The following is a 461,373-nucleotide window of genomic DNA, read 5'->3' as shown; positions in this document are numbered from 1 at the left end:
TTTGATTTAGCGAGTAATGCAATAACCTCTGAAACTCCAACAAACATCCCTCCTATAAACAATCCAATCATTGTACAGATTAAAAAGATACTTCCTGGTGCTTGAAAAAACACAAACAACCAATACTAATTCCAGCAATACCGATGTAGAATAAGGCTTTGGAGATCCTTTTATTACTATGACTCATCACCTTTCACACTCCAAACTATGAGAGTATTTTTTATATGGTATCACACTTTTTTTCATGTATTGTATTTATCAAAGAGCCCATGGAACAAGGAACAAAAGCTCAGGGTGACCGGTTAGCGCGAATATAAGGTTAAACACTAGCGAACATTTATAGAAGTACGTTAGACACTCAAGAAAATAGCGAAAGCGTTCGAAGTTAACTTATTGTAAGGAGATTCAGGAAGTTTGCTAGTCTCTGGGAGCTGGACGTGGCCCCTATACATATTAAGTTATACACAAGCCAACATATCTATAGTTTCCTAAAAAAAACCTCCCTAAGCATTAAATGCATTAGAGAGGTTTTTCATTCAACTATATAATGCGCCCGGAGGGATTCGAACCCCCGACCTTTAGAACCGGAATCTAACGCTCTATCCAACTGAGCTACGGGCGCATGAAAAGGACAAGTATTATTATAAGGGTTACAGCTTCTGTAATTCAAGTGGGAATTTCCGTATGAGTTTATATTTGCATGCCTATGCCTTCTCTAGGAAAAGCTATTTGTGAGGTGATACAATGAGCTCAGGTATGCTGTTATGGACTTTATTTTTATTCATGATATTCTTTATCGGCATTATAAAATATTTTTGTTATCCTATCCCTATTTTACAATATTATTCAGAACATCCCCCTACACAATCAACTTCTTTACGTAAGATGTACTTCATTTTACAACTAAAAGGCTACATCCCCTTCACTCAGGTGAAAGTAGGAAAGGTTCTTATAGATATTGCATTATTAGACGTGAAAGTAGCAATTATGTATTATAGACCACAAGATTTACTATATCCTGCTAAAAAACGCCGTATGGAAAAGCAAAAGCAGTTTTTACAACGGAATGGTTGGACAGTATGGCATGTAAGAGAGAAAGATCTCACCCAACAGTTTCACCAAACCTTGCAAAAAATCAGTTCACAAAAAAAATAATCCCTCTTTCCTATGTTTATCTTCCATAGATAGGGGAAAAATTGTGTAGTGTGCTACATTTTTGCATACTCATGTGACATAGGGAAGGGAAAGCATACATAAATCACGAATAGTATAGGAAAGCGCAAGTGACTTCCTCACCCCGACAGGCTTAAGCAAAGCCTCGTCATGGCGATTTTTTGCCACAAAGAAGATTTGCTTGAGATAAAGGAAACACGAAGACCGAAAGCGATTCGATGTTGACTTATCGTAAGGAGGAGCAGGAAGTTCGCTAGTCGCTGGCCGCAGCTAAAACTTATTAAGTTATGCACAAGTCAACATTTATATATTTTTTCTAGGATTGAACGAAGGTAAAACCTTTTGTTTGACCTTCCCTGACCTTACATGTATGATAAACATAGTTACTTACTTTTCTGTAAATCAGAATTATTTAAAGGAGGAAAATTCCATGAATTTAATACCTACAGTTATTGAACAAACAAACCGTGGAGAACGTGCATATGACATTTACTCCCGTCTGTTAAAAGACAGAATTATTATGTTGGGCAGTGGCATTGATGACAACGTAGCAAACTCTATCGTTGCGCAAATGTTATTCCTATCCGCAGAGGATCCGGACAAAGATATTTCTCTATACATCAACTCTCCAGGTGGCTCCATCACAGCAGGAATGGCCATCTACGATACAATGCAGTTTATCAAACCAAATGTATCTACTATCTGCACAGGAATGGCTGCATCAATGGGTGCTTTCCTTCTTGCAGCAGGTGAACCTGGCAAGCGTTTCGCACTTCCAAACAGTGAAGTAATGATTCACCAACCACTAGGTGGTACGCAAGGTCAAGCTGCAGACATCCAAATTCACGCTAACCGCATTATCAAAATGCGCGAAAAACTAAATCAAATCCTTTCTGAGCGTACAGGTCAGGATTATGAAGTTATCGCACGCGACACAGACCGCGACAATTTCATGTCAGCTCATGAAGCGAAAGAATACGGTTTAATCGACAGCGTAATGGAGAAGAAAACAGATTAATAAAAGTTAAAAAAAGCTTGCAGCGTTCATTAGTCGCTGCAAGCTTTTTTATTCAAAGTAAAGAAAGTATAAGTTTCAGGCGCTTACATGTCTAGCTCTAGCGCCCAGCGATAAGATAAGTCAACGTCAATCGCTAACGCTCACCGCGTTTCCTTTATCTCCTACGTAATAAGGGGGAGTTCTGGGTTGAAGGAGGTTCGATTAAAACCGCTTCATCATATAGCAACATCGTACTTACCTACCTCCTGTAGGCCTTCATCACAAACTCACGCACATATCCGATCAACCAAGTGCTTCTCCCTACTAATGTTTCCCACACATATCTAAATTCCTAACTAGTTGTTATTCCACAATCACTTCAATATGCGCAGGTCTAACATCAATAGATACAGGTAAGGAATCTCCTTCTTCCCCATCTACATTCGTCACTAGTTTTTCCTCTGAACTCACGTGGAGGTTTTGGGCTGTGAAATAGTCAACATCGTCGTCATCCTTAAGGTGCCCTCGTAGAATCGAGGTAACAATTGATGATAGCCGAACCATATTCACTTTTTTAATAATATAGCAATGAAGGACACCATCATTCACTTCCGCTTCAGGAGTAAGTTTTTCAAATCCAGCTGTAGAGTTTGTTAAGGCAGCTAGAAAAAGAAACGATTCTCCCTCCCATGTTTGATCACCGTGCTCAATTTTTAGTGGGTATTCCTTTTGATGGGTTAGCGTCTTAAAACCTTCTAGCATATATGCCAGCGGACCAAACTTTGTTTTTTCTTCCGGTGTCACTTCATATATAGCCTCAGCGACTGAACCAATCGCAATAATATTTACAAAGTAGCGATCATTGAAACGCCCTATATCTACACTTCTCGTATTGTCAGATTGTAAGATTTCAATCGCTTTTTTTGGATCAAGTGGAACATTGATGGCACGAGCGAAATCATTTACGGTACCAAGTGGAATAATGCCTAGCTTAGGACGATGTTGTTGATCAACCATTCCATTTACTGTTTCATTCAATGTACCATCGCCACCAAGAGAAACGACCAAATCAAATTCTTTTTCACAAGCATCCTGGCAATACTTCGTTGCGTCGAGCTCTTTTTCCGTTTGTGATACCTGAACCTCGTAGCCTTTATTCGTTAATATGGATCGAATATCTTCAACATAATCAACCGCATCCTCTTTCCCAGAGGAAGGATTGACGATTATCATTGCTTGTTTCAAATGAAAAAACCTCCTCTATCACACTCACTCCTATACTTATTCCATATTTTGTCCGGTTAAAAACTATGAAATAAAAAAGTATTTGGATTTTTATAATAAAATTTAGAAAATACTATAAGGATACCGATTTTCGGGTACCTCCAAAACCTCCACCCTTCTATATCATGATTCAAAGTAACAGACCTCAATCTTATTCCCATCAGGATCTCGGAAGCTAAAAAATATATTCGTGCCATCATTTTCTATAGGTGTCACACCAACGTCACGCTGTTGTAATGTTTTATGTACAGCATCAATTTCATTAGCAAATAAAATTGGATAAGTGGAGGTGGTAGCCACTTCAGCCAAATCGATTTCCTCAATCGTTATAGGCGTCTGTCCTTCTCCTACTTGTAAGACTACATACTCTTTCGTCTGATAGAGTACTTCAAATTCTAGTACATCTTTATACCATGCTGTAGCTTCTTCCAAATCTGTAACTCCTACTACGATGGTATCTACTCTCGTAAATAAACCCAACAACATCAACTCCTATCAGTACTCATTCTGTTCTATTCCCTCTTTGCTCAAATATAATCAAACTCTTTCATTACCAAAAGTGTCCAAATTGCCAAGAGAAGCCACATCAATAATAACATGGCTGCCCTTTTTTAATATTAAGTGGAAATTGCTCTTTATACCCATTATTCATTTAGTACTCTTTTAATTATCCTACTTTACAAATAAACATCCTAACAAAAGCTATATACAACTAGGCTAACATGTTCACCACTTCACTAAGACTAATTTGAGTTTACACTTTCACCCTTTAAGGATGTAGCCTTTCTGAAAGTGTAAAAAAAGATACCTACTCTTTTCCAAGAGCAAGCACCTTTATTATATAAAAAGCAGGAGAAAGATATCATGAATTACTGTCTTGGGGAGATCGTAATTGTATTCTTCTTTCCCTCTTACCTTTTATTGTTCTTCTTATAGAATATAATACTACCTCCAGGTAAAATATTCCTCCTCCTAAAGACTGAAATCTCACATTTCATTTCTACAGCGTAATGTCCAAATGATATAGATGCAACTCACCTTTTGGCCCCATTATTCTTTTTCCTTTATCTATAAATCCACTTTTCATATATACATGCTGTGCCTGCCTATTCTTATGATTAACGGCCAAAAGGATCTCATCCTTTCCAGGGAAATACTCTTTCACAAAACACGGAAGGAGCTGCATTGACTTAGTCGCAATACCATTGCCTTGATATCCAGAATCAATCGAAAAGCCTCTTACTAACAGGGCTTGTTTATTATCACTATATGTTTGCACACCGTTCCATCCATGTAGGACAAAAAAACCCACCGGAACCTCATCATACACAATAACAACCGGAAACCGTTCCTGATCTTGTTTACTCTTATGTATGGCCGGAAGAGGTGAATCTGTAAAATGAACCATCTCTTCAGGCAAGTTGTAATTTTCCAACTGCTTGTAATATCGCTCGTTATATAAAGCTAAAGCTATAGAAGACATAGCAACGCTCCTCTCTTGTATCTACTATACAAACCATACACCTTTCCACCGCGTAAAGGTAAAGTACATTTTAGATTGGCCAGTAGGTTTTACTTTATATGAACTATCTAAAAACAAAAAAACCAGTGAATCGATTCCACATCGACACACTAGTTTAGGAGAAGTTGCTTATGTTCATATTTTCACATTAGAGAAATAAGTAAAATACTTAGTCTTCCTGTACGAATGATATAAGTTTGTCTAACGCTTCGGCTTCATCTTTACCTTCCGCCTGGAGACGAATTTCTTCCCCTGATCCTACAGCGAGACTCATTAGTCCCATAATACTTTTCGCGTTTACTCGTTTTCCTTCCTTTTCAAGAAAGATATCTGAATTAAATCGATTTGCTTCTTGTACAAATAGTGCCGCTGGTCTTGCTTGCAATCCTGTTTTCAACTCAACGGTAACTGACCGCTCTAACAAATTCCATTCTCCTCTCCATCACCTTATTTATCTTTTATATATGCCTATCATCGAAAGCGCTTGCACACGTTGTAAGAAAAAACGCTTCTTGAATAGAAGCGTTTTAATTAAACTCATTATATCACGAACAAGCTTAAAAAGGAATGGATTACGAACCTTTTACACTAAGTTCTCCTCTACGAACCTTGTCCGCATATTCATCAATTTTCTTCAGACGATGGTTCACACCAGACTTACTAATCTTGGACGTCATTAATTCACCAAGTTCCTTCAATGTCACATCTTGATGCTCAACTCGAAGGATTGCTAGCTCACGTAATTTGTCAGGTAACACCTCAAGTCCTACCGATTCTTGAATGAACTTGATATTTTCCACCTGACGGAACGCCGCTCCAATCGTCTTATTAAGATTGGCTGTTTCACAGTTCACTAAACGGTTAACAGAGTTTCGCATGTCACGCATAATGCGTACATCCTCAAACTTCAATAATGCCTGATGAGCTCCAATTATATTTAGAAATTCTGTTATTTTCTCTGCTTCCTTTAAATAACAGATGAACCCATTTCGACGTTCAATGGCTCTAGCATGTAAATCGAACTGATTCATAAGATCACATAAAGAATTATTATGATTCTCGTAAAACGTAAAAATCTCCAAATGGTAAGAGGAGGTTTCTGGGTTATTCACGGATCCACCTGCTAAAAAGGCTCCACGTAAATATGCTCTTTTACAACATGTTTTCTCCATATACTTTTTCGAGATGGTTCGTATAATCGTGAACGGTTCCTCTAAAATTTCCAAATCCATCAATAACTGTCGCACATTTTCCTTCATTCGAACAATGTAGACATTATTCTTTTTCAGACGCATCTTTTTTCGTACCAATAATTCCACAGGAAAACCATATAATTTCTTCACTAACGTATATATCCTTCTCGCAATAGCTGCATTTTCTGTTTGAACATCAAGCACATATTTACGGTTAGAAAAAGAGACCGATCCGTTCATTCGTATGAGAGCAGCTAATTCTGCTTCAATACAACAAGGGTCAATTTCAATTGATGTTAACTCTTTCTTCGTCTCAGATGCAAATGACAATCCTTTCACCCCCTTATTCCAAACAAAAAGGTTAAAGCTTCTTATTCTGTATTAATGACACAAGTAGCTTTGCGACCTTTGATGTATCATGGCGCAATGCCATTTGGTTTGGATCGATAATATCTCCTTCGATAATATCCACACCTAGTTTTTTAATCCGTTCATGATCATATACAACAGGTTTAGAGTTTTCTGCAGCATATAGTTTCTGAACGTCCGTCGCGATTGGCTTGTTATGAACAAGAATCGCATCTAAACAGCCTTTACCAATATGTTCATGTATCGCTTGCACGTGATCTGCTGCGGTGTATCCTGTCGTTTCTCCAAACTGGGTCATGACATTACACACGTAAACAACTTTTCCATGTGTTTCACGTAGAGCATCCCCTATTTGCGACACAATCATGTTTGGCAATGTACTCGTATAAAGGCTACCAGGTGCAATAACAACTAAGTCAGCATCCTTTACTGCTTGAACAGCCTCAGGTAACGGCTGAACTGGTTCTGGACTTAGGAATACACGTTTAATTCTTTTCTCAGCGGCTGGAATTTTTGATTCTCCAGACACAATACTTCCATCCTCCATTACAGCATGAAGATACATATTTTGATTCGCAATAGGTAGTATATTTCCTTTTACATTTAAAACACGCGAAATCTCTTTGATTCCATGAAAAAAATCATCTGTAATAGAGGTCATGGCAGCTAATAATAAATTTCCCATTGAATGCCCGGATAACCCATTTCCATTCGCGAATCGATGTTGGAATAAATCCAACAGCATTGGTTCCGCATCTGAAAGGGCAGCGATTACATTACGGATGTCTCCAGGAGCTGGTATGGATAGCTCATCACGTAATCGTCCAGAGCTCCCCCCATCGTCTGCTACCGTTACGATGGCTGTCAGGTCAATTGGAAAGGACTTTAAGCCTCTTAACAAAACAGGCATGCCTGTTCCGCCCCCGAGAACAACCACACTTGGTAACGATTGATTGGTCATAATCTATTTTCCCTTTCTTTTCTCGACATCACGATGCGTAACATGTGTTACGTAATCTGTAGAAAAATACTGCGCTATATGCTCGGCAATGGCTACAGAACGGTGCTGACCACCAGTACAACCAATCGCAATAACAATTTGGCTTTTTCCTTCACGTTTGTATTGCGGCAACATATAACCAAGTAAATCGAGCAATTTTTCCATGAATTTCTGCGTCTCTGTCCACTTAAATACGTACGAAGATACCTCCGTTGTTAATCCTGTTAACGCACGCATATGTTCGACATAGTGAGGGTTAGGTAAAAAGCGCACATCAAATACAAGATCCGAATCAATCGGTAAGCCATACTTAAATCCAAATGAAACGACTTGTACGGAAAAGACTTGTTGCTTTTTTTCTGAGTAAGACGCTAAGATACGTTCTCTTAGTTCCCGTGGCTTCAGATCTGTCGTGTCAATGATTTCCTGAGCACGACCTCTTAGTTCATCCAACATCATTCGTTCTTGCTCAATGCCCTCTAGTGGAGTTCCTTCGGGAGCTAATGGATGATAGCGTCGCGTCTCTTTATATCGAGATACTAAGGCCTGATTTTCAGCATCTAAAAATAAAATATGCTCAGTAAGCCATTCTTCCTTCCCTAGTCGATCTAGGGACTCAAATAGCGTGTCAAAAAATTCTCTCCCACGTAAATCCATGACGAGAGCAACTTTCTGTATATTATTCTTGGTATCTTTCATTAATTCTAAAAACTTAGGGAGCAACGCAGGAGGGAGGTTATCTACACAAAAGAAACCTAAATCCTCAAAACTCTGAACTGCAACTGTTTTTCCTGCACCGGACATTCCTGTAATAATCACGAGCTGGGTTTCCTGTGATTGATCAACCATATTCCATCGCTCCTTCATTATGGGCTAGCTGGATCAAGCGTTACATCCAATAATGTGAAATCCGTAGTATAGGTGAAAGTGCCATAAAGGACTTCATTAGAAGATAAAATATGCTTATAATAACGACGATCTCCTTCAGCCATTGGCTTTTGCAAGACTTCCGCAAGATCGACCCATTCGAGCTCCCCTTCTGGACTTGTACTTAATAAATCACCTGTAACGTTCTCACAATAAAACGTAAACATCATCCACTCCTGAACGGTATGATTACCATCTTTTATGACAAACGAAAACACACCATTCAACCTCGGTTGCTGTAAGGTGAGACCTGTTTCTTCTTTATATTCTCGAATAACTGATTCTCTAATATGTTCACCAGGCTCCATTTTTCCACCTGGAGCAACATACCACCCTCTCCGTGGCTTTTTTAACATTAGTACTTGATTTGTAGTTGGATCTTTTACGATACAATTTGTAACCCGTTGCATTTACTCACCTCATTTACATGTGAGAGGTATCTCTAACCATTATACTATGACCTCTCCTTTTCCCACAATAATCAAAAGACCAAGAATAATGTTCCGAGTTGATGGAAGTGGGGAGTTTAACTGTTTTGTTATCATTAGGTTGGAGCCTATATGTATTTATCCGCGCTTTTGCAGCTTAAATCTGCGAGAATTTGTTTTTTCCGGCGACTTCTATCAATATATCAGCGCTTTTTCCTATTTATTCGCGAGTTTGAAGATTTATCGGCGAACTACCTTTATCTGCGCCAGCCAACACCACACCGATCGGCATGTAATTTGACGCACATGCAAAGATTCGCCTATGCTCCCAATACTTCCTAGAGCACAAAAAAAATGCACAGGCTAACGAAGTAGCCTGTGCCAACTATATTAAAAGGGGGTCAATTAGTTAATTATATTATACCCCATAATTGTTTCATGCGTGTTACAGCAGAATTAAAATGTAATTACGAGTTTATGAAATCTCATTTACATTATTCTAAAATAGGCATGATGACAGGATTTAGTCTTCGCCAAGCTCTTCTAATAAATTTTCAATATAATTTTGAGCAGATTGTGCAGCGATACTTCCATCTCCTGTTGCCGTCACGATTTGTCGTAGTTCTTTTTCTCGGATGTCACCTGCTGCAAAGATACCAGGTACTTTTGTTTCCATTTTTTCATTTGTCTCAATATAGCCGTTTTCGTTTGTGACGCCTAATGATACAAATGGTGTGCTTAACGGAATCAAACCAATATAAATGAACACGCCATCGATTGGCTTGTCGTACTCTTCACCTGTTTTGTTATCATGAAGCGTTACACTACCGACTTTACCGTCTTTTTCATTTATTTTCGTTGCTTCTGTACTCCAGATGAAATCAATCTTTTCGTTATCAAACGCACGTTGCTGGAGAATTTGTTGAGCACGAAGTTCATCACGACGGTGTACAATGGTTACTTTTTCAGCGAAACGTGTAAGGTAAACACCTTCTTCTACTGCTGAGTCGCCACCACCGATTACGACAAGCTCTTTGTTCTTAAAGAAAGCTCCGTCACAAACAGCGCAATAGGATACACCGCGACCGCCTAGTTCTTTTTCACCAGGTACGCCTAATTCTTTATATTGAGCACCTGTCCCGATAATAACGGAACGTGCTTTAAATTCTTTATTACCTGCACGAACGGTTTTATATTCTTTCCCGTCGATGATTTCTTTAATGTCACCATATGCGTATTCCGCACCAAATTTCTTAGAGTGACTAAACATTTTATTAGAAAGGTCCGGTCCAAGAATGTGTTCATATCCTGGATAGTTTTCCACGTCCTCTGTGTTTGCCATTTGTCCCCCTGGAATACCACGCTCTAACATTAGTGTATCCAAGTTGGCACGAGAAGTGTAAACGGCTGCTGTCATCCCAGCTGGACCTGCGCCTGCTACGATTACGTCATAAATACGATCTTCTGTCACTACCCTCAACCCCTTTTTCATTTCTTTGTCTGATTGGCTACACTCATCGTATAAAATGTAGTGGAATGTAGTCTATTAATATGCTCACTAGGGTATCATCATTGATCCCAAGGGCCGCCTTGCTGTGAAAGGCTTGAATGACGCAAGCATCCTTCTTCCCACAGGCTCAAAGCTCTAGATGGTTCTCCGCGTTGATAAGCTGAAATACTAAACCATTTATAATAAGATAAGTGCCCTCTCAACTTACTCTTCGGCAACACAATGAAGCGTTCATACGCATCCTTGTAGAAGCCTACCTGCGCTAACGTTACGGCTACTTTCAACTGTTGTTGTTCATGAATAGGATACACATTTCGTAGCTGTTGTATGTGTTCATTTGCAGCTTCTGGTTTTCCAGCTAGATGATAAAACACAGATAAATTGCATAATGTGTGGATAGAAGAAGGATGTTGCTGCTTCCATTTTTCTTCTAACTCGATTGCATCTATTTGATTCCCATAAAAAAAGAGCGCCATCGCATAATCATGCTTAGCAGGAAAGTAGGACGGGAAAAAACGAATCATATCATCCAAAATCGGAAGGGCTTCTTCCCATTCCTGTCGTTCTAGATGATAAAACGCAGATTCCTGATAACGCATCAGTTCGTCTTCTTCCTCCATGGCCCAATCTTCATCGTCATCATCTTCCTCATCGATATCGACAAGGGTTAATAGTTGTTCCGCTTCCTCTTTAAAATCTCCATTTGGCGCTTTTTGCATATACTCTTTCGCATATTTCATCGCATCATGGAACAATCCAAGATGAGCGTAATTGTTTGCAATAAGATAAAAGCAATCTACATATTCATGGCCAAATTCAGCTAATACATCCATTAATACTTGATTGGCTGAATGATAATTTCCTATTTCTGTATGAACAACAGATAATTGACATTGGTATAAAGGTTGTTTTGGAGACAGTTCAATAGAGCGATTAATCCATTTAATCGCTTTTTCAAATTCTCTCCGTTGAAAAGCTTGCACGCCTTTGGAAAAGTAAAAGTCCCCTTCAGGAGTGAAAGGGATTACGTTTGGGTGCATGGCTTCCCCTGTGGTGTTCGTGGAGTTATGCATGTAGGTCCTCCTCTTTGAACCAATCCATTCTGCAAGCAGTATATCATATCCACAGGGCATTATACACTATATACCGTTTTTATCCAACTGGTGCTTTACTTTTTCTGATGACGTTCCTCTAGAGCTCGTAGTACATCATCGAATGGTAATCCGCGATCTGTTAATAGCATGAGCGTATGGAATAACAAATCAGCTGTTTCCCATGTAAGTTCTTCCTGGTCATCGTTTTTAGCTGCAATGATTACTTCCCCAGCTTCTTCCGTAACTTTTTTCGCAATCCGGTCTACTCCGTTTTGGAACATTTCGGATGTGTAGGAGCCTTCAGGCAAGGTCGCTTTACGCTCGGAGAGTACACGCTGAAGCTCATCCAAAATTTGATAGCGATGATCAGCTGGTTCGGTTTGCTTTCCATAAAATGTAGTAGAAAAGCAGCTGTAATCCCCTTTATGGCATGCTGGCCCATTTGGAATGACTTGAACGAGCACAGCATCTTGGTCACAGTCATATTTCATCGAATGGATGGCCTGTGTATTTCCTGATGTCGCTCCTTTGTGCCACAGTTCCTGGCGAGACCGACTATATAAAACCGTTTCTCCTGTTTCCATCGACTTTTCAACGGCCTCTCGATTCATATAGGCAAGTGTTAATACTTCCTTGCTCTGAGCATCTTGAAGAATAGCTGGCACTAACCCTTGTTCGTCAAATTGAATGTCTTCGATATTCATCGTACATGCACCCCATTCTGTTTCAGTATATCTTTTACGTTTTCAACGGACGTTTCTTTATAGTGAAAAATAGACGCGGCTAACGCTGCATCTGCTTTGGCATCCTGAAACACATCAACAAAGTGTTCAGCATTTCCTGCTCCACCTGAGGCAATGACTGGAATTTGGACAACCTCTTGGACAGCCTTTAAGAGTTCCAGATCAAATCCTGTTTTTTCTCCGTCTTGGTCCATGCTCGTTAATAACAATTCACCAGCACCAGACGCTTCTACTTTTTTCGCCCATTCGAGTACTTCCCATTCTGTGCCTTTTCGGCCACCATGAGTATAAACACGCCATGATCCTAGCTCTTCATCATATCGTGCATCAATCGCGACGACGATACACTGGGATCCGAAAAAATTCGCTCCTTCTGTGACGAGTTCCGGGTTTCGAACGGCTGCTGAATTCAAGGATACTTTATCCGCTCCAGCTCGAAGAATAGCCCGCATATCTTGAAGCGAGCCAATACCGCCACCAACCGTAAACGGAATTGCTAATGTTGCAGCCACTTCCCTAACCACTTCGATCATCGTTTTGCGTCCTTCATGTGTAGCTGAAATATCCAGAAACACAAGCTCGTCTGCACCTTGTTGATCATAAATGGTCGCTAATTCCACTGGATCACCAGCATCGCGAATTTGGACGAATTGAATGCCTTTCACAACACGACCATCCTTCACGTCCAAACAAGGGATTATACGTTTCGTTAGCATTACGCTTTCACCTCAGCAATCGCATCTTTCAAGGTGATTTCTTTTGTGTAAATCGCCTTGCCAACTATCGCTCCTGCTACATTGCGATCAGCATATTGCTTCAGTTCTTTAAGATCGTTCAGATTCGATACGCCTCCAGATGCGATCACTTCTTTGCCCGTTACCTCAGCTAATTCAACAATCGCTTTTGTATTTGGACCACCCATCATGCCATCTTTTGATATATCGGTGAAAATAAACGTTTCCACACCCACGTCAGCAAAATATTTCCCTACTTCGGTCGCTTTTTGATCGGAATTAGTCAGCCAGCCTTCAGTGGCAACATAACCATCTCGTGCATCAAGGCCAATCGCAATACGATGTCCGTACTCCTCCACAAGCTCTTTCGTTAATTCTGGATTTGTGATGGCAAGACTTCCGATAATAACACGGTCCACGCTGTTATCTAAATAGAAAGCAACATCTTCTTTAGAACGAATGCCACCACCCATTTGCACCTTAACAGGTAAATCCTTGGCTACGTTCAAAATATGAGCTGCATTTGCTCGAGATCCATCACGCGCTCCATCTAAATCAACCATATGAATCCATTCGGCACCATGCTCTACAAAATCGCGTGCTACGTCATAAGGGGAATCTCCATAAACCGTTTCTCTATTAAAATCGCCTTGCTGAAGGCGAACGCACTTTCCTTCTTTCATATCAATTGCTGGATAAATCGTAAATGTACTCATTGCTTACTCCTTTCCGCCACTTATTGCTAGTAGATCACAAAAATTCTTCAAAATCGTCATGCCTGTTGAGCCACTTTTTTCGGGGTGAAACTGAGTTCCATAGACATTTCCTCGTCCTACAACAGCAGGTACGTCCGTTTCATAGGATGCACTGGCTAATATGACGGAAGGATCAGGTGTATCCACATAATAGGAGTGAACAAAATACACATATCCATCTTCAATGTCGTTTAGCAACGACGCTTCTGGATGTCTTTGGTCTAAATGATTCCAACCCATATGAGGAATCTTAAAGCGGATTCCTTCCTCATTCTTTCCTGTAAATCGAACAATTCGCCCAGGAAGAAGATTCAAACCTTTTGTAAACGTATTTTCTTCACTTTCTTCAAACAGCAATTGCATCCCAAGGCAAATGCCTAAAAGTGGTGTCCCTTCCTCTACTTTCCGAAGTACATAGTCCTTCATACCCGCTTCTTCAAGAGCTTTCATGGCATCTGGAAATGCACCTACGCCTGGAAGGATGAGCCCTTCACATTGCTCTAGTTCATCTGGTGAAGCAGATAGTGTATAAGGCACATCTAACCGTTCCAGTGCTTTGGAGACACTGAACAAATTGCCCATGCCGTAATCAATAATGCCAATCATTTATAGACTCCCCTTCGTGGACATGATCCCTTCTATACGTGGATCGATTTGCGTCGCTTCATCTAATGCTCTGGCCGTTGCTTTAAACATCGCCTCGATGATGTGATGCGTATTGGAGCCATGATGAACGACAATATGTAAATTCATGCGGGCTTCTAAAGCAAGCTTCCAGAAAAATTCATGCACATTTTCCGTATCAAACGTGCCTACCTTTTCAGCTGGCAGATCCGCTTTCCACTCCAAATGAGGGCGATCACTCAAGTCTACAGCAACGGTTACAAGGGTTTCGTCCATCGGCATCGTAAAGGATCCATAGCGTCTGATACCTTGTTTATCGCCAACCGCTTGTCGTAACGCCTGCCCAAGGACAATACCGATATCCTCTGTAAGATGATGGTCATCCACATGAACATCACCTTCACCATTTATCGTTAGGTTAAAAAAGCCATGCTTTTTGAAAAGCTCAAGCATATGTGTCATGAAAGGGACTTGTGTTTGTACCCCCCCACTTCCATTCCCATCTAAGTCGAGTTGAAGGGAAATCTGGGTCTCGCCTGTCTTTCGTTCTAGGTGGCTGCTCCGTTTTTCATTCATGACTCATCGTCCTTTCGCTTCTCGATTGCTTTAGCATGGGCTTCTAATCCTTCTAATCGTGCAAATCGTGCAATTTTATCTGCGTTCTGCTCATATGCCTGCTTACTATAATAAATAACGCTTGATTTTTTCACAAAATCATCAACATTTAGTGGACTGGAGAAGCGTGCCGTACCGCTCGTAGGAAGCACATGATTCGGTCCTGCGAAATAGTCTCCAACTGGCTCTGAGCTATAACGTCCTAGAAAAATTGCGCCTGCATGCTTGATGCTTCCTAGCACCCCTAAAGGTTCTTCCATCATAATTTCTAAGTGTTCTGGTGCTATCGAATTAACGACATCAATGGCTCCTGCTTTGCTGTTACACAACACAATTGCCCCGAAATCACGGATACTAGCTTGAGCAATATCTTTTCGTGGAAGTTGTTCCAGTTGCTTGTCTACTTCTTCAGCCACAGCTTTCGCTAGGGTTTCAGAGGTAGTCACAAGTACACTGGAGGAACGTTCGTCATGCTCTGCTTGTGATAAAAGATCCGCTGCAACTTCATCGGGCTTTGCGGTGTCGTCTGCAAACACAACAATCTCACTTGGACCTGCAATCATATCAATATCTACATCACCGAACACTTCTCGCTTGGCTAAAGCTACATAAATATTTCCTGGGCCGACGATTTTATCGACTGGTTGGATGGATTCCGTTCCATATGCAAGTGCCGCTACTGCTTGGGCACCACCAACCTTATACACTTCCTTCACTCCGGCAATTTCAGCCGCTACAAGGACACCTGCAGGTAAGATCCCTTCTTCTGAAGGCGGGGATACCATTACAATACGATCCACACCAGCAACTACCGCTGGAAGTACGTTCATAAATACAGAAGAAGGGTAAGCAGCTGTTCCGCCTGGTACATAGACACCTACCGCATCTAGTGGCGTAACTTTTTGACCTAAGACCGTCCCATCTTCGTTCGTGTCAAACCAAGATTGACGAACTTGTTTTTCATGAAAAGATCGAATATTCTCAGCTGCTTCTTTGAGGATATCAATATCTTTAGCATCCATCGTTTCACGCGCTTGCTGGAACTCCTCCTCTGTCACCCGAAGCTCTGATAACGAGGCACCATCCAACTTGTTCGTATAATGGTAGAGCGCTTCATCCTGTTTTGATTGAACATCAGCAAGAATTTCTTTGACGGTTTCCCGTTGCTTTTCTGTGCCTCCATCTACACTTCGCTTTATAGACGCCAAGTCGTTCGGTGTAAGAATGTCCATGTTTCCATTCCTCCTTATCCAGCGATTTGTTCACTTAATTTTTCAATAATAGGGTCAAGCGATGAACTCTTAATGCGATAACTAACTGGGTTTACAATAAAACGAGAGGTGATATCAGCAATTTTCTCATACTCTACGAGACCATTCTCTTTTAGAGTACGACCAGACGATACAATATCAACGATTCGGTCCGTTAACCCAATTAAAGGAGCTAATTCAATCGATCCATTCAGAGGAATGATTTCAATTTGCTCTCCTTGCTCTCGGAAATATTCTGAAGCCACTCGAGGATATTTTGTCCCAATTTTAGGTGCAATCTTACTTAATGGTTTATCTGGTACCCCGGCTACGGCTAAATAACAAGGACTAATTTGTAAGTCTAAGACTTCATACACATCACGATCTTGTTCTAATAAAACGTCTTTCCCGGCAATACCGCAATCGGCTGCACCGTATTCAACATACGTCACGACGTCCATAGGCTTCGCCAGCATCAGTCGTACTTTGTATTCAGGGAACTCTAAAATAAGTTTTCTTGATTCTTCCACATCTGTAAAGTCATAGCCAATCTTTTTTAACAATTCAGCGGCCTCTTCAAAGATGCGTCCTTTTGGCATCGCAATCGTTAGCCAATCGCTCATTATTCGCCACCTCCTGTGGTTACATCGTACACCCACGTATAACGTGCTTCCATTTGCGAGCTCTCTTCTAGTTGTTCCTTATGCTGTAGGACCACATGTTGCCCCTTCGCTCTTGCGGATTGTGCTTTTTGTAATCCTTGTTGAAACGTATCGCGATTATAAAGCACTAATACGTGCTCATCCGTGTCTTCCTCCTGAGATAGTGCTTCCACTAAGCGATCTAGTCTAATAGCGAAGCCTGTTGCAGAAGCATTCGATTGGAAGGAAGGCAATAATTGATCGTAACGACCGCCATTACACAATAAAGAACCTAAATGAGGTGCATAGCCTTCGAATAAAATACCTGTATAGTAATTCATGTGGCTAATAAGATTCAAATCAAAGGAAACATAGTGACTCACGCCATATATTTCTAATAAATCGCGTAGTTGCTTTAATTCGCCAATCGCTTGATGACAAGCCCCATTTGTCGTAATATCTTCAGCCTGCGAAAGTACATCTTCTTCCCCACGTAAAGATAAAAGCTGGGTAAGACGTTTTTTATCACGATCTGAAAGCTCAACTTCTTGAAGGGCTTTTCGGAACCCAACATAGTTTTTACGAAAAAGATAACGTAAGAACATTTCAGCTGTATCGTGGTCCTCACCGAAAATCTCTGTTAATAAACCTTTCACATAACCAATATGACCTACTGTGAGTTGAAACTGTTCTAAACCAGATGCTTTAAGAGATTCTACCTGTAGCGCAATAACCTCTGCATCTGCATAGATCGAGTTTTCCCCTATGTATTCCACGCCTACTTGTTCAAACTGTGCTGGTTTGCCTCCTTCGATTTGCTGGGCACGAAACACAGGTCCATCATAGCTCAAACGCACGGGATAGCCTTGTTCCTTAAGCTGAGAAGCAGCCACTCGTGCAATAGGAGCAGTCAAATCTGGACGCAGAACCAAGGTGTGCCCTTGTTGGTCCAATAGCTTAAAGAGCTGGGTTTCATCAATCGCACTAGCTTCTCCAACTGTATCTAAATATTCAAGCATCGGTGTATCAAGGAACTGATACCCCCATGACTCAATGGTTTGCGATAATGCTTGCCTTGCTTTTCGTTTTTGATTATAGAAAAAGGGCAACGTATCCCTCATTCCTAAGGGTTTTTCAAACATAAGACGATTTGCCACAGTCATTTGCACCTCTCTTGATTAGGATAAATAGTATAAACAATTCTCAATCCTTTAACTTGCTAATATGCTACCAAAGTAAAGATAATCCGTCAACGCATGATTCTCTTAGGTAAACTCTAACATGTTTCCACTGTTTTTCCTTTTTATATGTTTCCCTATATCGCTTCAGAAAAACGCAATCCATTTTTAAGAGATACACTTTAAATGGATAATAATGAGATAAAAACATGATAAAATATCCACTATTTTTGTCGAATGACTTGGTATTTTTGAACTAGTACTTATATAATGGTATAAGACAATAATTTGATAAAGGCAAACTTATTGAAAAATAAGGACGCAAAGCTACGAGCCTAAAGGTACCTACCAATGGTGGTCGAGCTGCCGAATAAGAAGGAAGCAGGGCAGGCCTTTTTTCGGTTTGCCTTTTTCTTATGGAATCATGACACATAGAATAACTTTTTATAGAAGGTGAGATGGGTGAAGGTAGTTTGGATAAGCATTGGAGTTGTGTTAGGAGTTTTAACGCTAAAAACTGTCCAGCTTATAAAAAATAGAAGAAATGATAGGGTTCAACAGGATGATGAGTATCGCATTTATCCTCTACTAGAACATGCGAAGGATATTATCTATTATGTTGAGATTGAACCAATCCCAAGGTATCGATACCTTAGTCCTTCGATAGACACTGCACTTGGAGAACAAGTACTTGAAGAAACATTCGAGAACCCTTTCGCCATATTCGATCGCATTCACCCAGAGGATTATAACACCCTAGAACGAAAAATTAATGGCCAGATTGATTTTAACCAGCCCATTATTCAACGCTGGAAGCATAATAATGGCAACTATATTTGGTTTGAAGAACACGCTACGCCAATTTATAGAAATGAAAAACTCGTTGCCCTGCAAGGGGTTATCCGGAATATTAGTGATAAAGTAGAGCTAATGGAACGATTAGAATACCAAATATCACACGACCGCCTCACAGGCATCTACAATCGTGATTTTTTTGAAAATTATATGAAGAAATACGATCAAACGGATGACTCCGTAGCAATGGTTTTATGTGATTTGGATAATCTTAAAAAAATCAATGATACATTTGGACACAAACAAGGGGATGAATTAATTCAAAATACAGCTACGCTTCTGTCCTCCCTATCCCAATCTGACATCACTGTCTGTAGAGTAGGGGGAGATGAATTTGCCTTGCTTCTCACGAATACATCAGAAGCTGAAGTTAAGCTATTAGTCAATAAGCTCATTGACCAACTGAAACACTTCAACGAAACAACCAAGTTCCCTATCTATTTGTCATTGGGATATGCCTATCGTTCCAATTCAAGAGCTGAGATGGAAAACATGTATATGGAAGCTGACCAATGGATGTATGAACATAAAAACAATAAAGAGGAACTTCCCCTTGTCTGAGATGTATTTCGTATTTACTATGCCATAATCGCCCCATTATCTTGAAGACCTGGATTCGAGATATATTCAAAAGGTGATGGGTCCGATACTTGAAAAGTGGAAGGGGGGTTACGGTGAAACAACTCGCTTTCCTGCAGGCGAGCTGGTGAGCCTTCTCAGTCGCTTTGCTCCCTCCGGGGGTCTCACCAACCTCTTTCTCCCGTGGGAGTCTCGTAGTCCCCCTTCACCCCCAGCCGGGTAATGGCTATCGGACCCGCAGCCAAATGTTGTATGTCTCCCGAAAGGACATATAAGCCCTTATTTTTTGTGAAAACCCTCTTTGGGTAGAGCTTACGGACAAATAAAACTTTATTTTTTACAAACAGCGAACTAAATGTCCATTAGCTTTCTTTGCCACAGAATTTTTTGTTATCAACCAATTGTTAACTTACTAGGGTGTAGACCGTCAGAAGATATTCAAATACCTCAACCCCTCTAACTTCGCAATGTTTCCGTTACTCCCAATACTAGCAAAGGTGGCCGTGGAACAAGGAGACTCCCGCCGGAGAAAGAGGTAGGCAAGACCCCACAGAGCCCCGGTTTTTGGGCTCGAGGAGGCTTACCAGCTCGCCGGCAGGACGCGAGTTGTTCCACGGCCACCTTTATTCTAACTAAATCCACGGGTACATCGCTCTTTCTGTGCGATCACCAAATTTATCTCAATTTCAAGTCTTCAAGATTATGCCTCTTTTGTTGAAGAAAGATTTCTTAACATAGCAAAAGGTACGATCCCCTCGACAGGAATCGTACCTTTTGCTTTAGATTATTGCATTTTACACATTGCTTGTTGTTTTCTGCTCCACGATCATATCGTAATATGCAAGAGATTGTTGATCCCAATCTGGTTGGTCTTTTTTCCATGTGTGTTGCATGAATACTTTGGCAATGGCAAGTTTTCGTTCGCCACCAATCACAGCATCTTCCAATGCCACAACACTTTCGAATATTTTGGTCATTTTTTCAGCTATGAATTTCGCATAGTAGGTTTGTTCTTCGTCCTCCATAACAGCTATGCGGGCGGCTTGTTTTTTTAATGCATCGAGTTCGCCATAAATCAGGCCATATTCTTCTGAAAGGGAAACTGGTAGTTGATCAATCCTACCTTTTATTTCATCAATAAACATTTTATCGATGTGGTACTTCTTCATCAGACGTAAGACTTCAAGTCCCAATATATTCGCTGTGCCTTCCCACACGGTTAACACCTGAGCATCGCGTAACAAGCGAGGCGTCACAAAGTCTTCTATATAACCATTTCCTCCATGCATCTCGATGGACTCATGAGAAAAGTGAATCGCCTGCTCTGCTGTTTCTTTTTTCAATAATGCAATTAACAACCGATTGAGGGCCTGATCTTTTTCAGATGTGTTCTCTGGTTCATTCATGACATAATCAAATAAAGAAATCAATTGAAATACACTGCTTGTGTCTACTTCTTGCTTGGCTTTAAGTGTGGCTAAAGTATCTTGAATCATTGGAAAATCTTTTAGCTGATTGCGAAATGCAGAACGCTCATAAGCATAATCCCGAGCTTCTAGATAAGCACGTTGCATGATTCCGATAGAAGCAACTGCATTACATACTCTCGATAAGTTCAGCGCTTCCATCATATAATGAATCCCTTTTTGCGGTTCCCCAACCATATACGCTTCTGCCCCGTCAAAAACCACTTCAGCAGATGGGACAGCACGCACGCCAAGTTTATCTTTTAATCTACGAATCTGAATGCCATTCAGGCTATCATCTTCATTCCGCCAAGGCACTAGAAATAGACTAAGTCCTTTCGTCCCTTCTGGAGCATCTTCTGTACGAGCCAACACCATCGCGACACCACACATGCCTGCATTACTAGCAAAATATTTTTCACCATAAAGCTTGTAGTGATCACCATCCTGAACAGCGGTCGTTTCATTCGCACCTACATCAGATCCGCCTTGGCGCTCTGTTAGAAAAGTAGCTCCTTCGTATAACTCTACCTCTCCAGTAGAAAGAACATGTGGCAAATAAGCCGCTTTTAATTCTTCACTTCCATAGTGATCTAGTAAGTATGCTGTCGCCATCGTTAGTGTTACAGGACAATAGAAGCCAGGTTCTGCCTGAGAGAGAAGATACCCTTGAGCATAGGAATACAGATAGTTACCTTTTCGATTTAAATCAGGAATATCTTTATGCACATAACCAACAATTCCGCGATTGTACGTTTCAGATACCGTTTGTTTGTAGCCCTCATTCACCCAAACCTCTGAAATATCATTGCCCATCTTATCGTACTTGATTAATTGAGGTTGCCCGTCACGATCAGTATGAACAGCTCGCTCATCAATCTCATTGGCACAGAGTTCACCGTATTCATCCAATTCTTTCTTAGCCCACTCTAGAAACTCTTCATCTAAATATTGATCAAGTATAAAACTCAAATTGGGATCTTCTCTAAAAAAATTCATCGTATCTCTCCTTCTGGACTCTGTTGAGTTTGTCTCAGTTGCTGTTTCAATAATTTTCCCGTTGCATTCCGGGGTAAAGCATCCAATTTATGGTAAATTCTGGGTATTTTGAAATTTGCTACTTTCTCTTCAAGGAAACGTTTACAATCTTGTTCCAGTGAAGCAAACTGATGGTCATCCTCTACTACAACAAATGCCTTCACAGTTTCCCCCCAGTCCGGATGAGGCACACCAATCACTGCAACTTCTGCAATAGCAGGATGCGTACTTAACACTTCTTCAATTTCTTTTGGAAAGATATTCACCCCACCTGCGATAATAACGTCTTTTTTACGATCAATGACCCAAATAAACCCATCTTCATCGCGTTTACCCATATCACCTGTATAAAGCCAACCATCTTTGAATGTGGCTAAGGTTTTTTCTTCATCCTTATAATATCCTTTCATATTCCCTTCGCCACGTAAAACAATTTCCCCTACTTGACCATACGGAACATAGTCACCATTTTCATCTACAATCGCCACTTCACAGTTCAATGCTGGACGCTGGCCTATACTTCCTGCTTTCGAATCGTGCTCTTCAGGAAGCAGCAGTGTACCATTTGGGCCGGCTTCTGTCAGACCATACACGCATGTAAGTCGGTCCGTTTTAAATTGTTGTTTAACGAATTCCACCTCTTTTGTACCTAATGGTGCTCCTCCATATACCCAATATTCCATCGAACTTAGGTCATATTCTTGTATGGAAGGATGCTTTGCAGTCATTAAATATGCAACAGGTGCTCCAAAGAAATGAGTGGTTTTTTCGGTAGAAACGAGATCTAATAATAAATCAGGTGTAAATGTTGGAGCCAAGACGTGTGTGGCGCCGACGTATGTTGCAGATACCATGAATAAATGAAGGGGGGCTGAATGGCTAAGTGGCATCATATGCAACACACGGCTATTTTTATTCATCGTCATTTCAATGCAAATCATGGTAGCCACAGTTAAAATGTTCCGGTTGGTGAATACGACTCCTTTTGGTCGACCTGTCGTACCTGAAGTGTACAAGATAGCCGCTTCATCATCCTCATGTAATGGTGAAATGATAGCTTGTTCACTGCCTTGATTCAATACATCTTGAAACGCATACCAACCTTTTAACGCTGCACCCGTTTTTATACAAATTACGTTAGTTCCTTCGATACCAGACACCTGATTAAATAACAGTTCATGTGTTATAAAAGCCTTCGCGTCACTATGGTCAATGATGTACTCAATTTCATCCTGTGCAAGCTTTGCGTTAATCGGTACAATAAGAGCTCCTAACCGCTGGACGGCAAAATAAGTGAACAAAAATTCCTTTACATTTGGCATGTGAAGGACTACTTTATCGCCTTGATCAATCCCATATGCTGCTAGTCCCGATGCCAAGCGATTAACGGTTTCATCCCACTCCTCATAGGTCAATCTCTCCGCATTGGAAACAATCGCCTCATGCATCGGATGTCTTCTAGCTTGCATTGCTAACACTTCAGAAATATTCATTCCTTTTCCCCCTCTAATTCCGTTAATTTCACCCGAAACTCACCTGTCACACGGACCATCTCATCTCTCATCTCGGTTAACTCAACAATCCTATCCGTCACCTCCATAATTTTCTTCTCCCCATATTCAATGGTTCTTTCCAGCTGTTTTCTACCTGAAGGATCATGATCAAACAAATGCAGCATGTCCTTGATTTCCTCTAACTGAAAACCATATTTTTTCCCTCGAAAAATGAGGAACAACAACGTTTTTTCCTTTTTCGTAAATACCCTTCGACCATTTTCTGAACGAGCAGGAGAAATCAATCCAAGCTCCTCATAATATCGAATCGTCCTAGAAGTGATGTTAAACTCTTGAGCCAACTGTGTGATTGTATACGTCTCCTCCATCAATTATCCCTCTTTTTCAGTCAAAACTTTCTGTATCTTTATCTTACCATTAACGTTAACGTAAAGTTCAATAAAAATAATGGGACGGAGGGACAGGTCCCTCGTCTCATTTTGGGTGGTCGCTCCGAAACCCAGGAAAGTCGCTCCAGTCACCACAAAAAAAGCCTGCCCATTATGGACAGACTTACAAAGCTGTTAGTTTTATGTTTATTACATATAAGAATAGGTGCAAATCATCAGGAAGGGGTTCATGATCTCTTTTTTCTATAAGCAGTCCTGACATAGAGCCAAATCGGTCTGCTGCTTCGACAGGGATTGCGTCCTTCTTCAGAGTCATCACTTCCATGCCCTCTGAGTCTTTGATGGTTAATACCTCTAAATAGCGATCACTTTCAGCCGTCCATCGCACGTTATCTTTTTCATAAAAGTGGATGATTCTATCGTGACTCGTTTGTTTCTGTTGTTCTGCATAATACAAATAGTTTCCTTGGAGGTCACGGATAAAAAAGCGTGATCGCAAGCCTCCTTTTTTCTCAAGCAAATAGGTAGGTTCTTTTGATTGATTATAGAAAATATAACTTCTCGGAGCGATTGGTAAGGAAGAAAATACAGCAGCTAGTACAAGCACGCACTTCCAGACAAATGATTTTTTCTCTACTATTTCTGAATGAATTTGTCCGTCCATATCATATAATCTAGCTGGGTCATCCCACCCCATTGCTATCCCTAAATACATACGCTTGGATACAACTTGATAGTCTACTTGGTTATCCGTTGTAGCGGCTAAGCCCGCAAAACGAATGTCCCGCATACCACGTGACAACAGAGTGATGCCAAACAATCCAAATGGAATCGCGAAAAGAATCCCATACCAAAAGCCCGTATCTAATAGCAATTGAAGAACCATAATTAGCAATACAACCGCTAGTGTAAAACAAGCTGATTGTATCTGCCGCTTGCCATCTTGTCTAAGAACTTCCTCCATCTGAGTCATAGCACAGTCTCCCCTCGTTTCCTACCTATACGATTCAACAGCAAGTACGTTTCATTCTTTAGGAAACATCTGGAGAAACAGCTTCTTCTAATAACACATTCAGTTCGTTCGTGTTGGCTACAAGTTGTTCCTGACTCCATTGGAAACGATCCGCCATATAAGCTATAACACTATTCTGGTGAAGGTGAACCCAATGAATATCGAAAAATAACGCACCTGTTCTTCTCACGAAAAAATCGACTGGCTTGGCGACTAACTCTTTCTCAATGCCATAAACGAGCATAGATTGGACTAGCGGATCCAAACCATGTTCAGATTTGGTATGCTTAAAATAGACATAATGATCAAATACGTCATCTACATTGGATCCATATAGTTGGACGAGCCCGCGTGATTGTTCTTCTGAAAGACCAAATGCAATTCCAGCTTCTTTTTTTCGATTGAGAAATGTCTCAAAGCCTTTGGATCCATCAACTTCTCCACCTGCTATCGGCAAGTCTTCTGTTTGAGTACTAGGATAGGTTGTATGCTGTTCTTCACTCAATTGCTGTGTTACTAAGTCGATGACATTCTCAGCCATTTTTCGATAGCCTGTTAACTTACCACCTGCTATGGAAATTAAGCCAGAATCCGAAACGAAGATTTCATCCTTACGCGAGATTTCGGATGGATCCTTCCCTTCCTCATGAATTAATGGTCGCAAACCAGCCCAACTAGATTCCACGTCATGAGCTGTAATCGATAAGGTAGGAAACATATAGTCAATGGCCTGGAGAATATAGTCTCGATCATCGACCGTCATTGTTGGGTGGGCTATGTCACCTTCATACACCGTATCGGTCGTTCCTACATACGTTTTTCCATCTCGAGGAATCGCGAAAATCATTCGCCCGTCTTGAGCATCAAAATAAATAGCCTGTTGCAAAGGGAAGGTTTGATGGTCAAAAACAAGATGAATCCCTTTCGTCAAATGTAGCGTTTTACCTTGTTTGGACCCATCTTTTTCACGAACTTCATCTACCCATGGGCCGCCTGCATTGACAACTTTGTTAGCAAAGATTTTATATCGTTCTTTCGTAAGCTGATCCTCTACAACTGCCCCAATAACCTTCTCTTCCTCATATAAAAATTGAATTACCTTCGAGTAGTTCAGAGCAATTGCTCCCTTTTGTACTGCTTTTTTCATCACTTCTAGTGTTAAACGAGCATCATCGGTACGATATTCCACGTAATAGCCGCCACCACGTAATTTTTCTTTATTCAGTAGGGGTTCCTTTTCAAGTGTCTCTTTTGGTGATAGCATCGTCCGTCGTTCACTCTTTTTCACACCTGCTAAATAATCATACACTCGTAACCCTAGACTAGTGGAAAACGGACCAAATGTCCCTCCTCTATAAAATGGGAGGAGCATCCATTCAGGAGTCGTCACATGGGGACCATTCTCATAAACAATCGCCCGTTCGCGCCCCACTTCAGCTACCATTTTCACTTCAAATTGTTTTAAGTATCGTAAGCCACCATGCACAAGTTTGGTAGAACGGCTAGACGTCCCAGCTGCGAAATCTTGCATTTCTACCACACATGTCGACAGCCCTCTCGTCGTAGCATCAAGTGCAACACCAGCTCCAGTGATGCCACCACCTATAACAAGTACATCGAGCTTTTCTTCGGTTAATCTATGATAAATATCCTTACGCTGATCGGTTGAAAACATAATTGCCACTTCCTTTCCCATTCCGTACCTTGCAAAGTTGCTGCAAGTACCCTTCCCTTTTTTTAGTTTATTCATACCTCTGAATGGGCGGGAAGTGTGAGGGATTTTTTCATGATTGTGTTATAAAGCCTCATCATTCGCACTTCACCCTAATGGTCGCTCTGGATTGGTATTTACTAGCTTCACATTCACTTATGCTCGCTTCGGGTTGCGATTTGCTCGCTTCAACCTCACAAAAAAAGAACAGCCTCTCATTAGCTGTTCTCGGTAAAAAATACATCTTCCTTTGTGCGGCGATCCATTTCTTCTTTATCATAAATAACTTGCATTGGATTCCCACCAACAAAACAGCCTGGTGGAACGTCTTTGTGTACAAGCGTCCCTGCCGATACAATGGCACCGTCCCCAATCGTAATGCCAGGTAAGATGGTTGTATTGGCTCCAATCATGACTTCGCTGCCAATGTTCACCTCACCCAAGCGATACTCTTTTATTAAGTATTCATGGGCAAGAATGGTTGTGTTGTAACCGATGACTGTGTTGCGACCGACCGAGATTTTTTCTGGAAACATGATATCGAGCATAACCATGAGCGCGAAGGCTGTATGTTCGCCTACCTTCATGCGGAGAAACGTACGATACAACCAGTTTTTCATAGGAAGGAACGGTGTATAGCGTGCCAGTTGAATGACGATAAAGTTACGCACAACTTTCCAAAAAGGCACTGTTTTATAAATATGCCAGAGAGAATTGGCTTCCTTCACTTTGTAGCGCTCGGTCTTTCTCATCGAATCACTCCATCACGATTTTAAGAATGTCACTCATGTGCTCGAGCATGAAGTCTGGATGTAAGTCTTCCAGTACTTTTTTTCCTTTAATTGTCCACGCAACACCTGCTGTTTTCGTGCCTGCATTTTTACCAGCATCAATGTCATGGGTATTATCCCCGATCATAATCGTTTCTTCAGGTTTTGCATCTAATGCTTTCATAGCGCGAACTACCGGTTCTGGATGTGGTTTAGCATGGTCCACATCATCCAATGTAACCACCGTTTCAAAATAATCCTCAATTTCGGTAAGCTTTAGCCCCATGTTTACCGTCTGACGCAATTTCGTCGTTACAATACCAAGCTTAAAGCCTGCTTCCTTTAGCTTTGCTAATGACTCCCGCACACCATCATAAGCATGAACCAATTCATCGTGATGCTCGTGGTTATGCGTGCGGTATGTGGTCATCATCGTTTCGACATCTTCATTTGGGTTAATGGTTTTCAGGCTTTCTTCTAACGGAGGACCTATGAAATTGATTACATCCTCACGAGTATATTCACCAGGAGCATAGGTTTCTGTCGTATGCAAAAACGAGGCAATAATGAGCTCGTTCGTATTGATTAATGTTCCATCTAAATCAAAGAGAAGGGTACGAATGGTCATAAGCTGCTTCCTTTCCTTTTGTAGTGTTCATTCGATTCCATATAAAACCGATGACTGCTGTTAGTAGTATGGCTGTAACGAGTCGGATTAATAACAGTGGCCAAACCGGGATGCCTAGTGGAATAAAAATTAATGTATCTTCAACGACTGCGTGGCAGGAGACGAGGAAAATAAGGGATAAATACATATCCTTTTTCGAGACGCCATCCTCTTTTACAGCTTGAATCATTAATCCTGCTCCATAGGCTAAGCCAATCACAAGCCCTGCGACCAAGGTTGTTGATGCGTTCCGCTCCACCCCAAGGAAACGGGTGAATGGTGCAATCCAACGCGAGAACGTATCAATCCAATTTTTCTCTTTTAACCACTGCATGGCAACCATGAGAGGAATCACGATCGCAGCGAGCTGGAGCACCGCAACTACGGCTGTTTGCAAGCCCGTCAATCCGACCATGAGCCATCCTTCTGGCACTTCATTTTGGGAAATCATGCCATACTGAGCCATCTCTGACCCACCTTGCCAAAACACATTAATGAGAATGGCTGACACAAACGCAAGTGATAAGCGAACGCCAGCAACAAACCACCATTTCACCCCCACTTTGGAAGCAACGGTCGACTCAATGAGTAGATTGTGAGAAAACGACATCATCACAGCTAAAATAAAGACTTCTTTTACCGAGAAATCGAACGATACAATCGCAGCGATTCCCGCATATAAGTTTAGAAAATTCCCTAATACTAACGGAATGGCCGCTTCACCGGATAAGCCAATCCATTTCATAAGAGGAGCAACCCAATCGCTCAACCATTGAAGGACTGGGGTTGCTCGTAGAATCGTCACAAGTAGCGTAATCGGAAAAATCACTTTACCAAGTGTCCATGTTACGTTCAAACCTTGTTTTAATCCTCGTTGTAGTACACCAGGCAAATGAAACCCTCCTTACTCTACTTTCTTACCGTTATAATATCGATCGGCACGATTTTTATAACGACGATAGATAATCATGCCTACTGCCCAAGCGATAAGTACGATGGAAATGACCTGTGCTGTACGCAGATTACCGATAATATATAAACTATCTGTACGCATACCTTCGATAAAGTAACGACCGAATGAATACCAAATCACATAGCTTAAGAACACTTCGCCACGTCTTGGATTGTATCTTCTAAGTAGTAGAAGGAAAGCAAATCCAAGAATATTCCATACAGACTCATATAAGAAGGTTGGATGGTACATGACACCATCGATACACATTTGGTTTGTAATGAAACTTGGTAAGTACTGCATGAAATTATTATAAAATGTTTCTGTAACCGGACCACCGTGTGCTTCCTGGTTCATGAAGTTCCCCCAGCGACCGATTGCTTGACCTAAAATAATACTAGGCGCAGCAATATCAACAAGCTTCCAGAACGGAACCTTTCGAACACGCGCAAACACAAGCGCAGTAAGGACAGCACCGATGATGGCACCATGAATGGCGATTCCGCCTTCCCAAATGGCAATCATATCGATAAAGGAACCATTTTTATACCGTTCCCATTCAAACGCTACATAATAAATACGCGCACTTAGGATAGCAATTGGAATCGCAAACACAACGAGATCCACGAATGTATCTTTTTTCAAGCCTAAACGCTCGGATTCTCTCGTCGCCAACCACAATCCTAAAAAGGCTCCAGTAGCAATAATGACACCATACCAATAGATGGTAAGGGGACCAAGCTGTAAAAATATTCGACTAAGAGGTTCAGCACTACATGTCACCTTGGAAACCTCCCTTTGCTACATCGTTTTTATTTTCACCAATCATGTTGGTCAAACGTTCTGAGAATTCTTCAGCTGCATTAACCCCCATGCGCTTCAGACGGAAATTCATCGCAGCTACTTCAATAATAACGGCTAGATTTCGACCCGGACGTACTGGAACCGTTGCTTTAGGAATCTCAACATCCATAATCTTCATTGTTTCCTCTTCTAGACCAAGGCGGTCATACTGCTTCTTTTCATCCCATAATTCAAGATTTATAACCATGGTAATACGCTTGAAGTTACGGACAGAACCAGCACCAAATAACGTCATCACATTGATGATTCCTAGTCCTCGAATTTCTAGTAAGTGCTCAATCAACGGCGGGGAATTTCCGATTAACGTATCGTAGTCCTCCTGACGAATTTCAACACTATCATCCGCTACGAGACGATGTCCTCTTTTGACTAATTCAAGAGCTGTCTCACTTTTACCAACACCACTTTGACCTGTAATCAAAACACCAACACCGTAAATATCCACTAGCACACCATGAATAGCCGTAAACGGTGCGAACTTCGTCTCTAGAAAATTGGTTAAACGACTAATGACTCTCGTTGTCTTGTACGGAGAGCGCATAATCGGAACGCCCGCTTCATTAGCCGCTTCGATAAGAAGATCGGGAACCTCCATCGCTCTAGTTATAACAATTCCTGGTGTTACATCCGTACATAACTTTGTAACGCGATCCTTCTTCTCAGCATCAGTTAACTCAAGAAAAAAGGAAAGCTCTGTTTTTCCGAGCAGTTGCAACCGCTCAGAAGGATAATATTTAAAATAACCCGCCATCTCCATTCCAGGACGAGAAATATCACTTGTGAAAATTTCGCGGTGAACACCATCTTCCCCCGCTACAATCTCTAAATCAAATCGATCCAAAAGATCCTGTGTACGCACTTTTGACATATGTATGCCCCCTGCCTTTATCCTCTTATTCACTTCTCCTATTGTAGCATTTTTTACAATTATCTGTAGATATAATACATGAATTGTGTAAAGTTGTTTTGAATTTGGTGGAATTTAGGGGGATTTTGGAGGATAGAGTGGTATAATGCCTGCGGGTTTTTCTTTCTTATACATAGGTATTGGAGTTACGCTCTCTCCATTACTTTTTTGCTCCCTCCGTTGGGGGTATGCTCTCTTCCTTTTCTCTTTTGCTCTCTTCGATTGGATTTATGCTCTCTTCCCTACTCTTTTGCTCTCTCCAATTGTGGTTACGCTCTCTTCCTTTTCTCTTTTGCTCTCTTTGATTGGATTTATGCTCTCTTCCCTACTCTTTTGCTCTCTCCGGTTGGGGTTATGCTCTCTTCCTTTACGGTTTTGCTCTCTCCGATTGGATTTATGCTCTCTTCCCCCATCTCACACAAAAAGACAGGCGCGGGCCTGCCTTCTCTCTCTTATTTCAAATCTTTCACAAGCTGGTTCATCATTAACGATAGTAAGGAAATGATAATCGTTGCCAATATGGCGATACCAAAACCATCGATGACAAAACTGCTTCCGAGCAGAGCTTGGGTAATCATGAGGGTAATGGCGTTGATGACGAATAGGAATAGTCCTAGTGTGATAAACGTGATAGGTAAGGTGAGTACTACCAATATTGGTTTGACGATGACATTTAATACAGACAAAATCAAACTAGCGATAATTGCGGTGACAAAGCTCTCAAGATAAAAGGAATCAAATAGCTGCGCCACGGCAATTAAAGCAACTGCGTTGACGATAATGTGCAACAGCCAATTTTTCATGACACGACATCTCCTTCATTTGGAATGATGACAGCAGCAATAATATAAAGTAAGGACAACGGAAATCCTGTCGTAATAATAGCTAGTATAACGAAAATGAGTCGGACAATCGTAGCGTCGGCATTAAAATATTCTGCAACTCCACCTAAAACACCTGTTAGCATTCTTTTATCTTTTGATCTAGTTAATCGTTTCGACACACGATGACCTCCTTAGATTGATTAGTTAATTGTAATGGACCCTGTCTTGGCTTCAGCTTCTAAATGAAGAGGTTTTGCTTGTTCTCCTTTTGAACGGAAGCGTAGTTCTTTCTTCAATACTTCACTCTTTTCCTCTTGTATTTCAAAATTAGGTAAATTGCAATTGATACTTCCCATGCTCGTTTTTAGTTCGCCATCTACAGCAAATTCTCGCGGAAGGGCTACTGTAATACTACCGGCTGTTGTCTTGAAAAAGCCTTTGTGTCCATGATGACCATGCCAATTACACTTAATACTACCGTTTACACCTTGCGTATCTACTTTTTCGAACTCACCATCTAACGTAATGGAGCCGTTTAAGCTTTCTACCTCAACTTCGTTCAAGCGCACATCTTTTAACGTGATGGAACCATTGGAGGTTTCAATATCCCAAGATGACCCGCTCATGTTCTCAAATTCAACTTTTCCATTTGCAGTCTTTGCCTGTAGGTCTTCGATATGGAAGCCATGAGACTGTATTTTTCCATTGAATAGGCGCAAGGACATATGTTTATATGATTTCTCCGGAATATAGAGAATAACATTTGTTTTAATTTTCTTTGAGCTAATAGAGAAGCTCAAGCTCTCATCATCCACATGGTATTGCTTTTGGTCCATAAACCGTTCTCTTGCTTCATCTTGATTGTTTACTTGATACACTTTGGCATTGCACTCAATACGCACATCATCTTCTTGCCACGGTTTTAACTCAATGGAACCATTAGCAATATCCATAGCTACTTTTGAAAAAGATACGCCTTGGTTTTGAAAAATGTGAGATACTTCGAAGTACTGGCCAAAATTTAAATCGAAATCCACATTCTTCACTTTTTTAATTGTCTCTTCTACAAAGTCCATGAAACGCTTTTTCGTAGAACCTGATTGATAGCTTTTCTGTTCCTGTTTCTCATCCCACTTCACTTTTGTAGAGAGAGATTGATGCTCATCTTCTTCATCACCAGTATTCACTTGTACATCCTCAGCATATTGGATCGAATCTAATAGTTCTTCTGCTTCTTGGGAGGTAATCATGCCCTCTTCCAACATCTTTAAAATCCGCTTTCGCTCTTCCTGCATCTGATCATCGCTCCTTCTTCTATTGTATATGCGTGAGACACATGGCCTATTTCTATTAGTTTATATACGTATGAACAAGATGAACGATTCACTTTTATCATACATCAATTTAAAAAAGATGTGAGCAAACAGGAAGCTTACAAGGTTTAGTTGTTTTTCCCTTTCTTAATATAAGACCTCATATTCTCATCAGGGACCAAACTTCCCCCAGTTGCCCAAACAATATGTGTCGCATGTTCTAGATTCGCAGGACCTTGATGTTCCTTCGTTAATTGAACAGGACCATACATCCCTGCTAAAGCAGACGGCTCTAATTTCATCTGTTCTGACTGATTTAACAGGTAGAGCATTCTGTATAACTGATGGTCTTCGACTGTATAAATGCCATTCACAAGATGCTCGACCATTTGTACCGCATATTGAGAAGGTCGTCCGACTGCGAGGCCATCTGCTGCGGTTTGATTGTCAATACCAAAATCTTGTACAGATACTTGATGAAACTTTCCGGTCATTAATCCGATTAACACAGATGGTGAATGCGTTGGTTCTGCAAAATAACAATACACATGATCTCCGAAAATATGCTTTAGGCCATAGGTTACACCGCTCGGTCCACCTCCAACACCACAAGGGATATACACGATTAATGGGTGATCTGCATCCACAACGATCCCCTTTTCATCGAGCTGCTTTTTCAAGCGAATAGCAGCTACTGCGTAACCTAGAAATAAATGTTTGGAATCTTCATCATCCACAAAGTAACAATGCGGTTGCTCCTGACACATTTCCCTTCCTTTCTCGACCGCTAAACTAAAGTCTGATTCATGCTCCATCACTTGTGCACCTTTATCACGCAATAAATCCTTTTTCCATTGCTTTGCATCTTGAGACATATGCACGGTAACTTGGAAGCCAAGCTTCGCACTCATTATCCCAATACTTAAACCTAAATTCCCCGTCGATCCTACCGCAATGGAATAGTTAGAAAAGAATTGCTTAAACGTATCACTATACAGTTTGCCGTAATCATCATTTTTAGTTAACATACTATGCTCCAAAGCTAGGTTTTCTGCATAAGAGAGTATCTCGAAGAACCCTCCCCTAGCTTTGATCGACCCAGCAACAGCTAATTCATTGTCACACTTGAGCCACAGTTGGCCTGGGATACGTTCACCATATTCAGATTGTAAGGTAGCTTGCATATCTTGTATCTCTTTAAGAGGTGATTCAATCTCGCCTTTTGCTTCAGCTGTATCAGGGAAGGCCTTTTCCATAAACGGTGCAAAACGTTGAAATAATGCTTCAGCTTCCTCTACATCCTCCCAGCTCAGATTTTTTCCTTCAATTGCATCAGGAAATCTCTTTACTTTTTGATTTATCCAAAACACTTCCTTCGTTTCTGCTATAGAAGATAGTAGTGGGAATTCGTTCATCCATTCACTCGTTGTCTTGCCTAAAATTAACCTTTCCATGTACTCAACTCCTTATCTCAAATCTCTTATCTATAGTATTCCTCTCATGGTCGTTACCTAACCATTCCTTTCATCTAGGAACAAAAGCGCAAGCGCCCGGTTTGCGACGTACAAACTGCTGCCCACAGGACGTGGGTTGGTTCGATGTTGCTGCGTGATGCAGCGGGTTTAATCGAACTTCCTCCGTATGAGATAAAGGAAACACGAAGAGCGCAAGCGATTCGATGTTGACTTATCGTAAGGAAGTGCAGGAAGTTTGCTAGTCGCTGGGCGCTGGAGCTGGACGTGGCCTCTATAATTTACTTAGTTATCCACAAGCCAACATTTTTATAATGGTACGCTAGATAGTAAAAAAGAAAAGCAGAACCCCGTAGGATCCTGCTTATTTCGTAAAGTCCCATTTATAAAATTCTTCATAGCGTAATAGCTTTTGGCCTTCTGAATTTAATTCTTGTAATTCAGGGCTCTTGCGGAATTGACTCATCATTCCTTCTGCTTGAGAACGGTGAGCTTCAATGGCTTTCATCTTACCATCAAAATAGTCCGCTACATCTTTGACAATGTCCGGTTCTCCTAACACCTCGCGTCTGTTATGAGAAATAGCCTTAGCCCATACCTCTGGACGGTTTTCTTCATCAAAGCGTCGCACCGCTTCAATCGCCGCTGCGCCCATGGCGTCGTGATCAGGGTGGACAGCATGTCCAGGATAGAAGGTAATGACAAGGCTAGGTTGTATATCATCAAGAATTCCTTTTAGGTGAGAAGCTACTTCATCTCGATCTTCGAATTCAAGCGTTTTATCACGATAACCTAGCATCTGAAGGTCAATGTCTAAAGCTTCGCAGGCATCCTGTAATTCTTTCTTTCTGAATTCCGAAAGCGTCTCTCGGTTCGCAAACGTCGGATTGCCCATATTACGTCCCATTTCACCTAATGTTCCGCACAAGTAGGTGACAGGTATATTTTTTTCACGAAATTGGAGAATCGTACCTGAACAACCAAATGCTTCGTCGTCTGGATGGGGAAGTATGATTGCAACGTGTTGATGTTGATCCATGATCCTATTCTCTCCTTTATTTCTTAGTTCTCAAACGGTGTTTCGCTAATCTCAAGAGCTACCATTAATCGGCCTTCGGCATCATGACCTGCCATGATTAAGCGACCTTTGTCATCTACTTCCCATTGGGTAAGCCCTTCAGCATAAACCCAACCATGGTCCATCTTCAAGCCGATGCGAAACGTTTCACTACCTACTATTTTGGCATGCTTATAGCGAACTTTAGCATTACGAATGAATGCCCCTACGTTATAGGCGTTTGAATTAAAATGACTTGCATATGCGCCATTCGTTGTTTCTAAGTGCACATACACATCTTTATTAGCAAGATGATCAAGAGCTTCTTGAACTTTATCGATTTGGATCATTTCCATGACGATGACTCCTCTCTCGAACTAGTGTCTGTTTATACTCTACCCAATCAGTACCCCGAACGTCAAAGAATCTACTTACCATTCCAGCAAAGCGCAGGAGAGCATAGAAATGATGAAAGACTGATACTCTTCCAAGCAACAGTCTCTCTTTTATACTTACAAGTCTATTGGCTTTTCTGCAATCCAAATCGTCCAGCGATCCTGTTCCTGAATCGATTCATGTGCTTTGTATTGATGGTAAATGGTAGTTGCGAGCTGTCTAAGCTCATCATCATTTAATTCATGCAAAATTGTTCGGCCCGTTCGATTCATTATATCCTCATATACCTTATCGCGGGATGGGTACTTCTGGCGTGTTTCGAGCAATGATTTGATTTTAATTTTATGAAAACCTGCTTGATGCAAGCTACGAATCACTTGATTTGAAGAATGACGTCGTACTTTCTCCATCTTTTTCAGGCGAGGAAACATGGAAAAAATGTGACCCCGGAGGTGTTCTTTGTCAGGAGGTAAAAAGCAATCATCCAATGTTCTGTCCTGAATAATTACTTGTCCTCCTGGCTTCAAGACACGATAGAGCTCTTGTAAATTTTCTTGAAGTTGAGCACGTTGAAGATGATGAATCACAGCGCGCTCCACCACTGTATCCACCCGCTCATTTCCTAAAGGAATAGCAGCTGTTTCCCCTTGTAAGAATGTTACATTGGACACATCACCCACATATTCCCTTGCTCCTTGTAACATCGTCTCAGAGGCATCAATACCATGCACGTGTTCTACATTCATATGGGAGAGAGCTTTTGTATAAATGCCTCCTCCACAGCCCAAATCAACAACTTGCTGACCGGACCAGGAAACGAGTTGTTCCATCGTTTCTCTCCATTCTGGGGCTGCTTCTCGGAGTGCATAACTATCCTGTTGTAAGTGGTCGAATAATGGCTTCTTCATTTGAACCAACCTTTCTTGACTGTCTAGGGTTGTTCCCAGAAAAGGCTGTGGTTCTTGATGTGATTCCGTTATTTGGAAACTTTTTCTTTCTTCTTCAAACGCTCTTTCATACGATCTCGATCCCGTTCCAGAATCGGTCCAAGGTATTTTCCAGTGTACGATTGAGAATTGTCCGCAACAACTTCAGGAGTTCCCGTAGCAATGATTTCGCCACCTTTTTCTCCACCTTCTGGTCCAAGGTCGATGAGGTAATCCGCTGCTTTAATGACATCAAGGTTGTGTTCAATAATTAATACGGTCTCTCCATTATCTACTAACCGCTGCAACACCATGAGAAGGCGTGAGATATCTTCCACATGAAGCCCTGTAGTTGGTTCATCTAAAATGTATAGAGAACGTCCAGTCGAACGACGATGGAGTTCACTAGCCAGCTTCACACGCTGCGCTTCCCCACCAGATAAGGTTGTAGCTGGTTGACCAAGTTTAATATAACCTAATCCTACATCAAATACAGTAGACAGCTTCCGCTTAATCTTAGGGATCGCTTCGAAGAATTCATACGCATCTTCTATCGTCATCTCTAGTACATCGGCAATACTCTTCCCTTTGTATTTCACTTCAAGTGTCTCGCGGTTATAACGTTTCCCATCGCATACTTCACAAGGGACATATACATCTGGAAGAAAATGCATTTCTATTTTAATAATACCATCACCACGGCATGCTTCGCACCTACCACCTTTCACATTAAAGCTAAATCGTCCTTTTTTGTAGCCACGAATCTTAGCTTCATTGGTTTGTGCGAATACGTCACGAATATCATCAAACACGCCGGTGTAGGTTGCAGGGTTAGACCGTGGTGTTCGGCCAATTGGCGATTGGTCAATATCAATTACTTTTTCGAGCTGATCCATACCCTTGATTTGCTTATGCTCTCCTGGCTTCACTTTCCCTTTATGGAGCTTTTGAGCTAATGATTTATACAGAATTTCGTTTACTAATGTACTCTTACCAGAACCTGATACACCTGTAACAGCTGTTAACAATCCTAAAGGCAAGGATGCATTCACATTTTTCAGGTTGTTTTCTTGAGCGCCAATCACTTCTACGTAGCGACCATCTGGCTGACGGCGCTCCTGTGGTAATGGGATGAACTTTTCGCCTGACAGGTACTGTCCTGTAAGAGAGTTACTATCGTTCATCACTTCTTGAGGCGTACCTTCAGAAACAATTTCGCCACCATGAGCACCCGCACCAGGCCCAATATCAATCAAGTAGTCTGCAGCTAGCATCGTATCTTCATCATGCTCTACCACAATCAAGGTGTTATCTAAATCTCTCATCTGTTTAAGCGTTGATATCAATCTGTCGTTGTCACGCTGATGGAGTCCAATAGAAGGCTCGTCTAATACATACAGCACTCCTGTTAAGGCAGCACCTATCTGGGTAGCCAATCGAATTCGTTGCGCTTCCCCACCAGATAACGTTCCAGCAGAGCGAGACAATGTAAGGTAATCTAGTCCTACATTAATAAGGAAGGATAAACGATCACAAATCTCCTTCAATATCATCCGCGCAATTTGTTCTTCTTTTTCCGTGAGTTCAACGTTCTCGAAAAAAGTAATAGCGTCTTTTATCGAGAAATCTGTCACACTACCGATATGATAATTATTTATAAGAACGGATAGAGGCTTTTCGTTTAAACGATTTCCCTCACACTTTGGACAAGGCTTTTGAGCCATATACTTTTCCATCTGTTCACGAATATACTCGGATGATGTCTCACGGTAACGACGAGCTACGTTCGGAATGACACCTTCGAAAAAGATCTCATTTTCACGAACCTTTCCAAAATCATTCTCATAGCGGAAATACACTTTTTCATCTCCGCTACCATACAAGACACGTTCTAACAGATTTTTCGGTATCTCCTTAATTGGAGTATCCATATCAATCCCATAGTGATTGCATACACTTTCCAGAAGCTGCGGGTAGTATTGGGAGCTATTCGGTTCCCAAGGGGCTATAGCATGCTGATTTAATGTTAGTTCCCAGTCCGGGATAACCAAATCAATATCAACTTCCAACTGTTGTCCAAGACCATCACAACGCTCACAAGCCCCATATGGACTGTTAAACGAGAACATGCGTGGCTCTAATTCACCTACTGAAAATCCACAAACAGGACATGCATGGTTTTCATTAAAATACAGTTCTTCTCCATCAATGACATCAACGATTAGCTGTCCTTCGCCTAATCTTAGAGCTGTTTCAATCGAGTCCGTTAAACGACCAGCTATGCCCTCTTTAATGGCAATACGATCAATAACAACCTCAATAGAGTGCTTTTTGTTCTTTTCTAAATTAAATTCTTCCGTCACTTCGCGCATTTCTCCGTCCACACGAAGACGCACGTACCCTTCTTTTTGTAACTTTTCAAGTACTTTTACGTGTTGTCCCTTACGTCCAGATACAACAGGGGCGAGAATCTGCATCTTTGTTCGATCAGGATGCTCGAGGATTTGGTCTACCATCTGTTGCACCGTTTGAGAAGTAATCTCTACCTCATGGTAAGGACAGGTCGGTCGACCTACTCTGGCAAATAGCAGTCGAAGGTAATCATAAATTTCTGTAACAGTCCCGACAGTTGAACGCGGGTTCTTACTCGTCGTCTTCTGATCAATGGAAATAGCCGGCGATAAACCTTCAATCGAATCAACATCCGGTTTATCCATCTGTCCTAAAAATTGACGTGCATAAGCAGAAAGAGACTCCACATACCGGCGTTGTCCCTCTGCATATATCGTATCAAAAGCCAAGGATGATTTACCTGACCCAGATAACCCTGTTAACACAATCAAGTTGTTCTTCGGAATATTTACATCTATATTTTTTAAATTGTGGGCCCGAGCCCCTTGTACACGTATAGATTTCTGTTGGCTCATTTGCTCGATCACCCTTCCGATTTAAGATCTAAGATGACATCACGTAACTCTGCTGCTTTTTCGAAATTCAAGTCACGCGCAGCTTGTTTCATCTCTTCTTCCATGTTTTCGATCATTTTTTCTTTTTCCTTCTTATTCATCTTAGAAACATCTGGTTTGCTATCATATTCTTCGGAATCTTCTGCGGCCATAGTCGCTTGGATAACATCGCGAATTTCTTTCTTAATCGTGGTAGGCGTAATACCGTGCTTTTCGTTATATTCCATCTGTTTCGCGCGACGACGTTCGGTCTCATCAATTGCAATATTCATAGAATCAGTATATTTATCGGCATACATAATAACCTGTCCATTTTCATTACGCGCTGCCCGTCCAATCGTCTGAATGAGAGAACGTTGTGAGCGCAAGAAACCTTCTTTATCGGCATCTAGTATTGCGACTAAGGATACTTCCGGAATATCTAGCCCTTCCCGTAACAAGTTAATGCCGACTAATACGTCATATTTGCCTCGGCGCAAATCACGAATAATTTCAATTCGTTCTAATGTTTTAATCTCTGAGTGTAAGTACGCGACTTTAATACCAATTTCCTTTAAATAATCGGTAAGATCCTCAGACATTTTCTTCGTAAGGGTTGTAACTAGGACACGCTCCCCTTGTTCTTTACGAGTATTAATCTCACCAATGAGGTCATCAATTTGCCCATGAATTGGTCGCACATTCACTTTAGGGTCTAACAATCCTGTAGGACGAATGATCTGTTCTACCATTTCAGGTGAGTGCTCCTGTTCATAAGGTCCAGGTGTGGCGGATACATAGACCGCTTGATTCATATGGTTTTCAAATTCTGAAAATGTAAGCGGACGGTTATCTAATGCAGACGGTAAACGGAAACCGTGATCCACTAGCACTTGCTTACGCGCTTGGTCTCCGTTGTACATGCCACGAACCTGTGGAAGTGTCACGTGGGACTCGTCGACCATCATTAGGTAATCATCAGGAAAATAGTCCAGTAATGTATAAGGTGTTGCACCTTCTTCTCTTAGCGTTAAATGACGGGAATAGTTTTCAATCCCTGAGCAGAAGCCCATTTCCCGCATCATTTCTAAATCATAGCTTGTACGTTGCTCCAGTCTTTGTGCTTCTAAAAGCTTGTTTTGATCCTTTAGTTCTTTCAGGCGATCTTGTAGTTCACGTTCAATATTTTTGATGGCTACTTTCATTTTCTCCTCACGAGTTACGAAGTGAGAAGCAGGGAAAATTGCTACATGCTCTCGATCCCCGATGATTTCACCTGTTAGTGCATCCACTTCACGGATTCGATCAATCTCATCACCAAAAAATTCGATACGAAGGCAATGTTCTTCTCTTGAGGCCGGAATGATTTCGACTGAATCACCACGCACACGGAATGTACCACGCTGGAAGTCGATATCATTTCGGGCATATTGAATGTCTACTAAATCTCGCAATAATTCATCACGATCTTTCTCCATTCCTTTACGAATGGATAACACAAGGTTCCGGTATTCTTCCGGATTACCTAAACCATATATACAAGACACACTAGCTACGATAATGACATCATTTCGTTCAAACAACGATGACGTAGCAGAGTGACGTAATTTATCAATTTCATCATTTATGTTGGCATCCTTCTCTATAAATGTATCAGTGGAAGGAACGTAAGCTTCGGGCTGGTAATAATCGTAGTAGCTGACGAAGTACTCCACTGCATTATTAGGAAAAAATTCTTTAAACTCGCTATAAAGCTGACCTGCGAGGGTTTTATTGTGAGCAATCACAAGGGTTGGTTTATTTACCTGCTGTATAACATTCGACATCGTAAATGTTTTACCAGTACCTGTGGCCCCTAGTAGGGTTTGATGTTTTTTTCCGTTCACTATTCCATTCTTTAGTTCTTCAATGGCACGGGGTTGATCTCCCTGAGGTTGATATTGAGACACTAATTCAAATTGGCTTTCCACGTTGCAACCTCCATTCGCATAATCTCATACACGTAGTTTACCACAATCTTACTCTATCCTAACATAAAGGCGAACAAACATTCGAGTATTTAGCACATTCCTTTGCATTTCCAATTAGAACTCGTGGCTGGGGCTGGGATATTCCCGAAAACTAGATTCCTTTACAGCCATTTAACTCATGCTGAACATATGAACAAAAGCGCAAGCGCCTCGTTAGCGACGTACAAACTGCTGCCCACAGGAGGTGGTTTGGTTCGATGTTGCTGCGTGATGCAGCGGGTTTAATCGAACTTCCTCCGTATGAGGTAAAGGAAACACGAAGAGCGCAAGCGATTCGATGTTGACTTATCGTAAGGAGGTGCAGGAAGTTTGCTAGGCGCTAGGCGCTGGAGCTGGACACATAAGTGCGATAAACGTATGCTTTCTTTACGTATTAAAAAAAGCTAACCCTTCATGGGTTAGCTTTTGTCTTCTATTATTGACTATATTGATTCACTTCAAACAAGTCAATCAATTCGATATCAGGGTTTTTATCTCTGAACCAGCGTAAGGAGAATTCGTTTTTAAATAAAGCAATGTAATTGTCTTCACGGTCTTTGACGAGCATGCTTCGCTCATCAAATAGTTTTTGATCTACTTGCTCTTCTTTAAGCCAACGCGGCATCCGCTCCCCTATTGATTCAAGGACGATATCGACGTTGTATTCATTTTTCATTCGATACTCAAACACATCATATTGAAGCTGTCCGACCGCTCCAATAATGTATTCTTCGTTACGAACGCCTCTAAACAACTGAATCGCGCCTTCTTGCACAAGCTGCTCGATTCCCTTTTTAAACTGCTTCGCTTTCATGACGTTTTTCGCTGTAACCTTCTTGAATAGTTCCGGAGGGAATTGTGGTAATTCCTCATAGTGGAACGTGTTCTTCCCTTCTACAAGCGTATCCCCAATGCGATACACGTTCGGATCATAGATTCCGATAATATCACCTGGGTACGCAATTTCAGCTGTTTCTCTTGATGAAGCCACAAACTGTTGGGTTTGCGCAATCTTAATCGTCTTGCCTGTACGGTCCAACGTTACATTCATGCCACGTTCAAACTTACCTGAACAAACACGTACGAACGCCACACGATCACGGTGTGCTTTGTTCATGTTCGCTTGAATTTTGAAAATGAATCCAGAAAACTCTTCCTTATCTGGAGGAATAAGTTCTCCAGAAGCTTTACGTGGAAATGGCTGCGGGGCCATGGATATAAACGATTCAAAGAATGTCTCCACACCAAACGGCGCAAGGGCACTACCAAAGAATACAGGGGTGAGTTCCCCTTGTTGCACGGCATCCATATCTAACTGTTCGCCCGCTTCTTCTAACAATTCCATTTCTTCATAAGCTGCTTGGAACGTTTCATTTTCGACTAGTTCAGGATAGTTGTCTAACTCTTCTTTCGGAATAGGGATTTCTTGTTCATTCCCTGAAAAACGAATAAATTGGTCATTTTGACGATCAAAAATCCCCTGGAATCGCTTACCCATTCCAACTGGCCAATTCATCGGATATGTTTGGATACCTAGCTCATCTTCAATTTCCTTTAATAAATCAAAAGGGTCTTTTCCTTCCCTGTCAAGCTTGTTGATAAAGGTGAAGATAGGGATACCTCTCATTTTACAAACTTTAAATAGCTTTAAGGTCTGAGCCTCAATCCCTTTGGTACCATCAATAATCATGATTACGCTATCGACAGCTGTGAGCGTTCTGTACGTATCCTCACTGAAGTCTTCGTGACCAGGGGTATCCAAAATGTTGACCTGGTACCCTTCATATTCAAAATTCATGACGGAGGAGGTGACGGAAATTCCGCGCTTCTTTTCAATCTCCATCCAGTCAGAAGTTGCGAATTTACCTGACTTTTTCGCTTTTACAGTCCCGGCATTTCGTATTAAATTTCCATACAGCAAAAATTTCTCCGTTAACGTTGTCTTACCCGCATCGGGGTGAGAAATAATCGCAAAGGTTCGACGTTTTTGCATTTCCTCTTTTACACTCATAGTAGATTCTTCTCCTAATATAAAGTTCATTACGTAAAGAACAGGCTTTACTTATCAAGCAGCCTGTTCTCCTGACATTCATTTATTTTTTATCCTTTACCTATTATAAAACGAATCTTCCCCATTCAGCAAAACATACTTGAAATAACTAGAGCAAATACGTAAAAAGGGACTATAGCTCACTCTTATCGGCTATGAGAATTTGTCCTTGTTTCTCATTTGTAAGCAAGGTTTGTAAAATAACTGTTGCCAACTTGTTCGGTGGATATGGCTTCGTTAAGTAGTGTTCCACCCCTAGAGTTTCCCCACGTTGACGTTCATCGAGAGCAGTAGAAATGAAGATGGGAATGGATTTCGTGTCATCTCTATTCTTCAATTGTTCCACAATATCCCACCCATTCATACCTTCTCCTAGCATTAAATCGATAACAAATGCATCTGGGGTGTAGTGTTCTAGTCTTTTAAAAGCAGCTTCCCCTGAGGAATAAGACCGAACGTAAAAGCCCGCATCCTGTAATTCATCTTGTAATAAGGTAGCTAAACTCTCATCGTCCTCCACGACCATGATAAATGGTAGATTGGAGTCAACTGGCGTAATTGTATCATTTCCTGTATCTTCCTGACCCCCTAATGGAAGCATGAATGTAAATACTGATCCTTCACCTAACTCGGAGCGTATGGTAATTTTTCCATTATGCGCTTCGATAATTTCTTTACATATAGCTAAGCCAAGTCCAGTGCCACCAATCTTTCGACGATCTGAATTATCAATACGCTGGAACTTTCTAAATAGCTTGGTTAATTCATTATCAGGAATACCTAACCCTTCATCTGCAATATGAACCACAACGTGATCTTGATTGTTTGAGATGGACACGATCACTTTCCCGCCATCTGGTGAAAACTTAACCGCATTTCCGATAATATTCGTATAAACCTGCACCAACTTTTCACGATCCGCTGCAATCCAAGCATGAGATAACCTGCTTTGTAGTTCAAATTCATGATGAGGATGATTAACTTGAAACCCTTCAATAACTTCATGAGCGATAGCTATTACATCTGTTTGTTGAAATTCATAGCTTTGACTTCCAGATTCCATTCGCTGTAAATCAAGAAAATCATTGATTAAATTCGTTAACCGATTCGCCTCTTTATGAATCGTTGATATATACCTATTCCTACGTTCTGGTGTTAAGTCTCGTTTTAGCATTAATTCCGTATATCCTAGCACACTAGCAAGTGGAGTCCTCAATTCGTGGCTTACCGTACTGACAAGCTCTGATTTCATTTGATCAACTTCATATTGTTCAGTTATATCTCGGTGAACAAATAATGTCCCTAGCTTATACTCATTGGAATAAATGGTTTCCGCATACACTTCCATTATCCGTTTAAACGGCTGCTCTACCTCGTATCGATGCATAGTGCCAGTCCCTGATTCCGTAAAGATAGCTTCCTTGAAAAATCGGACTAACTCAGCATCATTTCGAACACGAGTATTTAGAATGGAACTCCAACCCTCGAAAGAATGGTCGATGTGAGCATCCTTCATATCAATAAACAAATACTCGCAAAGCTTTTCATTATACTGGACGATACGCCCCTCTTCATCGACAAATTGAATGCCTTCATTCACATTATCGATAATGTTTTGATTCAGTTGACGGTTATTTTCTGTTTCTTCATATAAAAGGATTTTATCTAGAGCAAGCGATACTTGGTTTAATATACCTTCTAACTCTTTCAATTCATCATCTGCGTAATCAGAACCAATTCGCGTACAAACAAATACGCCTATGATATCTTCCTCAGGATTAAAAACAGGAGCATACAAATCATAGCTTATTAACGAATCATCAAGATATCCTTGCTCATCTGGGAGTGCGCTTCGTTTTATCACATGAGACTGGCCTGTTTCTTTTATTCGGAGCATCACGCTATTATCAAGATGATTCACTAGTCGTTCAGCATCCTGTTCGGATACTCCAATGGATGCATATTCATACTCATGTAATTCGATAATGAGCCCTTTTTCAAATTGGAGAATGCCAGTAAGTTGCGTGACAATCGTATTCATTAACTCTCCTTTATCCAATGTGATCGACAAGGCATGATTCATTTCATTGTAGTCTTGTAACCTAGCTTTTGTCCGGTTGGATTCTTCAAGCATCTGTTTTAAGTCTGTTTCGGCATTTTTAATGAGCGTAATATCAAATTGAATGCTTATATATTTCTCAACATCACCATTCTCATCAAGATAAGGAACAATCGTGGTATCCACCCAGTATTTGGACCCATCCTTCGATTGATTTTGGACTTCTCCCTTCCATATCTGACCCAAACGAAGTCTCTCAATCATATTGTCATATATAGTTTGACCAAGAGAACGTGATTGCAGCAATGTATGGGGAGAACCAATCAATTCGTTCTCAGAATACTGAGTTATCTCACAAAATTTATCATTCACAAAGGTGATTTTCCCTTGCGGATCAGATATCGCCACAATGGCTGCTTCACTTATGGCAGTATTTAACGTCTTGATTTCATTATAGGAATCCTCCAGTCGTTCTTGCTGCTCGGTCAATTCATCTTGCTGGGCCTGTAGTTCTTCGTTATGAGCTTGTAATTCTGATTCACGTTCCTGAATCGTTTCCGCCATTTCAGAAAATGACACAGATAACGTACCAATTTCATCCACACGATTGTAATTCGGAAGATTGAGATGCGCACCATCAGCTAAACGTTCCGTTGTGGCAGATAGCTCCTGTAGCGGATATGCAATATCACGATACATTTTTCTCGTCACCATCGTTAACAAAATAAACATAAACACGACAAATGCAATCACATAAATATTCAATATATAATTGTCATCCAAAAAAGCTTCATTCGATTGATGTAATGCGGATTCATTTTCATCAACTAGTTGTTGTGTGTCGTTTAATAATTGATTAACGGAAGCTGTTCCATTTGAACTAGAAGCTAAATCTTGTAATGCATCCTCATTCCCTTGATTCACATATTCGACAGCTTGTGGTAATAATTCGTTATAGTATTCATCTATATATTCTTCTAGTTGATAGATTAATTGTTGTTCCTTTGCATTAATATCTAATTGTTTAAATTGTTCAATACTAGCACTTAGTTCTTTGTATGCTTCTCGACTTTTTTGTAACTCTGACTCACTTTCAAATGACAAGTATCCACGTGAACGCAACACCATATTATTGTAATTCTCTTCAATATTCTCTATGATTCTAGCTTCTTTCGTTAATCGCTCGCGTTCATTTATGTAGTTTCCCCTAACTTCTGACTCTACAATTAAAAGCGTAGTCACCCCTATAACAGCTACGAAAAAGAGGAATAGCATAACAAACAAAAATTGAAGGCGAATTGTTTGTTTGAAAAATTTAGGCATTCACAATTTCCTCCACCACATCAATAAGCTGCATGGGGCTAAATGGCTTGGACATATAATAGTTGATACCTGCTGCTTGAGACTCTTCTACATCCTTTTGTTGATTTTTAGCTGTAAGCATTAAGATTTTAGTTCCTTGTTTATGAGGTACTTCTTGGATTTCTCTTGCCACCTCAATACCAGTCAGTCCTGGCATCATATAATCTAGTATCACAAGATCATAATCATTCGCTCTGATTTCCTCCAAAGCATCAAGACCATTTTCTGTCTCTACAATCTCATATCCTTCGTCTTCTAACGTATCTACGATTAACATACGTAGAACTTCTTCATCATCTGCTAACAAAATTTTCTTCATTCTATCATCTCCTAAAATAGTAACCGCTGAGCCAAGCGTCTAATTCTTGCTTCTACTTCCGTCACACTAAATGGCTTCGTAATATAATCATCGGCTCCTAACTCAAGAGCTTTTACAATATCTTGATCTTTTTTTCTTCCAGTGAGCATAATAATAATAAAATCATCCACTGCACACTCTTCACGAAGACGTGTTAACACTTCTAATCCATCCATTTTTGGCATAATGCCATCTAGTAATAAAATGAATTTCCCTTTTTGGTGGTGCCAGTTGGATTCAAAGAAGCTCTCGCCATCACGGAAAGTTTGGAAATCGATATTGTAGTTTAGAATGGATAGAGTATGAAGATGATCCTCGAGAAGGTTATGAATTACAGGATCATCATCAATGACACCTATATGAATGACGTCTTTTCCACTTTGATGTGAAACCATACTTCCTTTTATGTATTGCCTCACTTGATTTCGCCCTTTTTCCTTAGCTTGGTATAGGGCAATGTCCGCTTCTTTTAATAATTGCTCTGGCGTTGAGGTATGATGTTGGACAGTTGTTATTCCAGACGAAAAAGTACAGGATATCTCCGATTGGCCGGCTTTGTATCGTTGCGATTCAAACGAGCTACGCAACCTCTCAAGCAACACTTCTGCTTCTTCACTATTCGTGTCCGGCATAATTATCGTAAATTCTTCCCCTCCATAGCGAATGAATAAATCACTATTGCGCTTATCACGCATGATTGTAGAAGATAACCCTTGTAAGATGACATCACCAGTATCATGTCCATATGTATCGTTGACAGATTTAAATCGATCAATGTCTATCATGGCAACAGAAAAAGCAGAACGCGTTCGATTAAAATCACTACATTGTCTCTCTAATTCATCTTGGAGAAACCTACGATTATAAGCACCTGTTAATTCATCTATTAGAATTTGTTGGGTGAAAATAGATTTATAACGTAATCGATTGGCTATAATCGCCATTAATTCCGGAGGCTGAATAGGCTTTTGCAAAAAGTCAAAAGCGCCTGATTGATATGCTTTTGCTCTCGTATCCGTTGAATGATCAGCGCTGATTAACATGGTAGGGATCAGATTCTTCCGAGCTTTTTGAACGATTTGTTGAAGTAATTCAAACCCTGATTCTTCACCTAGATAAATATCTACTATGACGTAATCAGGTTTTTGGTTATAAAAGATAGAAACTGCCTTCTGAACCGAGGCCGCTACCAATACTGTATAATGCTCTTCAAGATGGTCTTTTAGAAAAGACATCATATTTATCTCATCTTCCACTACTAGAATTAATGGTGTGGAAGGATCCGCCTGTTCTTCATGGTGCTTTATCACTTCATCCTCCTGGACTAGTTCAGGATCTATTACTGCCACTTCATCTGTTATTGGTTTTATGTAAGAAGACCACTCGTCATAGGTCCACATATAATCGACTTTTTCAGCTATACCTTCTAGCAGGTCTTCGGCCAGATACGTTAAGTTTTCGAGTCCTATCGACAGTGCCGTACCTTTCATGGAATGAAGAAAATGATAGAGTTCTCTATTCGATATGGTAGATTTCTCCGACCAATTTTGAATAGTCGAGCGAACTCGTTCTAAGAATTTCCGTTGATATTTCTCCATTCTACTAATCCTCCTTTACCTTGTAACTGTAATTTTCCATACTCTTACTATTATCGTACACCTTCTCCCTAAAAGAAAGATGCTGACAGGTTAAATTTGGGTATTTTTCATTATTTGGAGATTAGACCTTTTATTACATAATTACTATATGAAAGACTTTGTTAGCTAGTCGGTAACGATGCCATTATCGCCTTATTATGTTGAAATGTTGGGTTGTAGATAAATATATTCGAGTGGAAAAGAGAGATACTTGCTCTACTTATATTCGCTCCGAGATGCGTTTTGCTCTCTTCATCCCTACTTATGCTCGCTCCGAGGTGCTTTATGCTCTCTTCACCTCCTCATGACCCACTACCCTAAACTATTTCCATTCCAATTACCCCAAATTATTCCTCTTATACTGAACTCCTTATCTGATGATCCATTTTTCCGATAAATCCAATCACAAATAAATAACGCCACCTTATAGGCAGCGTTATTCCTTCTTCTCTTATTCTTTAAATAGTAAGATCTTCCCTACTGTGCCATCTTCACTTTTTCCCGTAACGCGTACATTCAGACCATATTCAGGTACGTCACGGCCTGCGTCGGCAATCTCAGGATTAGTGTAATCAGCACTGTCATCAAACAGTGGTGTACGTTTGGTATAGTTATCTTTTAAGGTAACACCGATTAATGCCTCATAATCTAAGAACATATCCTCAGTCTTATCAAGGCTAAATGCTGCATCATGAACCTGATAACGTGTAGATGCTAGTGATTTATCGCTCCACGTCAAGGCCTTCTGGTCAGCATCCACTACTCCTACAAAGCCTTCACCAGGGTGAACACCTGTCCAGTTATTGTCATAAGACTTATCAACATACCAAACAACTAAACCTGGATCGAAGCTCATTAGGCTGTCACCACGACTGATGTTACCAAGTCCTTGGTCAACGCCGTTATGCGTTCTCCACTCTAGTAAGTAATAGTGTTCATTCGTTTTAATGCCATTGGATTTCGTAAAGCCTTCAAGGTTGAATTTAGCATCCCCTTCAGCGTCATCAAACAGAATTTGTTCGCCATCTGCAGCTACACTAATTTCATCAACGAAGAATCCTGGCATAGATACAGCAGCATCTGTGCTGTAATTAAACGAAATGTCGACTTCTTGGCCAGCATATTCAGAAAGATCAACACTTACTTCTTGCCATCCATCAGAGGAACCAGTAATCCCATTACCTTGGTTATTTCCATTTGGATTTTCATTTGTCGTAATATCCAATTCCACTGGCTCTCCATTCACTTTCACATAAGCGTAATCCCAGTCTGATTCGATCTCGTACCATGTTTGGAAGGTCATTTCAGCACTAGATGCATTGGTTAAGTCTACTGTCTTAGTCAGACTGTTATCTAAGTTATTGTCACTTCCACTGAAGTATTCATATTCACCGCTATATGGTTCATTAATGACGGTTTCTTTTTTAGGAAGATTTACCTTCACGACGTCATTGTTCTCCCCTTTTGTAGATGCTTCGTCTAACAAGAAGGACGTGCCTTCCCCATCAACTTCCTCTACATCTACTTCAGATCCAGATTGCCAATTGCCTCCTACAGATGTTTGAAGTATTTCTTTCATGTACGGACTGAATCCTGTAGGCATTGTCCCTGGAATTTTACCAGCCCAGCTACCACTAGCCATTATCGACCAATAACTTACCGGTTCCCCAGCTCCAGAATATTGCGTATCATACTCATCAGGAAGTCCAAGGTCATGACCGAATTCATGAGCCATTACACCAACTGCCCCATCTTCTGGTTCAATGGTGTAATCGTAAGCAGCCATGCTACCTCCCCAATAACCAACTTCTGCTTCTGTGCCTGGAAGATGTGTGATGTTGCCTAAGTTCCAACGGTGGGACCAAATTGCGTCACTACCAAGCTGACCGCCACCAGCTTCTTCACCTACTCCAGAGTGAATGACCATTAGGTGGTCCACTAACCCATCTGGTTCAAGATAATCTCCGTCGCCATCCAAATCATAGCGATCCCACTCATCGTATTCGGATAGGTCAACACTAGAATCTTTAGCTGCCTTGTTTAGTGCTTCTTTCACTAGACCTCTTGCATTTACGTCACTTCCATCAGGTTGAGGGTCGTTGGCACCATAAGCAGCTGCTGGTTTTTCTGCTTCGTACCATCCGGCAGCTTCCCCTGAAACGGTATAACTTCCACCCGATTGCTTTTCATAATATTGTTTCATCGATGCATATTGTTTGCCATCAGGGCCTGTCCAGCCACCATCTCCGAATAGCATATCTTCATAATGCTCTGGAGAATAAGCCTTTTCGTCATCTTCATAATACATATCTGTATCTTCTTCTTTTAATGTACCGTGAGGCTTATCAGGATACTCAATTAATAGCACCAGTACCTTATCCTCTCGTACTTCACCATTATAAGCTTCCTTTTTTACAGAATCCGGTATATCTTTCTTGGCTTGTCCAAGACTATTCCCATTCCCATTTGTTAGGCTATTGTTTTCCATTTGTTTTTTAAGCTTATCTTTCACTTTTTCCTTATCTTTGTAAAGTTCTCCTTTTTCTTTTTCAGCCGATTGTGCTTTAGACTGTAAAAAGTTATTCAGAGCCTTCTGTGCCTCTTTTGGTGAAGCGTTTTTGGAAATTTCCCCTTTTTCCTTCAACATTTCAATTAGTCGTTCATCATTGGCAATCGCCATATCAAATGGAGATCCACCTTCGTATTGACCATGTGACGACGTGTTTTCTTTTACATCTCCCGTCGATGGAGCAGCATGGACTGAAAGAGGTCCAAATGCCAATGCCATCGCTAATGCAGAAGAAAGAATTCTTCTATTCTTCACTTGTACTCCCCCTACCCTTATTGTGTTAATTTTTTGTAAATTCTAACTAATCAAAATAGTAAGGGGTAAATTTTGTTAATTCAACACTTTTCCAGTATATTAGTCAGAAAGAAAACGAAAGTCTTGGGTATTTCGACATAATACTGCAACATTTCTAGTCATTTCATCTCATATCTTTCGATGTCGGACTTAATTCTTATAAAATAAACGTATGGTTATAGGTAGACTATTTCGATAAGGAGCTACTTACTATGAAAAAATGGATTGGGATCACTCTGGTAATTATTACTTTCTTCTTGACCCCGCTTTTATGGTGGTTAGTGGAGCCAAATGAAAAACTTGATGTCTTACTTGTAGATAAAACCGTCCCCGATGACTCCTATAGAGAACATAAAGGCCTAACCTGGTTACTAAATCACAAAAACTTCACCCAGAATGATGGAAGTTCCTATTCTAATGAAGAATACATTGGAGTTAAGCCTAAAGGTGAAGATAAATATTCCTACACCCCCTTCCCCGATCAATTGCAAGATCACGATATGATATATGTAGCCGATACATATGGTCAACACCAAGGAACACTTTTAGAAAAAAATAATAAAGAAAACTATGGAGGTCTTTCCTATACCGAAGTTGAAAAAATGAGGCGTTATTTATTCAAAAATCCGTCCACACTCGTAGCAGAATTCAATACGTTTGGTAATCCTACAGATGATAAAACAAGAAAATCGATGGAAAGTTTATTAAATGTAGAATGGACCGGATGGACAGGAAGGTACTTTACTGAATTAAATCCGAATCAACAATCAGAAGTTCCTAACTGGGTAGTCGAACAATACCGAAAAACGACAGGAGAATCATGGGACTACTCCGGAGCGGGGTATGTATTGGTCCATGAGGATAATCGAATTGTTGTGCTAAAAGAAAATGAAGATGTTAACAAAAAAGGGTTAACAGTCGACTTTTCTAAGAAGGGACAATCTTTCTTCAATTTAAAAGAAAGTCCTGCTTATATGTACTGGTTTGATATTATTGAGCCCGCTAGCGATGAAGAAGTAATGGCGAATTATAACTGGGGATTAAAAGAAAGTGGAAAGAACAAGCTGGAACAAAACGGGATACCTTTTCAGTTCCCTGCAGTAACGAAAACCACACAAGATGGATTTCCCGCTTATTATTTTGCCGGAGATTTTGTTGATACAGCAAACGTTCCGCCTGTTTATCGCTATAAAGGCATTTCCACGATTAGACAACACCTTTCATTTGGTTTCAAGAAAAGTCCACAACAATTCTATTGGGAAACATACGTACCAATGATGGAGACGATATTAGCTGAAACTGATAAAGAGTCGGAAAGCAAAAAGACGCAGAGCTCTGAGGCTTATCACGAAAACGATATCTCCTATCCGACTCGAGTTAGTGGTAACCGCTTCGAGATTTACCAGAACGGTGAATGGAGCGAAACCGTCATAAAAGGGGTCAATATTGGGATGGGTAAACCAGGAGCTTTCCCTGGTGAAGCTGCCATTTCTGAACAAGAATACGCACGTTGGTTCAAACAAATTGGCGAGATGAATGCAACTGCTATACGCGTGTACACGATTCACCCACCTGGATTTTATCGAGCACTGAAGCGTTATAACGCCCAAGCCGAAAACCCTATATATATATTTCATGGCGCATGGGTTGATGAAAAGCCATTAGAAGAAACACTAGATGCTTTCTCCTCCGAAAGTGTGAATGGATTTAAAAACGAAATCGAAACCATTGTAGATGTCATTCACGGTAATAAAGAAATCCCGGAGAAACCTGGACATGCGAGCGGAAATTATACCGCCGATGTCTCTCAGTATGTAGCTGGATGGATTTTAGGAATTGAATGGTATCCTTATATGGTCGAGAACACCAATAAAGAACACCAAGACATCGGACAGTTCGATGGTGACTATGTATACACAGAAAAGGCATCCCCATTTGAGCACTGGTTAGCTGAGATGATGGAACACACCATCTCTTATGAAATGGAAAACTACAAATGGCAACGTCCGATTAGTTTTACAAATTGGGTAACGACAGATTTATTAGACCATCCAATGGAACCTTCCGAAGAGGAGGACTTAGTAGGTGTTGATCCAAATGTCATTAACATGAAGGATACGTTTAAGCCAGGTACTTTTGCATCCTATCATGTCTATCCGTACTACCCGGATTTTATGAACTATTCAAAGGATTATCTAAACTATGAAGATCACCGTGGAGAAAAGAATAGTTACGCTGGTTACTTACACGATCTAAAGAATGCTCATGATATGCCTGTACTAGTAGCTGAATTTGGTGTCCCTTCTTCCAGAGGTATGACCCATAAAAATCCTTACGGCTGGAATCAAGGGAATTTATCAGAGAAACAGCAAGGAAACATTAACAAACATTTATTCGAAGATATTATGCATGAGGGCTACATGGGTGGTCTCGTATTTACATGGCAAGATGAATGGTTTAAGCGAACATGGAATACAATGGAGCTTGATGACCCAAACAGAAGACCCTCTTGGTCCAATACACAAACAAATGAACAGCAATTTGGTCTGTTAAGCTTTGACCGTCATAAGCAAAAAGTGGATGGAAAAGGGAAGCAATGGAGTAACGAGCCTTTATATGAAGACGACAATACAGGCACTATCAATCGTGTAACAGCTGATCATGATGAACGATACCTGTATATGCGATTCCAAATGGGAGATTCATTCTCTTTTGAGGAAGAGAACTTGACGATAGGTTTAGATACCATTCAAAATCAAGGTCAATTACAGGTTGTAAACAACGTAAAAAGCAAGCAAGGGATTGACTTCAAAATAGAGATTCAAGGAAAAGAACAGGCTGAAATGAAAGTAGATAGTTACTATGATCCGTTTTATTACCAATACGGAGATCAGCTAAATATGATTGAGGAAAAGGACTACGCATCGCAGAACAATAATGGGACTTTCCATCCGATTCGATTAGCTTTAAATAAGGAGATGACCATTCCGGTTTCGGAGGAAACTATACCTTTTTCCTCATATAAAACTGGTGTACTGACTCATGGTAATGGAAATCCGAAATCAGAACAGTACAATTCCCTAACAGACTATTCTATTGAAGGAAATACACTTGAGATTCGCATTCCATGGTTAATGTTGAACGTAAAAGATCCTAGTCAACGAACCATCATGACCAACTTGTGGGAGGAAGGACTAAAAGGAAGCGAAGAGCTTGATGAAATTGGCTTCTCCTTCATTACGCATGACAAAGATGGAAGCGTAACGAGCATCCTTCCTTCTGACGGAGAAAATCAAATTGGAGACTTCTATACCTACTCTTGGGAAAAGTGGAATCAACCGAAACATCAAGAACGATTAAAGAAATCCTATTACATTATGCAAGATGTATTTTCTGACTATGAATGACAGAAAAATTTTGAAAGGCATTGTCACGGACTATGCAGTTCAGAGGTAGAAAAGTTAAAATAGCAAGACTTTTAACAAGCGAATTCGCACAGGAATTCGCTTGTTTCTATTTAATGATATGACAAGGATTGCTATGGTTTAACATTGAAAATAGCATAGGGGTTTAACAACATGACAATAGCTATTGTTCACACGTTGAAATAATGCTAAAACCATGGTCAAAACCTACGCTATTTAGTATAGTTGATTGTAATAATTTTCTAGTAGTAAAAGGTTTATTGCTAAAGTATAGAGTATGCGAAAGATTGTACTTAGACGCAGGATAGTTGAAGATTCAAGGCTTTCTAAGCGATATAGGAAAGGATATTACTTATGATAAATGCAAAAAGGTTATTAATTTATTTAATCAGTATTATGACAATTATTTTAAGTGTCTCATCGTATTTATATTTTAAAGAATACAAGGAAGAACAGCGACAATTTGATTTATTCCTTAATCATTTTTATAATTCCCTTGATATGTCAATAACAAGAGTTGATACATTACTTGAAGGCAAACTAGAGGACGAGGAATTGAATGAAGCAATTGGTAGATTAGAAAATGATTTATTAAAAACGAACACAATTGTTGATAATGGATACAACTTTTTAAGCCATAACATTTATCCAACTAGTTTTTTCCGAGAGGCATCTAATTTTTTGCATGGATATAATATGAGTGGCGATGTATCATTTTATGTGCCACCGTTAAGCGAAGATGGTCAACTGGATGAAGAGGAATTGACCTTATTGAAAACATTAAAAGGTTATATGGTAGATGCAAAAAACGCATTGTACTCTTCTAAAACGAATCAGGAGAATTCGAACTTAACTGTGTCTGAGTTAAAGGAAATTATAATCACACATATTAATAAAGATTCTATTGATATATATGAAGATGCTTATCAAGCAGATTAGAAATGAAAATAAGTTAAGATACAACTGGATCTGAGTATTTCACTAACGGGTGCGTTGAAGAACAAGTCAATATATTATAAAAAAACGCAGATGGATGTTAAAAATGCCTCTGTGTTTTCTTGTGTGATTTCGTTGTCTAAAGTTATGGCTATTTACCTTGTGATATCGTGTTTTCTACTTCACAACCGAATCTACTTAGTCACGGACAATGACTTTTTGTTTTTATATGATGAATGGTATTTATGAGCGATATTTTTGATTTATGAGAGAGATTTGGAATTTATGAGCGATCCACCAATTCTATGAAGCATGAAGTAAGCAAGAATCCTTCACCTCGATCAGATTACACACTTCCTCGCTCAATAAGCGAAAACCCGTATTGTGTATATATCGTCCTGTTCCCATCTAATGCACTTGTGACCAATTTCCTCCCCACCTCATGAAGTGGTAATTCAATGGTAGAAAGGTCTAACGCCCGGGCAATGGGATGATTATCAAACCCTAAAATAGCCAGTTCCTCTGGTACTGCAATATTACGTTTTTGGCATTCCATCCGAATCCCCGCAGCTACTTGGTCACTGGTTACAAGAAGAGCAGTAGGCTTGTCATCGAGGGACTGATAGGCATCCACAACTCGTTCACCATCTTCAATCGATAAACAATTGGAAAAAATCCATTCCTCTTTATAATCAGCTTGTATCGTATGTAATGTATCTCGATACCCCTGATAGCGTAATTGACTGTTGGTTCCTGTTTTCCTCGCTATACAAAAACCAATCTTCTGATGACCTTTCTCGATAAGATGCTGCATTCCTTCATAAAAAGCATCATAATGTCGAATAGACACAGAAGACACCACATCAGAAGAACGATCTTCACAAACGACAATCGGTCCAAATTCTGTATAACCCTCCACAACGTCCCATGTATTCGAACGGGAGGCGATAATCAATCCATCAATTTGCTTGTACTTCAGCATCTCAAGGGCTTCCAGTTCCTTCATCGCATCATAATTGGTTTGAATCAACACCAACGTGTGCTCTTGATGTAGTGCCTCTTTGGACATCCCATTAAGCAACAGTGAAAAATAAGGGTGATCTACAAAGGGAATGACGACTCCTAGTAAGCGTGTTTTTCCTTTTGATAAGTGAATGGCATTCATGTTTTGTCGATAATGCAGTGCTTCCATAGCTTCTTCTACGGCTTCTCGTTTTTCATTTGTGACATATGGATGCCCATTCAACACCCTTGATACGGTTGTTACGGATACATTCGCATAACGTGCAACATCCTTAATATTCGCCATCATAACACCTCGACAATAATGAAAAATCTATTAAAAAACCTCTTGCTCTGAAACGCATTTCATACCATATAGTAAAGCCAAATTCCAAATAAAGAAAGGAAAATGGCAAATGATTACTGGAATCCTAACGATCATCGTATTATGCGGAGTTGAAATTGCAGGAGTCTACACGGTATTAAGAGACAGAAACCACCCCACAACCATCGAAGAAATCCAGAAATGGTTTTACGACTAATGAAGGTGGGATGGGGGGACAGGTCCCTCGTCCCACTACATAATTAACCCCCGACTTAGACTCTTTCCTCAGAATACCTATACTAGATATAGACACCTATACATCACAAGGTGGGCAAGAATAGGATACATCAATGGAAGTTCGTGTAACATTGTCTTTCAAATAAACAGGAAAGGATGATTCATGTATGCCATTTTTCGGACCATACAATCGTGTAGGGTTTAGACGACGTGGCTTCGGCGGGTTTGGACCATTCGGACGTAGGGGATTTGGGCCGCGAGGATTTGGACCATTTGGACGCAGAGGTTTCGGCGGTTTTAGAGGTAGAAGGTTCTTTTAAAATGGGACGAAGGGACAGTGTACCTCGTCCCTTCGGTTTCCGAAATAATTGGGATGAGGGACCTGTCCCTCCATCCCAATAAAGAATAAGGTCTTTATTTACTTAAGTTTATTAGCAAAAATTCCTTCTAACAGCCACCTTTAATTGACTTAACTCTCTCTCATTCTTGTTTCACATTACACGAGCCCCTTCTTATAATCTTTTTTTCTTTGTATAAAACAATGAAAAGGATAAAAAACTTAACTTTTATGTGATATGTTCGCTTCAAATATATAAACTAGTATGCCATATGAGTCCTGATGTTTATTTTTCCACTTTGCATAAACTTTATAGAGAACGAAATCCGCTCCAGCATGGATGACTTCAATTCTATTATTTTTCAAAAATCCTACTAGTTGATCTCCATTTCTTATAGTAGTAAGCCCCCTTTCATCAGGATCCATATTCTTAAAATCAACTAATATCTCATCTCCCGAATGAACACTTTTTATTGTTGGATACTTTGGAGCTTTTCCATTTATGGTGGGTATTTGAGAGTTTTTACAATCTTCAACATTAGAACATACCACAATAGGCTCCAGTGCTAGCATTTTTTCTCCACTTTTTATAGTTAATTGCTCTATGCTCTCTTTATCTAATTCAGTTATCACGGAATTCGACAGTGAATAGGAGACAAACCCATCAACATAATTTCTATGTAATAACTCCCTGTATGAGGAAAGTCTGTCACCAAAAATAACCAACCCTATTATGAGAATACTTGTCATAACAATATATATCATACGTTTCTTTTTTTTACTCATTAGGAATCACTCCAAAGAAAATAAAAACTAAACCATAAAGAAAAACAATGTCATCTCTCACTATTTTGTTAACTACTTTAATGGAACCACGCTAATTACCAATTATTTCAAACCAAACGTGTGAACTCAATCCATAAAAAAACACGTTCCATATAGAACGTGTCATTTAGAGATGAGGGACAGGTTCCTCATCCTAGCAATTCCCGAAATAAAATGAGACGAGGAACCTGTCCCTCCGTCCCATTATTGAGAAACCTTCATTCCTTTTGAGTCTTCTTTCCGATGGCGGTCTTTGACGAATACTAATCCTAGTTCATAATGATCGCCTTCATACATTGCGCGCTGGGCGAAACGTATCTCTCCATTTGTGTCGCGGACTTCGATTTTGCAGTAGGCTCCATTGGATTGAAGTGCTTTGTGAAATTCCTCTTCATTGGAAACGTGATAATTGTTCACTTTTTCTATTCGTTCGCCTACAAGGAGACCCATTTTATCGGCTGTTGAATGGGGAATGACACCAAGCACTGGAAGTCCATCGTGACGTGGGGTGAAATAAGGATTGTGTCCTTGATCCTTCCACTTCACAATAAATGCACTGACTTCACGTCCTAAGAAGGCAACAACTACTCCAATGAGCGAAAGCATAGGCACATACATGCCACCTATCCCAAGTCCAATGACAATGAAGGAGAGCACGATTAGGTAATTTCCTAATTGAGAAGCTGCTCGTTTCGGCGAGATTCCTTTTATAACAAGTTCATATCCAATTAAGAGAGGAACGAGCATGAGTCCAAAGCTTCCCCCCCCTATGGAAAAGGTTGGCCACCACGGAGCGAAAGGTTCAATGGCACCTCCAGGGATGAGGAAGAATGCTGGGATGAGTGCTAGTTTTTTCACGCGATGCTGCCCGATGATTTTACCCCTGCTTCCTTTTATGTATTGTGGGAAGGAGGAGTTGCTATGCTGACGCTTCATTAATACCGCTTCAACAATGAGTAGTGTACCAATAAGTATAGGCATAAATATGATGCTGGCTTGGTTCAGTCCATCCACCCAACTCGTTGGAAGAAAGGAGAGCGTATCTTCTGGTAAAAACAAAAACACTAAAAAGGTGATACTCGCTGTATAAGCAGCAGATAACCAACTAAATCGCTTCATTATAGTCACTAGGATGACAATGGCTGTCCACAGCAATACCATCGCATACGGAAATACAATCCCTGAACTAATAGTGATGATCGATAGAATTAGACCTGCTAGAAGGCTTGTCCCCCATGTACCTTTCCATTCTGAGAAAATATTAAATAACTTAATCCCAAAATCACGTCGTTCACGCTTAATTCTTGCTATTGAAGCTAGAAACGTTAAACAGATTGCCCAATAAAACAAAGGATGTAAAAATAAGCGCCCGATTCCCTTTGCCACTTCCAAAAGCCATGATTCCATGTACTGATACCCTCCACGTTCACTCTCTATATTTACAATTTATAAATATGGTATATATACTTTGATTGTACGCCACAATGCCCGAAATGAAAACACTATTCTAAATTGTATTAAGAAAAGCACGGGGGCCCTAGGAGCTGCGGCCTACACGACGTAGGTTGTTCGATGCTTGCTGCGTACTTCCCCTGAATCCGTAGGAGATAAAGTAAACACGACAACATGAGTGATTCGATGTTGGCTATCATACGGAGGAGCTAGAAGTTTGCTGGACGCTAGAACTAGACATTAAACTTACTTCCTTACGCATATAAAAAATCCGCAGCCCTTAGGCTACGGATTTTAAGATGAACAATCATTCTTGTTTATTTAGAAAATAATACATCAAGAGCTTTCTTCATTTGCGTATCATTCTCTTTATTTTGCACCTTCGTTACGACGGAAGATTGAAGTTTATTACCTGTTTCTTCATTGATGGTGCCTGTTACTTTTAAATCATTTTCTTTTTGGAATTGCTCTACAGCTGCTTGAGTTTCTTTGCTAAAGTACCCATCTTTACGACCAGAATCGTAGCCAAGACCCTCTAGCATCTTCTGTACGTTGGCAATTTTATCGTTGTTCATATCATATTCTAGAGTCTTATCAATTTGAACTGGATTGGTGTAATAATATTCAGGTAGTTCCACCTTTTTGGTTGGCTTAATACCTTCTTCATGGATCCAGTTTCCATCAGGCGTTAACCATTTATAAATCGTTAACTTCAAGTTACTGCCATCTCCCATAGGAAGTGCTTGTTGAACGGTACCCTTACCAAAACTCTTCGTACCAACTAATTCATAGCCACCCGCTTCTTTCATTGCGCCTGCTAGGATTTCCGAAGCTGATGCACTACCTTCATCTATTAATACAACAATTGGATAGCCTTTTTTCTCTTCAAGGTTTGAAACGTAACGCTTTTTCTCCCCGTCACTATTCTCAATCTGTACATATGGTGTATCTTTTGGAATGAAGTTCTCTAAAATATCTTGAGCTGCCGTAAATAGCCCACCTGGGTTACCTCGTACATCAATGACAAGTCCATCTATGTTTTTCTCTTCTAATTCTTTTAGCTTTTTATCAAAGTCAGCTGCTGTATTTTCAGAGAATGACGTAACTTCTAACACGCCAGCTTTCTTGCCATTCACTTCTTTTGTTTCAGAGTAAACCGTTTCGATTGGAATCGTATCACGCTTCACATCAATCGTTAAATTCTCTTCCACACCTGGACGGTCAATTTCGAGTGAAACGGTTGTTCCTTTTTCACCACGAATTTTAAGTACGGCATCATACAAATCCATATCTTCAATATTTTCTCCGTCAACACTGACAATTTGGTCCTTTGGTTTTAAGCCAGCTTCTTCAGCTGGAGAGCCTTTAAATGGAGATACAATGGTAACTCTTCCATCCACCATACTTACTTCTGTACCAATTCCTTCGAATGAGGAGGAAATTGAATTGTTAAATTGCTCCATTGTTTCTTTATCCATGTACGTACTGTAAGGATCTTCTAGCGTATCCAGCATTCCCTGAATCGCACCTTCAATTAGCTCTTTCGATTCCGTGTCTTTCACGTATTTCTCTTGAATAAGGGAATAGGCTTTATCAACTTTGGATAGCTCACCATCATTGTTTTCTTTTAAACCATCCAAAATATCCCCAACGGATTCATCGCTCGTCTGACCCTCACCGTCTGTACTTGCTTGCTTATTGCTTTCTTCCTGATTCGTTTGTGCTTGTCCTGTCCCAGCTTGTAGAAACTGAACTGCTGTATAGGTCGCAACGCCTCCAAGGATCATGGAAAATACGAGCAATGCGGCCAGATAACGCCTTTTTAGGTTCATACTTTTCACCTCTAATAGACTTTTTAACCAATCCTCACTTAAGTTGCACAAAGAGGCATCACACCGTAATGTGCGATGCCTCTATATAACGTTATGCCATATAGTTACCAGACATGTCCATTAATGGATGGTAACAAAAAAATTGTTAAGTTAGTGATGTACCTTTTCTAAAGGGTATCATCGCCCAATATATGTTTATGATAACATATTTCGGGTCTCTCTGAACCATACAAAATGCTCTTATTTTCTAAAAGGCGCACTCTTTTGTTTAGTATGCTTCGTACCATTGGTCATGATTCACGTTACTTGTTTGATTGCGTTTGGGCCTCAAAAGAAATCTTATCTTTAAGATCCTCTATTTTAATGTTTACATCAGCATTTTTCATCACTTCTGTAATATTTTCCTGACTACCCTTTCGACTCTTTAATTCTTCCCGTAGTTGATCCTTCATCTCTTCATACTTTCCTATAGATGAGGTGTCTTCTTTCTCACGTTTATCGGTTACTTTAATAATATGGTATCCATATTGAGATTTAACGGGTTCACTAACTTTCCCAACCTCTAAATTGTAGGCTGCTTTTTCAAATGGAAGTACCATTTCTCCGGTAGAAATATAGCCAAGGTCTCCGCCATTTTGGGCAGATTGCTGATCGGTTGAATATTCTTTCGCTAGTTTAGCAAAATCTCCACCATTATTTAATTTCTTTTGGACTTCACTTGCAGTTTCTTTGTCTTCTACAAGGATGTGACTTGCTTTTACTTCTTGCTTCATGTTCTCGTAGTATTGTTTCACTTCTTCATCTGACACTTCCACTCCCTCAGCTGCTGCTTTTTGTTTCAACATGGAGGAGCGAATCGCTTGTTTAAATTGTTTTTCATTTTTAAATCCATTTTGCTCTAATACAGACTGGAATTGATCGCCGTACTGTTGCTTCATTTGCTCCAATCTCTTTTGTACATCTTCATCAGAGACAGAGAACTTTTCAGAAAGGACTTGGTCATAAACCATTTTTTTCAAAACGGAATCGCCGTACTGATCGACAAGTTTGTTGTAGAATTCTTCTTTGGTTACGTCCCCATTTTTCGTGGAAGCCACCACTTCCGAATTAGATGATGATTCACTGCCATTACTGCATGCAGCTAATGATAGGATAGCTACAATAGACAGTAATACTGGTATTAATTTTTTCATACTACACATCTCCTTTATGGTAACTAGATATTATGTAAAGAGAAGAAGGCAATGTCTAGTTGCCTTCTCCCTTTTATAGAGAAATTATTCTCCTAATGTTAGCGTAGTCGTTTGCTGTTGACCGTCACGATAAAATGTTAATTCCATTTCATCTCCTACTTCTTTATTCTCATAGATATATTTACGAAGCTCTACTAGGGATGCAATCTCATTTCCATCCGCTTGAGTGATGACGTCATATTTCTCTAATCCTGCTTGATCGGCAGGAGAGTCTGCTTTTGTAGCTGCTACTACCACACCTGCATCAACATCTTTTGGTAGATTCAGTGCTTCTTGCTGATTACGTGCAGAAATGGAGGATAAATCTCTCGTTGATACTCCCATAAACGGACGTGTTACTTCCCCGTCTTGCTCTAGATCTTGAATAATTGGCTTCACGGTAGAGGTTGGAATGGAGAACCCTAGTCCTTCTACTTCTTCCTTCGCAATCTTCATAGAGTTAATCCCAATGACTTTACCACTTAAGTTGATCAAGGCACCACCACTATTACCTGGGTTAATGGCTGCGTCTGTTTGTAGAACGTCTGTCTGCCAATCTACTTTTCCGTCTTTGTTAATATCTACTGGCATGGAACGGTCTAAGCCACTAACGATTCCTTTCGTGACAGAGCCAGCAAATTTCATACCGAGTGGATTTCCAATCGCAATGGCAGTTTCACCAACTTCTAGATCTTTAGAAGAACCAAATTCAGCTACATTTTCAACATTCTTACCATCCATTTTCAGAACGGCTAAGTCTGTAAATGGATCTCTTCCAACAAGTTCCGCTTTCACCTTCTTGCCTCCGCTTAAAATCACCTCAAGGGAAGCAGCATTTTCGATAACGTGGTTGTTTGTAACGACATATGCTGAGCCACTCTCTTTCTTATAAATGACACCAGAACCTGTTCCAGCCTGACTGCTTTCAAACATTTGTTGAGACTGACTATACTTTTTAACACCAACAACTGCCCCCGATGCTTTTTCTACTGCCTCTACGACAGCCGCATCTTCTTCGGAATTGCTCGTGGATAACTGCGTTGTATTGATTTCCTTGCTGTCACTGGAAGCTTCCGCGCTCGTTTTGTCGACATTTGATGATGCGGAATCAAACGGAAAGACATTCGCTTTATTTAGGGAAAAGGCTCCTATAAATAGAATCGCTGCTACAGCCAATAGGCTTGTCGTAAGACGAAACACCCATTTGAAACCTTGCTTTCTTTCTTTCGTTGTAATTTGATTTGGGTCGACTTGATTTTGATGTTCATCCATCATAGCTCCCCACCTCTCTATTTAAATAATGTGTATTCATTCCTTAATGAATCTGTAATTCTTATTGTAGAGAAATGATTTGGCAATGGTTTGGCACAAATGTGGTAAAAATGTAAAAAATATAAGAGTTATCCACAAAAAAACGCTCAGCAACGTACAGACTTAGATATATAGTTAGCTTAGCTGTACCTTAACAAGCTTACGTGTACTTTTCTCCTTTTTTAAAGAAAACACTCCAAAAAGGAGCGAATCTATTTAATCCAGATTCGCTCCTCAAAAGGGAAGTTACTAGAGTGTTTAGCTACTTTTCACCTATAGCCACTACATACCAGCTACTAAATTTATGGTGCTGTACGTTATTTTCATAAGTTGATAATCTTTGGTCAAAAGAGTAGAGAAAATGTTTGTTTCAGCGCGTCATAAATCTATTGAGATGTTAGGAGGCGAATAAAAAGAGCTCCCATTGTATCATTTTCTATTTGAATCACTGATGAAAAGCTCATCTACTGTGGTATTCAACACAGAGGCTATATCAAAAGCTAAATGTAAAGTAGGGTCATATTTATCATTTTCAATCGCATTTATCGTTTGTCTGGATACTTTGCACAGTTTAGCTAAATCTGCCTGGGATAATGTAAGGGATTTTCTAAATGCCTTGATGTGATTTTTCATTTAACCACCATATTTCTTCCTGTAGCTCAGTAATGTTCCCACATATATAATAGAAATCACCGTAAGAAAAACTAATGGCGAAACCCCACTGCCATACTCAGGAGCGTTACCTCGAATAGATAGATAACTGGACTGCGCAACATCCAGAAGAAGCATACCCACAACGACGATAAAAGCATATGATTGAGCTTTCGTGTTTATAAACTTCCTTCTTTCGTCCCCTTTTTGAAACAGTGGTGCAACAAACATAAAAATGCCACAAACTATCAATATGACGGAATACACAATCCTTACCCAATCCATTATTTAACTCCTCCCAACCAAAAATGTAAAGAGTATTTGACACTTACTAAGTATAACGATAGCTTCAAAAATGTCAAATTCCTTTTACATTATAAACCTTTAAATTATTCACTACAGGTGTAAGGAAAGGCCGCTTCATTATAGCTAAACTACCTAGTTTATCCAATAAAGGAATCGCTATCATTAAACAATCAACGAAGGAAATCATTAACGTAAATTCAATGAAATAAACGTTACACTATGGATGCAGTGAATCGATGTTAACTTATCTTGTGGGAATGGCTGGGGTTCACATGAAAGGGCTACATCGTAACTCTCTGTATGAAAGCATAGAAAAAACCACCTACTTTAAAAAGCAGGTGGTTTTGAACCCTTACTATGAAATTAATAATCTAGTAAAAAATTGTATTGTTACAAAGATATCGTTAAAAACATCCATTTACAAACACCTGTATATCAACGTTCTTATTTTTTGCTGTTACAAAAATACCTTTAGATAAATTTCTTTCACTTTGTACTTGTTACAAAGATAACCTTAGGGAACTTCAATTCAGTTTCTAGGCTGATTGTATCTTTATACATTTTGTTCTTCAACATTCTTATTTAAATTCCTTCTTAAATTCTTCTAGGTCCTTTAAATCATTCTCCATTTCTTCTAGTGAAGGTGTAATCCTACCTATTGCTCGGGACTCATCATGAACCATGGTTGAAGATTTTGTCATTCCTTTTTCAACTTTTTGAATCAATTCATCACTTACTTTCGCTTTCCTTAACTGTTGAGTTTTCACACTAGAATCAAACCTTTCTATTACCCCACCTAGCATTAACTCTTCAACTGACCTTTCCCAAGCTTCTCTAAGTAGGGAATACCAACTCTTTACTTCTAAAGAATATTTATCAGGATTTAACTCTTCCTGTTTTCTCTTCAATAATTGTAACTCATTCTTTAAATATCCTATTCTTTTCTTCACATTTTGGGCCACCCAAGGAAGATCATCAGAAATAATACCGGCTGTTTTACCAATTCTTCGCACAACATTTCGTTTAATGTTAACTTGCCTTAATTCACCGAACTTTTCGAGCATGTGTAAGAAAACAATATCATGAGTAAATACTATTACTTGTCTATTTTCAGATTCTTCTATAAGCCTTTGAGCTACATATTCTCTACGCCCTTGATCAAATGAAGAAACAGGATCATCTAGAATAATTCCACCTTTATTCTCCATTGATGAAACCTCAGCTAGAAAGAAAGCTAATGACAGCGCCTTTTGTTCACCTTCACTAAAAACATCAACTAAATCAGCTTTATTGTCTGTATCGATTGTTAATTTTATTGTAGTTTGACCCTTAACTCCTCTACTCTTGATATCAAACAAAACATTGTCACAACGAAGGTGTTTTAATTCCTTTTCAATTTGATTTTTAAAATGATTTGAAATAAAAGCTGAAGCTAATTCATTGTACTTTCTAGTGATATTAGTAGTAGATAATAGACTTATTGCTTTATCATACTTTTCTTCCTTAACTTTTATATCCACTAAGGTTTTAATTTCACTTTTTACTTTAGCGGCTTGTTCCTTTGCTTCATACTCAACTTTCTCTCTTTTTAACTCTTCTCTATTATCAGATTCCGCAAGTTTTTTTCTGTATTCTAGCTCTAAGTCCTTATCTCTTATCCAATTTTCTATTTCTTCTATGGGAAATTTGTTCAAATATTGCAGTTCAATATTTCCTTCACTTTCAGCATTTGTTGCTTTTGATACAATTTCATGAGCTGAGTGAATTAATTCATTAATACTTGTTTCCAACAGAGGGGTATCGTATTGTAAATAATCTCTTATGGAAGCATTTTTAATTTTTTCTAATGGCAGAGATTTAAATACTTTAATATATTCTTTTAGTGACTTTTCATATTCATCTTTCTCTTTTGAGATGGTACTTTGAATGAAGTCCTCAAAAGTATTCAGCCTATTTTTTCCCGATTCATTTAAATCTTGCTGACATAACAAGCACTTGGCTCCTACTTCTGTGTTTGGGAACTCTGTTTCTTTATACGCAACTTCATGGTACTTCCTTGCGGTAGCCCATAGGTTCATCCATGGATTTGAACCAACGCCGTTTAATGGTTGTTTATTAAAAGCTTCTTCCGTAGCTATACGAAGTGTTTCTTTCGCATCTTTATAACAACTATGATTATGTAAAAAAGCATCAATATTAGCATCCTTCAATCCATTAACTACTTCTCTAATATCTTGTTGATACATTTTCGCATCTTTTATCTTTCTATCTAGATCTTTTAAATGTTTTTGAGGATTTGATTCAGATAACACAGTTAAATCCTTATTTATTTGTTCCAATCTATTTTCATCTTCAACTGTAAAGGTACAAAGGTCTTCAACTACCTCATATTTTGTGTTTTTTGAAATATTATCGATTAGAGATTTTACTTTTGTTTCTTCTTTAAATGTTGGAATTTTGGGTTCAGTCTCTTTAAGAGAATCTTTTTCTGCATTAAGATTTTCTTTTGCTCTATTCTGGATTGTTGCTAACGAATTAAATATTTGTAGTTCACTCGGTATAAAAACAACACTATTTTCTGTTTCTGCGTATATCTGTCCACACTTAGAATCATAAATACTTATATGTGATAACTGTCTCTCAGGGGACGTATTCATATCCCTTTGTATGTAATGAACATTTTGATTCTCATCAATAATTTGTATCTCAGCAGTACCTACACTTTCGCTATCCTCTCTATATATGTTTGGATAAATTTTAGTAATATTATCAACTGCACGACAAGCTTGCTTTAAAACCTTAGCATAACTTGATTTACCAGCCGAGTTATCACCGTAAATTACTGTTAGACCTTCTGTATTAAATTCAATACCATATTGCTGATCCACTGCAGCTACATTTACCATATTATCTAAGGATTTAAGCTTGATTCCTTTGTCTAAATTCTTGTCAGGTATTGCACCTTTAGACAACTTACTTATGATTGGTTCTCTATAGTGAATGCCTACACTTGATAATATATTTACTTGTACTTGATTCAGTTCTTCATCATTAAGTTCGTTTTTTTCATACAGCCTCCTTAATAAATCATTTTGCCAATCAGGGATGGTGCTTGACCATTTCCATATCTCTTTATTAAGTTGCACTTCTAACGCCTCCTGAATATTGTATTATCATTCCCTCTGCCTAAAATCCATTATATGGGGCCAAATAGGATACTAATTTCTCGTAAAGGAGCGACATAACTGACAGGTGTTCCTGTTGCAGGTTCAAGAATATTTCCTTCAACAGAACTTAATCGATCTATGTAAAATTCTACATCCCCAAATGAATGGCCCACTGGTTTGTCCATATCATATACTTCTGATGATAAACTGCTATAATAGCCTAACAAACTACTCACTCCTTATAATGATGTTATAAATAGTTAAATAACTTATTCTTCAACCAACAACGCAACCTATAGTTGAAGAAATAATTAGTTGTTTTCATTCTCAAGTTCATTAACTCTCTTTTTAAGATTTGTAATTTCAGCTTTTAAATCATCTGTTGGATTTTTGCTTCTTTGTGCTACTCTTTTAATAATCAATATTCCTAGGCCAATAAATACTGCGAGTACTAAAAGTGCCAATATTAATCCCGGAATTCCGATACTGGTAATCATAAAATGCCCCCTTATTTAACACATTTTTAGATTAACATAAATATCCATTCTATTTTAGTATTATTTTTCTACTTTAGTTCTTAAATAAAAGAGCGCAACCTCTGTTATTACAGATTTGCGCCCTTATCATGATCAGTTGAAATTAAGATAGTTTTCATTCTATGGTTTTAAAATGGCCCCCCACCTCTTCCTAAAGATTTACCTTTTTCAGCTTTTTTATAGGCATCTTCACTTGGTTTCTCCATCTCTGTAACTTGTTTCCTTTTTGAGTACACTTTTTCTTTTTTGAATTCTCTATACTTAAAAATTCCTATTACTAATACAATACTTCCTATAGCGAAGAAAGGTATTAAAGTACTCATATTATTTACTCCTCTTCAATTTTATAAGTTTATCTAGTAAAGGTGTAACTACACTTTCCATACTTTCATTTTCAAGTTCATTACCTTTCTTTTTAAGGTTTGAAATTTCTGCTTTTAAATCATCTGTTGGTCTTTTTTATTCTTTGTGTTACTCCTTTAATAATCAATATTCCTAGACCAATAAACACTGCAAGTATAATAATTGCCAATATTAACCCTGGAATTCCGATACTGGTAATCATAAAATGCCCTCTTAAATAAACACATTTTTACATTAACATAAATATCCATTATATTTTAGTATTATTTGTTTTACTTTTGGGTTCATAAATAAAAGAGCGCAACCTCTGTTATTCCAGATTCGCGCCCTTATTTGGAAGACTTGAATTCAAGATAATTTGGTAAATATAACCTTCAACTATAGCACCTGTTTGTTTAAGTACATTCTTTCACAAACATAACCCTTAATCTCCAATTGTTACAGGAATGCTATCCAATTTGTCTTCATTATAACTAGCACTAAGTATAATCCACCAGAAATCCGTTTTCTCTGTTTTTAAAATTGGAAATCCCCATCCTTCATTAGCAGGACTTTAGATTCACCTTCTTTAATACCCTCTACTTTCATATCTCCGGTACCAAATGTCACATTGACTAACAAAATTGAAGTATTCAAACCCGCTATCTTCAACTCTTCCTCAGATTGGTCAATGCCATTTTGAATATTGGAGGGAGATGCATTTCCGATTCCAATATGACAGGACGTATTTTCATCAAACAAGGTATTGTAAATAAGAGTATCTGCCTGAGAAAGAGGAGATTTATTAGATACTAAGGCAATTTCACCAAGATAATGTGAACCTTCATCTGTTTCAATGAGATTTTGTAACACTTCCTGTCCCTTTTCGGCATAATAGTCAGTAATCCGTCCATCTTTAAAAATTAGATAAAATTCATCAATGACACTTCCTCCATAGATAAGAGGTTTAGTACCTACCAATTTGCCATTCACCTTATTTTTATGGGGAGCAGTAAATATTTCTTCCGTAGGAATATTCGGAAAGAAAGGTATTCCATTTTTATCTATGACCCCCCCACCGATATACAGATGATTTTTAGGTAGACCAACTAGTAAATCAGTTCCACGGCTATTTGTAAAATGCAGGGCTTCAAATTGGCTCTCGTTTAGGAACTTTTTTCGAGACTCGAAGGCTCTATTATGACTCTCCCAATCTTTTATAGGATTTTCCCCATCTGCCCGAGATCCTTTTAAAATTAATTTCCATAATGATTGTAAAGCTTCATCTGTAGTTAGGTTAGGAAATACTTTAGTTGCCCATACAACGTTTGGGACAGCTAGGAGACACCAGCGTACCTCGTGGGATCTAATTTTCGCATAATAATCTCTTAATTTGGTACGAGAAGCTTTTTGGTATCGAGTTACCCTTTCTGTAGAAACTTCATCAAAGACATCTAAGTTTTCAGAAATAATATGAATGTAAGCAGCACCTGCATCCTCCCACTCCTTAAAACGGGCAGCCTGCCAATCAGGAAAATGATCAATGAAACTATCTGCTGCATTCATGTAAAATTCTTTAGTGGACTGTTCATCTGTCCAATCTATAAATACATTTGAAGCTCCTGCCTCGTAAGCTACCGTTTGGATCAGACGTGCAAACGTAGCATTTTGTATATCACTATGAATAACCAATAATTGATTTTTCTGCAGATTTACACCAGCTTGTACAGCAAGTTCTGCATACTTTTTTAACTGTGTTTCACTTACAAATTCATATATATCTTTAATCATTTAATATCTCCCCTGTGATAGCTAAATTATCTATTTATCCATTACTTAAAGATTTAATATTAGAATTTATCTCCTCAATCATTCCTTTTGGATTATCAGTCCTAAATATAATATTTTTAACATATTTCTTTCTTCCATATGAACTTTTCATTAATTCAGGTTCTTTTAAAAAGATTTCATACTGTGGGGAATCTAAATTCAACATTGCATAATATGTATCTTTAGGTGTTTTCTGGCCAATTCCACCTATTTCTTTAGCAGTTTTTATACTCTCTATATTTCTTATATTCAATTTAATACTGCTCTGGTATCCAAAGCGAATGACGACTTTTTCATGATCGATAATATGAGGTAAAAATATCACAGATTTATATAGTCCGATTATATAAAGCAAAGCGTAAATATTTATTATAGTAAAAATCCATGCTGCTAAAACACTCCATATTTGAATGAGAAAATGAAATAATATTCCTTCCAATATAATTAGAATTGAAAATACGATAACAATAGTTTTAATTTGAGAAGTTTTATGATATGAGAATATTTGTTCATTATCCCTAGCAATAGGCTTTTTAAACCATCCTACAATTGAATAGTAGAAAACACTAAGTTCCGTTACAATCGCTTCTAAAACAAAACCATCTCCAAATTTGGGCTCAAGTGACATTTTTGTTAATTCAATAAAGTCATGTTCTTTCCTATTCTTATTCCTCTTATAGCTTATGAAACTTTTTATGATAGTATATAAAACCGCAATTACAATACTAATTTCTACAGCTGGTATAAGCCAGAACAAGATTTGGTTGAAAAACTCCTTTTGCGAAGTAGGTATTATTAAATGTGCGGTACCCAAGCAAACAATAAATGTTAGATACACTACTATTTTCGGAATAAAAGCAGGACGTATTAGAAACCAATAGATTAACATTGGAGGTAAAATTATTAAGGTTAACGTTAAAAAAGTAACTATAAAGTTGCTAATATTATTTAATCGTAAGATAAAGTAACATCCTCCCATAAAACTCATGAGTGTCACAAGCAAAATGGAGACGTAGATTCTTTTTATATCAAACCCTCCCTATATAATTGTAATAACTTTTTTGTTCCCCACAGCCAGTTTGTTTTAGTACATTTCTCATCAATCAACTTGAATTTTAACACATATTCCCAGTTAATAATCCGTTATATTATACAATCAAGACAAAAATAAAGGACACAACATTGTTCCAGGTTTGTGCCCAAATATGGAAAACTTGAATTCGAGATAATTTATCCATTAATCCTATAGTTAATATACTTAAGCCTCCGGATGCGCAAGAATTCACAAAAACATAATCAATATTATGCTTTATGAATTCAGTAATAAATTACAAAATCATTCATTGTATTTAATAAATGTAAAAGAACACATTCTATATGAACGTGTTCTTTTAAAAGTATTTCGTATATAAATCATGTCTCAGTTTACCGCTAAGCTGTGCATATAGTTTAGTTGTTTCGCTCTTTTCATGACCTAATAGACTTTGAATAACTTCTACAGGTGCTCCATTGTTGATCATATGCGTAGCATAGCTATGTCTTAGTTGATGAGGATGAATGTTTTTATTAATACCGGCCTTACTTGATATCCGTTTAATGATATAACGCAACATATCGCTGCTTATTCTTTTCTTAGGTCTTCTTTCCGTTAAAAACAAACAAGGATCATCATCCTCCCGTTCCTCCAAATACCTTTTTAACCATAATGAACAACGGGTATTGTAATAGACTTCTCTTTCTTTATCCCCTTTGCCATGTACGATTACAGAATTTGTTGAAAAGGATATATCTTCTCGATTTAACTTTACTACTTCTCCAATTCTACAACCTGTTGAATAAAAAAATTCAAAAATAGCATTTTCCATAGACGTTTCACATGCTTCTCGAAGATGTTCTATCTCTAGTTCCGAAAGAAATTTTGGAATGCGCTTTCCCAATTTAGGTTCCTTCAATTTAACTGCGGGGTTCTTATCAATAAATCCTTCATCATAAGCCCACTTAAACAAGCATCTTACACAACGGACTCTATGACCTAAACTTGAAGGTTTTAATAGTTCGCTTGACTCTACTAAATAACTCTTAAGATCGTCTGTTGTTATGGTATTCATATCGATATCACCAAAATGTCGAATTAACATTTTATACTGATTACTGTAGGACTTCATTGTGAAAGGGGAATAACCTTCGATTTTTTTATCTAGCTGGTATTTCTCCCATACTACAGATAGAAGCATTATCTTCACTCTCCTAGAATTGAACCCAAATCACCTAAATATTAGTATTCACATATCCCCCACTTTCATACAAACCACAGGAGAAAGAAGAGATCATGATAATATGGAGCTTGAAAGTGGGCTGGTGTTAAGTTTAGAAGGGGGGAGACGCTTATAAGGTATAATTTAACAGTTTAGATGCCTATTAACTCTAAAAAGCCCATCTGATTAATTTAAAATCATGGGCTTTTTTAGGATAGTTATTGAATTACTGTCCCCTGTTTTATAAAATGAAACACTATTTCAGTTAAATTAATACCTCTCACTTGAAGTGGAGATCCCTCTAAGGTTATTCCTTACCTTGGTTATAGGATTTGAAATTATCAAGGGAAGTTTTTAACTGTTTTATGTGATTATCAAGGTTTTCAATTTTATTATTTTCCTCGTTATGAACCTCATTAAGCACATTCCATAATTGGTTAAATTCATCTTTATAGGCTTTGACAGCTTTACGATCACTCTTATTAGAATAAATAGTTAAAGTGATCATTTGATGATTTTTTATTGCGTCTAAAGAATTATAAAGAAATGGTTGTATAGTGTTGAACTCATATTCATCTATATCGTTAATCTCTTCTAGAGCTTTAATATGTGATTCCACAGTATTGTACAGGGATTCCATGGATTGATTAAGTTCATCAGATTGTTGACTATTAACTCTTTCAAGTTGAAAGCTAAGAATGGTGGAAACCATTAACGATATTACACATGCTGTAATTAATAGGGTAAGAAAAATCTTTTTCTTTGTAATATTCAATAGAATTCAACTCCTATATTCCTGTGATTGTATGGTCTAATGTTGCTACTCTAGTTCTCAAGTAACTTTATAACCAGGATAAGGATTTGCTTCACTACCAGTGGTGCATCTCATATCATAGTGGGCGTTAAATTGGACTTATCCTGTTGTAAAAATAAAAGCAATCCATTTATTGTAAATTATGTTAGCGCTTATGTCCAAGTTTTTTCAAGATAGTTCCTCCAAACATAAATATCCAGTTTATAATCAAATTTACGTTCAAGACAAACAAAAAAAGGCTCTCCTTTTTCCAGGAAAGCGCCCTTAACAGAAAACTTGATTTCTAGATATCCTCAAGTTGATCAATAACAAGTAAGCTTTTAAACTCCTTAAAGTGAGTTGAATTTGGATAAATATTTGCGCCTAAAGAAATGTAAAATTAATTACTATCTTTCGTATCTTTTCAAATTTAGTTTATGTTGAAATGTTCTGCTTCGTTAGCACAATAAGCGATAACCAATGTCCGGCTATCGTCCCTATATCCTGAGTATATGAAATCGAGATATAGATTAAATTTTTAGATAACTTTTCTTATCTAAACTATAATTGATGACTTTATTTGATTTATTTAGTTTTAATTTAACATCTACATATCTACTAGTAATTAAGTAAAATGTTGTACCATCATGTTCGTTATATTCTGACTTTATTACTTCCAAGTCATTTATGCTAACTTCGCTTAATTTTGCAGCTATACCTAATACAGAACCCTTATCAAAACTATCAATTACATGCATTTCTGCTTCATCTGATTTATTTTTTTGGAAAAAATCGTAGATGTAAGCGCCTATTATAGAAGCAGGTATATTACTCAACCATAGTAGCAATTCTACTTCCCAATTAGATGCACCTTTCTCAAAAATCTTTTCAGAATGTGTAATTTTTATTTCCTGTCTAAACTCATTATGTAATTCATTTATCAAATTCTGAGTCAATTTCTGATCAAATTTCGAAACATGAACTAGAGTATCCACCATGTTAGAATCAAAGCTAGGATAATCAATTTCTTCGCCTTTGCTCTTTAGATACTCTGTAATATATGAATATTCACTAGTATCAAACAATTCTATTCTTACAAAGATGATGTTATCAAAACCGTTAATATACACAGAAAACCCATCACCTATACCAAATCCTATCTTACTGTGAATTTCTCTGGAGAACTCATCTAATTTCTTATCTAATTGATAGCATAGTGTCTTTAAGTGTACATCTTCTTTTGGACCAAAACCAATCTCATCCCAAACTTGTTTATAAATATCTACTATAAACTTATTAATAATAATTCCCCCCTCATTAATACCATTTTCCTCTAAATCTTCTTCTCATTAAAGAAATCACTATATATATACTAATTATCTCGAAACTGAGTCTCCCGTTAGCCTTATTCCAGGTTTGCGCCCCTTATCAGGAAGACTTGAATTTGAGATAATCATCAAATTCCCCTCAACTATAATTCCCTGTTAGTTTAAGTTCATTAAGTCTTTTTGGAACTTTTCAGGATCGACTTTTATTGTCTTTATTTCTTTTAATGGACTATATGTATCGTTTTCAATATCGAATGAGACCCTGTAAAATTTATCTTTTAAGATCAAGTTCCATACATTTTCATTTTTAACTTGTAACTTTATGTTTCTTTTGTTGTTCTCGACTATAGTCAACACTTCTATATATCTCTCTGTATCCTCAGTGTTTTTTTCAACTACTTTTCCAGTTGCCATAATAGTTTTGGCATCTGTTTCTTCTGCTTCAGAACATGCGGTTAAAAGAATTATACAAGATAAAACAACTCCAAACCTTTTTAATACGGATACCAAAAAATCGCACCACCTTGTTTACATTACATTTTGATAGTAACTTTCCCAAAGTATAAAGGGACACAACTTTTTATTTATGATTCGCGCCCGTTTACTGAAGAATTGAATTCAAGATAATCTCAATGAATATTGTTAGTTATATTATATTTGACTAGACAGATTAGTCTAAAATCAGAAAAACAAAGCAAACAGGTTCCAAATTGCATGGGCAACAATAGGAACTAATAAATTTCTATATCGAATGGCAAGAATTTCAAGAATAATTCTAATTTAAGATTTATTGTCACTTCTGGAAGAATATATGAAAACAAAACGAAGTTCTCTGTATTAAGAGTAGTAATCCCTAAAGTATTTTTTAACTTCCTCTTTATTATCGGAATTACTCCTTTCTACAAACTCAAATAACTGCTTTATGAATTCCTCTTTAGATATTCTATCTTTCATTATAGAATTCAAAATAAAGTCGATTCTAATTTCATTTGCCTCATAATGTACGCTATTTTCATAATCGTTAATGTTGCTATAAGTGTCAGTAATGTAAAACAATCTTATAATGTTACTGATTAAACTAATCGCATAAAAAATAATAAACGTAAAGAAGTATAGGAAAAAGGACAAAAGAATATAAAACACAATTTCAGGAACCAACTCAAAGCTAGTATATAAAGAGAAGTGAAGCAAAAGGAATATCATTATTCCAATTCCGATATTAAAGGCTAAAAATTCAAAGCTAATGAATATCGTTTGAATAGAAGCAGTCGGATTGATTTTTTTAATGGTAGCCAATACTTCTTTGTTCAGTGCACTAAAAATTATTGCTACGCCTGCAATGATAATGCCTAACAAAGAAATTAAAGCTTGAATTATATTAAGGGTTATATCTTGTAAAACTTCAACGTAAGTATCGAAAGACCCATACATATCAAATAGGTAAAAAGCAAAAACAAGAAGAATTGATATGATAAGGGAGGCTTTACATTCAAATGAACGTATATTTATATAATCTTTCCACTTTTTATTAGTGGAAAATCTATCAAGAATTCTAGTTTTCATCATGTCCTCCTACAATATGTTACTTACAAGTGCATTTATTTTACCTTTACATATTTTAGCAAAATCAAGTAAGCCTGAAGGTTTTTCTATTTTATCTTTAACAGGCTTACTATCGTTGGTTGTATAAAACCTTCCGCTTTTGTTTGTTGCTTCTACATTTACATATCCTTTTAGTGTGGCTTCATCACTAGATAATTTTGAGTGGATTTTGTCTAATTGTTCAATCTCATTGTCAATTATACTTGAATCTATGTTTAAGCCTTCAGGTGCCCTTGAGGTAAACAGTATACTTCTTTGTGTTACATTCCCATCTTTATAACTATCTAAATATTCTTCACCATTGTTTTGTATGCTATCAAGCAGTTCGTCATCTGGATTGGGAGGCATTATTTCTATTCTTAAAGTTTCTAGTTCACCTATTGATTTCAACTGTTTTTTAATTTCGCTTACATTTAGACCTTCTCTTAATAAAGATACTTCAAAGTAATATTTTTCATTCTTAGTTGACATACATTTATTAAGCAACTTTTTAAAGACATCATTAAATTTAACGTAACCAAACCTACTAGTTGTATTAAAGGTTATTATTTCTTTATATAAGTCATAGTGAAATTCAATTCCTTCCGTGTGTTCGGCGGGAATTTTTTTGATTTCTCCAGTCTCTCCATTCTCTTCACCTATAAAAATTGTCATTGTTTTAAATACCTTACCTGTTATTGTGAAATCTAGTTCATCCTTAAATTTCTCAATAGACTTAAACTTATAAATTTCTTTATGAGTGTATGGATTTCCCTCGTCATCCATTTGTAATGCTTCACTCACATATTCCACATCATCCTTAATTTTTACATATAGTTCTTTTATAATCCGTTCAAACTCTTTTTTATCCTCATATACACGTAAAATATGGGAGTTAATATTCACTTTTGAAAAATATAATGTTTTACTCACAAAAATCATCCTTCCACATAAAACCATTTTGCTTCAATTTAGTGTCATACCGTAATTACCTACTCAATTTTACCATAAAAACCCATGTAATCTCTTCACATAACTATTCAGTTTAACGATTATCTCGAATTCAAGTCTTCAACATAATGGCCCTTATCTTGAAGACTTGATCTCAAGATAAATGAATAAATATCACAATTAATACATCGGATTGCTAACTTATTCATTGGTCACATATTGATGACACCCGTAATTAGAAAAAAAGTTAGATCGGATGAATAATATGTTATACACACTCTTTTACAAAATACGCTATAGTATTCCAATGGTCTCGGTAAGTAAGATTAGATCCTCAAAATACTTACTATAATACTTCATTATAGAAATCATCTAGCATCTTCCTGATATGCTTTTTAGCGTCATCAGAAATTTTATTGTAATACCCCACTTTGTGTGTCATATTTTTCGGTTTATATTGAGCTCCTAATGGTAGTTTACATTGGTGGTCTAAAATCATTTTAGCTTTACGTATCGCAAACTGGTCATTAGTCTCTTTTACTTCATTAATAAAATCGAAAGTCTGGGGCAATTTAGCTTGATATTTTTTATTTATTTTTATATTAGCTTTTATTGTTAGCGTATTGTGAGAAATTTTTTTAGGTTTGTATTCTTTTAAAAGTTCTTTATAGGCTTCTTTTAGAATTATTAAATATTCTTTATCTCTTTGTTTCCAATCCACAACTTCTATATTTTGCATTGAACCTGCTTTTTTGTAATCACGGGAATCCAACCATTCTCTATCATATCTTCTTAACCTCTTAAATAACGCATAATGTTCATTTGCGAGATCCGTTTTGGTTTTTAATTTATTGTTTATAATTAGTGCTTCCCATTCTTCTCTATCCCTTTTTTGATTATATTTTTTAGTACTCGATCCCTTTTGTTGTAATGGCCCATTCATTTCTCTTTGAATCACTTTCCTTATTGAATTTTCGGGTAACCCTAGTATCTTTGCGGTTTTCCAAAATGATAAATTCTCTTTTAAGACCATACTAATAATTTTCTCATCTAAATTTTTTCCAACTTCTATCAATGAATCCCATTTATAGTTTGTGAAATCGGATGGAATACAATGATTTCTGTACTTTAGGCCACAAAATGTACAACTCACATGAAAAGTATGATTTCCACTAGACTTCGAGTGGTGGACAACTATGTAGTTATTTTTATAAAAGTACTCACAGAAAGCGTTAAGACATATGAATTGTGCTTGTAATGCATCCATATTACATGCTGGGTCATGAAAATATTCATGACCCAGCTCTATTAATTCCCTTATGGAGTTTTGTTCCAAATCGTAATTCATCTTTTCACTTATAAAGTGGAGAAATAATATATGATATATAGGATGTTGTACACTATCTTTAGCATTCCATAGTTTTTCTAATGAGGTAAAGTTGAAGGCTATTTTTTCTTCCAAAATATTTATAATTTTCAGTCCGTAGAATTCTGTAATATCCATGTACATCTTTTCTTTATATACGTTCGCCTCATATCCGCCATATCCCGCTTTTTTAATTAACCCAATGTACGATTTTTTATACTTTGGCTTGTCCCAATTTCCATTCATTTCTTCAGTAGAAATTTTTAGGCTTAAGTGAGATAGAGGGTTGAATTTTGAGACCAATTCCTCGATATCCAATAGTACATCACTATCATTGACTACGGATTCATCTAACAATTGTAAATATCTCGGATTTCTTGGGACTTTGCTAATGTGTAATGATTTATTATGAAAAGGACAAGTGAATACTCCAGGTATTTGATGAATCCAGTACCAAGAAGCTACCCCAGCTTCTTCAATCTCTTTTTCATAACATGACATACAAAACTTTAAATATTTCGGTTCAACTATATCAGAAGCTGCTTTACCAATTTGAAGAGTAATCCCATGCTTATAAGGTTCATGAATATAGTTCACTAATAGTTTCTCTTTAATTTTTGTTTCGTGGAAGAATGAATAGTAATTAAAACTGGTATGATGGGTTACCCAATCTTCTAGCTGTCTATAGAGGGAGAATTCTGAGGTAGTATAGTGTAAGTTTGAAATAATGGTGGGTAAATCCACATTAATACCTGACAGGGCTGCTTTATCCTTGTTTAGTACTTTTTCGAATGTTGCTCTTATCTCAGTATGTCCCATCATCTTATGATACTTTGCCATGATAGAATAAACTGTTTCTCCTTTGCTTACGTTAGGAAAACCTGAAATCATTTAATCCCCCCTTTACTCAAATGATATTTGTTTTATTAATCCCTTCGCGGCAAGATACTCATATGTTTTTTCAATAGCCTCTTTTCCAGGTCCATAGCTTTTAATTTCAGTAAATAAGTCCTCATATAATAGCAATTTTTGTTTTGGTTGAACGCCTTCTATTTCTTCCAATACTTTCGGAATCACTTCTTTAAAAGTTGGGTTTTTCATTTCGTCAATAACTTTTTCAATGATTAAATCCAACATATAGTGTTTATGTCCCATTTCTTTTAAAAAATCAAAAGTTTTTTGATGTAATGAAGATGAGGATTGTTTCTTTTTTGTTTTATTATCAGGGGTGTCTTTTCCTTTATGACTCAAAGGCATAAGATCATCATATTTCATTAGTTCTTTATTATCGTTTGATTCAAGTGCCTTCAGCATCGGTTTAATTAATTGAAAGTCTTCCTTTGAAACACTTTGAATTAATTCGGGGGTTAAGTGTTTAGTGCCAAATTCTAATGCTCTTACTTGAGACATTTGCATCAACTTCACAAGAATATCTGGAACTCCTTGAGTTTCTTTATATAGGACATTATAAAATGAATCATTTAAATTTGGGATTTCATCCAGTAACTGGTTCTTCCATACGGTTTTAACTAAAGCTCTCCATTCTTTATCATCACTTTTGAAATTTTCCCAGACTAAATCACCAACTCCGCAACTTCGTCTAGCCTGCCTGAAATCTCTTTGTAAAATTTCTCTTGCTCTCATGGTTCCCATTAGTAACAGGGGCACTCCTACAGAATTCGATAAACTAACAAAGAAATTCATTACCTTTTCATAACTACTCCCTTGTCCAGATAACAAATACTGAATTTCATCTATAACTAAAATACCTAAAGCATGAAGTTTTGATAGGTGAGCCATGTTATTTACCATGGCACTTGTAGAAAATGTTTTTCTTCCAAAGTCCTTTACGTAATTAGTTCCAAGTACGGCATCTATTTCAGAAAAAAATGACATACAAATCGTCTTTAAGGAGCTATCATGTGCACAATCAAGCTTTAAATAGGTGATTTGATATCTATTTATTGGTGCGCTATGTTTTACTACTTTCGGATACCTTGATAGGACTTTTTCAACGGTTTTACTTTTCCCGATGCCTGGGATGCCAATTAAAGCAAAGCTATCTGTTTGGTCGTGTAACTCTTCATACATGTACTCTTTATTAAAGAGAGATTGATATTGTCTTTTCTCTAATGGGTTCCTTCCCAGGTAACCATATCTCATTACCATAGAGATTCTTTTTTCTAGGTCTAGACTTTTGCTATGAGGTAGATACAATCTTTTTAATTTAGGCAATACAAAATTCTTTAATTCTTCCGGTAACTTTACCTCCTCTTCAGAAAATACTTGATCGACTATCATATGTTCATATGAGGTTCCTAAGCTTTGGATTGGCGGTAGGGCTTTAATAAAGGGATTGTTTTCATATTCCTCAAGTAAATAATCAACCATTATCGCTTTCCTCCTCGTCTTGAAATAAACCTAACTCTAATATAGACTTTCTTTTAAATTGGTTTTTATCTGCATCATCTGACTCATTATCACTTAGTTGACCATAAATTAGAGGATTGGCCCTTCTTTCTTGATTTTTAGCTTCTTTTTTATTTTCTAATATATTTTCAACACGTTCTTTTTTTGTTTGTTTAGGAGATTCTTTTTCAGGTTGGTTTGTAAACTCTTCAACTTTCCCCTGTATTGTTTTGTTAAAGCCAACGTTATTAGAAAGCTGTTGTTCTTCTTGTTCTTTATTTTGATTATTTAACTGCTGCCGTAAGGAATCTAGGTCATCAAATGTTACATTCATATATTTTTCTTGATGAGGAAGAAGCAAACATTCAATAAACTTGTATTCATAATGCAAGTATATTTTATTGGTATTCCTTGTATCATAGCTAACATCAACTTTAAATGAACCATAATTCCGAGCATTCGCTAACCAATTCTCTTCTCTTACTATATCGCAAATATATCTAGCCCCTTTAAACTCAATGCCTCTATGTGTCACTGTTGCTTTTTTACGAGGTAATAAGTTGTAATAGACTTCTTCAGGGCTCATCTCTATTAAGTTGCTGGGGTTTTCATTAATGCCCCAGTTCCATAAATTTATGGGGGTTGGTTTCAAATTCTCCTTTATCATTTCTTTTGTTAAGGGGTAGGTGTTTTTAAAGCTTTTATTATAATGCAAAATAGCCTCAATAATTAACTCACTATATTCCCTGATGGTAAGTTTTGCCTCCAACCTGTAATCTTTCCCGCCTCTTTCACGGTGATCAGGTTCTATATGACCAGGGAGGAATGGTCTTATACTCTCTGGGATTAAATTTAACATCTTTTCAACAGTCCCTTTTAAATCAGCCCGGTAAGAAGAGGTATTCTCAACCCTTATTCTGAAGTTCTGTGTAATCAGATCTGAATTGTAGCCGATAAACTCACCCTTATCCGCCAAAATGGCTTTAGGAAAATATTTTGTTGGCCACTCATTTTCATTTATTTGAATACCATATTGCTCACAAAGCTCTTTCTTATTACGTATTGTATTTACAAGGGCCTGTATAGCACCAAACCAAGATGATGAACTTTCATTACCCACGTAAAAACCAACAATCATACGACTATATACATCCACTACCAAATAGATGGTCGGTCTTCCAATAATTTCTTCCCTATTGTACTCACTAACCAAATAGACATTTCCAATAGTTGAATCAATTTCAAATCTACTTCCGGGGCACATAGCTTCATATATACTCGACCCCTCTAAACCTCTATGGTCTTTTTGGTATCTTTTTTCACCTTTCTTTCCTTTAATCGTTTCACTTGGAGAATATAACTTTTTTGCCCAATAATGGAACTGTCTTTGTGTTGGATGGTTTTCCTTAGCAACAAAAGAAATTGTTCCATCATCATTTTTTACAGCTTGTGAATAATATTTTGTAATAAACATATCGTATGCAAATTTAAGAGTAGCCCCTTCTCTATTGAAAAAATGTTCTTTAAGAGAAGCATTGATTTGTTTTTTTATTTCTTCAGTTACTGGCATTGATAAATTTTTATTTGAGTTTTTTCTCCCAACTTTTTTATTAGTAGATATCTTTTCTTCACCTTTTCCACCTGACCATTTTCGCCCATCTAAAAGAGCAGCCGGAGACATCCCACCTTTCCAATACCTTTTTAACTTTTTATAAAGTGTTACGTCAGATACATCATACTTACTCATTAACCCCTCAATTAATCTGTATCTTTCTTTGCTCTGATAGATAGCAGGTTCTATAGTTACAATGTCCTTTAATATCTCCCAATATCTATTTTTTTCTTTATCATCTGAGGGATGATATCTTATTGGGTCTTCTATATGATATATTTCTCCCAGTAAAATTGCTTTGTGCATTTTGTGTAGAGGGAACTCATATGGCATATTATTTTTATAATTTTCCATGTCAATTACAAATGCGTAAGTTGCACTTGGGTTGATCCACAATATTCTAAACTTTTCTCCGCTTTCTTGCCATTGATATACTGAATTTGTAGTAATCATGTTTAACCTCCGATTTTATAAAAAGACCAAGTTTTATTAAAATCTAATCTTTGGTTTAAGTTAAAAGGGATTTGTTTAGTAGCAATTAGAACTTTTAATGCAGTTAAAAGTTCATCCAATCTGAAACCTTCAACTTGGCTTATATGTTTAATATCCTCCATAATAACACCCTCCTTTGAAAGCGTTTTCATTTTACTTAAAAGAAAGTCTGTTACTCCCTTATCTATCTGGTTTTCACGAAGTAAATATTCTCTTAATTCTTGAATATTAACCGCAAGATTTTTATTAATTTCTCTTTCAGTAACAATCGCCCAATCTATTCCAATAGATTCAAAGTAGTGTTTTTCTATTAGTAGTTTTTCTATAGTTCTTTTCTTTATCAGTTCACTAGAAGGTTTAATTGACCTACCGACTGTTTTAATTTCGCCTTCTTTATTTTTGAACGAAATTAAAAAATCTACTGTTACTACTGCATTAACCTTAGTTTTGGTATCTTTAGGGTGTTTAAAACCCAATATTTCTGCAATCTCCATAGTCTTCTCTCTCTCTAATATAGGAAATTGTTCTTTAATATCAACAATATTGTCTGACCATTCCGCTATATAAAAGAAATACCTCTCTAAATCAGAAAGTAAATGATATTCTCTTTTGACCTTCACTCCAAATTCTCGACTGCTTCTCCCTTTAGATGCCAAGTCTCTGACTGTAATCCAGGGCTTGTATGTTTCTAAATCTCCTTCACCTCTCCTTTCATTCTTAAACTTTTCAATTTTAGCCATTGTCAATTCATAATTAAAACGTGCCATTCATCATCCTCCTATTAATAATTAAAAAGCACACCTTGTTAAAGTAATTAACTAAGATGTGCATAATTATTCTTGTTTGTTTATATTTATTGGAACTTTTAACGATATCTTTGTAATTCCCGTTTAATGATATCTTTGTCATTTAAGGATATCTTTGTTCTTTAACGATATCTTTGTCACTAAACAAAAATTAAAAGTTAATGTAGCTAGCTGGATTTATAGCGTTGCTCTTGCTATAGTTCCATGGGCCTTTGTGAAGTTCAAAGTGTAGGTGAGGTCCAGTAGATTGTCCTGTTGATCCCATATATCCTAGACGTTGACCCTGAGATACGGATTGGCCATCTGAAACTTCGCGGTTCTGTAAGTGTGCATACACGGATGTGTAAATTTGACCATTCACAGAGTGAGAAATATAGACAACGTTTCCGTAACTGGAAGAGTAATAGGATTTAATTACTGTTCCGGACGCTACAGCTTTGATTGGGCTAGACCCTCCATATTTTCCAATATCAATACCAAAGTGAGTGCTTCCCCAACGTGAACCATACCCAGATGTTACGGGGCCATTAGCTGGGCTGATAAACCCACTACCACTTGGTGCTGGCGTACTGGTACTACCACCATTGTTGCTTGATGAGCTAGAGCTACTATTATCCTGTGCTGCGCGACGTTCAGCGGCTCGCTCTGCTGCGCGGCGTTGAGCAGCTAGCTGTTCCTTACGTTGCTGTTTATCACTTTCTGCTCGATTCATTTCCGATTGGATTGCTGCTTTCTGGCTGCTTAAGATTTCTTGTTGTTCTTCTAACTCAAGCTTTTTCTCTTTAAGCTCTTGTTCTTCTTGCTCTAGTTCTTTCATAAGCTTATTTTTAAGCTGGCGTTGAGCGTCTAGTTTCTCTTTTAATGCTGTCAGTTCAGCTTTTTGATTTTCTAGGTTTTGTTTCTTTTCTTCTAAGTCTTTCTTCTTTTGTTCTACTTCTTTTTTCTTCTCTTCTAATTCTTTCTTTTCACGAATATGGGTTTCCATAATGTTCTTGTCTTGGTCCATGATTTTCGTCACCGCAGTTGCACGGTCAAGAAAGTCTCCAAAATTCTTTGCACCCATAAGTACTTCTAGATAGCTAACGTCGCCACCATTCTCTTGAAGGTTACGTAGGCGATCTTTTAGAAGCGCTTCACGCTTTTCAATGCGCTCTTTTAAGTCAGCAATATCTTTCTCTAATTGCTCGATTTCTTGTTCTGTTTTAGTTATTTCTTTTTCCGTATTACTAATTTGTTCGTTCTTTTTACGTATCTTGCTGTTCGTATCTGCAACTTGTTGATCTAATTCTTTAATCTGTTGATTAATCTGTTGCTGTTCAGATTGGTTTTGATTGATTTTAGAATCTGTTTCGTTTTTGTTTCCTTCTACTTTGTTTTGACGACTATCAATAGAATTTTGTTTCTCTTTAAGTTCATTAATCTCTTTTTCGATCTCATCTAAGGTAGCTGCTGAAACATTTCCAGCTGTTGTCGTAAAGGTTAATGCTAATGCGATTGATAGTGTTGAAAGAATCCCTATTACCTTTTTCATTCCAACGCTTTCCCCTTCCCTAGCCGCTGTGATTTTATACTTTCAAGAATTTACGGACACTCATAACGCTACCCCAAACCCCAATAAACGCTCCAATCGCCAGCAAGATAAGAGCTAGCTGCCATGCGAACGGGTTAAATGGTAGTAATTCCACAAATGTAAACTGTATTTTATCTCTTAAATTATTGTAAAGGTAGTAATACCCTCCAACGGTAGCACCGATTGGAAGTAGTGAGCCTAATATGCCTAGCAACATTCCTTCAATGAAGAATGGCCAGCGAATAAAGCTATTTGTTGCTCCGACTAACTTCATAATGCCAATTTCCTTGCTTCGAGCCATAATTGTAAGTTTAATCGTATTCGAAATAAGGAAAATAGCAGTGAAAACAAGTCCAATAATAAGTCCTGCTCCTATGTAACGAGCATATTTGGTGAAGCTGAGTAGTTTTTCTACTACTTGTTGACCGTAATTAACTTCGTTCACATAATCGAAGCCTTTGATGCTTTCAGCTACATCAAATGTGTCTACCGGATTTGTCGTTTTTACGACAAACGCATCATTTAATGGATTGTCTTGCTCGAATAATTCCCAAGCTTGTCCTTCTTCGCCCATGCTTTTGATGAGTCGATTCAGTTCATCCTCTTTAGAAGAGAAATTTACAGATTCGACTTCAGGAATATCTTTGAGCTTAGATTCCAGGTCATCAATTTGACCTTCTTCAGCTGTCAATTCAACCAGTACTTTTATCTCAACGTCTTTTTCTACGTTGTTGGCAATTTCATTCAAATTAAGCATCAGCGCAATAAAAACGCCCACTAGAATTAAGGTGGTTGTTACCGCCCCAACGGATGCAACGGTCATCCATCCATTACGATAGATGTTTTTACCACCCTCACGCGCATGTCTTCCTAATGTTCTAAATTTCATAACCGTATTCACCCCTGCTTTCATCACGGACAATACGGCCACTTTCAACGGCTATGACACGCTTTCGAATTGTATTTACGATTTCTTTGCTATGGGTCGCCATAATGACGGTCGTACCTTTTGCGTTGATTTCTTCGAAGATTTGCATAATGTCCCAAGAAGTATCTGGATCTAAGTTCCCTGTCGGCTCATCTGCTATCATCATTTTTGGATGATTTACAATGGCACGAGCAATGGAAACACGCTGTTGTTCCCCACCAGATAATTGATCTGGAATATGGCGTGCTTTGTTTTTTAATTTCACTAAATCTAGCACTTCCATAACACGTTTCTTAATATTTTTAGGGGATTCTTCAAGAACCTCAAGTGCAAACGCTATATTTTCATAAACTGTGAGTCTAGGTAATAGTTTAAAGTCCTGATACACAACCCCGATATTACGTCGAAGCTGTGGGATTTTGCGTTCTTTTAGCTTGTCTAAATCAATTCCGTTAATGGTTATGCTACCACTCGTGTACTTTTCTTCACGAAACATCAATCCAACAAGCGTAGATTTACCAGCGCCACTAGGCCCAACTATGTACACAAACTCACCTTGAGCTATGGATAAATCGATTCCTTGAAGGGCTGTAACCCCATTTGGATATGTCTTGTTAACGTCCTTCATCTCTATCATTTAGAAAACCACCTGTGTCTCTATCGTTGTTTATCTATGATGTTCTACCTTTGACTGTAAGTTAATTTTTTGATTGTTCAAATAGTGACTCTTTTTTGCGTCTTTTTCATTATAACATCTAAATTCGATTTTTTTAGACATAAAATTATTACATTTTTATTTCAGATTTTACAACCTAATCTCTTACAATCGCCTGTATGGCAATAGCTAAAGCGTTTGCTAAATCTTAAAATGAAATTCATACTATTATCCATATTTCCACAGAACTAGAACAAAAGCGCTCGGTTAGCGACGTATATACTGCGGCCTACAGGACGTGGGTTGGTTCGATGTTGCTGCGTGAGACAGCGAGTTTAATCGAATTTCCTCAAAATCCGTATGAGATAAAGGGAACACAGAGAGCGCAAGCGTTCGATGTTGACTTATCGTACAGAGGCGAGGAAAGCATACTAGTCGCTGAAGCTGGACGGGGCCTCCTATGCATAACATTTTTATAATTTCCTGGCACACAAAAAAAAGCCTAGACAATGGATGAATCATCCAATTATCTAGGTTTTTACACATAAGTATTTTTTTATCAAAAATAGTTACTTTTTCGTAGCCAACCAAGCTGCAACGGTTTCCGCTTCTTGACCTTCTAGTTGCTTTGGAGGCATAGAGCCTTGTCCGTTAATGATAACTTGTTTAATGCCACTCTTATCTAGCTTAGAACCAATTTGTTTTAAGTTTGGACCAACATTACCAGAAAGGTCGTTCGCATGACAGCTTGCACAGTTTTGTTTATAAAGTTTCTCTGCTTCTGCAGTGTTCACTTCGCCACCACTATCGCCGCCAGCTTCTTCACCAGAGTCGCCACCATTTTCTTCTGTTTGGTTTTCTTCTCCGTTGTCTGTAGTGGTGCCTCCATCTTCTTCTCCGCCACCGCCACAAGCACTAAGTACTAGGGCCGAGCCAAAAAGGATTGCCATAACATACTTTTTCAATTTACTTCCCCCTAACGAAGTGTACTGATAGAAAAAATCCATCAAGGATATTATATCCAACCTAGCTAGATTTAAAACCCTCCCCCAACACTTCAGCAGCGTCCATAGCAATGACAAACGCTGTGGGGTCAATCTTTTTAACCGTTTGTGTCAATTTAGTGAATTCACTTTGTTCCACAACAACCATAATAATATTACGGTCTTCATTCGTATAACCGCCTACACCACTCAATACGGTCGCGCCTCGATCAATTTCTTGGAGAATAGCCAATCGTACAGCATCTAATTCTTGCGAAATGATCATGACGTTCTTGGAGCGATTGAAACCAACTTGCACAAAATCAATCGTTCTACTTGTCGCAAACAAGCCTATTAGGGCAAACAATCCTTTTTCCACATCAAACACAATTGCAGCACTGGCCACAATGACACCATCTACCATGGCAATACATAGACCTAATGGGATATGCGTGTACTTGTGTATAATCTGAGCAAGCAAATCAACTCCTCCGGTAGAGGCCCGTCCACGGAAGACGATACCAAGCCCAAGACCGACACCCATTCCACCAAAAATAGCAGCTAGTAGCGCATTTTCTGTAGCTGGATCGATACCACTCGTCAGCTTAACGAAGAACGGTAACGCCAATGTACCCACAAGGGACTTGGCACCGAAGTTTTTCCCTAGAATAATAAGACCTGATATAAATAACGGGATGTTGAGCGCCCACTGCACATACGCTGGATCCCAGTCAAAAAGTCCTTTGGTGATAGTACTAATTCCAGCTACCCCGCCAGAAGCAATTTCATTTGGAAGCAAAAAGATATTAAAAGCCGTTGCTACAAAAGCAGAGCCTATGATTACAAATAAGTATTCAATCGTATGATGAAGCCACGCAGGCATCGGTTCTCTACGGTATTTTTTCATCATCATCATTCACAACACCTCTCACATTCTGTCCAAAAGAGCAACCTCGTCTCTAACGGAAAAATTTACCCATTAAAATGACCGCGCATCATCAACGCGGCAACCTGCTCTTTTATTCTTGTTTGTTTTGAAAAAAATATGTTCCATTACGTAAAAATTGGAATGAATTCCGATATGGAGTATAGCACGATGGATGAGGGGTGTAAACGCCAGCGATATAACGCATTAGTACATGAAAGGAGCGGGGTGTAGGTAGTTGGTTGGAGGGAACAGAATTGGTGGCGGAGATTGCGAGGGGACGTGCTTGATTGATGGCCACCTTGATGCTGGGATGGGTGGGATTGGGATCTTCGCGACTTCCACACGCCAGCACCCACTAAACGACAAAAACCCTGCCTACTTCTGTAGACAGGGTTATTCTTAGTCCATCTGCGAGCGTAAAAATGCGTTAATGAATGGTTGAATGTCACCATCCATGACGCCTTGTACGTTACCGACATCTTTATTGGTACGGTGGTCTTTCACCATGGAGTATGGGTGGAACACGTAGGAGCGGATTTGGCTTCCCCAGCCAATTTCCTTTTGCTCCCCACGAATTTCATCAAGCTCTTGCTGCTGGCGCTCGATTTCGCGTTGATACAGTTTTGCTTTCAACATTTTCATCGCTTGCTCACGGTTCTTGATCTGAGAACGCTCAGACTGGCAGGTTACCACAATATTACTTGGTAAGTGGGTAATCCGCACAGCGGAGTCAGTCGTGTTAACGTGCTGACCACCAGCACCACTAGCGCGATACGTATCTAGTTTCAAGTCTTCACTTCGTACTTCAATTTCAATTTCTTCGTTAAATTCAGGCATCACTTCACACGAAGCAAAAGACGTGTGACGACGGCCAGATGAGTCAAACGGAGAAATACGGACAAGACGGTGGACCCCTTTTTCGGCTTTAAGATAGCCGTAGGCGTTGTGCCCTTGGATGTTCAGCGTCACGCTTTTTACACCAGCTTCTTCCCCAGGTAGATAGTCCATCGTTTCTACCTTGAAGCCACGTCCTTCCGCCCAGCGTGTGTACATGCGGAGAAGCATGCTCGCCCAGTCCTGCGACTCGGTCCCACCAGCACCTGGATGAAGTTCGAGGATGGCGTTGTTTTTATCATAAGGTTCGCTTAACAGCATTTGAAGTTCAAACTCATCAAGGTCTTTACGGAGCTTTTTCACATCCTCTTCTAGTTCCTGGTGAAGTTCCTCATCTTGCTCTTCTTTGACGAGTTCATGAGAAACCTCTAAGTTTTCATGCGTTTCTTCATGACGCTCTAGCGTATGAACAAGCTCTTTAAGACCATTCACTTCATTAATGACTTGTTGGGCGGTTGTTTGATCATCCCAAAAGGATGGTTCTGCCATTTGTTCTTCTAATTCTTGAATACGAGCCTTCTTTGAATCGAAGTCAAAGAGACCCCCTGAAGTCCGCTAATTGATTAGCCATTTTATCTAATTCATGTTTAAGATCTACTAATTCCATTGCATCTCACCTCTACAGTAATTATAAGAAAAGCGGAAGCGCGCATTACTCCTCACCCGCATTGAGAAGGAAACAATTATGAGCTTCCCTTGATGATAGCCTCTTCTAAAAGTAAAACAACAGACAAAGACACTCTCCTCTACTAGAGAGTGCCTTGGAGTCTATTTATTGTCCGTGACAATGCTTGAATTTCTTGCCGCTGCCACAAGGGCAAGGTTCATTACGCCCTACTTGCTGGGTATTTCTTATCGGTTTCCGTTTTGTTTCTTTCTTGTCCTCCTGATCATCGCCAGAAACAGCCGTTGCTCCTTTGGCTACTTCTTGACGCTGAAGGTTTTCACGGATTTGTGCTTTCATGACGTATTTGGATACATCTTCTTCGATGTTGGCGATCATTTGTTCAAACATCGCGAAGCCTTCAAATTGATACTCGCGAAGAGGGTCGTTTTGACCATATGCACGGAGGTGAATACCTTGGCGGAGCTGATCCATTTGATCAATGTGATCCATCCACTTCGTATCCACGGTGCGAAGAAGAATTACCTTTTCAAACTCACGCATTTGTTCAGACGTAAGCTCTTCTTCTTTTTCATCGTAGCGTTCTTTCACTTTTGCCATGATGAGTTCGTTCATCTCTTCAGGATCTTTGCCTTTCAAATCAGATGTCGTAACATCCCCTTCTTCAAGGACTGTTCCTTTCAGATAATCGACTAATGCATCAAGATCCCAATTTTCGTCCTCTTCATCTTGCGTATGAGTAGAAACCTGACGCTCGATGGTTGACTTGATCATCTCTTCGATAATTCCACGAAGGTTATCGGAATCAAGAACATCAAAACGCTGTTTGTAGATAACTTCACGCTGCTGGCGAAGTACATCGTCATAGGCAAGAAGGGTTTTACGCGCATCGAAGTTGTTTCCTTCTACTCGCTTCTGCGCTGATTCAACAGCACGGGAGACCATTTTACTCTCGATCGGCTGCGTATCATCCATGCCTAGACGATCCATCATGCTACGCATGTTGTCAGAACCGAAGCGACGCATCAATTCGTCTTCCATCGCTAGATAGAACTGGGAAACACCAGGGTCCCCTTGACGTCCGGAACGACCTCGAAGCTGGTTATCAATACGGCGTGATTCGTGACGCTCCGTACCAATAACGGAAAGACCGCCTAATTCTTTTACGCCGTCGCCAAGTTTGATGTCGGTACCACGACCAGCCATGTTCGTCGCGATTGTCACTGCACCTTTTTGACCAGCGTTTTCAATGATTTCTGCTTCTCGGAAGTGGTTCTTCGCGTTCAGAATGTTGTGCGGTACGCCTGCTTTTTTCAAGTATTGGGATACGAGTTCAGAGCTTTCCACGGCAACTGTACCAACAAGAACAGGTTGGCCTCGACCATAGCGCTCTTTAATATCCTCGACAACCGCTTTGAATTTCGCATCAATCGACTTATAAATCATGTCCGCTTTGTCGTCACGAACGATCGGTTTGTTGGTTGGAATAACCACAACATCCATCGCGTAAATGTTACGGAATTCCTCTTCTTCCGTCTTCGCTGTACCAGTCATACCAGAAATCTTCTCATACATACGGAAGAAGTTCTGGAAGGTGATCGTTGCTAGCGTTTGGCTTTCATTACGGATTTGAAGCCCTTCTTTTGCTTCAATCGCCTGGTGCAAGCCATCACTATACGTTCGACCTTTCATAAGACGACCGGTAAATTGGTCAACGATGACAACTTCTTCCTCTTGGACCACATAATCCTGGTCACGCATCATTGACGTGTGCGCTTTTAGTGCCTGATTAATATGGTGTGTCAGGGTTACGTTGGAAAGATCAAAAAGGTTCTCAATTTGGAAGAAGCGTTCTGCTTTGTTAATCCCTTCTTCTGTTAATTGAACGCCTTTTGTTTTCTCATCATACGTGTAATCTTCTTCTTGCTTCAACGTGCGCACGTATTGATCGGCTTTATGATACATATTCGCTGACTTCTGTGCGGAGCCAGAGATAATTAATGGAGTTCTCGCTTCATCAATTAATACGGAGTCCACCTCGTCAATAATGGCAAAGTGCAATGGTCGTTGAACCATTTGCTCTTTATATAGCACCATATTGTCACGAAGGTAGTCGAAGCCGTATTCATTGTTTGTACCGTACGTAATATCGGCATGATACGCTTCACGCTTTTCTTCTTTCGAAAGACCATTGGCATTCAAGCCTACCGTTAGTCCAAGGAAATTATACAGCACACCCATATCCTCGGCGTCACGACTCGCTAAGTAATCGTTGACCGTGATAATGTGGACACCTTTCCCTGTGATCGCATTTAAATAAGCAGGCATAGTAGACGCAAGGGTCTTACCTTCACCTGTCTTCATCTCAGCAATATTTCCGTCATGTAAGGCAATCGCACCACTTAACTGTACCGGGAACGGGCGCATGCCTAATACACGTTTGGAAGCTTCACGGACAACTGCATATGCTTCCGGTAGCATATCATCAAGGCTTTCCCCTTTCTGGTATCGGCCTTTAAAATCCTCCGTTTTAGCCTGTAACGCTTCATCCGAAAGCTTCTCCATCTCAGGTTCTAAGCTTTCAATCTCTTCTACTGTTTTATCGATTTTTTTCAGTGCACGAGAATTCTCATCGCCGAACACTTTTTTTAGTAAAGCACGCATTTATAACGCTCCCCTATTTATAGAAATCGTTATTTCCTCATAGATTAGTCCATTACTAATAATAACACTAACAGAAGTAGGATGACAACTTGCATGATAGGGGAAGAAAGGCATTGGTAATGTATTTACATTGTCGAAAAAGAGTAGCCCGGGGATGAGCTACTCTTTTCTTAGGAAGGGGGATGTTACGAAGATATTCGAGGATCAAACGAGGTAACCTTTTATGGAGGGGGATTAGCTAATGAGGTGCTGATAACGAGTAGACTTCCCGTCTTTTTCCATAGCAATAATAGGTTCATGGTTGTTCCCAACAAAATGAATCAGTTGGGTCAAAATCTCTTCATGCTTCCGAATGGTATCTTGCATTTTTCGACAAGCATTGCAATGTTCCTGACTCATAATCACGCCTCCTTTCATCACTACCTAATTTATACCACCATTCGACAAGAATGACGAATAGGAGAAGTTGCGGTCTATATGACTTTGTAGTGGGAAAAGATGGATTTTCATAGAAGGGAAATCAACTTTTTCATAGAGGACACATCGTAAAGGAAGAAGTTTCTATGTATTAAAACAAAAGCGGAAACGCCCGTTTAGCGACGTACAAACTGCTGCCCACAGGACGTGGGTTGGTTCGATGTTGTAGCGATTCGATGTTGACTTATTGCAAGGAGGAGCAGAAAGTTTGCCAGTCGCTGGGCGCTGGAGCTGGACACTACAAAAGCGCAAGCGCCTGGTTAGCGACGTACAAACTGGACGGCTCCGTATGAGATAAAGGAAACACGAAGAGCGCTAGCGATTCGATGTTGACTTATCGTAAGGAGGTGCAGGAAGTTTGCTAGTCGCTGGGCGCTGGAGCTGGACGTGGCCACATCACTTTATCAAAGTTATCCACAAACTTAACCCGTTTATAGTTTCCTAGACGATAAAAAGGGAGATCCCTGTGTGGAATCTCCCTACGTTTTCATTTGGTTAGGTATGATTTAGCTTGGTTCAATCAAGCCATAGCGACCATCACGACGACGGTACACTACGTTGGTTGTGTCAGTCTCAACGTTTGTAAATACGAAGAAGCTGTGACCTAGCATATCCATCTGTAGAACTGCTTCCTCTGAATCCATTGGCTTCAAGTCGAAGCGCTTGTTTCTTACAATTTCAATGTCATTGTCATCATAAGGATCTGCTCGTTTCGCTTCATCTTCCATTTGGGCGAATACGTATTTAGGTGCGCCCTCGTTTCGGAATTTGCGGTTTACTTTCGTTTTATGCTTGCGGATTTGACGTTCTAGTTTGTCTACCACAAGGTCAATAGCAGCATATAAATCCACATGCTGTTCCTCAGCACGTAATAATAGGTTAGGCATTGGAATCGTAACCTCAATTTGCTGCTCATCATTATAGACACTTAAATTTACATGCACCTCGGATGATGGTTCCTCATCAAAGTAACGGGCCAGCTTCCCTATTTTCTTCTCGACATAATCTTTAATAGCCCCTGTTACCTCAATATTTTCACCACGAATGTTGTACTTCATACAAGTGTCCTCCTTTCATCCTTATGTATTCTTATTCTACCATAACAACCTATCAGCTTCTATTAATATTTTGACTTTTTCGAATATTTTGCGTCGGCAATTACTGGTAGAATGAATAAGGATGGTTGTTTAAAAAAAGTACCCTTTATTTACATCATCTAAACAAGAAATTAACACAAAATTTAAAGTACTTTTCTTACTCTTATTGTACACCTATTTGCCATCTGGTATATCATCATATGCTTGAATTTTTTGTGAATTTTTTTGAGTAGTTGGGAGGACTGGGGAAAAGGCTGAGGTACTCCATCTAACATTCCATAGAAAGGTATAAAAAATTCCGCACCTGAGGTTACAAGGTACGGAAACGGATTAGTGAGCAATATACGGTTGCAGTAGTTGATGCATTTTGCTGCGCCAGCTTTCAAAATACGGAATGATGTGCTGGGTTAACAGCACACGCTTCTCTTCGTTCGTTTGCTTATCAAACCACTGACTCATCATTTCGACAATATCTTGAAAATCGATAAGCAACTGCTGGATCTCATCCTGGCGATCCTCTAGCAAACTGGCTAATTTTTCATTTCCCTGGTTCAATTGCTGCAGAGCCGTGACGATATCGGCAAACACTTGCTCCACTTGCGGAGGTGCTTCTTCTTTCAGGTTTTCTTCTAAGTATTCAAATCCTTCACTCATTGTGTGAAGAAGACGGTCGTATTGCTTTAAAAAATCAAATTGTTCCACAGTTATGTTCGACACACCATCACCTATTTCTTTTTGTCTAAAAACATCCCATCGTAGTTACTCAGCTGTTGATAGGGATTCGTGTATTTTTGGTTCGACGTCTTCGTTTTCTTCAAACGAGCCATTTCTCGCTTGAGATCTTTCATTTGATGATTCACTTTATCCTGAATCACCCGGTCCATTTCCAGAATCTCTTTGCCAAGCGCCTTTTCCTCATCCGAAGTGGGACGCTCCAGATTCTCCATATACGCCTCCCGTTTATCAAAAAGGTCATTGAGCTTCTCAATATGTTCCGTCCGTTCCTCGGAACTAGGCGTTTCATGAACCAACTTATAAAGCGCTGATGTTAGCTCGTGAAGTTCTTGCACCTGGCTCATTACGCGTTACCGCCCTCGCCAAATTTCTGTTGGCGTGTCTGACGAACAACCTCTTTCCACGTATCACGGAATTCTGTCACAAGCTCAGACGCTTCATTTAGAATCGTCGTATCATTGTGCAGGTTCGCTTCCATTAGACGATGATTAATATATTCATAGAGTGGCATTACGTCATTGGCAATATCATATTCAGGGTTCATCGTAACCATTAATTCCTGAATGATACGCTGCGCCTTCTGGATATTCGTATTCTTCAGCTCATAATCTTTCTCTTCGATACCACGTTTTGCTAGTTTGATAAACTTCAAACATCCGTTATACAGCATCAGGGTCAATTCTCCTGGCGATGCCGTTTGAACCGAATTACTTTGATACGCTTGATATGCTTGTGTAGACATGCGTCAACACTCCTTCTTTTAAGTCTTACCCAAATTGTTGCATCATATAGTTAGACTGCGAATTCATCTTCTGAATCGCCTTTTCCATCTGCGTAAACTCCGACCAGTACCGATCCTCGATTTGGTTTAGGCGGTCCTCGAACGCATCCATTTCACTATCGAGGTCGACGATATTTTTGCCAATGTTATAGGATGACGGAACGCTAGATGGTTTACCGGCTTTACGTTCTACCTGCTTAATCGTTTCATTAAGCGTTGATTTTAGCTTATCGGCGATTCCTTCTGTTTCGCCTTCGCCTACAAATAACTTCGTAACGGAGTCTGGGTTCTTCGTTAACGCCTGACGAAGTTTATCTTCATCAATGAGAAGTTTCCCTTTGTCTCGATAGTTAGAAGAAGTCTTTATACCAATCTCTGAAAGCTGAGAGAACTCTCCAGAAGTATTTACGCTCTGATACCATTCATTCCGCATCTCAAACATAGCACCTTGAAGGGTCGAGTCACTATGAAGAAGCCCTTTCTTGGCTTGCTTTTCCCATAGTTCTATCTCTTTTTCTCCCATACCTTCTTTTTGCTTATCGGTAAGAGGTTGATAGTCTCGGTTCTTCTGTTCCGAAATGCGTCCACCAACGTCTTCGATGACTTTGTTGTATTTTTCTACGAACTGTGTAATTTTATCTACCGCTGAGTCAACGTTATTATTTACATTAATCGTTGCATTTTTACCATCTGTTGTATCATTAAAATTAAATGTAACTCCGTTAAGTGTATAACTGTTTCCGGACGTCTCCAGGTCAAGAGCATTGTTGTAGGTAAACTTGGCGTTTGTACCACCTTGTTCAGCTTTCACCCAATTGCCCGTATCAGGGTCCTGTTTCGAATTCCATACACCTAATGTTTGTGTTAAAAATGGAGCAGAATCGGAATCAAATCCTATTTCAGCACCTTTGAATTCATTAGTTTTATTAAAATTACCAGTTTCTGTTCGTTCTAGAACCACCTTATCTGCCTGTGAATCATAGAAAGCTCTCACACCTAGATCAGAATTGCTTATATTTTTTAATACATCATTGAGAGATTGAGTATTTGGATCTACCGTAAAGGTTTTCTCGTTTGTAGAACCATCTTCATTATACGTTTTAATCGTAAAATCCTTATTTGTTGGTAGTCCATTCTTAAAGTTTTGATCTTTTAATAACCCACTAGGATCAATTTCACTTGTTCCACCAGAGATTTTTTCACGACTAGTATTAATCGCCGAAGAAGCCAACTGATCAACTTTTACATTGTAGTTACCTACACTAGACTCCGCATTCGCAGTTGCCGTTACTGCACCAGAGTCAGACGAGCTAGTTGTTTTACTGTTATAGCTCTTCTCCAGTTTCATATCAAAAGCCATATTCTCCAGCTCAAACAATTGCTTATTTACGTCACGATATGCATCTCGTTTCCATGTAAGAGAGGTCTTCTCCCTTTCCATTTTATCAAGAGGCATACGTTCCGCTTTCATGAGGTCACCGACGATTTTGTCGATATCCATTCCACTGGCTAAACCACCTATACGCATGTCATTTGCCATGTTGATTCACCATCCTATATTTTACGATCTACTAGAAATCCCATAAATTCTGCCATAGCCGCATAGACATCTAGCATTTTCTTCGGTGGAATCTCTTTAATGATTTCATCTGTGTCTTTATTGACGACCGTTACATAATACTCCTCAAGTTCATCATGAAACTCAAACCGAACCTCTGAAGATGTCGGCTCCAAAAAATCATTCAAACTCTTTACAATTGAATGCGCCTCATCCTTATGTAACGCTTCTTTTTGTAATAGATTCTGATCTAATAGTACGTCTTTTGGTTGGTCAGATCGTTCCCTTGCCTCTGTTGTAGAATCAGTGATGTGCTCAGCCCGTTGCAGGAGTTGCGATCCAGATAAGATTTTCCCCACATCCATCGCTAGCGAACCCCTCTCCTCACATCTATTTATGTATTATATCGGATGATGGGTAAGGAGTCTTTAGGGATTTTAGGGGAAAAGAAGACGGAATGATGTAAAAATGATGATAAATTAGACTAGTAGTTGGTTATGTACAAAAAATGGCCGCCTGCTGAAGGCGACCATTTTGATTATGAAAATTAACGTAGTAACTGAAGTACTCCTTGAGGCTGTTGGTTTGCTTTTGCAAGCATAGACTGAGAAGCCTGTGCAAGGATATTTTGTTTCGTTTGGTTCATCATTTCTTTGGCCATCGTGCCACAATCACTCTCATGATTGACCAGACTATATCTTCACCCTCTAGCTTGCTAGTAGGGGTCGGGCACTTCGGAAGTTTTTTGCTCCCTACGGATTTCATCACCCTTGAAGGTGGTCTATCCTAGTCGTTGAACCTTCTCCATCCTTTCGGAACAGGAGCTTGGCTGCTGATTGCCCAATCCTCTGATTTTTAAGAGCGTTTACGTCTGCCGTTTCCAACTCCGCTGTCGCATCAAAGGCTCTAAGGGGTTCCCAGCAATTCACCCGATTGTTATCCTAACCGTTACCAGTTAAGACGACTGTGCTTCTGACTGCTTACGCAGCTGAAGCATAATCAACGTCACGAATACGTGATTCTGCTGCTGTTAGGTTTTCGGAAGATGTACCAAGGTTGTTGATCGTGTGATCTAGGCGGTTTTGATAGGCACCTAATTTTGAGCGTTCATCAGAAACCGATGAAATTGCATCATCTATAGCAGACAGCTGTTGATCAAAAGAGTTGGTACTAAAATCAGTTACATCTATATCGTCCATTTTAATAGATGCAGAACCTAATTGGTCAGCACCCATATCATTTATTGAAACTGCTAGTGTTTGATTTGTATTAGCACCTATTTGAAATTCAATTCCGCTTGAAGCCACATCAAATTGACCATTAGCAGAAGTAGATCCTACCCCTGAAATATCAGTATCTTGAGCTTCTAGTTTAACTCCTAATTTATCAAAATTGTAAGTGTCTCCAACTCCTACTGATGACAAGTTAGAAACAGATATAGTCTGAGACTGGGAACCATCAGCATTTGTAACTGTTAATTCACCTGCAGTTTGAGCGTCAACTTGATAACCTGTCCCAACCTCTGCACCTGTTACATTAGCAATCTTCAAAGCCCCTGTACCATCAGCTAGGTCAGATCCAACGTTTGCTGTATTAGCACCTAGTGTACCATCGATAAGGTTTTGCTTATTGAACTCAGTTCTATCACTGATTCCATTAACTTCATTAATTAACTCATCTACTTCTTCTTGAATTTTGTTTGTGTCTTCGGTTGTATTGGTATCATTATTAGCTTGTACTGTTAGCTCTCTCACCCGTTGTAGAATACTATGAGTTTCATTCAACGCGCCCTCTGCAGTTTGAATCATAGAGATACCATCTTGAGAGTTACGCTGAGCTTGTTCAAGTCCACGAATCTGACCACGCATTTTTTCAGAGATTGCAAGACCTGCTGCGTCGTCTCCTGCACGGTTGATACGAAGACCTGAAGATAGTTTTTCCATTGATTGTTGGTTAGCATTGTTAGCTTGAGAAAGTTGACGGTGCGTGTTTAACGCGGCGATATTGTGATTAATACGCATAAAAAATATTCCTCCTTGAATATTAACGGCTCACGTCCTTGTGATGCCTATTAAGTATAAGTTTTGTGTTTGCCAGTGCGTGTCATAAGTCGGCCGCCTTATGTATCCTTGGCTTTACACTACTTATATCGGTAAGGAGGAATAATAGTTTAGTCTTTATTTGGTTTTTTTAATAGATTTAGTAAATCATTTGTCGTATTGCTTGCTTCCTGGTTTTCTTCTTGGATTTTTATGTATAGTTCTTTGCGATAGACATCCACCGACTTTGGGGCATCTATGCCAATTTTTACTTGGTCTCCATCAATAGAAATTATTTTAATCTCTATATCATCCCCGATTTGGATGGAGTCGTTTAGCTTCCGATTTAAAATAAGCATCTGACTACACACCCTTTCCGTTTGAGATGATGTGGTGTTTTGTTTCGTATTCTGTATCCTTTAGAATCACTTGCTTGGCTTTGTTGTTTTTGCTATTGAGTACAATCGGGGCTTGGAGATTCGCGGAGGTGTCTTTGAATGGATCTTTTAATGTAAGTACACTTAAGATTACAACGTCCTCGCTATTCTGGATATCAAGTAAGTTAACCGTGTTGTCATCCAAGATAAATTCATAATCTCTGAAAAATAGGTAAGGATTCGTTACGATTAACGCAACCTCTGCTTGCTCGACGGATTGTAATGAATGATAGATAGATTGTTCATCAATATCTAGCAATACAAATCTCGTTTCCTGTTCAAATCCTGGTAAACCATTCGGAAACTCTATTATACTTTCTTCTTTTATATCAACTTCACCGAAAAATTTCGTATGTATGTTCATATGTCACCCTTCTTATATAGTCATTTCAAACCCTTGCGTACCTTTGAACTTCAAATTCTTTACATCAATATTAATACTAGAATGTTGTTTCATTTGACTATTTACTTGACCTCTTTTATAGGTGAATTCAGGATTATAAGGTGTTGCTTTTATGTTTGGTTGATTGGCTTGTGCATTTATCTCTGCCTTGCCTGGTTGATAGTCAATCGAAACAAGATCGTACACGGGCATGCCACCTACTTGAATATCAAAATTCCAGTGACCGCTCCGCTTCGCTATAGATGCAATTGGATTTCCTTTGTTTTCGATGCGCATCATCTGATCGCCTTCTTGGGCCATCTTGGCGAGATTTTCAGACCAGGTTTGATTCCCATGCTTGGCAAGTTCTCTTGTCCGTTCAAATACATTCTTTAAATCAAGGTTACGCCAAGCATTCGATTGATCAATGCTCAACTTAGGAGGATGTTGCTTGATGGACAGGTCTGCTTCCGGTTGTTGAATGCTTACATCCGCTTTTGGTTGTTGCAACGTTACTTTGGCATTTTGTGTGCGTAATCCTAATTTAGCCTCGGTCGTTTGGATTTGGACCTGTGGAACCTGCATCACGCTTTCCTCCTAACAACTAGAATAATGAAAGAAAAAGCTATCTGGCATCAGATAGCTTATCGTAGAAAGTCCATTAACGATGGTTGGATAATTCTTGCGCCGACTCCAAGAGCAGCACGATGGACACTTTCTTGCGTTTTTAAATTGGTAATGACTTTTTCCATGTCGGCATCTTCTGCGTCAGATAGATTTTTGGTTGCTGAAATTTCTTGAGAAGCAAGGCGGTCTTCAATCAAATCGACACGATTCATGCGAGCACCTAAATCAGCACGAGCATTCACCGTATTATCAATGAGATCAGCCATATCTTTTATCGATTCATCTAAATCTCCACTTTCCGTTCCTTCTAATTTCCCTATAAAGGAATCGATCTTATCAAACATATCCTGATTAAATACTTCCTGAGGATTTACATTCGTTTGAATTTTAATCCCGTCAAACACTTCAATATTTACTGATTCACTATTAGAGGATACACCTGAACTATCGATAGGCTTTGTCGTCGTATCATTTCCATTGAAAATGTACTTATTATTAAACTTCGTGTTCCCGATGTCTTTTAAGTGATCCTTCAGCTGACTAACTTCTTTTGCAATATTCTCGCGCTGGCCTTCTTCGTACGTTCCGTTACTACCTTGTACAGCTAATTCGCGTAGGCGTTGGAGGGCTTGAGTTGTCTTATCTAATGCGGCGTCTGAGTTGTCCATCCAGTTGTGAACCTCTCCGACATTTCGCTTATACTGTTCAATCTCCGTTAGCTCGGTACGGTAGTTCATACCTTTCATAGCAACAACGGGATCATCGGAAGGCTTGCTTATCTTTTTCCCAGTGGAAAGCTGTTCCTGGAATTTTCCCATTCGTTCATAACTGTTGCTCACATTACGAAGCATGTTGCTTGAAAGCATATTTTGCGTTACGCGCATTTTTTACTCACCTACCTTCCTACACGGCCCATGCCGTTAATGATTTTATCGAGCATTTCATCGACTGTGGTTAAGTTACGAGCAGCTGCATTGTAAGCGTGCTGATACTTGATCATATTGGACATTTCCTCGTCTAAGGAAACACCACTTACCGACTGACGGCGCTCTTCAACAGATTGACGAAGGGTCTCCGAGTTATTTTGTAAGCGAGTTGCTTCTTGAGACTGGATTGCCATTTCCCCGATTACGCCTTCATAGTAGCTTTGGAAGGATGAATCTGTGCCGTTATAGTCAAGTGTAGTGGAATTCACATCAGCAAGGTCAATCGCATTGTCCCCATCGCCTGCGTTTTCGGTATTCGCTGCAGCAATGTCATTTCCATCTGTGATATTTACACTCATGTTACCAGCGAAGCCATCTTGGTTACCTGCGGTTGGTGCTGTAAAGAAATTCACATCAGTTGGACCAGTGCCATTAATTTCATTAATACTGTATCCTTCTCGCTGTACTTTATTGAATTCCTCAGCAAACGTATGAGCCATGCCATCTAACTCATTCAGCATTTCCGGATACGTTCCTTTAATAGAGCCACCATCATCATAACCGTACGAATCAATCAAACCCATCATTTTTCCAACGGATTGAAAATCTTTCGCATCAAGACTTGCGGAACCACCTAGCGATACGGTATCCATGCCACCATTTGAATCGGTATCTTGAACGGATATCTGATTGTATGTATTCGACGAGCCGTCTACTAGGGGTACGGAATTACCTCCATTGGTGAACAAGGAACTGCCACTACCATCTACAATTTCAACGGTAGCTTTTCCTTGTGCTTGTGCCAAGGCAGAACTACTACTTTCATCGTAACTAACTTTAATGTTGGCTTGTGTTGACAATTCATCAATTAAGCGATCTCGTTCGTCATATAAATCGTTTGGAAGGTAGCCGTGTGGCTCGACTTCACTAATTTGATTGTTCAAGTTGTTTATCTGTCTTGCGAGAGAGTTAATATCCTTCTCCGCTACACCAATTTGATTTTTAAAATCTTGCTTGATGCCATTTAATGAGTCGGATAGATAGTTAAAGGTATCGGCTACTGCTTTTCCTCGTTGCTTCACCTGGGAACGAACGCCGGAATCTTCAGGCTGTGCGGATAGGTCCTGTAAGGATTGCCAGAATCGATCCATTGTTTTGGAAAGGCCTTGGTCCGATGGCTCATTCATGACTTCTTCCATTTTCCCGAGGGCGTCTGATTTTGCGGTGTAGTATCCTGCTTTATGATTTTCCCCACGAAATTGAGCATCAAGAAAACCTTCTCTCACCCGCTCAATCGTACCAGCTTCTACACCAGATCCCATTTGCCCTGGCATTTCAGGACGGTTACGGGAGGCAGGTGGATATGGTGCGGTTTGTTCGAAGTTCACCCGCTGACGGGAATATCCATCTGTGTTGGCATTGGATATATTGTGTCCTGTTGTATAAAGTGCTGATTGCTGGGCGAACATTCCCCGCTTGGCTACTTCTAACCCATGAAACGTTGAAGTCATGATGGAGCTCCTCTCTTTATGCTTTCGAATCAAAGACAGACCGCTTTTGCCCTTGGTCTGCCTGTTTTGTGTTTGGTTTGCCGTAATTCATATTCTTCATGGAAGGTTGAAGCATATCCAGGGACAACTCAACAAATTGTAACGATTGGTGCGTTAGTTCTTGGTTAAGCTGTTCCTGTTGCTTCAATCCTGCCAGTACGTCTAGTAAGCGTTCGAACAATTCCTCCAGCTGCTGCTTCTCTTCTTGAGACTGGATGTTCTCTATCATTGTTGTGATGGTTGGTTCGTTCACCGGTATTCCCTTGCTTTGGAACCAGCTGGTTACTTGCTTTTCTCGCTCTGCATCCAATTGGCTAATCGCCTGGATATGCTTACGCTCTTTGACGAGTAATGCTTGAAGAGACTGCGTATCTCCTTCTTTCAGCATGTCGGTTTTTTCCTTGGAAAGGGTATATAAACTTTCATGTAAGGAGCAAAGCTTATCCATGATGGCTACAATTGATTGAATGGACATGGATCATGCCCTCCTTTAGTTGTTCGCCCAGAAGTTAATCATATTTTTGGCAGTTTGGTTTGCGTCTACTTTGTAGTTGCCAGCTTCAACCTGCTGCTTAATCTCCGCTACACGCTCACTACGCGCTTCTTGAGCCTTGTTGTTTTCTTGCATCTGCTTGGCTTGCTTAGAGATTTCTAGTTTATCTTGATTGGCATTAGCCTTCTGAGCTTCTTGTTGTTGTTGAACTTGCTTCTTGTAAGGATTAAAGTTCGTCTGATTTGGACCATTAATTTTCATTTAGGCCACCTCTTTCTAAAAGCTACCGTCGCATTTCTACCTATTATATCGTCATTTTACACAAAAAGTTAACTTATCTATGATTTTTTCTTGAAGTAACTCCTGATATATACGTAGAATGTTTCCGCTCTTTTATTTTATTGGCTTTTTCTACTTCTTCTATCTCTTGTTCACGTTTTAGTTCATTGTTAATCTCCGAAGTGCAATTCTCACAAATTTTTCCTTCTTTAATCGGTTCGCCGCATTTTTGACATGGATACGTTAAATTCGGAAAAATGCTCGTACGAAGTCGTCCTTCTTTGACGAATTTCATAATAATATCTCGCTTAACCCCTGTTGCGTCTACGACTTCATCAACAGTGGAAGTACGGTTCTCTTTTTTACGGATAAATTGATATACTGTATCAAAATCTCGCTCTTCCTCTTTATAACACTTATCACAAATCGTTTTAAATTGTTTCATAAATAACGCGTTACAACGCGGGCAGTTCGCTAATTCCCCCATAGCTCTCTCTCCTTCTGTTCATCTGCTACCTATTATATCGTCAGGTTTTCGGAATCTAAAAGGTTTTATTATAAAAGAAAGTATGAGATGTAGCTCATAGATGTCCAGCTCCAGCGCCCAGCGACTAGCAAACTTCCTGCTCCTCCTTACGATAAGTCAACATCGGATCGCTACCGCTCTCCGTGTTTCCTTTATCTCATACGGAGCCGTCCAGTTTGTACGTCGCTAAACGGGCGCTTGCGCTTTTCTTGAATAGTCTAGCCTCGAACAAGCGTAAATGACTCTACGGAGGGACATCCTTCTTTCATCAACGCCTCAGCTGCGAATTGCAGCGTGCGTCCTGTTGTATAAATATCATCGACGAGGATCACCGGTTGTTTAATAGGCAAAATCACCTGAAATGAATTGGTCGAACGCATGCGGTCCGCCCTAGATTTCTTCGATTGTTTTTCAGAATGAATGCGACTCAAGCCCTGTTTGATTGGTAAATCTAAACACTCAGCAATAGCAAGAGCTTGATTGAAGCCTCTTTCCTCCAGCCTTTCTTCACTTAACGGAATAGGTACAAGGACAGCATCTTTTGATGGAAAAGTTTGCGTGAAGCTTCTGACGACATGTTCTTTAAAAAGACCCACCAGCACATAGTCGCCGCGATACTTCCATTTGGCGATGACATCCTTCATCCACTCATTATAGGCATACATAGATACATTCCGCTTCAGCACTCCGCCTTGTTCCTTCCACTTTAAACAATCCGAACAAATTTCCGTTTTTTCCATTGGACGCGCACAATGAGAACATTGTGTTCCATGAAGGAAGGAAAATTGGCTTTCACATGCATCGCATATAACTTTTTCTTTCCGTGGAGCAAAAACCGTCGTCCACACGATGTCAGGAATCTGCTCCTCATCACACCATAAACAATGCATCTTACCTCCTCTCCTTTCGTGCTCTTCTATTCATGTCTTGAATCGCTTCACGTGCACGGACCATTGCGCTACTTTTACCATTATGAAAAAAGACAACATCCCCATTTGGATCATCGGCACTCCGACCCGCTCGACCAGCGATTTGCACCAAAGCCGCTTCATCAAACACCTGGTGACCTGCGTCGATCACAGCCACATCGATAGAAGGAAACGTCACGCCCCGCTCCAAAATCGTCGTTGTGATTAGCAAGGAAATCTCCTTATCGCGAAAGCGCTGCACTTTTTCTTTTCGTTCAGCATCTTCACTATGAACATACACAGCCTCTTCCACCATATTAGTCATCGTCTCGGCCAGTTCAATCGTAGGGACAAAGACGATGACGCGACGCTTCTCTGTTTTCTTGTTATGAAGCCACACCTGGAATGCTTTTGGAAGTTGTTTTTTTTGAAAAGAAGCCTTTGTATCAAAGGCAGCTAAGAACCGAGGTATTGGCAAAGGATGGCCATGGTATCGTTCAGGAACAAACACTGTAGGGAGTTTTTTTACATAAGAAGAGACTTTAAGAGAGAAGCGAGGTGTTGCTGTTAAGTAAATGAGCGAAGCAGTTCTTTTTAATGAGCGAGCTGCAGCAAAATGGAGTTTCGGATCGGAGTGATACGGAAAGGCATCGACCTCATCAATGATCATCACGTCAAAGGCTCTTGCATACTTTAACAGTTGATGAGTTGTTGCGATAATGAATTGGGCGCCGTCATCCACATCGTCACTTCCGCCATAAAGCGCAGCGATATCCACATGTGGAAAAGCTTGTTGCAGGCGCGGCTTTAGTTCTCGAACCACATCAGCTCGAGGTGTGGCAAGGCAAATCCGACGACCTAGCGCCAATGCTCGCTCCAAACCAGGAAACAGCATCTCCGTTTTCCCTGCACCACACACAGCCCAGACGAGTAAACGGCCGTTGTTCTCCACAGTATCCACGATACGATTCGCTCCTTGTTTTTGAAAAGGCGTCAATTGTCCCGTCCATGCACAAGCATCCACATGCTGGTGCCAATCAGGTTCTGCTCCTGTCCACAATAAAAACGACGTACAACTAGCAATTCGGCCCATTTCAATACAACTTCGGCAGTAATGGCATTTTTGTCCACACCCACACGGCCACGGAACAATCAAACGTTCCGTTGTATTTCCACAACGACGACAGCGCCTTCCCCACCAATTCGATTCTAGTGCAGGAACACGGGTTAAAAGCCCTTTTTCGATGAGTTCAACTTTTTCTTCTTGTGATAATGAGAGATTTGCTTCTAGCCAAAGACGGCCTGCTAGTTTAGGAGAATGATGGGAAGATACTGAGGATAACGGAGAGGGCATCCAGTCAAAAGACGAGGGGAATAGAGTAGCTTTCATGAGTTTGACTCCTTTATGAGGTTTTGAGGTTGAGGGATATCCGCAAGTTTAGTTGATATATCTGCGAGAAATACACTATATCGGCGACTCTACTCAGCGAGCACGAAAATATATCCGCAACTCCCGCCTGTCGCTGAAGCAAAAACGCCATGCCTTACTTCCTGCATGACGTTCTAGAGCGTTATTTCTTATACCAACCAATACCAAGAGCGCCCTCGCCAAGATGGGTCCCAATAACGGGACCAAAGTAGCTTAAGACAAAGTCTACGTGTGGATATTTATCCTGTAGCTCGTTCATGATTGTTTCGGCTTCTTCTTTTCGATTCGCGTGGATAATGGTGGCGCGCATTGGTTCACCTTGTTCGGCAACTTCTTCAAACAAGCCTTTCACGCGTTTGATTGCCTTTTTGCTTGTGCGTATTTTTTCGAATGGCACTATTTTCGTGTCAACAAAATGAAGAACGGGCTTCACTTGTAGAAGGCTCCCGACAATTGCCTGGGCGCCACTTAAGCGTCCACCTCTGTGCAAGTGAGATAAGTTATCCACCATAAAATAGGCTTGGACGGATGTTTTCATATGTTTCAGTCGTTCAATAATTTGTTCTGGTGTTTCACCTTGGTTAGCCATTTCCGCTGCTTCTTGTGCATAAAACCCTTGCACCATGCAACTAATTTCGGAATCGAATACATGAACCTCGAGCCCGTTCACCATATCTGCTGCAGTTATGGTAGCTTGATAGGTTCCACTAATTCCACTAGACAAGTGAATGGCGACAACAGCATCGTAGTCACGGGAGAGTTCCTCCAACTTTTCCGTAATCACACCAATAGAAGGCTGCGAGGTTTTCGGTAGTTCCTCATCACCACGAACCATATCATAAAAGTCATCTGCCGTTAGATCTATTTCTTCACGATAGCTCTCGTTTTTTATCAATACATTAAGTGGGACCATATGGATATTCCAGCGTTCCCGTAGATTGGATGGTATATAAGCTGTACTATCTGTTAGAATCGCTGTCTTCATCGTATCGTACTCCCTTACTTATTCAACTAATCATCAAGTGATGAAAAATTATGTAAACATATATCTAATTTTACATGAAGGTGATAGAGAATGCACCCTTCAATTTGAAAGAAAAGCTCAGGGCGCCCGCTTAGCGACGTATATGCTCGGCCTACAGAACGTGGACTGTTGGCGCGATGTTGACTTATCGTAAGGAGGAGCAGGAAGTTTGCTACTCGCTAATCGCTGGAACTGGACGGGGTTGAAGTAAGACTCCCCCAAAAAATATAAAAAGCTCTAGAATGTCTTCCATTCCAGAGCTAGCTCATTCGACCATTTTATAAAACTTCGACCCAACCATTTTTGATAGCTGTTACAACAGCCTGGGTACGATCATTTACGTTCATTTTTTGTAGAATGTTACTTACGTGGTTCTTGACGGTTTTCTCACTAATGAACAATGCTTCTGCAACGCCTCGGTTGCTCTTTCCATCAGCAAGAAGTTGTAATACTTCACATTCTCGGCGTGTTAGCAGATGAAGTGGCTTACGATACTCAATCGTTTTGCTTGCTTGAGCTGTGCCACCGCCACCATCTTCTGCTAGACGGCGATATTCTCTTACAAGGTTATGCGTAACTTTTGGATGAAGATAAGATCCACCTTCACTTACGACTTTAATCGCTTCAATTAATGCGTCAGAGTCCATTTCCTTCAGCAGATAACCTTGGGCGCCCGTTTTAAGGGCATGTGTCACATAGTTTTCATCGTCATGGATAGATAAAATAATTACTTTTAAATCTGGAAACTCGTTGATTAGTTCTGAAGTAGCTTGTACCCCATTTACTTGAGGCATGTTGATATCCATTAGTACTACATCAGGATTATGTTCTTCTACTAATTGCTCTGCAGAATTACCATCATCACCTTCAGCTACGACGTTGAAGGTTGGTTCAAATTCAAGAATCCGCTTTACACCTTCACGGAATAATTTATGGTCATCAATTAATACAATTCTAGTGGTCATGGCTTAGAGTCCTCCCATATCCAAATAATTCCACAGTTCAGTCAATGAGTTATTTTTTTAATCCCCTAAAATGCTCTCTTTATATCTGAGTCGTACATCCTTACCATTACGACAAGTAGGCGTTTGGTAGGCAACCTAAAGTCGCTATTATCCTCTATTAATACTATTATAATATAAACAGGAACTAGATAATAGTATTTACATTTTCTACTACTTATTAAGTGGGACTTGAATCATGATAACAGTGCCTTGTCCTATTTCAGAATCAATACTCAATTCTCCTTCTAACATTTCCACTCGTTCTTTCATGCCAACGAGTCCAAAGGATTTTTCTTTCTTCCGACTAGTATCAAAGCCTTTCCCATGATCCTTCACGACAATATTTACAGCATTACGAGTTAATTCGAAATTTACATGTATAAGTTTTGCCTCTGAATGTTTTACTGCGTTTTGTGTTGCTTCCTGTACAAGTCGGAATAAGGCAACTTCATATTTAGAGTCAAGACGTTTTTCTTCCCCGTGAGACGTAAACTGGATTTCTAAATCCGTATTATACTCTTCGATTGTTGCTAAGTATTTTTTTAGTGTTGGTACTAAACCTAAATCGTCTAGCGCCATCGGCCTTAAATCATAGATGATTCTGCGGACCTCATAGAGGGCAGAACGGACCATTTTACGTACATCTTTGATTTCCTTAATGGCTTCATCAACACCACGTTCCCGAAAGGTACGGTCAACAAGCTCAGATCGCAGCATCACATTGGCGAGCATTTGGGCAGGTCCATCATGAATTTCCCTGGAAAGCCGTCTACGCTCCTCCTCTTGAGCTTCGATAATCTGAAGACCGAACGCTTGCTTTTCACGTGCATCCTCAAGCGTTTCCGATACTTGTCGGAAATCCTTGTTTAGGTAATTAAGCACGACCGATATTTTACCGCCGAGCGCATCTGCTCGTTCCACAGTTTCTTCTAATCGGCGCAATCGCTGTTCTAGGTCATCTCGTTTTTCCCGTAACTGTTTTTCCTGTTCACGTTTCACAGAGAGTTGCATTTGGAGTTGGTGTGTTTGTTCATACACCTCACGTATTTGACCCTCTGAATATTTGTCGAAGTGTTTACTAACTTCTGAGAGTCTCATCCGTGAGAACCGAACTTGTCGTTCTAGTTTATCGCCTTCATCAATGATTTCGACGACTTGTGTTTTCGTTTCTTTCAACTCTGTGTTTAATTGTTCAAATTCTGTGCGAGATTGCTCACCAATTTCAAAGATTTCATCCTTACTATTTGTAACGGTGTCAATCATCTCACCGATGATGGAATCAAGTGCTTTTTCACCAATTTTGTTCTCCGCCATACGAACGTCTCCTCCAACTATGTTCAAATAATCATTCGTTCTTCCTACTCATATTTGTGGGGGTTTTCCCTATAAAAATCAAAAAAAGCTAATCTTTAACATAACCTAAAAGTGAAAAAAGATGGATACAACAAAATCATCTCTAGACCGAGAGGCACCCATTCCGTGTTTTGGACATTTTTTCCATAACTATGTACACATCCTTTAGAATGGAATTGCCGAATATTTCTTACACCTTTATAATGAAGTTTTAGGAGGTTAATTGCAACATGCTAAATACTTATTTCACCGTACGTGGAGACGGTTCCGAACAGATCATCATTCAAAAATCGCGTTTCATTGGGTATGTAACTCGTGCAGAATCAGAAGAAGAAGCGAAAGAGTTTATTCAACAAATTAAAAAAAAGCATCATGATGCAACGCATAATTGTTCAGCCTATATGATAGGAGAACATGATCAAATTCAAAAAGCTCATGATGACGGAGAACCAAGTGGGACGGCAGGAGTACCTATTCTAAATGTCCTAAAGCAAAAAGAACTAAAAGACACCGTAGTAGTCGTTACCCGCTACTTTGGTGGGATTAAACTGGGTGCAGGAGGGCTTATAAGGGCTTATTCGAGCACTACATCAGAGGCATTGCAAACAACGGGAATCGTAAAAAGGCAGTTAATGAGAACCATGAAAGTGACTGCTGACTATTCTCTCCTTGGGAAACTAGAAAATGAGCTTCGTTCTAGTACATATACCATTAAAAAGATTGAATACCTTGAACATGTGGAAATAGAAGTATATGTAGAAGAAGGAAAGGAAGATGTTTTCTCCTCATGGATAGTCGATTTAACGAGTGATCAAGCTACCATTACTTCTGGCGATGTTTCGTATATGGAAATAGATGTGACGCCTGATCAAAAAGGAGAATAAGAAAATGAAACGAAGGAAAACATCCAAGAGAAAACTGGTTCTCTGGTTCCTCCTCATACTTTTCTTAGGAGCTGCAGGGGCTGCAACAGGATATGGAGCATATTTAACCAAAAAAGCAGAAAAAATAACACAAGAAGCTCAAAAAGAGTTAGAACGAGGTCAAAAATCGCAGAAGCGAACAAAAGTTGTCGATCCAAACTACGATAACATTTCCATTCTGTTCCTAGGTGTGGATAATAGTGAAAAACGCAACAAAGAAAATCCATTATCAGACGCTTTAGTACTAGCTACGCTAAATGAAGAAGAGAAATCCATGAAACTAGTCAGTATCCCTCGCGATTCTTACGTGTACCTTCCAACTGAAGGATATAAAGACAAAATCACACATGCTCACGCTTTTGGCGGAGTTGATGCATCGGTGGCAGCTGTTGAAAATATGTTTAACATTCCTGTCGATTATTATGTTCGCCTCAATTTCAATGCTTTCATTGAAACGGTTAATGCGTTAGATGGTATTAGCGCCGAAGTTCCTTTTGACTTAAAAGAACAAAATAGTAATGATGTGGATAATGCCATTAAACTAGAAAAAGGGTTCCAAAAGTTAAATGGTGAAGAAGCTCTAGCATTAGCTCGGACACGTAAATACGATAGTGATTTAGAGCGAGGCCAACGTCAAATGGATTTAATGAAGGCGATATTTAACAAAGCCTCTAACCCTTCTTCCATAAATAAATATGGATCCGTCATCGATTCGATCGGACAAAACATGAAAACCAACATGGACTTCGAGGAAATGATGGCATTGAAGGAATACGTATTAAACCGAAACAACATCACTTTTGATACGATGCAATTAGAGGGTGAAGGGGAATTTTTAGATGATGGCCTATACTATTACATGCTTAAAGATGACAGCCTAAGAAATATACGAACTTCTCTTCAAACTCACTTAAACTTGTATCAATCACCAGGTCAAAATGATGAGAATAGTGATGATGTAAGTAATTACGCAGATGATGACGAAACCAACCAAACACAAGAAGACCCGATGTAAACAAGAAAAGCGCAAGCGCCTCGTTCACCCCCGACAGGCTTAAGCAAAGCCTCGTCGTGGCGGTTCTTGCCACAGAGAGGATTTGCTTAAGACCCCGAGGGGGTAGGCGCTGGAGCTGGACATCAAACAAAAGCGCAAGCGCACGGTTAGCGACGTACAAACTGGACGGCTCCGTATGAGATAAAGGAAACACGAAGAGCGGTAGCGATTCGATGTTGACTTATCGTAAGGAGCTCAAAACAAAAGCGGTAGAGCCTCACTAGAGGTTCTACCGCTTTTTCTTCTTTTAATTAGTTTGTTCAGTAGTAGCATCTGTTGTGTTTTCATCGGAAGAGGAATCGTCTGTACTATTTTCTGTCGTGTCCTCATCTGTTGAACCATCTTCTTCTGTGTTACTTTCTTCGTCTTCGCAATCAGAAGAATCAGTTGATGTTTCTTCATCTTCAGATGCTTCGGTATCTGTTTGTTCCTCATCAGCAGAAGAGTCAGTCGTTTCTTCTTCACATTTTTCTTCGTCCCAATCGTATTCTTTCTTATACTTCTCTGGCATTTCATAGTTAGGGTTTAGAAGCTTTTGGTCTAATTCACCTAACAATTCATCTGCTCGATACATATAACCTGCAATCTTTTGACCCCAATACGGATCGGAAGCATATTTAACGTTCATGCCACCAGCTTTGTTGCCAAGATAGTCTCCATTAGCTTTCCAATTGCTTTCGTTCAAATAATTCTCCGAAACATATTTGGCCGCATACATAATACTATCTTCAAATGAATTGAATTCATCTGCATTACCATATGGATTGTCGTCAGTTGCGTTCAGTCCATAGAGATTGTTTTTATCTTGTGCGATTTTACTCATACCCCAGGCACTTTCGTGGATAGCATGGGCCATTAAGTAAAGAGCATTTACATTAAACTCTTCCTGAGCTTTGACAAAGATCTTTCCATACCCATTTAGAGGACTGTTTGGTCGTGCTTCTTTAATATACTCATTAATCTCTTCAGGAGTATAGTGAGATTGCCTACGCAAATCTAAATCAGAGAAGAATTTGTACGTTTCTCCTTTAAAGGTTTTCCCATCCCAACTTTGGACTGTTTCACCTTCAGCCATAGACGACGGGGCTTTTCCGTATGTATAGCTAACATAATGACCATAGTAATAAATATAGTGTACAAGATCTCCTCCAACATTTTTATAGAAGGATTGTCCTTGAACAAAATTCTTTGGCAACAATTGAATGTTTTGTGGTTTTACATAGCCAACTCTGTCAGCTAATTGCACCTTAATGGAATCACCCAATGTTTCAAGGTACTTCATTTCTGTACTTCCACTTACATACGTACTACTTTGCGTTGTAGCTGGATCACTATAGATGATTGTAAAGCCTTTTGATGTAACCATCCCCTCAGGTGTCCAAACAACTTCTCCATTTTTCAAAACCACATCTGAGTCACTTTGCTTCGCATGAGATATGGCCTCATCGATTGTTTTATATGCATTGCCTAAATTGAAACTTTCTACGGCATTCATATTTGCAACCTGATAGCCTTTAACCTTGAAAGGTAGTTTAATAGATTGTGTCATTTTCTTGCCTTTAGCTGATGTAACGTTCTGCTTAATATATAAAGTGTAGTTACCTGCAAGTGCATAATCACCTTCAGGCTTAACCGTCAGTGTTTTACCGTCTTCAGAAAGCTCTGTTGAGACTGCATGCTTCGTAAGACTTCTGTCATTCATGATGTACACTGTGTTGTCATTAAAAGCTGATGGATCCATTTCCGTATTGAATTGTATGTTCCATTCCTTACCTTCAGAGACATCCACCCGTTCTTGCCATTCGTTCCATGTGACTCCATCGGCATCTGCTTCCCCTACAGATACGAATAATGAAGCAAGGATTACGAAGCTAATTACAATCATTTGCATCTTTCTCATTGAAAACGTTCCTCCCCCAATTATGTTGTACCATGACACAGTTCTCCCTAATAACTGGATCGATGATGGTAGCATAAAGCTTATGTACGTAAAAATACCGTCAAACCTCATTATAAATGGTTAGTTGTGGGAAGGATAGAGGACTTTAGTAAGATTTCCATTATTTTTTGTTATTTTGTCATAAGATAGCTTCTTCTGCTCAAGCAATTGGAAATTATGGTGGTATTCCGACAAGATATTTCCCGGGAAAAGGTTCGGATATCATAAATTTGACGAATAAAAGAGGGGAATTTCTGTAACCATAACAGAATGTGAAAGCCTACAAGACTGATCAAATCAATGTTGCCGAGTGATACGGGCCTAAAGGACAGTTCGACGTTTCTGCGTGATGCAGCGTTCTTAATTGAACAGCCTACCTATCACTAGTCCCTCGGCGCTGGCGCTGGAGCTGGACGTGGCCCAGCCAACATTTTTTTAATTACCTAGACAATAAAAAAAAGCGTTGACCCTAAGTTTGTAAGAGTCAACGCTTTCTATTATTTATCGTTTGGTTCGATAATCTCTCATGAAGTTTAGAATTGGACGATAATTCTGCCCGACCAATCCGGTGATTTCTACCACTAATTCAACTAATAGTAACAGGATAAACAGGACAAATACAGATCCAAACATTGTTGCTTGAGAGAAGATGACTGCTGCTAAGCTGAATAGAGATGCCATAGCATAAATCATGAGTACTGTTTCAGGGTGACTGTACCCTAAATTAAGCAAACAATGGTGTAAGTGTGATTTATCTGGTGCAGAGAACGGCTTCTTTTGCACATATCGACGAACAATGGCAAAAATCGTATCTGAAATCGGCACACCTAAAATGATGACCGGAATAACAAACGAGAACAATGTTACGTTTTTGAATCCAAGCAAGGATAAGACACTAATGATGAAGCCTAAGAAAAGAGCTCCAGTGTCACCCATGAAGATTTTAGCTGGGTAGAAATTGTAGATTAAAAATCCAACCGTACTACCTAATGTGATCAGACCTGCCATGACAACGAATGTATTTCCCATGGTAATCGCCATTCCTGAAATGGTAAGAAGTGCAATAGAAGAAACACCTGCAGCTAAACCATCAAGGCCATCGATAAGGTTGATAGCGTTCGTAATTCCAACAATCCATAAAATTGTAATCGGGATACTTAAGTAGCCAAATTCAAGCTGGCCACCGCCGAATGGTAGGTTAATGAACTCGACCTGGACGCCACCTGCAACGACAACAATTGCGGCTGCAAGTTCCCCACCTAATTTTAGCTTAGGTGATAATTCCCTCATATCATCCAAAACACCAGTAACGATAATTATGGCACTACCTATAATAAGAGGCCACGTGTAGGTGCTATCCGGAAAGAAGAAGAGCATGCCAAGAACAAAGCTTAAAAATATGGCTAAGCCGCCTAATCGCGGCATTAATTTCTGGTGAACTTTTCGGTTATTTGGTTTATCTGTAGCTCCAATTTTCACTGCCAGCTTCTTTACAAAGGGTGTGATGAGGATTGAAGCAATAAAACAGAAAATCAAGGCCTTAAACTCCATAAAGACCCTCCTCGGTCATTAGTATGTCCTGTTCCTATATATTTGACGCATTCATTACGTTTATTTTAGTGAATAAAATAGGTTTCTTTTGAAAAGACTAACAATATGGATTATATCACAAGTTGTTCCAACCTAGAATACATCTTTTCGATTATTCAATAACCTTTATTCATAAAACTTAAACACAGATGACTTTTCAAAAGCAATACATATGTACAAATCGTAGTCTTCCATCATTTTACACAATTCATTTCGTACTGTCTATTACTTATTTGACGAGAATCGAATGAAGTTGGTTTCACTCGACAACTATTTTATTTTTTTATTAAGAAAAAGTTTATCTCTATAAACCACCGGGAACTAAAAAACTAACCGTCTTAAACATTTCCTAAACTAATATGTGTACCATAATTACAGCAAGGCACTAAGGATATATTAGAATTTTTTATGTCCCTTGATTAATCAAAAGTGAACAAACTTTTTCGTCCTATGTGCCAAAGCTATTATGATGCAACAGTTTTTCTGATTTAAATATAAAAAATAGGCACCCCTCCCCAAGGATGCCTATTTCAAATTAAATTAGTCAACGTCTTCCTCATAGTAGTTCACAATGCCGTTTGTGATTGCTTGTGCGTACAGATTACGATAATAATCTGACGTTAATTTTTTGAAATCATCATTATTGGTAACAAAGCCAAGTTCGACAAGTACACTTGGTAGTGTGTTGTGACGAATAACATAAAAATCACTTGCTTTGACACCACGATCTGCCATGCCAACTGTATCAACTAATTGATTTTGAATAGTTGTTGCCAATAATCTTCCTTCACGTACGTTACTATATTTATTCTCAGAATAGAACGTTTCAGCACCTTTGGCTGCTGGAGACGCTGCATTCGTGTGGACACTTACAAATAAGTCCCCTTTAACTTCTTTCGCATATTCTACTCGACCTTTTAACGTAACAAAGCGGTCATTGTCACGTACTAAAATCGGTGTAGCACCTAATTCTTTTAAGTTTTCTGCTACTCGTTGTGCTACATCTAAGTTGATTTCTTTCTCTTTTGCTCCTCCACTTTGAGCTCCTGGATCATGATCACCATGACCAGCATCAACTACAATGCGTTGACCTTCTACAGCTGTTCCACCTTTAACACGTAACTTCATATATGTTTTGTGAACATATGCTGTTTCGCCATTGTACTCAATTTCTGCCCAAAAGTCTGTGAAACTATAAATCTCTACTTTGTCTCCATAGCTTAATTGACCTAATTTCTCTCCGTCTGCGGAAGGCTTAGAACGAATATTTAATACATCCGCTGTTACCGTTCCAGTGGAAACTACTTCCTTAGGCTCTGGCTCTGGTTCAGGCTGTGGAGTTGGATCTTCTACTGGTTCTTCAGGAGCTTCTGCGCTTGCATCCTTCGTGATAGTAAATGCTTGCTTGTACCCTTTTTCCATCTGCATGCTACCTGCTTGAGATGTAATAGCATCTGAAACAAACAACATGTACGTTTGTTCAGGCTCGTAACCATCTTTAGGTGCTTCTACTGTGATGGTCTTACCGTCCTCGCTCAAGCTAAGTGATGGGCTAAGTTGTTCTCCGTCTAAGCTATGAATATAAATGTTTTCATTGTTTACTGAGTCTGAGTCGATTGAAGTATTAAATTTGATTGTCCATTCTTTGTCCGTTTCTACATCTGCTTTTTCATCTTGTAATTCAACCCAATCCTCTGCGGCATGAGCTACAACTGGTACAAAAAGCAACATCACAAAACTTAGAAGCGTCCCTACGATCATTCTAGCTGTCATCTAAGCTCCTCCAATTCAAGGTTTTACTCACAGAACTAGAATAGCATGATACCATGGGAAAATTCTATACTTTTTGATAATTTTTGGGAAAAAATAGAACCTTAACCAGTAAAAACGACACTACAACACGCTTTTAATCGACATTTATCTACGAAAATGATTCTTTCTTCCTACTCCTTTTTTGCCCTACTTTGTCAAAACCTGTGAGTATTAATGAAGAAGCTAGTATTTCATGATATACTTATAGACGGAAATCACTAGATTTGAGGAGCGTATAGTATGCTTGAAACGATAAAACAGAAATACGGAGATCGGAAAACCGAAAGACAATTAAAACTCTATAAAGAACGTGTCGAAAAAATAAATGAACTAGAAGAAAGCATGAAACATTTATCAAATGAAGATCTTCGTAATAAAACAGAAGAATTTAAAACACGTCTTGCTGAAGGAGCTACCGTAGATTCCATAAAGGAAGAAGCTTTTGCAGTTGTACGTGAGGTCTCAAATCGAGTCTTGGGATTACGTCATTTTGATGTCCAATTAATCGGTGGCCTTGTGTTACTAGAAGGTAGCATTGCTGAGATGGCAACTGGTGAAGGGAAGACCCTTGTTGCAACACTAGCAAGCTATTTACGTGCCCTTGAAGGAAAAGGCGTACATGTCATTACGGTCAATGAATATTTAGCTCGCCGCGACGCTGAAATGATGGAACCAATTCATGATTTTCTAGGACTTACGGTTGGGTTGAACGTCCCACAAATATCTCCCGAGGAGAAAAAACGAGCGTACAAAGCAGATATTACATACGGTATAGGTACGGAATTTGGCTTTGATTACTTACGGGATAATATGGCCCAGCAACCGACTCAACAAGTTCAACGCCCATTCCACTACGCGATTGTGGATGAAATTGATAGTGTGCTAGTCGATGAGGCCAAGACCCCTCTTATTATAGCGGGAAAGACAATGGCGAGCGCTCGTTTACATCGAGTATGTTCGAAGCTTGCGAAGTCTTTTAAACCCGAACAGGATTATAACTTCGATCAAACAACTCGCGCGACCAATCTAACGGAAGACGGTATGACAAAAGCAGAACGCGCTTTTGGTGTGGACAACTTATTTGATTTAGAACACCAGACCTTATACCACTATATTATTCAAGCAGTACGCGCCCATGTGATGTTTGAACGCGACGTCGATTACATTGTCCATGAAGGTGAAGTGAAATTAATCGATATGTTCACTGGCCGTATGATGGAAGGACGTACTCTTTCTGATGGATTACACCAGGCCATTGAAGCGAAAGAAGGCCTGGAAATTACGGAAGAAAATAAAACGCAAGCTAACATTACGATCCAAAACTACTTCCGAATGTATCCTATTCTTACTGGCATGACTGGTACAGCTAAAACGGAAGAAAAGGAATTCCAGCATACATACAATATGGACGTTATTCAAATCCCTACAAATAAATCAAGAATCCGTGAAGACTTGGAAGATAGTATCTATCTAACCAAAGACCAGAAATATAGCGCAATGCTTCAAGAAGTGAAAGAGCGCCATGAAAAAGGACAACCTATCCTAATTGGTACGACATCCATTTTACAATCGGAAAAAGTAGCTGAGTATCTAGATGAGGAAAACATTCCATATGAATTACTGAACGCAAAAAGTGTAGAACAAGAAGTGCGCCTCATTTCCCTAGCCGGACAATATGGACAAGTAACGATCGCTACGAATATGGCAGGTCGTGGAACGGACATTATGCTAGGTGAAGGCGTTGCTGAAGTTGGTGGTCTTCACGTGTTAGGAACGGAGCGTCACGAGTCCCGTCGTGTTGATAATCAGTTGAAAGGTCGTTCTGGACGTCAAGGGGACCCAGGCTCAACCCAATTCATCATCTCCATGGAAGATGAACTCATGCATCGTTATGCTGCCGAAGAAACAGAACGTAAAATGAAATCCATCAAGGCAGATGAAAATGGCTTAATCCAAAACAAAGATATCCACAAATTCGTCGATACCGTTCAACGCATTTCTGAAGGTAGTAATTTTAATATTCGTGAATTTAATTTGAAACTAGATGATGTCATTAACGATCAACGTGAAGTGATTTATAACCTACGTAATCAAATTCTTGAGACAAATCAATCGCTCGGAATCATACTTCCTTATGTAGAAGATTACTTGTTGCAGGTTGTAGAAAAGGAATGTCCAGATACCATCGTCCCAGAGAATTGGAATCTTGAGCACTTAGAAACCGAAATTAACCGAGCTGCCCCAATCATCGAAACGAATCTTAAAGATAAGCATATTGAAGATATAACCGATGTACAGGAGTACGCGAAAAAAGCAGCTGATGCGTACGTCGACGAAATAGAAAAATTAAGCAGTAATGTAATGCTTCAATCTCGTTTGAAACAAGTGGCCTTAATGATCATTGACCGTCAATGGATTCGTCACCTAGAGATGATGAACCGTCTTCGTGAAGGCATTGGGATTCGTCAGTACCAGCAAGAGGATCCACTTCGTCTTTATCAGAATGATGGTCTTGATATCTTTAATCATACAATGTTTGAAATCAAACGAGAAATGGTCCTTCAACTCGCTCGTTTTGTTACAGCCATTCGTAAAAAAAATAAAAAGTAGGGGGAGCAATCATGCTTAACTTTCTGAAACGCAAAAAAAATGAAGAAAACGAACAGTCAACACGCCACAATGATTCCACAGTGGATGCAAATGAATTATTAGAAGATGTGCAAGAAGAAAGCTCTGAGGAACAGGTCGATACAGAGCTTTCCCTCCACCCTTCTTGGAAGCTTGATGAGGAAGAAGTGTATGTGTATCGTTTTATGAATAATGAGCACCCTCCTTTAAAACCAAACCAAATATCATTAGCTGGCTTTGAGCTTCACCACATGGATGACCAAATATCCGTAGGTGCATTTGTGCGTAACTCATTAAATAAGAAAATCTCTTTTAATGAAACCACACTCCTTCTCATGACAGAAGACGGAACAAAATTAGGTCGAAAAGAATTCGATTTATCCTCACTAGGTGAGTTACCTGCTAAATCAAGCCGTCCTTATCCGTTTATTTTTGATGAGAACGATTTGTTTGTCCCTGTTGAAGACATCCCCTTAGAAGGATGGAAGTTAGCATTCGAATTAAAAAAATCGGCACAAAAGCATTCTCTTGATCTTGCTGAAAGCTGGCAACAATCCTTAGCAAGCGAAGATTTAGAAAAGCTTAAGGAATACACAGAATCCTTGCAGCCTCCTAAACCAGGAGAAGTCAATTTCATGGGCTTGAAGGCTGTTCAAGCAGACAATGGCGATTTACACGTGACCATGCTTATTCGTAATGGCAGCGAAAAGAACATTAGCCTTCAACAATTGCCTTTACAATTCGAAGATGCTTCCGGCCAAATTGTGGCACGAGGTGGTTTCCAGCTAGATAACTTCGAAGTAAAAGCAAACACAAGCAAACCATGGACATTCATTTTCCCACGCGCCATGATTGATACAGACGCATTGGATCTTTCCAAATGGAAAGCTTATCCTACCCAGCAAAACCAAGAAGGATAATGCGCATAATAGACATGTAGTTTATTAGACACTAAAAAAACCTGCTATCTACATTAGAGATAGCAGGTTTTTTCAATTGAGAAGTGTTCACGTGAGGATATCTTATTTTGAGGAACTGGATGTGAGTGCACATAAACCATCGTTCGTTGGCCGATTTACGATTTATTATTTAGTTCCTTTGCTTCCTCTTGAGCTTCGATATTACTCTTAATAAGCTGATACACATTTATGTTATTGTCTCCTACGTTTTGTTCCGTAGCATTTAACTGGTGAAGGAAGAAACTTGCTGAAAAAGAAAGAAAAGCACTTTTACTAATACCTAGTTCTTTCGTTTTTTCATCTATCTGATTAAATAAATCTTCCTCAACTGAGACACTTACTTTTTTCTTTTTCATGATGACACCAACCTCCTTCATATATCATACTGTTTTGGAAGGATTATTGTAAAGAGACTTTCAATTCTTCTAATGGTTATTTTTTCCTTAAACGAAGACCTAGAACATGGTACACTTATATAAATGAATAGAAAGGGAGTTATCATATGAAATACAGGAGTAAGGCAATTGCCTTATTAGCACCATTATCACTAGCACTATCGATTGTAACCCCTACAGCTCAGGCCGCTGATGAGGAAGCAATCAAAGAGATTATAAAAGAAAAATATGTGGATGAACTGGATGAGGAGACGTTAAATCAAGACGTTTCCACCATCCTAGATGGATTGGATCCTTACTCTACCTATTTTACGAAAGATGAGTTTCAATCTTTCAAGGATAGCCTCAATCAAAACATGGTTGGTATTGGCGTATCCCTTAGTAAAGAGAAGGACTCGATCATTCTGCAAAAAGTGTTTCCTGAAACTCCTGCATCTGAGGCAGGGCTCTCCGCCGGGGATGTTTTAATTAGTGTGGACGGGACACTAGTAGCTGACAAGTCAGTGAGTGAAACGATTGAGCTTCTAAAAGGAGTAACATCTTCTACGTTTGATGTCACTGTAAAACCTCCAGAGGGGCAGCAGAAGACTGTTTCTGTCACCCGAAGGAATATTCAACTCCCTTCTATCACAAGTGAACGGTTAGGTGGAAATATAGGATATGTACAACTTCATACATTTGCTGAAGACACTGGGAAAGAACTCCAACAAGCAGCGTCAAAATATGAGGACGTAGAGCATTGGATTATCGACGTGCAGAATAATCCAGGTGGTTATGTCTCTGCTGCCCGAGAAGTAGTGGGAGCTTTCCCAAACGTTCCAACAGCTTTAATTGCTGAGTACCGTGATGCAACCATTACGTACGCAGCACAGAAACAGGACAAGCAATTAACAGAACCTATCTCTCTTCTAATCAATGAAAATAGCGCCAGCGCTTCCGAAATTGTTGCCGGTGCTTTACAAGATTATGATGCAGCAACCTTATATGGGGAAACAACGTACGGGAAAGGTTTACTGCAGGAGTTAATGGTGCTTCCGGACGAGAGTGCATTAAAGCTTACGACAGCACGTTTTTTCACACCACAACATAATCCGATTCAAAGTGAAGGAATCACACCGGACATACAAACAGAAGAACCTTTAACAAAAGCCCATTTGGATGCTCTAAACGATCAGTATTCCTATAAAACTTTTGAAGAAGATACAGTACCAGCTTCTAAAACCTTTGAAATCAATGTAAGCATGGCGACAAGCAAAAAGGCTATCTTAGACTCTATCCATCTCTTTGAGCTTGGACATAAAGAAGTAGATTTCACCCTAACATCTAGCGACAACGATACGTTTCTACTAAATCCAACCAAAAATCTCCAAACAGGGAAAGACTACATGCTAATGATTCACCCTGGCTGGAAGAGCAAGAATGGCGTTGCATCTGAAAAAGGTGTCATGCAGCCAATTGATATCGAAGCATAATACTTGTCGACAAAAATCCTAGCACTTTTGAGAGTGCTAGGATTTTTTTATGCTTTGAAGATGTGTGAATTATGTCGCACTTACTATATTGAAATGCTCTCATCCCAACGGTTCGCTCTCTTATAATAATCTAGAGTGATCTATAGTAGAATATGTGGTATTTCAGACAATGCCTTATAACATACTAAGAAGCTCTTTGATTTAAGTAGTCCTAGAACTTATTTAACGGATTCCCTCAGTATTAATTCAGTTTCTAACATATATTCCTTTTCTACTTCTTCGCCGGATAATATTTGAAGAATCATGTGAGCAGAAAGAGCTCCAATTTCATATTTTGGTTGTCGAATAGTCGTTAAGGATGGAAATGCATATTCGGCTAGCTGAATGTCGTCATAACCAATGATGGAGATATCTTCTGGAACTTTAATTGCTTTTTCTTTTAAAGCTTGAAGACCTCCTATTGCCATTTCATCGTTTGCATAAAAAATAGCTTCGGGTAAAGTTTGTTGAGCAATTAGCATTCTAGTAGCTCTGTAGCCTCCATCTCTAGTAAAATCACCCGTCACTTTAAACCGGGAATAATAGGTTAGATTGTTTTTTTCCAGAGCGTTTATATAACCATTAAACCTCAGATTACTATCGTGGGAATCATTGGGGCCAGCTACAAAAGCGATCGAGTTGTGACCTCTCTCGATCAAATGCTCTGTGGCTTTCCTTGCACCATCTTCATTATTCACTTCAACATGAATGATGTGGTCATTTGCTAAGTTTCGGTCTAACACTACTATTGGAAAGTTTTGATTTGCCGATAAATTCAAGAGATCATCGTCTATGTTATGGGCAAGGACTATGGCTCCATCCACTCGTTTTTCCCGTAAAAACTTATTTGCTGTCGATTCCTTTCCCCCAATAGAACTGCAAGCAATAAGACCATATCCATTTGAAGAGGTAACATCTTGGACCCCTTTAATTAATTCAGAATAATAAGGCCCAGACAAGTCACTTAATATCAAGGCAATGGTATTAGTTCTCGTACTTTTCAGATCTGAAGCAAACCCATTTTTTTGATAGTTTAACTCTACAGCTGCTTTACGCACTCTTTCTAACGTGGAAGCACTAACTTTACCTTTACCACTTAAAGCATAGGAAGCTGTAGAAACAGCAACACCCGCTTTTTTGGCTACATCTTTAATCGTTGGCATAATCATCAATTCCTCCATATTAAATTGTAACAAAGAGAGCTTAAATTATTCAGCTTTTTGAAATCAAATTTCATGTTATTTAAGACCCGACATAGTAAATCCTTCAACTATATACTTTTGGAAGAAGAAGAAAATAATGATTATAGGAATAACCATAAAGGCCGCTCCTGCCATTTGCAAAGCAAAGTTCCCTGAATATTGGCCTTGTAATAGGGATAATCCTACAGAAAGTGTATATAAATCATCATCACTCGCTATTATTAATGGCCATAAGAAACTATTCCAACCCGCTATAAATGTTAGAATTCCCTGCACCGCAAAGATTGGCTTCGCAATAGGTATGATTAATCGGAAGAAGATAAAGAATTCTCCAGCACCATCTAACCGTGCCGCTTCAATTAAATCATTTGGAATAGTAGTCATAAATTGCCTAAATAGAAAGATACTAAACGCTACTGCAAGAGTCGGTAAGATAATACCTAGCATTGTATTGGTTAACCCCATCTTATTTAAGAGAACATAGACAGGAATCATGGTAACTTGAGCAGGAATCATCATTGTAGATAAGACAAGAAAAAACAGTTTCTCTCTCCCTTTAAAAGAGTACTTCGCAAAACCATACCCTGCCATTGCATTAAACAGTAAGCCTACAAAGGATGCTAAAACAACAATAATAGTGTTTTTTAAATAAACCCCAAATTTAAGTTTGGTAAATAGTTGTACAAAATTTTCAATAGTAGGATTCTCAGGAAAAATAGTAGGTGGAAATTCTAATACTTCACTTTCAGGTTTGAAAGCACTTAGAAACATCCATATAAAAGGGATGCATAACAGCAGACCACCTAAAACCATTACTGTCGTAATAATTCCTCTCTCAATCCGGTTGCTTTTGGTTTTTGCACCCATGTTTTTCGCCCCTTCCTTTTACCATTAATACTCCGTGTCTGATTTTCGTAATTTAAACTGGATTAAGGTGACAGCAATAATGAACGCAAACAAGACGAATGATCCAGCCGCTGCATATCCAAACTCACTGTATTGGAAGCCTTCTTGATAAATAAATAGTGCAATCGACATTGTACCGTTCAGTGGTCCACCTTCTGTCATGACAAAAGGTTCTTCAAAAAATTGCATCCAAGCGATTAGGGTGGTTACTGTTACAAAGAACGTTGCATATCTCAAAAGCGGAAGCGTGACATTAAATAGGATTTGAAATCGATTTGCACCGTCCATCTCCGCTGCTTCATAGTACGTTTTCGGTATCCCTTGTAGAGCTGCAAGAAAGATAATCATATTCAGGCCAATACCCTTCCAAACAGCTAAAATAATGAGAGAAATTTTCGCTACTGTTGGATGCTGCAACCAAGGAACTTTTCCTAACCCTAGCTCAGTAAGGATATAGTTGAGTAACCCATAATCAGTGTTGTATAAAAATCCCCAAATAACTGCAATAGCTACAATGTTTGTAATAGAAGGTAAGTAATATACGCCCCTGAATGTTCGATATAACCAGTTAGTTCCCTGATTTAATATTAGTGCCACTGATAAAGAAGAAATAATGACTAACGGAACTCCAATCACAACATAAAACAACGTATTATACACGGATTTTAGAAAAACTTCATCTTGAAACAATTCTTTAAAGTTTTTCAGCCCTACGAAGTCTACTGTAGACCAGTTAGCTAAACCCTTTAAATCCATATCAGTAAAACTAATTCCGAATGCAATTAATATTGGTATAATACTGAAAATGATTAACAAAATCACAGCAGGTGCAATAAAAATATATGGATATTTACTAATTTGATTTTTTGCTGAGCGATTCAATGATTTACACCACCTAACTCTTTCATAACATAACTTCACCTTGCCGAGAGGTGATCCTTTAGATGCCAATTAAGGCCTAGTTGAACTAAAGACTCACACATTCAAATATTTAATACGCCTTACTACTTCACCGCTACTATCCTCTTAATCTATTAACGTTTAAAAAGGAAGGAAATGCAGGTGAACATCTCCTCTATTTCACCTGCATCTACTGAGGTTACTCTTCCTTAAGAATTTTATTGGCTTGTTTATTTAACTCTTTTAGTTCTTTCTCTAAATCCGCATCTCCTACAATCGCTTTATCTAGCGTACTTAGTAATTCTTGTGCAATTCTCTCGAAATTCTCTGTTTGAGGCGGTGCGGTCGTGTTCTCAAGTTGCTTTCCGAAGGTTGCATACATAGGATCATCATTTAGTTTCGATTTTTCCCAAGCTTCTTTTCTAGATGGAAGTACTTGACTCGTATTTAACCAATCTATTTGTGTATCAACTTGTGTCATATGAGAAATGAATTTGAGTGAAGCATCCACGTTCTCCGTGTTATGGAAAACAGCTAGATTAGAACCACCCATACTGGACATCTGGGTTTCTTTTTCTGGCATGACCGCCGTAGCCCATTTGCCTTCTAGGTCTGGTGCTTTCTCTTTAATAATGTCAATCATCCAAGGCCCACTAAAGAACATAGGTTTCTTGCCTGATTTAAAGGCAGGAATGATGTTAGCGCCTTTTTCTTTTTGACTTAATCCTTCATCAAAATAACTTACATAGTATTCCATAGCCTCCATAAATTCAGGGCTATCAAAGTTCATATCATTATTTTGCACATCTGAGCTATAGCCATTTTGCCAAGCAAATATGAAAGGATTGAGCTGATCCTGACGATCAATATCCAAACCGTACTCTCCGCCTTCTCGATTAGCAAGTTTCTCCGAGACTTCTTTTAACTTTTTCCATGTGCCAGGAGGTTGTTCATACCCTACTTCTTTTAATAAATCTTTTCTATAGTACAGTACTCGTGTATCTACATACCAAGGAATACCAACCACTTTGTCTTCGTATGTCATAGTGGAAACAGATCCCTCGAAAAAGTTATCTTTCTCAAAAGAAGGGTAATCTTCCGTATATTTTGATAAATCCATTAAAGCACCTGCATTTGCGAATTCAGCCATCCAGGTTGTACCTAACTGTAAAACGTCTGGTCCATCCCCTGATGCCACAGCAGTTAATAATTTATCGTGCGCTTTGCCCCAAGGTATTGCTTGAACTTCTACATCAATATTTTCATTTTCTTTTTCGAAATTCTCCACAAAATCTTTTAACTTCTTACCTTCTGCACCCATTGCCCAAACAGAAAGTGTTGTTTTCCCATTTCCATCTGAAGAAGACTCGCTTTCACTACCTCCAGAGCAACCAACCACAGCTACCGAGATGACTGTTACCATAAGCAGAACGATTATTTTCGATTTCATTAGGGAACCTCTCCTTTTTTTCTTTATCGAAACGTTTCATATTACTCATTGTAATGAACCATGTATTCGCTTTCAATAACTTTTTTGATTTTTTTAAAAATAATATAAAACCTTAATTTATAAGGGTTATTCTATTGACTTACAAAAAAACACTCATTATACTTTGGTCTACAAAGAAGTCGAAACGTTTCGATACATTTCGATTTAGGAGGTTATTATGGATCACGAACAGAGAGTTACGTTATTAAACAAAATGACATTACGCGAAAAAGTAGGACAACTTGTCCAACTAGCTACTCCCTTCTTTAAAGGAGCTTCTGATCAGGGAGAAATAACAGGACCTATGGAGAATATGAACCTTTCATATGAGGATATAGAAGACACAGGTTCTGTTTTAGGGGCCTCAGGGGCAAAGGAAACGATTCATATCCAAAAACAACATATGAAAGACAATCGATTAGGTATTCCACTTCTATTTATGTCTGATATTATCCATGGGTATAAAACCATTTTCCCTGTACCTCTAGGCATTAGCTGTTCATGGGACCAAAACCTTGCTGAGGAAAGTGCAAGAATTGCTGCTAAAGAAGCTTCCGTCTCGGGAGTTCATGTAACATTCGCTCCTATGGTGGACTTATCTAGGGAACCAAGATGGGGACGTGTAATGGAGTCTACTGGAGAAGATTCCTTATTAAATAGTGATTTTGCAAGATCTTTTGTAAGAGGGTTCCAAGGTGACTTATCTAATAACTCCTATAATGTCGCTTCATGCGTAAAGCATTTTGCAGCGTACGGAGCTCCTGAAGCGGGGCGGGACTATAATACAGTGGACATGTCGGAATGGATGCTGCGCGAGTATTACTTACCTGCTTATAAAGCAGCTTTAGATGAAGGCTGTGAAATGGTGATGACAGCTTTCAACATCTTGAATGGAATCCCGGCAACAGGCAACAAAAAATTAATGCGGGACCTTTTGAGAGGTGAATGGAATTTTGACGGAGTATTGATATCTGATTGGGGTGCAGTAAAAGAGTTGATCCCACATGGCGTAGCAGAGGATGCTAAACAAGCTGCTCAAAAAGCCTTAACAGCCGGCGTCGATATTGAGATGATGACTTCATGTTACGTGAACTATGTGGAAGAATTAATCCATGAAGGAAAGTTAAATGAAGAAACCCTTAATGAAGCCGTATCCCGTATTCTTGCACTAAAAGATAAACTCGGGTTATTCGATAATCCATACCGTTTTGCTAATGAAAAAGAAGAAGAAGAAATTGTATTAGCACCTGAACATAGAAATGCAGCTAGGAAACTGGCTACCAAATCAATTGTTTTGTTAAAAAATGAACAAACACTTCCTTTAAAAAAAGGGGAAAACCTTTCTTTAATTGGCCCTTTCTCCACTAGCACAGATATACTTGGACCGTGGTCATGGAAAGGGGCAAGTGAGGACACTGTCACGTTTGAAAATGGCTTAAAAGCCGCTCTCTCATCTGAAGAACTTCCAGTCGCAAAAGGATGCAATATTGAAGATGGATCAGAAGAGCAATTTAGCGAAGCAATAACAACAGCTGAACACTCTGATGTAGTTATTCTAGCACTTGGGGAAGAGTCCGACATGAGTGGTGAAGCAGGATGTCGTGTTGATATTCGTCTTCCAGAAGTTCAATTGGAATTATTAAAAGAAATCAAAGCACTAGGCAAGAAGGTTGTCACAGTCCTATTTAATGGACGTCCTCTAGATCTACGAGAAGTAGTAGAAAACTCAGACGCTGTCCTAGAAGCATGGTATCCTGGTACAGAAGGAGGCAATGCGCTTGCCGATATCTTAGTTGCCAATGTAAATCCTTCTGCTAAATTGACAATGTCATTCCCATATTCTGTAGGACAAGTACCAGTCTACTATAATCACTTTAATACAGGTAGACCAAAAGAGGCACCGGATGCACAAGAGCGATTCGCTTCGCAATACTTAGACGCACCGAATGAACCACTCTTCCCTTTTGGGTTTGGGTTAAGTTATAGCAATTATCATTATGGTGAGGTTAGCTTATCCTCGACACAACTAAATGCTACTGGACAAATCAAAGCTAGTATTGACGTGACAAATACTGGGGAAATGGCTGGTGATGAGATAGTCCAATTGTATATTAGGGACCTTGCAGGTGAAGTTGTACGCCCAGTAAAAGAACTAAAAGGCTATGAAAAAATCCACCTTGAACCGAAAGAAACAAAGACTGTCACGTTCACAATAACAGAAGAACAATTACGTTATTATCATTCCGATTTAGAGTGGAGTAGTGATGAAGGTAATTTTGAAGTATATATTGGGTCAAACAGTAAAGTTAATGTTGGGAAAAGATTTGAATTAATAAAGTAGAACCATATAAGAAACTTCACTTCTATAGAAAAGCGATTGGTAAGCTTTTGGCGTGCAGACACAGACTTAGATCTCCCTTTAAATAAATTTAAACTTTCGTAAGGTAGAACAGAATCGCAGGCGCCCGTTTAGCGACGTATATGCTGCGGCCTACACGCGGGTGGTTCGATGTTGTTGCACGATGCAGCGATCTTAGTCGAACCCCAACCCAGAACTTCTTGAGTCCTTAGAGATAAAGGAAACACGAAGAGCGACAGCGATTCGATGTTAACTTATCGTAAGGAGGTGCAGGAAGTTTGCTGGGCGCTGGAGCTGGACGTGGCCACATCACTTTATCCCTCAACCCGTTTATAATTTCTTGACTAGACAAAAAAGCTGACTTGCCATCACAGCAAGTCAGCTTTTAATCTATTAATCTACTTGGAAGACTTTTTCTACTGGGTTTCGCATGTCAGCGCCACCACTAGATTTAACATCTTCTTTGATGATTAATTTATAAAATTGGTTTCCGGTGTATCCGTTATCTGGTTCTTCTATGGTTACAACATCTTCGGCGTTGTTCAGGGTCACGTCACCTTCGACTTTTTCACCTGATACGGTTTCTACATAAATGTTTTCATTGGTAACGGTAGAGGAACGAAGGGCTGTATTAAAGGTGATTTTCCATTCTTTGTCTTCTTCTACAAATTCATATTCTTGTAAGTTGTCTATCTCGTCATCGTTATCATTATAAGCTGCACGAAGTTTATCTAAGAATAGAACACCATAATCTTTATTATCTTCACTCGTTTCCGCTACATATAATTTATGCACAGATAATGGTAAGGCCGCTTCATCTGGAACTTCGGCTTTTACATACTTCCAGCCGTTCCAGTCTAGTTCTCCTTCTTCGGTAAAGCTAACAGTGTACGTTTTGCCTGTACCATCTAGTAATTTACCTCTTAGCCAGTGGTCACTGCCATCCCCGTACACCCACATGCCAATATGATTTGGTCTACCATCCATTTCGACAGGGTTGTTTCGTACAAGGTATGAAGCAGCTATACCTTCATCACCAGTAGCGAAGTTATATTCAAATCGCATCGACGTATCGCCAGCGGCTACTGGTTCAAATGCCTGACTGATACGATTGGTACCGCGTGCGCGAATGGCGTCAAAATCCCAGGCAGAACTGCTAGTGAAACCATCAAGAATTTGTCGTACGCCTCCTACAGAAACCGATGCTTTGTATTCATGTCCATTGATATTTACAACAACGGCCCCCTCTGCGCTGTTATCGGAAGCCTGAAGAACACCATCGTCAGAAATGGTGCCGATGGAGCCTTCCGTATCCCAAGTTGCTGTGTTTTTGTTAAAGATAATCTTTTCGTTATCATCCGAGAACCCTTGTACATCAAAGGTTTGTTTTGTGCCTGTACCTAGCTTTACATCTTCAGGTGTGATTTCGAGACGATCCACTGTTTCGACGACTTCAATTGGTAAACTCTTCGTTGCGTTACCAGCTGAAGCTACAATTTCCCCAGAGCCTGCTTGGTCGGCTACGAACGTTTTGCCATCCATATGGCCTACGCCGCCTTCAACAGATAATTCTACTTGGCTTTTATCTAGCGGATAGTAGTTTTCATCTAACAGGTAGTCAACGGCTACATCAACAGAGGAGCCTTCTACTACCTTCCCTTGCTCCTCTTTATGAGCTTTGATGACACTTGGCTCGCCTGTCTCAGCTGTATTGACAGCATGTAGTGTCGAGGAAACGGGGCGCTGGTATCCATCAGATGGACTGTTGATAACAGAAGGCAGCTTATCTCCTGGGTCACGCGCCGTAATCGTAGTGGAGCCACCACCATCTAGATTAATAGCTTTATAGATTCCTTTGCTTTCAATGTATTCAGCAAATTCTTTTAACGTCATGCCATCACTATAGCCATTCTGACGTCCATCTACAGCAATGAAATATACGTTCGATCCATCTTTGTTAATGCCTACTGCTGTTCGAGGTGCTCGCGCGCCTGCACGAGAGCTATCTTCATTCATTTTCAAGTCAACCTCACCGTTGTTCACAAGCATCGGTCCACTTGCAAGCATATAGTCGGCGTTTTGCCACATGTCATCATTGTTGATCTGAAGGGATATGCTATCTCCTTCTTCTACATCTTCGAATTTCGCTGCTTGAGCTCCACCTTGAATGGATAGTACAAAGCCATCATCAGGTACTTTTGTACGAGCATCATCACCGTACTCTTTAATTAGCTCAACTTCTCCCGTGACTGTATCTCCGAATTTAATTTGACTACTATCAACAGGCTTGTCTAACCCACTTACGGCGATTTCCATACCGTATTCGTTGGTTTTCGTCCAATCAAAACGATCATTCGGTGTGTACAGAATGATTTCATCGGCGCCACGTTCCCGGTTATACGAATCAATGGTGTACGATTCATCATCATACTCAAAATGTAGGTCCAGCTCATATTTTCCTAGCATGGCACGTCCGTCAGGCGTCATGCCAAATGCTGTCGGAACGCTCATATAACCATTGGCGTCTTCCGAAACTGCCCCTAAATTAAAGATATTTTGATTCTCTGAAATTAAGTAAGCTGGTAACGCCTGATTTACGTGAAAGAATGATCCGTTGATGGATCCAAGCACACGATTTCCTTCTTCATCAATTGATTGAGCCTGTGTCGTCACAGGATCTAACGTTGGAAAAGGTTCTGGATACGTCATTTGAATCGTAGAATTGGGTCCGTCAACGCCAATTTCCATAACATATGTAGACTGCTCATAGCTTCCTGAATCAATTTCTTCATTTTTATAGTTTACGTCTGGTGATACGGTTTGCTCCTTCTTCACTTCATATCCTGCTGCAGATACTTTGGAATGTTCATTTTGATCTAGTAAAGGGATCTCAAATGCTGCTCCAGCCATTTGGAAGATTACTAGAATGGAAAGAACGCGAACAAACCACTGATGCTTTTTCCACTTATGTATCATAATATCCTCCCTATTTTTTACTACTTACCTACTAAAATTATACAGATTTTGCAAGCCATCCGACATTGGACGAATGTAGGATTCTCCTCTATTTTTGACGCTTAAGGTCCTCAATACGTTTCACATTATATGAAAATCTGACATTTTTTGCATATCATTAATCTAGCATGAAATTGTTAACAAAGTATGTACGATGAAATTGTTTTCAACAGTAAAAAACTCAGAGTTACTTACCCACCTCTGAGATACTTTAGCGAAGCCTAAACAATACACTGATTTTATTAAGGATGAGTCTTCAGTTCTCTTATGAGTTGTTGTAACAGTTCATCTGTCGTAAGGATTTTGCTTCGCTCTGCCATATCAATTAAAGACGTCAGTATATGTTGTAAATGCTCTTCCGTTATATGCTCCATTGCTATCACCTCTTGATTATCATACTATGAATTTACACTTTTTTACACTATTCGCTTTGTTTTTTTGTCGAACGAACGAAAAAAAAAAGGAATAAAAGACCAACTGCAAGCAATGCACCAAATCCATCTACGATAACATCTCCAACATAGGGCGTACGATTTGACGTGAAATGTTGATGAATTTCATCTATAGCACCATAGGAAATAGCTAGACAGAAACTGAGGATTAGCTGAGTAGCATGTTTCATTTTCGTAGTCTGTTGAATCGCAATATAAATCAACAAACAAAGCAAAAAGAAACTGAACAAGTGAGCTCCTTTGCGAATAAAAAATTCAATTAACCCTTCTATGCCTAGATTTGATATACTGACTTGTGTATGATGGTAGGTAAAGGAAACCCATTGTAGGTAAGGTTCTAAAAAGGACAGGTCCAAATTTGTCTTCATAAACGGCTTAATGTTTTGCTCTTTGTAAGGGGTGGAAGAAGAATAAAAAAGAACCCCCATCCAAGTAAGTGGCAACAACCAGCATCCTATTTTTTTCATAACATAACTCCTCTCTATAATGACGTTTGAAAACTTAGAAATAGGGAATGGAACATAGCTTACATATTGAACACCTTTTCTTATTTTTTATATTTTTGGTTAATAAAGGTATTATAATAACAAAAGCGCAAGCGCCCGGTTAGCGACGTACAAACTGCTGCCCACAGGACGTGAGTTGGTTCGATGTTGCTGCGTGAGGCAACGCTTGTAATCGAACTTCCCCTGATTCCATATGAGATAAAGGAAACACGAAGAATGGTAGCGATTCGATGTTGACTTATCGCAAGGAGGTGCAGGAAGCTTGCTGGGCGCTGGAGCTAGACATGTATGAGCGAACAACTTATACTTTCTTTAATAATAATAGACAAGAAATAGTTAGTGTGGAAGGGAGATGTTTTGCTTTGACCATAAAAAAAGCAATCATACCAGCGGCAGGGCTCGGAACTAGGTTTTTACCTGCTACGAAAGCAATGCCGAAAGAGATGTTACCGATTGTAGATAAACCAACTATCCAATACATCGTAGAAGAAGCTATCGAATCAGGTATTGAGGATATCATTATTGTAACCGGAAAAGGGAAGCGTGCGATTGAAGATCACTTTGACCATGCTGTTGAGCTTGAAGACAACTTAATTAAAAAAGGGAAGCTAGAGCTGCTAGAAAAAGTGAAGCAATCGTCTAAAGTGGAGATTCATTATATTCGCCAGAAGGAACCGATGGGACTTGGACATGCCGTTTGGTGTGCCCGTAAATTCATTGGGGATGAGCCATTTGCCGTTCTACTTGGAGATGATATTGTAAGAGCAGAGAAACCTTGTTTGAAGCAGTTGATTGAACAATATGAGGAAACGAAATCTTCCATCGTCGGTGTACAAGCCGTACCTGATGAAGAAACGCATCGTTATGGAATCATCGACCCAACTGAACAAAATGAAGCTCTCCATCATGTTCGCCAATTTATCGAAAAGCCGAAACAAGGGGATGCACCTTCCAATCTTGCCATCATGGGACGTTATATTTTAACACCAAAAATCATGGAAATCCTTGAAAACCAAGAGCTTGGTGCTGGAAATGAAGTACAATTAACAGATGCCATTCAAAAGCTAAACGAATTCGAGAACGTCTTCGCTTATGAATTCGCTGGTCGTCGCTATGACGTAGGAGAGAAGCTAGGATTTATCAAAACCTCGATCGAACTTGCCCTAGAGCAAGACGAATTGAGAGATGACTTAATAACGTTTATTGATGAGCTGGTGGAGAGTTACAAACATAATAATTATTAAGAAGATAAGGAGCATCACCATAAGCGGTGATGCTCTTTTTTATTGTTGTTTATGCTTAATCACTAAAGCCTGACTGCCCATTTGTTTCCATGCTGCTTCAAACTGACTACGATTCAGTTTTTGGTTCTTTTGACCATAAGGATTGTTGATATACACGTAGTTATCTGTATAACCTGTTAATAACAACACTATGATCGGACCGTTTCTCCAGCTTGTCGATTTCTGACTGTTCAGCTGCATGACTAACCACCCCAGGCGCCATCACAGCGATTAACAAAATAAGCATGAATGGTAAAATGTGTAATATATGTTCCTTCTTATTTTTACTAGTTTGAAATGGTTCCATTATATCTCAATTAGGTTTGTGCACAAACGGATAACTAGATGAAACGGGAGAAACGAGTCGAATCATGCGGTTATATTTTACTAGATGGTGTGCTGGATTTAGAGAGGGGCAGGGCGCTCGGATGTTAGCTTTCCGCTGTGATTTGGTGGGTCTTCCATTCTCGCTCCTATTTCGAGAAAGTCGCTCCAAATCCTGAATTCTCGCTCGGAACACCAGTCGTCAACCCCACACACATTCAATAGACAAAAAAAGAAGACCGCTCTCAAGCAGTCTCCCCTCATGAATCTTTAATTTGAATAACCGGATACTTACTAGCGTCCAGCCACTGTAATAGCTTTTCTAGATTCTTTTCTAATACAGCCACACACCCTTGCGTATAGCGAGTGTCGGGTTCCTTCACATGAAGAAAGATGGCACTTCCCTTCCCTTTTACAATCGGATTGGTATTGTATTCAATGACAACACCGTATTTATACAATGGGTTCGTCATCCGCTCAAATGACGCCCATTTTGTAGTAGGATCTCCCTGAAATTGCACCCATTGATTGTAATCTTCAGAGGTGACGTCATCCACCCAATAATCTTCCTTCCCCACTGCACGAAACGGAATACGAAGGGAAGCAGGCTCCTTTCCCCATCCAAATGCTGTACCTAGTGGAAACGTTCCGATTGGTGTGCGTTGATCGCCTTCTCTTTCTTTAGGGATGCCACGTTTACCAATTACCGCTTCCATGGTTGGCATCGCTTGAACCCAGACGTCTGCTTCTTTTTCATAAGCGGTAAGCGTGGCTTTTGGTTGATATGGGTCTTTCACGGTAACGACTAGTTTCTGACGAGGTGGTTGCATCGCGTCCTTCACCTCTTTTCATATCGGATTATAAGCATTGGATCGCGATACGGATTGATTTGGTTAGATCAGCTTGCGCCCAACTTGGAATGCGTTGATGCTCGATTGCTAACTCATGGGATGCCGGAATATGGATGAAGCCAGCGGGAACAGTTGTCTCCTGGAGTGCATAGAGCACCTGATACATGACGTGATTACACAAATATGCCCCTGCTGTATTCGATATTTCGGCTGGATACCCGTTTTGTTGTAACTGACTCACGATAGTTTGAACTGGTAACGTTGAAAATAAGCCATCAGGTCCATCTGAGATGATTTTTTCACCAGCAGGTGTATGTCCCTCGTTATCTGCTTCCCCGTCGTTACAGTTGATTGCAATACGTTCTGGATTTATTTTGTATCGACCACCAGCCAATCCAAGTGCGATTACCGCATCAGGCTCTTCTTCTTGAACAAGTTCCTTGATGGTGGTTCCTGCTTTATTAAAATCAACTGGAAGAATGTGTCCAATAACTTGAAACTCACCAACGACTTCCCCTTGCAAAGCTTCCACAATGCTCATTGTCGGGTTGATTGGGAATTGCAAAAAAGGCTCAAAACCCGTGAGTAGTAGCTTTTTCATTTTATTCACTCCTTTTTAGGATGGTTCCTTACACGTGCTGGGCACTGGAGCTAGACATGTAAACGCCAAAAGAATATACATCTTTCCTTGAACAGAGTTTGTGTTGGGATTTTTGCGAAAATGTTCATATATTCGCTAGAGTAGTACTTTTATCCTCACTTTCACTATTCGCAAAAAATCAATTATTCCCGTGATTCAACCATTCACCACAATACATAAAATGAGGTTGCCCGTATGACAACCTCATTTTCCTCTTATCGAACAAGGATCCCCATTTTCATAGAGCTCCACCAGTTCTCTTGTGCTTTGATTGTTTCTAGCGTTAAGTGATCCCGATTAATCGGTGTTAAGAATGTGCCACCTTCAAAGAATTGACTTTCATTTTCGTCGGCAATCCATTGTCCTAGCTCGACTCCATCTGTGATTTGTACGAGGTCACCCATCACGAGTCCCGTTTCAATCGGTTTTGTGAGGGTAGTTCCATCAGAGGTCATCACCCACATAAAGCGTTGTCTTTCGAATGCAGCAGGGCCTTCCTCTTCACTTGGTTGGTCAGGCGTTTCGCTTTCATCGGTGCTGTTGTCTTCTACTTCTGTATCGGTTTGTTCAGCCGGTTCTTCTGGTTTTATTTCTTCCAGTCGTTCTTGAATCCAGCCAATTTCAGCTGTAAGAGCGTTTTGTGCTTCACCCGTTATAAAAGAAGCAGTAGTGTGGTAGCCCTGTAATGCTCCTTCTGGCTGTTCGTTTAATTCAATGGTGTAGTTGTAATAGCTAGTGTCATCTTTTTCATATTCCGAATAGGACGCCACAGATTCTAGTGCGCCTTCCCACGTTTGGTTCTGATTCAAGAGATTTCCTCGAACCTTCATACCCTCTTGGATTTCATTTCGTTCTCCCTCATGAACCTTCCCTGCTACAACCAATTCATCTTGCTTAATGGTTATAGCCGGATTATCAAGCGATTCTGAGATATTTGTGATCGTACCTTCATACTGACTTCCAACTTGAATGACCTGACCGTTATCGGATAATGTATCTAATTGATCTTCTATCACTTCGAGTTGAGCCTCTTTTTTCTCTAGCATCATGTTCGCTTTGGCCTCACGCTGTGCTTTCGAAAGTTCCGCATCCACATAAGGTTGCTCATCCTCTTCAGGTTCAGGGATATCTGTATCTTCCACTGCATCCACATAATCTTCTAGTACATCAATTTCACCTTCGAGCTTATCTTGTTCACTCTCCAGTTGTTGCTTGTCAGCCTGATAGTCTCGAACAACATATTCATATAAGTCATCGCCAACATCGACTTGCTCGCCTTCTTCAACTAAAAACTGTTTAAAAGAACCTGCCTGCTTATCAAAATACGAATATTCTACAGTAGAGGATTGGAATGTTCCTTCATTTTCAATTTCATTATATAAATCCTCTTCAAAGGTCTGCTCCCACTCTTCTATGTATGACAGACGTGTAAGTTCTTTCTCATCGAACCAGACCAAAAAAATATTCACAGCAACAAACAGCAGAGACCCAAATAAAGTCAGCCTTACTTTTGTTTTTTTCTTCATCTCGATTCCTCACAATCCCTGCCATTAATATTAAAATAAGTATAAGTCATAATAAGCTAATGTTGCGCTTGCTGCCCAATAAAATAAGTGTAAGAAAAACACCAGGATGGCCATTTTCCACTTTTTTATTGCTGAAAAATCGACAAGTGCTTTTGTCTGGAACCACATTGCCCATAGTTGAACCAATGAAATAGCTCCAAATAGATAGATTGTCCATACATGATCTGTAATTAACGCAGTAATAATGCCAAATGAGAGAGGTGATAGAAACCAATCCAACCCTGCATACTGGACAAATCCAACCCAAAGCAATCGTTCGATTAACATAAGAAACAGCACATTCAGTTGCACAATAATAAGTTTACGATATGGAATTCCTGTGAATATCCAAAAAATAAACGGCGTAAAAAAAAGGATGACAAGCGAGAATAATAGAGCATAAATCAGTCGTCCTGTTAGAAAGAAAAATTTCATCGATTCATATGTAGCAAACGACCAATCTGTTGCTTGCCACGATAACGGCTCCATCCCCAACCCTTTCCAAGATGTGAAACCAAACACAAGCATGCTTAAGACAAGGAACAACAGGATTCGCTTCCAGAGTCCAGTCAGACGCTCAGCTTCTCTGATTTGAAAAAAACTGTCTTCTCTTCTAAAAAATAATTTTGCCACTTCTACTTTATACGTCATTTTTTTCATCCTTTTCCTAGCAGTTCGGCAATATATGTAAATACTCCAACGTTAGAACATATTTCCGTTACGCATTGTAATTAAACCATAAAATTGTATATTATGAAAACTTTTTCTATTAGACGATGCTATAGATTAGTTCGTTTCACCTTCCAATATTTGTGAGTGTCATTTCATCAAATTTCTTCTTTTTTCTAGGAAATGTACAGTTTTTTTCATAATAACGTTTAAATCAGAAAAAACTAGGCTACAGGGTAGCTAGAAAGCGGATACGGGAGCTGAATCGGTAGTGAAAACTTGTGAGGGTATCTGCTCTGATTTGACATCGGTCGGCACCATTTTCGTATAATATGTAGGTACTGTAAACACAATAGGAGGATTTATTACTTATGGGAACCCCACAGAGGAAGAAATTAGACAGAACCCTTAAACCCCATTGGGTATGGGCGATTGCGTTCGGTTCAGCCGTTGGTTGGGGAGCGTTTGTACTACCAACTGATTGGATGGGCGGAAAAGGTCCATTAGCCGTTGTTATTGGGTTGTTATTGGGAGCTGTACTTATGACCGTAATTGGGGTAAGTTACGGTTTTTTAATTAAACATTTCCCGGTTTCTGGAGGAGAATTTGCGTACGCTTATATCGGATTTGGACGAACCCACGCATTTATAGCCGGTTGGTTCTTGACGTTAGGGTATATTTGTATTGTTGCGTTAAACGCATCCGCTTTAGCATTGTTAGGTAAATTTTTATTCCCAGGAATAGTGAAAACTGGACTACTGTACACTGTAGCTGGTTGGGATGTTTATCTTGGTGAAGTATTAATATCTACGATTGCCTTGATTGTTTTTGCGATATTGAATATTCGCGGTGCTAGTTTTTCCGGACGAACTCAATTTATTTTTACTATGGTATTGCTTTCTGGAATTATTCTACTAGCCATTGGTGCCTTCCTAAACGACACGGCATCTACTGCGAACATGCAACCTTTATTTGATCCAAGCAAGCCAGCGATTGCTTCCATTTTAGCTATTTTGGCAATTGCACCATGGGCTTACGTTGGATTTGATAACATTCCACAAGCAGCAGAGGAGTTCAACTTCCCTCCTGAAAAAGCATTTAAATTAATTGTGTATGCACTTCTAGCCGCTGGACTTGCTTATTCTGCAATGATCCTGATTGTTTCTAGCTTAGAGCCTTGGCAGGACCTTGCAGCTATGCAATCTTCATGGGCAACAGGTGCAGCGATTGAAAGCCTACTTGGACGAATCGGAGTATTTGTGATTGCCCTTGCTTTAACAATGGGTATTTTCACAGGCTTAAACGGCTTTTTCTTATCATCAAGTCGACTAATGTTTGCGATGGGTCGTGCGCGTATCCTTCCAGATATGTTCCATCGTCTACATCCAAAATACAACACACCATATGTAGGCATTATTTTCACAGCTCTACTATGCATGATCGCCCCTTGGTTTGGTCGTGAAGCATTGCTATGGGTTGTAGACATGTCTTCCATCGGTGTAACAATTGCGTATTTCTATTGCTGTGCAACAGCATTCAAAATGATGGAATCACCAGGCAAAAAAGCCTTTTCTGCACTAGGCATGCTTAGTGCTATCACTTTCTTCTTATTATTAACATTGTGGTTCTTAGAATCTTCCCTATCCGCACCATCTTACATTGCGCTAGCGGTGTGGATCGTCATCGGAATCGTATTCTACTTCACACAAAAAGAAGATTACAACAAGATTCCACGCAAAGAACTGAACTATCTTATTCTTGAAAAAGAAGAGATTAAATAAAGAGAAAACCAGGCATCCTTGGGGTGCCTGGTTTTTTTTGGTTGGCAGCGAGATTGTGGAGTGGATGGGCTGGAGTACTAGCTAGAGTCGCTGATATATTGGTAAAGTCGCAGATAAAATAGGATTTTCGCAGAAATAACTGTAAAAGTCGCTGATATATGCAAAATGGCGCGGATAACTAACCGAAACTCGCCGATATCCCACCGAGACTGCTCCCGATATGTGCAGTTTTTTTATACACAATAAAATACGTAACCCCCCATAAAAAGGAGGCAGAGGTCGTAATGTATAATAGTGCTTAACGAGCACACCAACTCCAATCCCTATTGTAAGCATAAGTTTCCTTATCAAAAGCCACTTTAAGACTAACAGGTACGCCCTGTTAGTCTTTTGTATGTGGTAAAATATAAGAAGTTGCTTTTGCTGTATATAAAAAAGACCTTTTATCGCCTCTAATACACAAAATTTTTACTATAAAAAAGAAGGAGGGGCTACATGAATAAACGTTGGTTGTTACCGATTATTTTCCTTGGCATTTTACTATTACTCATCATTCCAGCTCGATTTTTATGGTCAGAAGATGAATCGTTTGAAGCCCCTAACGAAAAGAAACCAGTTGGACAAGACATCAATCTGACATCCATATCAAAAGATAAAGCAAAATATCATCCAGAAAGCACCGTGAATTTTGAGGCAACTTTGTCGAAAAAACCTAATCACGCCATGGACGTAAAGATTGTTTATTACCATTTAGACGAGCCGGTTCATGAAAAGATTATTCAAGTCACCGATCAAACGTTCACATGGACATGGCAAACACCAAAAGCAGATTATCGTGGGTATTACGTGGAAGTCGTCCCTCTGCACAACACAAGTGGTGGGAAAACCATTGCACTTGATGTCTCTTCTTCATGGGAAACCTTTCCTCGCTACGGATTTCTTTCCGATTTTTCTGATATGGAGGATTCCAAGCAACAAGAGGTCATCAATAACTTGACACGATATCATATTAATGGTCTTCAATTTTACGATTGGCATGATGAACACCAGCAACCTCTAAAAATGAACGAGGATGGGGAGCCTAAGCAAAGCTGGTCCAATATTGCTAATCAACCTGTATCTTTTCAAACCGTAGAAGAATACATCAACTTAGCTCATGAAAACAACATGGCTGCGATGTCCTATAACCTTTTAAACGGGACGTTAGCCAAAGAAAAAGAAGATGGCGAAAAAGAAGAATGGTACCTTTATAAAGATGAAGAACAAGAAGAACTCGCAACCCATGAACTTCCTGATAGCTGGAAAGGTGATATCACCTTAACGAATCCAGGCAATCAAGCATGGCAGGATTATATCTTTTCGAAGCAACAAACTGTTTTTGATTCTCTGAATTTTGACGGATGGCACATAGACCAACTTGGTGATCGAGGCGACGTGTACAATGCAGAAGGGGAAAAAGTGAACCTGTTAGATAGCTATAAGAGCTTCTTAACAGCTGCACAAGAAAAATTCCCAGATAAAACACTTGTCATGAATGCTGTAAATCAGTTTGGTCAGGAACAAATTGCGGACTCATCAGCTACTCCCTTTTTATATTCCGAGTTGTGGGATCCCATTACCACCTACGCTGATTTGAACGACGTGTTGATCGAGAACCACCGTCTATCCAATTATGAAAAGAACCAAGTGCTTGCGGCCTATTTGAATTATAAAAAATCGAATAAAGAAGGCAGTTTTAATCCTGCCAGTGTTCTTTACACAGACGCGCTAATTTTTGCCCAAGGCGGGGCCCACTTGGAGCTTGGTGAGCACATGTTATCTCAGGAATATTTTCCACATGACAATCTCACCATTCCTGAAAATTTGAAAAAAGACTTAACAAAATACTATGACTTCATGGTCGCATATGAAAACCTTCTCCGAGATGATGTGCAGCCAGCTGAGCTAAACATCACCACCTCACAATGGGTCCAACTAAGTGATAAACCGGCTCGTGGAGAACTATACACATTTGCAAAGAAGAAAGAAGATAAAAAAATCATCCATATCCTTAATTACTTTAACACCGATCACATGAACTGGCGCGATACGAATGGCACCCAAACCGAACCTGCCATGAAACAAGAATTATCGCTATCCATCGCTGAATCGAAAAAAGTAAAAAACGTATGGATCGCATCACCTGACTGGAACAACGGCCTCCCTTCCCAGCTAAAATTCACGCAAGAAGATGGTCACGTAGAGCTCACTCTACCGAAAATCCAATACTGGGATATGATTGTAATGGAATATTAATGAGCACGAGCCCGTCCCTTTGTGGGGCGGGCTTTTTAATGCATTTATGGTAGGTGGTCGCTCCTATATTTGCTATCTCAATCAAATATGGAAAAAGTCGCTCATATGCTCCCATCTCCAAAAAAAGCCTATCTCCAACAGAAGATAGACTTACTTGGCCGGGAGCACCTCTTCCTTCAGCTCCCATAAATGGTGGAAGCGTGTATAGGCAAGGGGTGGGCCCAGGTTTAGGATGTTGTCGGCAAAATCAATGATGGTACATTCGCTGGTGCCTCCGAACTTAGGTCCACGTAAGCCGCGGCCGATGATTTGTTCATAAAGGACAGCGCTCGTGGTTGGTCGGCAGATGACGATGTACTCGGTTTTCGGTGCGTCAAAGCCCGTTGTCAGTACTCCGTAGTTAAACAAGAACTCAATGTCGCCTCGTTTAAAGGCGTCGATATACATATTTCGCTGTGCTTTGGATGTTTTAGCTGAAATCGAAACAGCCTTCCTCCCTAGCGCATTCATCACACTTGCTAAAAATTCGGCGTGCTCCACTGTGCATGCATAAACGAGTGTAGGAGCACCGTGCGGAATTTCCATCAAGCGCTTCGTAATTAACTTGTTCCGCTCTTGATCGGCAGCAAGCACTCGTAAAAATTCTGGCGCAAAGTCGCCAAAGTGATCAAATACTTCCTCTTCCTTTACTTCAATGGGACGACTATTATTTTCATATACTATATGCTTCGGTCGAGCTAAGTACCCCTCATCCCTGAAATAAGCAAGCGGATTTCGATGATATGTTTCGCTCCACTGAAATTCAGGTTTGATTAGGTAAGCTTCAAATCGGTCCACCAAAGTATATGTTGACTCGTCGCTACGCCCAGGGGTGGCGGTTAGGCCACATACGGCAAACAGTCCTTTTCCAGCAAGCTCTTCTGCTTTTTCAAACAGCTGAGCATACATATGGGAAGCAGCGTGATGGGCTTCATCGATAATCATCGCACCACAATCCTGCAATACCTCTTGAATAAAAGGATCGTCATTTTGTAGACGAGAATAGATTTGGCGAATACTCGCGACGACAACTCCACCAGTTAAATCATCTGGGTCAGGTTCGCTCCCACCAAAATAACGATAGATTCGTAGACTCTCCGAAAATTCCTTATCAATCCACATATCGGAAATACACGTAATCGCCTGCTCACAAAGCTCTTCACTTTGAGCAATCCATAACATATACTTTCCGTCATAAAATCTAGGATGCATCCATTCAATAAAACTCTCGACTGCAATGCGCGTCTTCCCGCCACCAGTTGGCAAAGAAAGCATGCAGCGGGTTTGATTCCCTTCCCGATTTAGGACTTTAAGCATGCGCTGCTTCATATCTTCTTGATACGGAACGAGCTTCGGTACCTTTTTCTGAGGTGTCACGTCTTCATAAACAGCCTTCTTCTTACCATCCTTTTGGCTCAAGCCTGCAAAAATAGTAGGAAACCCAAGCGCCCGCACAAATGCTTTCGGCCATCTCCCCCCGGGGATCCACTTTTTCGCAGCAAGTTCCCCGTACATATAGCTCGGCGTGGTAATCTTCTTCTTGGGATTCGGATGCTGTTCATAAATTGCTTTCACTGCATCGTCGCTTAGTTTTTTCAACAAAAACTTACGCAACTCTCGAATGGACTGCCCAGAACCCGAGAACACATCCGCTCCTTTTTGCATCACGACCAAACGAGCCATTTGATACGACCCCATCGTCTGTTGGGAAAAATCCTGAAGCATGCGGTTCAGTTGATTCACCTGCTCCTTCCCCATAATCCCTTTTATGAGGCGATCCGGAACATTGTATGTATCGATTAACAGCGTTACAACACTAGAAATATCGTCATCTGTTGGGAATTCTTTCATGATGATACCCTCCCCGTAAAAAAACTCAATTTCTATATTGTAGCACGGGTTTGGGGATGACTCTAGTGGAAGTTTTATTCATTTTGGGTGTTGTCTGGGGTGAGCAGGGGGGGCGGTTTGCTCGGAAATTTCGAAAGTTGATCGCAAATTTCAGATTTTGCTCCGAAATCGAAAAAGTTGCTCGCAAGCTAAGAATCGCACCAGCATTCCAATCGCCCTCCGCGTACCGCCGGGAAAATGGGAGTTGCCCCTATATTTTAATTCCCGCTCCTATTTCGAGAAAGTGGCTCCTATATTCCATTTCTCGCTCCAATTCGCCTCCGCCCTAATAAGAAAACCCCTTCCTATCGAAAAGGAGCGTTCAAACACCTGTAATGGAGGTTATCTCTTGCTGTTGTTCATCAGAGATCTCATTCGAAGCTGGCAAGGTCTCAAAATAAAAGCCTTCCTCTACATTCATTGGCTTGGTCAGTGTATCCATTCCAATTTTGTTTCGAAGCACCATCAATTCTCCAATGGATAAGTTTGTTTCTACTTCTTGTTGCAAGTCAGAAGCTAACTGGTTAAGCGAAAGCAATGTACTAAACGATAGTTGTGTCATATCCTTTAACATCGTACCAATATTCACTTCTGGTATCTTGGCGCCTATTAGATTCGCATCACTAAGCTGTTCTTCTAACAATCCTTTAAAATACTCATTTTCTAATGCTCTCTCAGAAATGGTTTCAATGGCTTCCTGATCGAGCCGAATGTAAAAGTCTAAAGGGTACTTCATATCGCGTTCGAGCTTTGCCAGAAGATGTTCTGTTTCCGCTGCAACTTTGTACGAATTTATTTTGGATACATAAACGGTGTTCGTTTCGGGCTGCATGGTTACAAAAGTCAATTTTGCAATCTCATCTTGTTGATCCTCGATTAATAGTAACGAAACGTGGTCAGTGTCAGCCATTCCTTCTTCCATATCAACCGGTGCATCCTCAATTTCTAGTGGACTCACCTTTGGATTGTTATGGTTATAGTCTTTGGAATGCTGCACATCAGGCGTATCCTCTTCTTCGACAACAGGTTCTGTTTCTTCCTCTTCCACCTCTCCAGGAGCTTTTGTCCAGAAATCCTCCTGAAACATGAGGCCGATCACAAAAATAACCAATGCTAAGCTAAACAACGAGCGTCGAATGCGCGGTGGTCTCATAGGCATCGATCCCTTACGTTTTACCATCAGTGTGGACGAGGGCTCGTTGGGATATACATCGTTAGGTGAAAAATAGTAGTTCACTAGTTTTCATGGAACTCACATGGGTAACTTCTCCACAGTCAGTGTTACTTAAGAACCTGAGGGGGGAGGAGTTGGACGTGGCCTCTATAACTTACTTCGTTATGCATAAGCCAACATTTTTATAGCTTCCTATACACAAAAATGAGGCAGACGATGTCTACCTCACTCCTAAGTCAAATCAGTCGACGACACTTTTATTTTCAATTGCTGCTTCATCCGCAATGACGGTTAGGTTCGGGTGTTCTTTAAGGGCGCTTGCTGGGAAGTCCTCGGATACGCCTCCGTGTAGTAGACGAAGTAAGGCTTCTTGCTTGCGCTCACCGGAAATCAGGAGAAGAATTTCTTTTGATTTTAAAATCGTCTGGATCCCCATCGTGATGGCGTGAGTTGGCACGTCTTCCTTAGAGTCAAAAAAGCGTGCATTCGCTTCACGTGTTGACTCCGCTAGCTCGACGACGTGTGTCTTGCTACCGAACGCAGTACCAGGTTCGTTGAAGCCTATATGACCATTTTCCCCTATGCCTAATAGTTGGAGATCGATTCCACCATGGCCATGAATTTTCATTTCATATTCATCGCATTCCGCTTCCAAATCTTCAGCTATTCCATTTGGCAGATTGGTTTGCTCAAGAGGGATATCTATATGATGAAATAAATGCTCTCTCATGTAGGAAAGATAACTATTCGGATCATCTGAAGGCAATCCGACGTATTCATCTAGATTAAATGTAGTAATGTTTTGATAGGAGGTGCCATGTTGTTGATAATCGTTTACTAGATCATCATAGGTTCCTTCTGGTGTGCCTCCTGTAGCTAAGCCAAGTGTCATATCAGGCTTTTCTTGGATGCGTTCTAGAATGATTTCTGCTGCTTTTTGATTCATCTCTTTTTTGTCTTTTGTTACATAGATTTTCATTCGGATTCCTCCCTTCGATAGTGAACCTCACCTTTGCATAAGGTCATATATACCTCATTGTTGTCATCAAGCACGACGAGATCGGCATCTTTCCCAACACCAATGCTCCCCTTTTTGTTCTGAATGCCTAATTCTTTGGCTGGATTGTACGAAGCCATTTGGATGACGTCTTCAAGAGAACAGCCTGTATAAATCATCGTATTTTTCAATGCTTGATCGAGTGTTAAAATGCTTCCCGCCAATGTGCCATCAGATAGCTTTGCCATGGCCCCTTCTACAAAAACATCTTGTCCACCTAGATCATACTTTCCTTCAGGCATACACTGAGCCCGCATTGCGTCTGTAATTAACATTAAGCGTTCCCGGCCGAGTTGTTGATACGTCAGTTGGATCATCGCAGGGCTAACGTGGAACCCATCGGTAATCAACTCTGCTCGAATCGCTTTATTTAACATAGTTGCTCCCACCACACCTGGTTCACGATGGTGTAATCCTCTCATCTGATTAAAAAGATGCGTGGCATGGGTAATCCCCTTTTCGACTGCTTCATTCACTTGTTCATACGTTGCATCGGAATGACCAATGGACGCAACGACGCCCGTTTCCTTTAAATAAGAGGTAAGAGCATAATCGTTATCCTCTTCTGGGGCTAGCGTTACTAAACGAATATGGTTCCCCGCCGCTTCCTGCCAACGTTGAAACATATCCACAGAACCCTTCCGAATGTGCTCAGAAGGTTGAGCTCCAGCACGTCCTGGCGAAATAAATGGGCCTTCCAAATGAACGCCAAGTATCTCTGAACCAGTTGTTTGGTGGTCTATACAGGTTCTTGCATTTTTTAAGGCTGCCTCAATGTTCTCGTCAGCCTGTGTCATCGTCGTAGCAAGAAAGCTCGTCGTGCCTCTTTCTGCTAACCGTTTTGATATCGTTGCTAATGCTTCTGGTGTCGCATCCATCATGTCTGCTCCCCCAGCACCATGAATGTGCAGGTCAATGAACCCCGGAATGATCTTATACGATTCAGGTAGTTCAATGACCTGATGTTCCCCTGTAGCTCGATTCCGATTAAGCGATGCAATTTTTCCATTATCAATAAAAATGGATCCATTCTCCCTCTTGCCTTGTTCCGTATATATCGTTCCGTTGGTCAGTAGCATGGCTTGCACCTCTTTTTTATTAAATTAAGCTAAGGCTAATTGTGCTGCTCCAATTACACCCGCTTTACCTCCAAGCGTGGCTTTTTTCATTTCCACCTTTTGTCCCTCATATAAAATAGAGTGAACTTTTTCATGGAGGGATGTAAGTAATTCATCACCAGCTTGCATGACTCCACCGCCAAGTATAAACAATGATGGATCTAACGCAAAGGTGATATTGGCAATTCCAATCGCCAAGTAATCCATCGCATCGTCAATGATCCTCTTTGCTTCAGTATTCCCTTTATTGGCGAGATTAAAAACCACTTCGGCTCCGCCATCAATACCTAATTGACGCTTACCTTCCAGGCCAATGGCTGTACCACTGGCCACGGCTTCTAAAGCACCTGGATTTAGCGTTGCATACTGCGTACCACCTGGCTGAACAATCATATTGCCAATTTCTCCAGCATAGCCTGCAGATCCTGGTTGAAGCTTGCCTTTCAACACAAAGCCACCGCCTATTCCTGTGCTCCATGTAATATAATACACACTTTCGTGTCCAACACCTGCACCAGATGTAGCTTCAGCTAACGCAGCCACATTCGCATCATTCTCTAGAAAAACAGGAAGATTCACCGCTTCCCTAATTTGTTTCGTTAAAGGAACATGCTTCCAACCAGGAAGATTGGGTGGATTTAAAATAACACCAGTTTCAGCATCAAGCGGCCCAGGAGAGCCAATCCCTACTCCTGTAATACCTGGGAATTCCACTTGAAAATCTGTAATGAACCGAATCATGTCCTCAATAATTGCCTCAGGTCCCCTATCTGAATCTGTTGGAGTAGAGGTCTCTTTTACAAGCGTTCCATCTTCATTCACAACAGCAACCCGTAGATTCGTACCACCTAGATCAATTCCAATTACTTGCTGCATGTCAGACACCCACTTTACAAAGTTTATTAGCCACGTTCGTATTAATAGCTTTTATCCACCACAGAATCAGCTGTTTTTTGCTTCATACCTACAGATTGCTCTTTTCTGTATATCGCAAGTCCTGTGCTTAATATATCAATTAGATAGAGCTGTGACATTTTTGCCCCAATCGAACCGCCTTCTAGTGGAGACTGCCTTCCTCCACTAAGTAAAACATAGTCTGCTATCTTTGTAATCGGTGAACGAACATAATGCGTAATTACAATGACGGTAGCTCCATTTTCCTTGGCAATAGATAAAGAATCAATCGTATCCTTTGTACTTCCACTTACCGAAATGCCTACTACTACATTCCCTTCGCCAAGTGTAGCTGCAGTCATGGACTGTACGTGTGGATCAATGATGGCATCCGTTCGAAAACCAATTCGCAAAAATCGCATCTTCGCATCCATTGCCGTTACTCCTGACGTTCCAACTCCAAAAAAATGGATAGTATGAGCTGCATTTAGAGCGTCAATACACTCATCGACAGTTTGATCATCTACCATTTGTAACGTTTCATCTATTGTGTGTTTGGCATGGGTGGCAAGGGATTGAGAGAGCGTAACCGGCTTTTCCGAATCATGTTCTTCACTCGTAGGATTGGATAAATCCTTCGCGATAGCTAATTTAAATTCTTGGTACCCTCGGAAGCCAATTTTTCTACAAAAACGTAGGGCTGTCGTTTCCCCTACACCTGCTCGATCAGCTAAATCGGTCACAGATCCGTACAACACCGCCTCGATATTTTCAAGCACAGTCGAAGCCACTTTCTGCTCAGACTTAGTCAGAGAAGGGTAATAACTATTAATCGTGGAGACTAGCTTTCCTTGAATAGGAGGTTGCTGATTCATTTCGGTCCCTCTTTCTTAACGAACTCTTTGTACCTATCATAGCAAAACTCACCCGATAAGTGAACATATTCTTCATTTTTATTCAAAAAAGTGAAGATACACTTCAACCATCTTTTCTAATGAGACTTTCGACTCGTTTCCAAGAAAAAATCTTCCTCCAAAATACTGGTATTGGTATAGTGATAATGGGCATATTTGTCAAGATTGTGGAAATAGGAGGAAAAGAAGACGTTATGAAATTTCGTATGTTAGGTAAGCATCAACAGGTGTCTGCAAGTATTTTTGACGTGGAGTTGGATTCACAATCCGTTACGTTGGATGTGCCTGGTTCTCTCCAGAAACAGGTGAATTCCATTGGATTAACGAAACAAGATTTGCAAGTGATTCGAACACTACACCCGATGGTTCAGGAACATTTAGAGGTTATAACCGAGGACTTTTATGACAACATTACAAGTCAAGGTGAGCTATTGGAGATTATTGAAAAGCACAGTTCCGTGGAACGTTTGAAGCAAACATTGAAGGTACATATTGAGGAATTATTCGAAGGAAAAATCGATCAGTCCTTTATCGAGAAACGCTATCGTATTGCTCATATGCATGTCAAAGTTGGCTTGGAGACAAAATGGTACATAGCTGCATTCCAGAATCTATTAAACTCGCTTATTGATATTTTCAAAGCGTATATCCACCATCCAAACGACATCATTCAAGCAATCCATTCGACAACAAAATTGATGAACTTTGAACAGCAAATCGTGCTTGAATCGTATGAGCAGGAACACCAGCGGATTCGAGACGAGCATAAGACTCACACCTTAAACTTACAGCACCAATCCAGCTCCATCGCCCAAGAACTTGCTGCCATTTCCGAACAAACCAATGCATCATTGAAAGAATTGATTTCCCAGTCCCATAACGTAGTAGATATGGCTAACACAGGTACAGAACTTTCCTTAAAGACACAGAAAACATCTGAGCAAGGGAAAAAGCAACTCGGTGAGCAACACCAGAATATGTCGCGCATGAAGACGAGCATGAATGAAATCGGAGAGAAGGCCAACAATCTAAACGAAGTATCCAAACGGATTACAGAGGTTATTGATATCGTGAAGGGCATCGCAGAACAGACTAATTTACTAGCATTGAACGCTTCTATTGAGTCGGCCCGTGCCGGAGAATATGGGAAAGGCTTTGCAGTCGTAGCCAACGAAATTCGTAAACTTTCTGAGCAAACGAAAGATTCCACTCATACCGTGTCGCAGTTGATTCAAGAAGTGAATACGCAAAGCTCCCACGTGACGACTTCCATCGAAGAAATTGATCAGTATGTGGAATTCGAACGCGAAAGCCTGTCCAAAACAGATGAATATTTCGTTAAAATCTTAGAAGACATGGAAAAAACGTTGTCCCAGAACAAAACAATCGAGCAAGAAATGAAGCAACTATTAGACGTTATTACAGAAATTGAAAACGCCTCAAGCGAAGTCGCCAGCTCCGCTGATCGATTAACCGAAACGACGAATCAGTTTGAGGATTGAGGTGGTCCTGTAGCTGGGGCTGTGACGTGTGAGCGTGACGGGAGGATAATCGCTAATTTGTAGAGGGCACTTTTTGGTTTCCGAGCGAGATTTGCGGATTTTGGAGCGAGTTTTAAAATATTGGAGACACCCGCCATATCGGAGCGAGGATGCGGGTTCCAGAGCGACGCTCGGTTCGGAGCGAGATTTGGGTTTGCGAGCATCTTTTTCGATTTCAGAGCAATATTTCGAAATTGCGAGCAATTTTTCTGATTTCCGAGCAGAACTCGAAATTTGCGAGCAAAATCCGAGATTTCCGATCAAACCGCTCCAGCCGCGCTCCCAACCACGCCAAACAGCAGCCCAAGCAACAAAAAACCAGCCTCTCCTCCCCGGAAAGGCTGGTTTTCTACATTAAATCCCTTTGATCTTTTCTAACGTATGCGTAATTTTCTTCGCTGCTTTATCGATAAATTTCTCTTGTTGCTTTTTCGAATAGTGTTTTTGCATCTTGTTTAACTCGCGTTCTATTTGATCAGCGAATACATTCAATTTCTTCTCATCCGATTTTTTCATGGAGTCGTTCGTAAAAGTAGGAACAAGGTGTTCGCGGATATCTGCTGGTGTTTTCTCGTCAGCACGTACCGCTTCGACATAGGAATTGGCTACTTCTGCTGCTGATGCATCTCCCTCTAAAAAGTCCTCCGTTGGGGTGGATTCGACTATTCGAGTTACGGTTAATTGCATGTCTTTCGTATTTTTACCTATTGCTCCACTGTCCCCATTAAAGATCTCCGTTTTGTTTTCTTCAGATGGTTCAATATGAATATCAATCGTATTCTTTCCTTCTTGCAAGGAGACTTCGTGGCTGAAGCTCATGTCGTCTTGAACCTCAACAGATTCCCCGTTAATGGTAAGGTTTCCTTCTTTGATCGCGTTCCCTTCTACGGTCACTGCTTCTTTCGTTGTTTCCATGCCATCCGTTGGGGAGCTTACGACAACTGGCATGTCAATCCAACGTAAGATTTCGTCTTCTACGACCATCTTGTTGTCGCCTTGATTTTCCACGACAACTTTCATGTCAGTGCCTTGAGCACCATAACCGTAATAACTAATATCGTCATCTGATTTGTCAGCTCGTGTATGGTCGGCTAAGCCCTCTTGATCCCATGAACCATTTTTGACGTATTTATAGGTGATTTCTGTTCCCTCTTGCACCTCTGTTGTGTATTCCCAGTCCGGTGTCACTGCACCATTTCGGGACATTTCCCATGCACCCGTGTTCCAGCCATTCAAGCTTCCTGGCATTGTTACCGTTGCACCGAGTGGCGTGTAATCTGGAGCATGGACTTTAAATGTCACTTCCACCATCACAATATCTGGTGTTACTTCAACTTTATTAGATTCTACGACATTTCCAGCCTGGTCAAAAAGCTTCACCTGGTACGTGTACGTTTCGCCATTGACCACATCATAGTCTGTAAAAGAAGTCTTGGATGCATCTTTTATGCGTTCCACCAACTCCCCATCACGTACAATGCCGACCATGTAACTGTCATCCGCTTGTTGCTCATAACTCCAGTTCAGGTTCACTTGACCAGATTCCTTCGTTGGTTGCTCTAACTGAACAGCATCTGCTGGTGGAGTTGTGTCTTCGCCTTTTGATAGTGTGAACGTTTTCGTATTTTCGGTATAGATCCATGATGCTCCTAAATCGCTTGAGAAAGCCATTCGATAGGAGTACTCGCCTGCTTCGATTGGTGAAAAAGATGCTTTATACACATTGTTGTTGCCTTCTTGGCCGGTATAAGTAGCATCATAGTCAGTCCAGTTTTCTTCACCAGGTTGCTTCACTTGTAACTTCGCAATGACTCCTTCAGCTTGATCTGAATTTGTTGCACCTTCTATATAGAGCTGACCTGTAACGTCTAACCTTGTTGCCAAGTCTAACGTCTGATCAGAGATATCTGTTAGACTACCTGCCCATGCATCACTTAAATCATAATGCGGAACAACTTCCTTCGTTTCTACTGCGGCTGAAGCATTTCCATCTTCATTAACTGTTTTAATCGCAAAATAGTAAGCTCGTCCATTTTCCAAAGCCCCTACTGTAAAGCTCGTTTCTTGTGTTGTACCTACTTTTTCATAAAAAGAGCCTTTAATATTCGTTTGATACACTTCGTATTCAATAGCCTCTGTTGCGGAAGCATTCCATTCAAGGGTAGCAGCACCTTCGCTCGCAGATGCGGTCACATTCGTGACAGGGTCTGGCTTTGATGCTACGGTATCGGCCATCAGCATACGGCCACTCATTTGTGCTACATCAACGGTTACCGTCCCTTCGTTCACTTCCACGCTATACTCACTAGCTAGTGCATCTGTTAATAAAGTTCCGTTCGACAAAATATCCTTCACATCAATCGTTACCGTTTTGTCACTATAACCACGATTTACGACAATCAGCCCTGCTTGTTCGCCATTTGTACGAGTGTACGCCATTACATCTCCATCCGCATAGACATGATGCAAGTCTCCATATGCTAAAAGATCTGCGTAGTTCGTTCGCACTTCGCCTACGTTTTGATAATGCGTCACAAGCTCTTGGTCTTCATCGCCCCATGGGTACGTGCGTCGATCATCTGGGTCCTTCGAGCCTGTAACACCAGCTTCATCACCGTAGTAAATTGTTGGTGCTCCTGGATACCCCATTTGGAAAATCGCCGCTAATTTCAGACGTTGTTTTCCAAGTTCATAGCTGTAACTTGAATCGAATTCCGCACGTTCTGCAGATTCTGTTCCACCGCCAAGTAGGAAAATGGCGCGTGGCGTATCATGAGATCCCATTAAATTCATCAATGCATAATAGGCTTCTGATGGATAATCCTCTTTCACTGCCATCAGGGATTGCTGTGTACTAGAAGCATTTCCATTTTTCAAAAAGGATTCAACTGCTCCTCGGAAGCGATAGTTCATGACAGAATCATATTGATCCCCTAAGAAGTATTTCGAAGCATCATCCCAAATCTCACCTAGAATCAATGGCTTTTCGCCTTCTTTTAACGTTTCTCCCGTTCCAGCAAACGATGTTGCTTTTAATTCATCACGGAATTCACGCCAAAATTCAGGATCGACTTCATTCGCTACATCTAAACGCCAGCCAGATCCACCTTTTTGAATCCATGATTTAGAAGCAGAGTCTTCGTCATACATAATATAGTTTGCAAATTTTTCGTTGTTCAGTTCACTATTGTAGGAGACGGTATCCCCAGGAATGGATTCAATTTCTGGCAAACTATCAAAGCCCCACCAGCCTGTGTACTTATAATGCTCATTTTCTGTTCCGACATTTACTTTTTCATTTTCAATGGCGAACCAATTATGGAAGCCATACGGACTAAAGGTTTGACCGTCCGCCTCGAAAAATTCTCTCGCCTGTGTCTTCGCTTCTTCCTCTGATAAGCCTTCTTGATTCATAAGATCGTAGATTTTCGACCAATATTCATACGCACCGACTGTTTCGTATTTTCCATATCGGTCAAAATAAATCGAATCATCTCCAACGTGATTGAATACACCATCTAGGATAAGATGCATATCACGATTGGCCAGTTCTTCTGTAAACGCCTGAAATTCTTCTGGTGTTCCAAACATTGGGTCAATCGATTTATAATCTGTCGCATCATATTTATGGTTCGATGCTGCATGAGCAATCGGATTCAGGTATAACGTGTTCACGCCAAGGGACTCGATGTAATCCAGCTTATCTTGAATACCCTCAACATCTCCACCAAAGAAGTCATTCGACCAGATGCCATCCCCGTTATAATTTTCCGTCCCTTCTAAGCGCGGGTTATCAGGAAGCTGCTCCCACGTGCGATCTTCAATCGGTTCCGTACCACGTGCATATTCCTTATTATCATCATTCGTCGTATCCCCATTGTAAAAACGGTCCGGGAATATTTGATACACAACAGCTTCTTTCATCCAATCTGGTGTTTGATAGCCTGGTTCAAATACGGTTAATTGAAAAAGACCTGCATTCTGATCAAATGCTTTCCCGGTTCCACCCTGGGTGGCGTCTTCTCCATATTCTGCAGTCGCATTTTGATCCTTGGCGATAAATTTATACCCATACACTCCTTTTTCCTCTGGAGTGAATGATCCTTCCCAAAAATCTCGTTCCCCTAGACCATCAACCGTGGTCCAAGCTTTCTTATCCATTGTAATACTATAGGAATTGCCAGTTTGGTAGTTTTTTAAGTATAGCGTAGCGTTGGTGAGGTCACCTTTCCCAGATGCAAGACGAAGCGTTACCTCTTCTCCTGCTGGAATCGCTCCAAATGGCTGGCGATAGGCATTCTCTCTTGTGTTATGGAAAAGCTTGTCCTTTACAACCGAGCTATCTGATCCTTCTGGTGAGTAATTCGTGGAGACTTCTTTCGTATCTGAATTGTAGTAGAATGTAATTTCTGTATCGTTCAGCACGTTGAGGGTGGCATTAGTTGATGGATAGGCTTCATCCCAATTGTCGCCTAAAGCTACTTTGTATTCGTAGTTTCCTTTTGGCACAACCGTTGTATATTCATAGATTCCATCAAAATTTGTATCATGAAAAATAGCAGTCGAGGTAGCAGGTGACCATTCATCCCCTTCCTCAATGGCAGGTTGAAGGTTTCCTACTAATCTAGGTTGTTTGTCTTCTGGAATTGGATTATAGTACTTCGAATTCGTAATCTTATGCGTCTCGTCATGATAATAGAATGTTACAGTGGTTTCCTCCTCTAAGGATAGCGTTAAATTTGACCCTCCAGGTTCACCATTGTATCCGTAGTTTTCATCCCAACTACCATTAATGGCTACCTTATATTCATACTCCCCTGCAGGCAATTTTCCTTCAAACTTATAAAAATTGTTCCCCATTGCGCTCATCTGCGTCGCTTCCGCAGCAGGATCCCATTCTATACTATGACCTAATTCATCTTGCAAACTCCCTACTAGAGTTACGGTTCTAGATGTCGATTCTTCCGCAGAAACACTCGATGAAAATGGCAGTAACGGTTGCGCAATCGTTTGCACAAATAGCATAAAAATAAGCACCACCGAGGCCCACTTAAATTTGTCTCTCATCATCATTCCTCCTAGATATTTATATGATAATCCTCACCAGTGAGGGTATATCCACTATGTAGAAACCGTTCAGCAGTTTAGTGAAAACGGTTTCATTAACTATACAATATCTTCCTATCTCCTTACAAGGTAAAAAAGTACCACAACGACAGTGATTTTGTACCTAATTGACGAAAATTGATAGACAGGTGGAGATTGAAGCGATTCTAGCAGGAATTTGTGGCTGGGACAGAATTGGTTTTAGCTAACTAATCTTAAAGTTAGTTAAGGGAGCTATCATGCAGATGCCAGAGCGACGCTCGGTTCGGAGCGAGATTTGAGTTTGGGAGCAACTTTTTTTATATCAGAGCAATATTTCGAAATTGCGAGCAAATTTTCCGATTTCCTAGCAAAATCCGAAATTTCCGATTATTCCGCTCCAGCCCAACTCCCTCCACCACGCCCACCAAGCGCCATCAGCACCAGCACCACAAAAAACCAGCCTCCTCCCCGGAAAGGCTGGTTTTCCTATCTAGATAATCTTATACGTATTTTTCGGGCGACCTTTATTCCCGTAGTTGGCTTGAATCTCCACTTCGCCCATGTCCACTAAGTAGTTTAGGTAGCGGTGGACGGTTTGGTAGGAGACGGGTAGGTCTTTTTGGATTTGGTTGATGGTTTTCGGCTCTGTTTGTTGGTTGAGGTGGCGTTTGATTTGACGCAATGTTTCTTCATTGATGCCTTTTTCGACAAATGCGGTTTGGGTATCATCTTGCATCTTGGCCATTTTCAAGTTGAGCTTAATGCGTGAGATCAAATCCGCTGCTTTGATTGGTTTTTGTGCGAAGTCGGTCGCGCCTGCTTCTGTGAATTGGGTAGCCAGTTCCATCCGCTCATCTACCGTCAGGACAATAATCGGAACGTGTGCATCGATTTTCCTCAATTCCCTTACTGTTTGCAGGCCGTCCCATTCTGGCATATGATAATCGACCATGACGAGGTCGTGCTTACCCGGATCATATGTGGCGACGCCCATTTTTCCATTGGAGCATTCCTCAATACTCCACCCTCCAAATTCGCAAATTTCACTAATCGTGAACCGTATATCTACATTATCATCAATAACCAGAATCATGTTCTTCGTCCTCCTTCTCACTAACAGGGATTTCAATCTTCACACGGGTGTACACGTCGGGTTCGCTCTCCATGGAAACGGTTCCTCCATGCTGATGGACGACGTTTTTCACAAAAGGTAGTCCAATGCCTGAAGAGTTTTTCGTGCTAAAGCCTTCTTCCCATATCGTTTCTAACCATGCTGCATCTATCCCTGGTCCATCATCTTCGATTAAAAATTGAATGCTCTGATTGTGTTTTTCCACATCCAAATAAAGATTTCCTCCATCGTCCTTCAAGGAGCGTAGTGCGTTTTCTAGTACATTCGATAACGCACGGGCAAAGCGGATTTTGTTTATGTACAGGTTTGGCAAATTTTCTTCCACTTGCATATGAAAAGCTATATTCGGATCTTCCTGCCGGACATGGCTTCGTACATAATTAACGAGTTCTTGCACTTCCAGTTCCCGCTTTGTATCTTCATATAAAATCTCCGATACCATATCCTTCATTTTTTCAAGCGATGTACTAATTCGATTAAAATAGGACTGTGACTTCTCATCTTGCACTTTCAATGACAGCAAGGAGATTAATCCTTCTACGGTAACGAGCGGGGATTTCAAATCATGTACGAGGGAATGAATTTCCTTGTACACGTTCGTTTCAATAAGCGCGCCTTTTGTTTCCCGTAATTCTTCCGTCTGTTGCTGATATTGCCTGGAAATCATCATTTGCTTACTAAATAAATGAAGCAATGTCGTGATGATAATCGCTATTAAAAAAAACACTCCGAATAAAATCGTCGAAAAGGTGTTAAACAACTTTTGATCGGTTAAATATTCGTCGGTAATTTTCATGCTAACGGCAAAATCATCTGTCCCGAATCCAAAGTTACTAAGAGCTGGTATTAAATTCAGCCATTGCACCGAAAACAACATAAAGACGAGAATGAGTAGAAACGTCACGTAAAAATAACGCTGCTTTGGGATAAAATTCATTAAAAACAGTAAAATGCCAAGCAATAAAAAGTGAATAATATAGGCGTAATGCTCATGGTACATGTGGTTATACGTCAACACACTCGCCAATACAATCCCACTAAACATCAACTGATTCCATATCGAGAAGAACCGCTTCGATAGTGTATGGGAAATGACCATGCTTCCCATATAAATGAAGGAAAAGGTGATCGAGTACCAGGTAATATAGGAGAGCGCCGTCATGACAAGACGTCCACTGTCCGTGCTTTCCAGGCTTACTTCAATATTTTCATAGATCCATGACGACCACTTCATCGATTGGACCGGAAAGAGAATGCCAAATAATATAAGGAAGCAGCCAAGCGCTATGTAAGCAATTTTTTTATCGTCTTTCATCCAGCACCCCTCCTCTATCGAAATGCTGAATTGAATGGTGTGCGGATATCATCCAATTCCTCCACAAGTGTTACGGGTACAGAATGCTTTTTAGCCAATTGCTGCAATTGGTTGCTTTGTTCCATTTGGCGCAATCCTATTACGTAATCAGCATAAGGGATAGATTGCCGTAAAAATTCCCACGTATATTCGTCATCACGGGCAGCTCCTCCTACGTGAACGACGATAATGGGAATTGGTTTTCGTTCTGCTTGTTGTAACAGCTTGTCTACCCGTTGTTTTTCTTCCTTAATGCTCCGGTACGTTTGATTTAACCCATGTGGACTATACCCCGTCACCAAAACGAGCGTTTCGTATTCATATAAATCCCTTGCTAGCGCTCTTGGACGATAATCTGCTTCGAAATGAAGGTCTTTTGTCACATAGGAGAAAACTTTCCCCTCTGTTGCTTGACCAGCTGAAGTAATCAGAATTGGCTCTTCCCCAATAGGCGCAGGGAGATTGGGCCACGTGTGCTTTGTCTCAGGGGATACACTTCGGGACTGAAGAAAGATCGTTCCAATAAAGATAAGCAATAATATAATAGCAATCGAATATTTCTTCATCCTTCTCCCCCTTTTTTCCAAGACTCATCTACTTTAACACATAAACGCACAAAAAGGATAAAGTTTTTGAACTTTACCCTTTAGTGTATCGTATTCTTATGATGTTTGGAATCACTTTTTCTAAATTTCCTACTATTGCTTTAATCGTGGATCAAGGGCATCTCGTAACCCATCTCCAAGTAGGTTGAAGCCTAACACAACGAATAGAATCGCTAAGCCAGGGAATGTGATGACCCATGGTGCTGATTGTAAGGCATCTCTGCCAGCGTTTAGCATGGCACCCCATTCTGGTTTTGGTGCTTGTGCTCCCAGACCCAGAAAGCTTAAGCCCGCTGCATCTAAAATCGCTGTACCAATACTTAATGTCGTTTGTACAATAAGGGGAGCCATCGTATTTGGCAGAACATGTCGGAACAAAATCCGGCCATTTTTTACTCCCGTAGCATGCGCGGCTTCCACAAATTCTTTTTCTTTTACAGACAGAACCGTAGAACGAACGATTCTGGCAAAGTGTGGAACTCCTACAATTCCAACCGCTATCATCGCGTTCGTAAGACCCCGTCCCATTACAGCTACCATTGCAATCGCTAATAGAATACTAGGGAATGCCATAAGAATATCGATAAAGCGCATGATTACCATATCAACCCAGCGTCCAACATAGCCAGCAATGCCACCGAGTAGGACACCAATCACTCCAGAGATTCCCACGGCAATGACACCGATTTGAATGGAAATCCTCGCACCATACACAATTCGGCTAAAAATGTCGCGACCCAGTGCGTCCGTTCCTAACCAATGCTGCGCGGACGGTGTTTGGTACCGATCAATAATCGATCCATCTTCTACTGGATGATAAGGGGCGATTAATGGTGCAAAAATCGCTACAATAATAAGCAAAGTAATAATGATTAAACCGATCAGTGATGTTTTACTTTTGACGATCCGAGATAAAGCGTCCATCCATAAGCTTGTTTCCTTAGGAGGAGCCTTTCCAATCTCAGCCTCCATTTCTTGATTTGCCTGTTGCATTTCTGCTGACATAGGTGCTCAACTCCTTTCTTAGTCAAAACGAATTCTCGGATCAATATACTTGTATAAAATATCTGTTAATAGATTAATAAATACGAACATAACCGCAACCACTAAAATGGTGCTTTGGACAACTGGATAATCTCGTCCAAGAATAGCCTGTAATACATATCGTCCAACACCTGGCCAAGAGAAAATCGTTTCGGTTAGTACCGCTCCACCAAGTAAAAACCCAAACTGTAGGCCAATGACGGTTAGAACAGGTAAAAAGGCATTTTTTAACGCATGTTGAAAGACAACTAAATAACTAGCTAGCCCCTTCGCATTTGCTGTACGAATGTAATCCTGGTTCAAGACTTCGAGCATACTAGAACGAGTCATACGCGCGATAATGGCCATTGGAATGGTCCCGAGCGCAATGCCTGGCATTAACAAATGCGTGATGGAATCTTTAAAGGCTGTCCAATTCAAGGTTAAAATACTATCTAAAATATAGAAGTTCGTGATGGTATCTAGCTCCACACCTGTCGATAATCGTCCGGATGGTGGCAGCCACTGCAGCGTTACAGAGAATAGCATAATCATCATAAGCCCTAGCCAAAATATTGGAATCGAGACTCCGAATAAAGCCCCGGTCATACTCAGATTATCAAACCAGGAGTACTGTTTGACAGCTGCAATCACACCTGCCAGCACCCCGACCACAGTTGCTATGAAAATCGCAAATAAACTCAATTCCATTGTGGCTGGAAGACGATTTTTCAACTCTTCCCCAACAGGATTATTCGATTTTACTGATTTGCCTAAATCCCCTTGTAACGTTGAAGTTACAAACCTTCCATATTGGACAAGGTAGGGATCATTAAGTCGTAGCTCTTCCCGCAGTTGCTCCAGTTGTGCTTCATTGGCTTTATTTCCAAGCATACTTCGAGCTGGATCTCCAGGAATCATATGTAACAAGGAAAAGGCAATAATAGAAACGCCTAATAACACCGGAATGATCATAACTAACCTACGAATAATATAATTCAACATGTTCTATCCCTCCCTTTCAACAGGATGCGAGAGCTACCTGTATAGGAAAAAGCGAGGAAAAGGAACCTACTTTTCGTGTAGCATTCCTTTTCTCACCTCATCATACTGTAGCCTACTTTAATTTAACGTGGTTGAAGGCTTCTGAACCTGTTGGATGCGGTACATATCCTTCAATGTAATCCTTTGCTACAACTGGTGGAGTTGTGTGCGCGATTGGTACCCAAGGGGCATCTTCATGAATAATCTTTTGTGCTTCTTTGTAGTACTCTGTACGCTTTTGTTGATCCATTTCCGTCTGTGCTTTTGTTAACAGGTCATGGACTTTGTCGTTTTTGTAGAATGCGATATTTCCGGCAGAACCTTTTTTCGCATTATCTTTGTCTAGCAGAACGTATAGGAAGTTATCTGGGTCACCATTGTCACCAGTCCAACCTAGGAACGCCATGTCATGTTCGCCATTTTGTGTTTTGGTTAAATGAGATTCCCATTCGTTTTCCACAATCTCAACGTTGATGTTTACTTCTTTCAACATCTGCTGAATGGCTTGAGCTGTTACTTTTGGCTGAGGCATGTAAGGACGTGGATTGGACATTGTGTAAAGTGTAATGTCGACACCGTCACCATACCCAGCTTCAGCTAGTAGTGTTTTTGCTTTTTCAGGATCATAGCCATAAGGATCAATGGAATCATTGTAGCCCCAGATACTTGGTGGTAGTGGGTTTTTCGCGTTCTTACCAAGACCTTCGAAAAGCTTGATCAAGTTCTTTTTATCAATCGCTAAGTTAATAGCTTTACGTACTTTTTCATTAGACATTGGACCTTCTTTGTCTGTGTTCATCGCCATGTACCCAACGTTCATAGAAGGACGACGAAGGATTTGAAGATCTTGGTTGTCTTCCGCTGTACCAAGGTCTTGTGGGTTTAAGCCTTTCATCATGTCGATCGAACCTGATTGAAGTTCCATAAAACGTGCTCCATTATCCGGAATAACACGGAATACTACTTTATCTACATTCGCTTTCTTACCAAAGTACTCTTCGTTTTTGGAAAGTTCGATTTTGTCGCCTTGTGTCCAAGATTCGAATTTAAATGGTCCAGTACCTACTGGATTTTTGAAGTAGTTTTCGCCATGCTTTTTAATAGCATCAGGGCTTGCGATGGCAAATGGTGGCATCGCTAGCGTTGAAAGGAATGGAGCATTCGGTTTTTCAAGTGTAAACTTAACTTCATAGTCCCCTGTTGCTTCAACCTTTTCAATGATACCTCCCATGTCATCTTCACTTGCTCCGAACATGTAGCCGTAATAAATGAAGTCACCAGATTCTGTCCAGCGCTCAAAGTTATAGACAACATCTTCAGCTGTGAAGTCTGTTCCATCGTGGAATTTCACATCTTCACGTAGCTTGAATGTGTATGTTTTTCCGTCATCACTGATGGTCCACTTTTTTGCAAGAGAAGGTTCCACTTCTGTTCCTTCTTGTTTGTACTGCACTAATGTGTCATAGATTTGCTGGGTTACATAAATAGACTCACCGTCGGTTACTTTCGATGGGTCTAACTGTTGAGAGTCAGCCCCTCTACCAAAAACAAGCGTGTTATCTTCCCCTGAATTGGATGATGCTTCTTCACTATCTCCGCTACCTTCATTGTTGTTGGATGAAGATTCTTCTCCTCCACTGTCACTTGAGCAACCAGCTAGAGCTAGTACGACAAGTAAACTCATAGCTAACAACGTTCGCCATACATGTGTTTTCAATTGAATATCCCCCTATTGTTAAATATAATAAGTTGCGGATTACCCAGATAAAGGCTCCTTCACAACTTCGTTCACTAAATGACAAGCTGCCTGATGATCTCGTGTTGAGACATCCTTTAGCTTTGGATGCTCCACCTTGCACTGCTCCTCAGCAAAAGGACAGCGAGTGTGGAATTTACATCCTTGCGGTGGATCAGATGGGCTAGGTAAATCCCCTTCTAGCATGATCCGGTCGCGTTTTTTGTGTGGGTTGGCTTCCGGGATAGCTGATAAAAGTGCCTGTGTATAAGGGTGTTTCGGATTCTTATACAGCTCATCCACTTCCCCAACCTCGACAATTTCACCTAAATACATGACCGCAACACGATCACTAATGTGATGCACAACACTCAGGTCGTGGGCAATGAATATGTAGGTGAGGTCAAATTCTTTTTGCAAATCTTCCATGAGATTCACGACCTGAGCCTGAATAGATACATCCAGCGCTGATACCGGTTCATCACAAATGATGAGTTCTGGATCGAGCGCAAGGGCCCGGGCAATCCCGATTCGCTGACGCTGCCCTCCACTAAACTGGTGGGGGTAGCGATGTTTATGGTAAGGACTAAGTCCGACCACATTTAGTAACTTTTCTACTTTCGGTTTTCGTTCACTTGCCGGAACCTTGAAGGCACGCATTGGCTCTTCAATGATTTGTTCAACGGTCATCCTTGGATTTAAGGATGCGTATGGATCCTGGAAAATAATTTGGATTTCTTTTCGCAGTTGCCGAAGTTGTTCTCCTTTATAATGAGAGATGTCTTCCCCCTTATAGACAACTTCGCCTTCTGTTGGTTTAATTAAGTTCAAAATCGAGCGTCCTGCCGTGGATTTCCCACAACCGCTCTCTCCAACAAGACCGAGCGTCTCTCCTTTTCGAACATGAAAGGAAACACCGTCTACTGCTTTCACAGCCCCAACTTGTTTTGGGAGGATTGCTCCTTTTTTAATAGGAAAGTGCTTTTTTAAATTCTTTACTTCGAGTAAGTTTTGGGTCATTTCACTGCCACCTCTTCCTCTTCATACAGTAAGCACCTTACCTGGTGGCCAGCGCTTTCCTCTTTGAAGTCAGGATCAATGCTTTGGCACTTGTCCATTGCATGCTTACAACGAGGAGCAAAACTACACCCTTGAGGTAATGCTCGTAAATCAGGTGGAAGTCCCTTGATTGCTTCCAGTCTTTCTTGCCTGTTTTCCATATTCGGAATCGATCCAATTAAGCCCCACGTATAAGGATGCTTTGGATGATCAAACAACTCTGTCACCTCAGCAAACTCCACTGGCTTCCCTGCGTACATGACCATCACGCGGTCACAAACTTCCGCTACAACACCAAGGTCGTGAGTAATCATGACAATGGCCATGCCTAGCTCCTTTTGTAGTCGTCCCAGCAACTCAAGAATTTGAGCCTGAATAGTAACGTCCAGTGCCGTTGTCGGTTCATCGGCAATCAACACCTCTGGATCACACGATAAGGCGAGCGCGATCATCACTCTCTGCCTCATCCCTCCACTAAATTCATGTGGATAGCTTTTCAATCGACTGCGTGGTGACGGAATCCCAACTAACTCAAGTAATTCCACCGCCCGATCGATTGCTTGCTTTTTGGACAGATTGCGGTGAGCCCGTATCGTCTCCACCATTTGCTTTTCTACTGTAAAAACAGGATTCAAGGATGTCATCGGATCCTGGAAAATCATCGAAATTCGGTCGCCACGAATGGAACGCATTTCCTTTTCCGATTTGGCCAGCAAATCCTCCCCTTTAAAGGTAAGACCACCCTCGACGATTTTTCCTGGTGGGTCCTTGATTAGTCTCATGATCGACATCGCGGTAATACTCTTACCAGAACCCGACTCCCCAACAATCCCAAGCGTCTCGCCAGGCTTCACACTAAAACTAACTCCATCTACCGCTTTCACCACGCCTGACTTCGTAAAGAAGTGTGTATGTAAGTTATCGACTTCTAAAATAGGCTCCTGCTCCATGAAACTCCCCCCCCTCATATGAACAAGATGTGTTTGTGCGTTTTTCATTTCAATTTTCTGCATTTTTTGAATTTTTATTATATTTCACATTATTACAGATAATGTGACAATTTTGTGTTTTTTCTCATTTTTCTTAAAATAAAAGTGGAAGTGCCCCGTTTAGCGCCGTATGGACTGGATGGACCCATATGAGATAAAAGAGAAACACGAAGAACGATATTGATTCGATGTTGACTTATCGTAAGGGGGAGACAGAAGTCCACTAGGCGCTGGAGCGCTGGAACTAGACACTATTGAGACTCAAATTCAACTATGTAACATACTTAAATAAATATTACGTTGGTGTAAAATTAGTGTAAATTTTGTTTTGGGTGTGAGCTGGGGGTTGATGGGTTACTTTTGATTTCGGGGTGAGAGTGCGCGGGCTGGCGGGGCTTCCAGGGTTGGAGCGACTGGCGAAATCGGAGGTCAGGACCTAAAGGTTCCAAACCCCCATCAACTTACTTCCATTAGAATAAAGTCTACCTATCCCGTCAATCATGTGGAGAAGAATACATAGTTATATGCCTGTTCTCTTTGTTGTTTTGGAAATATACGATACAATGTCAGTATTGCAATAGAAGCGTGCAGGAAAAGGGGTATTGGTCATGATTGATCTAACAGCGCCAGAAGTGTTGGAGCTAAGTGGTTGGACGACGTATCAGCGCGGTGCACAATATTATCAAGACGGGGCCGTGACTCGTATCAATCGGTACGGGACGTCCGATAATCGTCACACCCATATTTTTGCTGAAGTGAAAGGTACTCGCAGTTGGCCTTATGAGGTGCAGCTCTCCTTTTCAAAGCAACATGGATCGTTTGAAAATGGGCAATGTACTTGTCCGGCTTATACAGACGGGACCGCTGTCTGTAAGCATATGGTAGCTGTGCTATTTGAAACGATAGAGCAATTAACGAATAATAAAACGGTTTGGAACAAGCGAACCGCCGAAACGAAAATGGAGACAAAAACCGAACCCTCCAACCATGATATTCAACAGGCTTCTTCTTTTGTAGATGAGCTGTTAGACTATGTTACAGTTCAGGAGTCGTTATTTTCTACGCCGAAGGAGCCCCTCTATATCCAATTTGAATTAGAAGGAATGTTCTCTCGTTATTCAGCACCCGAGGACCTGGAACTATCCATTAAAGCAGGGACATCTCGCCTCTATGTGGTAAAAGATCCAGGTGCTTTCATTGATGCTTGGTATAACCGAGAACCTCTTTATTTCACGCAACATTACACGTACGATCCAGAACAACAGATTATGACGGAAGAAGATGCAGAGGTATTCCGCCATTTACATCCTCTTATTAAAAGCCAACAGTTTTTTGCCGAGAATGATTATTATCGAAGTAGCGCCAAAAAGAGCATTCATATTCCTAATCATTTCGTGGAGGAACTTTTCACGTTACTAGAGGAATGCGATGCGGTAGTGCTGAAGCGATATAAGGATGAAATTCCATTCCGCGTCATTCCGAATACATTTCCTGAGGAGTTTGTATTATCAAAGGAAGATGGTCACTATTCCTTATCGATTAAGGACAATGGATTTACAAGCAAGCAAATCGCGAGATCCCCTTACTTCATTAAAAATGAAAGCCTTTATAAAGTAGATGCTGCGCTGCAAAATACGGTGATTCCACTTTATAACCATCTCGAAAGTCAGCGCGACAATACCCAAGTGTTTCAACAGGAGCACATTGAGCAACTGGCTGGAACGGTTTTTCCGGTACTGGAAGCCCATAATTTACTTGAGATCGACAGCTCCATCTCTACACAGTTAAAACGCTTCGACTGTAATCCTAAAATGCAACTGGAGCGAAATGAGAACATGCTTCAAGCTCAACTTGTGTTTGAATATGGAGATGAAAAAATCAATCCATTTCAGCGTAGTCGCCAGCATCCAGAACAAATGATTTCGCGGAACATGAATAAGGAACGGCAAATCATGAATCTAATTGAACAGGCAAATTTCCACTGGAATGGCGAGGTTTTATCACTTAGTGGAAGTCAGGATTTAGGACAGTTCTTTTATCAAATCCTGCCAGAACTTGAAAAACGTGCCGAAGTTATGAAATCGGAAGCTGTAGATGAAATGTACAGTGAATTACCAGACGATATCCCCCTATCCTTAGATGTAGATGAAAGCTACGGCTGGTTTGAGGTACGCTTCCCTACTGAAGATTTATCAGATGATGAAATTTCTTCCTTGTTTAAAGCCTTACGTCAAAAGCAATCGTATCACCAGTTTAATAATGGAAAAATCATTGATTTAGAGGAAGATGCGTGGGAAAATACACGCTCCTTATTTGAGCAGCTGGACCTTGATACAGATGACATCCAAGATGGCGTGTTACATTTACCAAAATACCGCGCACTCCAAGTGGATACATCAACAGGTGTCCAGCAAAGTGAGGCGTTCAAGAAACTCATCGAAGCAGTGAAGCATCCAGAAACGTTAAACGAAACACCACCTGAAGACTTGCAAGCTAACCTTCGTGACTATCAGTTGCGAGGATTCCAGTGGTTGCGCTCCCTTTCTCGTCATGGTTTTGGAGGCGTGCTTGCCGATGAGATGGGACTCGGTAAAACATTGCAAGGGCTAGCCTATATATTAGCAGGTAGAAAAGAACGTCCTGATGCTCATCCGTTTCTCGTCGTCTCCCCTGCTTCACTTATTTACAACTGGGAGCAGGAAGCCGCTAAATTCGCACCAACGTTGAATGTTCGTGTCGTATCAGGTTCGAAGGAAGAACGTCGCAAACAAATTGAGGAATTAGAGGGCGCCGACTTGGTAATTACCTCTTACCCAATGATGCGTCGTGACGTTGAACAATACCAGTCCTATTTTTTCAAAGGCTTATTGCTAGATGAAGCACAGTCTTTTAAAAACCACGCTTCCTTAACGTACAAAGCCATTCGCGGTATTCGAGCTGAAACAGCATTTGCCCTAACCGGTACCCCAGTTGAAAATCGGGCTGAAGAGCTGTGGTCGCTGTTTTCTGTCGTGATGCCAGGATTGCTGTATGATCGGAAGACATTTAAAGGCGTACCACAACAAATGATTCAGAAAAAGATATCACCATTTGTGTTGCGCCGAACAAAGCAGGAAGTGTTGAAGGAACTACCAGAAAAAATACAAACGGTGCGCTATACCGATTTAACAAAAGAACAGCGCCAGCTTTATGTGGGCTACCTAAATGAAATTCAACAGCAAACAAAATCCCAGCTGGAAGGCGAAGGATTGCAGAAGAATCGTATGCAAATTCTGAGTAACCTGACACGTCTCCGCCAGCTATGTTGCCATCCAGGTCTGTTCGTGGAAAATTACGAAGGACAGTCCGGCAAACTGGAAGAACTGCGTACCTTCATTCAGGAAGCTTACGAAAATGGTCAGCGCTTGCTGATTTTCTCCCAGTTCACTTCGATGCTGGACTTGATTGCCCAGGTTGTGGAGGAAGAAAAGCTGTCCTACTTTTATTTAGATGGCTCCACCCCTTCCCAGAACCGCGTCGATATGGCAACACGCTTTAATGAGGGAGAAAACGACCTATTCTTGATTTCCTTAAAAGCAGGCGGAACCGGGCTGAACCTAGTAGGCGCCGACACCGTCGTACTATACGACCTATGGTGGAACCCAGCCGTCGAGCAACAAGCCGCCGACCGTGCCCACCGCATCGGACAAAATAAATCCGTCCAAGTCGTCAAAATGATCGCCAAAGGCACCATCGAAGAAAAAATACAATCCTTACAAGAGAAAAAACAAAACCTATTTGACACCCTCATCCAATCCGGTGAAGGCAACCTATCCGCCCTCACGGAAGACGATATTCGCGATATCTTGAGTATATGATGATGGGAGTAATGATCCATCTGCTGCGGCAGGTGGATTTTTTATGCGGGAGATGTGAAACGAGCGGATATCAGGGTGGCGTATCGGGTGTATCGGGGGGCGGTACGATTGTATCTCGGCCTCTAAGAGAGCATAAACGCATCGCATGTAGAGAGCATATCGCAGGGCGATACGCTGCCAGAGCGCATATCAGCATCTACCCTCCACTAAAGCGTTAATTTGTTAAGAAAAAAAAGAGAAAAAGGTTTTGATTTTTCAGATTATACTGTATACTCTTCCCTACTTTACTTTACAAGGGAGGTACATACTATGAAAACATTAGAGAAAATCAGCGGTTTTATGGGGAGTACGTTCGCTGTTTGGGTGATTCTGTTTGCGGTCTTATCCTTCATTTTCCCATCCGGCTTCACGTGGATTGCTCCATACATCGTACCGCTACTAGGTATCATCATGTTTGGCATGGGCTTGTCTTTGTCGAAAGATGATTTTAAAGAAGTAGCACGTCGACCAAAGGACGTTGGCATTGGTGTGGCTGCACAGTTTGTGATCATGCCTTTACTTGCCTTTGCGTTGGCTATGTTATTACCTGTTTCCAATGAGGTGGCAGCAGGTGTTATTTTAGTTGGCTGTTGTCCTGGAGGTACATCTTCAAACGTTATGACCTATTTATCCAAAGGGGATACTGCTCTATCGGTGGCAATCACAGCCGTATCTACATTGCTTGCACCACTTGTTACGCCAGTACTTGTACTGCTTTTCGCAAGTGAATGGATGCCCGTATCTGCAGGCTCACTATTCTTTTCCATCGTAAAAATTGTTCTCATTCCTATTCTACTTGGCTTACTAGTCAAATGGATGTTTGGTTCGAAAGCAGAAGCTGGCGTGAAGGCATTGCCACTTGTTTCCGTTATCGCAATTGTGGCTATCGTAGCTGCAGTTGTTGGTGTAAATCAGGAAAAAATCGCCGAAACTGGCGCGCTTATTTTTGCCATCGTCGTACTACACAATGTGCTCGGCTATGGTGTTGGGTACGGTCTTGGAAAATTATTTGGTATGGAAGCACCAAAACAACGTGCTGTTTCTATCGAAGTTGGCATGCAAAACTCTGGACTAGGCGCCACACTGGCGACAACGCACTTCAGTCCACTAGCTGCAGTACCAAGCGCTATCTTCAGTGTATGGCATAATATCTCTGGTCCTATCCTTGCTACAATTTTCCGCAAGCAAAAGGAACAAGAGGAAAGCGAAGCAGAGCAAATTTCTGCTTAATGTAAAAAAGGATAGGACAAAACCATAATTATCAGTTTTTAAATCGAATGATGAGTATGATAAAAACATAAATAAAGATAAAAATCCGAACTATTTCGAATCCCATAGAGGAATTTTCGAAAGATAGTTCGGATTTTTTGTAGGCTAAAACACTTATGTCCCAGCCTCTTTTATTTACTACTGCTTTCTAGCACTACGCGGTGTGTTGCTTTTTTTCGGTTGGAATAGTTGATAGAAATACTCATTCAACCATTCTTTGAAGAGCTCATGATCCTGTTCTACACGCTCTTTGTAAAATTTGGACCATAGCTGAAGCTCGTTGATGAAGCCTTCACTGTCATCACCGATTGCTTCTAGAATTTCATTTTCACTGTGGTAATCCAGAATATGATTCTCGATATCACCATCGGCACGAGCGTGAATTTTTGCTGCAATTTTGCCCATCGTCTTCAATGTTTTATCGACATCATCATATTCTTGCAAGTGCTTCTCCTTTAAATCTTTTTCATACGGAGAACGCTCGCGCACATAAAAGTCACGGCCCTGCATCGTGAAATAGCCTAAATATGGATCAGCCATATGGTGCATCGCCTGCTGGGTAACAGTCACGCGCTCACCCTGATGCTTGTGGGCTGTCCAGAACTGCTCATCATATGGGAAAAAGTAAGCCGGAATTGGTGCACGCGCTTCTTTTGCCTCCAGAATCACATCATCTTCATGCTCATTATCATGCTTTCCTTCTATTAAAATGTAGAAACGCTTCAAGCCAGTGGAACCAATGCCTGCACCTGACTTTTTCACAATATCCTTAATTTCATAATGATCCTTGTTTTGGAAACTTTCCTCTGCGACGCTTTGAAGGTACTGATCCCAAACCTTATTAATTTCCTTAAACTCATTGTTCGAAACAGGATCAAGCTTCGTATTTTCACGATCAAAAATACGATTGCCGTTTTCATCTACAGTCGTCTGCTTCTCCAATTCGTGCGTTTCCTTACGCTCTTCAAGCTTTTTCAATGCTTTCTTAATCGCACTCTTCGTATTATCAACAGTGAAACGCGTGGTAACTGGATCCTCTTTATCTTTCGTGAATTTTTTCATTTGCTTGTAATAAGATTTCGCAAATCGCTCGACGAACTCATCCTGTTCACTTTCACTAAAACCTTGCTGCGCTGCAAACAGACGAATACTTACAACCATGCGCAACACGTCATACAGATAAGAACCTAGGAAGCCCTCATCAAAGTCATCGACGTCAAACACAATCTCGCCTTCCTCATTTTGAAACGCACTGAAGTTATCAAAATGAAGATCTCCCATTATCCACGTCGGCTTATCATCAGGTGTATGATAGGAAAATGGAATATTCGACACATCATAATAGAAAAGATACGCGCTCCCACGGAAAAAACTAAACGGATCCTCCTTCATCTTATCGTACTTCGCCTTCCGATCCGTCTTACTCAACTCCATAATCTCTGCATCGAACTGCTCCAAAATCGTATGCAACGTCTGCTTCCGCAGATACTTCTTTGTATCCTTAATACGTCTCTCAGCATTCTCAACCATATCTTCATCCTCCTTACTTAATGGAAATCACGAATATATACTAGTAGTGATCATGGTTGAACACAATACGCTCCTTGTAACATTCCCGTTTTTGGAGAAGTGTAACTTGTAAATTTTGGGTGGGGGTGGTGGAGGTTGCTCAGTAGTGAGGATGGGGTTATGCGTGGGTTTCTTCCTGATATGCGTGAGTTTCCTCTTGATATGCGTGGGTTCTCTACTGATATGCGTGAGTTTCCTCTTGATATGCGTGGGTTCTCTACTGATATGCGTGGGTTCTCTACTGATATGCGTGAGTTTCCTCTTGATATGCGTGGGTTCTCTACTGATATGCGTGAGTTTCCTCTTGATATGCGTGAGTTTCCTCTTGATATGAGTGAGTTTCCTCTTGATATGCGTGGGTTCTCTACTGATATGCGTGAGTTTCCTCTTGATATGCGTGGGTTCTCTACTGATATGCGTGAGTTTCCTCTTGATATGCGTGGGTTCTCTACTGATATGCGTGAGTATCCTCTTGATATGCTTGAGTTTTTCATCGATATGCGTGGGTTTCCTCTCGATCTACATTATGCTTAGGTCTCTTTCCTATTGAACATTGGAGTCCCCCACCACCGCACTACTTCATATAGAGATCAGCTATATTAGCAGGCATGTGGTATTTCCTTCCCTTATTGGAACCCGTACTTCTTAGATTCATTCCTTTTAAAACTTGATAAGTTATGTGTCTAGACTCCAATTGCAAAAAAGATTTACATTGTACACACGTAATCTCCTTCCCCATCAATAAAAAATAATCATAAACAGCGCGTTCATGCGCAGAAATATCCCTTTTCCAACAAAAGGGACATTGCCAGCGTAGTTTTACTCTCTTCATCCCCAATCGCCCACACGCAACACACTGCACGCCCTTCAACACATCTTCCTTCCGAACGCCAAACCTTCCCAGTACATCAACGTCCAGTGGGCGGTCGCTTTTCAAAAGTTGGTCACGTAGTGTGAACAGTTGGCTCCTAGACAGGACTTCCCTCTTATATTTCGCAGTAAGTTCCTTCACCTTATCTAGCATGTGATCTGCATATACAATGTTGCGCAATCTCGGGTCGTCGTGCATGTTAGTATCAAGGATGGCATGTGGGTGGGTGAATACGATGATGTGGTCGATGGGGAGTGGTTGGGAGAGATGGGGGCGGAGCCAGTTGCGGAGTTTGATTTTCTGGCGGTCGACTTGGGCAATGGGGTTGGAGAAGCGTTCTTCCTTGCCATTTTCATCTTTTCTAATAAATTGATCAAACGTTTGATCAAAAAAGATGTTGCCTGCTAGGTGCTTCACTTCTACGATGATAGCTGCACTTGAAGTCAAAATCAGGTTGTCGATTTGAAAGGCTGCGGTACTAGTGGGGATGCGGATTCCGCGGAAAACGAATGAGGATTCGGGCAAAAAATGCAGGTAATAATCAAGCGCCTTCTCGCTACGATATCCAGCTTTCCTCCGGCCTATGCTATCATCAAGCTCAGCACGCCGGGGATAATTCCCAACTAGGCGCAGCGCTAATGCTTCTTCCTTAAACAAATCAATCGGTTTTGTCAGTTCTCTAACAATCAATACAATCACCTCCTTCTACTGATTCGGCGTCTCCTCTCCCTCTTCCTCCTAACCATTAGAAAATAGTCGATAAAGTGGGAACGAAATGTCTATCTCCATAAGAAAAAAAGGCCACCCAAACAGTGACCTTCCTCCAGAATCATTCCCTCTTCCCATCAGCAACCTCAAACCCCTTCACCGCATTTGGAAAGTGTCCATTTTTCTGATCGAGTAATGATTGTGCTGCGTTTGCGTCAATTTCCAGCAGTATCATCAGAGTAGCGATGCGGGCGTCGCCATTGGCCTGACGACTATAGTAAGCGGCTTTCGTCTCATCTACGCCGGTAAGTTCTTGAATGATGGAAATGGCGCGTTTGCGTAATTTTTCATTTGAGGCTTGGACGTTGACCATGAGATTCCGATACACTTTTCCGAGCTTAATCATGGTGGCGGTGGAAATCATGTTTAGCACCATTTTTTGCGCGGTTCCTGCCTTCAATCGGGTTGAGCCTGTGACGACTTCAGCTCCAACTGGTACTTCGATAGGATAGCCGACCATTTCGGCAAGTTCGGTTCCGACATTACAGCATACGCACCCTGTGGATACTTCCAACTCAAAGGCAGCTTCCATCGCGCCTAGCACATATGGGGTGCGACCGCTTGAGGCAATGCCGATAACCATATCTTCAGCGCTCACATGCTTTCGCACATCCGCTGCACCTGTTTCTTTGCTGTCTTCGGCATTTTCGATCGGATAGCGTAAAGCCTCGTCACCGCCTGCAATCACTCCGTTAACGAGGTCATGCGAGACGCCGAACGTTGGCGGGCATTCGGATGCATCGAGTACCCCGAGGCGACCGCTCGTTCCAGCACCGAAATAAAAGAGTCTACCTCCCTTTTCCATCACCTCGACAGCCCGGTCGATCACCCGTTCAATTTGAGGAAGGGCATGTTTGACAGCACCGGCTACCTTGTCATCCTCTTCGTTCATCAGTTTAATAATGTCCATCGTCGAAAACTGGTGCAAGTGGTTGGACTTTTCATTGCGCATTTCTGTGTTAACGATTGGATCGGTTTCAGACATCGTCGTTGCACCTCCCTTTCAAGTAAAGCTACGGTTCAAAGACCGGCTTGAGGATTGTAGATTCTCCTTCACTTCATTTGTCACCGTTTCCTCTCCCAAAAGCAATGCGCACACTAATGCGCCTACAACAGGAGGTACATCTGGATGAATGATGGCATGATGATGCGGATATTTTTTCTCAAAAAGGTTGCAAAAAGCTAGGCGCATAAACGTTGATTGGAACATCCCTCCGCTCAACACCAATGGCACATCTTCCGAATGAACCTGATCTACTAGCTCTAGTAAACTTCTCAACGCTTCCCCAATGATTTGTCGTGCTGTAGCATTCCCAGCTTGCGCCAATAAAATGACGTGCTCAGCAAGGGAAGCAATTCTCCGCCTTGGATAGTCATCCTCATACACAGCTGTTATCACCTCAGCCGCGCTGTCTACCTGCAACGAGGTCAACATAATCTGCATGAATTCGAGGTCGAGCTCCATCAAGCCATCATGCATATGCGCAACTTTCGATAACGCCTGGCGACCAAGGTCATACCCGCTTCCTTCATCACCAAGCAGGTACCCCCAACCGCCAACACGTCTAGACTCCCCATCCAGAATTGAGTAAGCAATCGACCCAGTACCTGCAATCAGTACTGTTCCTTCCATGGAAAAGGTTCCACTGGCGAGCGCTCCATATGCATCGTTTCGCACATCCATCTTTCCACGAATACCTGGCGCTACCTCGTAAATCCAGTCTTGCCACCGCTCATGATCTTCCAACCGGTCCCCTCCAGCAGAGGAAACAAAAACGCCCGTAACATGTTCATAAGCGACATCCGCTTGGATAAATAAATCATGAAAAAGCTCCTTCAGTGTTTGCTTAATAGCATCCGTTGACCTCGACTTCACATTGGTGGAACCTCCAACAGTTCGCGCAACCACAACACCTTTTTCATCACACATCATAGCTTCCGTTTTTGAACCGCCGCCGTCTATACCGATATACATGTTATTTAATTGCACCTTGCGTCAGTCCTTCCATGAACTGTTTCGATGCAATGAAGAACAGGACAATCATCGGTAGCGAGGCAAGCGTCAGTCCTGCAAATAATGCACCCCAATCAGCTGAGTATTGGCCGAAGAGAGACAACATCCCGACTGGAATCGTCTTTTTCATCTCATCGGTTATGAACACCAACGGGAAGAAAAAGTCATTCCAGGATTGAATGAATTGTAGAATCATTACCGTTCCTAGTGCTGGACGCATGAGCGGCAACACGACATTCCATAAGATGCGCAAGTTACCTGCCCCGTCAATGCGAGCTGCTTCCTCTAATTCATGGGGCATCGTTCGGAAAAAACCCGTTAAAATTAGAACGGAAATCGGAATCCCTGTAGCTGTGTACATGAAAATCAGTGCCCATAAAGTGTTCAATAAATCGAGATCTTTCATTAATATGAAGAGTGGAACGATTCCAAGTTTGATAGGAAGCATCATGCCCATTAGGAAAAAGAAAAACAGCATGTTGTTCCAATAAAAGGTGAATCTAGCAATGTAAAAAGCTGCTAGAGAAGATGTAATTAAAATCAAACTAACGGAAACGACACTCACAATCGTACTATTCAAGAAGTATGTCATGAACGGAATCTGATCGAGCAAGTTTTTGTACGTCTCGAGTGTGAACGATTTTGGGAACGCAAGAGGGCTTGTGAAGATCTCCGCGCTTGATTTAAAAGACGATAGAATCATCAAAATAATTGGATACAAACTAATCGATGCGATAAAAAACGCAAAAACGTAATAAAATGGTTTCGTCCATATTGTATGCTTCACACTTTTCCCCTCCTACATATCCACTTGTTTTTTCTGCATGTATTTCAGATATAGACCAGTAAAGATGCTGATGAATAGGAATAGCACAACTGCTAGTGCCGAACCTAATCCAACCGCTGTCGTTGAACCTCCTGTAGATCCACCAAATGCTAGACGGTAGAAATAGACTGCTAGTGTATCGGTAGAATGATACGGTTCCCCTTGCGATCCTTGCATAGCGTACACGAGTTCAAACGCTTCGAAGGATTGAATGAACGTCAGCACGGTCATGATCATAATCGACGGTATCATTAATGGAATCAAAATCCTCCGCACCATCGCTAAACCTGTTGCCCCGTCGAGCTTACCGGCTTCCATTAACTCTTTCGGAATCGACTGGAAACCTGCTAGGAAAATCAACACGCCAAAACCTAATCCATACCACGAGTTTACGAGAATGATAGCAATTAAAGCTGTGTCAGGGTCTCCAAGCCACGCTTCTTGCAAATGGCCGAGGCCAATTTTTTCAAGCAACACATTTAATGCTCCGTAGTTCGGATTCAAAATCAACTTCCATAAGAAACCGACTACAATGACCGATAATAAACGCGGCAAGAAATAGGATATTTTTAAAAACTCTGCACCACGTATTTTTTTGAAAATAATATAAGCGAGGGCGAATGCCAGCCCATTTTGGAAAATCATCTGGAGAACGAAATAAAGGATGTTGTGTCCAAATGCATTCCAAAAGTACCCGCTGAATGGCTCCAGGGTGAATAGATCCTTGAAATTTTTCAACCCGACAAAATCACCTCGGACCATGCCATTCCAGTCAAAAAAACTATACGTGAGTGCTGCAAATAATGGGTACACAACAAATAACCCATAAATGAGTAAGGCGGGAATAGGGAAAAGATGGATGGACCATCTTTTCCAGTTCCGTTTCTTCTGCTTCTTTACTTCTTTAGCTGAATCCGTTGCTAGTTGCATATTCACCGCCCCTTACTTATTTTTGTAATGGTTCATACCAAGACTCTGCGTTTTTCTGTACAGCTTCAGCAACCTGTTCAGGAGTTCGCTCGCCTAGATACATGCCTTGTAGCTCTGTTTCAATCGTCGTTTTCGTAGAAGGATTTCCTCCCGAAAAGTGAACAAGGAACAAGTATGGTGTAGAGTTTTCATCAGCTGCTTTACCTAGATCGTTTACTAGCTGATCCTCAGATTCGATACCAGGGATGGCGCTGATCATCTTGAATTCTTCTGTAAACATCTTTCCGAACTCTTCTGTTGTCATGAACTGAAGGAACTTTTTCGCCGCTTCTTTATGCTCCGAGTTGGCGTTAATTGCGTACGATCCATCTACCCATGTCGTGATTGTTGGCTCTTTTCCAACTGCAGATGGCATTGGGAAGAAGTCTAATTCTAGATCAGGATTCATTTCACGAAGGACTTCGATTTCCCAGCTTCCCATTGGGAACATTGCGGAATCCCCTGTGAAGAACATCGTACGGATATCTTCCATGCCTAGGCCTTCATAGTTTTTAGGCAGGTATGGCTTCAACTCATCCATCGCCTTGATGGAATTCACAAATTTGTCACTCGTAAACGATGTTTCGCCAGCTGTAATGTTATCGACGAATTCATTAGCGCCGTAGTGAGCTGGACCAATCATGCCATGAGCTAACGACAGCAACCAACCTTCTTTTGTACCAAGAGAAATTGGTGTGTAGCCTTCCTCTTTCAATGTCTTGTTTATTTGCATGAACTCTTCCCACGTCTTCGGTTCTTCTAGGTTAAGCTCTTCAAAAATCTTTTTGTTATAAAAAATCTGCGTCGTACTTATATTCAAAGGTACTCCATATTGTTTGCCGTCCGATCCTTTAGATGCAGCTAAAGAGGATTCTGGGAATTTATCTAGTCCTTCCAAATCATCTAGTGGTTCAAGGTAGCCGTTATCAGCAAGCTCAATTCCTGGTGCATACGGACGAAGGTGAATAATATCAGGCCCTTCTCCACTTTTTAGAGCCGTATTTAGAATCGTGTTGTATTCGGTATTTTTCGATGGCTTAAATTCAACTTCTATGTTCGGATTTTCTTCCTGGAACTTATCAATAACTTTTTGGTAGCTTTCCTTGTCTTCTGTTCGCCAACTTCCCATCGTCAATTTAACCGTATCTTCACTTGCATTTTCTCCTTCTCCATCGCCTTCTCCACCTGCTTCACTATCAGATGAACAGGCCGATAGGATAAAAACAAAAGCTAACAATGCGATAAACGTAAACGCTTTCAAAGATTTCATTACTATTTTCCCCCTTTGATTAAATAAGTGATTCATGAATCAACGAATGAAGTTCTGGTCTAATTTGTCTCATGTTATGGTTTCGCCCGTAATGAACGACGTTGGTTAACAATGCGACCACTAACTCCTCCTGTTGATCGACCCATAAGCTTGTGCCCGTAAACCCGGTATGGCCAAAGCTACCTTCTGACCACCTCCTTCCGCACGAAAGCTCGTTTCCTTCACCACTCCAAACCTCAAATCCGAGGCCTCTATTATTGAAAAAATGAGTAGCTGCTTTTTTCATCAGTGCAGGCGACAAGACGTCCTGCTTATGCGGATACAGCCACAAATGACCGAATCTCGCTACGTCTTTTGCCGTGGAAAATACCCCCGCACTACCTCCAGCACCACCTAGATGGTAGGCTTTTTCGTCATGCACCTCGCCTTGAACGTAGGTGCCATTTACTTTTTCAGTGGATGCTATGTTCGTTTGGTTCTTAGGATGAAACATTGTCTGCGTTAACCCCCATGGTTTGAGGAGATTTTCCGTTGCAAAATCTTCAAGCTTCATTCCACTAACCCTTTCAACAAGGTGCCCCAGCATAATCATGCCAAGGTCACTGTATTCCGTTTTGGTACCTGGTTCCTCTATTAGATCCTTCTCTACAATCAACTGAAGGATATCTTGCGGTTGATTTCGTTTAATGCGTCCTAAGTCAGCTGGTAATCCAGTTGTATGCGTTAAGGCATGGTAGATGGTAACGTTTTTATGCTTGAATGCTGGTATGTAGACTTGGATTGGATCGTCCAGCTTTATCTGACTTTGATCAACAAGCTTTAAAATGGCTGGGAGCGTCACCATAATTTTTGTTAACGAAGCTACGTCAAAAAGGGTATCCTGTTGAATGGGCTGCTCCTCCTCGTATCGATTCAGATAGCTACCATATGCTTTTTCAAAAATGGAAACTCCCTTGTGCTGAATATGCAGAACGCCTCCAGGAAGCTCCCCGTCCTCCACCAACTTGGTTAGGTAAGCATCATACATTCTTTTTCAAAACCTCCACTGCTTTTCTCGTCCGTTCAAGCGCTTCGATATTGTCTTCCTTATTGAATCGAGTCACCCCAAGATACAACATATCGATTACGTTAAGCGTCGCGATTCGCGAACTCGTCGCCCCGCTTCGAATATCTCCTTCAAGCGATGTCGTCTGCAACTTCACATCAGCCAGCGCAGTCACATCGTTCTCCCCATATTTGGTGAGGGAAATGATATTCGCACCATTTTCCTTTGCAACATTGAGCGATTCAATGATGTCGAGCGTTTGCCCTGAGTAGGAGACGCCAATCGCTACATCCGCTTCCGTTAAATTTGCGGAAATCGTCACCTGCGTATCGCGATCCTCCGCAGCCTCGCACCATTTATTGATACGGGTCAGCTTCTGCTTGAAATCTCGTGCAATCACCCCTGACGCCCCAATGCCATAAATCGCAACAATACGGGCATTCGAGATGAGATCAATCGCCTTCTCCAACTCTTCCTCCGATAACACCTGCATCGAATTTTGGATGGATTGGATATTACTTTGCGATACAGAGTGCATCAGACCTTGAATTGAATCCTCTTTCGGAATATCCTCATAGTACTCTTTCTCATGATTTCCTTTCGCCATGTCATAGGCGATTTTTAATTTCAAATCCTGAAATCCCTTGCAATTCAGCTTCTTGGCCAGACGAACGATCGTCGCCACACTCACTTCTGTCTGCTCGGCTACCTTATGAACGGATGAATTCATCACCTCTTCCGGCTGCTGTAAAATATACGCTGCCACTTTTTTCTCAGAAGGCTTTAACGTTTCAAGATGTTCTTGGATCAGTTGTAGTTGACTAGTCATATTGGCTACCTCGTTTTCAGATAATTCTTATTAATTAAGAGTATAAAACATTGTTTCAGAAAATGATACCTTTTTTGTAATTTTGTTTTATGAAATTTTATGGGGGATAGGGATGGGTGAGAGCTGGCGGGAGGGGCAGAGGTTGCGAGCGAAATTTTCGATTTCCGACAGAATTTCGAATTTCGGAGCAACTGGGGTGTGAGGAAGGGAATGCGGAGGGCGCTGGAGACCCTTTGCGAGCGAGTTTTCGAAAATTGGAGCGACTTTTTCAAAATAAGAGCGACCGCTATTTTGGGGCGATAATGCTATGCGCGCCCACCTGCCTACGAGGTATCGGCGACTTTCTGGATATATCGGCAACCTGCACATTATATCCGCGACACCGCCGTCACAGTGCCACTCCACAGCCAATCCGCACTCCATCCACATCCATATAGAAAAAGATCATCTACAAAGAGATGATCTCATCCATAATTAGTATAAATGACAGGCTACAAAATGATTTTCCTTCACTTCTTTAAATTCCGGTTCTATCGTTGTACATTCATCCATCGCCTTTGGACAACGTTGATGGAATGGGCAACCGCTTGGTGGGTTGGCTGGACTAGGTACGTCTCCTTTTAGAATGACACGCTCTTTTTCTTCTAAAGGATCTGATTTCGGGACAGCTGATAGCAATGCTTGTGTATATGGATGGAGTGGCTGATCATATATGGAATCCGTATCGGTCATTTCCATCATTTTTCCTAAGTACATGACACCAACACGATCGCTAATATGCTTTACGACATTTAAATCATGTGAAATAAATAGATACGTCATATTGAATTCTTCTTGAAGCTGCATAAGTAATTTTAAAATTTGCGCTTGTATAGATACATCAAGTGCTGAGACTGGCTCATCTGCTACGACAAACTTCGGCTTTAAAATGAAGGCTCTTGCGATACTGATTCGCTGTCTTTGACCACCACTAAATTGATGGGGATACCGTTCAGCTTGTTCGAGAGGGAGGCCAACTTTTTCAAGCATTTCATCGACTTGTTGATTGGCTTCTTCTTTACTAATCGAGAAATGTGTAAATAGTGGTTCAGACACTAGCTCACGTACGGACATTCTTGGGTTTAATGAGCTATACGGATCCTGGAAAACCAACTGGACATCTCTTCTTAGCTTACGTAGTTCACTAGAAGAATAATTTAATATATTCTCATTATCAAAAAGAACCTTTCCCCCAGTAGGTTCTAAAATCCGTAATATGCTCCTCCCAAGCGTAGACTTCCCGCACCCACTTTCACCAACAAGAGAAAACGTTTCCTTTTCTTTAACATCAAAGCTTATATTGTTCACGGCTTTCACATGAGCCACAGTCCGTTTAAAGATACCTGATTTGATAGGAAAAAATGTTTCTAGTTCTTCAATTTTCAATAAAGGTTCAGCCATTTTTCACCAGCTCCTCTTGATACAACCAGCATTGGCACGTGTGATCTGTTTCCACCTCTTGTACAGGTGGGGTTTGGGTATGACATATATCCATAACATGTGGGCATCTAGTAGCGAACCTACAACCTGAAGGCATTTGGTCTACAGATGGGACTTTACCTGGTATAGAATACAAATCATCGTGACGATTACCGCTCACCATTGATTTCAGCAGCCCTTTTGTATAAGGGTGTTTAGGGGAATGAAATAGGCTTACCACATCAGATTCTTCCACAACTTCTCCCGCATACATGACTGCTACTCGCTGGCATGTTTCCGCGATAACACCAAGGTCGTGTGTAATCATTAAAATAGAGGTCTCAAAATCTTCTCGAAGCTCCTTCATCAAATCTAGTATCTGTGCTTGAATGGTCACATCCAGGGCAGTGGTTGGTTCGTCTGCTAGAAGCAATTTGGGATTACAAAGCATAGCTATCGCAATCATAATCCTTTGACGCATACCTCCAGAGAGTTGGTGAGGATAATCTTTTAAAACCTCTTTTGGCCTTGGAATGCCGACTCGTTCTACAATATCCATACATGCCTGTTTCATTTCTGATTTCGAGAGTTTTGTATGGAATTTCAACGCTTCCATTAACTGGTCTTGAATCGTAAACAAAGGGTCCAATGCCGTCATAGGTTCTTGGAATATCATAGAAATTTCTTTTCCACGGATTTTCTTCATCTCTTTAAAAGACATATCCAACAACTCTCGATTGCCCTCAAATGTAATACTTCCTTTCGAGACATGAAGAGGTGGATTTGCAAGTAAGCCCATAATGGATAAGGCCGTTAAACTTTTCCCACTACCTGACTCCCCCACAATGCCATAAATCTGTTGCTTCCCAATCGAAACATTTACATCTTTCACGACATTATAGGTGGAATCATCTTTTTTTACATCTATATGGAGATTTTTTATCTCGAGTACATTATCCATAACTTCACTCCTTTCTAACGCTGCCATCTATGAATTTAGTTTTGGATCAAGAATATCTCGAAGACTATCTCCTAAAAGGTTAAAACAAAAGATGGTTATAATAATGAAGATGGCTGGGAATATCGCAATCCACGGTGCAATCTCCATATACTGACGACTCGCATTCAACATGGATCCCCATGATGGCTCTGGTGGTTGGATTCCGAGACCTAAAAAGCTAAGAGCAGCTTCTGTTAAGATAGCTCCAGATAATGCTAATGTGATTTGCACGATAAACGGCGCTAAAATATTTGGGGAGACATGCTTAAAAATGACCTTATGTGTTTTCACACCAATGGACCTGGCACTCGTAATAAATTCCATTTCCTTCACGGAGATAACGGCAGCTCTTACCGTTCTGGTAAACACAGGAGTAAATACGATTCCAATTGCGACCATTGTATTTCGCAGGCTTGGACCTAATACAGCTACAATGGTTAACGCTAATAAAATATCTGGAAAGGCAAACAAAATATCCATGATTCTCATGATGACATTGTCGACCCATCCTTGAAAAAATCCAGCAATGAGTCCAAAAAGAAAACCTAATGTCGCTCCTATACCTACTGAAATTAACCCAACATATAGAGACACTCTTGCCCCTTGCATAACTCGACTAAAAATATCTCTACCAAAGTCATCTGTTCCAAACCAATGGGTGGCACTTGGTCCTTCTAATGTATGACTTTTATACATTTCCGTAGGATCATGCGGCGTAACTAAAGGACCTATAAATCCCATTACTAGTACAAGCAATACGCCAATAACTCCAACTAATCCCACTTTATCCTTCTTCAGTCTCGAAATGATTTCACTCATATATCCCACTCTTTCTATTAGCTGATTCGCATGAACTGATTATTTGTATGTGATTCTTGGATCTAAATACGAATACAGTAGATCCACAATGAGATTAATCATCACAAATACGAACGCTATAAATAACACAGCACCTTGCACAACTGGATAATCCCGTTGATTAATAGCCGTAAGTACCATTTGCCCTAAACCAGGCAAAGAGAAGATTTGTTCAATGATGACTGTACCACCTAGTAACACACCAATTTGCATACCAATGATGGTCAGAATCGGAATCATGGCATTTTTTAATGCATGATTAAAGATGACAACACGCTCACTTGCACCCTTAGCTCTAATGGTTCGAATAAAATCTTGGCGGAGCACTTCTAGCACGGTTGATCTTGTCATCCTCATAACAGCACCGGCCATCGCTGTACCAAGAACAATAGAAGGAAGAATCATCATTTGGAGATTCTTAACTGGATCTTCCACTAACGATACATAGGAGGAAGGAGGATAATAGGAAAAGAACACCGACAAGATCAGCAACAATAACGTTGCTAATGCAAAGTTAGGTACGGACACCCCAAGCAAAGAGATAATCCTCACACCAAAATCGGTACTAGTGTTACGTTTAATAGCTGCAATAATGCCAAGTGGAATCGCTATAATCCAGGATAAAAAAGCAGATAAGAGTGTTAGCTCAAGTGTTAAGGTGAAACGATTTAAAATATCCCCAAGCACTGGTTTTCCTGTTCTCAAAGACACCCCGAAATCGCCTACCAATACCCCGGAAATCCAATTATAATACTGTTGATAGATTGGAAGGTTCAAGCCAAATTGCTTTTCAAGTTGTGACCTGGATTCATCCGTTGCTTCCGTGCCCAACATAGTGCTCACTACATCCCCTGGAATCATTTTCATAATGAGGAAAATGAAAATAGAGATACCAAATAACACAGGTATTAACATGAGCAGTCTTCGGATAGTATATGCAATCATAGTCATTCACACCTTTAATGAAGAAGGGGATTTCGATGTGAAACCCCCTCCCTATAAATTATTGTTTAATAATCGTTTCATTAAAGTTCTCTGGTTCATTTGCTGAAGGTGTGTAATTTTCAACATTGTTACGAACGATAAAGAACTTCTTCGGAGAAACTAAGAACAGATTAGGAGATGTTTCAATTAATTTCTTCTGTGCTTCATTATAGATTTCCCGACGTTTTGCCGTATCCGTTGTGGTTCTACCTTTTTCAGATAAAGAATCAATTTTGTCATTAGAGAATCCCCAAACGTTTGCTGACCCATCCGTAGAGAAGAAGAAGGAAATGGAACGGTCAGGGTCAGAGCCTGAACTATTTCTACCTACTAACATCTCGTGATCTCCAGACTTCCATGTATCGATATATTGACCCCATTCAAGCTGCTTGATATCTGCTTTGATACCAATTTGTTCAAACTGTTGCTGTAGTAGCTGTGCGGTATCGACCATATCTGGATACGTAGATGCTGTCGAAATCACCGTTTCAAACCCGTCTTCGTAACCTGCTTCAGCTAATAACTTCTTCGCTTTCTCGATATCTTGCTGATAAAGCTCTTGGTCACTTACATCAATAGCCCATTTACCCATTGATTCAGGTATTGGTCCGGAAAGAATCGCATCGCCTTTCCATACAATATCTTTTACTTCTTGACGATTTACAGCTAAACTGATTGCTTGGCGAACCTTCTTATTATTAAATGGTTCTTTATCAACATTGAAACCTACATAACTATACTCAGTAGATTGATAGCCTTTCACTTCTAGGTCTTCATTTTTTTCAGCTAATGGAATCGATTGTGAGGATAGTGTTGTCAGGTGAACTTCACCCGTACGAATCGCTGCTAAACGAGCCGATTCATCCTTCATCGTAATGTAACGAATTCCATCTAGTTTAGGTTGACCTTCTTTATAATAATCTTCAAATTTAGAAAGCTCTACATAGTTATCCGGTTTCCACTCTTCAAATTTAAACGGCCCAGTACCAACTGCTACCTGCATAAGATCGCCGTTTTCTTCTACGACCTTTTTCGAGACAATCGCAGCATTCGTACTAGCTACATAGGATAAAAATGGCGCATACGTTTCGCTTAAGTTAAACTTAATTTTAGTAGGACTCATCACTTCGATGGACTCTACTTTGTCAAAATAAGACTTAGCAATGGAAGCTGTTTCTTCATCTAAAATACGTTCATAACTATATTTCACATCTTCTGCTGTCATTTTATCTCCGTTATGGAACGTTACACCTTCTCTGAGAGTAAAGATATATGTGGTATCATCTGGCTGCTCCCATTCTTTTGCAAGTTCAGGTTGTAGTTCCATATTTTCATCGAACGTTAGTAAACTATCATATACTTTTTCATAAATTCGAATGGAGGAGTGCGCTGGTACCTTATGGGGGTCGAGTCCTGCTGGTTCTTGGTCATTTCCTATTTTCAATAGTTGATTAGCGTCCTTACTATTTCCGCCGGAATCTGAATCTGAGTCCGAATCACTGGAAGCATTATTGTCGGAACATGCTGCCATCACCATAACTACAAGCAATAAAAGCGAAAATATCTTTATTTTTTTGGTCATGCTTTCATCTCCTTCATTTGATTTAATATCCGTTCGTGAAGCTGTCTTCGAAATCCATTAATCGACTCCGCCTTTTCTTGGTGAAGACGATTCGTCAATACCACACATACTAATTCTTCTTCTGGACAAATCCAAAGCGACGTACCCGTAAAACCTGTGTGTCCAAAGCCACTAGGGAACATGGAATCAAATTGCCATCCTAAGCCTCTTCCATTTCCTTGGTCTGTGCTTGCTTCTTGAACAAGCTCATTGGATAAAATAGGTCCTCCTTTTCTCCAATAAAGTTGCCCAATTTTGTCTAGATCCTTCGCAGTTGAAAACAAACCTGCATGTCCTGAAATGCCTTGAAAAAAGTAAAAACTATTCCCATCATTTACTTCTCCATGAATCCAGCTATCGTTTGATCGCCAACTAGAAAATTCAATATTTCGTTTCCTACACATGCCCTGTTCCGTTCTGTTACCCTTTTCTGTTGCAGCAATGGATGAAAGGGGAGCAACATGAAGTGGATGATAGGATAGTGTTTCTAAATGTAATGGTGCTACAATCTCGGTCTCAACAGCATGGTCAAGAGTCTTATTTGCTTGGTATTGAATAACCTCTCCTAAGAGCATGAAATTCAAATCACTATACACCATTCCTTGGACTGGTTCAGTTTGGAAAGCTATATCTTCCAATATTTCAAGTAAACTGGAATCGAAGCGACTATAAAAAGGGAACCATGCTGGTAAACCTGATTGATGAATCAACAAATCTCGTATGGTTACATTTGATAGTCTATTGGTTAAGTGGCTGTATGAGTGTATTTTTGGTAATGCGGTTCCAACCCTCTCATCAATGTTAACCTTCTTTTCAGAAGCAAGTTTTAAAATGAGAGTAGTCGTCACAACCTTTGTTAATGATGCTATATCAAAAAGGGTATTGGGTTTAACACTTGCCCGGGTTGAGTGACAAGCTGTGCCAAACGCCTTGTGATAAATGGTCTCTCCACTTTTGGAGATATGGCAAACAGCACCAGGGAATAAATCACTAGTGATTCCCTCTTCCATCACCTCATCTATACCTTTCCTATTGATCATATCTATTGTTCTCCTTCCGTTAAGGCGGAAGGTAATACAAGCTTGCCCATTGATACCTCTTTATTGGCACCTGTTGCGGAAGGCAAATGATTCGGATGTCCATGCAAATACTCATTTCCTAGGATGGCAAATGTGATAGCTTCTTTTGCATCACTAGAAAAATGGAGCTCATCTAAGGTTCTAACTGATTGACTGAGATTGTCCTGTAGCCCAGCCAATATCGTTTTGTTATGAACACCGCCACCAGCAACAATCAGTTCGTGTGTATCATATTGAGGATCTACTACCTTTTTTATATGATAGGAAATAGCTTGTACTGTATAGGCAGTAATGGTAGCGACTATATCTTCATATGCTAAACGTTTCTCTCGTCCTTCTTCATAAAGACGTTCAGCCATCTCCCAAGTGTAAAGCTCTCTACCTGTTGTTTTGGGGAGATCCATTTTTAAGTAGTAATCCTGATCTACAATTTCTTGCAACCACTTCTCATCAACCTGACCAGATGCGGCAATACTACCATTTTCATCAAAGATATTTTCTCCCTGTGAGCCAATCTGCACGACGGCGTCAATTAATACATTGCCTGGCCCTGTATCTAGAGCTAGTACACCTTTTTCTGAACCCGTTGCTTCTAAAACGGAAAGGTTACTAATCCCTCCTATGTTTACAAGGATCCTGCCTTTTGTTTCATCTCGAAAAAGAAGGTCATCTACAAATGGAACTAGCGGTGCTCCTTGGCCTCCTACTGCCATATCAGATGGTCGATAATCACCGATTGTTAAACATCCTGTTTGTTCAGCTATAACGGATAATTCTCCAATTTGAAAAGTAGCTGCATGGTCAGGCATGTGATAGATGGTTTGTCCATGAGAACTAATAAAGTCAACATCTGCTAATGTTAGATTTGCCTTTTCAGTAACAGCTACAGCTGCTTCTGCAAACTTCTTCCCCAGTTCAACGTTATACCGACAAATCTTATCGACAGTTGATTGATGTCGATCACATAAAGCTAATAATACTTGTCTTTCTTCTTGGCTATACGAAACACTTTCAAATGCTATGAGAGAAACCTTCGTTGTTCGACCAGCTCCCTCTATTTCCACAAGAGCTGCATCAATTCCATCCAATGATGTACCTGACATCAGACCAATAGCTAACCGTTTTTTCTTATCCAATACTTCGGTAAGTAATTGTAAAATAGTTTCCCCTCCTCTCCATCCATTAATTTGTGTTACTCCTATTGGGGTGGTGCTGATTAAGCGTGTGTGAGAAATGTTGGTTATTCTGTTCTAAAAGGTGGACAGCTTTTTCTGCATCCACATCTAACAAAATCATTAAGCAAGCTACTCTAACGTCTCCATTCGCTTGTTTACTAAAAAAAGCTGCTTCCTTCTCCGTGACATCGGTTAGCTCCTGAATAATTGAAATGGCACGTTTCCTAAGCTTTTCGTTAGATGCTTGAACATTGACCATAAGATTCCTATAAACTTTACCGAGCTTAATCATAACGGTAGTTGAAATCATGTTAAGGATCATTTTTTGCGAAGTTCCTGCTTTCAACCTTGTAGAACCTGTGACAATCTCCGGTCCAACTAACACTTCAATAGGGTAATCTACCAGCTTCGAAAGTGGTGAATTCGTATTGCAACTAATCGATGCAGTAGGAATATGTAATCTATTAGCTGCTTCTATAGCTCCTAACACATAGGGGGTTTTACCACTTGATGTAATTCCTATGACCATGTCTTTGCTGGAAACCGATTGTTTCACATCATTAGCTCCAGTTTCTTTGCTATCTTCAGCATCTTCTATGGGAAATCGTAAAGCTCGATCCCCTCCTGCAATCTTTCCGTTCACTAAATCATGAGGCACTCCAAATGTTGGCGGGCACTCCGATGCATCCAATACTCCTAATCGACCACTTGTCCCAGCTCCGAAATAAAATAATCTTCCTCCCTTTTGTAAGGTTTCTACGGCAACATCTATTACTTGTCGACTTTCAGGAAGAACTTGATGTATGTTTTCCGGAACTGTTTTATCCTCCTCGTTCATTAACTGGATAATGTCCATAGTCGAGAATTGGTGAAGCTGATCAGACTTATCATTACGCATTTCTGTGTTAAGGATTGAGCGGCTACTGGACAATGGTTCACCTCCCTTTTTAAAAATGGACTCACTATGTAAGCCTTTACATTGTTGTTTATTTTTCCAATCGAGATGGCTCCTTTTCTATTATGATGAACATGTATCACCATCCAGTTAAATTTGTTAAATACTTGTTTATTTTTCAGATAATTCTTATTAATTAAGAGTATAAAACATTGTTTCAGAAAATGATACCTTTTTTGTAATTTTGTTTTATTGATTTTGGGTATGGGGGTGGTGGATATTGGGCGGGTGTGCTGTGCGTGGGAGGTGTGGGGTGCTGAGCGGCGATTGCGAGCAAATTTTCCAGTTTCGGAGCAAAATTCTCGATTTGCGAGCAGAATTTCGAATTTTGGAGCAGAATTTTGATTTTGCGATCATTTTTTTAAATTTCCGAGCATCTGGGGTTTTGAGATGAGGGACCTGTCCCTCCATCCCACCATAAAAAAGAGCCCCGGCCAAGCCGGAGCTCTTTCCTCTCTTACTGATACAGCAAGTATTCTTCTCTTAGATCCATGAACTCTTCCAGTCCGCCTTGCCATTTTTCTTGCATCTCATCAACGGATTTACCGTTTTCGATGGCTTCTCTTACCCAGCCGTTTCCGATCAGGTAGTCGAAGAAGGAGACGCCGTTGCTGTTTTCTTCGCGGAATGCGAAGTCTTCAGGGTATAGGTCGTGAATGGTTTTCACGAGTGTCAGGCCTGTTTCGACGGCGTTGTATTCTTCTTTGTTGGTTACGTGTAACTCCACTCCGTGCACGAGTTCACCGCTGTGCTTGGAGAAGGATGGGGTAAAGGATGCAGCGCGGAAGTCAACGCCTGGTAGGTCGTAGCTTCCCATTTTGTCTGCTAGTTCTTTACTATTGATATACGGTGCTCCGATTAGCTCAAATGGTTTGGTTGTGCCGCGTCCTTCTGATACGTTCGTTCCTTCGATCAAAGCCGCTCCAGGGTAAACCAATGCCGTGTCTGTTGTTGGCATATTTGGAGATGGCATCACGAATTCTAAACCTGTATCTTTGTAATAATCATCGCGGTTCCAATTTTCCATCTCTACAACCGTTAAGTCTGCACCGATGTCGAATTCTTTGTTAAACATTTTTGCTAGTTCTCCAACCGTCATGCCGTGGCGTAGTGGGATTGGATATTTTCCGACGAAGGACTTGTAGTCTTCATCAAGAACTGGACCAGCCACTTTTTCACCACTTAACGGATTTGGGCGATCTAGTACAACGAATTCAATATCATTCTCTGCTGAAGCTTCCATGGCAAGCGCCATTGTGTAAATGTACGTATAGAAACGAGTTCCTACATCTTGAATATCAAACAATAACACTTCTACATCTTCAAGCATTTCTGGACTTGGTTTACGAGTTTCGCCGTATAGGCTATAAACTGGTAAGCCCGTCTGTTCATCTTCGTAAAATTCAACATATTCGCCAGCTTGAGCACTTCCACGAACTCCGTGCTCTGGGCCGTAAAGGGCAGTTAAGTTGACGTCTTCATCGTTATGCAGTAAATCCACAATGCTGTTCATGTCTTGATCCACACCGGTTGGATTTGTGATGAGACCTACTTTTTTCCCTTCAATCAATTCTTTTTTCTCATTTAAAAGTTGCTCGACGCCTAGTTTGAAATCCTGCTCGTTTTCTTCCTCATCTTCGCCTTCATCGTCACCTTCATCATCTCCACCTTCAACAGGATCGAAGGTTAGACCATGACCATAATCGTACATCGCACCTTCTCCATCCGTGTTTGGAATGGTAACAGGTAGTTCGCCTGTTGGTGCATTTTCGCCTACAAGTACTTTCGCTGTTGCTTCAAAGCTTGCATCGCGGAAACCATATTGGGCGATAAATGTGTCCACATCAGGATAAGCCATGATGTCATATGGATTTCGGATACCTACTCCAATAACGGATCCATCTGCTTCTTCCATGACTTTATCAACCATTTGCATTTGTGGACTGTCCTCTGCACGCGTTGAAACATTGTACGTGTACGTTCCAACCACAACATGATCCGCTTCTTTTATTTGTTGAAGCTGGTCATCAGATAATGCGTAGTCATCACCTAGCTCAATCACATCTGTGTTGTCATGTTCAGCTTTTACGGCTGAACCTAGATCACCTACGAACGACTTTCCGACAACGACTACTTTTTCGTTAGAATTAGTAATAGGTAGTACGTCTTCGTTTTTCACTAGCGTAATGGATTTTTCTGCTGCTTTTTGTTCAACAGCCTTGTGAGCCTCAGAGCCAACTACTTGTTTCGCATTCTCTACTTTCTTCTCAACCGATTCTGGTTGTTCACTCTTGATGATACCTTTTTCAATCTTCAATTCTAAAATACGCTCAACGGATGCATTGATGGATTTTTCTTTAATCTCACCTTTTTCAACCGCATCCACGAGGCCATTGAATACTTTTTCAATACCTACAGGCATAAGCACGATGTCTGTACCTGCTTTTACGGCGCGAACAGCTGCATCAACGGAACCGAAGTGCTCAGTGATGGCGTTCATGTTTAACGCGTCTGTGTAAATCACGCCATCATAGCCCATTTTTTCGCGCATCAGACCAGTTAGTACCTTTTTCGAAAGGGTTGCTGGTAAGGTAACTTCTTCTCCCGTTTTCTTAGAAGTAGCTGTGCTATCATCAATTTTCGGGAAGGTTACGTGTGCAGTCATAATCGCATCCACACCAGCATCCATCGCTTGTTGGAAAGGATATAGCTCAACGTCTTCAAGACGATCGATTCCATATGGTACTTCTGGCAATCCAATGTGCGAATCCGTTGCCGTATCTCCATGTCCCGGGAAGTGCTTCGCAGTTGCCGCAACCCCTGTACTTTGAACACCTTGGATGTAAGAAGTTCCTAGCTCAGCAACAAGCTCTGGATCTTCTCCAAAAGAACGAACCCCAATAACTGGGTTGTCAGGGTTGTTGTTTACGTCCATCACCGGCGCTAAGTTCATGTTAATACCTAGAGAGGAAAGCTCCTCGCCGATTGCCTGTCCGACATTGTATGTAATGTCTTCTGATCGAGTAGCTCCAAGTGCCATATTACCAGGGAAATCTGTTCCGGACTGAAGACGTGTTACAATACCGCCTTCTTGGTCAATTGTCGTCAACAGACCAAAACGCTCGGACGCATCCTGATAATCTGCCACAAGTTGTGTCGTTTGCTCTGTCGTTACCACGTTTTCACGGAACAAAATGACACCGCCAAGATGATAATTCTCCACCATTTTCTTGATTTCAGGTAGCATTTTCGTTACGTTTTCGCCGTCCCATTTACGGAAATCTGGCATCATCATTTGACCGACTTTTTCTTCTAAACTCATGTTCTTAACGGCCTGATCGACTAATTCATATTTCGTCCAGTCTTGCTCCACAACCTGATAAGCAACATCTTTCTTGCCTTCAGAATCCTTATCTGGCTTACCATGTAATGTAATACGATCCCAATGACCATTGCCATCGCTCACAACGATAAACGTACGTCCTGGTTTTCCATGGAAGGTCACCTTTCCGTCTTCATCTACCGTTGCAACATTTTTATTAGTGGACTTCCATGTAAGGTGATCTTCCGTCCACTTAAAATGCCCCTCATCATATACATTCAATGCTTTTAACTGAAGGGAACCTCCACTTATGTTTGTGTCGACCTGAGAAAGATTTTGATAAATGACTAGATCTTTAACGGAATCATCTGCCTTAGAATGATTCGCTGCGTGAACGGTTTGTGATTGAAATCCTGCCATCACTTGACTTACGAGTAAAATAAACACGAGTACACTTGCCCAAAACCCAGTTTTGTTTCGTTTCATACCTCCACTCCCCTTTTTAAAAATAAATACCATTAGCTCTCCCCGTTATTCATAGGTGTGGTGGTAGTCAAGGGTGTTTTACGGTAAGCTATAGAACAATCAATCGTACCTTTTCCGGCTTGCGTCTAGTTTGCCGCTTGCACCATTCCCTCATGCAAACAACTAGACCTTTCTCCATACTAGGAACTCTTTTTCACTAACAACGAACCTTCTTGAGGCATCCCTCCTTTTCGTCTAAAGCCTTTCTATTAGTTGAAAAGGCTTTCAATAACTCAAGCATACCTGTTCATAGATATAGATGTCTATACCAATAAAGTTTGATTTTACTAGACTCCATTCCTCATACAAAAGTTTCAAATTTCAACCATTTTCGCTATGTTTTGGTAAGTCAGGGAGGTGTCTGGTTTGATTTTCCTGCTTCTTTTATGACTAACAGACTAGTTGAACTACATTTTTTACCATTATATGACATGCAGCTCTGAAGAATTTTTCACAAAAGCCTTTACCCAAAATAGACTATTAAACTTGCAAAAAGCTATTTCCGTTTCACATTAAACCTCAAAGCAAATTTTACATAAAAGAACAAAAGCGCAAGCGACCGTTAAACGACGTACAAACTGCTGCCCACAGGACGTGGGTTGGTTCGATGTTGCTGCGTGACGCAGATAAAGGAAACACGAAGAACGCAAGCGATTCGATGTTGACTTATCGTAAGGAGGTGCAGGAAGTTTGCTAGTCGCTGGGCGCTGAAGCTGGACACAGCAAAAGCGCAGGCACCTTGTTCACCCGGACAGGCTTAAGCAAAGCCTCGCCGTGGCGATTTTTGCCACAGAGAGGATTTGCTTAAGATCCGAGGGGTGGGCGCTGAAGATAGACTCGTAAGCGCCAGAAACTTATGCTTTCTTTTCTTTCAAAAAGGGCGAATTTCGTGTTTTCTCTAACCAGCCTTCCACTAGTTCACGGAGAAAAAGGATTTGAAACGTACACCTGGTTCTTTTCGTAGAGATAATAGACTATCCATAAACTGGAGGCGTATATATGTATATTCTCTATGGCCTATTATTTTTAATTCCTTTCATTCTTGTCTTTGTAATCGGGAACTTTATATCTGTAAGCTATAAAATAAAAGACAGCCAACTTATATTCTCTCAATATTTTGGTGTCAATACGAACTACCTTCTTATACAAAATATTAAAGAAATATATGAAGTCGATTGGGGAAACGTACCAAAAAACGCTATACAAATTGGCAACCCTGGTAGGTATTATAGTGGACTAGTGTTCGTAATGAACAGCGGCCAACAATACTTGGTCCATATCGGTAATTGTGGAAAGTTACTAGATAAACTAAAAACCACTAATCCTGATATACGTATGAATATCTCTAAAACCTTTTTATATTGAATTCCAACATGTAAAAAGAAGACACTGTTCATTTACGAACAGTGTCTCATAAGTCTATATAGAGCTATTTATTGTTTAATATGAAGAATTTCATCTTTAGACAGGTAATATTCCTCAAATCATATGTATTTTTTCTCTCTAGCTTCTTTCTTTACAATTCAAGATAAACTTACTCGTAGACACCTTCAAAAAACACTCCTATTATATAAATAGAAGTGTTTTCTCACTTACTCATTTATTACTACCTCTACTCCACCTGAAACTCCGCGCGCACATTGTTTTTCAATGCCTTACCTGTCTCATTCGGTAGATTCTGATCAATCATCATATAATAGGTGCCTGGTTCATAAGGTTCCTTTGGTGTCACGGTTAACGTATTGCTATTTTCAACAGCAATACTAACGTCTACCTGCTCTGCATTGCTCTTTTTCACCTGTACGTGATCCGCTTTTAGTGCAGATCCATCTATGTTCGTATTTAGAGAGATCGACCACGTTTTCATCTGATCATTCGTAGCAAGGTTCTCGCCCCATTCCGTGAAGTTCATACCAGCGAATGGCTCTTCTTTTACCATCGTGAACGCATCTACTGTTTCCCCATCATTAGCGGTCACGTTGAACTGAAGTTCGTTTCCATCTACCGTCACACCTGAATAGATCTGCTTATCCTGATCAAATTTCACTTTCATCCAAGGCTGGTTACCCATCTCATAAAACTTCGGTCCAGCGCTGCCTCCAATAATGTAGGTCGTGCCTTTGTCTTGGGTCACTTTTTCGCCGTCATATAGAGGATAAGAGCGCATGTAGGCATGATCGTGACCACTCAATACAAGGTCTACTCCTGCTTCATCAAAAACTGGCGTCCATGCATGGCGTACATCTAAACTGGCTCGGTCAGGGTGACTGTGGTACGGCGAGCGGTGGAAAGAAACGATATTCCATTGCTTATCAGAAGCAGCCATATCCTGCTTCAGCCACTCCGCTTGCTTTTGCAAATCCCCTTCTGAATTGAGGACAGCAATATGAACGTTGCTGTAGTCGAAAGAGTACGCAAATTCTTTTTCGCCTTCAGGGCCATTTTCAGGCAGCTGGAACTGGGCAGCGAAATTTTTCTCACCTGTACCATACACGTCATGGTTGCCCATCGTCGGTACCATATTAATCGTCGGCAGTTGCTGCTGTGCGGCTTTGAACCAATTTTCCCAATGAATCTGCTCATCGCCTCGATCGACGATATCACCCGACAACAACATGAATCTAGCATTTGGATACTGGGTTAAAGCTTTATCAAAAATATCGCCCCAAATGCCGTATCCCCACGTCATGTTTGTAGAGGCTGCAGATTGCGTATCCGTCGTGAATAAAAACGTGAACGGCTTGTCTCCACCAGCTTCCGTTGTGAACGAAGCCGCATCACTCCAACCACCTTGTTGCCCACTTCCAACTCGATACATATAGGACGTGCCAGGCTCAAGAGCTGTTGCCTTCGCTTCATGTACCTGCATCGCTCCTTCATCCGACTCAAACGTAAAACTATCACCTGTGTTCTCTACCATTTCACTAGAATCAAAGCTTCCATCATAGTTTGACGTTTCCACGATTTGCACTACAGATTCCGTAACATCAGTGGATGTCCGCCATGTAAAATTTTGCGTCGTTTTCGGGCTATCAGTCCATGTTAGCGTCAGATGTTCTGGAGTTTCTCCACCAAGTGATTCTTCTGCTGCTTGTACTGTGTGATATGTAAAAAAAGTCCCCGCCACCATTACCGTTGCCATCATCATTACAAAAAATCGCTTCATTATGCTCCCCCTATGTTGTATGGATATTACCACTCTATCAAATAAACGTTAATAGAATATAAACATTCCAAAATTAGGGAAAATCGACCTATAGGAACGTAGCGCCAATTTTTTATGTTAAGAAGACGTGATACATGGTGTAGTGTCATGCTTCATCTTAACGATATAAACATCTCTGTGACTAAAAAAAAACAACTCGTCCACACAAATGATTTCCCCTGTTCGTACATATACATGGAAAAGATCATCCAAAGGGGGGACATACATGAATTCAAATATGCTGCAGAGTTTTTATGATCCTTATGTGTACCAGACGCTTCAGTCCGTTATGGGAAGTGAGGTGACGGTCCAGACAACGCAAGGTTCGATTAGGGGGACACTAACCAACGTGTTGCCAGATCACGTGGTCGTGGAGATGAATGATACGCCTTTTTTCATTCGAACTCAGCAAATTGTTTGGGTGTTTCCTTCTTAATGGACGTACCTTTTCTACAGACCGAATAAGGAGGGATGCTCGTGTTCAAACGAGAAAATCGTATTTTAGTGGAACTGCCTATTCCTGAGGTAGGCGACAAAAATGCCGCAGCAGCTGTGCAGGAACTTCTTGGTGGGAAATTCGGCGAGATGTCGACGTTAAACAATTACATGTTCCAGTCGTTTAATTTTCGAGGCAAAAAGAAGTTAAAGCCGTTTTATGATTTAGTAGCAAGTATAACAGCGGAAGAGATGGGCCATGTGGAGCTCGTCACGACTTCCATCAATCTTTTGACAAGGGATACTACCTATCCGGGAGCTCCGGATATCACTCCTCTGCAAAATGGACTGGATGCGCGAAATACGTATCAATTCATTTCGACTGCCCAAACGGCCCTTGTCGGAGATTCAATGGGGAAAGCTTGGACCGGGGATAACGTGTTCAACAGCGGTAATCTTGTACTCGATTTATTGCACAACTTCTTCCTAGAACTTGGCGCTAGAACGCATAAAATGCGCGTATATGAGATGACGGACCACCCTACCGCCCGAGAAATGATTGGCTATTTACTCGTTCGCGGCGGCGTGCATGTGTTGGCTTATGCGAAAGCGATTGAAATTGTTACAGGTGTCGATGTATCGAAAATGCTCCCAGTTCCAAATCTAGATAACTCCAAGTTCGATTACGCCAAAAAATACGAAGAACAAGGGTTAGACAATATTTTATATACGTTCAGTGACAATGATTACCGCGACATTAACCAGATTTGGAAAGGCACCAATCCAGAGTCAGGCCAACCGCTAAAAGTAGTCTATGGCTCTCCAAAAGGAGCCCCTGTCCCTGATTTAGATGACCTCCCAGAACAATTCGCCCCTGGAATCGATGCAGATGACTATAGAAAAATAGCAAAAAAATTGATGGAAAATCTATAACAGTACTACATAACTCTCACACTTATGTGGGAGTTGTTTTTCTTTCAGCGGATATTGGATACCATTCATAGCAAAAAAGAACATCTGCTATTGATGGAGAATACATTACCCTATTAACGCAGTGGGGGGCTGGAACCATTATCGTACAAAAAAAGATGACCCATCTCTGGATCATCTTTTCTCACATATTCTATTTCCCAAATGATGATAAGAATTTCACGCGGTCGCCCATTGGTGGGATGTTGGAATCTACTAGGGAAACCTCAAGGACAGCTGGGCCGTCTTGGTTGCGAAGGTCATTGACGAGTTCTGGAGTGAGCTCGTGTAGGTCTTCGATGCGTGTGCTCTGGACGCCTGCTGCTTTTGCCATAGCGGCAATGTCGACTGGGTCTTGTTCTAGGCGTTCATGAGAGCGTTTATATTGCAACGTGTGACCATGATATACCATGCCTAGACGAGCATTGTTCAACACGACAAATAGAACGTTCATGTTGTATTCTTTCGCTGTCAGCATTTCCATTCCATGCATGAAGAAACAACCATCCCCCGTAATACACGTTACCGGACGCTCTGGTTCAGCTAGGTGAGAACCGATAGCTCCACCGATGGCGCTTCCCATGGCACCAAAGTGTACATTGATATCGAACGTATTTGGCTCAAACACATCCATATGATGGACCACATACGCCATGAATTCCCCGATATCAATAGTATAGCGATTTGATACAGGCAGAATTTGTTGCAAGGCATGCAGTACATTCTGTGTATTGTATTCTTCCGTAGGCGTGGCAAAAGAGCGACTAGGCTCATAGGTCGTGCGAGAAAGCCCCATGGATTCTAGTTGAGCATTTAACATCCGGAGACCAGGCTGAATATCACTTTTTAGCGGAATGTCTACTTCATATTTTCGATTGAAGACACTTTCATCAAAATCCATCTGAATCACATATCGATCTTTTGCTAGATTGGTATTGTAATTATTGGTTGCCGTTTCCCCTAAACTCGATCCAATCACAAATAACGTTTTTCCTTCGCCGTCATTCATAAGCTGGGAAGCATTTTCGTGACCTGCAAACCCAAATATCCCTGCAAACAACGGATGGTCGTCTGGTATGTATCCTTTCGCTTGCGGTGTTGTGATGATTGGCCAATCCAGTAATTCAGCAAGCTCAATTACTTGCTCCGAAGCACCTCTAATCCCTTGTCCAACAAAAAGATATCCTGTTTCCTTTTCAATCAATTGCTGTGCTGTATGCTTGATTGTATCCTCAGTCGGAATCGTGTCTTCTTTTTGTGGAAAATCAGGGATGAGCTGCTCTGTTACTTTTTCAAGCTGAACATCAATCGGAAGTGCTACGTGGACAGGACCTGGCACGCCACTTAGTGCAATTTCCACAGCCTTCACTACCTCACCTAAAAGATCTTCCGCTTTTTGCACGGTTACGCTATATTTTGTAATCGAATCATAGACAGGTTTAGCGTCTAATTCTTGTGAAGCATTCAAGCCCATCGTTGGTACTGGTACAGCTCCTGTAAAAAATAACACCGGTAAATGCTCCCGCATCGCATTGGCAGCTCCAGAAACGAGGTTCGTTCCACCAGGCCCACTACTTCCAATACATACACTCAGCGAATTGGAATACTTGGCATAGGAACAAGCCATGTAGGACGCTGCGCCTTCATGCTTTGTAATAATCGGCGTGATTTCCGGAATTTCATATAGTTCATCAAACATCGCATTAACAGAACCAGCAGGAATACCAAATATGTACTCCACGCCACCTTTTTTCAAATAATCCAATACAGCTCTTGTCGCTTTCATTATTGAACTCCCCCTTTAATAGATGAGTAGATATTACTCATCAACATTGTTCAAATACTTCTGTTCAAATTCATCAGCAGGTATAGGCTTACTAAAATAGTACCCTTGTAGAAAATCACATTCCTTCGACGTTAGGAAATCCAACTGCTCCTTCGTCTCTACCCCCTCAGCAATCACCTTCAAATCAAGGTTATGAGCCAAGGTGATGATGGTATGGGTAATCGCTTCATTATTGGTATTTTCCAGTACGTCCGCTACAAATGATTTATCGATTTTAAGCGTGCTAATTGGAAAGTTTTTTAAATAACCGAGGGATGAATACCCTGTTCCGAAATCATCAATGGAAATTTGAATACCTAACTCCTTCAACTCTTCCATCGTCTTAATGGTTTCATCTGTATTTTGAATAATAATATTTTCGGTGAGTTCTAGCTCTAAATGGCTTGGATCAACACCACTATCCTTAAGTGCATCCTTTACAGCGGAAACAAGATTGCGTTGCTTAAATTGTCGCGCCGAAAGGTTTACTGCTACTGATAAATCAGCATAACCTTGAGATTCCCATTCTTTTATTTGGTAGCAGGCATGTTGTAACACCCATTCTCCAATAGGGATAATTAAACCGGTTTCCTCTGCAATAGGGATGAATTCTCCGGGTGAGATCATTCCCATTGTCGGATGCTCCCAACGAATGAGCGCCTCCACACCAACCAAACGATGAGTATGGGCTTCCATTTGAGGCTGATAAAAAATACAAAATTCGTCATTACTTAACGCTTTGTATAAGGCATTTTCGATTTTGACGTTTTCGATCGTATTGAAATCCATTTCCTTCGTATAAAATTGATACTTATTCCCAGACAATTCCTTCGACTTGTACATCGCCGTATCGGCATTTTTTATCAACACCTCAGGGTCTTCACTATCATGCGGGTACACGCTTATCCCAATACTGGTAGATGCAAACACTTCCATTCCATTTAAATCAAATGGCTTTGCAAATGAATGCAGAATCCGTTCTGAGATGCTTTCAATTTCTTCGTGATACTGAACATTCGGCAGGATAATCGTAAATTCATCCCCACCTTGACGAGAAACGGTATCCACTTTTCGAACACTATCGGACACGCGCTGTGCGACTTGCTCCAGTAACAAGTCTCCATAACTATGTCCAAACGTATCATTGATGTTCTTAAAACGGTCTAAATCGAGGAATAAAACAGCAAGCTGCTCTTTATGTAATTGGGCATAATTAATCGCTTGCTCAAGACGATCCTTGAGAAGCACACGGTTTGGAAGGTTCGTCACACTATCATAATAAGCGTGATACTTCACTTTTTCCTCCATTTGCTTACGGAAGGTGATGTCCTTAAAGGTGACAACAAAGCCCCCTTCTTCCCTGTCCCCACGAATAGGTGCAACAATATATTCGACCGGGAATTCGGACCCATCTTGCCTAAAGAACTTCTCATCCGATTCAAAATGTTCCATGGAAGCGATTGTTTCAATATGATTATCTTCAAAGCTTGCTTGGTCAGGAAAACGGTAAAAAATGTGGGCATAATGTTGACCAATTAATTCTTCCTTACGCTCATACCCTAACAAATTTGATGCTGCTGGATTACAGAACGTGATGGTCCCTTCATTATCGAGGCCAAAAATCCCTTCCCCAGCCGAATTTAAAATCATTTCATTCTCTCGACTTAGTCGCTGTAATTCATGAACAACTTCACTTAACTCCTCATTCTTACTCTGCAATTCTGACGTTCGCTCTTCAATGATCTCCTCTTGTTTTTCCATATACAAAAGGTTGGCTAATACAGAAGCAGTTGTATCAACAATCGACTGCGCTAATTGAAGGTCTGAATCCTGATAAACGTGACCCGCTTCATTTAAATTCACAACAGCAATGGTACCTAACACAGACCCCATCGACCGAAGTGGCATCATGAGGACCCCTTTAATCCCAAACTCTCTACAAGCCTTATGACTAGGACGATGATCTTGAGACACATCACTGATGTAGACGGATTTTTTCGATTGAATCACTTCCTGAAAGACTTGATCATTACTGAAATCAACCTGTACTTTCTCATGGGTCTCCTTCCAATCTTTTTCAGTCCAATCACTATGGTGACTCAATTTAGCGGGCTTAATTTTTTTATCGGCAATTGGATCCAAAAGGTGAGCCCCAATATTCGGATTTTCCAAAATTTGTCCCACATAATGAAAACATTTATCCAACACTTCTTGTATCGTAGAGGATAAAGACAGCTCCCTTGTCACATCTAATAAAAGCTGCTTATCAGATAATAACTTTTCCTTCCGGGTTAACGTTTCAGCGTTTCGAATCGCCACCGCTGCCATGTTTACGTACGCTTCTACTGTCTGAATCTCTGTGTCTGTTAAATCCATAGGAATGCCATAATCGAACAAAAACACAAGCCCGTACAATTCCTCGGCATAGGAAATTGGCGTGACTAATAAAGACTTAATTTCAAATGCGTTCACAGCATTTTGATCTGGCCGATGATCCCTTGCTGTGTCAGCAATATAAACCGATTTCTGCGTCTTTATAACCTCTTTCGCCAGGGGATCTTCTTTTGGATCAACTACATGCATATCAAGCGTCATCCCATTAAGGACTTCAGGCTTTCCGACATATCCTCTATACGTCCCATCTCCCTCCGGCAAATAAATGCCAACGGAATCACAGGAAACGATCTCCTCTGATATAGCTGTGACGACATGCTGAAGCACTTCACGTAGTTCTAATTTGGTGTTTATCATTTTTGTTAAGTTTGCTAGACGTGAATACCTAGAATGTTCATTAGACATATGTACCCCCCTAAAAAGATGTAATTCGTATGAAGACGTAGGTAAACTACAGAAAAGCGCAAGCGCCCTGGTAGCGACGTATATGCTGCAGCCTACATATCGACCGGAGGTGAGGGGAGCATACTAGTTGCTGGGCGCTGGAGCTAGACATGTAAGAACCACTACTGCTACGTCTTTAATCAATCTAAATAAATATAATTCGACAGAAAACGAGGTAAACCCTACAAAAAGCTAAAAAATAAGTCTTAAGTCATTGGTAATTGTAATTATTTGGTCTCATATGATTTCCACTAGAACAAAAGTGCAAGCGCCCGTTTAGCGACGTACAAACTGGACGGCTCCGTATGAGATAAAGAAAACACGGGGAGCGCAAGCGACCCGATGTTGACTTATCGTAAGGAGGTGCAGGAAGTTTGCTAGTCGCTGGGCGCTGGAACTAGACGGAACAAAAGTGCAAGCGCCCGTTTAGTGACATACAAACTGGACGGCTCCGTATGAGATAAAGGAAACACGAGGAGCGCAAGCGACCCGATGTTGACTTATCGTAAGGAGGTGCAGGAAGTTTGCTAGTCGCTGGGCGCTGGAACTAGACGTGGACACATCACTTTTTCCGTTATACACAAGCATTGAATGTTATACACTAAGCGATAAAAAACCAGGTCATATCCAGACCTGGATTCCTATCTTATGCCTATTTCGTCATCATAAACAACAAACCTAGCACACCTAATAAACTGACCCCCGCAGAAATCATCCCAGCCGTATAAGCAACCCAACCAGACATAACAATTAACGCAATCATTCCAACAACACTCATTACGAGTCCAATCCCGTAAAAAACTTTTCGTGCCGCAGAACCTTTTACTTGACTTGTTAAAGCTAATGTACTTAGAAAAAAGATCACATTCAACACTACTGCCATTATGTAAAACTCCTTTAATCTTCAACGTTCACGTTTGCTTAGTATGTACCTTAATGAATGATGGATTCCAACTTCTATCTTATAATTAATTCTTTCACATGAGAACAAGGAAACATAAAAAAGTTTAGTTGAGTACCATAACAAGTAAAAAATCATAGTATTTTTTTACCAAAAATTAATTTTCACCAGAAACTTACAATAGATAAACAAAACCTTACAAATTTTCCTTTATAATGAATGTAAATTGTTAATTAATGGGAGGTATGAAAAGTATGAGAAGAGCTTTTTCACTTTTATTGTCGTTTTTAGTTGGTTTAAGTATGTTAGCGATTGCTAACCCAGTCCAAGCCGAGACAAACAGTTCTTTAATCTTTTCCGAGTACGTGGAAGGAAGTGGCTACAACAAAGCAATCGAACTTTACAATGGAACAGGCGAGCCAATCGATTTACCAGATTATACTGTTGTTTCCTTTACAAATGGCGCATCTCAAGATCCAGGTGACGGCTACGCAAATGAGCTAAACCTTTCAGGAACACTTGAAGATGGTGAAGTTTATGTGATTGCACACTCCGATGCGGACCAAGCCATTCTAGATCAAGCTGACGTTACAGGGAGCAGTTACTTTTATGAATTTAATGGTGATGATGCTGTTGTCCTTTTCCAAAACTATGACGAAAGTACAAGACAAGGTACAGTGGTGGACTCCATTGGTAAAGTTGGAGAAGATCCTGGTGATGGATGGACGGAGAACGCTACATCGACTAAAGATACCACGTTAGTACGTAAGGAGACAGTTCTTGCTGGTGACACAGACGTTACTGATGCTTACGATCCTACCGATGAATGGATTGCTTTACCTAAAGACACTTTTTCAAACCTTGGAAAATATGAGTCCGTACAGCCTCCTGAGCCAAAGGATGAATATACAGCTACAGTTGAGAGAGTTGTAGACGGGGATACAATTAAGATTGAATCATCCATTCTGGGAGCAGACACCGTAAGATACTTAAACATCGACACTCCTGAAACGTATCATATGGATTCATATGACTCCTCTTTGATTACAACCAATCCAAATCACTCACAAAAATATCACGGTGTACAAGCTACAGAACACCTACAAACATTACTACAACCAGGCGATGAGGTAACCCTTGATGTTAGTGAAAAAGTGACGGACGATTACGGACGTTTGCTTGCAGAAGTCATACGTACGTCTGACGGACTGAATACGAACCTAAATATGGTTGAAAAGGGCTATGCTGTAACGTATTTCATCGCCCCAATTGGCAGCGAGGAAACCTACCAAATGTACCAACAAGCTGCAAAAACTGCCCAGGCTAATAATTTTGGAATCTGGAGCGAAGAAACTCCTTTACTTGAATTACCCTTTGAATTCCGTGCACGTTACGATCAAAAAGGCTACTCAAAATATGTAGGTAATTCAGAGACAAATCAATATGTAAGACCTGCAAATTGGGAGCAAGTACCGGTGGAGAATCGTATTTTCTTCTGGACAGAACAAGAAGCTATTCAAGCCGGATATGAGCCAGCATTTGAACGTGGCAATAAGATTGCCGATGCCCGCTATGCGCCAGAAGGGTCCAACGTTGCTGTTCAAGGAACGGTCATTGCAAAAGACGACAAAAACTACTATATCCAAGACGACACCGCAGGGATTGTTGTACGTACGGACGCAGTTAATGCATCCATTGGTGATGTCATTCGAGCTTCAGGAAATACAGAGGAGTATTATGGACTCCTTCAGGTCGTAACAGATGATGTGACCATTGTAGAAGAAAACGCTCGTGAACTGGAACCTAAATTAATCGATGCTAACGACTTAGGTGAATCACTCGAAAGTCAACTCGTATCGTTACAAACCGTTTCGGTCGAGTCTGTAGATAAGTACAATGATTTTCAAGCAAACGATAAAAGTGGTTCCTTTGTAATCAATTCGGATGAAAACCTACTAGAAGTGGGCACAACCTATGACACTATTACTGGGTATGTAACATACAGCTTTGGTCAATATAAAGTAGTTCCACGTTCTGCGGATGATATTGTAAAAGACATTCCTGCCGTCTCTATTCAGGAAGCTCGAGAATCTACTATTGGGAGCCGGGTTAACATAGAAGGAATCGTAACAGCGGCTTTCCCAACTGGCGGGAAGATCAATTATTATGTACAAGACGAAACAGCAGGCATCGTCGTACGAGCGGAAGACCTTGGCGCTAATGTTGGTGACCGCATTCAGGCTAAAGCAGTAACAGAAGAATATTTTGACCTATTACAACTTCAACCTTCCGAACAAAATGCTACAATCATCGAAAAAGATGTAGGCATTCCACAAGCTAAACCCATTACATCAAACGAGTTCTCCGAAGAACTGGAAGGTCAATTGGTTAAAATAAACCTAGCGGAAGTAACGGATGTTGATGCGTTCCATAACTACACCGCCCAAGATGAACAAGGCACTTTTGTCATTGATTCCGATAATGACTTGGTTGAGATAGATAAAGTATATGAATCTATTACCGGTGTCCTTACCTATAACTACGATGAATATAAAATCATGCCCCGCTCTGCTGAAGATGTTGTTGCACTCAATCTATTCGAAGATCATTTAGACGGATCTATGACTCTAGAGAACGTAGCCACTCAACTAGTAGAACTAGAAGCAATGTTCGGTTCTGACAAAGTTGGTAAGCTTTTAGATGAGCAACTATCATCATTTATAACTACAAACGGTAACACAAGCCAGCACATCGACTCTACCGTTCACCATATTTTAAAATCTATGCAAAAGATGAATAACGATAAAGAGGAAAAAGAGATGAAGAAGATTGAACATGAGTTAGAGAAGATTATGAAGAAAGATGAGAAGAGTAATGGTAAGAAGGATAAAGGTAACAAAGCAGCATAGAAAATAGGTAAAAAAGTAAGCCTCTCAAGTATGAACTACTTGAGAGGCTTTTTTTAGGGTTATTCATCTATTCTCAGTAAAGAAAAACAAACTAAATAATTCCTATAATGATTTAATAAAATGATTCTTTATGCCGATACAAATATAGACAAAGTTTCATTCATCCGTTTCACACGAGAAGTTAGTGTAATTTTTCTTTAAATACCATCTTTCTTCATACCAAAGTGGCAAACTTAGCGAAAGATAGGGGCGCAAAGCTATGGGCCTACCGTATTGCATTGTAATACCAAGGCAGCCGTGCTCCCGAAATGGTACTAATCCATACACCGTTCTTCGGTGATTTTTTATGTATGAGAATAGAAATGGATCTAAAATGACGTGTGAGCCAGGACGGGTTTTTTATTACAGGGGGAATTCAGGAAATGAAGAAGAAGACAAACAAGAAACGGTTCAGCAAAACTCCAGGGAGCTTTTTTAATAAGACGATTCAGCGACAAATCTTACTCCCTTTTCTTATCTTAATTATGGTTGGAGGCTTAATCATCGCTGGTGTCAGCTACACATTTAGTGTTTCGCAAACTACCGATGAGCTAGTCAACAACGTAGAACAACAGATGGCAAGTTTAAATGACTCATTTGATACATATTTTCAAACACAAGAACAAGTTGTACAAAACTTAGCGAACTCTCGTAAACTACAAAACTTTGAACATTTCAAAGAAGAAATGCTTCTCAATTTTGTAGACATGGATAACATGAATGATTCCATTACCAATATTTATTATGGACAGGAAAACAACGGGGACATCGTCATGTCGGCCTCTGTCAATCTATCATCTGATTTTGACCCAAGGGAACGACCTTGGTACAAATCAGCAGTTGAACAACAAGGGGAAGTCATATGGACAGAGCCATACCGTACTGAAGGGTCTGATGAACTACTCATTAGTGCAGCCCAAACGGTCATGCAAAATGGTGAACTGCAGGGAGTCGTATCAGTGGATATTAACCTTGACTCTTTGGTATCCACTATCAATAACATCAAAATTGGTGATGCAGGATACGCAGCCATCCTAGATAAAAATGGGGTGTTTTTATCTCATCCAAATGAATCCAATATCGGCAAAAACGTTTCAGATGCCGGTTACTATAAGGACTTAATTGCTCAAAATCAAGATAACGGCATTGTAGAATATGAGCTAGAAGGCGAACAAAAAGCTATGGGGTATGCTGTGAACAAACGCTCTGACCTCATCATCATTGGATCTGTTTACAAGTCAGAATTTGCAGAAAAAGCAACACCTATTTTGATTCCAATTGGTATTAGCTTGCTAGGTGTTATCCTTCTGTCCATTCTTGCATCTACTATCATCACTAGAAGACTTACAAAACCTATTAAGAACTTGCAAGCAAAGATGAAAGAAGTAGAAGAAGGAAATCTACAAGTTACGCTCGCACAGTCAGGACATAACGAAATAAGCCAACTTTCAAGATCCGTAGATGAAATGAAAGAAAGCTTGCGCTCGCTCATTCAAAATGTAGGTGGTGCAGCCCACTCGGTATCCAGTCAGAGTGAAGAGCTTACTCAATCTGCAAATGAGGTGCGAGAAGGTAGTTTACAAATAGCGTCTACCATGACTGAGCTTTCCTCAGGTGCGGAATCCCAGGCGAATAGTTCTTCTCAGTTATCTGAAATGATGGAAGATTTCACAACAAAAATTCAACACGCTCATCAAGGTGGCATCGAGGTTGCTAACGCTTCAGAGGAAGTACTGTCTATGACAGAAGAAGGCAGTGAGATGATGAATCGCTCTGTAGAACAAATGATGACCATCGATGCCATCGTCAAAGAAGCAGCGGAAAAAGTACAAGGATTGGATAAACAGTCGCAAGAAATCACCAAGCTCGTTGAAGTCATTCGCGATATTGCTGAGCAAACAAACCTGCTATCTTTAAACGCAGCTATTGAAGCAGCTCGAGCTGGCGAACATGGAAAAGGGTTTGCAGTTGTTGCAGATGAAGTTCGTAAACTAGCAGAACAAGTATCGTCATCCGTTGGGGATATTACGACTATCGTACAAAATATCCAAAACGAGTCCAATGTCGTTGCAAACTCTCTTCAAGACGGATACAAAGAAGTCGATGAAGGCTCCAAACAAATAAAAGCCACAGGCGAATCCTTCAATCAAATCAATCAATCTGTTTCGGAAATGGTACAGCGCATTCATACGATTTCTGGTAATCTTAACGAGATCTCCGAAAACAGCACGAAAATGAATCAATCCATTGAAGAAATCGCAGCCGTATCAGAAGAATCAGCAGCCGGGGTCGAACAAGCTGCAGCCTCAGCCCAACAATCAAGCAGTTCCATGGAAGAAGTCTCCTCTAGCATTAAAGACCTAGCGGAATTAGCCCAGGATCTGCAGGAGCAAGTGGAAAAGTATAAAGTGTAAAACAAAAGCGCAAGCGCCCGTTTAGGACGTACAAACTGCGGCCTATAGGACGTAGGTTGGTTCGATGTTGCTACGTGACGTAGCGATTTTAATCGAACTGCCTTTAAAATTCTTTTAAGATAAAGGAAACACGAAGAGCGCTAGCGATTCGATGTTGACTTATCGTAAGGAGGAGCAGGAAGTTTGCTGGGCGCTGGAGTTGGACGTGGCTTATAAAAGCGCAATAAAAGGTGCCTGCCCCCCCACTGCCGTAATGCTTTAAAGCAGCGGGGGCAGGCACCAAATTTTTAATTAGGATTCCTCTGCCGACTCGAGCATGTTATTCACTTTCTCTTGATGATTGTTAATCCATTGTTCAGCTAATTTCTCAAACGACGTTCCATCCTCCTCATACTTTAACATCATTTCTTCTAATTCACTTACTTTGATACCCCATTCTGATAAAATCTTGTAGGCTTTTGGATGGTCTTTTTCTAAACCTTTATAAGACAGAACGTAAACATTATCCTTTTTGAAATTCTCTTTAGAGTCTTCCAGGAATTTTAAGTCATATTTCGCAAACATAGAGTGAGGTCTCCATCCAGTGATGATAATAGGTTCTTCTTTTTCAATTGCATCATCTAAAGTAGCTATCATCGTAGCCTCACCAGATTTTATCAATTCATAATTCTCTAGTCCGTAATCATTTATAACCTGTTTAGAAATTTCTACAATTCCCGCTCCAGCTGCAATGGTAACAACACGTTCGTCGAATTTAGATGCCTTCCCCTTTAAATCTTTAATAGTGCTCTCCTCAACATATTCCGGAACAACCCAACCTAATGGGACGTCTTCATAGCTAGTTGCAACCTTTTGTAAGTCATCTTTATACTTTGACCAAAGTTCCGCTTCTGTATGTGGGAGCCAAGCATCCATAAAGAAGTCGATTTCTTTATTCTGGAGTCCCTTGAAAATCAATGGCTGACTAATTTGCTTCGTTTCTACTTTATAACCTGCTTTTTCTAGTATTTGTTTAGAAATCTGAGTTGGTAGAAGTGTGCTTGTCCAAGTCGTTTCCCCAAATACAATTGTTTCATCCTTAGAATCTTCTTTTTTATCAGAAGATGTTGATGATTGAGCATCTTCTCCACTTGAATTACATGCTGTTAGTAGTAATACTAATAGCAATAATACTCCAGTAAGCAGTTTCTTTGTAGACATAAAAGCTCCTCCTTATGTAAATTCAATCTATCTCTCATCCAATTTAGAGTATATCTCCCTCATACTTTCGGGAGTAAACTGCATAGAATCTGGTGCTGAAGCTTCCCAGAATGTATGCTCCTTACCATTTAAATGTTTTATAAGTTCATCAGTATTGTAGATTTTCATATCATATACCCAGTTGGCCATAATTAATATAGAAGACATATGAGCTCCCTCATTTGAGGTTCCACAAATGTCTTTCACGAGATTAACTTGGTAGTCACGAAAATAAGCATCAAACACAGAAGTCATTAGGCAACCATCCGTTACCAAGCCACCTATAATTAGATTTTCGATATTCATACTGCGAAGATATAAATCTAAATTAGTTTCATAAAATGCGCTCCATCGATGTTTATCTATAATAATATCGTTCGTGTCAGGCTTTATCTCATCAAAAATTTCTATATCCTCTGTATCAGTAGAATAATAGAAAGGGGTAAGGTTATCTTTTAAAGGCTCCCCATTAGACAAACCAACTTGATCTGCTCGATTTATTTGTCTCGTATAAATAATAGGTAGATTATGCTCCCTAGCTTCAGCAACTAAATTACTAGTGTTTGAGATGACCTCTTCTAGTCCATTAATTCCAAACTGACTTTCTTTTTGTAAATCAATTAACACAACTGCAGTTTTACTCCACTCCAAAGCTCATTACTCCTTTTTGTCCTGTTCATTTATTGGAAAACAATTGAAAATCTCTCCAGATTCCATCGCATTAGCTAATCGCATGGTCCATTCAAAATATTCCAATGATTTATTCAAATTTTCTAAGTCCTTTTGCGCTACTTCCTTAGCTTCTTGGGATTCAGAATTCTCAGCAAGTTCTTTAAATACAGGCTTTGCTTGTTCATTTGCTTTCATAAATAGACTTCTTTCTTGCCGAAGCATCTTTACAAAGAAGTTTAAAAAATTCCTCATAAAGTCTTTCTCCGCAATAAAATGGTCCCTTCGATCACCTTTTTTCCACACTTTAATGACCATTTCTGTTTCAAGAAGGTCCCTCATCCCATTACTCACACTGGCCTTACTCATCGCTACTTCGTCTTTAATATCATCCAAAGCCATAGGTTCATTAGCAAAATATAAAACACCATATATTCTTCCTACAGAAGGTGTAACACCGTAAATAACCATGGTTTGGGCTATCGCACTAATCATAATGTCTCTTGCCTCTTCTAGGGACTCGAGTTCCTTTGACATAAAAGCAACACCTCCATCAACTTTGTATAAATTATTCAATTCGTTTAATTTGTCTTAAATGAATTGAACAATTTATATAATATCGGGTTTGGCATCTTCTGTCAACACACAAAAAAAGCGCCTGTTTCTCTACGTTAGTGTAAAACATAGAGAAACAGGCACTTTACTTATATGTAGAGGATGCTAGTTTCAAGCATCCGGCATTATACTTCTTTTGTTTGTAACCGATCAATTAATGTATCCACAACGGTTTGCACAGATGCATTCTCTTCTCCTTCGCTCGATTCGATGACTTCTTCAAGGATTTCTTTCATTTGTTGTTCTTCCATGACTGTATGCCTCCCGTATCACCTATACTTCGTTTATTCTAGTAAAGACAATACCCATTTATTTCTAAATGAAAACATACAGGAAGGTTAATTCGTGTGTTACTATATGCACAATACATAGATTTTCGCCTTATTTCTTATCTACCTTTCAACCCAAAGCGAGGAGAGATTTCATGTGAATAGTCATGGTATTTTTGGTAATTGCTACGTTTGGTGTATCTATTTATGTTTTTAATGACGATGAATTTGCTGCTAACAATACGGAATTAATGGGGATCTTGTTATCTTCTATAATAGCTTTATCAGGTATTCGTCGTGTTAAAGATCATCAAAAAAAATAGAATGGTATTTCTCTATTAGTGCTTCCATTCTGCTTTTCACACTGATAACTATTGGACTGATTGTACAAGAAAGACTCGAAGGCTGAACCTATAAATGAAAGCCTTCGTATCCATTAGGCAAATCAAGACAAGAAAACATCCCCAAACCATCTAATCCCTTCAGACTCTTACATTATGAATGCTACTATAGCAACTCCTTTTATCACTCTCCAAATAGACCACTTCTCCAAAAACCGAAGCGCAAACAAAATATAAAGTAATAAAACAGGCCTGAAAAATCCCTGGAATATGGCAAAAATTAAAATACCAACAATGAGGTGCACTCCATCATACTTCAATGTCTTTTCATAACTAGCCACCCCCTCTCCCCCTTCTCGTGGTATGTAGAAAACTTCGTTTTTTAGTTCGATAACTTGATAAGGAGGTTAGCTCGCTTCTGAAATGGGTGTGTTGCCCTCCGATATGCGTTGGTCCCACCCTGATATGCGCGGATCGCACCCCGATATGCGCAGGTCTCTCCCTGACATGCGTGGGTCTACCACCCGATAAGAGCGTATCGCCCACCGATATGCGCAGGTCTCTCCCTGACATGCGTGGGTCTACCACCCGATAAGAGCGTATCGCCCACCGATATGCGCAGGTCTCTCCCTGACATGCATGGGTCTACCACCCGATAAGAGCGTATCGCCCCCCGATACGCTCAGCTTCCCTACCCACCTATTTCCTCCACTTTCACTGCCTGATGGAGCTTCGCTGAACGGTAGGCGGCGAGGGCGACGTTCATGGCGTGCATGCCGTCTTCGCCTGTAATCGTTACGGTTTTATCTTCTTTTACTGCTCGTATGAAATCTTCTACTAATCTATCATCCATATCGGGTCCTACAAAAGGTTGCGAATAGCCCGTTTCATTGGAATACACATGAAGATAATCAGCGAATGCATCGGCATAGATTCTTCCTTTTGTTCCGATTACTTCGATTGTAGCATCGCCCCAAGTAGGAAAGGTAGCGCTTCGTGACCAGCTTGGATCGTGGGAGGCGAGCACGCCGTTTTTGAATTTAAGTGTCATTAACCCAGCGTCATCAATCGCTTTCTCTGCAAAAAAGGTATCTACTTCCGCGTACACTTCCTCTATCTCATCTTCGAGCAGCCATCTCATCATATCAATGATATGCACGGTGTGATCGAGTACCGCCCCACCGCCAGATTGTTCTTCTTCCACAAACCAGCCGCCGGGATTTTTTCCGCGATTGGTACCTCGCATTGATAAAATATCGCCAACCTCTCCGCGCTCGACTGCTTGTTTTGCTTTTACCATCGACTCGTTATAGCGTACAGGGAAAGCAGTCTGTAGCTGGACGCCTTCCTCCCTGCACACATTAATCATCTCCAGTGCATCCTTTTTCGTGGTGGCAAGTGGCTTTTCACATAATACATGCTTCCCTGCCCGTGCAGCCTCTATCACAAATGGTTTATGCTTGATGTTTTCACTACAGACAATGACTGCTTCCACGTCAGTCGAAAGGAAGGCGTCCAACGAATCATAATAGCGGACACCAAATTGGTCGCTAACTTCTCTTCCACGTTCCGCATCGTCATCAAAAATACCAATCAGTTCGACGTCGTGCCTTTTCACGATACTCTTCGCATAGCTAAACGCATGCATGTGGGCAAAACTAAGCATCCCTACTTTCACCGCTTACACCTCCTGGGAAAGCCCGGTTGTCGCCGATTGAAACGCTTGCTCTGTAAGTTTCATCAACTGGAAAAGCTCCATGAAGGTAATACGCTGCAAATCAGCTGTTTCCGTACTAACTTCCTTAGGATCTACTTGAGTTGACGTATCATCTTCCATTTCAATTTGAAATGAGGCAGTAGGTTCATTCCGGTAATGGACATTGCCCTGTGTTCCAGAAATATCGATTTCATAGATTGGCTTGAGCCCTTTCGTACTACTGATTTCCACTTGTGCCATCGCTCCATTTTCAAACCGAATTGTCGATAACATGTGGTCGTAGCCCTCCACTTCACGCTCCGTTCGCATCCCATGAATACGTTTGATATGACCAAAACAGCTCATGGAAAAGGATAGCTGTCGCATGTATGCATAAAAAACATCTGAGTGTGCTCCGGTTTTATGCGCTACAGGATGGATCCGTTCCATGATTCTCCCCATTCTGGCTTCCCCTATCTTTTCCGTGATGAGGAGTTCGGTAACGTGATGGCATTCTGGTCTAGCTGTCCAGCTGTCAGTCAATAGAAACGTAACGTTTGTCTCTCGCACCGATAGATGTTCTCGTACAATCATCACAGCTTTTTGTAACGTACATTGTATCGCCATCTCGTCTCTGGCAGCATCTTGCAGTTGCGTTGCGGTAACTTCCTCCTGATCATCAATCTCCAACACGTTCATGCTTATCCCTCCAATGATTTCTGTGGACTAGCGTGCCCCATGCAGAGGATTTCATACGATTTCTAGCGTTCCAGTTATACAAGTGCCGTCAACTTCGCTATCGATTTTTTCACAGATTCTTTAGAGTCATCCAAGCCTTCATATTCAATAGAATACCAGCCTGTGTACCCTACCTGCTTTAATACGTGAATAATCCGTTGCAAATCCACTTCACCTTGACCAGCTACAGCCCCTACCCACTTTGTTCCTGACACCCCTTGAATGGTTCTCCCTGTAAAGTCATGTGGTACTCGCAGAAAGTCCTTGAAATGAACATGTTTTACGTTATGTTTCAACACTTCAAGTGCTTGAATGGGAGACTCCTCCACTAATAAAAAATTGCCCGTATCAAACGTACTTCCTAGGAATGGGGAATTTATATTTACAATCATTTCCTGCACCTGATGACTTCTTCCTGCAAAAAAACCATGATTCTCTATAGCCAGATGTATACCTCTCTTCTCGGCATAGTCGACGCACTCCTGCATACACTCATTTATCCATTGTAGACCTTGGCTATAATGAATACATTTCTTTTTATCCCCGCAAAAAATGCGAACAACCTGTGTATCCAAATGAGCGGCGATATCAATATCCCGCTTCACTTTCGCGACTTGCTGCTTCCGCTCTTGAGAAGTCAGTTGTACGAAATCATTTGATGTATCGTATGCTGCCACAGGCATATTCTCTCGCTCTAAACAAGCAACCACCCTCGACATATCCGCTGCTTCACACCAATACATATCCAATAGCTCGACGCCATCACAGCCGATCTGTTTTGCAAATTGAATAAAATCAAATACATCCCAGTGATGCTCCTGAACGTATTGATCAAGACTATACATACTCACGCTGGTTTTCATATTGGTGTCCCCCTTTAATTTGATTGTGCACACGATCCGTCTTGCGGTTTCGCGAATATAATGCGAGCGTTCTTGTGACTTCATATGGATAAATCTCAATCCCCGGGTTTTTCGCGAATAACCTTACGCCAACACTACTTCTCAATCAAACCGTACTTCCTGCTCTAAGCAAGCTGATTCATAAATACCTGTCAGCATCTTCATCATCTCCACCCCATCCTCAATCGGGCTGATGGGCTCTTCTTCCCGTTTACAACTTTTGATGAAGTGTTCTATTTCACTATTAAATCCATTTTCAAAATCAAAAGTCAGGCTATCGATTTGAGGAGTAGTATTCAACATGGTATTATATTTTTCCGTAAACATCCCAAGCTTAGGTTCGATCTCTGCGCCTCCCTTATCTCCATACAAGCAAGCAGCCACTTCATTTTCTTTTTTATGAAGACTAAAACTGACATCGACCATCATCGAAGCACCATTTTGAAAATGAAGAAGTGCATTTGCCATATCTTCCACTGTATTCACGTCTGGGTCATAATCGGCTGCTTGATAAAACGAAAGATGGTCAATGTTGGCGCGGTTGCCTAGCTTGTGGTACGTGTGACCGACGACAGATGTGAGCTTCGGCTTTCCCATTAAGTACCAGCATAGATCGATCATATGAACACCGAGATCAATCAGCGGGCCTCCACCCGAACGTTCCTTATCCGCAAACCACCCACCAGGATTGCCAATACGTCTCGTACAGGTAGCTTTTGCATAATAAATTTCCCCAAGTTCACCATTATCGATAAACGTTTTTAACACCTTTGCATTCGTTCCATGCCTTCTAACGAACCCCACCTGGAGCATCTGACCTGACTCATGAACAGCTGCTTCAACAGCCCGCGCCTCCGCAATGCTCATACACAAAGGTTTTTCCACCAACACATCCTTCCCTGCTTTTAATGCCGCAATAGCTATCTCTGCATGAGTGTTATTCCACGTACAAATGCTCACGGCATCCACCATCTCTAACGCCAAAAGTTGGTTGTAATCCTCAAACACATACTCCGCCCCAAATTGGGAGGCCTTCTCTCTGGCCCGCTCCATATTCGTATCGCAAACTGCTAGAATTCGCACTTCCTTCAGTCGATCATACCCTTTGAGATGAAGCTCTGAAATGCTTCCTGTACCAATTACACCAACATTCATCCTGACCCTCCTGTTAAAATGTATATTCTGTACCACGCTGACTAGAATGAGCTAATCCATCTAACATCCTCAGAACTTCTACACCTTCTTGACCACTACTAACCGGTTCTTTTCCGTGAAGCATACACTCAATAAAATGATAGATTTCCTCTTGCAACACATCATTCTTGGAGAAAACAGGCGTCGATTCTACATAAATACCATCCAGTTCATGATAAATACATAATGGCTGTAGCGATGCGCCACCCTCCTTACCATATATGTCTATGCACAAGCCGTCCGTTTCCTGCCCATTGATTGCCCAGCTTGCTTCCACGTTTAAGGTGACACCGCCCTCAAAGCGAAAATAACCACTGCCAAAGTCCTCGACTGACATGGGTTTGGCTGACCCTGCGACCGCAGAATTCCAGCCTCCTTTTAAAAAAAGCGTATGATAATTACCAATCCCATCCTTCAAGGTACCCGTCACACTTTTTACAGTCGGGGCCCCAATCAGCCACCAGGCAAGGTCAAGGGCATGGACTCCAATGTCCATCATCGTACCCCCTCCTGCCAGCGCTTCATTCGTAAACCAACCTTGAGGAGTTCCACGGCGACGCAAATATTGGGCCCGGACATGATAAATAGTGCCAAGACGACCATGTTCAATGAGCCGCTTCAGTATCATTGCCTCTGTACGAAACCGCTGCGTCATCCCAACCATGCAAACGAGTTTTTTGTGACGAGCAAACTCGACCACTTTTCTTGCTTCCTCTACATTCGTGCCAATCGGTTTTTCCATTAGGATATGTATCCCGTTTTCTAGTAATTTCTGAGCAATTGGCAAGTGCGTGCTATTCGGTGTGCATATGCTCGCACCGTCAATCTCCTCGTTAGCAAGCATGGTCTCCACATCTGTATAAAAGGATGGCACCTGAAACCGCTCAGCCATCCACCTCGCTCGATCTTCCCGCTGATCAACGATACATGACACCACTGTGTCAGGGTGAGATTGATAGTGAGGAAAATGCCCCACCTCCGCCATCGCTCCCGCTCCGATAACCGCAATTTTTTTCATACCGCCACCCCTCCTTTATAAATAAATCTTATGTAAGCGAATTACCAATTTCAATCACGAAGTACGAGACGAGCAATTTTACTCACATTAAAGACACAAGAAAAGCGCAAGCGCCTGGTTAGCGACGTACAAACTGGACGGCTCCGTAGGAGATAAAGGAAACACGAAGAACGAAGTGATTCGATGTTAACTTATCGTACAGAGGTGCAGGAAGTTTGCTAGGCGCTGGGCGCTGGAGTTAGACACAAACAAAAGCGCAAGCGCCTTGTTCACCCCCGACAGGCTTAAGCAAAGCCTCGTCGTGGCGATTTTTGCCACATAGAGGCTTTACTTAAGACCCCGAGGGGGTAGGCGCTGGAGCTAGACACAAACAAAAGCGCAAGCGCCTGGTTAGCGACGTACAAACTGGACGGCTCCGTAGGAGATAAAGGAAACACGAAGAACGAAGTGATTCGATGTTAACTTATCGTACGGAGGTGCAGGAAGTTTGCTAGGCGCTAGGCGCTGGAGCTGGACACAACAAAAGCGCAAGCGCCCGGTTAGCGACGTAGAATCTGCTGCCCACAGGACATAGGTCAGTTCGATGTTGCTGCATGATGCAGCGGGTTTAATCGAACCTCCTACAGCCCAGAACTTCCCTGAATCCGCATTAAGTTACAGGAAACACAGAGAGCAACAGCGGTTCGATGCTTACAGAGGCGCGAAAAGCAAACTAGACTTTGAGCGCTTGATATACATCTCTTGTGCACCAATATCACCTATCAAAACCCTTAAAAAATCCCGTGAATTAAAGACATCTTAAAGACTTGTCTTTTAATCGGGAGGTACATACACTTTACATATAGAGTATTTTTCAGAATTTTTTTACATCATATATATTGGTTAGGGGAGTGTTTGACATGTTAACGGTTCAAGAGGTGGAAAACGCGATGGCAACACCGACGAAAGCGTTGATCGATGACTTAGCTCAACTCGATGGCGATATTCTGATTTTAGGAGTAGGTGGCAAAATGGGGCCTAGTCTCGCCAAGCTTGCTCAAAAAGCTGTCGTTCAAGGGGGGCTTGGCAAAAAGGTGTATGGGGTGTCTCGTTTTTCATCTGGAAGTCTGCAGCAGGAACTTGAGGCTGCCGGAATTGAAACGATCGCAGCTGACCTGCTGAAAGATGAAGATCTCCTAAGCTTACCGAATGTGAAAAACATCATCTATATGGCTGGCAATAAGTTTGGCACAACGGGAAATGAGCACTTCACCTGGGCGATGAACGCCTTTCTACCAGGACGTGTAGCAGAGAAATTTGCGAATTCACGTATTGTCGTTTTTTCAACCGGAAATGTCTATCCTCTTACATCAGTTCGAACTGGTGGTGCCAAAGAAACGGATGCTGTTGGACCTGTTGGCGAATATGCTCAGTCCTGCCTTGGTCGCGAGCGTGTGTTCACCCACTTTTCCCACAAAAATAAGACACCGATGCTCCTGTTCCGCTTAAACTATGCGATTGATATGCGGTATGGTGTGTTATTGGAAATTGCCAAGAAGGTAAATCAAAACGAGCCCATCGACCTTAGCATGGGGCACGCGAACGTTATTTGGCAAGGGGATGCGAATCGAATGGCGCTTCAATCGCTGCTTCATTGCAACACTCCTCCAAGCATGCTAAACATTACTGGTCCTGAGACGGTGTCGATTAAACGCTTGGCTGAGCAATTTGGTGAGTTGTTCCAGCAGGAGCCTGTTTTTGTAGGAGAAGAACAAGATACAGCGCTCCTCTCTAACGCTGCAGAAGCGTTCCGTCTATTCGGCTATCCGTACGTCTCGCTTCAAGAAATGATCGAATGGACCGCTACATGGGTCATCAATGACGGTGAAACGATCAATAAACCAACCCACTTTCAAGAACGAAAGGGTGCGTATTAAATGCTACAAGCTGACATCAAAAAAGCGCTACATGATGGAACGGTTATCCCGGCCCATCCCCTCGCACTAAATGAGGATCGGACGTTAGATGAACAAAGCCAGCGCGCCTTAACGAGGTACTATATGGACGCAGGTGCTGGCGGCATTGCGGTTGGTGTCCACACGACGCAATTTGAAATAAGGGAACATGGATTATACGAATACGTCCTGTCCTTAGCGATGGAGGAGATTTCAACGCGGAATTTGAAACTTCCTTTCATTAAGATTGCTGGCATTTGTGGCCCAACCGAACAAGCTGTCGAGGAAGCAAAATTAGCGAAAGGACTAGGATATGATCTAGGATTGTTAAGCATGGGAGGATTACAGCGGCTGAGTGAAGAAGAACTTATAGAACGAACCAGGGCTGTTGCGGAAGTGATGCCTGTATTTGGCTTTTATTTGCAACCTTCCGTCGGTGGCCGCGTGCTCTCCTATGATTTTTGGCGCGCCTTTGCCGACATTCCAAACGTACACGCTATCAAAATGGCGCCATTCAACCGCTATCAGACGATTGATGTCGCCCGCGCGGTTTGTCATTCGAATCGACGGGACGACATAGCATTATATACAGGCAATGATGACACGATTGTGAGCGATTTACTTACCACGTATCGCTTCCCGGTTCATGGTGAACTGGTGGAGAAAAGTATAGTCGGCGGCTTACTTGGTCATTGGGCGGTCTGGACCACACAAGCTGTGGAGCTGTTTAAGCAACTAACATTTGCACGACAAAACCAGACGATTCCATCTGAATTACTGACTATTGCTCAACAGGTTACCGAAACGAACGCCGTTTTATTTGATGCAAAACACGATTTCAAAGGGTGTATCGCTGGCATTAACGAAGTCTTGGCTCGCCAAGGTTTGTTAAAAGGAGCATGGTGCTTATCCCCTGACGAAGTGTTAAGTCCTGGGCAAGCTGAGGAGATCGATCGTATTTATCGAGAGTATCCTCATTTAACAGATGATGCGTTTGTAGCAGACCACTTACCCGTTTGGAAAACATAAACTGAACATAGGAGGTTGGAGAAGGATGACCAGTGTAACGATTCGAATTGGCGTAATTGGACCGGAGGATATCGTCGAGAAAATAAAAACCGTGCTGGCTTCCTTTCCGAACTTCGAGGCCGAGTACCGGGTTTCTGGTAATATTTATGACGCTCCACTCTTCACGAAACAACTGATTGCAGAAGAGAATGTCGAAGTTCTCTTTTACTCCGGTTACCTCCCTTATACGTTATCGAAAAACGACATCCCCGCACACATTCCAGCACACTACATCCCATTAAAAGGGTCCAGCCTATATCGAGCCTTATATAGATTGAACCACAAAAAAGCGGAACCTCTTACAGGCATCTCCATTGATTCTCTGCAGGAAACAAATTGCCAAACAGCGGCCAACGAGCTAGGCGAAGCGTTTACTTTTTTTCCGTATCAAGATTTGCCTTCTATAGACCAAAAAGAGCATATCCTCCGATTTCATAAAGAGCAAGTAGCAAGCGGGAACGCGGGAGCTGTATTAACGGGCATAAAACTGGTGGCAGAAGCGTTGGAAGCGGATGGCGTGGTGGTCGAGTGGGTACTACCAACGGAAGAGGATATCGCTGTCGCTCTGGAGCGCGCCCTGCTTTCGACCAATACGAGGAAAAATCGGGAATCGCAAATCGTATTCGGCATCGTCCGGATCAATGAATATGACAAGTTAGTCGCGAAGGAACATTCGGAGACAGGAATCCAGCGCTTGAATCTGCAGCTTCACCGGGTATTGCTTGATTATATTGAACAATTAGAAGGGTATTTGACGGAATTAAACCGGGAAGAATACTTATTTGTGACTACTCGCGGTGTGTTTGAGCGGGTCACCGAAGGCTACAAATACATGCCGTTATTAGAGGAAACGAAAAAGAAACTCCACCTGTCTCTCAGCATTGGCGTAGGCTTTGGATTTTCATCGCGAGAAGCTGGACATCACGCCCGCATTGCACTAGCGCAGGCACAGGAATATGGCACGAGCACATGCTTCATCGTTCGTGAGGATAAAAGCGTGATTGGTCCTGTGGAAATGGGGCCACCACTTACGTATGAGCTTGCCGTGACTGATCAAACGTTACTGGAGAGCGCCAGGAAAGCGGGAACCTCGCCTTCTTATATGACGAAACTGCTCGCTTTGATTCATCGGAAAAACCTCAATCAATTTACTGCACAGGAGCTTGCTTCTTTGCTTGGCATCACCACCCGCAGCGCCCACCGCATCCTGCTGCAATGGCTGGACGCTGAACTAATAGAAGTAATTGGAACAGAAAAAATCACCTCCCGTGGCCGCCCACGACAAATCTTTAGGTTGGTGATGGCGTGAGATGCGGGGACAGGTCCCTCATCTCGGTTTTGGTAGTAGTGACACGAGGAACCAGTCCCCGCGTCTCAAAAAAGCTTGACCGCTCCCCTTCCACACTCTACTATTAAGTGGAATATATAGTGGAAGGTGCGAGTTCATGAAAAAATTGTTTTTAATCGGAATGCTGCTATCTAGTGCAGTTGCGGCCGGATGTTCGTCTGACCACATAAATGAAGCAGAACATACGTCGATGGGAGATATAAGAGAGGAAACGTCAGACGCATCAACGTTACCTGGATTTTTAGATGATAAGCCTGAGGACATGCAAGTGCTATATACCGCTGTCGCACAACATAAGGAATTACTGGAACAGATGCCTTGCTATTGTGGTTGTGGGGATAGCGTTGGACACAAGAACAATTATGACTGCTTTATCCATGACGAAGGTGGAAATAGAGAAGTAGTGTGGGATAGCCATGCAACGAAATGCGGTGTTTGCCTGGAGATTGCAGCCAAATCAATCCTTGATAAGCGAGATGGGAAGTCTGCTAAAGATATACGTCAAAATATTGATAAAATCTATCAAAATGGGTACGGCGAACCTACGCCCACACCTGATATCTAAACCGTCCCTAATGGAGCGGTTTTTTTGTTGGGACGGAGGGACAGGTCCCTCATCTCGGTTTTGGTAGTGAGACGAGGGACCTGTCCCCGCATCTCACTTTGTGGTAGGATATAAGTGTACGTATTTCTACCCATAAAATGACAGGAGAGGGAATATGAAGCGTAGAATAATAGCTACAATGTTAGTGTTAGCACTGATGATGATGGGGCTTCCGCAGTTTGTGTTGGCGGATGCGGCTCCAGGGGATGAGATTGTATCTCTAGGTGCAGATTTGTCGGAGGAACAAAAACAGTCTCTACTAAATGAAATGGATGTATCGGAAAATGTTATGACCGTAACTGTTACAAATAAGGAAGAACACGAGTATTTGGGCGATTACATCTCCAAAGCTCAAATCGGCACGCGGGCAATTTCGAGTAGTAAGATTACGATTGGTGAAAAAGGCGATGGCCTTACTGTTGAAACCAACCATATCAATTGGGTAACGGCTGATATGTACAAAAGCGCCCTTGCCACAGCAGGCGTGGAAGATGCGCACATTTATGCCACTGCTCCATTTGATGTATCAGGAACCGCTGCCCTTACTGGACTTTTAAAAGCCTATGAAACGTCAACAGGTGAAGCAATCGCTGAAGATGTGAAACAAGCAGCCAACCAGGAGATGGTCACTACCGCCAAGCTTGGTGAAGACCTTGGAAAAGAAGAAGCTACCCAACTCGTAACAGCCATTAAATCTGAACTAGCAAACAATACACCTCAAAATAAAGAAGAAATGCAGAACCTGATCCAAACCCAGACTGAAAAACTGAACCTCAATATCACAGATGAACAGCTTAATAATCTAACAGATTTATTCATGAATCTAAAAGATATCAACATCGACTGGAACGCTGTCGGAGACCGTATGGGCGAGATGAAGCAAAAAGTGGATGAATTCTTAAACTCTGAACAAGGACAAAACTTCTTGGATCGAATTGGGAATTTTATAAAAAGCGTAGTATCTGCGATAGGAGACTTTTTCAGCGGACTACTAAGCAGTAATAACTAAGAAAAGCGCAAGCGCTGTTATAAGCATAAAAAGGGTGCCCTCGTATAAGTAAGGGCACCCTTTATCTATAACAAGAGCCATGGCATGAGCGTTTCAGGAATGGGAATGGGAAATGGGTCGGAAAAGACACCGCCATGACTCGAGTTCGTGCTTATTTAGTAGATCTCGATGCTGACGATTTCGCTATCTACCGCTCAGCCAAAACTCCAGCCCTGGTACTTAATCCCAGGGCCAGAACATGTGGTAAAGCTTACTGTTTTTGTGTTTGTTTGCGAGCATAAAGGGCAGTACCACTAAGCATCGCTAGGATCGATAGGATAATCCATGTGAAATCAAAGCTATCTTGAGCTGTTCCACCCATGCCTGTATCTGGCATGTTAGACGGCATATCCATTTCGAATTTGTCTGGGAATTGGTTTACGAAACCGCCAGATAGAGCTTTCCCTGCGCCAAACATGTGTGCATAGGATTCACGTAGCGTGTCGTATGTTGCGTCGTAATCCTCTTTAGCATATTGATCAAATGTTGTGATCAGATAGTCGACGTGACTTTGTAGGTTTTTGGCTAAGGTTTCAGACTTCAAACCACCTTCTGTTGCTTTTTCCAAGAACATGGAGAAGTCTTGGCGGTATTGGTCTAGCGCTTCCATCGCTTCTTCTTTTTTCATTTCATCTTCATCAGCTGTAGCTTTTACATAATCAACGAAGTTACCGATGTGGCCAGACCACATTTCCTTGAACTTCATGCCAGCTTCTTCGCCATAGATAGAGCTAATTGCTGCTGTTAAATCTTCTGTATTGTTACTCAATGCCTCTGTAGATGCTTCAAAATCCTCTGAGCCATCGATTCCATTTTGCATCGCCATCATCGCAAGACCAGCGTGCTCAGAAAGTAAATGGTTTAATTCAGAACGAAGGTTTGCTGCTGGTGTTACAGCTTTTGTATCGTTGAACTTATCTGGGAATTGGTCAACGATTGCACTGGATAAGCCTTTACTTACGCCATACATATGTTCAATCGCTTTACGTTCCATTTCGTAGGCTTTTTCATAGTCACCAGCTACGTAACTATCAAAAGCTCCGATCAATTGGTTCACGTGTGCTTGTAGCCCTTGCACTAACTTATCAGCTTTTAGGCGCTGGCCTGTCGCAGACTCTAGAAATTTCGAGAAGTCTTGGCGATATTGCTCTAGTTCGTCTAGTGCCATTTGCTTCGCTTCTTCGTCTTCATTGCCAGTTGCTTTTACATAGTCAACGAAGAATCCAATGTGATTACTCCATATTTCTTTAAATTGCTTACCTGCTTCTTCCCCGTAGACAGATGCGATTGCGTTTGATAAATCTTCTGTGTTGCCGCTTAGTGCTTCAGCTGATTGTTTAAAATCATCAGCACCCTCAGCGCCTTTTCTCATCGTTTCCACTGCAAGATATGCGTGCTCACTTAACAGTTTGTCTAGCTGAGCTCGTAACTCGACAGCCTCCGTCGTAACAGTTGGTTTATTTTTATTCATACTATCTTCTGCGTTCACTATATCGGCAGCCGTCGGAATCAATAAAGAAAAACTTAAAGGTACCGTCAACAATGCTTTTTTCATATCCATACAATGTTCATCTCCTTTAGAATGTTTTCTGTATGTTTCTTATTAAGCATTCGAAAAGGAGATGGGTTTGGATCACTTTTTTAGTAAAAAACTTATCGTAAACGCTCAAAACCCTTGACATTAAAGTAGTTTCAACTATAAAAAAGCTTGGTTTGCCCTAAAAGCACCCATTATTTGAAGATAATCTTTTATGCTTGTTGAAAACCGTACATCCCAATATAGACTAGAAAGATAGATAGAAAAACACCTAAGACATTCATTATAACAAGACTAACTTTGACTTTGCCTTTAATCCCAATCAAAGCAAATATTAAGCCCAAAATCCCTAAAATCAAAGGTAAAAAGATGCTTATATTTATTACAGCAATATATAGTTCATTACCCCACTTAGTCAAACCAGCTATTAGTGGAAAAACAGCAAAAATGAAAAAAGCTCCAGATAAAAATGAATAATACTTTTTTACCATTACAAGTCTCCCCCCACAAGTTTTATTTAAAGAAACAAAAGAATTGGTATGCTAATTCGCTTTTTAAAACACATGCTAATTTTCTACTTCACAACCGAACTACTAGGTTTTGGTTTCCCCAAGCTCTTTATAAACTCTATCCTCACTTCAACTTCTCCGACAGCCCATGATTATCGAGAATTTCAATGTTAGATATCTTCCCCTCGTCATTCACATTCACTCTTCCCTCTACCTCCTTTTCTTTCTCTTCCATTCCATCTTTTCCATACATCACATGTACCGTGAAGTCATAAGCACCTTCAGTAGACTCAACTTGATCCACTTCTATACTCCCCACACGAAGTTGATAATCGGACGCATAAGATTTTAATGGATAATTCATCGCGTAGATACCGATAAACCTTTCATACATATTGGTAGTGAAATAGGGTTTATATTGTTCTTCTAAATATCTATCAAGTTCGGTAGGAGATTCTGTTGATGAGCTTTCTCCTTCTCTCCCTATGACTGATACATTTTCAGGGTCCTCGAATAATTCCACCAGTTGTTGATCGGGTCCTGTGAATTGTTTTTCCAATACGTGTTTAATCGTTACGATATGTTTTTCTTCCGTTGAGGATGTGACTTCCATAGAGCAGCCAAGTAGAGACAAAGGCAATAGTAAAAACAGCCATTTATACATAGATACCCCCACTTTATTTATTACTTGTTACTTACATTTACGATTAGTATGTAAAGTTGTTTCAAATAATTGGTAATTCCATATAAAAAAAGCAGCTCATTTCAAAGCAAACCTCTCCAAAACGTACTGCTTACTTCTATTTATAATGCGGAACTCAACATTGCATCCCCACAAGCTGCTTCACTTGCCGCATATGGTTCTAATGATATAGCAATTTGTTCCCACGCTTTATCCGCTTCCATCATGAAAGTCACTGCCCCTTCACCGTTTGGGTTGGGAACAAAGCTTGTCGATTGGCAAGCCACAGGCGCAGGCAGAGACTAAGTTGTACTTATACTTTTTCTTTACATACTTTCATTTTCTAAAAGTAAAAAAACAGTACTGCCGTTAACACAGGGATCACCCAGTGTTTGGAATCCCTTTTTTAGTCGAATTGCTACAACCCACTCGTCCCCTTTACGCGCGCTTTCAAGTCATCAGGAGGATGAATAGGCTCAGCAGCAAAAGGTAATACCAGAAAAATCATAGATTTATAGAAAAAAATTTTAACAACGTCCTCCCCTTTACATATCTCTTACAATTTCCGACATCTATTCTTTCTATCTATTGCTATATGATGAAAATATTGCTAAAATTATATGAAAATTATCAAAATTAGCAATAAACTACAACTATAGGAGGTTCTGACTATGAAACTCTACTTATCGGTTGATATGGAGGGGATAACAGGCATACCTGACCAAACCTTCATTGATTCAGATAAACATAATTACGAACGAGCTCGGCGCATCATGACGGAAGAAACAAATTATGTCATCGATTCTGCTTTCAACAATCAAGTCGAGGATGTCCTCGTAAATGATAGTCACTCGAAAATGAATAATATTTTAATTGATGAATTGCATCCTGATGCAGAGCTGATTACTGGGGATGTGAAGCCCTACTCCATGATGCAGGGTCTTGATGATTCGTTCTCCGGAGCGATGTTTCTTGGCTATCACGCACGAGCAGCCACACCAGGTGCGATGTCCCATTCCATGATCCACGCGGTACGCAGTTTTTACATAGACGATGTAGCTGTAGGGGAACTTGGTTTGAACGCTTATGTAGCAGGTTATTATGGTATTCCCATTTTAATGGTTGCCGGTGATGACCGGGCTGCTGAGGAGGCGGAGGCATTGATTCCAAATGTAACGACAGCTGCTGTCAAAAAATCGCTCTCCCGTTCTTCTGTGCACTCGTTAACACCAAAAAAAGCAGCTGCACTACTTCAAGAAAAGACGGTACAGGCCATCGAGAATCGTCATAACGTACAGCCACTTGTTCCTCCTGACAGCCCAACATTACGTATTGAGTTTGCCAATTACGGACAAGCCGAGTGGGCGAACTTAATGCCAGGAACAGAAATCGAACCTAATTCAACAACCGTTTCCTTTAAAGCCAAAGATATTCTCGAAGCTTATCAAGCGATGCTCGTCATGACGGAGCTAGCGATGCGTACGTCATTCAGTTAGGGGGATCTTTGCATGGTCAAATACATAGCCAAACGACTCGTGCTCATGATTTTAACAATTTTTATTATCGCATCGCTTACGTTTTTCTTGATGCATGCGATTCCTGGCTCTCCATTTAACGAAGAACGCGGTACCAATGAAACCGTTCAGGCGAACCTTGAAGAGCACTATCACTTAGATGAACCTTTGTTTGTTCAATACCTTATTTATATGAAATCTGTCGCAACATTTGATTTTGGACCTTCTATCAAACAGCCAACCGAAACCGTCAACGACCTGCTTGGACGAGGTTTCCCAATTTCAGCAGAGCTCGGCATTGTTACGATTGTCGTCGCCGTCATCTCCGGCATTATTCTTGGTGTATTTGCATCACTAAGGCATAACGGCATCATTGATTACTTAGCGATGGCCTTTGCGGTACTAGGGATATCCATTCCAAACTTTGTTCTCGCAACGTTACTGATTCAAAAGTTTGCTGTGGATTGGGAGATTCTACCTGCTGCAACGTGGTCGAGTCCTGCGCACATGATTTTGCCAACCATTGCCTTGGCAACTGGTCCAATGGCCATCATTGCACGCCTTACGCGTTCGAGCATGATTGAAACGCTGACACAGGATTACATAAAAACGGCCCACGCCAAAGGATTGAAGCCTTGGAAAATTGTCATCAAGCATGCGTTGAAAAATGCGCTGATGCCAGTGGTTACCATTATGGGAACGTTGTTAGCAGGTATTTTAACCGGCACCTTCGTTATTGAAAAAATATTCGCGATTCCTGGTATGGGTAAGTATTTCGTCGAAAGCATTAACCAGCGTGATTACCCCGTCATTATGGGGACAACCGTTTTTTACAGCGCTTTCTTAATCGGGATGTTGTTTTTAGTAGATATTGCATATGGAGTGTTGGATCCACGCATCAAACTACATAAAGAAGGAGGAGAGTAAAGGTGCTTCCAGCTACAGAAGAAAAAGAACAACAAACACATCCCTCAGACATTCCAGATGATTGGTTTAAGCCGAAGCAAAAAGACACGAGCGAGGCTGAATCGGTCGTCAGGCCTTCTTTATCGTACTGGGAGGATGCATGGCATCGACTTCGCAAAAATAAAATGGCTATGGGTGGACTTGTCTTTTTGATTTTGCTTGGATTCATGGCCATTTTCGGTCCAATGCTCTCCCCTCATACAGTAGGTGAAACGACACTGGCCAATCAAAATAAGCCACCTTCATCTGACCATTGGTTCGGCACCGATAAACTTGGCCGTGACGTATTTACAAGAACATGGTTTGGCGCACGCATTTCCTTATTTGTTGGTATCATGGCAGCCTTGATTGATTTTTTCATCGGGGTAGCTTACGGCGGCATTGCAGGATATAAAGGTGGACGCACTGATAGCATCATGATGCGTATTATCGAAATTTTATATGGCTTACCATACTTACTCGTCGTGATTTTATTACTTGTGGTGATGGGACCAAGTCTCGCCACCATCATCGTCGCACTCACCGTCACCGGCTGGGTCGGCATGGCCCGGATTGTCAGAGGACAAGTGCTGCAGCTCAAAAATTATGAATTCGTTCTCGCCTCGCAATCCTTTGGGGCCAAAACGAAACGGATCATCAAGAAGAATTTATTACCGAACACGATGGGACCGATCATTGTACAAATGACATTAACGGTGCCGACAGCCATTTTCGCAGAAGCATTCCTAAGCTTTTTAGGGCTTGGCATCCAATCTCCTTATGCAAGCTGGGGTGTCATGGCGAATGACTCGCTTGGAGTTATTTTATCGGGACACTGGTGGCGCTTATTTTTCCCAGCATTCTTTATTTCAGCAACGATGTTTGCTTTTAACGTACTAGGAGACGGACTTCAAGACGCCCTTGATCCGAAGCTAAGGAGGTAGCAGCGATGGAAAAAATACTCGAAGTAAACGACCTTCATGTTTCCTTTCAAACTTACGGCGGCGAGGTTAAAGCGGTACGCGGTGTGAGTTTTGACTTACATAAAGGAGAAACACTAGCCATTGTTGGGGAATCAGGCTGTGGTAAAAGTGTTACAGCCAACAGCATCATGAAGCTAATCCCTTCCCCACCTGGCAAAATCGCCAACGGATCGATTTATTTTAAAGGAAAAGATCTCACGAGACTTAGCGAAAAAGGCATCCGCGGTATCCGTGGCGTTGATATCTCGATGATTTTCCAAGATCCAATGACAGCTTTAAATCCAACGCTAACGATTGGAAACCAGCTAACGGAAGGCATCAAACAGCATCAAAACATTACGAGTAACCAGGCGAAAACAAAAGCGATTGACATGCTGAATCTCGTTGGCATTCCAAATCCAGAGGAACGCATGAAGCAATACCCGCACCAATTTAGCGGAGGTATGAGACAACGAATCGTTATCGCGATGGCACTTATCTGCGAACCAGAGCTTTTGATTGCAGATGAACCAACTACCGCTCTTGATGTGACGATTCAAGCGCAAATCCTCCAGCTTTTTAATAAGATTCAACAGGAAACAGGCGTATCGATTATTTTAATCACCCATGACCTCGGTGTTGTCGCAAAAATTGCCGACCGTATCGCAGTCATGTACGCCGGTAAAGTCATCGAAGTGGGCACACGAAAAGAGATTTTCTACACCCCACAACACCCTTACACACAAGGGTTATTAAACTCCGTACCGCGCCTAGATAAGCGCAAGGAGAAACTAGTTCCGATTGACGGAACGCCACCCGACTTATTCGCCCCTCCACAGGGTTGCCCCTTCACAGCAAGGTGCCCCATGGCCATGGAGGTGTGTGGAAAAGTATATCCGATTCATTCGGAGCTATCGAACACGCATGCAGTGGATTGTTGGCTTCAGGATGAGCGGGCGAAACAGCATATGGCAACATAAAACACTTAGGGGGAATCAATGATGAAGAAAGTCTTATCGATTTTATTGGCATCGATGCTAGCGCTAGTACTAGCTGCCTGTACCGCAAATGAAAGTGCAGGAAATGAAGAGAACGATTCTAGCAACGACAACAACGACGGTGGAAGCGAGGAAAAGGTTCTGTACATGAACAATGGTGTGGAGCCAACCTCAATGAACCCACCAATCGGATTTGACGCAAACTCTTGGAACATTTTGAACAACGTAATGGAAGGCTTAACACGCCTTGGAAAAGATGATACTCCTCAAAAAGCGACCGCAGAATCATGGGAGAAATCAGAAGACGGTACGGTGTACACGTTCAAAATCCGTGACAATGCAAAATGGTCCAACGGTGACGACGTAACAGCTGAAGACTTCGAATACGCATGGAAAAACTTAGTCGATCCAGAGACCGCTTCTCCAGCAGCTTTTCTAGCGTACTTCATTGAAGGCGCAGAGGCGTATAACAAAGGCGAAGGTTCTCGTGACGACGTTATGGTCGAGGCTGTTAGTGAAAAAGAATTAAAAGTAACTCTTACGTCTCCAACAGGCTTTTTCATTAACCTAACGGCAAACCCTGCGTTCTTCCCTGTTAACAAAGAAGTAGCAGAAAACAACCCAGAATGGTACGCAGAAGCAGACACATTCGTTGGAAATGGTCCATTCAAAGTAACCGAATGGAAACACGACAGCGAAATGATGATGGCGAAAAACGAAAACTACTGGGATAAAGAAGCCGTTAACCTTGATAAAGTTCACTGGGCGATGGTAAACGATCCAAATACCGAATACCAAATGTACAAAAGTGGTGACCTAGATTCATCTGCTATTCCTTCCGACATGGCGGACCAGCTCCTTGATAGTGAAGATGCTGTCATTGAAGACCAAGCCGGAACGTATTTCTATCGTTTCAACGTGAACAAAGAACCATTCCAAAACAAAAAGATTCGTAAAGCATTCGCAATGGCTATCAATCAGAAGGAAATCGTTGATTATGTAACGAAAAATAAAGAAGAAGCAGCATATGGATTCGTCTCTCCTGGCTTCACTAGTCCATCAGGTGAAGACTTCCGCGAACACAACGGAAAAATGGTGGAACCGAACCCGGAAAAAGCGAAACAGTTGCTTGAAGAAGGCATGAAAGAAGAAGGCTATGATGAGCTTCCAGCTGTAACGCTAAACTACAACACGAGCGAATCTCACAAAGCCATTGCCGAAACGATGCAACAAATGTACAAAAAGAACCTTGGTGTTGATATCGAACTAGCAAACGCAGAATGGAACGTGTTCCTTCAAAACCAAAAAGACTTGAAACACCAACTATCTCGTAGCTCCTTCCTAGCTGACTACGCAGATCCAGTTAACTTCCTAGAAAGCTTCGTAACCGACTCTACGATGAACCGTACAGGCTGGTCCAACGAAGAGTACGACAAGCTAATCGAAAAAGCTAAGAACGAAACAAATGACGAAAAACGCTGGGAATACATGTACGAAGCAGAAAAAGTACTATTCGAAGAAATGCCAATCTTCCCAATCCACTACTACAACCAAGTAGTACTACAAAAACCTGACGTAAAAGACGTCGTACGCCACCCAGTTGGCTTCCTTGAGCTGAAATGGGCGGATAAGGAATAGTTTACACGCACGCATAATGATGAAATCAAAGGGCTCTCATGCACACGTTCGTGTGTGTGAGTAGTCCTCTTTTTTCAGAGTTAACCTCTGTTTATGTAAGGGAGCATATCGACTGTGTCGAGGGACGATATCCGTGGAATTCTGGCAGATATCGGCGTTATTATACATATATCAGCGACTTTGGATGTTATATCAGCGATTTTCTCAATATTTACGCGAGTCACCAAATATATCGGCGACTCTGAGATAGCACTCCACCTCTATACTAAGAAAGGAGGCACATATATGATTCTACCAAATCGATTACAACCTGGTGACACTATTGGCGTTATTGCACCAGCGAGTCATCCTAACCAAGAATATCTTGAAAAAGCTCTCCCCTTTTTGCAAGAGGAGCTCGGGTTGAATATTCAGCTCGGGAAATATGTGTCCGAGAAAAATGGCTATTTGGCTGGAACTGACGAAGAACGACTAGAAGACTTGCATAAAATGTTCGAAAATCCTGATATTGCAGGCATTATTTGTGCGGGTGGTGGGTACGGAACAAGTCGTATTTCCTCGGAAATAAATTTCGATTTGATTCGTGATAATCCGAAAATATTCTGGGGATACAGCGATATTACGTACCTTCATACTGCCTTTCGACAAAAAGCTGACCTCGTTACGTTTCACGGACCCATGCTTAGCTCGGATATTGGAAAAGAGGAATTCGACTCGCTATCACGCGAGATGTTTCAACAACTATTTGAGCCTACTTCTCTTACATATGATGAAGGTATCTCCCCACTTACTGTACTTTCTGAAGGAGAAGCCTCTGGTGAAATTGTTGGTGGGAATTTGTCTTTACTCGTTACATCTATTGGTACGGAATACGAAGTTGACACAGCTGAAAAACTGCTTCTTATCGAGGATATTGGCGAAGAACCATATCGGATTGATTCCTTTTTGAATCAGTTAAAGCAAGCCGGGAAATTACATGATGCAGCTGGCATCATCGTTGGAGATTTTAACAAGGCTGAGCCGAAGGATCAGGATGCAGCGATTCCACTTGATAAAGTGTTAGAGCATTATTTTTCTGATTTACATAAGCCCGTACTTTCCGGCTTCAAGATTGGACACTGCTTCCCCCACTTCGCTGTACCGCTCGGCGCTACAGCCAATCTATCAAGCAACAGCAAAACGCTCCATATTTCACCTGGAGTAAAATGAAAGGATGAAGCCCATGAACATCGAGTCGATTGAAACGTATCCGGTGGCGATTCCATTAAAAAAACCCTTTAAAACGGCCCTTCGCACTGTAACCGTTGCAGAATCTATCTATGTAAAAGTTACATGCGACGATGGTACTGTTGGTTGGGGAGAAGCACCTCCCACCCACGTTATAACTGGAGAGAGTCTGTTTAGCATCAAGGAAACGATTGAGCATATACTGAAGTCCGCTATACTCGGTATGACGCTCCTTGAACGGGAGAACGTTTTTTACACGTTACATAAAGCAACGGTTGGCAACACAAGTGCGAAAGCGGCTATCGATATAGCGCTACACGACTGCTTCGCAAAAAAATGTGGACTGCCTCTATATCAATTGTTAGGTGGAAGCTTAAGCTCCTTAGAAACAGACTACACCGTCAGCGTGAACAGTCCTGAGGAGATGGCGGAGGATGCAGCGGAATATATACAAAATGGCTTTAAAGTCCTAAAAATCAAGGTTGGCAAAGACGACATGGAAACCGATATCGCCCGCATCCAAGCGATACGCAACGAAATCGGCTCAGAAGCTACCATTCGACTCGATGCCAATCAAGGCTGGACTGCAAAAGAAGCGATTTATGCGATACGGCGTATGGAGGAGCTTTCCCTCAACGTCGAACTGGTTGAGCAGCCTGTAAAAGCGCATGACATAGAAGGTCTAAAGCAGGTAACGGACAATACCAATACGTTAATCATGGCAGATGAGAGTATCTTTTCACCCGATGATGCACGCCGCGTACTCGCAACGAGAAGCGCAGATCTGTTGAACATTAAATTAATGAAAGCAGGCGGTATTCACCGTGCTTTGCAAATCAATAAGCTAGCTGAGAGCTTTGGTGTTGAATGTATGGTCGGTAGCATGATTGAAACAAAGCTTGGTGTTACAGCCGCTGCCCACTTTGCAGCTAGTCAACGCAACATCACCCGCGTTGATTTTGACGCACCTCTAATGTTGAGCAAAGACTTACTCAATGGTGGTATTCACTATGATGGCCGTCATATTAGCTTTTCAGAAGGATCTGGCCTAGGTATCCAGCACGTGTATTACGAAAACTAACTAATAAGGAGACGATTGTATGACTGCGAACACAAATTGGGTGGTACAGGTTCCCGTTGCGACAGTATGGACCTCCCCCACCTCAGCCCGAGAAATCGACGAACCTGGACTAACGAATCCGCTACGATTAAAAGAATGGTATGATGCGATGACATACGAGCCACGCGTGGCTTTATGTGACGATAACCTCGTTCAATCTCAGTTGTTATACGGCGAGGACGTTCTTTTGCTGGAAGAAAAAGACGGTTGGTCGCACATCATCGCACCACATCAACCATCCAAAAAAGACCAACGCGGTTATCCTGGCTGGATCCCGAGCGCACAGCTTAAGGAAATCGAGGATGATCACTGGGATGCTGGCCCTGTAGCGCTTGTCACAACATCTTCTACGACATTATATAATTTAGAAAAAGAACCCCTACTGGAGTTGAGTTACTTAACGATCCTTCCTTACCTGGATATTCAGGATGGCTTCGTGAAGGTCCACACGCCAAATGGAGATGGTTTTTTACCAGAAGCTGACGTGGAAGTGTACATTTCTCGCGATGACATACCAAAAGGAGCTGGCATTGATATTGTCGCGGCTGGAGAAAAATTTATCGACCTTCCTTATTTTTGGGGAGGCATGAGTTCTTATGGCTACGATTGCTCCGGCTTTAGTTACAACATGCACAAAGCCAATGGCTACGAGATACCACGCGATGCGTCGGATCAGGTCAATCGCGGGAAGGAGGTTCCATTAGAAGAACTACAGCCTGGCGACCTGATTTATTTTGCCTATGAAGAAGGAAAAGGCGCCGTCCATCACGTTGGCATTTACTACGGAGACGGCAAAATGCTCCACGCACCAAAGACAGGAAAAAACGTAGAAGTCCTAGAGCTAGCAGATACCTACTATGAAAAAGAGCTATGCGCAGCCCGCCGCTTTTGGGAGGAATCATCATGAAAAACGAAGTCGCCCTGCAGGTGAAAAATTTAAAGAAATACTTTCGCCTCGGCAAAAACCAGAATTTGAAGGCTGTCGATGATGTCAGTTTTGAAGTGTATAAAGGTGAAACATTTGGCCTCGTTGGCGAATCGGGTTGCGGAAAATCCACGACAGGACGCACAATCATGGGGTTATATGAAGCTACGGAAGGTGAGGTTTTTTATAAAGGCGAAGACGTTCATAAAATGAACAACAAAGAAAAATTCGCCTTGAACCGCCAGATGCAAATGATTTTCCAAGACCCATACGCATCTTTGAACCCACGTTCTACGGTGAAAGAGATTATTTCAGAGCCGATGGAAATTCACAAAATGTTCTCAAACGAAAAAGAGAAACTGGACCGTGTGTATGAGCTACTGGAAGAGGTCGGCCTGAACCGTGATCACGCCAATCGCTATCCACACGAATTCAGCGGCGGCCAGCGCCAACGTATCGGTATAGCGCGGGCTTTAGCGCTTGACCCTGATATCATTATCGCAGACGAACCGATTTCTGCACTGGACGTATCGGTTCAAGCGCAAGTCGTTAATTTGATGGAAAAATTACAGCAGGAAAAAGAGCTCACGTATCTTTTCATCGCCCATGACCTCTCGATGGTGCAGCACATATCCGACCGCATCGGCGTTATGTACCTGGGCCACATGGTCGAGCTCACCGAAAGCGAAGAGCTGTATAATAATCCGCTCCACCCATACACTCGCGCCCTCCTGTCTGCGATCCCAATTCCAGATCCAGACGTCGAAGACGAGCGCGAACAAATCGTGATCGACGGCGAAATCCCAAGCCCGATCAACCCACCAAGCGGCTGCGTCTTCCGCACCCGCTGCCCCATGGCTATGGAAGCCTGCGCCGAGATTGAACCGAAATGGCAAGAAATCGGCAAGGGGCACTATGTTGCATGCCATCTGTATAATGATGAAATTGATGATACTCCTTCCAGTGCGCATCATTCTGACGGAGTTAAGGTAAATATACGGTAATTTTGGCGGAGAGCCAGGGCTTGCGGGTCCTGGCTTTTTTTGTGCTTGGGGTTGTGGGTGGGGTGCAGGTCGGGTTGCTCCTGGCACTATTTTGCGCTGGAGTGAGGGGGGATCGGAAATGGGTGTTTGCTCGGATATCTGAAATTATGATCGCAAATTTCAAATTTTGCTCTGAAAATCCGAAAGTTGCTCCGAAATCTAAAATTTTGCTCGCAAATCAAAAAAATTGCTCCGAGCCAAAATATCCTCCACCCCCTCTCCATCCCCCAATAACACCCCAGCACAAAAAAAGACGCACCTATCAGTGCGCCTCTCCATCATCATCGATAATACTCATCCACTTCATCCGTGATCAGCATGTGACCTGGTGCGTGTGTAATCATTATACTGGGCTTAGCTTTCAGGGCGACGTTTTGAGGAGTAACGCCGCAAGCCCAGAATATGGGGGTGCTGATGTTTTCATCGAATTTCACTGCCTCGCCGTAATCGGGATTCATTACATCTTGAATGCCGATTTGCTCAGGGTTACCCACCTGAACCGGGCCTCCGTGGGCATGTCCAAATTGCTCGGATACGCGTAAAGCTTTATCCATCATCTGATTGGGGATGGGGCGCATGCTCACAACCATATTCCCTGCAAATATGCCAGATGATTCTAACTCAATGTTAGTCTTGAACATTGGTACTACTTTTTGCTGGAGCTGGTGCAACAACGGAATACCTGCCTCCACGAGCGCTTTTTCAAACGTGAAGCTACAACCAATCAAAAATGTCACAAAGTCATCCTGCCATACATCCCGTAAATCAAATACCTCTTCTGCAAAGACACCTTCACGATAAATACGGTAGCGTGGTAGGTCGGTCCGAATGTCCGCTTCAGGAGCTACATTAGGCGCAACTTGCCCTGTGTCTAACTTTTCCACGAGTGGACATGACTTTGGATTCTTTTTACAAAACGCTAGAAAATCTGATGCATATTCTTTCTGTAACACGACCATATTCGTCTGGACGTAACCTTCACACATTCCAGATGTTGTGCCTGTTTTCAACCCTTTTCGAAAAGCTAGCCGTTCCTCGGTTGGATTCATTTCACTCAACCTTTCTTCCTTACATTTCAAAGAAATTCAATGGAAGTAACGCCAATCCTGGGATATACGTAATGGCTAGTAATACCAGAATTAATATCGCTACTTGTGGTATAAGGTACTTAAACATTTGTGGTACTTTTATTTTCGCAATCGAAGAAGTCACGAATAAGCAGACGCCTAGTGGCGGTGTGACCATTCCAATTGTTAAGTTCACTGCTAGAATAATTCCAAAGTGTACTGGGTCAATCCCAGCATTCGTTACTAATGGCAAGAATAAAGGTGTAAAAATAGACACGGCACTAATCGTATCGATAAACGTTCCGGCCAACAGTAAAATAACATTGATGATCAATAATAATAATATTGGATTCTCGGCGACTCCTCCAAGCATATTAACAATCTCGGTTGGAATACGGTTGTATGATAAGAACCATATAAATAAGGAGGCACTACCAATTAAAAAGATGATGGTGGCTGTCGTTTTCGCCGTACTAAGAAAAATTGGATATAAATCTTTCAGCGATAGTTCACGATAGACAAACATACCTATGATAATCGCATAAACGACCGCTATCACACCTGATTCTGTTGGAGTGAAAATCCCCAGTACAATTCCACCAATAATAATCAGAGGCATAATAATAGCTAGAATCGCATCTTTTGCACCTTTTAAAACTTCTAAAAGAGAAGCACGCTCACTACGAGAGTAATAGCCTTCCTTTTTTCCGATGACAAAACTATAGATCATCAATCCAGCACCCATCAAGACTCCAGGTACAACCCCAGCTAAAAACAACTCACCAATTGATTCACCTGCGATTACTCCGTATAAAATCAATACGATACTTGGAGGGATAATCGGGCCAATCGTTGCGGAAGTGGCTACTAAGCTTGAGGAGAAACGAATATCATAGCCTTCCTTGTTCATCGCTGGGATGAGCATACCACCTATCGCGGCAGCAGCTGCAATAGCAGTTCCCGTTAAGGCGGAGAAAAACATACTCGCCAATACGACAACCATGGCAAGTCCACCTGGCAAATGACCAACTAGTGTCTTTGAAAAATCAATTAATCGCTTGGAAATGCCGCCATATGTCATAATTTCACCAGCTAAAATGAATAACGGAATAGCAACTAGTGTAAAGCTATCAACGCCAGTAAACACTTTTCTTGCCACATTAATTAACAAGCCAGGGTCCGTCATCATAATGCCTAGAAAGGATACAAAGCCAAGTGCGAAGGCGATTGGTATTCTTAGTATGATCAGTACAAATAATAAACCTACGAGCCAAAGCATTTCTCAATCACCTTCTTCATATGGTAATACAACATAAACAAACCACTAATTGGCAATGCCAAATATACATAAGCTTTCTGCATTTCTACCGTGGCCATCATCTGCCCTGATACAAAATTATCTCGTACGAGCATAAATCCATATACCGTTAACAAAACAATCATGATGCCAACTACAACAAATCGGAGCACTTCGGTGAACCTCTTCACCCATTCGGATGCATTGTCCAAAAGGTCTACTTCTAAATGATCCCCATTTCTTGTAGCTAACGCTGAGCCAAAAAAGATACTGTACACAAAAAACATCATCAATATTTCTTGTGACCATGTAAGTGGTGACTCTAGCACATAACGAAAGATAACCTGTAATAGGGTGATCACCACCGTTACAATAAGACAAAGGGTCGTAAGGTATTCCAGTATTTTTCCTACGAAATAATCAAGTTTCTTCATTAATATCACCTATTATCCTTAAGATAAAGAAGAGTTGCTTAGTAGCAAGCCTTTGCCACGTGAATGTTAATAGGGTAAAAAGATAGACCAGGAAAGGAAATCCTGGTCTATGAAATTATTCTGCTGCATCTTTAATTCGCTGAATTAATTCAGAAGGTACCTTATCACTAACCGCATCTTTCACATTCTTTGTAGCTTCTTTAAAGGCTTCACGGTCAGGTTCAGTAATGGTTACGCCTTCTTCTTTTAGCTTGTCTTTAATTTCTTGCTCTTTTTCATCCAATGTCTTACGTACATAAGTCTTAGTTTCTTGGACTGCTTCTTGAACAGCTTTTTGCTGATCTTCGTTTAATTTATCCCACGTTTCTTCACTCATGATTGTAATTGCTGGTGAATATGTGTGAGATGTTAGGGATACATAATCCTGAACCTCGTAGAATTTCATAGAGTTGATGGTAGGAAGTGGGTTCTCTTGACCATCTACAACACCTTGATCCAGAGCTGAATATAGTTCATTAAAGTCAACTGGTGTAGGGTTCGCGCCAAGGGCTTTCATGTGTGCTTCCCATACTGGAGAAGGTTGCACTCGAATTTTCAAGCCTTCCATGTCAGCTGGCTTCTTAATTTCCTGTTTGCTGTTGGAAACGTGACGGAATCCTACTTCCCAATAACCCAGCGCCTTCATGCCTTTTTCATTTGCTGTTTCTAGTAAGTCTTGACCAATTTCACCATCTAGTACACTATAAACATGATCCTTGTTTTCGAATAGATAAGGAATGCCAAACACGTTCATCTCTTCCACCGTGTTAGCAAAAGAACTGTCTGCAGAAACTGTCGTCATATCTAACGTACCGCCAATTACCTGCTCAATGGCTTCGCTTTCGCTTCCCATTGTAGCGTTAGGGTGAATTTCAATTTGAACCGAGCCATCCGTTTTCTTATCTACTAATTCTTTAAACTTCTTCGATGCTATATGGTACTGGTGAGACTCAGATGCAGAGTGAGCTAGTTTAATAGTCGTCCCACTATCACCATTCGCCTCGTCAGAACCACCAGAACACGCTGCCAATACAAGAACAGAACAAGCTACCAACATTTTCACGAGTGCAGATTTCATGAGTAAGTCCCCCTAATAATATTTATAAAGATTCGTTACACGCGTTTGAAATACAGGTACATTTTTTCTAGCATCTCGTACCTTTGATGAATCAAGTTCTCCAACAATCGTCTCTTCGTTTTCAATACTTCCTTCAGCTACAACATCGCCCAAAGGATCTATAATGAAGGATGTTCCACTAAACGTTGTGCCGTTATAGCTCCCGACTCGACCACTTGAAATAACATACATCTGATTCTCAATGGCTCTAGCTTTTTGAAGCGCCACCCAGTGATTTCTTCGTGCTAATGGCCATTCTGCTACAATAAATAAAACCTCGGCTCCTTCTAATGCAAGCTGACGAGTTAATTCAGGAAAACGTAAATCATAGCAAATGATGATTCCCATTTTCACCCCATCCAGCTCGAATATCTTCGCACTTTCCTTTCCTCCTGCTAGATACGTAGGTTCATCCAACATAGGTACAAGATGAATCTTGTCATAGGTATGAACCACTTCCCCTTGTTTGTTCACGACAATAGCTGTATTGTAGACTTCCCCTTCAATCTTATTGGCAAATGATCCACCTACTACGTGAACACCATACTGTTTGGCCATCTTTTGTAAAAAAGATGTAGTTGGCTCTCCGTCAACGTCTGCGATTTCCTGAAGCTCGGGTAATGTATAAGCTGTGGTCCACATTTCTGGAAGAACAACGATTTCATAGTCACTATTTGGAACCGTTTTTTCCATCCATTCTTCCACACGTTTGTGATTCGCTCTCACATCCCCTGGTATAACATCCATTTGATAGATTGCTACGTTCATGAATATCCCTCCTTACAATCGTTTAACTGAGTATTTTTTTGTGATACTCCTGTCATAGACAGGGTCTTTCAACGTAACCTGAAATGCATCTCCATATTTAAACCCCTCTAATAAAGGGACCGTCCCACAATAGACGACATTTTGCTTGGTTGGGAGTTCTTTTTCCTTCATATACGTTAAAAGGTCATCTACATGTAAAATCGCTTCAATGGAATGCGATTGATATAATGTTTCTTCCCCCTGGTCATATGTGTAAGCGCTAAGTTCCAGCTTGTCCCAGTGGTCTTTCACATCTTCAAGCTTCCATAGTTCCGTAGCGAGCGGTTTATCACACACTTGCTTTGACTTTTGAATGCTAACCGTTTCTAACCCACGATCGGTATGATCACTTCCTACCGTCACGTAGATGTCTCCTTCTTCATCAAAAACGAGCACAATTTCAGCCTCGCCACTCGTTTGATTTCCTACCACTTCTAACTCGTCTGAAAAGGAAACAGCACTGGTTCGAAGTGGAAATAGTGCTGGTATATCGTCAGGTTCTGGAACCCCTAACTCGGCCAATTCTTGAATATGTTCTTTCGCTTTCTCTTGATTTCGACCTGAGTACCCAATGCAATAACAATGATTAAATTCAATATCTTTTGATTGCTTGTTCATATGAAATGAATGAGTAATAGTTGCCATTAACACGAATCTCCTTACTAATTTGTTTTGGTATCTTCGATTGTTTGTACAATTTGATGCGTGTTGGTTAAGTGACTTAATAGATTTCCAGAAGCTTCATCATAATTACCATCTCGCAAAGCTTGTACAACCTGCTTATGTTCCTCGATAACTTCCTTCATCCGTCCTTGTTTCATAAGAGCGGTATGCCCTATCAATCTCATCAAGTTATAAATCTTTTGAAAAATATCTTCCATGATATTTAATTCTGCCATCTGAACGAACGTAGCATGCATTTTTTGATCATATTCAATGAACACGTAACGATCCTCTACTTCCATGGCTTCTCGCTGCTTCTCTATAATTTCATCCAACTCAGACAATTGATCTTCGGTAATCTTGCTATGCAATACTTCTAATGCCTTTTTCTCAATGCATGTTCGTAGATAGACAATCTGCTCTCTCTCATCTGCACTAATCTCTTTCACCTTATAGCCTTTACGTGGATATACCAGTAAAAGTCCTTCTGCTACAAGTTCATTAGCTGCCTCTCTAACTGGAGTGCGAGACGTATTCAGAGTTTCTGCCAATAATGTCTCAGGATAATACTCTTTTTTGTCCAATTGACCAGTTAGAATAGCACTCTTAATCTCATCATACGCAATCTCTTTCATCGTCTGCCGCTTCTTGATTGGATTTATGTTCAATCTATCCATATGAACCTCTCCTATACAGTGGACTGTATAATGTATACATTAAATGTATCAGAGAGATATTCGTTCGTAAATAAAGAATTCAGACTTTTCTTATTTTTGCGTTATTTTAACAATGTGTCAAAAAGAGCTTAACGCATATTGAAAACGCTTACTTAGGTGTTTTGAACATTTTATTGACGTTGTGTTTAATATAAGAATGAAAAATTTTAATAATTTTAGATGCGGGCGGTACTTGTAGCCCTGACTGAGCGAAAGGCGCGGATAAAATAGACAACTCGCAGATATCCCAGATCAGCTCCTCAACTTCACCCCCAACCACTCCCCCAGCCACACAAAAACCCCGCTCTCTCCCAGAGCGGGGTTCCTATCCTATTCCTCATTCTCTTCATTTTCTTCCTCTTCATCAGCATTCCCATTCAAGCCTCGTTCCTCCTTCAATTGAAAATAGGCGTCCAAGATATCTCTACCAATTTCTTTATTGGCTTGGTATTGGGTGTAGCCAGTGCTGACGGAGCCGGTGTTTGGTACGAGGACGGCAAATGCGATTTCTGGGTCTTCGTATGGTGCGTAGCCTACCAATGTAAGGTTTTCAAGTTCGTGAGGCTTGTAGTCATAGGTATCGCCATTTTCATCACGCAATGGTTCGTAGTAATTGACCTGGGCCGTACCGGTTTTTCCGGCTGCAGTGTATCCTTCTGCATCAGCAAAATAGCCATCTGCTGTACCGCGTGGGTTGTTGAATACTTGGTAAAACCCTTTTTGTACACGTTCGATATACCTTTCTTCCATCGTAATTCGGTTTAAAACATTGGAATCATTTGACTGGATGATAGGCCCTAACTGATTTTTATTTTCTTTATTCGTAACCGGCTTTCTTACGTCGTTGACGAGACGTGGCTGGAGTCGATATCCGTCATTAGCAATAGTCGACACATATTGAGCTAGCTGAAGAGCAGAGTACGTATCATACTGTCCAATTGCAAGGTCGAGCATATTACCTGCACGATAATTATCACTCAACAGGCCTGCCGTTTCCGTCTCACTTGGCAAATCAATGCCTGTTTTCACTCCAAGTCCAAATTGGGCGTAATAGTTACGGAACACTTGGAAGCGCCCAGGTTGATAGGACAATTTTTCTCCCTTTTGGTAACTTGGGTCGCCTGCAATCCTCATGCCGATGTGGAACATGTAGACGTTGGAGGATCGTTTCAAGGCTTCAATATCATTAACATAACCTAAATTGGAGTAGGAAGCTTTTAGCGGCGTTCCTGCCAAATCAATTGGTTGATCCAGAATCGTCTCGCCCGCTGACACAACGCCATAATCGTATCCAGCAAGCAACGTCGCCCCCTTCACTGCAGAACCTGGGGCTACAGGTGAGGTGACCGTGTTTATTCCAGTGTTACGGAATTCTCCAGAATCATCGTTCCACGTTTGTCCTGACATTCCAAGGATTTCACCAGTTTGCGGATTCATTGCTACAGCCATCGCTTCATCGAGGAAGCGATTTGCGTATGGAAATTTATTCCTAGCCTTTGTAATGTGCTCTTTTAAAATTTCGTCCATTCTTTGTTGTAGTTCCATATCTACCGTTAGTTGCAGATTTTTGCCTTGTTGCCCTTTATTGATCACATTTTCATCGACAATATTGCCGTTTCGATCTGTCTCATATTGAATGGTTTTCTTCTGTCCTTTTAACAGCGCCTCGTATTTTTTCTCAAGCCCACTATCCCCAACACGAGCATTTCGACTATAATTTCGAGCTAAGAAATAGTCTAGACTATCACGAGGCAAGCCATCTTCTGTCACACTTCCTAAAAAGTCACGGAAATGACCTTCATATGGATAGGAGCGTTTCCAATCTGTTGACACGTTGATTCCTTGAAGATCTTGTTGGTGCTCAGCTACTCTTGCGTACTCCTCTTGTGTCACATTTTTATTTTTGATGACATGAGGGGTGAACGCATAGGCACTATCCATTTTCCGTTTAATCGCTATGATTTCTAATTCTTTTTTGCCATAGTTAAGATCTTCCTCCGGATCAATTTTATCTAGTAAAATCTCATAAGGAGTTGGTGCGTCCGCAGCCTTTTCCTCATCTGTGTACTTCAATTCTTCTTCTGTTAGGCGTTCTTTTTTCGCACCTTCATTATTTAGAATCCAATAATCTTTCTGATCTCGAACCGGAATATTCTCCGTATCTTCTTCATTCATATCAATTAATTTCGCTAATTCTTTCGCCAACTCGAGATGATGCTGTTGGCTTGGGGTTTTATCCATAGGGGTGTAGGTGATGGAGTAGAGTGGTTGCGTATCCGCCACGACATTACCATTCCGATCATACATTTTCCCCCGTGGCACTGGAACACTTACCTTTTGATTGGTGGTCTTATTGATCTCCTCTTGCGCATCTGCACCATATAGGATTTGCACAACTCCTAATTGAAGAATGAGTCCAGAAAATAACAAGAAGATGAGAAAAAAGAGCACATTCAACCGAAAAGGTACTTGTGACTTTTTACCGTTCTTCTTCTTCCCCATATTTTTACACCTCTGTTACAAATAGATTACAATCCAGCCCAAATTTTACCACATTTATTGGTAATTAACTACCATTAGGGTTATGTGACGTTTTTTTGAACAAGAAATTCAGACATTCCATAGCGATTCAATTCCCGCCACGTCCGTCCCTTCCTCCGTAATATAAATGTAAAATAATCCATTTCGAATCCACCCTCATGCTCTCCCCCCTCCATTCGTATGGTATGTATGTAACCAACTCATTCAGCGAGTTTTGAGCTACCGTCATAGCACAAAATAATCGCTGAACATGGCTTTTGCTGGAGCCGAGTTGGGTGCAATGCAGATGCTAGAGCCGCATTGTTCGTAACTTTTGCGTCTAGCTTATGTACTTCCCCTATATTAAAAAGCTCACTTCCCAATCAAGTGAGCCTCCCTATGTGAGAAGCCTATCCGCCGTCAGGATAGGCTTCTTTTCATGTTGATGGCTGTGGGGTTGCTGAGGTCTCCGATAGTTGGATCCGTGTCGCGGATATATATCGTAAAGTCGCCGATATATTGAAATTCTCGCTGATATCATGCGTAAAGTCGCTGATATCTACACCTAATTCGCAGATATCCTGCCTTCTGTCTTGCTCCTCCCCCATCACAAAAAAAAGAGCCATCCCTCAGGACAGCTCTTTTATCTTACTCACTATAAAATTCCGATTCTAGTTCTTTTTCGTTCAACACGTCATATAGCTTATGGTCTTCAACACCTACGCGGTATTCGCCTACTTTTTCACCCTCAGGATTTTTGGTTGTGAAATAGTAGTAGTCCTTGGCAATGATATCGTTCAGAGAATAGGATTCAACCGGTTCTACTCTTTTGTATTCTTCGTTATCACTACTTTTTTCCTTATACATCACTTTGTATGGTCTTGGTAAATCCGATTCAATGGTGTAGCTATTTTCACCGGAAAAAGCTCCAAAGTCATATGTGCCATTGTTGTATAGTGTGTTGGTAATCATCGATTCGTGATCGATTGGATGGAAGATGGATTCCAAATCATCAATCAACCATTCGCCATCTACTTTTTCCATAGTGTACTTCCACATTTTTGGTACATGAAGGTAAAACTCGGAAACGTATAATTCACGCGTATCTTCATCAACTTTTACAACCTCATACTCAATAAGCTCGGATAATTCATGAGATGCTAGTGGGAAGAAACGATGTGGTTCATAAAAATCTGTCCGATTTGCTGTTTGATATATATCTTCAATCCAGTGATTTTCAATATACTCCTTCGTGTAACCACCCTCTAGACCCTGGCGGAAATCCTCTTCAGGAATATCGCTAATCGGTTTTTGTACCTCTTCCCAATCCTGGAGGTGGTTTTCAATCATTGTATGAACGTCATCTTCTTCATCGATTATTCTCTGGAGTACGTTTTCCGGATTGAAATCTCCATCAATTGTAAAAGAGAGCTCGATACTATTATTCATGCATGCTTCCTGCGCTGAACAAACCTGATCTTTCAAAATATGTAGTGTGTATGTATTCCCGTCTTCATATCCACCTTCAGGGGCAGCCACTTTTACTTTCTTTTGACTTTCACCAAAATAAACATCTGCGTTAACAGCTTCTCCATTCGCATTCTTCACAACAAAACCATTTTCTAGTGCGGATGATTGAACCTCTGTATTCAAGCTAATCGTAAACGTCTTAGTCGGTTCAACTGTTCGTTCACGATCCGTTTCTAGTGCTGAAACTTCTTGTTGATTGGATAGAATCAAAAACGCTAATAAGGCAAGCGATGCTATCCTTGCTAATTTATACATGTAAACCAAAACCCCTTTATTAAAAAAATAAGTACGTAATAGCTATGTACCACCATAATGAGGGGTTCAAACCATTATATGACGGAAATGACGAATTTTTCTCGAAAGTAAGATGTTTGACCTAAAAAGGTTTAAAATATAATAATCAACCAAATTGTATGAAACCTCCCTATTTATCGTTGCGTCTAAAAAAATAAACCCATGCGTAAAATTGTTCCAACATGGGAATATAATGACAGACTATCTTTTAAAATGGAGGTATTTCATGCACAAAAAAATCTGGAGTTCCATCATGCTTACACTTGCTATTATGCTTGTTTCAAGCATTTCCGTGAGCGCTGCAAAAGAAATGGAAGCAGAGGAAAACGTATCCTTAGGCAAAAAATGGACGATTACCTTTAACACAGAGGTAGATGACGCAGCTGCTAATCGCAAATACATCGCAGTCATGAATGAAGATGGCGAAGCAGTACAAAACGTGGTTACGTTTGATGGAAAAAAAGCATATGTGTACGCACCAGCAGACAACTATGATCCAGATACATCTTACACATTAAATGTAGATTCAGACTTACAGTTTACGAATGGGAAAACATTAAAAGAAGACGTTACGATGGACTTCACTACGGCTGATACAGCAAAAGAGGACTCTTATCTTGATTCAGAATTTGCACAACTGTTAACGGAAGGCAAAATGAAAGGCATGCCTCTACAAACAGGCGTAACGAAGCAAGAAGTTAAAGATGAAATAGGAACAGATTTTGAAACAGCTGACGTAGAAGGCGCAGACATTATGAGCTACCCTGACAAAGGTTATGGATATGGCTACTCAATCAAGAGCGACTACATCCACGTTCTTGCAAACTATGTATCTGACATGGACCTACACAGAGAAGACCTCATTCAAGTTCTTGGCGAACCAACAAGCGAAGGCGTTAACACAATTGGAAGCGACAACTACATCATGATTTATGAAAATATCGGTGACAACTACAAATTACTAGTCGACTTCGAAACAAAAGAGAAGTCCTCTAAACTTGTTGATATTTCCCTTGTTGAATTAGGTCATTAATAAAAATGAAAAGATCTACAGGCTCTCTGGAGCTTGTAGGTCTTTTTTTATGATGTGATGGAGTTGAGATGCGAGCATAAACTGGGTCGGAGCGAGCGTAGCAGTCGTCGATACGGGCATACGCTGGGATGAAGTATGCATATCGGTGGGCGATACGGGCATTAATCGGGATGAAGCGTGCATATCGGCGGGCGATTCGTGTATAAACCAGATCGGAGCGAGTATAGCGAACAGCGATACGAGTATAAACCGCGCTGGAGTGAGCGTATCGGCGGGCGATATGAGCATAAAAACTGTGCATACCGCCTAGCGATACGTGCATAACGGTTAACCAACGTGACTAACATCCAATACAGTATCCCACCCTGTCCCAACAGGCCTAAATGAGCTTGTTGGGCTTTTTTTGTGCCAACCTGGGCAGTCTGAGAGCCTTCTCCGTCTATAGACCGGGAAAAGTTCATGCTCGCTGCCGTTATGGAAAAATGCTCCACCACCTATACTTAAGATAGAAAGAAACACAACAACAACCCGCCACCTAAAGGAGGATGACAGCATGTTTAACGAATTTGAAGTAGCGTATGAAATGGAACAACGTAAACCTAAATAATAAATTGATTCACTTACGATAATCACATCATAGAAGGAGGCAAACCCTATGTTTAATGATTTTGAATTAGAACATCTAATCGAAGAACGTCGCCCAAGATAACTATTATCCATAAAAAGGAGGAGAAACCCATGATTCTCACAGAAGCTGAAATTCGCGATATGATTGACCAGCGGAAACCAAGAAGATAGAGAGAAACTAGCGATTTGTAGGGGGAGAAACAATTGAATAAGAATACAGTAAATTAACCTTATTGCACTCAAGATGAAATCCTGAGGCAATAAGGTTTTTTGTTCATTAAAAAGACTCGTTCCCCCATCATAACGTAGGGGCGCTGTGGCAGTCTGAGAGCCTTCTCCGTCTATAGACCGGGAAAAGTTCATGCTCGCTGCCGTTATGGAAAAATGCTCCACCACCTATACTTAAGATAGAAAGAGAGAAAGAAACACAACAACAACTCACCACCAAAAGGGGGATGACAGCATGTTTAACGAATTTGAAGTAGCGTATGAAATGGAACAACGCAGACCAAGATAAACGATATAAACAGAAAAGGAGGTGATGGTATGTATAACTATAACGACTTCGAGCTAGAACACATCATGGAAGAACGCCGACCTAGATAGATGGTTTGGATGTAGTACGATTCGTTTCGCGCTAACGGTTGATATTCGTAGATGGAAAACAGGGGGAGGAAAAACCAATGATCCTAACAGAAGCTGAAATTCGTGATATGATTGACCAACGTAAACCAGGTAGATAACCGATTTGTAGGGGGAGAAACAATTGAATACTACAATAAATTAACCTTATTGCACTCAAGAGGTAATCCTGAGGCAATAAGGTTTTTTGTTTGGAATGGTTACATTATACCCGTCGCATCGCTCGCCTTTCCGCATAAGGCACACATTTCTGGCAAACGAGCACCTTCTCGCCCTGGTCGTTGTAGTAGGGGCGCGGTTCTTGCGGTTTTTGCTTGCAGATAGCGCACTGCTTCGGTGTAAACAACTGTTTTAGTTTCTCTAGCATGAGTATCACTCCAGCTAAGGGTGTTTATGGATAGTATAACATGCTGTATCGATGCATACCGCTTTAGCGCTCTACCGGAGTGGCGGTCTGGCACCAATAATAGCCGCGGGCACCGCAATCTAATAGAAAGCGGAGCCTGTGGAAGCGTCTACTGTCATTGTCCCTTCTCCATCATTAACAGAGAAACGATAGATAGTGGTTGTATAAGTATCTCCATTATGGTCTGTATTTTGCTCTGTGTTTTTCCCTAAGTAACTGACACTGTTAACTGTATTTAATTCTAGGGCAATTTGCTTGGCTTGGTCTTTTGATAAATTTAAGTGACGATTACTATCAAATAGACTTCCTGAAAAATGAGCGAGCTTCCAGTTTCCGTTTTCCTTGTTAAGTGAAACTACATCGTATCCACCTGAAGCCATTATGCCTTCTAACTCTACGGTCTCTGCTGTCATTTGGTTTGGTGTATTCTCTAAGGTGTTCATGTGAATATCCCAAGACCAATCGACATTCATGTACCATGCCTCACACTCTATGCAGACATCATAATAAGCATCCTCTATTTTTTCCAAATGATCCTGTGTAACAAGCGGGCGTAAATCATCTTTTATTCTAGAGAAATCGCGCTCTTCGGAACTGCCAACAGTACTAATAAGGTCATCATAAAAGATTTCATGTACGGAATTGACTATATCCTCCGCTTTTTTCTGGAATGCTTTTTCATCCAGTCCTTGCTGTTGGGTAAATACTACGTCTTCATGATTGAATGTGTATTGCGTATGAAGGGTTAAACCAAATGCATTGTTATAAAAAGCTTGTTGATAGGTGGTGTCATTTAGATAATCAAACTTTTTAAATGTGTTAATTATGTTAGAGGACGTTTCTCCATCTGCGAATGAAAAGGTTATTAGCTCTATTCCTCCATCTTGAACAGCATAAAAATAATCTTCTGTTGAAGAGGAGTAAGCCATCTGAGAGATCACAAATACGTTGTCGTTTATTTTCCTAACCAAATCATCTAAAGCAACCGCTTCATTTTGATAGAAAGTGGTCTCTTCTGATCCTGCGATTGGAGTAGATACTATTTTTTTAGAAGCATCATTTTCAATTGCAAGCTTGAATTCAGCCTTGTATGGATTATCAAACCACATAGTTGAAGAAGAGATAGCTGGTGGTTGTTCATCAGCTAGCAAATGTACTGTGTAGGCTTCCCCTTTTGGATCCTTCATTTGCATCTCTTTTATGGAGTGATAATCTCCCCACCCTTCCTTTTGGGTAGTGAAGTTCATTGTATGAGGCTTTCACACCGCTTTTACTCACTATTTCATCATGAACAGTAAGGGTATAGGTGGTGTTTGGAGCATAGTTTTCCTTAGGAGGGTGCACAAGAATTTGTTTTTCATTAGCTCCATAAGAGATTGTAGTAGAGATAACCGCTCCATCATGATTATGTACATTAATTTCTTCTTTCGCAGACTCAAGTGACATAGTTGTGTTGAATGTAATCGCCCACATCTTATCGGTGGCAATGTTTTCGTTTGAGTTTGATTCAGCCAAAACAGTACTCTGCAGGCCAACAAAGCTAAGAATAAAGGTTAACATCATAGATAAACAAAATTTTTTCATTTAATTCCTCCTTTTTCTTAATAGTATCTTTTTTGATAGGTTATTTAAAGTGATTTAACAGTTTTTGGTTTATATGGGTGTTGAGTGGAGCACGCCATCCTTCATTAAAAAAGAAAAAGGGAACAAGACCATTTCGGCCTCGTTCCCTTTTCTAGCATTCGCACTTTACCACACTACTACAGCGCTGGGCTGGCACCGCTAGTGTTTGTTTCGTCTTCTAACGACAGCAATTACTGCTGCGACCACAATACCTAGAACCACTAATGGCAGCACATAAGCGAAAAAGACATAGCCACCTTTACTGTCTGTTGCTGCTGCTAGTTTTTCATCGTATTCATCAGATGCATTGCGAATTTCTTCTGTCGGTAGGGCATATACATTGCTATCCTGGCTACCGACTATTAGCGTATCGTTCATGATAATCGGGCCAGATGGGGCTAGTTTTCCACCAAGAAGCTTGCGTCCAATCTCCTCGCCTGTCTCTGTATCAAGGGCGTGCACAAATCCTTTTTTATTCGTAAAATACACAACGTCATCTGCCGCAACAGGAGGAGCTTTCATTACTGCATTAGGGAAATTCCATAGCTGCTCTCCCGTTTTCAAATCATAAGCATAAAACGTCTTCGTAATCGGACTGCCTACAAAAATCTTACCATCGTAAATCATCGGAGCACCTGATTTATTATTCGAGACCATATCTCCAATGCCAAGGCTGCTTTCCCATAGGATTTCGCCACTTTCCTTATCCATGGCATACATCATATGATCAGGCTTTTTTATGCGACTTTCTATATTCAATAGCCACTTGGTCATCTCTTGATACATTTGGAAGAAACCTTCCTGTTGATACGCTTCTTTAAAGGAAAGTGTCTTTTTCTCAAGCGCTGTTGTAACGACGATGTTTTCATCCATGGCAGGCGGGACATCGTCCAGTCCAGCAAATACTTCTGGAATTTCCGTTTTCCATGCAATCTCATCTGTTTCCAAGTCCACAGAATAGAATGTATATGGCTTCGGTGCTCCTCCACCTACAAATAAGTTACCATCTGAGATATTCGGGGACGACATACTAAACGTGGAGCCGATTTCAATTTTTTCGTTCACTTCACCTGATTCAGGATTCAGCTTGTACAAATGACGGTCCCCAGTCGCCGCGTAGACAAAACCATCATGATAGGCAGGTGTTGGCATGACCTCGCCTTCTGTCTTCGCAGTCCACAGCGTCTCACCTGTATCTGCATCGAGCGCCATTACACCGCTTTCTTTCGTTCCGCGTAATCCATTCTCCTGAAAAAATCGATTTCCGAACCCAACAAACAAACTGCCGTCATGGAAAATCATCTCCGAGTGCACCCAATTCGGTGCCTGATTTGTCCACAACTGCTCCCCTGTTTTGATGTTATACGCGTACAAATCTCCGGTATTATGATTCCCAATAAAAATACGATTACCCACCACAACGGGCGTGGAACGGATTTGATCATTAGTATCGAACTTCTTGCTCTCTAATGGCGTTTCACCCTCAGACTGATGCACTGGATTATTCGCATCATTTAACCTGTATTCCAGCCATTCATCAGGACCAAAAGCAGCCTCTGCTGAACCAGGCTGGAGTATAGGTAAAAGCATTCCTAGCAGTAAAACCCACCTGGCTTTGTGTACTAGTTTTTTCATATGTAACGCTCCTTTTTGTATGGCACTTTTTTTATGGTATGTAGGTACTTACCCGTCATTAGCACTTAGTATTCCAGTAGTTGTCGGGTATTACTCCTTTCTCGGTGTCAGACCCCCATTGTGATAGTGCGGTGACGCCGTAACGTGCTGAGGGTCTGGCACCGAGAAGAGACCTTTGCGCTATTAACTTTCATTCTATACATGCTATAATTCATCTAAAAGCGATGGGACGGAGGGACAGGTTCCTCATCCCAAAAGCAATAAATGAGATGAGGAACCTGTCTCCTCGTCTCATTCAGGAGTGAACATTTATGCGGAAATGGATTGGCATTATCTTCTTTAGTATTGTTCTGATTGGAGCTGGATGGGTGGCATACCTGTTCTTCATAAAGGATTACGATACAGCCGATCAGCAAGTGGACGAGATTGTCGATTCTGAGTTCCAGGTAGAGATGTCAGAACAACAAACGAAGTCTAACAACGAGCAACAATCGGAATCCCCTTCAGACAAAAACACATCATCAGACGACAATCTAACTGTAAATGAAATCAAGCAAAATCATCAACCAGCTATCAATAAATTGGAACAACAAGCCCAATCAAAAATAGATGAACTAGCTAAACACGCCTTGGCAGAATATCAAAGGAAGAAAAACAACGGAGAGGATGTCTCCTACTCGTACTTTTATCAAAAATATAAGGAAGCCGCAGACCGCTTAGAATCTAATATGGATAGCGCCTTCAAGACTATCTATAGCTCCATGCAATCGAAATTAGCCGAAAATGGCCACAGCAAAGACGCCGCTTCTGAGGTGAAAGAAAACTACGAGCAAATGAAGGAGCGATGGAAGCAAGAGTTGAAGGATCAAGCAATGGAAGGCTTCTAAAGCGACGCGAAAAGGGTTCACTCTAGTTAGTGGACCTTTTTATTATTTCAATCGATTTAACAATAGGAAGAAAATATCGATCAACACACCAGCAATAACGCCTAAAAATATTCCCACAAATGCTTCGCTAACATTACCGTTCATGACATTTTTCAAATTTACGAATACCCCAATAACACCAAAAATGATGCAAAATATAGGTAAAGGAATAAATGCCATCGTTCCCCTCCTTTCTTACCCAGCTACATAACTAACGACAAACAGCACAATCAATAACCCAATATTCGGCGCACTAATCATCAACAACCTCGTAATCCAAGAGTCTTTTTTCTCCTTATCCTCTTCCATCTCCACTTTTTTATTAAACCGATACTGGTCGCCGCTCACAAAAATTCCAGTCAGTAACGCTACGCCTAGTAAAGGCCCGACACCACCTACACCAATGATGGTCAGCGCCATTTCCCAATCTTTTGTGTAGAAACCGTGGATCAAACCTACTAATGTAATAACCGAGCCGATACCTAGGTATTTAAGCATCACGCATCTCTCCTTTAATAGTTATACGATTTCATCCGTAATCCGTTTCATTCCTAAAGAACAAAAGCGCAATCGATTCGATGTTAACTTATCGTACGGAGACGACGGAAACATACTAGTCGGTGGGCTCTGGAGCTGGACGTGGTCCATTTTACACGAGCCAACATTTTTATAGCTCGCTATACGATAAAAAATCACTCCCCCATATGGAGAAGTGATTTTTTCTAATAGGATGTCACATTAAATAATTCATCTCTTCATAGAACTGCCGAAGATTTGAAATAAATTGACTTTCAGCGAAAAGCCATATCACAATTCCTATTCCAATATAAGTTAAAAAGGTACTGTACTGAGGATCTAATCCACCTGTATAGTCACGGTTGAGTGTTTGGAAACTGAACGCAATAGATGCAAACAATCCAAGAAAACCAAGTATCAAGAATATAGTGAATAACGAATAGATGTTAACTAGCAAGGAAAGGAGAGATAGAACTAATATAATAGCGGGAGCAATGAGATAGATTCCAAATAGCGTAACGACTTTTTTATAGGTTATGTTGGAATTGCTTAGTTTTATAAGTCCAAACATGATAACACTAACTATTGCGAGGAACAGAGTGAAATATAGAAACGGCTGAAGAAACATTTTTCCTAAGGGTACAGCTGCGCCTGCAAATTCTCCTAATACGCCCATTGTCCCAAGAACACTTCTCATTCCTACGTACAAAATAAGCGGAAACATTAGCGCATATAGAACCACAGAAATGACACCGTTCATCAATAAGCTTTCGTCTGCCGAACGAGCTGCTTTGGTCGGTTGGGTCCATATATCTTTTATAAAATTAAAGTAGTGACTCGTTGCTTCTTTTACAGCGTTTGGCTTCGCAGGATCATGTGTAACCTGTACATACCCTCCATCATTCGCTAGGACTGGCTTCGCTTCCTGCGTAATTTCAGAGATTCCTGTTACACCTTCCGCTACAGGAGTACCGCATTTACCACAGAACTTCCCACCCTCTAACGTGATCCCACAATTTGAACATGTATTCATATGTCTCCCCCTCTGGATGAAATATTTCCATCTCGCTTATGTACCTCTCTCCTCCTTTCATGAAATTCGATATTACTATAAATCTTTCGTTTCTGTATCACTTATATCAATTGTTTTTATCTTATAAACACCCTCTATCAACATAACTGTGTAGGTTTTATATCTGTCATATTCCATTTGCTGACCTTGATTGTTTGTAAAAATGAAGTTCTCAGCCGTTGATATCAGCGCTGTGTTTTTATTAACAATCTTACTATTTGTAACTTGATTCCTTGTAAAATTAAAAACGAACTCCTCCCCTTTAATGTCATTAATGTAGGCAAATAACTCCTCATAAGCAGATCCGCCGTCTAATAAAAAATTGGCAATTTTACTATAGTCTTTTGTATTTAACGCAGTCTCGTAATTATTTCGAAAGGTAAGCACATGTTGAATAGCTTGCTGTTCACTTATGGACGTTTCAACTGTTTCGCTGGTTTCTGTATTGGATTCCTCTTCTTTTTCATCCTCTTTCGATTTAGTCACTACCTCTGTTTGGGCTTCTTCTTTTTTAGGCTTAACAATGTCAATATAAAGCGCATCACTAGTGTGTTCATTCAAATTCAGCACTTGTGATTGAACCTTCTCTCCCTTACTAGAAGTCCATTCAGCATAAACTTCCGCACGCCCATTCGTCGGTAATGGTCCTAACTCTCCTTGAAAGTCAGCTATCCTCTTGTTCGTACTTTTCCCATTCAAAAACAAGATCGCATTACTCTCGTTTGTATCTAAGTAAAAACGACGAGAAGGAAAATGTAGTTCATATTTGGATTTTTGATTTTGAGAGGCCTCTACAGTAATTCTTTCTTCCATATTAAACTTTCCATATTGATTGGACGCAGTACCCACGATTGTGTATTCTCCAGGATATGCTGTAAGGAAGTCTGTATAATAGTCACCTGCCTGTATATCTATGGATCTGTCATCTATTGAAAAAGTAGAGTCGAAATTCGAGGATAATGCAATTTGATTCGGTATGGCTTCAATGCTATAGGTAAAATATAAACCTGGAATAATCGCTTCCCTTTTCACCACAAAAATAGCACCTCCATTAGGGTCCATTATGGGTGTATCAAAAAAATCCCCCTCTTCCGCTTCAACAGCTTCTACAAGTTGAGCTCGAAGTTGATCCCACTCTAGTTCTTTTACATACGTTAAGTACTGTTGCTTATCTAATAAAGCTGCTTCGTCTACTGATACCTCTTGAAAAAATGCACCACTGTCATTGTCTATGAGCGCCCTATCTACGGCTTGTATCGTCTTCATGGGATCAAATAATGATGTAAGAATAAAATGAGTGCCTATTAACAAAACCGCAACAATTCCTAACGTAGCTAGAATAAACTTGTTTTGCTTGGACATAGGTTGCTTAGGTCGTTGAGCCCTATAAGGCGCATTTGGAATGATTTCTTTTTGTTTAGGATTAGGATTAACCTCTCTCTTAGTCCCGCACTCTTCACAATACATTTGATCCTCTTTCATAGGATGACCACACTCCGTACAAAAGTTCATCACTACACTCCCTCCAATTTACCACTACATCTATGACAATATTAGAAGGCATAGGAATTATGACTCAAATTCTAGTTGTTTGGAAATTAAAAAAAGGTTCAAGCTTCCTGAGAACAACGTATATGCTGGGGCCTACACTTAACAATTTCCCGACAATAAAAAAATCGCTCCTCCTATAATGGAGAAGCGACTATTACCATTCTATTCTATTAACTCAATCAAAACCCCAGTCTTATCATCCGCCTGCTTCAACCGAGGATACCGAATACATGCAGGATCCTCTTTTTCAAGATGATTTACCTTTTCCTGCAACTTCTCTAGCCCATGATCAAATGCATAAGTTGCGGTCTCCATCCAAACTTGCTGGCCGTTGGCTTTGCTATCAGGGAGCTGAAGTCCGTCGGAAAGCATGAGAATTCGTGTCGCGTTATGTAAGTAGAGCTTTCCATGCTCCATGAACTGTTCGGCATCCTTGCTTCCATCGATGATGCTGTAGCCATGTTTTTTATTAATGTTCGAACGGTTCCGCTTCAGAATCGGCATATTTTTTTCACGAATATCCCTTAAGGCTTGTTCAATGCGATCCTCTGACCATGTATTTGGATTTTCTCCAGGCTCCAACAGCTCATCCCATGTTTGTTCCACAGAAGCGATCGTGACGCTATCAAATTTGGACACATGATCATACGTCACGCATCGGATATCATTGTTACTGTATTCGATAAACAACATACAATCCCCAGTATGAGCGAACTCCATTTGACCGGATTCATACAGTTTAATGGCCGCCATACCGCACGTGCTACGATCCTGACGGGGAACGTTATCAATATGGTCATGGCCGTTTTGCTCCGCATTTCTTTTGCCTACTTCCTGATTAGCTCGTGTTACCTCTTGAAAAAGAGTGGTGCCGCTCTCCGAAGTATCCAGCGACTCCTTCATCGTAGCTGAAGATAGCTTGCCAGGAAGACCACCTATCCCAGTTGCCCCGTCGATAACAGCAAAAATACCAGCTTCTTCATTCAGGACATAGGCATCTTCGTTCTCCACACCAACGCCGTGTTGGTAGTGAATCGTGTAGTGCTTGATCATGTAGCCCCACCTCATTTCTAGTACATACTGACTTAAGTATAAACGATAATAGCAAACAGGTGCCAGGGTGGGATGCGGGGACAGGTTCCTCGTCCCAATTTGAGATACAGGGACAGGTTCCTCGTCCCATTTCTTCATCACATCACCGCAAACTAGTTTTCTATCATGAATGGCATGAACACGCCATTTTTCATTTTTTTCCCTTTCACCGATAATACCTCGTCATCGATATATAGCGTATAAGACGCCCCTGTTTCATATCCTCCCTTAGGGGACTGAACCACCACTCGATCAGCACCTTCAAGGTTCACGTTCACATCTATCTTTTCTCCATTATCCTTTTTTACATAGACGGTTTTACTATGAACAGACTCCTCATCTAAGGCTGTATTAAGCTGAATCACCCAGTTATGATTCACACCAACATTCTTTTTCGATTTGTACAATATAAAGGCATCTTCTTCATATGAGATCGGTTCCTTATCGATTTCTGTCCAACTATTATATTCATGAACGGCAAACCCATTGAAGCTGGATGCATCACCGTAGTGGTTGGCTACTTTTCCAAGTACGTCATTCATTTGTTGTTGTCCCAGCTCATAAAAGGTCAAATAGGCAGGGTTCATATCCTTCGTCTCCACCCCAACTTCCACCTTTGTATTCAGCTTATTGGCATACTCCGTTTCATGCTCAATCAATGGAATGATTCCATTTTTACCTTCCACAAAATTTCGGTAAGCCAAAACCGTAATACCATCCGTATTTCGGATAACCCAATCGCTTAGGCGCCCTTTACCATTTTCGTTATCAAATGATACACCATCAAACCAAAAGGGAAGATCCGATTCAAAAGGAAGATTCAGCGCAGCAGCCTTTTTACGAAACGATTTTAAGATAGCTTGATATCTAGTAATGGCCTTTTGTTGATTTGTGTCCCACATGGCATGAGCATGAGGTTCCACATCAAGATGAATACCTGTGAACTGCTGAGGCTGACTTGCCTCTTTTTGATACTTTTCCAACCAATCCATGAACAACGAAGCTCGTTGATTATCTATTTCAACCCAACTAGGTGATCCTTCTAACGCATAAACATCCATCCCCTTTTTACTAGCTTTCTGAATGAACGTTCTGTATTCAACTTTTGAGATATCCCGGTTCACTTGAAGATAGATTTTCTGTACTCGTTTTGATTCTAACTCACGAAATAACTCCTCTTGGTGATCAACGATCTGATACGTTCTCCACACCCAAGTGCTATAAGAGGAACGATAATCCCGTTTTTCCCCATGTATCGGTAAACCTCCAACAATCATAAATGACAAAAACAAACATACTATTATTCTGTAAAACATCACATCACACGTCTCCCCTTCATCATCGTACTTTCTTTATATCGGCTTCTAGAGGGGTGTTCTCCATGGTTGTTTCGCCTCAGATGAAGGGTGAGACGCAGGGACAGGTTCCTCGTCCCAAAGATTCAGGAATATGCAATTCTCTTTTCCAAATTAGCACGATGGGGTCTGACGCCGTTGAAGGAAAGTTGGTAAATGCTGTTATTATGTTCAAAAGCCGGTGCCATGATATAGTAGAGGGAGTTATGTTACATGTTTGATAGAGGAGGTTTATGGATGAGTCGAAAAGCAGAAATTATCATTACTATTATAGGCATGGTCATGTTCACAGGATTACTAGGCCTAAGCATTATTTTCTTAAGCGTGCAGGGCAATCCTGAATTTCAGCAAATGCTTCAAGAGTCGTTAAATGAAACGTACTCCCAAATGGAAGGTGGACAGACGATTGACCTGAATGAAATGGCTAATATGATTAGTAGTTTTACTACGTATGTATTGGTTGCTTCCTTAATAGGAGTAGGATTAGGCGGCCTGTCTATCTTTTTACTAAAAGGGAACAAGAAGCCAAAAACTAGCGGCATCATTTTGATTGTGACAGCTGTTATCGGCACCATTGCTACATTATTCCTTAGCTTCTTTGGCGGCATTGCTTATTTGATCGCTGGAATTATGGCATTGGTCAGAAAACCAAAAGTTTCCGAACCAGAACCAGTTGATGTTTAAGTGAGACGGAGGGACAGGTACCTCGTTTCATTTAGTAATAGGTTAGGGACACAAGCGGTAGTATCACTGCCTCTTGTGCCCTTTTTTTATTAAACTTTCATGGGTTAGATAGCATACAAAACCAACGAAATAAAGCTAAATGAATGATTGAATAAAATGTGCTCTAACACAAAATATGGAAACGTATGATACACTTTAAACATCTAAGTTCAATGTGTTTTGATATGTGTGATGACTATTTTATAAGGAGGTCATTAATTTGAAAAAATTGATTCCCTTCATTCTATTTGCTTTTGTTCTGGGATCTTGCGGGCAATCTACACATCAACAGGAAGGAATCGTTGTGCAGAAGAAAGATGATGTGAATAATCTTACCGAAATATTATTGATACCGAACATAAGTGAAGATGAGATCTCTAACAAAAATGCTGAAGAATTAGAAGATATAGCTAAAAATAGTAACGGTGCTTACTATCATTTCCCAAGGGGTGAGTACAAAAATTTAAAGGTTGGCACAAAGATAATAGTGTATTGGGATGGATCTCAATCAGCATCGAGTCCTCCTTTGCGTACAGCAGATAAAATAAAAGAAGTATCTACTCAGTAGATGAATATAAATGGACCTCCTATGGTTGGAGGTCCATTTTTTTATAAAAATCTATCATGCTCAGAGACCATCTTTAAAAAATGAGACGAGGGACCTGTCCCTTCATCCCATTCTTTTCACTCAAACAATAGTATCAGTAAAGACGACAAGCGAAGCAATCATCTCGTCAGAAGTCTTATTTCCCGCTCTCCATTGGATAAGCTTCTCAAAAACTTCTTCAAGAGCTTCTCTCTACTGTATGTATTTGAACAATTAAATCAACGGGAATTTCATGAAGAGAACATCATGCTTGTTGATGAAGAATCAATTGACCAAGCGTTTGTGTCGGAACCAATACTTAACTGACGAATACGCAGAGATTAGTAAAAAACTTATCGAGAAAATGGCTAGAAAAAGAGAGGTTCCTTTCTCGAGGGGAAAAATTAAGAATTGGGCTGCTGGGTCATTCATGCATTAGCTACAATCAACTTTTTATTTGATAAAGATAATGATTCTTATGTTTCACTAGATGTAGTTTTAGAATATTTCGGAACAAAACAAAACACTACTTCTCAGAAGTCGAAACAAATTCGAGAGAAGTTTAAATTAGGGTATTTCCACCCAGACTTCACCATACAAGCAGTAGCACAAGACAATCCATTCAATGATATGCAAGTGATTGATGGGGTTATTGTTCTAAAGAGACAGTAGAGATAAGTTCACTGCGCTCTCCTCCAAGGTGATATGAAGGGACAGGTATCTCTTCCCATTCAAAATAAAAACCTCCAGTAACTGGAGGTTTTTCACTTCCTATGAGGATTTACATATCTATGCCATCATCATAGTTCTTATCCCAATATTTATCGCCTTTGTGCTCAAAATCTTGGGCAGTTTTTTCTAATACTTGAATCATCATCCGCTTCGTATCAGCAATGTTGTCCCGAAATTCTTTTTCCGTGTCTGGATTTGGATCAGCACCATGAGCTGCATTGGTAGCAATCAATTTACGATGTTCCTCTGAGTAGTTATCCAATGCCTCAAACACATGGTCTGTATACACCGCGATATCCTTGTGACCTTCTGGTAATCGTTGTGCAATTTCCTCAATTCTCTTTCTCACAACAGTCATCTCCTCTTTGCAACATTACTTATATTTCTATCACACTTCAATTATAATTTTTTTCAGACTATTCTATCAATATGTATTGAAAGAAAAATGGGATGCGGGGACAGGTTCCTCGTCTCACTCTACAAAGCTCAAAAAATAGATCTCCCTGTAATTATTACTGGGAGATCTGCTTACTTGAACCATATTTCTTTTCACATTGTCTTTGCAGTCGTTCTTATCTTATTAACGTAACCTTCCGTAGAAGCTCCAACGATAGCACCATTGGATGCTTTTCTCTACCAACGCCACCTTCCAGTAGTGTCTTTGTAGAGATTAATAGAATCTGCGTAAGCCGACATTGTTTCGTTTCGCGTCCTTGATTCACTCCTGATATTTGGTCGGGGGGACCACCTCTTTGTCTCCCTATTTTCATTTATCGTTCTTTCAACTCATTTTGGGATGAGGGACCTGTCCCTCCATCCCAAAATGAGACGAGGGACCTGTCCCCGCGTCTCATCTTCTCCCATGTCCCTCCTTTCCTACTTCATGATATAGTAAACAAAAAGAAAGGATGGTCTAGTATGGGATACCGTTTTACTAATTCACAAATTTACGAGCAAGTGATCGAGACGTTGAGGGAACGTGTAATCATTGTTGATGCGGATTTGACGTTTTTTTACATGAATAAGGCTGCGGAGCATATTGGATTAAACCCTGAGAATGTTATTGGAAAATCATTATTCTCTGTTTTCCCCAACCTTAGTAAGTCAAATAGCACCATCTTAAAAGTGTTGGAATCAGGTCAGTCAATAATAGATAATGTTCAAACGTTCATTACATATAGAGGAGAACGAAAAACTACGCTTACGTCGACTTACCCGATTTATGAAGATAACGTCATTGTAGGTGTATTCGAGGTGTTTGAAGACGTCTCTGCCCTTCATGATACTTCTGAACGCTTAGTACATCTTCAACAACAACAATCTGAATCCCAGAACAAGAAAAATCCATACAAGATCTCAAGTACAGACCATTTCATAGGTGCTACGCCTGAAATACAACAATTGAAGGAGAAAATCCCCGTGTACGCTAAAAGCACATCACCAATTTTTTTATATGGTGAAACGGGTACTGGGAAGGAATTGGTTGTTCAAGCTATCAAGAATTCTTCGATGGAAAAAAATGCTCCCTTCATTGCTCAAAACTGTGCTGCCATTCCAGAAAGTTTGTTAGAGGGTATTTTATTTGGGACGGTGAAAGGTAGTTTTACTGGAGCTGAGGATAGACCAGGTTTATTTGAATTAGCTGATGGAGGTCTCCTCTTCTTAGACGAGATCAATTCCATGCCTTTATCGTTACAGGGAAAATTATTGCGTGTTCTTCAAGATAAAAAAGTCCGTAGAGTGGGTGGCTCAAAAGAGATTTCCGTATCTTTTCGATTGATTGCAGCAACCAATGTTCCCCCCAAGGAATTGCTACATAAAAAGGAATTGCGAGCTGATTTATATTATAGATTAAATGTCCTTTATCTTGAATTACCTCCATTGCGGAATCGAAAAAGTGATATTCCATTACTAGTTGATCACTTTATAAACCTCTATAACGATGAATTGCAGAAGAGTGTCATAAAGGTTGATGAGGAAGTGATGGATTATTTTTATAACTACAATTGGCCTGGAAACATTCGTGAATTAAGAAACATGATTGAACGAGCGATGAACCTTACTACATCTAGCATTATCCAGAAAGAAGATATCCAAGTGGATGAGATTGTCTCTCTTCCCCCTCAAACTACTTCAGAAGATTATGTAAAAAACGACCGGAATACTACACTACAACATGAAGTGAGAAAACTTGAAATCGACCTTATTACGAAGCAGTTGTCTACAACAAATGGCAACATCTCTAAAGCAGCTAGAAATTTAGATATACCACAACAAACATTGAGTAATAAAATCAAGAAATACAATTTAAATTCGGAAGTGTATAAGCAAAAGATGAAAAACCTACCCAAAATTGAGTAATTACCCATTTTCATATAAATGATGTGAGTTATGTAGATATTAAATTTTCTTAAAATTCCGTCAAATCAACACTCTTTATGTTGGCACGTTTTTTGCATATAAGGGGGTAACAGATTAGAAAGGGGAGAATGAATAATGAAATCCTATGAGTATTCGATTTTACCGGAGTATGCTCCTTTATACTCCAAACTACCGTATCACTATAAAAACTTTAAAAAGGTTAGTGCTTTTTGCAAGGCAGACAAAACGAAACTCCAGCAATTTTTGCCAAAAGAATTCGAAGTAACATCAGACGTGTTCGAAGTATTTGTTCTACAAAATGATTATGTTGAAGGTCTAGATCCCTATTCTGAAGGTGGGCTTGTGATTCCATGTAAGTATAAAGAGTTAGACGGAGCGTGCATGGCATTTGAATATGTTGATACAGATGATGCCCTTTGTGCTGGTCGAGAAATTTGGGGTTATCCGAAGAAATTAGGCGAGGTCACGTTCCATCAAACAGATGACGAAGTATATGGAAGCATCAAACGTAAAGGTAAAACCATCCTTGAAATTCAGTTCAAGAAAGAAGAGCTAGATTTTGAACCCCCTGCCCTTTTCCCAAGATTGCAGGTAAAACGCATGCCCCACCCAGAGGTTTACGGAACAGATATTAACTGGATCATCCGAAATGAATTCGAAAATGCTACATTCCATGAAAAAAAGACAGGCTCTGCTACAGTAAATTGGGAACATTCTGATGCAGATCCTTTGGCGGAACTCGGCGACGTGTCCGTAATAGGTGCACAATACGTAGTCGGTGATTTCACCTTATCTTACGGTAATGTTCTAGAAAAATTAGAAGGCTCTTCGAAAGTGAAGCTTTAAAATATAAAAAAGGAGTGAGGTTGTATGCAAAATGAGGCGTTAATCTGGTTCTTTTATGTCATTACACCGGTAGGCAGTATGCTCCTTACGATTCTTCTCGTCAATCTAAATAAACGAAAGGGTGACAAAGCAAAATGATTATTACCTTTCTTTTGTACCTAACCCTTGTGTTCGCGATTGGCATCATGGCAGAAAGATTTATAACAAAAAGTGAAGAAGGCTATTACTTGGGAGACCGAAACTTTGGTCCAGTAGCTACAGCAATCAGCGCTGGCGCTACGGATACAAGCGGGTGGATTTTCATAGGTGCAGCAGGGTACGCCTATGCAGCCGGAATTTCTACGATGTGGATGTTGCCAGGATTCGTTGCTGGGTATTTTATCAATTGGTTTATCGTTGCACCTAAGCTTCGGGAATCCGGAAAAGATACAAACGCGTTAAGCCTTGCTGATTTTTTCGGTAAAAAACTAGGTGATAAAACAAATCTTATCAAAATTACCGCAAGCATCATTATTGCAATCTTTTTCATTGCTTATATGGCATCACAATTAACCGCTGCAGGGAAAGCACTAGATTCTATTCTAAGTATCCAATTTAATACCGGACTTGTTTTGTCTGCTGCTTTCGTAATCGGCTACGCTATATTTGGTGGCTACCGTTCTGTCGTATGGACCGATGTTACACAAGGGATAATCATGCTAGCGGTTTTAATTATTTTCCCTTTGTATATGATTCTCGGACAATTGGGTGGCTTCGGAAAATTTTTTAAAACACTTCAATCCATCGATCCCATACTGCTATCGACAGGTGGTGGCTCAACAGGAGCAGCAGCTTTCGGTGTCATTGTAGGTCTAGTTGGCTTTGGGCTTGGAGAACCTGGTCAACCCCATATCGTCCAACGTTTCCTATCTGCAAAAGATGAAGCAAGTGTAAAAAGTGGTACCATCATCGCTATGTTCTGGGTAATTGTCGTGATGACTGGTTCTAACTTACTCGGATTAATCGGGCGTATTTTAGTTCCATCAATTAATGATCCAGAGTATGTATTCCCAAACTTAACCCTGGACACCATGCACCCTATACTAGCCGGAATAGTATTAGGGGCTATTTTTGCAGCTATTCAGTCCACGTTCTCATCTCAGCTAATGGTAGCAACACAAGCATTGGCTAGTGATATTTTGAAATCTGTGGTCAAAAAAGACTTCACCAATAAGCAACTAGTAAAAATAAGCCGTTGGACCATGATTGGCTTAGGATTAGTAGCTACTGGAATAGCTTTAATGAACATCGAAGCTGTATTCACACTAGTCTTGTATGCGTGGGCAGGCTTAGGAGCTAGCTTCGGACCACTTCTCATCATGATGCTTTATTCAAATTTCGTTACAAAATGGGGAGCGTTTGCTGGTATGGTATCTGGTGCAGTTATCACGATAATCTGGAAAGAAACTCCTTACGCTGCTTATTTGTATGAGTTAATTCCAGGTACAATTGCCGCTATCTTAGCCATTGTTATCGTCAGTAAACTCACACCCCATCAACCAAAAATCGAACAATCACCTGAATCAAACCATATAAAAGAACAGGAGGTCACATGATGAAACACAACAACATGCCGGTCCATGCACCACTTTATCCCTCACCTTTTGTACCATATGAGTGCATGGATCAAAAATCCATCTTTGCGTACCTTCGAGTGGACGAAACGGTTATCAAGCGTTATCTAGAAGATACTCCATTTGACTATGTGGATAATATCCTATTTGTGTCGATAACCGATTTTTCCAATTGCGATAAAATCCCATACATGGATTGTGCATTAACGATTCCTGTGAAATATGATGATACGTATGGTGGCTACTTTTTATATGAATACGAAAACCATGATGCCGCCATTGCAGCAGGAAGAGAGTTATGGGGATATCCAAAAAAATACGCTGACATTACCTTAGATCACAATGGCGCTAACGTAACAGCAAAAGCAACAAGATACGGAAAAGAAATTATCCGATTGGAATGTAACCTCGAGGAGACAATTGAAAAAATACCAGATGCAACACTAACTCCTCACCTAAATATCCATGCATTCCCAAACCCTAATAAACCAGGAATACACTCGACGAGAATTACATCAAGAGACACATCACCAGATTTCCAAACAAAAGAAAAGTACCTAACGAAAGTAACCGTCCATTTGCAGGGACTAGAAACAGATCCATTAGGCGACTTGCACCCCTTTGAAGTCTTAGGCGGAGGCTTCACGATTGGTGACTTCTATGCCACAGAAGAAAATGGCTGGGGGCACGTGATTGGATAAATGGTGGATGGGATGCGGGGACAGGTTCCTCGTCTCACTCTACAAAGCTCAAAAAATAGATCTCCCAGTAATAGTTACTGGGAGATCTATTCATGAATGCTTACTTCAACCATATTCCTTATCGCATTGTCTCTACAGTCTTTTTTATTAACATACCCTTCCGTTGAAGCTCCAACAATAGCACCATTGGATGCTTTTCTCTGCCAACGCCACCTTCCAGTAGTGTCTTTGTAGAGATTAATAGAATCTGTGTTTGCTGACATTATTTTGACCTCCTTGCGTCCTTTCCAATATTCAGAATTTATTTTCCCGCTATGATAGGTACCAAAACAAAAAAGATCCACTAAACCAATTATGGTCAGTGGACCTTCATCCTAGCAAACCACCTCTTCGTCTCCCTATTTTCATTTATCGTTCTTTCAACTCATTTTGGGATGAGGGACCTGTCCCTCCATCCCAAAATGAGACGAGGAACCTGTCCCCGTATCTCACTCCAGGGTATCAAAGAACTCGCTAAGTGGTTCGTTGTCGAGTTGATCTACCCATTGTTTAAAGGAGTGATGGCCGTCTGATGTGTAGCGATCCAGACCCTCTTGGAACAGCTCTTTTGTCTCCGCTGATTCCTCAACCTGGCTTCGAATCCCTTCTAGTCGCTGTACCCAGTTGACGCTTCTCAAGCTTCTTTCTGGGTACTTCTCTACAATCTGCTTCGCTTTTTCAAAATTACCTGTTCTATGAAGCTCTAGCATCGCATAGCTCAAGGAAAAGCGGTTGCTTCCGTCTTCCTCGAGGGAGTTAAGAAAATAGTTCTCAGACTCATCATCGTTGCCCATTTTCATCGAAACGATGGCATATTTGCCCCAATCATAGCCATCCCACGCGTGCCTACTCTCGTCTTGCTTCTCGACATACTTCCTATACCGTTCCCAGTCTCCTTCCAGATAGGCATGGGTGGCGAGTTGGTGCCAGTAGTTTTTCAAATCTGTGCGTTCTGCTAATTCCTTCAGATACGGCAATGCTTTTTGGAGTTGCTCGTACCGAGACATATCCCGGTTGGAAGAGATGATTTCATAGAGCATACGCTGACTGTGCAGGTCTTCCGGATCCTGCTTTAGTTTTTGTTTATATGCAGCGAAAGCTTCGTCCATTTTTCCATCTAATAAAAGGTTGTCCGCTTCCTTTAGGGTTTGCTTTTCATAATGAAAATAAGGAATCTGCGCTGCGTGCTCCTTCGATAATCGGAAGCCGTTGCTGCTGGTGAGGATTTCTCCTTGCTCATTATAAGCATCCACATACCAGTACATATCAACGTTTGGGTTGCTCAATCCGAGTAAACTTTCTGGAGCGATTTTTCCTTCTCCATCACCAGTGGAGGTCCAAACTGTACCAAATGATTGGAATAAAAATGCTTGCTTCGACATCTCGAACGCATTGCTTTCTATGTGTTCGGATGCAGTAGAGGTAATGCCTCCGCCTTCAAATTGAATGCCAAAATGGAGCTGATAATACGCCGCTTGCTCGACAGGCTCCCATGAAAACTCCACCTTGTCCCCTTTTACTGTTTGGTCATTAATGGGCGAATTAATTTTGATAAGAGAAGGTAGCGTGATGTTCCTTTTCATATCGGATTTCACGTTTAACCACTCATCGGACTCAACCGGCCATGTGTACCCATCCACTTGTTCAAGCGTCATTGCCAGCATCAATTGATAGTCCCCTTTAGGAAGAGCTTCAATTTTAAAATGACCTTGTTCATCTGTGATTGCGCCAGGTGACTGTTTTTCCGTAAAACTGTTGCCTTTTCTCTCAGGATTTACGAGAAAAACTTTTGCGTGGGAAAGCGGCTCCCCTTCCTCTGTTTGAAGTTTCCCTTGATAGGTTACAAGATTTTCACCGTTCTTCCATGCTTCTAGACGGTCCTGGATGGATTTGAGGACAGCATGATTCCGCTCCAGATATTCCATCCCTTTCGTCAACTTCTCGTAAGCCTCATCCAGTTGACCTGCATCCATCAAAAGCTTTGTTTGCCGTTTTAAAAGTTCAGCGTAATGGTATCCTTTAACTTCATACGGCTTTACCTTGTTCAACTTTTCCAGAGCAGATGCAGGGTGTTGGTAGGATTCCACAAGTAATTTTTGCACCTTAAACGTCTGGTATCCATCTGTATCTTCAGGTAACGCGTCCATCCCTTGATTCAGAATATTTGTGGCCTCTTCCCAGTTTTGCTTCTTCTCATAATATTTCGCCAGTTTTTCCACCGCTTCCTTATAGTAACCATTTTGAGGAGGAAGCTTTTTCTGTTCTGGAATTTCCTCTATATATTCACGAATATACGGAATCCATTCCTCGTTCCTGTTTTCGCTAGAACTTGTCAATTCTGTGCTACCCGGAGATTTGTACACATCATAGGGCTTAATTTGAAACAAGCTTATGATGTCTTTTTCAATCCGTTTCCACCGTTCTTCATCCGATAAATTGCCATCTTCTAACTGTGCTAGGAGATCCGTTTTTTCCGATTGTTGAGCATTGGAATTAGACACGTTAGGTGACACGACGAAAATAAATAACGCTACTAACCCAACAAAGCCAGTCAGAACAGCTATTAAATGCTTAATCTTCATTTTCACGCGCATCGTGTTTCACCTCCATGTAAGAGCTTTTCCAGTACACGCTCCCACCGCGTTCGATCAGTTCATCGGTGTCATGAACAGTGGGGTGTTCTTGGTTATTGGATAAGAAAAAAGGCGGGAACGTCAACGAAGCAAATAGTAAAAGACTTGCTGTTGCGGCTGGGACGAGTGGGACTTCAACTTCTTTGTTCAACCACGCTTGTAACCGCTGTTTCTTGGTGGAAGGCTTAACTTTTTCCAGCACTTGGGCTTGGGATTGGAATGTGACATGCTCCAGTTCCTGATCCACCTTTTGCTGAACGTTACGTCGCTTCATCGATCGTCTCCCCTTTCTCTAACCGATCGCGGAGTTGCATCCTCGCTCTGCGCAATCGACTTTTTATCGTGGATTTTTTCACGTTTGTGATCTCTACCATTTTTTCTAGCGAGTAATCGTGGTAATAAAATAGAATGATAACTTCGCGATAATGGTGGTCCAGGCTATGTATGTGCTCCACAAGTGACTCGCTTTTCTGCATTTGAACGACCAGCTCTTCAGGCGAATCATCCTCACCTGACTCGACATCTCTTTCACTGGGGTCAAACGGCAAAAACGGAAACCGAAACCGCTTCGTTCTGATTTTCGATCGACACTGATTGAGGACGATGGTCATCAGCCAACTTTTGAGCTTCGATTCATCCTGAAGCTGGTGAATCTTATCAAACACTTTCACAAAACCATCCTGCACAATCTCTTCAGCCAATTGCTGATCCTTCACCATGAGATAAGCGCTTCGAATTAATTCGTTCCCATACCGATTCATTATGTACTGCAGCGCTTCCTCATCCCGTTGCCGCAACCGCTCCATCATATTCTCCAAGACACATCGCCCCCTTTCCAACTACTCCTACTTATACTGATGAGGTACCTAACAAAAAAGTTGCACGTTTGTTAAGAATTTTTGGGACGGGGGGGACAGGTCCCTCGTACCATTTGGGATGAGGGACCTGTCCCCCCGTCCCATACCCCCACCTCACAACAAAAGGTGAATCAAAAATGGACTTATGATAGAGATCATAATAGCTGAAAGAATCATAGCTACGGTACTCACAGCCCCTTCTTCTTCGCTATTCTCAAATGCCTTTGAAGTTCCGATTGCGTGAGACGCACTTCCCATGCCAATTCCTTTGCTAAGAAAGTGATTGATCCGAGTCCATTTGAAAAGGTGAGGACCGAATAAGGCTCCACAAATGCCAGCGAAAATCACAAAAACCGCAGCCATTGAAGGTACACCTCCTAAAGATTTTGCCACGTCCATTGCGACAGGAGTAGTAGAATTTTTAGCAACAATCGAATAAATTATAAACTCTTCAAAATTTGCCCACTTTAATAATAATACTGCAGATGCTACCCCGAAGATCGCTCCAACTAACACTCCAGATATAATCGGAACAAAATGCTTAGAAAGGATCTTCCTTTGTTTATAGAGAGGATAGGCTAAGGCCACAACAGCAGGCCCTAAAAACCAGTCAATAAAGGCTCCCCCTACCATATAAGTGTCATAAGATATCTTTGACACTAGTAATATACTACTAACAATTATAGTAGAGAGGAAGACCGGCAATAATAATGGAAAGCGAAAGCGCTTATAAAGCTTTGTCGATCCCACATATACCAGGAACGTAAGCAAAACACTCAGAATCGCTAAAAATTCATTATTCATAGTGCTCACCTTTTTTCCGATTCATTAATTGTGTGGTTATTCCTGAAAAAAATGCGACCACACCTGTACTGATAAATACAATCAAAATCAGTAGAAGTCCTTTCCCTGCTAATAAATCTAAGTATTGAATGACACCAACTGTTACAGGAATAAACAATAGAGGAAGATGGTTCACTAGCAAAGAAGCCCCTTTGTCAATCCAACTTACTTTAATACCATTGATCAAAAGTGTGATTAGAAGAAGATTCATTCCAATGATGCTTCCTGGTATAAATAGGTTCGTCGCTTCCTGAACCCAAGTACCGATGTAATAGTAGAATGTTAGCACCAAAATATGAAAAATGGTCTTCAATATACTCAATTCCATCCCCTCCCATTTCATGAATTATGTAATAAAGCAAAACTCCATTGTAAGACCACTATATAAAAGTAAAGAACCACTACCTTCGAAAAGGTAGTGATTCTTGATTATCTCTAATAGAGCTTCAAAATCGCTTTTGCTTTTGCTTCAGCTCGACGGCGGTGAAGAATTGGTTCCGTATAACCATTAGGCTGGTTAACTCCTTCAAAAACAAGGTCACATGCTGCTTGGAATGCAACAGAATGATCGTAGTCACCCGACATTGGAACATATTCAGGATCTCCCTCGTTTTGCTTATCAACCACTTTTGCCATTCGTTTCAACGTCTCATACACTTGTTCTTCTGTTACAACACCTTGGTGTAGCCAATTGGCCATATGTTGACTCGAAATCCGAAGAGTAGCTCTGTCTTCCATTAACCCGACATCGTTAATGTCTGGAACCTTAGAGCAACCAATCCCTTGTTCAACCCAGCGAACCACATAGCCAAGAATACCTTGGGCATTGTTGTCTAGTTCTTGTTTTATTTCTTCGTCACTCCACTCAGTGCTTTGGGTAATAGGAATTTGGAGTATTTCATCTGTTCGATCTACAGAATTTGTCGCCAATGTTTTCTGTACTTCTTTCACATCAATCGTGTGATAGTGAATGGCATGTAAGGTAGCAGCTGTTGGGGATGGTACCCAAGCTGTGTTTGCCCCTGCAAGCAATTGGCCACCTTTTTGGTCCATCATCTCCTTCAGACGGTCTGGCATGGACCACATCCCTTTTCCAATTTGTGCGTGCCCCTGTAATCCAGTGGCAAGACCTGTCGTTACATTTGATTGTTCATATGCTTGTAACCAGGTGGAGCCCTTCATATTTGCCTTACGTATCATTGCCCCCGCATTCATAGAAGTATGGATTTCGTCTCCTGTACGATCAAGGAAACCTGTATTAATGAATACGATTCGTTCTTTCACTTTACTGATACAATTCTTCAGATTAAGTGTAGTACGTCGCTCTTCATCCATAACACCGATTTTAATGGTGTGACGATCCAACCCAAGTAAATCCTCTATTCGATCGAATAGAGAGTTAGCAAATGCGACTTCCTCTGATCCATGCATTTTTGGTTTCACTATATAGATGGAACCTTTGGAGGAGTTTTGTTTCCCTCCGTTTCGCAGGACGTCATGCTTTCCAATCAGACCTGTAATCACTCCGTCCATAATTCCTTCAGGAACTTCTTGACCATCTTCATCTAGAATAGCATCCGTGGTCATAAGATGGCCTACGTTTCTTATAAACAGGAGCGAACGACCATGAAGCCTTTTCTCTCCCCCTTTTGGAGATTTATAAACACGATCTTCATTTAGGTTCCTAGTAATCGTTTTACCGTTCTTGTTAAAGGTTTCAGATAACGTTCCTTTCATCAATCCTAGTAAGTTACTATAAACCTTCTCCTTGTCTTCAGCATCCACTGCTGCTACGGAATCTTCACAATCCATAATTGTTGTTGTAGCAGATTCCATCAGGATATCCTTCACCCCAGCTTGATCTGACTGGCCGATTGGATGGGTTTTATCAATCTGGATTTCCATATGAAGACCATTGTTATTAAATAATATAGCAGTCGGTTCTTCAGCGGAACCTTGATAGCCCACAAATTTCTCTGGCTCCTTTAGTTCTCTCACACTTCCATTTGACAGTGTAACGACTAGATTCTCATCCTTAACTTGGTAAGCTACTCCGTCTTTATGAGATCCACTTTGTAATGGAACCACTTGATCGAGCAACTCCTTACTATAATCAATCACCTGGTACCCTCTAAGTGGATTGTAAGCATCGCCCTTTTCACAGCCATTCTCTTCACTGATAATATCAGATCCATACAATGCATCATAAAGACTTCCCCAGCGAGCATTCGCTGCATTTAGCGCATATCTAGCGTTATCTACAGGTACCACCAATTGCGGTCCTGATTGCGTTGCGATTTCATCATCCACATTTTTAGTCGTTACTTGAAAATCCTCTACTTCTGGTTCTAAGTAATGTAACTGTTTAAGAAATGCTTTATATTCATCGAAGTCAAAAGATTCATGATGATCTTTATGCCATGTATCCAGTTCATTTTGAATCGTTTCCCGCTTCGCTAGTAATGCTTTATTTAATGGTTTGAAATCATGAATGAGTTGTTCAAAACCTTCCCAAAACACTTCTTGTGAAACTTCTGTGCCTGGTAGTGCCTGTTCATTTATAAATGTGTAAAGATTCTCTGCCACCTTTAGGTTTCCTACTGCGCGATATTCCGTCACTGCTTATCCTCCTTCGCTTCATTTATCTATGTGCTAATCATACCTATTTGCTATAAAAGCCGGTACGCTACTAATTCAACAATTTTACCGCCTACATAGACACCAGCTACCCCCAGCACCCCCGCTAGAACGGGTGGCGCTGGTAGAGGTAGTTTAATAAGTTTAAAAACAATCCCAATGACGATTCCAGCAAGCAAGGCAAGGAGTGCTTCTCTTACCATGTTAGACCTCCATATAGGTTATTTTTGAAGGAAGCTCTCCTTTTGCAACAATTCCTTCAAATTGGTTTCATATGGCGCTTTAAATACACCTTTTTCGGTAATAATACCTGAAATTAACTCATTAGGAGTGATGTCGAACGATGGGTATAACGCCTGCGTCCCTTCTGGAGCAATCGCGCTTTTGTTAAAATGAGTCACTTCATCAGCTGCCCTCATTTCAACTTCAATATACTTCCCGCTTTCTGTGTCAAAATCAATCGTATGACTTGAAGTAGCTGTATAGAAAGGTATGTTGTGCTGGTGTGCGGCTAACGCATGCATGTAAGTACCAATCTTATTGGCTAAGTCACCATTAGCTGAGACGCGGTCAGATCCGACAACCACTTTCTGTATCATCCCTTGGCTCATACAAAAACCAGACATGCTATCGGTAATTAACGTATAAGGAATACCAAATTTCTTTAATTCGTAGGCTGTAATTCTAGCCCCTTGAAGGTAAGGACGCGTTTCACATGTATAAACATGAATCTGTTTCCCTTGTTCATGAGCTGCTCTTATGACTGATAATGCACGTCCCCCATACCCAGAACCACCTAAGGCTCCTGAATGACAATGGGTCATAATCGTGTCACCATCCTCAATAAGAGAAGCTCCATGCCTTCCTAACTGATATTCGAACTCCAATTGCCTCTCCAGAATCTCAACCGCTTTTTTTTCTATTTTTGAGATAACCTCATCTCTTGGTCCATTGACAACAGTCAGCATCTCATCCACAGTTTTCATCAAATTAACAGCGGTTGGACGTGTGCTTTTCAAGAGGGCACCTGCTTCTCTGATCTCTTTTGCATCCCCTTGTGACCTGAGAGCAGCTAGTAAAACTCCATATGCTCCACAAATACCAATTGCACCTGACCCACGAATCGTCATTGCCTTAATCGCCTCAGCCAAATCTTCAACTGTAAATAGAGTGTACACCTCTTCTTGAAATGGAAGTTTTTTTTGATCCAACACTTTTAAAGCGTTATTCTCGAACCAAATCGGCAAGGCAAGCTGTTCACTTTTCACACGTTCGACAAACTGTTCTATTAATCTCATATAACCTCTCCTTAGTCAGTAATAAAAAGTAATTCGAAGTTAATTCGTCACTGGCGTTTGTACAGTGGCTTTCAGTTGTGACACAATGAACGCTTGCTTCGCAGTTGCTTCTGCAAGATCGACAACATTGTACGCTTCTTCTAGCGTTTTTCCTACAGAGCATACACCGTGATCTTTCATAAGTGAGATTCTGATGTCTGGGTATTTGGTAAAGACATCCGTTACAAAGCTTGCTAGCTCTTGCGATCCTGAAGGAGCCTCATCAGCTACAGGAACATGACCTAATAACTTTCTCGCCGTAACGGTCGGTAATGGCAGCTCCATCCCTAAGCAAGCATAACCAATTGCATAGTTAGGGTGGCAATGGACTACTGCATTTACATCTGGTCTTACTTTATAGATGCCAAGATGAAACCCGATTTCTTTGGAAGGCTTTCCTTGCCCTTCAACGACTTCTCCATCCATATCCACAATCAAAGCATCCTCAAGACTGACCTCGCCTAAACTCACTCCGCTTCTTTTAATCAGAACATGATCAGTACCAGGAATTCGAACACTAATATTTCCACCAGTTGCTTGTGTATAACCTTTTTCATAGACTTTATGAGAAACATATTCCAGTTCTTTTTTTAATAGATGAAGATTCATAGTATTAGCCTCCTATAGATTGAAATCGTTATAATATTGTTCAAAATATGGCTTAAGTACCTCTGCAAACTCCAAAGCTTCCTTACTATTTGTGAGAATTTGTTGATGTCGTTTCTGGGCTTGCTCCATAACTTGTTGCTCATCAAACGTTAGAATTTTGTTATTTCGTAACACCCACTCACCTTTAATCATCACCGCTTCTATTGATTGGCCATTTTCATGAAACACAAGTTGGGAGTGAAGATTATGAAGAGAGGTCCAGGCTGTTGTTTGTTTTGTAAGAAAAACAAGATCAGCATCGTATCCTTCTTCGATTTTGCCACGATGGTTGTCATCCCCCATAATCGACGCTCCATCAACAGTAGCCATTTTCATTACATCTTTCGCCCCAGGCCATTTTGTATAATCCGGTGTATCTAAGCGATGAAGCATCGCTGCTAGTCTCATGGTTTCAAAAAGGTTGTGCGAAGTTCCACAATTAGAGGCATCTGTCCCAAGCCCAACCTTCATTCCTTTTGTAATCCATTCCATGATGGGAGCTTTTCCACTTCCTAGTATCATGTTGCTAGCTGGATTATGAATCATTTTGACACCTCGAGCTTGCATTTGCTCGACTTCCTTCTCATTCATCCATATTGCATGAGCTACAGAGAGGCGTTCATTCAATAACCCCGCCTCATTCAGTAATCCAATAATCCCACTAGGGAATGCCTGATCTCCCATCTGTTTTTGGATAGAGGTTTCAAGCAAATGGGTATGCACCTTTACGTCATGAGTAGCACTTAACTCCCTACAAAGAGCAAGCATCTCAGATGTACACCGCTGAGGAGCATTGGGTCCTAACTGGATGTGTATTCGCTCATGCTTTTTGTGCCATGTAGAAAGGAGAGATTCATAGAGTTCCCTCATTTCTGAGACACTTTTCGGAGGATTTTCTTCCAGTTTCGCTTTTATATGATTTGGTAAAGGAACACGTAGAAATTGGTGATCCGGAACATCATGCATCATTGGTGCAAAGGATACTTGGAGGCCTGATTTTTCATAAGCTTCCAGAGCTGGGTTGACTTTTGATAGGTGCGGAAAATGATCAAGGCAACCCGTCACACCTGCGCGAATCATTTCGGCGGCCCCAAGTAGTACCGCTAGATAAATATCCTCATCGGTAAGAGAATGTCCATATGCCACTGTATATAAAGACCAAATTTCAAGAGGAAAATGATTCTCTGTTCCTTTTAATAGATTGGAATAAGAATGATAATGGGCATTTGTCATGCCAGGCATAACAATTCCCCATTCCATATCAATGACTTCCTCTATCCCTTCTACTGAAAGAACCTCATCGTAAGAAAATACCTTCTTAATCTTTCCATCTTCAATAAGAAGATGGCCCTCTACTACATCCTGGTTGGCGGTCATGGTAACGAGGTGGGCGTTCTTAATTAAAATAGCCACGTTTTACAAACCTTCTACTTTGAAGTCTCTGCCAATTTATTTAGTTTATCCCGACGTGCAGCAATCGCTCGATTGTACGCTTCATGAGCAATAGAAGGTTGGTTCTCTGAAATCAATTCAATCGTCTTAAGGAAGAGGTCTTTCAATGTTTGTTGATTATCTTTTACTACATTTTTATGGGTATCTAAATCTGGTGGCACATCTGTTGTACCTGCTGCAAGATCAGTTGAAATGGTCACAACTGCATAAGCAATACCGAGCTCTCTCGCAAGAGCAGCTTCAGTTCCATTGGTCATGCCGACAACATCCATGCCCCAGTTTTTGTACACGTTAATTTCTAAGGCTGTTTCATAGCGAGGCCCATCCACACAAATGTAATTAGCTGTTGGAGTCAAGCTGAGCTCCAATTGTTCTGCCGCATCCAGGAAGTTCTGACGAAGATTCGGGCAATAGGGTTGTGTCGTCTCCACAGAATACTTACTGTACGTATTCGTCCGATTGGTAGTCACATCCATGAATTGGTCAAGCAAGGCAAGAGCTCCGACTGGGATATCAGGATTTAACGAACCTACCGCACACATGCTTATAGCATGGTCTATCCCTAGTTCCTTTAGTGCCAACATATTAGCGCGATAATTGATTTCATGTGCTAGACTATCGTGATGTTTTCCATGCCTTGGTAAGAAATAGATCTCTTTATCTGCATGAATTCCTTTGTACACGACAGCTTCCCCGTATTCGTTCTGAATGGATATCTCTTCCATCCCCTCAACTAAATCGTAAAACCCTGTACCTCCAATAATTCCTACTTTCATCTTCATTCCTCCCACATGTTAATTTGGTGTAACTGCTTTTCCTTCTGTCCCTACTACTTCTTTTTCATTATTCAATAAGGATGGATAAAAATATGGTTTACCTGAACGTTTTTTCAGTTCATCCCAATGATTCAATATCTTCACTGCCTCTGTTGCAACAGCAATCGATTGATCAACACCTGCTCCTTTGTATTCAAACTCATCTCTCACTCGATTGGCCACTGCTGTAAAAATCGCCCCTGCACGTAGTCTGAATAAGCTACTCAGTGTAAGAACCGTAGCGGCTTCCATTTCGAAATTCAACACGCCTGCTCGTTGCATATCACTCATAATGGTTTGCATCCAGCTTTGTTGAAAGTTATTGTATCCTGGTCTCCCTTGCCCGCAGAAGAAAGATGCTGCCGTATAGCCGATACCGACGTGATATTTCACACCCAGCCGCTCTGCTGCTTCTATGAGTGCCATGACAACTTCTTGATTGGCCACAGCTGGATATTTATCATCCACGTATTGATCAGAAGTTCCATCACTTCGAACCGCTCCAGCGCAAATAATCAGATCTCCCGGGTCTATGTCTTCTTGCATTGCCCCACAAGTACCTACGCGGATAAATGTGTCGGCACCAATTTCGGCAAGCTCTTCTAATGCACTGGCCGTAGAAGGTCCACCAGCACCTGTAGAACAAGCCGAGATATTCACTCCCTCTACATCTCCTGTATAAGTAACATGTTCACGATACGTAGCAATATGTTCCTTCGTATCCCAAAGATCTGCCATTTTTCCTACTCTGTCTGGGTCGCCTGGTAGTAGCACATATTTCGAAACGTCACCAGGACGGCAACGAATATGATATTGAGATTGATCAGCTGCTTCTGGTCGGTTTGCTTTTGATTTCCACTTAAGATCCTGTTCCAATTGTTACATCCTCCTTTTGATTGGCTTCCATTTCTTTCAAAACCGAATCGATGGTCAAATAAGTTTGATCTTGCCTAATGCTTGAAAGCTTACTCGCAAAGGTAGTGATTTGAGGTGGTTGCAGTCCTGCTAGCTCCATAATGCCTTTATCCGCAAATACTTGATCTGCCTTATCATCAGCAATTTTCTCGCTTTGGTGCATAACTATGGTACGACAGTTTAGTTCACCAATTAGGTTCATATCGTGTGTAATCAATACCACGGTATGGCCATGTGCTTTAAACATTCGAACCAGATCGAGAACTCGTTTACACCCTTTATGATCCTGTCCTGTTGTTGGTTCATCCAACACAATGACCTTAGGAGATACAGCCATAATAGAGGCCATGGCTACTTCCTTTCGCTGACTTGAGTTAAGATCAAATGGGTTGTCATCAAGGCAATCGTGTAGCTCAAATAATTCAACAGCCTTTTTCACTCGCTCTTCCATTTCCTCTTCATCCATCTTTAGGTTCTTGCATCCATAAGCTAATTCTTGGCGTACGGTAGATAGAAAGGTTTGATGGTTAGGATTTTGAAAAACATATCCTACGAGGCTTGATAGTTTTGAAATCTTTTCTTTTTTCGTATTTAACCCACCAACCTGGATCTCACCTTTTGTAGGTTTTAATAGCCCATTAAAATGCTTAACCAGTGTTGTTTTACCAGAACCGTTACTACCTAGAATAGCTACAACTTCACCTTCATAGATATCAAGGTTGATATCTGTAATGGCTTTCACTCCATTTGAGTAAACATGGGACACATTGTTGATTGAAATATAGGATTCCACTCTAGCCACCTCCTTAAGAGTTACACTTTTCCTGTGTATTCGCTTTCAAAAGTTGCGACTGCTTCTTTTACAGTAGTCGAAAGCTTTACATCTTGTTGATATTCTTGATTGTATCGATATAGAAATTCGGTTACTTGAGGAGCATTCAACTGAAACTGATGAAGCAATTCAATCTGCGTGAACACTTCCTCTGGCGTACCAAACGCTTGAACTTCTCCCTCATTTAACACCAGAATTTTGTCACAATAAGTAGCAATCCGCTCTACTTCATGGTCGATAATAATCCCTGTCATATCATAGCCTTTAAGATTTTGAAGAACATCATAGACTTCGTTCTTCCCTTTTGGATCCAGCATTGAGGTAGGCTCATCCATAATCATAATCGAAGGTCTCATCGCAAGAACGGAGGCAATAGCTAGTCGCTGTTGTTGCCCCCCCGATAAGGCAAGCGGGCTTCGTTTCTCATAGCCGGTCAACCCTACCTGAGCAAGCGCATCTTTGATTCTCACTTCCATTTCTGAACGGGAAACTCCCAGATTTCCCATACCAAACGCAATTTCCTCTTCGATTGTCATTTGACTTAACTGATTTTCCGGTTCCTGAAACACAAACCCTACATATTCAGATACATCGGCAACCGAGAAGTCCTGAATATTTTCTTCCTTAATATAAACCTCACCTTCTAGCTCCCCCTCGATGACTTCAGGAATTAATCCATTTAAACACATCGCTAAAGTAGACTTTCCGGCACCAGTCGGGCCTACAACACCCAGAATCTCTCCGTATCGTAATGTGAAATTGATATCCTTTAATGTCTTTTCTTCTGTGTCTGGATATTGAAAAGCTAATTCTTTTACTCTAACTGCTTCCTTTGTCACGATTGAAAACCTCCTCCTATCATTCCTTGAAAGTGCTTGTATAAGAATTTAATTAATAAGAAGCTAAAGATCACCCATGTCCCGATGAGGGAATAAATTAGTAACGCGTTGTTTGTGAATTGGATGGACCCCATCATGAATAGCTTCATGTAAAGTTCAAATAGCAATACGAGTAACATGGATAGAAGGAACACATAATCGATTGATGTAATCCTAGTTTCACGCAAGCTCGTTTTGGTTCCTTTTCTGCTAAAGGCTCTACATTCTAAGACGTAAGATAATTGATGTACTTTCATAAATGTGATGATAAATAAAGGGGCGAACATAGGAACTAGATTCTTCACTCGTTGTATGATGCTTCCCTTTACATCCAAGCACCTTGCTTGTTGCGCCTCCATGACAATCTTTGCTTCACGAGCAATGATTGGGATGATCTGAAATGTTGATAGCAAAATAAACGCAAACGAATGAGGGACTTTCCACTTCACTAAGGCCGCCGCCATATCTGAAGGGTGAGTGGTCATGACGAATAAAACAGCGGCAGTTCCAATAACCAAAATGCGGAAGGACATTACAGAGGCAAATACCATGGATTCATACTTAAATGTTAGCCCACCAAAGATTTCGAAAATGGGAGTGGTACCAACTGGGTTGTAAATACCATGAACCGTCATAATCAACACGGCAAATAAAATGAGAAACTGTATGGAAATCAAATAAGGCTTCACTAGTTTCGATGCTACAACAAGCGGTAACAAAGCAACTAGTAATATGAGCTGAAGCGCTGGATCATTTAGCAGGAAGGAACTGATAACGACAAATGCAACAAAAATCATTTTCGTACGAGGGTCAAGGTTATGAAGCAAGCTATCCTTTGGAATATAGAGACTGTTCATGTGATATTCCTCCTTTACATTTTAATTTACTTTTCGAAAAACGTTTTCCTTTAGTGCTCTCGTAGAATTACGTTCCGTAAGAGTTGGTTCGAACGTAATGGTCTCTTTGAAGTTTCGTTCATCTTCCGATAGCTGAACAGCCAATTGTACAGCTTTATCTCCCATTTGCACGATAGGAGTGCGGACCGTTGTTAACGTCGGATAGACAATCTCTGCATACTGGGAATCATCAAATCCAACGACAGACACATCTTCTGGAATACGTAGTTCAAGCTCTCGAGCAGCCTGATAAACACCGACACCAATCGCATCGTTTCCTGCAAAAATGGCTGTAGGGCGATCTTCTCGTGCCAGCATTTCTTTCCCTTGTTGATAACCGCTTTCCACTTTAAACTCATCTTTCATCACGTAGTGAGGTTTTGGTTCTATACCAAAGTCCCGTAACGCTGACTCATAGCCTTGCTGGCGTTCACTTGTGGAATAAGATTGGGGCTGACCGCTAATATAACCAATGTTTTCGTGCCCTAACTCAATAAGATGTTCTGTCGCCATATAAGCACCCTGGAAATTGTTAACCAATACTTCATCCACTTTCACACCAGAGACTTCACTTCCTAACACTATGACTGGTAATTCGGGTTTCGCTTTTACTAGTTCCTTAATATTTCTGTCCTCTACTTCCGGAGTAGAGAATATAATGCCATCTACTCCTTTTTGGATGAGGAATTCCACATACTCTCGTTCTTTGTTTAAATCATTATCAGTATTACAAAGAATCACGTTATATCCATACTTATGAGCTGTATCTTCTACCGATCTTGTTAAATCTCCATAGAAAATGTTTTTAATATCAGGGATAATTAATCCTAAGGTTGCAGTGTGCTTATTAATCATGGCAGCAGCTACCATATTCTTTTGATACTTTAATTTTTCAACAGCTTGATAGACTCGATCTTTTGTTTCCTGACTTGTATAGCCACTATTATTTAATACACGGGATACCGTTGATATGGAAACATTTGCTGTTTTCGCTACGTCTTTAATCGTTGCCATCTTCCCCACTCCTACTATTAGTGTGGAAACGTTTTCTTATGTTCAGAAAAAAATATTTGCATAGAAAACTTTCCCAATTTACTCTTGCCTTCATTATACTCCTAGACTTTCACATACACAACGGAATCGAAGGAATATTCCGACATTTCATGTCAATACAAGATATCCTCTAACTTCTATTTAATGGAATGTAGCCGTAGGGAAGATTTCAACGATTATAAGCTTACTTTCTTCCTTTCCTTCACTACTTGATTACGTAATCTACCAACCCCCTCTACCTCACATTCGATTGTATCTTCCTCCTGAAGAAATTCAGCTCCAACTGGACTACCAGTCAGTATGACATCTCCCGCTTTCAATGTGAGAACACGGCTTAGATAAGAAATCATTTTGTTAATAGATACAATCATTACATCAACGTTACTATCTTGTTTCTTTTCTTCATTGTGATAAGCTTTGATGCGCGTCTTGGCTAAATCAAAGTCCGTTTCAATTGCAGGGCCAAGGGGAGTAAAGGTGTCAAAAGCCTTACCAAGCATCCAATGACCATCACTATGGAAGTATTGTGGCGCTGTCACATCATTTCCGATGGTATAGCCAAATATATAATCTGCAACTTCATCTTCCTGGATGTTTTTCGCATCCTTCCCAATAACCACAGCTATTTCTGACTCGAATTTCACAGAATCTAAGTCCTCAGGAATAACGATGTCTTCATTAGGTCCAATGACTGAGGAAGTAGGTTTAAAGAAGAATACAGGCATTTCAGGAGGAGCAGGAAGATCCTCTGGTTCTTTTACAAAATTTGCCCCAATTCCAATAACTTGATTTGGCTCCAAGGGAGACGTGACCTTTATTTGATTCTCTTTGAATATATCCCCCGTATAGTCCCAAGAGGTGAAAATATTTCCGCTAATCTCCTTTATCCCTTCAGACGAAATGATTCCTTTCTTCACAGAAGAATCATGATCGACTGTAAACTGAATAAACTTCATCCATTCTCCTCCTTTAATGAGCTATGATGTTTTGATGGGTAGATCAGAGCATGCACCCTGACCTACACAGGCATTTCACTTGATTTTTCGTTCCATCTTATATATGATGGAATTTACGGTAGGGACATCAATCAACTATGTGTCGTACACAGTACGAGTAGTTGATTTGATGTTCTTTTTTTCTAAAAAGTTAGTACGAATGAGTTTTAGAGGACTCCCCCCTCTCACATTATCGTACTAAGCTGAGATTTTCTTATCATCACTCTTCTTCTTAGTCGTCCCAATCTTATTTTTAATCTCTTTCGCATTTGGTAAGTAACGAACAGGGAACATCTTCAGAATCATCCACACAATCCAGAATGTTAGAATCTTATCAGCCATCGTTCCAGGCATATTAGCAATAAACGCAGCATTAAAGATTTCTTGTCCAGAAGCAATCAACCCTGCCGTTAATACATCTACAGTATGACCGGAGAATCCTCCAAATACATATACCGAAATCACTGTAGCTATGGCCGAGGCGACTACCCCCGTTACGGCTCCTGATACAATAACCTTCCAACCTTTCTGGTACCATCCTTTTTTGAAGAAGAAATAAGCCAAAAAGGCGACTACCATCCCGACTAAAGCAAAAGGAATATACGTCCACCGAACAATAAGAGCAAGAATTACGTTTGTCATCAAGGCAGTAACCGCGCCCCATACTGGACCGATCACAATCGCATTTAACACTGTACCAATGTTGTTAAGGAATAATGGTAGTTTCAGCATCTCCACAATCGAGTTAGCAACCCAGTTAAGGGCTATACCGGCGGGTATCATCGCCACTATAAAACTCTTATTTTTCCCCATTGTTTTTTCATCCCCTCCTATTTTTTTATGGAACTTCCTTTCAGTAACCTCCTTTCTAGTTTTTATTCTTAACCCTAATAAGAGAAAAGAGCCATTTCATAAAAACGTTTCCATATGATTTGAAAATTCCAAGACCACATTATTGGAATTTAGATGAAAGGATAGAGGTGTAGACGCTTTCTGGGTGTATGTAAGCCCTTTCAAACCAAATTTTTATGTGAAAACGTTTTCTTATATTTAGTATTATACATACGCCTAACTATAAATTCAATATTAATTTTGAAAAAATCAAAAAATTCTAAATCCTTATGTTGAGTGGGATGAGGGACCTGTCCCCCCCATCCCACTCACCTCGCCCGGCCTACCACACTTCTGGATACACCTACTATTCTAGAAATCTGACTAACGGATAGACCTTTCCTCTCTTTAAGTAAAGCTAACAACGCATCCCTTTCGGTTTTTGGCATCTGTTGAACCGTCGTAGCGTTTGTAATCCCAATTGACCTAAGATACTTCTTAACTTTTTCATCAGGAACCCGTCCTCGGTCCACATATTCCAGGCATTCATCTTCATTAGTTTCCTTCATGTAATCGATATATGCCCGAATAGCCGTTTCTCGGTCATGCGAAAACAATTCCAAACCACGATCGACATCCACCATATACCACCTATGAAGATATTCATGAAGACTAGTCCATTCACTATTCCAAACATTGGTAACCAAACCCGCATTCAATGGATTCTGGTGAATATACCGTAGTACTGTTTTAAAATACCTAATGTCTTCTACGTTCTCACTTCGAAAACGCTCTTGAAATAAATGACCTATCCGCTCATATTTCATATTGTACCAGTACACGAAACTAGAACTAATCCGCTTCATCACCTTCGAAACAGTCTCCTCTTTCTCCATCAGAAGCAAATGAACATGGTTATCCATCAAACAATAAGCGTATAACTCAAAACCACAGACTCGCTTGTACTTCTTCACAATCTCTAAAAACTTCTTCTTATCCACATCATCTTCAAAGATCGTTTGCTTGTTATTCCCTCTCAACATGACATGATACACACCATTACGGCTTCTCTTTCTTGGTTTTCTAGGCAAACATGAATCACCTCGTTTGATTAAAATGTCTACGAAAAATAGCTTCAGTCAGGGAAAAAACTAGATCAGGAAAGGATTACGCAAAGGGGACTTATAACATAAGAGGGTATCAACTAAAAGGATGAAGAAGGGGGAAAGTGATACATCCTATTACTATTCCACACATTTCCTCCAAACCCTGCTACTATTCGACAATATTTGGGATGAGGGGACAGGTCCCTCATCCCATGCCCCTCTCTCCCGGGATGTACCAGGCAAAAGTGGGACGGGGGACCTGTCCCCTCATCCCATCAATCACTCCTGTGTAATTTTGCAAACAACAAACTGACAATCTTTACATACTGCAAACCCTTCCATCTCCTCCAGAAACGTATTACACTATGAATTAAGCAATGATCATTGCAGAGAAAAAAGTAATTTTGCAAACTTCATCATCCGGAGATGGAGGGATTAGATAATATGACATTAGATCACCGAAGAACGTATATTTTGTCGCAGTTGCATGAGGCGCAGCAGCCTGTATCGGTTGAGTGGTTCACCTCGAAGATGGGGGTATCGCAGCGTACCGTGTACTACGATGTGGAGCATATTAATGATTGGTTAGAGGATGCTCATTATGAGCCGATTACTCGAGAGCGTGGGGTTGGATTTTTCCTACCTACTTCCACAAGAGAGGCTTTGCCGGAAGAATTCATTATCAATGAATCGTGGCAGTATAAGTTTTCGCAGGAAGAACGGGAAATTCTCCTTATCTTGCATGTGTTGACCCATTACGAGAAATCAACGATGAAACACTTCATGGATTGGACGCAGATGAGTCGGAGCACCATTGTACACGATTTAAAGCAGATTGAAGAGACGCTAGCTCAATATGACCTGTCTCTTCACTATCAAAAAAAGACCGGCTACGCGTTAGCAGGTTCTGAATTTGATCGACAAAATGCATTATCCGGCGTACTCAGTTCCATCCTTTCCAATGAACAATGGGTCCAGGTACGGAACGTTTTCGAGGAAATGGTTCAGCAGCAAGCTCCTCAAACCGACGAACTGCTTCCATTTATAAAAGAACAACTTTATCAAACAGAACAATCACTAGGATTGGTGTTTACGGATGAAACGATGGAGCATTTAGCCTATCAAATCGCCCTCATCCTAACCGAACAACCAACGAAGCAACACATTGAAATGGACTTGACTCAGCAGGATATCATCCAGCAAACCAATGCTTTCGAGGCAATATGCGAACTCAATCAGCAGCTAGAAAACGCCGATTATCCTACACTATCAAATGATGAACAACGCTATGTAACGTTGCAGATTTTAAGCTCGAAGGTGGAATACGATGATTTTTCCACTGCACCAACCAATGAGATTTCGCAGTTACGCGAAGCGATCAATAAGATCATAGATGACTTTCAAATCTATTCGTGCATTCTGTTTGATGACCGAGACCAGCTAGAAGAAAATCTTTTAACGCACATTAAGCCGACCTACTACCGTTTGAAATATGGAGTAACAATTCAAAATGATCTGCTCGACTATATCAAAGAACATTATCAGGAAGTCTTTCAACTTACGAAAAAATCCATGGTGCACCTTGAAACACTCATTGGTCGTTCGTTACCTGATGAAGAAGTCGCTTTTATTGCAATCCATTTCGGCGGTTGGCTACGCAAGCAAGAACAATCGCTTAATCCAAAATACCGAGCCATCATTGTTTGTGAGAGCGGTGTCGGCACATCCAACATGCTTCGCTCCCAGCTGGAGTCGCTATTGCATGACCTGGAGATAACGAAAACGATGTCCTATCGCGAATTCAAGGAAACGACGCACAATGCTGACGTAATTTTTGCAACCAATTATATTAAACAAAATGAAACACCGGTCATTAACGTACCCGCTCTTTTGACCGACGTGGATAAACGGTTTGTCATCAACCAATTGGACAGTATTTTAACCCCAAAACAACAGGAAACGTCCAATACGGATGAGCTTATCAACATGATCCAACAATACGCAACCGTCCATGACGAACAAGCGCTACGGAACGAATTAGATAAATATCAGGTTACTCATACTTTGAAGGAAAAGGAGAATATTAGCCCTATGCTGGATGAATTGCTCACCGAAGATACGATTCAATTTGAACAATCCATTACGGACTGGGAACAGGCGATACGCCAGGCTTCACAACCACTGATTCATTCAGGAAAAATAACCGAGGATTACGTGCAGGCGATGATTGACAACGTGTACGAACATGGCCCATATATCGTGATTGCACCACAAATCGCAATCCCGCACGCTCGACCTGAAGCTGGTGTAGAAAAGCTAGGCATGAGTTTTCTACGCGTGCAAGAACCCGTCCATTTTTCAGAACAAGAAAAGCATCGCGCCAACCTGATTATCGTATTGGCTGCGATTGATAACGAAACCCACCTGCAAGCATTGTCCCAGCTAACGACAATGTTGTCAGAACCAGAAAACCTCGAGCACTTGATTCAAACAAATGACTCCGAGGAAGTCATTAATTTAGTAAAACAATACTCAACCCATTAGGAGGAATTTATTATGACAAAAATTTTAGTAGTATGCGGAAACGGACTAGGAAGCAGCATGATTGTGGAGATGAATGTAAATAGCATTCTGAAGGACCTTGGAAAAGAAGCAGACGTATCCCACACAGACCTAACTTCTGCGAAAACAGAACACGCTGACCTGTATATCGGCTCTGAAGAGATCATTGGAAACATTGATGATGGCAAAAAGAACATCGCCAAACTGAACAATCTAATGGATAAGAAAGAACTACGCGAAGCACTAGAAAACAACCTGTAAAACAAGCACACCAACCACCATAGAAAGGATGAGAACATGGTCAATCTTATCATGAACGACATACTTGGCACCCCTGCGATTCTGGTCGGACTTTTTGCACTCATCGGTCTACTTGCACAAAAGAAAAACGTTGCCGATACGGTTTCCGGAACACTGAAAACCGTTATGGGCTTCGTCATCTTAGGCGCAGGAGCCAACGTTCTTGTTCAATCACTAGGCAAATTCAGCGACATGTTTAACAAAGCGTTTAGCGTCGATGGCGTCATTCCAAACAACGAGGCCATCGTTGCCCTCGCTCAGGAAAGCTTTGGTACCGAAACCGCGATGATCATGCTGTTTGGTATGGTCGCCAACATCATCATCGCCCGCATTAGCCCTTTTAAATATATCTTCTTAACTGGTCACCACACCATGTTCATGGCATGTATGATCGCCGTTATTTTAACAACTGGTGGCTTAAAAGGCGTACCAATGGTTATCATCGGATCAATCATTTTAGGATCCTTGATGGTACTATTCCCAGCCCTACTACAACCTTACACCCGCCAAATCACAGGCTCTGATGATTTCGCAGTTGGTCACTTCGGTTCTACGGGTTACTTTGTATCCGCATTCATAGGTAAAAAAGTCGGCAAAAACTCTCGTTCCACAGAAGAGATCAACGTACCGAAGTCACTAGGATTCTTGCGTGACACATCCGTTTCCGTATCCCTAACGATGGTCATCCTATTCTTCGTCGTAGCCTTATTCGCAGGCCCAAGCTTTATCCAAAGCGAACTAAGTGGAGGACAAAACTTCCTCGTCTTCGCATTCATGCAAGGCCTAACATTCGCAGCAGGCGTGTATATCATCCTATCCGGTGTACGCATGCTACTAGGTGAAATCGTACCGGCCTTCAAAGGTATCGCAGAAAAAATCGTACCAAACGCCAAGCCAGCACTTGATGCTCCAGCCGTATTCCCATTCGCTGGTAACGCCGTAATCATCGGTTTCATCCTAAGCTTCGTAGCAGGACTACTCAGCATGTTCCTACTACCAATATTCGGCTTGAAAGTCATCGTACCAGGACTCGTTCCACACTTCTTCACCGGAGCGGCAGCCGGAGTATTTGGTAATGCGACAGGCGGAAGAAAAGGCGCAATCTTTGGCAGTATGGCCAACGGCGTCATGATCAGCTTCCTACCAGCCCTACTGCTACCAGTACTAGGCTCCCTAGGATTTGAAGGAACCACATTCGGCGACGCAGACTTCGGTGTTGTCGGCATCATCCTTGGTAACCTGATCAGCCTGGCTCAATCAAACATTATCTTTATCATCCTAACCTTCGTTGTCCTAGCCGCCCTATTCACCATCGGCTGGAAACTACGCGGCAAAAGCGAAGAAGAAACTTCCGAAGCAGGATAAAAGAGTGAGATGCGGGGACAGGTTCCTCGTCCCACTTCTCTCCCCTTAAGAACATGGTGCTCTTAAGGGGGTTTTTTATGTCGAAGGGTGCGCGGAGGCTTTGGCGGGACCAGCAACCTGTCATCGCTTTGAGAGCACTATTTGAGATGAGGGACCTGTCCCTTCGTTCCAAATTGAGATGAGGGACCTGTCCCCGCATCTCATCCCCAAGCATCTCACTACTACCGTTTCATTTATCCCAATATAATACTTCATAAAATAGTAACAATTCACCCTTATTATGAATGTTACAATTCAATTAGAGTAATAATAAATTCCTATTAGTACATCACTTCTAAATCATTCAAGGAGGATTCACAATGAAAGCTGCAGTATGGTATGGACAAAAAGACTTACGAGTAGAAGAAGTTGAAGTATCTCCGTTAAAAGAAAACGAAGTTCAAGTTAGAGTTGCTTGGGCAGGCATATGCGGAAGTGATTTGCACGAGTATGAAGAAGGTCCGGTTTTTATGCCGAGTCAACAAAAAGATGAGTTAACAGGTCAGCAAACACCGCTAACCATGGGCCATGAATTTGCTGGAATTGTTGAACAAGTAGGCTCCCAAGTAAAGGGAATCAAACCAGGTGATAGGGTTTCTGTTAACCCAACACTAACCCATGGTAATAAACATGAAGATGTAGATATTTATGATGGTTTTAGCTTCATTGGACTGCATGGGAACGGTGGTTTCACCAGTTTTGCCAATGTACCGGAGGAGAATATTTATATCTTGCCAGAACCCTTATCCCTTCAAGATGGAGCTTTGGTAGAACCGATGGCTGTAGCAGTACAAGCAGTAAAGGAATCAAACATTCAATTCGGTGACACGGTTGCTGTTTTTGGAACTGGGCCAATTGGATTAGTTACGATTGTTGCCGCAAAAGCTGCTGGTGCTAGTCGCATCATAGCTCTAGACCTTTCTGAAACACGCTTACAAAAAGCTAAAGAAATGGGCGCAACGGATATTATTAATTCAGGTGAAGTAAACCCAGTAGAAGCGATCAAAGAGTTAGAAAAAGATGGAGTAGACATTTCTTTCGAAGTTGCCGGTGTAGAACCTACATTCAAGCAATCCATTGAAGCGACCAAAGCCAGAGGTACAATGGTTATCGTGTCTATCTTTGCAGGATCTATAGACTGGAACCCTATGCAACTTACTGGAGGAGGAGTTAAAATAACCTCAACCATCGCCTATTCTCCATCCTCTTTCCAACAAACAGTAGATTTAATGGGAACAGGTCAATTGAAACCTCAAGAAATGATTACAGATAAAATTCAACTCGATGACATCGTAGAAAAAGGGTTTGAAGCTCTAAGTAACGATAAATCGCAAGCAAAAATATTAGTAGAATTAAGCGGAGAATTATAATCAGAAAAAAACCGTGTCCATTTCATTGGACACGGTTTTTTCATGGGACGAGGGGACAGGTCCCTCATCCCAAATTAGCTCTCATCAAGAGTTACAAATGGCTGTCGTGCTTCTACATGGAGGGGATTGCCCTCTTTGCTTTTTTCGCAACTTATGCTACTGAAATAAGGGACCTGTCCCTCCGTCTCACCGATAAAAGGAACGCCCCCGCGTCCCAACTATTTCTCGATAATCTCTTCATCCACCTGCTCTCCCAAGTGCCTCCCTGGTTTATCCTGTAGGCACAACACCTGATCACCTACTTTAAGGTTCAACACCGACGTTTCGCCTTTTGTTTTCTCTAGCAAGTGGACACTAGGTGAGTATTGTAACGTTGCAGATATAGATCCTTGATCCATTTTACACTCCACTCTTACAAAAGGCCGCTTTTCGATTTTCACTCTCCCAACCGCAAGAGACCGACTCTCTTCTTCATCCGTTAACCAGACTTTTTCTCCAGGGTTCACTTCATCCAAATACAACGTCTTCTCCTCTTGAAAAAGATATTGATGAAAAGCACCAACATTTATGCGAAAAGCACGTGGCGGATACCCTTCTGAACTTCGATTCTCAGACAATACTTTTATGTATCCATGCCCTGTATTCCCTACATAGACGCCTTCATTAGGTTTTAGGTAATCGATGAAGTCAAGACATACTCTCATCCCTTCCCCAACCTCTGTTATGTTCGTAATTCCCATATACTCTTGTTGATTTTCTATTTGATTAGTCATAGATTCATCTCCTCTTTGATGAGACAAAGGGACAGGTCCCTCGTCTCAAATTAATTTAGAATAAGTACAAATTCTGATGAAATGGATGAAAATGTAATTAAGGGTGGCGTTTCACTTGGTAAAAGCATTATCCAAATTAGACTTGTATGCTCCTATCACCTGTTTGCTTATCATTGTATTTTATCTAGCAACTGACTTCATTGAAGTAATAAGCCTTCTAGGATTACTTTCAGTCGTAGTGAACATTTATAACGGCGTAAAGGAATATCAAAATAATAGGAAGAAAATTGCTGTGATTACGTTTGTTTTATCGTTCATTCTCCTGCTACTCAGCTTCATGAATATATTCTCTACTTAGAACCTACTAATCAGACTGAGACGAGGAACCTGTCCCCGCGTCCCAAATAAAAAAGATTGGAGTGCTTAATCATGCACGTAAACTCAACAAGCACCATCTTACTACCAAACAACATAGACGGAAGAAGCATACATAGTAACATTATCCCTACAGTGAGTAACCTTAAGAATATGATAACAAAGCTTAAAGAAGTAAACGGAGACCGAGACCAGTTAAAGCCATGGGATAAACGAAGCTATGACGCCTATCGAATTGATGACATCAAACCTTATCTACTAGAAGGTACCGTACAAGAAAACATCCACCTACTCAAAAAACATATTCTACGCAGCAATATAAAAGACTTAGGTCCAAACTGTATCGATATGTATCTAGTAGCCTATGTTGCAGAAACGCATGGTCCAGGAAAAGATGAACTAATCAACTATGTATTCAACCATGACATATCAGACAAAACAAATTCAGCTCAAGCCATTTGGCAAGTTGGCCGAGGAGATGGTGTTTTTCTAGGGATCCTCAACAATGATGGTTCTATAGCGGATTGGAACTTCTTTGCTAGTTGGATTAAAGGGCAATAAAAATAGGGAGCAAATCTTCCTCCGCTCCCTCTTCCATAAAACTGCCAATCTAGAACACATAGACTACCCACTTAAGAACTAGGATCATAAGCCATTTTGGGATGGAGGGACAGGTTCCTCATCCCAGCCAAAACTGCAACGAGGAACCTTTCCCCTCATCCCACCTAATCAGAAATCTTTAGCATATCATGAACCTTCTGGACTTCTTGCTCTGGTACAAGCAGGTACCAAAGTCCATCAATCATTTTTCCTTCTCCTGTCATTTGGTAAGTAACGACATTGTTTCGTACGCTTCGATAGTTCAGGAATAGATGCCTCATGTCTTCAAATGCCAGATTGGTCTGCATATTATCTCCGAGCACATCAAGAATGGATCCTATTTTGTTGACGGAAGAAAAGCTAGCTCCCTTATTAATAAGAGCTTGTATAACAGTGCGTTGGCGTTCATTTCGACCAAAATCATTATTCGGATCTTGGTATCGCATTCGCACAAACCCCATTGTTTGTGGACCATTCAAATGAATATTCCCTTTCTCATAAGTGTACCCTTTTTTATAGTGCCCTGTATCGGTCCATTCCAAATGATTGGTTACTTCAATACCACCTACAGCATCGACAAGCTCAGATAAGCCTTCCATGTTGAGCTTTACATAATAGTCAAGATCAATATCAAGAAAGTCTTCTACCGTGTTAATGCTCATTTCTGTACCACCATATGCATAGGCATGATTAATTTTCGTAACTCTTCCGTCCCCAGCAATCGTCGTTCGTGTATCACGAGGAATACTGACTAGATTCATTTGATCTTTGCCTGGTTTCATGGAAAGTACCATTAATGCATCTGAACGACCTTGGTCATCTTCCCTTTCATCTACACCCATCAATAATATATTTAGAGGCTTTTCCTGTTTCATTTTCTTCTTGCCAATACTTGTATCTATAGACGCAACAGGTGTATGAATCTTCTTTTCAACGGTTTGCTTAGCGCTTTGATACACAAAAAATGCGTATCCTCCACCAGCTAAACCTACACACACAACTATAGTAAGTAGTACTTTCCACCATAAGCCTTTTTTCTTCGGCTTTTCCTTGTTCTTCATGAGTTCACTTCTTTCCATCGTGCAGATCTAATACGTAATCTATAAGAGTCTATCCTTTGACACAAACATACGCCAATATTTTTCTCATCTCTTTTAGTAATAGACTGTTTAGTAAGCATGTTTTATTTTACCAATTTAAGCCCAAACAAGGAATAGCGAACCATGTCGAAACAATTATTTTTAATATATTTTATGTAACTAAATCTATTTCACCTATTAAAATTTCATACCTTCATCCAAGAATTTTACTTACTAGTTTCGATGGGATGAGGGGACAGGTCCCTCGTCTCACCAAATTGGGACGAGGAACCTGTCCCCTCATCTCACGAATGGAAATTCATAGGTCACAGATTCTGCCGCATATGATAGAGTAAAAAAGGACTAGACACAGAAATGAGTGAGCCTATGAAAAATGTCATCCTAATCTTCCTAACCTTATTTCCGATTTTAATCTACCCTACCTTCCTAGACTACTCGTTCACCACGACGAAGTTCTTTTACTTAAAGTGGATGACTGTCGCAATATGGGTGTATATCCTATGGCAGTTACTACGAAAAAATCTCACACCTAGATGGAACACAACCACCTTTCTGGCAGGTTCCTTTCTATTCCTAATCGCACTATCCACGCTCTTTTCAGTCGATCCATCCACTTCCTATGTTGGTGCGTCTGGTCGGTTAGAAGGGCTGATTGCATGGGTGGGATATATCACTTTATTTCTATTCGTGTATTTGTTTTTCTCAGAAAAAGAAGACAGACGCCTCCTGTCATACATAACATTCGTATCCGGACTCGTTGCCATCTATGCAATTCTGCAACACTTCCACCTAGACTTCCTACCACGAACTACACACGCTCAAGGCTGGGCGAGGAGTTATGGCTTTTTTGGGAATCCGAATTTTTGCGGGTCGTATGTAACGATCATGCTGATGATTGGAATGGGATTCTATTTATCCACTACAAAAAGGTCACAGAACGTGTACTATTTCCTACTGTTATCTACCTTGTTTGCGTCTATGCTCTACTCCTCCACACGTAGCGCCTGGGTTGGGAGCTTTATCGGGTTTCTATTTATCTCGTATCATGTTTACAAAAAAAAGAGACTGTGGAAAAAATGGATTGCTCTCTCGTTCAGTTTTCTCGTTCTATTTATAGGGATTGGCCTGACAGAGGATGGCTCATTGGTGAAACGAACCTTTGGACTAGTAGAGGAAGGAAAGCAAGTAATCGAAGGCAATCAACACGCCGGATTAAGCAGACTATACATATGGAAAAACGCACTCCCACTCATCCCAGAATACATGTGGCTTGGGTCAGGTCCCGATACGTTTGCAGAAGTATTCCCAGACCGACCGGAGGAGAAGCGAATCTATTTTAGTGGGAATGAGGATATTATCGTGGATAAAGCACATAATGAATACTTACAACTAGCCGTGACAATGGGGATTCCAGCTTTAGTAATGTATCTTATACTAGTAAGTACCACATTAATAAAATGCATGCATATTTTACAAAATCTCAACTACGCTCAACAATCCTTCCTTGAAGCAGGCATCATCGCAGCACTTATAGCGTATGTCGTACAAGCTTTCTTTAATATTAGTGTGATTACGGTGGCTCCATTTTTCTGGGTATTGCTTGGAATGTTAAATCGAAAGGTTACGAAAACGGAACACACAACATACTCAACTGGATTTTTGAATCTAAATGAGGGTAAATAGAAGCAGCAATTAAAATGATGTAGATAGGAATGGATAACACATGGACAAACGCATTCTCATACGCAACCTTTTTATGATAGGCTTCGTTCCCTTTTGCCTACTAATCACTCTCATCATCATATACGCCATACTAGGTAGAGAGTACCTGGTCATTGAGGGAAACCCTCAAAAATCAGAAGCAATCATTGTGCTAAGTGGTTCCGATGGCAGACTAGAGCATGCCGTCAAACTATATAAGAAGGGATATGGAGAGAACATCATTTTAACCAACTCCACAGAACCAAGTACAACAAAAAAGGAAGCGATCGAACTCGGAGTTCCAGAGGATGCCATCATAGAAGAAAAGAAAGCCACCAGTACATACGAAAATGCCCTTTTCTCCAAAGATATAATGGAAAAAAGGGACATTACCTCCGCTGTTGTGGTAACAAGTGATTACCATACGCGAAGGTCGAAATATACATTTGAAACGATCTTCTCTTCTACAGATATAAACCTGAGTTATGATGTTGCCCCTTCTGCCTTTCAAACATCGGGCAAAATGAATGAATATGATAAGCGAATCGTATTGAGTGAGTACACCAAGCTTACGGGGTATTGGTTGCGGTTTCTGGTGACTTAATGGGATGAGGGACCTGTCCCCTCATCCCATCCCCTCATCCCACGAGACGATGAACCTGTCCCTCCATCTCACCCATTCTTTATACTATAGACCCACCCCCGCTCACATAACCAGCTTTCCACTTCTTCCCGTTTGGTTGGCGTCATCCGCTCCATTTCAATCACAAAAGAATCTGAGTTCCTGAGTTTCAATCCTAAATACTGCGCAATACCATCCGCTATGGCTTCCCCTGCTTGATGGAGCAATGTTTTATTTCGTAGCTTCCTTATATCAATAGTAGAATCCATAAATCCCAACTCACATAATATAGCAGGCATGAAGGATTCTCGTAACATATGAAAATCAGCTTTCTTGTGCCCTCGATCAGCTAAACCATACACGTCTATCACGCGCTTATGAACGTGGTTAGCTAATCTTTCTGCTTCAGGCCAATGACCTACATAGGTATATGTTTCAATGCCAGTATGATTTCCCCATTTTCCTTGATACGCATTGTGGTGGCAGGAAACGAGTATATCCGCCTTCCATTGATTTGCTTTATTCGTCCGCTCCGTTAACGGAAGATCACGCTTCCCTGTAGAATCATCCAACCTCACCACTTCCACACCCTCATACTGCCTTAACCGATGAATCCCTGCTGTTCCCACCTCATCATTAAACGACCACTCCCTCTCCCCATCTGGCGACCTCTTGCCGGAAGTGTTAAAACCATGTCCATTATCCCAGGCTACTCGTTTTGTCATACCTATAACCCTCCTTATATGATTTATATTCCATACTCCTATTAAGAATCGATCCGTAAGTTAGAATAGGTGTGTCATTAGAGCTTTATTTGTTTTAGCGAAAAAAATTATTATGAGAAAAAGGTACAATGGATTTAATACATTACTAGTGTTTAATGATCTGCTACTGAAGATGTTTTGCATTGCTGAAAAACAGGGGTGATGAACCATTGAGGAGGTAATTTATGAAGAAATGAAAATAGGGAGACTATTAATCTCCCTATTTCAGAGGGCATCTCTAAGTTCTTTTCATTTAATATCTTTACGCTTGACTCAACTGCACTTTCACATTAGAAATACTAGACGCACGGGTATCAATTTTCTTTTTCTGGTCACCCCAGAAGTGTACTCGATTTTCCAACATCCTTTTTACGACATCTGGATTTGGTCCACCGCATATGTTCCTCCTATTTACAAATTGACGAGGATCTACGATTGCTTTCCAATCATTTTCACTTAATTGCACACCTTCTAACCACTCATTCACTTGGTTTACTTCAACTTCATATAGTTCTTTACCAAGAGCTTTTACGTTTTTGCTTACTACACTGGAGAAATGGTGTGCATTTCTAAATGGAACATTGTAATCTCTTGCAAGCACATCAGCCAATTCTGTAATTGTAATCATATTGGTGCTTGCTTGTTGTAATGCTCGTTCTTTATTAAAATTCATCGTTGTAACTACTGCAGTTAATAATTTCACTACTCGAATAGCCTTATTAAATCCTCTGTAAAGATGAGGTTGAAGGTCATCTTCTGTATCCACTATATCTCCATAAGGAGTATTATGAATCATTTGTACAGCTGTTAACCCTTCTCCTACAGCACTACTTGCAAGTGCTCTGGAATGTTCTAGGGAAACAGGGTTCCTCTTTTGTGGCATGATGCTACTAATTTGGACATATGCATCGGAAACATTTAATAAACCTACTTCATTAGAAGCCATTCTTAGAAATTCTTGAATCCATCGGCCTGTATTTGTCATGAGACTTACTAAAGATAGTCCCGACTCTAATAAATAATCTCCTGTTCCAATTGCATCATAGGAATTTTCCATCACACCTTCAAAGCCGAGTAATTCTACCATTCTTTCACGATTGATGCTAAAACCAGTTGTAGTAATAGCAGCAGCTCCCATCGGTGACTTATTAACTGTATGATACGCATTCCACAAGCGCTCTATATCTCTTGATAGATTATCTGATATTGCTAGTAAATAATGTCCAAAGGTAGTTGGTTGAGCAGGCTGGGTATGTGTATGGGCAGGCATGACTGCTTCTTTATAGGAGTCTGCTTGGTTCACTAGTGCGTCTCCTAGCATTTGTACATTTGATATAAGCTCTAAAAGATAATCTCGGATCACCAAGCGATACATCGCCTCTCCCATATCATTCCTACTTCTTGCTATATGCATTTTTCCTGCTAAATCATCCCCAATATAGTTGGAAATTTTAGATTCAACCATGAAGAATAAGTCTTCATATTCAGGAGCATAATGAAAGGAATCTTTTCCTAATTTGCACACTTCATGAACGCCCATTAGAATCTCATCCCCTTCTTCCTCGGAAATGATGGCTTGTTCCTTTAACATTATGGTATGCGCACGATGGATCATAAACATGGAATCGAAAAGATGTTCTTTTTGATCATTAAAGACAGGTTTCAGTAGCTCTTCTGCATAGGTTTTCCCTGGAAAACCTATGCCATCTTCTTTTTCAAATGCTTCTTTCAGCTTGCTCATTTCATATCCATCCTTTCCTCTTATAATGTATTCTCTGATTTTACTCCAAAGAATTTATAGGAAATAATCATCACAATTGCTATGAGCCCAACTTGTATCATTCCGTAAGCAGCAGCTTGACCTAGATTAAACATTCGCAGTTGGTTCATAATTTCTATAGATATTGGTCTATTACTTAGTGTATAGAGCAAGACTGATGTTGGAAATTCGCCGACAGCTTGAACAAATGCTAGCAATGTACCACTTAGTACACCCGGCATAATTAAAGGTAAAACGACTCTTCTAAATGTATAAAGCCACTTTGCCCCAAGATTCTGGGCGGCTTCTTCTATAGAATCATCCATCTGTTCTAAAACAGCATTTGTAGAACGTACCACTAATGGAATAAAACGAATGAAATACGCTAGAGGCAAAATCCAGAACGTTCCAACTAACACTTGACCAAAAGAAAAAGGAGATTCCTTATTAAAAGCCAGTATGAGATTCATACCAACAACAGTAGCAGGTAACGCCCACGGAATCATAACTAGAATATCCAGTAGGTTCTTTCCTATAAACTTACGCTTCACAAGAGCGTAGGAAGTAAGCATTCCAAATACTGCACATCCAGCACAAGCTATAAAGGCCATGATTAAACTATTCCTTACTGGATCCCATATATTTGGATCTTCGAAGAGCAATCGGTAATTCTCCAAATTAAAGGCAGTAGGGTATGTCTGATACGTCCAAGCTCCTTCAGGAACAAAGGAAAGAATGGCAAGAACAGCATGAGGTAATAACAAGACAATCATTGCAACAATTCCCAACGTAACCATTGTCCATTTAATAATCGGGCTGTTCACTTCACTTCTGTGAGCACCAATCCCTTTTGTGCCCATGCGATAGTCTTTTCGGTTTTGAAACCAACGCATAAATAATAAAAACGAAATGGATACAGCTGATAAGATAATCGATTGAGTAGCTGCCATTTCCAAGTTTCCATTCACCTTAGAAAAATAGATTTGTAGACTTAGCACACGATAGCCACCAGCTAATAGAAAAGGTGCGCTGAAGGAGGCCATTGATACCATGAATACCAATAAAGATGCAGCAACTAAGCCAGGAGTCAATAAGGGAAATGTTACTTTCCAAAAAACGCCGAACCTGTTAGAACCTAAATTTGCTGCTGACTCTTCTAAAGATGGGTCTACATTATTCAAAGCGGAAGATACCGTCATGTAAAAATATGGATACATAGTATATGCATGAACTAGCAATATCCCAGAAACCCCACTAATAGTGAAAGGAACTTCTTCTAAATTCAATAAGTCCTTGATTGCATTTGGTATAAGCCCTGCTTCTCCATATAAGAACATAAATGCCATTACACCTACCAGTGAAGGAAGTACAATTGGCATAATGGCGATACCAGAGAAGAAAGATCGACCCGGAAAATCGTATCTTGTAAAAATAAACGCTAATGGCACTCCAATAAGGGCACTAAACAACACAGAAAGCACTGATATGTAAACGGAATGCCATAACGCTTGTAAATTCGATTGAGCCTTCGGACCGAAAAAATCAATATAATTTTGCAAGGTAAAAGTTCCACTCTGTTTCAAACTCTCTATCAGTGTTTCAAGGGTTGGGTACAAGACGTAACTTACTAAAACAAGGATGATTGGGATAAGTAGAAATAAGGTTTTTCTGTTCTCGGCATTCAACATTCTAATCACTCCTCCACACTTGGAACGATACGAACCTGATCTGCTGGAAATTGGACATATACTACTTCACCTTCTTGTAGATAGGTACTAGGTCCTCTGTTTAAATCTGTCACTTTAACGGTGATACTACCCTCATCAAGTGAAATAAAAGTATGAACTGATTCACCAGTAAACTGTACAAGCTTCACTTTTCCTTTAAGAACGTTTTCCTCTTCGATTACTGATTTAGAAACATTAATTGCTTCTGGCCTGACCGACATTTTCAGCTTGTCATCTTGACGATAAGACGCTATTTGCTCAGAGGTGTTCTTCACGACTATTTCTGTATTCACCGAATTAAATAAAAAAGTCTTATATTCTTCATCCTCAGAAGAAAATTCAACTTCCCATAAATTTGTTTCTCCTATAAATTCTGCTACAAAGTCGTTTACAGGTTGATTATATATATCTGTAGGAGTTCCTACTTGTTGACAATTACCAACATTGAATACAGCAATCCGATCACTCATTGTTAAAGCCTCTACTTGGTCATGGGTAACATAAATGGTGGTAATCTTATATTCTCTCTGCAAACGCAGAATCTCATTCCTCATCTCATCTCTTAACCTTGCATCTAAGTTACTTAAAGGTTCATCCAATAATAAAATATCTGGTTCAATGACTAACGCCCTAGCTAATGCAACACGTTGTTGCTGGCCTCCACTGAGATGACTAACTTGACGGTCTATAAATTGTTTAAGATGGACCTTAGACAATACATCCTCAACACGACTTCTTATTTCACCCTTACTCACTTTCCGAACTTTCAAGCCAAATGCAACATTTTCAAATACCGTCATGTGAGGGAAAAGGGCATAGTTTTGAAAAACCATGCCCGTATTTCTATTTTCGGGTGAAACCGTAGTCATGTCTTTGTCATTAAACATCACTTTACCTTTTGTAGGATAATAGAATCCAGCAATCATTCGAAGAGTCGTGGTCTTCCCGCACCCACTAGGACCTAAGAAAGTAAAAAATTCTCCCTCTTCTATCACTAAATCTATATCCTTAACTGCTGCCACATCACCAAATTGTTTTGTAATATTTGAAAGAGTTACAGTTGACATGACTAAAAACTCCTCTCAGCGGTTTATTCTCCGGTTTCTTTTTCTGTATTCTTAATCTCTGAGTCCCAGTGCTCCATCCATTCTCCTGATTTTTCCTGGAACACTTTCCAATCAATATCCATGGCATTGATATCTGTCTCTTGGATCCATTCAGGTAAATCACTGATATCATCTCTGGTTGGAATACGATAGTAATTCTCAGCTAATAGTTTCGCAGCTTCCTCTGTGTTAACAAATTCATAAAATGCCTTCGCAGCTTCTGGATGAGGGGCACCATCTACAATTGCAATTCCTTCAGTCAATACAGGTGTTCCACTTTCAGGGATAACATAACTAAATGGATAACCTTTCTCTTCAGCTAGCATTACAGTATCGGGCATATTCCAGACAGATACTGTTCCAACACCTTTAGCAACTTGGTTATACATAATTTCTGGATTAGCAGCATATTCCTTGGTATTTTGGTCTAATTTTTGAAGCCATTCGTAACCTTTTTCAGGGCTCTGAGTTTCTTTGTAATCTCTATAAATCATGGAAGAATAAATAGTACGCATAGTACCTGAAGCAAGAGGGTAACGAATAATTATTTCGTCTTTCCACTTAGGTTTCACTAAATCATCCCAATCCTTAGGTGCTTCTTCTTCAGAGATTTCTTTATTGTTATATAGAATAACCTCAGGTGTTTGAGAAGTTCCGGTCCAGTACCAATCTTCATCATGATACATATCCTCTAGTGAATCAGCGTAGGATGGCTTATATTTTTGAAGTAGTTCTGCATTTTTCGCTTCATCAAACATTACTTGAGGAGCGCCCCACCAAATATCTGCTTGTGTATTATTTTTTTCAGAGCGAACACGATCAAGTATTTCTTGAGAACCCATATCCAAAAATTCCATATCTACATCGTACTCAGCCTCAAATTGTTTTTCGAATTCACTAAGTATATCTTTTCCATGTGGAGAATATACAACTACTTTGTCCTCAAGATTCTTGTCATTATTCCCCTCATCTGAACCATCTCCACTTGCTTCATCGCCTGAAGTTTCATCTGTATTTCCATCTCCTCCAGCTTCTTCATCACTTGCCATACAGCCTCCTAATACTAAGCCAAAAACTAACAACAATGATAAAAACATCATCCAACGAAATTTCATTACAAATTGCCCCCTATTCTTAAATTTGAATTATGAAATCACTTTCCTTTAAAAACAAAGCTACTGCCCCAATTACTCCGGCTTCATTACCAAATGAAGAAGGAACAACTTCACAACTTTCTGGAGAAAAACGTTCAATAATCTCCGAAAGAGCTTGATTAAACTGACTAAATGATTTGCTGACACCACCCCCTAAAATGACTACGTCTGGATCAAATAAAGAAATATAATTTGCGATGCCAAAACCTAAGTGTTCAATTGCGTCATCGACAACTTTACTGGCTTCCTCATCACCTTGCGACTTTAACTCAAAGGCATCTTTAGATGTTAAAGCCTCCCCTTTCACCTCTGATAGTTTATTACCAATAGACGACCCACTCGCTACACTCTCTAAGAACCCATAACCTTCAAATGTAGGGTTATAGCTTTTTGCAGCTTGAAGATCAGTCACAAGATACCCCATCTCTCCAGCACTGTAATTACTACCTCTAAACAATCTACCGTTTATCATGATTCCACTCCCAATACCAGTTCCAATTGCAATGTATATTATGTTTTCTGCATTTTTACTAGTACCTAGCCAGTGCTCACCTAGCAAACTCGTATTTACATCATTCTCTATATAAATAGGGAAGTTAAAATAGTTACTTGCTATTTCTTGAAGAGGATATTGCTTCCATTTTAGTGTAGGAGCCTCTAACACAACTCCTTCCTTGACATTGGTAACACCAGGAACTCCTACCCCCATCCCTAAAACATCTTGATCACTTATACCTAACTCTTGCATCATAAACAACACATCTTCTTGTAAGCGCTTTATCAATTGATCATTTAAATAACTTTGTGTCTCAAATTCTCGATAAGCATAAACGTTTCCGTCTAAACCAGTGATCCCGGAAGCTACTTTTGTACCGCCAATATCTACGCCTATGACATATGCAGCTTTTGGATTAAATACAAGTTGAACTGGTTTTCTACCACCACCAAATGTGGACTGGCCAGGACCTGTTTCTTGAACCCATCCTTCATCTAATAAACTTTCTACTATTAGTGATACAGAAGGTTTACTGATTTGAACTAGTTTTGATATCTCTGCTCGTGATATAGGTTCATTCTCCATAATACAATTAAGTACTAGTTTCATATTCATCTTCTTTATATATGCTGCATCGCCTTTCTGCATGAGATAGACTCCTTTATGAAAAAATAAATGTTTAGTTAGTTAATATTACTAACTAATTATTAACAATAGTTATAAAGGATTTTGAATTATATGTAAAACCTCATTTCTTGGTATTTATTGGTTTTATATGGATTATCACTTCCATTTACTGCAGGTTACTCTTATATACTCCCATTTTGATAATTTTAAATATTCCATTTTTTCAAAAAATAACCTACTTTAGGACTATACAAACAGTTCTAAAGTAGGTTCCAAAATATGGGTTATGCTGTTTATAATAAATGGTAATTAGTTAGGAAAGTTTACTAACTAATTAATAAATACTGGGAGGAATTCTTTGAAGAAATTTTGTAGCACATTGTTGGCATTTCTTTTGGTTGGGTCGCTCTTCTCTCCAACCTCTTTAAAGGGAGAAGAAGTCACAAATGAAAAGCTAGATCTTTGGGAATCAGTAGTACCATTAACAACTACCACGAGTTTTATGAACACAGGAGCACATCCAGATGATGAAAGAAGTCACTTTCTAGCTTATCTGTCTAGAGGACAAGGAGTCCAGACATCTTTCCTTTTATCTACAAGAGGACAAGGGGGACAAAATGAAATAGGAAGTGAACTTGGTAATGAGCTTGGCATCATACGAACGAATGAATTACAAGCATCCTCCAACGTACTAGGCATTGAAACATTTTTCTTAAATCAAGGTTTAAATGATTCCGTAAAAGATTTTGGTTTCTCCAAATCTGCAGAAGAAACACTCAACAAATGGGGAGAAACGAAAACATACGAACGATTGATCCACTATATCCGTCAATTCAAACCAGATATCATCATGCCCTCTTTTCGAAATGTTGATACACAACATGGCCACCACAGAGCAATGACAATGCTAACAAAGAAAGCATTCAAAGATGCTGCCAACCCCGACGTATTTCCAGACCAACTAGATAATGGACTTTCCACTTGGCAGGCTAAAAAAATGTACTTACCAGCTGAAACGGAAGAACAAACTACTACTTCCATCCAGATCGGTATTAATGACACTCACTACGATATGACCTATCCACAACTAGGTGAAAAAGCTCGTTATTTACACGAATCTCAAGGTATGGGAAAAGAAGTAGGAGATGGAGAGGAAACAGTCAACCTTCAGCTCGTTAAGTCTACAGTAGGTGATATTCCAGAACATGAAGACACTATTTTTGAGAACATCCCTTATGATTTTAATGATCATGCAAAATCGTTAACCAAGTCAGAAAACGCTTACAAAAATAAACTCATTCGACTTCAAAAGGATTTAGAAGCAGTCAAAGACGCATATCCAAATGCTGAGAAAGTCTTTACAGAGGCAAAACAAACCCTCGATGAATTACAAAAACTTAAATCTAAGATGAATAAAGGAAATAAACTAGAAGCTGAAACGAAGAAGACATTACTGCACAAATTAGAGGTGAAGGAGAAACAGTTGGTAGATACCATTTACGAAGCAGCTCAGATTGATGTGAATGTCCAAGTAAATGATTCTAAATTAACAGACAGAGACGAAACAAAAGTTAGCGTTAAAGTTGAAAATAACGGGACTCACAATATAGAAGCAATACGCTCTAAACTTTCTATCCCAGCTGATTGGAAAATGGTTGGGGACCAAAACTATACTACGCTAAAATCAGGAGAAAATACAACCTTCCATTATAAAGTGAAGACAGATATCAACAAATATTACAATCCTTATAACAACCCAGCTATTCAAGCAAACATAACCCTTAAGGTGGGGAATCAATTTCTCACAAAGCAATACAAGCCAAATGAAACCGTAGCACAACTTCCAGAGGTTTCTCTTACATTAGAACCAGAAAAATTAGTGATTAATACGAATGATGTAAAAGAAAGCACTTCATTAGATGTCCAAGTTGAAAAATTTGCAGAAGGAGACCTAACCACTGAAGTTTCATTGAATTTACCAAAAGGTTGGAAAGCAGAACCCAATTCCAAGACAGTTCGATTCAATGAAGACGAAGAGAATAAACAAGTATCATTTGAGCTTATTCCTCCTCCAACAGTAGCAGAAGGAGATTTTACTATCACTCCTAAAGCGAAGGTAGGAAACAAGATAATTAGTGAGTCGGTCCAAACTATTCAATACGAACATATTGGAACAGATTATTCCATATCCGATGCTAAAGTTGAAGGCACTGCTTTCCCTCTAGATTATCCGAATGATTTAAAGGTGGGATACGTAGATAGTGGTTTCGACAAAGTTGCTGAACAATTAACGAATATTGGAATGGATATTACAAAACTGAACAAAGAACAATTACAAAATGGCGATCTATCGAAATACGATACGATTGTAACTGGGATTAGAGCTTACCTATCTCGCGAAGACTTACTCAATAATAACAAGCAGTTACTAGAATACGTCGAAAATGGCGGTCATCTTGTAGTCCAATACAATAAACCTTGGGATAACTGGGATCCTCAAGCAACAGCACCATACAAACTAGTTATTGGACAGCCTTCTATCAAATGGCGGGTTACACACGAAGATGCACCAATTGAGGTATTAAAACCAGACTCTCCATTGTTTAACTATCCAAACAGCATAAAACAATCCGATTGGGAGGGTTGGGTTCAAGAAAGAGGTCTATACTTCCCGATGGAATGGTCCGATAAGTATGAGACATATGTAAGCGTAGCAGATCCAGGAGAAGACGCCTTCAAAAGCGGTATTCTAATGGCCGACTACGGGGAAGGAAGTTACCTCTACTCCAACTTAGTATGGTATCGCCAAATTCAAAACCAAGTTCCTGGAGGGTATAGAATCTTCACTAACTTAATTAGCTATCCTTATCATGACACCAAGTAATTAGTGATAGTCGCCTATGATGGAATTCCATCATAGGCGACTTTTTACTTCTTTTGGTTGATATATGGTTCAAATCAGAAATTTTAGTAGGAATCATAAGTCATTTAATCTTCTATAGACCATTAATCAATCTTAAACGTAATCCCCACTTTAGGAAATTTTTATATACTTCACCACTCCCCCATTTAAATATAAATTTAGGCAATTAATTATTATATTGATAATTGAAAAAACTAACTCTACTATTGATTGAATTAAATAATATGTCATTAGCTTCTTCTTTATATAACAAGAGGGAGGGGCAAAGTTTGTGTCCATAATTTATTAACACATCAAATTTTGCCTGTATTTTGCACCAGTCTTTGTAGCTCTTCATAAGCATTTAACTGATTTTCTAACGTCTATAATGCGTGTGAAGTTATGAATTCACCGACTACATCTTCACATAACAAAAAACATACTAACTTTAAAACCTCTAAATGAAACAAGGAACCTGTCCCCCCATCCCACTCATGATAAAATGAGACAAAACAGCTAAGAGCGGAGGGGCTACCATGCAATTACACAAAAACGCGCACATCAGTAGGGCGATTGAACAATTTTCAGATTCTACCGTGGAAATGATCGAAGTGGTTGATGATCAAGGGGAAGTCATCGGGACCTTATCCATTGAAAATATGCGTGAGATTTTGGATAGCGAAGATCTTAGTCAGTCATTGGGAGACATTCTACAAGCTCAATTACGAAGGAATAAGGAAGGAACGAACAAAATAGACCATCAATACAGCGAAATCCTAGACAGCCCCATTTTCACAGACATCATCAACTCGCTTCATGATGGGGTATTCATCACCAATGGGGATGGTGTAACGGTAAAAGTAAATAAAGCGTATGAACGCATTACGGATTTAAAAGCGGAACAGCTAATTGGCTATCATATGGATGATGTGATTAATGCTGGTTATATATCCAAGTCTGCCTCTCTTCAAGTTCTAAAAGAAGAAAGACCCGTGACGCTCATGCAAAAAATTGCCAATGGCAGAAATATCATTGTTTCCGGTACACCGATTTTTTCTAACAACGGAGAAATCCTCTACGTGATTAATAGTGTACGAGACATTACAGAGTTATTAGAGCTGAAGCATCAAGTAGAAGACCTTCAAGAATTGAAAAATCTACGACAAAGTTCAAAAGAAGCGTACTCGAAAACAGAAGAATCCCCGTTTTACGTTAGCGATAAAATGAAAAACCTCCTGAGCATTATCGAGCGTGTTGCCAAGACGGATGCCCAGATTCTCATGCATGGGGAAACTGGGGTTGGCAAGACGATGATTGCGAAGCATGTTCACGAGAAATCGAATCGTAGCAGCAACAGTTTTCTAGAGCTGAATTGCGGAGCCCTCCCTACCAACTTGATCGAAGCGGAACTATTTGGCTATGAAGCCGGTGCATTTACCGGAGCTTTATCCAGAGGCAAAAAAGGACTATTGGAAGTGGCTGATCACGGAACTTTATTCTTGGATGAAATCGGAGACTTGCCGTTAGAGCTGCAAGTAAAACTATTGAAAGTTATTGAAGACCAAGCCTTTTATCCAGTTGGTTCGTCCAAGCTAAAGCATATTGATGTGCGGATTATTGCTGCGTCTCATAAAAATCTCAAACAGCTAGTGAAGACGGGTGACTTTCGCGAAGACCTTTACTACCGGTTAAACGTCGTCCCCATTCACATTCCACCATTGCGGGAGCGAAAAAAAGAGATCCATGCGATGACCGAGCATTTCTTACAAGAGTACAATGCAACCTATGGATTCGATAAGACAATCACGCTTGATGCCATCGATGCTTTTTATGATTTTGAGTGGCCTGGTAACATACGAGAGTTAAAGAATCTCATCGAACAGTTAGTCGTGACAACAACTGAAGATCACATTACGCGAGACGATCTACCAGAAGAACTACTCCAAAGCAGGAATCATGCACCAGGAGAACATGATGACATCATCCCCCTCAAACAAGCGATCGAGCAAGTGGAACGTACGATGATTACAAAAGCGATGAGAAAATATAAAACAACGAGAAAAGTTGCAGAAGTGTTAGAGGTAAGCCAATCAACCATCGTACAGAAAATGAAAAAATGGGGAGAGTGATTATATTTTCAATCACTCTCCTCTTTTTTGATTGAATTCCTAATCAACATTGCAACAGTTTTATGACAACGCTTTCAAACTCAAGTGCGCCATTGTCGTTATTTTCTGAAATCTCACTAAGTTGGCATGATTTTTGCACATAGTGGAGTAAACAAGAAAGGAGTACCAATCCAATGACTATCAGTACATTTAAAATTGCCAACAAACTCATTACGGGTAATGGCGCAACGGAAAAACTCACAGAAGAATTGCATCGGCTTCAGGTCTCCAATCCGTTAATTGTAACGGATGACATCTTACAGAAGGTTGGAGTTGTCGATCAAATAACCCCATTTTTGAAAGGGCTTTCCTACGAGGTGTTCACAGGTGTAAAACCCGATCCGGAGCTCAAGATTGTGGAAGAATGTGTAGACGTGTTTACGAAAGGAAATCATGATAGCTTAATCGCCATTGGTGGCGGGAGTGCGATTGATATCGCCAAGAGCGTCTCGGCCCTCTCCTCTCATCATGGTTCCTTAGGTGATCTTATTGGAACAGACCTTGTGCCTCAAAAAGGTAGTCCCATCATTACGCTTCCTACCACAGCCGGGACAGGATCGGAAGTAACGAACATCTCCATTCTGTCGGATAAGGAAGCGCAACTCAAAAAAGGCATCGTCAGTGATTACCTACTACCGGATGTCGCTATTGTCGCACCGGAAATGACATTAACCATGCCTCCTTCGGTAACTGCTGCTAGCGGCGTGGATGCGCTTGTGCATGCTATTGAAGCCTATATCTCTGTGCATGCCTCCCCTATTACAGATGCCTTAGCAATCCAGGCCATCCAGATGATTTCCAAAAATCTACCGAAAGCCTATGCGAATCCCGACCATATCGAAGCTCGTGAAAACATGGCTACCGCAAGCCTCATGGCGGGGATGGCTTTTGGAAATGCAGGAGTAGGAGCAGTACATGCTCTAGCCTATCCACTAGGCGGGCGCTACAATATCGCCCATGGTGTAAGCAACGCACTCCTTCTTCCTTATGTAATGGAATGGAATAAAATCGCTTGCGTAGAACGCTTCCGGGACATTGGAGATGCTTTCGGAGAACAAGTATCTCACCTATCCGATTCAGACGCTGCAAACCACGCGGTAACAGCTATGGAACGACTATGCAAAGAAGTCAATATCCCTGCTGGATTACGATCTTTTGATATACCGGAACATGACATAAAAGCAATGGCGGAAGATGCTAGTAAAATACAACGATTGCTAACCAACAATCCTCGTAAATTAGGAAAGGAAGAAATAGAGCAAATCTATCAATCTGCATACTAACCAGTAGTATGCCAAAAATCTTTAAGAAAAGAGGTATGCAACATGTGGAAAAATCGTACCCATGGTGAAGAATCCCCTTATATCCCGTTAGGGCCATTCAAATTAAGACTTCCTTTTATTCACTATAAATTCGAATGGCCCGATTATGTACAAGGTCTTTTGATGTGCGCTGTTGACTTGGCCGCCATTCCATTAATGACGGAATTGTTAGGAATGCCATTTGAAGTTGCCTTAGCAGTGGTGCTGTTAAACGGTATTTTGTACTTAACCCACCACCTGCTCGGCGATCCCGTTGTTCCAGGATGGATTACACCAGCCATCCCGTTGATTATGGCTTATGTATCCACGTTTCCGGAAGGGGTGGACCGGGTTCATGCCCTCGTCGCCTTCCAGTTAACCCTAGGACTCTTTTCCGTCTTCTTGGGTGTTACAGGACTCGCCCGAAAAGTCGTCACCTTTGTTCCACCAGCTATTAAATCCGGGGTCATCATTGGTGCAGGGTTTGCAGCCGTTAAGTCCATATTTGAAGCAGGTGGACGTTTTGAAAGCTTTCCATGGTCGATTTCGATAGCTGTAGGCATTGCATTTTATATTATTTTTTCCAAACATTTTAATAAACTCAAAAGTCAAAATCGAGTATGGGGATTAATAGGTAAACTAGGCGTCTTTCCGATTATCGTGTTAGCTGTCATCATTGGTCCCCTATTTGGTGAAGCACCATGGCCAACGATTGAATGGGGATTTATTAACCCTGACTTCGGTACGCTTTGGAGTGAATACACTGTATTCGGCGTCGGCTTCCCTTCCTTTATGTTATTTATCAAAGCTGTCCCAACAGTATTAGCAGCTTATATTGTTCTATTTGGTGATGTACTACAAAGTAAAGCACTTATCTCGGAGGCTGACGATGTTCGCCAAGATGAAAAAGTGGATTACAACGAAAACCGCGCTCATATGATTTTCGGTGGCCGTAACTCGCTTATGAGCTTTCTTGGTCCTGACGTTACCATGGCAGGTCCACTTTGGGCAGCGATGCAGGTTGTGGTCATTGAACGCTACAAAGAAGGTAAAAAAGCAATGAACTCCTTATTTGGTGGATCAGGCTCCTTCCGTTGGGGAACGAATACAGGACTGATTCTGATGCCAATCGTCAGCTTGGTTGAGCCGATTCTAGGCATTGCCCTTGCCCTAACATTATTAATCCAAGGATATGTCAGTGTCCGTGTAGGGATTTTAGAATCGAGAAGTCACCGTGACCTTGGAATTGCCGGAATCATCGCTGCTGTCCTAGCAGTAAAAGGCGCAACATGGGCGTTCGCTGTTGGGATCATCCTTACGCTATTAGTGTATGGCAAGCAATTCTTCACAGGGGAAAACGATGAGATTTTCACAAAAGATATGGAAGATGAAGAGGAAAAACGAAAAATATCCTAACAATCGATGAGGAGGACAAACATGGAACACTATGGTCTAAAAATAAACGGTGAAGAGATGGGGCAGGAATTAGCCCCATTAGACGTGACCAACCCTGCAACGGGGGAAGTTATCGCAACGGTTCCACATGGCGGAGAAAAAGAAGCAAGCCAAGCAGTGGATGCTGCTTCCGAAGCATTTAAAAGCTGGTCCCAGTACTCTGCCCATGAACGAAGTACCATCATCCGAAAATGGCATGAGCTCATCAACGAACATAAGGAAGACTTAGCACGTACGATGACGATGGAACAAGGAAAACCGTTAAAAGAGTCACGAGGGGAAATGAATTACGCGAATGGCTTTATCTCGTGGTATGCAGAAGAAGGAAAGCGTGTGTACGGAGAACAAATCCCCGCTACCCAACGAGACAAACGATTATTTGTTCATAAACAACCTGTTGGTGTTGTCGCTGTCATCACACCATGGAACTTCCCAGCTGCCATGATTACTCGAAAAGTCGCCCCAGCTCTTGCGACGGGATGCACCGTGGTCATCAAGCCAGCGGAACTAACACCGATTACCGCTATGAAACTAGCCAATCTAGCAGAACAAGCAGGCGTACCAAAAGGCGTTATCAACGTCGTAACAGGTGACCCAAAGGCTATTGGAGAAGCATGGTTACAAGATGAGCGCGTTCGAAAGTTAACATTCACAGGCTCCACAGCAGTCGGAAAACAGTTAATGAAAGGATCAGCAGACAATGTCAAAAAAGTGTCCCTTGAACTAGGAGGGCATGCACCAGTTATTGTGATGGACGACGCGGACCTAGACAAAGCAGTAGAGGGCGTCATGGGATCAAAATTCCGAAATGCCGGCCAGACATGCTTGAGTTCCAACCGCATTTATGTGCATGAATCACTGGTTGAGACATTCACAGAAAAATTAATAGAAGAAATCAAGAAACTAACCATAGGAAATGGATTAGAGGAAGGCGTAGACCTCGGCCCACTCATTAACGAGGAAGCAGTGGCAAAAGTACAAAAGCATGTCCAAGACGCCGAAGAAAAAGGCGCAAACGTGGTATATAAAGGACAAACTCAAGACAGCCTGTACTTCAGTCCCGTCGTCCTAACAGATGCGAAAGAAGACATGGTCTGTATGACAGAAGAAACATTCGGACCACTGGTACCGATTGCTACGTTCCAAACGGAAGAAGAAGCGATCCAAAGAGCCAATGATACAATTTATGGTTTATCCGCTTATGTGTTCACGGAAAACATAACAAAAGGGATCAACATTAGCGAACAATTAGAATACGGTATCGTAGGATTAAATGATGGACTGCCATCTACCCCACAAGCTCCATTCGGTGGTTTTAAGCAGAGTGGCCTAGGTCGTGAAGGTGGGCATCATGGTATTGAGGAGTATTTGGAGACGAAGTATATTTCGGTTGGGTTATAATTTTTAAAGCCTGCATGTTGTGCAGGCTTTTTTTATATGTTTTTTTTAAAATACCCTATATTTTTAATAAAACGAAAAACTTATCGGACTAGCCTCGGATGGTGGCAGACACCTCTAGTAAAAAAATAAGGACGTTGCTTTGAAGCAACGCCCATCACCATTAATGTATTTCTAGAAAACTACCATTCTGATTTTCTTTACTTTGCAATTTGACGATTCGATCTGTACCATTAACGTCCTGCAATTCAAACGTTAGTTTCTTATCCGTTAGTTGACTTTGCACATAGTTCGTTACATCCAAGCTATACCAGTCTTTACTCCATTCATCAACTTCTAGACCATGTAATGTAACTGGAACCTTCCACACGTCCGGATCTGTTACTCCTTAATCCGTATAAAAATGAAGGAACGCTTTATTGATAGAGCTACTCTTTATAGAGGAGAGATCATATTGTAAGTACGTAATACGATCATAATGGAGACTCTTACTATCCTCTATATCTTTAACCCAAAGCAGTGGACTGTCTTCATAAGTAACATGTTGGCCTTTCCCACTTCTTACATGTGCGTCTTGAGAAACGTTAATAACTTGCTTTTCCCATTCTGTCTCGAGTTCTTCATACTCGTTTTAAGCAGAAGCCCAGTAATATCCAGCTTTATTAATGGTATTAACCTTAAACCCAAGTTGCCCCTTCTCATTTGGAATACTGTCGGTGCTAAAGTTGACGTTTCCAAGCTCATTGGTCGAGGTTTTCACATAATCACCGTTTAATTTTGTAAAACGACCACCAAGGGAAGCAGTTACTCCCTCTTTCGTTTTTTTATCCACAACCTTCAGGTGTACAACTCCTTTTGTCCCATCATACGTTATGGAAGCATCCTGGATAATAAGAGGCTCCAGATCTGTGGAGTCCGTTGTAGCAGATGCAACATTGGAAACCGGTCCTTCATTTCCAGATTATTGAGGAGGATGTTAGTCATAGACATTATCTTGTAACTTGTTACGGGGAGCTTTCGAGGATGGATTGTATCAATAAGGGAATACTTGCTTAGCTAACGTGTGTTCTTAACAAAAAACACTCCCTCCCAAATATTTAGCAGGGAGTGTTACGCAATTTCATCCAGTTCAACATTTTAAACTTCTCTAATCACTTAAGTATTTTCAAAAATCCCCAGAGCCCCTTTTTAGTTTTTAGAAAGACGTGAAATGAGTTGTTCACTAGGTCTGTAATATAGTAATGCATCTGACGCTATATAATAATGATTACTTTCCTTCTTATGATAGCTAAAAAGTTTATCTTCACCTTTCATAGTTTTAATTTTAAATGTATTTCTATCAACCTTATTCTGAAGATATTTTATTAAATTATCCCTTAAAGGAAATTTATTTTTCCTTCTACTAATTAGTCCATCCACAAAATCTTCTAGCCTTAACCATCTCTCTTGTGTAATTGTTTGTACAGGGAGAGATAGTTCTTTAGCCATTTTTTCTATTTGTTTAAAGCCATATTCTATCTTTGCCTCCGATTCAAACCAATTACTACGTCTAAGATTATGATAGTCATTACTAAAATACATTAATCTAGTTTTGTATTTTGTCACATAAAAGTTATGTGTATCATTGAACCATGGGAAACGTCTCGTTATAAGATATACTTCATATAAGTCAGCTAGATTTTCATATCGTAATTTATCTTCTTTCATCGCTTGAATTAAAGAATGATTCTTGCTTAGATTCTCAAAAACATAGACATCTATATGGTAAAAATAGGTAGAAAAATTCTCAGTACAATCATCATGTGTTAAATGCTGAATAATTCTTTTTGTTAAATTATTAGTTTTTCCAATGTAAACTGGTGAGTGTTCTGCATATAAGTCATGGCGATTTTCCTGTTCATAACCTTTTTCATCCCAAAAGACATAGACTGCAGCTTTCTCTTCGTATTTTCCTATTGACCTATAATCCCACACCGGAAATGAATCAGTTGGGTCAATATGCTGAAGTACACGCATCCTGTCCATATTATCCTCCTCTAAATTAATAACTATAAACAACCTCCCACTCCAAAAAGCATAGAAAAGGTGAAGACTCATAAAATGTATGCGATGACTAGAGTTTCACTTTTTCCACCTTATAGTAACTCACATACCAATCAGCAAAATTCTGCAATCCATCCTCTATTGAAGTTTCCGGTCTAAATCCAACTGCTTGGTTCAATAATTCCGTTGATGCATAGGTAGCAGGTACATCTCCTGGTATAATCGGTTCATACTTCTTATTAAACACCACTTCTCTACCAATAGCGTTACTTAAGCATTTCTCAACAGTCTTTTAGTACCAGTTCATAAATATCAGTGCCGTTTCCTTCAGTTTTTCTGCAAATTCACCAGCCTCAAGGGACTTATTGCCCCCACCTTGTACGAAGTTTGGCTTCCCTCCACCTTTGCCTTCAATAAGGGGCATGACTTCTTTGGCAATTTTGTTCATATCAGCTGTTAGATCCTCCCCACGGGCTAGGACGAACTGAAGTTGTTCTTCTTGATTGCTTACTAAAATGACGAGTGCGTCAGGATAATGATTGGTCATGTTCTTGGCAAGTGCTTGCAGCGATTTGATCGGACGTTTGATCAATACATGTTGCACGACGCGAATCCCGTTATCCACTTGGGTGTAGGCCATTAAATCACGTGCTTCATACTCCAGAAGTTGCTCCTGTAATTCTGTAATCTGCTTATCTTTTTGTTTGTTTTCATGGACTAAGCTATCTACCTCTTGCACTAGTTCCGCTTCTGGACGTTTTAGAGTATTCTTAATGCCAGATAGAACAGTGTGCTTGGTGCCAAGCTGTTCCAGCACTCGATACCCACACGCAAACTCTAGGCGAACTTGCTTCTTTTGGCGCGTCCATCCTAGCAGTTTTAACGCCATCACTTCACCAGTTGCATGAGGATGCGTGCCTCCACATCCGTTATAGTCCACTTCCGGAATAATCACGAGACGTACCGCTTCATCGACAGATAGCGCTTTTCGAAGTGGATATTGATTTGCTTCTTCTGCTGACAGCCATTTCGTTTCAATCGGACGGTTCTCCTGGATGATTCTATTTACTTTTTGCTCCGCTTCCTTCATTACGTCTTCCGAAAGGCTCTTGGCATCTAGGTCAATTGATACCGTTTCTTTTCCTAAATGAAAGCTTACCGTCTGCATACCATACTCATCGTGCATAATCGCCGATAAAATATGCTGACCGTTATGCTGTTGCATATGATCAAAGCGTCTCTTCCAATCTACTATTCCATGTACGCTGCTATCCTGTAGACGCTCGGCAAGATAATGACGCACTTCTCCGTCTACTTCTTCTACATCGACTACTGCCACACCATTTAGGCTGCCAGTATCATGAGGTTGTCCACCGCCTGTTGGGTAGAAGGCTGTTTCTTCTAATACTATGTAGGGGCGTCCCTCTTGCTCTCCGGTTCGGATTACTTGTGTTTCAAATGCTGTTTGATATGGGTCTTGATAAAATAATTTTGTCGTCATGGTACCTTCCTTCCAGTTATACGTAACGTTTCATTCTAAATATAGAATATCATGATTTTGACACCATTCAATGGCAACCTCTTTATACCGTTCCTTGCGATAATCGTACCATTGATCTTCTATATCTAACTCGCCAGGGAATTAGGTATCCCATTGATTTCTCATTTTCACATGCTAAGAGTTGGAAAACAAGGCACTGATGGTAAACTTTTGGGACGAAGGGACAGGTCCCTCATCTCAAGGATATTGGGTTTCGGAGCGAGAATCAAAATATAGGGACGAGATTTTCAAAACAGGAGCGACAATTGAAAAATAGGAGCGCCCCGTCCAATCGGTCACTCGTGAGATGAAGGGAGAGACGAAGGGACCTGTCCCCTCGTCCCAAAAAACCGCCAATGCTGCTCCTTAGTAAGGAACCACATTGGCGGTAAAATTGTTTCTATAAACTAGACAAACATGGATGAAACAACGATGAGGATGAGGGCCATTGCCCAAGATAAGGTTGTTGGAATAGACCATGTAATAATTTGTTCTTTCGTATCACGAATGCCAAGCATGCGGTTTACAACCCAGTAAAAGCTGTCGTTGAAATAAGAGAATAATAGCGAACCGGTTGTTGCTCCGATGGCAGCTAGCGGCATATATACACCATCTACTCCTGAAAGAATCGGAGCTGTGATAGATGCTGCGGTAATCATGGCCACTGTTCCACTACCTTGTACCAATCTTACAAAACTAGATACAAAGAATGGTAGGATGACAAGAGGAATAGATAGATCAACGATTGCTTCAGCTATATAATCGCCTGCTCCACTTTCCCTTAATACTTTACCTAACGCACCACCTGCGCCGGTTACAAGAAGGATAATACCTGCAGATTTAATGCCTTCCTCCATACGATCCAATGCTTCAGAACGTTCAAGGCTCGGAATTAATGCGTAAATAGCAAAGATAAGTCCAATACCTACGGCAATAACAGGGTTACCTAGAAACTGAAGATAACCAAAGATTCCTTCATTCAACTCTAGTGCAGTAACTACTGTATTCGCAAAGATCAAGACAATTGGAATAAGTATTGGTGATAGTGATGTTAATAAAGATGGTAGATCCTTTTGTTCCTGCTGCTCAACAAACTCATCAAAGTTCTGAGCTTGTGCAGGTCGAACCCAATCTAGGCCTGTTTCGTCAGGTAATTGATAGATTCTATTCCCTAACCACTTTGCGTAAAGTACGCCTACAATAATGAGAGGTGCCGAGAACAGAAGTCCCCAAAGAATCATTACGCCCACACTGACATTAAAGATACCTGCTACTCCAAGTGGACCTGGTGTTGGTGGAACGAGCGAGTGTGTGACAACAAGTCCAATTGCTAATGAAACACCAAGTGCAAGTACTGATTTACCTGTCTTCCGAGAAATCGCTTTCACTAATGGCGTTAAAATAACAAAAGCTGAGTCTACGAAGATAGGAATGGATACAACGTAACCTGTCAGAGCCATTGCCCATTCTTCTCGTTTTTTACCGAGCATTTTCACAAACGAATAGGCTAATCGTTCTGACGCACCGGCTACTTCCATGACTCGACCGAGCATGACACCAAAGCCGATGACGATTCCGATAGATCCGAGTGTACCTCCAAATCCGGATGTAATCGCATTAGCGACTGAAGGCGGGGCCATCCCCGCAATCAGGCCAATAACGGATGCTGAAATAATCAGTGACAAGAACGCATGAATTTTTGTTTTTGTTACCAAGAATACAAGTAAAGCTACGCCTACAATCAATCCTAAGATTAGCTGGCCGCCTGAAGCGTCCATGAGAATTCTCCTTTCTTCCTAATTAATTATTGAAATATGGAGTATATTTTGCAGCTGCTTTAATAGCCTCTACCATGCTGACAGAACTAGCTATTCCTTCTCCAGCAATATCAAACGCTGTACCGTGATCGACAGAGGTTCTTAAGAATGGAAGTCCATTTGTAATCGATACTGTTCGTTCGAAGTCCGCCATCTTAGCAGCGATATGACCTTGGTCATGATATAAGGATAATACTGCATCATATTTGCCATGTAAGGCTTGATGGAATACAGAATCTGCAGGGACTGGTCCATAGACTTCTATACCATCCTCTCTAGCTCGTTCAATACCTGGAGCCAATTCATCAATTTCTTCACGTCCAAATAAGCCCCCCTCACCGGAATGAGGATTCAGTCCCGCGACGGCCAGCTTTGGATTTTCAATACCAAGTAATTCTAGTGCGCCTTTACAACGATTTAGATAATCATGTACACGTTCTTTCGTCATCTGACCGATGGCATCTTTCAAGGATAAGTGTCGAGTTAAGAAAAAGATTCGTAGATCATTCACCTCAAACATCGTCATGGGATCATGAGAATCTGTATATGCTGATAGCATCGCTGTGTGGTCGATATAAGGGACTTCACCTGCCTGCAATGACTCCTTGTTAATAGGTGGGGTGCAAATCGAACCTGCCTCTCCTCCCTGAACCATTTCAATCGCCTTTTGAATGTATTCGTAGGAAGCTTGTCCACACATTCCAGAAATAACACCCATCTCATATTCGTTGATATCAATGTTATTAAGGTTCACAAGATCTATTGTCCCATGGGTGAAGGTTGCTTGAGACATGTCGTCTAGTTCATTAATGTTTAAATGAACGCCAATGGAATTCATGATTTTACCTAATACATCTCGATCTCCGATTACTACAGGATTACAAATATCGTATATCTCTTTCTCATTTAGCGCTTTAATCGTTATCTCAGGTCCTATTCCTGCTGGGTCACCAATTGGTAGAGCGATAGTTGAAATTTTTGATGTCATCCTAATCTCCCTTTCTCTTTATTGTTTATGGGTTGCTGATACCAAGTAATTCATGCATGTCGCAATGGCTTTTTTATCTCCAATCATGCCTCCTTTCGTAACAACGTACATGCCATCTAAATAACCACCAACGAATTTTCCGAAGGCTGCAAGGGGCATAACTTCATCCTCTAGTTCTATGCCTCTAGCTCGAACAATCGAGCAAAGCGATGCAGTTACATCTCCCCCACTCAAATAACATCCTGCTATTTGGTCTCGATTCTTTTCTATTACTTTCCGTGATATGGAGGATAATCCATCTGTTATTCGCTTCGCTAAACTTTCTTCACTAGTATTCTCTCTCTCAGCTATAGCTTCTAAATCAAGCATTTCTTGGCCAGGATGGTATGTTGTTATTAACATAAATCGTTCCTTAGCAATCTGTTGGTCTACTTCCTGAACCACCCGATCGACTTCATCTTGCCAAGAGCTTGTGAATGTAGCTAATTGTTTTGGTTGAACATAAACAGGATTCACCTTCCACTTATCAATGAAATAAGAGAGTTGTTGGCCTGTTTGGTTCGTAGCACTCCCAACTGTTAGGACATATTTTTTGTCTGTATGCTCTGAGGCAGTTACGTTCTTTGCATATGCCGCAGTTAAGGGTCCAGGATCAACACTTAGCACCGGACGATCAATGGTTGTCATCACCTGTGAAATTAGCTCAATGTGATGATCTGTTAAGGCATCAATAGAAATAATACGAGAAGTCTCTAGTTGAGTTGCTATTTCTTGCTCGAGAGCTTCCTTACCTTCCATAACTGTATGGAGGCCAATTGAGCTTATTGGTAAATCCGTTTGATTTTGGATGAGCTTTGTTACTTGTGACGTTTCAATAGGAGCTACTGGATCTTTCGCTACATCTGTCTCTTGTAACGGAATGTCATCCACTAGCAAATAGCCCCCAACTGTGTACCTGCCTGATTCCGGGAACGAGGATACGACAATCGCTACAGAATCCTCTCCTAAAAAATCAAGCATTTCTTCCATCTCTGCTCCGATATTGCCTCGAAATGTACTATCGACTCGCTTGCTATACATCTTCGCCTCGTCTTTGGTAGCGCTTTCTTCTAGAATCTGACGAACTCTGCGTTTCGCCAGGTTCGGACTTACATATCGACTGTCTGTATCCATACATAATGCTTCATAACCTTCAGGAAGGGGAAGCCCGTGTACCACGGTTGCTGTTCGAAAGCCATTCTTTGACAGCTTTACCCCTGTGGCATTTGAACCTGTAAGATCATCACAAACGACTGCAATATCCATCTAATCTCCCCTCCTACTTACGCAAAATAAAGCTGGATGTCCTGAGTAAATTTTTCTCGATTCATTTCGCTTAACCCTTGATCTGTAATAACTCCATCAATGGAATCTAAATGACTAACATGTGCAAAAGCCCGCTTATTGAACTTACTATGATCTGCCACTACCCAACTTGTAGTAGCACTTTGTAACATTAGTTTCTTAATGTGTGCCTTCTCTAATGTTGGCGCTGAAAAGCCATGATGTAGGTCAATTGCATGGGCTCCTAGAAACAACAAATCCACCTTTATCTGTTTTAAGAGCTCATGAACTGTAGCTCCAAGAAACGCCCCTACATTCTTTTGTAGCTCTCCGCCTGTCGTAATAACTTCTAAATCTGAATACAATAACTCCATTGATATTTTGACGTCATTCGTTACAACTACTAAATCACTACGATGCTTAATTAACTTAGCAATCTCTAATGTTGTGGTACCGGAATCTAGCATAATCTTTGCATGATCGGGAATCATCTCTGCTGCTTTCCTGGCAATGGATTCTTTTTCCTCGTGATATTGTGTCAGCTTCGTTTGGTAGGGAATCTCTTGCGTAATTCGGTCAGGTAGGACGGCTCCTCCATGAGAGCGAACTAGTTTCCCTTCCTTTTCCATTGCTACTAAGTCACGCCTTACTGTCATACCAGAAACATTCAAGTCATCAGCTAACTGTTCAATATGAACATTACCTTGTTCGTTTAATTGGTCGATAATATATTGCCTTCGTTCAATTTGTAACATTATGTTCACCTTTGTTCATTTATTTTGTTAACTTGTGTTATATTTTATTAATTTCTGTTAAATGAGTCAATAAAAATGTGTGAATTTGTTTATTTTTTAAAAAATAAACAAAAGTTCACACATGAATCAGAGGGACAGGTCCCTCATCTCATTTTTTGAGACAAAGGGACAGGTCCCTCATCCCAGTTAGTGAAACGTTCAGTGGCATGTATTCGTAGCAATCATTAGGAAGAGAGAGGAGGTATTTAAATGAGTAAAGATAGTGAATCACCTGAACAAAGAAGAGAAGAACTACGACAAAAAGAGTTAAACAACCCTTCTAGTAGTGTACATGGAAGTAATCTTGCTGATTTAGTAGGTGGTTTAGGTTGGAAGGGTACTGGGGTGCTTATTATCCTGATGGTTGTAGGGGGCTTCATCATTGCGTGGTTTTTTCGCTAAATGATACATATTATTAAAGGTGTGATGAAGCATTGAATTTTAAGTCTCATAATTGGAAAGCACTTTACTGTTTATTTTTATGTTGGATTTACTGCTTTTACATGGGTTTTCACCGGATATAGAGAAGCTTTCAGTCCTTATCTTTGGAAAATATTCCTTGCGATTACCCCTTTCTATATGCGCGGTTATCACAAGCGTTTTGGAAAAGGTAATAATAAATCAAATAATGAACCCTCGTCGTAATGACGAGGGTTTTCAAGTGGGATGAGGAGTAGACACTTGTTTCTTCGCTAGAGTACTTATACACATGCACATGAAATGGGATGAGGGACCTGTCCCCTCATCCCATCCCACTAGCTCAACGCATCAAACTCCCTCTTCCCACCAATAATCGTCGCAACAACGCCAATATCCTTGATCTCCATCGGCTCAATCTTCGTTGGATCCTGGTCCAGTATCGCGAAATCAGCGCGCTTGCCCTGCTCAATCGAACCAACGATCTCTTCTTCAAAGTTAAGCTCTGCGCCATAGATGGTCATCGATTTCAGTGCCTCGTCGACACTAATTTTCTGCTCTTCTCCTAGCACTCTGCCGCTCCTCGTGACACGATTCACCGCAGCCCAGATGGAGAACAGCGGAGATATCGCTGTAATGGGATTATCGGAATGTAACGTATAGAGCATATCCCGCTCCACTGCCTCCGCAACAGGGTTCATCCTGGATGCTCGTGCTTCACCAAGGAAAATATCACGGTGGCGGTCGCCCCAGTAATAGACATGATTTATGAAGAAAGAGGCTGCTATATTGTAGTCGTTCATTTTATCTAAATCAGCCTGTGATCCTGTTTGTACGTGCTCAATGCGGTGACGATGGTCCTGTCGTTTGTTTTGATCGATGGCGTTCGTGTACGCCTCGATAATCGAACCAATCGCTCGGTCACCATTCCCATGGGTAGCGACGCGGAAGCCGCGGTCATGTAGTTCTTGGACCATATCATTAAAGAGCTGTTGGTCAAAAACGAGGTCCCCTGTCACATCAGGATGCTGGGTATATGGTTCACGCAATGCCCCCGTTAGACCTTGGATGGAACCATCTTGAAACAACTTGGCACTATCCAGTGTAGCTCGGCCATTGGAATCGGCCATGATTTTTTCATTCATTTCCTCTGCCGTCATGCCATCAAAAGGACCTCCATCACGCACCAGATGATGCAGCATCATAAAGCGCATGCGCAGAGGATTTTTTCCTTCTTCCAATGCTTTTGTGTGGGTTTCGTATTCCTTCATGCCAAGGTCCAAGCCCACACCTGCGTCTGTATTGGTCGTTATGCCTTGTTTCAAGTAGTCCGTTGCAGCCCGATTGATCTTATCGGTTAAGGCTTCAACGGAAAGCTCCGGCATACTGGAAAATAGATAATCGAGAACAGGAAATTCATAGAGAACACCATCAAGATAACCATTTTCATCGCGTCCAAAATGCCCTCCAGATGGGTTTTCTATATCCTCTGGCACACCTGCTATTTCTAATGCCTTGGAATTCACCACCGCTAAATGGCCGGAGATGTGACGGATAAAGACAGGATGATGAGGAGCTACTCGGTCCAGCTCTCCACGGGTGATATGACGACTATCTTGTAACAACGTGTCATCATAGCCCCATCCCATAATCCATTCCGTTACCTCTACCACTTCAGCCTGAGCACGCACTCGCATGAGAATATCTTGGATCGTTTGATTCGGTGGTGTCGCACAGTTAACGTGTTCACGCGTTTGCGAGTACATGAATAGATGGTTATGTGTATCGATGAACCCGGGAATCATTGTATGCCCTTTTAAGTCGATAACCTCCACGTCATGAGACACCTGATCCTGCGCTGGGACACTGGCTTCCCAAACACCAACAATGTTCCCATCACGAACGGCTACGGATCCTGCACGGGTTGAATCTTCATCCAGTGTTAACACGGTTCCATTCACATAGAGTTGATCTGCTTGTATCATAAATTTCCTCCCACTGACTTATGCATGATAGGTTGTAGACTCTTGATACGTCGTTTTACTACGGTCAAAATCTTCAAAGTACACAGCCTTCACTTTTTCTGTTTCCGAATGCTCTGTCATCAGGCTAATGCCGACTAAGGTAACGAGGGAAATTAAGAACCCAACAATCGTTTGGTTCCAGCCAATCCCAAGTAACGGCCAAATGGTTGTGATAATCGCAGACGAGAGCATACTGATGAACACAGCGCGCTTGGTTACCTTTCGCCAGAACATGACAGCCAAGAAAGGCAATACGAGTGTAACCGCCGACAACCGCAGCGCCCACTGATAGATGGTAATGATGTCGGTGATCATATAGGATAAAATCAATCCTAATACCGAAATAATGACAACACTTACCCGCGACGCAACCATCAACTCTTTCTTCGAAGCATCTGGTTTCATGAGGCGATTATATAAGTCTTGCGTAAGGTTAGAACTTCCTTGCAAGATAAACGAATCGGCTCCTGTCATCAGGGCTGAAAGCAATCCAATTAAGATAATGCCTCCAATCGCCGGTGGCAGCATATCCACGGTCACATACGAAAAGATTTCATCCTGATTCATGCCTTGTGGGACATACTGTCTTGCGATGACGCCAATCGCATATGGAAAAATCGACACAACCATGGCAATCAAGAGTGCTGTAACCCCAGCTGACTTGGCGATTTTTTCCGACTTAGATGCAAAAATTCGCTGCCATGTTGATTGCCAGATAATATAAAATGGCCCGACCGATAACGCAAACAACAACACCCCGGATAAGCCTGCATTCCCTAGTGGCGTTAAGTATTCAGAAGGTGTATTGCTTAAGATCTGCTCAAATCCTCCACCAAAATTCACACTAGCTCCGAACAACAGCACAATTCCAATCACTAAAATAACAGCCTGTACAGCATCCGTAATAATCGTCGCTGGCAAGCCACCTAAAATCGTAAACGCTAGAATGAGCGCAAAGGAAATAAAGATCCCCCAAACCGCATCAATGCCAAATGCCCACTTAAACACCGTCGACATCCCGACAATCTGTAATGCCAATGTTGGCACCGAGTAGATAAATGCGGATAGTACAGATGGAAAAATGCCTAGCTTACTACCAAAACGTTCACTAAATAAATCCGCCAGCGTGTACAAGCGTTGGCGCCGTAACGGTTTTGCGAACAACAATACCAGCACTAAACTGAACACGTAAGCTGGGAGTGCGAATTTAAAGAATCCGGACATCCCAACGGAAAAGCCCATGCCGACCCATCCAATAAACACAGCCGCTCCACAAAACGTACTAATAATCGTACCAACAATCGACCAGAATCCCATGTTCCAGCCCGCAATCAAATAGTCATCCGCTGACTTCACCTTGAAAAAATAATAGATTCCCATCCCAAACAGGAACCCGAAATAAATAAAGAAATAAATGGCATATGTACCCATTGGTTCCAAACCTCTCCTACTTTACTGTTTTAATTTTCTAACAAATCTTATAGTACTATACTATTCACTTTCTTAAAAATAACAAAACATGTAGGATGTGGAAGTTTAAAAGAAATTGAGTCCACTTGTGTCTGGTCATTGGAAGTCATGGGAGGAGGGGGTGGATTTGAAGATAGAACACACAGAAAGTTGCTCGTTATCTACTTGAACAATAACGAGCAACTTTCTACTATTTATAAAAACAGACATGCAATCACTTCTTCTTTCTCCGAAATCCACCTATAGCCAGGAACATAACGACAAACAAGGCAATCCATGAACCAATTCCCATGTATTCACCTCCGGAATGTTTACGTATTGGCTTATGTACGAGGGGAAACAGGAAAGTGTTTCGTTAAAAGCTGGGACGAAGGGACAGGTTCCTCATCCCACAACTTATTTGGGACGAGGAACCTGTCCCTTCGTCCCATCCCCTCCATCAAAAAAGGTGAAGACCTAATCAGGCATCTTCACCATTCGTTCTGTCCGATACTTCCCAGGCGTGGTGCCTACCTTCTTCTTGAAGACTTGGTTAAAGTATCGTTGATTATCGTAGCCTATCACTTGGCAGATCTCATTGATTTTGTAATTGGTGCTTCGTAGCATTTCCTTCGCCTGATTCATTCTGATCGACGTCATATAATCGAAGATGGTTACGCCCATTTTCTTGGAAAATAAACTACTTAGATAAGCAGAGCTCATATGAAAGTGATCGGCTAGTTCATTTAACTCTAGTGGTTCATTGTAGTGCTTCTCAATAAAATGCTTCACCTCTTGAATCAATCGATCGTGGTAAGAACCTTTATGTGCTTTGAGATAGGCATCAATACGATGAAGATGATTCGTAAGCCAGGCTTGGATTGCCTCAAGCGATTGTAATTCATTTAATTTTACATATAACAGCGTATCTTCTCCATTGATATCTGTTACGTTCACTCCAAATTCAGATTGCACCTGTGTATAGATAGAGGAGATACACGTATAGCATACGTATTTCGACTTTTCAGGTGGAAGATTGTGCGCGGAAATATAGGCTATGACGTCATCCACTAACGGGAAAAGAGCTTGAACTGTAAAGTCTTCCATCCCTACAGCATCCTCTATTTTATGCAGAATGCTCTCCCCAATCTTCTGGTTCACTTGCTCGTGTTCATGATGATGGGTGATCGCTTGGTCAAAGAAGTACCCTATTTTAAATGCTTGTTTTGCTTGCAAGTAGGCTTGGTGAACTTGGGCGAAATCCTTATATGTATCGCTAATACCAGCTATTGGTGTCATCCCTATTTCCTTTTGGAAGGTAGCATAAAATGCTTCTAAGGCTTCATGATCCAGTGAATTCGTAGTCGAGCTGCCAAGGAATAGAATAATTTTTTCTTCTATTATATAGGTATGAACCACATAAACGGACTCGCTAAAGGACTGGCGCATAATGGTTTCCAAGTGTTTGCTTCGATCCACCACGTGGTCTGTAAAGGAAGACTCCCCCTTACCCCCTAGACATAGGATGGCATATGAGGTAAAAGGTACAGGCCTTTCCATCTGATCGACCTTTCCACCCAACATACAATCTAACAAATATTTCTCTTCCAACTCACCCTGATACTGCTCCAACTGGCTTCCCAACCGTTGTTGCTTCAAGTTACGTTCCTTTTTTTCTACGGCTTTGGAAATCGCCTCTACGATATCATCGATTTCAATAGGCTTTACTAAGTAATCAATCGCTTCTAATTCAATGGCTTTTTTGGCATATTGAAATTCGGAATAAGCACTAATAATAATAAATAGAACGTCTTCCGAGAATGCCCTTGATGCTTCTACCAATTCTAAACCGTTCCGTCCAGGCATGCGAATATCGGTAAGCACTATATCTGGCGATAACTCCTTGATACACGCTAGTGCCTCATTTCCATTCGAAGCTGACCCTACTAGTTCAATGTTGTAGTCCTCCCAATCGATAATCGTTTCCAACGCATCTAGGACTACTTTTTCATCATCAACGATTAACAGTTTATACATCATAGCCACTCCTACGATTTCATAATGTTAATGCTTATGCAGTCTTATGTTGTGTGAACCCAATATGCAACGTGACCTTAGTGCCTTTTCCTTTCATGGTCTCCATTTTCAATCCATACTCAGGACCATAAAACAACTTGATTCGTTCTTGGATATTCGATAGTCCATAGCCAAATGTATGATCTTGATCCGCTCCTACCCCATTATCACTTACTTCAAATACAATCGATTGATGGTGCGTATAGCCTCTGATTTCAATATATCCGGGGTCTTCTTTCGGTTCTATCCCATGATGGACAGCATTTTCCACAATCGGCTGTAGTAACAGCTTAATCATGGTTTGTTCCTCAAGACCAGGCTCCATATCAATGTGGTAGTCTATCTTATTATCAAAACGCAGATTTTGTATATTCAAATAGTTTCGTACGAGTTCGATTTCATTTTTCACAGAAGTAAGATGATTTCCTTCATTTAACGTAAGCTTAAACAATTTCGATAAGCTAATCGCCATATTAGCTATCGGTTTTGCCTTCGCTTTTAGAGCCATCCAATACATAGAGTTCAGGGTATTGTACAAGAAGTGCGGGTTAATATGGCTTTGCAGGGCCCGTAGTTCTGCTTCTTTTTCTTTAATTTGGGATTCGTATAATTGCGTTGTTAGCTCTTGGTTTCGGTTATATAAAGACACCAGCCGTGCCCCTACTTCCCCTATTTCATCCTGTTGATCAAAGCCTACGTCCTCGACCTTTTCTCGTCGTTCCATCTTATGGGCTACATTTCCAAGCAAGCGTATATGTCCAGTGATTTTCTTAGAAATCAATAAAGCAACGACTAACGCCAAAATAAAGGACAGCGTCAAGATAGCTAATACAACAATGCGAATGACGCTAAACTCTTGAATGATTTGTTGATAGGGGATTACGCTAATCATTTGCCAGTTTGTCGTTTCATTTTCATGCTTAGTTAGAATGTATTTTTTATGATCAAACGTATGCGTAATGGTGTTTCCATCTTGAAAATTTCCAAGCACACGCTCGATTTCTTCCACCTGAATCTGGTCTCCACCATTGTAATAAATCGGGTCTTTCCCATTATGGATGAGCATCGTGCCAGAGGAATCGACACCTTTTAACATATCTTTAAATACATTCTTATCTACACTAATCACGGTATAGCCAATGGTAGAAGAAGAGCTAAGGTCGCGAATCACTCTTCCATACATGAGCGTATTGGAATCATCGGTGAGATGAAGGTCCTTCGCTTCGAACCACGTACCTCCCCATTCACTATTTTCGAGCATCGGATACCAGCTAGAAGATTGGATTCTTTCATAAATATCGTCGGTGAATTGGGCCTGACCTCGGTTCACTTTCAGAAACTCATGTTGGTCATTTCCGATATATATGGCATTAATGAATGGATTACTGACAACGGTAATGTTATTCAATAAGTCACGGGAGGCTGTTTCCAATTGATACAGCCTCGGGGAGGTTTGATCATAATTCAAGTAACCTTGAATTTCATTGGATAAGAAAATAATGTTGGAGATATTCTCGATATCATTTACAAAGCGATCGATATTGTTATCTGCCAGGCTTAAATAGTTTTCGGCTGCTGAGGATATGCGGTCTTCTACTAATTTATTAATATACATAAACATAAACGGTCCGATAATAAGCAGGGGGATTAACGTCGAGAAGAGTGCCAACATGACAATCTTCCATTTTATTGTCCATTGTTTTGTAGAACCTTTTGGCTTCACCATAACCATACCCCACTGTCATAACCGATTATAATCTAGCTTACTTTTATTATATACAGAGTAGAAGAACATGACCATTACCAAATAGAAGCTAATGTATAGACAGTGCATGAAACAAGTTTCACTGTTCCACCTTTCGCATAAACGCCTACTTGATCACTCTCACGGCTTGGAAAAATTAAATCGGTCATCGCTACTTCTCCATCGTTTCCAAACACTTCAACCGAGGACCAATCGATATAAACATGAAGCTTCACGCGATTGTTGGTTGCTTCCATTGGAGCTGTTTCCCTACTAGCGAACCATGGATGAAACGAAGCTTCCCCAGCGTGGCGGCGATCTAGGATTACGTTCTTCTCGTCCACATGATACCCAATCCTCGTTTCTTCTTGAGAGGATTTGCGAACCTGTATACCAAACTCCGAAGCTGATTGGATGTCAAACTCAGCGATAATTTCCATGCATGTTCCTTTTATCGGGATGATTTCCTCCGTATCGATGGTTTCATTTTGTAAAAGGCGATGATGAGTACGAAGGACATCCACTTCTTCAACAACTTCTTGCTTGATTTGCAACCCATTGGAAGACTCCTGTAGGGATACTATTCGAGGCAGGGTCATGGAACTCCTCCAGGTAGATGTTGGAACTTCGTTGGCGTAATGCCAGTTGCTCATCCATCCCATGTAGATGCGGCGACCATCCTGGACATCTGAGAACGACACACCAGCATAGTTATCTCGACCATAATCAAGCCATAATGTTACGTCTGGCTGATGGTCATTCACAAAGTGCTTTCCGTCAAATTCGCCAATAAAATATTGCGTTCTAGAGCCAAATGCAATGTCTGGATTCTCCCCTATACTAACGAGCATCACCCATTTGGTTTTGTCCGTACCCTCCATAGGTAGCTCAAACAAATCTGGACACTCCCATACGCCATCATGCGACCCATCCTGTTTGCCAAATTCACTCTCGAATATCCAGTTGATTAGATCAGGAGAACTATAGAGGTGTACGCATTGTCCCACAGCAATGACCATCACCCACTTCTCGGTGCCCCTATGCCAAAACACCTTCGGATCACGAAAATCAATCAGCTCGTTATTTTCTAGAACGGGATTTGCTTCATACTTGTGCCACGTTCGTCCCTTATCCTTACTACAGGCTATGCTTTGACGCTGCCGAACTTGTTTCGTGTCAGGGTGGGTATCAGAATGCGTAAAAATCGCAACCAGTCCTGACTCCCCGTTGAAAAAGCCCGTCGTATCGTGCCAATCAACAACGGCACTACCTGAGAAAATCATCCCCAATTCATCTGGCTCCAGTGCGATTGGGAGCTCTTCCCAATAGACGAGATCCTCACTCACAGCATGCCCCCAATGCATCGGTCCCCATTTCGTACTATGAGGGTGGTATTGAAAGAAAAGGTGGTATTCACCCTCGTAATACACCATGCCGTTTGGATCATTCATCCAGTTCGCTTCTGGTGTGAAGTGGAACTGAGGTCGATATACTTCCTGACGATGGTTCGTGATCGAATTCATGTAAACCTCTCCTCCCAAGGTTATTCTTTTACAGCTCCAAGCGTCATACCACTCACAATGTAACGTTGCACAAAGAAAGAAAAGATCATGACTGGTAAACTAAATGACACGGCAGCTGCGGTCATAGGACCTAAATCTAAGTTATAGGCTGTTAAGAATTCCGAGATACCGACCGTGGCCGTCTTGGCTTCCGTACTCGTCATCAACAAGGCAAATAAGAAGTCGTTCCAAGCGAGCATGAATGTAAAAATAGACGTTGTCGCAAGGCCTGGTAACGAAATCGGAAGAATGACTTTCATAAACGCACCGAATCGACTACACCCATCCACTCTAGCCGCTTCATCAAACTCTTTCGGAATCGAATCAAAGAATCCAATCATCAACCATATCGCAAACGGAACATTGATACTCGTGTACACTAAAATGAGCGCTAATTTTGTATCAATTAAACCGATGTTTTGAATGATCATGTACATTGGAATCGCAATACTGATCATCGGCACCATTCGAATCGAAAGCGTGAACAATAGAAATACGTTTCCTATTTTGGAAGAAAAGCGAGATAACCCGTACGCTCCTAGAGCTCCGAGAAAGACACTTAAGGCTGTGCTGGCAACGGCAGCTACTAAACTATTTACGAAATACTTTCCAATCGGTAAGTATTCGAACATACCAATATAGCTTTCAAAGGTAAATTTCGAAGGCCAAAGCGTTGGTGGAGAGGAAACCGCTTCGGATGAAGGTTTCAGGGAAGTGAGCAGCAGATAAATATACGGTCCTAAAAACAACAACGCTAAAAAGCAGGTTAATAGAATAATAAAGACCTTCCACGTTCGTTTCTTTAACTGTAAATGGAACGATTGATTTGGCTTCATTTGTCGGTTGGTTTCCGCAACAGGATAATTGGACATTGTTTCTTCACCTCACCATCTATTATTTCTTCTCATGACTTGGCGACCAAATTTTCGATATAAAGAACGAACTGAGAGCTAACAACAATACAATGAAAATGACGGCCATCGCACTCGCTTCTCCTACCTGTCCATATCTGGTCAGCATTTTATACATATACGTACTTAACACTTCCGAGGAGAAACCGGGACCACCTTTTGTTAACACCCAGACGATATCAAACGTTCTGGCCGCATCGATCATCCGAATGAGGACAGCTACAATCGCTACGGGAGCCAGGGATGGCAGTGTTACGTAACGAAACGTTTGCCACTTATTCGCTCCATCAATTTGCGAAGCTTCATATAAACCTTTCGGGATGCCTTGTAACCCAGCAAGCAATACAAGCATCATGAATGGCGTCGTTAACCAAACATCGGCGATGATGGTGGAGAGTAACGCGTATTTTGAATCCGACAACCATAACACTTGGTGTGGATCGGATAATATCCCTAACTTATACAGCCCCCAATTAATAACACCAAACTGATCATTCAGCATGAACTTCCAAATCAGACCTGACACTAGAGGCGCTAACATTAACGGGGCAAGTAACAGCGTTCTTATGGATTGACTTCCTCTAAATCCGGTGTTTAATAACAGCGCAAGTAGTAGGCCCAACACAAATTCCGTCCCAACTGCTCCGACGATGTAGATGACGGTATTCCATGTCGATTGTAAAAACCGCTCCGATGTTAGGGCGCTAACATAGTTGGTCAATCCTACAAACTGTTTTGCAGCTGGATCTAGTAGGTTATAGGTAAACAGACTATCTTTCACGAGTAAAAATAGAGGATATAGCAGGAAGACGCCCATAAATAGACCCGCTGGTAGAAAAAACAAGATCGACAATTTACTGTTCGTATATTTCATTATGCTTCACCCTCTTTCATTCTTGTTTCACCGTTCGCTAGCTCCTTTTATAAGAAATCTCCTCTGTTGTAGCAACATGCTTTCACAGAGGAGATCGTATAAAAGGATTCGTATTTATTGAGGAGGCAGAATACCTTTAATGACCTCAGCTGCCCAGTCCAATGCTTCTTGAGGGGTCTTCTCACCAGATAGAGCATATTGAACAGCAGGAATGAGGGCTTCACTCTCAATTTGTTGCCATTCTTTAATTTTCGGACGGTTCTGGGTTTGCTCCGCAGAAAGCGTCTCTTGGAGCGGAGCTAAATGCTCGTATCCTTCTTTTTTGCCATACTCTTCAAACACTGATTTTCGTGCCGCTACACCCAATGTTTCCATGTACAGTTCATTCTTCTCGTATAAAAACTCAATGTATTTCTTAGCCATTTCTGGGTTCTTGGTAGATTTCGGTACTACTTGATACCAAGGGCCAGGAACAGCTCCAATGCCAGCATCTCCAGCAATCATTGGTGCGGAACCAACTTTGCCAGCTACTTCTGATTTTTCAGGATCATTCGAGGGGACATAGAAGTGACCCCAGGCTAGCATCATGGCGGACTTCCCGCTCCAAAATAGTTCAGCTGTTTCAGCAGATGCCATTTCTAACGCACCTTTTGGTACCGATTGGTCTTCATTAAGCATTGTCGTTAATAGCTCTAACGCTTCCACATACGGCTCATTATTGACCAGCACTTCGCCATCATCCCCAACAACAAGTGGATCGGCACCAGCCTGTGCTGCATGATCTAACCAGCTAGCAACGGAATCACCATTATTGGCTCCGAATACCGTCGTGCCGTACTGATCTACTTGGCCGTCGCCATCATTATCTTTCGTGAAGAACTTCGCTACATCACGATACTGCTCCCAATCTTTTGGTGGTTGCAATTCATACCCATACTCTTCTTTAAATGCTTCTTTGTTTGCCTCATCGTTAAATAGATCTTTTCGATAGATAAGGTTCTTCGCATTGGTCCAAACTGGCATGCCATACGTTGTATCATTGTACGTCCCACCTGAAACCAAGCCATTAAATAGATCATCTTGAACGTCATCTGTGACCACATCATCTAACGGAAGCAATCCACTAGAAAGGGCCGGGAACCAAAGAATATCAATGGTCGCTACATCAAAAGCACCTGCACGAGAGGCCACTTCTGCTTTCAACTTATCGTAAACGCCCGTATAAGGAACGGCTTCAATTTTCACTTCATAACCCGTTTCTTCTTTAAATTCATCCTTTGTTTCGGTGGCAACTTGATAAGCTGGGCTTCCACCTTCTACAAGAACGGTCAACGTTTTATCCCCTTTGGATTGCGATTCCCCATCTGCTTCTCCACCTGAATCATTGGAACAACCGCTTACCATAATCGATACAAGAGCGACAAGGACAAATGCACGTTTATACCAATTGATTTTTTTCAATAGCTTCTCCTCCTCTATTGTAGAAACGAATGCTTATCGATCCCAAAGCCCATGTTCCGGCCATCTACGTGGTAGTCGTTTCTCCACAGGTGGTAATGCAGGTAATGGCTTGTGAGGTTCTAGTTGATACCAATAGGCGACACTGGAATAATCATTGCCTTGATCGTTCGCATGACCATGTTCGATTGTTGCCTTTATAGACGTATTGAAGCGAATGGGATCCTCCACATGGAAACGATACAAACTCCATTTTCCGAAGTGCTCTTGCACATCACTTCCTAAGGAAACGCCGTGATACGGCCCTGCATACTCGCCACTCGGAAAGCCCCAGGCTGCATTGAAATAGTCTTCCGTCCCTGTTCCGTGTAAGGAAGGTGGCCATTCCTCTCCATCAATAAAGAACATATCGTCTCCTTCACCAGGCCAGGTGAACTGTTGATTGGAAGCATCAAAATTATCAATATTCAAAACACAGCCAACATAATGCCCTTTGCCTTCCGCATCCAATATCACGTAGTTATCTTCTCCTGTAAGGTTCTCGCCAGGTAAATCCCAAGGAGCTGGATCATCTAAATCAGTTGGATGAGTCAATTTATCGGTTGGGTTTTCACGATTCCACGTCGCATGGAATCGTCCCATGTCCTCTGGTACCTGACTTTCATCTTGATATTCTTCATAATCGACATAATAGAATAAATTCTCGATACGCTCTTCACTTTCATTGATTACTTGTATTTTAGCACCATCTCCGTACGGCATTGGAAAATAACTATTCATCGAAGCTGCAAAAGGTCCCTTTGGCCCTCGACGCTCTCCCATTACCATGCTTAAAGGAAGCGATACGTAATGCTTGCATGTCGCATGACCAATCCCGAAGAAATCCCCTAACGGTACACGAACACTCGGATTTTCTTCCCCATCCCAATACATTTCCAGTACAAGCTTTCGTAAGTACTGCGGTGCATAACACCTCGTCGTCATCCAAATATGCTTGATACAGCCAATCCCTTTGATATCTGCCATCACAGCTGTTGCCCCTGGCTCCACGACATCAAAATCTCGGTTCCCTCCTGTTCGATCATAACTGGATTCACGCTTACTACTGGCATTTTTAATAATTGGTAGTCCACCTAACGGACTGTTCGGATCCCATACATTCATATTCAGACACCTCTCTCTATTCCATTTGGTAGCGTTTACATTTTGTTGAATAAATTAACGCGCGCTATTTATTTCTTACTTTTAAGTGTATAGATGTTTCCGTTGATTGAAAATTCTAATATTTTTTGCTGATGTTATATATTTTTGGATGTATGGATGTGGGATAGAAGAACCACATCATTAGGAGCATCCTCGTGGGCATGAAGATGCAAAAACACATAATTGAGCTAGATATTGGTTTATGTGTAACAAACGCTGTGATAAAGTCGTCTGATATATAGTAGTTGAAAAAACAGAAGCAAATATTGGGCTAGTATTTCTATACCTAATGACGCAATTCTAATGATCTTAAGTAGATAACTGAAATGAATCGCCAAGCTGGTATAAATAAAACCCACCGATGATGGTGGGTTTTCTTATAAGGATTTTTTGTCGAAATGTGTAACATTTCGTCTATAACTTTAGGAGGGATTGCTAGCATGAATCTCAGTCAACTGTTAAATGGTAATGAAATACCCTCAACAAAGAGAATCACATATAAAGAGTTAACTTCCATCATCCAAAAGCGCTTGCTACAGCTAAATGAACATTATGTATGGTATCAGTTTACCTATCTAGAAGAACTAAGGGAGATGTATGTAGGAACCCTCCCTTATTTCATATTCTTGGGTAGAAAGATAAATGTTGAACCATGGAAAGTAAAGCGGTCACTGGATGGTTGGGTTTTTGATGTTGATATAACAGAGCAGATTCAAGCTTTGTATATGGAAATGAACAAGGTGATCACTTCAGAGCATCAGCAAGATGTATTCCAAAACATCATAGAGCAGTATTGTAATATTGGCCTCACGTTAGGCATTACACCGAATCAAATACAACATCGATATAAACAAGAACGAAAGAACATGATCGAACCCTTTCGGAATGAAATTATGAAACACTACATACAACGAAGGTATTTTGGTACGTAAGAACAAAAGCTCAGGGTGCCCGATGTTAACTTATCGTACGGAGGAGCCAGGAAGCATACTAGTCGCTGGGCGCTGGAGCTGGACAGTAAGTGCCAGAAACTTAACTTTCAAAAAAAGGCGAAATGAGTATCTTGTACTCATTTCGCCTTTTTTCTATTAATCTTTCTGAACAATCTTACCGTTTTGAATATCCTCTTCGCTAAAGGAAAGTGGGATTTGTAACACGCGGTAATCGTTCTTTTCTTCGTTATACGTGAATGGGAAGAGCTTCTCTTCTCCATTTTGTTGTAAGCTTAGGTACAGATTGTCTGCTCCCTTTGTTACATCTAACTTTTCTGCTGGTACTTTCAATGCATTTGCGATGCCTGCAACATTTTTAATAACAGGATCATTTTCTTTTACGATTGTAGCCATATGTCTTTTCCTCCTTGTTGTTCCCTACCTTCTATTATGAAGGATTTGAGGCTAATCGACAATGCCATCTGTTAGCCTTTTACAACAACTTTAGATTGCTTCAATTGCTCTAGTTTCACTTGCGTAATTTCAATGTTACGGAAACTATCTCGGTCCTTATTATACGTAAGGCTGATTTGTTGATTGTTTGCTTTTAGATAGATGGTACTATCAGCAGTCGCGCCTTTGATATCTTTACGTTTAATTTCTACGCCATTTACACCTGTTAAAATGTTCACGGCATTACCATTCACTTCTTGGAACGTGTACGTTTTCGCGTCACCAGATGGTTCATTGCTGTTATTATTGGCATTTCCGTCATCAGAGGCGTTATCTCCTGTTGCAGATCCTCCACCGTCAGAATTGGAACTTCCGTCGCTGCTACCATCATCGGAATTACCGCTGTCTGAATCGGAACCAGAGTTTGAACCTGATCCTTCTTGGTCAGATCCTGAGTCACCATTTCCAGAACCTGAATCGCTATCGTCCGAACTGGAGCCTTCTGAATCTCCATCTGAACTACTTCCATCTCCGTTATCAGATGTATCTTTATTTGAATCCTTATCTGAGGAACCTTCTTGATCTGTTGATTGCTCGTTATCCTTCATATCGTCTGCGTTCTCAAGATCTGTAGATCCATCAGAGCTGCACCCTGCTACGACGAGAAAGGATGTAAAAAACAACGGCATGATGAACTTCTTTAGCATGACAACTCCCCCTAATTATATTCTTTATATCCATATTCTAGAAAATAGTATACCATTATGCAACAAATAACCCATGGGGCTGAAGGTGGATTTTGAGTAAGCAATATATGGATTACTTTCCAAAAAACCGTAACCTTTCTATCTATTTGTTAAACATTTCATTTATATCTGTCGCTTTTGGTAGCGGATACGTTACTAGTTTATTAGAATTTTTTGCAATCTATCGTCTTATTGCGCCCAGCAACCATACCCTCTACTCGGAACTTTTTTATTATATAGTGGATTGATAGAAATGTCTATTTCGAACACCTACAGAAAATTGATCAAACGTTTGATTAATTTGTTGTTACCTTAAACGCATCCAATAAACACCTTCTCACCTACTATGAAATTGTTTTAAATCATATAATCAATATAGTTAAATTCTTTCTCTAATTGAATTTTGTGGTTGAGTGTATTAAACTATTTTAATGTAAATTTTATAGTAGATTTGACTCAAAAAATCTACCTATATTACCAAAATAATATATTGGAAGGGGTATGACTTATTCGCAACGTAATCAAAGCTACTATTCTAGCACTATTTCTCGTAGCCGTAACTCAATTCATCCAACCAGGAACAGCCCATGCATCTCTTAAATGGGATACCATTACGGAGGTGGCCCTTGATAAAGAATGGGTAATTACATTCAATACTTCTATCGAAGATACTCAGAGTAATAAAGAAGCTATTTATGTAACAGATGAAACGAATACCAAAATAGGCACAGACGTTTCGATTGAAGAAGAAACCATCACTGTTACACCAGCTCAAAACTATGAGAGTAGTCATAGCTATACTTTACATATTCAAGAGAGCATAATGGCTACATCAGGAAAAACGATCGAGCAATCAATTTCCATGCCATTTACAACAAAAGAGGTCAATCCTTTCTCAGCTGGAGAATGGACACGAGACGTACAACATAATGGTGCTTCCTTAAAGATAACCAATGTAAAAGATGCTTCCTTCGACTTTAAAATTGCAGCAGCAGCTGGTGGTAATGCAGGTCTCATAGAAGACACGGCAATGATTAAAAATGGGAAAGCCACATTCGATGATGGGGATGGTTGTACGGTCACATTTTCTCCAAAAGATAATGCCATTTCTGTTGAAACAACTTCCTCCTGCTATGTGTACGGAGGCTCTGGTGTTTACTTTTCCGGTGAGTACACAAAAGGAGATACATCTAAAGAAACAGAACCCTTTGTAGATATGGAGCTTTTCACATCTGAAGAAAACAAAACCTTCAAAGCTCTTGTTGGTGAACAATACGATCTTTTCAAAGAAACGTTCCAACTAATCTATGATGAAGAAGTGATAGATGACTTTGGTGGAAAAGCTTATAGTGGAATGGTTCGAGGACTAGGTGGCTCAATGGAAGGCATCGTAATGAATGGGGATAACGGGGAAATCTATGCCGCTATTCTTGGCACTAGTAGCGATGGAAAAAGTGGCATCTTATACTATACCACTGATAAGGATTATACAAATAACATACCGAAAACAATCCAATCATGGCGAGAAAGTATGTACATCGATACTCAGCTTCATTATATGAACGGGGATAAGGAACAAGCCGCTTATTTCGATGAGGAGTTTGTAAAACAAGCTAAAAATGGCTCCCTTAAGGATATGAAACTTGGGATTGGTGCAACGAAACAAGAAGTGATAGAAGCAGAAGGTACAGATTATGAAGAAGAGTATTATACAGGCGCCAAGCATATGTTTTATCCTGAAGGGTATTCCTATGCATACGTGGATAGCAATAAAGATCAGGCCATCCAGGCGGTTATGTATAACATCAAAGATAAAGGATTAACAGCAACTGACATAGAGAATTTGTTAGGAAAACCTGATAGTGAAGGCGAAAACATGATGACTGGCACGGAATATGTTCTTATTTATGAATTTGACACAGGTTATGAACTGCATGTAACAACCTCTACAGTGGAGAGATCCTCTGAACTAAATGATTTACTGTTAAAACCACAATCATAGCGAAATTAATCAAACGTTTGATCAATTCTAAAAACAGCATGCCCTAATTAAAGGAGCATGCTGTTTTTTATTTATAATTGAACATCAAACACATTACGCTCTACAATTCTAGCTTCTTTCTTGGAAATCAGATTTCCACCGCTAGAAAAGAAACAACCTTGCGTGATGATTTCATCCATTGCTGCGTTCACAGCAACTGCATCAACTGGTTCGATTGGTTGGTCCACCGAAATCGTAACCGTTCTGTTCTCTTCATTAAGAAATTTCAGTTCAAGTTTCTTGGCCATGGTATTCCCTCCTTTCTATTTTAGTTAGAGCCAATTACGACTCAAATAACTCACTTGCATCATTACGTTCTACACCGTGCAATGGGCGTTGCTGAAGGCCAGATATTGCAGTAGCAACAGCGTGAAGTTGATCTGGCGTTGCATCTGTTTTCACGTTGTTGAAGTTTTTGTTTCGTAGTACTGGTCTGCCGCTATCATCTAATCCATCTTCGAAAACAAGTTGAAGTTGAGAGCTTATTAGGTTGGAGACTGCCATCGTGATCACCTCCTTTCATAGGTATAATCGTCTTGACTATGGAAGGAGGTGTCTATCACCATCAAAATAATAAAAGCTATATAGTGTAAAATTATAATTCAAAAAATGCCCGGGAAGTATCCATCGATACGACTCAGGCATTTGGTTTATATATGATTAAAGTTGAACATCAAACACATTACGCTCTACAATTCTAGCTTCTTTCTTCGAAATCAGATTTCCACCGCTAGAAAAGAAACAACCTTGCGTGATGATTTCATCCATTGCTGCGTTCACAGCAACTGCATCAACTGGTTCGATTGGTTGGTCCACCGAAATCGTAACCGTTCTGTTCTCTTCATTAAGAAATTTCAGTTCAAGTTTCTTGGCCATGGTATTTCCTCCTTTCTATTTAGTTAGAGCCAATTACGACTCAAATAACTCACTTGCATCATTACGTTCTATACCGTGCAATGGGCGTTGCTGAAGGCCAGATATTGCAGTAGCAACAGCGTGAAGTTGATCTGGCGTTGCATCTGTTTTCACATTGTTGAAGTTTTTGTTTCGTAGTACTGGTCTGCCGCTATCATCTAATCCATCTTCGAAAACAAGTTGTAGCTGAGAGCTTATTAGGTTGGAGACTGCCATCGTGATCACCTCCTTTCATAGGTATAATCGTCTTGACTATGGAAGGAGGTGTCTTTCTGTATAAAAAAATTCCCCAACTATGCATTCATAGCTGGGGAATGACTCTTACATATACATCGATTGTTGATTTTGCTCTGATTCGTTAGATTCTTCCTGATTCGTATATTCTGTTTCCCAAAAATCTGCAGATGTGATGCCAACATCAGATGGATTGAAAACAGGGTCAATCCCCAGTTTCTTCTGTCGCTCATAATCTTTCAGTACTTTCAATGCCGGCTTAGAGAGAAATAGAATGACAAATATATTAATCCACGCCATCGAACCATATCCTAAATCCCCCAATGCCCATGCAAAGGCAGCAGATTTCACACTACCAACAAAAACAGATACTAGGAAACCTATCTTCAACACATAATCCGGCCACGCTTGTTTATATTGGAGTCGATTCTTAATATAGGCAAGTCCGGTTTCAGCCATGTAGGAGTAGAACATCATACTCGTGAACGCGAAGAACAAAATCGCTATAGCTAGAAATGCCGATCCAAAACCAGGTAGTGATGTATCAAAAGCTAATTGCGTGTACGTTGGACCAGGCTCTACATCCCCTATGTTATCTACGATAGCCCCCTGCCCATTAGGGTTTACATTATACATTCCTGTAACGATGATAGAAAAAGCAGTCATCGAACAAACGACAATGGTATCAATATAAGTTGAAAGAGACTGCACTAATCCTTGTTTAGCAGGGTGGGAAACTTCTGCCGCTGCAGGTGCATACGTTTCGCTACCGAAGCCTGCTCCATTGGAGAAAGCGCCTCTTTTTACTCCCCACGCAATGGCAGACCCTAGGATTGCACCAAACGTAGCATCTGCTCCAAATGCACTAGATACGATTAGATTAAACACTCTCGGTACTTCGGTAATATTTATAATACAAATGGTTACCGCGAGTATGATATATCCAGCAGCCATAAACGGAACAATAAACTCAGCTGTACGAACAATTCTCTTTACACCACCAAGTATAATAACCCCTAATATAGCTACTAACACAATTCCTGTTAGCATCGGATTAATGTTAAATGCCGTTTCCATAGAAGATGATATAGTGTTCACCTGTATGTTCGGTAATAAGAATGCTCCTGTAATCATCGTAATGAACGCAAACACCACTGCAAGCCACTTAATGTTCAGACCTTTTTCAATGAAATATGGAGTACCTCCCCGAAATTGACCTTCTTGTTTGGTTTTATATACTTGAGCAAGTGTCGATTCAATAAACGCAATCCCAGCTCCCAAGAACCCCATAATCCACATCCAAAAGACAGCTCCCGGACCTCCATACGCAATAGCTGTGGCCACACCAGCTATATTCCCTACTCCGATTTTATCTCCAAGTGAAAGCATTAATGCTTGGAAGGAAGAAATACCTGCTGAAGAGCTTTTTCCTTCAAACATTAGTCGGACCATCTCTTTAACATGACGAAATTGAGCAAAGCGAGTGGCAAAAGCATAATACAGCCCAACACTTAATAAAATGAAAACCAAAACCGGACTCCAGACAACCCCATTGAGCCAATTTATAAAATCCAAGTTATTCCCTCCTGATTAATATAGGTCAGAACATTTTAAAATTTCAGTCATTTTTCTATAAAAAAATATCGGATTACCTTTTTAAGATATTGCTGTTTTGTCCCACTTTTTTGGTGATGTTGTTAAAATACAAGCTCCATTTTCGGTCACTTTGATATTTTGCTCATAGCTTACTGTACCTACCCCTGGTTTATATAGCGACTTCTCTATCGCCAAGAACATATTCGGTTCGAGCGTCATTTCTTCTTCCTTCACTAACCATGGTCTTTCCCATGACATCCCTAACCCATGACCCCAATGAGGAGGATAACCTGCATAGATGACATCCGCATTGGTTTGATCTACCGCAAAGGAAACGCCTCTTTCTTCTAAATAATTGTCACCTATCCTACATAGATCCTTAACACGGAGTCCAGGTTGTATAGACTGAATCACATGCTCACACGCATCGGTAACCATATCTAGCATTTCTTGCTGTGGAATAGATGGGGTATGTCCTACGACACAACTTCTACCAAAGTCACACATATACCCTTGATAAGAAATGATTAAGTCGACTCGAAATAACTCCCCATTTTCTACCTTCCGCTGATGATCGTATCCAGGGAAGTCTACACTTTGTGCATAATTAATATATGAACCAGAACTTGTAATTACAAAATATACAACGGCCCCTTCTTCTACTACAGTTTCGATTGCTGGAGCAATAATCTGACTTTCTGTTTTTCCTTCCGATACGTTTCTCATGATTTGATTCACAGCGCTTGTACCAATCCGACAAGCTTCGTTGATACATGCCTCTTCTCTTGGACTTTTTATCATTCTCGTATGTTGTACAATATCATCTGCGGTTGCTACCTCTAGTTCTGGGGTTTCAGCAAATAACTTCTGGCTATACGCGAATGGCAGTACATCTGCTCCAACTAACCCTACTTTTCCCTCATCCATGTTCAAGTCATATATCGCACGCCGGCATTCCCCTATAAAGTCGTTGCTATATCGTACATCACTGACGGCAATAAGATCTATACTATACTCAGGTGAAGATACAACCAAGATAGGTTCTCCTTCAACTGGTATAAAAAGAACACAGTGGGATCGTCCACTCCAAAGAGGCATATAATCTGGTAGGTAACATCGTTGCTGATAATGATTGGCAAGGTAATCTACATCTGCATAACGATCAAACGTTCCACCACCACGAGACCAAACCATTAACCCATTCAGCCCTCTATCACTAGCTTGCGATACACATTGTGACCTTCTTTCATGGAATTCATGAAAAGGTACATTGTTTTGTAACATCCCCATCCATCCCTTGGTTCTCCATTTATTTTGATAAACTACCTGTAAGGTCCATCGCTAAAGCATGAATCCCTTCCGCAGCTTTCGTTAATTGTTCCGTTTCAATATATTCATCAACGATATGGACTAGGCTAGCACTAGAAGGCCCGTACCCAATAGTTGGGATACCAGCAATACCAGCACTATAACTACCATTCGTGCAAAATTGATAGGTTACAATCTCTGGATCCTGCTCTATAGCTTGTAAAGAGGAAAGTGACGCTTGAACGATTGGCGAATCCTCTTCCATTAACCATCCCGGGAAAAATCGTTTCAGTATTCGTTTTTTCCCTGTATAACATGAGAGTTCTGCTTCTGTTACATGCATCGTGAATTGTTTGTTTAACGGGACTAACGCATCGTATTGTCTCAGAACGGACTGCTCTGACTCCTCTTCCAACAATCGACGATCCACCGTTATTTGGCACTGATCTGGAATGACGGAGGCACCTGGATATGGAGAAGAAATGATATCTGTTACCACCGAAATCCCCGTCCCCAAATCTGGATGTGTAGGGGATTCAAGATTCATAATTCCGGAGATCATACTATTCATTTCATGGATAGCATTTACCGCTGCATCCGGTGTGGAAGAATGTGCGGAACGACCATGCGCGTTAATCTTTATTTCTGCTCTGCCAAGTTGCCCTTTACTAATGTTTAGATCAGAAGGTTCCATAATGACTACATTATCTGGATGGACCTTGCTTACTATCTCTTCTAGAGCAGCACCTTCAAACGTTTCTTCACAGACCGATGCGGATATATAAATATCTCCTTCTGGCCTCACTCCTGTACGCTTTACCTCTTTCCCTATTTCGCCACCTGCTACAATCGCAGCACAAACGGCACCTTTCATATCACTCGTTCCTCGCCCATACATCTTTCCATCTACAATTTCAGCTCCAAATGGATCATATGTCCATTTTTCTGGACTATTTACGGGCACGGTATCGATATGGCCATCAAACAATACGGATTGTCCTCTACCTTCTCCAGCTATTTTACCGATAAGACTGCCATATGCATCAATCCATACTTCATCATAATCTAATTTTTTCATCTCATCATATAGTAGAGAGGCTACTGTTCCTTCTTCTCCGGATAGACTTTGTATTCGTACTGCTTGCTGCGTTAAGTCTATTACATCTGTTTGTATCGTCACCACCATCACCTCACTTCATCTAAAAAAGATCTCGATTTCTTCCCTCATACTAATGGGTGTTCGCCTTCCCAAACGATTTTTCTATAACTCTCTTTATCTGTGTCGCCTTCCGTACTGATAAGCAATACTCTAGAATGTTCATCTAATTGAAGTTTCTCTTTCATTCCTTGTAATCCATCCTCTGATAATAAACAGTACAGTAAACCGGTTGTAACAGCCCCTGATTCTCCTGATATGACCTTTGGATCTTCCTGTAAAGGGTTACCTAATATTCTCATTCCAAGAGCCGATATTTTATCATCACAAGAAAAAGAAGCCTCTGCAAAGCGTTTTAGAATCTTCCAAGATAGTGGATTCGGTTCGCCGCACGCTAACCCATCCATTATGGTGTCCATATCCCCATCTACAATGTGTCTACTATTATCCGCTTCCTGGAAGGACCGATAATAACAGTTTGCTGAATGGGGTTCTACGGCTATTACTTTCGGATGATGTTCTTGGTAGTATTGCAATAAATAGCCGGTTATCCCAGCTGCATAAGAACCTACGCCACATTGTAAAAACACATGGGTTGGAGGCTCTTCGGTATGCAATTCGATTTGCTCAATAGACTCCTTGGCCAACGTTGCATACCCTTGCATAATCCATTGTGGAATTTTTTCATATCCTTCCCATGCAGTATCTTGAATTAAGACCCATCCATTTTGATCTGCTAGACTAGAAGAGTAGCGTACTGCAGCATCATAATTGAAATCCGTAATCTCCGCATACGCCCCTTCGCCTTTTATAGCTTGTAGTCTTCTTTCTGAAGATCCCTTTGGCATATAAATGATAGAATGATGGCCCAATTCTTTAGCTGCCCACGCAATACCTCTACCGTGATTTCCGTCTGTTGCAGAGATAAAGGTAATCTCCCCTGTCACTTTCTTCGTTTCAGGGGATTTTAACTCTTCGAACGTTAATGACTCTATATCTCTATCCAACAATTCTGCTAGATACTTTCCAACAGCATAAATACCTCCAAGTACTTTAAAGGCATTTAAGCCAAATCGATAGGATTCATCTTTCACGAAGATTTCTTGTACCCCTAAGTGCTCAGCCAAACTATCCAGCTTAGCTAGTGGAGTCTTTTGGTATCTCTCATGGCTGCTTTGAAATTGTTGCACCTTACGAATGCTTTCTAAGGAAAACTCTTCTGGTACACCGCTCATGCTAAAAGGCTGTTTCATAGGATTCATGCTACATGAAATACTTTTTAATGACTGTAATTTTACGTTCATGTTGGCTACCTCCTCTCTAGTTCTCGTCTAATGCTGCAATAAGTTCTATTTCAATCAATACATCTTTTGGTAGACGTGATACTTCGATACAACTTCTAGCTGGAACTGCGTTCGCAAAATATTCCCCATAGATTCCATTTACTGTTTGAAAATCCCCCATACTCTTCAGGTAAATAGTCGTTTTCAGCACTTGATCAAGAGATGATCCATAATCCTCTAATACATGTTTCAGGTTTTCGAGAATTTGTTCTGTCTGTTTCTCTATTCCTTCTACCACCTCTTTAGATTCAGCATCGATAGGTAACATTCCAGACAGAAATGCTAGTCCATTATGCATGACTCCTTGGCAATATGGTCCAATAGCTTGTGGGGCTTTACTAGATTCCATCACTTTCTTGCTCATATAGATCCTCCTCTATCTTTTGGGCTCACTTTTTTATATGCAAATTTCATGCCAACTTTAGTAATATGGAGATGCCAACTATCATGGGAGAGTTGGCATCAAATGGAGTATCAATATGAGACTCTATAATTCTGAAAATTCTGTTTTATGGAGTTGTTTCTTCCTTCGTGTGACAAAGTATCAAAATGAACACCTAGTATCATTTTGATACTTCGATATTGTATTTATTGATTTTACGAAACAACGTAGCTCTTCCAATCCCTAATAAAGAACAGGCGTCTTCTATTTTCCCACCATTCTGTCTTACATGAATCAAGGCTTCCGAAATCATTTTCTCTTCCATGTCATCTAATGAAAAGGATTGAACGGTAATGGCGTGCTGCCCCTCATTTTGTATGTTGTTTACAGACAACTTCTTTTCAATATACTCTTCAGCATTGTCTAGCGTAATATAACCTTCTGATATGAAATTAAAGAGATATTCAACGAAGTTCTTTAATTCCCTAATGTTCCCTGGCCATGAGTAAGAAACCATGACATCTTCTACATCTTGTCCTACTCCTAGCACAGAAGAACCAAATTGTTCATTAAAGAGAGAGATAAAATAACTGGTTAAACTCACTATATCTTCTTTCCTGCTTCGAAGTGGTGGAAGTACGATTGGCACAACGTTCAAGCGGTAAAATAAATCTTCTCTAAACGTTCCTTCTTCCACCAGTTGTTGAATATTACTATTGGTAGCTGTAATAATCCTTACATCAATCGAGATCGAACGGTTACCACCTAAACGTTCTATTTCTCTCTCTTGAATAGCCCTTAGTAACTTCACTTGTAAATGCAGCGGCATTTCACTAATTTCGTCTAAAAATATCGTCCCTTTCTCAGCAAGTTCAAATTTTCCTTTCTTGCCATTCTTACTAGCACCAGTAAAAGCACCAGCATCATAGCCAAACAGTTCACTCTCTAATAAATTTTCGGGGATGGCTCCACAATTCACCGTCACAAAGGGCTTACTTGCTCTGTTACTTGCTCTATGAATAGCCTGCGCAAATTCTTCTTTACCAGTTCCACTTTCCCCCTGTATGAGTACATTGGAATTGAAACGAGAAACTTTATAAACGTAATCTTTCAGCTCTTTCATTTGTGTGCTATTCCCAACAATTTGACTAAACACCGTCCGGTCTTCACCATCTGAAATATCTGCCAACCTTTTAATGTCATTCACGTCTTTTAGAATCACCATGTTGGTATAAAGGGATTGGGAAACCTCAAAATGTTGGGAAGATATAAAGAAATGCTTTTCCTGATCATCTACAGACAAGGTGATTTTCTCTTTCTCTCCATTTTCACTATGTTCTATGAATTGTTGTATTCGTTCGATTGTGTTATTCGGAATTTCATGAGGATTCTTCACGTGTAACAAGTCTTTCACTTTATCATTCAATTCTTTTATACTGTCGTTTTGATCTAGAATCATAATCCCTTCATCTGCCATATTGATCATTTTCGTCAGTTTTTCTTCGTTCCCTAGTAGGTCATTTATCATTTGATGTTCGCTTACCTTACTCGCTATTAAATCAGCCATTTTATTAAGAAAGAATAAGATTTCTTCTACATTCTCAAAAAGGCGACTTCTTTGCGCTTCATCAAATGCTAGCAGACCTATCACACCAATAACTTGATCATCTAGTTTAATAGGAGTACAAATTTCACCTGTCTCAGGACAATGTTGATAAAATGCACATCGTTTACATACCTCTTGGAAACCAGGTTCCTCAATAATGATTGGGCCACCTGTTCGAATGGCACTCTTATAAACAAAGTCTCCTTCCATTTTCCGTAGAATACCTGACTTTGTCCTACCTGTGCCTGCTACTCTATAAAATCGTTCATTCGCGATTTCTACCTCTATTTTTAAAACAGAAGCGATTGCTTCTGCTATCTTCTGCACTTCTGATTGGATATTCATTAATTTAAACATGAAGACATCCCTCTCTACTTGTAGAGCTGTGTACATCTACTTTAATTGTCACAATGTTCCCACTTTTAAAAGACTATATCATATTCCTTTGCATAATAAATAGGTAGAGAATAGAAAAATGGTTGATTTCCGTACACGAATGCAATGTAAGAGCAAAATTTGATTCTATGAGCGACCGACATGATTGAGAAAACTATCTGAAAACAAAAAAAGCTCCAAGCTATCATGACATAGCTTGGAGCCCAGGAAGGAAAAGGGTTATGGGATTTCAAAAAGTCTTAGTTGTTCTCGTTACTATCATTAATGATTTCAACAAAGCTTAGGAATTCATCTAGTACTTTTGCCATTTCAGCACGGTTAATGTCACCGTATGAATCGAAGTCACCAGAACCACGGCCTTGCTCCGACAACATCCATAGCCGAAATGCCGCATCGGAAGTGAAGCAATACTATCAAGAGCAAAAATCAGCTCGTGAAAGCGCCCTTCGGAGTAAGGTCATGGACAAAATGAAATAAAAGCACCTAATAAAAAGAATCCTGCTCTTTGTAGGATTCTTTATTTACTTTGATTCGGCTGTAATCGATCAATTAATTCGTTTAAGACCTCTTTAATGGTAATGGAGTGTGATGACTCCGATTGATTAATAATGTCCTTCATAATTTCCTTCCATTCATACTGCTCTTCCATCGTGTCATTCAACATCCTTTTCAGGTAAATTGTATAAGTATGACTACTGTACCATCTTTCCCTATATGATTGTGTCGAAATTTGTAATATATTTACTGGGAATTTTCTATGCAGGAGATATATCACACTTCTTGCACCACTCCGCAAAGGGCTCACATTTAAGTGTTCCCCTGAAGGATTCCATTAGCCCCTTATCTATACACCTACTATTCAGCTTAAACTCTTTTGAGTAGGATGTATTTGATTTTGCTTCTTCAAGTCCAGCTTCACCAAGAGTTTCAAACTTATGTATCCAGGATCGAATCGTAGACCAATTCAAGTTATACATAGAAGCAACCTCATTGATGGAATAATGTTCGTTACGAATAAGGTTAATAATAGTAAGTTTCTCCACAGTAGAAAAAGAACTTCTCGACATACAAAAAACCCCCTAAGATAAACAGTTTTATTTTTATACCGTCTACCTTAGGGGGGAGCATCTCAAAAATCCTGAGCGTTTTTGTTTGATATTTCTATTGTTAAATAGGGTACGATATGCATGCTAATTAATTCAGCTTTTTAACGTTAGTAGCATTATCCTCTTAAAACTGGACCCGTTACTATCACCCAGCAAACTTCCAATTCTCAACAACATATCCTCCAAATCACCCATACTTTTTGTTCACCATTTGTTCTATATCCACCAATTTCATATACTCCGTAATCTTCTCATCTAGTTCTGCGCTTTTCTCTACAATAGAAGGGTCCACTAGATTGTTTCGTAGGTCATAGTCATATAATTGTTTTCTTAAACTCTCGATTTCTATAAATAACCTAGTTAGCTCTTGTTTGGACATACCTCGTTCTTCCCTTCTAGATGTGATTAGGAATAGCTTAATGAAATACTAGTTCCCCGTTGTCTCCTAGCTGTATATTTACGTTTGAAAATGGAATACAATGTAACAATAGTAAATCTGTATATATTTAATCTTGAATGTACTCTTAATCTTACATTCTATAGTTACAGTATTGTTCCTTCTTTTTCCCCATAAAAAGGATGTGGTAAATAAACCACATCCTTTTCACTTGACTTCTTCCTACCTATGCTTTTAACTCTACATAATCCAATAGTCCTTCATGCTGCTTTAACTTCTCTCTTGCCTTCCGTCCCCAATTCTTCACCGCATCAATTGTGACGTTTTCTTTTGCCGCAACCTCCTTAACCGATAAATCCTGTAACACATATCCATCCAGCCACTTACATTGATTAGCTGTAAGTACAGTTTTGAGTTCTGCTACCAAGTAAGAATCCCAAATATCCACTTCCATTTCGACTTCTGCCTCATCGTGGCTCATGGCAATGATCTCATCCGTATGCTCTTGCTTCCGTTTCTTGTTTCGTAACAAGCTAATTAACCGATTTCGAACAATAAAGTAAACGTAAGAAGATAGTTTCCCCTTCTCTTCCTGGTAGGTGCGGCTCACTTCCCATAATGCTAGTAGACCTTCCTGATAAAAATCCCCTTCTTGATCTACTATACCTAGTCTATGAATAATATGATGAAGCATTGGCTTAAAATCCTCGATTAATTGCTCACAATCTACTGTTGATGTCTCCACGATTTCCTCTTTACTAAAAGCGCGCCTTCTAGTTATTCCGCGGTAGCTTTAGAATAGAGAAATTATGTTGAGTCATCACCTTCGTAAACGTCTTCTAAATCTTACACTTACTATGTTTTTAAATAGACCATACGAGCGTTTCCCTCTTGCCAAACGACACGTTTAGGCAAAATTAACTTTTTCGACAAAATTAAAGCTTAAATTTGTAAAAATTAAGTACAATTTAATATTTTTTGGAAATTTAGTGGTTTTTTTGTAGGTATATTTATATAATATCTATAGGGAAGAACAACTAGTTACTAAATGGATGATTTATCTATTGGACTTTGGTACTTTTCTATAACACGGCAATTCTTATAAAGAGAGAAAGGAGTTTTATATAAAAACTGTAGCTATATCTAAATATAAATAAAACTATACACAATATAGGGGGAAATCCATTGAAGCAGGAATTCACGGGAAAGAGTAAGGACATTATTCGGGGAATCATAACAGCAGCCACTATGGCTATTGAACCGAACTATAACGATATTTATCAATCTAAGATATTAGATTATTTTAAAGGGGACATTTTTGTGAAGGCTCCGCCCTTTAATGTCTTGCAAGGAGGTTGCCTGGACGGTGGCTCTGACTATGATGGCAGACGTAACTACACGCTACTATCCTTCGATTATGAAAAAAAGACACCAGTGGGAGTTATGCCATACCAAAAAATTTACGCGTTCCCAACAGAATCCCCTGAAAACCATTCTTGTGTATGGATTTTTTTAGCCCATTATAAATCGGCCAAAAAAATTAGTAAGAAAAAGACAGAAATCACTTTTCAAAATGATACAAAGCTTGTTGTGCCAATCTCTAAAGAAGCTTTATTAAAGCAAGTACAACGAACATCCCATTGTGCAAACCAATTCGAATATCGCCTTAGTAATAATTTCCTAGGTTTTACTAAGCCCCTATATTAGCTTTACATTCTTATTAATAAACCATTTTGATCAATATTTAATAAAGGTGAACCGAGTTCTCAAATCAGTTCACCTTTTTCTTATGTTCTTATGCTCAACGAAGCTCTCTATGATCTCATGATTTATTTGAGAGCCCTGCGGCTGAAAGGGCGCTGATATACTTTGCCACTTGCGGATATATTCAGAAAGTCGCGGATATGTTGCTACTTTGCGCTGATATATTGAAAAAGTCGCCGATATCCTGAGTATTCTCGCTGATATATCCCCCAGCTAACCCGGAATAATCGGCAACACAATATGCGAGGGATAATCTTGATCATGATAAATAGTCTGTGTCGCTTGCTCCCTATCCGTAGAATCAATTCCCGATAGCCCAGTATTCAGATTCACATCATATCTAGGGAAGTTACTCGAAGAAATCTCTACTCTTATTGCATGACCTGGTAAATACACATTACTTGTCGCCCATAAATCAACCTCATATCGAACCCTTTCCCCTTGTAAATCTGGTAGCTCTATAGGTCCTTCTCGGTAACGCGCACGAATTATCCCATCTGTTAGATTTATTGCTGTGCCGTCTGGATAGACATCGACTAATTTTGCAGTGAAGTCTGTGTCTTTCACATCCGTCGAAGCCCACAGGACGACTTTGATTGGACCTGTTACTTCTAGGGATTTTTCTAATATAGGAGTAGTGTAGGTAAGCACATCCCCTCGTTGCTCAACTTCCCTTTGATCATGTGCCCCGGCATTGAGGCCTTGATAAAATAAAGTTCCGCCTCCTACTGTTGGCACAGGATTGTTTGGGTTATAGATGTAGGTGTCCGTTTCCTCTTGTACACCTGGTGGTTGTGTAGATAAACGACCAGTTGAACCGCTCCCATCTCCGTGAAAATAAAATGGTGTAAATTGCGTCCTTGCTAAGGGCCATTCGTTTTCATAACGCCATTGATTGATTCCCATTATAAAAATAGAGACAGTACTATCAAATGTCTTCCCACTTTCTTTGGCAGGGTTCATCCATTTATTAAACCACTCGATATGAAGGTCCATTATATCCCCTTTTCGGTCTATCCACGATCCACTACCGGAAGAACCAAAGGTCACTTCTCCTTGCAGTGAATCAAATTCCCCATGCCCCCAGGGACCAATGATTAGTTTTTGGTCTGCATCGCTTTTGCTCATTTCGGTGTAATTCTCGATGGTTGTGCCGAGAAAACAGTCATACCAACCAGCTATATGAAAAGCTGGAATATTGATTGTAGCTAACTCTTTCTTATAGCTGGTTTGAGTGAAAATGTCATCCGTTAATGCAGGTTTCGCAAAGCGTAAAAATACATCACGAACTTCGGGAAGATTGCGAAGAGGTGGCCACTTCCTTAGTGGTGTGTACGTTAGCCACTCATTGATATGATCCAAATAATCATAGATGTCAGGAAGCTTGTCTTGCTTATCGTCTTTTCCGTTTCGCATAAGCATATCTGGTGCAACAGAATCAATCATCCATGTTGCAAATAACCCTAATTCAAAAGCTCCACCACGATACACGAGCCCATCTCGTAAGTCGTTCCCCGTCATCGCTGGTGCCATCGCTTTTAGGGAAGGTGGTTGTTCGGCAGCTGCATAGATCTGTGTGAAGCCGTAATAAGACAGCCCAAACATACCTACCTCGCCATTTGAATAGGGTAAGCTTGCTGCCCACTCTACAGCATCATATCCATCCTCTCTCTCCTGGATGAACGGCTTGAATACTCCCTCCGATGTGAATCGCCCGCGAACGTCTTGGATAATCACGACATACCCTGCTCGAGCTAACCGTAATGGATCGATATAGCGATGGGAGAAGTCAGGTAAGTTTTTGTTGTAGGGCAATCTTGTTAATAGTACAGGGAACGTCCCGAATTTCTCAGGTCGATATATGTTCGCATATAAAGTAGTCCCATCTCTTAATGTACAGGGAATATCTTGCTCTACAATGACTTGCTTTCTTCCTTTCATGTAGAGGTCACCTCGTTTATGGTAAAGTGCTTTCGTTCCTCTTTTGGATAAATAAGCTGACTAATGTAAAAAGAAATCTGTGCCAACTGAACTACAGTTACCACAGATTCTACATTACGTTACCTTATTTCCCCATCATTTTGTTTACTTTATCCTGATGGTTGTCAATCCATTCTTGCGCTACTTTCTTTGGATCCATGTCTTCATTCTCAATTTTCACAATCATTTCTTCCACATCATCGATGGAAATGCTCCAATTACTTAGGAATTCGTAAGCTTCAGGGGCTCTTTCCTGTAGTTTACTGTTTGTAACGACATGGACAGAAGATGTTTCGAAGAACCCTTTTTCATTGCTTAAGATTTTCAGGTCATACTTATTGAACATGGTGTGTGGACGCCAGCCGAAGAATAGCACAGGCTTTTCTTGTTTAATTTGACGTGTCGCCTGTGCCATCATACCACCTTCTGAAGAGTTCACCTGTTTAATATCAAGGCCATATGCTTTGATTAATTCATTGGATTCTTTCGTTGCACTTGCGCCTTTTTCAATTCCGTACATTTTGTTATTAAACATGTCTTCTTTGCCTTTTAGGTCTTCAATGGAATTGATGTCTTCCATGTAAGCTGGCACAACCCAGCCTGTTTTCGCTTCTGGATAACTTACAGCAGTATCATCTAGTTTATCTCCGAATTTGTCCATGTATTTCTGGTGCATTGGGAACCAGCTGTCCATGAATACATCAAGGTCACCGCGAGATAATCCCATAAACACTCCGCCAACGTCTGCTTTTGTTTGTTCTACTGTGTAGCCCATATCTTCTAAAATTAGAGCTGCGATTTCAGTTGGAGGTACTGTACTTGTCCAAGGAGTCACGCCAAATGTAATGGTTTGATCTTTGTTCTCTGAGTCTTCAGGTGATTGTTCATTTGATTGATTATCAGATTCTCCATTGGAACTACTTGCTTGCTCTTCTCCAGATCCACAACCAAACATAAATACTAAAATAGATGCCATCATTACGGATAATACTATTTTTCTCATATTACTCTCTCCCTTATGAAAATTTATACTTTTTGTCCTAATCCTTGGGTAATTCGGTCAAGGATGATCGCAAGTACGACGATGCCTAATCCACCTGTTAGCCCAAGACCTACGTTTACATTTGATATGCCTTCTAATACCGTCGAACCAAGTCCAGGAGCACCGATCATGGATGCAATAACGGCCATGGATAAGGCCAGCATAATCGTTTGATTAATTCCTGCCATGATAGTTGGCACTGCCATAGGTAGCTGAACTTTGTATAATAACTGAGATGAGGTAGAGCCAAATGCTCTGGAAGCTTCCACCACATCGCCAGGCACTTGCTGAATACCAAGGCTCGTCATACGAACTGCAGGTGGTGTAGCAAACACGAATGTAGCAATTACGGCAGGTACACCGCCTAATCCAAACAATAAAATGGCTGGTATTAAGTAAACGAAACTTGGTAATGTCTGCATAAAATCCAATACAGGTCGGGTTATCTTATTCACCACTCCATTAAGGGCACTTAATATTCCAAGCGGAACCCCTATAACAATAGAAATAAGTGTAGAAACAAATACTACAGTAATCGTTTGCATCGCTGCATCCCATAGATTGACAGAACCTAAATAAATACAGCCTAGTAAAGTAAAAAGAGCAACGCCTTTTCCAACGATTCTCCAGGATAATGCAACCAGTATGAGAGCAATTACTTCCGGCGGTACTGCCGTTAATACATTGGTAAATGCATTGATAAAGGAAGAAAGGCCTCCACTTAATGCATTAAAGAATCCGCCCATTACTGGAAGCAACCAATTATTTACAAAACTATTGGTCCACTCTTCTAGCGGAAAGTAGAAATAATTCATGATTGTGTCGTCACCTCATCTTCTTCCTTACCAAGGACTAGTCCTGAAAGAATGGAAACACGAGAGATAATCCCTGCTAATTTCCCATCTTCAATGACTGTGATAGGGTATTTTGTTTGAGCAGCAACTCCAATTAAGTCATTTAATAGAGTATCTGGAGATGCTGAATGAATGTCATCTGTAATTAAAAATTCTTCCATCGAAATATGTTCATTGTATGCTTTTATCGCATCATCAATTGTAAGTAAACCTTTAAAATTATTTTCTCGATCAACGACAAAAATGCTAGAAGCACCAACTTCCTCCATTTTACGAATCGCCATACGAGGACCATCTTTGAACGTTGTTAATACCTCAGGTTTTCTCATCACATTCGATGCCTCCAGTACTTTCGAACGATCGACATCCTTAACAAAATTGAATACATACTCATTGGCGGGATTCTCTAGAATGTCTTCCGATGTTCCTACTTGTACAATACGTCCGTCTTTCATGATGGCTATGCGATCGCCGAGCTTCAGAGCTTCGTCTAAATCATGCGTAATGAAAAGAACGGTCTTGCCAAGCTTATATTGTAGCTTCAGCAACTCATCCTGCATATCTTATCGAATAAGGGGATCCAATGCACTGAAAGCTTCATCCATTAATAGAATATCCGTATCATTTGCAAGAGCTCGAGCTAATCCTACTCGCTGTTGCATCCCACCACTCAGTTCATCTGGAGAGCTGGATTCATAACCCTTTAAGCCCACATCTTCAATCGATCTTCTTGCCTTCTCTTCTCGTTCTTGTTTATTAACACCTTGAATCTCTAATCCATAGCCGACATTTGCCAATACGGATCGGTGCGGAAATAGTCCAAACTTCTGAAACACCATACCCAATTTTTTACGACGGGTTTCGATCAGCTTATCTTTATCCATCTTGGTAATGTCATCTCCATCAATATAAACCTCGCCATCCGTAGGCTCGATTAATCGGTTCACCAAACGAATTAACGTGGACTTACCACTTCCAGATAGACCCATGATGACAAAAAACTCGCCAGGCTTGACGGAAAAAGAACTCTCACTCACACCTACCGTCATACCAGTTTCATCTAGGATTTGCTCTTTTTGTTCTCCATTCTTTAAACGTTTTAAAGCTTGCTGAGGATGAGAACCAAAGATTTTCGTTAAATTACTGACTTCAATCTTATTCATATCCTGCTCCTCCTGTGTCCTTTATGGATTACCTCTTCTGTACATTTTTCTACTTATCTACGCAACAGAGGGTACCAACATAGATTGAAAAATCTATGAATTGTTGCCATAGTTTGGCCTTACATTTACTAGTTTAGATAGACTTCTTCTATTGCATCGCCTTTATAACTAAACCATCCAGACGGCTTACATTAATACAAATATTACTATACCATCCAGACGGTAAACTTATCAACCCTCTTTAGTGGAAAGTCGCCGATATCCTGACTATTCTCGCTGATATATGATCCTAACTCGTGGATATATCTCCGCTCCACCACATAGTGCCCATCATCACACCGCGGCCACCAAGATCAGCTCACCAAAGAAAAGAGGATTGAACTCTAATAGTCCAATCCTCTCACTCTATCTTATATAGCCTTTTTCGAAACAAACCGACACTTGGGATAATTACTACATCCTAAAAATGCACCATACTTCCCTGTCCGTTTTACTAGTTGATTGCCACATTTCGGACAGCTATTTTCTGAAACACTGGCCTGTTCTTTATGTCTTGCTGTCTGAATTTGGTTGACATGTTGTTTTTTGCTTTCTTTATCTCCTTGATTCAGTTGTTTTAGTTTGAATAAAATCCCTTTTATTTTGGCGTTTGAGAGTACTCGTTGATTATGTCCTTTAATAGTTTGTAATACTTGAAGAGAATTAATCACATCCACATCTGGGGATGTAACCGTAACTTTTTTAAACGTAGCTTTCGAGCTGAAGGAAACAATAGAGTAGAAAGTCCCGTCATATAAACCCTCTAATGCTGACTCCAATGCCTTAATATGGCCGAAGTTTTGGTGGATAGGATTATAGAATTTCTCTTTTCGCTTATAGATTACTTGCGTCCAATACTTACTTTTTTCATCTCCAAAAATCCATCCTTTATAATTCTTCGTTTCAATCACAAAAATCCCATAAGGGGACACCACCACATGATCGATTTGCGTTGTCCCATTTTTAGAAGGAATTAATAGATCATCTACTACATGATATTCTTCTTGATTAAGACGATTTAATAGAAATGAGAGTTTCGCCTCGCCAATCCTCCCTTTTATGGATGGAGAGGCAAGAGCGACGGATAAGGCGATAATTAGGACTAGGATAAAAAAAGATCCCATGCGAGCCACCTTTAATTACATATTTTGGTGTTTATTATACTGGAAAAGTCCTATACCAGCAATAGAAACTCAGAAAATAGTAAATCTTTGGGAGGTTCCTAGATGGCGCTAGTTTTTGTCTATGACAACGCAGGTGACACTTATCAAGATAAATGAAAAGCCCCAGAGCTATATTGAAGCTCCGGGGCCATAGGAAGAGTTTACTATTCCTCTTGTTTCACTACTTCCACATCTACATTATCGATATAGATATCGTGTTTGTCTGCAAATTGTCCCATTAAGAATTTCAAAGATACCGTGTCACCTTGAGGCATGGTTAGTTCAAAACTGTAGGTCTCCATATCTTTTTCTAATGTAACTTTCTCACTAAGATAGCGATTATAGTTGGCATTCTCCAGTGTTACTTCCATATCTCTTGATACCGTTGAGCGTGCATCAAAGCTTACATTGTAGGTTACGTTTTTTGAGAATGTCATGTTTGGGTGCTCAAGCAGCACACTCCATGTTTCATTTCCTGCATTCTCAATGTCTGCATGAAACACTTCACCATCAGCGTTTACTTCTGCTTCTGCATCAAAATGAATATAGTTAGACCAATTTTCCAACCCTGCTGCAAAGTCACCATTTTCTAATGGAGTTAAGTCTACGTCGGAATAATCGATGTAATCTGTTGTTCGAACTAGTTTTACATTATCCAAGAAAACGTCCGCTTCCGCTCCACCTAACTGGAAGACAAGCTGCCCTTCTCGATCTGTTATATCGGTTGGCATCGTGAATGTGACTTTATGAGTCTCCATTTCTTCAGAGAGCTCTATTGTTTTGGTTTCGGAATAAGAAAGGGAGCCATCTTTACTTAGAACATCCACTTGAATCGTTCGATTACTAGCAGCGCGAGCATCAAAGGTTAGCTCATACTCACTGCCCTCTAACAGCTGCATGCCTGTTTGTTTCAGTTGAATCGACTCAGGATTGTTATCCGTTTCCGTAATATCTACTTGTAACTCTCTTGTATCCGCATCAACATTAGCTTCTGCTGAAGCCCCGTCCTTCTCATGAAAATCCCAGAAAATCATCCGGCTCATATCGCCTTGATCAAATGTTCCGTTGTAAACATGGTTTCCAGTTGGAAGTGGCTCTTTTTCATTCATCGGTTCCTGTTCCCCTGTGATGTCTTCTACACGGACATTGCCAATCCAAACGGGAGCCGTTCCATTTGCGCCCATATTAAACTCAAGGCGTGCGGCCACATCGTCTTCCTGATTCATGGTGAAGGTGTACTCATAGGTTTGAACTTCATCCGTCAAGTTCATCGTTTCTTCCCCAGAGTAGTTTGCGTACCCACGTTCCGCTCCACCTGAAACCTTCGTCATGATGTTGCGGCTTGTAGTGGATTTCGCATCGAAGGTCACTTTATAGGTTCCACCTTCTGCAATCGATAGATGTTGAATTTGCTGTAGGGACCAGAGGGCGTTCCCCGGATTTGTTATCGATGTTTTCGCAAAGGTATCACCATCGATTTCTTCTGGTGAAATGCTACCTTCTCCTGCAAAATCAGGTAACGTAAGGAAGTTCCAATACGTAGGGTCTGTCTGATCGCCATTTTCATCTACAATCATGAACCCATTTGCATAGTCTTGATCATAGATATAGTTCCCATCTTCTTTTGGCTGCTTTGCATTTTCAGGTAACTCAACCTCATCGACAGTAGGCTCTTCAGGTGTCATATAGTCTCTTCCTATCAATTCATAAACGCGTACATAATCGACTTTCATTTCGCCAGGGAATTCAGTGGTTTCATCTGGATTTCCGCCATACCAACCACCAACAGCTAGGTTCAAGATAATATAGAATTCCTGGTCAAACGGTGCTGGAAAAGCGTTTTTGGCAGCTTGTCCAGGGCTTTTACTAAACCATTTATTAAGGGTTTGATACAATTCCCCATCTACATACCAGCGAATTTCGCCTGGCTCCCACTCAATGGAATACGTGTGATAGCCAGTAAAATCTTCACCCTCAGGAAAATGGTATTCTTCTCCGCGGTAGGTGTTATTCGGAGACTCCTCCCCGTAGTGAATTGTCCCTCCTATAGTATTCGTATCGTTACCAGCAGCCTCCATAATGTCGATTTCACCAGAAGCTGGCCAATCACCATACACACTATCCTCTGGCATCATCCAGAATGCTGGCCAATACCCTTGTCCTTCCGGTAATTTCATTCGTGCTTCAAATTTACCGTATTTTTTGCTGAACAAATCCTTTGTCTTTAACTTAGCTGAGCTATAATCATACGAACCAAATTCATCTGTTATCGGCTCTTCTTCTTTCTGTGCTTTAATGACTAATTTGCCGTCTTCAATATAAGAGTTCTCATCAGAATCTGTATAGTATTCTAATTCATTATTACCCCAACCAGGAGAAATACCTTCTCCGTTTTCATCGACGATCCAATTTCCGATATCATATTGCCACTTGGATTGATCAATGTCTTCTGTCATAAATTCATCCGACCATACAAGCGACCAATCGGATTCCGCATAAACAACCACTTGTTTCATATCTGAATTTACAAATCGGACATCATTCTCCACGTTCTTGTGTACATAGACATCGCCTTCCACCGTCACATTGTCCAGAACAACGTTTCCTGGTACGGCGGCACCTGTGATGATGAGGTCACCTTTGATTACACTATTTTTTAACGTAACATCATTTGTAGTAAGTAACGCATTTCCATCAATTGTTTGATCTTCATACGTACCCTCTTCACTCAAAATGGAATCAAAAGCTTCACCTATTAATTGCGAAAAGTCATTTCGTTTCATTGGTTTATTCACATTCACTTGTTGTTCATCGATAATAGATTCATCATATGGTATAAAGTAGTTAAAAAGGGATAGCGTTTCCGCTGTTTTGATTGCTGCATTTGGTGAAACGTCAAAACCTAGCGTCTCACTTACGTACCCAGCCTCGATAGCGTTATGTAGCACACTATCTTCCCACTTGCTTTCTCCATTATCTTGCTTACTTTGAACGAAAAGATGATTCATCATCGCCAACACTTCCACATTAGAGAGGGCAGCATTGCCATTTTTCTTTTGATTTGGTAACACGTCCATCACATGGCTAACATCCTCATCATTTTTCTTGTTCTTCTCACCAGCTTGAACCGAAACCGAATTCACTACACACAACAGAACAACCAAAACCAAGAACCATACTCTTTTCCCCAACACATTCTCCTCCTTTTTGATTTTCGATGTATGTGGAATAGGTCCATCACCTATGTGCCACCAAGCATTACGAAAGCGCTTTCGTTTTTGTGTAAAAAAATAAGCTACAGTATTATTCTCAAAACCGAAACCGCTTTCGTTTTTAAGTAAAAAAATAGCAGAATTAAAAACTTTAGCTATTTTGAGAATAACATAATTTTCAAATAAATTATCTAGTCCTTTAGAAGGAAATAATGACAAATTCCTGCAGCATTTACCATTAAGAAATAACTAGAGTCAGGATTAAAACTGGTTATACTTCCTTTGATTAGGCACCGCTTCGATTATCTAACTATATTTCCCTATCTAAAAATGATAGAATTCGAGAGGAATTCATCATACACATACCTATAACGATAAGGAGGTACATATCCTTGAAGGCTTTACTCAATCAATACATACGAACATCCTTTGTAATCAAAATGTTCGTTGGTTTTCTATGTGGTACACTCTTGGCAGTTCTCATTGGAGATCAGGCAGAGGTGCTGAAGCCATTTGGTGATATTTTAATAAATTTACTTAGTCTGGTGGCTATTCCTGTTATCTTCTTAACCGTGGTGTTAGCCGTAAATCAGATGAATGTAACACAGCTCGGCCGTATGGGTGGGAAACTCATTTTGTACTACGCGATTACAACAGCGGCAGCAGTATTTATTGGACTTGGACTTGCCTTTTGGATCAGCCCAGGAGAGAATATGAGTCTTCCAGCTGCAGATGTGGAAAAGCCTGATACGCCGTCCTTTGAGGATGTATTATTTAACATTATCCCAGAAAATATCATCACACCCTTTGCAAATGGGGATCTAATGTCGATTCTCTTTTTAGCTATTATTATTGGTGTTGCCATCTCTACCATGAAGTTTTCGAATGAGGAAAAGATCAAACAGTCTGGAGAGATGTTAGATCGTTTTTTTAATGCCCTTAATGAAATGTTTTATAAAGTATTAAACGGCATCTTGTTCTATGCTCCGATTGGGATTTTTGCGATAAGTGCTTCTTCGTTTGGAGGTCAGGGATGGGGCACGCTACAATCCCTACTAAGTTTTACAGGTGTGTTTTATGGAGGCATCATCCTGCTTTGGCTTATTGTGTACACGCCTATTTTAAAACTATCAGGGGCACCTGTGTTGCCTTTCTTTCGGTCTACAAAAGATGCGTATGTCACCGCATTCTTCACCTCAAGTAGTATCGCAACGTTACCTGTAGCAATTGATACGGCGAAGAAATCAGGTATTTCGGAGCGAGTAGCGAATTTCACGCTTCCTCTTGGTGCCGTATTTAATTCTGACGGAGGCGCACTACGGATGGGTGCATCGATTGTATTCGCAGCGAACATCACGAATTTATCCTTATCCGTGACAGACTTTTTTATTATCGTTTTAGTTGGAACCTTGCTTTCCATCGGAACAGCCGGAGTACCCGCAGCTGGGCTCGTCACGTTATCAGCCGTATTGACCATGTTTAACCTTCCACTTGAAATTGTCGCCCTGATTGCAGGAGTGGATGTCCTGATTGGAATGGCCGGTACAGCTTCTAACGTGTTTGGTGACATTGTTGGAGCTGCGGTAGTCGATCAGTCTGAGGAAAAAGGGCAGGAGCATGAGCAGGAGTCCGCATAAGTATTTTCATGTTTCTACCAAAGAAGTTTACTATAAGCAAAAAAAGGCGTATTCCTCATAATAAAGGAATACGCCTTTTTAGCTGGACTTTAAATCTTATTCTGAACTTTTTTCTTTTACGATATTCGCTATATTCTCCCCATCTTGAACGGCTTGAACGTTTACTTTCATGTCTGGGTACTCATTTTGCAGCTGTTTTGCGTATTTTTCGGCTAATTGTTTCCCCTTCTCTTTCTTAACAGAAGCTTCTAAAATAATGGTTCCAACCGCAGAGCCATCTTCGGTGTATACAGATCCATCAACAACACCGTCTTCTTCTAATACTTTTCCTGTCATTTCTGTATTTTCATTTTCTTTTGTTTCGTGGTTGGATTGTTCCTGCTTTTCCGTTTCTTCACTATCGCCTGAACACCCTGCAGTGAATAAGGCAATTCCTAGTGCAATCCCTAATACTTTTAGTTTCATATGTGAGCCTCCTATTTGTGGTTCACGGGATATTATAACAAATATTAACAGCTAAGGGATAGATTCTTCCTATTTATCTACCGTTTATTCGAATATTAAACACAGGCAACCTAACCTATTGCAGTAGATACTTCTGAAATCATTAGGGTAGTAACAGGCAGATAGGATGGTTTATACTCTAAGAAGATATGAATACCAAGAAAGGATGAGAGGCTTGGCTGATATGACTAAAAAAGAAATAGAAGATCGAATCAACCTATTAAAATCGGATTATATTCGGATGCAGGGAGATTTAGAAAAGAAAGAATCTATTGGTGGGAGCACTGCCAAAATTGAAAAACAATTAGAAGATTTGGAAGAGGAATTAGCGAATTTAAAGAATCGTCTTGTGAATGCATGAGAGGAACGAAGGTATCTCCAACTTGAACGATAGAGCAGTCTTTTATAAACCCAGCCCAAAATTAAAAAGCCTAATTTAGATGTAAAAGCCATGCAGAGTTGTATCTGCATGGCTTCTATATTGGTTTAAAAGATTATTCGATCAACTGATACCTACGCCTCAATCGTACTTACTGGGCTGAATGCTTCAAACTGTCGATGCTCTGCAGGAACTCCCCACTCTTTTAATGCGCTATTTACCACTTTCATAAAAGGAACTGGTCCACAGAAATAAAAGTCTTTTTGGTTATCCTTTAGAATGGCTTGTAACCATTCTTTTTCAATAAGTCCTTCTCTATCGAAAAGTTCATCTTTTCTATCTTGTTCTGTTGGCTCCGAATAAACAATATAAGATGTTACGTTATCATACTGATTGATTAACTCCAATACTTCTTGCTGCAAAGCATGTACATTACTGTTCTGAGCTGCGTGAATAAAAGTGATTTCTCGTTCTGGATTTTCTTGAACCGCATCCTTAAGCATACTCATCATTGGTGTGATTCCGACTCCTCCACTGATTAATACAAGTGGCATTTCTTCTGTAGACACTGTAAATTCTCCAGCAGGGGCTGTAACTTGTAGAACATCTCCTTCTCCAAGCTGTTGATGTAAATAATTCGATACTTTACCAGCAGGCACGTCCTCCGTCAATGCGTCCTCGCGTTTCACACTGATGCGGTAATAGTCCTTCCCTGGAGCGTCGGAGATGGTATAGTGTCGCATATGAGAGTATTGATCTCCTTCTATATCCACCTGTAACGTTAAGTATTGGCCAGCCTGATAAGTTGGGATTGGCTTTCCATCTTGAGCTTTTAAATAGAAGGAAGTAATAACATCACTTTCTTTTACTTTCTGATCAATGACGAATGAACGAAGTCCTGTCCATCCTCCAACCTCTTGCTCTACTTGTTCATAAAGCTCGTTTTCAATACTTATGAAAATATCCGCTATTTCTTGATAAGCTTTTCCCCATGCTTCGATAATTTCATCATTCACACCATCTCCTAATACATCCTTCACTGCTTCTAACAAGGTTTCTCCGACGATTGGATATTGTTCTGCTTTTACCCCAAGCGCTCTATGTTTTTCGGTTACCCTTTCTACCATTCCTTTGACGGCATCTAAGTTATCGATATGTTGTCCTGCCATGTAAACGGAATACGCTAATGCATCCTGCTGTATCCCTCTTTTTTGGTTGGTTTGGTTAAAGATGTTATACAGTGAAGGGGCTTTCGTAAACAGTAATTCGTAAAATCGAACTCCAATAGCATGACTGTGCTCCTGCAATACCGGTGCGGTGCTCTTTACAATCTCAATCGTCTTTGAATCTAACATGGTAAAACTTCCTTTCTTTTATTCAGCATTTGCTCATTCTCTTTCGCTCTTATATATTTAAGACTAAGGCATTCCATTTATAAAAACAACATTTTACATGCAACTTTTATAAAATGTTCACAAAAGATAAGATATAGGAGTGAAAACAATGCATTTAACCCAATATACCGATTATTCGTTAAGAATATTAATGTTCCTTGCCACAAGGCAGGAAGACCAACTCGTCCGATCGAAAGAGATTGCTGAAATATATGGCATTTCTAATAATCACCTTATCAAAATTGTTCGTCAGCTTAGTGCGTCAGGATATATTGAAACCATTCGTGGCCGTAGCGGAGGAATGAGACTCGGGAAAGATCCAGCAACTATTAATATTGGTGATGTCGTTAGGGATATGGAAGAAAACTTTCATATCGTAGAGTGCTTTGATCAAGAAAATAATGAGTGCGTTATATCTAAAGCATGTCGACTAAAAGGAGTTCTAAACGAAGCGCTCGAAGCTTTCATTTCGGTATTAGATAAATACACATTAGGAGACATGATTACCAATAAAGACCAGCTCTACGCCCTATTGAAATAAGGAGTGGCTTTTAGCTGTGTTAATATAGCTAAGCCACAATAAAGACTAAAACAAATAAAATGATAAATGAAACATTAAATACCCAAATTATGAAGGCTTATTAAAACTAAAGTGCCCTGCAGAAGTGTTTCATTATGCAGGGCGCATAACTTTTCTTGTACGCCTCACACAATTCCAACTCACGCTTGCTTCATCCTTTATGACTATTACATATTTTTAAATTCTACTTTTCTTCCCCCTCAGCCAGTATATACCTTTTTTCTGCCTCAGCATGATTAGGTCTCTTTCTAGTTGATTACACAAGCCATAATGAGAATGAGAACTGACTGTCTGGCTTCTCTTGTGAAATATACTATCCCCTACCTCTTATGCTCGTGATTATTGTGCCTTTACCTTTAATGATTTCAATGAGTTCGATTAAGTCTTTTGTAATTCTCATGAAATATATAAGGTCAGTTATAATATCATTCTCTATCTCAGCTAACATGCGTTGCAGGTCAAAACACTCCGTAGTTTCTACTGATATTTTCCCTGGTATGCCTTCTTCTTCAAATTGGACAATGGAGATAGGCGTTTAAATTTAGTGTATCTTTCTAAACTCCATAATCGTACTCCCCGTTTGGACCCTCCTCCAATTCCCTCAAACACTCTAAGTATAGATCATCTAACTTCTGTTTCACTACTCGACTGAAATAGCCAACAGGATTATGTACGTCTTTCACCTTCATGGCAGAGAACATCGCTCTTAAAGCTTGAATGCCTACCTCATGAAGCGTTTCCTCAGCATAGATATTTTCTAATGACTTAATTTGCGCTTTGTAGGAACGGTACAAACGGTAGAAAAAATTCTTTTCTGGAATAAAGCAATAGACGAATTGTTTAAATTCCCGATAGGAGTTCTTAAGATGAGATCCTTCCACCTGTAACGATTCTTTAGATTCTTTTTTATTTATGTTTTTAAAAGATAATGGTTCATCTTGCTTTTCTGGTGCTGCATCCGTTGATACTTCTGCGTTTATAGCTTCCTCTCTCTGTGACATATTCGGTGTGACTGTAGGATTAATAATATATAGATTTGCACCATTTCCTCCACTTTGAAGGCGCATATTTTCAATGCGGGTAATAATAGAAAGATCGACTAGCTTATTTAATACTCGAATCACCGTTCTTCTGCTTTTGCCGATTAAATTGGCAATGGTATCATTTTTAAGAAAAGCAACACCTGGATACTTACACGCATATCGAGACAAAAGATGAATCATCTCTACTTCAGTGTCTGACAATTGAGACCCATGCTCTCCAATATGAAATTTAATGGCTTCATTCATTTCCTCCTTGGATTTAAACGGTTGATGTTTTATCGCTAAACTTACATAATTCATTTCTATCGACTCCTGTACTATAACGAATTAGATTTCTTCGTTTTAGTAATCGCAAGGAGTCGATTAGTTGGTGTCTGTGAATAAACATTTTTATTCGAACAGGTTCCTGTCACCAACCGAAAATTTTTGTTTCATAAAATAATTCAATATAATTCGGGAAGTTACAGGTACCTATTGCCTAGAACCGTTATTTAGGTTGATGACAGGAACGACTTGAACAAATAAAAAGCAAAATAAAGCAATTAGATATCCAATAACACTAAAAAGCCCTGCAGAGATGATTCATTCTGCAGGGCTTTCCTATTGAATAGAAATATTTTCCAATTTATTTCGGGTGGTAACAGGCACCCATGGATCTAGTAATGTGTAGTGAAAATAGTCACCAAATTCATGGGAGGTTTTGTCGAAACTATTTTTCCCACCTAAATTAACCTTCATACTAGTTTCCAGGGGGTGGAAAAAACAGGATGACTGATTTTGACTTTTTTATGTTCACCAAGCACCTGAAACAACTCTCCTATGATTATATAAAATGTGATAGACCTAATATAAAAAAACAAATAAAAGAAGAAATGCTATTCTTCAGGAAGATTATGAGTGAATATTGATAGAACTTACGTATTGTCAGCCAACAAATCAATTGAATATTCTCTTTTACTTCCTTTATTTTTTCACAAGATACATTTTTCATTAGCTACCGAATTACGAATAGTTTTACACATTCATCCATACTTTTGAAAGAAAGACATAAATTAGTGCACTCTTGCTCACTCTATTGCTATTTGCAGAGAGGTTTTAGATTTCATTTTAAAACTAAAAAGCCCTGCAACGACGTTTTATTCTGCAGGGCTTACATAATCAAAGAAAAGATTTTTCGACTTATTCTTGGTGGTAACAGCCACCTAAGAATATCTATTTATATCCAATACTGCCTGTTCAGCTGATCGAAGTGCTCCTTCAAGATGTCCACTAAATTGTGCATTTGTCTCTGTACCAGCAAAAATAATCTTCTTATCCCAAACGCCTTCTACTGGTGGTTGACCATAACTCTCGTAATTTTTAAGAGGATTAAAGTCTTCCTCAACAGCTGTTTCAGAATCACTGGACCAATCTTTATAAAAAATAGACTTAACGTTTTTAGCTTCATTTCCATATAGTTTAACTAACTGGTCAACAACCAACTGTAATGTTTTATCTTGACCCATTTTTTTACGTGCTTCTGCAGGCATTCCGAAGAAACCAAATAATGCACCAGAGCCTTTATTAGGAGAAGCATCATATATTTCTTCTAAGGGACCAACGCCACTCAATACATATCCAGAAAGTCCTGATTCTCTCCAGAAGGGACGATCATAGACTGCAACTACTTTGGCCTGTCCCGCCATCCACGTAGGCTTATTTTCTATATCAGCCATAAGACTTGGAGGGAGGGAAGGCGAAAATTCAATGTGTTGCGCCACAAGACGTGGTGGCAATGCTAAAATAATAGAACTAGCCGGAATTCTTTCCCTTTTCCCATCAGCAAGTTCTGCTTCAACCGTAACCTCACCAGTTTCATTCTGCTGAATTTTCTTAACTTGTGTTTCTAGCTCAACTATTTCACTGGGGATAGTCTCTGCTAGAGCATCAATAAGAGACTGAACGCCTCCCGTCAATCGAACCCATTTTTCATCAGAATTTTCTTTTAATAAACAGCGCTCTGGAGGTTTTATTTGAAACCGTTCTATAAGTATTTCGCCTTCCTTATATTGGTCAAATGTTTCTAAGTTAAGTTCTTTAACAATATTATCCATATAGCTCTCATACTGTGGCCAAAACCACGTGGGACCAAGGTCAAAACTGCCTAAGTCAGGTCTATTTGGGACTGAAGTACTCAAAACCCTACCACCAATCCTGTCTCTAGCCTCTAGAACCCTACAGTTAATGCCTTGTTTTGTAAGTAGTGAAGCAGCACGTAGGCCACTTAAACCCGCACCTACAATGATTACAGGATTATTCATATTTTTTTCTCCTTCTGCCTGTGTTTTAGTTTGCATCATCATAACACGCTCAAAAAAGCCATACAATATAACAATTGTCTGGCAAACAAAATTAGGTAAGATTGTTGATAGTCAATCCTTGCTTGCTCAAGTTCATGCAATGGTGAACAAAGCTAACAGAAAACCTTACAGCCTACAGCCCCATCCAGACAACTATTCTAATCAACATAGCGTTTAGTATCATAAATTTGCCCCCTACTGCTGAGCTCCTTAATCTATCGAGACTAGATGTCATTGTATTTTGGCTTATACTAGCCAACTACATTTTTATTCAAATAAACATACTTAAGTATTATTATTTCACTACTATGAATTTATAGTAGACTCTCTAACCGTTCCAACTATTAAGATGGAAGTCTTATATGTGTTCATTATCATCCAGCATAAAACACGCCGAATAATCCAATTTGGTGTAAGCAAGCATCCAAATATGAATTGGGTTAAACAACAGTTACGTAATGCAACGTCCTAAGGTAAAACATCGAAATATATCATACACGATAATGACTGTTTTAAGTGGCTTATATCACACTTATAAGAGAGTCACTTAATAATCAGTTCTAACTCAAAACACCAAGCCTTTTAAAACTTATTAAAACTGAAAGGCTTATTTGTCATGCCTCAATATCTTATTTTCCTTATGTCATGCTTTCCTTTCCACTTCCCCTCTATTAATCTATTCTATTTTTACATCTTTAATTATTTTTTGGTAGATTCTTTTGCTAAATTTCCAGCTGTCCATCTATAACCATCACTATCAAAAAAACCAGCTACCAAAGCCAAGACCGAACCAGTCATTCAGACAGTTATGGGGTATTCTTTCGAAGATACATAGTGGTTGGAAAGTTTCCCTTATCATTGTGAAATCTGAACCGTGATTAAATGGCATCGCACAGCATTTAAACGATTTTGGAAACGTAAATCACAAAAACCCGGTCGTCCTACATTATCGAAAGAATCGACAATCAAAAAAGTACATAAAGAAAATCCCTACATTCTCTGGAAAAGATTCACGACAGACTGGCTATTTTAGGATTTAAAAATATCCCAGCTCCTAACACCATTGCTAAGTACTTACCAAATATACGTAAAACCCCAACCCAAAAGCAGATCGATTCCTGGAAATCTTTTATACATACTACAACAATTATCGCACACATCAAGGAATCAACGGGAAGACACCTAATCTCTCTCCAACCTATTTGCCAATAAGTTTAGAAGAAAGCAAATTAGAAGAGACTCCAGTGTTAGGTGGCTTATATCACACCTACAAAAGAGTCTCTTAGTTACATATAATATCCAAACGCTCTTAGCCTTTTTGAAACATTACCTTAAAAGGTTTATTTAGCATGCCATCATTCCTAACCCACCCCCATTTCCCTATCAGCAATCTGCATCTTTTCTTTCAAACTATACTATCAATCTACAATTTCAGACTAATAATGATAGATTTTGAACCCGATTTTTCGTCGGATTTAATTTTTGAAGTCGACAACCGAAAAATTCAAAAACACGGAAAACAAGATAGAGATTATACCTTTTCCTATCTATTTATAAGATATTTTTAATTCATGTAAATCCAAAGAAGAATGTTACATATACTCTCAAATCCTTAAATTAACGTGATTTGAAACAACATCTAACAGAGATAAATAATACTCTTTTTCATTCAGTATGGGGACAAATTAAAAGATAAATTAAAGATCCTTATTCTAATTGCTTAATTCAGAAAATATAAAATGGCTAAGTCTAAACTTAGCCATTTTATAAATCTAATATTTTGGTAGTACTATTTTCATGGAGTGCGTTTTGAAACTATCCCTTGAAATATCTTCATTTGATCCTACCATCTCATCTGATTTCCATTGTAATTTCACCCACACAATTTCATCAACATTTCCTTTCTGCAAAGCCCATGTTACCATACCATTTTTTACAACCCCTTCATGAATTTTGCCACCCAATCGGTTGGTATTATTTGTATAAACAGGGTTGTTGATTTGTTCTCCTGTTGAGGTAACTAATGTCATTTGGTCAGGATAGGTGTTATAAACTTCATTCTCAGAGGTGTTCTCGATTTTAATTTTTATGCTTACCGCAGACGTCTCACCATCTTCATTTGTGTTTTGATAATTATCTGTAACTGCAACATCTGAAATAGTGAATTTTACTTTTTTGAAAGTGTCTTTTTTATCAATCTTATAAGCAGTCCAATCAGTTTTTTGTGTTTCACTTTCACCATTATTTTCGCTAGATTGCGCATCTTGCTCACTAGTAGTCATAAGTGGTTGATTTTCAGCAGGTAAAGGTTTATTACTATTATTATTCACTCGACCTTCTGAACAAGCTGTTAAGATTGCAATAACCAATACCCACATTGTTAAAAAATAAATTCTACTCATCTACATGTCCTCCACTAATATTCAATAAACCAAAACATTTCCTTAATATGGTATCATGCTTAAATATGGGAAAAAAGATATGATTCTTATATAACTAAAAAACCTTCTCGGAGAACCGAGAAGGTATAAAATGTGTTCATTTTTGCAACTTATTTGTTCTATAAAATATTGCTTGTAATCTCTTTGTTTACTTCGTTATATGTAAATACGGTACCTATCAAGTGTTTAACTTTTGATTTAACATGATCAAAATCATCCTAATCACTAACATCTATACTTCTAGTCCTAATCTTTGTATGTTTTACAGTTTGATACTTTAAAGCTTCACCCCTAATCTTAAAATAGTCATTAGGGTCGTTGTTATTTATCTTATTTAATAAATCAAGACGTTCTTGACCATCTTTAATAGGACCAACCTTTAATATAAGCTTTAGTTTACTTTCTTCTTTTGCGAAGAAGTAAGCAATAGGATAAGGTGATTTCCAATTGGAAGTTAACTCACCTAATTGTTTAGCAAAGCTATTCGGTGTAAACCAATATTCCTTATGATTGTTAAAGAATCTCTTATCTTTTTGATGATCAATAATATCGTAATGTGACATAACCTCTTGTACCGCTTCATTAAACTGTGTACTATCATCAATGCCATATTCAATAATTGCATCTATTGCGTCCTTGTTTTGCTTATAAATATCCTTACAAAGCTGAACTAATTTCTCATCTTCCATCGTTAAATCCTCCAGAACCCTTATGTAGTATTGAATAAAATCCATTATTTTTGCATCCATTCTCTTTTTAGATTGCATGATGATGGACTTTAAAATATCAATAATGGTCTTATACCCTAGACTATAATAATCATTATGGGGAGCATCTTCACCAGTTAGTGTTAAATAAACGGGGATGTAATGCTCCATGTCTGGATAATGTGTCTTTACTCTTTGTAAATAAGTATCTAATTGATGATTAGCCAAACTAGCATGATCTTTGTTTTCAAAGAAAAGAACCCGTTTATGCTTCTTGGATACAAACATTAAGTCAATATTTCTCCACTCTCTTGCTACAACTCCATCAGAAAAATCATTATATAAAATGTCTGTTATAGATAAAGCTGGGGTATCACATAACAGTTCAGAGGAAATTTTTTTAAGAATAAATCTCCTATATCATGATTCTCCTTAGGATCAAGCAACCAGGCTAACATATTAGAATGTCGAATCTCATACTGATCAACTTTTAAGACTTTGAAAGGATTAAACTCTCTTAATGATGAATTTAATTCAAACAATAATTCGTTGTTTGAAAGGAACCTTGAAATCTTTAGATATAGCTCTTGATTTGAATCTTGTTTCATATTAACACCTCAAAAACACCCTATAATTCAGCTAATTTTAGCTTGTTTGTACAACTAGGATAATTACTACAACCGTAGAATTCCCCGTAAGGTCCATTTCGTAAGACCATATATCCTTTGCAGTTTGAACAAATTACCTGGTCATTGATAACTCTGACATCATTAATTGTGTGATTACACTTAGGATAATTACTACAACCAAGAAACTGTTTATTGTTCCTACTATTCTCTCTTGTTAGAAGAAAACCTTGTACACACTTAGGACACTTTGGATTATTGGTAAGCGTGACTCTGTCACTTACCAGCTCATAATCAACATGTTGTTTTTCAATTAATTCCTTCACAAAGATAGATTCATTAATCTCAGGAGCTAAAATAAATGTTTTGTTCTTAGTTCTAGTGAGTGCAACATAGAAAAGTCTTCGTTCTTCTGCAAAAGTAAATTCATCCTGTTCAGTTAGAACCAATGACAACAGAGGATCATCTGATATACGGTTGGGAAATCCTAATAAATCATTTTTACCATTAATAATTATCACATTATCCGCTTCAAGACCTTTGGATTTGTGTACTGTTAAAAAGAACATATTCAAATTTGGATACTTGCTGTAAGTTACATTATTATTCTTAGTTATCTTAAATTCAGAGTATTGATCCAAGAATTTGATGTCATAATTTGTTCTCCCTAAAAGCATAACTTCAGCGTCTTCCCCATAGCTCTGAACAACCTTTTCAATAACTTTGAGAAAAGCATCTATTAAATCTGTTCCATCTTCTTGAGTAGTTAACCCGTTGTATTTAATTACTTTAATTGGCTCTTCCTCTCTTTTGGCAGACTGTAAGTTTTTCTTAATTTGTTGATTGTTTTTCATGACAAATTCGCCAGCAAAGTTAATGAGTTCTTGAGAATTGCGATAGGTATTTTCGATTTTCAACATTTCGCTAAATCCAAAATACTCCTGGAACTTTGTAAATAAACTTAAGTCTGAACCCGCAAAGCGATATATAGATTGCCAATCATCTCCAACAGCCATCACTTTGGCATTAGTTCTCTTCTTTATGGCATTAATCAAATTAAATCGACTAACTGAGATATCTTGATACTCATCAATAATGAGGTATTTATATGGGAAATTCACTTCACCTGATTCAACTGCATCCGTAGCATCATTTATCATATCGTTGAAGTCGATTTGGTGTTGTTCTTTCAGAGCATTTTGGTAATATTCATAGACAGGTTTAACAATATCGATGAACAAGTTCGTTCGATGAAAAGAAAAACTGTGGTCCTTGGGCGCTAGCTTCTTTAACTCATCAAACATGTCATAGTCGTAACCATTAGATTTGAATAAATTAATAAAAGTAGATACAAAATTCACGAATTCCGTAAAGTGATTGGAGTTTTCTGTATCATATATCTTATTAAAGATGTCGATGAAATCGACTTCTTTGAACTTTACTCCTGCTCGTAATAATTTTTGACGAAGTGTTTCTAAAAGAACACCATCATTGGTTAGGTACGAATAGGTTTCTATTAGATTTGTTCTGTTCTGAGCATGTACTTGCCTCTTCCATTCCATACCCTCTAGATATTCTTTCTCATAGAATTCATTTAACCAAGGTACCTGATTATCTTTGTTTATACCAAAATGTTCAATATAGATATCATAATCAGGAAGATAGAAATCAGGTTTGTATTGTCTCCTGTATGCATCAGAGGTAGAGTATTTATATGCTTCTTCATATTGATAATTAACGCCATTTAAGAATAAGAAGTTGGCAATCATCACTTCTTCTAGACTTTTTACTTTTTCACCGCTTAAAGTTCTTTTATAACGTTTTAATCTTTGAGAACTCTCTTGAATATATTTATTTTCTTCATACTTGCTTCTAAGCGTTTCAAATTCCAATTGTTTATAGTGATCATAATATTCTCCAAGATTATCGAATTCCTCCATATCCTTAGGAACATTGATATAATAACCAAAATACTCGATAATCTTCTTTAACTGTTCTGGATCATCATATAAATCGTTTTCAAAGTATTTATTTATAATCTCCTTCGGTTCATCTTGAACATCTGGTTTGTTATTGCTCGTCTTACCAATAATATTCATACCTAGCTTATGAAAAGTACTTGCCTCAACATTAATGTTTAGCTTTTTCTTTATTCGCTCCTCCATCTCACCAGCAGCTTTTTTCGTAAAAGTTACCAAAAATATTTCTTCAGGGTCTATGTTTTTCGTCTCAACTAGATATCTTACCTTTCCAGAGATTGTTAATGTCTTTCCAGACCCAGCACCTGCAACTACTAAATTATTATCCTCATCAACAATTACAGCTCTTCTTTGTTGTTCATCTAAAGATTTACCGTCTATATTATTGAATAATACATCATTATTCTTTAACTCCTTAACTACGTACTCCTTATTCCAATCTTTCACGAGTGAATCCAAATTAGGATACGTATCCAAGAATGTTTCTACCATATTGGTTACAGGTCCAGCATCCTTAAAGAAACTATAAATATCTTCATATTCTATTTTCATAGTTTGTAATGAAGAATTAGCAAAATAATCCCTCTTAAGATTAGCTATCTCCTCATGATAGCTTTCTACTCCAGCGTAGTAAGGTTTTAGTGTCTCGTTAATCTGGTCTATGCTATTCTTAAGCCTTAGAAACTCACTGTTATAATTATCACAAAGCTCTATGTATTGATTTTGTAATAGGTCAATTTTTTGTGGTGTAGAATCTGATGGTAGATCCTTAATCATTTGATTGGCTTTATTATGAAAAGCAAAACAACTTCCGCCTTCTACATACCTTAAGATATATTCATGGTCCTTCTCTACATTAACCATGTAGTCATCTGAAATCATAACTTTTGTATTGTTTATCTCTCTTTGTCTCAACTCTAAATCTTTTGTCTTTTTTTCTAACTCTTTTAATTGTTGATTAATCTGTGGTGAATATATCAATAATCTTAGTTGTATATATAGCTTTTTAAACAAACTATATCCCCCTTCAAGCAGGTTGAAAATTCCAATTAAACCCATACTACCATTTTTACGGAACAGTATCTATACTGTTATAGGTCTTATTACTTAAAGGTTCATTGATGTTATTCATTATTTTTCTTTTTTCAAAACATAGAAATATATTAAGAAGCTCTATATAATAAGGAAATACACAAAAATCTTCTACGTTGTTTCACACTCTCTACCAGCCTTCTACACTTTTTGTTTGAGAGATATCACCAATATTTATTAAAAGAATTAAATATCACAAGAAAGAAGATGATTTAAGTTGTCCCTTAAAAGAAAACAATTACAAAAAATCGCCCTGAAGATGAAAGAAGGTATGAAACATAGTGATGCTTCAAAAGATACGGATAGGCTAATCAAAAATATGAAGATTACAAAACAGAATTCTTCTGACTGTTAATATCTAGGTGATTGCAGGATTTAACTTCCTTCTATAGAAATATGCATCGTTAGGGAGGTATAAATATGAAAATAAAAAGCTTATTGTTAACACTTATTTTTATTGTTTCAGTTGCAGTTCCAGTGAATGCCCAAGAGCAATTTGAAACAAGCGAAAATGTTCCAGTTGATAAGGTCTGGACAGTAAAATTTAATACCGAAATAGATCCATCTTCTATTAAGGATGATATGATTTATTACACTTATCGTGGAGGATATGTGCCCGCTGTTGTGTTCCCACCTGAAAAAGTAGAGGTTAATGGGGATACGTTGAAAATCCATCCACCAGAAGAAGGGTTAAGAGCTAGCGAGGATTACCGCTTATACGTACTACCTCTTGAATCCACATCTGGTGTAACCATGGAAAACAAATTCACGCATGATTTTACCACTGCCCCTGCCAAGAAGGATCAATTAAAAGTTCACTTCATTGATGTAGGACAAGGTGATAGCATCTTAGTTGAATTCACCAATGGGAAAACGATGTTGGTTGATGGTGGTGACAAATCAGCTGGTGAAAAAGTTGTATCCTACTTAAAGAAAGCTGGTATCAGCACAATTGATAAAGTTGTCGCAACTCATCCTGATGCCGATCACATTGGCGGCTTAATTGATGTAATGAAGAAATTGGAAGTCAAAAGTGTATTGGACTCTGGTAAGAGTCACACCACGGAAACGTACGAGGAATACTTAGACATTATTGACCAAAAAGACATACCATTTGATTTAGCTACTAGAGACAGTAATCTTAGAATGGACCCACTAACTGATGTGAAAGTTTTACACGTAGATAAAGAATCTAGCGATAATAACGCTTCTTCTATCGTCCTTAAAGTTACGCGAGGAAACATTGATTTTATGCTAATGGGAGATGCAGAAGCAGAAGATGAAATAGAAATTGCTAAACCTTATGATGTGGAAGCAGAAATCTTAAAAGTATCCCACCACGGTTCAGATACAGGTAGTGCCCCATCATTTATTGATGAAGTAAGTCCTGAAGTAGGTGTTCTATCATATGGAGCAGACAACAACTATGGTCATCCTACTGACGAAGTGGTAAGACGATTAAAAGAGGCTGGCGCAGAATTGTATTCTACTGCTGAAGCTGGAGATATTGTTGTTAAAACAAATGGTGAAACATATGATGTAGAAGCACAACCATTTAACCCTGATGTTGAACCAAATCCTAAACCTTCACCATCTGTGATTAATATTGTTAATGTAGGCTTGGATAGTGAAATTGTGACCATCGAAAATACCAATGATACCTCAGCCAACTTGGGTGACTGGAAACTTCTATCCGTTACTGGGAACCAAACTTATACATTCCCTAGTGACTATACTCTCGCGGCAGAAGAAAAAGTGTACGTAACGAGTGGTCGAGATGCTGTTAGTAATCCTCCATCTTACCTAGAATGGACTGGCGCTTATATCTGGAACAATGATGGAGACAGTGCAAAACTATTTGATGACGACGGTAATTTGAAAGCAGAGTGGCAGTAATGAAGTACACCATTGACCGCTTTGAAGGTGATAAAGCAATCTTACTTCAAAAAGGTGATGAAACCAAAAGCATTGAAGTTAACCTTAACCAATTACCTAATGAAGCAAAACAAGGAGATATTGTAAACCTAACCGAAACAGAAGATAATTTTATAATAGAAATCCTGGAAGAAGAAACTGCTAATCGTAAAAAACAAATGAATGATATGCTAGAAAGGCTTAACAAAAAGAATGGTCCTCAATCTTGAGGACCATTCTTTTATATTAATATAATCGTCTGCAAAGTTACTATAATAAAAAATATATTTCACCTTTAATTCACAAAGCTACTAACCCCTTCGAGAGTTAAGGGGGGGGCAGTAGAATTACGAGTACTAATGTCACACGAAAATGTAGCTCTATATAATAATTTCGCTTTTGTGTTTATCTTAATTCTAATTTAAATTTGCTAATTCTTTTTGTTGAATTTTATTAATGTCATCTTCTAATTCCAATAGATGTATCTTCTTATGACAGTTTGGACAAAGAGCAACTACATTTTCTACACTATCACTACCTCCGTGTGATAGGATTTTAATATGATGTACTTCTAAATAAGGTAAAACTTTGTTTATCATTAAATGGAGCTTTTTCTCCACATAATTGACATAAACCATTTGCAACTTTTCTCGCGAATTCTCTAATAAATACACTTCTATAATAAGTTGAAACATGACTAGTTTTTTTAGTCTTACCAACTTCTTGTATCTTTCCTTTCAATTCAGTTAATGAAAAACTAGTAAAATACTTGTTGCTTAGCTCACAATAGATTTTATATATTTTTGAAAAACAACAATAATACTAATACTAATACTATATAATTGTGTATTTGAATTAGTTTCTATGAGTTTTTTTGTAACTTCTATATAAGAGCTTTTAAATCATCATATTCTCTAAACATTTAATTGATGTTTAATAGACAAGCGAGCCTAAAGGCTCGCATAAGTCTTATTTTTCAACCTCTTCGTAAGAAGTCAATTCATAAACTCCATCAAACACATACATAGCAGTTTCCCATGTTATAGTATTATTACCTGCATAATTCGCGAGCTGAACATCAACATCTCGTTTGTACCACTTGTTTAAGTCTAACTCTTCTGGAAGATGACTCCCTGAAGTATAACGAATGTATTGGGTACCTCTAATTCTATTGTTGGTATTCCAACCTTCATGCATTTGATGTACCATTGATAAATCTGTTACGAATATACTTTCAGAAATTCGTTTTTCTTCCTTAGTGTCTTGAACAAGTGCATCAAATAAATTCGGAAGCTCTCCAAACGCGTCATATTCTTTGCCTCTATACGTGTGATCGTGTCGGAAGAAGTATTTAATATCTTCTTTAAACGACTCTCCAATCGTACTATAGTCTCTATTGAAATATAATTGCATAAATTCTTTTGACGGTTGAAGAAATACTCTGTCTACTTCCTCGTCATTCCACCCGGTTCTTGTACGCAAATTTTCATTAGCCTCGTCCAGATTATCCCAAAACTCATTTTTAATAGGATACTCTCTCAATCTAGTCAATTCCTCTTCCTTATCAATCCAATCTTCTAATTCTTCTTTAGAATACTCATGAATATCCTTATCGTTTTGCTGTGAGTCATCCCCTGATAATTCGAAATTCATAGTGACACCCTGACTTAGAGCAACACCTTTTGTAGTTTTTACATCTTCTGTTACTACTAATGTGTAATTCACACCTTTTTCATAGCCAATGCCCGGTGCCATAATCACACCTTCATTTGTACCTTCTTTGTATTTAACAACTGTCATCAGTTTTTCACCTTGTTCATCAACCACATACACATTGTCACGGTTAAATGTGTCGGGATCGATTTCTGTGTTGAATTTGATGGTCCAGGTTTTAAATACATCCGAAACGGCTTGCTTCATAAATGCTTTATAGTTACTTGTCACATCTTTAAGCATATCTACTAAATCATCTTCCGATAGTGCCACAGATTCAGTTTGAGTTGAGACAACTTTTGATTCAGTTGTACTCGCTTCTGCATTTGTAGGTTGTGATAAACCCACCGCCAATAATGTTGCTCCTACCAATAATAGTTTTTTCATAATTTCCTCCTTACCATATTCATGTAGATTTTACTCTCTTATAAAATATAGTTTTTTCGCTTAACATAAAAAAGACACACTTTTCGCCCAACACGAAAGTGTGTCCAGTTCTTCGTAACCCAAAAATCTTTGATATAATCTCTATAAATAGATTGTATAGTATTAAAGTACCAGTCATTTCTATTGTATCTAAATACCTATTAATTACAAGTATATATTCCAAAATTATCTATTCTTTTTAGATAATCTTGGATATTAAGCATCCAAACATAGCATTTTATCAATCATATAATTAGCACTCTGTAAGATTTCTATTACTTTATCAGGTGTCATACCGTACTTATTTGCAGTACGTTCAATTGGGGTGGCGATAGAGTCCATCAACACATACTCACCAGGATTCTTAGCTTCTATCGCCATATTAAAATCAACGAATAAACAATACTCATAAATTTCTTTTTCAGGATTAGGTAAAAGATTAATAGCATTTTGTCGTTCCAATTCATTAATAATTTCATCCAATAGTTCTGAGTCCTCACACATAGTATCCCTCCTTTTTAATACAACTGATTATACCTCAATAATAGTCATGATCATTCAAAATGGTAGAAAATTTACCGATTATTAATTTCTGCAACTTAAGAGAATAAAGAAGTGCTATTGTTCCTCTACTCTCTATCAAAATGGTATAATTAGGTAAATAATCAATAGGAGGAATCTATATATGAAATGGAAGTCATTATTGCTATCAGCAATGTTGGTTCTATCGTTTGCTTTACCAGCTAATGCTGCGAGCTTTGGCAGTGAATCAGGAGTACCAACAGATAAAACCTGGTCAGTACAATTTAATACAACAATTGATGAAGATTCATTAGGTGAGGTTTATGTAACCAAAGAAGGTTCTTCTACTCAACTTCAACAATCTATAAGTCTATCAAGTGAGGATACAGTTAGTATTGAAGCACCAGATGAAGGGTATCAACCTAGTCAGAGTTACATCCTACATATTGGAGGAATTACTTCATCGGCCGGTGTTTCCATGACTGAAGAAACAACCTATGACTTTACGATACAGGCGGAAAACAAGAAATCAGCTACCGTCACTCGAGTTGTAGATGGGGACACAATTGAAGTCAATGTAGATGGTAAAACGGAAGATGTACGTATGCTTTTAGTAGATACTCCAGAAACAAAGCACCCGTCCAAACCAGTACAACCATTTGGACCTGAAGCAAGTGATTTCGCAAAAGAAAAGCTAAGTGGTAAAGAAATCACCCTAGAATTTGATGGTCCTAAACGCGACAAATATGATCGCTTGCTAGCTTATGTATGGGTAGATGGCAAGAACTTCAACAAGATGCTATTAGAAGAAGGGTTGGCTCGCTACGCTTATGTTTATGATCCTCCTTATACTTACTCCCAGGAATTCATGAAAGCTCAAAATAGAGCTAAGGATGCTGAAAAAGGGATTTGGAGTATAGATGGTTATGTTACTGAAGATGGCTTTAACTCTGATGCAACGGAAGAAGACACAGGAACCGGTGATGACAATACAAATGATGGTTACACTGGTCCATACGATCCTTCTGGAGAGGACCGTAATTGTGGGGATTTTGATACGCAAGAAGAAGCACAATCCTTTTTCGAAGCAGCTGGAGGCCCTGAATCTGATCCACATCGTTTAGATGGAGATGGTAACGGGGTTGCTTGTGAGAGCTTGCCTTAAATTAGATTCTAATAACATAAGTTTATATTCTAAAAAGATCCGTTCATTTCTTAAGAACGGATCTTTTTTATTTGAATGTATATTTCATTTTATCTAAAGGTGGTAAGTCGATTAACTCGATAGAAATCCTTTACATAAAATTAGCTTTAAAAATAGAAGCATCTTCATTTTTCTTGGGATTTAAAGTCGACAGGAAACGAAAAAAGACCGATTGATTAATCGATCTTATTGATTCAGGTATGTTTAAACTTGTATCTTATTCTACTCCATCACAATTCAAATCATCATAGAACTTTTTCAAGAATTTTCTTGCTTGTTCAACATCAGCTATTTCTTCTTCATCGAATTTACTATCAGACCAAGAGGTTTTACCAGTCCTACGAATATACAAATTTCCACCCGAAATTATATAATGATTATCTTCTCTAAAATTTCTATCCTTATAGTACGTGGTTCTTTCGAATCCTTCATTTTGATCCAGAAGTGTTTGTATTACTTCTTTTGTAAAACGCGGCATTATTTTCCCTCCTTGTCTATAGGCTTACTCTCCAACCATCCCATCACCATCATTATCTCGCATATAGGGGTATAGCCAATGATCACTCATTATTGGCATACTGAAACCAGCTGCTTTTGCTTCTTTAATTGTCACCTGTCCATTACCGTTCGTATCAACACTAGAAATATCACCGTTTGTATTTGAACTCGTTGAATCGGAAGGCTCACTGTCTGTTAAACCAAGTGATTCGTTCACTTCATCAGGATTCACATTGTCAAATGTATCAACGATTTCGTTACCCTTTAACGTATAGGTGTACTGATAACTTGAAGGAATCTGCGTTTCCGTATTCGGATATGTGATAATTGCTTCAAAGTTCGTAGCGCCACCTGCCTTGCGGATCGCATCTTCCATATAGGCTTGATCACCGTGACGATTGAGCGTGCTTTCTTGTGGTGTGATATTATAAGCATTCGATACCCCTCCGAGAGAATCAGCAATAACATGCCCTTCATCTAAAACATCACTTTCGACACCAGGAACCTTCGCCTCATCAGAGTAGTATCTTCCAGACGATAATACAGGTTCGTTACCGTCATCTTGTAAAATGATTTTATCTGCAACGACACGTACTAGTTGCCCATGTTCATTCGTAAATGCCCAATATTCACGGTCCCCGTAACCAATGTCAACAACGACATTCGTTTCACGATCTCCAGACAAATCACCACCATCAACTTCAATACGTTTATATCCTGAGAACAGGTCATTATTTGTTTCGGTCTGCGTTTCCTCTACAGCAGATTCATCAACACTCGAGGTGGTAGCTTCTTCTTCTTCTACGCTATTTTTATCTGTATTAGCTATGGCTGCTTCTTGTGAATTTGTTTCTTTATCGCTAATGGATGTATCTTCTACCTCAGTACAACCAACCATAAAGATGGTCGTTAAAAGTAAAAATAAATAGCTCATTTTCTTTTTCATTTTAGGACTCTCCTAATAGTTTCATATTGTTCATTCTAAAAATCTCGGAATGTTCGCATAGGTTAACCTATTGATACTTCCAATTACTTTACGAACTTCAGCAATATCAACTTCATCCCCTTTTTTGCTTTGTTAGAGGAAGACAGAATTATCATAATCATTAATAACATTTTACCACATAATGTTATTAATCCTTCGAGTTTCTTGAAGCTGAATAGATTGCATTTCAAATAACAAGTGAACTAGCACCCTAATTCGTGCGATGACAATAGCTGTTATATATGGACGCTGATATCCGTAACCTCTCTTTTCGTCTGAAACAGCAGCTTGTTCTAAAAATGCCATAAACAATTAAAGAAGCTCCTCAACCGATTTAAGGTAATGGGTTCAGTTGAAAGGTGAAAAATTACGAAATACAGAGAATATTAGAGTTTTCTCTAAGAGTAGTATAGGATAAAATCTTCTTAATTCACTTATGTGGACTTAGCTAAATAAGCTAACCTCACTTATACTAACCTTATTCTATTTAATTGAGGTGGTATCCAATGAATAATTATCAACCCCCATTAGAAGAATGGGATCATATTTTAGTTCCTTCAAGTTATGGCGAATGGAATAAGCAAAAGCGATATTATAGAGTATCGTATGGCATGGTTTCATGGAGAGGTGCGATCCTGAAGGGATGCATATAGCATGCTTTCCATTAGTACAGTTCGGGGATAATGCCAACTACAAGCAAGCTAAGAGTAGAAATGAGATTATGAATTACCCATGTCATGTATTGCTTGTTGACCTTGGAAAAGTTACAGAAGCTGTGGATGAGCTAATCAAAAGGAATATACATGATTGATTAAATTCTTTATCAACTAAATAAAAAAAAGACTTATTATTATGGGAAAACTACTATAGCACAACGAATGATGTCCAGGTATTGTTTCCAAGATACAATACCTGGAAGATTTATGACTTTAGATATTTTTGTAACAAGATAACCCTTTTTAAAACATTATTAATATAACACATGCTTTAGAAACTCATTTAATTCTATAGAAATCCTTTGCATAAATCATTAGCTTTAAAAATCGCATCATCTTTGTTGACCACTTCTCTAAGTAATGGCTTTTCGGTTTCATTATCCAAGAAAACATACCAACGATACATCGGGGTTTTAACAATAGTAGATGGACGCATTATATCAAACTTCTCTCTCATTTTTGGCAGTTCTATAACCTGAACTTCAACCAAATTAGCAGGTAAATACCTGGAAGTGTTAGGATTTTCAATCTTAAATGATGTATCAAAAATTCTTTGATCAATCCATTCATGATTGGCAATGACAAGATGAACAACAGGTTCCATGGGATTATATTTTTTAGCTCTATTCATAGATTCCAACATGATGCTTCCCCATAAACCATGGTAATCAGAACTCAGGTGCTCTTTTTCAATGATATGTATGTACACCTTGTACTTATATTTTTGCTTGTTCGTTGCACTTAAAGCCACTGATGGCACTCCATATGACTCACTAAGATCTAAACATTCATCAATAGTAAGCATCGCCTTTGCTTTGTTCAAATCAAAATAAGTATCAATAAATGATTTTGCTACGACTTCATCATTAAAAATATGAAATAAGGATTCACGATTTATTCTATTCATCTCCTCAGTCCTTTCTCAACTATCCTCATTCTACATTGAAGAACGCTTATTTAAAACGCATCACTTGTATAAACTTCTCCTTTATCTTAATATTTTCACTAAAAACGAGGAGTTAGAAAATGGATTTCATACACAGTATATTGAGCTTATTAGCCTACCTCTTCCAATTCATTAAGCTTCACTTCAAAAGTACACATAATCTTCGATTAGAAAATATTGCCCTCAAAAGTCAGCTGTCCATCTATAACCATCACTACCAAAAGAACCAACTACCAAAGCCAAGACCGAACCAGGCATTCAGACAGTTATGGGTAATTCTTTCGAAGATACATAGTGGTTGGAAAGATGCCCTCATCATTGTGAAACCTGAAACCGTGATTAAATGGCATCGCACAGCATTCAAACGATTTTGGAAACGTAAATCACAAAAAACCGGTCGTCCTACATTATCGAAAGAATGGATATCGACAATCAAAAAAGTACATAAAGAAAATTCCTTACATTCTCCGGAAAAGATTCACGACAGACTGGCTCTTTTAGGATTGAAAAATGTCCCAGCTCCTAACACCATTGCTAAGTACTTACCAAATATCCGCAAAACCCCGACCAAAAAGCAGATCGATTCCTGGAAATCTTTTATACATAACCATCTTTCAGAGACTTGGGCTATGGACTTTCTAACCGTCCCAACTATCAAAATGGAGATTTTATATGTGTTTGTCATCATTCATCATGAAACCCGCAAAATCATTCAGTTCGGAGTTACAAAGAATCCTAATTCATCGTGGGTGAAACAACAATTACGCAATGCCACACCATATGGTCAAACGCCTAAGTACCTTATTCATGATAACGACCCTGTTTTCCGGTCCAGAGATATTCAGGATTTCCTAAAGTCCTCTGGTATTCAATCGAAGCCGACATCTTATCGTTCTCCATGGCAAAATGCTTATGTAGAAAGAGTAAACGGTACGTTAAGACGAGAAGTACTCGACTATCTAATTCCACTACATGAAACACATTTAGAAAAGAAACTAGCGGAATATATCAATTACTACAACAATGATCGCACACATCAAGGAATCAACTATAAGACCCCCATTCCTTCACCTACCTATATACCAATGAAGATAGAAGAGAGCAAATTAAAAGAGACTCCTATTTTGGGTGGTTTATACCACACCTACAAAAGAGTCTCCTAATTACATATCATATTCAAACGTTCATAGCCTTTTTGAAATATTACGTTGAAAAGGTTTATTTCGCATGCCATCAATTCTAAACCAACACATTTTCCTCTTCAGCAATCTGCATCTTCTCTTTCAAACTATACTATCAATCTACAATTTCAGACTAATATTGATAGATTTAAGTCCGATTTTTCGTCTGATTTAATTTTTGAAGGCGACAACCCCTTTTTTTATCTCATGATATTTACTGACTTTTATGAATATATACAATAAAAAAGATGGCACAGATTCATTTCGAACCTGTACCACCTTGATTTGTTCTGATTTTGGTTGTTTAGATTGTTCTACTCTTCAGTAGATAAATCCAATTAGTTAATAGGTGTAGCAGTAGTGCTTAGATTATTTCCATACTGATCTGTAATTTCACCATCTTTAATATTCAAATTAGCACCATTTACCTGAGCACCAGCATCTGTAATATTAAGTGTAAGTGTATCTTCATCAGTTTCATCAGTAGTTGAAGTAAATGTTACTGAAGAACCATCATTAATTGCGAAATCTACAGTAGAGTCACTGTCAACTGTGCTTGAAGCATAAACTTCATCCAAATTAACAGTTACACTATCATTACCTCCATCAGTTGCAGTTGTACCTGCAACTTCTGTTTCACTACCAGTTAGTGAAGTAGTTGCAACTCCATTGCCACTAACTGCTGCTGTGAATCCGCTAACTGAATCAACTGCATCAATTAAGTCTTGTACCGTACCAGCATTGTCACTATTTTGATCAATAGTTAAAGTTGAACCAGAAAAGCTGGCACTAGCAGATGGTTGTCCTGTTCCATTTGAAGATGAAGTTAAAACTACATCAATGTTGTTACCATAAGCTCCATCATAATCACCACTTAAAGTTACAGTAAATTCTTTATCGTCTGAAAGCATTTGGTTTGTTGCAGAATTTTGTGTGATTGCAGTAGATGCAATACCTTCACCATTCTCATCCCAAACTACAGTAACCATATCATTTGATTGTGGTGTAGATGCATTACCTGCAGCATCATAAGCTACAACTTTGAAATTAACATCTTCAGAATCAGTTGGGTTAACTTCACCATTAGTTAATGATGTTAAATCGATATCAGTTTCACCTGTAGAATTTACTGTTGCATAACTATCAGTATCTACATCAGTACCAGGCTCTGAACCTGCCTCAACAAAGACATTATAATGGTCTACGCCTTCAAAATCAGCATCTTCATCAGTAATATTAACTGTTGCTACTGATGTTGAACCTTCCTTTTGAGAAGCAGTTGTTGCTTCACTTACACCATTTGGTGCTGTAGTATCATCATCATTTTCAAAATTGATTTGAGTATCGATGCCTGTTACTTTGTTACCTTTATCATCCGTAATCGCAGCATTCTGCTCGATATCGACACCCATACCAAGGTCATCATCAATATCAGCTGAATCGATTACAAGTGTAACCTCGTTACCATCTACAGCTACATCATCTACATTATACCCATCTACAGTAAATGATGTTGTTGATACTGAGCTATCTTTAATATTTTCATTAAATGTTAGAACAACTTCACCTTGGTCACTAAAGTATTCAACGTTTGTTACTTCTTCATCGTCATCATTAGTACGCTGATCTAAGGATGGAGCAATACCGTCAGTTACATCAGCTTTGTCTAATGCTACTTCTGTACCATAGCGGTTATCAGTCTTAACATTATAGTCTTGCCCATCTTTTTTGGTATAAGTGCTTAAATACACAGACGTTTTTCCATCGCCACTATCAAATGTAGCATCGTCATTTAAGTTATCACTTAGTTCAAATACTACTGTGTTGTCATCTGTCTTAGTCGCTTGGCTGATTGTTAGACCATCAATTGTTTTATCATCGTCACCAACAAGTTTGAAGTCTTCACGATCAAAGTCATCTAATGTTTGAGAGAAATCAACAGTAATCTCATCATTGGATGTAGCCTCAATAAGGTCAGCTCCAAATGTGGACTCTAAGCCATTTTCAATTTGGAAATCTCCCGTAAAGTCTGATTTATTATCGTCTGCGTCTGCTACGCGTCCCATGTCAACAAGAACTTCTTGAGCATCATCATCATCAAGATTTGACTCAATTGATTCTGGTAGGTTTCCACCTGCATCTGTGAAATCGTCATTGTCGAAATTAATTTCTACGCCATTGTTACTGTTAACTGCTTCAATGTTAGCACCACTAACATCGCCTAGGTTAACCCCACCAATTTCATATTTATCTAAATCTGTAACTGAATATTGACCTTCAACAGCCATAGTTCTACCAAAATCAATGGCAACTGTAGTTTCATCAGTTTCTTGGTAGTATGAGCCAGAGAATTCACTGATTACTAGGTTAGCTACATTTTTCATGTTAAATTCAGAAGTCTGATCAACAGAATTACCTGATAGGTCTTCAACGCCATCTACTGAAACAGTGAAGTTACCTTCTTGAGAATCTTCAAATTCTAACGTTACAGTATTATCTCCACCTAAAGTCGCTCCATCTAATTCTACTTCTTCACCATCAGCGTTCTCTACTGTGTAATTATCAAGGTCTTCAGCAGAGTCTGTTGAAACTTCTTCACTGAATGTGATTTCGAATTTATCTTGGCTATTATTAACTTGCTCAATATTATCAATTGATGGAGCTTCTTCGTCTAGTTCTACTTCAGTACTTACACGTTCAGTGTCTTCTTGAACGTTTTCCCAAAGGTCCGTTACTGTCTCTCCACCTACATAAAGATATGCTGTACCTTCTGGTAATGCATGATCATTATCAAACCATAGTGTGATTTCTTTTCCATTAACTTCTGCTTTATATGGCGTGTTACTTGAATTTGTGTGGTAGAAGTTTTTAAGGAAATCGTTGTCTTCAACTGCGTCAGCATCTGCTTCGATTGAATCAGCTACGTCAGAATGATATACAACAGATTCATCAATACCATCAAATTCAATATCTTCACTATATTCAAGTGTTACTTTAGTTTGAGTAGCATTACGAGTTCCTTCTAGTTCTGGTGCTTCGTCATCAGCTTCTACTTCGATATCAAAGCTTTCTGGAGTCACGCTATAACCAGCATAATCTTCTAATTCGTTAGTAGTGGAAAGCGTATAAGTTCCATCTTCAAAATCAGAGAAGAATGTAACACGTGCTTCAGTACCGCCGTTTTGAAGTTCTACTTCATCAATACTGTAAGTTGATCCATCTTCATCTTCTAATTCAAAGCCATCATCAAGATTACCATTATCAACAATCGGCTCACTAAATGAAACTTTAGCAGTACGGATGCCAATCACTGAAGCATCTTCAGCTGTAGGAATAGTAGTATCTTGGAATTGAACATCAAATTCTTTTTCTTCTTCAAGAACCATATCAGATACAGTTAGTGTAGCATCAGTTTGTTGATCTACAGTCTCTTCAGAAGTATCTACTACTAACCAAACATCACTTCCATCAACTTTCACATCTTCTAGTGGGATGTCATTTCCTTCAGAATCTTCAAGGTCATAGTTATCAACACTATCAAATTCAGCTTTGCCAGAAACGTCCATGTTGAACTCTACTTTAACCTGTTTAAGGTTATTCGCACTTACTATTTTAGTTTTAAAACGGCATCTCTTAACAAACATCTTTAAATAGTAAAACCAAAATAAATGTCACTTGTACATTATTTAGAAACCTTTTCATAGGAGGAAAGAGGTAAAATACCATCAAATGCATAAACTGCTGTCTCCCATGTGATAATGTTTCTATTTACTGCGTTGTTTAATAATTTCACATCAACATCACGCTTATACCACTTATTTAATTCAACTCCTTCAGGTAGAACGTTACCAGATTTGTACTTAATGTATTGCGTTCCTCTCATTCTATCACTTGGGAATCCTAAATCATCCATTGCTTGGTAATACATAGATAAGTCTGTAACAAATATACTTTCTGAGTTAAGTTTTTCTTCCCTGGTTTCTTGAACAAAAACCTCAAACATCTTTTTCAGATTCTCTTTAGCATAGAATACATCATTGTGGATATGGGAACTCTTGAAGTAATAACTTATCTCGTCTTTAAATTGTTCCCCTATAATTTTATAGTTCCTATTATAATAAGCTTCCATGTAACCCGAGGCTGGTTGGAGGAAATATTCGTTCATTACATCTTCAGTATTACCTGGGGTGCTCATAAATTCATCGTTAGTTTTTTTTAAATCATTATTAAACATATCATTCTGTACTGGATATTCTCTCAAACGAGTAAGGTCCTCTTCCTTATCAATCCAAGCTTCTAACTCTTCTTTTGAAAAATCATGAATATCCTTACTGCTTTGTTCTGAATCATCTCCAGATAATTCAAACTTCATAGTAACACCTTGACTCAATGCTACACCCTTATTTGTTTTCACATCCTCCGTTACAATCAAAGTATAATTCACACTTTTTTTGTAACCAGTATCTGGTGCATAAACTACACCTTCTTTTGATTCATCTATGTAGGTAACCTTTGTAGTCAGTTTATTTCCTTCTCCATCTACCACATACACACTTTCATTGTTGAATGTTTCTGAATCAATTTCTGTGTTGAAATTAATAGTCCATGTTTTTGAACCATCAGAGATGGATTTTTTCATTAGTTCTTTAAAATCGCTTTTCACATCCCGAAGTTGATCAACTATATTTCCCTTTGAAATAGCTCCTGCTTCATTTTCAACATTCAATTCTTGGTTGCTAGCATCAACACTGATTGGTTGATACACACCAATCGTTAATATGGATACGCCAACTAATAATAATCTTTTCATATAATCCCCCTGGTATTATTACTGTAATGATGTATTGCAAAAATAGTACCTCTTAGATATTTCTTTTAGAATATGTAAATTATAGAGTTCAAAGTGAATTATGATATAAACCAGACTCACAAGATACAACTCTCCAATAGATACAACCATTACCCCATTACAAAATAACTACTTTCGACAAAACAATTCACAATCCTTCTTTTTTTATTGAATACAACATAAAAAATAATGAAGCTTATGTCTTACAAGACATAAGCTTCATCTTTAGGTATCGCACTTACTGTTTTAGTTTATAGAATAATACTAAGCCAGCTATAAAACACACAGATATGTTATCTACATATAATAAATGCTAACTCATTCCAAAATTAAAAGTTGCTTGCGAAACGGAAAGTTACAGGATATACACCCCTAGGAAAATTGATAATATTACCATTCGTTATTTTTGTATTTACTGTTGATTTTTTAACTTCTAAAGGATAATCTTAATAAATTACATTATATTGGTGTAATAAAAACTCTTTCAAGGGAATGACAGGGGATTATATGTCTAAATATCAAATACGAAAGTTATACAAAAAACGATGTACAAATTGTTTACATGATGAACTAGTAATCATAAAAGTATTGCCAAATGAATTCACTGATAAAACCGTCTATATGCTTTGGCTTCAATGTTCTGAATGTGGTACGAACGATAATGAGCTAGTTACAGAAAACGAAGGGTCGTGATATTAATCACGGTCTTTTTTTATATAAAATTTTAATAATCGAACTAAATTCTTAGTGAATAATATTATCTTCCATTCCTAAAAATAAAAGAATGTTTAAGCTTTAATATTGCCCTTAAATAAAATCAATCCCCCTATGGAGTGGAAAAATATATGAAATCACCCTCGTTTCAAGAAGTAGAAGAAGCTAAGAAACACTTTAAAGAACTCTTGGAAGCCTATTGGTTACAAAATGATTATTTATCATGGCAATGGTGGCTACTATTATTTGGTTCTACGGTTCCTTGGATTATTTGGTGGGTATTTGTGGATAAAAAAAGAGGTGTAGAGATTCTTTCATTTGGATTACTTGCGGGAGTATTCTCAACTATTCTTGATGCAATTGGTAGTAATGCAATGGCTTGGGGTTATCCTATTAGATTACATTGGTTATTTTACCCACAGCTGTACCCTTATGATTTTACTGGGATTAGTATTTTATTTATGATTTGCTATCAGATAGCAAAAGATAGTGAGAAAAAATTTGCTCTTTTAGCTCTCATCACTTCTGCTTTTATGGCATTTGGTTTAGAAGTGATATTTGTAAAAATAGGGATTTACGAACCTTATAACTGGCGGCATATTTATTCATTTCCTATATACTTTCTAATTGCCTGGATTTCTAGAAGAATAATTAAATCACTAGTAAAAAGAGGAAGTTAATGCGCCTCTTTTTCTTATTGTAGAAATAGATGTTACGCTTATCCATTTAAATCAAAAGGTTCCCCTTTTACTAAATAAAACATATACTCTGCTATAAACGTTATATGATAGGTAAACTTAGCAATCTACAAGATATGAAGAGTTCAAGCTGTTAAGTGGGATCTTTAAGAGCATCCACTTATTCTTCTATGGTAAAAGCTTTTCGGTATATTATATGCTAGGTAACCGTTGACCAACCCTCACCATATAGCCTATATCATCTTTCAATAACATGGTATAATAAGTAATATTATAGTTATTTAGGAGGATTGACATGAAAAATGAGGATGATTTTTATAGAAACCTTCCACCTGATTTATTATCAGCATTCCATTATGAAATTCAAAAGAAAATCAAACAAAATATCCTAACACGTGCAATGGAGATTGAATTAACATTAATAGATCAGGCTGCTAAAGAAAAAGGTATTTTATTTATTGAATCTTCCTATAAATAAGAATAATTATCTCATTCCATTGTTTCACCTTTTACTAAATAAAATACCTCTTCTCCAATATTCTTAACGTGATCGCCAAACCTTTCTATATACCTAGAAATGAACGCATATTCCAATAGATGTTCAACTTGCTTTTTGTCAGGATTACTTATAAACTCTTTAGATATCCTCAGGTAATTATCTTGGTGTATCTCATCAACATCTTCATCTAATTCCATCAACTTTTTTGCTTCCTTTATGTCCTCATTACGATAAGCTGACATTGAGGCTCCTAACATGTCGAGAGCCAGTTCCTTCATAGAATCAATATTTTGTAGAACTTTTTCACTATCCTTCCGTTCATGAGAGTTTATACGAATGGTACTTTTACATATGTTCACAGCATGATCGCCCATTCTTTCTAAATCTGATGAAATTTTCATAGCAACCACTAAGCTTCTTAGGTCAGATGCCACTGGTTGTTGCTTTGCAATTAGCGAGCTCACTTTATCGTTTATCAATTTCTCCATTTCATTAATTTCCTCATCTCTATCCAACACACTTTTAGCACTTTCCAGGTCATTTTCAATAAAAGCATCGATAGCAAGCTGAAACAGGTCAGAAGTTTTATTAGCCATAGTTTGTACAGTTAACTTTAACTCGCTTAATTCTTGATGGAACTGCTCACGATATATCATCAAACCCCCCCTAAAAAGTTGGATTTATACTGAACTTTAAAAAAAGCAAAATTCTAATGGTCCATTATGTATAAAATTATACAGTAGAGGAAATATTAAATTATATGACATCTTTTTCTTGAGAAGAGGCACTTGTGTACTATACGAGTTGCCTCTCTCTTTTTGCTATAAATTAGGATAGTAAAATACTACATCCTACTTTCATTACAGGAATATAATTTGAAATATCTGATTTGCTCTTAATCCGTAGTACCTTTGAGTATAAGACCTATTATAACAAAATATGTAAAAATTGTTACTATTAACGAATTAATAATAACAACATTCATTACAAAAAAATAGCAGATATATATTATTCCACTGCACTTTTTGTAATTTGTGGTTCAACAAATCACTTATTAGTTGAATATTTATTTATCGGTTGATCCAATTCGGAATAAAATCACCAAAGCATAAAGAATATTTTTAAATACTCCTTCTCCCTCTACCACACATGTAGTTTCATCTAATCTTCACAATCGTTCCATCGGGGAATTCCCTTACTAATCCCTCATATTCATCCATATAAACTACATAAGTACCATAAATTTTCGCTTCCAAACGTGCAAATTCACCTGCCATTTGAATTCGTTTTTCTAAGTAATCTTTCTCTTCATCATTTTCCACTTTTCTTCACTCCCACTCAATATAAGTTTATTGCGAGAACAGAAAGTATCCAAGGAGAATGTTAAATCACCAACTAAATCACTAATTTCAGCCAGCATTGCAATAATGTATCCCTCAGCTTTTCTCTCATCGATCCTTAATAGTTATTAATTTCATGCACCATATCCAAAAACACCACATCATCTCCATTCCCTTTTAGTGTAGTTGGTGCAACTGTTCTTTCTAAAAGAGGTGTTTGGTGAATAATTCCCACCTTCCATCTGCGCGTATGTTTAAGTAATAAGGTCCATCATTAGGGATGAGAGCAAATGTAGTACCTTCATACTCACCTATGATGTTGACAAGCAAATCTCTATTGTTACCTGCTTCATCTTGCAATATCACAGAAAAGTTGGAGGTACCTCCAGTGAGTTTCGTTTCAAAAGTAGCCAATCGAGAACATACCTAAAACTCAAGAGAATATCTCAACCATTATATCTCTAGTGATTTTTCATCCTTACTACTTGGAACTACATAGCCAATTTTTTGATGAACATCATCGATAAAATCTGAAGAGCTTCCCTTAGCCAAAAAGCCCGCTAGGAATATAGCAGTTTGCTCTTCCCCATTTTTATCTGTATAGTCTAGTGAAAGAAAATGATGCGTTTCTTTTGATTCCTTCTTTCCAACTCCACTTATTCCACCTACAATTGCTGCAAGTGGACCAAGCAGCAATCCCCCTACAATAGCTCGCTTTATGACAGATTTTTGTTTTTCTACTAGATTATCTTCTGATAGATACTGAACACGTTTCACTTGTTCCAATCTCAACTTATGTTTTTCATTCAACAATAGGTGATCGTTCATGGTTTCGATTTGAATTTCCTCTCCTTCTTTCAAGCCTGCAATACCACCTATATACTTCAAACCAACGATAATGCTACTATACCCCCTCTTTTCCTTTTTTTCCTTATCTGCTAATACGACTCCAACATAAATAAACACTAAAATTCCTAAAAGAATTAAACCAATAACAACCAACATAATCCTCTCCTATCTTAATTGATATATAGTAACTCTTAGGTAGTTCTCTAATTATTAAGGAGGAATATTGCTCTTAAAAAATTAAACAGTATATGCTTTTCCTACATATACACACCCCCAATAGGATATCCCCCTCAAATCATTAGCTTAATAATCACATCTTATCTCCAACTGAAAACGGTTTATCATATCAATAATACCATTACTAACATAAAACAAGAAGGTAATATTGGAAAATTCAGGTTTAATAATACAAGCAAAAAATACTCAAAAAGGGGGCTTAACATCTATTTCAACCAACATTGCAATACTGCATTATACTCAAAGCCTTCATTTATGGCCATTTCATACAATACAAAATAATTGAGTTCACCGTTGTCCTCGTATAAATCAAATCCAAGATCAGTCAGGTAAAGCCGAAGTTCTTCTTCAGTAAAGAAGAACTCTTCCATATATTCTCGAAACTGGCTTATAACCGCTTCCTTACCATCCTTATGTATGAAGTACTCTTCTCCCCTAATGGCTACAAGTTCACCTTGATATTCAATTTGGTATAACGGGAAGATGATTTCTCTTTCAGTTGCTACTACCTCATTGAGGTTTGGATAAACTCTTACTCTATCATCTAATGCGAAACAAACATTATGAAACTCCATACTCTTTATGGGTGCAACTCCCCATCTCTGAACAAAATGCAACTCATCTAAACGAACCATACTTTATACCCTCCCAAGCGTTTTACACAGTTTAGATGATTTATTAGTACAAGTTTAGTCTGTGGATTTATTTTTTTGGGAAACCTACTCACTCCAAATGTAATAAATAAAAATAGAGCCTAATTCACGGCTCCCAGGATCAAAATCATTAACGTAACACCTCTACCAACCGCTTCAAGTCTTCATTTCAAGCCATTCAGTTAAATCATGTAGAACCTCACAACTTGGTGCTCTTGTTGAATCCATTAAAACAACATGATTCCCTGTAAGTTCCACCCATTTTTCAAAGTAATCATACCCAAAGTACGTAACTATATTGATATTTTCTATGATGACAAATGCTTCTTTAACGTTGTTAAGAACATCTTCAAGTTCCTTCAGGCCCTTTCTATCTCCATCAAGAGTTGAACTCTTGTCCTTCATGACATGCTGTACGCTATACCCATTCTTGGAGGCCCATGAAGAAAGTGTTGTAAGCTGACGTTCCAATTCCTCGTATTCCTTTTCCGTTGTAGAGGTAGGTGTCCTTAGATAAAGGATTGCATATCGTGTTCCTTTTACTGCCTCATTTGTGCCATTTAAGATAGCATCGATATAGTCTTTCTCAAAGCGACGATGCCCCCTTGGAGTCCTTATACATTCAAGTTTCCCGCCATTAATCCAATGCCTTACGGTTTGCGGATTCACACCAAACAACGCTGCTACTTCACCAATCTTATAATACTCCATACACATCCATCCCTCTTCATAGTAATTATAGGGAGTTATTATATCTACTTTTTAAGATCTCATTCAGAATCTTCTAGCTATATCGTTAAGTCGATTTAACTCTTCTGCTACTTTGTTTGTGTTGGAACCGAGTAGAAATGAAATATCTGGATACAATACGATGTAACACGGAGGTGAGTAGCAATGGAAAACAAGCTCATTATTCAAAAGAAAGGAGAGAATTTATTGAGTAGCCCTTTAGGTAATCGAATTAAGTCGTTGCGTCAAAAGCACAATTTAAGCCAAACCGTCTTGGCAGAACAACTGGGAATATCACATGCTTATGTTGGGTTCTTGGAAAAAGGAATGAGGAGTGGTTCTGATAAAACACTTCAAAAATTGGGGGAGTATTTCCGTGTACCCTACGAAGAATTATTGGAACTTCGAGATGAAAAGATGGAATTTGAAAAAGAGATGAAACCCCCTTCAGGTAGAAACAGGGAGAGCAACACGTACCCTCCGCATATTGAGGAATTTGTATCTCTTCTGATGAAGCTTGAAGAGTCAACTTGCAAAAGTGTTATTGAGGAATTTAAGAAGGATCTTCAGGAGAAGCTCTATCAAATGCTCACTCCTTATGACGCTAGGGAATTAAAGCAAATGGTTTTAGATGTTAAACGTTATTGGCTTGCTCTGGTGGATAGTACGAATACTTCCCCTCGTATGGAGGAGAAGGAAGGTTATATTTCCATGAATGAAAGGGAGCTTTACTTCCATCTTCATTTGGACGAATCGGTGTTAGTTATTTCCCTTCTGTATCAAGACCAGGGTCATATCAACCTGTTTGAAAACTGGATTGGTGAATCGACTATAAGATATGTCTCCCAGAAACCCCTTCAACATCTATCCGAATCACAGAAAGTTTCAACATTTTTATGGTTTAGTCCCACATCTTCTACTGTGGATCGCTTTCATTATGTAAGGGATAACATCAATAATATCAACAATGTTCAATGTAACGATCATCAGTTGAATTGGTTTATTCAACAACATTTATTGGACATGCAAAATGAAGCCTCGGCTGGATAATGCTGGGGCTTTCCTTATGTTTACATAATATATTTTTCCACGGGTAAAATAACACTTGCCGCAATAGAAAGGAGGTAACCTATGTAACGATGATTATTCAGGAAACGTTTGACTTGAACTTGTATGCCCAAAAGTTCCTTCGTCACCTAAAAAGACAACATTACTCTGAGGAAACCATTACAGGATATCAAAAGGACTTACGGAAGTTTAGTGAATTTCTTTATCACGAATACAAAGGCAATATCCTAACCGAAGAAATCCAGAAGGAAGATATTTTGGATTATTTAGGCTATCTAGAATCACTGGATTTCAAACCTAACTCCGTTTCAAGGCACCTTTCGACCTTGAAATCCTTTTACAAGTTTCTTGTGTATGAGATGGACTTCAAAGTAGATGTAGCTGCACGGATTAAGCAACCCCAAATCTATACGCCACTACCAGCTGTATTGGATGTAGAAGAAGTTCATAACCTTCTCCAAACAGCCAAGGTGTATTCGAAGTATTACTACACACTGTATAGCTTGCTGTATTATACAGGGAGTCGTATCTCACCTATAAGAACACTCCCCAAAAAACATGTGGACCTAAAAAGCAAGCAACTCTATTTAGAGAAGATCAAAGGCGGCCGTGACTTATACCTTCCCCTTAATGAGGTGATGTACGATATCCTGGTTGATTTCCTATTGGATTGTCGCGGAGATGGTTCGGACTATGTCTTTTCCTCCCCTCGACTAAAGAACCAACCGATTAGTGCTTACCTTATCCGTACGCAATTAAAGAAGGTAGCAAAATACGCAGGTATAACAAAACGAGTAACCCCCCACATTCTTAGGCATTGCACAGCGACCCATTTAACTTTACAGAATGTGGACCAAAAGTTTATTGCAAGCATTCTAGGCCATACGGATTTACGATCAACAGCAAGGTACCAGCAATTGAATGTCGATAACCTTCGGCCGACGATCAATAAGCTTACGTAACCCGTGGAGAACAAGATATGTTTTTTACACTTTTGAACAATCCAATGACGCTTGAGACATTTATTTATAAAAAATGAACAATGCCTTGGTTGTCGAAAATATGTTTTAACTTATTTTGTTCTCCGCTCAATATTATTATGTTGACAATTAAAAAAAATATACATCAATCAATCTTCTTATTTATATAGGTGATCAAAATTATGATATATGAAATATATAGGATATTTCTAATCATTTCACTTTTAGAGTATCCTGACCTTACATTAGATAGAATATTGTTTCTTGAGAAGGATGAGTTGGACTTAGAATCTAGAAGTATTCACCTTAAAACATTACCACAAGCAGAACCAATTCACCTCACTGACTTGGAGTGGCAAGTGTTATTAAAAGTATTATCTTATAAGACATCAACAAACTACCTTCTTCTTGATTAATCTAAAGAGGCATTTATGGTAAATCCATAAATGCCTCTTTTTAGAGATTATCCAATGGAATTAATACCCATTTTTTTCAACAAAAAAATGAGAAGTTTAGTATACCCGACTTCTCATTAATTTATAACATAATATGAATATTTTTTATTTATTGGATAAATAATACTTATTAGGAGGTGACTTCTATATGACACAACAAAATAAAAGAAACAAGGAAGAATGGATGTCTCGGTTCATTAACCTTCCACCAAAAGAACAAATCCAGTTCATTTACCGAGAGTCCTTAGAAAATGCGCTACGGAAAGAACTTGAAGAAAAGGTATTTGGTAAGGATAAACGACGCTAACTCTTAATTTTCCTTATATTCTACTCCCTTTTATACTTTTTCGTTACCTAGCGTATTTTGATTTCACAGAATAATTAATTGCCACAAAGGAGTACCTATGTAAGTTACTCTTTTGTGGCATTTTCACCCTTTATTACAAATCACTTCGTTTCAAAGCTATATTATAAGCTAATCAAGCATAAGAGTATTAAAAAAACGAACATACGTTAGATGTTCGTTTCTGTTACTTCTTTTACTTTTGAATTATTCGATAAAGTGAATGTTAATTTATCCCGTAGCATATACTCTTTAACCTTCTCCAGGTCATTATTTTCTATTGGTTGTATATATTTTTTATAGCTTATTTTTTCATGGGTCATGGATTTTTGTTCTTTTTCTTTGGTATAGGTCAGTTCAGTTAATATGTGATTTACTTCAGTTTCATATTGCTCTTGATTTATTTCGGCCAACGCAAACTTCTTTTCAAGTCTATTTTTTTTCTTCAATAATCTGTCTACATCTTTGGATTGTGTATTCCTTTTTTCTTCGAATTCATAATACTCCTCTTCCTTTTCACCTTGTTCTTTTAATAGTTGAAGTACTTGAGGTTCGATAACCTCTTTTTTTATCCCCTTATAGTCACATGCTTTCTTATCACAATAATAAGCATTCGTTGGTGGTACCTTTGCCTGCATTTTTTCACCACACAATGGACAAATAAGAATTTTACTAAGAAAGTGAAAATGTTTCTTTCGTGGGGTCTTTTTTATATTAGTCTCCAAAATCTCTTTTACCTTTTCAAATGTTTCTAAAGAAATAATTGAAGGGTGTTCTTTATCAGAAATTAGTCGATATTCATATGTGTTTTTTTCACTTTTCTTTGGGCTCGCATACCATCTACCTACATAAGTTTTTGTTAGTAATCTAATTCTTACTTTTCGCACATCCCATTTTTTATTATCTGGAGCTGGGATACTGTTATCGTTTAACCATGTATAAATATCCTTCAGTGATTTACCTTCGAGGAACATGCTATAAATCTTTTGAACGACCTGGGCCTCAGCTTCTTCCTTTACCAAAAAACCATTTTGATCTTTCCTATAACCATATGGCGGTTTGGATGTATATTTGCCTTCTTGTTTAGACCGTTCTCTAGAACCATGTATTAACTTTGCTCTATTTTTGTTTTCATGTTCTGCTTGAAGAGCAATTATAGCAATTTGCAATGGAGACATTTTGGAGATATTAAGATTCTCTTCAATACTATATACTTCAATACCTTTATTCTTTAATGTAGTAAGGATACCTACTAGTTCAAATGCTTCCCGCCCAACTCTGTCAAAAAAAGTTATAATCAAAAGGTTAATCAAACCGTTATCAATAAGATTCTTTAGTTTTTTATATGCATCTCTGCCTTCAACTTTGGTACCAGTCTTTTTTTCATCTACTAAGACTTCACGTAATATTATCCCCTTATCGCGACAATATTCATTAATCCGCTTTATTTGATTGTCAATACTATGACTTGGATTGACTTCACCAGAAGTACGCACATATCCTACGGCAGTTTTAGAACCATTACCCAATTATAATCACCTTACCATGTCATTTAAAAAGACTTTTATGGAACAAGAAACGAACTTCTTGTTTATTTACGAAAGTAATAAACGGTACTCTCATAATTAAAGGATATTCTTCAAAGTTACCCATTTCTAGTTTTCCTTTATGAGCCTCTATAAAATGTAACAATTCATATGTGTATTGATGGTCAATCTTTAATTTATTTTGTTGGCTCGTGTTAATATCAATCATATCCTTTTTTGCCAATTCATCGCTATAAGAGCTTTCTATCAAATCCTGTCGTTCTTTCAACTCATATATTGCTTTTTCTATTTTTTCTTTCTTGAAACGTAGTTGTTGTTCTAACATCTTCATGTCTGGTAACTCATCTTTAGGTAATTTATTATTCCGAAGAAAACCAATTAAGAGCCGTTTAATTTCAGATTCTACCTCTCTAACGCTTGCCACATGACCACATTTATTACATATTAAAGACTCTTGATCTACAACCATTGGAACTACACAGTTTTCGCATACAATAAACTCAGGTAGATGGTATTTTGCTCTCGGTTTCCTACCTTGTTTAGACATAGAGAGTTTGTATTGAATAAAATCAAACATCAAGGGATCAACTATCGGTTCCACATTTGCATCCTCAACAAAATAATTAAACTCACTTTCAAGTGTTCCTGTAAGTACTCCTGTATATATGGGGTTACCTAGAATATAGGCTACTGATTTGTTATTCCACTTCTTCTTTCTAGGCGTGGAAGTTCTTTTATTATTCAGGTTGTTAGCTATCTCTCTTTGTCCCATTCCCATGGCATAAGCAATATAAATGTATTGTAAGAAAGTGTACTCTTCTATTATTTCTAAATCAGCAGTGTTCTCTGATTTTGCCGCTACTAACTTTCCTGTTCGTTTATCTTTTACATAACCTAGGGGTAAGTTACTCCCTAGAAATTCTTTTTTATAAATTACTTTTCCTTCTCTAGCACTCGCAAACCGTTTTTTTATTCTTTCAACCTCATCTTGAGCTGATGCAGTTAAAATTAGGAATAGAGTTTTGAAATATTCACTATCACTTCTTAAATTTTCCGACACAAAATTTACGACTTCGACTTGCTCTAGAATCTCTATCATTGTGTTTATATTGTTTAGTAAGTCACGTCCAAAGCGATTAGTCGAATACATAAGTAGCTCATCTATCTCAACCTTTTCTTCTTTAAGATCATTGAGCATAATTTGTAGTTCAGGACGATTTACGTTTCTCCCCGTAAAACCAATGTCATTATACTCCCTTATTATTTCTATATTATGTGCCTTAGCATATGATTGAATACTTTCCCTTTGGTATCTTATACTCTCTTCTTCAGTCGTGTCCCCTTTTGGCTTAATGGATTTTCTATAATATGCAATAGCTTTTTTCAAACCTCTTTCCCCCCTAAATACAAACTCTTAATAGAGCGGTATGATTTATGAATATCGTTCCTATAATATCGAATATTATGCAAATTCTGAATGAATTTATATTTATTCATTTTGTATAAGATATTTATTTTAGGGAATCCTTTTTTTGGCTTACTTTTAATACCATGAAAAACGTATAGTTATATGTAGAATGGTAACTATATTAATTATAAAGGTAACCTTACTATTTGCTTTCCCAAAAGCCCGCTGATTTTATTACTTATCAAGCGGGCTTTATCCTTGTTCGTCTTGAATCATATATAATCAACTACAAAAAGAGAGTGGCCATTATCGTTACATGACCACTCTCTTTTTTCTATTTTGACATAAGCTCCAACACTAACCTTTTCAACAAACGGATGTCTAATTGTTGCTCTTCAATTAGTTCGTAAAGTCGATTGATATGCTCCTCGTTACTTTTCTTTTTCTCTCCATCATTTGTATCACGCAAGCTAGAGTCAATTAAGTGTTTGAAGGTCTCCTCATAATATGAAGTGTTCCCCTCACATTTTATCTCGATGGTATAGTCTTGATTCGTTATTTCTTTCACCTTTTCAGAAATGAGGTCTTTAAAACGTACCTTTAACCAATCAGCTGAAAAGCCATCCCTTGCAGTGACAATCAAAACATCATTTTGGATTGTTGCTTCAGTATTGTCTAACCAAGTCTTAAAAGAAGCTCTTGGAACCTCTTCTTTCATCATCTTTAGAACTTCATCCCATAATTCCTTGCTATTCATATACCTACCTCCTGTGGTTACTTGTTGTAGTATTACAACTAAATTATAGCCTGATAGATAAAAGCATTGGAAAATAAATTCTAATGGTTCAGCTTCATCTTTCCATTTACTCTACTAAAACTTGTTACTCATCATATATTTTTGTTAAAAAAAGTCCCGCAGATGTATATCTACGGAACTTCTTCACCAGAGTTTTATTGTTTCTTAATTATTAGCTGGAACTCCTACTTTCACGGAACCTTCTGCTCCATTAATGAAAGTATTATCATCTTCAAGTGATGATGCTGCTTCAGAGTTACCTTGATCCATTGACCCAATACCTTGAACTTCATAAGTGTCAAATGTATTGCCTGATACTTTACCTACTAAATCTGCAAGATCAACGTCTGTCTCGATACCCATACCTGCAGCGCTATTTGTGATCGTAGTATTGCTAACGCTACCTACAGTATTAAGGTAAACACCACCATAATAATCTTCAATATTAGAGGCAGTAAGTTCGAAGCCTGATGCAGATCCACTTACATCAATTGCCCAATCATGATTACCAGTATTTTCAGCATTTGGATCATAAGCTGTTGAAGCTTTCATTGTAATGTTATTAATAGTTACATTTGAAGCCAATACTGATATTTCTTCATTCAATGAATATCCTTGCGCATCTAACGTAATACCTTCTTGACTGATGTTTAATGAGTTACCTAAATCATCAATATTCCCTGCAAGTGTAATAGTATCTCCTGATTCAGCAAGAGAAAGTGCATCATTCAACTCCTGAGCGTTATCTACTGGAGCTTCATCTACTCCATCGTTAAACTCAGTTTCAATTGCTGAAGCGCTTGAATAACCATCACCTTTAGCGTTTAAAACGTCATTAGCTACATACGTTTTTTCTTCGTCTGTAAGGTTATTATATTCTGTCATATCTAAACCTAGTTCTTCAGAATTACTTTCTAATGCTGTTTGTGTCTGATCTATATTGTTGGCATCGTTGACTGCTTGTACTGCTTCTGCTGTATTCTCTTCCTGTTCAGCTTGAACGGCATCATTAAATGCAGTTTGCACTGCTGAGGTATCATTGTATCCCTCGTCAGGACGATTATTAAATACAGAAGAAGCTACATCTGTTTGATCCTCAGAGTCTAGGTTTTCATACTCAGAAGTATCTAGACCTAAAGGTCTTGCGTTTTGTTCCAATGCTTCTTGTGTCTCACTAGCATTTCCAGCGTTATTAACTGTTTGTAATGCTTCTTCGCTATTCTCGCCTTATCCCATAAAGGGTTTATAACGAGCCTACACCATACGTGCGGCTTTCACCGCATACGGCGTGCTATCAACAGTAGTATATTATCCCCACTTCTATAGTAACATTTATTTACCAAATGTATACTATTATTTGGATTTTATTTACAACAAATAACGACAAAAACTGACATTTATTGTCGTTATTTAGGAGTTTAAAAGTAAATCTGTTGCTTGCAAGAAAACTGAATAACCTGAGCTACTTGATACCTTTTTATAAAAATATATAATGATACTTTCTGGATATAAAAAAGGTGGTACAGATCCGATTTTGGATCAGTACCACCTTTTTTGTTTCGATCTTACTCAGGTATTTTATTCTTTTAACAAATGACTATTAACTACTGACTATCAACAGCGTTTTTAATATCCACTAATAGAGTTCTATAATTCTTTCCAGTATACTCATTAGCGGCGACATCAATCACACTTTGTTGTTGCGATTCCTCTTCTTAAAATCACTTTGAAGTTGTTTAGATACTCTACTGTAGTTAGATCATCATTAATAGTACCTAGTGTATCTTGAACTGATTCTGTCTCAGTGATGACTGAGCCTACTAACGTATTAAAGGTTGCATCATTATTTTCTTCACTATTTACATTGGTTGCCATAACAGCAGACTTGAAACTTTCTCTCATTGTTTTAGAAGAAGTATCAACGTCCTCAAGTACGTTAACGGAAAAGTTATAAACATCAGTAAATTCGTTTAGGTAAGCAAAAACTGATTTGTCAGCAAGTTCATAGATACGTCGAATGCACTTATTGAGTTATCATTCTCATCTGTGATGTAGTTAACAGTAGAAGCTTTTTCATTTTGGACCTGTACCATCTTTGTTTGTTTTGATTTTAGTTGTCCATCTGTTCTGCTTTTATACAGACAAATCCCCCAACTATTGATAGAGGGGGGATTTAGTAAAAAGTATAGATAGTCATCTTAGTGTAGTATTACTGAATTTTATCCATCTTTTCATAAAATACAATTAAGAAGAAGAAACAGTGATGCTATACGTTGCATTGGAACCATCTTCAGCAGTTGTTACAACTTTCATGGATTCCGTTACTGCTGTGTCATCAGTAGATACAGCATCACCATTTCCATCTTGAATCTCATATGAACCATTTTCTGGTGCTGTTAGAGCACTATCTAGTTCAGATGTTGTTGTACTATTCGCAACTGTTAGAGATTCTGAACCATCAGTGTTATCTACATTTGTTACAACACTGCTATCTGATGTTGATACAGTTGTATCTCCATTTGCATCTACAGTGATGCTATACGTTGCATTGGAGCCATCTTCAGCAGTTGTTACAACTTTCATGGATTCCGTTACTGCTGTGTCATCAATAGATACAGCATCACCATTTCCATCTTGGATCTCATATGAACCATTTTCTGGTGCTGTTAGGGCACTATCTAGTTCAGATGTTGTTGTGTTATATGCTGTAGATAGAGATTCTGAACCATCAGTGTTATCTACATTTGTTACAACACTGCTATCTGATGTTGATACAGTTGTATCTTCACTTAAGCTATTCTCGCCTTATACCTCGATTGGCTTTATAACGAGCCTACACCATACGTGCGGCTTTCACCGCATAAGGCGTTCCATCAATAGAATAGTTTCATTATTGGGGATAATAATACTACTACTATTGACTAGGTCCCTTCGTTCCCGTATGTTTTATCCTCCTCGCTTGTGTTACCACTACGAGTTCAATCGGCATACAATCTTTACTACTAAGAACCTGCTGCCATCTTATTAACGTCTTTGGTGCTAACACACCTCTTCTAATAAGACTTCAAACGTTCCATCATGTCTATCCCTTGCTTTGATGACCTTAGACTTCCACTATTCAATATAAGAAAGAATGGTTTAACAGTCTGAATTCTTCCATTCTCTTTATAAGATTTCACATATAAAGATAAATACTAAACTCCTAGCATAGCATACCCTAGTATTTACTAGCTTATACTGGATCTTCATGGATTCGTCACCTAGTCATAGTCATCTTTTAAGGAGCCCCGCCACAGACTTTCACTGCATACGACTTCACCTGACTTCACCCCTTCAGTCTGTTAGAACCTCATTGGATGCAGGAGGATTAGGCTCATGGCATAGAGACTGTTACCATGTTTGGGAATTACACCCAAAATTTGGACATGATAGTTAAAGAATACCTCAAGAGCATCATACATAAACTCTAATAGTCATTTTCGTCGTTAGCTCTTGAGGTCATTCTTCACTTATTTCATTCTTTTGAGGAATTTATAAAGTAACGTTTCGTTTCTTTTTATTCAGAAGTAGTGTCAACCTCTACATCATCAATTTCAAAGTTAGCAATTGTGTTTGGCTCATCAGCTCCATCAACGATATAAGCTACAGAACCTTCATCAGTTTTAACATCAATTGTACCTTCATAGTTGTAATCTTCATCTAATTCGATTACTAAATCATCGGAGGCAGTAGAAACTGTATAATCAGTACCTGGCTCTAGGTCTCCATCATCATCTGTTAGAACAAGGTCAGTAGCAGCTAAATCTCCATTTTCAGATGGAATATTTAATGCTTCATCAAATGTAATAGTAATCTCGTTAGATCCCGCTTCGAATATTTCATTGTCATCTTCATCTACTACTTCTGGAGAAATATGATCATCTACATTAAACGTGTCATTATTAACAGATTCTCCATAAACGTTTTCAGAAGCTTCACCATTAACTTCAAGGTCTAATGCCTCTACATCTGAAGGAATCGCATTTGCCTCATCAAATTCCCAAGTAATAACTGTATTTCCATCATCATTGATATCAGTGCTTACTTTATCTAGTGATAAGTCACTAGCATCAGCACCTGTGAATGCAAAATCGTCTTCTTCGAACGTATCTAAACGATCGCCAAGTTCTGCAACTACTGTGTAGTTATCAGAGGCATAAACATCTTTAACTTCCACAGATGATTCAGCATTAACTTCAACATCTGAACTTAGAGCTGTTTTATTACCAGCAAGATCTTCTACACGTCCAATTTGTAGATCTGCATCACCGCTGTATGATACTGAACCATCCCAGTTTTCGTCAGGAATAGTGATTTCGACTGCTGTGTTATCATTGATAGCTTTTACAGATGCACCTTCTACATCAGCAAGGTCTTCGTCATCCAATACATACTTATTTAAGTCTGTTACTGAATATTCTCCATCCACTGCCATTGCTTCTGGATAATTAACCACTAGCACATGCTCTTCGTTATCCTCATCTTCATAGAAAGTTGCGTCTGCATCCTCTTCTAAATCTGGAGCATCTTCATCAGCTACGAAGAATTCTTTAGTAACTTTTTCGATTTCGTTAACTGATAAGTCTTCAACTCCATCAACGACTAGTGCATAGTCACCTTGAAGTTCATCTGTTTCAATAGTAACCTCGTCTCCTTCAACAGTGATACCATTGATAACATCATCTTCTTCTCCATTTTCATCAAGAACCATAAAGTCTTCTTCTTCAGCACTTACATCTTCAGAGAATGTAAGGTTAATTTCTTCTTCACTAGCATCAACTTCAGTTAATTCTGGTGCAACTTCATCAACATCTACGTCGATTTGAGTTCTTAACTGACTATCAACTTCATTGTTAAAGAAGTCACTGATGATTTCTCCATCAACATAAATATACGCTGTACCTTCTGGTAATGGATTATCTTCATCTGCATCTTCACCATTAGCAAAAGTTAATGTTAGCTCATTCCCATCAACCTCTGGAGTTTCAACAACTGTGTTGTTGCTATTTGTGTGATAGAAGTTTTCTAAATCTTCTAGATCAGAGTCATCTACTTTAATGTCCTCATTGAAGACCAATGTTACACTATTCGGAGTTGCATTTTTGTAGTCGACTAATTCTGGTGCTTCTTCGTCTTCTACCATGTCAAGTTCTAACGTTTCCTCAGTTACGCTATAACCAGCATAGTCTTCTAACATGCTGTCTACCGATACTTCAATTGTATCTTCATCGATATCAGAATATAGTGTTACTTGCGCTTCTGTATTGTTCTTTTGGAAAGTTACATCACTAATATAATATGAACCATCACCTGTAACTTCAAATGCTTCTTTAACTGAAGTCTCATCTTCATTATCTAGGACCCATTCAGCAGCTTCGTCATCTTCACTAATATCCTTAACTGCTAGTGGTTCACTAAATTGAACTTTAAGAGTGTCACTTCCAATAACTGATCCACCTTCAACTGATGGTACAGTAGTATCAAAGAAAGTAAGTTCTGATTCTACTTCTTCTCCAGTTACATCAGAATCTACAGTTAAAACAGCATCTGTTTGGTTATCGACATTAGTATCTAATGTTAGTGTTACTGTTTGTTCATCTTCGTTAACTTCAACATTATCTACTGAAGAATCTAAGTTGTTACCTTCTACATCTTCAAGAGTATAATTTTCTGAATCTACAAGTGCGTCCATATCTACGTCACCAGAGTATTCAAAGCTAACTTGTTTAAGGTTAATCGCACTTACAGACTCAACCATTGGAGTTACAGGTTCACCGAAATCTTTATACTCATCTACTTGATCTTGAGGTACAAGAGCTTCTTCGTCGTCGCTGATGTCAGCTAGGATTTCTAGAGAAGTTCTGTCGTCTTCAGAATCGAATACTGCGTTAACTAGTGCAGTGTAAGATACGAATTCGCCTTCTTCAACAGAAACACCAACGATTTCACCGTCTTGTAGAAGGTCGTAAACTTCACCATCACCTTCGAATTGAGCGTCTGCTAGTTCTTCCATCGTGATGGTCCAAACTGTACCCTCAGAATCTTCGATTGCGATATGCTGGATTTCTACCTCTGCTGCTTCCGCTGGTGCTGCTGCTCCTGCTACTACTGCTGGTACTGCAACTGCAGATGCTAGAGCCGCTGTTGTCATTACCTTAAATGGGCTTTTATTCATTATTAAATTTCCTCCCCTATAATTAAAAGAATAATAGATTTTATATTAATCTATCGAAATAACTTCTGGTACTACCGCTTCAGGTAGAACCGGTTCTCCATCGTCACCGAATTCTGAAACTTCAATGAATGCGGAGATCTCACTATCCGTCATAGTGTTTTCAGAATTTGTAGATAGTTCCCCTAGGACCTCTAGAGAATTACTATCATCCGAAGAATCAAATAACGCATCTACAAATATTTCATAATCTACATAACTTCCATTCTCTAACCCAACGGAGTGAATTTCAGGGTTTTTATCAAAGAACTTGAGAACCCCTCCAGAACCTCCAAATTGAGCGTCTGAGAATTGTTCATAACTAACCGTTAATTCGTTACCGTCATAAGAAAAAACGATGTCAGTTATAGTAGCTTTTTCTGCTGCATCTACTGTAGAAGTAATTGCTGGAGTGAAAGTAAAGGCTGTTGTTGCAATTGTAGATACTGCAAGTAATTTAGAAAAACGTTTCATTAGTTTTCACCCTTTATTACTTTACTACAACAGTTGCTTCAGCAAGTTGATCTTCAGTGTAACCTGAAATTTGAGCGTTACGGAAAGTATCTTCATCTTCTAAATACTCAAGTTCAACTGTTTCTCCGTCAACCATTAGAGAAACGTCAGATTCAGTTGTAACTGTATCTTCAGCGCTTTGTAGATTTTCAAGTGAAATCTGTACGCCTTTTAGGCTAGCTACTCCGATATCAACAACTTGTCCTTCAACTTCTGCTACAGTTCCTACCTCAATACCTTTACCTATTTCCATTTCAGGCTCGTAATCTACTACTGCATTATTAAGTTCTTCCATAGTATAACCAGTGATATCTTGGTTACGGAAAGAGTCGCGATCTTCATTGTAAGAAAGCTCAACTGTTTCACCGTCAACGTCTAGAGATACTTCTGTTTCAGTAGTAACTTCGCCTTCTAGAGTTGCCTCTTGAAGAGCGTCACGCTTGATTTCTACTGCATAAACGCCAGAGTTAAGTGGGTCTTTAACCTGACCGACTTCACTTACTGTCAATTCAGCATCTTCGTTCCAGATCTTCCATGCATTGTGAAGCATCTTAGAGAAGTCTTTACGAAGGATGTTGTCATGAACACCAAATTCGCCATCTTCGTAACCGTCAGCAATGTCTAGTGCATATACTGCGTTAATATATGGGTAAAGCTTTGTGTCTTTAAGGTCAGAGAATGGTGCGTCTTCGTATTCTCCATCTTCCTTCTGAAGATCGAAAGCTTCGATTACGATTTTCGCCATTTCTGCGCGGTTTAGTTCCATGTCTGGACCAAACTTCACTTCAGAATAACCGTCAAAGATTTCTTCTTGATATAGTGTTGCAATTTCTTCCTCGATACGTGGAGGAACATCTTCGAATGTCATTGTTGCGTCTGCGTTTGCATTTAGACCACGTGCAGTGAAGACCATTTCTGCCGCTTCACTACGCTTAAGGTTGTTGTCTGGTCCGAATGTGCCATCACCGTAACCGGAAACAACTCCCATATCGTATAGTGCGTTAATGTGTTCATAATGACGTGTGTCCTCGGAAACATCTGTGAAATCCTCAGCTGCTGTTGCTGCGGAAACTGCTGGAGCAACCGCTGTACCTACTAGCGCTGCGGAAGCAGATGCAACCATAAATTTGCGATAAGACTTTGGTTGAAATGCCATTAATCTTTTTCCTCCCTTTATATGTACTTTCTTTAGTACATCTTTATATATATTAATAAGGTTCTAGAGACATAGTCTCTATTACATGAACCCTTTCCCCGATGATCATACCAACGTTAGGACGTCCTGCTTAGTATTTCCAACAGAGTTGCCAATTGGTTGGATTGGAAAATCTCACAATTTAATTCTATCAAAACTAGTTCTTTTTTCAACTAATTCACACAAATTTTGTCTGTTTCTTTACAAAGTTCGATAAAATTTTGCAATTCATTAACAAAACAAATACATTTGTTTGTTTGTTAAGAGTTTTCTAACATCAACGCTTTCAAGCATAACATGAATATTTTGGCACGACAAGCAAGAACTTTCAAGTATTTTACATTCTTCCAGTACTATCAGGATTCGACAATTTTCCCAGCAGAGTGGACGTAATTGAATATTAATCCAGAAACGAGCCAGAAGATGACATTTACCTGTGGGATGAAAATGAGATTGTTTGCTAAATTTTGCCCCATAAACGTTCCTGTGCCTACGAATAGACCGATAAGCAGTACCTTCTTGGCTAAATCCTCTCTACGAAATAGGAACTGTTTCCCTAAGAATAAGAAGTAATAGAGGTAAATGGCTAGAAAGCTTAATACGCCAATCGTTCCTGTTTCGGCTGCCACTTTCAAATACGAGTTGTGTACAGAGTATTGATCGTGACCGACGTATAGCTCAGGATATTTGGTTACATATTCCTTGTAGCGGACGTCATAGTTACCGATGCCGACACCAAGCGTAGGATTCTCCTGATACATGACCAAGCCTGTTTTCCAAAGCGTTGTTCTCGATGTAACAGCTTTACCTGAGAGTGCTTTATCCTTTTCCTTTTCTTCATCCACTTCACCGTCACCGTCTGTAGCGCCTCCATTACCTCCACCACTAAAGGATGGGATAAAGGATTGCACCACATACATAGCCGATGTCGTTCGTTCTTGGACATCAGGTAAACTGTAGACAATGACACCGAGTAGCAGTGTCGCCCCAATTAGATGGATGGTGAACAACTTCTTATAAAATTGTTTTGGAATGAGCAACGACGTTAAGAGAATCGCCATTGCCATGATCAACCAGGCAGATCTTGTGTATGTAAAGATTTGATTGATGACATACACGCCAAATACTGCAAACATAATCAATTGCCATTTACGGTCCTTGAAAAAGACTACTGCGAATAATAGTAAGATTGGCAAAATGAAATTAATAAACCCAGCCCAGTAGTTTGGGTTGACCATGGTGGATTGAACACGGCCATATGCTTCTTCTAATGCATACACACCGGCTTTGTTCAGATTGATGTCAAAGGCATATTGGATAATACCCCAAACTCCGACGACAGCTAAAATACTGACAAACGTAATGCCCATTGTCTTGTATTCGCGGTCGGAGAACTTAACCTTCGTAACGATGTAAAAAAGAATTGCATACGATACATACCGCACAATTTCCTTTAAGCCAGGTAAGAGCGAATCTGCCTGTGATAAGGAAATCACTTGGATAAGGAAAAAGATGCCGAATAGGGTCATGAATGTTTTCAACCCTAAGCTGTTGAGACGTATTCTTCCTGTCATGTATTCCGCAATCGCTACGACCGTTAAGGCTGGAATTAAGATGACCTCTGCTGAGATCGGTAGTGGTCCTGCATAAATCTTTGCCGGTACAAGCGGCATAATGATGATATGCAATAAGACCAAGTAAAATGTCAATGAATGTTTACCTGCCATACGTTGTTACACTCCTCTTTCTTCCTGAACATGAATATCTTGTTGTTAATGGAAAAATTATGAGGAGTTCCACCCGAAATAGACGAAACTCCTCTTTCAAAAGTTTCACGTTTGTAGAAATTTTTTATACATTTTTTTTGTTGCGTTAGCGAGCTGATCCAGTGAAAAGTTGGCACTACAGTGCTCGTAGAACGTTTCACCTAAATCAGAAAGTTCTCCGCATTTCTTTTTTTCAATAGCTTTTTGAAACGCATCGGTTAGTTCATCAGCGCTTTTCGTAGCTACAATCCAGCCTGTATTTTGAACCATGTGCCTCACTCCGCCTACGTCCGTTGCGACAACTGGTGTATGTTCTCTTGCTGCCTCCAGTAACGCGAGGGGGAAGCTTTCACTATAGGATGCGAGTAAACCGATATCACTAATCTGATAAATATCTGGAACATCGTGCCGAAAGCCTAGGAATTGAACTTGCGATTGGATGCCAAGCTCTTGCACACGATTGGTTAGGTGTTCTTTTTCGGGTCCATCTCCTATTAATAGGAGTTTGAGTTGAGGATTGTCCAGTTGCCGAATGGCCTGGAATACTTCTTCGTGTCCCTTAATGGGGTGGAGCCTGGCAACCATTGCCGTGACAAAGTCGTCGAATTGGAGGTCGAGGTCGGCTCGGGTAAGGGAGTTTGTTGCATAAGAGTTGGAAAAATCAATGCCGTTATACACGGTCGTGATTTTTTCACTTGGGACGCCAAGGTTGATTAAATCTTCTTTAAATCGTTCGGATACAGCGAAAAAGTGATCGATTCGCTTAATGGCCCATAGGTTGATTTTAGTGAAGATTTTGCCTTTTAGGCCTCCCTTAAGAAAGTCTAACGTTGGATCGCTGTGAATCGTTGTGATCCAAGGGATTTTTAACGCATTCTTAACCATCGAGGCATATAAATTGGCACGTGCTCCGTGCGTATGTATAAGCTGAAATCCATTTTTCTTAATGAGTTCTTTTAACCGGCTAAGAATGGACAGGTCGTAACGGGAGCGCTGGTCTAGTAAGTGTACGTCGATGCCAAGTTCTCTTGCCTCATCGTAGAGGACACCCTTTTGCATAACGACAAGGGATACTTGGTCACTTGGGAACTGGTTTAGTAAGGTGAGGAGGTGATTTTTCGATCCGCCTGTTTCTCCACCTGATATTAGGTGTACGACTTTCATTCGCTGTGCCCCCCTTTACGCGTTGCTTCATATACTTTTTGTTTGAAGTTGGCGTTTTTGAAGATGGCATACAGAAGTGTCGATGATTTGTTTACTTGTTTGAAATAATCGCTGTAGGTCCATTTGCCATACACCGCATCAAATCGTTCGATGAACACAGTTGGACTTCCTTGCCAAAATGTTTCTACGGCTTCTACTTTAGGTTGCTGGACAAGCTGAGACTTATAGCGAGCCAACGCGAGGAAACCATCAAAATCGATCGCCTGTGACGTAAACACACCGACTGCTTGTTCTTTTTGATCAAAAGTTGAGGTGATGTCGATGACACAGTTGATTTCTTCTTTTGGCAGTGTTGTGTTGATTTCATAAAGGCGAACGACCATCTTAGGGTTTTCTACCTTGGCTAGTGTGTCCCGTAAAAGGTGGGCCGTTTCAATGTGATCGCCGTGACAATCCACAAACACTGGAGCATAAATCACTTCTGGTTGCTTCTCCTCAATGATGTCGATCAATTGTTGTTGGAATGCGTCGGTACTTTCAAGTTCCCCATCTGGTGCGTCAAAAAAACGCACGTCTTGAAAGCCGATCATGTCTTGAGCCTTGTACGCTTCCTCGCGGCGACGTTTGACAAGCTCTGACTCCTCTAAATCGGACACACTTCCCGCTCCGTTCGTCAAAAAGATTACGGTTGTATCTGCACCCTGATTCGCATACTTCCTTAATGTCCCTCCTGCACCGATGGTTTCATCATCAACGTGAGGAGCTAAAAGCAATGCACGATCCTCGGTTAGTTCCGTCGTGTACAGGTTGCTTTTATAATAGCGTTCCAGAACGATGTCTGTAATCGGGTGTATGATGGGGGTAATGGATTTTAATAGTTGTCGTTTCATAACGTAATCTCCTTTAAGAGGTATGTCAGTGAGCATACCCTTGAACCTAGAACGAATCAATATCTCCTGGTGTTATATACCACGCATCTGGATTGTTAAGCTCGATATGTTGGACGGTGAGCTCTTTTCCAACGAGAGGCATGGGACTATCTTTATGCATAAATTTATTGTTGGCTAATAAAGTAGTGGAGTGGGCTTTTGGCATCGCCCATGTCTGCACCACATCTGCCTCCTTCATGCGAACCATCGCTTGTTGAAGGAGAACTTGCCAATAGGTATCGTCATCTTCTGCTAACCAATCAACGATATAACCATTCCGAAACTCTCGGTCCTCTTTTGGTTCTACACGAAAAACGATATACCCTTTGAGTTCACCTCTTTCGTAGAGAGCAAGCATCTTGTAATTATGATTCGGATGCTTAATGTAACGCCAATTCAAATAGGCGGCATCACGAACGAGATGTACGGTAGCGTGATGTTTCGTCCGTTCGGCTAATTGATCAAATGATTGATCAAATGTGGAAATCTCTTTTATTGTAAACGATTCTTGATTTTTTTGGCGGAATTTTTTTTGTTGAAATTGCAATGCGACTCGATCAAGTGGCCTTAATGCTTTCAGTGGTGCTATTTTACTTGAAAGTAGCGCAATTGGTTTTTGTACATATATGTATCTTGGCACGTCTAATAGATGCGAGGCGTGTGTATACCGAAGGAACAAATCCTTCGCTTTCGGAGCTGGAAATCCGTATAGATACACAATCCCGCGTTTCTTCGCTTCTTTGATTAAGGTTTCGTTTAGCTTCTGGTAGATGCCCTTCCCTCGTGCATCCGGGTCGACCATTGTATCGATACGTAAGCCAATTGGTTGTTTCTCGCCATGAACCCAGGCATACGATACCCATAATGAAATATGCCCAAGCACGCTCCCATCTTCTTCATAGAGAAGAATCCAAGGGTTACTGGCATTGGGATGCTGAAGGAACTTCCATTGCCACAGCTCCATGGAGCGTGACGTTCCGAATACCTTCTTAAAAAGGGATTGGATTTGGTTTTCGTCTCCTGGTTGATAGGTTCGTATCGGCATGTTTGTCATCCTTTACTAGGAAGTGCAAAGAGGCTTGACGCTTCGGGCCAAGCCTCAAGTCTATTTCTTTGTGATTACTCGGAATAAAAATTTCGGTAGTGCCATTTGGCGTTTGATTCGCTTTGGATCCGTCGCGAGACGATACAACCATTCCATTCCTACTTTACGAAATGGAGCTGGCGCGCGTTTCACATGACCGGCGTACACATCAAAGCTCCCGCCCACCCCTTGGAATACCTTCACAGGAAGGCGTTCCTTATTTGCACGAATCCATTGCTCCTGTTTTGGACTTCCCAGCGCAACGAACATGATGTCTGCTTTGGCGTCGTTGATTTTTTGGATTAACGCTTCTTGGTCTTGCACGTACCCGTTTTCATATCCTGCTACTTGGATGGAAGGATATGTGTCTTGGATATTGTCGATCGCCTTTGATACGACCTCTTCTTTGGCGCCATAAAAGAAGACACGATAGCCTTCTTCAGCTGCCATCTGTAGAAGACGGCCCATCATATCCACACCCGTCACGCGCGAACGAATCTCGCCTCCTTTTAACCTAGAGGCGAGTAGAACGCCGACCCCATCTGGAATTTGGAACGTTGAGCCATTGATGAGATCGCGTAGCGTTTCATCGGTTTGGCTCGCCATAATTTTCTCAGGGTTTACTGCGATGATCGTTGATTGTTGGTTATCTTGGATGCGCTGGTTCAGCTGCTGGGTTATCTCTTCATATGATAACGGGGAAACGTCCACACCCATATAGGTCTCTTTATTCATTCCTTATCCCTCTTACTCAATTGGTTTTAATCCTGTTAAATGACCAATTTGATACAGTGTCATTCCTTCATGATCCTTGATGCAGTTTCTTGTATCAAGAACAACTGGAGTTTTCATATATTTTGCAAAAAGTGATGGATCCATTTCTTTGAACTGACGATGGTCCGCTAATACGAGGGCCACATCTGCGTCCTTCAAGGCGTCCTCGACACTCTCAAGCTGCAAGTCTGTCATGTCTTGCTTCACGAATGGATCGTGGCATGTGATGGTGAAGCCTTTTTCATGATTTTGTAGCTTACGAGCAATGGTAACCGCTGGACTCTCGCGAACATCATCGACGTTTGCTTTATAGGAAAGGCCGAATATCGCAATTTTTGGACTCATTTTCAGTTGCGTCAATTCTTCAATCTGCTCAACCACAAAAGCTGGCATGGAATCATTGATTTCACGCGCTCGTTGCATGAGTGGTGTTTCTTCTTTGGCTTTTTCAATAATAAAATATGGGTCGACCGCAATACAATGGCCGCCTACCCCTGGTCCTGGCTGTAAGATGTTCACACGAGGATGCATGTTGGCAAAATTAATGACCTCATGGGCGTTTACATCTAGTTTATCGGATACTTTCGCTAATTCATTGGCTAAGGCGATATTGACGTCACGGAATGTATTTTCCATTAGCTTTGACATTTCAGCTGTTACTGCTTCTGTTTCGTGAATATCTCCTTTTACTACCGCTCGATACACATCGGCAGCTTTTTTCGCTGCTTCTGGTGTGAGGCCTCCAACAACGCGGGTGTTATGAATGAGTTCATCCATGATTTTACCCGGGATGACGCGCTCTGGGCAGTGGGACACCAGTAAGTCATTTGCTTCGAGATCCCAATTTGCTTCGCGTAGAACCGGCGCTACCACATCATCGATGGTACGTGGAGGAATAGTCGATTCTACAATAATCGTATTGCCTTTTTGTAAGTATGGAAGAATGTCTCTTGTTGCTTGAGCAACATATTCTGTGTTGGCTGTTTTATCTTCGTACACTGGTGTTGGTACAGCGATGATGAACACATCTGCTTCTTCTGGTTTCGTGGAGGCACGAAGGTTTCCAGAGTCCACTGCTTCTTTCACCGCTTCACCAAGTCCTGGTTCTTCTATATGAATGTTGCCTTCATTTAATGTATGGATGACTTTCTCGTTCACATCAACGCCAACCACTTCAAAGCCAGCACGGGCGAAGATGGCGGATGTCGGTAGTCCTATATATCCTAATCCAATTACGCATATTTTTTTCATAACAGTCTCTTCTTTCTCCTTTATAAAATTGTTCAAACGTCGGAATCCTATTCTCCGTACTGTAAAGGGAACCAGTTTTTGTGTTGAACACATTTTTACATTTGATTTGAGTATAGCAAAGAATTCCAACCCTTGCGAATGATTATTTACGTCTGAATTTCGAATCTTTATTTCATTTTTTGACAAAAGGTGCTAGTATGAAAATGAGTTTGTAGCCGCTTTACGATTGGAAGATGTACCATGAAACTAGTCATTTCCGGTTTTTATGGGTTAGGAAACACGGGAGATGAAGCGATTCTCGACGCAATGGTCGACAATCTCCGCACTTCTCTCGACGAACCTGATATTACAGTGTTTTCCCTTTCCCCAGAGCAAACCGCTTCTAAACATAATGTCAACAGCATCTACCGCGGCTGGCGCCATGACTTTAAGAAAAAAGTTCACGCCCTTCGTGAAGCCGATCTCGTATTATCGGGCGGCGGTGGATTACTTCAAGATACGTACCCTACTCGTATTATCTTCGGTCCGCTTCCATATTATTTACTCATTGTCTTTTTAGCAAAACTATGCGGGACAAAGGTCATGTTTTTTTCACAGGGAATTGGTCCTGTTACGACCCCCTATGGGAAGCTTCTGATGAGATTGTTCGGAAATATGGCGGATTTTATTACGGTTAGGGATGAATATTCCAAGAAATACCTCGAGCAACGGCATGTTACGAGACCGGAAACAGTCGTCACAGCTGATATCGTATTCGCATACCAATCCAAACGTGACACTACTTGCATCGAATCCTTGCCGTTATCAGGTGAGGAGAAACTGGTTGGCGTTAGTGTCCGGCCATGGTTTGAAGAAACAGCTTATCAGACCGAGATGGCCCAGCTGTTGGATCAGTTTATGGAGGAAAAAGGTATCACGCCTGTATTCATTCCGATGGAAGGCGATCATGATGCGAACGTTTCGAGAACAATTCAAGGGCTCATGCAGCACGGGGATCAGACGCTGGTTCTTGGGAGTGATTTTTCCCCAAATCAGTACCTTCAATTTATTAGAGAGTGCGAAATGGTGATAGGGATGCGACTGCACGCCTTGATTTTCTCAACGCTTGCTTCTGTCCCGTTTGTCGCGATTAGCTATGACAAAAAGGTCGAGAGCCTGGCGATGCGTACAGGCATGTGGCATCACTCCACAACGCTTGAAGATTTTACAGCAGCGTCTATGTATGCCAATGTAGTGGATGTGTATGAACATCTGGAAACACTTGGAGAGCAACTGGATGAGGAACGTGCTGAGCTTCGAGATGAGGCGTTGAGGAACCTTACTTTATTGAAGGAAAAGTTTGATAGAAAAGCGCAAGCGCCCGTTTAGCGACGTACAAACTGCTACCCACACGATGTGGGTTGGTTCTATGTTGCTGCACGATGCAGCGGTCTTAATAGAACCTCCTCTAAATCCTTATGAGATATAGGAAACACGAAAACATGCGTGATTCGATGTTGACTTATCATAAGGAGGAGCAGGAAGTTTCCTAGTCGCTGCGCGCTGGAGCTAGACACATGAAAAGCGCAAGCGCCCTGCTAGCGACGTACAAACTGGACGGCTCCGTATGAGATAAAGGAAACACGAAGAGCTATAGCGATTCGATGTTGACTTATCATAAGGAGGAGCAAGAAGTTTGCTAGTCGCTGGGCGCTGGAGCTAGACACATATGAGCCAAAAACTAATATTTTCTAATTTTTTAAGAGAAGGGACGACGCACCCTTTTTCTTTTTTTCTTACATCCATTACAATTAAAATAGATGATCACTAGGGAGTTAAGGAAGCCCCCTCAGTACATATAGAAATAGACGAGTACGATACATACAACAGGCAGCAGGTATTTCGTTAACGCGGAGGAACATTATGAGAATTTTATTGGCAACGGTATTTAATTACCCTCATACCGGAGGGTTATCAACACATATGACAACCTTAAAGGCTGGGCTTGAGCAATTAGGACATGAGGTGGAAACCCTGTCCTTTAGTGACCTGCCTTATTATAAGCAACAGTTCTTTGCCAAGGGTCCGAGTTTCTTTATGAATCGGATGGCTCCAGGGAAAGGTATTTTGCTTGGGCATAAATTACGCTCTGGCATGCTTCGTGACATGATCAAGAAAAAACACGAGGACAAGCCATACGATATTGTGAATGCGCAAGATATCTATGCTACCTTTGCTGCCCTTGAGACACCTGTGCCTACTGTTACCACAGTGCACGGCTATATGACATATGAAGCGATTAGTCGTGGTTCGATTAAGACGGAGAGTGTGGAAGCACGTGTCCTTCAGGCGAAGGAAAGGGAAGCCTATGAACAAACGCGCCAAATCATTACGGTCGATTTCCGCATTCGTGATTATGTAAAGAATTTGGCAGCAGCTGATGGCATTCGTGTGCATAATTTCATTGACGTGGATCAGTTCCGTCCGCAAACGGAGCGTAAACAAGAGCTGCGTGAGAAATACGGGTTTGCTGAAGATGATCATATTGTGTTCATCCCGAGACGCTTAACGAAAAAGAACGGGGTTATCTATCCTGCCAAGGCTTTGCCAACCATTCAGGAACAGTTCCCGAAGACAAGATTGATTTATGCTGGTAGTGGTGAGGAAGAAGCTGCAATTCGAACGATTTGTGAGAAGAACAGCACTATCTCTACAGTCCATTTTCTCGGCGATATCCCCCACGAGTTGATGAAGGATTATTACGCTATGAGCGATATTACCATGGTTCCTTCTGTGCATTCAGAGGGGGTTGAGGAAGCGACGTCGATTTCTGCCCTAGAAGCGATGGGAAGTGGCGTACCAGTTATTGCCTCGAAGGTTGGCGGTTTGAAAGAAATCGTCCAACACGGAGAAAATGGCCTGTTAGTAGAAGAAAAAAATGATGAACAAATTGCGGATGCTGTGTGTCAGTTGTTACGGTATCATGACTTCGGCCAGCGTTTGGCTGTGAAAGCTCGGTTAAAAATTGAGGAAGAATATTCTCATATCTCTGCGGCCACAAAATACTCGTCTATCTACGAAACTGTATTATCAAAAGTATCTACATAACGTAGAACAATCTAAAATTCGATGTAAATCCGTTTTTTCATGAGACCTGGAGTCGTGGAAAAGCGGATTTCATACGTTGAAAAGAAGGTATAACCCATGTCTAGACTAAAACAAACCGCTATATGGATCACTCTACTATCCATCTTCCTTAAATTATTGGGCTTTGTGCGGGAAAGCATGATTGCCAGAGAATTCGGCGTAAGTAATGAAACGGACGCCTTTATGATTGCGTTCACGTTCGTGACGTTGATTTTAGCGTTGATTGCCAACGGCTTTAACTCAGCGTTTTTACCGAAGTACGTGGAAAAACGGAAGGAGAATATCGAAGAGGCCGAACGCAATGCGAATGGCGTGTTAAACTATACGACGCTGTTTTTCCTCGGCATTTCTGTAGTAGCGTATTTTTTCACGCCGTCGATTGTCGAGTTTTTATTTGGATCTCGTTCCGAGGAAACACTCCAAATTACCGTCGACTTAACGAGAGTCTTCTTTATCTTCATGGTCGTGATTGCCTTAAGTGGGGTTCTTGAATCGTACTTACAAGCAAGGCGCATTTTTGTTCCGACGCAGTTATCGAAAATTATGGGTACGCTCATGGCAACACTATTCATTATTTTCTTTGCGGATATGTGGGGCATTTATAGTGTCGCGTACGGATTTGTGTTCGGTACATTCCTTGGCGTATGTATTCAATTTGGTTCGTTGATGTATGGCGGCTTTAAATGGATGCCGAAATTTAAATTAGATGATGAGTTTGGCCGCAAGTTGATGTTACTGCTTGCCCCTGCCCTACTCCACTCTTCCGTTGGGCATATTAACGTTTTCGTCAATAAGATGTTCGCGAACCGTATTGAAACGGGTGCTGTTACGTACTTAAATAACGCATCCTTAATCATGAGCATTCCGAGCACGATTTTTACGACAACGATTGTGGCAATTATTTTCACTTTGTTATCGGAACAAGCCGATAATAAAGAAAAATTCCGAGAAACGTTATACATGGGCTATCAAATCGGGATGATGACGTTGCTTCCGATTGCGATTGGTACATTGCTAGTCGGAAAAGCTGTGATTGCGTTTATTTATGAAGGTGGGGAATTTACAGCGCAGGATACAGCAAATACGTATTTTGTCCTGCAGCTATACATCCCCATTATCTTAACGCAAGGATTGCTCGTTATTGGCGTGAAAGGCATGTACGCGCAAGGCGCAGCCAAGCGTTTGTTGAAAATTAGTTCCACGACGATTTTGTTGAATGCTGCGTTAAACTGGCTGTTCATTCAACCGCTAGGCTATCCAGGATTGGCATTATCCAGTTCCGTTGTGGCGCTCTATTACGTGACCGCGACGACGCTTGCAGTCTATCGCGATTATGATCATTCCGAATTGAAAAAACTCGTGCAGCTGTTCTTCCGTGTTCTCGTTCCTTCTATTATAATGGCTGTTCCGATTGTGTTGATCCAGCAGTTCACGTCCATTGAATCCTTATATGCGTTATGGAGACTATTGATTCTCGTGCCAATCGGCGTTGTGTTCTACGTTGCAGGGATGTACTTGTTTTACCGTGAAGGCTTCAGGCAAATGTTACGTGTTGTAAAAGACCGGAAAAGTATGAGTTAATGGGACTAGATTGTTTGTTGCAAGGAGGAGAAGTGTAGTGAGAAAAGCGTTAGCATGGGGGACGGTTGCATTTGCTTTTGTATTTGTCGTTGGGCTAGTGCTATCACCCCGGTTCATGTCATCGGGCGTCGATGCATTAACAGGGTACACCGTTTTTGAAGACGGGAACGCACCGGCTGTAAACATATCAGGTGATGAACTTGAGTTCCACTTGGCTGAGGAACAGACGAAACAGTCGGACGTTGCTGAAGACCGCATCCTAACGTTTGATGTGTATGAAGGCCAACGGGAAGCTGGGACGTTTACCCTTACCAAGCGGACCTTATCCAACGATGATGTTGTCTATTTTACAAAATGGGAAAATGGCCAAGATATTGCGACGAGCATGGACATTACCTATCAATTTGAAAATACCGATAAGCTAACGCTGAATCCCACTCCAGTTGATAGCATTCAGCACAAGCACGACCCTACGGTAGGTGTCGACTCCACTACCCTTCCTGTCGGGCTATTACAGGCTGGTAAAAGTGGATCAGCCTGGCTTGGCCGAAGCTATCAATCTACTTCTCTATCGGAAACGTACGAAGATGGTAGCAAAAGTGTGTTGAGGGAAATTGGTGATGAGGTGAATCCATATATGGTGGAAGACGGTAACCTCGTGCAGAACCTTTCCTCCGGCAGGTCTGACATTGCGGAAAGCTGGATGCTATGGTCAGATGAAGACCTTTTTCAAGATGAAGATGTGTTGAAGAATTGGGAGGCTTATACGGCCGAGCATTACATGAGCACGCAGAAGTGGCTAACCCCAGCTGGTTCCTATAAGAAACTCGCGTATTCGATTGAGCCTGGCACGGAGCTAGGATACGGGCGAAGCATTGGTGGATTACCGAATAAATCCGCTTTAGAGCGCTATAAGGAAACAGGCGAGCGTTTTTTTGAAAGCATGACATTGAATTCCGTTGCGATGATTGAAGCGTATCGCGCTGAAAAAGATACAAAGCTATGGAAGACGGAGTACACGAGTACATGGGTCATGGATGACTACGGCATTCACGCACCGTACACCGATACCCGACACAATGAGAAATTGTCGTTATTCTTGATGAAGGCAGCTGATACGTTTGACGTGCCTTCCTTGAAAGAGCAGACGCTTGTGTATGCGGATCATCTTTTAAAGCAAGCTGAAGAAGGCAATACCATTTCATATGGTGGGGATGCCTTTTTAGTAGCGGACTACGACGGCCCAGGAAAAACCAAAACGCCACACGCTTCCTTGAACCACGCATTAGGCGAAGCATACTACTTGCTTCAAGCCTATCAGCAATCAGGAAAGGAATCCTATCTTGAGCTTGCTCATTCGATTCGATTAGCTATTGAAGAGATTGGCATGGATTGGGTACGCGAAGAAGGTGAACATCGCAAGGACGTCTGGTACATGGTGAAAGCTGACCACAGTTTCGCAGGTAATGACTATCAGCTTCTCACCCTTATCGATCTATACAAAAACCAACAAGCCTGGTCGAAGACGAAATACGGCACAAGCGACATGTTTGCTAAACTCATTGATTCCAAAGCAGCATATCTGGAGCGCGCCGATGTCGATGTCGCACAGGCAGTAAGTGAATATGAAAGCATCGCCCAGTAGGGCGATGCTTTTTTTGTGGGGTCAGACCCCCACCGTTGTAGAGCGATAAAGGATTGCAGGATAAGTGACCATGTTATGTAGGTTTGTGAGATATATAGCTTCAAGATTGTACAGTTATCCACACTATATTCTGTAATGCTTTAGAACTGCATCATGGAGGCCATATGGTATCGCATGAAAGTGAGTCTATTACAAAAGACTCACTAAAACTAAAATACATAAGGTTTTTGGTCTGTAGTATAGTATATTATTACTTTTTATATTACAATATTAGTTAATGCAAAATAACGATAAATAAGATAAAGGCAAACTTATTGAAAAATAAGGACGCAAAGCTACGAGCCTAAGGCAATGCTATGGTCGTCGAGTTACCGAATACATTTTTGAGGAAGAGATATATCCTATGTTCGGTAGGTATATCTCTTTTTGTTTATAAGGAGGTAATAAAATTGACTATCATTAAACCTATAATGAAAAGATCAAATGGTGACGACAACGCTCCTTTTTATCATTCGAATGAACCATCCGTTTTTAAAGAAAGTGGTGAAACCAAAATCGTTCAAGATAGTACGGATTGCCAGCATATAAAGCAGCAATTAGCTAATAAAGAGCAAGAAGCAATGATAATTTATAACAACCTTGAAGAAGTTGTTTGGTCTATCGATATTCCCTCCAAGGACGTACTATTTTGTTCTAACGGATTTGAAAAGCTGTATGGTTATACATTGGACTATATCATTAGTGAGCAGGAATATTGGCAAAGTCTTATTCATCCTGATGATAGGAGCAAAATGAAAAGAGCAATCGAGGATTTATTGAAAGGGGAAAAGCTCTTTGTACAATATCGTTATTATCACCCATCTGGAGAAATACGTTGGATTGAAGTGAAATGCTTCCCCATTTTAAATGATCAACATCAGCTAACAAAGCTAGATGGAATCATGTGGGATATTACTGACAAAAAGCATATGGAAGAAAGAAAAGAATATTTAGCTTATCACGATTATTTAACCGACTTACCAAATCGCAGACAGTTTGACTCCCGAATGGATGAGTTAGTAAAGAATCCTCATTCAGTAGAATCATTTGGCCTTTTATTTTTAGATTTAGATCGATTTAAACATATAAATGATATGCTTGGTCATTTTATTGGGGATCAATTGATTAAGGAAATATCCGATCGCTTACGAGAATGCGTTGGGCATCAACACTTTGTAGCTAGAATGGGCGGAGATGAGTTTTCATCTATTTTATATGGGGTAGATGTAGATCAAGCCATAGAAATTGCTGACCAGATTACAAAACAAGTGAGAGAACCCTATTTTATTAAAGGGTATGAATTACATATAACAACCAGTATTGGTATTAGCATGTACCCTTTCGATGGAGAAGAAGCCAATCATATGATTCATAATACGGATGCCGCACTTTATCATGCAAAACACATGGGGAAAAACACGCATCAAATATACACGCCTTCTATGAATATAACCTCCCATAAGGTTTATTACTTAGAAAAAGATATTCGAAAAGCCATTTATCGAGATGAACTTTTTCTTGAATACCAACCTAAAGTCTCATCGAAGACTGGTGAAATAATGGGTGCTGAAGCTTTGATAAGATGGGAGCATTCAGAATGGGGGAGAGTTTCTCCAGGAGAGTTCATTCCTATTGCAGAGGAAAGTGACTTGATTTGTGAAATTGGTAATTGGGTCATCTACCAGGTTTGTCAGCAACTTCATGATTGGAAAAGGAGTGGCATCGATCTTGTACCTATTTCGATTAATGTCTCTCCTAAACAATTACTAAAGGAAAATTTCACTCAAACCATTATGGAGGCATGCAAAATATATAGCATTGATCCCACATCCCTCCATATTGAGATTACAGAAACATCGCTCATTCAATCGTCAATCGTCGTTAATGAAACTCTTACTACATTAAAAGACATAGGTATTACCTTATCATTAGATGACTTCGGGATAGGCTATTCTTCGCTAACTCACATACGACAATTTGATTTAGATGTACTGAAGATTGACAAATCCTTTATTAATAACTTACCTGATCAACAAGAGGACGTTACAATCATTTCTAGTTTAATCACAATGGCTCATGGCCTTGGGTTGAAAATTGTTGCTGAAGGAGTGGAAAAACAAGATCAATTATCCTTCCTACAACAACAGGAATGTGATTATATTCAAGGGTATTTGTTTAGTAAACCTATCTTAGCTAATGAATTTATTACATTACTAAACAAGAATCGTTTGCAGAATAAACATCCTCATTACACATAGAATACGCCCAATAAAAGACAGTACATTTTGAGTTCGCTTTAGTAATGCAACGGCATCTCCCAATATGAACCTGAATTCAAATGTCTAAAAGAGGACAAGACACCATCTGCTTTCACGGTGCCAGCCCCCACCGTTGTAGAGCAGTGGTGTTGGAGCGTAATAAAAAAGGTACTGGCGGTGGCCAGTACCTTTTTTTGTTGTTTGCTTTATCGTTATTCTGTCGATAAGCTTTCGTTTTTCTTTTTGCGGCGGCCGCGTTGGAAGAGGCCTCCGATTTTGCGGGATAGGTCGTCGAAATAGGTGTAGACGACTGGGATTAGGATCAGTGTAAAGAAACTGGATACAGTTAGGCCAAAAATGATGGTGATGGCCATTGGTTGCTGAGCTTCGGCGCCTTGGCCGAGTCCGAGTGCTAGTGGAATCATGCCGAGTACAGTGGTTAATGTCGTCATCAGGATAGGGCGCAGGCGACTTGGGCCGGCTTCGAGGATTGCTTCGTAGCGATCGCTCCCTTTTGACCTGACGATGTTAATGTAATCCACGAGTACAATGGCATTGTTGACGACAATACCGGCGAGCATGATGACCCCGATGACGGCTGGAATGCTTAGGGGCTTGCCTGTTATAAATAATCCACCCAACACCCCAACAGCTGTCGCTGGCATGGAGAACATAATCACGAATGGATATAATAAATTCTCGAATTGTATGGCCATTACGGCATAGACAAGGAATATCGAGAAGATCAGGGCAACGGTTAGATCTCCAAATGAGTCGGCCATATCCTCTGCCTGTCCTCCAATAGCATATGAGTATCCTTCTGGGAAATTCATGCTGTCTAGCTCACTTCTTACATCCTCTGTAATGCTTCCAAGGTCTCGCTCCACAATATCACTGGTTACATTGACCTGACGTTGCTGATTTTCCCGTAACAATGTCACTGGTCCTTGCACTTGTTCTAGTTCGGCGATGGTCGCAAGTGGAATCATCGTGCCTTGCTGGGTTTGAATTTTTGTTGACTCTAGATCGTTTATGGTGCGACGTTCATCTTCTGGTAAAATCATGCGAACATCGACTTCGTCTGCATTTTCCCTGTACCTGGTTGCGATTTGACCGCTAAAGGCAACTTGGACCTGACTCATGACCTGTTGATACGTGAGGCCATATTGAGCAGCCTTATCTCGATTCACATTCACTTGAATCTCAGGGCGACTTTCCGATGCGGAGGTTTCTGGATTGTGAATCCCGTCAATATCGGAAATCATGAACACGACTTGGTCCGCTAGTTCCTGAAGCACATCGTAATCATCTCCATTAATCTGGATCGTAACGGGATCGCCTGTGCCAAGACCAGCTGCCATCTCACTAACGGTGATTTCTGCTCCGACGATGTTTTGTAAATCCTCATCAATGGACTGCATCACTTCTGCTGTTGTTCGCTCCCTGTCTTCAGGTGGAACGAGCTGCATCGTGTAGGTTGCCTGGTTCGATGTAGACGAGAACCCTTCGAATCCGCCTCCACCGATGCTAAGGTAGTTCGATTCGATGATGTCTTGATAAGAATCTAATTTTTCATCGACCTCAGCAGTAATTTCTTCGGTGCCCTCAAGAGAGGTTCCACTTGGGGCTGTTACTTTCACTTCAATTTGCCCCTGGTCTGAAGACGGTATAAACTCCGTTCCAAGAAAAGGTGTAATCGCAAAACTTGCCGCGACAATGACGATGGTGCTAAGTAAGGTAAGGAGTCGATGCTTTAATGTCCACCTCAGCATCGAGCGATAGGCGTCATTGACTTTGTTCATGAAGCGATCAAACCAGTAGCGCCGCCCGTTATCCTGCATGGCTTTCGTTAATAGCTTGGAAGAAAGCATCGGGATGAGTGTAATCGATACAATCAAGGAGGCAATGAGCGAGAATGAAACCGTCAACGCTAGTGGTGTGAACAGCTCCGACGCAATGCCTTGTACGAATACGATGGGTAAAAAAACCACCAATGTCGTCGTTGTGGAAGCAATTACGGCTGGTGCTAGTTCCGATGCACCGATTTTAGCCGCTTCTTTTAGCGAATATCCTTGTTGCCGGTACGAGACGATATTTTCAAGAATAACGATCGAACTATCGACCATCATCCCTATTCCGAGCGCGAGTCCTCCCATGGTAAGTACGTTCAGTGTATTATCGGTAAAATACATGAGCGTAAACGTGGAGATAATCGCAATGGGGATGGAGATTCCGATAACGATAGTTGCTCGAACACTTTTTAAAAACAGTAGCAAGATGAGGATTGAGAATACCCCACCTAATATGATGTTTTGCACAACAGATTGAATCGATTGTTTAATGAAGGTAGACGTATCAAAGACGACGTTCATATTCACGCCCTCTGGGAGGTCTTCCTTCATCTCATCCATCGCATCATACATATTGTTAGCTACCTGGACGGTGTTGCCGTCTGATTTTTTCAAAACGGATAACACGACAGATGGGTCGCCATTTACTTTAGAAATGGTGGTGACTTCTTTGAATGTATCTTTTACAGCCGCTACGTCCTGAAGCTCAAGTTGCGCTCCAGTTGGGCTGATAATATTCGTTTCGCGTATATCTTTGATGGATTCATATTCTCCTTGAATCCGAACCTGTAAATCTTGATCCCCTTTTTCCAATACACCGGCAGAAGCCGATTGGTTGGCAGCGTTAATCGCCTGGACGAGGGAATTGGTATTGAGGCCGTACTGAGCCAGCTTCTCCCGTTCTAGCTGCACTTGAACTTCGCGCGTTTTTCCACCTTCAATACTGACGGATCCAACGCCACTTTGTCGTTCAAAATAAGGCACGAGGTCATCCTCAGCAATGTTTTGCAAGGTCGACGCGTTCTCTCCAGAAAGACCAATCCACATGACAGGAATCTGTTGAGGATCAAAGCGAAGAATGCTAGGATCGCTTGCGTTTTCTGGTAAAAGACCCTTGATTTGATCGACCTTTTCCCGAACATCAAGTAGCGCATTATCTAAATCCGTTCCGTTCTCAAACATCATAATAACGAGCGAGGTACCGGGTTGGGATTGAGACTGGATCGTGTCCATCCCTTCGATAGAACTTACCGACGATTCGATGGGCCGACTTATGAGCTTCTCAACTTCCTGTGGCGCTGCATCAGGATAGCTTGTGGAAACAACTGCAATGGGTAGGTCAATCTCTGGATAAAGGTCGATCGTTAAGTTTCGCAACGAGACGAAGCCTAGTGCCACGATGGCAATCACAATCATGAACACACCGACTGGTCGCTTGACGGAGGTATCGACGAGTTTCACTTAATCGTCCTCCTTCATAATTCGAACCTTATTGTCATCGGTGAGGGTCAGCTGCCCTTTTACCACAACTTGATTCCCTTTGGTCAGGTCACCTTTTACGGCTGTAATATTAGACTGTGCACGGACAATGGTAACTGGTGTTTTGATGGCCCGCTCCTCTTTTATGACGTACACAAACGCCTCATCCTTTTCTTCGATGACCGATGCGGTTGGGACGAGCAAGCTATCTTCGACCGTGATTTCTGGTAGCTTGAAGGTCACCATCATGCCAGGTTTTATCGTTTCATCTGAATTGGTGATGGTTGCTTCTACAGGATACAGCCCTGTATCATTGGTTACTGGCGAAATGTAAGTCGTCTTAGCCTTCATATCTGCATTTAACGAACTAATCGTCACCGGTACTTCTGTTCCTTTTTCAAAAAGAGAAAGTTCACTTGCGCTCACTGTTGCTTCTACTGTAATAGGGTTTAGATTTACAATCGTCGCCATAGGTTGGGTGTTGGAAACCATATCGCCTACCCTTGCATTTAAGCTAACAATTTCCCCTGTCGCATTCGCCTTTATGGCTGTATTTTGAAGCTGGCCTCGTGCTTGTTCGAGCTGAACCTGAGCTTGATCGACTTGAAGACGAGCTTGCTCCACGCCGATTTGCGCACTATCCACCTGTTGCTCCGCCTGGGTTACAGCGGCTTCGGCTTGATTAATGGCAGATTGAACGGAAGGCGATCCGGACGATTGGCTTTGTCTTGCTTGAGAAAGTTGCTGCGTTAACTGTTGCACTTGCTTTTGAACTTCGGCTAGTTGTTCTTGGGAAATAGCTCCCGATTCTACCAGCTCCTCCATTTGCGAAGCATTATCTTGAGCGGTTCCGAGTAAACTTTGAAGCAAATCTACGTTGGACGTAGCATTTCCTTTGTTATTTTGTGCAGACCTTGCCTGCTGTAGCTGGTCACGTGCGTTAGCTAGATTTTCTTCGGCTGCTTTTTTTTGATTGATGGCGCCGTCTAGCTGCTTTTGGGCAGATTGCACCGCAAGCTCCTGAATCCGCACATTATCTTGGACATTTCCAGCATCTACTCGTCCGATAATTTGGCCTTGCTCTACTTTATCGCCTTTTTCGACGGTTAACTCCGTCAGCTCACCGGCTGTTTTCGGTAGAACAGCACTCTGCGTGTCCGGCATGGCTCGTCCTATTACTTCTTTATCAATTTGCAGATCTCCCTTTGCTACCTGGGACACCTTAACTGGTGTTACTTGCTCTTCCGCTGGTTCTTCACTAGTTGAATCCTCGGAACAAGCACTTATCATAAACACGGACATCAGCAACATTAGATACATGAGTTTCTTCACTTTCTATGTACTCCCCTCTGTCATCCATTACGTTAACAATGGTATTCCTAAGTGACTCGCAAGTGTTTCTATATCATTTTCAAATTGGGCTTTGTCTTTAAAATGAGTCAGCATTCCTTGTAAAATCACACGTTGTGGCTCTTCTTTTTCAAGCTCTTGGTCAATCACATCCAACGCACTTAGTAAGTCTTTCTTTTGATCATCCGGTAGTTGTAAGTGATCTACTTTTTGCCTCATATTGGATAATATCCCTGTTATCTTTTCCTTACTATTGCTAGATGATTCGTCTGGAAAATAATCTCGAATTTGTTCAGGAGTGATTTGGGGCTCTTCCCCTTCTTGCAGCATACCTTGAATGACATTATCGACTCGTCTGACAAGGAAAGTCGATAATGAATCTAAATCTAACTCGATATCATCTAGAACAAGCCATTTGAAGTAACTATGCAACATCCCCTCCAGTAAAATGACCGCATCAATCACTTTATCCTGCAATGGCTGTCCATATATGGTAAGGAGGTTGCTTCGCCCCCATTGAAAGCTATGTCGACGAATTTCCATCAAAAAATCATTCGATTCAGATGGCACATTTACGTTTTCGCGCATATGCATAATGATAAAATCTTTATTGCTCATAAATGCTTCTAGTAAAACTTTTATCTGAGCAGCTAACGATTCTTTAGGAGGTAAATCTTGCTTTTGAACCTTGTTCACTTCCTCCATCAGCCCATAGTAGTAATATTGATGTATATTTAATGTTAAATCTTCTTTAGAATCAAAATGAAGATAGAATGCCCCTTTCGACACTCCACTCTTATCAGCAATTTCCTGTATCGACGTTTCATGAAAGCCTTTTTGAGCAAAGAGCTTCATCCCTGTTTCAATCAATGTCCGTTTTTTCTCGTTCAATTGCTTCACTTCCTTTTATGTAGAGAGACTCATCTCTAATCCTTGTTGTGTAGTCTTGTTGCAGATATGACTGGTCGGTCAGTACTTCATTAACTATACTAAATAGCAAGCCTAGTGACAACACGTAATGCGCTATTTATGTGACAGAATGATGAGTACACACAAAAGCGCAGGCGCCTTGTTCACCCCCGACAGGCTTAAGCAAAGCCTCGTCGTGGCGATGTTTGCCACAGAGAGGATTTGCTTAAGACCCCGAGGGGGTAGGCGCTGGAGCTGGGCGTCGCCTCTATACTTATAGACTATAAAAAAGCCCCTCCGCACCATGTGCAGAGAGGCTCTCTTAGTCTTACCTTATTTAACGGAAAAATCCATTTTTACAGCATTTTTCAAGGTTAGATTGTCTTGGGATTTGCTATCTTTAGCGATGAATAGTGTATAAGATTTGCCAGAATCATAATTCTTCTCTGGGCGTAGTTCAACCGAACGCGTTTCTTCATTATATTGTACATCAACTGGTACCGCGTTCATTGCTTCATCAAATACATAAAAGCCAAGATCATCCACCATGGATTGAGAAAGATCCGTGTTGAATGCTACATTCCAGACTTTATCCGTTTCAACCTCTTCCTTATTTTCGAACTCTTTTTGGTCTTCCTTATCTTCTTCTACTTCTTCTTTCATTTCAGCTTGGTACTCTGCAAGTTCTTCCTGCGCTTCTGCTACATCCTCTCGTAAAGAAGCGATACGCTCTTCCACTTCCTCAATCGGTTCTAGACTAGCATCTGCACCCAACTTCTTTTGCATCCAATCGTTTAAGTGATTCATATGTTTCTCTACTGCATCTAGCTTGTGGGTTTGGGCTTTTAGCTTCCCAGAAAAGCTCTTCGCACGTTCGTCATAGCCCTCTAACTCTTCCTCTTCTTCTTTTTCCTCTTCAGGATCTACAACTTCTTCTTCGTTATCTTCTTCCTCAGCTTCTTCTTCACCTTCGTCATCGGATTCTTTGTCTTCTTCATTTTCATCTTCGTCTTCGTTGGATTCTTCTTCTTCATCAGAGTCGCCTTCTTCTTCCGATCCTGCCTCTGATTCAGATTCTTCTTCTTCCTCAGCAGCGACAATATCCTGCTCTGCCGTTACCTGCTGATAAGATTCCACAAGGGAGGACTGCTCTTCATCGCTAGACTCCTCTTCCTCTGAAGTTTGAGTTTCTTCTTCATCACTTTCATCGGACTCTGGAGCTTCTTCTGACTCTTCTTCACTTTCATCAGAATCTGTTGACTCTTCTGATTCTTCGTCTTCATTTGATTCAGGAGCCTCTTGTTCTTGTTCTTCTTCCTCATCTTTATCGTCATTGTCTTCATCAAAATAGTCTTCCATTTGATCTTCAATCTTTTCCGTATGTGTTTCAATTCTATCTAGCCATCTATGTAACGTATCCATACGATTTTCAACAGCCTGTTTGCGCTTTTCTGCAAGTTTTTCCGCTAACTCCTCTTTTTGTTTTAACTGATTTTCCTTTTTGTTTTCCCATTTGGAATTGCCCTCGGTCTGTTGTTTAACTTGATCGTTTTTGGCATGATCACTTTCAGCAAACGCTACAACTGGTGTCGATAGCGTAAGCATGGAAGTTGCTAAGATGGATAACATCGTCTTCGAATGTTTCATAGAATGGATTCCCCTTTTCTTGTTCATAGTTATAGCTCTTCATTCTTTTATCGGCTTCATTAACTATGAAGTTTACTTTTTTGAAGATAATAAAGGTGAAATCATCCTTAGTATCCATAAAAATGTTAGATACTGGATTCACTTCTGCTTATTGCCCATGCATCCATAAATACGCCGGAATCAGCAGGACTTGAAAAAGATTCCTTCATATACATCACAATCCCCATAGCTGTTCGGTGCATTTGCTTTTGGAGAGAAAGACCTGGTGTAGTTAATTTTACTTTTGTTTGATCACTGAAGATAATTAAACTTTCTTCTTTATTCTCATCGTAAGCCAACACATGATAAAATGCTATCCAATTACAATACACACTCCGCGGTGAACGAGTTGGGAAGAAATATAGGTGGGCTTCAGGATTTATTGCGATGGGTAATTTCGAATTAGATTGAAGTGTACTTTCCATATCCTTACGTCGCTTGTCTAATGTTGATTCATTCATGATACATGATTGGCTGATGATTTGAATGGGGGATTTACGACACAAAATAACTTTATTCGGCTCAAGTATTTTAGAAGAATAATAAGGATCATCATTCCAGAAGATTCCCATTGTATCATCTGTGATTGTGTATGTTTCTCTATTCTCTTTTCTTTTGCGTTTGGTTTTATTCATTCGACATATACTCCCTTTTTAATACCTTTGATTGATACAATTGTACTAGAGAACAAAAGAGAATTATGTCGAAATTTGTAAGCTTCTGGGTTATTTAACCAATTGTAACACATTTGTAATATAAGAGTTTTAGACTATGTATTTACGATTATATAATTGTTAGAATTATACTAAAATATAAAGGAGACCATTCTTTGAGCTTTGTACATAAGTACGACAATCAAAACAGCTCTGCCGGAACTCCATCACCAAAACATGCATCTGAAATTAAAAAAGGCCGCAATCTTGATCAAAGCGACCATACCAGAGTTACAAATCAATCTTCCGAATACCCTAACACTCATCCTACTCTCGGCATTGTAATTGATCTTCAAATATGAGAAAGCCCAGCAATTATGAGCTGGGCTTTTGTATGTGATGAACAGAATGAGTGTGCTTGGTATGAATTTGTGTACATATGCTAATCTCTTCATTATTTGTGTGTGGTTTTGGATGTGGTATAGGTTAGAATTGCTTGTTTATTTATCGTTATGTTTGCTTTCACTCCTGAAAATGAGTGTCTACGCCCCAGACCCTTTTTTCTCTTCTTGATCTTCCTCGCTATCTCCTTCTGTTCCGCCATTACCCTCTTCTTCCTCATTCATCATTTCATTTTGTTCTTCATTCATTTCCTCTTCACTCATGCTTTCTTCGCTCTTTTCCGCTTCATCACCTTGGTCTTCGCCGCCACCATTACCTTCTTCTTCTTGCATTTGTTCTTCTTCCTGATTATCTCCTTCTTCTGGAGCTTCCTCTTGCTGACCACAAGCAGCAACTAATGATAGCGCCAGTACTGAACTACCTAATTTAAGTAATAGTTTCTTATTCATGTTTTTTCCTCCTTAGTAATAAGATTATTTCCTTCTGTTAGGGTTCGCTAGAATGGTAATGCTTATGCAGGAAGATATGTTTTTTCTTACTTACTAACACAAAAATGCTGGAGCTGGACGTGGCCTCTAAAACTTACTTAGTTATGCACAAGCCAACATTTTTTTAATTTCCTAGACGATAAAAAAACCGCCCTACAAAGGACGGTTTCATCGTTCTATTCTTCTTTTTCACCAAGTGCGAACATGATTTCAGCTTCGCATACTAGTTGATCTTCTACTTTTGCTGTAGCTTTTCCTTTGCCGATGCTTCCTTTGGCGCGGATGATTTCCACTTCTAGTGTAAGTGTATCTCCTGGTGTTACTTGACGTTTAAAACGACATTTATCAATTCCAGTAAAGAAGGCCAGGCGACCCTGGTTTTCTTCTTTCTTCAACATAGCTACAGCGCCTACTTGGGCTAGCGCTTCTACAATTAGTACTCCTGGCATTACCGCGTAACTTGGGAAGTGGCCTTGGAAGAATGGCTCATTAATGGTGACATTCTTTTTCCCAACGGCACGATGTCCTTCTTCAAGCTCTGTTATTTGATCAACGAGTAAGAATGGATAGCGATGTGGAATAATTTCTTTGATTTGCTCGATATCTAGCATGGAAATCCTCCTTATTGTTCTCGGGTTACGATATCAATAATATGTTCCCAAGTCTCAAGTTTCAAGGCATCAAGGGGATTTCCCTCACCAATCACGCCGTACCCAATCATTACACCAGCAAGTAAAGCTAATGCACAAATTAAAAGAACGATGATGATACGCAACCAAATCGGAATCAAACGACGACGTTCTTTTTTCGTTTTTTGCTTTTTACTAGCTTCTTTGTTGTTCTTTTCTTTTTTAACTGGCTTCGCTTTAGGTTTTGCTGTACTTTCCTTTTGCTTTTCTTCCCGTCGTTCGGCGCGACTTGTCGCTTCACTTTGGTTCTTTTTTTCAGGCATAACTAGAGACTCCTTATTAATCGTTTCCGTTATGTTCATTTTAACGTAAATTATTGATTAAGCCCATCATTTGGTCACCTGTTGAGATGGCTCGACTATTAAACTGATAAGCTCGTTGTGTTGTGAGCATATCCGTGTACTGTTTGGCAAGGTCTACGTTGGATTGCTCAAGAGCCCCTTGCTGCATAGAATTGTTCTCCGGTGCTACATTAGTAAGAATCTCCGCTTCATTAAAGTCCACATTTTGTGGAATGGAGAGTCTATTTTGTCCTTCTGCTTGTAAGAGGCGAGGACGAACCGCTTCCACGACAGAAATTTGCGCTTCCTGCTGGGCTACTTCCCCATTTCGAGCCACCATAATCGACCCATTTTGTTGGATCGAGAAGGAATCGAAGTTTCCATCCAATCTTATCGGACCATTCTCCCCTAATACAGGATTTCCATTCGATGTCACTAAACTCACACTTCCATCTTCATTCGCTGAAAAGGAAAACGATCCGTCACGTGTATAGTGCGTTTCAATTGCTCCATTGTTGTTCATTTGTACTTGGAACATGTGGTTATCTTGTCTCAGAGCAACGTCCAATGGTCGGTCTGTTTGACTGATTGGTCCGCGGGATAAATCCATCTCTGTTCCAGCTAAATAACCACCAGAACCTATACGGATTCCATCAGGTGTGACTCGGTTGGCATTTTCCCCTTCTTTATCGAGGTTGTCCATTTGTTGGACTAACAAGGAGGAAAAGTCAGCCTCGCGACTCTTATACCCTGGTGTATTCACATTAGATAAGTTATTACCTATGATATCTAATTTTTGCTGAAGTTGTCCCATCGTCACTGCTGACTGCATGGATGATCGAAGCATTTAAGCACCCTCCTTATCGAACTCTTCCAATTTCATTAACGGCCTTGTCCATACTACGGTCATATGCTTTCAATACCTTCTGATTGGTCTCAAATAAGCGATAGGAGCTCATCATTTCGGTCATTGTCTTAGCCGGATCTACATTGGATCGTTCCAAGGAGCCTTGTCTTGTATTAAATGTAACTCCTGCAACATTTCGTGCATTAACAGGTGCTTGTCCCTCTTCCCCATTAAAGCTGAAATTCGCATTGCCCTCTTTCACCATTTGAGTTGCATCATTTGTATAAGAAATGCCAAGAGGAATCGCTTGTCCATTAGCTTCTAGAATTCCCTCTTCTGTGACGTCAAATTCCACGCCGCCTGTTTGGATAGGATCTCCACCTTGGTCTAGTACGTAACTTCCTTGCTTCGTCGTTAAAAAGCCTTCCCCGTCCACAGTGAAATTACCGTTACGAGTATAACGCGCTTCTCCGTCTTCATTTTGAATGGTAAAAAACAATCCACCATTTTCACCAGGAACATTACCGTTTAATAAGGCAATATCTGTCCCTATACCTGTCTCCCGTAAAGCTGCCTGCTCAAATTCAGGTTTGGTTTCCTGCATATATACGCCTGTGTTCATACTACCAACTTCAGAACGAACCGGTAGATTCAGGTTATTTTTTGTAGGGAGATCCTTTGATTCCATACGTTCAATGAGCATCTCAGGGAATGCTCTCATGGAACCCTGGTCTTGTTTATAACCTGGTGTAGACATATTTGATAGATTATTATTTAATACTTGCTGACGACGTTGTTGCGCTAGCATACCAGATGCAGCTGTGTAATATCCTCTAAGCAAGGGTACGTACCTCCTCTTCCTTTTTACATAATGTAGTTTTTCGGAAGCTTGTCTATATTCTCAAGCATAATGCCTGTCCCTTTTGCAACGCAGTTCATTGGTTCCTCTGCAACGAGTACAGGTACCTTTAGCTCTTCAGCCAACAATTGATCTAGGCCATGAAGCATCGCTCCACCACCCGTTAAAATAACGCCGCGATCAATAATATCAGCAGATAGCTCTGGTGGTGTACGTTCTAGTACTTGTTTTGCAGATTGCACAATGACTGAAACCGATTCCTTCAATGCTTCTTCAATTTCAGCAGAATATACCGTAATCGTACGCGGTAAACCAGATACCATATCACGGCCACGTATATCGATTTCTTCACTACGTGATTTGGAGAACACAGTTGCTACATTAATCTTAATGTCTTCCGCTGTACGTTCTCCGATCAGTAGTTTATATTCTTTTTTAATATATTGAAGGATCTCATTATCGAATTTATCACCGGCCATTTTAATGGATGCTGCTGTTACAACATCCCCCATAGATAAAACAGCTACGTCTGTGGTTCCGCCACCAATGTCGATGACCATATTACCGCTTGGTTGAAAAATATCCATACCTGCACCAATAGCAGCTACTTTCGGTTCTTCTTCCAAGAAAATACGTTTACCGCCACTTTTTTCGGCAGCTTCTTTGATGGCTTTCTGTTCCACTTTTGTGATATTTGTTGGACAACATATCAACATACGAGGCTTAGACAAAAAGCCCCGTACATTAATTTTATTTATAAAATGTCTAAGCATGGCTTCTGTAACATCAAAATCAGCAATGACGCCATCTTTTAGAGGTCGGATTGCTTCAATATTGCCAGGTGTACGTCCTACCATTTTTCGAGCTGCATCCCCGACTTCAAGAACTTTACCTGACGTGCGATCCATTGCTACAACAGATGGCTCGTTCAAGACAATACCTTTTCCTTTAACATGAATTAAAACATTGGCCGTACCAAGATCAATTCCGATATCCCTTGCAAACATGTGTCGTTGATCCTCCCTGCTAGAAACTTAAGTCTCCGATATCAGTATTCTTCTAATCATATATTTTATCACATATTTCAACAAATTTTGTCATATACGGAGAAAAAAGTTCCTCTATCGAAAGAAATAGGTATTTAGAGGGATATCGAGTTATCCGGCCGTATTTGCAGGCTCCTCCTTCACCGGTTTTAACTTATATTTGTTCTTCGTTGCTTCACCACCTCTAAGATGTCGAATCGCTTTATGATAGTCCAAAATTTCTTTTACTTCGTTTGCCAATTCCGGATTGATTTCGGGTAAACGTTCTGTTAAATCTTTGTGAACGGTACTTTTGGATACACCAAACTCCTTTGCAATAACTCGAACGGTTTTTCTCGTCTCCACGATATATTTCCCAATCTTGATAGTACGTTCTTTGATGTAATCGTGCACACCACTCGCCTCCTGATCATTGGATATCAAAGGTGTGAAATGAGACAAGGTGGTAACGTATAGAGTATGTGTAAAGGGCAGATACGATGTTAAAAACGCTTCTTTGTTTGATAAGAACCCTCTCCCTCTCACCTCAAACCTTCCTGATTGCTCGGTTTGTAACAGGTTATGTGCCACCAGAAAGGTTTATGCTTAAAATGTCGTGAGGGACAAGGGATGACAAGCAATTATTCTCATTTTTTTCGAATGGGATGGGGGGGACAGGTTCCTCATCCCACAATAAATTGGGACGCGGGGACAGGTTCCTCGTCCCAGTCTTCTTACCTTCTCTATATCGCTTGAGACGAGGGACCTGTCCCTTCGTCTCACTTATTAGATCCATCCGAAAGCAAGTGCTCATTATTCTTTTCTTTATAAGAATATATCCAATAGTCGGCCATGTTATGACATTGATGAGTAGTAAACATAAGAGCAATGATTTCCCTTTTGCTTTCATCTGCTCTCTCCTTTTCATAAAAGTACTGTTAATATCGGCATGATTATTGGCTATGTTAGAACAACAGCGCAAGCGTTCGATTAGCAACGTATGTACTGGACTGAGCCGTAGGAGATAAAGGAAACACGAAATGGGATGCGGGGACAGGTCGCACTTTGGGATGAGGGACCTGTCCCCGCATCCCATCTCTCACAAAAAAGAGACGCGCTCCAATAATACTAGGAGCATGTCTCTCTTATAGGTTGAAGGTACAAGACATTGTCCTGCCTTCGATTCAATATTTTGGTTACTTAATATATTACCCTCTCTCTCCATTCATCATGAGACGACGAACCTGTCCCCTTGTCTCATTCCATCTTCTTTAATTCCCTTAGTGGTAAGCGGGCAAAGAAGTGGTGGCTGTTTTCATTTACAAATTTGTTATACGATTTGATAAATAAATGGTGATTTTGTGTGGCTATTCCTAAATAGTACATCTGAAATGAGGTTAAAGTTTGAAAGGAGGATAAAATTATTCTAGCTTCTTGATAATCTCCTTTTGCTAGAGCGATATGCGCTTGTTCAGAAGGTTCTTTAGAGGTAATACCTTCTACTCTATGATGATAAGCACTTACAAAAGGAATATTTTGTTGAGATATATAGTATTCTTGATCCTTCAAGCTATATCGTTCCGCAATATTTCTGGCTTGCTTCAAATGAAACATAGCCTGATCGTAGCTATCATAGAGGTAACTCAAGCCCAAGCATTGATGAGTCTTGCATTTCCGATTAAGCGATATATTTTTTTGTTTGATGATTTTATAGCCATACTTTCGTGAAAGAATGAGTTCATTTCGTCTCCAATGATAACGTTGCAGTACCTCATTTAAGCGAAATAGTAAGGAATCTTTTAAAATAGAGGGTTCTAGCACTTCTATTCTCGAATATATCTCATTTGTTAAACTATCGATTACATCAAGCCGATTCATGTCATAAAAACAATACAATTTGATGAACAGAATGACACATGTTTGTTCATCGGATAAAGGAGCTACTTTCTCTAGTTCTATGAATACTTCATCACTAAGCATTTCTTTTTTCTCTATTTTACTCAACAGCTCATACAATTGGGCCCATATTTGATCATAGAGATTGGATGAATATTTATTTTCATGTAGTAGCTTTATGAATTCCGCTCCATATCCATTCATAAGAAAAAATTCAAGACTGTGATAACGAGCCTCAGGGCTGTTGGATTGTAAGCAATAATCTCGCATTAGTTGCGTACCTTCTTCATTATCGCATATAGACGGCACTAAATGAGAAAAGGTATATAAGGAAAGATTAGAAGATTGGGCATCTTTAAGAATTGTCACCGTATTCATCTATACAAATACCTTCTTTCTATGTAATAAAGATTAAAGTATATAAATATAACGTAACAAATTTTCTGAAATATTAGTATCCATTCAACAAAACAAGTTCTTTTTCGACAAAATAGGGTTTGCAGAAAATAAGAATTTGCGGATTGGTGTTGAGATAAAAGCTCATTGGCTCCTTAATAGACTTAAACGTAAACATAGAAAAACCCCGAGCCAAGAGACTCGGAGTTGGGTTCTATTATGTGTTCATCATAGAAATGGAAGATTCGCTATCTTCTGTTGGTTGCTCAGTGTCGTTACCTTCTTGGCCTTGTTCAGCATCTTCTTCGTCTGTTCCTTGATCCTGATCTTCACCACTTTTTTGGTCATCTTCATTTAATTTTTGACCAGCACCTTCATCAGTCTCTTCCGTTGCAGATTCTTGACCTTGTTGATCTTCAGGTTCCTCTGCTTCTTGAAGCTTATTTAAAGGTTGGTTGAAGTATTCCTCAGGATTTAATGCTGTTTCACCTTTACGTACTTCGAAATCTAGGTGAACACCATTATCTTTTCCAGCAAGGTTTTGACCAGCTGTACCAATCACATCACCTTGTTTCACTTCAGCGCCTGCTTCAACTAGTACGTCGCCAAGGCTCATGTACTTCGTTGTTACATCACTGTCATGTGAAATCTCGATTAATTGACCAAATAATGGGTCTTCCTTTACTTCTGTAATGGTTCCACTTGCTGAAGCAGTTACGTCAAACGTTTCTCCATCTTCTCTAGCGATACTAATGCCATTACTTTGATGGTAGCGATTGTGGTAAAATACGAGTGCTTGTTCTTTCTCTTCCTGACTTGCGTCAAAATCATAGAACTTTGTTTTGATGACAACTTCTTCACGTTCTTTGAGCGGCATTGCTAAATTTTCGGATTGCTCCATTACTGGTGCAGAATCTTCGCCATCATAAGAGTACTCAATACTGTCGGTGTCATTTGATGCATCTGGTTGTTCAGCTTGGTCGTTGGTAGAAGAATTTTGGTACCAAACCACTCCTGCTAAAAGCAACGCTGCCGTGATCAAATAGACACTAGGGAAAAACCATTTTTTACGGAAAACACGTTTCCAATTGTTTTTTGAAACGCTTTTGTTTTCTTCCTCTCTCATTTCATCATCACCTCAAGAACCATTCTGAACAGAAAGAGGAAGAACTATACATTTTTTATAAAAAATTTTTACACTTATCATTCGACAAATCGAAAAACTTATGCATACTAATTTACTTTGCTGCTATTTTTGGTAAGAAATCATCCACTTTAGAAATCGCAATCCCTTGATAATAGTGGGATAGAATCTCTTCATACGTTTTGCCTTCCTGAGCCATGCCGTTTGCACCGTACTGACTCATTCCAACCCCATGCCCATATCCTTTTGTCGTAAAAATAATATGATCATTTTTATACTTTACGGTGAAATCAGAAGATTTTAAATCAAGCGCTTCCCGAATTTCACGTCCTGTGAATGTTTTGCCTCCAACGGTTACTTCCGAGACACGTTCGCTTTCCGTCTTTTTTACATTGGACAAAATAGGTTCATCAGCTGGAACTGACACTTGTAACCCTGCCTCGATTTCTGTTTTTGTGAATACCTTTTGATCCATGTATTTTGGTGATTCAGCATCCCATGGACTTTCAACACTTCGTAAATACGGAAATTCATTTGGCCAATAATCCTCTGAATTCTCTGTGTAACCATTAGAAGTGGAGAAAAAGGCTGCAAAAATCGGCTCTTCTTTATAGGTAAGCACTTCCCCTTGCGTCTTAGCCACAGCTTGCTCAATCTTATTCATTTTCCAATCATAATCTGTGCCCCAGATGGTGCGAAGCTCTTCATCATTTTTGTACACTTGGTGTTGAATTGTATCTGTCACATGAGCTCCGCCTTCAAGTGTTGCCTTCTCATTGGTAAGGTACCTTACAATATAGGTTCTTGCTGCAAGTGCTTGCGCTTTTAACGCCTCTAACTCAAAGTCAGCTGGCATTTCTGATGCAACTACCCTGGAGACGTACACTTCTAAAGGCACTTCATCCACTTGGTTAGAACTCGAGCGGAGGACAGCTACGTCTAATGAAGACCCTTCCGCTAGATTAAAGTCCTGCTCTGTTGCCACTTCATTCGTGCTCACAGGCATGACCTGTTCCTCTTTGTTCGATCCGATAAATGGTACAACGATTAATGTAGGTAGTACGAGAATAATGGTGACCAACGTGCTAATAAAAATAAGCCCGGGTCCTTTCAACCTTTTCATGAAGACGCCCCTTTCCTATCTAGTTACTCTACTAACATTTCTATACATAAAGTGGGAATGATAGAACTTTTTGTGATGAAAAAAAATTGGGGAAGTTGGTTGAGGGAGTGGGGAGTTGCTTTTGGAGGGGAGTGCCGGGATTTGTGGCAGGGGTTCGAACTTAGGACTTGGTCCTATTAGTAGATGGTAGATATAGTGGGTTATCTGTGAGAGTTGAGTGGGATGAGGAGATTTACTATTCCTTCAATTCAATCTAGTAACCCCCCTATTTCAGGTCCAGTATCAACTGGTTTATGTAAATGTATGACCTTCTATCATTATATAATGTTCTGATGATACTATTTGTTGCCCCTCTAGCTTATGCTCTGTTCTTCCCACTTATTCGCTCTCATTACCGCTTTTGCTCTCTTCTCTTCGCTTTATGCGCTCTCCCCATCCATTTATGCGCTCCCATTACTGCTTTTGCTCTCTTCCCTTTGCTTTATGCGCTCTCTTCCCTTGCTTTATGAGCTCTCCCATTCCATTTATGCTCGCTCCCTATCCAATATCCCTCATCACAACTTGCACTCTCTCCCCATGCTCTCTCCATCAAAAAACTATAAAAAAATACGACTCCTCAAATGAGAAGTCGTATTGTTCATCTTGTTTATGATGATAGTGATGATTTCACGTCTGTTGTTGGTTCCATTTCTTCGGCTGCGGGTTCGTTGATGCGTTCGACGTCGGCGCCAAGGCCTCTTAGTTTTTCAGCAAAATCTACATATCCGCGGTCAAGGTGTTTCAGTTCTGTCACGCGAGTATATCCATCTGCGACTAGACCAGCTAGAATGAGTGCTGCACCTGCGCGTAAATCTGTTGCGGCAACTTCTGCTCCTTGTAGGTCGGATGGACCTTCTACAATGACAGAGCGACCTTCAATTTTCAGGTGTGCGTTCATGCGACGGAATTCCTCTACGTGCATAAAACGGTTTTCGAATACAGTTTCTGTGATCACACTAGTACCATGCGCTTGTAGCATCAAGGCCATCATTTGTGATTGCATATCTGTTGGGAATCCAGGGTGCGGCATCGTCTTAATGTCAACGGCTTTTAATTTTTTTGGACCGATGACGCGAAGGCCATCTTCTTCTTCTTGAATGATGACACCCATTTCTTCCATTTTGGCAACAAGTGAACGAACGTGTTCTAGCTCAGCGTTCTTTACTAACACATTTCCTTTTGAGATCGCTGCGGCCACCATGAATGTTCCAGCCTCAATTCGGTCTGGAATGATTGTGTGCTCTGCGCCAGTTAATTTTTCTACACCGTGGATACGAATTGTTTCCGTACCAGCACCAATAACTTTTGCACCCATTTTGTTCAAGTAGTTTGCAAGGTCAACGATTTCTGGCTCTTTTGCACAGTTTTCTAGCACTGTTTTTCCTTCGGCAAGAGCAGCGGCCATCATAACGTTTTCGGTTGCTCCAACACTTGGTACGTCAAAATAAATACGGGCGCCTTGAAGACGTCCTTCCGCGTACGCTTCGATAAATCCATTTCCTACATTAACTTTTGCACCCATTGCTTCAAAGCCCTTAAGGTGCTGGTCAATCGGTCTTGAACCAATTGCACATCCACCTGGAAGTGCAACCTTTGCGTGTCCGTAACGAGCTAATAGTGGTCCTAATACAAGGAACGATGCTCTCATTTTACGAACATATTCAAACGGTGCTTCTGTTGTCAGCTCTCTAGATGCGTCAATCGTTACAGTATTTTGATTAATGTCTACATCTGCATTCATATATCGCATTACTTCACTAATTGTAGTTACATCAGCGAGAGCGGGTACTTCTTTAAGGATACTTTTTCCTTCACTAGCAATTAGGCTTGCTGCGATGACAGGCAGAACAGCATTTTTTGCACCTTCTACCTTAACGGTGCCCGTGAGCTGGCCGCCACCGCGGACGATGATTTTTTCCAAGGTCATTCCCCTCCGCGTCCATTTTCTCTATATTAATATTCATTCGTAATGACTGGCGTTCCAAATGTGAGGGTTGTCTTTGCGCCCATTCCTTCGCGTAATGCAAACTGAACATTCATTGAACCCTGATCTCCATATGGAATCGCCTGGCTCCATTTTTTTGTTAATCCTGTGACTGATATAAAATCTTCTTCTTTTAGTATTTGCAATTCTTCGATTTGTAATCTGGTACTAAATTTTTCAAGCAATAAAACACCATCAATAATACCATTGTATTCTGTTTTCACACAAGTGAATATTGTGGTATTTTCTTGAAAAATAGCAGATTTTAGCTGATTTAGTCTAGGCATAAAGTTTGATTTTGTGCTCTCATTCCATTCGTCACCCGTTGCAACATAAAGGATTTGAGCATATGATTGCATTTCTTTAGATACAACCATAATAAACTTTTCGACAAATTGAGATTTTTTTTGATGGTTCGTGAAAACGAATTTTTTACTCTTCTCGTTTTCCGTTTCTTTGATGGTCATGTGAGGATATTGTGTTTGAAGCATTTCTTTGTAGTAGGACATTTCATCTTGGTGAATGTCCTTCTTCATTGTAACTTCCCATGTCCCCACTTCTAGGTTATGATTTTTAATAAAATCTGTGATATCAGTCAGTGGTTGTAATGGTGAAGTGCGTTTGGATTGTGCGGCTAGAAATAAATGAGGTTGAAGCAATAAGATAATGATGAATATAATAGCAAAATGTTTCATTGTATTCACTCTCCCCTTGGAAAAAATCATATTCCCATTATGAGCGGGAGAGGGTGAAAACATACCCCAAAAATCTAGCGGTTATTCGACAAATCATACGCAAAAACCATGAGAGTCAAGCTACCTTTTGGGATACGTCGCTTAGCGTAACCCTTCTTCTTTTATATCTTACAATAGGAACTGTAGATTTTTTGACCATTGCAGGTAATCTAAAAAGAAATTACTCACAGCCGTTCCAATTGTAATGGTAAGAAAAATTAACAAAAGGCGTGCTTCAAAAACTTTTCCTTTTTTAATAAGACCATCGAGATTAATGGATTGTAGCAAACGCCATGTAATCATAATAAAAATAATATGAGAAATCATATTTGTTAACGATTGATATCCCACTGCATCCATGACTTCCTCCACACCTTTCTACAATAGTGACATACGGCTTCGACACATTAGCATTGTTCCTCTTGAAAATATGCCAATTTCGCTAATTATTGCCGGGGAAATATCGACAAAGTTCACTAGTAAAACCTTGCCACGGTGAACCGCAAATGTCAATCTAACTCGGTGTGTTGTTAATCTATACCTTTTTTATATTGACACTAAACCTGTACAGTTAAGGTGTTCGAACGATTTCGATAATATCAAAAGCGCAAGCGCCTTGGTAGCGACGTACAAACTGCTGCCCACACGATGTGGGTTGGTTCAATGTTGCTACGTGACGTAGCGATTTTAATCGAACTTCCTCTAACTACTTTTGAGATAAAGGAAACACGATGATCGGTAACGATTCGATGTTGACTTATCGTAAGGAGGTGCAGGAAGTTTGCTAGTCGCTGGGCTCTGGAGCTGGACGTAATCAAAAGCGCAAGCGCCCGCTTACCTACGTATATCAGTTGCTGCGTTCATCATTTCCTAGACAATAAAAAAAGGATGAGCATAATACTCATCCTTATTCACTCAACCAAAGCATCTCTGTTATTTGAAATAAATCGACATGGTGATGATAAAAGTCGAGGGCGATATTTGGGAATATACCTAAGCCTACTATGGCAATGGCGCATATCCATAGTGTTGTTTTCATTACAATTGGTAGCTTGATGGTTACTGGAAATGGATTGCTTCGGAAATAGATCTGAACGAGAATACCAAAATAAAACACGTAGGATAGGACAGTCGCTGCAATCATGATACTTACCAAAATGATTGGAGCTGGATCTGTGCTGAGTGCCCCTAGTATGATGTTCAGCTTTCCTATAAATCCAGCTGTCCCTGGTATCCCTGCTAACGATAGTAAGAAAATGGTCATCAGTATCGCTAAAGCCGGGGAGCGTTTATACAAGCCAGTGAACATTTCTAAATCGAGTGTCCCGTGTTTTTCATAAAGTACGAAGATTACAGCTAATCCCCCTGCTGTCATGAACATGTACACGAGTAGGTAGAACCAAATATTTTCAAGCGTCAGCGTTGAGAGTGCTACGAGCGGGACGAGTAAGTACCCGGCATGAGCGACACTTGAATAGGCGAATAGCCGCTTCATGTTGTGTTGTCGTAAAGCAAGGATATTTCCAAGGACCATGGTAATCGCAGCTAGCACACCAATCCAAAGCGACATGGACTGCATAAATGTCTCATTCAGGCTTAATCCCTCTAATGCACCAAAGAGTGTTAGGAAGACCCTCAAAATGATTATGAACCCTGCTGCTTTTGAAACGATACTCAAAAAAGCTGTAACGGGAATCGGTGCTCCTTCATATACATCTGGTGTCCACATATGAAATGGTACCGTAGAAATTTTAAAAGCAAGGCCGACAAACGTCATGATAAACGCCATGATTACTAATCCTTGCGCGGGTGTTCGGATTAACGAAGGTAATATTTCGGAAATCGTCGTCAATTGCGTGCTGCCCGTTAACCCATATAAATAACTAAAGCCAAACAATGTAATCGCCGTCGATATGCCACCATTAATCACGTATTTCATGGCACTTTCATTTGATTTCAAAGCGTGCTTATCCAAACCAACTAAAATATACGAGGCGATGGATAATAGTTCAAGTCCGACAAACAGTGTAATGAGGTCGGCACTGGAAGCCATCATCATTGCTCCAAGCAGCGCAGTTAAAAGTAAGTAATAGAACTCTCCTTGGTCCTGCTTTCGTTGATATGATGCAGCTAAGCTTAGCACTAACCCAGCTCCAATAAGGAGAAGAAGCTTAAAGCTTGTAGCGAATAAATCCAAGCGATACGTATCATATAAAATCATGTTCGCTTCCTGGCCAAGCTGACCTATAGTGAAGACGAATGCTAACAGAACCGCCATCGCTGCAAAAGCACTGAACCATTTACGTGGAAAATGATTAGGTAAAAAAAGATCCATTAGCGATAACAAAGTCGCAACGATAATAATCGTAAATTCAGGGGCCATTATCCCCCAGTCGTATGCAAGTAACGTTTCCATGTCCATCTCGTTACCCTCCTATCCTAAGCACGATTGCTTCCACACTGGTTTGGATGGAATGGGTCAAGGAGGTAGGAAACACACCAATGAGAACGATCAATCCAAGCATGATGCTGACAGGAATCCATTCTTTCCCCTGCAAATCCATTACTCCATCCTGGGGTAGCACTTCTTTTCCGAAGGTTATGTCCATTATCGCTCTTAAAATATAAGCAGCTGTAAGAATGATCCCGATTGTACCGATGGCTGCGATAACAGGCATGGATTCAAATATCCCAAGAAACGTCATAAATTCACTAACGAAACCACTCATGCCTGGTAATCCAAGAGAAGCTAATCCAACCGCTAATAGTACACCTGCTGTTACAGGCATGGTTCTGGATAGTCCACCTAAACGCCTCATATGGGTTGTATCTGTTTTCGCCTTGAGCACTCCGATTAGGAAAAAGACAAGCGCTGCAATCAATCCATGGGAGACGGTTTGAAACATTGCTCCTTGCAATCCAGCTTCATTCATAGCCGCAATTCCTAATAACACGATTCCCATGTGAGAGATACTAGAATAGGCGAAGATGCTACGTAGTTCTTTTTGTACGAAGGCTATACATGCCCCATAAAGTAGATTGACTAACCCTAATATGGCAAGGAGTGGTGCGACGTCTTGAAAGGCGGCTGGGAAAAAGCCAATTCCAAACTGCATCAAACCGTAGGCACCAATCTTCAACAACACGCCAGCATGAATCATCACTAAAGCAGGCGGTGCTTGCACATGAACGCGGACCATCCATGTGTGTAATGGGACAATAGGTAGTTTCACGCCAAATGCAAGGAGTAACGCAATCAACAATCCCATGCTCAACTCTTCGCTTAGCGATGCATTCGCTATTGCTTCATAGTTAGTGCTGCCTACATTGGCAAACAATACAACCATGACGATTAGTAAAATGGCGGAACCAACCCCGTTATAGAGAAGGTAACTGTATGCTGCTCTTTCTTTTTCAAAACCGCCCCACCTTCCAATGAGTAAAAACATCGGAACAAGGGTGAGCTCAAAAAATATGAAAAATAAAATGAGATTTTGGGATGCAAATACGCCGAGTATGCCGATTTCAAGTAAAAGGGTAAGGAGAGCATACTGTTTCCAAGCTTTATCGATTTGCATCGTGGCTGTCACCATCGACACGACCATTAAAACGGCTGTTAATATGATCAATACTAACGAAAAGCCACTGACTCCTAAATCGTACTCAATTGTATAGAGGAACGGGTACTGTCCAAAGGATATCCACGGAATGCTAAGTGATAAGTTCGCCCCACTGTGAAATTGCTGATACACGATCAACGCCAATAACAAAGGAAGGATGGAACAACTGACAGCTATCCTTTTTTGCAGCTTATCCTGTGTGGATGGTACGAGTATTAACAACAGAATTCCAACCATTGGAGAAAAGACGAGTAACGTTAACCAGCCCATTTAAAAGTACCTCCCTTGCATAAGCCCGATCAGCAATAATACAACAAGTCCAACGCCAACCATCGTTCCATACGTTTGAACCTGTCCGTTTTGTAGTTTGGAGGCTAGCTTGCTTACTAGAATCGTGACGTCTTCTATGAGGTCGAGAATCCCTTGAATGATGTAAGTTTCCACCCATACCCCGACGATGCCAACTCCTTTTGTAGCCAATACCAACGTTCGTTGATACACCGCATCTACAAAAAATCCATTGAAAACCGCCTCATACACACCAGGAAACGCTTCTGGCAAATAGTTGCGATCGATTTTTTCCTTTTGATACATCCCATACGCCAACCAAATACCAAGGAACGTCATGAGTGTGGTTACTGCCATCAGCCATCCTGCCCCTTCATGGTGGTGAAACGTGATATATTCATTTCCAGAAGCCAACCATTCCCCAAGAAAAGGACCATACCAACTAGTGTTGATATAACCAGCGCCAACAGCAAGAAAAGCTAACACAACCATAGGCATGATCATCACGCGAGGTGATTCAAGAATCTTCTTCCGCCTCTTATAAGGGATAATTTTTTTGCTCATGAAGACTAAGAAAAATAATCGGAACATGTAAAATGCCGTTAAAAAGGCCGTGATTAAAGCTAGGGTAAAGAGTACATAATGGCCCTCATTCCAAGCTGCTAGCAGTACTTCTTCCTTACTGAAGAATCCTGAGAATAATGGCATTCCAGCAATGGCGAGCGTACCGATTAAAAATAACCACCCTGTTCCCTTCATCCGCTTCCACAGCCCTCCCATTTCTCCAATGAGTTGAGTGTGTGCCGCATGGATGACGCTTCCTGCTGCAAGGAATAATAGAGCTTTAAAAAAAGCATGTGTCGTTAAATGAAAGACGCCTGCTACATACCCAGCGGAACCAAGTGCCAGCATCATGTAGCCTAGCTGGGAAACGGTGGAGTAGGCAAGGACACGCTTTATATCGGTTTGCACGATGGCGATACACGCCGCAAATATGGCGGTAAACCCTCCTGTTATAGCGACCACCAACATGGCTGTATCGCTTGCTTCGAATAAAGGGTATAGCGTTGCTACTAAATACACCCCAGCCGCAACCATGGTAGCAGCATGAATCAGTGCGGATACGGGTGTTGGCCCTTCCATCGCATCAGGTAACCAGGAATGTAGTGGGAATTGACCTGATTTTCCGACTGCCCCAACGAAGATAAGCAAAGCAATCAACGTGACCATTCCCTCGTCCATATCGCCCCCCGATACAGCTTGAAAAATCGCACTAAACTCGAGGCTTCCAATCTCCCAAAACAATAAAATCATGCCAATTAATAGCCCGACATCCCCGACACGGGTCATAAGAAATGCCTTTTTAGCGGCTGCCTTCGCTTCGGTTTTATGAAAATAAAATCCAATCAATAAAAATGACCCTAGTCCCACCAGCTCCCAAAACAAATAGAGCTGTAATAGATTCGGAGATAGGACAAGTGCTAGCATTGCAAAGGTAAAGAACCCAAGGTAGGCATAAAATGTGCCCAGTCTTTCTTCTCTAGCCATATATCCTTTTGAATAGATATGAACCAATAAGCTTACAAGGGAGACGATAACAAGCATGAGGGCATTTAATGGATTGATCACATACCCTATTGTGAAAGTGGTATCTCCAACCGTTAGCCACTTAATGGTTGCTCCTCCATTTCCACCAATCATCTGTCCCATTAGAACGAGAAACGATCCCAAAAGAGCTAACCCGGTTGTAATGATTCCAGCTGTGCTACACATGTAATGCCATTTAGCTTTTCGGAAGATAAAAAATGCCAAAAACGTCATCAGTGGAAGTAATGGGACAATCCAAGCAATTTGCGTCATATTACACAGTCCCTTCTATATGCAACTGTTCATTCACTTCTCCTCAACCTTTCATTTCATTCATGTCTTCTACTTGAACGGTCGCCTTATTGCGATACAAAGCAATTAGAATAGCTAATCCAACAGCCGCTTCCGCCGCAGCTACTGTAATCGAAAATAAGGAGAAGATTTGCCCTGTAATCGCAGGGTTTACTCCAAATTTACTGAAGGCCACCAAATTTAAGTTAACGGCATTCAACATCAATTCAATACTGATGAGTACAATGACAGTATTGCGCTTCGATAACGCACCGAAAAATCCGAGTGCAAATAACGCAGCAGCTAGCAATAAAAACGCATGTACGGTCATTCTGTATCCTCCTCTCGTTTGGCCAGGAGAATTGCACCAATAAAGGCAACCAACAATACAATGGATACAAGTTCGAATGGAATGACATAGTGAGCATACAGGCTAAGACCGATTTGTTTTGTATTCTCTACGTGAAGGTCTAGAGCGGTTCCACCAAAGTTTACGCCTTCAATCAAGGCATACATGATGCCAAAAAAGAGTACCATAGCTACGCCAACAAGCCATCCTCTTTGGGAAGAACGATATTTCCGTTCTTGTGCTTCATCATGGTGTTTGGTCAGCATGATGCCAAAGATCATCATGATAGATATCGCACCTGAATAAATCAACACCTGAACAACCGCAACAAACTCAGCAGATAGCATGACGTAAAGTCCTGCTATGCTTAAAAAGGTCAATACCAGAGCTAACAGCATATGAATGACTTTACTAGCATTCAACATAACCAACGCGCCGAAAATAGCGATGGTAGCAAGGACAAGAAACATCATTACTTCCCCACTCATGCCTTGTTCTCCTCTCGAATGTTCTCCTCATTTTCATCCAACCATTCGAGGTTTTTAAACAGCTCATCCCGTGAATACTCCGCAAGCTCGAAATTGTTGGTCATGATAATCGCTTCGGTTGGACATACCTCTGTACACAGGTCACAAAGAATGCAAATTTCAAAATTAATGTCATACGTATCAATGATTTTCTTTTTAACTGTGGGATCAGGGTGTTTTTTGCCTGTTAATTCAATACAATCGGTAGGACAAATATTGGAGCACTGATTACAAACTATACACTTTTCGGGATAAAACTTTTGGATGCCACGAAATCGGTCAGGCATTGGTATTGGCTCTTCTGGATACGCGTATGTCATTTGCTTTTTGGACATATTTTTCAACGTATAAGCTAGCCCTTTTCCTATTCCTTTCATCCGTTCCGCCTCCTTTACAACCCAATTTAATTAAAAGCGCAAGCGACCGTTTAGCGACGTACAAACTATCTAACGGTGATGTATAGGAAGTTCTATTAAAACCGCTCCGTCATGCAGCAACATCGAACCAACCTACATCGTTTAGGGCGAGGAAACACGGCTAGCGGTAGCGATTCGATGTTGACTTATCGTAAAGACGTGCAGGAAGTTTGCTGGGCGCTGGAGCTGGACGTGGCCACATCACACACATGCTTTGAATCTAATAAATTCCTAAACTATCAAAATAGCTGTTTCAACATCGCCGTAAGAAAAATATTCGCGAGCGCTACAGGTAAGAGAACCTTCCAGCCAAATTCCATTAGCTGATCCACGCGAATACGTGGTAATGAAACGCGAATCCAAATAAAGAAGAACATCATCAGCATGAATTTTCCAATAAACCAAAACGCGTCTGGAATAAATCCAAGGCCTGGTATCGCATTCCATCCTCCTAAAAATAAAACCGTGACAAGCGCAGCCATCGCAAATAGATATACATACTCAGACAGCATAAAAAACGCCCAGCGGAACCCAGAATACTCAACGTGATAGCCAGCAACTAGCTCAGATTCTGCTTCAGGTAAGTCGAACGGCGTCCGGTTCAATTCTGCATTGGCGGCAATCACAAAAACAATAAACCCAATCGGCTGAATCAATATAAACGCAATGTGCTGCTGAGCTTCTACAATGTCGATTAAATTAAGGCTTCCTGTTAGCAAAACAACCCCAATCACAGACATCACAAGCGGAATCTCATAGGAAATCATTTGTGCCGCTGAACGCATGCCTCCCATTAAGGCGTACTTGTTATTCGAAGCCCAACCTGCTGTTACGATACCGATGGTCGATACGCCTGAGATTGCAATGTAGTAAAGTAATCCAACGCCGATATCGGAAAAATGAAACGCATCTGTAAAAGGAATTACCGCCAGGACCATAAATGCTGGTGTGAACGCAATAACCGGAGCAAGAATAAATAAAGGCTTATCCGCAAGCTTTGGTCGGGTATCTTCTTTTGTTAACAACTTGAGAATATCTGCTACTGTTTGCAACAGACCAAAGCGCCCTCCGACACGATTCGGACCGTGTCGCAGTTGCATATAGCCCATCACTTTTCGTTCTGCTAAAATGGCAAAGGTGACGAAACCGAGGACGAGCATCAGCATACTCGTTCCCATGAGAAACTGGGTGAGGAGATGAGTAGAGCTCGGTTCTGCTTGTAGAAAGGATGTCATTACCCATCAACCTCCCCGAGTACAATATCAACGCCGCCTAAGATGGTAATCAAGTTCGCCATATTTTCCCCTTCGAGAAGCTTCGGAAGGATTTGCAGATTGTAAAAAGACGGACGGCGGAACTTGAGGCGATATGGCTCTTTTTTGCCTTGACTAGCAATATAACAGCCAATCTCTCCCCTTGGTGACTCGATCCGGACATAAGCCTCTCCTTTTGGTGGCTTTACGATTTTCGGTACTTTTGCGAGAATCTTACCCTCTTCAGGACACTGCTCCACCGCCTGTTCAATAATCTTAAGCGATTCTTCTATCTCATCCATGCGACAATGATACCTGGCAAGGGCATCTCCTTCTTGACGAGTAATCACATCAAACTGGAAACGATCATATATGGAATAGGATTCATGTTTACGTAAATCCCACTCCACTCCTGTACAACGTAAATTTGCCCCACTCAACGAATAATTAATGGCATCTTCCCTTGTGTAGGTGCCCACCCCATTGACTCGTTGATGGAAAATTTCATTGCCTGTCACGAAATCATGGTAGCCTTTCAATTGCTCCCTCATATACGGAACAAATTCACGCACACGGTCGAGCCAACCATCTGGAGCGTCCCATTTCACCCCACCAATACGCATATAGTTAAACGTTAATCTAGCACCGGAGAGCTCCGTTAATAGATTAATAATCGCCTCTCGTTCTCTGAAGGCATACAAAAATGGGCTAACCGCACCGATATCCAATAGATAGGTACCAAACCAGACGAGATGGCTAGCGACACGTCCTAGCTCCATAGCGAGGACACGCAAATATTCTGCTCGTTCAGGAATCTCAATGTCCATCATCGTTTCCACTGCGTGGCAAATTACATAATTGTTTGTCATCGCGGATAAATAATCCATGCGATCGGTGTACGGAATGATTTGGGTGTATTGTAGATTTTCAGCTATTTTTTCTGTACCACGATGTAAATAACCAATGACCGGTTTGGCTTCTGTAATGATTTCCCCATCTATTTTGACCACAAGACGAAACACGCCATGTGTACTCGGATGCTGTGGTCCTACGTTTAATAACATTTCTTCTGTTCGTAACACGGACTATACCTCCTCATCGTGAGGTTGGTAATCTTTGCGAAGAGGGTAGCCCCTCCACTCCTCACCTAGAAAAATACGATGCAAACTCGGATGATTGCGAAACTCAATTCCTAGCAAATCATACGCCTCACACTCCGGCCAATTGGCTCCCTCCCAAAGTTGAGCTAATGACTCAATACTCGGATGTTCATGATCCAATTTCACCTTTAGCGCGATAGACTGATGATTCAGGAACGAATAGAGATGCGCATAAAGCTCGAAGTGCGTTTCAAAATCTGTCCCATGATAATCCGATAGGAAATCAAAACCAAGCTGCTCATTGTATTTTAAAAATTGCGCTACACGAAAATAGGCATCTGGTGTTGTGACAAGGGTTGGGACATGCTTCGACAGGCGATTGATATAGGCCTCTTCAATGACGTCCTCTCCTAGATGCTCTTCAATCACCTCTACATATTTGTTTAGCAAGGGTTGATTGTAGGATGGGGGTTCTTCTTCTGCTTCCTCAGCTTTGGTCGATTTCGTTTTTGCTGCAGCTTTTGCTTTAGCAGCTGCCTTTGCTTTAGCAGCTGCCTTTGCTTTGGCGGCTGCCGCAGCTTTCTTTTTGGCTTCATCTTCGTTGGATTCTGTAGACGAAACGGGTGGCGTTGTTTCTGAATCTTGTGCTACAACGTTGCTTTCTTCCTTGGCTGTGGAGGGTGTTTGTTGGGTCGTTTTAGGCGAGTCTCCTCCATTTGCATTTGTTTCTTGATTAAACGTTTGATCCATTTCTTTATTTTGCTCTGATGACTGGTTTGCAGGCTGTTCTGATGATGGGGTTTCTTTTTCTATTGAGTAGGATGCTTCGTTTGGATTCGACTGTTCAGGCTTCTCCTGTTCTTCTGGAGACTTATTGTTTTCCTGATTGTTAGTCATTCGGCATCACCTGCTTTCCAGTCTTAGCTTCGTAGCGAATTTTTTCTTGAAGTTTGTTAATTCCGTATATAAGCGCTGCAGGATTCGGTGGACAACCAGGGATATACACATCGACTGGTACGATTTGATCCACCCCTTTAACGACGGAATAGGAATTCACATATGGCCCGCCTGCTGTAGCACATGATCCCATTGCGATCACCCATTTTGGCTCAGGCATTTGATCGTATAACCGACGAAGAACGGGAGCCATTTTTTTCGTTACCGTTCCTGACACAATCATCACATCAGACTGACGCGGTGATGTTCGAAAAAACGATCCAAACCGATCGACATCATAGTGAGACGATCCTACCCCCATCATTTCAATCGCACAACAGGCTAGTCCGAACGTTAAAGGCCAAAGAGAGTTACTCCGTGCCCACCCCTTCAGCTGCTCAAGTGTCGCCATAAATACATTCCGTTCTAGCTCAGCTCTTTGCTCAGGTGTGATATTCTCCAGGTTTAGCTCCATCGTAGCACCTTCTTTTTCCAAGCATAGATTAACCCAATTAATAACATGACAATGAAAATCAACATTTCAATTAAGGCAAATGCACCTAACGCATCATACGCAACAGCCCATGGATACAAGAAAACCGTCTCCACATCAAAAATGACAAACAACAAAGCAAACATATAATATTGGACGTGAAACTGAACCCGTGCATCTTGAAAAGGTTCGATCCCACTCTCATAGGTTGTCTGCTTCGTCTTCAAAGGCTTATGAGGCCTAAGCAACCGTCCAGCCGTCAATGCAACAATTGGAAGAAGCAACCCAAGCGCTAAAAAAACTAAAGTAATCAAATAACTATTGTGATAGACATGCAAAGATTCCATAAGCATCCCCTTTCTTCCAGACGCAGTGAAAACGCTTTACTTTTTAAGGTCAACGCACTTTACGTGATAAACCTCTTCTATGCATGTCTATGTTTTAGATGTAGGCTTATGACGAAAATGTGAGGTGGGGGTGTTGGTTTTGTAGGCGGGGTATGGGGATAAATCTGGGTG

Annotated in this window: 401 protein-coding genes, 1 tRNA gene, 7 pseudogenes and 3 riboswitches (1 of these 412 only partly in view); of the genes and pseudogenes, 87 read left to right on the top strand and 322 right to left on the bottom strand. The window is 40.3% G+C overall.

Translation table 11 applies throughout. The features are described 5' to 3' along the window. Together GLW08_RS12075 and GLW08_RS12070 are read right to left on the bottom strand one after the other, a co-directional pair. Positions 1-119 carry the 5' portion of a hypothetical protein gene (locus GLW08_RS12075; protein ID WP_160848894.1) on the bottom strand. The gene continues 40 nt to the left of window position 1, outside the view, so 119 of the gene's 159 nt are visible here — the first part of the coding sequence; its start codon is at positions 117-119; the stop codon falls past the left edge of the window. A gap of 429 nt (positions 120-548) precedes the next feature. After that, a tRNA-Arg gene (locus tag GLW08_RS12070) sits at positions 549-622 on the bottom strand. Positions 623-744: 122 nt separating this feature from the next. On the opposite strand from GLW08_RS12070, the gene GLW08_RS12065 reads away from it, so the two are divergent. Beyond that, positions 745-1,155 carry a hypothetical protein gene (locus GLW08_RS12065; RefSeq protein ID WP_160848893.1) on the top strand — a complete coding sequence of 137 codons (411 nt, stop codon included), beginning with the start codon at positions 745-747 and terminating at the stop codon, positions 1,153-1,155. A gap of 388 nt (positions 1,156-1,543) precedes the next feature. Then, positions 1,544-2,191, top strand: coding sequence for an ATP-dependent Clp endopeptidase proteolytic subunit ClpP (gene clpP, locus GLW08_RS12060; RefSeq protein WP_272917081.1), 648 nt, complete (start codon positions 1,544-1,546; stop codon positions 2,189-2,191). A gap of 342 nt (positions 2,192-2,533) precedes the next feature. Here clpP and GLW08_RS12055 read toward each other — a convergent pair whose 3' ends face one another. The 18 genes from GLW08_RS12055 to GLW08_RS11970 all read right to left on the bottom strand — a co-directional run bounded on the left by GLW08_RS12055 (position 2,534) and on the right by GLW08_RS11970 (position 18,022). Next, positions 2,534-3,415 (bottom strand): diacylglycerol/lipid kinase family protein, encoded by an 882-nt coding sequence (locus GLW08_RS12055; RefSeq protein WP_160848891.1) that lies wholly within the window; start codon positions 3,413-3,415, stop codon positions 2,534-2,536. A 162-nt stretch (positions 3,416-3,577) separates the two neighbouring features. Further along, the gene (locus GLW08_RS12050) at positions 3,578-3,934 is read right to left on the bottom strand and encodes a VOC family protein (RefSeq protein ID WP_160848890.1); all 357 of its coding nucleotides are present in this window, start codon (positions 3,932-3,934) and stop codon (positions 3,578-3,580) included. Between the two features lie 520 nt (positions 3,935-4,454). Then, positions 4,455-4,937 carry a GNAT family N-acetyltransferase gene (locus tag GLW08_RS12045; RefSeq protein WP_160848889.1) on the bottom strand — a complete coding sequence of 161 codons (483 nt, stop codon included), beginning with the start codon at positions 4,935-4,937 and terminating at the stop codon, positions 4,455-4,457. Positions 4,938-5,145: 208 nt separating this feature from the next. After that, entirely contained in the window at positions 5,146-5,400 is a 255-nt protein-coding gene (locus tag GLW08_RS12040; protein ID WP_160848888.1) for an HPr family phosphocarrier protein, read from the bottom strand. Between the two features lie 148 nt (positions 5,401-5,548). Beyond that, positions 5,549-6,499: a DNA-binding protein WhiA gene (whiA, locus tag GLW08_RS12035; protein ID WP_160848887.1), complete on the bottom strand. Its 951-nt coding sequence runs from the start codon at positions 6,497-6,499 to the stop codon at positions 5,549-5,551. A gap of 31 nt (positions 6,500-6,530) precedes the next feature. Next, on the bottom strand, positions 6,531-7,499 hold the full coding sequence (locus tag GLW08_RS12030) for a gluconeogenesis factor YvcK family protein (protein WP_160848886.1): 969 nt from the start codon (positions 7,497-7,499) through the stop codon (positions 6,531-6,533). A 3-nt stretch (positions 7,500-7,502) separates the two neighbouring features. Then, the gene (gene rapZ / locus GLW08_RS12025; protein WP_160848885.1) at positions 7,503-8,387 is read right to left on the bottom strand and encodes an RNase adapter RapZ; all 885 of its coding nucleotides are present in this window, start codon (positions 8,385-8,387) and stop codon (positions 7,503-7,505) included. A gap of 17 nt (positions 8,388-8,404) precedes the next feature. Beyond that, a complete protein-coding gene (locus GLW08_RS12020) occupies positions 8,405-8,875 on the bottom strand; it encodes an 8-oxo-dGTP diphosphatase (RefSeq protein WP_160848884.1) in 471 nt (156 codons plus the stop codon). Positions 8,876-9,416: 541 nt separating this feature from the next. Then, complete coding sequence (gene trxB, locus GLW08_RS12015) at positions 9,417-10,364, bottom strand: thioredoxin-disulfide reductase (protein ID WP_160848883.1); 948 nt, start codon at positions 10,362-10,364, stop codon at positions 9,417-9,419. Between the two features lie 98 nt (positions 10,365-10,462). Then, positions 10,463-11,476 (bottom strand): tetratricopeptide repeat protein, encoded by a 1,014-nt coding sequence (locus GLW08_RS12010; protein WP_160848882.1) that lies wholly within the window; start codon positions 11,474-11,476, stop codon positions 10,463-10,465. Positions 11,477-11,571: 95 nt separating this feature from the next. Continuing rightward, the gene (gene hisIE / locus GLW08_RS12005; protein WP_160848881.1) at positions 11,572-12,201 is read right to left on the bottom strand and encodes a bifunctional phosphoribosyl-AMP cyclohydrolase/phosphoribosyl-ATP diphosphatase HisIE; all 630 of its coding nucleotides are present in this window, start codon (positions 12,199-12,201) and stop codon (positions 11,572-11,574) included. Continuing rightward, positions 12,198-12,956 carry an imidazole glycerol phosphate synthase subunit HisF gene (gene hisF / locus GLW08_RS12000; protein WP_160848880.1) on the bottom strand — a complete coding sequence of 253 codons (759 nt, stop codon included), beginning with the start codon at positions 12,954-12,956 and terminating at the stop codon, positions 12,198-12,200. Before hisF ends, hisIE begins: the two co-directional genes overlap by 4 nt. Continuing rightward, positions 12,956-13,690, bottom strand: a complete 735-nt coding sequence (gene hisA, locus GLW08_RS11995) for a 1-(5-phosphoribosyl)-5-[(5-phosphoribosylamino)methylideneamino]imidazole-4-carboxamide isomerase (protein ID WP_160848879.1) — start codon at positions 13,688-13,690, stop codon at positions 12,956-12,958. Before hisA ends, hisF begins: the two co-directional genes overlap by 1 nt. Before the next feature lie 3 nt (positions 13,691-13,693). After that, positions 13,694-14,335, bottom strand: coding sequence for an imidazole glycerol phosphate synthase subunit HisH (hisH, locus tag GLW08_RS11990; RefSeq protein WP_160848878.1), 642 nt, complete (start codon positions 14,333-14,335; stop codon positions 13,694-13,696). Beyond that, the gene (gene hisB / locus GLW08_RS11985; RefSeq protein WP_160848877.1) at positions 14,336-14,929 is read right to left on the bottom strand and encodes an imidazoleglycerol-phosphate dehydratase HisB; all 594 of its coding nucleotides are present in this window, start codon (positions 14,927-14,929) and stop codon (positions 14,336-14,338) included. Next, entirely contained in the window at positions 14,926-16,200 is a 1,275-nt protein-coding gene (hisD, locus tag GLW08_RS11980; RefSeq protein ID WP_160848876.1) for a histidinol dehydrogenase, read from the bottom strand. The genes hisB and hisD overlap by 4 nt, the downstream gene beginning before the upstream one ends. 14 nt (positions 16,201-16,214) lie before the next feature. Then, on the bottom strand, positions 16,215-16,841 hold the full coding sequence (hisG, locus tag GLW08_RS11975; RefSeq protein ID WP_160848875.1) for an ATP phosphoribosyltransferase: 627 nt from the start codon (positions 16,839-16,841) through the stop codon (positions 16,215-16,217). Beyond that, positions 16,841-18,022, bottom strand: a complete 1,182-nt coding sequence (locus GLW08_RS11970; RefSeq protein ID WP_160848874.1) for an ATP phosphoribosyltransferase regulatory subunit — start codon at positions 18,020-18,022, stop codon at positions 16,841-16,843. Before GLW08_RS11970 ends, hisG begins: the two co-directional genes overlap by 1 nt. A 301-nt stretch (positions 18,023-18,323) precedes the next feature. Beyond that, positions 18,324-18,408: riboswitch (cyclic di-GMP riboswitch) on the top strand. 91 nt (positions 18,409-18,499) lie between these two features. Between GLW08_RS11970 and GLW08_RS22260 the strand changes: the two genes are divergently transcribed. Then, a complete protein-coding gene (locus tag GLW08_RS22260; protein WP_160848873.1) occupies positions 18,500-19,453 on the top strand; it encodes a diguanylate cyclase domain-containing protein in 954 nt (317 codons plus the stop codon). Positions 19,454-20,265: 812 nt separating this feature from the next. Here GLW08_RS22260 and GLW08_RS11960 read toward each other — a convergent pair. The 24 genes from GLW08_RS11960 to GLW08_RS11845 all read right to left on the bottom strand — a co-directional run bounded on the left by GLW08_RS11960 (position 20,266) and on the right by GLW08_RS11845 (position 51,993). Then, positions 20,266-21,936, bottom strand: coding sequence for an acyl-CoA dehydrogenase family protein (locus GLW08_RS11960; RefSeq protein ID WP_160848872.1), 1,671 nt, complete (start codon positions 21,934-21,936; stop codon positions 20,266-20,268). Continuing rightward, positions 21,933-23,468, bottom strand: a complete 1,536-nt coding sequence (locus GLW08_RS11955) for a class I adenylate-forming enzyme family protein (RefSeq protein ID WP_160848871.1) — start codon at positions 23,466-23,468, stop codon at positions 21,933-21,935. Before GLW08_RS11955 ends, GLW08_RS11960 begins: the two co-directional genes overlap by 4 nt. Continuing rightward, entirely contained in the window at positions 23,465-23,857 is a 393-nt protein-coding gene (locus GLW08_RS11950; RefSeq protein WP_160848870.1) for a MerR family transcriptional regulator, read from the bottom strand. The genes GLW08_RS11955 and GLW08_RS11950 overlap by 4 nt, the downstream gene beginning before the upstream one ends. Positions 23,858-24,041: 184 nt before the next feature. Next, the gene (locus GLW08_RS11945; protein ID WP_160848869.1) at positions 24,042-24,851 is read right to left on the bottom strand and encodes a hypothetical protein; all 810 of its coding nucleotides are present in this window, start codon (positions 24,849-24,851) and stop codon (positions 24,042-24,044) included. A 58-nt stretch (positions 24,852-24,909) separates the two neighbouring features. Next, positions 24,910-26,565: a glycerol-3-phosphate dehydrogenase/oxidase gene (locus tag GLW08_RS11940; protein WP_202410166.1), complete on the bottom strand. Its 1,656-nt coding sequence runs from the start codon at positions 26,563-26,565 to the stop codon at positions 24,910-24,912. Between the two features lie 254 nt (positions 26,566-26,819). Then, positions 26,820-27,353: an acyltransferase gene (locus GLW08_RS11935; RefSeq protein WP_160848868.1), complete on the bottom strand. Its 534-nt coding sequence runs from the start codon at positions 27,351-27,353 to the stop codon at positions 26,820-26,822. 4 nt (positions 27,354-27,357) lie between these two features. Continuing rightward, positions 27,358-27,999: a pyrophosphatase PpaX gene (gene ppaX / locus GLW08_RS11930; RefSeq protein WP_160848867.1), complete on the bottom strand. Its 642-nt coding sequence runs from the start codon at positions 27,997-27,999 to the stop codon at positions 27,358-27,360. Then, positions 27,974-28,930, bottom strand: coding sequence for a nucleoside recognition domain-containing protein (locus GLW08_RS11925; RefSeq protein WP_160848866.1), 957 nt, complete (start codon positions 28,928-28,930; stop codon positions 27,974-27,976). Before GLW08_RS11925 ends, ppaX begins: the two co-directional genes overlap by 26 nt. 12 nt (positions 28,931-28,942) lie before the next feature. Beyond that, a complete protein-coding gene (gene lgt, locus GLW08_RS11920; protein WP_160848865.1) occupies positions 28,943-29,773 on the bottom strand; it encodes a prolipoprotein diacylglyceryl transferase in 831 nt (276 codons plus the stop codon). Beyond that, positions 29,763-30,722: an HPr(Ser) kinase/phosphatase gene (gene hprK / locus GLW08_RS11915; RefSeq protein WP_160848864.1), complete on the bottom strand. Its 960-nt coding sequence runs from the start codon at positions 30,720-30,722 to the stop codon at positions 29,763-29,765. Before hprK ends, lgt begins: the two co-directional genes overlap by 11 nt. Positions 30,723-31,213: 491 nt before the next feature. Continuing rightward, a complete protein-coding gene (locus GLW08_RS11910; protein WP_160848863.1) occupies positions 31,214-31,564 on the bottom strand; it encodes a phage holin family protein in 351 nt (116 codons plus the stop codon). Beyond that, positions 31,561-31,764: a PspC domain-containing protein gene (locus tag GLW08_RS11905; protein ID WP_036817419.1), complete on the bottom strand. Its 204-nt coding sequence runs from the start codon at positions 31,762-31,764 to the stop codon at positions 31,561-31,563. The genes GLW08_RS11910 and GLW08_RS11905 overlap by 4 nt, the downstream gene beginning before the upstream one ends. Positions 31,765-31,785: 21 nt before the next feature. After that, complete coding sequence (locus tag GLW08_RS11900; RefSeq protein WP_160848862.1) at positions 31,786-32,880, bottom strand: DUF4097 family beta strand repeat-containing protein; 1,095 nt, start codon at positions 32,878-32,880, stop codon at positions 31,786-31,788. Positions 32,881-33,026: 146 nt separating this feature from the next. Further along, complete coding sequence (locus GLW08_RS11895; protein WP_160848861.1) at positions 33,027-34,352, bottom strand: D-serine ammonia-lyase; 1,326 nt, start codon at positions 34,350-34,352, stop codon at positions 33,027-33,029. A gap of 382 nt (positions 34,353-34,734) precedes the next feature. Beyond that, positions 34,735-35,409 (bottom strand): bacillithiol biosynthesis deacetylase BshB2, encoded by a 675-nt coding sequence (gene bshB2, locus GLW08_RS11890; RefSeq protein ID WP_160848860.1) that lies wholly within the window; start codon positions 35,407-35,409, stop codon positions 34,735-34,737. Between the two features lie 23 nt (positions 35,410-35,432). Further along, positions 35,433-35,783, bottom strand: coding sequence for a YojF family protein (locus GLW08_RS11885; RefSeq protein ID WP_160848859.1), 351 nt, complete (start codon positions 35,781-35,783; stop codon positions 35,433-35,435). 156 nt (positions 35,784-35,939) lie between these two features. Further along, on the bottom strand, positions 35,940-36,731 hold the full coding sequence (locus tag GLW08_RS11880; RefSeq protein ID WP_160848858.1) for a class I SAM-dependent methyltransferase: 792 nt from the start codon (positions 36,729-36,731) through the stop codon (positions 35,940-35,942). 68 nt (positions 36,732-36,799) lie between these two features. Next, complete coding sequence (uvrA, locus tag GLW08_RS11875) at positions 36,800-39,676, bottom strand: excinuclease ABC subunit UvrA (RefSeq protein WP_160848857.1); 2,877 nt, start codon at positions 39,674-39,676, stop codon at positions 36,800-36,802. An 8-nt stretch (positions 39,677-39,684) separates the two neighbouring features. Next, positions 39,685-41,664, bottom strand: coding sequence for an excinuclease ABC subunit UvrB (gene uvrB, locus GLW08_RS11870; protein ID WP_160848856.1), 1,980 nt, complete (start codon positions 41,662-41,664; stop codon positions 39,685-39,687). A 475-nt stretch (positions 41,665-42,139) separates the two neighbouring features. Further along, on the bottom strand, positions 42,140-43,714 hold the full coding sequence (locus GLW08_RS11865; protein WP_160848855.1) for a peptide chain release factor 3: 1,575 nt from the start codon (positions 43,712-43,714) through the stop codon (positions 42,140-42,142). Positions 43,715-43,886: 172 nt separating this feature from the next. Further along, a complete protein-coding gene (locus GLW08_RS11860; protein ID WP_160848854.1) occupies positions 43,887-47,135 on the bottom strand; it encodes an ATP-binding protein in 3,249 nt (1,082 codons plus the stop codon). After that, on the bottom strand, positions 47,128-47,493 hold the full coding sequence (locus GLW08_RS11855; protein ID WP_160848853.1) for a response regulator: 366 nt from the start codon (positions 47,491-47,493) through the stop codon (positions 47,128-47,130). Before GLW08_RS11855 ends, GLW08_RS11860 begins: the two co-directional genes overlap by 8 nt. 11 nt (positions 47,494-47,504) lie before the next feature. Beyond that, complete coding sequence (locus tag GLW08_RS11850; RefSeq protein WP_160848852.1) at positions 47,505-49,130, bottom strand: GGDEF domain-containing response regulator; 1,626 nt, start codon at positions 49,128-49,130, stop codon at positions 47,505-47,507. A 490-nt stretch (positions 49,131-49,620) separates the two neighbouring features. Then, positions 49,621-51,993 carry an immune inhibitor A domain-containing protein gene (locus GLW08_RS11845; RefSeq protein WP_337193933.1) on the bottom strand — a complete coding sequence of 791 codons (2,373 nt, stop codon included), beginning with the start codon at positions 51,991-51,993 and terminating at the stop codon, positions 49,621-49,623. Positions 51,994-52,244: 251 nt separating this feature from the next. Between GLW08_RS11845 and GLW08_RS11840 the strand changes: the two genes are divergently transcribed. Further along, on the top strand, positions 52,245-55,439 hold the full coding sequence (locus tag GLW08_RS11840; protein ID WP_160848851.1) for a hypothetical protein: 3,195 nt from the start codon (positions 52,245-52,247) through the stop codon (positions 55,437-55,439). Positions 55,440-55,811: 372 nt separating this feature from the next. Continuing rightward, a complete protein-coding gene (locus GLW08_RS11835) occupies positions 55,812-56,396 on the top strand; it encodes a hypothetical protein (RefSeq protein ID WP_160848850.1) in 585 nt (194 codons plus the stop codon). 343 nt (positions 56,397-56,739) lie between these two features. Here GLW08_RS11835 and GLW08_RS11830 read toward each other — a convergent pair whose 3' ends face one another. After that, positions 56,740-57,705: a LacI family DNA-binding transcriptional regulator gene (locus GLW08_RS11830; RefSeq protein WP_237458417.1), complete on the bottom strand. Its 966-nt coding sequence runs from the start codon at positions 57,703-57,705 to the stop codon at positions 56,740-56,742. A 106-nt stretch (positions 57,706-57,811) separates the two neighbouring features. On the opposite strand from GLW08_RS11830, the gene GLW08_RS22140 reads away from it, so the two are divergent. Together GLW08_RS22140 and GLW08_RS21645 are read left to right on the top strand one after the other, a co-directional pair. After that, positions 57,812-57,937: a hypothetical protein gene (locus GLW08_RS22140; RefSeq protein WP_272917080.1), complete on the top strand. Its 126-nt coding sequence runs from the start codon at positions 57,812-57,814 to the stop codon at positions 57,935-57,937. A gap of 187 nt (positions 57,938-58,124) precedes the next feature. Next, entirely contained in the window at positions 58,125-58,277 is a 153-nt protein-coding gene (locus GLW08_RS21645) for a hypothetical protein (RefSeq protein WP_202406288.1), read from the top strand. Between the two features lie 239 nt (positions 58,278-58,516). On the opposite strand, the gene GLW08_RS11825 is transcribed toward GLW08_RS21645, so the two are convergent. The 54 genes and pseudogenes from GLW08_RS11825 to GLW08_RS11565 form a co-directional block, all read right to left on the bottom strand. Continuing rightward, the gene (locus GLW08_RS11825) at positions 58,517-59,080 is read right to left on the bottom strand and encodes a hypothetical protein (RefSeq protein ID WP_160848849.1); all 564 of its coding nucleotides are present in this window, start codon (positions 59,078-59,080) and stop codon (positions 58,517-58,519) included. Between the two features lie 243 nt (positions 59,081-59,323). After that, positions 59,324-60,526, bottom strand: a complete 1,203-nt coding sequence (locus GLW08_RS11820; protein ID WP_160848848.1) for a PDZ domain-containing protein — start codon at positions 60,524-60,526, stop codon at positions 59,324-59,326. A gap of 362 nt (positions 60,527-60,888) precedes the next feature. Next, positions 60,889-62,403 carry a S41 family peptidase gene (locus GLW08_RS11815; RefSeq protein ID WP_160848847.1) on the bottom strand — a complete coding sequence of 505 codons (1,515 nt, stop codon included), beginning with the start codon at positions 62,401-62,403 and terminating at the stop codon, positions 60,889-60,891. A 302-nt stretch (positions 62,404-62,705) separates the two neighbouring features. After that, a complete protein-coding gene (locus tag GLW08_RS11810; protein WP_160848846.1) occupies positions 62,706-63,596 on the bottom strand; it encodes a peptidylprolyl isomerase in 891 nt (296 codons plus the stop codon). Positions 63,597-63,680: 84 nt separating this feature from the next. Further along, a complete protein-coding gene (locus tag GLW08_RS11805) occupies positions 63,681-64,910 on the bottom strand; it encodes a S1C family serine protease (protein ID WP_237458416.1) in 1,230 nt (409 codons plus the stop codon). Between the two features lie 465 nt (positions 64,911-65,375). After that, a complete protein-coding gene (locus GLW08_RS11800) occupies positions 65,376-65,579 on the bottom strand; it encodes a helix-turn-helix transcriptional regulator (protein ID WP_160848845.1) in 204 nt (67 codons plus the stop codon). Beyond that, positions 65,580-65,882 carry a hypothetical protein gene (locus tag GLW08_RS11795; RefSeq protein ID WP_160848844.1) on the bottom strand — a complete coding sequence of 101 codons (303 nt, stop codon included), beginning with the start codon at positions 65,880-65,882 and terminating at the stop codon, positions 65,580-65,582. It lies immediately after the preceding gene. A gap of 599 nt (positions 65,883-66,481) precedes the next feature. Next, positions 66,482-69,049, bottom strand: coding sequence for an AAA family ATPase (locus GLW08_RS11790; protein ID WP_160848843.1), 2,568 nt, complete (start codon positions 69,047-69,049; stop codon positions 66,482-66,484). 107 nt (positions 69,050-69,156) lie between these two features. Then, positions 69,157-69,297: pseudogene (locus tag GLW08_RS11785) on the bottom strand (class I SAM-dependent methyltransferase); the annotation flags it as partial. A gap of 84 nt (positions 69,298-69,381) precedes the next feature. Next, positions 69,382-69,567 (bottom strand): hypothetical protein, encoded by a 186-nt coding sequence (locus GLW08_RS11780; protein WP_160848842.1) that lies wholly within the window; start codon positions 69,565-69,567, stop codon positions 69,382-69,384. 167 nt (positions 69,568-69,734) lie between these two features. Next, positions 69,735-69,929, bottom strand: a complete 195-nt coding sequence (locus tag GLW08_RS11775) for a hypothetical protein (RefSeq protein WP_160848841.1) — start codon at positions 69,927-69,929, stop codon at positions 69,735-69,737. Positions 69,930-70,485: 556 nt separating this feature from the next. Further along, on the bottom strand, positions 70,486-71,739 hold the full coding sequence (locus tag GLW08_RS11770) for an aminopeptidase (RefSeq protein WP_160848840.1): 1,254 nt from the start codon (positions 71,737-71,739) through the stop codon (positions 70,486-70,488). Between the two features lie 34 nt (positions 71,740-71,773). Beyond that, positions 71,774-72,535: a hypothetical protein gene (locus tag GLW08_RS11765; RefSeq protein WP_237458415.1), complete on the bottom strand. Its 762-nt coding sequence runs from the start codon at positions 72,533-72,535 to the stop codon at positions 71,774-71,776. A gap of 634 nt (positions 72,536-73,169) precedes the next feature. Beyond that, on the bottom strand, positions 73,170-74,012 hold the full coding sequence (locus GLW08_RS11760; RefSeq protein WP_160848839.1) for a tyrosine-type recombinase/integrase: 843 nt from the start codon (positions 74,010-74,012) through the stop codon (positions 73,170-73,172). Positions 74,013-74,340: 328 nt separating this feature from the next. After that, on the bottom strand, positions 74,341-74,808 hold the full coding sequence (locus GLW08_RS11755) for a hypothetical protein (protein WP_160848838.1): 468 nt from the start codon (positions 74,806-74,808) through the stop codon (positions 74,341-74,343). 548 nt (positions 74,809-75,356) lie between these two features. Next, positions 75,357-75,956, bottom strand: coding sequence for a hypothetical protein (locus GLW08_RS11750; RefSeq protein ID WP_337193932.1), 600 nt, complete (start codon positions 75,954-75,956; stop codon positions 75,357-75,359). Between the two features lie 354 nt (positions 75,957-76,310). Continuing rightward, positions 76,311-76,664: a hypothetical protein gene (locus GLW08_RS11745; RefSeq protein ID WP_160848837.1), complete on the bottom strand. Its 354-nt coding sequence runs from the start codon at positions 76,662-76,664 to the stop codon at positions 76,311-76,313. 171 nt (positions 76,665-76,835) lie between these two features. After that, complete coding sequence (locus GLW08_RS22425; RefSeq protein WP_423808656.1) at positions 76,836-76,916, bottom strand: hypothetical protein; 81 nt, start codon at positions 76,914-76,916, stop codon at positions 76,836-76,838. A gap of 75 nt (positions 76,917-76,991) precedes the next feature. After that, on the bottom strand, positions 76,992-77,717 hold the full coding sequence (locus GLW08_RS11740; protein ID WP_160848836.1) for a hypothetical protein: 726 nt from the start codon (positions 77,715-77,717) through the stop codon (positions 76,992-76,994). 9 nt (positions 77,718-77,726) lie between these two features. Beyond that, a complete protein-coding gene (locus tag GLW08_RS11735; protein ID WP_160848835.1) occupies positions 77,727-78,668 on the bottom strand; it encodes a hypothetical protein in 942 nt (313 codons plus the stop codon). 364 nt (positions 78,669-79,032) lie between these two features. Further along, positions 79,033-80,943, bottom strand: a complete 1,911-nt coding sequence (locus GLW08_RS11730; RefSeq protein WP_160848834.1) for a TnsD family Tn7-like transposition protein — start codon at positions 80,941-80,943, stop codon at positions 79,033-79,035. A 12-nt stretch (positions 80,944-80,955) separates the two neighbouring features. Beyond that, complete coding sequence (locus GLW08_RS11725) at positions 80,956-82,443, bottom strand: ATP-binding protein (RefSeq protein ID WP_160848833.1); 1,488 nt, start codon at positions 82,441-82,443, stop codon at positions 80,956-80,958. Beyond that, complete coding sequence (locus tag GLW08_RS11720) at positions 82,436-84,526, bottom strand: Mu transposase C-terminal domain-containing protein (RefSeq protein WP_160848832.1); 2,091 nt, start codon at positions 84,524-84,526, stop codon at positions 82,436-82,438. Before GLW08_RS11720 ends, GLW08_RS11725 begins: the two co-directional genes overlap by 8 nt. A gap of 2 nt (positions 84,527-84,528) precedes the next feature. Then, positions 84,529-85,332 (bottom strand): TnsA endonuclease N-terminal domain-containing protein, encoded by an 804-nt coding sequence (locus GLW08_RS11715; protein WP_160848831.1) that lies wholly within the window; start codon positions 85,330-85,332, stop codon positions 84,529-84,531. Between the two features lie 190 nt (positions 85,333-85,522). Continuing rightward, positions 85,523-86,902, bottom strand: coding sequence for a murein hydrolase activator EnvC family protein (locus GLW08_RS11710; protein ID WP_160848830.1), 1,380 nt, complete (start codon positions 86,900-86,902; stop codon positions 85,523-85,525). 34 nt (positions 86,903-86,936) lie between these two features. Then, entirely contained in the window at positions 86,937-87,830 is an 894-nt protein-coding gene (gene ftsX, locus GLW08_RS11705; RefSeq protein ID WP_160848829.1) for a permease-like cell division protein FtsX, read from the bottom strand. Further along, on the bottom strand, positions 87,820-88,506 hold the full coding sequence (gene ftsE, locus GLW08_RS11700; protein ID WP_160848828.1) for a cell division ATP-binding protein FtsE: 687 nt from the start codon (positions 88,504-88,506) through the stop codon (positions 87,820-87,822). The genes ftsX and ftsE overlap by 11 nt, the downstream gene beginning before the upstream one ends. Before the next feature lie 587 nt (positions 88,507-89,093). Further along, the gene (cccB, locus tag GLW08_RS11695; RefSeq protein WP_160848827.1) at positions 89,094-89,489 is read right to left on the bottom strand and encodes a cytochrome c551; all 396 of its coding nucleotides are present in this window, start codon (positions 89,487-89,489) and stop codon (positions 89,094-89,096) included. A 61-nt stretch (positions 89,490-89,550) separates the two neighbouring features. Beyond that, entirely contained in the window at positions 89,551-90,390 is an 840-nt protein-coding gene (locus GLW08_RS11690) for a YitT family protein (RefSeq protein WP_160849012.1), read from the bottom strand. A 444-nt stretch (positions 90,391-90,834) separates the two neighbouring features. After that, a protein-coding gene (prfB, locus tag GLW08_RS11685; RefSeq protein WP_160848826.1) for a peptide chain release factor 2 occupies positions 90,835-91,936 on the bottom strand; the annotation gives its coding sequence in 2 pieces (ribosomal slippage) (positions 90,835-91,863 and positions 91,865-91,936; 1,101 coding nt in all). Positions 91,937-92,101: 165 nt separating this feature from the next. After that, on the bottom strand, positions 92,102-94,618 hold the full coding sequence (gene secA, locus GLW08_RS11680; protein WP_160848825.1) for a preprotein translocase subunit SecA: 2,517 nt from the start codon (positions 94,616-94,618) through the stop codon (positions 92,102-92,104). Positions 94,619-94,852: 234 nt separating this feature from the next. Next, the gene (locus GLW08_RS11675) at positions 94,853-95,017 is read right to left on the bottom strand and encodes a hypothetical protein (RefSeq protein WP_160848824.1); all 165 of its coding nucleotides are present in this window, start codon (positions 95,015-95,017) and stop codon (positions 94,853-94,855) included. A 584-nt stretch (positions 95,018-95,601) separates the two neighbouring features. Then, complete coding sequence (gene hpf / locus GLW08_RS11670) at positions 95,602-96,153, bottom strand: ribosome hibernation-promoting factor, HPF/YfiA family (protein ID WP_160848823.1); 552 nt, start codon at positions 96,151-96,153, stop codon at positions 95,602-95,604. A gap of 369 nt (positions 96,154-96,522) precedes the next feature. Then, positions 96,523-96,909 carry a hypothetical protein gene (locus tag GLW08_RS11665; protein WP_160848822.1) on the bottom strand — a complete coding sequence of 129 codons (387 nt, stop codon included), beginning with the start codon at positions 96,907-96,909 and terminating at the stop codon, positions 96,523-96,525. An 8-nt stretch (positions 96,910-96,917) separates the two neighbouring features. After that, positions 96,918-97,271 (bottom strand): flagellar protein FliT, encoded by a 354-nt coding sequence (locus GLW08_RS11660; protein WP_160848821.1) that lies wholly within the window; start codon positions 97,269-97,271, stop codon positions 96,918-96,920. Further along, positions 97,271-97,669: a flagellar export chaperone FliS gene (fliS, locus tag GLW08_RS11655; RefSeq protein WP_160848820.1), complete on the bottom strand. Its 399-nt coding sequence runs from the start codon at positions 97,667-97,669 to the stop codon at positions 97,271-97,273. The genes GLW08_RS11660 and fliS overlap by 1 nt, the downstream gene beginning before the upstream one ends. A 25-nt stretch (positions 97,670-97,694) precedes the next feature. After that, the gene (locus tag GLW08_RS11650; protein WP_237458413.1) at positions 97,695-99,248 is read right to left on the bottom strand and encodes a flagellar hook-associated protein 2; all 1,554 of its coding nucleotides are present in this window, start codon (positions 99,246-99,248) and stop codon (positions 97,695-97,697) included. Positions 99,249-99,262: 14 nt separating this feature from the next. Then, positions 99,263-99,631, bottom strand: coding sequence for a flagellar protein FlaG (flaG, locus tag GLW08_RS11645; RefSeq protein WP_160848819.1), 369 nt, complete (start codon positions 99,629-99,631; stop codon positions 99,263-99,265). 182 nt (positions 99,632-99,813) lie between these two features. Beyond that, positions 99,814-99,927 (bottom strand): flagellin, encoded by a 114-nt coding sequence (locus GLW08_RS11640; protein WP_272917079.1) that lies wholly within the window; start codon positions 99,925-99,927, stop codon positions 99,814-99,816. Between the two features lie 103 nt (positions 99,928-100,030). Then, entirely contained in the window at positions 100,031-100,195 is a 165-nt protein-coding gene (locus tag GLW08_RS11635) for a hypothetical protein (RefSeq protein ID WP_160848818.1), read from the bottom strand. A gap of 51 nt (positions 100,196-100,246) precedes the next feature. Continuing rightward, positions 100,247-101,287 carry a flagellin gene (locus GLW08_RS11630; RefSeq protein ID WP_160848817.1) on the bottom strand — a complete coding sequence of 347 codons (1,041 nt, stop codon included), beginning with the start codon at positions 101,285-101,287 and terminating at the stop codon, positions 100,247-100,249. A 149-nt stretch (positions 101,288-101,436) separates the two neighbouring features. Continuing rightward, on the bottom strand, positions 101,437-101,664 hold the full coding sequence (gene csrA / locus GLW08_RS11625) for a carbon storage regulator CsrA (RefSeq protein WP_160848816.1): 228 nt from the start codon (positions 101,662-101,664) through the stop codon (positions 101,437-101,439). Positions 101,665-101,668: 4 nt separating this feature from the next. Further along, positions 101,669-102,106 carry a flagellar assembly protein FliW gene (gene fliW / locus GLW08_RS11620; protein WP_160848815.1) on the bottom strand — a complete coding sequence of 146 codons (438 nt, stop codon included), beginning with the start codon at positions 102,104-102,106 and terminating at the stop codon, positions 101,669-101,671. A gap of 12 nt (positions 102,107-102,118) precedes the next feature. Further along, on the bottom strand, positions 102,119-102,709 hold the full coding sequence (locus GLW08_RS11615) for a DUF6470 family protein (protein WP_160848814.1): 591 nt from the start codon (positions 102,707-102,709) through the stop codon (positions 102,119-102,121). Positions 102,710-102,768: 59 nt separating this feature from the next. After that, positions 102,769-103,635, bottom strand: coding sequence for a flagellar hook-associated protein FlgL (gene flgL, locus GLW08_RS11610; RefSeq protein ID WP_160848813.1), 867 nt, complete (start codon positions 103,633-103,635; stop codon positions 102,769-102,771). 11 nt (positions 103,636-103,646) lie between these two features. Then, complete coding sequence (gene flgK / locus GLW08_RS11605; RefSeq protein ID WP_160848812.1) at positions 103,647-105,188, bottom strand: flagellar hook-associated protein FlgK; 1,542 nt, start codon at positions 105,186-105,188, stop codon at positions 103,647-103,649. Positions 105,189-105,204: 16 nt separating this feature from the next. Further along, on the bottom strand, positions 105,205-105,702 hold the full coding sequence (locus tag GLW08_RS11600; RefSeq protein ID WP_160848811.1) for a flagellar protein FlgN: 498 nt from the start codon (positions 105,700-105,702) through the stop codon (positions 105,205-105,207). 15 nt (positions 105,703-105,717) lie between these two features. Further along, on the bottom strand, positions 105,718-105,981 hold the full coding sequence (gene flgM, locus GLW08_RS11595) for a flagellar biosynthesis anti-sigma factor FlgM (protein WP_160848810.1): 264 nt from the start codon (positions 105,979-105,981) through the stop codon (positions 105,718-105,720). Between the two features lie 73 nt (positions 105,982-106,054). After that, positions 106,055-106,486 carry a TIGR03826 family flagellar region protein gene (locus GLW08_RS11590; RefSeq protein ID WP_160848809.1) on the bottom strand — a complete coding sequence of 144 codons (432 nt, stop codon included), beginning with the start codon at positions 106,484-106,486 and terminating at the stop codon, positions 106,055-106,057. A 257-nt stretch (positions 106,487-106,743) separates the two neighbouring features. Continuing rightward, entirely contained in the window at positions 106,744-107,415 is a 672-nt protein-coding gene (locus tag GLW08_RS11585) for a ComF family protein (protein WP_160848808.1), read from the bottom strand. 1 nt (position 107,416) lies between these two features. Further along, a complete protein-coding gene (locus GLW08_RS11580; protein WP_160848807.1) occupies positions 107,417-108,823 on the bottom strand; it encodes a DEAD/DEAH box helicase in 1,407 nt (468 codons plus the stop codon). Between the two features lie 181 nt (positions 108,824-109,004). Beyond that, positions 109,005-109,847 carry a DegV family protein gene (locus GLW08_RS11575; protein ID WP_160848806.1) on the bottom strand — a complete coding sequence of 281 codons (843 nt, stop codon included), beginning with the start codon at positions 109,845-109,847 and terminating at the stop codon, positions 109,005-109,007. Positions 109,848-110,164: 317 nt separating this feature from the next. After that, on the bottom strand, positions 110,165-110,851 hold the full coding sequence (locus GLW08_RS11570) for a response regulator (protein ID WP_160848805.1): 687 nt from the start codon (positions 110,849-110,851) through the stop codon (positions 110,165-110,167). A 210-nt stretch (positions 110,852-111,061) separates the two neighbouring features. Continuing rightward, positions 111,062-112,204: a sensor histidine kinase gene (locus GLW08_RS11565; protein WP_160848804.1), complete on the bottom strand. Its 1,143-nt coding sequence runs from the start codon at positions 112,202-112,204 to the stop codon at positions 111,062-111,064. A gap of 269 nt (positions 112,205-112,473) precedes the next feature. Here GLW08_RS11565 and GLW08_RS11560 point away from each other — a divergent pair, with 269 nt between their 5' ends. Together GLW08_RS11560 and GLW08_RS11555 are read left to right on the top strand one after the other, a co-directional pair. Continuing rightward, the gene (locus GLW08_RS11560; protein ID WP_160848803.1) at positions 112,474-113,127 is read left to right on the top strand and encodes a YigZ family protein; all 654 of its coding nucleotides are present in this window, start codon (positions 112,474-112,476) and stop codon (positions 113,125-113,127) included. Between the two features lie 4 nt (positions 113,128-113,131). Continuing rightward, positions 113,132-114,181: an LCP family protein gene (locus GLW08_RS11555; protein WP_160848802.1), complete on the top strand. Its 1,050-nt coding sequence runs from the start codon at positions 113,132-113,134 to the stop codon at positions 114,179-114,181. A 286-nt stretch (positions 114,182-114,467) separates the two neighbouring features. Here the strand turns inward: GLW08_RS11555 and GLW08_RS11550 are convergent, their stop codons facing one another. The 3 genes from GLW08_RS11550 to GLW08_RS11540 form a co-directional block, all read right to left on the bottom strand. Continuing rightward, positions 114,468-116,120 carry a glucosaminidase domain-containing protein gene (locus GLW08_RS11550; protein ID WP_160848801.1) on the bottom strand — a complete coding sequence of 551 codons (1,653 nt, stop codon included), beginning with the start codon at positions 116,118-116,120 and terminating at the stop codon, positions 114,468-114,470. Between the two features lie 540 nt (positions 116,121-116,660). After that, positions 116,661-117,710, bottom strand: a complete 1,050-nt coding sequence (locus GLW08_RS11545; RefSeq protein WP_160848800.1) for an MraY family glycosyltransferase — start codon at positions 117,708-117,710, stop codon at positions 116,661-116,663. A 579-nt stretch (positions 117,711-118,289) separates the two neighbouring features. Beyond that, a complete protein-coding gene (locus tag GLW08_RS11540) occupies positions 118,290-119,522 on the bottom strand; it encodes an N-acetylmuramoyl-L-alanine amidase (RefSeq protein WP_160848799.1) in 1,233 nt (410 codons plus the stop codon). Between the two features lie 279 nt (positions 119,523-119,801). Here GLW08_RS11540 and secA2 point away from each other — a divergent pair, with 279 nt between their 5' ends. After that, positions 119,802-122,171, top strand: a complete 2,370-nt coding sequence (gene secA2, locus GLW08_RS11535) for an accessory Sec system translocase SecA2 (RefSeq protein WP_160848798.1) — start codon at positions 119,802-119,804, stop codon at positions 122,169-122,171. 11 nt (positions 122,172-122,182) lie between these two features. Next, positions 122,183-123,109, top strand: a complete 927-nt coding sequence (locus GLW08_RS11530; protein WP_160848797.1) for an accessory Sec system S-layer assembly protein — start codon at positions 122,183-122,185, stop codon at positions 123,107-123,109. Positions 123,110-123,264: 155 nt separating this feature from the next. On the opposite strand, the gene GLW08_RS11525 is transcribed toward GLW08_RS11530, so the two are convergent. Beyond that, positions 123,265-123,504 (bottom strand): hypothetical protein, encoded by a 240-nt coding sequence (locus tag GLW08_RS11525; protein WP_160848796.1) that lies wholly within the window; start codon positions 123,502-123,504, stop codon positions 123,265-123,267. A 146-nt stretch (positions 123,505-123,650) separates the two neighbouring features. On the opposite strand from GLW08_RS11525, the gene GLW08_RS11520 reads away from it, so the two are divergent. Then, the gene (locus GLW08_RS11520) at positions 123,651-125,015 is read left to right on the top strand and encodes a S41 family peptidase (RefSeq protein WP_160848795.1); all 1,365 of its coding nucleotides are present in this window, start codon (positions 123,651-123,653) and stop codon (positions 125,013-125,015) included. 218 nt (positions 125,016-125,233) lie between these two features. On the opposite strand, the gene GLW08_RS11515 is transcribed toward GLW08_RS11520, so the two are convergent. From GLW08_RS11515 to GLW08_RS11500, 4 genes are all read right to left on the bottom strand, one after another. Continuing rightward, the gene (locus GLW08_RS11515; RefSeq protein ID WP_160849010.1) at positions 125,234-126,217 is read right to left on the bottom strand and encodes a LacI family DNA-binding transcriptional regulator; all 984 of its coding nucleotides are present in this window, start codon (positions 126,215-126,217) and stop codon (positions 125,234-125,236) included. 75 nt (positions 126,218-126,292) lie between these two features. Then, entirely contained in the window at positions 126,293-127,069 is a 777-nt protein-coding gene (locus GLW08_RS11510; protein WP_423808694.1) for a carbohydrate ABC transporter permease, read from the bottom strand. Positions 127,070-127,147: 78 nt separating this feature from the next. Then, entirely contained in the window at positions 127,148-128,044 is an 897-nt protein-coding gene (locus tag GLW08_RS11505) for a carbohydrate ABC transporter permease (RefSeq protein WP_160848793.1), read from the bottom strand. A 217-nt stretch (positions 128,045-128,261) separates the two neighbouring features. Further along, positions 128,262-129,512 carry a sugar ABC transporter substrate-binding protein gene (locus GLW08_RS11500; protein WP_160848792.1) on the bottom strand — a complete coding sequence of 417 codons (1,251 nt, stop codon included), beginning with the start codon at positions 129,510-129,512 and terminating at the stop codon, positions 128,262-128,264. A 217-nt stretch (positions 129,513-129,729) separates the two neighbouring features. Here GLW08_RS11500 and bglX point away from each other — a divergent pair, with 217 nt between their 5' ends. After that, positions 129,730-131,892, top strand: a complete 2,163-nt coding sequence (bglX, locus tag GLW08_RS11495; RefSeq protein ID WP_160848791.1) for a beta-glucosidase BglX — start codon at positions 129,730-129,732, stop codon at positions 131,890-131,892. 411 nt (positions 131,893-132,303) lie between these two features. Here bglX and GLW08_RS11490 read toward each other — a convergent pair whose 3' ends face one another. From GLW08_RS11490 to GLW08_RS11485, 3 genes are all read right to left on the bottom strand, one after another. After that, positions 132,304-134,886, bottom strand: coding sequence for a phosphodiester glycosidase family protein (locus GLW08_RS11490; RefSeq protein ID WP_160848790.1), 2,583 nt, complete (start codon positions 134,884-134,886; stop codon positions 132,304-132,306). Positions 134,887-135,167: 281 nt separating this feature from the next. Further along, on the bottom strand, positions 135,168-135,299 hold the full coding sequence (locus GLW08_RS22135) for a hypothetical protein (RefSeq protein ID WP_272917078.1): 132 nt from the start codon (positions 135,297-135,299) through the stop codon (positions 135,168-135,170). Between the two features lie 47 nt (positions 135,300-135,346). Next, the gene (locus GLW08_RS11485; RefSeq protein WP_160848789.1) at positions 135,347-135,844 is read right to left on the bottom strand and encodes a VanZ family protein; all 498 of its coding nucleotides are present in this window, start codon (positions 135,842-135,844) and stop codon (positions 135,347-135,349) included. A gap of 401 nt (positions 135,845-136,245) precedes the next feature. Here GLW08_RS11485 and galU point away from each other — a divergent pair, with 401 nt between their 5' ends. Continuing rightward, positions 136,246-137,127 (top strand): UTP--glucose-1-phosphate uridylyltransferase GalU, encoded by an 882-nt coding sequence (gene galU, locus GLW08_RS11480; RefSeq protein WP_237458412.1) that lies wholly within the window; start codon positions 136,246-136,248, stop codon positions 137,125-137,127. 39 nt (positions 137,128-137,166) lie between these two features. On the opposite strand, the pseudogene GLW08_RS11475 reads toward galU, so the two are convergent. The 5 genes and pseudogenes from GLW08_RS11475 to GLW08_RS11455 all read right to left on the bottom strand — a co-directional run. Further along, a pseudogene (locus tag GLW08_RS11475) lies at positions 137,167-137,307 on the bottom strand (C39 family peptidase); the annotation flags it as partial. A 443-nt stretch (positions 137,308-137,750) separates the two neighbouring features. Further along, entirely contained in the window at positions 137,751-138,320 is a 570-nt protein-coding gene (locus GLW08_RS11470) for a L,D-transpeptidase family protein (RefSeq protein WP_160848786.1), read from the bottom strand. 28 nt (positions 138,321-138,348) lie between these two features. Then, complete coding sequence (locus tag GLW08_RS11465) at positions 138,349-138,942, bottom strand: pyroglutamyl-peptidase I (RefSeq protein WP_160848785.1); 594 nt, start codon at positions 138,940-138,942, stop codon at positions 138,349-138,351. 254 nt (positions 138,943-139,196) lie between these two features. After that, positions 139,197-140,507, bottom strand: a complete 1,311-nt coding sequence (locus GLW08_RS11460; protein ID WP_160848784.1) for an efflux RND transporter periplasmic adaptor subunit — start codon at positions 140,505-140,507, stop codon at positions 139,197-139,199. A 30-nt stretch (positions 140,508-140,537) separates the two neighbouring features. After that, a complete protein-coding gene (locus GLW08_RS11455; protein ID WP_160848783.1) occupies positions 140,538-141,197 on the bottom strand; it encodes a hypothetical protein in 660 nt (219 codons plus the stop codon). 389 nt (positions 141,198-141,586) lie between these two features. On the opposite strand from GLW08_RS11455, the gene GLW08_RS11450 reads away from it, so the two are divergent. Then, positions 141,587-142,996, top strand: a complete 1,410-nt coding sequence (locus tag GLW08_RS11450; RefSeq protein WP_160848782.1) for an APC family permease — start codon at positions 141,587-141,589, stop codon at positions 142,994-142,996. Between the two features lie 495 nt (positions 142,997-143,491). Next, positions 143,492-145,291, top strand: a complete 1,800-nt coding sequence (locus tag GLW08_RS11445) for a glycoside hydrolase family 66 protein (RefSeq protein WP_160848781.1) — start codon at positions 143,492-143,494, stop codon at positions 145,289-145,291. 150 nt (positions 145,292-145,441) lie between these two features. Here the strand turns inward: GLW08_RS11445 and GLW08_RS11440 are convergent, their stop codons facing one another. The 6 genes from GLW08_RS11440 to GLW08_RS11415 form a co-directional block, all read right to left on the bottom strand. Continuing rightward, positions 145,442-147,181 (bottom strand): DEAD/DEAH box helicase, encoded by a 1,740-nt coding sequence (locus GLW08_RS11440; RefSeq protein ID WP_160848780.1) that lies wholly within the window; start codon positions 147,179-147,181, stop codon positions 145,442-145,444. 361 nt (positions 147,182-147,542) lie between these two features. Beyond that, positions 147,543-148,373: a hypothetical protein gene (locus GLW08_RS11435; protein ID WP_160848779.1), complete on the bottom strand. Its 831-nt coding sequence runs from the start codon at positions 148,371-148,373 to the stop codon at positions 147,543-147,545. 262 nt (positions 148,374-148,635) lie between these two features. Beyond that, entirely contained in the window at positions 148,636-149,373 is a 738-nt protein-coding gene (nagB, locus tag GLW08_RS11430; protein ID WP_160848778.1) for a glucosamine-6-phosphate deaminase, read from the bottom strand. Further along, positions 149,370-150,539: an N-acetylglucosamine-6-phosphate deacetylase gene (gene nagA, locus GLW08_RS11425; RefSeq protein ID WP_160848777.1), complete on the bottom strand. Its 1,170-nt coding sequence runs from the start codon at positions 150,537-150,539 to the stop codon at positions 149,370-149,372. The genes nagB and nagA overlap by 4 nt, the downstream gene beginning before the upstream one ends. A 15-nt stretch (positions 150,540-150,554) precedes the next feature. Continuing rightward, entirely contained in the window at positions 150,555-151,445 is an 891-nt protein-coding gene (locus GLW08_RS11420) for an ROK family protein (protein WP_160848776.1), read from the bottom strand. Between the two features lie 41 nt (positions 151,446-151,486). Then, positions 151,487-152,338, bottom strand: a complete 852-nt coding sequence (locus tag GLW08_RS11415) for a MurR/RpiR family transcriptional regulator (protein WP_160848775.1) — start codon at positions 152,336-152,338, stop codon at positions 151,487-151,489. A 233-nt stretch (positions 152,339-152,571) separates the two neighbouring features. Here GLW08_RS11415 and GLW08_RS11410 point away from each other — a divergent pair, with 233 nt between their 5' ends. After that, entirely contained in the window at positions 152,572-153,879 is a 1,308-nt protein-coding gene (locus GLW08_RS11410; RefSeq protein ID WP_160848774.1) for a globin-coupled sensor protein, read from the top strand. 393 nt (positions 153,880-154,272) lie between these two features. Here the strand turns inward: GLW08_RS11410 and GLW08_RS11405 are convergent, their stop codons facing one another. The 9 genes from GLW08_RS11405 to GLW08_RS11365 all read right to left on the bottom strand — a co-directional run bounded on the left by GLW08_RS11405 (position 154,273) and on the right by GLW08_RS11365 (position 167,908). Next, positions 154,273-158,985, bottom strand: coding sequence for an alpha-amylase family glycosyl hydrolase (locus tag GLW08_RS11405; protein WP_237458411.1), 4,713 nt, complete (start codon positions 158,983-158,985; stop codon positions 154,273-154,275). 511 nt (positions 158,986-159,496) lie between these two features. After that, positions 159,497-160,099 (bottom strand): response regulator, encoded by a 603-nt coding sequence (locus tag GLW08_RS11400; RefSeq protein WP_160848772.1) that lies wholly within the window; start codon positions 160,097-160,099, stop codon positions 159,497-159,499. Then, a complete protein-coding gene (locus tag GLW08_RS11395) occupies positions 160,083-161,453 on the bottom strand; it encodes a sensor histidine kinase (RefSeq protein ID WP_160848771.1) in 1,371 nt (456 codons plus the stop codon). Before GLW08_RS11395 ends, GLW08_RS11400 begins: the two co-directional genes overlap by 17 nt. 14 nt (positions 161,454-161,467) lie before the next feature. Further along, positions 161,468-162,058 (bottom strand): DUF6305 family protein, encoded by a 591-nt coding sequence (locus tag GLW08_RS11390; RefSeq protein ID WP_160848770.1) that lies wholly within the window; start codon positions 162,056-162,058, stop codon positions 161,468-161,470. A 132-nt stretch (positions 162,059-162,190) separates the two neighbouring features. Next, a complete protein-coding gene (gene nikC, locus GLW08_RS11385) occupies positions 162,191-163,102 on the bottom strand; it encodes a nickel transporter permease (protein ID WP_237458410.1) in 912 nt (303 codons plus the stop codon). A gap of 18 nt (positions 163,103-163,120) precedes the next feature. Beyond that, complete coding sequence (locus tag GLW08_RS11380) at positions 163,121-164,125, bottom strand: ABC transporter permease (protein WP_160848769.1); 1,005 nt, start codon at positions 164,123-164,125, stop codon at positions 163,121-163,123. Positions 164,126-164,237: 112 nt separating this feature from the next. Continuing rightward, positions 164,238-165,881: an ABC transporter substrate-binding protein gene (locus tag GLW08_RS11375; RefSeq protein WP_237458409.1), complete on the bottom strand. Its 1,644-nt coding sequence runs from the start codon at positions 165,879-165,881 to the stop codon at positions 164,238-164,240. A gap of 39 nt (positions 165,882-165,920) precedes the next feature. After that, on the bottom strand, positions 165,921-166,919 hold the full coding sequence (locus GLW08_RS11370; protein WP_160848768.1) for an ABC transporter ATP-binding protein: 999 nt from the start codon (positions 166,917-166,919) through the stop codon (positions 165,921-165,923). Continuing rightward, positions 166,916-167,908: an ABC transporter ATP-binding protein gene (locus tag GLW08_RS11365; protein WP_160848767.1), complete on the bottom strand. Its 993-nt coding sequence runs from the start codon at positions 167,906-167,908 to the stop codon at positions 166,916-166,918. Before GLW08_RS11365 ends, GLW08_RS11370 begins: the two co-directional genes overlap by 4 nt. 647 nt (positions 167,909-168,555) lie before the next feature. Here GLW08_RS11365 and GLW08_RS11360 point away from each other — a divergent pair. Beyond that, a complete protein-coding gene (locus GLW08_RS11360) occupies positions 168,556-171,804 on the top strand; it encodes a DEAD/DEAH box helicase (protein WP_160848766.1) in 3,249 nt (1,082 codons plus the stop codon). A 309-nt stretch (positions 171,805-172,113) separates the two neighbouring features. Then, complete coding sequence (locus GLW08_RS11355; protein ID WP_160848765.1) at positions 172,114-173,073, top strand: bile acid:sodium symporter family protein; 960 nt, start codon at positions 172,114-172,116, stop codon at positions 173,071-173,073. 177 nt (positions 173,074-173,250) lie between these two features. On the opposite strand, the gene GLW08_RS11350 is transcribed toward GLW08_RS11355, so the two are convergent. Further along, entirely contained in the window at positions 173,251-174,642 is a 1,392-nt protein-coding gene (locus GLW08_RS11350) for a DUF2252 domain-containing protein (protein ID WP_160848764.1), read from the bottom strand. A gap of 135 nt (positions 174,643-174,777) precedes the next feature. Between GLW08_RS11350 and GLW08_RS11345 the strand changes: the two genes are divergently transcribed. After that, on the top strand, positions 174,778-175,215 hold the full coding sequence (locus GLW08_RS11345; protein WP_160848763.1) for a hypothetical protein: 438 nt from the start codon (positions 174,778-174,780) through the stop codon (positions 175,213-175,215). Between the two features lie 40 nt (positions 175,216-175,255). On the opposite strand, the gene GLW08_RS11340 is transcribed toward GLW08_RS11345, so the two are convergent. The 18 genes and pseudogenes from GLW08_RS11340 to GLW08_RS11260 form a co-directional block, all read right to left on the bottom strand. Beyond that, the gene (locus GLW08_RS11340) at positions 175,256-176,242 is read right to left on the bottom strand and encodes a nuclease-related domain-containing protein (protein WP_160848762.1); all 987 of its coding nucleotides are present in this window, start codon (positions 176,240-176,242) and stop codon (positions 175,256-175,258) included. A 139-nt stretch (positions 176,243-176,381) separates the two neighbouring features. Next, complete coding sequence (murQ, locus tag GLW08_RS11335) at positions 176,382-177,305, bottom strand: N-acetylmuramic acid 6-phosphate etherase (protein WP_160848761.1); 924 nt, start codon at positions 177,303-177,305, stop codon at positions 176,382-176,384. Positions 177,306-177,323: 18 nt separating this feature from the next. After that, positions 177,324-178,310 carry a BadF/BadG/BcrA/BcrD ATPase family protein gene (locus GLW08_RS11330; protein WP_160848760.1) on the bottom strand — a complete coding sequence of 329 codons (987 nt, stop codon included), beginning with the start codon at positions 178,308-178,310 and terminating at the stop codon, positions 177,324-177,326. Further along, positions 178,297-179,121: a carbohydrate ABC transporter permease gene (locus GLW08_RS11325; RefSeq protein WP_337193931.1), complete on the bottom strand. Its 825-nt coding sequence runs from the start codon at positions 179,119-179,121 to the stop codon at positions 178,297-178,299. The genes GLW08_RS11330 and GLW08_RS11325 overlap by 14 nt, the downstream gene beginning before the upstream one ends. A gap of 12 nt (positions 179,122-179,133) precedes the next feature. Continuing rightward, complete coding sequence (locus GLW08_RS11320; RefSeq protein WP_160848759.1) at positions 179,134-180,090, bottom strand: carbohydrate ABC transporter permease; 957 nt, start codon at positions 180,088-180,090, stop codon at positions 179,134-179,136. A gap of 16 nt (positions 180,091-180,106) precedes the next feature. Beyond that, a complete protein-coding gene (locus tag GLW08_RS11315; RefSeq protein ID WP_160848758.1) occupies positions 180,107-181,399 on the bottom strand; it encodes an ABC transporter substrate-binding protein in 1,293 nt (430 codons plus the stop codon). A gap of 19 nt (positions 181,400-181,418) precedes the next feature. After that, positions 181,419-182,426 carry a serine hydrolase domain-containing protein gene (locus tag GLW08_RS11310; RefSeq protein ID WP_160848757.1) on the bottom strand — a complete coding sequence of 336 codons (1,008 nt, stop codon included), beginning with the start codon at positions 182,424-182,426 and terminating at the stop codon, positions 181,419-181,421. Next, positions 182,419-183,273: a MurR/RpiR family transcriptional regulator gene (locus GLW08_RS11305; protein ID WP_160848756.1), complete on the bottom strand. Its 855-nt coding sequence runs from the start codon at positions 183,271-183,273 to the stop codon at positions 182,419-182,421. The genes GLW08_RS11310 and GLW08_RS11305 overlap by 8 nt, the downstream gene beginning before the upstream one ends. Before the next feature lie 474 nt (positions 183,274-183,747). Then, positions 183,748-184,713: an ABC transporter ATP-binding protein gene (locus GLW08_RS11300; RefSeq protein ID WP_160848755.1), complete on the bottom strand. Its 966-nt coding sequence runs from the start codon at positions 184,711-184,713 to the stop codon at positions 183,748-183,750. Then, positions 184,706-185,692: an ABC transporter ATP-binding protein gene (locus tag GLW08_RS11295; protein WP_160848754.1), complete on the bottom strand. Its 987-nt coding sequence runs from the start codon at positions 185,690-185,692 to the stop codon at positions 184,706-184,708. Before GLW08_RS11295 ends, GLW08_RS11300 begins: the two co-directional genes overlap by 8 nt. A 27-nt stretch (positions 185,693-185,719) precedes the next feature. Continuing rightward, positions 185,720-186,550, bottom strand: coding sequence for an ABC transporter permease (locus GLW08_RS11290; protein WP_160848753.1), 831 nt, complete (start codon positions 186,548-186,550; stop codon positions 185,720-185,722). Positions 186,551-186,589: 39 nt separating this feature from the next. After that, a complete protein-coding gene (locus tag GLW08_RS11285) occupies positions 186,590-187,534 on the bottom strand; it encodes an ABC transporter permease (protein WP_160848752.1) in 945 nt (314 codons plus the stop codon). Between the two features lie 58 nt (positions 187,535-187,592). Continuing rightward, the gene (locus tag GLW08_RS11280) at positions 187,593-189,155 is read right to left on the bottom strand and encodes an ABC transporter substrate-binding protein (RefSeq protein WP_237458408.1); all 1,563 of its coding nucleotides are present in this window, start codon (positions 189,153-189,155) and stop codon (positions 187,593-187,595) included. After that, complete coding sequence (locus tag GLW08_RS11275) at positions 189,152-190,234, bottom strand: serine hydrolase domain-containing protein (RefSeq protein WP_160848751.1); 1,083 nt, start codon at positions 190,232-190,234, stop codon at positions 189,152-189,154. Before GLW08_RS11275 ends, GLW08_RS11280 begins: the two co-directional genes overlap by 4 nt. Before the next feature lie 2 nt (positions 190,235-190,236). After that, positions 190,237-191,409, bottom strand: coding sequence for an anhydro-N-acetylmuramic acid kinase (locus tag GLW08_RS11270; protein ID WP_237458407.1), 1,173 nt, complete (start codon positions 191,407-191,409; stop codon positions 190,237-190,239). 46 nt (positions 191,410-191,455) lie between these two features. After that, on the bottom strand, positions 191,456-192,379 hold the full coding sequence (gene murQ / locus GLW08_RS11265; protein WP_202410164.1) for an N-acetylmuramic acid 6-phosphate etherase: 924 nt from the start codon (positions 192,377-192,379) through the stop codon (positions 191,456-191,458). Positions 192,380-192,860: 481 nt separating this feature from the next. Next, a complete protein-coding gene (locus GLW08_RS21905; RefSeq protein WP_237458431.1) occupies positions 192,861-194,114 on the bottom strand; it encodes an exo-beta-N-acetylmuramidase NamZ family protein in 1,254 nt (417 codons plus the stop codon). Then, positions 194,106-195,725: pseudogene (locus GLW08_RS11260) on the bottom strand (glycoside hydrolase family 3 protein); the annotation flags it as partial. The gene GLW08_RS21905 and the pseudogene GLW08_RS11260, both read right to left, overlap by 9 nt. A gap of 1,524 nt (positions 195,726-197,249) precedes the next feature. Here GLW08_RS11260 and GLW08_RS11255 point away from each other — a divergent pair. Further along, positions 197,250-197,615, top strand: coding sequence for a hypothetical protein (locus GLW08_RS11255; RefSeq protein ID WP_160848750.1), 366 nt, complete (start codon positions 197,250-197,252; stop codon positions 197,613-197,615). 247 nt (positions 197,616-197,862) lie between these two features. Here GLW08_RS11255 and GLW08_RS11250 read toward each other — a convergent pair whose 3' ends face one another. Continuing rightward, complete coding sequence (locus tag GLW08_RS11250; RefSeq protein ID WP_160848749.1) at positions 197,863-199,416, bottom strand: purple acid phosphatase family protein; 1,554 nt, start codon at positions 199,414-199,416, stop codon at positions 197,863-197,865. Positions 199,417-199,681: 265 nt separating this feature from the next. On the opposite strand from GLW08_RS11250, the gene GLW08_RS11245 reads away from it, so the two are divergent. After that, positions 199,682-199,891: a YuzF family protein gene (locus tag GLW08_RS11245; RefSeq protein WP_160848748.1), complete on the top strand. Its 210-nt coding sequence runs from the start codon at positions 199,682-199,684 to the stop codon at positions 199,889-199,891. Between the two features lie 41 nt (positions 199,892-199,932). Continuing rightward, entirely contained in the window at positions 199,933-200,823 is an 891-nt protein-coding gene (locus GLW08_RS11240) for a manganese catalase family protein (protein WP_160848747.1), read from the top strand. 190 nt (positions 200,824-201,013) lie between these two features. Here the strand turns inward: GLW08_RS11240 and GLW08_RS11235 are convergent, their stop codons facing one another. From GLW08_RS11235 to GLW08_RS11225, 3 genes are all read right to left on the bottom strand, one after another. After that, complete coding sequence (locus tag GLW08_RS11235) at positions 201,014-202,645, bottom strand: thiamine pyrophosphate-binding protein (protein ID WP_160848746.1); 1,632 nt, start codon at positions 202,643-202,645, stop codon at positions 201,014-201,016. A 33-nt stretch (positions 202,646-202,678) separates the two neighbouring features. Beyond that, positions 202,679-205,483: a bifunctional diguanylate cyclase/phosphodiesterase gene (locus GLW08_RS11230; protein ID WP_160848745.1), complete on the bottom strand. Its 2,805-nt coding sequence runs from the start codon at positions 205,481-205,483 to the stop codon at positions 202,679-202,681. 691 nt (positions 205,484-206,174) lie between these two features. After that, complete coding sequence (locus GLW08_RS11225; protein ID WP_160848744.1) at positions 206,175-206,405, bottom strand: hypothetical protein; 231 nt, start codon at positions 206,403-206,405, stop codon at positions 206,175-206,177. 272 nt (positions 206,406-206,677) lie between these two features. Between GLW08_RS11225 and GLW08_RS11220 the strand changes: the two genes are divergently transcribed. Both GLW08_RS11220 and GLW08_RS11215 read left to right on the top strand, forming a co-directional pair. Continuing rightward, positions 206,678-209,332 (top strand): thermonuclease family protein, encoded by a 2,655-nt coding sequence (locus GLW08_RS11220; protein ID WP_160848743.1) that lies wholly within the window; start codon positions 206,678-206,680, stop codon positions 209,330-209,332. 216 nt (positions 209,333-209,548) lie between these two features. Continuing rightward, positions 209,549-209,640: riboswitch (cyclic di-GMP riboswitch) on the top strand. 114 nt (positions 209,641-209,754) lie between these two features. After that, positions 209,755-211,785, top strand: a complete 2,031-nt coding sequence (locus GLW08_RS11215; protein WP_160848742.1) for a methyl-accepting chemotaxis protein — start codon at positions 209,755-209,757, stop codon at positions 211,783-211,785. Positions 211,786-212,076: 291 nt separating this feature from the next. On the opposite strand, the gene GLW08_RS11210 is transcribed toward GLW08_RS11215, so the two are convergent. From GLW08_RS11210 to GLW08_RS22130, 4 genes are all read right to left on the bottom strand, one after another. After that, on the bottom strand, positions 212,077-212,985 hold the full coding sequence (locus tag GLW08_RS11210) for a glycine betaine ABC transporter substrate-binding protein (RefSeq protein ID WP_160848741.1): 909 nt from the start codon (positions 212,983-212,985) through the stop codon (positions 212,077-212,079). A 27-nt stretch (positions 212,986-213,012) separates the two neighbouring features. Next, positions 213,013-213,675 (bottom strand): cysteine hydrolase family protein, encoded by a 663-nt coding sequence (locus GLW08_RS11205; protein WP_160848740.1) that lies wholly within the window; start codon positions 213,673-213,675, stop codon positions 213,013-213,015. A 6-nt stretch (positions 213,676-213,681) separates the two neighbouring features. Continuing rightward, a complete protein-coding gene (locus tag GLW08_RS11200) occupies positions 213,682-214,230 on the bottom strand; it encodes a GbsR/MarR family transcriptional regulator (RefSeq protein ID WP_160848739.1) in 549 nt (182 codons plus the stop codon). A gap of 203 nt (positions 214,231-214,433) precedes the next feature. Further along, a complete protein-coding gene (locus GLW08_RS22130; RefSeq protein ID WP_272917077.1) occupies positions 214,434-214,559 on the bottom strand; it encodes a hypothetical protein in 126 nt (41 codons plus the stop codon). A 185-nt stretch (positions 214,560-214,744) separates the two neighbouring features. On the opposite strand from GLW08_RS22130, the gene GLW08_RS11195 reads away from it, so the two are divergent. Then, positions 214,745-214,900, top strand: a complete 156-nt coding sequence (locus tag GLW08_RS11195) for a hypothetical protein (protein ID WP_160848738.1) — start codon at positions 214,745-214,747, stop codon at positions 214,898-214,900. A gap of 167 nt (positions 214,901-215,067) precedes the next feature. On the opposite strand, the gene GLW08_RS11190 is transcribed toward GLW08_RS11195, so the two are convergent. The 6 genes from GLW08_RS11190 to GLW08_RS11165 all read right to left on the bottom strand — a co-directional run bounded on the left by GLW08_RS11190 (position 215,068) and on the right by GLW08_RS11165 (position 220,466). Then, on the bottom strand, positions 215,068-215,259 hold the full coding sequence (locus tag GLW08_RS11190) for a hypothetical protein (RefSeq protein WP_160848737.1): 192 nt from the start codon (positions 215,257-215,259) through the stop codon (positions 215,068-215,070). Positions 215,260-215,609: 350 nt separating this feature from the next. Next, on the bottom strand, positions 215,610-216,596 hold the full coding sequence (locus GLW08_RS11185; RefSeq protein WP_160848736.1) for a Gfo/Idh/MocA family protein: 987 nt from the start codon (positions 216,594-216,596) through the stop codon (positions 215,610-215,612). 3 nt (positions 216,597-216,599) lie between these two features. Continuing rightward, positions 216,600-217,313, bottom strand: coding sequence for a hypothetical protein (locus tag GLW08_RS11180; RefSeq protein WP_160848735.1), 714 nt, complete (start codon positions 217,311-217,313; stop codon positions 216,600-216,602). Between the two features lie 74 nt (positions 217,314-217,387). After that, entirely contained in the window at positions 217,388-218,215 is an 828-nt protein-coding gene (locus GLW08_RS11175) for a sugar phosphate isomerase/epimerase family protein (protein WP_160848734.1), read from the bottom strand. Positions 218,216-218,356: 141 nt separating this feature from the next. Then, positions 218,357-219,409 (bottom strand): Gfo/Idh/MocA family protein, encoded by a 1,053-nt coding sequence (locus GLW08_RS11170; protein WP_160848733.1) that lies wholly within the window; start codon positions 219,407-219,409, stop codon positions 218,357-218,359. A gap of 13 nt (positions 219,410-219,422) precedes the next feature. After that, positions 219,423-220,466 carry a Gfo/Idh/MocA family protein gene (locus GLW08_RS11165; RefSeq protein ID WP_160848732.1) on the bottom strand — a complete coding sequence of 348 codons (1,044 nt, stop codon included), beginning with the start codon at positions 220,464-220,466 and terminating at the stop codon, positions 219,423-219,425. 899 nt (positions 220,467-221,365) lie between these two features. Between GLW08_RS11165 and GLW08_RS11160 the strand changes: the two genes are divergently transcribed. The 5 genes from GLW08_RS11160 to GLW08_RS11140 all read left to right on the top strand — a co-directional run bounded on the left by GLW08_RS11160 (position 221,366) and on the right by GLW08_RS11140 (position 226,429). Next, positions 221,366-222,382 (top strand): NAD-dependent epimerase/dehydratase family protein, encoded by a 1,017-nt coding sequence (locus GLW08_RS11160; protein WP_160848731.1) that lies wholly within the window; start codon positions 221,366-221,368, stop codon positions 222,380-222,382. Further along, positions 222,383-223,429, top strand: a complete 1,047-nt coding sequence (locus tag GLW08_RS11155; protein WP_160848730.1) for a dihydrodipicolinate synthase family protein — start codon at positions 222,383-222,385, stop codon at positions 223,427-223,429. Between the two features lie 25 nt (positions 223,430-223,454). Continuing rightward, positions 223,455-224,777 carry a hypothetical protein gene (locus tag GLW08_RS11150; protein WP_160848729.1) on the top strand — a complete coding sequence of 441 codons (1,323 nt, stop codon included), beginning with the start codon at positions 223,455-223,457 and terminating at the stop codon, positions 224,775-224,777. 136 nt (positions 224,778-224,913) lie between these two features. Continuing rightward, entirely contained in the window at positions 224,914-225,381 is a 468-nt protein-coding gene (locus GLW08_RS11145; RefSeq protein WP_160848728.1) for a PCYCGC motif-containing (lipo)protein, read from the top strand. 154 nt (positions 225,382-225,535) lie between these two features. Beyond that, complete coding sequence (locus GLW08_RS11140; protein WP_160848727.1) at positions 225,536-226,429, top strand: DUF1002 domain-containing protein; 894 nt, start codon at positions 225,536-225,538, stop codon at positions 226,427-226,429. A gap of 250 nt (positions 226,430-226,679) precedes the next feature. On the opposite strand, the gene GLW08_RS11135 is transcribed toward GLW08_RS11140, so the two are convergent. The 3 genes from GLW08_RS11135 to GLW08_RS11125 form a co-directional block, all read right to left on the bottom strand. Further along, positions 226,680-228,029: a copper amine oxidase gene (locus GLW08_RS11135; RefSeq protein ID WP_160848726.1), complete on the bottom strand. Its 1,350-nt coding sequence runs from the start codon at positions 228,027-228,029 to the stop codon at positions 226,680-226,682. Between the two features lie 188 nt (positions 228,030-228,217). Next, entirely contained in the window at positions 228,218-228,496 is a 279-nt protein-coding gene (locus GLW08_RS11130) for a hypothetical protein (RefSeq protein WP_160848725.1), read from the bottom strand. Between the two features lie 142 nt (positions 228,497-228,638). Continuing rightward, positions 228,639-229,178 (bottom strand): hypothetical protein, encoded by a 540-nt coding sequence (locus tag GLW08_RS11125; protein ID WP_160848724.1) that lies wholly within the window; start codon positions 229,176-229,178, stop codon positions 228,639-228,641. Between the two features lie 689 nt (positions 229,179-229,867). Here GLW08_RS11125 and GLW08_RS11120 point away from each other — a divergent pair. From GLW08_RS11120 to GLW08_RS11080, 9 genes are all read left to right on the top strand, one after another. Further along, positions 229,868-230,692, top strand: coding sequence for a M55 family metallopeptidase (locus GLW08_RS11120; protein WP_160848723.1), 825 nt, complete (start codon positions 229,868-229,870; stop codon positions 230,690-230,692). A gap of 12 nt (positions 230,693-230,704) precedes the next feature. Continuing rightward, positions 230,705-231,637 (top strand): ABC transporter permease, encoded by a 933-nt coding sequence (locus GLW08_RS11115; RefSeq protein ID WP_160848722.1) that lies wholly within the window; start codon positions 230,705-230,707, stop codon positions 231,635-231,637. A gap of 2 nt (positions 231,638-231,639) precedes the next feature. Continuing rightward, complete coding sequence (locus tag GLW08_RS11110; protein WP_160848721.1) at positions 231,640-232,599, top strand: ABC transporter permease subunit; 960 nt, start codon at positions 231,640-231,642, stop codon at positions 232,597-232,599. Between the two features lie 5 nt (positions 232,600-232,604). After that, positions 232,605-233,597, top strand: a complete 993-nt coding sequence (locus GLW08_RS11105; protein WP_160848720.1) for an ABC transporter ATP-binding protein — start codon at positions 232,605-232,607, stop codon at positions 233,595-233,597. A gap of 21 nt (positions 233,598-233,618) precedes the next feature. After that, positions 233,619-235,253 (top strand): peptide ABC transporter substrate-binding protein, encoded by a 1,635-nt coding sequence (locus GLW08_RS11100; protein ID WP_160849003.1) that lies wholly within the window; start codon positions 233,619-233,621, stop codon positions 235,251-235,253. 285 nt (positions 235,254-235,538) lie between these two features. Continuing rightward, positions 235,539-236,462: a S66 peptidase family protein gene (locus GLW08_RS11095; protein WP_160848719.1), complete on the top strand. Its 924-nt coding sequence runs from the start codon at positions 235,539-235,541 to the stop codon at positions 236,460-236,462. Between the two features lie 13 nt (positions 236,463-236,475). Further along, positions 236,476-237,561, top strand: a complete 1,086-nt coding sequence (locus tag GLW08_RS11090) for a mandelate racemase/muconate lactonizing enzyme family protein (RefSeq protein WP_160848718.1) — start codon at positions 236,476-236,478, stop codon at positions 237,559-237,561. A 19-nt stretch (positions 237,562-237,580) separates the two neighbouring features. After that, positions 237,581-238,507: a C40 family peptidase gene (locus tag GLW08_RS11085; RefSeq protein ID WP_160848717.1), complete on the top strand. Its 927-nt coding sequence runs from the start codon at positions 237,581-237,583 to the stop codon at positions 238,505-238,507. Next, complete coding sequence (locus GLW08_RS11080; RefSeq protein ID WP_160848716.1) at positions 238,504-239,529, top strand: ABC transporter ATP-binding protein; 1,026 nt, start codon at positions 238,504-238,506, stop codon at positions 239,527-239,529. The genes GLW08_RS11085 and GLW08_RS11080 overlap by 4 nt, the downstream gene beginning before the upstream one ends. A 320-nt stretch (positions 239,530-239,849) precedes the next feature. Here the strand turns inward: GLW08_RS11080 and GLW08_RS11075 are convergent, their stop codons facing one another. From GLW08_RS11075 to GLW08_RS11030, 10 genes are all read right to left on the bottom strand, one after another. Next, the gene (locus tag GLW08_RS11075; RefSeq protein ID WP_272917076.1) at positions 239,850-240,626 is read right to left on the bottom strand and encodes a putative hydro-lyase; all 777 of its coding nucleotides are present in this window, start codon (positions 240,624-240,626) and stop codon (positions 239,850-239,852) included. A 10-nt stretch (positions 240,627-240,636) separates the two neighbouring features. Then, the gene (locus GLW08_RS11070) at positions 240,637-241,914 is read right to left on the bottom strand and encodes a TRAP transporter large permease (RefSeq protein ID WP_160848715.1); all 1,278 of its coding nucleotides are present in this window, start codon (positions 241,912-241,914) and stop codon (positions 240,637-240,639) included. Continuing rightward, a complete protein-coding gene (locus tag GLW08_RS11065) occupies positions 241,899-242,366 on the bottom strand; it encodes a TRAP transporter small permease (protein ID WP_160848714.1) in 468 nt (155 codons plus the stop codon). The genes GLW08_RS11070 and GLW08_RS11065 overlap by 16 nt, the downstream gene beginning before the upstream one ends. Before the next feature lie 115 nt (positions 242,367-242,481). Beyond that, positions 242,482-243,483, bottom strand: coding sequence for a DctP family TRAP transporter solute-binding subunit (locus GLW08_RS11060; protein WP_160848713.1), 1,002 nt, complete (start codon positions 243,481-243,483; stop codon positions 242,482-242,484). A gap of 12 nt (positions 243,484-243,495) precedes the next feature. After that, positions 243,496-244,290: a carbon-nitrogen family hydrolase gene (locus GLW08_RS11055; RefSeq protein ID WP_160848712.1), complete on the bottom strand. Its 795-nt coding sequence runs from the start codon at positions 244,288-244,290 to the stop codon at positions 243,496-243,498. A gap of 12 nt (positions 244,291-244,302) precedes the next feature. Then, entirely contained in the window at positions 244,303-244,974 is a 672-nt protein-coding gene (locus tag GLW08_RS11050; RefSeq protein WP_160848711.1) for a DUF2848 family protein, read from the bottom strand. Positions 244,975-244,991: 17 nt separating this feature from the next. Next, positions 244,992-245,669 carry a GntR family transcriptional regulator gene (locus tag GLW08_RS11045; protein WP_160848710.1) on the bottom strand — a complete coding sequence of 226 codons (678 nt, stop codon included), beginning with the start codon at positions 245,667-245,669 and terminating at the stop codon, positions 244,992-244,994. A gap of 369 nt (positions 245,670-246,038) precedes the next feature. Beyond that, entirely contained in the window at positions 246,039-248,210 is a 2,172-nt protein-coding gene (locus tag GLW08_RS11040; protein WP_160848709.1) for a peptidoglycan D,D-transpeptidase FtsI family protein, read from the bottom strand. Positions 248,211-248,449: 239 nt separating this feature from the next. Next, positions 248,450-248,611 carry a hypothetical protein gene (locus GLW08_RS11035; RefSeq protein ID WP_160848708.1) on the bottom strand — a complete coding sequence of 54 codons (162 nt, stop codon included), beginning with the start codon at positions 248,609-248,611 and terminating at the stop codon, positions 248,450-248,452. A 265-nt stretch (positions 248,612-248,876) separates the two neighbouring features. Continuing rightward, positions 248,877-250,013, bottom strand: coding sequence for a hypothetical protein (locus GLW08_RS11030; protein WP_160848707.1), 1,137 nt, complete (start codon positions 250,011-250,013; stop codon positions 248,877-248,879). Positions 250,014-250,278: 265 nt separating this feature from the next. On the opposite strand from GLW08_RS11030, the gene GLW08_RS11025 reads away from it, so the two are divergent. Then, a complete protein-coding gene (locus tag GLW08_RS11025) occupies positions 250,279-251,085 on the top strand; it encodes an Ig-like domain-containing protein (protein WP_160848706.1) in 807 nt (268 codons plus the stop codon). A 1,755-nt stretch (positions 251,086-252,840) separates the two neighbouring features. Here the strand turns inward: GLW08_RS11025 and GLW08_RS11020 are convergent. From GLW08_RS11020 to GLW08_RS11010, 3 genes are all read right to left on the bottom strand, one after another. Next, positions 252,841-253,947, bottom strand: a complete 1,107-nt coding sequence (locus GLW08_RS11020; protein WP_160848705.1) for a hypothetical protein — start codon at positions 253,945-253,947, stop codon at positions 252,841-252,843. Beyond that, positions 253,901-254,344, bottom strand: coding sequence for an Ig-like domain-containing protein (locus GLW08_RS11015; protein WP_160848704.1), 444 nt, complete (start codon positions 254,342-254,344; stop codon positions 253,901-253,903). The genes GLW08_RS11020 and GLW08_RS11015 overlap by 47 nt, the downstream gene beginning before the upstream one ends. Before the next feature lie 198 nt (positions 254,345-254,542). After that, the gene (locus tag GLW08_RS11010; protein WP_160848703.1) at positions 254,543-256,018 is read right to left on the bottom strand and encodes a PQQ-binding-like beta-propeller repeat protein; all 1,476 of its coding nucleotides are present in this window, start codon (positions 256,016-256,018) and stop codon (positions 254,543-254,545) included. 311 nt (positions 256,019-256,329) lie between these two features. Between GLW08_RS11010 and GLW08_RS11005 the strand changes: the two genes are divergently transcribed. Next, the gene (locus GLW08_RS11005; protein WP_160848702.1) at positions 256,330-256,905 is read left to right on the top strand and encodes a hypothetical protein; all 576 of its coding nucleotides are present in this window, start codon (positions 256,330-256,332) and stop codon (positions 256,903-256,905) included. A gap of 42 nt (positions 256,906-256,947) precedes the next feature. Here the strand turns inward: GLW08_RS11005 and GLW08_RS11000 are convergent, their stop codons facing one another. The 6 genes from GLW08_RS11000 to GLW08_RS10975 form a co-directional block, all read right to left on the bottom strand. Next, a complete protein-coding gene (locus GLW08_RS11000) occupies positions 256,948-257,124 on the bottom strand; it encodes a hypothetical protein (protein WP_160848701.1) in 177 nt (58 codons plus the stop codon). 15 nt (positions 257,125-257,139) lie between these two features. Continuing rightward, the gene (locus tag GLW08_RS10995; RefSeq protein ID WP_160848700.1) at positions 257,140-257,442 is read right to left on the bottom strand and encodes a DUF5316 family protein; all 303 of its coding nucleotides are present in this window, start codon (positions 257,440-257,442) and stop codon (positions 257,140-257,142) included. Between the two features lie 235 nt (positions 257,443-257,677). Then, complete coding sequence (locus GLW08_RS10990; protein ID WP_160848699.1) at positions 257,678-258,493, bottom strand: zinc ribbon domain-containing protein; 816 nt, start codon at positions 258,491-258,493, stop codon at positions 257,678-257,680. 75 nt (positions 258,494-258,568) lie between these two features. After that, positions 258,569-260,044 carry a TcaA NTF2-like domain-containing protein gene (locus tag GLW08_RS10985; protein ID WP_423808693.1) on the bottom strand — a complete coding sequence of 492 codons (1,476 nt, stop codon included), beginning with the start codon at positions 260,042-260,044 and terminating at the stop codon, positions 258,569-258,571. Positions 260,045-260,245: 201 nt separating this feature from the next. Further along, positions 260,246-261,136, bottom strand: coding sequence for a PP2C family serine/threonine-protein phosphatase (locus GLW08_RS10980; protein ID WP_160848697.1), 891 nt, complete (start codon positions 261,134-261,136; stop codon positions 260,246-260,248). Between the two features lie 152 nt (positions 261,137-261,288). Then, the gene (locus GLW08_RS10975) at positions 261,289-262,494 is read right to left on the bottom strand and encodes a hypothetical protein (RefSeq protein ID WP_160848696.1); all 1,206 of its coding nucleotides are present in this window, start codon (positions 262,492-262,494) and stop codon (positions 261,289-261,291) included. Between the two features lie 273 nt (positions 262,495-262,767). Between GLW08_RS10975 and GLW08_RS10970 the strand changes: the two genes are divergently transcribed. The 3 genes and pseudogenes from GLW08_RS10970 to GLW08_RS22420 all read left to right on the top strand — a co-directional run bounded on the left by GLW08_RS10970 (position 262,768) and on the right by GLW08_RS22420 (position 264,511). Then, the gene (locus tag GLW08_RS10970; protein WP_160848695.1) at positions 262,768-263,214 is read left to right on the top strand and encodes a DUF4064 domain-containing protein; all 447 of its coding nucleotides are present in this window, start codon (positions 262,768-262,770) and stop codon (positions 263,212-263,214) included. Between the two features lie 259 nt (positions 263,215-263,473). Next, a complete protein-coding gene (locus tag GLW08_RS10965) occupies positions 263,474-263,821 on the top strand; it encodes a DUF3221 domain-containing protein (protein WP_160848694.1) in 348 nt (115 codons plus the stop codon). 271 nt (positions 263,822-264,092) lie between these two features. Then, positions 264,093-264,511, top strand: a pseudogene (locus tag GLW08_RS22420) (DUF6398 domain-containing protein). Positions 264,512-264,620: 109 nt separating this feature from the next. Here the strand turns inward: GLW08_RS22420 and GLW08_RS10955 are convergent. After that, the gene (locus GLW08_RS10955; RefSeq protein WP_160848692.1) at positions 264,621-264,920 is read right to left on the bottom strand and encodes a hypothetical protein; all 300 of its coding nucleotides are present in this window, start codon (positions 264,918-264,920) and stop codon (positions 264,621-264,623) included. A gap of 569 nt (positions 264,921-265,489) precedes the next feature. On the opposite strand from GLW08_RS10955, the gene GLW08_RS10950 reads away from it, so the two are divergent. The 4 genes from GLW08_RS10950 to GLW08_RS10935 all read left to right on the top strand — a co-directional run bounded on the left by GLW08_RS10950 (position 265,490) and on the right by GLW08_RS10935 (position 270,113). Then, a complete protein-coding gene (locus tag GLW08_RS10950; protein WP_160848691.1) occupies positions 265,490-266,932 on the top strand; it encodes a sigma-54 interaction domain-containing protein in 1,443 nt (480 codons plus the stop codon). A gap of 135 nt (positions 266,933-267,067) precedes the next feature. Then, positions 267,068-267,799, top strand: coding sequence for an acetoacetate decarboxylase family protein (locus tag GLW08_RS10945; RefSeq protein ID WP_160848690.1), 732 nt, complete (start codon positions 267,068-267,070; stop codon positions 267,797-267,799). Positions 267,800-267,933: 134 nt separating this feature from the next. Then, the gene (locus GLW08_RS10940) at positions 267,934-269,394 is read left to right on the top strand and encodes a sodium/proline symporter (RefSeq protein WP_160848689.1); all 1,461 of its coding nucleotides are present in this window, start codon (positions 267,934-267,936) and stop codon (positions 269,392-269,394) included. Beyond that, entirely contained in the window at positions 269,391-270,113 is a 723-nt protein-coding gene (locus tag GLW08_RS10935; RefSeq protein ID WP_160848688.1) for an acetoacetate decarboxylase family protein, read from the top strand. Before GLW08_RS10940 ends, GLW08_RS10935 begins: the two co-directional genes overlap by 4 nt. 86 nt (positions 270,114-270,199) lie before the next feature. On the opposite strand, the gene GLW08_RS10930 is transcribed toward GLW08_RS10935, so the two are convergent. The 20 genes from GLW08_RS10930 to GLW08_RS10835 form a co-directional block, all read right to left on the bottom strand. Next, positions 270,200-270,376, bottom strand: a complete 177-nt coding sequence (locus tag GLW08_RS10930; RefSeq protein ID WP_160848687.1) for a YegP family protein — start codon at positions 270,374-270,376, stop codon at positions 270,200-270,202. A gap of 225 nt (positions 270,377-270,601) precedes the next feature. Then, positions 270,602-272,746 (bottom strand): carboxypeptidase-like regulatory domain-containing protein, encoded by a 2,145-nt coding sequence (locus GLW08_RS10925; protein WP_160848686.1) that lies wholly within the window; start codon positions 272,744-272,746, stop codon positions 270,602-270,604. Continuing rightward, complete coding sequence (locus tag GLW08_RS10920) at positions 272,724-273,059, bottom strand: hypothetical protein (protein WP_160848685.1); 336 nt, start codon at positions 273,057-273,059, stop codon at positions 272,724-272,726. Before GLW08_RS10920 ends, GLW08_RS10925 begins: the two co-directional genes overlap by 23 nt. Then, entirely contained in the window at positions 273,046-273,594 is a 549-nt protein-coding gene (locus tag GLW08_RS10915; protein ID WP_237458429.1) for an RNA polymerase sigma factor, read from the bottom strand. The genes GLW08_RS10920 and GLW08_RS10915 overlap by 14 nt, the downstream gene beginning before the upstream one ends. Before the next feature lie 162 nt (positions 273,595-273,756). Beyond that, positions 273,757-274,446: an LrgB family protein gene (locus GLW08_RS10910; RefSeq protein WP_160848683.1), complete on the bottom strand. Its 690-nt coding sequence runs from the start codon at positions 274,444-274,446 to the stop codon at positions 273,757-273,759. Next, positions 274,439-274,807 carry a CidA/LrgA family protein gene (locus GLW08_RS10905; RefSeq protein ID WP_237458406.1) on the bottom strand — a complete coding sequence of 123 codons (369 nt, stop codon included), beginning with the start codon at positions 274,805-274,807 and terminating at the stop codon, positions 274,439-274,441. The genes GLW08_RS10910 and GLW08_RS10905 overlap by 8 nt, the downstream gene beginning before the upstream one ends. A 113-nt stretch (positions 274,808-274,920) precedes the next feature. Then, complete coding sequence (locus GLW08_RS10900; protein ID WP_160848681.1) at positions 274,921-277,104, bottom strand: malate synthase G; 2,184 nt, start codon at positions 277,102-277,104, stop codon at positions 274,921-274,923. Between the two features lie 50 nt (positions 277,105-277,154). Continuing rightward, entirely contained in the window at positions 277,155-277,325 is a 171-nt protein-coding gene (locus GLW08_RS10895) for a DUF1427 family protein (RefSeq protein WP_160848680.1), read from the bottom strand. 18 nt (positions 277,326-277,343) lie between these two features. Continuing rightward, positions 277,344-278,420 carry an S-methyl-5-thioribose-1-phosphate isomerase gene (gene mtnA, locus GLW08_RS10890; protein WP_160848679.1) on the bottom strand — a complete coding sequence of 359 codons (1,077 nt, stop codon included), beginning with the start codon at positions 278,418-278,420 and terminating at the stop codon, positions 277,344-277,346. A gap of 39 nt (positions 278,421-278,459) precedes the next feature. Further along, positions 278,460-279,068 (bottom strand): class II aldolase/adducin family protein, encoded by a 609-nt coding sequence (locus GLW08_RS10885; RefSeq protein WP_160848678.1) that lies wholly within the window; start codon positions 279,066-279,068, stop codon positions 278,460-278,462. 12 nt (positions 279,069-279,080) lie between these two features. Next, positions 279,081-280,520 (bottom strand): amidohydrolase family protein, encoded by a 1,440-nt coding sequence (locus GLW08_RS10880; RefSeq protein ID WP_160848677.1) that lies wholly within the window; start codon positions 280,518-280,520, stop codon positions 279,081-279,083. 14 nt (positions 280,521-280,534) lie between these two features. Next, positions 280,535-281,335, bottom strand: a complete 801-nt coding sequence (locus GLW08_RS10875; protein ID WP_160848676.1) for an MTAP family purine nucleoside phosphorylase — start codon at positions 281,333-281,335, stop codon at positions 280,535-280,537. Between the two features lie 18 nt (positions 281,336-281,353). Continuing rightward, the gene (locus tag GLW08_RS10870) at positions 281,354-282,250 is read right to left on the bottom strand and encodes a nucleoside phosphorylase (protein WP_160848675.1); all 897 of its coding nucleotides are present in this window, start codon (positions 282,248-282,250) and stop codon (positions 281,354-281,356) included. Further along, positions 282,234-283,082 carry an ATP-binding cassette domain-containing protein gene (locus GLW08_RS10865; RefSeq protein ID WP_160848674.1) on the bottom strand — a complete coding sequence of 283 codons (849 nt, stop codon included), beginning with the start codon at positions 283,080-283,082 and terminating at the stop codon, positions 282,234-282,236. Before GLW08_RS10865 ends, GLW08_RS10870 begins: the two co-directional genes overlap by 17 nt. A 20-nt stretch (positions 283,083-283,102) precedes the next feature. Further along, complete coding sequence (locus GLW08_RS10860) at positions 283,103-283,960, bottom strand: ATP-binding cassette domain-containing protein (RefSeq protein WP_160848673.1); 858 nt, start codon at positions 283,958-283,960, stop codon at positions 283,103-283,105. After that, positions 283,957-284,856, bottom strand: a complete 900-nt coding sequence (locus GLW08_RS10855) for an energy-coupling factor transporter transmembrane component T family protein (RefSeq protein ID WP_160848672.1) — start codon at positions 284,854-284,856, stop codon at positions 283,957-283,959. Before GLW08_RS10855 ends, GLW08_RS10860 begins: the two co-directional genes overlap by 4 nt. Before the next feature lie 21 nt (positions 284,857-284,877). Continuing rightward, complete coding sequence (locus GLW08_RS10850; RefSeq protein WP_160848671.1) at positions 284,878-285,909, bottom strand: LacI family DNA-binding transcriptional regulator; 1,032 nt, start codon at positions 285,907-285,909, stop codon at positions 284,878-284,880. Between the two features lie 215 nt (positions 285,910-286,124). Further along, entirely contained in the window at positions 286,125-286,904 is a 780-nt protein-coding gene (locus GLW08_RS10845) for a fumarylacetoacetate hydrolase family protein (protein ID WP_160848670.1), read from the bottom strand. 237 nt (positions 286,905-287,141) lie between these two features. Next, entirely contained in the window at positions 287,142-287,756 is a 615-nt protein-coding gene (locus GLW08_RS10840) for an ECF transporter S component (RefSeq protein ID WP_160848669.1), read from the bottom strand. Positions 287,757-288,103: 347 nt separating this feature from the next. Next, positions 288,104-288,865, bottom strand: a complete 762-nt coding sequence (locus GLW08_RS10835; RefSeq protein ID WP_160848668.1) for a transposase — start codon at positions 288,863-288,865, stop codon at positions 288,104-288,106. Between the two features lie 459 nt (positions 288,866-289,324). Here GLW08_RS10835 and GLW08_RS10830 point away from each other — a divergent pair, with 459 nt between their 5' ends. The 4 genes from GLW08_RS10830 to GLW08_RS10815 all read left to right on the top strand — a co-directional run bounded on the left by GLW08_RS10830 (position 289,325) and on the right by GLW08_RS10815 (position 294,516). After that, positions 289,325-291,424, top strand: a complete 2,100-nt coding sequence (locus tag GLW08_RS10830) for a BglG family transcription antiterminator (protein ID WP_160848667.1) — start codon at positions 289,325-289,327, stop codon at positions 291,422-291,424. Between the two features lie 12 nt (positions 291,425-291,436). After that, a complete protein-coding gene (locus GLW08_RS10825; RefSeq protein WP_160848666.1) occupies positions 291,437-291,703 on the top strand; it encodes a PTS sugar transporter subunit IIB in 267 nt (88 codons plus the stop codon). Positions 291,704-291,739: 36 nt separating this feature from the next. After that, the gene (locus GLW08_RS10820) at positions 291,740-293,107 is read left to right on the top strand and encodes a PTS ascorbate transporter subunit IIC (RefSeq protein WP_160848665.1); all 1,368 of its coding nucleotides are present in this window, start codon (positions 291,740-291,742) and stop codon (positions 293,105-293,107) included. A 359-nt stretch (positions 293,108-293,466) separates the two neighbouring features. Beyond that, positions 293,467-294,516, top strand: coding sequence for a 2,3-butanediol dehydrogenase (locus GLW08_RS10815; protein ID WP_160848664.1), 1,050 nt, complete (start codon positions 293,467-293,469; stop codon positions 294,514-294,516). Positions 294,517-294,734: 218 nt separating this feature from the next. On the opposite strand, the gene GLW08_RS10810 is transcribed toward GLW08_RS10815, so the two are convergent. Further along, entirely contained in the window at positions 294,735-295,289 is a 555-nt protein-coding gene (locus GLW08_RS10810) for a 3-dehydroquinate synthase II (protein WP_160848663.1), read from the bottom strand. A gap of 115 nt (positions 295,290-295,404) precedes the next feature. Between GLW08_RS10810 and GLW08_RS10805 the strand changes: the two genes are divergently transcribed. Both GLW08_RS10805 and GLW08_RS10800 read left to right on the top strand, forming a co-directional pair. Further along, positions 295,405-295,647, top strand: coding sequence for a hypothetical protein (locus tag GLW08_RS10805; protein ID WP_160848662.1), 243 nt, complete (start codon positions 295,405-295,407; stop codon positions 295,645-295,647). 71 nt (positions 295,648-295,718) lie between these two features. After that, positions 295,719-296,225: a hypothetical protein gene (locus GLW08_RS10800; protein ID WP_160848661.1), complete on the top strand. Its 507-nt coding sequence runs from the start codon at positions 295,719-295,721 to the stop codon at positions 296,223-296,225. Positions 296,226-296,389: 164 nt separating this feature from the next. Here GLW08_RS10800 and GLW08_RS10795 read toward each other — a convergent pair whose 3' ends face one another. Next, positions 296,390-297,325 carry an LCP family protein gene (locus GLW08_RS10795; protein WP_237458405.1) on the bottom strand — a complete coding sequence of 312 codons (936 nt, stop codon included), beginning with the start codon at positions 297,323-297,325 and terminating at the stop codon, positions 296,390-296,392. Between the two features lie 405 nt (positions 297,326-297,730). Between GLW08_RS10795 and GLW08_RS10790 the strand changes: the two genes are divergently transcribed. Continuing rightward, positions 297,731-299,047, top strand: coding sequence for an O-antigen ligase family protein (locus GLW08_RS10790; protein WP_160848659.1), 1,317 nt, complete (start codon positions 297,731-297,733; stop codon positions 299,045-299,047). 40 nt (positions 299,048-299,087) lie between these two features. Further along, complete coding sequence (locus GLW08_RS10785; RefSeq protein ID WP_160848658.1) at positions 299,088-299,669, top strand: YdcF family protein; 582 nt, start codon at positions 299,088-299,090, stop codon at positions 299,667-299,669. 68 nt (positions 299,670-299,737) lie between these two features. On the opposite strand, the gene GLW08_RS10780 is transcribed toward GLW08_RS10785, so the two are convergent. From GLW08_RS10780 to GLW08_RS10755, 6 genes are all read right to left on the bottom strand, one after another. Next, positions 299,738-300,412 (bottom strand): N-acetylmuramoyl-L-alanine amidase, encoded by a 675-nt coding sequence (locus tag GLW08_RS10780; protein ID WP_160848657.1) that lies wholly within the window; start codon positions 300,410-300,412, stop codon positions 299,738-299,740. 301 nt (positions 300,413-300,713) lie between these two features. Continuing rightward, entirely contained in the window at positions 300,714-302,192 is a 1,479-nt protein-coding gene (argH, locus tag GLW08_RS10775) for an argininosuccinate lyase (protein WP_160848656.1), read from the bottom strand. A gap of 20 nt (positions 302,193-302,212) precedes the next feature. Continuing rightward, positions 302,213-303,898 carry an ABC transporter permease gene (locus tag GLW08_RS10770; protein WP_160848655.1) on the bottom strand — a complete coding sequence of 562 codons (1,686 nt, stop codon included), beginning with the start codon at positions 303,896-303,898 and terminating at the stop codon, positions 302,213-302,215. 5 nt (positions 303,899-303,903) lie between these two features. After that, positions 303,904-305,004 carry an ABC transporter ATP-binding protein gene (locus GLW08_RS10765; RefSeq protein ID WP_160848654.1) on the bottom strand — a complete coding sequence of 367 codons (1,101 nt, stop codon included), beginning with the start codon at positions 305,002-305,004 and terminating at the stop codon, positions 303,904-303,906. Between the two features lie 23 nt (positions 305,005-305,027). Then, positions 305,028-306,158 (bottom strand): extracellular solute-binding protein, encoded by a 1,131-nt coding sequence (locus GLW08_RS10760; RefSeq protein ID WP_202406320.1) that lies wholly within the window; start codon positions 306,156-306,158, stop codon positions 305,028-305,030. A gap of 19 nt (positions 306,159-306,177) precedes the next feature. Continuing rightward, positions 306,178-307,341, bottom strand: a complete 1,164-nt coding sequence (locus GLW08_RS10755) for an ROK family transcriptional regulator (RefSeq protein ID WP_160848653.1) — start codon at positions 307,339-307,341, stop codon at positions 306,178-306,180. A gap of 337 nt (positions 307,342-307,678) precedes the next feature. Between GLW08_RS10755 and GLW08_RS10750 the strand changes: the two genes are divergently transcribed. The 5 genes from GLW08_RS10750 (at position 307,679) to GLW08_RS10730 (ending at position 316,547) form a co-directional block, all read left to right on the top strand. After that, positions 307,679-310,204 (top strand): PIG-L family deacetylase, encoded by a 2,526-nt coding sequence (locus GLW08_RS10750; RefSeq protein ID WP_160848652.1) that lies wholly within the window; start codon positions 307,679-307,681, stop codon positions 310,202-310,204. Between the two features lie 554 nt (positions 310,205-310,758). Beyond that, positions 310,759-312,351, top strand: coding sequence for a sigma-54 interaction domain-containing protein (locus tag GLW08_RS10745; RefSeq protein ID WP_202406319.1), 1,593 nt, complete (start codon positions 310,759-310,761; stop codon positions 312,349-312,351). 173 nt (positions 312,352-312,524) lie between these two features. Next, positions 312,525-313,673, top strand: a complete 1,149-nt coding sequence (locus GLW08_RS10740) for an iron-containing alcohol dehydrogenase (protein ID WP_160848651.1) — start codon at positions 312,525-312,527, stop codon at positions 313,671-313,673. A 42-nt stretch (positions 313,674-313,715) separates the two neighbouring features. After that, positions 313,716-315,107, top strand: a complete 1,392-nt coding sequence (locus GLW08_RS10735) for a hypothetical protein (RefSeq protein WP_160848650.1) — start codon at positions 313,716-313,718, stop codon at positions 315,105-315,107. Positions 315,108-315,128: 21 nt separating this feature from the next. Continuing rightward, positions 315,129-316,547: an NAD-dependent succinate-semialdehyde dehydrogenase gene (locus GLW08_RS10730; protein ID WP_160848649.1), complete on the top strand. Its 1,419-nt coding sequence runs from the start codon at positions 315,129-315,131 to the stop codon at positions 316,545-316,547. Between the two features lie 160 nt (positions 316,548-316,707). Here GLW08_RS10730 and GLW08_RS22415 read toward each other — a convergent pair. From GLW08_RS22415 to GLW08_RS10685, 9 genes and pseudogenes are all read right to left on the bottom strand, one after another. Next, positions 316,708-317,133, bottom strand: a pseudogene (locus tag GLW08_RS22415) (DUF7594 domain-containing protein). 42 nt (positions 317,134-317,175) lie between these two features. Beyond that, positions 317,176-317,376, bottom strand: a complete 201-nt coding sequence (locus tag GLW08_RS10720; protein ID WP_160848647.1) for a hypothetical protein — start codon at positions 317,374-317,376, stop codon at positions 317,176-317,178. Between the two features lie 356 nt (positions 317,377-317,732). After that, positions 317,733-318,569, bottom strand: coding sequence for a hypothetical protein (locus tag GLW08_RS10715; protein WP_160848646.1), 837 nt, complete (start codon positions 318,567-318,569; stop codon positions 317,733-317,735). A gap of 88 nt (positions 318,570-318,657) precedes the next feature. Further along, positions 318,658-318,879: pseudogene (locus tag GLW08_RS10710) on the bottom strand (NAD-dependent epimerase); the annotation flags it as partial. Further along, a complete protein-coding gene (locus GLW08_RS22255; RefSeq protein WP_202406317.1) occupies positions 318,880-320,088 on the bottom strand; it encodes a DHHA1 domain-containing protein in 1,209 nt (402 codons plus the stop codon). Positions 320,089-320,534: 446 nt separating this feature from the next. Next, positions 320,535-321,905, bottom strand: a complete 1,371-nt coding sequence (locus GLW08_RS10700; protein ID WP_160848645.1) for a GntP family permease — start codon at positions 321,903-321,905, stop codon at positions 320,535-320,537. Between the two features lie 22 nt (positions 321,906-321,927). Continuing rightward, a complete protein-coding gene (gene pdxA / locus GLW08_RS10695) occupies positions 321,928-322,932 on the bottom strand; it encodes a 4-hydroxythreonine-4-phosphate dehydrogenase PdxA (RefSeq protein WP_160848644.1) in 1,005 nt (334 codons plus the stop codon). An 18-nt stretch (positions 322,933-322,950) separates the two neighbouring features. Then, a complete protein-coding gene (locus tag GLW08_RS10690; RefSeq protein WP_160848643.1) occupies positions 322,951-324,237 on the bottom strand; it encodes a four-carbon acid sugar kinase family protein in 1,287 nt (428 codons plus the stop codon). 17 nt (positions 324,238-324,254) lie between these two features. After that, a complete protein-coding gene (locus GLW08_RS10685) occupies positions 324,255-325,010 on the bottom strand; it encodes a DeoR/GlpR family DNA-binding transcription regulator (RefSeq protein WP_160848642.1) in 756 nt (251 codons plus the stop codon). Between the two features lie 249 nt (positions 325,011-325,259). Here GLW08_RS10685 and GLW08_RS10680 point away from each other — a divergent pair, with 249 nt between their 5' ends. Continuing rightward, a complete protein-coding gene (locus GLW08_RS10680; protein ID WP_160848641.1) occupies positions 325,260-325,451 on the top strand; it encodes a DUF6366 family protein in 192 nt (63 codons plus the stop codon). A 353-nt stretch (positions 325,452-325,804) separates the two neighbouring features. On the opposite strand, the gene GLW08_RS10675 is transcribed toward GLW08_RS10680, so the two are convergent. The 9 genes from GLW08_RS10675 to GLW08_RS10635 form a co-directional block, all read right to left on the bottom strand. Continuing rightward, positions 325,805-327,451, bottom strand: coding sequence for an amidohydrolase (locus GLW08_RS10675; RefSeq protein ID WP_160848640.1), 1,647 nt, complete (start codon positions 327,449-327,451; stop codon positions 325,805-325,807). An 18-nt stretch (positions 327,452-327,469) separates the two neighbouring features. Continuing rightward, positions 327,470-328,921 (bottom strand): sodium:solute symporter family protein, encoded by a 1,452-nt coding sequence (locus tag GLW08_RS10670; RefSeq protein WP_160848639.1) that lies wholly within the window; start codon positions 328,919-328,921, stop codon positions 327,470-327,472. Between the two features lie 495 nt (positions 328,922-329,416). After that, complete coding sequence (locus GLW08_RS10665; RefSeq protein ID WP_160848638.1) at positions 329,417-330,979, bottom strand: response regulator; 1,563 nt, start codon at positions 330,977-330,979, stop codon at positions 329,417-329,419. A 31-nt stretch (positions 330,980-331,010) separates the two neighbouring features. Then, the gene (locus GLW08_RS10660) at positions 331,011-332,741 is read right to left on the bottom strand and encodes a sensor histidine kinase (protein WP_160848637.1); all 1,731 of its coding nucleotides are present in this window, start codon (positions 332,739-332,741) and stop codon (positions 331,011-331,013) included. 74 nt (positions 332,742-332,815) lie between these two features. Next, complete coding sequence (locus GLW08_RS10655; protein WP_160848636.1) at positions 332,816-334,282, bottom strand: glycoside hydrolase family 32 protein; 1,467 nt, start codon at positions 334,280-334,282, stop codon at positions 332,816-332,818. 20 nt (positions 334,283-334,302) lie between these two features. Continuing rightward, entirely contained in the window at positions 334,303-335,193 is an 891-nt protein-coding gene (locus tag GLW08_RS10650; protein ID WP_202406316.1) for a carbohydrate ABC transporter permease, read from the bottom strand. A 22-nt stretch (positions 335,194-335,215) separates the two neighbouring features. Beyond that, a complete protein-coding gene (locus tag GLW08_RS10645; RefSeq protein WP_160848635.1) occupies positions 335,216-336,106 on the bottom strand; it encodes a carbohydrate ABC transporter permease in 891 nt (296 codons plus the stop codon). Between the two features lie 114 nt (positions 336,107-336,220). Next, positions 336,221-337,567, bottom strand: a complete 1,347-nt coding sequence (locus GLW08_RS10640) for an ABC transporter substrate-binding protein (RefSeq protein WP_237458404.1) — start codon at positions 337,565-337,567, stop codon at positions 336,221-336,223. 33 nt (positions 337,568-337,600) lie between these two features. Continuing rightward, positions 337,601-338,728, bottom strand: coding sequence for a glycoside hydrolase family 172 protein (locus GLW08_RS10635; RefSeq protein ID WP_160848634.1), 1,128 nt, complete (start codon positions 338,726-338,728; stop codon positions 337,601-337,603). Positions 338,729-339,207: 479 nt separating this feature from the next. Between GLW08_RS10635 and GLW08_RS10630 the strand changes: the two genes are divergently transcribed. Then, positions 339,208-339,699 carry a hypothetical protein gene (locus tag GLW08_RS10630; protein WP_160848633.1) on the top strand — a complete coding sequence of 164 codons (492 nt, stop codon included), beginning with the start codon at positions 339,208-339,210 and terminating at the stop codon, positions 339,697-339,699. Positions 339,700-339,855: 156 nt separating this feature from the next. Here GLW08_RS10630 and GLW08_RS10625 read toward each other — a convergent pair whose 3' ends face one another. Next, entirely contained in the window at positions 339,856-340,113 is a 258-nt protein-coding gene (locus GLW08_RS10625) for a hypothetical protein (RefSeq protein ID WP_160848632.1), read from the bottom strand. Between the two features lie 71 nt (positions 340,114-340,184). Then, positions 340,185-340,859, bottom strand: coding sequence for a hypothetical protein (locus GLW08_RS10620; RefSeq protein WP_160848631.1), 675 nt, complete (start codon positions 340,857-340,859; stop codon positions 340,185-340,187). Positions 340,860-341,517: 658 nt separating this feature from the next. On the opposite strand from GLW08_RS10620, the gene GLW08_RS22250 reads away from it, so the two are divergent. After that, positions 341,518-342,900 carry an Ig-like domain-containing protein gene (locus GLW08_RS22250; protein WP_160848630.1) on the top strand — a complete coding sequence of 461 codons (1,383 nt, stop codon included), beginning with the start codon at positions 341,518-341,520 and terminating at the stop codon, positions 342,898-342,900. 71 nt (positions 342,901-342,971) lie between these two features. Here the strand turns inward: GLW08_RS22250 and GLW08_RS10610 are convergent, their stop codons facing one another. The 15 genes from GLW08_RS10610 to GLW08_RS10550 all read right to left on the bottom strand — a co-directional run bounded on the left by GLW08_RS10610 (position 342,972) and on the right by GLW08_RS10550 (position 354,123). Continuing rightward, complete coding sequence (locus tag GLW08_RS10610) at positions 342,972-343,187, bottom strand: DUF2922 domain-containing protein (protein WP_160848628.1); 216 nt, start codon at positions 343,185-343,187, stop codon at positions 342,972-342,974. Positions 343,188-343,221: 34 nt separating this feature from the next. Beyond that, entirely contained in the window at positions 343,222-343,443 is a 222-nt protein-coding gene (locus tag GLW08_RS10605) for a DUF1659 domain-containing protein (protein ID WP_160848629.1), read from the bottom strand. A 156-nt stretch (positions 343,444-343,599) separates the two neighbouring features. Next, positions 343,600-343,815: a DUF2922 domain-containing protein gene (locus tag GLW08_RS10600; RefSeq protein WP_160848628.1), complete on the bottom strand. Its 216-nt coding sequence runs from the start codon at positions 343,813-343,815 to the stop codon at positions 343,600-343,602. 33 nt (positions 343,816-343,848) lie between these two features. Further along, positions 343,849-344,070 (bottom strand): DUF1659 domain-containing protein, encoded by a 222-nt coding sequence (locus GLW08_RS10595; protein WP_160848627.1) that lies wholly within the window; start codon positions 344,068-344,070, stop codon positions 343,849-343,851. A 105-nt stretch (positions 344,071-344,175) separates the two neighbouring features. Continuing rightward, positions 344,176-345,663: an alanine/glycine:cation symporter family protein gene (locus tag GLW08_RS10590; protein WP_160848626.1), complete on the bottom strand. Its 1,488-nt coding sequence runs from the start codon at positions 345,661-345,663 to the stop codon at positions 344,176-344,178. Positions 345,664-345,744: 81 nt separating this feature from the next. After that, positions 345,745-346,968: a M24 family metallopeptidase gene (locus GLW08_RS10585; RefSeq protein ID WP_160848625.1), complete on the bottom strand. Its 1,224-nt coding sequence runs from the start codon at positions 346,966-346,968 to the stop codon at positions 345,745-345,747. Positions 346,969-346,993: 25 nt separating this feature from the next. Next, entirely contained in the window at positions 346,994-348,172 is a 1,179-nt protein-coding gene (locus tag GLW08_RS10580; RefSeq protein WP_160848624.1) for a YgeY family selenium metabolism-linked hydrolase, read from the bottom strand. Between the two features lie 44 nt (positions 348,173-348,216). Beyond that, complete coding sequence (gene dpaL, locus GLW08_RS10575) at positions 348,217-349,452, bottom strand: diaminopropionate ammonia-lyase (protein ID WP_202406315.1); 1,236 nt, start codon at positions 349,450-349,452, stop codon at positions 348,217-348,219. A 16-nt stretch (positions 349,453-349,468) separates the two neighbouring features. Next, a complete protein-coding gene (locus tag GLW08_RS10570; RefSeq protein ID WP_160848623.1) occupies positions 349,469-349,855 on the bottom strand; it encodes a Rid family detoxifying hydrolase in 387 nt (128 codons plus the stop codon). A gap of 199 nt (positions 349,856-350,054) precedes the next feature. Beyond that, positions 350,055-351,836, bottom strand: coding sequence for a sigma-54-dependent Fis family transcriptional regulator (locus tag GLW08_RS10565; protein ID WP_160848622.1), 1,782 nt, complete (start codon positions 351,834-351,836; stop codon positions 350,055-350,057). Positions 351,837-352,114: 278 nt separating this feature from the next. Beyond that, positions 352,115-352,249: a hypothetical protein gene (locus GLW08_RS22120; protein ID WP_272917075.1), complete on the bottom strand. Its 135-nt coding sequence runs from the start codon at positions 352,247-352,249 to the stop codon at positions 352,115-352,117. Between the two features lie 143 nt (positions 352,250-352,392). Further along, positions 352,393-352,524 carry a hypothetical protein gene (locus tag GLW08_RS22115; protein WP_272917074.1) on the bottom strand — a complete coding sequence of 44 codons (132 nt, stop codon included), beginning with the start codon at positions 352,522-352,524 and terminating at the stop codon, positions 352,393-352,395. Positions 352,525-352,630: 106 nt separating this feature from the next. Continuing rightward, positions 352,631-352,942, bottom strand: coding sequence for a helix-turn-helix domain-containing protein (locus tag GLW08_RS10560; protein ID WP_160848621.1), 312 nt, complete (start codon positions 352,940-352,942; stop codon positions 352,631-352,633). A gap of 226 nt (positions 352,943-353,168) precedes the next feature. Continuing rightward, positions 353,169-353,360: an aspartyl-phosphate phosphatase Spo0E family protein gene (locus tag GLW08_RS10555; protein WP_160848620.1), complete on the bottom strand. Its 192-nt coding sequence runs from the start codon at positions 353,358-353,360 to the stop codon at positions 353,169-353,171. Positions 353,361-353,604: 244 nt separating this feature from the next. Further along, positions 353,605-354,123 (bottom strand): sigma-70 family RNA polymerase sigma factor, encoded by a 519-nt coding sequence (locus GLW08_RS10550; RefSeq protein ID WP_160848619.1) that lies wholly within the window; start codon positions 354,121-354,123, stop codon positions 353,605-353,607. Positions 354,124-354,563: 440 nt separating this feature from the next. Here GLW08_RS10550 and GLW08_RS10545 point away from each other — a divergent pair, with 440 nt between their 5' ends. Continuing rightward, complete coding sequence (locus GLW08_RS10545) at positions 354,564-355,085, top strand: competence protein ComK (protein ID WP_160848618.1); 522 nt, start codon at positions 354,564-354,566, stop codon at positions 355,083-355,085. 270 nt (positions 355,086-355,355) lie between these two features. On the opposite strand, the gene GLW08_RS10540 is transcribed toward GLW08_RS10545, so the two are convergent. From GLW08_RS10540 to GLW08_RS10515, 6 genes and pseudogenes are all read right to left on the bottom strand, one after another. Further along, complete coding sequence (locus tag GLW08_RS10540; protein ID WP_160848617.1) at positions 355,356-357,083, bottom strand: CocE/NonD family hydrolase; 1,728 nt, start codon at positions 357,081-357,083, stop codon at positions 355,356-355,358. A 124-nt stretch (positions 357,084-357,207) separates the two neighbouring features. After that, complete coding sequence (locus tag GLW08_RS10535) at positions 357,208-358,125, bottom strand: glycine betaine ABC transporter substrate-binding protein (protein ID WP_160848616.1); 918 nt, start codon at positions 358,123-358,125, stop codon at positions 357,208-357,210. 23 nt (positions 358,126-358,148) lie between these two features. Next, positions 358,149-358,979 carry an ABC transporter permease gene (locus GLW08_RS10530; protein WP_160848615.1) on the bottom strand — a complete coding sequence of 277 codons (831 nt, stop codon included), beginning with the start codon at positions 358,977-358,979 and terminating at the stop codon, positions 358,149-358,151. Next, positions 358,976-360,181, bottom strand: a pseudogene (locus tag GLW08_RS10525) (quaternary amine ABC transporter ATP-binding protein). Before GLW08_RS10525 ends, GLW08_RS10530 begins: the two are co-directional and overlap by 4 nt. A 410-nt stretch (positions 360,182-360,591) precedes the next feature. Continuing rightward, on the bottom strand, positions 360,592-361,344 hold the full coding sequence (locus GLW08_RS21885; protein WP_160848614.1) for an NERD domain-containing protein: 753 nt from the start codon (positions 361,342-361,344) through the stop codon (positions 360,592-360,594). Positions 361,345-361,547: 203 nt separating this feature from the next. Then, positions 361,548-364,574, bottom strand: coding sequence for a carbohydrate binding domain-containing protein (locus tag GLW08_RS10515; protein WP_237458402.1), 3,027 nt, complete (start codon positions 364,572-364,574; stop codon positions 361,548-361,550). A gap of 413 nt (positions 364,575-364,987) precedes the next feature. Between GLW08_RS10515 and GLW08_RS10510 the strand changes: the two genes are divergently transcribed. Beyond that, positions 364,988-366,232, top strand: a complete 1,245-nt coding sequence (locus GLW08_RS10510; RefSeq protein ID WP_237458401.1) for a dicarboxylate/amino acid:cation symporter — start codon at positions 364,988-364,990, stop codon at positions 366,230-366,232. A 96-nt stretch (positions 366,233-366,328) separates the two neighbouring features. Here GLW08_RS10510 and GLW08_RS10505 read toward each other — a convergent pair whose 3' ends face one another. Continuing rightward, on the bottom strand, positions 366,329-366,697 hold the full coding sequence (locus GLW08_RS10505; RefSeq protein ID WP_160848613.1) for a hypothetical protein: 369 nt from the start codon (positions 366,695-366,697) through the stop codon (positions 366,329-366,331). A 223-nt stretch (positions 366,698-366,920) separates the two neighbouring features. On the opposite strand from GLW08_RS10505, the gene GLW08_RS21635 reads away from it, so the two are divergent. After that, positions 366,921-367,097, top strand: a complete 177-nt coding sequence (locus GLW08_RS21635) for an SE1832 family protein (RefSeq protein ID WP_202406314.1) — start codon at positions 366,921-366,923, stop codon at positions 367,095-367,097. Between the two features lie 152 nt (positions 367,098-367,249). Here the strand turns inward: GLW08_RS21635 and hmpA are convergent, their stop codons facing one another. After that, a complete protein-coding gene (hmpA, locus tag GLW08_RS10500) occupies positions 367,250-368,470 on the bottom strand; it encodes an NO-inducible flavohemoprotein (protein ID WP_160848612.1) in 1,221 nt (406 codons plus the stop codon). A gap of 148 nt (positions 368,471-368,618) precedes the next feature. Between hmpA and GLW08_RS10495 the strand changes: the two genes are divergently transcribed. Continuing rightward, complete coding sequence (locus tag GLW08_RS10495) at positions 368,619-369,050, top strand: Rrf2 family transcriptional regulator (RefSeq protein ID WP_160848611.1); 432 nt, start codon at positions 368,619-368,621, stop codon at positions 369,048-369,050. A gap of 593 nt (positions 369,051-369,643) precedes the next feature. Here GLW08_RS10495 and GLW08_RS10490 read toward each other — a convergent pair. The 6 genes from GLW08_RS10490 to GLW08_RS10465 form a co-directional block, all read right to left on the bottom strand. Beyond that, entirely contained in the window at positions 369,644-370,432 is a 789-nt protein-coding gene (locus tag GLW08_RS10490; protein ID WP_160848610.1) for a helix-turn-helix domain-containing protein, read from the bottom strand. A gap of 902 nt (positions 370,433-371,334) precedes the next feature. Beyond that, entirely contained in the window at positions 371,335-372,432 is a 1,098-nt protein-coding gene (locus tag GLW08_RS10485; RefSeq protein WP_160848609.1) for a flavin monoamine oxidase family protein, read from the bottom strand. A gap of 1,811 nt (positions 372,433-374,243) precedes the next feature. Beyond that, positions 374,244-374,873, bottom strand: a complete 630-nt coding sequence (locus GLW08_RS10480; protein ID WP_160848608.1) for a hypothetical protein — start codon at positions 374,871-374,873, stop codon at positions 374,244-374,246. A 257-nt stretch (positions 374,874-375,130) separates the two neighbouring features. After that, on the bottom strand, positions 375,131-375,967 hold the full coding sequence (locus GLW08_RS10475) for a PD-(D/E)XK nuclease family protein (protein WP_337193934.1): 837 nt from the start codon (positions 375,965-375,967) through the stop codon (positions 375,131-375,133). 5 nt (positions 375,968-375,972) lie between these two features. Next, positions 375,973-376,227 carry a PD-(D/E)XK nuclease family protein gene (locus GLW08_RS22110; RefSeq protein WP_160848607.1) on the bottom strand — a complete coding sequence of 85 codons (255 nt, stop codon included), beginning with the start codon at positions 376,225-376,227 and terminating at the stop codon, positions 375,973-375,975. A gap of 20 nt (positions 376,228-376,247) precedes the next feature. Continuing rightward, entirely contained in the window at positions 376,248-379,238 is a 2,991-nt protein-coding gene (locus GLW08_RS10465; RefSeq protein ID WP_160848606.1) for a UvrD-helicase domain-containing protein, read from the bottom strand. A 498-nt stretch (positions 379,239-379,736) separates the two neighbouring features. Between GLW08_RS10465 and GLW08_RS10460 the strand changes: the two genes are divergently transcribed. After that, on the top strand, positions 379,737-381,212 hold the full coding sequence (locus tag GLW08_RS10460; RefSeq protein WP_160848605.1) for an MBL fold metallo-hydrolase: 1,476 nt from the start codon (positions 379,737-379,739) through the stop codon (positions 381,210-381,212). Then, positions 381,212-381,460 (top strand): DUF3006 domain-containing protein, encoded by a 249-nt coding sequence (locus GLW08_RS10455; protein WP_160848604.1) that lies wholly within the window; start codon positions 381,212-381,214, stop codon positions 381,458-381,460. Before GLW08_RS10460 ends, GLW08_RS10455 begins: the two co-directional genes overlap by 1 nt. Positions 381,461-381,646: 186 nt before the next feature. On the opposite strand, the gene GLW08_RS10450 is transcribed toward GLW08_RS10455, so the two are convergent. The 3 genes from GLW08_RS10450 to GLW08_RS10440 all read right to left on the bottom strand — a co-directional run bounded on the left by GLW08_RS10450 (position 381,647) and on the right by GLW08_RS10440 (position 383,873). After that, positions 381,647-381,949: an HNH endonuclease signature motif containing protein gene (locus tag GLW08_RS10450; protein ID WP_160848603.1), complete on the bottom strand. Its 303-nt coding sequence runs from the start codon at positions 381,947-381,949 to the stop codon at positions 381,647-381,649. 250 nt (positions 381,950-382,199) lie between these two features. Further along, on the bottom strand, positions 382,200-383,330 hold the full coding sequence (locus GLW08_RS10445; protein WP_160848602.1) for a hypothetical protein: 1,131 nt from the start codon (positions 383,328-383,330) through the stop codon (positions 382,200-382,202). 255 nt (positions 383,331-383,585) lie between these two features. Further along, a complete protein-coding gene (locus tag GLW08_RS10440; protein WP_160848601.1) occupies positions 383,586-383,873 on the bottom strand; it encodes a hypothetical protein in 288 nt (95 codons plus the stop codon). Between the two features lie 181 nt (positions 383,874-384,054). Between GLW08_RS10440 and GLW08_RS10435 the strand changes: the two genes are divergently transcribed. Next, positions 384,055-385,056: a thermonuclease family protein gene (locus GLW08_RS10435; RefSeq protein WP_160848600.1), complete on the top strand. Its 1,002-nt coding sequence runs from the start codon at positions 384,055-384,057 to the stop codon at positions 385,054-385,056. Between the two features lie 256 nt (positions 385,057-385,312). Here GLW08_RS10435 and GLW08_RS10430 read toward each other — a convergent pair whose 3' ends face one another. The 3 genes from GLW08_RS10430 to GLW08_RS10420 all read right to left on the bottom strand — a co-directional run bounded on the left by GLW08_RS10430 (position 385,313) and on the right by GLW08_RS10420 (position 386,890). Continuing rightward, positions 385,313-385,573: a hypothetical protein gene (locus GLW08_RS10430; protein ID WP_160848599.1), complete on the bottom strand. Its 261-nt coding sequence runs from the start codon at positions 385,571-385,573 to the stop codon at positions 385,313-385,315. Between the two features lie 24 nt (positions 385,574-385,597). Then, a complete protein-coding gene (locus GLW08_RS10425) occupies positions 385,598-386,539 on the bottom strand; it encodes a DNA/RNA non-specific endonuclease (protein WP_160848598.1) in 942 nt (313 codons plus the stop codon). Positions 386,540-386,710: 171 nt separating this feature from the next. Continuing rightward, entirely contained in the window at positions 386,711-386,890 is a 180-nt protein-coding gene (locus tag GLW08_RS10420; RefSeq protein WP_160848597.1) for a hypothetical protein, read from the bottom strand. A 194-nt stretch (positions 386,891-387,084) separates the two neighbouring features. On the opposite strand from GLW08_RS10420, the gene GLW08_RS10415 reads away from it, so the two are divergent. Next, positions 387,085-387,231, top strand: coding sequence for a hypothetical protein (locus GLW08_RS10415; RefSeq protein WP_160848596.1), 147 nt, complete (start codon positions 387,085-387,087; stop codon positions 387,229-387,231). A 352-nt stretch (positions 387,232-387,583) separates the two neighbouring features. On the opposite strand, the gene GLW08_RS10410 is transcribed toward GLW08_RS10415, so the two are convergent. Beyond that, positions 387,584-388,201, bottom strand: coding sequence for a hypothetical protein (locus GLW08_RS10410; protein WP_160848595.1), 618 nt, complete (start codon positions 388,199-388,201; stop codon positions 387,584-387,586). 119 nt (positions 388,202-388,320) lie between these two features. Here GLW08_RS10410 and GLW08_RS10405 point away from each other — a divergent pair, with 119 nt between their 5' ends. After that, a complete protein-coding gene (locus GLW08_RS10405; RefSeq protein WP_160848594.1) occupies positions 388,321-389,403 on the top strand; it encodes an integrase core domain-containing protein in 1,083 nt (360 codons plus the stop codon). A gap of 356 nt (positions 389,404-389,759) precedes the next feature. Here the strand turns inward: GLW08_RS10405 and GLW08_RS10400 are convergent, their stop codons facing one another. After that, a complete protein-coding gene (locus GLW08_RS10400; RefSeq protein WP_160848593.1) occupies positions 389,760-392,987 on the bottom strand; it encodes a hypothetical protein in 3,228 nt (1,075 codons plus the stop codon). Positions 392,988-393,103: 116 nt separating this feature from the next. Beyond that, a complete protein-coding gene (locus GLW08_RS10395; RefSeq protein WP_160848592.1) occupies positions 393,104-394,231 on the bottom strand; it encodes an Ig-like domain-containing protein in 1,128 nt (375 codons plus the stop codon). A gap of 546 nt (positions 394,232-394,777) precedes the next feature. Here GLW08_RS10395 and GLW08_RS10390 point away from each other — a divergent pair. The 3 genes from GLW08_RS10390 to GLW08_RS10380 all read left to right on the top strand — a co-directional run bounded on the left by GLW08_RS10390 (position 394,778) and on the right by GLW08_RS10380 (position 396,160). Then, positions 394,778-394,963 carry a hypothetical protein gene (locus GLW08_RS10390; protein ID WP_160848591.1) on the top strand — a complete coding sequence of 62 codons (186 nt, stop codon included), beginning with the start codon at positions 394,778-394,780 and terminating at the stop codon, positions 394,961-394,963. A 152-nt stretch (positions 394,964-395,115) separates the two neighbouring features. Next, positions 395,116-395,664: a CBO0543 family protein gene (locus GLW08_RS10385; RefSeq protein WP_160848590.1), complete on the top strand. Its 549-nt coding sequence runs from the start codon at positions 395,116-395,118 to the stop codon at positions 395,662-395,664. A 313-nt stretch (positions 395,665-395,977) separates the two neighbouring features. Beyond that, entirely contained in the window at positions 395,978-396,160 is a 183-nt protein-coding gene (locus tag GLW08_RS10380) for a hypothetical protein (RefSeq protein ID WP_160848589.1), read from the top strand. 11 nt (positions 396,161-396,171) lie between these two features. Here GLW08_RS10380 and phoU read toward each other — a convergent pair whose 3' ends face one another. The 6 genes from phoU to GLW08_RS10350 form a co-directional block, all read right to left on the bottom strand. Further along, positions 396,172-396,837: a phosphate signaling complex protein PhoU gene (gene phoU / locus GLW08_RS10375; RefSeq protein ID WP_160848588.1), complete on the bottom strand. Its 666-nt coding sequence runs from the start codon at positions 396,835-396,837 to the stop codon at positions 396,172-396,174. A 501-nt stretch (positions 396,838-397,338) separates the two neighbouring features. Beyond that, positions 397,339-397,503, bottom strand: coding sequence for a hypothetical protein (locus GLW08_RS10370; protein ID WP_160848587.1), 165 nt, complete (start codon positions 397,501-397,503; stop codon positions 397,339-397,341). Between the two features lie 222 nt (positions 397,504-397,725). Further along, entirely contained in the window at positions 397,726-397,935 is a 210-nt protein-coding gene (locus GLW08_RS10365; RefSeq protein WP_160848586.1) for a hypothetical protein, read from the bottom strand. A gap of 39 nt (positions 397,936-397,974) precedes the next feature. Then, a complete protein-coding gene (locus GLW08_RS10360) occupies positions 397,975-398,526 on the bottom strand; it encodes a hypothetical protein (protein ID WP_160848585.1) in 552 nt (183 codons plus the stop codon). Between the two features lie 287 nt (positions 398,527-398,813). Beyond that, positions 398,814-399,242 carry a hypothetical protein gene (locus GLW08_RS10355; protein ID WP_160848584.1) on the bottom strand — a complete coding sequence of 143 codons (429 nt, stop codon included), beginning with the start codon at positions 399,240-399,242 and terminating at the stop codon, positions 398,814-398,816. Between the two features lie 174 nt (positions 399,243-399,416). After that, the gene (locus GLW08_RS10350; protein WP_160848583.1) at positions 399,417-399,971 is read right to left on the bottom strand and encodes a MerR family DNA-binding transcriptional regulator; all 555 of its coding nucleotides are present in this window, start codon (positions 399,969-399,971) and stop codon (positions 399,417-399,419) included. A gap of 183 nt (positions 399,972-400,154) precedes the next feature. On the opposite strand from GLW08_RS10350, the gene GLW08_RS10345 reads away from it, so the two are divergent. The 4 genes from GLW08_RS10345 (at position 400,155) to GLW08_RS10330 (ending at position 402,799) form a co-directional block, all read left to right on the top strand. After that, positions 400,155-401,039, top strand: coding sequence for a helix-turn-helix domain-containing protein (locus GLW08_RS10345; protein ID WP_160848582.1), 885 nt, complete (start codon positions 400,155-400,157; stop codon positions 401,037-401,039). Between the two features lie 89 nt (positions 401,040-401,128). Beyond that, positions 401,129-402,019, top strand: a complete 891-nt coding sequence (locus tag GLW08_RS10340; protein WP_160848581.1) for a tyrosine-type recombinase/integrase — start codon at positions 401,129-401,131, stop codon at positions 402,017-402,019. Positions 402,020-402,315: 296 nt separating this feature from the next. Continuing rightward, a complete protein-coding gene (locus GLW08_RS10335; RefSeq protein WP_160848580.1) occupies positions 402,316-402,453 on the top strand; it encodes a hypothetical protein in 138 nt (45 codons plus the stop codon). A 187-nt stretch (positions 402,454-402,640) separates the two neighbouring features. Next, positions 402,641-402,799, top strand: coding sequence for a hypothetical protein (locus tag GLW08_RS10330; protein WP_160848579.1), 159 nt, complete (start codon positions 402,641-402,643; stop codon positions 402,797-402,799). A 206-nt stretch (positions 402,800-403,005) separates the two neighbouring features. On the opposite strand, the gene GLW08_RS10325 is transcribed toward GLW08_RS10330, so the two are convergent. From GLW08_RS10325 to GLW08_RS10255, 15 genes are all read right to left on the bottom strand, one after another. After that, positions 403,006-404,364, bottom strand: a complete 1,359-nt coding sequence (locus tag GLW08_RS10325; protein WP_160848578.1) for a recombinase family protein — start codon at positions 404,362-404,364, stop codon at positions 403,006-403,008. Positions 404,365-404,383: 19 nt separating this feature from the next. After that, entirely contained in the window at positions 404,384-405,769 is a 1,386-nt protein-coding gene (locus tag GLW08_RS10320) for a recombinase family protein (RefSeq protein WP_160848577.1), read from the bottom strand. Between the two features lie 355 nt (positions 405,770-406,124). Then, a complete protein-coding gene (locus GLW08_RS10315; protein WP_160848576.1) occupies positions 406,125-406,547 on the bottom strand; it encodes a DnaA N-terminal domain-containing protein in 423 nt (140 codons plus the stop codon). Between the two features lie 204 nt (positions 406,548-406,751). Then, positions 406,752-407,744, bottom strand: coding sequence for a hypothetical protein (locus GLW08_RS10310; RefSeq protein WP_160848575.1), 993 nt, complete (start codon positions 407,742-407,744; stop codon positions 406,752-406,754). Between the two features lie 525 nt (positions 407,745-408,269). Next, positions 408,270-408,461, bottom strand: coding sequence for a hypothetical protein (locus tag GLW08_RS10305; protein ID WP_160848574.1), 192 nt, complete (start codon positions 408,459-408,461; stop codon positions 408,270-408,272). A gap of 369 nt (positions 408,462-408,830) precedes the next feature. After that, a complete protein-coding gene (locus tag GLW08_RS10300; RefSeq protein WP_160848573.1) occupies positions 408,831-409,169 on the bottom strand; it encodes a hypothetical protein in 339 nt (112 codons plus the stop codon). A 973-nt stretch (positions 409,170-410,142) separates the two neighbouring features. Next, entirely contained in the window at positions 410,143-412,800 is a 2,658-nt protein-coding gene (locus GLW08_RS10295; protein ID WP_160848572.1) for a SwmB domain-containing protein, read from the bottom strand. A 45-nt stretch (positions 412,801-412,845) separates the two neighbouring features. Next, on the bottom strand, positions 412,846-413,310 hold the full coding sequence (locus GLW08_RS10290) for a hypothetical protein (protein ID WP_160848571.1): 465 nt from the start codon (positions 413,308-413,310) through the stop codon (positions 412,846-412,848). 16 nt (positions 413,311-413,326) lie between these two features. Further along, the gene (locus GLW08_RS10285) at positions 413,327-414,505 is read right to left on the bottom strand and encodes an S-layer homology domain-containing protein (protein WP_160848570.1); all 1,179 of its coding nucleotides are present in this window, start codon (positions 414,503-414,505) and stop codon (positions 413,327-413,329) included. A 395-nt stretch (positions 414,506-414,900) separates the two neighbouring features. Further along, positions 414,901-416,271 (bottom strand): O-antigen ligase family protein, encoded by a 1,371-nt coding sequence (locus GLW08_RS10280; RefSeq protein ID WP_160848569.1) that lies wholly within the window; start codon positions 416,269-416,271, stop codon positions 414,901-414,903. 105 nt (positions 416,272-416,376) lie between these two features. Then, positions 416,377-417,474 carry a glycosyltransferase gene (locus GLW08_RS10275; protein ID WP_160848568.1) on the bottom strand — a complete coding sequence of 366 codons (1,098 nt, stop codon included), beginning with the start codon at positions 417,472-417,474 and terminating at the stop codon, positions 416,377-416,379. After that, positions 417,471-418,400: a PIG-L deacetylase family protein gene (locus tag GLW08_RS10270; RefSeq protein WP_160848567.1), complete on the bottom strand. Its 930-nt coding sequence runs from the start codon at positions 418,398-418,400 to the stop codon at positions 417,471-417,473. The genes GLW08_RS10275 and GLW08_RS10270 overlap by 4 nt, the downstream gene beginning before the upstream one ends. A gap of 10 nt (positions 418,401-418,410) precedes the next feature. Then, a complete protein-coding gene (locus GLW08_RS10265) occupies positions 418,411-419,448 on the bottom strand; it encodes a GNAT family N-acetyltransferase (RefSeq protein WP_160848566.1) in 1,038 nt (345 codons plus the stop codon). Positions 419,449-419,508: 60 nt separating this feature from the next. Continuing rightward, positions 419,509-420,222 carry a WecB/TagA/CpsF family glycosyltransferase gene (locus tag GLW08_RS10260; protein WP_160848565.1) on the bottom strand — a complete coding sequence of 238 codons (714 nt, stop codon included), beginning with the start codon at positions 420,220-420,222 and terminating at the stop codon, positions 419,509-419,511. A gap of 12 nt (positions 420,223-420,234) precedes the next feature. Further along, on the bottom strand, positions 420,235-421,512 hold the full coding sequence (locus tag GLW08_RS10255) for a nucleotide sugar dehydrogenase (protein WP_160848564.1): 1,278 nt from the start codon (positions 421,510-421,512) through the stop codon (positions 420,235-420,237). A 240-nt stretch (positions 421,513-421,752) separates the two neighbouring features. Between GLW08_RS10255 and csaB the strand changes: the two genes are divergently transcribed. From csaB to GLW08_RS10230, 5 genes are all read left to right on the top strand, one after another. Further along, on the top strand, positions 421,753-422,880 hold the full coding sequence (gene csaB, locus GLW08_RS10250) for a polysaccharide pyruvyl transferase CsaB (protein WP_160848563.1): 1,128 nt from the start codon (positions 421,753-421,755) through the stop codon (positions 422,878-422,880). A gap of 534 nt (positions 422,881-423,414) precedes the next feature. Next, positions 423,415-424,599, top strand: a complete 1,185-nt coding sequence (locus tag GLW08_RS10245; RefSeq protein WP_160848562.1) for a glycosyltransferase family 4 protein — start codon at positions 423,415-423,417, stop codon at positions 424,597-424,599. A 96-nt stretch (positions 424,600-424,695) separates the two neighbouring features. Further along, positions 424,696-426,219, top strand: coding sequence for a murein biosynthesis integral membrane protein MurJ (murJ, locus tag GLW08_RS10240; protein WP_160848561.1), 1,524 nt, complete (start codon positions 424,696-424,698; stop codon positions 426,217-426,219). A 37-nt stretch (positions 426,220-426,256) separates the two neighbouring features. Then, positions 426,257-427,864, top strand: coding sequence for a hypothetical protein (locus GLW08_RS10235; protein ID WP_160848560.1), 1,608 nt, complete (start codon positions 426,257-426,259; stop codon positions 427,862-427,864). A 294-nt stretch (positions 427,865-428,158) separates the two neighbouring features. After that, positions 428,159-428,240: riboswitch (cyclic di-GMP riboswitch) on the top strand. Between the two features lie 73 nt (positions 428,241-428,313). After that, positions 428,314-430,161 (top strand): bifunctional diguanylate cyclase/phosphodiesterase, encoded by a 1,848-nt coding sequence (locus GLW08_RS10230; protein ID WP_160848559.1) that lies wholly within the window; start codon positions 428,314-428,316, stop codon positions 430,159-430,161. A gap of 212 nt (positions 430,162-430,373) precedes the next feature. Here GLW08_RS10230 and GLW08_RS10225 read toward each other — a convergent pair whose 3' ends face one another. The 5 genes from GLW08_RS10225 to GLW08_RS10205 all read right to left on the bottom strand — a co-directional run bounded on the left by GLW08_RS10225 (position 430,374) and on the right by GLW08_RS10205 (position 438,070). Beyond that, a complete protein-coding gene (locus tag GLW08_RS10225; protein ID WP_160848558.1) occupies positions 430,374-433,472 on the bottom strand; it encodes an efflux RND transporter permease subunit in 3,099 nt (1,032 codons plus the stop codon). Beyond that, positions 433,473-434,822, bottom strand: a complete 1,350-nt coding sequence (locus GLW08_RS22245; RefSeq protein ID WP_160848557.1) for an efflux RND transporter periplasmic adaptor subunit — start codon at positions 434,820-434,822, stop codon at positions 433,473-433,475. 27 nt (positions 434,823-434,849) lie between these two features. Then, positions 434,850-435,731 carry a TetR/AcrR family transcriptional regulator gene (locus GLW08_RS10215; protein WP_160848556.1) on the bottom strand — a complete coding sequence of 294 codons (882 nt, stop codon included), beginning with the start codon at positions 435,729-435,731 and terminating at the stop codon, positions 434,850-434,852. A 351-nt stretch (positions 435,732-436,082) separates the two neighbouring features. After that, positions 436,083-437,396, bottom strand: a complete 1,314-nt coding sequence (locus GLW08_RS10210; RefSeq protein WP_160848555.1) for a hypothetical protein — start codon at positions 437,394-437,396, stop codon at positions 436,083-436,085. A gap of 125 nt (positions 437,397-437,521) precedes the next feature. Then, positions 437,522-438,070, bottom strand: a complete 549-nt coding sequence (locus GLW08_RS10205; protein WP_160848554.1) for a competence protein ComK — start codon at positions 438,068-438,070, stop codon at positions 437,522-437,524. A 194-nt stretch (positions 438,071-438,264) separates the two neighbouring features. Between GLW08_RS10205 and GLW08_RS10200 the strand changes: the two genes are divergently transcribed. Next, on the top strand, positions 438,265-438,450 hold the full coding sequence (locus GLW08_RS10200) for a hypothetical protein (protein ID WP_160848553.1): 186 nt from the start codon (positions 438,265-438,267) through the stop codon (positions 438,448-438,450). A 180-nt stretch (positions 438,451-438,630) separates the two neighbouring features. Here the strand turns inward: GLW08_RS10200 and GLW08_RS10195 are convergent, their stop codons facing one another. The 24 genes from GLW08_RS10195 to GLW08_RS10080 all read right to left on the bottom strand — a co-directional run bounded on the left by GLW08_RS10195 (position 438,631) and on the right by GLW08_RS10080 (position 461,202). After that, on the bottom strand, positions 438,631-438,939 hold the full coding sequence (locus tag GLW08_RS10195) for a hypothetical protein (protein ID WP_160848552.1): 309 nt from the start codon (positions 438,937-438,939) through the stop codon (positions 438,631-438,633). Positions 438,940-439,154: 215 nt separating this feature from the next. Beyond that, a complete protein-coding gene (gene fabZ, locus GLW08_RS10190) occupies positions 439,155-439,589 on the bottom strand; it encodes a 3-hydroxyacyl-ACP dehydratase FabZ (RefSeq protein ID WP_160848551.1) in 435 nt (144 codons plus the stop codon). 11 nt (positions 439,590-439,600) lie between these two features. Further along, positions 439,601-439,930, bottom strand: a complete 330-nt coding sequence (locus GLW08_RS10185; protein WP_160848550.1) for a DNA-directed RNA polymerase subunit beta — start codon at positions 439,928-439,930, stop codon at positions 439,601-439,603. A gap of 40 nt (positions 439,931-439,970) precedes the next feature. Further along, positions 439,971-440,795 (bottom strand): flagellar hook-basal body protein, encoded by an 825-nt coding sequence (locus GLW08_RS10180; protein WP_160848549.1) that lies wholly within the window; start codon positions 440,793-440,795, stop codon positions 439,971-439,973. 13 nt (positions 440,796-440,808) lie between these two features. Next, positions 440,809-441,636 carry a flagellar hook-basal body protein gene (locus GLW08_RS10175; protein WP_160848548.1) on the bottom strand — a complete coding sequence of 276 codons (828 nt, stop codon included), beginning with the start codon at positions 441,634-441,636 and terminating at the stop codon, positions 440,809-440,811. A gap of 23 nt (positions 441,637-441,659) precedes the next feature. Continuing rightward, a complete protein-coding gene (locus GLW08_RS10170; protein ID WP_160848547.1) occupies positions 441,660-442,661 on the bottom strand; it encodes a rod shape-determining protein in 1,002 nt (333 codons plus the stop codon). Between the two features lie 150 nt (positions 442,662-442,811). Next, positions 442,812-443,093, bottom strand: coding sequence for a sporulation transcriptional regulator SpoIIID (spoIIID, locus tag GLW08_RS10165; RefSeq protein WP_036821864.1), 282 nt, complete (start codon positions 443,091-443,093; stop codon positions 442,812-442,814). An 843-nt stretch (positions 443,094-443,936) separates the two neighbouring features. Further along, a complete protein-coding gene (locus GLW08_RS10160) occupies positions 443,937-444,953 on the bottom strand; it encodes an AimR family lysis-lysogeny pheromone receptor (RefSeq protein WP_160848546.1) in 1,017 nt (338 codons plus the stop codon). Positions 444,954-445,188: 235 nt separating this feature from the next. Further along, complete coding sequence (locus tag GLW08_RS10155) at positions 445,189-446,097, bottom strand: M23 family metallopeptidase (RefSeq protein ID WP_160848545.1); 909 nt, start codon at positions 446,095-446,097, stop codon at positions 445,189-445,191. 112 nt (positions 446,098-446,209) lie between these two features. After that, positions 446,210-447,238 (bottom strand): stage II sporulation protein D, encoded by a 1,029-nt coding sequence (gene spoIID, locus GLW08_RS10150; protein WP_160848544.1) that lies wholly within the window; start codon positions 447,236-447,238, stop codon positions 446,210-446,212. A gap of 646 nt (positions 447,239-447,884) precedes the next feature. After that, positions 447,885-449,198 (bottom strand): UDP-N-acetylglucosamine 1-carboxyvinyltransferase, encoded by a 1,314-nt coding sequence (gene murA / locus GLW08_RS10145; RefSeq protein WP_160848543.1) that lies wholly within the window; start codon positions 449,196-449,198, stop codon positions 447,885-447,887. 32 nt (positions 449,199-449,230) lie between these two features. Continuing rightward, positions 449,231-449,956, bottom strand: coding sequence for a YwmB family TATA-box binding protein (locus tag GLW08_RS10140; protein WP_160848542.1), 726 nt, complete (start codon positions 449,954-449,956; stop codon positions 449,231-449,233). A gap of 168 nt (positions 449,957-450,124) precedes the next feature. Beyond that, a complete protein-coding gene (locus tag GLW08_RS10135; protein ID WP_160848541.1) occupies positions 450,125-450,355 on the bottom strand; it encodes a DUF1146 family protein in 231 nt (76 codons plus the stop codon). A 547-nt stretch (positions 450,356-450,902) separates the two neighbouring features. Next, on the bottom strand, positions 450,903-452,417 hold the full coding sequence (gene nuoN, locus GLW08_RS10130) for an NADH-quinone oxidoreductase subunit NuoN (RefSeq protein WP_160848540.1): 1,515 nt from the start codon (positions 452,415-452,417) through the stop codon (positions 450,903-450,905). Between the two features lie 4 nt (positions 452,418-452,421). Further along, entirely contained in the window at positions 452,422-453,885 is a 1,464-nt protein-coding gene (locus GLW08_RS10125) for a complex I subunit 4 family protein (protein WP_160848539.1), read from the bottom strand. Continuing rightward, a complete protein-coding gene (nuoL, locus tag GLW08_RS10120) occupies positions 453,886-455,763 on the bottom strand; it encodes an NADH-quinone oxidoreductase subunit L (RefSeq protein WP_160848538.1) in 1,878 nt (625 codons plus the stop codon). A 43-nt stretch (positions 455,764-455,806) separates the two neighbouring features. Next, complete coding sequence (gene nuoK, locus GLW08_RS10115; RefSeq protein WP_160848537.1) at positions 455,807-456,112, bottom strand: NADH-quinone oxidoreductase subunit NuoK; 306 nt, start codon at positions 456,110-456,112, stop codon at positions 455,807-455,809. Further along, complete coding sequence (locus GLW08_RS10110; protein ID WP_160848536.1) at positions 456,109-456,618, bottom strand: NADH-quinone oxidoreductase subunit J; 510 nt, start codon at positions 456,616-456,618, stop codon at positions 456,109-456,111. The genes nuoK and GLW08_RS10110 overlap by 4 nt, the downstream gene beginning before the upstream one ends. Then, positions 456,615-457,034, bottom strand: coding sequence for an NADH-quinone oxidoreductase subunit NuoI (gene nuoI / locus GLW08_RS10105; RefSeq protein WP_160848535.1), 420 nt, complete (start codon positions 457,032-457,034; stop codon positions 456,615-456,617). The genes GLW08_RS10110 and nuoI overlap by 4 nt, the downstream gene beginning before the upstream one ends. A 278-nt stretch (positions 457,035-457,312) precedes the next feature. Beyond that, positions 457,313-458,308, bottom strand: coding sequence for an NADH-quinone oxidoreductase subunit NuoH (nuoH, locus tag GLW08_RS10100; protein WP_160848534.1), 996 nt, complete (start codon positions 458,306-458,308; stop codon positions 457,313-457,315). Beyond that, positions 458,308-459,408, bottom strand: coding sequence for an NADH-quinone oxidoreductase subunit D (locus GLW08_RS10095; protein WP_160848533.1), 1,101 nt, complete (start codon positions 459,406-459,408; stop codon positions 458,308-458,310). The genes nuoH and GLW08_RS10095 overlap by 1 nt, the downstream gene beginning before the upstream one ends. A 3-nt stretch (positions 459,409-459,411) precedes the next feature. Next, positions 459,412-460,323, bottom strand: a complete 912-nt coding sequence (locus tag GLW08_RS10090) for an NADH-quinone oxidoreductase subunit C (protein WP_160848532.1) — start codon at positions 460,321-460,323, stop codon at positions 459,412-459,414. Next, positions 460,316-460,837 (bottom strand): NuoB/complex I 20 kDa subunit family protein, encoded by a 522-nt coding sequence (locus GLW08_RS10085; protein WP_160848531.1) that lies wholly within the window; start codon positions 460,835-460,837, stop codon positions 460,316-460,318. The genes GLW08_RS10090 and GLW08_RS10085 overlap by 8 nt, the downstream gene beginning before the upstream one ends. Next, entirely contained in the window at positions 460,828-461,202 is a 375-nt protein-coding gene (locus GLW08_RS10080) for an NADH-quinone oxidoreductase subunit A (protein WP_160848530.1), read from the bottom strand. Before GLW08_RS10080 ends, GLW08_RS10085 begins: the two co-directional genes overlap by 10 nt. Positions 461,203-461,373 lie beyond the last annotated feature (171 nt).

It is taken from the genome of Pontibacillus yanchengensis (assembly GCF_009856295.1).
Taxonomy (GTDB): domain Bacteria; phylum Bacillota; class Bacilli; order Bacillales; family BH030062; genus Pontibacillus; species Pontibacillus yanchengensis_A.
Note: the sequence above shows the minus strand (reverse complement) of the source record. Positions and strands in the feature narration are given on the sequence as shown.

Bases quoted from the DNA above. Each gene is read 5' to 3' on its own strand.
- GLW08_RS12065 (WP_160848893.1), top strand. From the start codon at position 745: ATGAGCTCAGGTATGCTGTTATGGACTTTATTTTTATTCATGATATTC.
- clpP (WP_272917081.1), top strand. From the start codon at position 1,544: ATGATAAACATAGTTACTTACTTTTCTGTAAATCAGAATTATTTAAAG.
- GLW08_RS12045 (WP_160848889.1), bottom strand. From the start codon at position 4,937: ATGTCTTCTATAGCTTTAGCTTTATATAACGAGCGATATTACAAGCAG.
- GLW08_RS12030 (WP_160848886.1), bottom strand. From the start codon at position 7,499: ATGACCAATCAATCGTTACCAAGTGTGGTTGTTCTCGGGGGCGGAACA.
- rapZ (WP_160848885.1), bottom strand. From the start codon at position 8,387: ATGGTTGATCAATCACAGGAAACCCAGCTCGTGATTATTACAGGAATG.
- GLW08_RS12020 (WP_160848884.1), bottom strand. From the start codon at position 8,875: ATGCAACGGGTTACAAATTGTATCGTAAAAGATCCAACTACAAATCAA.
- GLW08_RS12010 (WP_160848882.1), bottom strand. From the start codon at position 11,476: ATGCATAACTCCACGAACACCACAGGGGAAGCCATGCACCCAAACGTA.
- hisIE (WP_160848881.1), bottom strand. From the start codon at position 12,201: ATGAATATCGAAGACATTCAATTTGACGAACAAGGGTTAGTGCCAGCT.
- hisF (WP_160848880.1), bottom strand. From the start codon at position 12,956: ATGCTAACGAAACGTATAATCCCTTGTTTGGACGTGAAGGATGGTCGT.
- hisA (WP_160848879.1), bottom strand. From the start codon at position 13,690: ATGAGTACATTTACGATTTATCCAGCAATTGATATGAAAGAAGGAAAG.
- hisH (WP_160848878.1), bottom strand. From the start codon at position 14,335: ATGATTGGCATTATTGATTACGGCATGGGCAATTTGTTCAGTGTCTCC.
- hisB (WP_160848877.1), bottom strand. From the start codon at position 14,929: ATGAATGAAAAACGGAGCAGCCACCTAGAACGAAAGACAGGCGAGACC.
- hisD (WP_160848876.1), bottom strand. From the start codon at position 16,200: ATGGACATTCTTACACCGAACGACTTGGCGTCTATAAAGCGAAGTGTA.
- hisG (WP_160848875.1), bottom strand. From the start codon at position 16,841: ATGAGCGATTGGCTAACGATTGCGATGCCAAAAGGACGCATCTTTGAA.
- GLW08_RS11970 (WP_160848874.1), bottom strand. From the start codon at position 18,022: ATGACTGTGGCAAATCGTCTTATGTTTGAAAAACCCTTAGGAATGAGG.
- GLW08_RS11960 (WP_160848872.1), bottom strand. From the start codon at position 21,936: ATGAATTTTTTTAGAGAAGATCCCAATTTGAGTTTTATACTTGATCAA.
- GLW08_RS11955 (WP_160848871.1), bottom strand. From the start codon at position 23,468: ATGAATATTTCTGAAGTGTTAGCAATGCAAGCTAGAAGACATCCGATG.
- GLW08_RS11950 (WP_160848870.1), bottom strand. From the start codon at position 23,857: ATGGAGGAGACGTATACAATCACACAGTTGGCTCAAGAGTTTAACATC.
- GLW08_RS11945 (WP_160848869.1), bottom strand. From the start codon at position 24,851: ATGACTCAGATGGAGGAAGTTCTTAGACAAGATGGCAAGCGGCAGATA.
- GLW08_RS11940 (WP_202410166.1), bottom strand. From the start codon at position 26,565: ATGTTTTCAACCGATCAGCGTAAGGATATTTATCATAGATTAACCGAA.
- GLW08_RS11935 (WP_160848868.1), bottom strand. From the start codon at position 27,353: ATGAGAAAGACCGAGCGCTACAAAGTGAAGGAAGCCAATTCTCTCTGG.
- ppaX (WP_160848867.1), bottom strand. From the start codon at position 27,999: ATGACCATTCGTACCCTTCTCTTTGATTTAGATGGAACATTAATCAAT.
- hprK (WP_160848864.1), bottom strand. From the start codon at position 30,722: ATGTCAAAAGTGCGTACACAGGATCTTTTGGATCGATTTGATTTAGAG.
- GLW08_RS11910 (WP_160848863.1), bottom strand. From the start codon at position 31,564: ATGAAAAATTGGCTGTTGCACATTATCGTCAACGCAGTTGCTTTAATT.
- GLW08_RS11900 (WP_160848862.1), bottom strand. From the start codon at position 32,880: ATGCAGGAAGAGCGAAAGCGGATTTTAAAGATGTTGGAAGAGGGCATG.
- GLW08_RS11895 (WP_160848861.1), bottom strand. From the start codon at position 34,352: ATGGAAAGGTTAATTTTAGGCAAGACAACGAGTGAATGGATGAACGAA.
- bshB2 (WP_160848860.1), bottom strand. From the start codon at position 35,409: ATGGATCAACATCAACACGTTGCAATCATACTTCCCCATCCAGACGAC.
- GLW08_RS11885 (WP_160848859.1), bottom strand. From the start codon at position 35,783: ATGGAAATGATCCAAATCGATAAAGTTCAAGAAGCTCTTGATCATCTT.
- GLW08_RS11880 (WP_160848858.1), bottom strand. From the start codon at position 36,731: ATGAAGAAGCCATTATTCGACCACTTACAACAGGATAGTTATGCACTC.
- uvrA (WP_160848857.1), bottom strand. From the start codon at position 39,676: ATGAGCCAACAGAAATCTATACGTGTACAAGGGGCTCGGGCCCACAAT.
- GLW08_RS11865 (WP_160848855.1), bottom strand. From the start codon at position 43,714: ATGAGTGTAAAAGAGGAAATGCAAAAACGTCGAACCTTTGCGATTATT.
- GLW08_RS11860 (WP_160848854.1), bottom strand. From the start codon at position 47,135: ATGCCTAAATTTTTCAAACAAACAATTCGCCTTCAATTTTTGTTTGTT.
- GLW08_RS11855 (WP_160848853.1), bottom strand. From the start codon at position 47,493: ATGAAGAAAATTTTGTTAGCAGATGATGAAGAAGTTCTACGTATGTTA.
- GLW08_RS11850 (WP_160848852.1), bottom strand. From the start codon at position 49,130: ATGGAGAAATATCAACGGAAATTCTTAGAACGAGTTCGCTCGACTATT.
- GLW08_RS11840 (WP_160848851.1), top strand. From the start codon at position 52,245: ATGAAAAAATGGATTGGGATCACTCTGGTAATTATTACTTTCTTCTTG.
- GLW08_RS11835 (WP_160848850.1), top strand. From the start codon at position 55,812: ATGATAAATGCAAAAAGGTTATTAATTTATTTAATCAGTATTATGACA.
- GLW08_RS11830 (WP_237458417.1), bottom strand. From the start codon at position 57,705: ATGATGGCGAATATTAAGGATGTTGCACGTTATGCGAATGTATCCGTA.
- GLW08_RS22140 (WP_272917080.1), top strand. From the start codon at position 57,812: ATGATTACTGGAATCCTAACGATCATCGTATTATGCGGAGTTGAAATT.
- GLW08_RS21645 (WP_202406288.1), top strand. From the start codon at position 58,125: ATGCCATTTTTCGGACCATACAATCGTGTAGGGTTTAGACGACGTGGC.
- GLW08_RS11825 (WP_160848849.1), bottom strand. From the start codon at position 59,080: ATGAGTAAAAAAAAGAAACGTATGATATATATTGTTATGACAAGTATT.
- GLW08_RS11820 (WP_160848848.1), bottom strand. From the start codon at position 60,526: ATGGAATCATGGCTTTTGGAAGTGGCAAAGGGAATCGGGCGCTTATTT.
- GLW08_RS11815 (WP_160848847.1), bottom strand. From the start codon at position 62,403: ATGAACCTAAAAAGGCGTTATCTGGCCGCATTGCTCGTATTTTCCATG.
- GLW08_RS11810 (WP_160848846.1), bottom strand. From the start codon at position 63,596: ATGAAAAAATTAATACCAGTATTACTGTCTATTGTAGCTATCCTATCA.
- GLW08_RS11805 (WP_237458416.1), bottom strand. From the start codon at position 64,910: ATGATGGATGAACATCAAAATCAAGTCGACCCAAATCAAATTACAACG.
- GLW08_RS11800 (WP_160848845.1), bottom strand. From the start codon at position 65,579: ATGAAAAATCACATCAAGGCATTTAGAAAATCCCTTACATTATCCCAG.
- GLW08_RS11795 (WP_160848844.1), bottom strand. From the start codon at position 65,882: ATGGATTGGGTAAGGATTGTGTATTCCGTCATATTGATAGTTTGTGGC.
- GLW08_RS11780 (WP_160848842.1), bottom strand. From the start codon at position 69,567: ATGATTACCAGTATCGGAATTCCGGGATTAATATTGGCACTTTTAGTA.
- GLW08_RS11775 (WP_160848841.1), bottom strand. From the start codon at position 69,929: ATGAGTACTTTAATACCTTTCTTCGCTATAGGAAGTATTGTATTAGTA.
- GLW08_RS11770 (WP_160848840.1), bottom strand. From the start codon at position 71,739: ATGATTAAAGATATATATGAATTTGTAAGTGAAACACAGTTAAAAAAG.
- GLW08_RS11760 (WP_160848839.1), bottom strand. From the start codon at position 74,012: ATGCTTCTATCTGTAGTATGGGAGAAATACCAGCTAGATAAAAAAATC.
- GLW08_RS11740 (WP_160848836.1), bottom strand. From the start codon at position 77,717: ATGAAAACTAGAATTCTTGATAGATTTTCCACTAATAAAAAGTGGAAA.
- GLW08_RS11730 (WP_160848834.1), bottom strand. From the start codon at position 80,943: ATGATTTCAGGTTTTCCTAACGTAAGCAAAGGAGAAACAGTTTATTCT.
- GLW08_RS11725 (WP_160848833.1), bottom strand. From the start codon at position 82,443: ATGGTTGATTATTTACTTGAGGAATATGAAAACAATCCCTTTATTAAA.
- GLW08_RS11720 (WP_160848832.1), bottom strand. From the start codon at position 84,526: ATGATTACTACAAATTCAGTATATCAATGGCAAGAAAGCGGAGAAAAG.
- GLW08_RS11715 (WP_160848831.1), bottom strand. From the start codon at position 85,332: ATGGCACGTTTTAATTATGAATTGACAATGGCTAAAATTGAAAAGTTT.
- GLW08_RS11710 (WP_160848830.1), bottom strand. From the start codon at position 86,902: ATGAAAAAGGTAATAGGGATTCTTTCAACACTATCAATCGCATTAGCA.
- ftsX (WP_160848829.1), bottom strand. From the start codon at position 87,830: ATGAAATTTAGAACATTAGGAAGACATGCGCGTGAGGGTGGTAAAAAC.
- ftsE (WP_160848828.1), bottom strand. From the start codon at position 88,506: ATGATAGAGATGAAGGACGTTAACAAGACATATCCAAATGGGGTTACA.
- GLW08_RS11690 (WP_160849012.1), bottom strand. From the start codon at position 90,390: ATGCCTGCGTGGCTTCATCATACGATTGAATACTTATTTGTAATCATA.
- secA (WP_160848825.1), bottom strand. From the start codon at position 94,618: ATGCGTGCTTTACTAAAAAAAGTGTTCGGCGATGAGAATTCTCGTGCA.
- GLW08_RS11675 (WP_160848824.1), bottom strand. From the start codon at position 95,017: ATGAGTCAGGAACATTGCAATGCTTGTCGAAAAATGCAAGATACCATT.
- hpf (WP_160848823.1), bottom strand. From the start codon at position 96,153: ATGAAGTACAACATTCGTGGTGAAAATATTGAGGTAACAGGGGCTATT.
- GLW08_RS11660 (WP_160848821.1), bottom strand. From the start codon at position 97,271: ATGAGCCAGGTGCAAGAACTTCACGAGCTAACATCAGCGCTTTATAAG.
- fliS (WP_160848820.1), bottom strand. From the start codon at position 97,669: ATGTCTACACAAGCATATCAAGCGTATCAAAGTAATTCGGTTCAAACG.
- GLW08_RS11650 (WP_237458413.1), bottom strand. From the start codon at position 99,248: ATGGCAAATGACATGCGTATAGGTGGTTTAGCCAGTGGAATGGATATC.
- flaG (WP_160848819.1), bottom strand. From the start codon at position 99,631: ATGGATGTGGGGAAAATCTTATCTGGATCGCAACTCCTGCAACGGGCT.
- GLW08_RS11640 (WP_272917079.1), bottom strand. From the start codon at position 99,927: ATGGCCAAAGAAATGATGAACCAAACGAAACAAAATATCCTTGCACAG.
- GLW08_RS11630 (WP_160848817.1), bottom strand. From the start codon at position 101,287: ATGCGTATTAATCACAATATCGCCGCGTTAAACACGCACCGTCAACTT.
- csrA (WP_160848816.1), bottom strand. From the start codon at position 101,664: ATGCTTATTTTAAATCGGAAGCTAAACGACTCCATCCAAATCGGGGAT.
- fliW (WP_160848815.1), bottom strand. From the start codon at position 102,106: ATGAACATACATACGAAATTTTTCGGTGAAGTTGATATAAAAGAAGAA.
- GLW08_RS11615 (WP_160848814.1), bottom strand. From the start codon at position 102,709: ATGCAGGTTCCACAGGTCCAAATCCAAACGACCGAGGCTAAATTAGGA.
- flgL (WP_160848813.1), bottom strand. From the start codon at position 103,635: ATGCGCGTAACGCAAAATATGCTTTCAAGCAACATGCTTCGTAATGTG.
- flgK (WP_160848812.1), bottom strand. From the start codon at position 105,188: ATGACTTCAACGTTTCATGGGTTAGAAGTAGCCAAGCGGGGAATGTTC.
- GLW08_RS11600 (WP_160848811.1), bottom strand. From the start codon at position 105,702: ATGTCCATTCAATCAATTGTAGCCATCATGGATAAGCTTTGCTCCTTA.
- flgM (WP_160848810.1), bottom strand. From the start codon at position 105,981: ATGAAAATTAATGGTCCAAATCAGACGAACTTTAATCCTTACAAGAAG.
- GLW08_RS11590 (WP_160848809.1), bottom strand. From the start codon at position 106,486: ATGGGGGAATTAGCGAACTGCCCGCGTTGTAACGCGTTATTTATGAAA.
- GLW08_RS11585 (WP_160848808.1), bottom strand. From the start codon at position 107,415: ATGCATTGTTTATGGTGTGATGAGGAGCAGATTCCTGACATCGTGTGG.
- GLW08_RS11580 (WP_160848807.1), bottom strand. From the start codon at position 108,823: ATGAAAGCTACTCTATTCCCCTCGTCTTTTGACTGGATGCCCTCTCCG.
- GLW08_RS11575 (WP_160848806.1), bottom strand. From the start codon at position 109,847: ATGAAGACAGCGATTCTAACAGATAGTACAGCTTATATACCATCCAAT.
- GLW08_RS11570 (WP_160848805.1), bottom strand. From the start codon at position 110,851: ATGACCACTAGAATTGTATTAATTGATGACCATAAATTATTCCGTGAA.
- GLW08_RS11565 (WP_160848804.1), bottom strand. From the start codon at position 112,204: ATGGCGGAGAACAAAATTGGTGAAAAAGCACTTGATTCCATCATCGGT.
- GLW08_RS11560 (WP_160848803.1), top strand. From the start codon at position 112,474: ATGCTAAATACTTATTTCACCGTACGTGGAGACGGTTCCGAACAGATC.
- GLW08_RS11555 (WP_160848802.1), top strand. From the start codon at position 113,132: ATGAAACGAAGGAAAACATCCAAGAGAAAACTGGTTCTCTGGTTCCTC.
- GLW08_RS11550 (WP_160848801.1), bottom strand. From the start codon at position 116,120: ATGAGAAAGATGCAAATGATTGTAATTAGCTTCGTAATCCTTGCTTCA.
- GLW08_RS11545 (WP_160848800.1), bottom strand. From the start codon at position 117,710: ATGGAGTTTAAGGCCTTGATTTTCTGTTTTATTGCTTCAATCCTCATC.
- GLW08_RS11540 (WP_160848799.1), bottom strand. From the start codon at position 119,522: ATGACAGCTAGAATGATCGTAGGGACGCTTCTAAGTTTTGTGATGTTG.
- secA2 (WP_160848798.1), top strand. From the start codon at position 119,802: ATGCTTGAAACGATAAAACAGAAATACGGAGATCGGAAAACCGAAAGA.
- GLW08_RS11530 (WP_160848797.1), top strand. From the start codon at position 122,183: ATGCTTAACTTTCTGAAACGCAAAAAAAATGAAGAAAACGAACAGTCA.
- GLW08_RS11525 (WP_160848796.1), bottom strand. From the start codon at position 123,504: ATGAAAAAGAAAAAAGTAAGTGTCTCAGTTGAGGAAGATTTATTTAAT.
- GLW08_RS11520 (WP_160848795.1), top strand. From the start codon at position 123,651: ATGAAATACAGGAGTAAGGCAATTGCCTTATTAGCACCATTATCACTA.
- GLW08_RS11515 (WP_160849010.1), bottom strand. From the start codon at position 126,217: ATGCCAACGATTAAAGATGTAGCCAAAAAAGCGGGTGTTGCTGTTTCT.
- GLW08_RS11510 (WP_423808694.1), bottom strand. From the start codon at position 127,069: ATGGTTTTAGGTGGTCTGCTGTTATGCATCCCTTTTATATGGATGTTT.
- GLW08_RS11500 (WP_160848792.1), bottom strand. From the start codon at position 129,512: ATGAAATCGAAAATAATCGTTCTGCTTATGGTAACAGTCATCTCGGTA.
- bglX (WP_160848791.1), top strand. From the start codon at position 129,730: ATGGATCACGAACAGAGAGTTACGTTATTAAACAAAATGACATTACGC.
- GLW08_RS11490 (WP_160848790.1), bottom strand. From the start codon at position 134,886: ATGATACATAAGTGGAAAAAGCATCAGTGGTTTGTTCGCGTTCTTTCC.
- GLW08_RS22135 (WP_272917078.1), bottom strand. From the start codon at position 135,299: ATGGAGCATATAACGGAAGAGCATTTACAACATATACTGACGTCTTTA.
- GLW08_RS11485 (WP_160848789.1), bottom strand. From the start codon at position 135,844: ATGAAAAAAATAGGATGCTGGTTGTTGCCACTTACTTGGATGGGGGTT.
- GLW08_RS11470 (WP_160848786.1), bottom strand. From the start codon at position 138,320: ATGCAACCACCTCGTCAGAAACTAGTCGTTACCGTGAAAGACCCATAT.
- GLW08_RS11465 (WP_160848785.1), bottom strand. From the start codon at position 138,942: ATGAAAAAGCTACTACTCACGGGTTTTGAGCCTTTTTTGCAATTCCCA.
- GLW08_RS11460 (WP_160848784.1), bottom strand. From the start codon at position 140,507: ATGAAGAAAAAAACAAAAGTAAGGCTGACTTTATTTGGGTCTCTGCTG.
- GLW08_RS11455 (WP_160848783.1), bottom strand. From the start codon at position 141,197: ATGACGTATAAAGTAGAAGTGGCAAAATTATTTTTTAGAAGAGAAGAC.
- GLW08_RS11450 (WP_160848782.1), top strand. From the start codon at position 141,587: ATGGGAACCCCACAGAGGAAGAAATTAGACAGAACCCTTAAACCCCAT.
- GLW08_RS11445 (WP_160848781.1), top strand. From the start codon at position 143,492: ATGAATAAACGTTGGTTGTTACCGATTATTTTCCTTGGCATTTTACTA.
- GLW08_RS11440 (WP_160848780.1), bottom strand. From the start codon at position 147,181: ATGAAAGAATTCCCAACAGATGACGATATTTCTAGTGTTGTAACGCTG.
- GLW08_RS11435 (WP_160848779.1), bottom strand. From the start codon at position 148,373: ATGAGACCACCGCGCATTCGACGCTCGTTGTTTAGCTTAGCATTGGTT.
- nagB (WP_160848778.1), bottom strand. From the start codon at position 149,373: ATGAAAATCTATGTAACAAAAGACAAAAAAGAGATGAATCAAAAAGCA.
- GLW08_RS11420 (WP_160848776.1), bottom strand. From the start codon at position 151,445: ATGCAGCAAGTAATTGGAATTGATCTAGGTGGTACGAATCTACGGGTT.
- GLW08_RS11415 (WP_160848775.1), bottom strand. From the start codon at position 152,338: ATGAATCAGCAACCTCCTATTCAAGGAAAGCTAGTCTCCACGATTAAT.
- GLW08_RS11410 (WP_160848774.1), top strand. From the start codon at position 152,572: ATGAAATTTCGTATGTTAGGTAAGCATCAACAGGTGTCTGCAAGTATT.
- GLW08_RS11405 (WP_237458411.1), bottom strand. From the start codon at position 158,985: ATGAGAGACAAATTTAAGTGGGCCTCGGTGGTGCTTATTTTTATGCTA.
- GLW08_RS11400 (WP_160848772.1), bottom strand. From the start codon at position 160,099: ATGATTCTGGTTATTGATGATAATGTAGATATACGGTTCACGATTAGT.
- GLW08_RS11395 (WP_160848771.1), bottom strand. From the start codon at position 161,453: ATGAAAGACGATAAAAAAATTGCTTACATAGCGCTTGGCTGCTTCCTT.
- GLW08_RS11390 (WP_160848770.1), bottom strand. From the start codon at position 162,058: ATGAAGAAATATTCGATTGCTATTATATTATTGCTTATCTTTATTGGA.
- nikC (WP_237458410.1), bottom strand. From the start codon at position 163,102: ATGTCAGCAGAAATGCAACAGGCAAATCAAGAAATGGAGGCTGAGATT.
- GLW08_RS11380 (WP_160848769.1), bottom strand. From the start codon at position 164,125: ATGTTGAATTATATTATTCGTAGGTTAGTTATGATCATTCCGGTGTTA.
- GLW08_RS11370 (WP_160848768.1), bottom strand. From the start codon at position 166,919: ATGACCCAAAACTTACTCGAAGTAAAGAATTTAAAAAAGCACTTTCCT.
- GLW08_RS11365 (WP_160848767.1), bottom strand. From the start codon at position 167,908: ATGGAGCAGGAGCCTATTTTAGAAGTCGATAACTTACATACACACTTC.
- GLW08_RS11360 (WP_160848766.1), top strand. From the start codon at position 168,556: ATGATTGATCTAACAGCGCCAGAAGTGTTGGAGCTAAGTGGTTGGACG.
- GLW08_RS11355 (WP_160848765.1), top strand. From the start codon at position 172,114: ATGAAAACATTAGAGAAAATCAGCGGTTTTATGGGGAGTACGTTCGCT.
- GLW08_RS11350 (WP_160848764.1), bottom strand. From the start codon at position 174,642: ATGGTTGAGAATGCTGAGAGACGTATTAAGGATACAAAGAAGTATCTG.
- murQ (WP_160848761.1), bottom strand. From the start codon at position 177,305: ATGTCTGAAACCGATCCAATCGTTAACACAGAAATGCGCAATGAAAAG.
- GLW08_RS11320 (WP_160848759.1), bottom strand. From the start codon at position 180,090: ATGCAACTAGCAACGGATTCAGCTAAAGAAGTAAAGAAGCAGAAGAAA.
- GLW08_RS11315 (WP_160848758.1), bottom strand. From the start codon at position 181,399: ATGAAATCTTTGAAAGCGTTTACGTTTATCGCATTGTTAGCTTTTGTT.
- GLW08_RS11310 (WP_160848757.1), bottom strand. From the start codon at position 182,426: ATGTATGATGCTTACCTAACCAAGTTGGTGGAGGACGGGGAGCTTCCT.
- GLW08_RS11305 (WP_160848756.1), bottom strand. From the start codon at position 183,273: ATGACTAGTCAACTACAACTGATCCAAGAACATCTTGAAACGTTAAAG.
- GLW08_RS11300 (WP_160848755.1), bottom strand. From the start codon at position 184,713: ATGGCTGAACCTTTATTGAAAATTGAAGAACTAGAAACATTTTTTCCT.
- GLW08_RS11295 (WP_160848754.1), bottom strand. From the start codon at position 185,692: ATGGATAATGTACTCGAGATAAAAAATCTCCATATAGATGTAAAAAAA.
- GLW08_RS11290 (WP_160848753.1), bottom strand. From the start codon at position 186,550: ATGAGTGAAATCATTTCGAGACTGAAGAAGGATAAAGTGGGATTAGTT.
- GLW08_RS11285 (WP_160848752.1), bottom strand. From the start codon at position 187,534: ATGATTGCATATACTATCCGAAGACTGCTCATGTTAATACCTGTGTTA.
- GLW08_RS11280 (WP_237458408.1), bottom strand. From the start codon at position 189,155: ATGACCAAAAAAATAAAGATATTTTCGCTTTTATTGCTTGTAGTTATG.
- GLW08_RS11275 (WP_160848751.1), bottom strand. From the start codon at position 190,234: ATGATCAATAGGAAAGGTATAGATGAGGTGATGGAAGAGGGAATCACT.
- GLW08_RS21905 (WP_237458431.1), bottom strand. From the start codon at position 194,114: ATGTACGATTATGGTCATGGTCTAACCTTCGATCCTGTTGAAGGTGGA.
- GLW08_RS11255 (WP_160848750.1), top strand. From the start codon at position 197,250: ATGTATATTCTCTATGGCCTATTATTTTTAATTCCTTTCATTCTTGTC.
- GLW08_RS11250 (WP_160848749.1), bottom strand. From the start codon at position 199,416: ATGAAGCGATTTTTTGTAATGATGATGGCAACGGTAATGGTGGCGGGG.
- GLW08_RS11245 (WP_160848748.1), top strand. From the start codon at position 199,682: ATGAATTCAAATATGCTGCAGAGTTTTTATGATCCTTATGTGTACCAG.
- GLW08_RS11235 (WP_160848746.1), bottom strand. From the start codon at position 202,645: ATGAAAGCGACAAGAGCTGTATTGGATTATTTGAAAAAAGGTGGCGTG.
- GLW08_RS11230 (WP_160848745.1), bottom strand. From the start codon at position 205,483: ATGTCTAATGAACATTCTAGGTATTCACGTCTAGCAAACTTAACAAAA.
- GLW08_RS11225 (WP_160848744.1), bottom strand. From the start codon at position 206,405: ATGGCAGTAGTGTTGAATGTGATCTTTTTTCTAAGTACATTAGCTTTA.
- GLW08_RS11220 (WP_160848743.1), top strand. From the start codon at position 206,678: ATGAGAAGAGCTTTTTCACTTTTATTGTCGTTTTTAGTTGGTTTAAGT.
- GLW08_RS11215 (WP_160848742.1), top strand. From the start codon at position 209,755: ATGAAGAAGAAGACAAACAAGAAACGGTTCAGCAAAACTCCAGGGAGC.
- GLW08_RS11210 (WP_160848741.1), bottom strand. From the start codon at position 212,985: ATGTCTACAAAGAAACTGCTTACTGGAGTATTATTGCTATTAGTATTA.
- GLW08_RS11200 (WP_160848739.1), bottom strand. From the start codon at position 214,230: ATGTCAAAGGAACTCGAGTCCCTAGAAGAGGCAAGAGACATTATGATT.
- GLW08_RS22130 (WP_272917077.1), bottom strand. From the start codon at position 214,559: ATGGAAGAACAACAAATGAAAGAAATCCTTGAAGAAGTCATCGAATCG.
- GLW08_RS11195 (WP_160848738.1), top strand. From the start codon at position 214,745: ATGGTATTTTTGGTAATTGCTACGTTTGGTGTATCTATTTATGTTTTT.
- GLW08_RS11180 (WP_160848735.1), bottom strand. From the start codon at position 217,313: ATGAACGTGTTGGAGATTGATGATCAGGAGGAAGTTACCGCAACGCAA.
- GLW08_RS11175 (WP_160848734.1), bottom strand. From the start codon at position 218,215: ATGAAAACCAGCGTGAGTATGTATAGTCTTGATCAATACGTTCAGGAG.
- GLW08_RS11170 (WP_160848733.1), bottom strand. From the start codon at position 219,409: ATGAATGTTGGTGTAATTGGTACAGGAAGCATTTCAGAGCTTCATCTC.
- GLW08_RS11165 (WP_160848732.1), bottom strand. From the start codon at position 220,466: ATGAAAAAAATTGCGGTTATCGGAGCGGGAGCGATGGCGGAGGTGGGG.
- GLW08_RS11160 (WP_160848731.1), top strand. From the start codon at position 221,366: ATGTTAACGGTTCAAGAGGTGGAAAACGCGATGGCAACACCGACGAAA.
- GLW08_RS11155 (WP_160848730.1), top strand. From the start codon at position 222,383: ATGCTACAAGCTGACATCAAAAAAGCGCTACATGATGGAACGGTTATC.
- GLW08_RS11150 (WP_160848729.1), top strand. From the start codon at position 223,455: ATGACCAGTGTAACGATTCGAATTGGCGTAATTGGACCGGAGGATATC.
- GLW08_RS11145 (WP_160848728.1), top strand. From the start codon at position 224,914: ATGAAAAAATTGTTTTTAATCGGAATGCTGCTATCTAGTGCAGTTGCG.
- GLW08_RS11140 (WP_160848727.1), top strand. From the start codon at position 225,536: ATGAAGCGTAGAATAATAGCTACAATGTTAGTGTTAGCACTGATGATG.
- GLW08_RS11135 (WP_160848726.1), bottom strand. From the start codon at position 228,029: ATGGATATGAAAAAAGCATTGTTGACGGTACCTTTAAGTTTTTCTTTA.
- GLW08_RS11130 (WP_160848725.1), bottom strand. From the start codon at position 228,496: ATGGTAAAAAAGTATTATTCATTTTTATCTGGAGCTTTTTTCATTTTT.
- GLW08_RS11125 (WP_160848724.1), bottom strand. From the start codon at position 229,178: ATGTATAAATGGCTGTTTTTACTATTGCCTTTGTCTCTACTTGGCTGC.
- GLW08_RS11120 (WP_160848723.1), top strand. From the start codon at position 229,868: ATGAAACTCTACTTATCGGTTGATATGGAGGGGATAACAGGCATACCT.
- GLW08_RS11115 (WP_160848722.1), top strand. From the start codon at position 230,705: ATGGTCAAATACATAGCCAAACGACTCGTGCTCATGATTTTAACAATT.
- GLW08_RS11105 (WP_160848720.1), top strand. From the start codon at position 232,605: ATGGAAAAAATACTCGAAGTAAACGACCTTCATGTTTCCTTTCAAACT.
- GLW08_RS11100 (WP_160849003.1), top strand. From the start codon at position 233,619: ATGAAGAAAGTCTTATCGATTTTATTGGCATCGATGCTAGCGCTAGTA.
- GLW08_RS11095 (WP_160848719.1), top strand. From the start codon at position 235,539: ATGATTCTACCAAATCGATTACAACCTGGTGACACTATTGGCGTTATT.
- GLW08_RS11090 (WP_160848718.1), top strand. From the start codon at position 236,476: ATGAACATCGAGTCGATTGAAACGTATCCGGTGGCGATTCCATTAAAA.
- GLW08_RS11085 (WP_160848717.1), top strand. From the start codon at position 237,581: ATGACTGCGAACACAAATTGGGTGGTACAGGTTCCCGTTGCGACAGTA.
- GLW08_RS11080 (WP_160848716.1), top strand. From the start codon at position 238,504: ATGAAAAACGAAGTCGCCCTGCAGGTGAAAAATTTAAAGAAATACTTT.
- GLW08_RS11070 (WP_160848715.1), bottom strand. From the start codon at position 241,914: ATGCTTTGGCTCGTAGGTTTATTATTTGTACTGATCATACTAAGAATA.
- GLW08_RS11065 (WP_160848714.1), bottom strand. From the start codon at position 242,366: ATGAAGAAACTTGATTATTTCGTAGGAAAAATACTGGAATACCTTACG.
- GLW08_RS11060 (WP_160848713.1), bottom strand. From the start codon at position 243,483: ATGAAATCTGCACTCGTGAAAATGTTGGTAGCTTGTTCTGTTCTTGTA.
- GLW08_RS11055 (WP_160848712.1), bottom strand. From the start codon at position 244,290: ATGAACGTAGCAATCTATCAAATGGATGTTATACCAGGGGATGTGAGA.
- GLW08_RS11050 (WP_160848711.1), bottom strand. From the start codon at position 244,974: ATGGCAACTATTACTCATTCATTTCATATGAACAAGCAATCAAAAGAT.
- GLW08_RS11045 (WP_160848710.1), bottom strand. From the start codon at position 245,669: ATGGATAGATTGAACATAAATCCAATCAAGAAGCGGCAGACGATGAAA.
- GLW08_RS11040 (WP_160848709.1), bottom strand. From the start codon at position 248,210: ATGGGGAAGAAGAAGAACGGTAAAAAGTCACAAGTACCTTTTCGGTTG.
- GLW08_RS11030 (WP_160848707.1), bottom strand. From the start codon at position 250,013: ATGTATAAATTAGCAAGGATAGCATCGCTTGCCTTATTAGCGTTTTTG.
- GLW08_RS11025 (WP_160848706.1), top strand. From the start codon at position 250,279: ATGCACAAAAAAATCTGGAGTTCCATCATGCTTACACTTGCTATTATG.
- GLW08_RS11020 (WP_160848705.1), bottom strand. From the start codon at position 253,947: ATGAAGGATCCAAAAGGGGAAGCCTACACAGTACATTTGCTAGCTGAT.
- GLW08_RS11015 (WP_160848704.1), bottom strand. From the start codon at position 254,344: ATGAAAAAATTTTGTTTATCTATGATGTTAACCTTTATTCTTAGCTTT.
- GLW08_RS11010 (WP_160848703.1), bottom strand. From the start codon at position 256,018: ATGAAAAAACTAGTACACAAAGCCAGGTGGGTTTTACTGCTAGGAATG.
- GLW08_RS11005 (WP_160848702.1), top strand. From the start codon at position 256,330: ATGCGGAAATGGATTGGCATTATCTTCTTTAGTATTGTTCTGATTGGA.
- GLW08_RS11000 (WP_160848701.1), bottom strand. From the start codon at position 257,124: ATGGCATTTATTCCTTTACCTATATTTTGCATCATTTTTGGTGTTATT.
- GLW08_RS10995 (WP_160848700.1), bottom strand. From the start codon at position 257,442: ATGCTTAAATACCTAGGTATCGGCTCGGTTATTACATTAGTAGGTTTG.
- GLW08_RS10990 (WP_160848699.1), bottom strand. From the start codon at position 258,493: ATGAATACATGTTCAAATTGTGGGATCACGTTAGAGGGTGGGAAGTTC.
- GLW08_RS10985 (WP_423808693.1), bottom strand. From the start codon at position 260,044: ATGAACTTTTGTACGGAGTGTGGTCATCCTATGAAAGAGGATCAAATG.
- GLW08_RS10980 (WP_160848697.1), bottom strand. From the start codon at position 261,136: ATGATCAAGCACTACACGATTCACTACCAACACGGCGTTGGTGTGGAG.
- GLW08_RS10970 (WP_160848695.1), top strand. From the start codon at position 262,768: ATGAGTCGAAAAGCAGAAATTATCATTACTATTATAGGCATGGTCATG.
- GLW08_RS10950 (WP_160848691.1), top strand. From the start codon at position 265,490: ATGGGATACCGTTTTACTAATTCACAAATTTACGAGCAAGTGATCGAG.
- GLW08_RS10945 (WP_160848690.1), top strand. From the start codon at position 267,068: ATGAAATCCTATGAGTATTCGATTTTACCGGAGTATGCTCCTTTATAC.
- GLW08_RS10940 (WP_160848689.1), top strand. From the start codon at position 267,934: ATGATTATTACCTTTCTTTTGTACCTAACCCTTGTGTTCGCGATTGGC.
- GLW08_RS10935 (WP_160848688.1), top strand. From the start codon at position 269,391: ATGATGAAACACAACAACATGCCGGTCCATGCACCACTTTATCCCTCA.
- GLW08_RS10930 (WP_160848687.1), bottom strand. From the start codon at position 270,376: ATGTCAGCAAACACAGATTCTATTAATCTCTACAAAGACACTACTGGA.
- GLW08_RS10925 (WP_160848686.1), bottom strand. From the start codon at position 272,746: ATGCGCGTGAAAATGAAGATTAAGCATTTAATAGCTGTTCTGACTGGC.
- GLW08_RS10920 (WP_160848685.1), bottom strand. From the start codon at position 273,059: ATGAAGCGACGTAACGTTCAGCAAAAGGTGGATCAGGAACTGGAGCAT.
- GLW08_RS10915 (WP_237458429.1), bottom strand. From the start codon at position 273,594: ATGATGGAGCGGTTGCGGCAACGGGATGAGGAAGCGCTGCAGTACATA.
- GLW08_RS10910 (WP_160848683.1), bottom strand. From the start codon at position 274,446: ATGAATAATGAATTTTTAGCGATTCTGAGTGTTTTGCTTACGTTCCTG.
- GLW08_RS10895 (WP_160848680.1), bottom strand. From the start codon at position 277,325: ATGGTAAGAGAAGCACTCCTTGCCTTGCTTGCTGGAATCGTCATTGGG.
- mtnA (WP_160848679.1), bottom strand. From the start codon at position 278,420: ATGAGATTAATAGAACAGTTTGTCGAACGTGTGAAAAGTGAACAGCTT.
- GLW08_RS10885 (WP_160848678.1), bottom strand. From the start codon at position 279,068: ATGAATCTTCATCTATTAAAAAAAGAACTGGAATATGTTTCTCATAAA.
- GLW08_RS10875 (WP_160848676.1), bottom strand. From the start codon at position 281,335: ATGAAAGTAGGAATTATTGGAGGTACAGGGTTTTACGATTTAGTTGAG.
- GLW08_RS10855 (WP_160848672.1), bottom strand. From the start codon at position 284,856: ATGAACAGTCTCTATATTCCAAAGGATAGCTTGCTTCATAACCTTGAC.
- GLW08_RS10850 (WP_160848671.1), bottom strand. From the start codon at position 285,909: ATGGCAACGATTAAAGACGTAGCGAAAACAGCAAATGTTTCCATATCA.
- GLW08_RS10845 (WP_160848670.1), bottom strand. From the start codon at position 286,904: ATGAAGTTTATTCAGTTTACAGTCGATCATGATTCTTCTGTGAAGAAA.
- GLW08_RS10840 (WP_160848669.1), bottom strand. From the start codon at position 287,756: ATGGGGAAAAATAAGAGTTTTATAGTGGCGATGATACCCGCCGGTATA.
- GLW08_RS10830 (WP_160848667.1), top strand. From the start codon at position 289,325: ATGACATTAGATCACCGAAGAACGTATATTTTGTCGCAGTTGCATGAG.
- GLW08_RS10825 (WP_160848666.1), top strand. From the start codon at position 291,437: ATGACAAAAATTTTAGTAGTATGCGGAAACGGACTAGGAAGCAGCATG.
- GLW08_RS10820 (WP_160848665.1), top strand. From the start codon at position 291,740: ATGGTCAATCTTATCATGAACGACATACTTGGCACCCCTGCGATTCTG.
- GLW08_RS10815 (WP_160848664.1), top strand. From the start codon at position 293,467: ATGAAAGCTGCAGTATGGTATGGACAAAAAGACTTACGAGTAGAAGAA.
- GLW08_RS10810 (WP_160848663.1), bottom strand. From the start codon at position 295,289: ATGACTAATCAAATAGAAAATCAACAAGAGTATATGGGAATTACGAAC.
- GLW08_RS10800 (WP_160848661.1), top strand. From the start codon at position 295,719: ATGCACGTAAACTCAACAAGCACCATCTTACTACCAAACAACATAGAC.
- GLW08_RS10795 (WP_237458405.1), bottom strand. From the start codon at position 297,325: ATGAAGAACAAGGAAAAGCCGAAGAAAAAAGGCTTATGGTGGAAAGTA.
- GLW08_RS10790 (WP_160848659.1), top strand. From the start codon at position 297,731: ATGAAAAATGTCATCCTAATCTTCCTAACCTTATTTCCGATTTTAATC.
- GLW08_RS10785 (WP_160848658.1), top strand. From the start codon at position 299,088: ATGGACAAACGCATTCTCATACGCAACCTTTTTATGATAGGCTTCGTT.
- GLW08_RS10780 (WP_160848657.1), bottom strand. From the start codon at position 300,412: ATGACAAAACGAGTAGCCTGGGATAATGGACATGGTTTTAACACTTCC.
- argH (WP_160848656.1), bottom strand. From the start codon at position 302,192: ATGAGCAAGCTGAAAGAAGCATTTGAAAAAGAAGATGGCATAGGTTTT.
- GLW08_RS10770 (WP_160848655.1), bottom strand. From the start codon at position 303,898: ATGTTGAATGCCGAGAACAGAAAAACCTTATTTCTACTTATCCCAATC.
- GLW08_RS10765 (WP_160848654.1), bottom strand. From the start codon at position 305,004: ATGTCAACTGTAACTCTTTCAAATATTACAAAACAATTTGGTGATGTG.
- GLW08_RS10760 (WP_202406320.1), bottom strand. From the start codon at position 306,158: ATGAAATTTCGTTGGATGATGTTTTTATCATTGTTGTTAGTTTTTGGC.
- GLW08_RS10755 (WP_160848653.1), bottom strand. From the start codon at position 307,341: ATGCAGAAAGGCGATGCAGCATATATAAAGAAGATGAATATGAAACTA.
- GLW08_RS10745 (WP_202406319.1), top strand. From the start codon at position 310,759: ATGCAATTACACAAAAACGCGCACATCAGTAGGGCGATTGAACAATTT.
- GLW08_RS10740 (WP_160848651.1), top strand. From the start codon at position 312,525: ATGACTATCAGTACATTTAAAATTGCCAACAAACTCATTACGGGTAAT.
- GLW08_RS10735 (WP_160848650.1), top strand. From the start codon at position 313,716: ATGTGGAAAAATCGTACCCATGGTGAAGAATCCCCTTATATCCCGTTA.
- GLW08_RS10730 (WP_160848649.1), top strand. From the start codon at position 315,129: ATGGAACACTATGGTCTAAAAATAAACGGTGAAGAGATGGGGCAGGAA.
- GLW08_RS10715 (WP_160848646.1), bottom strand. From the start codon at position 318,569: ATGGACAGGATGCGTGTACTTCAGCATATTGACCCAACTGATTCATTT.
- GLW08_RS22255 (WP_202406317.1), bottom strand. From the start codon at position 320,088: ATGACGACAAAATTATTTTATCAAGACCCATATCAAACAGCATTTGAA.
- GLW08_RS10700 (WP_160848645.1), bottom strand. From the start codon at position 321,905: ATGGACGCTTCAGGCGGCCAGCTAATCTTAGGATTGATTGTAGGCGTA.
- pdxA (WP_160848644.1), bottom strand. From the start codon at position 322,932: ATGACATCAAAAATTTCAACTATCGCTCTACCAATTGGTGACCCAGCA.
- GLW08_RS10690 (WP_160848643.1), bottom strand. From the start codon at position 324,237: ATGGATATTGCAGTCGTTTGTGATGATCTTACAGGTTCAAATGCCACA.
- GLW08_RS10685 (WP_160848642.1), bottom strand. From the start codon at position 325,010: ATGTTACAAATTGAACGAAGGCAATATATTATCGACCAATTAAACGAA.
- GLW08_RS10680 (WP_160848641.1), top strand. From the start codon at position 325,260: ATGAGTAAAGATAGTGAATCACCTGAACAAAGAAGAGAAGAACTACGA.
- GLW08_RS10675 (WP_160848640.1), bottom strand. From the start codon at position 327,451: ATGATACAAGCAGATCAACTCTATGTGAATGGAACCGTGTTAACACTG.
- GLW08_RS10670 (WP_160848639.1), bottom strand. From the start codon at position 328,921: ATGGGTACATATGCCATTTATTTCTTTATTTATTTCGGGTTCCTGTTT.
- GLW08_RS10665 (WP_160848638.1), bottom strand. From the start codon at position 330,979: ATGATGTATAAACTGTTAATCGTTGATGATGAAAAAGTAGTCCTAGAT.
- GLW08_RS10660 (WP_160848637.1), bottom strand. From the start codon at position 332,741: ATGGTGAAGCCAAAAGGTTCTACAAAACAATGGACAATAAAATGGAAG.
- GLW08_RS10655 (WP_160848636.1), bottom strand. From the start codon at position 334,282: ATGAATTCGATCACGAACCATCGTCAGGAAGTATATCGACCTCAGTTC.
- GLW08_RS10650 (WP_202406316.1), bottom strand. From the start codon at position 335,193: ATGTCCAATTATCCTGTTGCGGAAACCAACCGACAAATGAAGCCAAAT.
- GLW08_RS10645 (WP_160848635.1), bottom strand. From the start codon at position 336,106: ATGAAATATACGAACAGTAAATTGTCGATCTTGTTTTTTCTACCAGCG.
- GLW08_RS10635 (WP_160848634.1), bottom strand. From the start codon at position 338,728: ATGAATGTATGGGATCCGAACAGTCCGTTAGGTGGACTACCAATTATT.
- GLW08_RS10630 (WP_160848633.1), top strand. From the start codon at position 339,208: ATGAATCTCAGTCAACTGTTAAATGGTAATGAAATACCCTCAACAAAG.
- GLW08_RS10625 (WP_160848632.1), bottom strand. From the start codon at position 340,113: ATGGCTACAATCGTAAAAGAAAATGATCCTGTTATTAAAAATGTTGCA.
- GLW08_RS10620 (WP_160848631.1), bottom strand. From the start codon at position 340,859: ATGCTAAAGAAGTTCATCATGCCGTTGTTTTTTACATCCTTTCTCGTC.
- GLW08_RS10610 (WP_160848628.1), bottom strand. From the start codon at position 343,187: ATGGCCAAGAAACTTGAACTGAAATTTCTTAATGAAGAGAACAGAACG.
- GLW08_RS10605 (WP_160848629.1), bottom strand. From the start codon at position 343,443: ATGGCAGTCTCCAACCTAATAAGCTCTCAACTTCAACTTGTTTTCGAA.
- GLW08_RS10600 (WP_160848628.1), bottom strand. From the start codon at position 343,815: ATGGCCAAGAAACTTGAACTGAAATTTCTTAATGAAGAGAACAGAACG.
- GLW08_RS10595 (WP_160848627.1), bottom strand. From the start codon at position 344,070: ATGGCAGTCTCCAACCTAATAAGCTCTCAGCTACAACTTGTTTTCGAA.
- GLW08_RS10585 (WP_160848625.1), bottom strand. From the start codon at position 346,968: ATGTTACAAAACAATGTACCTTTTCATGAATTCCATGAAAGAAGGTCA.
- dpaL (WP_202406315.1), bottom strand. From the start codon at position 349,452: ATGAACGTAAAATTACAGTCATTAAAAAGTATTTCATGTAGCATGAAT.
- GLW08_RS10570 (WP_160848623.1), bottom strand. From the start codon at position 349,855: ATGAGCAAGAAAGTGATGGAATCTAGTAAAGCCCCACAAGCTATTGGA.
- GLW08_RS10565 (WP_160848622.1), bottom strand. From the start codon at position 351,836: ATGTTTAAATTAATGAATATCCAATCAGAAGTGCAGAAGATAGCAGAA.
- GLW08_RS22120 (WP_272917075.1), bottom strand. From the start codon at position 352,249: ATGTTGTCGGAGCAAGGCCGTGGTTCTGGTGACTTCGATTCATACGGT.
- GLW08_RS22115 (WP_272917074.1), bottom strand. From the start codon at position 352,524: ATGGAAGAGCAGTATGAATGGAAGGAAATTATGAAGGACATTATTAAT.
- GLW08_RS10560 (WP_160848621.1), bottom strand. From the start codon at position 352,942: ATGTCGAGAAGTTCTTTTTCTACTGTGGAGAAACTTACTATTATTAAC.
- GLW08_RS10555 (WP_160848620.1), bottom strand. From the start codon at position 353,360: ATGTCCAAACAAGAGCTAACTAGGTTATTTATAGAAATCGAGAGTTTA.
- GLW08_RS10540 (WP_160848617.1), bottom strand. From the start codon at position 357,083: ATGAAAGGAAGAAAGCAAGTCATTGTAGAGCAAGATATTCCCTGTACA.
- GLW08_RS10535 (WP_160848616.1), bottom strand. From the start codon at position 358,125: ATGAGAAAAATAGTATTATCCGTAATGATGGCATCTATTTTAGTATTT.
- GLW08_RS10530 (WP_160848615.1), bottom strand. From the start codon at position 358,979: ATGAATTATTTCTACTTTCCGCTAGAAGAGTGGACCAATAGTTTTGTA.
- GLW08_RS21885 (WP_160848614.1), bottom strand. From the start codon at position 361,344: ATGGGATCTTTTTTTATCCTAGTCCTAATTATCGCCTTATCCGTCGCT.
- GLW08_RS10505 (WP_160848613.1), bottom strand. From the start codon at position 366,697: ATGAAACTAAAAGTATTAGGGATTGCACTAGGAATTGCCTTATTCACT.
- GLW08_RS21635 (WP_202406314.1), top strand. From the start codon at position 366,921: ATGACTAAAAAAGAAATAGAAGATCGAATCAACCTATTAAAATCGGAT.
- hmpA (WP_160848612.1), bottom strand. From the start codon at position 368,470: ATGTTAGATTCAAAGACGATTGAGATTGTAAAGAGCACCGCACCGGTA.
- GLW08_RS10495 (WP_160848611.1), top strand. From the start codon at position 368,619: ATGCATTTAACCCAATATACCGATTATTCGTTAAGAATATTAATGTTC.
- GLW08_RS10490 (WP_160848610.1), bottom strand. From the start codon at position 370,432: ATGAATTATGTAAGTTTAGCGATAAAACATCAACCGTTTAAATCCAAG.
- GLW08_RS10485 (WP_160848609.1), bottom strand. From the start codon at position 372,432: ATGAATAATCCTGTAATCATTGTAGGTGCGGGTTTAAGTGGCCTACGT.
- GLW08_RS10480 (WP_160848608.1), bottom strand. From the start codon at position 374,873: ATGAGTAGAATTTATTTTTTAACAATGTGGGTATTGGTTATTGCAATC.
- GLW08_RS22110 (WP_160848607.1), bottom strand. From the start codon at position 376,227: ATGAAACAAGATTCAAATCAAGAGCTATATCTAAAGATTTCAAGGTTC.
- GLW08_RS10460 (WP_160848605.1), top strand. From the start codon at position 379,737: ATGAAAATAAAAAGCTTATTGTTAACACTTATTTTTATTGTTTCAGTT.
- GLW08_RS10455 (WP_160848604.1), top strand. From the start codon at position 381,212: ATGAAGTACACCATTGACCGCTTTGAAGGTGATAAAGCAATCTTACTT.
- GLW08_RS10445 (WP_160848602.1), bottom strand. From the start codon at position 383,330: ATGAAAAAACTATTATTGGTAGGAGCAACATTATTGGCGGTGGGTTTA.
- GLW08_RS10440 (WP_160848601.1), bottom strand. From the start codon at position 383,873: ATGTGTGAGGACTCAGAACTATTGGATGAAATTATTAATGAATTGGAA.
- GLW08_RS10435 (WP_160848600.1), top strand. From the start codon at position 384,055: ATGAAATGGAAGTCATTATTGCTATCAGCAATGTTGGTTCTATCGTTT.
- GLW08_RS10430 (WP_160848599.1), bottom strand. From the start codon at position 385,573: ATGCCGCGTTTTACAAAAGAAGTAATACAAACACTTCTGGATCAAAAT.
- GLW08_RS10425 (WP_160848598.1), bottom strand. From the start codon at position 386,539: ATGAAAAAGAAAATGAGCTATTTATTTTTACTTTTAACGACCATCTTT.
- GLW08_RS10415 (WP_160848596.1), top strand. From the start codon at position 387,085: ATGAATAATTATCAACCCCCATTAGAAGAATGGGATCATATTTTAGTT.
- GLW08_RS10410 (WP_160848595.1), bottom strand. From the start codon at position 388,201: ATGAATAGAATAAATCGTGAATCCTTATTTCATATTTTTAATGATGAA.
- GLW08_RS10405 (WP_160848594.1), top strand. From the start codon at position 388,321: ATGGATTTCATACACAGTATATTGAGCTTATTAGCCTACCTCTTCCAA.
- GLW08_RS10400 (WP_160848593.1), bottom strand. From the start codon at position 392,987: ATGGACGTTTCTGGCAAAGCTGAATTTGATAGTGTTGATAACTATGAC.
- GLW08_RS10395 (WP_160848592.1), bottom strand. From the start codon at position 394,231: ATGAAAAGATTATTATTAGTTGGCGTATCCATATTAACGATTGGTGTG.
- GLW08_RS10390 (WP_160848591.1), top strand. From the start codon at position 394,778: ATGTCTAAATATCAAATACGAAAGTTATACAAAAAACGATGTACAAAT.
- GLW08_RS10385 (WP_160848590.1), top strand. From the start codon at position 395,116: ATGAAATCACCCTCGTTTCAAGAAGTAGAAGAAGCTAAGAAACACTTT.
- GLW08_RS10380 (WP_160848589.1), top strand. From the start codon at position 395,978: ATGAAAAATGAGGATGATTTTTATAGAAACCTTCCACCTGATTTATTA.
- phoU (WP_160848588.1), bottom strand. From the start codon at position 396,837: ATGATATATCGTGAGCAGTTCCATCAAGAATTAAGCGAGTTAAAGTTA.
- GLW08_RS10360 (WP_160848585.1), bottom strand. From the start codon at position 398,526: ATGTTGGTTGTTATTGGTTTAATTCTTTTAGGAATTTTAGTGTTTATT.
- GLW08_RS10355 (WP_160848584.1), bottom strand. From the start codon at position 399,242: ATGGTTCGTTTAGATGAGTTGCATTTTGTTCAGAGATGGGGAGTTGCA.
- GLW08_RS10350 (WP_160848583.1), bottom strand. From the start codon at position 399,971: ATGGAGTATTATAAGATTGGTGAAGTAGCAGCGTTGTTTGGTGTGAAT.
- GLW08_RS10345 (WP_160848582.1), top strand. From the start codon at position 400,155: ATGGAAAACAAGCTCATTATTCAAAAGAAAGGAGAGAATTTATTGAGT.
- GLW08_RS10340 (WP_160848581.1), top strand. From the start codon at position 401,129: ATGATTATTCAGGAAACGTTTGACTTGAACTTGTATGCCCAAAAGTTC.
- GLW08_RS10330 (WP_160848579.1), top strand. From the start codon at position 402,641: ATGACACAACAAAATAAAAGAAACAAGGAAGAATGGATGTCTCGGTTC.
- GLW08_RS10315 (WP_160848576.1), bottom strand. From the start codon at position 406,547: ATGAATAGCAAGGAATTATGGGATGAAGTTCTAAAGATGATGAAAGAA.
- GLW08_RS10305 (WP_160848574.1), bottom strand. From the start codon at position 408,461: ATGGCAACCAATGTAAATAGTGAAGAAAATAATGATGCAACCTTTAAT.
- GLW08_RS10300 (WP_160848573.1), bottom strand. From the start codon at position 409,169: ATGAAAGTTGTAACAACTGCTGAAGATGGCTCCAATGCAACGTATAGC.
- GLW08_RS10295 (WP_160848572.1), bottom strand. From the start codon at position 412,800: ATGAATAAAAGCCCATTTAAGGTAATGACAACAGCGGCTCTAGCATCT.
- GLW08_RS10290 (WP_160848571.1), bottom strand. From the start codon at position 413,310: ATGAAACGTTTTTCTAAATTACTTGCAGTATCTACAATTGCAACAACA.
- GLW08_RS10285 (WP_160848570.1), bottom strand. From the start codon at position 414,505: ATGGCATTTCAACCAAAGTCTTATCGCAAATTTATGGTTGCATCTGCT.
- GLW08_RS10280 (WP_160848569.1), bottom strand. From the start codon at position 416,271: ATGGCAGGTAAACATTCATTGACATTTTACTTGGTCTTATTGCATATC.
- GLW08_RS10275 (WP_160848568.1), bottom strand. From the start codon at position 417,474: ATGAAAGTCGTACACCTAATATCAGGTGGAGAAACAGGCGGATCGAAA.
- GLW08_RS10270 (WP_160848567.1), bottom strand. From the start codon at position 418,400: ATGCTCACTGACATACCTCTTAAAGGAGATTACGTTATGAAACGACAA.
- GLW08_RS10265 (WP_160848566.1), bottom strand. From the start codon at position 419,448: ATGCCGATACGAACCTATCAACCAGGAGACGAAAACCAAATCCAATCC.
- GLW08_RS10260 (WP_160848565.1), bottom strand. From the start codon at position 420,222: ATGAATAAAGAGACCTATATGGGTGTGGACGTTTCCCCGTTATCATAT.
- GLW08_RS10255 (WP_160848564.1), bottom strand. From the start codon at position 421,512: ATGAAAAAAATATGCGTAATTGGATTAGGATATATAGGACTACCGACA.
- csaB (WP_160848563.1), top strand. From the start codon at position 421,753: ATGAAACTAGTCATTTCCGGTTTTTATGGGTTAGGAAACACGGGAGAT.
- GLW08_RS10245 (WP_160848562.1), top strand. From the start codon at position 423,415: ATGAGAATTTTATTGGCAACGGTATTTAATTACCCTCATACCGGAGGG.
- murJ (WP_160848561.1), top strand. From the start codon at position 424,696: ATGTCTAGACTAAAACAAACCGCTATATGGATCACTCTACTATCCATC.
- GLW08_RS10210 (WP_160848555.1), bottom strand. From the start codon at position 437,396: ATGAAACATTCGAAGACGATGTTATCCATCTTAGCAACTTCCATGCTT.
- GLW08_RS10205 (WP_160848554.1), bottom strand. From the start codon at position 438,070: ATGAATAAAACCAAACGCAAAAGAAAAGAGAATAGAGAAACATACACA.
- GLW08_RS10195 (WP_160848552.1), bottom strand. From the start codon at position 438,939: ATGAATAAGAAACTATTACTTAAATTAGGTAGTTCAGTACTGGCGCTA.
- fabZ (WP_160848551.1), bottom strand. From the start codon at position 439,589: ATGCTAGATATCGAGCAAATCAAAGAAATTATTCCACATCGCTATCCA.
- GLW08_RS10185 (WP_160848550.1), bottom strand. From the start codon at position 439,930: ATGCCTGAAAAAAAGAACCAAAGTGAAGCGACAAGTCGCGCCGAACGA.
- GLW08_RS10180 (WP_160848549.1), bottom strand. From the start codon at position 440,795: ATGCTTCGATCATCCATGCAGTCAGCAGTGACGATGGGACAACTTCAG.
- GLW08_RS10170 (WP_160848547.1), bottom strand. From the start codon at position 442,661: ATGTTTGCAAGGGATATCGGAATTGATCTTGGTACGGCCAATGTTTTA.
- GLW08_RS10160 (WP_160848546.1), bottom strand. From the start codon at position 444,953: ATGAATACGGTGACAATTCTTAAAGATGCCCAATCTTCTAATCTTTCC.
- GLW08_RS10155 (WP_160848545.1), bottom strand. From the start codon at position 446,097: ATGAGAGAGGAAGAAAACAAAAGCGTTTCAAAAAACAATTGGAAACGT.
- spoIID (WP_160848544.1), bottom strand. From the start codon at position 447,238: ATGAAAAGGTTGAAAGGACCCGGGCTTATTTTTATTAGCACGTTGGTC.
- GLW08_RS10140 (WP_160848542.1), bottom strand. From the start codon at position 449,956: ATGAAACATTTTGCTATTATATTCATCATTATCTTATTGCTTCAACCT.
- GLW08_RS10135 (WP_160848541.1), bottom strand. From the start codon at position 450,355: ATGGATGCAGTGGGATATCAATCGTTAACAAATATGATTTCTCATATT.
- nuoN (WP_160848540.1), bottom strand. From the start codon at position 452,417: ATGGACATGGAAACGTTACTTGCATACGACTGGGGGATAATGGCCCCT.
- GLW08_RS10125 (WP_160848539.1), bottom strand. From the start codon at position 453,885: ATGGGCTGGTTAACGTTACTCGTCTTTTCTCCAATGGTTGGAATTCTG.
- nuoL (WP_160848538.1), bottom strand. From the start codon at position 455,763: ATGACGCAAATTGCTTGGATTGTCCCATTACTTCCACTGATGACGTTT.
- nuoK (WP_160848537.1), bottom strand. From the start codon at position 456,112: ATGACCGTACATGCGTTTTTATTGCTAGCTGCTGCGTTATTTGCACTC.
- GLW08_RS10110 (WP_160848536.1), bottom strand. From the start codon at position 456,618: ATGAGTGGGGAAGTAATGATGTTTCTTGTCCTTGCTACCATCGCTATT.
- nuoI (WP_160848535.1), bottom strand. From the start codon at position 457,034: ATGAAAGGAATAGGAAAAGGGCTAGCTTATACGTTGAAAAATATGTCC.
- nuoH (WP_160848534.1), bottom strand. From the start codon at position 458,308: ATGACATCCTTTCTACAAGCAGAACCGAGCTCTACTCATCTCCTCACC.
- GLW08_RS10090 (WP_160848532.1), bottom strand. From the start codon at position 460,323: ATGACTAACAATCAGGAAAACAATAAGTCTCCAGAAGAACAGGAGAAG.
- GLW08_RS10085 (WP_160848531.1), bottom strand. From the start codon at position 460,837: ATGGAGCTAAACCTGGAGAATATCACACCTGAGCAAAGAGCTGAGCTA.
- GLW08_RS10080 (WP_160848530.1), bottom strand. From the start codon at position 461,202: ATGGAATCTTTGCATGTCTATCACAATAGTTATTTGATTACTTTAGTT.